This window comes from Chitinophaga sancti, assembly GCF_034087045.1.
Taxonomy (GTDB): Bacteria; Bacteroidota; Bacteroidia; order Chitinophagales; family Chitinophagaceae; genus Chitinophaga; species Chitinophaga sancti_B.
This window is the reverse complement of sequence record NZ_CP139247.1, coordinates 6968269-7429641: the sequence shown is the minus strand read 5'-3', so window position 1 is coordinate 7429641 and position 461373 is coordinate 6968269. Positions and strand designations below refer to the sequence as shown.

The window sequence follows — 461373 nt, the reverse complement described above, 5'->3', positions numbered from 1 at the left end:
GAAGCAGACTACAGAGTGGATACCACTTATACGACCCAAGATCCATCACAGTTATCGATTAGCGAAACCGTAAATAGAGGAACCGTGTGCAGGAAATCCGCTCGTACGGATCTGTAGGGGAGCGGGGAGGTAACAAACCGCTCTACCCGGAACCAGTTTGTAGAAGATTTGTCTGCCATCCAATGTTTCATTGCTGGATTAAATATGAAAATATATTGAAAGCTGGATATTATCTAATCTATCTATGTCACAGTGCATTCAGTCGATCTGATCTGTTCTGTAGTACTAATACAGCAATCCTTATTAGAGAATTTAATAATAATGTAATATCCCTATAAATTAATCCTGTATTACCCAATTTATTGCTCTAACTTTAGCAAGGTTGCATTTGGCCCCTTCTGATTTATTTTGGGTTTCTTTTCTTCCTAAGTTGCTGTTTTTTAGTAATATGTGTATTTAATTAAAATTATAATTGTGAATATTTTTGTAGGTAATATAAGTGACAGAACAACTGAAGATGAAATATGGTCTTTATTTGACCCATTTGGAGTTGTATATAGTATTAATGTGGCTTATGATAAGTACAGTGGCCGTTCTAAAGGCTTTGCATTCGTTGAAATGCCAGACGATTCCAATGCAGTACAGGCAATTAAGGAATTGAATAATTCAGTAGTTGCTGGCCAGACAATAGTAGTGTATGAGGCTCGTCCAAAACCTGAAAGACCAGAAAATGATCGTTTCTCCAGATCCGGCCCAAGACCTGGATTTAGACCCAGATACTAATAGTTGGATGTTTTAAAACGTCGATTACCTTTATCTGTTAAGAGAGCAGAAGAGCAAAGCCGCAGAATACGTTAAGTGGTTTGTGGCTTTGCTTTTAATTGTCTATGTACCCAATAGTAGCAACCCAAGCTGAACTTCCCACTTAATTTTCTAATTATTCCCTCAATAAAACCTCCAGGATGGGATATAGTAACAAGAACTGTCAGCAACTGCGTTCGGTCTATGAGGTGATGATGAAGATTTGTATCATCATGTTGGTGGTGTGAGTTCGGAAACTTTAGCCTTTACGAGTTCCTTGGTCTGTATGAATAGTGCATTGTTTAAAAAGAAGCCCTAAGCCTGATTTCGAAATAATGAGATTTACCACACACTGAACTTACTATGTAGTTCCCGTGCAGTCACTATACTTCTATAGACTTTTGCATTGTCAAATCAAGCATAAGGTGTGTGAAGAAAATAATATTGTCAATCGCAATGGGGTGAAATCGACTAACTAATCAACCTAAATAGAAAAACCCGTGACTAGCGAGGGGTCCTTCGGGATTTAGCGGGCTACTGGGTGACAACTTTCTAACCTATTTACAGAAGATTTATCTGAGATTCACAACTTTATTGGTAAAATGAAATTAAAAATCTGTTGAAAGCCAGATATAGATCAAATTTCATTTACATCTTTAGGGGTATACTTGGTTTGATATCGAAACATCAGTGTTACAAAAATCACCTTCCAAAAATATCAGCGATTGGCTACACTATATCTACATCTGATAAAATTATTATATTATTGATAATGAATTGATTAACTGCAATTCTTCTTTATTTATTACTTGTCATGTATAAAAAATTGAATTATCTTTACATGACAATTGCCTCATGTATAATTTCTATGTATGAAGCCTGATAAGCCATATAATGATCTTATTCCACTTCCTCCACGAAGAACGATGATAGAAACCCTGCCTATATTAAGGCAATTGGTTAATTCGTCAGTGGCTTTAGCGGAGTTAAAAGGATTGGCCAATATTCTACCCAATCCCAATATTTTGCTCAATGCAGTTATATTAAAAGAAGCAAGTGCCAGTTCAGAGATTGAAAATGTTATTACAACTCAGGATAAACTTTATCAGGCATTATCTGCTGATACATCCTTAGTTGATCCGGCAACGAAGGAGGTGCTTCGCTATCGGGAAGCAGTTTTATATGGATTCAATTTTATCAGGCAGAAAGGATTTTTAAACACCAACTCAATTGTCAGTATTCAACAAAAGCTGGAAGAGAATAATGCAGGTATACGTAAATTACCAGGAACAGCATTGCGTAATGGAGCTACAGGAGAAGTTATTTACACTCCCCCTGATGACTATGATACTATCCTTAAGCTGATGAAAAATCTGGAAGAATATTTAAACTATAAAGACGATCTTTCTCCCCTTATTAAACTGGCAATACAACATTATCAGTTTGAAAGTATTCATCCCTTCTATGATGGTAATGGTTGCACCGGAAGAATCATCAATGTGCTTTATTTGATCATTCATGGATTGATTGATAGTCCGATATTATATCTGAGTGATTTCATAATAAAGAATAAACCTGACTATTACAGACTGTTACAGAAAGTGCGCATAAGTGGAGAATGGGAAGAATGGATTCTTTATATCCTGAACGGAATTGAGCAAACTGCAAAGCAAACAATTAATCAGATTAAAGAGATTAATAGGTTATTTATTACCACACAGGAGAAAATAAAACTTGAGGCTGAAAAGCTATATGATAAAGAGTTGGTAGAACTATTATTTGAACAGCCTTATTGTAGAATTGAATATGTGATTGAGCGATTAGGTGTATCAAGAATTACTGCATCTAAATATCTGAAAGGATTGGAAGAAATCGGGATATTAGAATCCAGGCGTGTGTGGAAGGAAATATTGTATATCAATACAAGCTTATTTGCACTGCTAAAAAGTTAATTAACATTAACAGGGAATTGCTACATCAGAAAATTCAATTGATTTCGAACTTAAATGTAGTTGAAAACAAACAAGTTAGGGATTCATGATTATGTGTAAAAAAGCAAGACCCGCTTATAGAGCGGGTCTTGCTTTTCGCGGAGAAAGATGGATTCGACCCCCCGGACCTGTTACAGTCAAAATTATTCATGACATGACAGGCAAATTCCATTTCAAAACAAATATTTTTTCCATCTCAAAACAAAGCCCCCAGATCTTTCGACCTGAGGGCTTAAAGCTTGCGGGCTACCGGGGACGAAGTTCGATTGCGTTGTGCAAAGTCCGTGAGGCGGGAATTTATAGATGAAACGCCTCGAAATTACCCGGCAGGTGACCAATCCTGCCCGACAAGGTTTAGTCAACCACCGGAAGCGAGTCTTGCGTAGTCATTAGAGATGATGGCACGAAGCGTAGACAGTGACTGCTGAAGGTATGCTACCAGAGCCTCGAAACTGTCCACGATGTTGAAGCTTTAGCTGTTCGAAAAGCTAATGCAACATCAAACTTGCGTTATTGACGAGCAGGGGCGATTCTACCGGTGTCTGAGAACATATCAAAGGCAGACAGGGGTAATACGGGAACACAGGAGAGCCTAACGTCTCCGAACGGAAGTCGGTTTTTTTTTAAGGATTTACCGAATAAGAAATAATCCAGGCATCCAAGGTTTGTATTACCACCTTGCTATGCGCTAAGAAAAGGTAATACGAGGAGGTATCCGCATCGAGAGAGATCGAAGATAAGGAGAAGGACGAAGGCAGTCTTAGCATCCTCATAGTATACGAATAACCAGCTTATGTTTCGCGCAAAATAACTGGGGGCGGCCCACCGACTGATGTTCAAGAATAATATAAATTTAAAAAGCAAAAGACTTTGCAGTAAGACCTGACAGTCCAATGAATATAAAATTCATCTCATAGTTTGGTTCTTCTTGCTTTTTAGGTTTCAAATTGGGGCTAGACCCCGTATGGAAGATTATACTTATTTATGCTTGAAGGCAAAGCTCTTTTGCTTCTTAAAGTAAAAAGTCTATGCCAAAAAAAACATCCAAAAAAGTAGCAAATCCAGGTTTTGTACCAATGCCTGTAGTTAATCCGAATGCCGCAGGAATTGACATTGGGGATACCATCCATGCAGTGGCAGTTCCCAAAGATCGAGATCAACAGTCTGTTCGAGTCTTTGGAACGATGAGTTGTGATCTAAAGGAAATAGTTGATTGGTTGGAAAAATGTGGCATAGATACCATAGCGATGGAAAGCACAGGGGTTTACTGGAAACCTTTATTCAACTATTTGATTCTGTATGGATTTGATGTTTATTTGGTCAATGCACAGCATGTACGCAATGTCACCGGTAGAAAAACGGATCAGAGTGACGCGGAATGGCTACAACAACTGCATAGTTGCGGATTAGTAAAAAGCAGCTATTTGCCGGAAAATGAGCAGGAAACATTGCGAACATTGGTTCGTCACAGGAGAACCCTTACCGAGGAAAGTAGCCGGTTTGTATTGCGGATGCAAAAGGCACTGGAGATGATGAATATTAAATTGCATACAGTGATCAGCGATATAGTGGGTAAGTCTGGTACAGCCATCATCGAAGCTATCATTGCCGGAGAAAGAAATGCTGCGAATTTTTTGCCATTTCTTGATTATCGCATAAAAGCTAGTCATGAAGTTATAATAAAATCATTAGAAGGCAACTGGCGCGCGGAGCAGTTGTTCACATTGGAAGAGAATTATATCAGTTACAAATTCTTTCAGCAACGAATTATAGCATGCGAGAAAGCAATAGAAGCACAATTACAGAGGTATGCAGCTATACAAAATGAAGGAGAGATCCCTTTGATAGAAACAAAGAAAGAAGATATTCTGTCCAAAGCAAAAAAGAGGAGTAAAAACGCTCCTATATTTAATACCAGATCATTTTTGAAAAATATTCTTCGGGTCGATGTCCTGGCTATTTATGGAATGAGTGACATCTGTGCCTTGGAAATACTGTCAGAAACAGGAACTGACTTGAGTAAATGGAAAAGCGAAAAACATTTTGTGTCCTGGTTGAATTTATGCCCCAACACTAAAAAATCGGGCGGAAAAATAATCAGCAGTAAGTTGATGAAAAAGAAGCCTAATTCCGCCAGCCAGGCATTCCGGATGGCAGCTAACGGTGTTCAGCGAAGTGATCACTGGCTGGGAGACTATTTTAGACGGATGAAGGCGAAAGGAGGAAACAAGTATGCTATTGTAGCAACCGCCAATAAAATAGCAACTATTTACTATAAAATGGTTACAAATAAGGTAGAGTTCAATCCTTTAGATTTGCAACAATATCAGGAACAGCGGAAAAATGCCAAAATCGCTTACTTGGAAAGAAAGCTGGAATCACTAAAAAAACATGTCGCTTAGTTATATGGAAGTACTGTTAGAAAGGTGGGAAATCAGCTCTATGAAAGCCACTAGACTCGGTGGTTAATGAAAATCCTATGAAGAATAAATATTTTAACTGTCCCATGCAGATAAAATTTATGGAAGAGTATACAGGAATTCCAGCTGATGGAGAAGGTACTTTAATTGGACGGATCTGGTTTAGCAAAAAGATATGGGAGGCTTGGCACAGGTGGTATAATAAGCACTATAGAAAATGATTAGAAAGTTATCAAAAGAGCTGGTTTATAAAGAACCAGCTCTTTTGTTTGTATAATTTCATGGTTTTTTTTTAATATTTCTTAATAGGTACTTTGCAGAAATTACTAAACAATTCAAGTCAGGTAAAGACTATCATACTGATGATGTCAAGCCGAGGATTCTTATCAAACAAATTAAAGAGATAGTGGAAGGAATTGATAAATTATAGCTTTTGACAAAGCAGGACAATACAATACTGTATTGCATTTCAGTACATTTTTGGCACCTTTTTTATACTTCATTTCAATTGTCATTTATATTTATCCCCCCCCCCCCATAAATATGAAAAAATCTTGCCAAATGTAAATGGATTTGACCGGGAGCTTTCTGAACTTTGCCCAAAAATTTCTACAAGAGATAATGCCGACAATACCAACTGTATCCTGTATGACCTGTCCCCCTTCTTAACCCATAATCGTTATTACCACGGGAGACTCCGCATACCTGAATGCCTGCTTTACTGTGAAAATTGCCCGTTTGATGCCCGGGTAAGGCGTGGAAATGGAAATGCGACATTATTTTACGTTACAACTCCTTCATAAACATGGTATTAATATAGAAAACCTAAATAGAATGAAAAGAATGCTTCTTACCGGGCTACTGGCCGTGCTCTTTACCACAGAAGATGCCAGCGCTCAATTTGGTAAACTGGCAGAAAAGGCCAGCTCTGGTGCTGACAAAGCAAAAGAACTTAAGAGTAATGCAAACACAACAACTTCAACAGTAAACAAAAAAATGGGACAAGTTAACATCTACTTTTCAAAAACAAGGTTTGGTGAAGGCACCACAGGTGCCAGCTCCGATTTTACAGAAGGAGATTATATCTATGGACGGATCGTTTTCCCGAAGCCGCTCAAAGAATATGTATCTGACAATACAATCACCTTCGATGTAGCCCACAAGGAAGCCGATGACGACGATTATAACGTGAACCAGGTAAAGATCGACGTTACAAAAGCCAACCAGGAAGCCACCCAGCTCGACTTTGATGTACTGGCTGACCCAAAACAAGCCACTACTTTATACGCTGACCGTCTTCAGGCTCCGTCACTTATTGCAATGGTAATGCAACACATAGAACCAGGTGTGAAAACGGAATTCAACTGGAAAGTGGAAGGACTGGAAGGTACCTTTTACCTGACAACAAAGAACACCCACAGTTTTGCAGCATTTGTTGCGCCTATCCAGCAGAAAGCCAATTCTTTTGCCCAGAATGACGATGCAATGAAAGCTGATCTGCCGGAAGAATTTGATCAGCCCAGTCATGCTTTTGCGGACCCCCAGCTGAGTAAAGCCAACATCCTGAAATTCCTGCCTGAGAACATCGAAGTTTTAAAGTTTGTAGTTGGCCCCGGTGATGACTATAAAGTGATGAAAAATGCACTGGGAGTGATCTTATACAAACAAACTGACCGTTATATCATGGTTGCCTATAAAGATAAAAAGACAGGTAACTGTTATTATGACAACGTGATCTTCGAACGTCCTTATGAAGGCAACGGAAAGTATGGTAGCCTGAAAGTTCGCACCAACGGTGAACGTATCGATTGTAGCAAAATTAAATAATTAACTATATCCTAATAATTTAACATGAAAACAAACATTCTGGCAACATTTATTGCGACTATCTTATTAATGTCCTGCAGCAAAGATAATCAGGAAACGACCGGTAACGATCCCCAAAAAACTACAGTCTACGCACTTGCCGGTTCCGCCGATGCTTCCGGCAAATACACCTCTAAAATATGGAAAGACAATACATCTGCTTCTTACGATGCCACGCTCATGGATATTGCTGTAGATGGTAATGATGTTTATGCAGTTTCAAGTGGTTCCATCCAGGGCTCAAATCGCAATTACATCCTGCTTTGGAAGAATGGTAAAGCGGATACACTTGCAACCGCCAATAGTCAATTGCAGGCAAAAGCCATCAATGTTTCAAATAAAAATGTTTATGTCGCAGGTTACGAATATGTCGGCAAGATGGTTGCTAAAGTCTGGAAAAACGGCGTGGCAACGACCCTTAGTAGTGATGCCACTTTTGGAACTACTGTAAGCGACATGGAAGTGGTTGGTGATGACTTATATGTGATAGGAGAAGCCATGTATTCCAACAACGCATCTGTTCCTAATGTAGGTATGATTTGGAAAAATGGCCAGCCTACCAAATTAACTGATGGCAAGGCTTATATTGGTCTATCTAAAGTTTTTGTTTCTGGAACTGATGTATATGTGGGCGGGATCGAGTTCAATAGTGCACAGGTAGCCGTAGCGAAAATCTGGAAGAACGGAACCCCAACTACACTCTCTGATGGCAAATACCAGACATACGTTTACGGTCTGTTGGTAGACGGTAAAGATGTATATGCCACACTGGAAGAAAACATTGGTGCCAATAAAACAGGCAAAATATGGAAGAATGGAGTGACTACCGAATTCAAAGACGGTACCAATCCGGCAGTTCCTTTTGAAATAGCCAAAAAAGATAGTGTTATTTATATTTTGGGCCAGGTTTCCAATATTGTAAAATTATGGAAGAATAATGAAGGTACTCAGCTTACTTATGACGCCCAATATTCACAACCCGGTACACTTATTATTAAGTAAACTTGCTGCCAACTTAATTTCAGAACATTTTACGTACAGAATAATGATGTTTATGCGGTAGGCCGAAATTATGCACCTTCTACAGCAGCGATTGATAGCCAGAGTATAAAAAGGAGTCCATTTATAAATATAGAAACGGGCATTGATGGCGGAAAACATATTAATGGACGAAAAAGGCACCTGGCGGTGGATAGCCTGGGCTTACCGATAGCGATCAGTGTCAGTGCAGCAGATATTCATGACTCTGTAGGTGGATTTGACTTATTGTGGAGAATAGAAAAAAATAGTTCAAGAATGAAGCTAATTCGTACTGATATGGCCTAAGGGGGGAATTCAGTGATACTGTTGAAATTTACTATAAATGGAATATAGAAATAACCCAAAAACCGCCGACAGTAAAGGGCTTCGTCCCACAAACCTGCAGGTGGCAGGTAGAACGATCATTCGCATGGCTGAATTTTTTCAGAAGGTTAGATAAGGATCATGAAAGGCTACCTGAATCATCTGTTGCATTCAGGTAGCTTTCATTAATCTACTTCTAAAATGAGGCCGTAAGAAATTTAAACATGTTCTAAGTCAATTCTGTTTTAATGATAATCAGGTAGAATCCATTAGAATGTACTTATGGAAGAGTATAATGAAATGAATAAGGAGAGCTTGGAGCATCAAAAAATTTTAACCGCCCAATTAAAGGAAATTGATAATAGGATCGACAGCTTGGAGGAAAGCAGGTATGTATTAAAAGAAATAGGGCAGGAGACGTTTGATAAGTTTTATTCCCGGTATAGTAAGGAGCGTAATCTTATTTCCACAGAACTGGAAAAATGTACAGGAAGTATTTCGAACCCAGAAGAAGTAATCAACCAAGCCATAGCTCTTTCTTCCAATCTCGCTATGGTATGGCGTTCCAGTAACACAGGTGCAAAAGAAAAGCTGCAAACCCTCGTATTCCCCGATGGAATCATCTATGACCGCCAAAATGAGGCATTTCGAACTCCAAAAGTCAACTATATTTTCAACCGTATTGCCCAACAGGTGGGCAATACGGTTACTAACGAAAAAGGGACCGATTATCATTTCGATAATCAGTCCCTCTTAGCGGACCAGACGGGACTCGAACCCGCGACCTCCGCCGTGACAGGGCGGCATTCTAACCAACTGAACTACTGATCCTTATCCCAATTTAGTTCGAAGGAAACTGAGTCCTTCTACCCCTGTTTAACACTGTTGTGTTTCCCGTTTTGGGATTGCAAAGATAGCGACAAACCCACCAATTTTGCAAATCTTTTTTAAAAAATATTTTAGCCGTTATCTTTACACCGTACTTTAACCAATTTATAACATAAATATGCAATTCCTGGAATTCGAAAAACCTATTGCGGACTTGTATGATCAGCTGGAAAAACTGAAAGAGAATGGCGCCAAGTCTGGTGTTGACGTGACAGCTACCGTGGTGGAATATGAGTCTAAGATCGCTCATACCCGTCAGGAAATCTATGATCATCTGACCAGTTACCAAAAGGTACTGCTTAGCAGGCACCCGGATAGGCCCTATACCCTGGCGTACATTGAGAAGATGTGTACCAACTTTGTGGAGCTGCATGGCGACAGGAATGTAAAGGACGATAAGGCGATGGTAGGCGGTTTCGCCGACCTGGATGGCGAAACAGTGATGTTTATCGGTCAGCAGAAGGGGGTAAATACCAAAATGCGCCAGATCCGCAACTTCGGTATGGCTAATCCTGAAGGCTATCGCAAGGCATTGCGTCTCATGAAACTGGCAGAAAAGTTCAACAAGCCTATCGTAACGCTCATAGATACCCCGGGTGCTTACCCAGGTCTGGAAGCGGAAGAACGTGGGCAGGGTGAGGCAATTGCCCGCAATATATTTGAAATGGTGAAGCTGCGTGTACCAGTTATCTGTATCATTATCGGGGAAGGTGCTTCCGGTGGTGCCCTTGGCATCGGTATCGGAGACCGTGTGCTGATGCTTGAAAACAGCTGGTATACCGTAATTTCTCCTGAAAACTGTTCTACCATCCTCTGGCGTAGCTGGAACTTCAAGGAAAAAGCTGCCGAAGAGCTGAAACTGACCTCTGATCATATGAAGAACTTTGGTCTCGTTGATGGTGTTATCGATGAACCGCTGGGTGGCGCGCACGTAAACCCTGATGAAATGGCGGTGATCCTGAAGCAAAAGATCAAAGAAACTTTGGCGGAACTGAAGAAGCTCGACGCTGACACCAGAATCGAGCAGCGTATTGACAAGTATAGCAACATGGGCTTTTTTGACGAACGCTAAAAATAATTTGACATAAACCATTTCAAATTGTCATCTTTGCACCTCCTTTCAGGATTTTCACCTCTTGAAGGGTGATCCAGAGAGGGCAATTTGGAATTTCTTATCCGGAATTTTTACGTAATATGGAACAATTAAGAGGCACCGGCGTTGCGCTGGTTACGCCCTTTAAAAAAGACGAAAGCATCGACTGGAATGCTTTAGAGAGAGTCATCGATCATGTGATTGCCGGCGGGGTTGACTATGTAGTATCCCTGGGGACAACCGGTGAAACACCTACACTGAGCGCAGAAGAGAAGTTGGACATCATGAAGTTCACCTTTGAAAAAGTAGCGAAACGCGTACCGGTGGTGGTGGGTATTGGAGACTATAACACCCGTGATGTAGTCAAGCGTCTCGAAACCTGTCCGCTCGATGAAGCCGTTGCCATACTCAGCGTTGCTCCTTATTACAGCAAACCAAGTCAGGAAGGCATTTTCCAGCACTATAAGGCCGTAGCAGCAGCTGCGCCAAAGCCAGTCATTCTCTACAATGTACCTGGTCGTACCGGTCGTAATATGACCGCTCAGACCACCCTGCGCCTGGCACATGAGGTGGAAAACATCGTGGCTATGAAAGAAGCCAGCGGTGATATGGTACAATGCATGCAGATAATCCGTGACAAACCGAAAGATTTCATCGTGGTGAGCGGGGATGATGCCCTGGCTATGCCACAGATTGCAACCGGTATGGATGGTTTGATCTCTGTAGCAGCCAATTATTTTGCAAAAGATACCGCTGGTATGGTAAGTGCTGCCCTGCAGAACGATTTTCCTACAGCAAGAACTTTACATTATAAATTGCAGGAAGCCTTTGATCTCATGTTTGAAGAAAACAACCCTGCGGGCGTGAAAGCGTTTTTACAGGAGGGTGGTTTGATTGAAAATGTGTTCCGTTTGCCGGTAATACCTGTAAGCGACGGACTGCAGGCGAGAATTGCAGCTTTTGTGAAGAAATTCAGTTAAAAAAATAAAGAAAAAAGCTTTTGCCTCAGGCAAAAGCTTTTTTCTTTATTTCTAAATAATGTAAGTAGCCCCTTCCAGCGACAAATCAGTATTCGGAAACACTGGTTTGCATTCCTCCAGAAAAGGTATTAAATCTGTATACTTCGATGAAAAATGTCCGATAATCAATCTTTTAGCCTCTCCTTTTGCCGCTAATGTAGCAGCCTGCACACTTGTGCTGTGATATCTTTCCGCCGCTCTTTCTGCCAGATTATGTAAATAGGTCGTTTCGTGATACACGAGATCTGCCTGATGAACATATGGCAATAATTCCTCCGTATACTTTGTATCTGCACAATAAACGTACTTTTTTCCTGGGGCAGGAGGGAGGGTGACCCAGTCATTCTTCACCAGTAAGCCATCCTTTCGCTGATAATCAGCTCCTTCGGCTAACTGGGAGAAAAAGGCCGCAGGAATTTCATATGCCCTTGCCTGTTCGGGTATAATCCGCCGTTTCCGTTTTTGCATATCAAACACAAAACCATAGCAGGGAATCCGGTGCCTGGTCGCAAAATAGCTTACCTGCAGGTCCTTATCGGTTACGATAACGCCTTGATTTTCTTCTGTTAAGGGAGTAAAATTCAATTGGAACTGCAAAGTTGTAGCCGCACACTCCATCTGAAGTTTGAGGATCTGTTCCAATTCAGGAGGCCCGAATAAATAAAGTGGATCCTGGCGTCCCAGCAGACTCAGGGTATTGATGAGACCAATGAGACCAAAATAATGGTCGCCATGTAAGTGACTGATAAAGATGTACTTGAGCCGGCTACGCCGAATCTTATAGCGCGCAATCTGTACTTGTGTACCTTCGCCACAGTCTACGAGTAGCAAAATATCGTTACATGTGACTACCTGTGCCGTTGGATGCCTGTCTAACGTGGGAAGAGCCGAATTATTACCTAGTATGGTTACCGCAAACATGCCCGAAAATACGTATTTATAAAATGAAAAATTCCGGAATATGGAACCATTTTCCACATTCCGGAACTATATTCCCTTCACTGAGGTGGCACACAAAAATTATTCATCTTCCCCTAATAATTCCCTTTCCAGGTCTTCCATCATGACGAGGTCGATGGCTTCTAACATAGTAGGGGCAAGGTTTACAACATTTTCATCGGCAGCTTTAATTTGTGCTAAAAGGCCACTGTTTAGTCCGGTGATGGCGCAGGACAGACCGCTGTCATACTGCTGGTAGTAGACTGTTAAAATGGCTTTCAATCCAGCTTCCTCCACATTTGACACCAATGCCATATCCAGTATAAGATTGCGGCCTTCCAAACCTGGTAGATCTGATACTTCTTTTACAAAAGCGTCTGCCAAATTAGCATCCAGCAAACTTATTTGTGGTTGTATAACAAGAATTTTTTCTTTGGTATCAATTTTGAATTCCATTCGGTAAGATTTTGTTTTATAAGTTTAGTAAATAGTAATCGGAATCCTGCCCACTAACAGCCTTCTTCTTACTGCTCTACCCTTCTCAATGATCTTTATACTATTAAAGTGTTAGGGTAAAGGTAAATCAAAATTATTTGCTAATATTGTATAAGCAAGTCCCGGTAAGGGTTTTAATAATTTAATATTCTCACAATGGACCAGAATTTTTCACCGCAAGTAAAGGAGATCATTTCGTTTAGCAGAGAGGAAGCTCTACGCTTGGGGAATGATTTCATCGGCACAGAACACCTGCTGCTTGGCATTATCCGAGAGGGGGAAGGGACAGCTGTTAAAATTCTGCAGGCCTTGAATGTAGACCTTTATGAACTACGTAAGGAGGTTGAATTGGCCGTAAAAGACAAGACAGGAAAAAATATAGCCAATATCAATAGCCTCCCGCTTACAAGGCAGGCAGAGAAAGTAATCCGTGTTACGGTGCTCGAAGCAAAGGCACTGAAAAGTCCTACCGTAGAAACGGAACACTTAATGCTTTCTATCCTCAAGAATAAAGAAAACGTTTGTACACAAATCTTACAACAGTTTGACGTGGATTACGACACTTTTAAAAACGAGCTGGGCTTCGTAAAGTCTTCTGACCCTAAAGCAGAATTTGACGATCCAGGAGAGGAAGAATTTGAAGATGAACGCAAGAGTTTTGCCTCTAAGGCCAAACAGACAAATACGAAGTCTAAAACGCCTGTGCTGGATAATTTCGGCCGGGATATTACCAAGCTGGCCGAGAGTGGCAGCCTTGACCCAATTGTAGGTCGCGAAGCGGAAATTGAGCGTGTATCGCAGATATTATCCCGCCGTAAAAAGAATAATCCGATCCTGATCGGTGAACCGGGAGTGGGTAAAACCGCTATCGTAGAGGGCCTGGCACTGCGCATTGTGCAGCGTAAGGTGTCACGCGTTTTGTTTGACAAACGTGTTGTAAGCCTCGATCTCGCCGCACTGGTAGCCGGTACAAAATACCGTGGCCAGTTTGAGGAAAGGATGAAAGCTATCATGAATGAACTGGAAAAAAACAGAGATGTAATCCTGTTCATTGATGAAATTCACACGATCGTTGGTGCAGGTGGTGCTTCAGGTTCCCTGGATGCTTCCAATATCTTCAAACCAGCCCTGGCCCGTGGAGAACTTCAGTGCATCGGTGCATCCACCCTGGATGAGTATCGTATGTACATCGAGAAAGATGGTGCACTCGACCGTCGTTTCCAGAAAGTAATGGTAGACCCTCCAACAGTGGAGGAAACAATACAGATCCTCAACAATATCAAACCAAGATATGAAGAGTATCACAACGTAAGCTATTCTGAAGATGCAATTCAGGCGTGCGTAAAACTGAGCGATCGCTACATGACAGACCGTTTATTGCCAGACAAGGCGATCGACGTACTGGATGAAGTAGGCGCCCGTGTACACCTCAAGAACATCAATGTTCCGCAGAACATCCTGGATCTGGAAAAACAGATCGAAGATATCAAGCAGGAAAAGAATAAAGTCGTGAAGAGCCAGCGCTTCGAAGAGGCTGCAGCACTACGCGATACGGAAAAGAAACTAGGCGAGGACCTTGAGAAAGCGAAAGCCGTTTGGGAAGAAGAAGTGAAACACAAACGCTACCCAATCGATGAAGAAGCGATCGCCGAAGTGGTGAGCATGATGACAGGTATCCCTGTTAAACGTATGGTACAGGCCGAAACCGAAAAACTGCGTCGCATGGGCGAAGACCTGAAAGGTGCAGTGGTTGGTCAGGACGAAGCCATTTCCAAAGTAACAAAAGCTATTCAGCGTAACCGCGTAGGTCTGAAAGATCCAAAGAAACCAATCGGTACTTTCATCTTCCTGGGTCCTACAGGGGTAGGTAAAACTGAGCTGGCTAAGTCACTCGCACGCTATATGTTCGATTCAGAAGATTCTCTGATCCGTATAGATATGAGTGAATACATGGAGAAATTCTCTGTAAGCCGCCTGATTGGTGCGCCTCCGGGATATGTAGGTTATGAAGAAGGTGGTCAGCTGACTGAAAAAGTTCGCCGTAAACCATACTCTGTAATCCTGCTGGATGAAATCGAAAAAGCACACCCGGATATTTACAATATCCTGCTGCAGGTGCTGGACGATGGTATCCTCACCGATGGCCTTGGCCGTAAGGTAGACTTCAAGAATACATTGATCATTATGACCTCCAACATTGGGGTTCGTCAGCTGAAAGATTTCGGAGCAGGTGTAGGTTTCTCTACAAATGCGAAATCCAACAGCGAAGAAGAGAATACAAAATCAGTGATTGAAAAAGCACTGAAACGTACCTTCTCTCCTGAGTTCCTCAACCGTATTGATGATGTGATCATATTCAATTCACTGAGCAAAGAGCATATCTATACAATCATAGATATCACTATGCAGAGTGTGCTGAAACGTCTGGAAAATCTTGGCTTTAGCCTGGAACTGACGGAAGAAGCGAAAGGATTCCTTGCGGAAAAAGGCTACGACCAACAGTTCGGTGCCCGTCCGCTGCACAGGGCGATCCAGAAATACCTGGAAGATCCTTTAGCAGAAGAGATCCTGAATATGAATATTCACAACGGAGATGTATTGATTGCTGATCTGGATAAGGAAAATCAGAAACTGATCTTTACTTTAAAGAACTCAAGAAATATCAAATCTGAAAAATCAGAGGCTTAATTTTAAAGCCGTAGTTGATAGAAATGTTTTCCAATAAAGGCTCCCGGGATTATTTCCCGGGAGTTTTTTTATGAGTATATGAGTGATTTTGTACCCCTTTTGTGTGAAGAAAAAGACTAATTTTATATTTTAACATATGTTTGTGAATTGAGGAAATTAGTTTCTTTATTAGGTTTTTTGGGGATGGTGGCATGCCATCAAAAAAACCACTACCACTGCGACTGTAAATGATACAGCCCTTATTGTACCGGAGATCGGGTAGCTGTAGATACCAGTACCCGGGAGGTAAATGAAGGATCCGGTGAAGAAGAGATAGAAGATGAAGAAAGGCTCAATCAACTGAAGAATAAAACCGAAGATCCATTTTTTAGAGAGAAAGACCTTGTGGCAAAGCAGTATATCTTGGATGAAGATGAAGACCTTGCACTCAGATGGGGACTAGATACTATCAATCATATCGACTGCGCAATCTATGTGACCGGTGGCCATCTTCCGATGGAAGATTCAGTAGCCCCGCGCAATCTTGAAGAGATAGTAAAAAAGATTGGGGAAAAGCAGCTGATGTTGCTAATGGACAATAAACAGATAAATATCAGGAAAGGAATAATTGCAAAGGAGGATGTGGGACGTATGAGCCAGGCTGCTACCGGCACTTTTATTTATAACAATAAGCCGAACTTGTTGATTAAATCCTATACTTTCAGTTGGATCACTTCGGGCAATGGATACATCAGTTTACACTAGAAATTGTGAATGTTTTGCTAATCCGGAGAACCTGGAAAAAAAGGATCATCCATCCTGAAAATCCAAATAGAGGCCTTCTAAAAAAATACCCCGTTTTTTTTATGAATTATCCTGTAGTCGCATTTCTACAAAAGTTGTATGCCGAATCGGATATTGATATTATTTTCCCTTAAAATAGCATTAAAAATCGCTAAAATGAACTAAAAATCGAATGGGTATAACACGTAGGTGTTATTGTTTCCCCGCCAATAACCCCCATTTCCCCCCATTCAGGCTCTTCCATTTGCTGATTTTTGCAGGATATTTTTACATGTACATTTTTAATAATGATAATCAATTGTTTATATGATACCCATTTAAAATTAAAATGATACGTTCATGTCATTTAACTAATATTAGTAATATTAGATATTTGCGCCATAAGAATCGAAGAACCTTTCTATTCATTTCAGGTTCGTGAACATCACAACAACAGTGGACATTACATTTTGCCTCTTTTAACCGTTTTTTATTTGAAAGCCTACCATATGCCTTGCAGAGTTTCAATCTGTGCAACAGACCAGTGGTATGCCAGGTACATAATATTTAATAAAAAAGAAAACGGATAAATAAAATTTTAAAATCTATCTATCCCTATACTAATATGAAAACAGTTTTACACAACGTTTCACGCAAACTCTTATTGGCTGGTGGAATCACCCTGGCAGCTACTGCGGCAAACGCACAGATGAAAATTGGTGATAATCCTTCACAGATTACTAAGTCTGCGATCCTGGAGCTCAGCAGTACCAAACAAGGTCTGTTACTGCCAAGGCTGAGCGATTTTACTGCCATCAATACAGCGATCGGTTCTGATGCTGTTGACGGAATGATCGTATACCTGAATGGCACTGTTGCAGCTGATAACGGTGTGTATATGCGTAAAGCAGGTGCGTGGGTGAAAATCGCCAGCGCCGCTGATGCACTTGCAAACTGGGGTCTGACCGGCAACGCAGGCACTAATCCAACTACTAACTACCTCGGAACTTCCGATGCACAGCCGCTCTCTATCCGTGCAAATGCAACTGAAGCAATCAGTGTGCAGACCAACGGTAATGTACAATTGAAACAGGTTGCTGCTACTACTACAGATGCAGCACTGGATGTATTGATCATTCAGGCTGATGGTACAATCGTGAAAAAGTCTTTGCCAGCTTATGCTTTCAAAAGTCTGCTCACAAACGTTGATGCATCTGTTCTTACTTTGAACACTACCCAGGCAACCGATGGTCAGGTGACTATCAATGCGCCTATCATGGATGGTACCGCCACTAAGTCTTATGGTTTCATGACCCTGGCTGACTGGACCACCCTGAACAACCTGGCAGCTGGTAACAGCCTTACTGTAGCGAATCTGATCACTGCAGCAGCTACTACTTTTGATGCTACCAAAGGTGCCATGATCACTTATAACTCTACCAGCAAACAATACGAACTATCTCTGATCGAAGCATCTACTGATAGAAATGGTATCGTGACCACAGGCGCGCAGTCTTTTGCGGGCGCTAAAACCTTCACTGGTACTGTCACTGTAAATGGTGCAACTACCCTGAACAGCACTTTAGGTGTAACTGGTGCAACTACCCTGGGCAACACTTTGGGTGTAACCGGTGCAACTACCCTGGGCAACACACTGGATGTAACTGGTAAAGCAACGCTGAATAATGGAGTAGACGTAACCAGCGGTGACGTAGCTGTGACTTCCGGCAACTTAACATTGACTTCCGGTAACGCATCTGTAGGTGGTACTACTACATTAGGTGGTACTGTAACTATGAACACTGTTGCTGCAAACACTGAGTCCAATTCTCTGAATGTATTGGTTCAAAATGCCACTACTAAAGCCGTTGAAGCAAAATCCTTCTCCTTTGACGCTATCGCCAACGCAATCACTCTGATCAAAACCGGTGCTACTTCTACCGCTGGTAGCGATGTAGAACTGAAATCAGATGTTGCCGGTACAGACTTCAATATCGTAGCCGACGGTACTGCCAAGACAGTTACCTTCAACCTGCCAGACGCAAGCGCAGTTGATGCTAGCCATACTGCAGTTCAACGAGGTGTGGTTTCTACAGGCAGACAGTCTTTCGCTGGTAGCAAATCTTACACTGATAGCGTAGCAATCGGTCAGAATACTGTTGCTAACTCTACACTGACAGTAAATGGTTCCGTATCAATGGCGATCAAGCCTGTTACCGGTACTTACACTGTAACTGGTAGTGACAACACCATCCTGGCAGATGCTAGTGCGGGTGCTTTCACTATTACACTCCCTGCGCCTGCTACTACTATCGTAGGTCGTATCTACACTATCAAGAAGATTGGTGGTGATATCGACAAAGCAGTTACCATCATGCCAGGAGCTAACAGTATCGAAGGTGGCTCCAGCTATGTTATTTACAACGATTGGACTTTCATTACCGTACAAACTGACGGTACTGACTGGTATATCATCAAGAAATAAGGGATAAGATTTTATAACAGGAGCAGTATCTGCTGCTCCTGTTTATTCCTTTTGTGTGCCTGTATTCGTGAAACCAATTAATACCTATGATAACTTTCTCAAACCGGCTTGTGCTTTTGTGCCTGCTTATGCTATCATCAGCATATTTAGGAGCCCAGCAATTGAAGTTGGGGAAAAATCCCACTTCAATTGAGAAGTCAGCACTACTGGACCTGAATAGTGACAAACAAGGCTTATTACTCCCAAGAATTTCCGACTATACCGTCGCTCCGCTGAATACTGCTCCTGATGGTATGATTATATACTATGTTCCTGATAAATTATTATACATCCGTAAGAACGGAGTATGGAAAAAACTCGTAGACGAAACATCTGCAATTTCATCTGTAAATGGACAAACTGGTCCAGTTGTTAGCTTAACCACCGCCAATATTTCAGAATCTGTCAACCTTTATTATACTGACGCGAGAGCAAGAGCGGCGTTCAGTGCCGGCACGGGTATCAGCTTATCCGGTACAGGAGTTATCTCAGCTTTGAATACTTCTAATTTATGGAATGCGGCCCAGCTACAGGGCCGCAACATTGGCACTACAGCACCAGCCGATCAGGATGTGCTGACATGGAGTGCTGCTACCAGCACCTGGCTGCCTAAAGCAGTTGGTTCTGTTACTTCCGTTGCATTGTCATTACCTTCTTCAGTATTCACAGTTAGTGGTAGCCCTGTTACATCTACCGGTACACTGTCTGGCACATTCAATTCACAGACTGCTAACACTGTATTCGCTGCTCCAAACGGAACTGACGGTACGCCCTTTTTCCGTGCATTGGTAGCTGCAGATATTCCTTCAGGATCTGGTAATTATATTCAAAATATATCAACCGGCACACAGGCTGCCAGCTTCTCTATCAGTGGTAATGGTTTGATTGGTACTAACCTGGGAGTAGGTATCAGCACGACGCCTGCCAATACTTTGGAAGTAGGTGGTACGACCGCTGCTTCTGGTTTGTCAGGATTAAGACTGACTGGCCTGGGAGCTGCCACTTTACAAAGTTCAATGGCCAATACCCTTGCGGTGAATGCCAACGGTGATGTGGTAGTTACTCAAAATGCAGCTGCCAATAACTGGTTAATTACCGGTAACTCAAATGTAAATTCAAGTACTCATTTCCTTGGTACAACCAATGATGTGAAGATGGTGATCAAATCCAACAACACCTCTTTCCTTGAGTTTGGCCGCCGTGCTACTTTAGGATTGGTACAGAATTACCCTAGCTATACAGATAGTGATGAAAGTGTAACCTTGATGAAGTCTGCCTTGCAGTTCGATGTACCTTCCACTGTTCAGTTTTATAAACCTAAATTCTATACTACCACTGACGGCAACTTCCGCCTCAAAGGATCTGCTGCAGGTACTGATTTCTTTGAATTAGGTTCTACTGGCAGTAACAATGCCGGTGGTTTTGATTTCATCATCGGTGATGATGGGGATGAGCCTATTCTGTTCAAAAGTTACTACTATGTAGATTCATCTTATACTGAGATGATGCGCATGCAGTCAAAGAAAGTAGGTATCAACATGGCGGGGGTAACACCTGCACAAACTTTGGATGTAAGAGGAACGATGCGCCTGACTGGTAGCACCGGTACTCCTGATAATATATTAGGTCGTAACAGCACCAGCGGTGACATTGCAACATTAGGGTATGATGCAACTACACTCAGCATTGCCAGCGGATCTGTTAAAGCAAATAATACAAGTGCCGTTTGGAATGCAAATCAACTACAAAGTACAGCAGTAGCAGGTACTGCACCTACTTCCGGACAGTACCTTGTATATGATGGTACCAGTTGGACGCCTACGACAGTTTCCGGAAGTCCGGGTGGTAGCGGTACCTGGTCTACGACTGGTAACAGCGGCACTACAGCAGGGACTAACTTCATTGGTACTACTGATAGTAAAGCACTGGTGGTAAAGACGAATAGTACCGAAGTAATGCGTGTGGATGCCAGTAGCCATGTGGGGATCAAAACAACCACACCTTCCAGTACACTGCACGTGAATGGTTCCTTTGCTACAGCCGTTGCCAGTTATGATAACCCTTCTACAGCAGTTACGGTGAACCTGGATGAGACTTATTATATGGTAGCAAGGTTAAGCTCCAATTATGGGAATATAGCTTCGGTAACAGCCAACCTGCCATCAGCAGCTACCTGCCCGGGCAGAATATATGTATTTTCCAATACTGTCACCAGCTCCGGTTCCGGTAAGTTATACGTAAAACCAAGCAGCAGTGAATTTATTGGCAGTTTGGGCAATAATACAGCGATGACACTGGACGAACGTATTTCAGCCGCGATACAAAGTACAGGTTCTTATTGGGTAGTGTTGTATAAAGGTTCAAACCAAGGCTACTAACAAACAAAAGTTAATAATGAAGTTCTTATTCTCCATAATACTTTTTTGCGTTACGTTCCATCTCAGCTATGGGCAGGAGACTTACATCTCTACCGGTGCGCAGGTATGGAATTTTGGTAACGTCGGGGTATTTGGTAACATAACGAATGAGGGATCATTAGGATCGAGCCCAAATGCTAACCTTTATTTTTATGGTAAAGTATGGACGAATGGCTTTAATGCTTCTCTCAGAGACGAAAGCACCTCCGGCCTCAAAGGCACCGGAGGCTTTTTTAGTTTTGCAGGTAGTAGCGGACAGCAAACCATTTCCGGCGGATTCAATGTGGCTGCAAAGATTGGTGCGAGTTTTCCCAACGTAAATATCAATAACCCGGATGGTGTTATCTTTTATAACCTCAATGACCTGAAGATCAGAAATACCCTTAGCTTATCTAACGGGCTCATATTCCTGAACGGACAGAACCTCATGGTAGGCGATACCTCTGCAGGATCTATCATTGGTTATTCAGACCGGCGTTTTGTGGTAACAGGTACTACCTCCACCGGAGGATTCCTGTATCGTTCCAAACTAAACAGCAGTGCAGGACAGGTGGTATTTCCGATAGGTAGCTCTGCCCTCAATTATGCACCAGCAGCTGTGCAGTATGAAGGAGATGCAGAAGATTTTCATGCACGTGTATTTGACAGTGTTTATCAATATGCCAGTTCCGGAACTTCTATCTATGACACCGTTGTGTACAAAACATGGAACATAGGAGAGGAGCTGGGTGGTACCGGCAAAACAGCTGTAACCCTGCAGCATATGGATAGTAATGAGGGCGATGAATATAGTTTAAACAGGGATGAGAGTTATATCTCTTTATTCAAGGATAGTGAATGGGAACATCGTTACAGCGTGAATGACAACATGAGCACTGGTACGTTGACTTCCCAGGCCATGGCATCATCTGCCACCATGCATTCCCGCGGTTTCGGGGGCATTGGTTTGAATGCTTATTTTGCTAAAAAGACTAACTTTTCCAACAGCTATACTCCAGCTACCATTATTGACTTCAACGCTTACCGTGTAAGTATCTCATTGGTAGATCTGGTTTGGATCACCAGCAGAGAGACTAACATGAATGTGTTTGAAGTAGAGCGCAGACTGGATAACGAAGAAACCTTTACCAAGGTAGGCACCGTAGCCACGAAAGCGCCAAATGGAAACAGCACAACAAAATTGAGTTACTATTATCAGGATACGAATGCCTACGATGGATGGAGCTATTATCGCATTAAGGCAGTATCAAAAACCGGCAAGTACGTCTACTCTGATGTAAGAGAAGTCGGACCACTGGTGGCTGTAACCGTTTACCCGAACCCGAACTGGGGCGATTTCAAGATCAACGTAAGAGGTATCAAGACCACGTTGGTAATGCAATTATACGATGTATGGGGTCAGGTGATGCGTAGACAGGAGATTACAGGAGCCGGAGATGTGGAAGTACACAACTTACCAGCTGGTACTTACTTCCTCGTGATGAAACAAAAAGACACAATGAAAGAAGTGTATACCTGCAAAGTAATAGTGATTGATCATTGATAAGACAACCGAAAATGAATTGAAACTAAACAAGGACAAATAATTTCATGGCGAAGAAAGCAAGTGGGACGAATAATAAACCCTGCCTGCTTTCTTAGTCATATTTATAAGTTTTTGTTTAAATCCGGGTAATTTTTATGAAGACTAAATTCCTTGTCCGAACCGTTCAACTATTGCCAGTGTTCCTGTTTTGGTCCACATTGATGTATGCACAACAGTTAAAACTGGGGGATAATCCCAGTTCTCAGCAAAAGTCAGCGTTACTGGAACTTGAAAGTAAATCCCAGGGGTTACTACTGCCCAGGATTGCTGATACTACATCTGGTGTTATCACCACTGCTCCTGATGGTATGATCATTTACCTCACGCTCAACAATAGCCTGTGCATTCGTAGTAATGGGCACTGGCATCCATTGCTGCCTGAGGGGTATGCGATCACCAGTCTGAATGGACAGACGATTGCCGTGCAGTCACTCGCTACTACAAATACAGCCGGTACATTTGGCTTTACGTCAGTGGCAGGAGCGCATACTTTAAATATACCGGATGCGACAGCTACCAATAGTGGTTTTGTGAATACCAATGCACAGACATTGGCGGGCGCCAAGACATTTACAAATACATTGACTGCTAATCAGGATGTGTTCCTGACGGGGATCAATATAGATAATACCAAGGATAGTGTACTACTGATCGATGGAGGCAAACTGCTGAAGAAACAACTGACCGGATTACCTCCGGTAGGTACAGCGGGTGGTGACCTCACAGGTACATATCCTAATCCTGCTATTGGTGCAGGTGCTGTAACAGGTACCAAGATAGCACAGGCAGGAGCAACTACCGGTCAGGTACTGAAATGGAATGGTACCACCTGGTCACCTGCTGCTGATGATAACAGTGGTTCTATTTCCTCTATTGGTTTAGTAGTACCTTCTTTTCTGACAGTATCTCCGGCCACGTTAACTGCTAATGGAACATTTACAATTGGTACAAGCAGTCAGACTGCGAATACGGTATTTGCTGCTCCTGATGCAAGTGCAGGTACACCTACCTTCCGCTCACTGGTTCCTACTGATATGACATTGGGCACACAGCGTCTTGTAGGCCGTTATTCAAATGGTACAGGTACAGGGCAGTCTGTATCAATGGACAGAACATTGAAAATGACTACCGGTGGTTATATATACGTAGATACTACACTGGCTGTTTACAATGCGAGCAAAATCCAGAGTATAGCAGTATCCCTTGCAACACCTACTACCGGACAGGTATTAAAATATAATGGTACAAGCTGGACACCGGCTGCTGATGATAATGCGGGTCTGACTTCTGTTGGAATAACATTACCACTGTATACATTTTCGAATTCCCCGCTGACAGCGAATGGTACACTGACGGGTTCATTGAGCTCACAGACAGCAAATACATTTTTAGGTGCACCCAACGGAGCTGCAGGTACGCCCTCGTTCCGTTCCCTGGTAGCTAGTGATATTCCTTCATTACCCTTCTCTCAAATTACAGGTACAGTGCCTGTATCTCAGGGTGGTACAGGATTAACAACAGTAGGAACAGCGGGACAGGTACTGATGTCTGATGGAACAAACCTGTCATATGCAACTCCTACAATTACCCTGACAGGGGATGTGACTGGCACAGGTTCATCTGGTACGATAGCAACCACTATTGCGAACCAGTCAGTGACATATGCTAAGATCCAGAATGTCAGCGCTTCTAAATTGTTAGGTAGATATGCCACTACAGCAGGTAGTGCACAGGAAATCTCCCTAGACAATACTTTGAAATTTACAACCGGTGGTAACCTGTATGCAGATAGCGCATTATCAGTATGGAATGCCAGCAAGCTGCAAGGTGTAAGAGTCGCATTTACGGCACCGGCTACCAGTCAGGTATTAAAATATGATGGTACGAACTGGTCACCAGCTACTGATAATGGTTTGACATCAGTAGGATTGACTTTACCTTCTTTGTTTTCTGTAACGGGTTCACCGCTTACCGCAAATGGAACAATTACAGCGACGCTGGCATCTCAATCAGGGAATACAGTTTTTGCTGCGCCAAACGGGTCTGCAGGAACACCAACTTTCCGTAGTTTGGTAACAGCAGATATTCCTGCCTTACCTTTTTCACAGATTACAGGTACAGTGCCTGTATCGCAGGGTGGTACCGGGTTGACAACGGTTGGTACATCCGGACAGGTATTGACATCTAATGGTACGACGTTGTCATGGGCTACACCAAGTGCTTCTGCCTCAGGTCTTACATCTGTAGGTTTATCTATGCCTTCGATCTTCACAGTCACCAATTCACCATTAACTGCAAATGGTACGTTGACTGCTTCATTCAACACACAGACGGCGAATACTGTTTTTGCAGGTCCATCTTCAGGGGCGGCTGCTACACCTACTTTCAGGGCTTTAGGTATCAGCGATATCCAGAATGTAACAACTCAGAAATTGCTGGGTAGGTATTCAACCGGCTCCGGTGCTGCACAGGAAGTGACTTTAGATAATACCCTCAAGCTGACTACCGCAGGTACATTGTATGCTGATAGCTCTCTGGCTATATGGAATGCGAGTAAAGTACAGGGAGTCAAGGTATCAGCAGCTACCCCAACCAGCGGACAGGTATTAAAGTATAATAGTACTACTGGTATATGGGAACCTAATACAGATAATGACGGTGGTGCGACTTATGGGAAGGCGACTACCAATGATGCTTCTTACGCAACGGCTGACGGTTCTACTACTGTGATGAAGATCTGGCAAAGTGCGGTAACCGGAGCAGTGACTAACGGTCCTAAATATACCAATGCTTATGCATGGAGTGTGATGGCATTCAATGGTACAAACTATACCACACAGTTATACTTCGATAAAAATACGATGGCCATTAAAGAGTGGGGGGGTGTTACAGCTCCTCTTACTACGAATGCCGGTAACGGTTGGTACAAGGCTATCCTGACGAATGGTGATAATAAAATCGGTGTAGGTGCGATCGTGTATGGTAAACGTACCTACGATGCATCTGCAGAAGCTGCATCAGATAGTACCAGCTTTGTATGGGATGAAACAAATGACAGGTTGGGTATAGGTACTGCTTCTCCTGCTTATAACCTGGATGTGAGTGGGACAACAAGAGTAACTGGTGCAACTGCACTGAACTCTACATTGGCCGTAACAGGTAATACTACAATGAATGGAACAGTGAAAGTAGGTAGTGCAGGTACTGCATTGACGAACATCATTAAGTCTACTTTTACTATAGCTGGTAATACCAGTATTACCGGCTCTGGTTCTACTACTATAACATACACTTTATCAGGTGTAAGCAATACTTCTGCCATAACAGTCAATCCGGCCTCCGCACTGAATACCGGTGTTTCCATTGCCTATGCATATGGCACTAGTAATACAGTCAATGTGGTATTTACAAGTCCTTCTACCAAGAATCTTGGGACTACAGGTGCTAACATTACTTTTATCGTAACAGTTGTCAACTAATCATACCCGGATACATCACAAAAAAACGCTTCTGTCCCGGCAGAAGCGTTTTTTTGTTTTACCTTTACACCGTTTAATTCATACAGTTTTGAAAAAGATTATCATCACCTTAGATGGATATTCTTCCTGTGGGAAGAGTACGCTAGCCAAACAGTTAGCTGCGGAGCTGGATTATGTATACATCGACAGCGGCGCCATGTATCGTGCTATCACGTTGTATTTTATTCAGAACCGTATAGACTGGAACAACCCTGAAGAGGTAGCCCAGGCATTGAAAAACATCCAGCTGGAATTCGTCTACAACCCACTCACCGGTTTATCCGAAATGAACCTGAATGGCGAAAATGTAGAACAACTGATCCGAGAAATGCTGGTAGCTGAAAAAGTAAGTGAGGTGGCCGCCGTTGGGGCTGTCAGGGAGTTCGCCGTCGCCCAGCAACAGGAAATGGGTAAGCAGAAAGGCATTGTAATGGATGGTCGCGACATCGGTACCACTGTATTTCCCCATGCAGAACTCAAGATCTTTATGACTGCTGAAGCAGCTATCCGGGTAGAACGCCGATTTAAGGAACTCTATGCTAAAAACAAAAGCATCACCCTCCACGAAGTAAAAGAAAACCTGGAACTACGCGATTACATCGACACCAACCGCGAAATCAGCCCCCTCCGTAAAGCAGAAGATGCTATTATATTGGATAACAGCCAGTTATCGCCAAACGAGCAACTGAAGTTAGTATTACAATGGGTAGACGATGCCGTGATGGTGAAGTCCTGAGCAAAAAGCCACAAATCCTTTAATAGCAACGTTCTAAGCAAAAAATAATTGAGTACCAAGCATCCTGACAGCAGGTGATCATCCTGATACCTGCTGCCAGAGAGGCCCTCCTGCCAAATAGAATATTCTTCCTGAATTTATTTTAATATTAGAAAAACCTTTGTTAAATTTGTTTCATTCCGGTGAGTAATTCCGGTTAATCCTTCAATAGTTTTTCCACATCCTTTAGAATTTCCTGCATTTTATTGTTGTTATAATGTTGTACCCGGTCATTTAACATATGCCGTCGAACGATATTTCCATACATGGTCAAGAGAAGTCATAAGAGATCTTTTGGACGATCTTTCTATAACTATATCCAGGGACCTGTTACTATTAGCCGTATAGAACACTCAATACTATATATATTAATACCCCCGGGCATTTTTTTGGTGTACCGGTATTATTAAAAACTTAATGTGGGGCGGGCAGCATTGCCTGTCAGGTCCCATGTTTTCAGTAGGTGTATTCGGTTAATAGGAAGAAGGGGCGAATTCTTTCGCCCTTTCGCTTTTTGTTTTTAACTTGTGCCTATTACCCTGGCTGTTGCATGGCGAAACAAGTACCTTACGTTTTACTCTTTTTGTTCCTGGGGTTTAAAGTGGACATTTCATTTGCACAGGATTCTTCCTTCATTTACAGAACACTTGATTCTGCCCGGAATCTCCGAGGAGATACCACTAAGGTCAACTGGCTGTTAGATAAAGGGAAAACCTTCAGTCGTTTTTTTGACAAACGCAAAATTGAAAACCCCTTTTTCCAGGAAGCTGTTACCCTTGCTCAACACCTGAAATTTGCAAGGGCCCTGTTTAATGTTTATAATGAAATTGGTACCGCAAAAAGGAATATCTCTGAATATATCCTGGCTGCGGATTACCACGAGAAGGCTATCAAATATGCAGATGATACCAAAGACGATCATCTGCGCGCCATCGCCCGCAACAATACCGGCGTGGATTACCGGCGCATGGAAAAACCCCTGAAGGCATTTGAATATCACTTCAAGGCCCTCCAACTGGCTGAAAAAGTGAATGATGTACGCAACATTTGTGTTGCAATTAATAGTATTGGTAATATCAACCTCTCCACCGGCAAATACGAAGATGCCATCAGTCATTTTAATAAAGCCCTGGTCCTGGAAAAAGAAAACAAAAATGACCTTGGTGTCGCCATTAACCTGGGCAACCTGGGATACGCTTACCAGTACCTTGGTAAACTGGACCTCGCCATCGATTATTATAAAAAGTCGCTCGCGGTGAACATGCAACTGGACAATGCCATGGGCAAAGCCATTTGCTACAATGCCCTCGGCGACGCCTACAAGGAAAAGAAAGAATACGCCCAGGCGCTCGATGCCCTGAACAAAGCACTGGAAGTAGAAGTGGGGGTGGACGATAAAATACATATTGCTGAGAGCTACTTACATATTGGTAAGTGCTTTAGCCTAATGGGCAAACATGACGAGGCCCGCAAATACTTTCAGGAATGTATAGACCTGAGCCAGCACTGGCGCTTCAATTACATGCTGCAGGAGGCTTACAAAGCCCTGGCGGCAGACTATAAAGCCAGTGGCGATTTTCGTCGCTCTCTTGAATGCGCTGATAAATCACTGGTATACAAAGACAGTATCCTGGACGAAAAGGCAGCCCTTGAACTTGCCCAGATGCAGGCTATTTACGAAGTAGACCGCAAGGATAACCAGATCAAAATGCTGGAACATGATAAGCAACTGAATGAACTCCGTACCCGTCGCAATGTCGTGTACATGTTGTCTATCGGTGGTTTCCTGATCATGCTGGCCATTGGCGGGTTCTTTTATATCCGGCACCGTAACCTGGAAACGAAGAAACAGACCTTACAACTGGAACTCCGTTCCCTGCGTGCCCAGATGAACCCTCACTTTATCTTTAACTCACTCAGTTCCATTCACCGTTTCATCTGGAGCAATAACCAGGAGGAGGCGTCCGACTACCTGACCAAGTTCTCCCGGCTGATGCGCATGATCCTTGACAATACGCAGTATACCTTCATTTCACTCAACAAGGAACTGGAGTCCCTGCGGTTATACCTGGACCTGGAACAATTACGTTGTAATAATATCTTTGAGTACAAAATCATAGTGTCCGACGACATTAATGAAGAAGAGGTAATGATTCCTCCTATGATCATTCAGCCCTATGTCGAAAATGCGATCTGGCATGGACTGGTACATAAATCCGGGAAAGGCTTACTTGAAATAGCTGTATCCGTGAATGAACGTACCCTGACCTGCCTGGTCACTGACAATGGGATAGGCCGTAAAAAAGCAATGGAGATCAAAGAAAAGAAAGGACAGACACACCGTAGCATGGGGATGAAAGTAACAGCCGGCAGGATAGACCTGATCCGTAAAATCAATAATACCAAAGAAGCCACTGTAAGGATTACAGACCTTGCAGACCACGAAGGCAAAGCAACAGGAACAATGGTCACACTTGTGCTGCCTGTAGAATTTATATTTTAAACCCTGGATTTTTAAAGCATGAGCGAAATTAAAGCGATTATCGTAGACGATGAACAGCATTGTATAGATGCCCTGCAAACCATGCTGGCCAAAAAATGCCCGGAAGTAACAGTGCTGGGTGGTGTCAATAGCGTAAAAGCGGCGAAGGAACTGATTGACGAAGTACATCCCGATGTTGTGTTCCTGGATGTAGAGATGCCTCACCAGAATGGGTTTGAACTACTGAAACTCTTTGACAAAATCAATTTCGACATCATATTCACCACCGCTTACGAGCAGTATGCCCTGAAGGCAATCAAGTTCAATGCACTTGATTACCTGCTCAAACCATTTAGTGTGAAGGAGCTGCAGGACGCCGTTCATAAATGTATAAGCAGGAAAAGCATGCAGCAATCGGAACCCGGCAATTCTCCGCTGGATGTGTTCCTGCAGAACATGAAAACCTTGCACCAGACGCATAAAAAAATCGCTCTTCCGACTCTTAACGGATTAGTTTTTATGCCGGTACAAAACATCGTACGGTGTGAGTCCACCGGAAACTATACAAGGATCTTTTTTACAGACAAAAAGAACCTGATGGTGTCGAGACCGCTGAAAGAGTTTGAAGAATTGCTGACGGATGTAGACTTTTTCAGGGTACATAATTCTCACCTGATCAATTTGCAGCAGATGCAATCGTATATACAGGGTGAAGGTGGTTTTGCGCTGATGAGTGACGGTACACAAGTGGAAGTTTCAAGAAGGCGAAAAGCAGATTTTTTGAAAAAAGCGATGCAATTCTAAACCAGATTTAATGCGTTTTACGCCACTTACCCCGAATTGCATACCGGATAATAAATGTGATTTGTCAGCAGGGGTGGAAGAGATTACTTTTGATTCAGGTTTAAACTAATTACGATATAAAACTTTTTTTCTCTGCATTACTAGCATTGATTAGCCCCAAAGAAAAAAGACACCGTCAGGTGTCTTTTTTATTATTTGTAATTTTCAATCACCTTCTCTATTTGTTGCTCCAGTCCGTAAAACGATAATAACCTCCTTATTACTGCTTCGACCAGGGCATCGGGACAACTTGCTCCACTTGTCATCATCACTGTCACCACATCTTTCTCAGGCAAAAATACATCACTGTTTAATTCCTGCTTATGATGGAAGTCATAATGTCTGATTTTATTCCTCGAAATCATCTGATCGTCAGCAGCTATAAAGTAAGTAGGCAGTTTTTCTTCGCACAATTCTACCAGGTGAGAGGTATTTGAACTGTTATAGCCACCCACTACGATTGCCAGGTCTGCCTGTTCTTCCAGTAACCCGGTTACAGCACTCTGGTTATCGTTGGTCGCATAGCAGAGGGTATCCCTTGTATCGGCAAAGCGTTCTCCCACATTTTCAGGGGTCAGGGCGTACCTGTCCATAATCACGTTCTTAATATAATCGGCGATTCCCTGGGTTTCTGTAGCCAGCATGGTCGTTTGGTTGACCACGCCTACGCGCTGCAGGTCTTTTACCACATCAAATCCTTCGGAGTATTGTCCTTTGAATCGCTCATAGAATTCAGCAGCAGGTCGTTCGCCGGTAATGAAGGTAGCCAGTATCTGGGCTTCCTGCATATCTTTTACTACTACAGTCGGGGTATTGCTCCGGCTGTGGGAGAAGGTGGCACGGGTTTCTTCATGACCTGGTTTACCATGTACAATCACGGTATATGATTGTTGGCCAATCTGCTCGGCTTTGTTCCATACCCTTTCCACAAACGGGCAGGTGGTATTATATTGTAATGGTGCAATACCCAGGGAACTCAGTTTTGCTTCAATTTCAAGCGTCGTACCAAAGGCTGGAATGATAACAATGTCTTCGGGAGTGAGTGTTTCCCATGGCACTAGCTGACGGCCGGTGGTATCCATCATGAACTGTACGCCTTTGGCCAGCAGGTCGTTGTTAACATGTGGGTTATGGATCATTTCACTGAGCAGGAAAATCCGTTTACCTGGATTTTCTTCCACAGTTTTGAATGCTATCTCGATAGCATTTTCCACACCGTAGCAAAAGCCAAAGTGACGGGCCAGTAATATCTTTAATGGACCAAAGTCAAGAACAGTAGGCGTGAAATCTTTTTTCATGCGATCCTGTTTCTTACGGCTGTTTTTAATAGCTGTAATGAGCGGACTCCGGTAGATGATAGGTACGTTGAACGTTTTCATGTTGTCGACAAAGTTACACATTTTGATGTGGAGAGGCCAAAATGTGTTTACATGCGGGTAGTTTCCGTTTTACTCCTCGCTCATTTTATTCAGCCAGGCTTTCTCTTCAGGACTCAGGCTTTCAAGGCCCTTGTCATTGATTTTGTCAAGTAGTTGGTCGAGTCTGAGCTGTTTATTTTCCTCCGGGTAATTCTTTACTACCTTGAGTGGAGACTTCTTCGGTTTGAAAGAGCGGCGGTTGCGGCTTTGCATCGCCTCGACCCTGACCCTGCGGTTAAACAACCAGATGAGTGGCTGGCAAAGGTCGGTTCCGTTATCCAGCAGTTTAATATAAAGGAATCCAATGAGCGCACCACCCAGGTGTGCCACTATGCCGCCGGTATTACCCTGGCCTATAGCGAGAATATCCAGAACCAGTACGGCGAGTGCCAGCCATTTAAGGCGAACGGCGCCGAGGAACATGAGGCCTACCTCATAGTTGGGTATCTTGGTAGCACAGGCGATCAGTAAGGCCATGACAGAGGCAGAGGCACCCATCAGGGGATAGTCAGTCGTCTTAATAATATTAAATACCAGCAGGTAAGCAAGACCACCCATCAGGCCACCCAGCAGATAAAGTGGAAAAATCCGGTGATTGCCCAGGAAGGAGCGGAATAAGTTGCCAAAGTAATACAGGTTCAGCATGTTGAAGAATATATGAAATATTTCAACATGTGAGAACATATAGGTCACCAGGCCCCACGGTTTGGTAATAAACACAGGGAGAAAGGAGTGTAGAGATGCTTCGTCAAATATCATATTGTAGACGCCGGCTGCAGCGGGTGAAAAGTTAGCAATCAACCGGGGTATATTCAGTACAAGGAAAACAACAATGTTCCAGAAAAGTAAATGGTTAATCGTGTTTCCCTGTCTAAGCCAATATCGTATATCTGATCTGAAAGAAGTTCCGTTCATACATGAAAATTAGTACAAAATCCGCATTCGTTAGTCAACAATTTTAGCCTAAAAAATTGTGCCGGAATTAGCAGTCTGTGGGGTTATAATCGTGTACTGTCATAGTTTCCGGAGGTAGGAGTATCTCAAAATACGCTCCAGGCTGTTAAGAATTGAATTTTAACGCTTTTTTTTTGAAGATTGTAGTATCTTTGCCGTCCACTTAAACCTCGGGGTGTGGAATTCCGGGCAAAAAACTTAGGTGGAATTAAAGTTTTGGCAGAAAACAACATTCCTAACGAACAAAACGCTGAACAACAGGCTCCGGCAGCACAGGCTGTAGAAGTAACAGCGACAACAAATGCACCTGTTGTAGAAACCGCTCACGACGATTTTGACTGGAGCGTAGACAAACGTAACGTTTCTTCTTACAGTAAAGAAGAAAAAGCTAAGTACGACCAGACTTACGAAAGCACCTTCAAGGTGATCGAAGAAAATGGTCTGCTCACTGGTACCATCGTTGGTTTAACCAAGACCGATGCTGTTATCAACATTGGCTTCAAATCTGACGGTCTGATTTCCCTGAACGAATTCCGTGATATTCAGGGTTTGAAGGTAGGTGATGATGTTGAAGTATTAGTAGTAGAAAAAGAAGACCGCGATGGTAACCTGCACCTGAGCCGTAAACAAGCTCGTCAACAACGTGCATGGGAAAAGATCGTGGAAGTGTACAAAACCGGCGAAGTTGTTACTGGTACTGTTACCAGCAAGACCAAAGGCGGCTTGATCGTAGACGTTTATGGTATGGAAACGTTCCTGCCAGGTTCACAGATCGATGTGAAACCAGTTACCGATTACGACCAGTTTGTTAGCAAAACAATGGAATTCAAAGTGGTTAAGGTTAACGAAGCCATCAGAAATGCAGTTGTTTCTCACAAAGCACTTATCGAAAGCGATATCGAGCAGCAGAGAGTGGATATCATCAGCAAACTGGAGAAAGGCCAGGTCCTGGAAGGTACCATCAAAAATATCACCGATTTCGGCGCATTCATCGACCTGGGTGGTCTGGATGGTCTGCTGTACATCACCGACATCAGCTGGGGCCGTATCTCTCATCCAAGCGAAGTACTCCAGATGGATCAGAAGATCAATGTGGTTGTACTGGACTTCGACGACGAGAAAAAACGTATCAGCCTCGGTTACAAACAACTTACTCCCCATCCATGGGATACCTTACCAGCTCACATCACTGAAGGTGCGCGCGTGAAAGGTAAAGTTGTGAACATTGAAGATTACGGTGCATTCCTGGAAATTCTGCCTGGTGTAGAAGGTCTGGTACACGTATCTGAAATCTCATGGGCTTCTACTCCAATCAACGCTAAAGAATTCTTCAAATTAGGTGAAGAATACGAAGCAGTGGTAGTTACCCTGAGCAAGGATGAGCGTAAAATGTCTCTGTCTATCAAGCAACTGACTGAAGATCCTTGGGCTACTATCGAAACTAAATTCCCGCTGGACAGCCGTCACAAAGGTATTGTGAAAAACATCACTCCTTATGGCGTATTCGTTGAGCTGGAAACTGGTATCGGTGGTATGATCCACATCTCCGACCTGTCCTGGATCAAACGTTTCAACCACCCAAGTGAGTACACTAAGGTAGGTAGCGAAATCGAGGTAGTTATACTGGGTATCGATAAAGAAAACCGTAAACTGAGCCTTGGCCACAAGCAGATCGAAGAAGATCCTTGGAACACTTTCGAAACTATCTTCCCAATCGGTTCCGTACACGAAGGTACTGTAGTGAAGAAAGATGATAAAGGTGCTACCGTTCAGCTGCAATACGGCCTGGAAGCTTACGCTCCTGCCCGTCACCTGCGCACTGAAGATGAGAAACCAATCAGCGTTGAAGATGTGAAAGAATTCATGATCATTGAATTCGATCGTAGCGAAAAACGTATCCTGGTATCTCACACCAGAGTTTGGGAACAAGCTAAGAACGAAGAGAAAGAAGCTGTCGCTAAAGAGAAGAGAGCTGATGCTGACAAAACCCGTAAGGCTGTGAAAAATATCCAGAGCAAGGTAGAAAAAGCTACACTTGGTGATCTGGGTGCACTGGCTGAACTGCGTGAGAAGCTGAAGAAAGATGAAGGCGACAAGAAAGATGGTGAATAATCATTTTTTAGGTTGTTGAAATAATAGGAGGCTGTTTCGAAGGAAACAGCCTCTTTTTTTTATTTTTCACCTATGAATAAAGTTTATATCACTGCCACGGGACAATACCTTCCCAACACCCCGGTAGCCAACGATGAAATGGAATTGTACCCCGGTAGCATCAACAACACCCCATCCCGGGTGAAAGACATCTTTCTCCGCAAAAATGGAATCTATGCCGCTACTATTATGGATTGTCCGGAGAAGCTGACAGCATTAAATAATAAGCACCCTATGATACCCCTACCTATGGCCGGGGCTGCCTTCAGGTTATTGCTGCATGGGTTTTCGACAGAAGTACTGCATGCTTTATTGGTCCAGGCTAAGCTGGAACAGGCAAAAGAAAAGTAAAAACAGGAAAACCCGGTTTTGCCATCAGGGCAAACCGGGTTTTATCTTGCTTTCGCCGTCTTTATTATAACTTTCCTAAGATATCATCGTTGAAATCCTTCAGGCTGTTCAGCGTTACATCTGCCAGTGCATAACGTTTGTTATGCCTGTTATGCCCTTCAGGTACTGCTACCACCTTCATTCTGGCTGCTTTTGCCGCCGTCATACCCGTTACAGAATCTTCAAATGCAATGCAGTCCAATGCATTACTACCCAGTGCTTTGGCGCATGCCAGGTATACAGCCGGGTGCGGTTTGCCATGTGATTCAAACTCTGCAGAAGAGATCACCTGGAAACGGTGTTTAATGCCAAAATGGGTAGTAGCTGCGTCAATCAACCGTAAAGGGGAAGACGATGCCAGCCCCATCTTGAATTTCCGCTTCTCAAAAAAATCCAGGATATATTCCAGCCCTTTCATGGGCTTTCCTTTTTTAATAATCTTTTCAGTCACCGAATCAATAATCTCGTTCGTTACCTGTTCCGTCGATTTTCCCTTCCATTTAAAATAGTTATGCCAGTAATCAACCACCTCTGCCGTACGCAGCCCTGTAGTGTGGCTGGCTAATTCCATAGATAATTCCACTCCGACACTTGCAAATACCTCTCGCATTGCCAGCCCCCATAGTGGCTCTGAGTCAATCAATAACCCATCCATGTCAAATATTACCGTATCGATCATATCTTATTTTTGTCAGATTGCCGGCGCAAAGATAATACAGGGAGTGAGTTCTTTTCTAATTTCTCCGTGCAAAATACCCCCCATTATAACTTTTCATTATGACCCATAACTTTATTTTATGCAAAAATCTTTTGGTTTTCTGCTGTGAATGGATAACTTTGTTATAGTCTACTAAAGTGGTAGGAAATATAGGGTAGGGAAGCTAAATATTGCGCCAATTAAATGGAGCTCGCCTTTTTAACGCTGATCTGATAAGGAAATATTCACTTAATAATTTACCACCAAGAAAATTCATTATATGCAAGGATTTAGAACAGAACTTGAAAATCCCGTCGTAGAGAAGGATATAATAGAACTGGAGAAAAAGATCCGTCTGTTCCGCGAAGGACAGATTCCGGAAGAAAAATTCCGTAGTCTCCGACTGGCAAGGGGCATTTACGGACAACGTCAGGCTGGTGTACAGATGATTCGTATCAAATTGCCTTATGGTAAAATGACGCTGGAACAATGGAAGAGAATTTCCGATGTTTCAGACGAATATTCTACTGGTAACCTGCACCTGACTACCCGCCAGGATGTTCAGATCCACTTCGTAAGCCTTGAAAAAACCCCTGAACTGTGGGCCAAACTGGATGCTGATGATATCACCATTCGTGAAGCCTGTGGTAATACGGTAAGAAATATTACCGCTTCTGATATAGCGGGTATAGATCCTGATGAACCATTTGATGTTACGCCTTATGCTGATGCAGCTTTCCGCTACTTCCTGCGTAATCCTATCTGTCAGGATATGGGTCGTAAGATCAAAATGTCTTTTTCCAGCAGCGACAAAGACACTGCCTGGTCTTTCATGCACGATATGGGGGCAATTCCTAAAGTGCGTATTGTAGATGGAAAAGAAGTGCGTGGTTTTAAGGTGCTGGTAGGTGGTGGCCTCGGTGCGCAGCCTATCCTTGCCCATGTAGCATATGAATTTCTGGAAGCTGAAAAGCTTATACCATATATAGAAGCGGTATTGCGCGTATTTGACCGTCATGGTGAAAGAGCCAGCCGTCATAAGGCACGTATGAAGTTCCTCATTGCCAAGCTTGGTTTTGAAGAATTCACCCGCCTGGTCACAGAAGAATTTACAGCAATCAGGAACAAGGTCTATGAAGTAGATGCAGCAGCATGGCCAGAAACAGCACCGGCTCCTGCCAATGCAGTAGTGCCTGCTTACACCATCAAAGATCCTCAGAAATACGAAGCCTGGAAAGCAACCAACACCTTCGAACAGAAGCAGGCTGGTTACTATGGTGCTTACGTACGTGTACCATTGGGTAATATCAGTTCAGTGATCTCCCGCCAGCTGGTGGAAGCACTGCGCCCGGTAATAGCCAACGATGTACGTGTGACGGCAAACCAGGGTTTGCTGCTCAAATATATACTGCCTGCTCACCTGCCATATGTATTCAGTGCACTGGAAGCAGCAGGTTTTGCAGAACCAGGTTTCAACAGTATCGCCGATATCACTGCCTGCCCTGGTACTGATACCTGTAATCTGGCGATCTCCAGCAGCACCGGTATCTCTACCGCACTGGAACTGGTGATCCAGGAAGAATTTCCTGCGCTGGTATATAATAAAGATATCAAGATCAAGATTAGTGGTTGTATGAACAGCTGTGGTCAGCACGGTATTGCGAGTATTGGTTTCCATGGTAGTTCTATGAAGAACGGTGGTAAAGTACTCCCTGCCCTTCAGGTATTGCTGGGTGGTGGTATCGTAGGTAACGGCGTAGGTCGTGTGGCAGACAAGGTGATCAAGGTGCCAAGTAAGCGTGGTCCTGAAGTACTGCGTACCCTGCTCCAGAACTATGCAGAGAATGCACAGGAGAATGAAAAGTTCAATGATTATTACGATCGTCAGGGCGAACGTTACTTCTACGACTTGCTGAAACCATTGACAGACCTGGCTTCTCTGGTAGATGAAGACTTCATTGACTGGGGACAGGGCGACAAGTTCGCAACTGCTATCGGTGTAGGTGAGTGTGCGAGCGTAGTGATTGACCTGGTACAAACCCTGCTGTTCGAAGGTGAAGAGAAACTGGAATGGGGTAAAGTAGCACTGGATGCAAACCAGTATGCTGACAGCATTTACCATTCTTATTCCACTTTTGTACAGACAGCCAAAGCGCTGCTGCTGGGTGAGGGTGTGGCTTGTAACACACAGACAGGGGTGATCAACGACTTCGACAAACATTTCGTACAAACAGGCAAATGGGCGCTGGAAGGTACTTTCAATGAGCTGGTATTACAGATCAACAAGAACGAGCCATCTGAAGCATTTGCAAAAGCATATTATAAACAGGCAACTGAATTCTATCAGCAGGCACAGGCTTTAAGACAAAAAGAAGCTGTAGCTATTGCTGCTGAATAAAGGATATCGACAGGTCCCTGTGCAAAAGGGGCCTGTTGATATAACGGTTGTGCGACAACGATCACATTTTAAAATAGTACACTATGCAGCAGATTACTCCAAAATTAACCCTGGTGGGCGCGGGCCCCGGAGATCCTGAGCTGATTACTGTAAAAGGTCTGAAGGCCATACAGCAGGCAAGGGTCATCCTCTACGATGCATTGTCAAACAATGAACTGCTGGAACATGCACCCTGCAACTGCCTGAAACGTTTCGTAGGCAAGAGAGCGGGTATGCACGTGTACTCACAGGATGAGATCAATCGCATGATCGTGAAGTATGCCCTTACTTATGGCAGTGTGGTAAGACTGAAAGGTGGCGATTCATTTGTATTCGGCCGTGGACAGGAGGAATTGACTTTTGCCCGTCAGTTTAATATCGATACAGAAGTAGTACCTGGAGTGACCAGTGCCATCTCCGTACCTGGTTTCAACAGCATTCCGGTTACAGCCCGAAATGTAAGCGAAGGTTTTTGGGTAGTAGCGGGTACCACACAGGATGGTGATCTGTCACGCGACCTGGTACATGCCATTCATGCAGATACAACAGTGGTAATTCTGATGGGAATGAGTAAATTAGACGAAATATCTGCAGCCTATGTCGCTCAGGGGAAAGGAAATGTACCCGCGGCTATCATTCAGAATGGTACATTACCCTCACAGAAGATAGGGATTGGCACTGTTTCCGATCTTGCAAACATTGCTCGTCGGGAAGAGCTGAAAAACCCGGCCATCATAATAGTGGGGGAGGTAGTACGCTTCCATGAAACGTTCATAGCAGTGCAGGATAGAATAGCAGAAGAATTGAAAATAGCTGTGTAAATTTATATTAAAGCGGTTCGTATGGAAGAGAATCATTTGTTTCCCGTATTCTTCAAAGTGCATCGTCTCCAGATTTTAGTGGTAGGCGGTGGTGGTATCGGACTTGAAAAGGTAAGTGCCCTCCTGGATAATTGTCCGGAGGCAAATCTCACTGTCGTAGCCACCTGGTTTTTACCGGAGCTGGAAGCATTAGTCAGAACAGCACCCAATGTAACGCTGGTGCAAAAGGAATTTTCCTGTGGCGATATGTTTGGAAAAGACCTGGCCATAGCCGCTACTAGCGACCATGAGTTCAATTATTTTGTCTGGGAAAAGGCAAAGTGCAGCAAAATATTAATTAATGTGGCTGATACCCCGGAACTGTGTGATTTTTACCTGGGTTCAGTAGTTCGGAAAGGTAACCTCAAGATAGCCATCTCCACCAACGGCAAATCTCCCACCATTGCCAAAAGACTCAAAGAGGTATTGCAGGAAGCATTACCAGAGTCGTTGAATGAAATTTTAGATAAACTCCAGTTGATCCGTGACAGGATTAAGGGTGATTTCTCGGAAAAAGTGAAACAACTTAACCAGATAACAGATGTTTTGGTTAAAAAAGACTAATTAATATTTTTTGCATATGATCTTATTTAGGAGGGCATTTCGTCCTTTTAAATGGTATTTTTTATCTAACTAATTAGATATCAGTATACTTGTCTGTTTTCTCTATTATATTGTAAATATAAATATATGTACATTTAACACGAATAGTAGCTAAAAATTAGATAATGATTATTATTTTTATGTTAGAAATCGAAAGTGATAAGGAGATATAGTCAGTTAGATAGATGGTTTGTGAAAATGTAGTTATTTATAATGTGATCATTCCCTAAGTATGCGAATCACGTCAAAGAATAGATTTAGTAGAGTTATCATCAGGAAGGCGCCTTTTGCTAACCTGGGTACCATATTAAAGATAGACACTTCCACTTCAAGAATAGACCAGTCAAAAAATCAATCACCAACCAAAGGAACCGTATCTGTCTATGACAGGAAAATAGTAGCCGGTTCTGCGTTGTAAGATATTGCAATATGCCGAAAGGGCATGTTTGCCACCTAAAAATTAGTAGCGGTAAAAGGCGGGGGGGCTGCCGAGGCTAGGGTCAGCAAAGGTCAGCAAAGCTATTGACCTCGAAGTCCGGTATCAAGGTTTTCCCGCCTTCAGCCGCGCCAATTTTTTGAAGAGATTATTCCCGCTTCCCTGAAGTATATACCTTATCAGAGAGGCCCAAAAGGGGCCTCACTAAGGTATCAATCCGGATGTAGCTAAGAGATGTACATTTTATCAACCAAAATTTAAGATCGCCGGCCGGCATACCTGCATTTAACCATTAGACACAACACCTAAGGCCGGAACACCAACTAGTCTGTCGAAGATTCAAACATTGAAAGGAAAAAAGGAAAAACGAAGAATATCTTAGTGAAGCAAGATCCCTGTTGACTATTCTAATTGCATGCCTGAATACCAGGGAGGAGAGATGGAAAATGGAAAGGAGGTTACACAAGCATTCTTCTCTAAACCCATTTTACACTTTTGAGATGCCTTTTCCGTTTCTCTTTTTCTTCGTTTTTCCTATTTTTTTAGCCCCATTCCCCTGCTTATATTTGATCTTATGACGCAAGATCAACTGATAGACAATACCGTTGCCTATGTAAAACAGGAATTAGCCCATGCCGAAGGAGGCCATGACTGGTGGCATATTCACCGGGTTTGGCATACTGCCGGCGAAATTGCTGCCAAAGAACCTGTCAATCCATTAATCGTATCACTGGGAGCCCTGCTCCATGACATTGCCGACGCCAAGTTCCATGGCGGCGACGAGACGATCGGCCCTGCCAAAGCCCGTCAGTTCCTGGAATCTCAGGGAGTGGAGGAGGACGTGATCACACATGTGATCGCCATTGTCGAAAATATCTCTTTCAAAGGAGGGCATAATGAAGGAAAATTTACCTCGCCGGAGCTGGCAGTAGTACAGGATGCAGACAGACTGGATGCTATCGGGGCCATTGGCATCGCCCGCGCCTTTAATTATGGTGGGTTTAAAAACAGGCAGTTGTACGATCCGGCTATACCACCAGACCTGCAAATGAGCAGGGAACAGTACAAGAACAGCACTGCCCCTACTATTAATCATTTTTATGAAAAACTGCTCTTATTAAAGGATAAGATGAACACCACTACCGGAAGGGCACTGGCAGCCGAACGGCATGCCTTTATGGAGACTTTCCTCGAACAATTCTATAAAGAATGGCATTAAACGAATAACGCTTTCAGCTCTTCAGCATCCTGCGGCTTCATTTTTCCACCCAGGATCAGACGGAGCTGTCTGCGGCGCAGTGCACCCTCGTACAAGGTTTTTTCCTCTTCAGTTTCAGCAATAATAGGAGGCACCGGGCGGGGATTACCGTTTGGATCCAGGGCAACGAATGTCATAAAAGCTTCGTTGGATTTGTATCGGTACTGCTGTACAGGATCCTCGCCCCATACTTTCAGGTGCACTTCCATACTTGAGTTGAATGCACGGCTCACCTTCGCTTCGATGTGAACGGCATTGCCAAGACGGATGGGATTTTCAAATGAAATGTTGTCTACCGAGGCTGTAACAGTGGGGGCAGCGCAATGTTTCATGCTGGCAAGGGCAGCGGCGATATCCATCCAGTACATCAGGCGACCTCCCATAAGGTTGGTATATACGTTGGTATCATTGGGCAATACCAGCTCAGTCATCTGGATCAGAGATTCCTGTGCACGCTTTGGCGTTAGAGTCATGTTTGATAATTATTTCGGATCGCAAATTTACAAATAAATCAGCGGCCTGCCGCAGTGATTAAATTTATAAGCCTTTTATATGGCTTAATTGATTTATAAACATACTATTACATGTATGCACTCAGTAAAATGTGAAAATCCGTTTTGGGTGCGCATTAAATTTGTGTAACTTTGCATGACCTTCGGAAGTTACATTTACTTGACTGGTTACACCATACGTCGTCCGGCACTTCCCTTTTAGGTCAAGTATTTCTACAGAATTTTTAGATTTTATGGCAAAATATATCTTCGTTACGGGAGGTGTTACATCCTCATTGGGTAAAGGAATTATAGCAGCTTCACTTGCAAAATTATTGCAGGCACGCGGCTTTAGAGTGACTATTCAAAAGTTCGATCCATATATCAATGTGGATCCGGGAACATTAAACCCATATGAGCATGGGGAATGTTTTGTAACTGAAGATGGCGCAGAGACTGACCTGGATCTGGGACACTACGAGCGTTTTCTGAACACTCCTACATCTCAGGCCAATAATGTGACCACAGGCCGCATTTATCAAACCGTTATTAATAAAGAACGTGAAGGCGCCTACCTCGGTAAAACCGTTCAGGTAGTTCCGCACATCACCGACGAAATTAAACGTCGTATTCTCCTGCTCGGCAAAGACGGTAAATATGATATCGTGATCACCGAGTTGGGTGGTACCGTTGGCGACATCGAATCTCTTCCTTATATAGAGGCGGTTCGTCAGTTACAATGGGAACTGGACGAACAGGATTGTCTGGTGGTTCATCTGACCCTCATTCCTTACCTGCGTGCTGCTAAAGAGTTGAAAACCAAGCCAACTCAGCACTCTGTGAAGATGATGAGCGAAAATGGTGTGCATCCTGACGTGATCGTGTGCCGTACCGAAGAGCCAATGTACAACGATCTTAAAAAGAAGATCGCCCTGTTCTGTAACGTAACCGTAGACGCCGTGATCGAAGCAACCGACATGAGCACCATCTACGAAGTGCCGCTGGAAATGCTGAAGGAGAAACTGGACATCATCTGTATGAAGAAACTGGGTATTCCTATCGAGAAAGAACCAGACATGACCAAATGGCGTGGTTTCCTCGATAAACTGAAATATCCTAAATCAAAAGTAACCATCGGTTTGATTGGTAAATATGTAGAATTGCAGGATGCTTACAAATCCATCCTGGAATCCTTCATCCACGCAGGCGCGATGAACGAGTGTAAAGTAATCGTTCAAAATATTCATTCTGAATTCCTTACATCTGAAAACGTCGCTGAAAAACTGCGTAACCTCGATGGTTTGCTGGTAGCACCAGGTTTTGGCCACCGTGGTATCGAAGGTAAGATCACTGCTATTCAGTATGCCCGTGAAAACAAGCTGCCATTCTTTGGTATTTGTCTGGGTATGCAGATGAGCGTTGTGGAATTTGCCCGTAACGTAATCGGCTGGAAAGATGCACACTCTACCGAAATGAACCCTGATACTGGTCACCCGGTGATCGGTCTCATGGAAGAGCAGAAGAAAATCACAGCGAAAGGTGGTACAATGCGTCTGGGTGCTTATACCTGTGACCTGACTCCAGGTTCCAAAGCTGCCAACATCTACGACAGCATCAAAATTAGCGAGCGTCACCGCCACCGTTACGAGTTCAATGGTCAGTACCTGGGCGATTTCGAAAAAGCGGGTATGATTGCTTCCGGCCGTAATCCTGAAAGCGGACTGGTGGAAATGGTAGAATTGCCAAACCATCCGTTCTTTGTGGGCTGTCAGTTTCACCCTGAGCTGAAAAGCACAGTGGAAAGACCAGCACCACTGTTTGTTCACTTCATCGGCGCTGCCAAGCAGTATGCAGAAGATAAGACAAACAAAACAAAGTTGGCTGAAGAAGTAGCACAATAATAATATTAAGGGCAAAAGCCCACCAAAAGGACTATTTTTTAGGTCATTGCACCACAATGACCTAAAAAATAGTCCTTTTGGCATTTATACCCCCTTATTTTGCTTACCTTCGCTGCCTAAATTTTAATTGTAATTTCAATGGACAGAAATTCGGTCATTGGTTTTAGCTTACTGGGTTTGTTGCTGGTAGGGTACATCTTTTTCAATACCAGACAGCAGCATGCAGCAGAGTTAGAGAAAGCTCGTCAGGATTCTATCGCTGAAGCGAACAAACCTAAGGTAAACACAGATACCACTGCCTCCTATGCCACCAACGCAGGTGCGCCTGATTCCACCAGGCTGGCAGGCCAATACGGCGCCTTTGCTGGTGCTGCTACCGGTACTGCACAAAAAGCCGTTTTGGAAAACAAAGTGCTGAAAATCACATTCTCCAGCCAGGGTGGACAGCCTGAAACTGTAGAACTGAAAGCTTTCAAAACATTTGCAGGCACTCCTTTATTACTGGCAAACAGTTCTTTTAACCGCATCTCTATGCAGGTGCCGGCTAGTAACAATACATTATTAAATACTGCGGACCTCTTCTTCACCGGTGGCAATGTACAACAGCTGGCTGATGGTAGCCAGTCAGTGGTATACCGCCTGGCGACCAGCAATCCTGGTCAGTACCTGGAATTTGTGTATACCCTGAAGCAGGATAGTTACGCAGTTGATTTCGATATTCACGCAGTAGGTCTGGAAAGTGTGATTCCAGCTGGTCAGAAAACATTGGCCCTCCAGTGGGATAATGAAAATGACAAGCAGGAGCAGGATATGACGAACGAGCGCATGAACAACCAGGTACACTACAAAACGGCTGATGGTAAGCATGATTACTTCACCCTGCAGCGTACCGCTCATCAAGACCTGGAAAGCAAAATCCAGTGGTTGAGCGTAAAGCAACAGTTCTTCAACACGACTTTCATTGCTAAAAAAGATAAGAGCTTCGAGAATGTGGATGTAAATACCAAAGTACCTGAAAGCGGCAACATCGTAGGCCAGACTTTCGCTACTTTGCAGATCCCTTACGACAGAGCACATGACTTTAGCTTCCCGATTGAAATCTATTATGGTCCTAACCATTATAAGACCTTAAAATCTTATGATATCGGCCTGGAAAATATCATCCCATTGGGTACAGGTATCTTCGCTTTCGTAAAATATGTGAATAAGTGGGTGATTATCCCTGTGTTCAACTTCCTGAGCGGATTTATTCATAACTATGGTGTGATCATCATTCTGCTCACCCTCTTCATTCGTTTGCTGATAGCACCGTTCACTTACCAGAGCTATGTATCTTCGGCGAAGATGAAGGTACTGAAACCTGAGATCGACGAACTGCGTAAGAAGCATGGCGACGACCAGCAGGCATTCGGTATAGATCAGATGAAACTGTTCAAGAGTGCAGGTGTGAATCCTTTAGGAGGTTGTTTACCTGCAGTGATGCAGTTGCCGATCCTGGTAGCGATGTATAGCTTCTTCCCGTCTTCCATCGAGTTGAGACAGGAGAGCTTCCTGTGGGCGAAAGACTTGTCAACGTACGATTCTATACTGAATCTGCCGTTCAATATTCCGTTTTATGGTAACCATATCAGCTTGTTCACCCTGCTGATGACGGCTACGAGTTTGATGCTGGCGTTCAATAACCGTGGTATGGCTGATCAAAGCAATCCGGTGATGAAGTATATGCCTTATATCTTCCCGATCATGCTGTTGGGTATCTTTAACAAACTGGCATCCGCACTGACATTCTATTATTTCCTGTCAAACGTGATCAGTATCCTCCTGCAGTGGGTGATACAGAAGTTTATCATCAATCATGATAAGATTCACGCACAGATCCAGGAGAATAAGAAGAAGCCGGCTTCGAAGAGTAAGTGGCAGGAACGACTGGAGGATATGCAGAAGCAGCAGCAAGGCAGAAAAGGAAAATAACGAATTGATATAAAAAAAGGGCCTTCCATTTGGAAGGCCCTTTTTTTATGCTTTTTACCCATCCAGATTACATGTTTTTTTCATGTAATCTGTCCCCAGAATCAAAGAATCGATGTAATAATTTTTTAATCATCAAACCTGAACCTTATGTTTGTAAAGTGATAAATAACCCTATATGAAGCCGATACAACTGAGTGTACTATTCTTTTGTCTGTGCAGCACTGTCCGTTTGCCTGCACAGTCACTCAGACTATCCGTTTCAGGCAAAATAACCGATACCCTCAGCAACCAAAATCTGCCATTTGCCATGGTGTTATTACTCACGGATACCATCAGGCAAGCTACCCAGACTGACAAAGAGGGTAATTTCAATTTCGAAAACCTGAAACCGGGTAGCTATAGCCTCCAGGTGAAATACCTCGGCTATCGCGACAAAACGACCGGCCCGTTTCAACTGAGTACCCAATCCCTGGTGCTGCCTGCTATTGGCATGCTATCGGTCTCTTACGATCTGAATACCCACCAGGTGACGGCCCTGAAGCCACTCATTGAGCAGACAGCCGACAAAATGATCATCAATGTAGCCGAGAGCCCACTCGCTACCGGCAATACATTGGAGGAACTCCTCCGCCGATCGCCAGGTGTGAGACTGGACGATGATGGTTCCATTACCCTCAACGGAAAGAAGGTGATGGTTTACGTCAACGATCGTCCGTCTTATTTTACCGCTGCTATGCTCAAAAATCTATTGCTCTCCACTGCTTCCAACGCGGTTGACAAAATAGAACTGATCGCTAACCCTTCTGTAAAATACGATGCCGCCGCTTCGGCCATCATCAACATAAAGTTGAAAAAGTCAGGTAAATCCGGTACCAACGGTAGCCTGAGTGTAGGAGGAGGGGGAGGTCGTTACGGTCGTTACACCGCTGGTGGAGACCTGAACTACCGCAATGATAAGGTGAACATTTACGGAAACTACAATTACCAGCGAAACGAACAGTTCTACGACGTTCATACGGCCCGTATCCTGGATGCAGAATACATAGATGAGGGAAATTACGAAGTGCGCAAAAAGGACATCCATAATGTCAATGCGGGCATTAGCTATACAATCGATAAAAAGAACAATATAGGCCTGGATCTGAAGGGGAACTTCCTGGGCCGTGAAAGAGATGGCATGGACCAGACCATGTTCCGCGCCAGTCAGTCAGCCCCTTTTGATTCCCTGCTGAATATGCATACCCTCGGGCATGCCAATATCAATAACTATTCAGCCAACCTGTTTTACCAGCATAACTTTGACAGTACCGGCACCCAGCTCTCCATCAATGGTGACTATGCTTATTACGATCAGCGCTGGAATGACAATTTCAACACCGCCTACCTGGATACCGAGATGAAGGTATATCAGATGCCTTATGTGATTCGCAACAGTTCTCCCGTATCTGTGGCCATCCGTTCCGTATCGGCTGATTTTACCCGACCTACTAAAATAGGCGTCTTCGATGCCGGTTTGAAAACCGTCTTTGTAAAAACAGACAGCGACATCCGTTGGGAAGTGCTGGATAATGATACCTGGGTGAACGATGCCACCAAGACCAACCATTTCATTTACGATGAAAATGTCAATGCAGGGTACATCAATTATCATAACCAATTTAAGAAATGGGTGTTGCAGGCAGGTGTGCGGGTCGAGAACACCCATGTAAAGGGAAACAGTATTACGAATTCAAGTGTGTTCACAAAGGACTATACCGGGGTTTACCCCGGTTTTACCCTGCAATACAAAGCGTCTGCATCGCAGCGGTTTGGTCTGTCTGTAAGAAGGAGTATTGACAGGCCCCAGTATGAATATGTAAATCCGTTCCTGTTCTTCCGGAGCAAGTATTATTACTTCCAGGGCAACCCGGCCCTGAATCCACAGAATAGCACTTCTGTAGAGTTATCACATTCCTGGAAACAGCGGTTATTTACAACACTTAGCATCTCCCGTACCAACGATGTGATTGCCGGTGTGTACGAAGCGGGGCCTAACAAGGTGCTGATTACCACTTATCAAAACGTGACTCGTTTTGATAACTACAATCTGAGCGTTACATATTCGACTGCTTTGACGAAGTGGTGGAATACGATGAACTCTGTTCAGGTCTACTACATGCACTACGATTACAACGACATCACATTGCCAAAGTCAAAACCCGGAGCATATGTGATTTCAAATAATACCTTTAGTATTCCCCGTCTTTTTACGCTGGAGCTGAATGCGATTTATTCATCCAGATCTAATACGGGCCTGGGTGCGCTGACCAGTTATTTTGTGTTGAATACAGGGATACAAAGAAATGTATTGAAGAACAAAGGAACGCTCAAGCTGAGTGTGAACGATATTTTCAGGGGACAGCAATTTACATTAGCGTCGGATTACCAGCAGGTAAATATCCGCCAGCATTTTTTATTTGACTCCCGCTTTGCGATGCTGAGTTTTACATACCGGTTCGGTAATAGTAAGATAAAGCCAAGAACGGAAAGACAAACGGGTATTGAAAAAGAAAAGAAACGGATTCAATCAAATTAATGGGGGACGATCCGTTTTGAGGAGGTCGTCAATTAAGTACCGAAAAGGGTGTATCAAACTTTTGATGCACCCTTTTCATTTGGATATCTGATGGAAGTAGATTCCATTTATTCTTTTTGAGCGATTTTACTTTACCCCGTATCATATTTAGTGAAGGGGCGTTTTTAAAGTAAAATACCCGCTTACTTATTGAGTTTGATCATATCAAAGAAAGGTTGCTTGAACGTAATGCCGATTGGCAGGGCCACCGTTTGCTGATCTGGTTTGCGTAGAATGACCTGGTTGCCATCTACAGAAACGATCCTGTTCAGGGAGATGATGAAGGAGTTGTGAATCCTGGCGAACTGCCGTGGGGGCAGGGTTTGCTCCAGGTCTTTCATCTTGAGCAAGGCCAGAATCTTTTCCTTATCACAATGAAAAGCGACATAGTTTTTCAGTCCTTCTATATAATCGATATCGTTGAAATTGACTTTGATCTGTTTACCCTTATGTTCTGATTTTACAAACAGGTAGTCTACTTCGGGTTCTACCTTTTCATTGTTTTCACCTTTGCTCACATACATGGTTTGGAACATGTTCAGTGTTTTCTGCGCGGCTTTCAGAAAGCGCTGGTAGGTGATGGGTTTGAGCAGGTAGTCGACTACATCGTGTTCATAACCGTCCATGGCGTATTCGCTGTAGGCGGTAGTGAGAACGACTTTGGTCTGGTTGTTAAAGATCTTGAGCAGGTCGATACCCGAGATGCTGGGCATGTGAATATCCAGGAATACCAGGTCTACTTTTTCATTACTGATCACTTTGATTGCATCGAGGGCTTCGGTGGTACTACCTACCAGTTTCAGGAAGGGGGTACGTTGTACATAACCCGTTAGCAGGTCTATGGCGTGTTGTTCGTCGTCAATTATATAACAGTTGATCATGTAGGGTAATTTCGGTGGTAGCAATATGTAAAGACAGGCTATAAAACAGGTCCGTCTCTTTTATATCAAAGGAATATTTTTTAGGATAGGTGTTGTCCAGCTGGCGCTGCACGTATTCCATGCCGATGCCGTTGGATATTTCTTTTGGACCTATCCGTTTTTTGTTGTTGATACAGAAATAGAGGCCATTATCATCTAAAGTGAGCTTTATTTTCAGCGGGTAAGCGGCATTGTGCAGTTCACCATGTTTGAAAGCGTTTTCTACCAGTGTGATGAGTATGTGTGGTAGGATTCGTTGGCCGTGCAGGTTGTCAGGTCTGCTGTATTCAATATGGATATTGTTATTGAAACGCATGTAGTAGATGCTGATCAGGCTTTCGATGTGTTCGATTTCTTCTTCTAATGAAACCATGCCATCGGGGCCTTTTTTCTTCAGGGAAGAGCGCATGATATTGGTGAGGGCGGCGATGCCTTCGGCCACATCCGGGTGGGAGTTGGCGGTTTTATTGTAGAAATATCCAAGGGTGTTGAAGAGGAAGTGTGGATTGATCTGGGCGCGCAGGTAGGCGACTTCGAGTTCCAGTTTTTCCTGTTTGAGCTGCAGTTGTTCTCTTTCCTTACGGTTGATTTCTTCTCTTTGTAAGCTGGTTTTTCGTTCTCTTTTAATGGATAATTTGTAAAACCAGTATGCGGTAGAAAGTGCAACAGCATTAAACCAATACCAGATCGATATGTTGATCAGTATGCGCCATTCAACCTTAGGAGTTGGAAGATGAACCACAACAGGATAAATTATGTATAAAATAAAATATCTGTTAAGTATATTATAGACAAAGAAAACTGCTAACCCTACCAGCCAGAGGGCCTTTTTACCTTTTTCCAGTGTTCGAGGTAAAAGCCACTCTGCATTCACATAAAAAATGACAGATAGAAATGCAAATACTATACTGGTGATAATTATGACAGGCCACGGGTTCGGTATCTGAATAGCAGATCCACTTACCTGCACCAGTGCGTACAGTATCCAGAGCCCTACATGTGTCAGTACAGTAGATAGCTTTTGTCTGAATGAAATTTTTCTATTTTGAAGAATTGGCAATTTTAATCTCCAGGTTTTCCAGGTATTGCTGCGCATAGTTGATCCAGTTCTCATGATGAGGGATTTCAACGTCTGGCAAAATACCAATGTTATCAATAGGATGTTGTGGCAGGCTGGCTAATCTGGCAGTGGGTATCCAGAGTAAAAAACGGGAGCAGGACAAAGGTCTCGGTGCTACCAGGTTTAAGTAATCCACTACGCCAGCTGACCGCTTTCCAAACAAAGTTACTTTTTTACTTTGTTTTGCGTCCAAAATTAATAATTCTGTGGCACTGGCGCAGCCTTCATCCATCAGGAAACCTACTTTTTCAGGTTGTGCATACACCTTTGGAAAAGTGGTTGTGTCCGCCGGAGGCTGGAAATAGCCGCCCTTATGCTTTTTAAGATTTTTGACCATCCTGATAAAAGGGGGTTTTTTGTCCTCAGGAAAGAGTGAACTTTTAAGCATCTGCTCATACAAACGGATATTTTCATCTGTTGCCTTTACGACTGGTCCCTGTGTTATTATTGGATCCGTATAAAGCAGGGGGATTAGTTTTTCGAAGCAAATGTTGAATCCTCCATAATTTCCGCGTATGTCCACAATGAGGTTGGCAGTATGAGTGATTGTATGAAAATTTTTTGTTATCAGGCTGTCAATGAGCGATTTATAAGGTAATTCAAAGCTAGGTAACCTTAATATGGCATTATTACTATCAGTTTTTGAAAAATAGAAGCTATCTGCGGGGATAGATTTTTGACTGGTCTGGCCCGGGAAAGTTTTCTCCCATTTATAGCTCTTGAGATCCATAATAAAGGACTGTTCATCGACGTATGCAGTGAAGGTATCCTTCATATGATACTGGTTATACTGGGCTGCTTTCCAGTAACCAATTTTATAAGGCTGTAATTCAAATTTAACCTGTCCTGCTTTCCAGTATTTACCATCTCCCTTCAATATGACGCCCTGGTAACCACTATCCTTTTTAATAACGGCCACTTCATACATTCCACTCAGGGTCCATATTCCTTCCAGCGGGTAGTCAGGAGCGGTAGCCCATTTCTTTAGCAGAGAGTCTTTAGACAAAGGAAAGCTTTTGCTATTGGAAAATATTTCGTCGATAAGTTCCTTATTTTCTGGAATGTCTTTAAATACGAGTGCAAGATGTCTGTCTTTAAAATAGCCTGTCCAGGTTTGCAAAATAGAAAAGCAGGTAACGGAATTGGCTGTATCAGCCACGTTTCTGAGACTGTCAGTAAATAGTCTGTAAGCAGCTTCATTAGCTGAAGTGATCTTGATAGAATATCCCGGATAGTTATGCTCTACTTTAGCAACCACTTCGTTAAAGTTACTCCTGCAATTACAGGACTTGATTTGTGCGTGGGCAAGCGGAAGACAAAACAGGTTCAATAAAAGATATAGACCAAACAAGCGGATTAACGTAAGGTAATAAAACATGTATTATTTAATGGTTTATTATAGCACAGGTACAAAAATAAAAAAAAAGGCTGTCCTAAAATAACCTTCGACCAGAAGGAGTTTTAGTTCAGCCTTGAAAATTAATCAAAATCCGGAATTACAAAACCGTTTTTTTATTGTCCTCGTCCCCCCTTGTAATTACTTTGTTACTGTCAGGGGGCAGTTAACAGAAGTGGTTGTATCGATCACGGATGTAAAATGGAATTTATTTCCATTTTTTGGGTTAAAAACGTTGTTATTAAACATAGATACTGTCACCTTATTCAGGGTCAACGTCTTTTTTGGGGTGTTCTTTTGGGTCTGTTTCATATTTCACAATTATTAGGGATTACAGTGACAAAATTAGAGGGTAACTGCGCAGGGAATCTACGCAGGACGTGGATTTCAAAAGATTTTTTCTATCGCAACCGCGTATACGGAAATGGCAAAAAGGTAACCCTATAAAAACACCAAATCCGTCCTTCTAAAACCTAAATCCGTGTATCTTTTTTCCCCACCCCCCACATACTTTATAAGTTTGTTAAAAGCATTCAGGAATGGTAAAGGAACCGGTAAAAGTGGAGAGCCTCCTCGCACAGCTTCATCAGCTCATAGATCAGCACACCGTTGATAATGACACCCTGATGAGCGGAGGTAAGCTGGGCCTGATCGTGTACTATCATTCCCTATGGCAGGGGTACAGGGACAATACTTATTTAGATAAGACGTATGCGCTGCTCGACGAGGTATTGGATCATATGAATAAAGGAACCCTGGAACTGGATGGGCCTTCCCTGGCAACCGGTATCTGCGGCCTTACCAGTGTGATCAACCTCCTGTACAAAGACGGCCTTTTGAATATAGACATAGATAAGGAACTGGCCGGATATGACGACTATCTCTACCATCAGGCTTTACAACTGATCAAAGATGATAAACAGGATTATCTGCACGGTGCGTTTGGCATCATCAAGTACTTTACAGACAGGCTGCCACAGCCTAAAATAGCGATATACCTCAGGGAGATCATCCGTGTGTTGTACGATAAATGTGTAGTGACCAAACATGGCGTCTGGTTCAAGAATATCTTTTTATTTGGTACTGGACAGATCAACTTTAGCTTATCGCAGGGACAGGCAGGATTTTTCTCCGTACTTACTGCATTGCATGAAGCAGAGATAGACGCATTAAAGACTGGATACCTGCTACAGCAAGGCATCCGCTTTGTACGACACCAACTGCGCGAAGTGGACCTGATCGGACAGGACTGGTCATTCTTCCCACTCACTACCAGTGAAGCAGAAGATGAAAAAAACTATAATAACCGTCTCGGATGGTGTTATGGAGATCTGAACCAGGTATCTCTTTTTTACAAAGCATCCTTTGTATTACAAGACGAAAACCTTAAGCAGATGGCGGATCTCGTGGGCGGTAGCTCACTGATGCGCAAAACCTGCGAAGCTACCCAGGTCGATGATATTTACTTTCTGAATGGCACCGCCGGGTTAGCTCAGTATTATTATTCGTTGTACCGTTATAGTAATGAAGAAAGTTATCTTGAAGGATGGCATTACTGGATCAATGAAACAATAAAAAGATTGGAAGTAGTGCTGAACGAAGAAAGCTTCAAAGGCCGCGAAACCCTCATGCTGGAAGGCTTGACAGGCGTGGCACTGGTTCTGTTGGGGCACCTGATCAATGAAGAACTTCCATGGACTGATCTGTTGCTTTTATAATAACTAAAACTAAAATCGAATGGAGACTATTTTCGACCTCAGGTGCATGCACCTGAACACACAAACAAATAGCCGGCCTTTCATCGTTGTGAGATAATAACCCAATCACCTGCAAAAGACTTCCGGATATGATCAACAGTCTGATTCCGCAGCGCAAAAAACATCCATTTCCCCACTGTAAACAGCAGGGCAAAACGGACGATGGTCCTGCCTGTTTGCACATATTAAGTACACACTTTGGAAAGAATCTTACACATGAATATGTAAGGTCTCTGTGGGCGACTGCTGAAAGTGGCAGCCCGCTGCAGGACCTCGGCGATGCCGCCGGAAAAATTGGTTTTGGTACTTTGGGGGCAAAAGTTTCTCTGGCTGACATTCTATCACTCGACCTGTTACCCTGTATCGGGTACTGGTATCAGCGCCGTTTTATTGTCATGTATAAAATAAGGGGGGACAAAGTTTATATATCCGACCCTACGGCTGGACTGATCACATTAGACAAATTAGATTTTCTGAGAGGATGGACACAGGACGGCGAGCATGGTATTATGCTGTACCTGGATCCCTCTCCACCTGATTTTTAACCCCTATATGCTGTACATTGTACAATTGCCCCCTCCTGCGCGAGGGGGCTTTTATTAACCTCATAGTGATACATATTTAACCTTATAAATGGCACATTTGTGATATGCCCATGTAAATGTTATCACGTAGTTTTGACCTTATATTATTGGAAACAGCCCTCCGCTTGCAAAAGTAAGGGCTGTTTTTTTTTGGTCTCATCATATATCATATCCTAAATGAAGCGATTGTTATTGTTGGTGTTCAGCACCTCTTGTTTTGTGAATGCTTTTGCACAGGATTACATGCCTTCTGAAGCACGTATCCGTAGCACTGTCAACTACCTGGCATCCGATAAGTTAAAAGGCCGTGGTACCGATGAAAAAGGTGGTAGAAAGGCGGCTGCATGGGTGGAGAAACAGTTTAAAAAGTTGGGCTTGCAACCAGCAAACGGGACCAGCTATTTTCAGGATTTTACTTTTGATCGTAAAGAACATCATGATATTCCAAGCAGAAATGTGATTGGATACCTGGATAACGGAGCCCCCCGTACGATTATCATCGGCGCTCACTATGACCATATCGGTACTGCACTTTTGTTTGATGGAAAGTACCCGGAAGGACAGATCCATTATGGAGCCGATGACAATGCCTCCGGCATCGCTGGCTTACTGGAATTTATCCGGTATTTCGCGAAGAACGGACTGAAGGAACAATTCAATTTCCTGTTCATCGCTTTTGGTGGTGAAGAGATGGGATTACAAGGTTCTAAGTACTATGTAGCTCATCCGGTATTTCCACTGGAAAAAGTACATTTTATGCTGAATATGGATATGATTGGCCGTTACAATGCAGAACGCGGTTTAGGTATCGGCGGTTATGCTAGTGCGGAAGAATGGCCGGATGTATTCAAAGGTGTTGCGCAACCAGGTATTAAGTTCTTCACTGATGGGGCAGGCAAAGGGCCTTCTGATCACCATAATTTCTATATCAGTGGAGTACCTGTTATTTTCCTCCATACAGGGCCACATGACGACTACCACAAACCAACTGATACCGCAAAGAAAGTAGAGGCTAAAGAGGAGTCAGATGTGCTTAAACTGGCCATTCAGTTGATCAATAATGCCATGAAGTACAAAGAGCTGCATTACGTAGCTGACAAATAAAAACGAAGGCCAAATAATAGCAAACTCAAATAATAGCCAGCTCAAATAAAACCAAACTCAAATTAGAACAAGCTCAAATAAAACCAAACTCAAAAAAAAACGCTTTTGCCGAAAGACAAAAGCGTTTTTTTATTTAATTATTTTTCGGAAACACCGCTTTCGGCGCCGGTTGATTATTCTCTTTCTTCGGCTCTTCCTTCGGTTTCTCAGCAGGTTTCTCAGCCGGCTTCTCTCCATATTTACTCACATCAATTGCTGGTTCATCACCCCCATAATCACTTGCAGAACCATTGCCCTGATCCTGCGCTTCTGCACCCGGAGGCAAACTCTTATCCGTATTCGTATAATCCTGGCTATCTATTGACGCCGGAATCGCAAACGTCGCATTCGGATCTATCTTCAAGGTAGGATCTGCATATAATTTCTGGAAGAAATATGCCCAGATCGGTAACCCCGTATTCGCACCCTGACCATTCGCCGTGGTACTGAAATGCAGGAAGTTGTTCTCACAACCTACCCATGCACCTGCCAGCAATTGTGGTGTAAAGCCCATAAACCAACCATCAGTATTATCATTCGTAGTACCTGTCTTTCCAGCTACCTGTCCTTTTATACCATAACGGAAACGTAAACGTGCGGATGTACCTCCCGGACCAGTCACTCCTTCCATCATCTTGGTCATTACATACGACTCATTCTCACTGATCACCTCCCGTTTTACCGGTGCGGTCGTTTCCAGGATGTTCCCATTTCTATCTTCTATACGGGTAATGTAAATCGGTTTGGTGATGATACCGCGTGCCGCAAACATGGTATACGCCTGCAACATATCATACAGCGGGATCTCCGGTGTACCCAGACAAATAGAAGGATAAGGAGGAATCTTCACAGAGAACCCGATCTTTTCATTCGCAAAGTCCGCTACTGCCGCCGGGCCTAACTGCTTGATCAGGTATGCTGACACCAGGTTCAGTGACTTGGCCAGCGCACCTGCCATAGAGATCATACCACCCACACTACCTTCTGAGTTACGACTCAGGGTATAGTTATATTTAGGGAAGGTCACTGGCTCATTCGGTAATGATGTAGCCGGAGACATGCCGTTCATGATCGCATAGCAATACAGGAATGGCTTGAATGTAGAACCTACCTGGCGCTTGCTCTTTAATACGTGATCATTCTTGAAATAACGGAAATCAGGTCCGCCTACCCATGCCTTCACCTCACCACTCTCAGGGTCCATCGCCATGAAACCTGCCTGCAAAATTGCACGCATGTAGCGGATAGAATCCATTGGTGTCATTACCGTATCGATCTCATTCAGCTCAGGCTCAGTATAGCTCCTCCAGGAGAATACTTTCATTTTGGTAGGGGTATTGAATGACTTCTTAATTTCGTCTTCTGGAATTTCTGAAGCCACCATGCTCTGATAGCGGTCAGATTCTTTCATATACCGCTCCAGGAAGTTTTCATGACCTTTCCATGCAGCACCAGACTTAATATTTGCCTGTTGGGCAAATACCTTTTGCAGGTCTTTCAGGTGATGATCTACTGCTTCCTCAGCATATAACTGCATACGTGGGTTGATGGTTGTATAAATCCTCAGACCATCACGGTACAGGTTATATTCAGAACCGTCTGATTTCTTATGCTCTTTACACCATTGTTTCAGTTCATCTCTCAGTACTTCACGAAAGTAAGGAGCAAGACCTTTGTTATGGTCTATCTTATTATAGCGCAGTACGATTGGCTTGCTCTTCGCCGCCGCTTCTTCTGCACTGGAAATGAATTTATTTTTCGCCATCAGCTCAATCACCGTGTTGCGGCGATCCAGCGCTGTTTTCGGGTTTCTGCGGGGATTGTACAAATTGGTACCCTTCAGCATACCGATCAGGGTGGCAGCCTCTTCGATGGAAAGGTGACCGGCATCTTTACTAAAGAATGTGCGGGCGCCATTTTCAATGCCATATACGTTATCACCGAAAGGTACGGTGTTCAGGTACAGGGTAATGATTTCCTCTTTCGTGAAGTTTCTTTCCAGCTTTACGGCAATCAGCCATTCCTGCATTTTCTGGAAACCTCTTTCAATTATATTTTTAGAACGCTGTACACCGGAATTATCCGCCTGCAGGTTCAGCGCTAACTGCTGGGTGATCGTACTCGAACCTCTCTTTTTACCGATTGCGAGGTAAAAAGGGATGGCCATCGTACCATATGGGTCGATACCAGAGTGATCATAAAAGCGTACATCTTCGGTAGCTACCAGTGCATTGAGCACATTTTTGGAAATTTCATCATAATCAGAGCTGGACCGGTCTACCTGGTAATATTTACCAAGTATAGTACCGTCATCCCCAATTACTTCAGAGGCAAGGGCTGCCCTGGGGTTTTCCAGGGTCTCCATGGATGGCATGTTGCCGATGATACGGAAATTGATCAGCAATAAAAGCAAAATGAACACTCCCGTCAGCGATAACACAGTCAGCCACAATATTTTAACTGATTTTTTCATACAAGATTTTGAATTATAAATGCGTCAGCCCGCATTGCTCGTCTGTAATAGCAATTTACGGGCCTTTTTTGCCGGAATCAGGTGTAACAGCAAGACAAAACTATTAAAAAAAATTTTATTACCTCCCCATTAGCAAAATCGCCTTTGCCAGCGGCAAAAGCGATTTCCAGCGTCATTGAGTTTATGTCCCTTATTGTTCTATTATATAATTGTCTCCGAAGAACTTTTTATATCCATCCAGGTCTCTCCTGGTATTCATCAGGATGAAGTTGTCCCTGGAAATGATGAACATGGTGTAATCGGAAGGTCGCATCTGCGGAAGGATCTTTCCTGCCCCCAGCCTGATCTCATCAAAATAGTCCAGCGCCCTGTCTTCATTGTCGAACAGCCTGAATATCAACAATACTTCTGTTTGACTCATGACATAACTACCCACCTGGATCTTCTGGTCAGGATGATGTTCCTTGTTGTATTTGGTAAAGATTTCTACCGATTCATCCACTGCTTTCTTCGTCAGTTTATTAAATGACATCACGACAAAGTGAGGAGCGTCTGCTACCAGTTTGTAGATCACCTTCGGTTTCATGGGTGGTGGCAGTGGTGCAATTTTCAGTTTTGCATTGTCTGCCGCCAGTTTGATTGAATCTGCCGTGGCTGTTTTTAACTCAGCATTGTTCAGTTCCGGGTGAGGTCGCTGCCATGGATAGATCATGGTGATGTCTTCATCCAGCAGTGGTGCCTCCGGTTTCCTTTCTATTTCAAGCATAGAGAGGTATACAACCAGCGCAGAGCGGTTATCCAGCGCATCCAGCAGTTCTTTGGACCTCGCATAGACCTGGTCGTCATTCTGGTATTTGTTCATCACCGCTGTAAGTGGTTGTTTACCAAACTCACAGGTATCCATTTTCGCAATGATCATGGCTTCCAGCAGGTCAAATTTCGGCTGCATAAAGTTGAGCCCAAAAGTGGAATCTGCTTCCTTCTTCATCCGCAAAGCCGTTTCGTAGTTACAATCCAGGTATGCGCCATATACATGCTCGTAGGCGGAAGAGATCTCTTTTTTCTTACCGATATTCTCATCCTTCAGACCACCGAAACGGATAATGCTGGCAAACTTGGAATCTCCGTAGTTGCTCATGATCTGCTGGCGGAAGCTGTTGGCCAAAGCAGTATGGTTCAGTTTATTGTGCCAGATATACAGGGAGTAGATCACCTCCGTTTTGTTCGGGTGATGTGGATATCTGTTCAATAATGTATCGTAAGTTTCAATACCCAGGTCTAAATTATCCAGGCCGTCGCTGTATAGTTTACCCAGGTCATAGAAGGCTTCTTCTGCGATGATGTTGGATTTCAATAATTCGTCCGGTGTCAGTGGCAGGTTGGCCGCCAGGGTTTCGGCAGTGGTGCTGTCTGCTGGTATGGCTTTCTTTTTCGCCTGACCATCAGCGCCTATAGGATTGCCATTTTCATCCACTGGTTCCAGGTTTTCTTTTACGGCAACGACACCGTTCTGGCTACGACGCCAGTTATCGTTATTACCACGGTTGCCCCATTTACGCTTAAACTCCTGGAAACCTGATGCTTTGCTGGCAGTATTATAGAAGTACCAGTCACCCGCCTCTGCTTTCTGCCCGGTTTTAGTATTCATGCCATTGTTGCTGAACGGGTTGTTGGTATTGGCACTGGCCATGGCTTCGGCAAGGGCGGCAGCGGAATCAGCCCTCGCTTTCTTTGCGTTTTCTTCGGCGTCTTTACGGATTTGTACCGACAGTTTCGTTAAGAATATTTTCCGGTCACTTTCCGGCATGGCAGCAATGCGTTGTAAGCTGTCCTGCAACTGAATGGCCTCTATTCTCATCGCTACATCTGTTAATACTTTCTTACGTTTATTCACTACTGCAGAGTCCTGGAATTCCAGTGGCATCACCGAAGCGGTGCTGTCATAGAAGCTCTTGGCTGAGCGATATGTACGCTGATCATAATAGATGTCGGCAATCAGTTTGTAAGTGAGTGCCTTTTGCATGGGGTTGGGCGTCAGACTTTGAGCGCTTGCTTTCAGTGACTGACGCAGGTAACCGAGGGCTGCTTCCTTGTCGGTAGGCAGCACCAGCTGTGCCATGGTATAATAAATAGCATCGCGGAAGTTCTGGTATTTTTCTTTCTTCGCCATCTTGGCCAGGGTAGCAAGGCTTTGTTCCAGCGAACCGCCTGGCATGGTAGCTTTCAGCTTATTGATCGCAATCCTTGCCTGGAATTCCATCATCTGGTCAGGCTTGGTTTTGATCACATGGTAATACATGGCGATGGCAGAATCCGGCTTGTTGTAGTTAGTGTACAACTGACCCAGGATGTAGGCCATACGTGCTTTTTCATCCCTGTTTACCTTTTTGTGTTCTGCAATTTGCAGGGGTTCGATGGCTTCCTGGAATTTTCCCTGTTTGTACAGGCTGTATGCTTTTACTTCTGCCAGTTCACCATCCAGTCGTTTTGGGAAGTAAGGATCCTGATCGAGCACGTTGATGATAGAGCGGGCTTCGTCATAATTATTTTCTTCGATCTTGGTTTTCGCATTCCATACAAAGGCATCATTTCTGGCAAAGGTGTGCTTGAACCAGCCGATAGGAGGTTTCCGCTTTTCTCGGCTGGCGATGGAGATCTGATCTTTCTCGACAGAGCCTACGACAGATTTATATTCATTCTTCTTTTTAGGAAGGTAGTTGGTATTGATAAAGTTGAAAGTACGGTTAGCCTTATCCCATTCTCCCTGGAAGAAGTAGGCTTTACCGATCAGCAGGTAACTATCATCCATCCATTTACTACGTGGGTCATGGATCTGGATATTGATAGAAGCCTTTTCAATGACAGAGTCGAGGTCTCCTTTGCTGAGGCCCTGGTTTGCTGCACTGTAAGGGTAGAAGGGGAGTAGGTAGTTATAGTTGTCCTGGCCGGTACGGCTTACATTGTGTGTGACCAGGCGCAGTTTCTTCTTCGCATTGAAATAGTAGTTGTAACGCGAAACGGTATTTTGCACCAGTTTCCGCTTAATTGTCCATTTCTTCTTTGCCAGGTCTTCTGAGGGTGGATGCCTGTCATCTGCCTTCGGGCCTATGGGCCTTTGAATCGTTTTTGTCTGGGCCTGGGACTGGGGATTCCGGGTGGTACCGCGCGAATTCACATTAATGCTGTCCTTACGCTGGGCCTGTGCCTTTTGCACACTGGATACGCATAAGAGAAATAATACCAGGCCGGTGTATGATATATGTTTATAAAATGATCTGCAAATATTCATGGATGCCAGGGTGTATAGGCTGAACTATATATAACTAAGATGTTAGGAATTTTATTTTTAAAGATAGGATAATTATTTTTCATAAGGATTTTCACTGGAAGGCAGGATTGGTAATAGTTCGGAATACAAACGATTCCCTCCCGTCCACCACAATTACCTTTTCTCCCTGTTTTCAGGCAAATTGCATTTTTTTGCATAGTAAATAATATAAATGTTTAACTTTAGCCGGTTGATTATCAGAAATTATATCAAGTTCTATTGCGGATATGGCTAACAAGCGCGATAAAAAAGGCAGAAATGTGGGACGGGTCGGCAACAAATACCGCCTGGTGATTATGAACGACAATACCTATGAAGAGGTAACCTCTTTCAAACTCTCCCGGATGAGTGTATACGTTGCGTTAAGCACATTATTCGTATTACTGGTAACCATTACCGTAGCCACCGTTGTATTTACACCTTTACGTTACTATATTCCAGGTTATGGAGATTTGAAACAACGTCGTGAGTTTATTCGGCTCAAGATGCGCACAGACTCTCTGGAAACTGCTATCAACGCGCGTGACAAATATCTGGACGATATCAAACAGGTAATCGGTGGCGATTTTTCAACCAGCAAGCTGGACACCACCACCTTGAAAGTGCCAAAAGTAGATAACAGTACTTATTAAAGTAGAAGACTAAAAAATTAGAGCATCCTTATACGCTATGGGACACTACAACCGTTAGGAGAAAATGTGAATAACTTCTTATACGAGGTGATTTGCAGGCACTAATAATACGTAAATAAATAAAACTATCTTACAATCAGTTAAAAGCTGACAAACCTTAAATCCTATGTTTAGCAACAACAACCGCAACACAAGAAGCGAGAGCAAAACAGTAATGCCTACTTCCAATGTAAACATTATTGGTAGTGGTACTTCTATTCAGGGAGATATCGTATGCGAAGGGGACATTCGTATTGACGGCCAGGTAAACGGTCTGGTTTCTACAAAAGCTAAGATTGTCGTAGGACCAGAAGGTGAAATCACCGGTGATCTCATTTGTAACAGTGCAGACATTCTCGGAAAGGTAACAGGTATCGTCAAGGTAGAAGACCTGCTGTTCCTGAAAGGTAATGCACTGGTAAAAGGAGATTTATACACTGCCCATTTTGAAATGGAACCAACTGCTAAGTTCAATGGCCGTTGCTATATGGAGCCAGAAGACGTAGCAGCAGTAGCTAACCAGAAAGAAAAGCATGGAAAATCCGTTGTCACAGAAAAAGCTTCCGAAAAAGCTTCCGAAAAAGCCTAATCAACTCTATCGGTATGCTGGACTTGCATTTCAGATGATGGCCTCCCTTGGATTGGCCGTATTTGCCGGTTATAAACTTGACCAGCGAACGGGATGGCGTATTCCTGTTTTCATGATCATTTTTTCTTTACTGGCTTTAGCGGTAATTTTGTGGCAAATCATCAAAGATACCCGCAGGAATGACTGACAGGTTTTATTATAGGCTCATAGGCCTCTTTATCATATTGAATGGCGCGCTTATTTATTTCAATGCCCGGTTGCTGGAAAAAGGGTTACATATAAATGTAATACTCATTGGCAACCTGGCGTTAGCCGCTATTACCGGACTCTCTTACAGCATGAATCGCAAAGGCATTACATCTGCCGACAACAATGCATTCGTGCGCAGGGTGTATGCTTCTACGCTAAGCAAAATGATGCTATGCCTGGTGGGTATTACAGTTTATGTAGTATTGAACCGTGCTCATACCAGCAAAGAGACTATTTTCATACTCATGTTCCTGTATGTGGTGTATACGGTCATAGAGACCTTAAGCCTGCAACAGCTGACGAAAAGGAAAAAGTAAGCGGTCGTGAAGCACGAACATCCCCTGCAAGCATTATCGGCTTACCTGCCCGAAGGAACCTTTGAGCAGGTGCTGACTTATATCCAGGAATTTAAGGTACACCTGACTATTACCCGCGAAAGGGCCAGTATACTTGGCGACTACCGGCATCCCGATTCCCGGGGCGGGCACCGCATCAGTGTCAACGGCAACCTGAATAAATACGCATTTCTTATTACTTTATTGCATGAAATGGCACACCTCACTACCTTCAATTTGTATGGTAACCGGGTGTCTTCGCATGGAAAGGAGTGGAAACACCAGTTTTCAAATATTCTCAGGCAATTTGTGGGAAAAGGGTATCTGCCACCTGATGTGGAGGGAGCCCTGAGGCAGAGTATGCAGAATCCTGCTGCCAGCTCGTGTGCGGATGATGACTTAATGCGGGTGCTGACCAGGTATGATCGCCGGAAGGAGAATCATTACCTGGTGGAGCAGTTGCCGCTGGATCAATTGTTCAAAACAAAGGATGGAAGGATATTCCGAAAAGGTGAAAAAGTCCGAAAACGCTATCGTTGTGAAGAAGTAGCGACTAAAAGAATGTATTTGTTCAGCCCTGTTTACGAGGTGGAGATCATCGCTGCTTAGCGTACCACCATCATCCTGTTTTCATACTCTCTTTCTCTCTTTTCAATTTTCTCTTTTCTGTGTATGATGAACGCATGTTCATGTGCCTCCAGCAGATCATCGTATGGTCCGCGAGGAGAGATCAGTTTTACAAATACCGGTGCTGTTTCGATGGTAATGAACAGTAAGGTGATAAACCAGTTCGCCCACCTGACAGGGGTACTCCTTTCTGTGAGATGCCCAAGTGCATCCAGCTGAGAAGCGAGACCATCGATGTGTGTGCGGTCCAGTTGTGCGACTGTTGCTTTGAAAGTAGAATCGATACCTGCCAGTTCCCGTCTTTTGCTGGCAATGAGCGCACCGTTTTCAGCGGTGATCTTTTGCAGGGCCATGCCTGCGCTGTCAGCATCTGCTTTCTTGGCTTTGTAGATAGGGCCAAGGTTTTTAACACGTGAGCCACCGGTGCCATCTGCTTCTTCCTGGGCAATTTTTTGCAGGGTATCCCTGCGGAGAGCCTGTGTTTGAATGCCGTGTTCCAAAAGAGCGATTTCCCCATTTAGCTCAGTCATGCGTTGTTTGTAGCGGGCAAGCACATTGTCCTCCTGGGTTTTGAACACCTGTTGTTCCATGATGATGAGTTCCTGCCTGATTTCTTTGCCAAAGACCTGTAGTTCCAGCGGTTTTGAAATCACGATCGCAATTAGGATAGCCAATACAATACGAGGTAATGCCATTAAAAACTCACTGCTGAATTTATTACGCTTTTTCATACCCGATACAATGTAACGGTCTAAGTTAAAGATCATCAGGCCCCAGATCAGTCCGAACAATAAGGTAGACCAAAGCTGACCAAATACACTCCATAGTGCATAGCCTCCGGAAAAGGCCGCCAGCAAACCTGTAAAGAAAATAGTTGCCCCAATGCCTCCATATTTGTTGGTTTCCGTAGGTGCATGCCGAAGTAAAGGCACGTGTGCACCGGAACAGAACAGGAAGAAATCGCCAATGCGTTTCATTGTTTTGACTGAATTTAATAGGTAATAAAAGATGTGTACCTGCGGGTTTCAGGTAATATGAGGATGGATAATAAAGGTAGGGAATTTTGGGGAAGGTAAATTGGAAATGTGATGGGACCCTGCAAAAATGTGATCAGGTGGAGTAAGGAGTGTGGTTAGAGGGAGTGGTAGGAATGGGATTACGTAGAGTGGTAGGAATGGGATTACGTAGAGTGGTAGGAATGGGATTACGTAGAGTGGTAGGAATGGGATTACGTAGAGTGGTAGGAATAGGATTACGTAGAGTGGTAGGAATGGAATTACGTAGAGTGGTAGGCTCCCCCACGCGACCATGCTATCAAATATAAAGCTCGTCCTGAAGGGACGAGCTTTATATTTGGTATAGTGAAGAAAGCCCCAGGTTTTCACCAGGGGCTTTCTTCACTATTGCTATTTAGTCATTTTTATTAACTCACCGCCTTATTCACCAGCGCAGCTGCTTCGCTCAGCAAAATAGCAGACTGTACTGTCAAACCACTCTCTTCAATCAGTTTCTTCGCTTCTTCAGCGTTTGTACCCTGTAAACGTACAATGATAGGAACTGTGATGTTACCAATTGATTTGTATGCATCGATTACACCCTGTGCAACACGATCACAACGAACGATACCACCGAAGATATTGATCAGGATCGCTTTTACCTTTGGATCTTTCAGGATGATACGGAAACCAGCTTCTACAGTAGTTGCATTTGCAGTACCCCCTACGTCCAGGAAGTTTGCAGGCTCACCACCACTCAGCTTGATCATATCCATAGTCGCCATAGCCAGACCAGCACCATTCACCATACAACCTACGTTACCATCCAGTTTCACGAAGTTCAGGTTGTACTTACCTGCTTCTACTTCTGTAGGATCTTCTTCAGAAATATCACGGAGTGCTTCCAGGTCAGCATGACGCATCAGTGCGTTGTCATCCAGGCCTAATTTACAGTCAACTGCAATGATCTTTTCATCGCTGGTTTTGAACAGTGGGTTGATTTCCAGCATAGCTGCATCCAGACCTACATACGCATTGTACAGGTTGGTTACAAACTTCACCATATTTTTGAAAGCTTCACCGCTCAGACCGAAGTTGAAAGCGATCTTTCTTGCCTGGAAAGGCTGCAGCGTTGTGTTAGGCTCAACCAGTTCTTTAAAGATCTTTTCAGGCGTCTTGTGAGCAACCTCTTCAATGTCCATACCACCTTCAGTGGAGTACATGATCACGTTCTTACCTTTTGCACGATCCAGCAGGATAGAGAGGTATAATTCTTTAATTGGGTTAGGACCAGGATAATAAACGTCCTGTGCCACCAATACTTTATTTACCAGTTTGCCGGCCTCACCGGTCTGGATGGTTACCAGGGTGCCGCCAAGGATATTTCCGGCAATTGTTTTTACGTCTTCCGCATTTTTACCAACAGCAACACCACGCTGGTCTTTACCACGAATGGTTCCTTTACCGCGTCCACCGGCATGTATCTGTGCCTTCACCACTGCAAACTCATTACCATACTGTACCTTCAATTGTTTGTACGCTTCAGCCGCCGCTTCCGGAGTATCAACCGGAATCCCTTCCTGTACCGGAACATTGTATTTCTTCAACAGTTCTTTAGCCTGGTATTCATGTAAGTTCATCTGATAAAAATTTGCCGCTAAAATAGGGCATTATGATTTAAATATAAAACCCTAGCGTTTTGTGAATTTAAAAATAACTTTGCGCAACCCTGTCGAAAAGGTAACCATCAGCATAAAACACCGCAGTGGGCCTGACAGCCGTTTCTGACAGCCGTCAGCCGATTGAGTGCGAATCATTGGATATCATACAGTTAATTACTATGTGGCCCAGTTTCAAAATGATCGTAACCTTTTAAAAAACATGATAGGGATCAGCACCATAAAACTATAATTATTTTTAAAAAATGAGTGATCTGTTACAACAAATAGCTGCTGCTTCGGACTATATTAAGAGAATATGGTCCCTGACACCTGAAGTAGGTATTATTCTGGGAAGTGGATTGGGTAACCTGGCAGGCGAAATCTCGGAAGCCATCGAAATTCCTTACGAATCCATTCCGCATTTCCCTACCTCTACTGTCGAAGGGCATCGTGGCCGCCTGGTTTTAGGCAAAATGAATGGTCGTCCCGTGGTAGCTATGGCAGGTCGTTTTCATTATTATGAAGGTTTCTCTATGCAGCAGGTGACCTTTCCGGTACGGGTTTTCAAGGCATTGGGTGTGCATACCCTGCTGGTATCCAATGCCGCTGGTGGTATGAACCGCGCCTTCAACGTAGGTGACCTCATGATCATCCGTGATCATATCAACCTGCAACCTGAACATCCCCTGCGTGGCCCAAATATTGCTGAATTAGGTCCCCGTTTCCCCGATATGAGCGAGCCATATTCCAAAACATTGATCGCCAGGGCAAAGGAAATTGCTGCAAACAATAACATTCCTGTACACACAGGTGTATACGTAGGTGTACAAGGCCCTACCTTTGAAACCAGGGCTGAATACAAATATATGCACACCATCGGTGGCGATGCTGTAGGCATGAGCACAGTACCCGAAGTGATCGTGGCCATGCACAGTGGGATGAAGGTATTTGCTATGAGCGTGATCACTGATATAGGTATCCGCGAAGAGGAAAATGTGATCACTCACGAAGAAGTGCTGGAAGCTGCAAATGCAGCAGAACCGAAATTAACACTTATTTTCAGAGAACTGATCAGCGTGTTATAAGGTTTTACATAAATTGCACACTTTTCAGCTAGCACAAAAAGAAGCAGGAAACAAATCATAGAATGCGGTCATTAATTATTACGTTTTTATTGTTGGTCATAATGTCGCAGGTAAAGGCGCAGTCCTCCAGCCGTTTCAGTAACCTGGGCAGCGGTGGTAGTTCCTCCAAGACGACAAAGGATTCCGGCTCTACTCATCAGGTACCGGACACACTGACCATCACTTACCGGAGATTGGGAGAACCTACTGATTATAGAATAGACTCCTCGATCTCCGATTTCAATGGCCCTTTCCTCAGAGTGCCCGCGAACTACATCTACCTGGGTAACAATGGCTCTCCGGCACGCCCGGTGGCCTTCACCCCCCGTATGACGGCAGGTTTCGACGCAGGGTTTCATAGCTTTGATGCCTACGGGTTCAATCACGATAACGCCAGGATCTACTATTCGAACCGCCCATATACGGAACTGAATTATATGATTGGTAGTCAGCAGGAACAACAGCTGGGCGTACTGCATACCCAGAACCGTACTGACAAGTTCAATTTCGGATTTGAATACCAGAAGATCTATGCCCCTGGCTTCTTCCGCGCGCAGACCACGAATCATAACATTTACCGCCTGACAGGACGATACAACTCTAAGGATAAGCGGTACAATGCCACCCTCAGTTACTTCTATAACAAGTATGCGAATGGTGAAAACGGTGGTATCAGGAACGATGACGACCTGGATAATCCCCGTTACAGCCAGCGTAAAACCATCGATGTAAACCTGGGTAACGATGCCAGCACTACCAGCAGTCTTTTTAACTCCACCATCCCGGTAAAGAGTTCGGTCGACCAGGCAGGCTTCCTCTTTATGCAGTCCTACGACTGGGGAAAAGGAGATACGATCCATGTAAACGATACGACAGATGTATATAAATTCGATCCGGTATTCAGGGTGCAATACACATTCAAACTGAATACAGACCAGGTAGGGTACCTGGATCCAACACCGGATACCTTCTATTATACCACGCATTATAACTGGGCATATTCCGGCGATACCATCAAGGCACAGCACAATTTTAAAACGATCTCCAACGATATCTCGCTGGTGCAGTTCCCTATCAGGGGTAACCAGGCACACTTTATCACAGCAGGAGCGAGGATCGAAAATACCACTGGTACCTTCCTGGATGCGGACATCAAGTTTAGCAACCTGGCCCTGCACGGGGAATACCGCAATAAGACCCGGAACCAGAAATGGGACTTCCAGGCCATAGGAGAATTGTATATGGCGGGTCAGAACAGCGGGGATTATAGCGTGAGTGGTATGCTGAGCAGGTACCTGAATCCTACATTAGGAAATGTAAGAGTGGCGTTTTCGAATGTGAACCGGGAACCGTCGTATGTGTACAAGTACTTTGCAAGTAACTACGATAGCTGGTATAACAATTCGCTGGCAAAGGAGAATATATCCAAAGTACAGTTCACTGCAGACAATCAGAAGCTGAAGTACAACCTGACCGTGAATTACTACATCATAGGCAACTATACCTATATGAGTAATTACTATACAAGTGCACAGGCAGAGGCAATATTCAATATGCTGGAAATCATGTTCAGCAAAAAGTTCACCTGGAAACACTGGAACTGGTACGCTGATTTCACCTTCCAGCAGATACATGGTACGGCCCCGGTGAATATTCCGGCATTTTGGACCCGTCACCGTATTGCTTACGAAAACAGGCTGTTTAACAACCTGAACCTGATGGTAGGGGTGGAAGCGAAATACATGACATCTTACTATGCAGACGATTATTCTCCGGTAGTCGGTCAATTTGTGTATCAGACTACCCAAAAAGTTCAATATCATGCACCGGACCTGGCCGCTTTCCTGCATTTCCGTATCAAATCATTCAATGCATTTATCAGAACAGAGAACCTGAATACGTTTTTTGCAACGAATAATTTCGCCGGACCGCACTATCCTTACAATAACTTCCAATTCAGACTGGGATTACGTTGGTGGTTCGTTAACTAAAATTAGTAATAATGTAATAGGTTGATAATTAATATATTACTAAAATAAGGGCCTAAACCGTTTTAGCGTGTTTAGGCCCTTATTTTTTTGCCTGACTGTGATCATCTGGCGTAAACTTTGTTTACCTTAATAGCAAAATGAAGAGATTATGAAGGCATTTACCGTAGTTTACAATAGGAACAGATATTCCGTTCAGCCCATTAATGGTCATTCCCCGCGCTTTAAGGTGAATCTCAATGGTAGTGATGTATTTTTTGAACACGATCTCGATGGCCATGTACGTGCAGAAGCTACTAAAGTAGCCAGTATGTCTCTGTTATTAGCTATCGCCGATCAGATCGAAGAGAACCACGAAGAGAAATAGTCATTGCCACCATTAGAAGATGAATCCTGACCCTTTTTGCCCCATACCATCTCCTATGAAATAAATAGATCCTCGATTTCCGCGTTAACTTGTTATTGACTTTTTGAAAAGCAGTAATGTGGTAACCTTGTCGTTTGTACAAGGTTTATCGTTACATTATTTGCTTTCGGATCCTTGTTTGACTTGGACTAAAAATCAAACAAGGTTTTTATTTTAAAGTAATACCTTTGCAACGAAGTTCGAATTCATTTTTTGAATGCAATAAAGAAGAAAAGATGAAAGTAGTCGTGTCAATATTAAAATTCATACAGTCTTTGTTTGTGAAGAAAAACTGTTGCAAATAATTCTGCATTTTTAAAATTAACCCTGGAATATGTTAGCACTAATTTTGTAGAATAATTACGACCCCGGCAATATCTTCTATGAAAATATTTTCAAATACGTACCTTTAATTAATTGTTTCAAACGCCAATGAAGTATAAGTTTGTAAGGGACATCGTGCTATGTCTTGTAGCATCGTTTGCATTGTTCTCCTGTCATCAGAAACGGGAACTCCGGAAAAGAGAAATAGTGAGGGACGTAAAGCAACTGGGTGAAGTGATTCCGGAACAAATAGGTGAGCGACTCAGCTACACGGCTGATAACAAAGCCCTTGAGGATAAAGTACCGGTGCACAGCGTATCTGCGTTACAGTACTTTTATCAGCTCGCAGCCAACCAGGCCAAATGGTCTGTAGACGGGCAATTGCTGCCGGCTGCAGATTCCATGTTGTATTTCATTGACCACGCTGACGAAGTCGGTTTACCAGCAGGTATTTACCACCGTAGTGCACTGGATTCTGCTATGCAGCAACTCCATGCTGCCACCGGTTCCGGCAGGGATGCCGCGCTGCTTGCGGAGGTAGACGTTATGATGACCGATGCATTTATGAAAATGGCTACCCATCTCCGTTATGGTATTGCTCCCCGTGACAGCATCACGCTTCGTCCTGATTCTGTAATGACAGATACCACACTGGTTCAGCTACTCACCACCGCGTTAAAAGACAACAACATCTCCGGCACCTTTCATCAGCTGGAACCAGCTTACGAAGGTTATCATTCGTTGAAAGCCGCCTTGCTGAATTTCAAAGCAAAGTATCAGTCCTTACATTGGGATTCACTGCCTACAGCCTATGTAGATACACCTGCATTCAAACAACTGGTGTTGAACCGGTTGGTACAGACAGGACATGTGGATACTGCCAATGGACATGGTGCAGATACTGCTTTACTGAGAGAAGGTGTGAAAGCTTTCCAGCATGAGTTTAATTTATTTGAAGATGGACAGGCAGGTAAGAAAACCATCCAGGTAATGAATAAATCATTTCATGACTGGATGATACAGGCCGCTGTAAACCTGGATCGCTGGCGCAAATGGCCGGATTCATTACCGCACCGTTACATCTTTGTAAACATACCGGGTTATCATATGATGGTGTGGGATAGTGGTCAGGTGATCCTCGACTCCCGTGTGATTGTAGGTGCGCCCCGTACCCGTACACCACTCCTGAATTCAAGGTTGTCGAACTTTGTAATGTATCCTTACTGGCGTGTACCGTTCAGTATTTCTATCAAAGAAATGCTGCCTGCTATCCAGAAAGATCCGCATTACTTAGCAAAGAAAAACCTGGAAGTAATAGATAAAGATGGTAATGCCGTGAACCCGGATAGTGTACCTTGGAAAAAGTTCAGTAAAAATTATTTTCCTTATGTACTCAGGCAAATGGATGGTCTGGAAAACTCATTAGGGATTATGAAGTTTAATTTCTTCAATAAATACGCTGTATATCTGCACGATACTAACAACCGTGGTTTATTCAGAAATGCCTATCGGGCTATGAGTCATGGTTGTGTACGTATACAGCAATGGGATAGTCTGGCAATGTATTTAATTAAGGATGATAAACGTTTCAAGCGTGACAGTGTACGTGCCTGGTTAGATAAAGGGCAGAAGAAGCAGATTGATTTGTCAAAAGGCATTCCTATCTATTTACGTTACTACACAGCCGAAGGCAGGGATGGCCAGATGATGTTCTACGAAGATATCTATGGCGAAGACAAGATCATGAAAAAACTTATGGCATTATAACTGGCTTTCGCATTTCCAATCTGCCCCAGCGTTTGCTGGGGCAGATTGGCGCTCAAAAAAATGAGGCTTTTTCCGAAGGGAAAAGCCTCATTTTTTTGCCCAATTCATAGCAAACTTCCCTAAAGTAACAACGTCCTCCCAAAAGGAAGGACGTCGTCTCATATCAGTATTGCAAACGTGTGGCTAATTATTTACCGAGTTTCACCTTCAGTGCATCATCCAATGCCGTCAGGAATTCCTCAGTGTAAAGATAATGCTTTCCGTGTTCAACTTTATTACCGTGAATACAAACAGCCAAATCTTTCGTCATCTTTCCACTCTCCACAACCTCTACGCAAACCTGCTCCAGTGCATGACAGAAATCAATCAGCGCCTGATTAGAATCAAGACGACCTCTGAATTCCAGACCTCTTGTCCACGCAAAGATAGATGCAATCGGGTTAGTAGATGTTGGCTTACCAGCCTGGTGATCACGATAGTGACGGGTTACAGTACCATGTGCTGCTTCTGCTTCCATTACTTTACCATCTGGTGTAACCAGGGTAGAAGTCATCAGACCCAGTGAACCAAAACCTTGTGCAACAGTATCAGACTGTACATCACCATCATAGTTCTTACAAGCCCATACAAAGTTACCATTCCATTTCAGTGCGCTCGCCACCATGTCATCGATCAGACGGTGCTCATAAGTCAGACCGGCAGCATCGAATTTCGCTTTGAATTCTTCCTGGTAGATGTCTTCAAAGATATCTTTGAAACGACCATCATATTTCTTCAGGATAGTGTTCTTGGTACTCAGGTACAAAGGCCATTTTTTGATCAGCGCCTGGTTGAAACAAGCACGTGCAAAACCCTTGATAGATTCGTCGGTGTTGTACATAGCCAGTGCTACGCCATCGCCTTTGAAGTTGTATACTTCATGCTCGATCACTTCACCATTTTCACCTTCAAACTTGATAGTCAGTTTACCTTTACCTTTTACTACGAAGTCAGTAGCGCGGTACTGGTCACCGAAAGCGTGACGGCCTATGCAGATAGGAGCAGTCCAGTTTGGAACCAGGCGAGGTACGTTTGAAGTAACGATTGGCTCACGGAAAACTGTACCATCCAGGATGTTACGGATAGTACCGTTTGGTGACTTCCACATCTGTTTCAGATTGAACTCTTTTACACGAGCCTCGTCAGGAGTGATGGTAGCACATTTAATACCTACACCAACAGCTCTGATCGCGTTCGCGGCATCTATAGTAACCTGGTCGTTAGTAGCATCACGGTGCTCCATGCCAAGGTCGAAGTATTGGATATCAACGTCAAGATAAGGAAGTATCAGTTTGTCTTTAATAAATTTCCAGATGATCCTGGTCATCTCATCTCCGTCCAGTTCTACGACAGGATTTGCGACTTTAATTTTTTCTGCCATTTTCGGGTTTGATTTTTAATTAGTTACGAGTAATCGCGAAATATACAATAATGGGGCAAAATTTACAAGTTTTTCGGTTTTAAATCAGGGCTACTGGTTGATCTAGTCACCAAGGGCTGGTTAAAAAGCAATGCGCTTTTTAACCAGCCCCTTAAAAACTTATAAACAGACCTTTGTTACAGGTGCTTAATTACTTCATCAGCAAACTCACTGGTTTTTACCAGGGTTGCATCGTCCATCAACTTGTAGAAGTCGATCGTTACACGCTTACGTGCAATCGCTGTGCTCAGACCATGAACGATCATGTCTGCAGCCTCTGTCCAACCCATATATTCCAGCATCATTACACCACTCAGGATCACGGAGCTTGGGTTCATGGAATTGGTATTGGCAAAGCGCGGAGCAGTACCGTGTGTAGCTTCGAACACCGCATGACCTGTCAGGTAGTTGATATTCGCACCTGGTGCGATACCGATGCCACCTACAGCTGCTGCCAGGGCGTCAGAAATATAGTCACCGTTCAGGTTCAGGGTGGCTACAACTGAGTAATCCTGTGGAGCCAGCAGTATCTGCTGCAGGAAGTTGTCTGCGATCACATCCTTCACGATCAGTTTTTTAAGAGCAGTAGCTACGGCCAGTTCTTTATTTGCTTCCTCTTCACCTTTCTCTTTCTTGGTAGCTTCCCACTGTTCCCAGGTATACACCTGATCGCCGAACTCGCGCACAGCCAGTTCATAACCCCATGTTTTGAAACCACCTTCGGTGAATTTCATGATATTACCTTTGTGAACCAGTGTCAGTGAAGGCAGTTTCTTTTCCAGTGCATACTTAAGGGCTGCACGTACCAGGCGCTCAGTACCTTCTTTAGAAACTGGCTTGATACCCAGGGAAGAAGTTTCAGGGAAACGGATTTTCTTAACGCCCAGTTCTTCCTGCAGGAACCTGAGCAGTTTTTCAGCTTCCGGCGTACCATACATATATTCGATACCGGCATAGATATCTTCCGTGTTTTCCCGGAAAATGACCATGTCTACTTTCTCCGGGTGCTTAACAGGAGAAGGCACCTTGTCGAACCAACGTACAGGGCGTACGCAGGCATACAGGTCCAGTTCCTGGCGCATGGCTACGTTCAGGGAACGGATACCACCACCAACAGGTGTAGACAGCGGACCTTTGATAGAAACCAGATATTCTTTGAAGGCGTCCAGCGTTGCTTTTGGCAGCCATTCACCTGTCTGCTGGAAGGCTTTTTCTCCTGCCAGTACCTCTTTCCATTCTATCTTTCTTTTTCCACCATAGGCCTTTTCGACAGCGGCGTCAAATACACGCACGCTGGCAGCCCAGATATCCGGTCCGATACCATCACCTTCAATAAAAGGAATAATGGGATGGTTAGGTACCGATAACTGGCCATTGGTCATTGATATTTTTTCTGCCGGCATAAAACTAGTTTCTTTACGTGTTCGTAATTTTGATAAATTATTCGAGCGCAAAGGTACTAATTAATGACCGAAACGTAATGTTAAAGCAGGGATTCTTCATCGTAACCTGCCCTAACAGTTTAAAAACTATTCCTATGTACAAATTATTTTTAATTTGCTTTTTGTTACTCACCTTACAGATTAAAGCAAATTCCATGACGACTCCAAATGATACGACCGTATTTACTTACTTAGCCCTGGGCGATAGTTATACCATTGGCGAAGGAGTAGGAGAAAACGACCGTTTTCCTGTTCAGACTGTTAAAATTCTGAAAAACAGTGGGATAGAAGTAGCGGACCCAAAAATAGTGGCCAAAACCGGCTGGACCACCATCGAACTGAACGATGCCCTGAATGCAAACCCTATCAACGAAACGTATGATATCGTTACCCTCCTGATTGGGGTGAACGATCAGTATAGGGGCTTTCCGGTAGAAAGTTATAAACCCTGGTTTACTCAATTGTTGGAAAGAGCTATTGGTTATGCTGGTGGAAAAGCCAACCATGTAGTGGTGATTTCCATTCCTGACTGGGGGGTGACCCCCTATGCCGAAGGCCGTGATCGTGATGACATAGCAGGGCAGATAGATCAGTATAACGAAGCGAATAAGGCGATTGCAAAGAAGCATAAAGTGAAGTACCTGGATATTACCCCCGATACCCGCGATGTAATGCAGGACCCTAAGGGCTTAATAACCAGCGATGGGTTACATTATTCCGGGCAGGAAATGGGTATGTGGGCGGCAAAGCTGTCTATTATTTTTAAAGCCATAGTAGCACCGCCACCAGCGTATTAAATTAAGCAGGTCCCGCCGTCTTACTAAAAGAACGTCTTTAAAAATCGGCCACCTACCTGCCGTCTTACTAAAGACACCTCTTAAAAGCCGGCCGCAGGCCCACCACCCGAAAAAAAGCGCTTTCGCCGAAGGTGAAAGCGCTTTCTTTCGCTAATAATTAAAATCCAGAAATTTCACCGACCTTTTCATGCCGCTTACCGCCCTCCCCCCAATTTTAACCTAAACCCCCTTCCATAACCCACGCCTCCTTCTTAAGTTTGTATCGTTAAATGAGAACAAACAATGCGAAATAAAGACATATACGGACGAAGAAAACACGAAAAGAACGGAGCTTTCAGAGGTGTTATCATCCTACTGGTAGGTGTTTTTCTCCTATTCCATAACCTTGATCTCGATATTCCCGAATGGATTGTATCCTGGCAGATGCTGATTATAGGTATAGGTATTATGATCTGGATTAAAAGTGAGTTCAGGAACGTTGGAGGGGTGATTATGATCTTACTCGGTTGTGTTTTTATGGTAAGAGAATATTTCTACCTGCCATATGATGTAGATCGTTTCATCTGGCCAGGGTTTTTAATCATCATTGGTTTACTCTTTATCGTTTTCCGGCCCAGCTCACACAAAAAATACCTGGATGTAGAAGACGAGCCCAAAGTAGTCCCGGATCTTTACCCTGCAGATGAAGATTATATCAATGCAGAAGTAGTATTCAGTGGCGAAAACCGGCTCATCGTATCCAAGAAATTCAAAGGTGGCCGTATATCGGCAGTCTTTGGTGGTTGTGATGTCAACCTTTTACAAGCCGATTTTGATGGTACGATCGTATTGAATTGTGACTGTGTGTTTGGTGGTGTAGAACTGGTGGTGCCTGCAAACTGGGAAGTGAAGATCATGACCAGCAGTGTATTTGGTGGCGTAGAAGATAAACGCCCGATAGAACTGATCGGCGCCAACCCAAACAAGGTGCTTATCATCAAAGGTAGCTGCGTATTCGGCGGCATTGAAATTAAAAGTTATAGCTGATTTTAAATATTACAATTATGACATGGTTTGTAGCCAAGATCGTTTATCAGATCATCAGTGGTGCCGGTGCACACACACCGCAGTTCGATGAACAGCTACGTCTGATCAGTGCCGGCAGCAAACAGGAAGCCTGGAAAAGAGCTTGTGATCTGGGTAAACAGGAGCAATATTCTTTTAGAAACCAAAAACAGGAACTGGTAGAATGGCGCTTTATCAACGTACCCGAAGTGAATAGCCTGGAAACCCTGGATGATGGAATGGAACTGTACTCACGTATAGAAGAACCCGGAGACCCAAACGCTTATATCTCATGGTTGCAGGTAAGAGCAGCGCAGTTGAATGGAACAGATGTACATGCTAACTGAATGTAACATTTCACAAAAAGGATGTACCTACTAACAAACACAATAATTTGGCAAGTCAACTCATATCAGATAAATCGTTTCGCTGGTCATTCGCTGCCACGGGTTATGTATCGCTGATCGTACAGGCAGTACTGCTACAGTTCTGGTTTCATTTTCCTGATTCCATTGCCTGGGTAGATAGTGGTATCCACATTGGTTTTCTGGCGCTGGCAGCATTGACTATCAGTTACAGCCTGGCCTATTACCGGCCGCAGAAAGGAAAGACTTTTTTCGTGCTCTGTTTTTCCACTTCCCAGGCCCTGATCTGGATTTCACTGAGCACTTGGGCACTGCAATATACGTTTCAGAATAATCAGCCTTACCTGGAATGGATTCACCTGGCAATGCCGGTCAGGTTCCTCTTCGGATGGTTACTGATTACAGGCATAGCGTTCAAAAGCCTTTACTGGTATGACCTGGAAGAACAGCGGCAGGAGTTGAGCAGAAAACAGGCGACAGAAAGATTAGCCCGCGAAGCAGAATTGTACAAACTCAGACAACAGCTGCAACCGCATTTTTTATTCAACAGTCTGAACTCTATCAATGCATTGATTGCATTGCGCCCACAGCAGGCAAGAGAGATGGTACTCAAGCTCAGTGATTTTCTGAGAGGTACCTTGAAGCGTGAAGACCAGCAATGGATCCTGCTCCCCGAAGAACTGCAATACCTTCAATGGTACCTGGATATAGAAAAAGTCCGCTTTGGTCATCGTTTAACAACCGAAGTCAAAGCAGACGGAGAAGTAGAAAAGATGATGATACCACCTATGTTATTGCAACCCGTAGTAGAAAACGCCATCAAGTATGGATTGTATGATACCACAGAAGCAATCACGATCACCATACAGGCATGGTCAATAGAGGATCTGCTATACATACAGGTACAGAATCCATACGATGCAGACCTGTCACAAAAGCCGACTGGTACAGGCTTTGGATTAAACTCAATTCGTAGAAGGTTGTACCTGCTCTTTGCAAGACAGGATCTGCTGGAAACGGAAGCAAAAGACAACATTTACACAACTCTGATTAAAGTGCCACAACGCTATGATAAAAGCAGTAATAATTGATGATGAACCACTGGCCAGGGAAATCGTAAAAGAATACCTCGGAACTTTCACACAGATCCGGGTTCTGCAGGAATGCAATGATGGGTTTGAAGGATTAAAGGCGATACAGCAACACCAGCCGGATATCATTTTCCTGGATGTTCAGATGCCTAAGATCAATGGATTTGAGATGTTGGAACTGGTAGAAGAGCTGCCTGCAGTAATCTTTACGACTGCTTTTGAAGAACATGCGATCAGGGCTTTTGAAGTGAATGCAACTGATTATTTATTAAAGCCATTCTCTAAAGAACGATTTGACAAAGCATTGCAGAAATGGCTGGATAAGCGGCAGGAAATAGTACCTGTGCCATTGCAGGCAGATGCATTGCTGGAAACGGCGGCAGCGAGTCCATTGCAGAGTAACAGGGTAGTGGTGAAGATCAATGGGAAGATTAAGATAATACCCGTACAGGATATTCATTATCTCGAAGCAGCGGATGATTATGTGAAGGTAGTGACACAGGAAGGTGCGTTTTTGAAAAATAAAACAATGGCATTCTTTGAGAAGACTTTAGATATGCAGCAGTTTGCGAGGGTGCATCGTTCTTATATTCTGAATGTAAACCAGGTGACGAGGATAGAGCCATATGAAAAGGAAAATCATTTGGCGATGTTGAAGAGTGGGGCGAAGGTGCCGGTGAGTAAGACGGGGTATCCAAAACTGAAATTAGCACTGGGGTTGTAGCCAAAATAGCGGCATTAAAATCGGGTAGTATTAAAATTTGTTAGTTTTTAAATTCACCCGCATTTAAAGCCGGCCTCTATAACGGGGTTGCGAAGCAAGTCCGCCAAAAATATTAATCGGATTGCGAATTATGTATTACGATTGCCTTTTTTCATCGTAGTACGTAGTTCGCAATCCGTTTTATATTTACTGCACTACCAACACAGGTATCTTCACCTTATGTCTCACCTGGTTAGTCGTCTCACCGTAAATCCAATCCTTAATCCCTGTATGACCATGTCCACCCAACACTAAAAAATCCGCCTTTTCTGACTTCACGATCCGTACGATCTCTTCCGCTCTGTGTCTATATCCCAGGAACCCTTCCGCCTGCAGATTCTTACTCTTCAGCAACCTCACATATGTATCCATCTGCTCCTTGTCTTTCCTCGTTTCAAGATCATCCGATTCTCTTCCTAAATACTTCGCCGATGCACTCTCCACGATATGGATCAGCAGGTATCTTGTATTGTCATTACCATGTGCAATCGCATTTGCAATGATTGCCTCATCATCCTTACTAAAATCAAGTGCCAATGCAATCCTGTTATACTGAGGTATGGTAATATTCTCCAAAGACACTGCTGTAGCAGGATGTATATTCGTCGTGCTCTTTGCAGCATACTTTGTAGCCAGTGGATAAAACACAGTAATAAACAACAACACCACAAATCCAATAGCGAGTATTGAAATAAGAATATCTATCCAGATAGAACCGCCTCCTTCTATATAATGCATGGCTTCTGTAAACACCATGCGTGTATTCAGATACACCAGCACTGCCGTAATTAACCAGCTTAGTATCTTCACAGGTATGTTCACTGCAAATTTCCCCATCGTCTTTTTATCACTCACAAAATGTATCAGGGGAATCACAGCAAAACCTAACTGTAAACTCAGTAACACCTGACTGAATACTAACAGGTCTCCCACCTTATCAGCACCTGCAATTTGTATGACCAATAGTGCGGGTACAATGGCCAGCAACCTTGTCAGTAATCGTCTCAACCACGGATTGATACGTAGTTTCAGGTATCCTTCCATCACAATTTGTCCGGCTAAGGTGCCTGTCACTGTAGAACTTTGTCCTGCCGCAATCAATGCGACAGCAAACAGGATGGGTGCCCATTTATTACTTAACAATCCTTCGAGTAACTGATGTGCATCCTGTATCTCTGCCACACTGGTTTTCCCTGATTTAAAGAACACCGCAGCAGCCAGGATCAATATCGCTGCATTTACAAAGAACGCTAAGTTCAATGCAATAGCACTATCAATAAAATTCAATTTCAATGCTTGTCTGATGCCCGCCTCATCCTGCCTTATTTTCCGCGTCTGCACCAATGCAGAGTGCAGGTATAGATTATGTGGCATCACAGTGGCACCAATGATACCGATGGCAATATAGAGCGCAGTATTATCGGGAATGCGGGGTACAAAACCGGTGATCACTTCACTCATCACAGGCTTAGCCATAATCAGTTCAACCAGGAATGATATGCCTACAATGGCCACTAACATGATGATGAAAGCCTCCATTTTCCGGATACCATATTTTTGCAACACCAGTAATAGAAAGGTATCGAAAACGGTAATGCTCACACCCCATTGCAAAGGTAATCCAGTTAGTAACTGGATACCGATGGCCATCCCCAGTACTTCTGCCAGGTCAGTGGCGGCAATGGCGATTTCCGCCAGTATATACAAAACGAAATTAACACCTGGAGGATATGTTTCTCTGTTTGCCTGAGCGAGGTCACGTCCGCGAACAATGCCTAGTCTTGCGCTGAGTGATTGTAGTAGTAGTGCCATGAGGTTACTCATGAGCAGTACCCATAGCAGGGTGTACCCGTATTGGCTGCCGCCGGCGAGGTCCGTGGCCCAGTTGCCCGGGTCCATATAACCTACGCTCACGAGGTAAGCAGGTCCAAAGAAGGCAAACATTTTTTTCCAGCGGTTTGGGTGGTCTGCAGTAGTGTCTACACTTTGATGTACTTCGCCGAGGGATGTGTGCTGATGGTTCATAAAATTAGCTTAAATCTGCTTTACCATGATATTTTTCGCTACCTGTTCACTGATGGTAAAGGCAGGTTGGTTCTTTATTTTTATCTCAATAGAGTTGTCAAATTCGTATCGTTCAATGACGTCCAGTTGTGTCCCTAACCGCACGCCTTTAGTATTCAGAAATTCCAGCAGGGCGGCCGATTTATCGGATACTGCCATGACTTCGAGCCGGTTGGCTTTTGATTTATGGAGGCTGGTATGTAACCTGGGTTTACCCATTTTGCCCTGTGCATCAGGGATGGGGTCACCGTGAGGATCAATCTGCGGGTTGCCGAGGAATTCGCTGAGGCGGTTGGTGAGTTTTTCGCTGCGTACATGTTCCAGTTCTTCGGCCAGTTCGTGTACTTCTTCCCAGCTGAAACTGAGTTTTTCCACCAGGAAACATTCCCAGAGGCGGTGTCGGCGAATGATTTGCAGGGCGGCCTTTTTCCCTTCGCTGGTGAGGTTGATGCCCTGGTATTTCTCATATGCAATGAGCTTCTTTTCTTTTAGCTTCTTTGCCATGTCGGTCACCGATGCGGGTTTGGTATCCAGCTCATAGGCCAGTGCATTGGTGCTGACAGGTTCCTGTCCTTCTTCTAATTTATAGATTGATTTGATGTAGTTCTCTTCTGAGATCGACAAATTCATATTGATAAAAATAAAATTTAGGTAAATCTAAATAATTTATTGGAGAAATGCAAGTAGTTCCCTCAAACCGCCCGCTGGTACCGGATATTACATAAGGATGTCTGAAATTTACTTAAATAGTCGATAAAAAATACCAATTTTGCGCTTCACTTTTGTTCATATCAATTTTTTCTTTAACTTTTCGGCCATAATAAACAAGCAAATACGCATGAATAAGCTGTTGATAGCAGCATTAGCATTTGGACTTTTCGCCTCCTGCAAGTCGGGCGGTAAAAAATCAGGCGCTGATGCGATTACTTTTAAAGAATTCCGTCAGTCATTTGCTGACAGCAAACTGCCTTACAAGCTGACTCCGGAGCTGCTTACCAGCAATACTGGTGATTCCACTGCTATCGACACCGCCCTTATCCGCCGGTTTTTGGTCGATACGCTGGCGAAGGCTGACTTCCCAACCGGCAAGGTGAGTTATTATCCATTAGTATCCCTGACGGGCAAACAGATCAACTATCTTGTGATCAAAGCTGAGGACAAGAATACGACAGCTGCATACCTGTGTGTGTTTGATAAGAAGGACCATTACCTGAGTCGTGTGCAGGTAGCTTTGTTAAATGGAAAGAGTAATAAAAAGGAATACTTCTCTATCGATAGTAAGGAGATGGTGAAGATTACGACAGAGACAGAAGTAACGCCTGGTCATACGGGTACAATTGAAAACTTCTATTCAGTAGAAGCGAATGGCAGCACTACGCTGATCATGACTAACTCTACTGGTGAAGCGGCGCCAGGTCAGTTATTTAATCCGATTGATACGCTGCCAAAGAAGAATAAATTTAGTGGTGATTATGCTGCAGGTGAGAATAGTATAGTATCAATTCGTGATGGAAAAGATGCGAAGTCATTTTTGTTCTTTATTTCATTTGCGAAGGAGAGTGGGTGTAAAGGAGAGATATCAGGTACGGGGCATTTTGCAGGTGCGAATAAAGGAGAGTTTACGGATAGGGATACGGAATGTGGGATAGCGTTTCAGTTTTCTGCAGGCAAGCTAACGATAAAGGAGATTGGAGGTTGTGGCGCGTATAGAGGGATCAGGTGTTTGTTTGAAGGAGGGTTTACGAAAAAGAAATAGTTTTTGGAATTAAAATAGATTGGAATAATAGGGTTGGAATTTACTTCCGACCCTTTTTTTATTGTAATGGGTATCATTCCCGTTGGTGAATAACCTCTTTCATGAATGTTTTTATTGAAAATGGGTGTCATGTCTGTTGGTGAATTCTTTTTTCATGGATGTATTTATTGAAATGTTTTTTATGTCTGTTGGTGAATTCCCTTTTTCATAAATGTGTTTATTGGGATTAAATTTCAAATAGTCGTTAGTTCAAATAGTCGTTAGTGTTATATTTAATCAGGATTGTATTATCTCCAAAAACTCATCCCGCCCAATAAACCTCGCACCCAACGACGCCAAATGCTCCGTAAACACCTGGCAATCTATGATCCTCAACCCCATCCCCTTCGCCTTCTGCACAAACGTTATAAACGCCGCCTTCGACGCATTACTCACCTTCGCAAACATCGACTCCCCAAAAAAACACGCCCCCATCATCACCCCATAAAACCCACCCACCAACTCTCCATCCTGCCAGCACTCCACCGAATGCGCATACCCCATCTTATGCAATGTTACATACGCTTCCTCCACCTCCGTTGTAATCCACGTACCATCCTGCCCCTTACGCAGCGATTGTTTACACCCCGCTATCACCCCTTCAAAATCTTCATCAAAGGTGATCTCAAACACACCCTTTTTCAGCACCTGTTTCATACTGGCGCTGAGCTTTAACTCTTCAGGAAATAATACAAAACGGGGATCCGGACTCCACCATAAGATAGGTGGTTCATTATACCAGGGGAAAATCCCTTCCTGGTAAGCCAATAATAATCGTTCGGCAGATAGATCCCCTCCATAAGCAAGGAGACCGTCTTCATCTGCTAAATTAACAGGAGGGAAAATTAGCTCATCTGTGAGATAAAAGACAGGCATTATCTTTCAACAGCTTCTTCTAAAGTTGCACTGATTCCTCTATCCAACAGCGCTTCGCACATAGGACGCAGGTCGGTAAACTCACCCTGCTTCACAGCATACTTGCCATTATGATGAATGATCAGGGCACATTGCTCAGCCTGTTCCTGCGAATGGCCGCATACTTCCATCAGGGACTGAATGACCCAGTCAAATGTATTTACTTCATCGTTCCACACGATGAGGCTGTATGGAAATTGTTCATCCTCTGCTACCAACACATCTTCCCACTCTTTGGTGTGTGTGCCTGTTTGCTGACGCTGGCTCATATCCGGAAATGTATATTTGCACAAAAATACAGCTTACAATCGTGATTTTAAATTAAACTCCCACCCATTTTATCCGGGGTGACAATCTCACTGATTATCATTATTATTGTGAACATCGAAAACTGGAACTATGATAGGATTGAATGGCACTAAATTATTGATTGATATCAGTTTACCACTCAAAGATCCGGTACCGATTTTTGCCCTGGTACTGTTCATTATCCTCCTGGCGCCAATTATCCTGCGTAAGTTCAGGATCCCAAGCATCATCGGATTGATCATTGCAGGCATGCTTATTGGTGATCACGGATTTAAAATCATTGAGAAGGGAAGTATAGACCTGTTCGGCAAGGCCGGACTACTATACATTATGTTCCTCGCTGGCCTGGAACTCGATATGACGGAGTTTCGTAAAAACCAGCATAGGAGCCTTGTATTTGGGGCATTTACGTTTTTTATCCCGCTGATTTTAGGGTTTGTGGTCTGTCACTACCTGCTGCATTTCAACTTTATGGCTACACTGTTGGTTTCCAGTATGTTCTCTACACATACACTGGTAGCTTACCCGCTGGCCAGCCGGTTGGGGATTACCAGAAATGAAGCCGTGATGGTCGCGGTCGGAGGTACGATCATTACGGATACCGCCGTACTCGTGATCCTGGCCATCATTACCGGGGCTGCTGCAGGTAACCTGAATCAGCAGTTCTGGATCAGACTCAGTGTGAGCCTTACCGTATTTACGGTATTGGTGCTGTGGATCTTCCCCATGATAGGCAGGTGGTTCTTTAAGAAAATCAAAGACGACAAGACTTCCCATTTCATCTTTGTACTGGGCATGGTATTCCTGGCCGCCTTCCTGGCTGAGATGGCCGGGGTAGAGGGCATTATTGGCGCATTCCTCGCAGGACTGGCATTGAACCAGCTCATCCCGCATACTTCACCATTGATGAATAGGATTGAGTTTACCGGAAACGCATTGTTCATACCTTTTTTCCTGATCAGTGTGGGGATGTTAGTCGATCTGCGGGTATTGCTCAGGGGGCCGGAAGCTTTGCTGATTGCAGGTGTGCTCACAGTGATGGCGTTGGTGAGTAAGTACCTGGCGGCGACTTTTACACAGCTTGTATTTAATTATAGCGTACCACAGCGGAATGTGATTTTTGGTTTGAGTAGTGCACATGCTGCGGCCACGATCGCCATTATCCTCATCGGTTTCAATATGGGGATTATCAATGAAAATGTACTCAATGGTACAGTTATCCTTATTCTGATCACCTGCCTGGTGGGTAGTTTCGTGACGGAAAGTGCCGGGCGTAAACTGGCCATCATAGAATCGGATAAACAACCGGAAGCGGAAGAAGTGACAGAGCGCATGCTCATTCCTATTGCGAATCCAGAAAAGATGGAGGCCATGCTGGACTTTGCCGTGATGATCAAAGATCCCAATGCCAAGACGCCGGTATACCCACTGGCAGTGGTGCAGGACGATGAAGAGGCAAAAGCCCGTATGACCCAGACAAACAGAATGATGGAAGCTGTGATTGCACACGCTGCCGCTACTGAAAGCAAAGTACAGGTAGTGACGCGCATCGATCTGAACGTCTCTGATGGTATTGCCCGCGCCTCTAAAGAACTGGGTATTACAGATGTGATCATCGGCTGGACGGATAAAACGAGTACTACAGACAGACTCTTTGGCTCTATCTTCGGTACCACCCTGGACAATGTAATGCAGAGTGTATGGGAGAACCTGTATGTATGCGATTTTTCTTTTCCACTGAATACAACACGCCGTATCATGCTGGTATTGCCACGCAATGCCGAATTGGAAATAGGATTTGCTCATTACATGCAAAAACTGTTTTTGCTGAGTAAGCAGTTAGGTGGTAAGCTGATGGTGTATTGCGAAGGCGCCACTCAGCGGTTCCTGGAAGACCTGATCCAAAACCTGAAGCAGACGGTTGATATTGGTTTCAAACTCTGGCATGACCTGGTAGATCTGCCGGCGCTGGCGTATGATACCACGAAGAATGATCTGCTCATTATCGTTTCTGCCCGCAAAGGTACATTGTCTTACAGGCCTTCGCTGGAAGGGTTGCCCTCCCGCATCAGCAAGCATTTTACGCATAACAATGTGATCCTGATTTATCCTGAACAGACAGAAATTGAGTATATCGAAGCAGGTATTCAGCCAGAAGATCTGACGCTACGGCCTATTCAGGAACAGCTAGCCAATCTCTCGAAACTGGGTAGGTTCATGAAGAAGATTTTCAGGAAGAAGTAAGCCCTAAGGAAATGAGTTCTCCGGCAGCAAGTTCTCCGGTAGTAAATTCTCCGGCAGTTAGTTCTCCGGCAGTAATTTCTCTGGCAGCAAGTTCTCCGGCAGTAATTTCTCCGGCAGTAATTTCTCCGGTAGTAATTTCTCCGGCAGCAAGTTCTCCGGTAGTAAATTCTCCGGCAGTTAGTTCTACGGTAATTTTTTCTCAGGCCATTTTTTCTCAGGGAGTATCTTTTCAGGAAATAATTTTCCAGAAAGCAATTTCTCCGGATGCAGCAGATGTTCAGGAATCAATAGATTTTTTATCCCGTCTCTTTTCTTTTGAGGCGGGATATTTTTTTTAGCAGGAGGCAGCTCCGTTTCCTGCACGATGGGCATTTTATATGCTTCCTTTACCGCCATATTAAACGCATTTTGTCCCGGGCCGGCTTTTGCCGCGAAGGCTGCTTTTACATCTGGGTCTTTGATCATTTCTAATGCCAGTGCTGCGGCAATTTTCATTCTCAGGCGCGCTAATAATTGTTTGGAAGAAGGAGGGAGGGTGGATGGCCCTCTTTTCTTTGCCATGATGATTTGTCCGTTTCGGACATAGATGGTGATAATGTCCCCCAGGCTACCGTTGACGAGCTGAAGGAGGATGTTGTCTTTGACTATTGCCATACAATTGTTTTGGGCAATATTAGGGGATAGGTGGTGGCGGTGCGAAAAAAGTCGTTGACGAAGCGATAAAACTTTTTGGCGAAGCGATAATGAGGGGTTGAGTGAAATAAAGCCTGGGTAAAATTGGGGTAAAGCTTCAGTAATTCTTCGGCAAAGCTTCGGTAATCCTTCAGCAAACGTTCAGTAATTCTTCGGCAAAGCTTCGGTAATCCTTCAGCAAACGTTCAGTAATTCTTCGGCAAAGCTTCGGTAATTCTTCAGCAAACGTTCAGTAATTCTTCAGCAAAGCTTCGATACAACTTCGTCATCACTTCGCTATCTTAAGGTCACCAAAAGGGCATTTCATTATCCCTGGGATATTGAGGTGACCTTTTAGTGACCTATTAGTGACGAATCTATACCGAATCTATACCGAAGTTATATAAGACACTTCCTGGACATTTTAAGTAAGCTAACCCCCCCTTACCTGTTTTAAAGCCATTATTTACCCCCCGCTAGCCTAATTGTCAGCCCCACCCCCCATCTCCCTGCCACCTTGTCCCCAATTTCTTCAGGGTAAGATATTTGATGTCCTCCTGACATGGACACATATTCTCAGGTAATTATTTCTGCCGTTGAAAAAGCAAGTCCGGCGGTGGTAAAAATAGAACGCCTGGAACGCAGCCCACGCGGTGACGTTGTGGGAGGATCTGGTTCCGGGTTTATTTTCTCCTCAGATGGATACCTGTTTACGAACAGCCATGTCGTAAAAGGCGCCAACTATCTGAGGGTAATGTTGCAGGACGGGAGAACTTACCCCGCGTATCTTGCGGGGCAGGATGCAGCAACAGACTTAGCTGTATTGAAGATTGAAGCAGGGGTGATGACAACAGTGCCCTTTGGAGACGCTGATGAATTAAAGGTGGGACAACTCGCAATTGCCATCGGCAATCCTTTAGGCTTTCAGCATACGGTAACAACAGGGGTGATCAGTGCCTTAGGCCGATCATTAAGAGGTGCTGATGGAATGATGATGGATGCATTGATTCAAACAGATGCCGCCTTGAATCCTGGTAATTCAGGAGGTCCGCTGATAAATGGCGATGGGGCCGTAATTGGGGTCAATACAGCGATTATAAATGGTGCACAGGGTTTATGCTTCGCTATTAGTATAAACACGGCTAAATCGATCGCAAATCAGTTAATTCGTTTTGGAAAGGTGAAGCGTGCGTATATCGGTGTGGCTATGCAGCAGGTAGACCTGGTGCCGAGGTTGAGAGCCATTCATGAAGTAAAGAATCGGCAGGGATTGTTTGTCACACAGGTAGAGAGAAATAGTCCGGCGGCAAAAGCTGGTGTGTTGAGTGGGGATATCATTGTGGGATTTGCAGATATGATGGTGGAGACGGCGGACCAGTTTTTTAAAATGATGACGGAGGAGAAGATCGGGCAGTGGCAGTTTTTGAAAGTGATAAGAGGAAGTGAGATGAAGGAGGTGAGGGTGACACCGGTAGAAAAAGGAGATTAAACAAAAAAGCCTTAGCAATCGCTAAGGCTTTTTGTGGGAGTTGACGGATTCGAACCATCGACCCTCTGCTTGTAAGGCAGATGCTCTGAACCAGCTGAGCTAAACTCCCATTACTTAAATTACCATTAAGAAGAACGTTTCAAAAAATGTGGGAGTTGACGGATTCGAACCATCGACCCTCTGCTTGTAAGGCAGATGCTCTGAACCAGCTGAGCTAAACTCCCAATTAATGGTAATGTGAAAGAACTTTTGAAGAGGTGGGAGTTGACGGATTCGAACCATCGACCCTCTGCTTGTAAGGCAGATGCTCTGAACCAGCTGAGCTAAACTCCCTTTTTCGTTTGTTGCCCTCTCGTCTGAGAGGATTGCAAAGGTAGAAAATTGTTTTATTTCGCCAAATTTTTTTTAGAAATCTTTCGAAATTATTTTCTTATTCCTCTGAAACCCGCTCTCTATCTGAGTTTCCAGTCGATAATATTATTCGCCCATTCTTGTCTTACCGGGGTTGTTACCTTGATGTAATTGTCTGTATACCCTTCCATCATGCCTTCTTTATGGAATTTTTCAAACAACACTTTTCTTGTCTCTCCCACATACTGCTCCGCAAAGTATTGCGCCTTCTTATGACTCAGGTTACGCAGCACCTTATTCCGCTCGTTCCGCACGTGCACAGGCACTACTGGCTGGATTTCCAGCGCTGCCGTATTCGCTCTCTCCGAGTAAGTAAAAACATGTAAATAGCTCACATCCAGCGCATGTAAAAAATCATACGTTTCCTGGAAATGTGCATCCGTTTCTCCCGGAAAACCTACTATCACGTCAACCCCTATACTACAATGCGGCATAAACTGTTTGATCAGCCCTACTTTTTCTGCATACAACTCCCTGCGATAACGACGACGCATAGCCCCCAGTACCTCATTACTACCACTCTGTAAAGGAATATGGAAGTGCGGCATAAACCGCTGACTGTTCGCTACGAACTCAATGATCTCATTACTCAGGAGGTTCGGTTCGATAGATGAAATACGATAACGATCTATACCTTCTACCTTATCCAGCTCCTGTATCAGTTCATAAAATGTCTCTTCTCTTTTCTTACCACCCTGCAACCCTTTCCCGAAATCTCCCAGGTTGATCCCGGTTAGTACAATTTCGCGCACATCGCTCTCCGCAATCTGCTGCACCTGTTCCATCACGTTCGTAATTGAATCGCTACGACTCTTGCCCCTTGCCATCGGAATGGTACAGAATGAACAGGTATAATCGCAACCATCCTGCACCTTCAGGAAGGTACGGGTACGGTCGTTCATAGAATAAGATGCATGGAAAGTATTTACCTGCTCAATATCACAGCTGCATATTTTTGCACTGTCTCCCTTGGTCAGGTTCTTCAGGTGCTCCACCAGGTTGAACTTTTCAGCAGCCCCCAGTACGAGGTCTACCCCTTCGATCTCAGCAATTTCTTTTGGCTTGAGCTGTGCATAACACCCGGTGATTACCACCCTGCTTTCCGGCGCCCGGCGCTGAATACGGCGTACCAGGTAACGGCATTCCTTGTCGGCATTATCTGTCACAGAGCAGGTGTTAATCACATACACATCTGCCTGCCCTTCAAAATCTGTTTGCACAAAGCCATCCTGCTCCAGCAACCTGCTCAAGGAAGAGGTCTCGGAGAAGTTCAGCTTACAGCCGAGTGTATGGAAAGCTACTGTTTTCGCTGTTGTCATCGTTTCAATTACTTTGTCCACTAAGGGTATGAGCCGGAATGGCCTGTTACCGAACCCGCAAAGGTAATTCCTTTTTATGAGAGTTGAAAAGGGGTAATTTTTAAGGATATTTTGCTAAAAATGTATAGCTTGCCTCTCCAAGATGCAATCTTTCAGCAATCTGTGAGACACTATGAGATCAAAAGGTAAGTACATTCCAATGTTGTTGTTGGCGCTGCTACTTGTTTTAGCCTGGCAGCAGCAATGGTGGAAAGGTCCATTGCACCGCCCGCAGGTAAAGGGTAACGGCACTGTGGAGCGACCATTACCCAACCCGGTCAATGACCCATCGAATCTTGACAGGCACGCACGCCTTACCTACACCAAACACGCCCGTTGCCGCATGGATTGCAGGCAGATCACCGAAAGGGAGGTGGCGGAGATCCTGGAAACAGGGCAAATCAATACTGAAAAGTCAAATCCACGCGATTTACCTTGTCCTACCTACGCACTGGAAGGATATTCCGACGATGGTCAGCACCTTCGGATCGTATTCGCTCCCTGCAGCGGCGAAACCAAAGTAGTGACCTGTATAGACCTGGATAAAGAATGGCAATGTGATTGCCATTGATTATCATTTGGTTGTATATTTAACGGAGGCTTTCCACCAGCCTTCCGCGGGAATTATCATAAAATAAATATTCGCCATCTTTACACAATTAATGTAATTTTCAGGCTCGCATGTGACTAAAAACAGACAGGCATTTATCATGAAGCTTTTGCTAAAACCAATTCAATGGGTGTATACCATATATGCCTCCATTATGTTTATCGGTATAATGTTGCTCATTCTTCCATTTATCTTCCTTGCCAGCTTTTCAGGTAGAATCAGAGGTGGTAATATTATTTATTATTTCCTGTGGTTCTGGTCACGCACCTGGTTCCCTGCTGTAGGCATCATCGTTAAAAGAATTTATAAATACGATCGTACTGATAAAACGCCATTTATTTATGTTGTAAATCATGCCACCTACCTCGATGCCGCGCTTGCTGTAGGTGTAATGCGCCTCCCTTTCCGCCCCCTGGGCAAAATCGAAATGCAGAAAATACCACTCTTCGGTTTTATTTACAAACATGCTGTCGTACCTGTAGACCGTTCTGATGCCAAAGCCCGCTCCAGAAGCGTACGCGAACTCATTGCTACCATCAGGGAAGGAGTATCCATCCTCATCTTCCCTGAAGGTACCACCAACGATACTGATAAGCCCCTCACTACATTTCACAACGGGGCTTTCCGAATTGCGATCGAGACACAAACGCCCCTGCAACCCATATTGTACCTGGATTGTAAGGATCGTATGCCCCGTTCTAAATTACAAAGACTGAACCCTGGCCGTTGCCGCATCGTTTACCTGCCTCCTGTAAATGTAGCAGGTATGACCATGGACGATTTGCCAGCGCTGAAACAACAGGTGTTTGATATCATGGAAAAAGAATTATTAAGTTACTGATGAAATTTGCAGACGTCATACTTCCATTAGCACTGCCTAAGAACTACACTTATGCTGTGCCCGATCATATGCTGGATAGCGTAAAAGTGGGCAGCCGCATTGCTGTACAATTAGGCCGGCAAAAGAAGTATGCCGGTATTGTAAAGGCTATTCACGAACTCGCACCACCTGATTATAAAACAAAACCGCTGCTGGACGTACTGGACAAAGATCCGGTCGTGTATCCCACACAGCTTGCCTTTTGGGAATGGCTGGCGGCTTACTATATGTGTAGTGAAGGAGAAGTGCTCAATGCCGCCCTGCCTGCACACCTCAAACTTTCCAGCGAAACAGTATTGTTGTTCAACGATGACTATGGCGATGATTTCACCGCCCTGGATGATGATGAGTACATGATTGCAGAAGCACTGCACATACGCAAAGAACTCCGTATTGAAGAAGTACAGCTCATTCTCGACAAGTCAGAAGTATATTCTGTGATCAAAAAACTGATCGAAAAGAAAGTACTGCTGGTGTACGAAGAGCTGAAAGAAGTATATAAGGAGAAGAAGGAAAACTACGTACAACTCCATGCCCGCTACGAAGCAGAGGAAGAACTGTCCAACCTTTTCAATACGTTGGGCAAAGCACCTAAACAAATGGAATTGTTGCTGGCTTACCTGCACCTGGTAAAAACACAGGGGAGTGTGCTGCAAAGTGAACTGCTCAAAAAATCAGGCGCCTCCGCTGCACAACTGAAAGGCCTTGTTGATAAGGAGATTGTGTGGATTGAAAAAAGAGTGGTAGACCGCGTACCCGGTGGTGGCAAGGTAGATGTACAGATCGACTTTACGCTCAGTCCTGCCCAGGATAAGGCCCTGCAGGAAGTGAGAAACAGCTTTGAACAGAAACCGGTCACCTTATTGCATGGCGTCACTTCCAGCGGTAAGACCCAGTTGTACATCAAGTTGATTGAAGAATATATTGCCAGCGGCAACCAGGTGCTGTACCTCTTGCCGGAAATTGCATTGACTACGCAGATTGTACGCCGTTTGCAAAAACATTTTGGTAATAAGATCGGTATTTATCACTCCCGTTTTAGTAACAACGAGCGGGTAGAAATATGGCATAAGGTAAAGAGCGGTGAGCTACGCATCTTGCTGGGCGCACGTTCCAGCCTGTTGTTGCCTTTCCGCGAACTGGGATTGATCATACTTGATGAAGAACACGACCCTTCCTATAAACAACAGGATCCGGCGCCACGCTATCATGCCCGGGATGCGGCTATTTATTATGCCGGTCTCTTTAAGGCTAAAGTATTGTTAGGTTCTGCCACGCCTTCACTGGAATCTTACTTTAATGCTACGCAGGGCAAGTATGGATTAGTTGAACTGAATGAACGCTTTGGTGGATTGGAAATGCCGGAGATTGAGATTGTAGATGTGAAGAAAGTGCAGGCGGAAAAGCAGATGCAGGAAAATTTCTCACCACAACTGATACAGGCCGTTTTTGCGACCATCGCACAAGGCAAACAGGTGATCCTGTTCCAGAACAGGAGAGGGTATGCACCTTTCCTGATGTGTACCACCTGTGGCTGGATTCCGACATGTAAAAATTGTGATGTGTCGCTCACGTATCACAAACATCAGGACCTGTTACATTGTCACTATTGTGGCACCCGTTATCCTTATGTACATACCTGTGCTGCCTGTGGTAGTCAATCGCTGATACCAAAGAGTTTTGGAACGGAAAAGATAGAAACTGATTTGCAGGAATTGTTTCCGAAAGCACGCATTGCCCGTATGGATATGGATGCCGTGAGGAATAAGGATAGTCATAATAAGATGATCCAGCTGCTGGAAAACCAGGAGATTGATATTCTCGTGGGTACACAGATGGTAGTGAAGGGATTGGATTTTGATAATGTGAATCTGGTGGGGATCCTGAGTGCGGATAACTTGTTGAACTTCCCTGATTTCAGGGTGAATGAAAGGGCGTTTCAGCTCATGGAGCAGGTAAGTGGGCGTGCGGGACGAAAGCATGGAAAAGGGAAAGTGTTGATACAGGCTTACCGGACGCAGCACCCTATTTTACACTTTGTAACGGTACATGATTATAAGGCGATGTACGCATCGGAGATTGCTGAGCGGCAGAACTTTGGGTATCCGCCATTTTTCCGTTTGCTGAAGTTGACATTGAAACATAAAGACCAGAAGGTGGTGGAGCAGGCAGCGCTGGTATTGGCGAACTGGCTTAGACCACATATAGGCCCACACCTGGTTGGGCCGGCGGTACCATTGGTAGGCAGGGTAAGGAATTATTATTTGCAGGAGATGATGATCAAGTTGCCCAGGGATACTAAAATAATTGCGCAAACGAAGCAGTTGCTCAGAGAGCATTTTATAAAATTACTGGCGGAGAAACAATTCAGGAGTGTGTTTATTGTGCCTGATGTGGATTATGTATAAGCTCTTTTGAGAGATTGCCTGTTCTACCATTTCAGGAGTGTGTTATCGATTCGCCTTATAGGTTCTTTCTTTCTCTCTTTCTGCCATTTCCCTGATTTTATCTGACTCATAAATATGCGCACCATCCGGCGTATTCACCGCAGCATGAATCATTGCAAGTGCTACATTGCTGGCTTTGATAGGCCGGTACTTCTTCCATTTTCCCAAAAGGAAGAAATAAAATAACCCCGTAAGGATATACCCAAACCATTCACCTAACCTGAAATCTCTCCGAAGTCCCACTAAAATAGAAGGACGGAAAATATGATATCCGGGAAATGCCAGCGCCATCACCCCATTTTCAGTCTCCCCTTTGGTACGCAAATAAAAATTACGTGAGATGGCGGAGGCACCGATACTGGACATGAGCAGGAATTGCTTCATCCCTTGCCTGCGGGCAATGGTGGCACAACGAACCGGGATATCGTGATCTACTGCCCTGAACTTTTCCTGGCTCCCTGCCTGACGAATGGTCGTGCCGATACAACAAAAAACGACATCGCCTGTAAGTGCCTGTGCCAGCCCTTCTTCGTCGTTGAAGTCAACGATAATGGGTTCCAGGCCTGGGCGCAGTTTCAGACTGGGCGTACGCAGCAGCACTTTTACCTTGCTGAAGCGATCATCGTGCAGGAGTCTGGTGAGCAGGTGACTACCCGTCAATCCGGTACCTCCTATTACTACGGCTGTTTGAGACATGCTTTTGTTATCTTTGTCAGTAATGTGTGTTTATAAATTTACGACCATATGCTGATTTCTGAAAATGTTTTGCTCCGGCCTTATAATACGTTTGGCATAGCTGCTCAGTCCAGGTACTTTGCTGCTTTTTCTTCTGCTGATGAGTTGCGGGAGCTGTTGAGTGCTGCGCAGTTCAAAGCTTTGCCCCATATGATATTGGGAGGAGGGAGTAATGTGCTCTTTACAAAGGATTTTGATGGGGTGATATTGAAGAATGAGATGAAGGGAATTGAGGTAGTGAAGGAAGACGACCAGTATGTATATGTGAAATCAGGGGCAGGGGAGAGCTGGCATGGGTTTGTAATGGAGAATATTAAGCAGAACAGGGCGGGGTTAGAGAACCTGTCATTGATTCCTGGTAATGTAGGAGCGAGTCCGATGCAGAACATCGGGGCATATGGTGTGGAAATTAAAGATACCTTCCATTCGCTGGAAGCGTTGCATCTGGAAGAGCAGACGGTGGTGACTTTCTCTAAAGAAGAATGTGCATTTGGGTACCGTGAGAGTGTGTTTAAGCATAAGTATAAGGGGCAGTTTGCCATACTGTCTGTGACATATAGATTGAGTAAGCAGCCTCATTTTAATACCAGTTACGGGGCTATAGAGACGGAATTAAAGGAAATGGGGGTGCAGGAGCTGAGTATACAGGCGATTAGTCAGGCAGTGATAAATATCCGGTCTTCTAAATTGCCTGATCCGGCGAAGATTGGGAATGCGGGGAGTTTCTTTAAGAACCCGACCGTTTCAGGCGCAGTATACGAGCGTATTAAAGGAGCCTTTCCCAATGTGGTGGCGTACCCGGTAGATGGCGGGCAGTTTAAGCTGGCTGCCGGGTGGTTGATAGAACAGTGTGGTTGGAAGGGGTATAGAGAAGGGGATGCAGGTGTGCATGCAAAGCAGGCGCTGGTGTTGGTGAATTATGGAGGGGCGAAAGGAGGGGAGATTTATAATTTATCTCAAAAAGTGCTGGATAGTGTGGAAGAGAAGTTTGGTGTATTACTGGAAAGAGAAGTAAATATTATATAATCTGCACTAACTAATCAGCGTGGGTAGCTGCGGCCGGCGCCGCAGCTACCCACGCTGCCTTGCAAAAAATAAGGTCAGGCGAAGCCTGACCTTATTTTTTGCGCTGAATATGCGCAATGATCTTATCCGCATGATCCCTTGAATTCTCTATAAACCACACCCCGGTATCCATTCCACCACAAACGACTCCTGCTAAATACACCCCGGGCACATTCGTCTCCATTGTATCCGGATTATATTTCGGACGTTTCCATTCATCATCTGACAACTGGATCCCCGCTTTTTCCAGGAAACTAAAATTCGGCTGATACCCCGTCAACGCCAACACATAATCATTCTCAATCGTTACCATCCCCTCCGGCGTAAGAATATCAACTTCCCTTTCCCTCACAGCTTTCAGATTAGAATGATAATACACCTTGATAGACCCTTCAGCGATACGGTTCTCTATATCCGGTTTTACCCAGTATTTCACACGTTTCCCAATCTCTCCCTCCCTGATCACCATGGTTACATCCGCTCCTTTACGATACGTTTCCAGCGCAGCATCCACAGAGGAGTTATTCGCTCCTACCACTAATACTTTCTGCGTAGCATAAAAATGAGGATCCTTATAATAGTGGGATACTTTCGGCAGATCTTCGCCGGGAATATTCAGCAAATTCGGGATGTCGTAAAACCCCGTAGCGATAATGACATTATCCGCTAAATAAGTCTCCTTACTGGTTTTGATCGTATAACCGGGTGTGATACTTTCTACCTGTTCGAACAGGCGTACGTTTAGTTTATTTGACACTGCTACCCTGCGGTAATACTCCAGCGCCTCCGGGCGTATTGGCTTTGCACTGATAGACACCCAGGGAATACCTCCGATTTCCAGCTTCTCCGAAGTGGAGAAGAAAGTCATATATAGCGGGTAGTTGTAGAGCGAGTTGGTTAGGCAGCCTTTTTCCACGATGAGGTAGGTTAATCCGGCCTTTTCTGCTGAGAGTCCACAAGCCAGTCCAATAGGACCAGCACCAACAATCAGGATATCGTACTTTTCCATGATTGCAAAGGTACGAAATTAACAATGGCGGTAGGTTATTCAGACAATAGCCATTTAATTCAATAGCTACTTACAGAAAAGAAATCCCTCAGATTCAATCGCCATTTCCCTGAATTACTCCGTCAGCGATCTTTCAAATATAATCGGCATCTACGAAAATGTCCTTTTGGGTAATTTATTCATTCAATACTTAACTCCCGCCAAATAATCCAGGACCCCATACATCAACTCATTATTCTCCGGTATAAACTCTGCCAGATCCAGTATTAATGATTGCTCCTGCACATAAGGCGCCGCCACTAATTCCTCTACTCCATGCTGCAACATGCTTTCCAGGCTCTCCTGTGTCACTTCAAAATGAAACTGCAACGCTATCACCTTCTCCTTATACACAAATGCCTGATTGGGTGTCGCCGCCGAAGCTGCAAACCCACCAGCGCCTGCTGGCAAATCAAAAGTATCCCCATGCCAGTGAAACACCATTGCCTCCTGTGGCAGCACTCTGACCGGAGAAGACGGGCTGAATTGCACCGGGTACCAACCGATTTCGCGCTGTTCATTGGCATACACTTTTGCACCTAATACATGTGCAATAAGCTGTGCACCCAGGCAAATACCCAATACCGGTTTATTGTCCTGGATCGCTTGTCTGATAATAGCCTTTTCTACAGCCAGCCACGGATATTCGCTTTCATCATGAATACTCATAGGCCCTCCCATTACAATCAAAAAATCAAAATCAGTTACAGCCGGTGGGTGAGGGTGGTTGTACCAGTGTGTGTAGGTAACTTCGTGAGTATTGGAGTTAATCCAGTCAATAATACATCCCGGGCCTTCAAAAGGCACGTGCATGAAGATTTGTATATGCATAACGTTATTTTACTACGGCCATTACTACCCGATAGTATTCCAGTCCATTCAGTTTGTCAGCGCTTTTGCCAAAGGACGTATGCCTGTAGGTATCAGCATCAACGTCGTACAACAGTTCCATATTATAACCTGCAAGGAATTGTTTCATTTTGGAGGGGGCCATTCCAAAGTTCCAGAATTCCTGTTGCTGGCGTAACTCTTTGGGAGAAATCGCTGTGCCTAAGAAAGATTGGGTATGGGTAAGAACCTTTTCATCGATGTAGATGAATATGATCCTCGTGCCGCTTGTAAATTTACTGAAATATTGGAAGAGCTTATCAGCAATTGGAATTGTGAGTGAATTCGTCACACCTTCCCATATCAGTAATGTCTTGTAATGCTCTTTGAACAGGTGGTGAGGGATGGTGGTTTCCAGCTGTTGATTGCTGAAATCTACAGGGATATAGTCAATAAGTTCTTTAGGTTTGTTTTTCAGGTGTTCGAGTACCTCTCTTTTCGCTTCCTGAAGGTAGGGATGATCGATTTCGACAAACTGTACTTTGGTTTTCTGGTCTTTAGGGTTGAAATCGAGGCGGTGAATGCGGCAATCGTAGCTTGCGCCAAAGATAATGAGCTGATTGATACCGTAGTTATGGATGGTTTCGAGTACCATGACATCGATGAGCCGCGTTCGGGCCAGGCAGGAGGTGAGGGCGCCGGCGAAACGGGTATCAAGGATTTTGCTGATGGCGTAGTTGAGGCCAGGGATAGCAGAAAGGTTAGCAACCATGCGAAGGGCAGGTGGCAGAAAATATTTGGCATAAGGGTCATGGAATAGATAACGCCGTTGGCTGGGTAATCTGTTAGATGCTATGGCACGGAATAGGGCCAGGTAAGCGGCGGATCTGCTGGCAAGGACCAGTCTCATATAAATAACAATTTAGAATAATGACAATCGTGGAATACTAGTATTCGGGTCACTCAAGATCTGGTTGAAATTTTCAATTTATAAATGTAAAGAATATTTTCATTATGATATTTAATTGTGCAAAATTAAATTGGGAATGTCATGCGACCGCCCACCGCTATCATTAAAACCAATAAAAAAGGGTGACTGGATTACCAGTCACCCTTTTCGTATAACAAGCAAATACTTACATAAAATGATATCTTACAAAAGCTTCCATCGCTGCATACTTCTGCAAACCTAACTGATCATACAGATTCGCAGTGTCCGCATTACGATCTTCTGCTCTTTCCCAGAACTCACGGCTGTCAGTACCCTGGAATGGCACTACGTCCTTCTGGCTCTGGTGAATAAAGATACCCAGGCGTTTTTGTCTTACCTGGTCAGGGCTCATTGGTACAGCCATTTCGATCTCATTGATCTTCCATTCCTGCCATGCGCCTTTATACAACCATACCCAACAATCCTTCATCCACTCTTCGTGTTTCAGCTGATCCAGTGCTGCGAAGATGATTTCCAGACATACTTTGTGTGTACCATGTGGATCCGCGAGGTCACCTGCACAGTAAATCTGGTGTGGTTTAATTTTACGGATCAGCTCTTTGGTGATATCGATATCAGCCTGGCTGGCAGGTGCTTTCTCAATCAGACCTGTTTCGTAGAAAGGCAGGTTATTGTAGTGGATATTTTCTTCAGGAATACCTACGTAACGACAGGTAGCTTTTGCTTCACCACGACGGATCAGGCCTTTGATAGCACGGATTTCAGGCGTATCCTTCTGGGAAGGTTTTTTGCCACCGAGGAATGCTTTTGCATCCGCCAGTACCTGGGAGCTCTTGCTACGGTCAATGCCGAACATATCTTCAAAGCCTACTGCGAAGTCGATGTAACGCAGCACGAATTCATCGGTAACAGCGATGTTACCGGAAGTCTGGTAACCTACGTGTACATCATGACCCTGTTCGTGCAGGCGGATGAAGGTACCACCCATAGAGATGATGTCATCATCAGGGTGTGGAGAGAAGATCAGCACACGTTTTTTCAGTGGCTCGGAGCGTTCAGGGTGGCTAGGCAACTGTGCACCTGGCTTACCACCTGGCCATCCGGTGATGGTATCACGGAGACCGTTGAACTCTTCGATATTCAATTCATATGCAGAACCGTATTGTACGATCAGGTCGTTTAAGCCGTTTTCATTGTAATCCCTGTCAGTCAACATCAGGATTGGCTTGTTCAGCTTTAGGGCGAGGTTGGTTACCGCTTTGCGACGCAGTTTTGGCGTCCATTCGCAGTCACCTGTCAGCCATGGTTCTTTGTTACGGGTCAGGTCTTCTGCTGCCTGCTCATCGATTACGAATTTGCAGTCAGGGTGCTGTTGCAGCAAGGAAGCTGGCACCTGGTCAGAGCTATGACCTTCTACAGAGCGCTGAACGATTTTTGATTTATGAGAACCCCATGCCAGCAGTACTACACGTTTCGCTTTAAAAATGGTACTTAAACCCATTGTTACAGCGAGACGGGGTACCAGGCTCATATTGGAAAACTCGAATGCGTTAGCCATTCTGGTTGAGTTGTCCAGGGTTACGAGGCGGGTGTGAGAGTTGATAGCAGAACCTGGTTCATTGAACCCGATATGGCCATTCGTACCAATACCGAGAATTTGCAGGTCAATACCACCGGCAGCTTCAATTTTTGCTTCATATTGAGCTGCGAATTCTTTCACTTTTTCCTTTGGAATGGTACCATCTGGTACGTGTGTGTTTTCTGCAGGAATATCAATGTGGTTAAACAGCTGTTCCTTCATGAACCTGTTGTAGCTCTGCAGAGCATCTGGTTCAATTGGATAGTACTCATCCAGATTGAAAGTGATCACGTTTTTGAAACTCAGGCCCTCCTCTTTGTGAAGGCGGACAAGTTCAGCATAAAGATACTTTGGAGTAGAGCCGGTAGCCAGGCCTAATACTACCTTTTGGTTAGTGGCCTGTCTTGCTTTGATCAATGCTGCTATTTCCTGTGCCACTGCTTTGGAACCGTCTTTAGCGGTAGGATATATATCCACGGCTATTTGTTCGAAACTGTCAATCAGTTCAATTTCCTGATGATTTAGCGTCATGATTGTTAATTTGGATTAGATGCGGTTTAAAAACGAGACCGAAAATTAAAAAAAATCTCTTTATTCTAATAGAACTTTTGTGTTTGTTTAAGAAGAAACGACAAAAATCATAAATGTATCGGGTACGCTTGTAGCATTTGTATTGAAAAAAGTGAAAAAGGTATCAGAACGTCCATATCTGGAATATTTAAATACTTAAATAGGTAGTGTATCAGGTTCAATTTTCTTAAAAAAATCTACCGGATCTCCTGTGCAGTTGCCGTAGGCAACTGCACAGGAGATCCGGTAGGTCCTGACTAAATTCAATCTGATACCCTAGCCTTAAATATTATAGGTGGAGTTTTCATTCTTCTTAATTAATTTTAGCGTTCGTTTAAACTTAGACTACAACAAATCAGGGGAGCAGGGTGCAATGATAGAAGAGGCAACTATACAAGTGTTAGCCGGTAGGGTCGCAACAGGTAATGAAGATGCTTACCGGCAATTATTCAGGTTATTTTATAAACCGCTTAGCAAATTTGCATTTACTATTGTTAAATCAATAGAACAGGCGGAAGAAATTGCCTCAGACGTTTTTGTGAATGTCTGGAAGAATCGTGAGCGTCTGTTAGAGATTGCCAGCCTGAAAGTGTACCTCTATGTTGCTGCGAAAAACCTTTCACTGAACTACCTGAACAGGCAAAGGTTAGAACACTTTAGCCTCGATGAGCTGGAAGTGGAAATGACTGCCCAGGACAAAAGCCCGGAGCAACTGATGATTTCCGGGGAAATGGCTAAAAAGATCACCGAAGCTGTGAATAACCTGCCACCCAGGTGCAAAATCATTTTCAAACTGGTCCGGGAAGACGGATTAAAATATAAAGAAGTGGCCCGTATATTAGACATATCTGTCAATACGGTGGATGTGCAAATGGCGATTGCCAGCAAAAAAATCAGTGAATCTTTGAAATTATACCTGTCTTTCAGGTGATAACCTGGAAAATATAATTTTCTTATTATCTTATACAAAGTGTTGACAGGCAAATGTTAACGTGGATTTTCCGGCTGGTTTTAACCTTGTCAATGACCCGGATCTCACTTTTTTTTAAAAAAAGTTGCATTTCCTTTAGTGGAATCTTTCTTTTTCAGTGTCCTGTTTATTGAATGCCTTTTAAAATTTGTATGGATCAAAGTAGAATCTGGTTATTACTGGCGAGAAAAATTTCCGGGGAATCAACTCTCGATGAGTTGCGGGAACTGGAAATGTTACTGAAGGATGAACCGGCTTTAAGCTATTACGCTTCCCTGATGAAGGAGATAGAGCTGGTAACTCCTGATCCTGTTACAGATGTTGAAATGGCATTGGAAAAGCACCTGGAATTGATATGGGCTCCCCCGGTACAGGCAAAACGGTCAAAAAGGGTTCTCCTTTTCCGTAGCATGGCGGTTGCCGCCAGTGTGCTGATCGCCGGTGTTGCTATATGGGGAATCTGGTCAAACAGGGGGCAGCGTCTCTCAAAACAAGACCTGCTTGTCAGTGAAGTTTTAACCAAACACGGCTCCCGCTCAAAGGTTACCTTGCCGGACAATTCTATTGTATGGCTAAATGTAGGCAGCAAATTAAATTATGACTATGGCAAGTCTGACAGCCGCGAAGTCATATTGGAAGGAGAAGCATTTTTTGATGTACAAAAAGATGAAAAGCGGCCGTTTCTGATCCATACCCGCAAAATGGACATCACGGTTTTAGGTACTTCGTTCAACGTAAGAGCATACCGGGAGGATAAAACAGTTGAAACCTCCCTTATCCAGGGTAAAGTAGAAGTGACGATCAAAGGTGATAAACCTAAAAAGATCATACTGACGCCCAATCAGAAAATTGTGTTGCCAAACCAGGAAATCACAATAACTGCTCCGTCCAATGCACTGTCAACCGGAAAAGAGCATTATTTATTGAGTGAGGTACGTGTCAATCCACAGGACAGCCTTGTAGCTGAAACCGCATGGAAAGAGAACTATCTCATTTTTAACAATGAAAGATTTGAGGATATAGCCATAAAAATGGAACGTTGGTTCGATGTAAATATCGTATTCCAGGATTCCTCCGTAAAGAATTATAGATTTACCGGCACCTTTACTAATGAAACAGTTGAACAAACCCTTGATGCATTGGAGTTTTCATCCAGGTTCCATTACCAGATTGATAAAAAGAAGGTTATTATAAAACGATAGAATAAGGTTAATATCAACCAAATTTGCTTATAACTATTTGAACTTTAGATCATATAAAACTAATCCGCCGTATGCATTTTTAATGTAAACACATACCCGTTTCTTATTACAACATGAAATGAAAAGGGGAAATGAGATGAACATTCCCCCTTCAACCAAGATCATTACAGTTTCCGGCTGCTTCATTTGGCGATGAGGCTGGTCCTGTATTTTATTGACCTTTAACAATCTAAAAGTATGGAAAAAACCAGACTTCTGTCTTTTTTACCTAAACCGAAATCTCTTTTAAAAGTATTTTTTGTCATGAAACTGGCTTTTACAGTGATATTGCTGACCTGTATGCAGGTGTCTGCGAATGTTTTTTCGCAGCAGCGTTTCACATTAAACCTGGAGGATGTAAAACTGGCCAGGCTGCTAAAGCTGATAGAAAAAGAAAGTGATTACCGATTTGTATACAGCAATGACCTGATTGCCACTGATGAGAAAGTAACTGTCAATGTAAATGATAAACCGCTGGAAACATTGCTGGAACAGGCATTGATACATACCGGACTCACTTTTAAAGTGATGTCAGGTAAGCTGGTTGGCATTGCTCCCGGCTCGCAGATGATTACTGACGAACCGGTGAAAGGTCTTATCACAGATGCATCCGGAGCACCGTTACCAGGTGTAAGCGTACGCGTGGCTAAAACAAGCAAAGGAACTGTAACAAATGCCCGTGGTGAATTTCAGCTGGAAGCGCCTTCTACCGGTACCCTGGTAATTAGTTATGTAGGTTATATAGACCAGGAAGTACCAGTTAAGGGTCGTTCTAACCTGAGTGTAACGATGGTGGTGGATACAAAAGGTCTGAATGAAGTAGTGGTTATTGCATTTGGTACTGCGAATCGTAAATCCTTTACCGGTTCCCTGGCACAGGTAGAAGGTAAAACATTGGAAAGCAGGCCTGTAACAAATGCATTTAATGCACTTGAAGGCGCTGCACCTGGTATACAGGTAAATGCAGGTTCCGGTCAGCCCGGAGATGGTCCAAGTATCCGCATCCGTGGTATCGGTTCAATTAATGCCAGCAGCGATCCGCTGTATGTGGTAGATGGTGTACCTTACTCTGGTGATATTTCCAGCATCAATGCCAACGATATAGAAAGTATTTCTCTTCTGAAAGATGCCGCTTCTTCCGCATTATATGGTGCCCGTGCCGCAAACGGTGTCGTAATGATTACTACCAAAAAGGGTAAGCAGATTGGCAACCATATCAGTATCAGGGCTATGCAGGGTGTAACCAGCCGTGGTCTGCCTGAATACAACCGTGTAAATGCACAGGAATATTATCCGCTCATGTGGGAAGCTTATCGTAACTCACTGCTGAAAAGTAATTCACTCAGCGATGCAAATGCAATCGCTGCAGGTCAGGTATCGGGAAAAGAAGGCATTTTTGAACAGCTGGCATATAATCCATTTAATGTAGCCAATAATGAAATTGTAGGTACAGATGGAAAACTTAATTCAAATGCCAAATTGCTGTATGCAGAAGACCTGGATTGGGAAAAAGCGATTCAACGCACCGGAAGCCGTGGTGATTACAATGTTAATTTCAATGGTAACAGTGAAAAGAGCGATTACCTCATTTCCCTGGGGTATGTGAAGGAAAAAGGATTTGTTATCAAATCTGATTTCCAGCGTGTAACCGGTCGTATTAACCTGAATACACAACCGCTGAAATGGTTCAGAACAGGTATCAATGCAAACGGTAGTTTTATTACTTCCAACCAGGCAAATACAGATGGTAGTTCTTCTTACGTGAACCCATTTAACTTTACCCGTAACATGGGGCCTATTTACCCGGTTCATGCACACGATCCAGCCACAGGCGATTACCTGCTGGATGATAACGGCAACCAGATGTATGACCTGGGTAATATGACGGCATATGGTCTGAAAGCGCGTCCTGGTGGTGCAAGTCCTGGTCGTCATATCATTGCTGAAACACAATACAACGACAACTATTTTAAACGTAATAACGTTTCTGCCAGAACATTTGGCGAAGTAAGCTTTCTGCGTGATTTTAAATTCACTACGAATGTAAGCGTGGATATCACCAATACCATGTATGGTACTTATGATAACACCGTTGTGGGTGACGGTGCTCCTGCGGGAAGAGCTTCCCGTGAAACCCTGGCGAGAGTCGGTTTTACGATGAATGAACTGTTAAACTACGGACACTCATTTGGTAAACATAGGGTAGAAGCACTGGTAGGTCATGAAAATTATGACCTGACAAGAGACTTACTGTATGGTTCCCGTCAAAACATCATACTGGATGCAGGTAACTCTGAGCTCATTAACTTTACAACTACCAATAGTCTTTATTCTTACCAGATAAAATACCGTACTGAAGGTTATTTATCAAGGGTGAACTACAGTTTTGATGATAAATATTTCCTCTCCGGTTCCTTCCGTCGCGATGGTACCAGCCGTTTCTCACAGGACCTGCGCTGGGGTAACTTCTGGTCAATTGGTGGTGCATGGAGAATGGATGGTGAAAACTTTATCAAAGATATCACCTGGATTGACCTGTTGAAATTACGTGCTTCCTATGGTGTAGTTGGTAATGATGCGCTGCTGGATGGTGATGGCAATTCTATTTACTATGCATGGCAGGCATTATATGAACCATATTCCAATGCAAGTGAAGCAGGTATGCTGCAAAGCTCAATTGGCAGTACACTGCAATGGGAACAGAATAAGAGCTACGACGTGGGTGTGGACTTCGGTATCTTCAAACAACGCATTACCGGTAGTGTGGAATATTTCCATCGTCAGTCAAGCAACCTTCTGTTTAGTGTGCCGCTGCCATTGTCCAGCGGTGTGACCGAACAGTATGCGAATATTGGTACCATGTACAACCGTGGTATTGAATTGAACATTGGTGCAGATGTATTGAAAGTAAAAGATTTCAAATGGAGAGTAGATATAAACGCTACTACCTATAAGAATAAAGTGACCAAGCTGCCTAGCAGTGAGATTATCAACGGTACAAAGAAACTGACCGAAGGTCATGGTATGTATGATTACTGGCTGCGTGAATACAAAGGTGTGGACGAAGCGACGGGTTCTCCGCTGTACCGTGCCCAGGTTTTAACTGATACAACCAACACATGGGCATTAAAGTCTGGTGATACGGTTACGACGAACATCAATAATGCTAAATACCACTATGCAGGTTCTGCTATCCCTGATGTATATGGTGGTATCACTAACACTTTCACTTATAAGAATTTTGAATTATCATTCCTGTTGAGCTATCAGATAGGTGGTAAAGTATATGATGCAACCTATGCCGCACTTATGCACCAGAGTACCTATGGTACTGCATTGCACAAAGATGCACTGAAACGCTGGCAGAAAGCCGGAGATAAAACAAATGTACCAAGAATGGATGCTTCAGAAACAACCAACCTGGCTGGCAGTACCTCTGACCGCTGGCTCACGGATGCTTCTTTCCTGAATCTGAGAAGGGTATCGCTGGGGTATACATTGCCTAAGCGGGTTACTTCCAGGATGCACCTGGCTGCTGTAAATGTATTTGCAAGTGGTGAGAACCTGGCGCTATTCTCTGCCCGTAAGGGTATGAATATCACCCAGTCATTTACTGGTGTGACTTCTAATGGGTATGTGCCATCCCGCATTGTGACTTTTGGTATTAATGTTTCACTCTAAAAACAGGATTGACTAATGAAGAACTTACTATATACACTTTCTGCTGCAGCTATATTTATTTTTTCAGCGTGTAAGAAAGACTATCTGGATACAATGCCTACAGACAGTTATGCGTCTGACCAGGTATTTACAACGGTGGATAATGCGTGGAATGCCATCAATGGTATTCACCGCTCTCTCTACAAACAATATGATTCCCAGGATCAGGGCGGTCAGGGTAGTATGATGATCGTGAACGATATGCTGGGGGATGACCTGGTAATGACAGCTGCCGGAAATGGTTGGTTCAATACAACTTACAAGTGGACCATGCATCGTAATTCCTCTGCAACTTTGCTGGAATACAGTTACCTCTTTTATTATAAGATTATTTCCAATGCGAACATGATCATTAATAATATTGACGGGGCAACCGGTTCAGAAAGTGACAGGAAAAATATTAAAGGACAGGCTTACGCTTACAGGGCATGGGCCTATTTGAACCTGGTACAATACTTTGGTAAACGGTACGATGCCTCCGGTACGAATACGCAGCCAGGAGTGCCTGTGCTGACGACAAATACCACTGTGGGTCAACCAAGATCGACTGTAGAGCAGGTATATACACAAATAAACCTGGATGCTGATTCTGCCATCGCTGATCTGACAATAGCTTCTGCTCCTAATAACAAGTCGCATATCAGTCTGGCGACTGCAAAAGGTATCAAGGCCCGTATTGCACTGACTCAGCAAAACTGGGCGGTAGCTGCAAAATATGCGGCTGAAGCAAAGGCTGGGTATACACTGATGACCAATGCCAGTTATCAGACAGGTTTCAATGACTATACCAATGGAGAATGGATGTGGGGTAGCCATCAGATATCCGAACAGACCAGTTACTTTTATTCATTCTTCGCTTATATGTCCAGCAACTTCAATTCTACAAACATCCGTACTAATCCGAAAGCGATTAACAAAACACTATATAACCAGATCAGCGCAACTGATGTACGTAAAAAAATGTGGAGTGTGGATGGTACTGGTGTAACTGTGCCTTCAGGTGGTGTATTAAAAGCTTACATGAATAAGAAGTTTCTGGCAGCCAGCTCCAGCAGCAGTATCGGGGATGTACCGATTATGCGCGCGGCAGAAATGTATCTCATAGAAGCTGAAGCGGATGCAAGAATGGGACAGGATGCGGCAGCGGCAGATGTATTGTATACTTTAGCTGTGAACAGGGATCCTTCTTATGTAAAAAGTACCAAAACAGGGAATGACCTGTTGCAGGAAATTCTTGTTCAGCGCCGTATTGAGTTGTGGGGAGAAGGGTTCAGGTTCTTTGACCTGAAGCGTATGGATGCTGCATTGGATAGAACAGGTGCTAACCATAGTACTACCCTGACTAACGGGTTGATGACAATGCCGGCAGGGGATAAGCAGTGGCAGTTTTTGATTCCTCAGGATGAGTTGAATGCGAATAAAGCGATTGAACAAAATGAGTTATAAATCACTATAGCCGCCAGCAGGTAATTAAAAAAAAAGAAGGGTATCAAAAGTAATTGCTATCCGATTTTATTCGGGTACCAGATGATGAGATTTATCACTTAAGAAATTTACAAGTCCATCAATTTACTTTTGATACCCCTCTTTTTTTTATCCTGCTAATTCCAATATTTTTTTCACCTCATCCACCTGCGTCTGAGAGATGCCATATTCCGGTACTCCCGGTATACCTCCCATACTCACATTTGGATTTCTGTACACCATTCTACTCTCATTATATCCTTTAGCAGATGTATGAAACTCTGTAGCACCTGTTTCTTTCATCAGCGTAGCGATATTGTTCGCTCTCACCCCGGAACCCACCATAATAGCAATACGCCCTGCTGCTTTTTCGACCAATCTCTTCAGCAGGTCTACGCCTTCAACCGCAGTATTCCGTTGGCCGGAAGTAAGTATACGCTCACATCCTGTACTGATCACATCTTCCAGTGCCTGCAAAGGATCTTCCGTCATATCAAAGGCTCTGTGAAAAGTCACGCCCATGGGCCATGCCAGTTCTACCAGTGCTTTTGTACGGGGTACATCTACCTTGCCATCTGCTGTAAGCAAACCTATTACCACGCCATTACAACCCAGTTCTTTACAGAGCTGAATATCTTTCTGCATCGTGGCAAATTCCAGATCATCGTACAGGAAATCACCTCCACGTGGGCGTATAATAGGATACAGGTCAATATTCACCTTTTCACGTGCCAGTGCGATAGTGGCATAGCTGGGTGTAGTACCGCCTTCCAGCAGGTTATCACACAGTTCTATTCGTTTTGCCCCACCTTCCTGGGCCGCGATACAGGATGCTACAGAACCCGCACATATTTCAAGTGTAATCATGTCTTATTTATAGTAGCTTTTGCCGTCAATCAGCACGTTATTTTCTTTTTCAGAAAGTACTGCGTAGTTGAAGCCTTTCTGCAGGCAATAAGCGCCGTGTTCTCCTTTTTTGTTCACTGCGAGGAAACCTACCTGCAGGCCTTTAGACCTTTCAGGACCTTTCTTCACAATGCGCTCTACGGCTTCTTTACAAGCCTTTTCAGGTGGATAACCCTGACGCATGAGTTCTACTACCAGGTGACTACCAACAATGCGGATCACTTCTTCACCTACACCTGTAGAAGTAGCAGCGCCAATTTCATTGTCTACATACAAACCAGCACCGATGATAGGGGAGTCGCCCACACGGCCATGTAGTTTGTATGCCATACCACTGGTGGTGCATGCACCGGATAGATCGCCGTTTGCATCGATCGCCACCAACCCGATGGTATCGTGGTTATACTGGTTACCAGGCAGCATCCGAGGACTAAAGGTAGTTGGATTATTACCCTGGCCATAAGAGGAATTTTCAATGTTCATGAGGGGCTTATACTCGGATTTTTTCAGCCACTCTTTCCATGCTTTTTCAGACTCGGGCGTGAGCAGGTTTTCCTTTTTAAAACCCTGTGATAGTGCGAATTGCAGGGCACCATCACCCACCAGCATCACATGCGGTGTTTTTTCCATCACTGCACGTGCTACAGAAATAGCATGTACAATGTGCTCCAGGGAAGCTACGGAGCCACAATTGCCTTTCTCATCCATGATACAGGCATCCAGTGTTACACGGCCATCACGGTCGGGGTAACCGCTGAAACCTACGGTGTGGTTATTAGGATCAGCTTCCGGTATTTTTACACCGGCTTCCACTGCATCCAGTGCGCGACCACCTTTCTTCAAAATCTCCCATGCGGCCAGGTTAGCGGCACGGCCAAAATCCCACGTAGATAATACGATAGGCTTAGTAGTTCTGTCTTTTTTTACAAACGGCGCGGCATGTGTACTCTTTACTCCGTCTAAAGACAAAGCAGCGGCACCGAGGGCCGCTGCTTTTAAAAAATGTCTGCGATCTTGCATAATGTTTAAATTACAAGTGCTTTATGTTGGTATTAATCTTTCATCTCCCATGCCAGTGCGCTCGCACCTAATATAGCAGCATCGCTTTCTTTCAGTTCGGAGAATACCAGCTTGACCTTATTCTGGAAGATAGGCAGCAGGTTCTTTTCCATATGCTCACGAACTGGTTTCATTAACAGATCGCCGGCTTTGGTCAGACCACCGAACAATACGATGGCTTCAGGGCTGGAGAACATGACGAAGTTCGCTAATGCCTCACCCAGCACTTTACCGGTGAACTCATACACTTCCATGGCCAGGGGATCGCCCTTCATGGCAGCTTCATAAATTACTTTTGAATTTACTTCTTCTTTTTTGAATTCACGCAACAGACTTTGTGTATTCGGACGTGTTTCCAGGAATTCCAGTGCAGTATTGGTCACACCTGTAGCAGAAGCGTATGCTTCGAGTGAACCATGCGCCTTGGTTCCAGGGTGGAAACGACCACCAGGAATAACGATACAGTGACCCAGTTCGCCGGCAAAACCGTCGTGACCATAGATCAGCTGACCATTTGCCACGATACCGCTACCTACACCTGTACCCAGGGTGATGACGATAAAGTCTCTCATACTCCTGGCAGCACCGTACATGAATTCACCCAGTGCAGCTGCATTTGCGTCATTTGTTAAAACAGCAGGGACACCAAATTTAGCTTCCAGCAATTTCGATAATGGAACTACTCCCTTCCAGCGAAGGTTTGGAGCGTATTCAATATTTCCGGTATAAAAGTTTCCGTTAGGAGCTCCTACGCCAATTCCTCTGATGTTTTCCATGCCTCCAACCTGTTCGATCAGTACGGACAGGTGTCCGTGCAACTCGTCCAGGAAAGCGTCTACGTCTTCGTGTTGGTTCGTTAGCATACGACCATCACACAGAATATTACCTCTGCGATCTACTATGCCAAACTTTGTATTGGTTCCTCCAATATCAATGCCCACCGCTAATTGCTGACTCATAATCTATTCCCTGTGATTTTAAAATAGTTTTAACTCTGAATGCAAAGAATGCCAGATATGCAAAGCATATAACTGGGATAATATAAGAATAATGCGTTCCAATGTTTGGATCATCTCCAAGACCACCCTGTACAGGAGGTACGAGTGAACCACCAAGGATCATCAGGATCAGGAAAGAAGATCCCTGTGCAGTGTACTTGCCCAGACCAGCGATGGAAAGTGCGAAGATACAAGGCCACATAACGGAGCAGAATAAACCGCCGCTGATGAAACTGAAGAGAGAAACATAACCGGTAGTCATCAGCCCAATTGCATTGGCAGCGATACCGAGTATGGCGAAGATCATAAGAGTTTGTGCAGGTTTGTCCTGACCAGCAAAGAAACCTATGATCTGGATCACCAGAATGCCTGCATACGGGTACAATACGCTCACGTCTGTACCTTTTAGGTAGTTGGCGCCTAAAACGAGGCCATAAGCGAAAAATGGCACGATTACGCAGAGAATTTTGCGCATTCTTTCTGACACATTGAATACGGAGATGGCACCTGTCCAGCGACCGATCATCATACTACCCCAGAAGAGGGATACATAAGGATCGATTTCGGCAGTGGTCAGCCCGTTTTCAGTGAGGAAGCCTTTGGTTTCGAGCAGGCCACCCATATTGCTGGCGATGGTAACTTCCACGCCTACATATACGAAGATGGCGATCATGCCCAGTACCAGCTGAGGGTATTTCATAGCACCCCAGCCTTCACCACCTTTCTGTAAGGTGAGATCTGCACCTTTCTGCGAAGTGATCTTTGCATAGAAGAGGACTGCGAGAATACCCACGATACCGATCACGAAGAATGGCAGTTTATTCTCCTGGCCCAGACCCACCATGATGAGCACGAACAATGCGGTGATGGCGGCCAGTGTTTTACTTGCTTTGGGTGATTGTTCAAATGGCTCGTCCGAAGTTTCTTTTGGCATTTTAGAGAACCAGAAGATAGCTGCTGCAACGAGGAACAATACAATCAGCAGGATGTAAAGAGTGTTGATCTTACTGATGTCAGTATCAGCGCTTGCCGAACCTTTGGCAGTACCGAAAAGCAGAATACTCACGATGAGTGGACCGATGGTAGTACCAAGCGAATTGATACCACCCGCCAGGTTCAGACGGTGAGCACCTTTTGCAGGATCTCCAAGGAGGAAGGCAAAAGGGTTTGCAGCTGTTTGCTGTAAAGAGAAACCGAGGGCAACGATGAAGAATGCGCCCAGAATGAGATAAAAGGCATAGGTGGTGTTAGCCATACCGCTACCAATGTTTACTGCGGCAATGAGCGCCACAGCACCTACGACAGAAATGAGGAGGCCGTAGATGATACCTTTCTGATAACCGATCTTGTTGAGAATATCAACGCCTCTGAGTGCTGACAGGAAGTACAGCAGCAGGGAGCCGATAAAGTAAGCACCATAGAACGAGAAGTCAATCAGCTGAGATTCCAACTGATTCAAGTGGAAATGTGACTTACAGAAGGGGATGAATATGCTGTTCGAAGCAGCAACAAAACCCCAGAAAAAAAATACAAGTATCAGTACAAAGAAAGAGGGATGTGTACTTTGCTTTGTTTGTTGAACCATAAACGTGTTAACGTGTTAAATTACTGTAATCTTTGCAGCGATAAATGTATAAATTATTTTTTGACAATTCCTAAAATATTATCAAAAAAATCCCGATTTTTCTGATGCAAAAACGTTTTAGCTAATATGGTATAAAATATCTATCTAATTCATTTAATAGTTGACAAAAACCAAAGGAAGGGTTGAATTAACATACTTTTTAACCCTTTTAGCGTGGAAATTTAGCATTCATCTATTAACAATAGCCAAACTATCGTTGTTCATTATGAAATGCGGAAATTGTTAAGTATGTTCGCAAATATCAATCAAAGTGTTTAAATAATATATAAAACAGCAGTATGGGGAACTCCGCTACATCTATTAAAGAGCCTTTACCTATGCAACCACAACAGCAGGCCAATTATGGCAAAGCAATGGGCATCATCGGCACTTTATTTTTCATTTTTGGATTTGTGACCTGGTTGAACAGCGTGCTGATCCCTTTTTTGAAGCAGGCCTGTGAAATATCAGACTTCGAGGTGTTTTTCGTCACCTTTGCCTTCTACATTAGTTACCTGGTGATGGCAATTCCGTCATCTGCCATCCTGAAGAAGATCGGTTTTACAAAAGGGATGTCTCTCGGTCTGCTCATCATGGCTGTAGGTTCCATGATTTTTATTCCTGCTGCTTACGCACGTAGTTTTCCATTATTCCTGTTAGGATTATTTGCACAAGGTACTGGTCTGACGCTGCTGCAGGCGGCTTCTAACCCGTATGTAACGATCCTTGGACCTATTGAAAAAGCGGCACAGCGTATCAGTATCATGGGTATCTGTAACAAGGTAGCGGGTATGATCGGCATTTTCGTACTGGTACAGTTGTTATTCAGTGATGCGACTGAATTGTCTGCTAAGATCAACACCCTGACAGGTGCTGCAAGAGAAGCAGAGCTGCAGGCGCTGGCACAGCGTGTGGTGGTACCTTACCTGGTGATGGCGGTAGTATTGTTGGCACTTGCATTTATGGTGAGAAAGTCAGAACTGCCTGAAATCAATACGGAAGAAGAAGATACTGCTGCTGACGAAGCGGGTGTTAAGAAAGGCATTCCACCGCATTTGCTGCTTGGTGTGGTTTGTATCTTTGCTTATGTGGGTGTGGAAGTATTAGCGATCGACTCACTGGCATTGTATGGTGAGTATAGCGGTCTCGAAAAGATGGTAGCGACGAACCTGGGTATTTATAGCCTGATTGCGCTGACGGTTGGTTACCTCTCCGGTATCGTGCTGATTCCAAAAGTGATTTCCCAGAAAACGGGTCTGATCATTTGTGCATCACTGGCGCTGATCCTCTCCGTAGGTGCGCTGGCTACACATGGCTGGACTTCTATTATCTGCATCATTCTGCTTAGCTTAGCTCATGCACTTATGTGGCCTGGTATCTGGCCGCTGGCAATGAACAAAGCAGGTAAATATACCAAGATCGGTGCGGCTTTCATGGTGATGGCGATTTGTGGTGGTGCGATTCTGCCATTGATCTATGGTGCGATTGCAAAGGGTTCTGACAGGCATATTGCTTATGTGGTAATGCTGCCTTGCTATTTGTACATCCTGTATTATGGTCTGAGTGGGCATAAGGTGGGGTTGAAGAAAGCGTAAATAAGACATTTATTATCTTTTTTGTATAACTGCCTCATAATGAGGCAGTTTTTTATTTTATGGGAGAGTAGGGTATAAGGCCATTTACTTTTTCTCATAAGTACAAACCCTATTACTATTTACTATGAAACGAATTCTTTATCCTATTCTATTTTTGCTTGCCGTGGCGTGTGCCAAGGAGGGCGAAACTGCGCGTACTACGGAAACGACTGTTGTTGATACCAGTTCCAGTTATGTTTGGTTACCCACGGGTGTCTACACCTATTGGGATTATACTGCTGATACTACAACGGATTATGGACGTTTTGACTCCCTTTATTATAATTCAGACCTGCAAATTGTAAAGGTGGTTTCTAAGATTTATATATATTCCAAACCTTACACCACGGTGAATCAGTTTGTGTATAATGCAGATGGAAGCATTGATAGTATGAAGGTAACAAGCGACTATGATAATGGTTTCAGCGTAAATTACCTGTTTTTTTATGACAGCAATGGCCGGTTAGATAGTCTCGCAGGTACTTATCCTGACGGTGATTATACCCAATTGTACTGGACTTTTTATTATGATGCAAGTGGACATATTCAGCATGTGCATCATGATAATAGTTATAATGCTTATCCAGCAGATGCCTATTATCACAGAAATGCTAATGAGGAACTGGATTCTGTGGTACAGGATCTGAGTAAAGATTCAGATCCAATCGGTCATATGGTGATTCGTCCTGTCGGAGCGGCGTTGCTGGATGCTTCAGGAATTGACAAGGCTTATCTTTTTATGATGGCGTTGCAGATTAGTTATGGCAATTTTGTGAATGCTTCAGTCAATCCTTACTGGCACCAGTACATCAACCCGGATATATCATTGTTCAGAAGCGGTACGTGGGGATGGATTGGCACATATGGAACGCCTGTAGTTCCGGTGTTGGATTATAATTGTTCAGAAATATTAAATGTGGATGGTACCATTAGGTGGTTGATGGTGAGTAAGGATTATACAACCGGTACTATGTACGAGCGAAAGGATAAATTTATTTACAATAGAGTACTTAACACAAAAGCCGTCTATAATTAGACGGCTTTCTTTATATTGGGTTCTGCTAGTTTGGTCGGCGCTTATTTTTTATGCATCGGCAGATACTACAGGTGTATGGGAATGATCAATATTAAAAAAAGAAGGCCGCTCACTGAGCGGCCTTCTTTTTTTAATATTGATCATCCAGCGCAAAGATCGGTTTTCGATTAATCCATTGCCCTCTCGTGAAATCAGGTATATACTGTACACTCCCTCCTTCTGCTACCGAAGCTTCGCTCAATGGCGTTATTGCATACATCGTAGCCAGATCATACACATCCTGTGCATAAGGCGCACCTCTCTTTATACTTTCTACAAAACTATTAATCACATACCAATCCATTCCTCCATGTCCTGCACCTGCTGAACTCTTGGTATATCTCTTCCACAGCGGGTGATCATATTTCCCCATATAGCTGCCTCCATCTTCCGGCTCACCAGCTTTTTCCCACTCATCATAAGGGCTCTTGCCTTCCACATACACACTTGCTTTATCATCCATCCACAAACCATTCGTTCCCTGCACCCTGAAGTTCAAAGAATAAGGTCGTGGTGAATTCGTATCGTGCGACAACATGATCGTTTCTCCATTGCTGGTGCGGATCAAAGTTGTCACAATATCACCAAGGTTAAATTGAACCTTCGCATTCGGATGGCTCTCACTACTATTGTCAACAATATATTTATGTAAGCCACGTGACTTTGTCGCCACCGATGTGAGCGAGAGCAGACGATTTCCTCTGTTCACATTGATCATATTCGCAACCGGCCACAAACCATGCGTAGGGTAGAGGTCGCCATTACGATGTACGCTGTGATTGGTACGCCAGTGTGCTTCGGAAAGTCCTTTCTCACCAAACTCAACACCACCGCCATAAATCTGCTTCCCATCATTGAATTTTACTTTCCGCAGATCATGCTGGTAGCCTCCCTGCAGGTGAGTCAGTTCTCCAAAGAGACCTTGTCTCACCATGTTCAGCACCGCCATGATATCACGACGATAGCTTACATTTTCCATGGCGAATACAGGCACGCCTGTTTCTTCGCTCACATTTACAAGTTGCCAGCATTCACCAACATCAGTTGCGCCACACACTTCTACTGCTGGTGTTTTGCCCGCCTTCATGGCGGCTACTGCCTGTGGTGTATGCCATTCCCACGGAGTGGCGATGATTACTGCATCGATGTCATCTCTCTTCAGCAGGTTGTGAAAATCTCCAGGTCCGTTTGTGTACTCTGCTACTTTTCTTTTGCTGCCGTAGATCTTGTCAATGAGTTTTCTTGCGCCCGGAATTGCCCAGTTGGTGTCAGGATCGGCAATCGCGACTACTTCTACGTCTGTACGGTTTAAACATAACTCTAAGTGGCCTTGTCCCCTGGCACCAACGCCAATGAGGCCCATTCTGACTTTTTCTTTTTTTACGTTAGCGAATAACCTGGAAGGAGTATCCAGCAAGGTAAGGCCGACTCCGGCGGCCATGGTGTTTTTGAGAAATGTTCTCCGGTGTAAATGCTGCTTTTTCATGTTTCATTTTGGTTTTGCTCTTGCAGATAACATGATTGAATGGTGTATTGTATTGTGTAGCTGGTCGTTAAATGTAATGTAAATGAATTGCAATTGCAATTTTTTTCATTTATGGTGGAAGAGGTTATTCCTACTATTTTAACTTTGACTTCCTTTATTTTCTCTGCTGATAGCAGTAATCCTCCTCTTAATGGTATTCACTTCGGAGACCATGATATAATAGAGTTCCGTCGTATGCGTGAGCAGGTATTTAAAAAGAACCTGGCCCTGAATGCCAAAGTAACCGCTTCCAGCTCCAGAACGCAGGTAAAACCTGCCAGTCTGGTGGATGGCGATGCCGGCACTTACTGGGAAAGTACTGACTCAGCACTGACACCGGTGATCACCCTGAACTTCAAAAAAGCCGTGACTTTCAACCGTTTATTATTGCAGGATTACATTGCGCTGGGCCAGCGTGTAAAAAGTTTCAGGGTAGAAGTGCTGGATCACGGCCAATATAAAGAGATAGCGAACGAAACGACAATTGGTCATAAACGGATATTATTGTTGCCAGACACGAGGACGAAGGGACTCCGCATCACCATCACAGCAGCGAAAGCCTGTCCTGTATTGAGTGAGGTACAATTGTTCCGTGCGCCCAAAAGTTGATGTATACCTATACCTACAAACAATTAAACTTAACACAACTACGAACACAGGGAGCTCTTTTCAGGGCTCCTTTTTTATAATACATTGTATATCAGCTAAAATATAAATTGAGAAAAAATATTTTCTATAAATCTCTGTTTGGCGCGGCTTTTGTTTATCTAGCATTGGAAATTTAACAGTAAGTCCGAAAATTTTTTGGCCACATTGAATAAATAATATTATAACTTTGCGGTTGATTTATTAAAGACAGTTTTTAACAATTTAATGCTGAACTGAAGTTGGAAAACTTTGCGGCCCATAACCTTTCTCCTTTTCACCCTTCCCTAATGGGAGGTGAGTACTCCATTGGGTTCAATGTCTTTAGATACCTATCCCGACGACCTCGTATTTGATAGTGCCGCCTAGCCAGCCCGCTATCGCAACCTTAATGCCTCCTCACAAATTCATTAAGGTATTTTCCCCCACTCAAAATGGGTAGTAGATTCAATTTATTTATTGTAACGTTTTCAATTGACAAGATTGGAAAATCCGAATATTATCGTACGGGTAGCCACCGTTGACGATCAGCATTATGGTAAGACAATTACCGACGAGATGGAAGCTTCGGCCAAGGCCAGAGGGACAGGCATCGCTAAGCGTTCTCCTGAATATGTACAGCATAAAATGGAAGAAGGCAAGGCCGTGATTGCAGTCACTGACAAAGGTGAATGGGTAGGCTTTTGCTATGTAGAAGCCTGGGGCCATGAGAAGTTTGTGGCTAACTCTGGTTTGATTGTCAACCCCGCATTCCGTGGACATGGTGTGGCGAAAGCCATTAAACATAAAGTGTTCGAACTCTCCCGGGAGAAATATCCTGATGCCAAGATCTTTGGTCTGACTACAGGACTCGCTGTGATGAAAATCAATTCCGAGCTGGGCTATGAGCCCGTAACGTACTCAGAACTGACTGACGACGAAGAGTTCTGGAAAGGATGCCGGAGTTGTGTTAACTTTGACGTGCTGACCAGCAAGAACCGTAAGAACTGTTTGTGTACTGCTATGCTCTACGATCCTGTAGAGAAAGCAAAAGAAGAAGCCGCAAAGCGTGCAGCCGCAGCCGACCATTACAATGTAGTGATACAGCCACAGGTGATGGTCGCCGCAAATGGTACTATACAGCATTCACAGCGCAAGCGTAAGTTCTCTAACAACTTCAAGCTGTTCGAACGCTGGCTGCGGTATAAAAGATTCGTACTGCTCAAGAGCGGTAAAGAAAAAGAAGGAGGAAGCGGTGGCGGTGGCGCTGCTGCAGCGAGCAAGAAAAGATTCTTCCTGTTTAATTTTTTATAGATAGACAATATTATTATCAACAATCATTATCACTATAAGTAAATGAAAAAAGTAGTACTGGGATTTAGCGGAGGACTCGATACTTCCTATTGCGTTAAATATCTGACAGAAGAAAAAGGATATGAAGTGCATTCTGTAATCGTGAATACCGGTGGTTTTTCTGAAGAAGAACTGGCGGAAATTGAAAAGCGCGCTTACAATTTAGGTGTGAAGAGCCACAAGACGGTAAATGCAGTACGCTCTTATTATGATAGTGTAATCAAATACCTCATCTTCGGAAATGTACTGAAGAACAACACTTACCCACTGAGCGTAAGTGCTGAGCGTATGAGCCAGGCACTCGCTATCGGCGAATATGTGAGAGAAGTTGGTGCAGATGCTGTAGCACACGGTAGTACCGGTGCCGGTAACGACCAGGTTCGTTTTGATATGATCTTTAATATCATGATCCCAGGTGTTGAAATCATCACCCCGATCCGTGATATGAAACTGAGCCGTGAAGCAGAAATTTCTTACCTGAAAGAAAAAGGTGTGGAAATGAACTTTGAAAAGGCTGCATACTCCATCAACAAAGGGATGTGGGGTACATCCGTAGGTGGTAAAGAGACCCTGACTTCCAACGGTTTCCTGCCTGAAGAAGCATGGCCTACACAACTTACCAAAGAAGGTACTGAGCAGGTGAAACTGAAATTTGTGAAAGGTGAACTGACTGGTGTAAACGACAAGACTTTTGCTCACCCTTCCGAAGCCATCCAATACTTGCAAACCATAGCAGGCCCATTTGCCATTGGCCGCGATATACACGTAGGTGATACCATCATCGGTATCAAAGGCCGCGTAGGTTTTGAAGCTGCCGCGCCTGTTATCATTATTAAAGCACACCATGCACTGGAAAAACACGTGCTTACAAAATGGCAGCTGAGCTGGAAAGATCAACTGGCTGCATTCTATGGCAACTGGATGCATGAAGGTCAGATCATGGACCCTGTAATGCGCGACATCGAAGCGTTCTTACAGCACAGCCAGGAAAATGTAACCGGCGAAGTATTTGTAACATTACAGCCTTACCGCTTCCAGGTAACTGGTATCGAATCTGCCTACGATCTGATGAGCAGCAAATTCGGTAAATACGGTGAGATGAATAATGGCTGGAGTGGCGAAGATGTAAGAGGCTTCAGCAAGATCTTCGGTAACCAGACTATGATCTGGCATCAGGTAACTGAGAGCGCCAACGGCGGCAAATAATTAAGAATGGCAACTGAGAAAAAAATAAATGCAGGGATCGTAGGCGGCGCAGGTTATGGTGGTGGTGAAATGATCCGTCTTTTACTCAATCATCCCAACGTAAATATATCATTCGTACACAGTCGCAGTAATGCCGGCAATCCTTTGTATGCCGTGCACGCTGACCTGCTGGGCGAAACTGAGCTCACCTTTACTGGTGAACTCAGCAATGATGTGGATGTGATCTTCCTTTGCCTGGGACATGGCGAAGCAAAGAAATTTGTGGAAGACAACGACATCCCTGCACACATCAATATCATCGATCTGAGCCAGGATTTCAGACTCGGTGAAACAGCCAAAGGCCGTGAATTCGTTTATGGTCTCGTAGAGCTGAACAAAGAAAAAATTGCCAGCGCAAAGAACATCGCCAACCCGGGCTGCTTTGCCACTGCTATACAACTCGGCTTGCTGCCACTGGCAAAAGCCGGTAAACTGCAGGAAGTACATACGACCGGTATCACTGGTTCTACCGGTGCCGGACAAAGTCTGCAGGCAACTTCCCATTTTACATGGAGAGCCAACAATGTAAGCACATACAAAGTGCTGAGCCATCAGCACCTGAAGGAAATACGACGAAGCTTACAGCTGTTGCAACCTTCTTTCGGAGGTGAGATCAATTTTGTACCTGTAAGAGGTGACTTCCCAAGAGGAATCTGGATCACTTCGTACCTGAACAGCGATCTGTCAATCGAAGAAGCACAGCAGCTGTATAAGGACTATTATGCAGATGCACCGTTCACACACGTGAGTGATAAACAGATTGACCTGAAACAGGTGGTAAACACCAACAAGGTCCTGATCCAGTTAGAAAAAGTGGGCAACAAACTCGTGATCCACTCTATCGAGGACAACCTGGTGAAAGGCGCCTCCGGACAGGCCATTCAGAATATGAACATCATGTACGGACTGGATGAAACTGCAGGACTGAAGCTGAAATCAATCGTATTTTAAATCTTAAGATCCTTCTTAACAATGAATTTATTCGACGTATATCCCATCAATAATATTACTATTGAAAAAGCCTTAGGTTCCAACGTTTGGGACGATCAGGGCAACCAGTATCTTGACATGTATGGCGGTCACGCTGTGATCTCTATCGGTCATACACATCCTCATTATGTAAGGCGGCTCACCGAACAACTGAACAAAGTTGGTTTCTATTCCAATTCTGTAAAGATCCCTATTCAGCAGCAACTGGCTGAAAAACTGGGACAACTGAGCGGTAAACCTGACTACCAGCTGTTCCTCGTGAACTCTGGCGCAGAGGCAAATGAGAATGCACTGAAACTGGCTTCTTTCTACAATGGTAAAAAGAAAGTAATTGCTTTCAAAAACAGCTTCCATGGTAGAACCAGCCTGGCTGTTGCGGTGACAGACAATCCTAAGATCGTAGCGCCTGTGAACCAGACTGACAACGTAATTTTCCTGCCATGGGAAGATGAAGCAGCACTGGAAGCGGCTTTCAAAGCCAACGAAATCTCCTCTGTGATCATCGAAGGTATACAGGGTGTAGGTGGTATTAAAGTAGCCAGCACTTCTTTCCTGCAAAAGATCAGAAGTCTGTGCGATCAGTATAATGCAGTTTTCATAGCAGACAGCGTACAGTGTGGTTACGGCAGAAGCGGTAAATTCTACTCCCACGACCATGCAGGTGTGAATGCAGATATTTACACCATGGCAAAGGGAATGGGTAATGGTTTCCCAATCGGTGGTATCATCATCGCTCCTCATATCAAACCAGCTTACGGCATGCTGGGTACAACCTTTGGTGGTAATCACCTGGCTTGTGCAGCAGCACTGGCAGTACTGGAAACAATGGAGAATGAAAACCTGATTGCGAACGCAGAGAAAGTAGGTAACTACCTGATCAGCGAACTGAAGAAATTCCCACAGGTAACTGAGGTAAGGGGGAAAGGTCTCATGATCGGTATCGAACTGCCGGAGTCACTGAACCATGTGAGAAAAGAACTGTTATTTAAGCATAAGATCTTTACCGGCGAGGCGAAGCCAAATGTGATCAGGTTGCTGCCTTCACTGGCACTGACCATGGAACATGCCAACGAGTTCCTGACTGCTTTCAGCAAAGAACTGAATTAACTTTTATACTATCATCATTACAGCGCCATACAGAAAAAATGAAACAATTTATTTCAGTAGATGATGTGCCAAGTGTCCCACGGTTAGTGGATATCGCTCTGGACTACAAAAAACAGCCTTTTAAAGATAAGAAACTGGGTGAGAACAAGACCCTGGGTATGATATTCTTAAACCCAAGTCTGCGAACACGATTGAGTACGCAGGTGGCGGCAAAGAACCTGGGGATGGAAGCTGTTGTATTCAACATCGATAAGGAAGGCTGGCAACTGGAAATGAATGATGGTGCAATTATGAATGGCAGCACATCAGAGCACGTGAAAGAAGCGGCAGCAGTGATGGGGCAATATTTTGACATCATGGCGATCCGTACTTTCCCCGGTCTGAAAGACAAGGAAGCGGATTACACGGAGAAGTATATTAACCAGTTTATCAAATACGCAGGTGTACCTGTGGTGAGCCTGGAAAGTGCGACCCTGCACCCGCTGCAGAGCCTCACCGACGTTATTACCATTGCAGAACGCTGGCAGCAGCCACGTAAACCAAAGGTAGTACTGACATGGGCACCACATGTAAAAGCATTGCCACAGGCAGTACCCAATTCATTTGCACAATGGATGAATGCATGGGGTGAAGTTGATTTCGTGATCACACATCCTGAAGGGTACGAACTGGACCCAAAATTCAGTGGTAATGCGCGGATCGAATACAACCAGGATAAGGCACTGGAAGGGGCTGACTTTGTATACGTGAAGAACTGGTCATCTTACAACGACTATGGTAAGATCACCTGCACAGATCCCAGCTGGATGGTAGACAACGCGAAACTGATAGGTACGAACAATGCGAAGATCATGCACTGTCTGCCGGTAAGGCGAAATGTAGTGATTGCAGATGAGGTACTGGATGGTCCGAATTCGATCGTCATACCAGAAGCCGGCAACCGTGTATGGGCTGCGCAGGCTGTGTTAAGCGAGATTTTGAAGAATAAATAATATGAAGGCATCCCGCAAGGGATGCCTCCCAATTTTTAAGTAAAATATGATCGATCTTTTTGTCATTAAAGTCGGCGGTAACGTCATCGACAACCCTGTTTTACTGGATACTTTTTTACAAAAGTTCTCTAACATTCAGGGTAAGAAAATACTGATACACGGTGGTGGAAAGATAGCGACAAGAATAGGTGATAAACTGGGTATCGAATCAAAATATGTAGATGGCCGCCGTATTACAGACGCGGATACTATTGACGTAGTGACCATGGTATATGGTGGTTTGGTGAACAAACAACTGGTGGCAAAATTACAGGCAAACGGTTGTAACGCCATCGGCATGACAGGTGCAGACGCCAACATTATCCCTGCTGTAAAAAGACCTGTAAAAGAGATCGACTACGGATTTGTAGGAGACATTAATAACGACCAGGTACAGTCCGCACCGCTGAAAGCATTGCTGGAAGCTGACCTGACACCGGTATTCGCCTCCCTGACCCACGATGGCAAAGGGCAGATACTGAACACAAATGCAGATACCATCGCCAGTGCGCTGGCGATTGCGATGTCGAAAGTATATAACGTAAGACTGATTTACTGTTTCGAAAAGAAAGGAGTACTACACGACGCACAGGACGACAATGCAGTCATTAACCTGATCGACCGTCAAATCTATAACGAGCTACTGGCAGACGGCGTGCTGACAGACGGTATTCTTCCTAAGCTGAACAACGCATTTGCTGCGATTGAGAGTGGGGTAAATGAAGTGCTGATCGGCCATGCAGACGATGTGCTGAGCAATACCTCTGACACAGTAGCCGGCACCTTAATACGCTAACACCTATGTGGAACCAACAATTGTATGCAGACGCTGTTGAACTGTTAAAATCACTGATCGCAACACCTTCCCTGAGCAGGGAAGAGCAGGATACTGCTAAACTGATCGGCGAATTTCTGACTGCGAGAAACATTCCTTTCAACCAGCATCTGAATAACATCTGGGCGCAAAATAAATACTTCGATCCTGCCAAACCAGTGATCGTATTCAATTCCCATCACGATACTGTAAAGCCAAACCCGCAATATACACGTAATCCATTCTCGCCTGATATTGAGGATGGCAAACTGTATGGATTGGGGAGTAATGATGCAGGTGGTTGCCTGGTCAGCCTGATCGCCACCTTCCTGCATTTCTACGAAAGGCAGGATTTAAAATATAACATTATTCTCACCGCTACTGCCGAAGAAGAGATCAGTGGTCACAATGGTATCGAAAGCATTCTCGATCAGTTGCCAGCCATTGAATTTGCGATCGTTGGTGAACCTACACAAACACAACTGGCCATCGCCGAAAAAGGCCTGATGGTACTGGATTGTACAGTGTATGGGAAAGCTGGTCATGCGGCGAGAAATGAGGGCGAAAATGCCCTTTATAAGGCACTGTCAGATATTGAATGGTTCCGCACCTATCAGTATCCAAAAGTATCTGAAACACTGGGTCCTGTGAAGATGAGTGTTACCGTGATCAATACATCGAACAAAGCACACAATGTGGTGCCTGCAGATGTATCTTTTGTAGTAGATGTACGAGTAACAGAACAGTATACCCTGGAAGAAATCCTGGAGATCATCCAGGAAAATGTGAAGTGTGAAATAAAGCCGCGTTCTATCCGTATGCGTCCTTCCGGTATTCCGCTGGACCATCCGTTTGTACAGGCAGGCGTGCGGTTAGGAAAGACCTGTTATGGTTCACCTACCACTTCTGATCAGGCATTGATTCCATCTACTTCTATCAAGATGGGACCTGGCGATTCTGCCAGATCACACACCGCTGATGAGTTCATTTTTGTGGATGAAGTGAGACAGGGAATAGACAGTTATATATCATTGTTGGAAGAGATTATTAAAAACTAATTTGAAATGAAAATCTGGCAAAAAGACAAAGCAGCCCTTGCTGAAGTAGATAAATTCACGGTAGGTAAAGATCGTGAAATGGATGCTTTTCTCGCGCCTTTCGATGTGCTTGGGTCACTGGCACATACGACGATGCTACAGACGATTGGCCTGCTTACAGCAGACGAATTGGCTGTGCTGCAAAAAGAATTAAAACAGATCTACAAAGAGATACAGGAAGGCAACTTTGTACTGGAAGATGGGGTAGAAGATATTCACTCCCAGGTAGAGCTGCTGCTGACCCGCCGTTTGGGTGAGGTTGGTAAAAAGATCCATAGCGGACGATCCAGGAATGACCAGGTTTTAGTAGACCTGAAATTATTCCTGCGTTCGGAGTTGCAAGTATTAGTAAAGGAAGTTAAAGGCCTGTTCGACCTGTTGCAGCAAAAGAGTGAAGAATATAAAGATCGCCTGATGCCGGGGTATACACACCTGCAGATTGCTATGCCTTCTTCATTTGGTCTCTGGTTTGGTGCGTATGCAGAAAGCCTGGTAGATGACCTGACGATGCTGCAGGGCGCTTACAAAGTGGTGAACAAAAACCCATTGGGTTCTGCTGCGGGATATGGTTCTTCTTTCCCGCTGAACCGTACACTCACCACCCAGTTGTTAGGTTTCGACGACCTGAATTACAATGTGGTGTATGCACAGATGGGGCGTGGTAAGACGGAGAAGATCGTATCTTTTGCACTGGCAGGTATTGCGGCTTCGCTGGCTAAGATGGCGATGGATGCGACGTTGTTTATGAACCAGAATTTTGGTTTTATCTCCTTCCCTGATGAGCTGACGACTGGTAGTAGTATCATGCCGCATAAAAAGAACCCGGATGTGTGGGAACTGATCCGTTCTCATTGTAATAAATTGCAGGCGTTGCCAAATGAGATTGCGATGATGATTACCAATTTACCTCTTGGTTATCACCGTGATCTGCAGTTGCTGAAGGAGAATTTGTTTCCTGCATTTGGGGTGCTGAAAGATTGCATCCAGATGACAGGGTTGATGTTGTCTAACATTCGCATCAAGGAGAATATCCTGGATGATGCAAAGTATCAGTACCTGTTTAGTGTGGAAGTGGTAAATAAGCTGGTGCTGGAAGGTGTGCCTTTCAGAGAGGCTTACAAGCAGGTAGGGTTGGATATAGAGAAGGGGAATTTTGCACCTGAAAAAGCAGTACAACATACCCATGAGGGAAGTATTGGGAACCCGGGGACTGCGGAAATAAATAAAATGATGGAAGATGTGTTGAAAGGGTTTAACTTTGTCAAAGTAGATGCAGCGATTGCAGCATTGACTAAGTAGACTTACTAACCTATTTTATTAAAGGGAGCGGAATTATTCCGCTCCTTTTTTATCTCATAATACTTTTTATCTCTTCTACCAGTCTATCAATCTTTTTGGTATTCTGCACCTGCCGGATCATCATATTTTTTGTATTCTTCGCCCCCGGCTCATGGAATATCATATGTACCTCCGTACCGGAATAAGCGCCATTCGTGGTTTTCCTGATCATATGAAAGTTCTGGAAATATTCGAATGGCATTTTCAGATTCCCCCATCTTGCCGGACTGGTTTTTTCTATTATCCGCTGCTTCGTATCGAAGACGATCTTCATGAACAGCGCATTCAGAAATACCGCTGCAAACAGGAAAGGCCCTACCAGCATACCAATACGCAAAGCATTGCTTTTATACATACTATATGCAAACGGTGTACATTCATGAATACCCAGTGCTATACAGGCGATGAATAAGATGACCATAGCCAACCTACGTTGTTTATACGTGTAGATACCATTGCTCTCCGTAAAGTACTGGTATGCTGTAATGATTTCCTTCTGTTCAGGCAGTGGACTATTCATATCCAGGTACCGGTGGATAAGAGGAATCACTTCCTGTGTAAACGTCACACAATTCGGATGCGATTCCTTGTTATAATAAGAGGAAATCGCCACTCCTTTTCCAAACTTATCATTCCTTGGATAGATCCTGAAGTTAAAACCACCGGTGGATTGCTTCATTACATTCACACCATGCAGCTGATCGAATGATTTGGTGACTACGGGCACAACTCCCATCCAGCGCTTCGTCATTTTGAAATTGTTATTATCAAAGACAACATGGGTATACCCACTCGCAAAAAACAACACGATCATGACGAGAAAAAATGGAATTAGAATAGACATGGCTGTACCAAAACTATAAGGTTCCATTACATACACAGCAATAGTAAATCCAATAAAGAGTACGGCAAGAATAACGCTTATGACAAAGTACCATCCATACGGGTAAATCGTGATCCTGTCACTCTCGACAGTCCATCTTGTTTTGATCAGTTCTTTAATTGACATACCAGATTAACATTTAGGGCTCCCGACGAAGATATAAAAAAAATAAGGGAGTGTACCGTTATACTGGTACACTCCCTTTCATAATATGTCCTTTTTAAAATTAGAATCCGATATTGATCCCTGCAAAGAAATTCGTTCCGGCCATTGGGTAATATCCGTTGGAAGAGTATAACTGTCCGCCTTCCCTGTACATATAAGTATAACCATTAGGACTATACATAGCATTCCAGATATTATTCAGCATGAATTGTAATCCCAGTTCTTTAAAGAGCTTTTGTGGTACGATATAATTAATGCGCAGATCATTGGTATAATAGCCATCCAGGCTACGTTCTTTATCGCCAGTATTATCCAGGTACTGACGGCTTACATACTTACCTATCAGGGCTATTTCAAGGTTCTTTACTGGCTTTGCAGTCAATGTATAACCACCTACAAAGGCAGGAGAGAAGGCAATATTACTGCTGCCGGACACGAGGGTATCCTGACCACCAGTATCGTAGTTATCGATATAGCTCACAAAGTTTTTCACTTTATTCTGACTGAGTGCCGCATTCAAACCAATGCTGAAATATCTGCCCAGTCGCTGTGTACCCTGTAATTCAATACCGGTGCGGTAGCTTTTAGGAATGTTCGTGCGGGTATAAGCACCTACTTCATTCAGTTTGCCGGTTTGTACCAGTTGATTTTTGTAGTTCATGTAGTACACGTTCGCCTGCAATACCAGGTGGTGTGTACGCAGGGTGTAGCCTGCTTCTACATCACGCAGACTTTCAGCCTTTGGTGTTTGTAGTTTCGCTGCTTCAAAGTCATCGCGGTTAGGTTCTTTATTTCCAATAGCGAAGGAAGCATATACATCCTGTTGCTCATTGAGTGAATAGGTGATACCTGCTTTGGGATTGAAGAAGTTGTATTTGTTATGCTGGATGAGTGTAGGATTATCTTCAAAACCATCAATGTTATATTTCACATCGCGGTATTGCAGATCAGCAAATACACGGAGGGCTTTGGTCACTTTGTATTCACCTTTCCAGTAGATGTTTGCATCCCGCTTCATTGCATCCAGGTTATAGTATTTATAATCCTTGTCGATGGCATATTGTGCCCAGATAATTTGTCCGTTATGATTGCCTTCGTAACGGTTCCATCCACCACCTACACTCCAGCTGAATTTAGTATCCTGGTAGTTGACAGAGAAGATGCTACCATAGAAATCATTGTCCAGCCATAGCTGACGGATGAGGTCTGTGCTGGTCACTTCTGCATCATTGATAACAGGATTGGCAAGGCCATAATCACTGTATGCCTGCGCTTCTTTGTACTGCTCGTAATACCCTTTGCCTTTGGTATAGTGAGCAGCAACGGTGAAGTTCAGTTTATCGCTGAGGGCCTGATTGAGGAACAACTGGTAGTTGTCCATCTGGTAATTGTCCGTTTCGTTATTATAATAAGAGCCATCCGATTTTTGTCCGGCAGAGTTATAGGTACGGTGGGTAGCCAGGGAATCCTGTGGTACGCCGTTCCATGCCTGGTAAGTCTTTTCAGTGCCTGAAGAAATGTTGAGGCGGATGGCGGTGTTCTTAGATATATATGCGGCAGAAGTATAAAAAGCTTTGAGATTGGAGCTGGCACGGTCAATGTATCCATCGGAGGTGACTCTTGACAGGCGCGCATCTACGGTAAAGTGGCCGTTAATGAGGCCGGTACCTGCTTTGACAGTGTTCTTCCATGAATTGAAAGAGCCGAAGCTGTTGTAGATTTCGCCATAAGCTTTCTCTCTGTAATCGTTGGTGCTGATATTGAGAGAGGCGCCGAAAGCTCCGGCACCGTTGGTAGAAGTACCTACACCCCGTTGCAGCTGAATACTGCTCACGCTGGAAGCGAGGTCTGGAATATCTACAAAATAGGTGCCCTGTGATTCCGCATCATTGACAGGGATACCGTTGTTCGTAACATTGATACGGGTGATGTCCGTACCTCTTACACGCATACTGGTGTAACCAATGCCAGTACCAGCATCGGAGTTGGTCACCACACCCGGCATTTGATTGAGCAGGATGGGCAGATCCTGTCCCAGGTTTTGCTTCTTAATCTCTTCGGCAGTGATAGTAGATTGAGTAAATGGCGCATGCTGGCCTACGCGCAGGCTGGTAATTTCAACAGGTTGTACGAAGAGGCCGGTTTCTTCCATTTGCAGATCGGCATTGGTACGGGTACCGTTTGTATGCACAGAGGTAGTGAGGGGCTGAAAGCCCAGGTAAGTTGCTTTGATAGTAAAGGTGCCCTGTGAAGGGAGTAAAATGCGGTAAACCCCATTGGCATTGGAATGGGCGCCGGTATTGTCGGCAGAAATAATGCTGACGGACACGCCTTCAAGGGGGCGGCCGGTTTTTTTGTCAGTGACTATACCGGTAAGCACGGTTTGTGCATGTACCGAGACTGCGCTGAAAACCAGCCATAACAGTAAGAATTGTCTCATGGACTCAACAGTTTAAAAAGCTACGGTATGAGGGTAGCATTAAGTTTTCTGCTACGCATGTGCGTGCAGCTTGCCATATGTGGGTAAGGAAGAATTGATTCACTTACCTTTCCTAATCAGCATTACCTGATCAGGTTCAACGGGTCTGATCTCAGCCTGATAGTAAGGCACCCCGAGGTGAAGCCGGCTGGTGGTTTGAAAAAATGTACGCTGGTACATACCGGATTCCGGAACAAAGGTATAGAGAAAAATTTTTTAAATGGAAGAAAATTGTTAAATTAGAATTGCATATATATTATCCCCCCTGGAAAGTTTTCACACGTTTTATTTTTTTAATGTTAACCATCAATTTGTAATTGCATGATCAGACTTTCGGTCATTGGCCATCTGGGGCATGATGCTTTGAAAAAAGTCATCAACGGGAAATCTGTGCTGTCATTCAGTGTAGCACAAAATGAACAGTTTAAAAACTTAATGGGAGTAGTGCAGGAGCGTACTACATGGATTAATTGTTCTGTCTGGGAGCGGGATAATCTGGGTCCGTATTTAAAAAAGGGTACGCTGGTGTATGTAGAAGGCCGGCCTGTGTTCAAAGGGTATGCGGGTAAGCAGGGCGAGGTGCTGGCAGGTGTGAACATGAGAGTATCGGAGCTGGCGTTGCTGCCGGGAGCGAGGGGAGTATTGGGAACCGGAAGTGCAGGGGTAGAGGAGGAGCGAAGTGAGGATGAATTAGAAAAGGAGCATGAAGAAGAGGATGATGAAGGTGTAAGAAATGATTTGCCATTTTAATGAATTTCCTTTTTAAAAGGGATAGTTTTCGTCTATAGGTCTGTTCTTTATCCCTGGAGTGATGTCGGCAGTTCATTGATATTGTCAATTTCCTGAATCTTAAAAACTCACTTTTGCCGTTGGCAGGAGTGAGTTTTTTGGTTCATGTAAATGAAGAAAAACAAATATTCAATTATTTTTTGCTCAAAAGTACTGCCTTGAAAGCCTTGATAGTAGTATATTTTATTGTTTGAGTTTATGACCGGGATTAAATGTTAGCAGGATTTCTTTTAAAAAATATTTGGCAGGGATGAATCTTTGTCTATCTTTGCACTCTCATTGCGAGGTAGAGCAGAGGTAGCTCGTCGGGCTCATAACCCGAAGGTCAGAGGTTCGAATCCCCTCCTCGCTACAAACGAAGTCCCGGCTAGGTCGGGATTTTTTTATTTCAGGAAGTTTAGGAAAAAAATTACATGCATAAAGCAGGGTTTGTAAATATCTTCGGAAAAGCGAATGCAGGGAAAAGCACCCTCATGAACGCACTCATTGGCGAAAAGCTCGCTATTGTATCCCCGAAGGTTCAAACTACCAGACATCGCATAACTGGTATTGTGACTACTGATGAATACCAGATTGTATTCTCCGATACCCCGGGTATTATAGACCCGCGTTACCGGTTACACGAAAAGATGATGGGTGCAGTGAAGTCTGCTCTTGAAGATGCAGACGTCGCTTTGCTGATGATGGATGTGAAAGACAATGTAGCTGAAAACCTTGAACTCTTCGATTCGCTGAAACTGAAAGCAAAATGTCTGCTTGTGATCAACAAGATGGACGTGATGGAAAAGGAAAAGCTGGAAGAGATCGTAAAGCAATGTGAAGAATGGGGTAAAGCAACCGTTATCACCATCTCTGCCTTGCAGAAAAAAGGTGTGGATGCACTGCTGAAACAGATCGTCAGCATGCTACCGGAAAGTGATCCTTTCTATCCTGAAGATACATTAACAGATAAATCTACCCGCTTCTTCGTAGCTGAGATAATCAGGGAAAAGATCTTCCATCTGTATGAAGAAGAGATCCCTTATCACACAGCAGTAGTGGTGACGCAGTACCAGGAAAAAACAACACTGACGAAAATCTCTGCGGAGATTATTGTGACGAGAGATACACAGAAAGGAATTATCCTGGGCGATAAAGGAACGGGTATTCGCAGACTGGGTACCATGGCGCGTGAAGACATTGAAAAGTTCATTGGCCAGAAAGTGTTCCTTGAGTTGTTTGTGAAAGTGAGAGGTAAGTGGAGAGATAATGATCTTTATCTGAAAGAATACGGTTATTAAGTGTCTGAATAGAGACGGCTCTCTAACAGAACATATAGGTTTTAAGTTTAGTAATTTTTAAAATATTATGGCTGGATTTACAGTAGCAATTGTCGGTCGTCCTAATGTGGGTAAGTCTACCCTGTTCAACCGTTTGCTGGAACAGCGCAAAGCCATTGTGGATGACGTCTCTGGCGTAACGAGAGATAGACAGTATGGAGTGGCAGACTGGAATGGCAGGTCTTTTAATGTAATTGATACCGGTGGTTTTGTACACGGTAGTGATGATGTATTTGAACGTGAGATCCGCAAGCAGGTAGTGATTGCCATGGAAGAAGCAAACGTGCTCCTCTTCATGTGTGATGCTGCTACAGGCATTACAGATCTTGATGATAATATGGCGGAACTATTGCGCCGCTCTTCCAAACCTGTTATCCTGGTGGTGAACAAAGTAGATAACAACAATCGTATGTTGGAAGCTACTGAGTTTTACAGTCTGGGCTTCGAAAAGGTATTCTTTATGTCTTCTATGAGCGGTAGTGGTAGCGGTGAGCTACTCGATGCAGTAGTAGAACTGATGCCTGAAGAAGAGGTGAGAGATGAAGATGCAGAAGCGAAGGAAATACCAAAGATTGCCATCATCGGTCAGCCGAATGTAGGTAAGTCTTCCCTGCTGAATGCATTGATTGGTGAAGAACGTAATATCGTTTCTGATATTCCGGGTACAACCAGGGATACGATTCACACGCATTACAAAATGTTCCAGAAAGATTTTGTATTGATCGATACAGCGGGTTTACGCCGTAAGTCGAAGGTACATGAAGACCTGGAATTCTATTCAGTGATCCGTGCTATCAAAGCAATGGACGAAGCGGATGTATGTCTGTTACTGCTGGATGCGGTAAATGGTATCACTGCCCAGGATCTGAACATCTTTAGCCTGGCTGCCCGTAAGGGGAAAGCGATTGTGATCCTGGTGAATAAGTGGGATCTGATCGATGATAAAAAGACCAATACTGCCCGTGATTACGAAAAGCAGCTGAAAGAAAGACTGGCGCCATTCAACGATGTGCCTATCATCTTTACTTCAGTAGCAGAAAAGCAACGTATATTCAAAGCAATCGAAGAGGCACTGCGCGTGTACGAAAACCGTCAGCGTAAAGTACAGACTTCCAAGCTGAACGATGTGATGCTGAAGGCAATTGAGGCATTCCATCCACCGGTAGTAAGGGGTATACCTATTAAAATTAAATATGTGACCCAGTTACCTACGTATACGCCTGCATTTGCATTTTTCTGCAACCTGCCGGAAGATGTGAAACAGCCGTATCGTAACTACCTTGAAAATCAATTGCGTACGAACTTTGATTTCCAGGGGGTACCTATTAAATTGTTCTTCCGTAAGAAATAACAATCGTTTTTTTAATAAAATCAGGGTGAAAGTGTTTTATAATTAAAAATAACTATATACCTTTGCCCATCTTAAAATTATCAAAGCATGAAAAAATTATTCTTTTTAGCAGCAGCTGCTGGTATGTTCTTCGTAGCTTGTAACGGTGGTTCTACTCCTGCTACAGATTCTACTGCTACAGCTCCAGCTGTTGATTCAGTTGCTACAGCTCCAGCTGCAGATTCAGTTGCTGCTCCAGTTGCAGATTCAGTTGCTGCTCCAGCTGCTGATTCAGTTGCTAAGTAAGACTAACGTTTTACAAGAAATTTGCCTTCCTGCATGCAGGAAGGCTTTTTTTATTTAGGAAGCTCTTAAATAAAAAAAACGCTGGTGTTGTTGAGACACCAGCGTTTTTTATGATTGATCGTTTTTTCTATGATTAATCGTTTTTCTCTTTATTCAGCACTTCTATAGCTTTCTTCATCATGCCATCATTCTGATTCAGCGATTCCCAATATCCTTCATAACTCCATATCTGTCTCGCAAATATTGCTTTCAACCTGTTTTGTATTTCAACTTCATCATGCGGTTTCAATCCACTCACACCTTTTATACTCTCACGTTCTGCATAGCTCTTGAATGCACTCATAATGCTGGCCGGTACCTGGTACTGGTTCACAAACTGTGATGCATCTTTATATTGTTTGAACTCATCTTTGTGAGCAATGTAATATTGATATACAAAATTACTGAAGGCGCTACGGGAATACATACTTGAAATCACCGGTGAGAAACGGCTGGTATCAAATGGTATGAAGATATCCGGTGTAATACCACCACTGCCATATACCACTCTTCCATTCGCTGTCTTGTATTTAACGGTATCCAGTACTTTGATGCTATCCTGGTTTACAAATTCACCGTGATTGAAACGGTTCAGGATATCTTCTTCATATGCTTCGCGACCATTGGCATAGGACTTCTGGATACTTCTGCCTGAAGGGGTGTAGTAGCGTGCTACAGTAAGACGCAGTGCACCACCATTGCTCAGATCGAACTGTTCCTGCACCAGCCCTTTACCAAATGTACGACGGCCGATGATGGTACCACGATCCCAATCCTGTACAGCACCTGCCAGTATTTCGCTGGCACTTGCAGAACCTTCGTCCGTGAGGATAGCGAGCGCACCATGTTCAAACAAACCAGGTTTCTCACATTTATAATCTGTACGGGGATAGCTCTTCCCTTTTGTATAAAGGATCAGTTTATTATCATCCAGCAGTTCGTCTGCAATACGGGTAGCTGCATCGAGGTAGCCACCTGGATTCTGACGCAGGTCGATCACCAGCTTCGTCATCTTTTGCTTTTGCAGGTTGCGCAGTGCAGCCATGAATTCATCGAAAGTATTGCCACTGAACTTACTTATTTTAATATACCCGATCTCAGGAGTGGCCATATAACTGGCATCTACGCTATACAGCGGAATGATGCCCCTGGTGATCTGGATAGGACGCAGCTCATGGTTACGCATCATGGTCACCATTACTTTGGAACCTTTCGGACCCCGCAGCAACTGACGGATCTTGTCGCTGGTAATATTATTACCTGCTACCAGGCTGTCATTTACTTTGATGATCTTATCGCCGGTCTGTACACCAGCCGACTCTGAAGGACCACCTGCGATGACGGAGATAACATTTACAGTGTCTCCGGTAATGTTGAATTCCACACCGATGCCCTGGAAGTTGCCATCCAGATCTTCATTTACCTCTTCCAGACTGGAAGGGGGGATGTAGATAGAGTGGGGGTCGAGGTGAGTGAGGAGGCCTTCGATGGCTTCCTGTTGCAGATCGCCCAGTTTCAGGGTATCAACATATTTCACTTTGAGAAGGTCCATGACTTCCTGTAAAGGTCCCTTGTCTACCCGGCTAAAGAGGAGCGTTTGCGCCCCGGTGTTAGACCCCGGCATTTTATGGCCCAGATACATTCCCAATGCCAGTACTACGGCTAAAAGTAATGGTAAAAAAACATTCAATTTCCTGTTCGACATAACTTCGATATTAAGATTGCGGCAATGTCCGCTGCGCTGTGGCCATTTTTAGGTAATTTTTACAGCAGTAGTATATATAATCCTGTTTTGTTTAACTTGTGGGGCAAAAATAGTATAATAACATATAATCATCACCTAAACCTCAAACCTTAACGGGCGTGTCATGAAAATAAAGCTAATCGCAGATAGTGGGTCCACCAAGGCGGATTGGTGTTTAACAGGGGGCAATGAGACAGGACATTTTGCTACACAGGGCATCAGCCCTTATTTTTTAAGCGCCCAGCAGATCAGGGAAATCCTTGAAAGGGAGCTGTTACCACAGTTACCGGCAGATGTAGAGATTGCAGAAATTTTTTATTATGGAACCGGCTGTTTACAGCCAAAGAGTGTACAGATCGTACAAACAGCCCTTCAATCTGTATGGCCACATGCTGCTGTCGATGTAAAACATGACCTGATGGGGGCTGCAAGGGCATTGTGTGGCAGAGAACCCGGTATAGCCAGTATTTTGGGTACAGGTTCCAACTCTGGTTTTTATGATGGCACAACCATAGTGAAGAATAATCCAGGACTGGGTTATGTATTGGGTGATGAAGGCAGTGGTGCCGTACTGGGCAAAAAGTTGTTGCAGATGTACCTCTACAACTCATTTGACGAGGAACTGAAGAGTCGCTTTGACTACATGTATAATACGACGAACGATGAAATCCTGGAAAATGTATACCGTAAACCATTGCCTAATCGTTACCTGGCTGGGTTTGCGCGTTTCCTGGGAGAGAACAGAGGTCACTATATCATAGAGAACATCCTCGAGGATGGGCTAAACGAGTTTTTTTTCAATCACATCTATAAATACAGCGAGAGCTGGACACATCCGCTGCACTTCACTGGTAGCATAGCCTGGAACTTCAGGGATATTCTGCAGGAGTTGTGCGAGCTGTATGAGCTGCAGCTGGGAAGGATATTACGGAGCCCTATGGAAGGGTTGCTGGAGTATCATCAAATTTAAAATTTATCATTCGAAAATGTCTTTTCAGAGAACCACTGAACAACCTTCACACTATAGACATCTGGAGAAGATGAGTGTGCAGGAGATCCTAAGTAATATAAACCAAGAGGATAAAACTGTACCCCAGGCTGTTGAAAAAGCGCTTCCTCAGATAGAGAAACTGGTGACGGTGATTGCCGATAAGATGCTGGCTGGTGGCCGGTTATTTTATATGGGCGCCGGTACCAGCGGCAGATTAGGTATTGTAGATGCGAGTGAGTGCCCACCAACATTTGGAGTACCATTTGGGTTGGTGATCGGGTTGATTGCTGGGGGAGATGCAGCCATACGCAAGGCAGTGGAGTTTGCAGAAGATGATATACAGCAGGGATGGAAAGATCTTTCAGCACATAATATTTCCGACAAAGATGTGGTGGTAGGAATTGCAGCGAGCGGCACCACACCTTATGTAATAGGTGCATTGAATCAATGCCGGGAGGCGGGAATTGTAACAGGGAGTATTTGTTGTAATGCAGGTGCACCCTTATCTGCAGCTGCCGATTACCCGATCGAGGTGGTGGTAGGACCTGAGTTTGTGACAGGGAGTACCCGTATGAAGAGCGGAACGGCGCAGAAACTGGTGTTGAATATGATTTCGACAGCGGTGATGATACAGCTGGGACGCGTGGAAGATAATAAGATGGTAAATATGCAGCTGACGAATGATAAACTGGTGGATAGAGGGGTGAAAATGTTGATGGGACAGTTGAACCTCAGTGATTATGAGCAGGCGAAGGCATTATTGTTGAAAGCCGGAAGTGTGAAAAAAGCCATGGAGGACTACCGTTCATAATTGCAGTTTTTTTCAGAAATTTGTGAAAACAATAATTTCAGGAAAATAGCCCATGCACGAGATAGAACCATTTTACAACTGGCGACATTTATATAGTGCCGAGGAGGATGAAAGCTCTCCTTTCTATGGAAGAGAGTACAGTGAATTCACCTTTTCGAACACAGTATATAATTATTATGTTCACCCACAGTGGGATGAATTCGGTTCCAGGAACCTGTATATGAAAGTCCTATATGCTGATTATCAGTTCAATTTCGTCATAATAGAGCTGTTGGGAGAGTGGAATGACGCCATTGAAAACGATATAATGACCTTGAAAAGGGATATTATAGATGTGATGATAGCCACAGGAATCAGGAAATTTCTGTTAATTACTGAGAATGTAATGAACTTTCACTCCTCTGATGATTGTTATTATGAAGAGTGGTGGGACGATATAAAAGACGATGGTGGTTGGATAGTGGCGATGAATATGCCGGTACAGACCCGGCAGGAGTTTGAGAAAGCACACCTGGACAACTATGTACATCTGCTGGATGTTGAGAAATGGCGGCCTTATCAGCCCCAGCATATTTTTAACGAGATCGATAACCTGATGATGCGCAGGTTGGAATAGCAATCGTATCAGGGTAATTCAAAAATTCCACGTGACCTTGTGTCGGGTGAGAAAATTCTTTTCCCTACCTCATTGGATATTAGCACCAATGAGGTTTTGATCCACGCGAAATATGAGAAATATCATTTGGTTTTTATTTTTCCCGCTTTAACTTTGCGCGATATATTCGAATAATTATCATATCATCTTTTAAGGAAGCTAATTTTACTTATGAAGTGGTCACAGTTTTTTAATACCTCTATCGGTAAAAAATTATTAGTGGGTGCTACCGGCCTGTTCCTTTGTATTTTTGTTATTGTGCATCTTGTAGGTAATCTTCAGCTGCTGCTCAATGACAACGGGGAAGGCTTCAACACCTACGCGGATTTCATGGCCCACAACGAACTGATCCAGCTTGTGGCATGGGGTTTAAAAGTCGCGATTATTATCCACTTCTGGGTTGCATTACAACTTACTTTCAGTAACAGAAAAGCCCGTCCGGTTAAGTATGCAGTAAACCCAGGTAATCAGACTTCTTCCTGGTTCAGCCGTCAGATGGCGATCATGGGAAGCATTCTGCTGGTATTCCTGCTCATTCACCTGAAAGATTTCTGGTGGGCTATGCACTATGGTGATTTGCCTAAAGGAAATTTTGGAGGTAAAGAAGTAACTGACCTGTACAGCACCGTGTACACTGCGTTTACCACTCAGCTGTGGCTGGTAATCCTGTATGTAATCGGTATGGTTGGTTTGTCTTTCCACCTGATCCATGGTTTTAAGAGTGCTTTCCAGACCTTCGGTCTGAACCATGTAAAGTACAATGGCCTGATCAATTTCGTAGGTGTATGGGTATTTGGAGTACTGATTCCTATTGGTTTCGCACTTATTCCTGTGATTATCTATTTTAAACATTAAGTAAAGTAAGGAGATATGTTGAACTCAAAAATTCCTGCCGGACCATTAGAAAAAAAATGGGAAGAATATAAGGGGCATTGTAAGCTGGTAAACCCGGCTAACAAGCGCAACATGGAAGTGATCATTGTGGGTACCGGTCTTGCAGGGGCATCAGCTGCTGCATCATTGGGCGAGTTAGGATATAAAGTAAAAGCTTTCTGTTTTCAGGATAGCGCCCGCCGTGCACATAGTATTGCTGCACAGGGTGGTATCAATGCTGCAAAAAATTACCAGAACGACGGTGACTCTGTTTACCGTTTGTTTTACGATACAGTAAAAGGTGGCGACTACCGTGCCCGCGAAGCGAATGTGCATCGTCTGGCAGAAGTGAGTGGCAATATTATAGACCAGTGCGTGGCACAGGGTGTACCCTTTGCACGTGAGTATGGTGGTATGCTGAGCAACCGTTCATTCGGTGGTACTCAGGTACAGCGTACTTTCTACGCAGCAGGTCAAACCGGCCAGCAGCTGCTGTTAGGTGCTTATTCTGCACTGCAGCGCCAGGTGGCTTTGGGTAACGTAACCATGTATACCCGTCACGAAATGCTGGAGATCGTAACGATCGATGGCAAAGCACGTGGTATTATTGCACGTGATCTCGTAAGCGGTAAGCTGGAGCGTCACTTTGGTCATGCTGTATTACTGTGTACCGGTGGTTATGGCAACGTGTTCTACCTGTCTACCAACGCAATGGGTTCTAACGTAACTGCTGCATGGAAGGCCACTAAGAAAGGTGCTTACTTCGGTAACCCTTGTTACACACAGATTCACCCGACCTGTATCCCTGTTTCAGGTGATCATCAGTCCAAACTGACACTGATGTCTGAATCACTGCGTAACGATGGTCGTATCTGGGTGCCTAAAAAACAAAACGACAACCGTAAGCCAGCTGATATCCCTGAAGATGAAAGGGATTATTACCTGGAAAGAAGATATCCTGCATTTGGTAACCTGGTGCCTCGTGACGTGGCTAGCCGCGCTGCCAAAGAAAGATGTGACGCCGGTTATGGTGTAGGTAGCTCCAAACAGGCTGTATACCTCGATTACGCTTCTGCAATCGAGCGTTATGGTAAGATTGAAGCAAACAAAAGACAGATGCACGATGCATCTCCTGCGTTGATCACCAAACTGGGTAAAGAAGTCGTACAGGAGAAATATGGTAACCTGTTCGATATGTACGCAAAGATCACCGGTGAGAACCCTTACGAGGTGCCAATGCGTATCTACCCTGCTGTTCACTATACCATGGGTGGTCTGTGGGTTGACTATGAACTGATGACTTCTGTAACAGGTCTGTATGCACTGGGTGAAGCGAACTTCTCCGATCACGGTGCAAACCGCCTGGGTGCTTCTGCACTGATGCAGGGTCTGGCTGATGGTTACTTCGTAATACCTTATACACTGGGTAACTACCTGGCTGACGATATCAGAACTAAGGCGATCCCTACTACGCATCCTGCATTTGACGAAGCTGAGAAGCATGTGCAGGATACCCTCAATAAACTGATGGACATCAAGGGGACCAAATCCGTAGACTACTTCCACAAGAAACTGGGTAAGATCATGTGGGATAAATGCGGTATGGCGCGTAACGAAAAGGGGCTGACCGAAGCGATCGAAGAGATCATCGCGCTGCAGAAAGAATTCTGGAGTGACGTTCGTATCCCTGGCGAGCAAAATGAGTTCAACCCTGAGCTGGAAAAAGCTGGCCGTGTGGCTGACTTCCTGGAATTGGGTGAACTGATGTGCCGCGATGCGCTGAATCGTAGAGAATCCTGTGGTGGTCACTTCCGTGAAGAATCTCAGGAAGACGGTGGTGAAGCAAAACGTGACGACGAAAACTTCTCCTACGTTTCTGCATGGGAATACAAAGGTCCTAACCAATACGAACTCCACAAAGAGGAGCTGGTATTTGAGGTTTGTAAACCTACTCAGCGTAACTATAAATAAGGTCTTGTCTGGCTACGGCCAGATTATTTACAACAATAATAGTCCAATCAGATATGGAACATTATAACATGAATCTCACACTTAAAGTGTGGAGACAGAAAAATTCAGAGGCGAAGGGTAATTTCGAAAATTATCAGGTAAGTGAGATTTCTTCTGAAATGTCATTCCTTGAAATGTTTGATGTGCTGAATGAGCGTCTCATTAACGAAGGAAAAGATCCGGTAGCTTTCGACCACGATTGTCGTGAAGGTATCTGTGGTATGTGTTCCATGCATATCAATGGCCGTGCACATGGTCCATGGCAGGGTACTACCACATGTCAGCTGCACATGCGCGCATTCAAGGATGGTGATACCATCACTGTAGAGCCATGGAGAGCTGGTGCTTTCCCTGTAGTAAAAGATCTGACAGTACACCGTGCAGCTTTTGACCGTATCATAGAAGCGGGTGGTTTCGTGTCTGTAAATACAGGTAATGCACAGGATGCGAATAACATTCCTGTACCTAAGGATGATGCAGATGCTGCATTTGCTGCTGCTGCATGTATCGGTTGTGGTGCTTGTGTAGCTGCCTGTAAAAACTCTTCTGCTATGCTGTTCGTATCTGCAAAGGTGTCTCAGCTGGCATTACTGCCACAGGGTCAACCTGAGAAGAAGAGCCGTGTACTGAATATGCTTGCACAGATGGATAAGGAAGGTTTCGGTAGCTGTACAAATACAGGTGCATGTGAGGCTGAATGTCCAAAAGAGATCTCACTGACAAACATCGCCCGTCTGAACAGGGAGTTTATCGGTGCTGGTTTTACTTACGAAAAGTAATATTGTCGTAATTAATATCGTCGTAATTGAAATGTGAAAGGATGTACCGAAATGGTACATCCTTTTTTTGTAGCAACAACCATAACCTGCTTTCGGGGGTTGAACTTTTGCAGAAGACAAAGGTTCAACCCCCGATTTTCTTTTATTTTTTGCAGCCATAATTCGTAATTTCCTGTAGTTCCCAAAAAAATTCCGTTATGACTCATCAATCCAGAAGAACATTCTTACGCTATCTTGGTGGCACCACTGCACTCCTAAGCGTACGCCCACTTTCCTCCTTAGCCAACATCTCCCCAAACGATAAGATACGGATAGGCTGTGTCGGTATGGGGATCATGGGTTTTGCTGATGTGCGGGATTCACTTACGCTCCCCGGCATAGAGCTGGCTGGCGTGGCTGACCTCTACACCGGCCATCTTACCAAGGTAAAAGAGCTATATGGTAAAGATATCTTTACCACCCGTGATTACAGAGAACTGCTGGAAAGAAAAGACATCGATGCAATCATTGTTGCGACCCCTGACTTCTGGCATGACACTATCTCTATTGCCGCTATGGAAAAAGGCAAGGCGGTATATTGCGAAAAGCCCATGGTACAGCAGATCTCCGAAGGCCATGCCGTCATTGCCACACAGGCAAAAACAAAAGCCATCTTCCAGGTGGGTAGTCAGCGTGTAAGTAGCATAGGCCTCGCAGAAGCAAGAAACCGCTACCTGGCAGGCGATATCGGCGAACTGGTGATGGTCGAGGCACATATGGATCGTCATGATGCGCTGGGTGCCTGGCAGTATTCTATTCCACCCGATGCTTCGCCCGCTACTGTAGATTTTGATACCTGGCTGAAAGACACTGCCAGAATCCCCTTCGACCCTGTTCGCTTTTTCCGCTGGCGCAATTACAAGGCTTATGGCACAGGTATTCCCGGAGACCTGTTTGTACACCTTATTTCAGGGCTACATTTCATGACAGGGGTAGCCGGCCCTCATCGTGTGTATGCCACCGGCAACCTGAAACAATGGAATGATGGCCGCGATGTACCTGATGTAGTGATGGCCCTTTTTGATTACCCCGGTTTCCAGGTGAGCCTCAGGGTGAACTTTGCCGATGGTGGGGGAGGTGGTGAAGCCACAAAACTAATAGGCACAGAAGGGGTACTGGAACTGGGCTGGGATAGCTTTAAGATCAAAAAGCATAAACTGGCTGCTGCACCGGGTTATGGTGGCTGGGATACTTATAATACATGGCCTAAAGCCACACAGGAGGCTTATGTAAAAGAATACAATGAGAAATATACCCCTGCACAAAGACAGCAACCTGTTCAGGAAGGGGAAAGTGTTTTTAATGCACCTCCCGGTTATGATTCCCACATTGATCACCTGGCTAATTTTTATGAATCTGTTCGTACTGGCAAAAAAGTAGTAGAAGATGCTACCTTTGGATTAAGGGCTGCAGGGCCTGCGTTGCTGACAAATGAAAGCTATTTTCAGCAACGACCTATAAAGTGGGACCCCGTGAAGATGGTAGAGGTGGGTTAATTTTGTACTTTAGTAGTCTCAATTATTACCACCTATGAGGATAGCCGCTGCTTTTTACGTGATCTCAGCTATGGCCCTGTTTGCCTGTAAGGAAAAAAAGAAAGTTATGTCAGCAGAATCAACGACAACGATAGCCGCTCCGGTAGCGGAAAAGAAAGATACAGCGCTTACTATAAACGGAGATACCCGTATAGATAGCTATTACTGGATGAATGATCGTAATGATCCTAAAGTCCTCGCTTATCTGAATGCAGAGAATACTTACCTGGATACCATGATGGCTTCTGCAACACAGCTGCGTAAGAAGCTGTACGAAGAAATGCGTGGCAGGATCATGGAAACGGATGTCAGTGTACCTTACCTGAAAGAAGGGTATTATTACTACACCCGGTATGTAGAAGGGAAAGAATACCCTATCTACTGCCGTAAAAAAGGTAGCTTGGAAGCAAAGGAAGAAATCACCCTCAACGTCAATGAAATGGCAGCAGGGCATGATTACTACCAGGTAGGTGGTATGGCGGTAAGTCCTGACGGACAATGGTTAGCTTTTGGTGTAGATACGGTGAGCCGCCGTCAGTATACTATTCGTATCAAAAACCTGCAAACAGGTGAAATACTTCCTGATGCAATTCTGAATACCACCGGCGGTGCTGCATGGGCCAGCGATAACAAAACCTTTTTCTATACAGGAAAAGACCCTGTTACTTTGCGTGCAGACAGGATCGGCAGACATGTGGTAGGTACTGAAGCAGCAAAGGATAAAGAGGTGTTCCATGAGAAAGATGAGACCTTTAATACCATTGCTTACAGAAGTAAATCAGGACAGTACATCTTCATCGCAAGTGAAAGTACATTGTCTTCTGAATACAGGATACTGGATGCATCCAAACCATTGGGCGATGCGAAAGTATTCTATCCGCGTCAGCATAATCTGCTGTATGATGTAGATCACCAGGACCAGCATTTTTATATCAGAACCAACTACGAGGCGAAGAACTTCAGACTAATGGAGTGCCCGCTGGACAAAACGGGTATCAGGGATTGGAAAGAGGTGATCCCTCATCGTGCAGATGTTTTGCTGGAAGGTCAGGAGTTGTTCAAAGAGCATATGGTACTGAGTGAACGTAAAAATGGTCTCACACAATTGCGTGTGATCAATACACATACTCACCAGGAACATTACCTGCACTTTGATGAACCTGCTTATGTAGCCAGTGTGTCCATCAATCCTGAGTTTGATACAAAGACATTGCGCTATGTATATACTTCAATGACGACGCCTTCCTCCACCTATGATTATGACATGGATGCGAAGACAAATGAGCTGAAGAAAAGACAGGAAGTATTGGGTGGTTATGACCCAAAAAATTATGTAACAGAGCGTGTGTATGCAACAGCTAGAGATGGTGTGAAAGTGCCGATTTCTATCGTGTATAAAAAAGGATTTGAAAAGGATGGTAAGCGACCGCTGTTGCTGTATGGATACGGTTCTTATGGTCACAGTATAGATCCGGGTTTTAGTTCAAACAGGCTGAGTTTATTGGATAGAGGATTTGCCTATGCAATAGCGCATATTCGTGGAGGAGAAGAGATGGGCAGGCAGTGGTATGAAGATGGAAAGTTGTTTAAGAAGAAGAATACGTTCTATGACTTTATTGATTGTGCAGAATTCTTAGTGGCACAAAAGTATACGGATAGTGCGCATTTGTATGCGATGGGTGGTAGTGCTGGTGGTTTGCTGATAGGTGCTGTTGTGAACATGCGTCCTAAGTTATGGAATGGTGTGATAGCGGCGGTGCCATTTGTAGATGTGGTTACGACTATGCTGGATGAGAGTATTCCATTGACCACGGGTGAGTTTGATGAGTGGGGCAATCCGAAGAATAAAGCGTATTACGATTACATGAAGTCTTATTCTCCTTATGATAATGTAGTAGCGCAGGATTATCCAAATATGCTGGTATTGACAGGGTTGCATGATTCACAGGTGCAGTATTGGGAGCCGGCTAAGTGGGTGGCAAAACTGAGAGAGCTGAAGACAGATAAGCATTTGTTATTGTTCAAGACAGATATGGAAGCGGGGCATGGTGGTGCTTCCGGAAGGTTTAAGCCTTTGGAGGATGTGGCTTTGCAATATGCGTTCCTATTAGGTCTTGAAGGAAAATAATTGAATGGAGAAAGACCGGGAAAATTATAACTACTGCCTGTCAAACAAGAATGGTACCATGCTTTTGACAGGCAGTAGTTTTTTACATACCATGATTATTGCTGAAATAATTGCTGTAATTTCTTATCCAGTTTTGCACCCCGTAGTTCTCTTGCTACAATCACGCCTTTGTTGTTGACCAACACATTAAAAGGGATGGCATTTACCTGGTAAAAAACAGGCAATTTATTATTACTGATTACATTTACCCATGGCAGCTGCAGCTCCTTTAGCGCTTTTACCCAGGTGTTTCTGAACATATCCATGGATATAGCATAGATGTTGAATCCCTGGGGATGATAACGGGCATATGCTTCTTTTAAGAATGGAAACTCCTGTCTGCAAGGTACACACCAGCTGGCCCACAGATCTATCAGGGTGTATTTATTTTGCTTTACGGTAGTGATGATATTCCTGGATTGTTTATTCGCATCCGACAGCAGCAGTGGTGAAATACTCCGTCCAACAGCGTATTGCATGGATTTGTCGATAACAGCCTTTACATTCATTCCGCTTGCTGATCGCTGTAATGGTGTATGCAGGTTGTTAAAGAGCTTAGCCGCTGTTTCTGCATCCATCCCATTTTTTATATCCTGCGACAGCACATATAAACTGAAGAATTGCTGGTTATTATGTTGGATATAGACTTCATCTTTCCTGAAGAGGATCTCATTTAAGGAATCTATTTTACTGTTCAGGATAGCGAGTGTATCCTGTGTGGACAACCCTGGGGTTACTTTGTCTTCAAGTTCCAGGTAGTTGAATGTATATGATAAAATCTGATCCAGGAGTGGTTTGTTGTCCTGTTGATATGTGTAATATGCCTGGTTAGTGATGGAGCCGTTGACGACAGATTGACTGATGTTGGTGCTGTTAATATCGAGCGTATAGTTGCCTTTTTCCGAGAAAAAGTAAAATTCATTGTTATCTCCCATAAAGGTCAAGCTAGTGAATTCCGGTTCATCTACCTGACCATGGTACACAAAGGTGCCTTTGTCTACAGGGATTGTATCGATAACAAGGTTTCCCGGGCTGTAACGTTTAAATAGCAATGTATCCTGTTTAATTCCGCTCACCTTTCCTGAGATAGAAAATGGATGGGATGTTTGCTGTGCCTGCAATGCTGTGATGCAGGCGAGCAGGGGAAAAAACAGATAGATCGTTTTGGTCATACGATTCATTTTAGTAGCCTGTGTTTTGCATTAATGATGAATTTTTTATGTCGCTAAGGGGAATAGGAAACAGTGTATATTTCTCGTTCCATATACCAGGTTTAAAACTTCCCAGTACAGTATTGATACTATTATTCCGTTTCAGGCTGATCCATCTGTCTGCCCATTCAAAGCAGAGTTCTTTACGTCTTTCTTCAATGATAGCATCGGTAAGATCCTGCCCATTGAGAGAGGAGGGCAGGTTGTCAATGCCGGCTCTCTGACAAAGCAGGTTCGCATCGTCCAGGGCTTGTTCATTTTGTTGCAGACGTGCATAGGCTTCTGCCCTGTTGAGCAGCACTTCATCCAGTTTAAACATCACCAGATATTCTGCTGGGCCGCCATCGTCATAACCGTTATTCAGGTACTTATTGTTGACAAAAATAAGCGTGCCTGTTCCATCATCTTCCTGCTTAATAAAACGGTCCCTGCGGGCATCGTTTTCATCAAAGGCGCTATACAGACTGCCGTTACTATCATGTGTAACGCCATAGGTTGTGCCTGGGTCATTGCTTGCCTGTCCAACGGATGAAAAATTATATTGGTTCCATAACTGCATAATCGTTTCGCTACTGGATGCATTGAACATATCATTCAGTGAAGCCAGGGCATACCTGTTGTCGTTGAGGACTATGCTGGCGGCATTGATCGCTTCCTGATAATCTCCTTTTGCGAGTGCTACCCTTGCCATAAGGGCATTTACGGCGGCGCGGTTAAAATGGAAGCGTCCTGTTGTTGGGTAATCTTCAGATACCAGAGAATCTGCCAGTTTCAGGTCTGTCATACAATAAGTAAGGATGCTATCGGTGCCTGTTCTTGTATAATGACTGGTGACGGCATAATTCCCATCAGTAACGTAAGGCAATGGACCATAGAAAGCCGCGAGGTAATAATAGAAGAAAGCGCGCCATGCCAGTGCTTCTCCTTTACATTGTTTTTTATAGCTGGCAGACATTCCGGTAGAGGCATCTACACCCGCTATAATACTGTTCGCGTAATAAATATACCTGTAGAAGTTAGTCCAGTAATCGTTGGTCGGTGCGTCTATGGGACGAAGCTGATAGTTGTAAAGCACGTAACCAGCGGAACCGGAAACTGCCTGGTAGCTCAAAGGTTCCATATCATCACTGATGTAAGATAGATCCAGGTGTATACCATAAGAGAGGGTGCCGCTATTTGCAAACTCACCGTAAATTCCTGCCAGCTGTAATGCTGCCAGCGAGTCGTTTGAAAATGCTTTCTCTTCATTGAGAATATATTTGGGTGTTACCTCCAGTGCTTTGTTGCATGAGGTGATAATCCATGACACGACTAACAATGGAAGAAAAGACAAAAGAATATGATGAATGCGATTATTTTTCATAATGACTACTGGTTTAAAATGCAGACCTGATACCTAAAGTGAATGCTCTTAAATTCGGCATTTTCATACCTGTTTCCGGGTCGAAGCCGGGGTTGGATGTAAATGTCCAGAGGTTGTTCACTAATGCATAAATATTTAACCGGGTAATGTGTATTTTTTTGAACCATTTTTCGGGCAGCTGGTAGTTGGCCGAAACGCTTGATACGCGCAGGAAACTGCGAGCGTAGTAGGCCGCAAGGGAGTTGTTATAATAGTAGAAGCTACCGTCATTGTTCCCCGCTGCAGATGCTTTCGGGAATTTTTTTACATCTCCCGGTTGCTCCCATACATTGCCGTATACGATCGCAGGCTGGTTGTAGATGGAGCCGGGTTTGAATTCATAAAACTGTGAATAATCCTGGTTTTTAAAGCTTAGAAAAACGTCCAGTGTAAAGTTTTTGTAAGTAAACCTGTTATCTATTCCTCCTGTATAATGGGGTAGGGAGGACCCCAGATAGGTATAATCATAATCAGGTGAAATAACGCCATCTTTATTGACATCGTCTACAGTTACCGTCCCATCTGCAGGATTTACGACGGCATTCTTGTAACCGAGGATGGGTGAGATAGATTTATTGAGAAAAAACTGTGAACGATAAGGTGAGTTTTCAAGCCCTGGGAAAGCAACGAGTTTATTCCGTGCAAAAGATATATTGAAACTACTGGTCCAGCTAAAATTTTTCTTCTTTACTGGATCTATCTGGAAGGTCATTTCAACACCTGAATTTTCAATAAGGGCATTTAAATTGGCAGCCACATTGTCGTTGCCGACAAATGAAGGGAGTGTATATGCTACCAGTTGATTACCTGACCTATTGCGGAAGTAATCTACTGTCAGCATGATTCTATCTTTCCAGGCACCCAGCTCTAATCCTATATCAATTTTACGGGTGGTCTCCCACTGGTATTTATCATTGAAGAGATTATTAGCATGATAACCCTGAACATTTTCGTAGGGTGTTTGTGAAAGGACGTAATTGACAAAATATTGATAATCGCCAATTGCATCACTACCGGTTATACCGTAGCTGGCTCTCAGTTTTGCAAAACTGATCGCTGGTTTCATCCATTGAAAGAAATGTTCTGATGAGAAGTTCCAGGCAGCGCCGACGGAACCGAAGTTGCCATACTTTCTACCTGGTCCAAAGCGGGATGAACCATCTCTGCGCCCGGTGAGGTTCAGGACATATTTCTCGTCATAGTTATAGGAGACGCGTGTAAAACCGCTCAGGAATTTATAGGTGCCTTCTGCGTAGTAATAGTTGACTGCCTGGGCTTTTGAAAAATCGGTCAGCTCATCATCCTTTGTGAACCCGGTTGCATATTGTGACTTCGATTCGTGAAGGGTTCTCATGTAAGTTCCTCCCAGTAAAACATCCACATGGTTTTTGCCGCTGGTGAAGTTATATGTTAACTGAGGTTCAATATTGAGCGTGTAGGTTACGTTATTCCCTTTTTGTGCATTCGCCAGTGCACCGTTGCCGGGAGGTTGTGCTGCCAGTGGGTTTTTCCCAAATTCATTTAGCTGCATGTGATTATAGCCGGCAGTTATCTTAGCTTCCCAACCTTTACCAAGCAGGTAGCTGGCATTGACGCTGCTGGTGAATGACCGGGTTTGATTGTAAAAGGTACTTAGTTGAGCGGCGATGGGGTTTGCGACAGTATTAGCCAACGACCAGTTAAGGCTACCATCAGCATTGTATAGACTGAAATTGGGAGGTAATGAGATGAAGCTGGTTAGTGACATGGGAATTACATCGTTGTGGTCCGTTGAGTAGCCAAGAACCACATTGGACTGCAGTTTTCCATCTTTTGAGGTATGACTTCCGGAGAAAGAAAAATTCCCTTTGCGAAGCCCTGAACGGCTATTATAGATGGTAGATTGTGAGCCATACCCTGCAGCCAGCCGGAAACTGTTGTAGTTACCGCCAGCACTTACAGAAAACTGAACATTATGCATAAGGGCTGCTTTGTTAAAATATTCTTTTTGCCAGTCATGATTGATGGTAGAATCCCACAGTACCAGGTCGGGAGCATTTGTACTGTCTATATCCACGCCATCATTGGCAAAGCCTTGTCTGCGCATCGCCCTGTATTGTGTAATGTCAAGCATGGGTACATGTTTGGGTATTCTCTGCACGGTAGTGGAAGCATCCAGCGAAAATTGCAGACCGCTTCCGGTATTTTTTTTAGTGGTAATCAGAATGACGCCATTGGCTCCTCTTGCGCCATATATAGCAGTGGCATCTGCATCCTTTAAAACCTGTATGCTTTCGATTGAAGAGGGATCAATAGATTTAAAAGGGCTTTCACTATAGGTGGCAGTGGAAATGTTGGAAAGGGTATTGTTATTAAACGGAATGCCGTCAACAATAAATAATGGAGCAGTCACGCTGTAAGTCCCATTATTGGTAAGTCCCATCGAATTCACACCACGGATGTTGATACTGGAATAAGCACCTGCCAGCCCGCTACTGGGAGTCACTACTAATCCGGGTACCCGGCCAGCAAGTGCCTGTAGTGGGTCCATGGTAGCCGTTTTTTCAATGTCTTTTGCGGTAATTTTAACGCTGGCACCCGTATTCAGCCGTTTGTTAACTGTTTGGCCGTAAGCAAGAACGACTACTTCGTCCAGTGCATTATCGGCAGTAGACATTTTAAACTTCATTTCAGGCTGACTGATAACGGCGATCAACTGATCGTATCCCATATAGTTCAATTGTATGGAGTCACCGGCTTCCATATCAGGTATCGTAATATTCCCCTGTTTGTCAGCCATTAAAAACTTCTGCAGTCGGGGTATATAAACAAATACTTCTGGTATGGGTTGATCATCCTCGTCGGTAATAAGTGCGGAGAAGGTAAACTTTTGCCCCGGTGGAGGAGTCGTAAGTTTTATCACCACATTTTTGTCTATGATTTTGTATTGAATAGGAATAAACTTTTGACAATACTGGAGAACGCCGTACAAGGGTGTATCGTTAATATCTATGTCGAAAATTTTCTTATCCATTTCGTGTGGATCATAGACAAACGTATAACCGGTTTGCCTGGAAACCTCATTAATTACTTTAGGCAGCGTAGTCTGATGTAAATGTAGCGTCACGTTCTGTGCCTGGAGGCATGTACTGAATAGCAGGCCTGCCATGCAGGCACAGGAGAAGAATAGAAATTTCATGAAAGCTTAGATAATGGTTGGTTGATGTTATTGTGCAGGTACAACGATGGTCTGATCTTCTATATAAAAATCAATTCCGTCGTAACGAAGTAATTCACGTAACTGCGATAATCTGATGTTGCGATGTATTTGTCCACTGATGCGTTTATCAGGAATAGATCCTTCGAAACGGATATCAGCCTTGTACCAACGGGCTATTTCTTCCAGAGCATCTTTCACTGGCGTGTTATCAAAGCTGAAAAGGCCATTTTTCCATCCTACAGCCAGTGAGGTATCTGCTGGCACGGCTGTAACGCTGATACGCTGATCCTGGAATACTGTCTGTTGGCTGGGATGTACTACCAGTGCCTCCGTAGGTTTACGCGAATCGTACACCCTGATTTTGCCTTCGAGTAAGGTAGTAACGATACTATCCTCGCTATGGTAGGCATTGATATTAAAATGCGTGCCCAGTACTTCGACATTTTGATGCCCTGTTTTCACTATAAACGGATGCCTGGCATCTGTAGCAATCTCAAAATAAGCTTCTCCTGTTAACAACACCTCACGTGTTTTGCTGGTGAACTGTACAGGATAACGGAGGGAAGAAGCATTATTCAGCCACACGATTGTGCCATCTGCGAGTATGATACGGTATTTGTTACCAGCCTTTGTTTGCAGCGTATGCAAGGCCGGGGTATTGGGAGCGTAGCCTGTAGAGTTGGGAGCATAACGGAGCGTACCATCCGGCGAAGCAATAATTGAGTTATTGCCATCAGTCAGTTGGAGATGCTGGTTTTCCGAAAGCTTTACTTCCCTGCCATCAGAGAGGGTGAGGACTACATTCGCCTTACCGGGCAGCATGTCATTTGCCTGCAAGGCAATATGGGGTAGATCTGATTGCTTACGATGATAGCTGAATATGAGTACAACGAGTAATACAAGTGGCAGCCCTAATAGCATAGCCTGACGGATACGCCGGTTGCGCAAAGGTCTTTTGCGACGGGAGGTCACAGGCTCCTGCAAGGTATGCATCAATTGATTAAATAACATTTCCTTCCGGCTATCTGGCACATCGGCACCAGCATGCGGCCACCATTCATCCAGGGCAGAAAATGTTTCGCGGTTATCCCGGATATCCTGCAATAGCTGATCCCATTCTTCTTTTGACAGGTTACCGTGAATAAAGGCATCCAATAGATTTTTGGTTGATTTTTCCATTTTATCCTCATTAAAAACTAAACGGTCTACCTATAATGACGGTGAAAAGAAGGGCAGTAACTAATGGAATTTAAAAATTAATGGATTTTATGTAAAAAGATCAGGAGGGTGATAATATCCACCTGTAGTAACAGATGGTTGCGGAGGAATTTTTGTGCGTCAGTCAGGTGATTGTTAATAGTGGCTTTGGATAGGCCGGTCAGTTTACTGATTTGTTCATGGGTCATGCCGGCTTCTCTGCTCAGTAGAAATATTTTTTTGCGCTGAGGAGACAGCATGTTGATGGCATTCATTAAAGCGGTATTGAATTCACGCTGGCACAGTTGATAATCTGCCATTTCAGACTCGGTGAGTTCCTGTGAGTGTATCCAGGTTTCATCCTGTATTTCAGGTTTATTGGCTACGGAGCGTAGATAGTCGATCGCTTTATTCCGGGCTATCCTGAAGAAAAAGGCGTCGATATTCTGTACCTGGGGCAGCATGTCGCGTGCTAACCAGATTTTGGTCAATACGTCCATGGCCACTTCTTCCGCAACGGCCGGGAATTTGATAATAGGATTCAGATAACCTGTTAGTTTTGGCAAATAAGCATTAAATAGCCGCCTGAAGGCTTCTTCATTTCCCTGTGCTATCAACAATAATAAGTCTTTGTCTATTGCAGCATCCAATGGCAATTTTTTTTGCGAAACAAGAATTTTCTGAAATCTGTTTAAACCGATCTACAACCTGAAATGCCCCGATGAGGTGCGAACAGCGGGAAAAGATAATTTTGGTGTATCATTATGAGCGCTGGAAATATTACCCCGTGAACCAGCTCTTTTTTTAAGAATGACGTTGAAAAAATGTAATATAACTAATGCCATCAAAAAAAAGTTGGCCTAATTCAATTTTCGAAAAGATAGCGCCTGCATTTTATGTATATGCAGGCGCTGCTATCATCCCAGGAACTCGGTTTTTACCGTTTCCCCGAAAAAGATATTTGTCAGCTTTTCAAAGATAACCGGATCATCTGTAGTAAAGAATCTGCGGTTACCATTTTTACTTAATCTTGTCTCCATTTCAGGATGCCTTTGCAGATAATCCTTCAGGCTATGAGATACGATCTTTCCCTGAGACAATAAAGTAATACCACCTGGTAAAAACTGTCTGATCTTTTTGGTAAGGATCGGATAATGTGTGCAGGCTAATACCAGCGTATCGATATTGGGGGCACTCGTCAGGATTTCATCCAGGTATTTCTTTACAAAATAATCAGCCCCTTCACTATCAGCCTCTCCATTTTCAATCAAAGGCACCCACATCGGACAAGCCAACTGATGTACTTTCACATGTGGAAAGAACTTTTTGATCTCGATAGGATACGATTCCGAGCTCACCGTGCCTTTTGTCGCCAATATCCCTACTTCGCCAGTCTGGGTGAGTGTACCTACCATTTCGGTAGTCGGCCTGATCACCCCTAACACCCTGCGGTCCGGTGCAATGTTCGGCAGGTCTTTTTGCTGAATGGTGCGGAGTGCTTTGGCAGAGGCCGTATTACAAGCCAGCACTACCAAAGGACAGCCCATGTCAAAAAGCTGCTGTACACATTCCAGTGTGTAGGTATGAATGGTTTCAAATCCCCTGTTGCCATAGGGGGCACGGGCGTTGTCGCCCAGGTAGATATAATCGTATTGTGGCAGTGAAGCGATGATCTCTTTGAGCACCGTGAGTCCTCCATAGCCGGAGTCGAATACGCCAATTGGGCCAGTTGTCATTTCTTTATTTTTTCATCAATCCTGTACCAGTCAGATCATAGATTTCCTGAATTTCATGCAGGACTTTTTCGAAATCGATCTTCAGATCTATCAGTTCCCCGTTTTTCAGGTCATACACCCAGCCATGTACGGTAGGGAACTTATTCTGTAGGTAGGATTGCTGTACGGCGGCAGTTTTGATAACATTCACACATTGCTCCTGTACATTTAGTTCTACCAGGCGATTGTAGCGTGCATGTTCGTCTTCGATGTCGTTCAGCTCCTCTTTGTGCAGGCGGTATACGTCGCGGATATTGCGGAGCCATGGATTGAGCAGACCGAGGTCGGCAGATTGCATCGCTGCTTTTACACCTCCGCAGTTGTAGTGGCCACATACGATGATGTGTTTTACCTGCAGGTGGCGAACGGCGTAATTGATGACTGCCATTACGTTCAGGTCAACGTTATTGACCAGATTGGCTACATTTCTGTGAACGAAGACTTCACCGGCATCCAGCCCCATGATCTCATTGGTGGGGACCCGGCTATCGCTACAGCCTATGTAGAGGTAGTCTGGTTTCTGCTCGTTTGCCATTTTTTCAAAAAATTCCTTGTCGGTAGCAGTTTTAGAGGCTATCCAACGTCTGTTGTTCTCGAAGATCTCGTCGTATTTAGTCATGGCGAAAGTGAATTAAGGTGGATCAATGCAGGGGTTAAAATTAATGTATTAGCATGAGAAGAAAAATTACCCATGTAAATGGCTTTGGCTCTTGTTAAAAGTCCTTTGTTTTTGGGTGTTGACCTGCTGCAGGCTTAAATTTTGATTAATGCGATAAAATATTGAAACCGTATATTTTTTCGTAACTTTGCGCCTTAAATTTCTTTAGCCAGCATGATCAGTGTTAAAAACGTATCGCTTTCTTTTGGAAAAAGAGTGTTGTTTGATGAAGTTAACCTCAACTTTACCAAAGGCAACTGTTATGGTGTAATCGGTGCAAATGGCGCCGGTAAGTCTACTTTCCTGAAAATACTTTCAGGCGAGATCGATCCCACCAAAGGAACAGTGGAAATCACCCCTGGTGAACGCATGTCCGTACTGAAACAGAACCACTTTGAGTTTGACGAGGTGACTGTGTTGAATACCGTCTTAATGGGTAACAAGAAACTCTGGGAGATCGCTCATGAGAGAGATACGATCTATGCCAAGGAAGACTTTACCGAAGAGGATGGTATGCGTGCAGGTGAGCTGGAAGCGGAATACGGTGAAATGGGTGGTTATACTGCGGAGAGTGATGCAGGTACCCTGCTGGGCGATCTGGGTGTAAATGCAGATCTGCATGCTGTACTGATGAAGGACCTGAGTGGTAGCTTAAAAGTACGTGTACTGCTGGCACAGGCACTGTTTGGTAATCCTGACATCCTGCTGCTGGATGAGCCTACCAACCACCTTGATGTGGAAACCATCGGTTGGTTGGAGAACTTCCTGGCTGATTATGAAAACATCGTGATCGTGGTATCCCATGACCGTCACTTCCTGGATGCGGTATGTACCCACGTGGCGGACGTAGACCGCGCCAAGATTCAGATCTTCTCCGGTAACTATACCTTCTGGTACGAGTCTTCCCAGTTGATGGCCCGCCAGATTGCCGATAAGAACAAGAAAATGGAAGATAAGCGTAAAGACCTGATGGACTTCATTGCCCGATTCAGTGCGAACGCTTCCAAAAGTAAACAGGCGACCTCCCGTAAGAAAGCCCTGGAAAAACTGGTTATCGAAGACATTCAGCCTTCTAACCGTAAGTACCCGGGTATCATCTTCAAGCAACAGCGTGAGGTAGGTAACCAGATCCTGAATGTAGAGAAACTCGAAAAATCTATTGAAGGCAACAAACTGTTCGGCGATGTTACCTTTACTGTGAACAAGGGCGATAAGATCGCTTTCCTTTCCAAGGATCACGTAGCGCTGAGTACATTCTTCGAAATCATCAATGGTGAAGATAAGGCTGATGGTGGTAAATTTGAGTGGGGTACAACTGTAACCACTGCCTACCTGCCAAATGACAACGCCCAGTTCTTTACTGATAACAATATTAATCTGATGGACTGGCTGCGTCAGTTCGTGCCTCCGCATGTAACAGATGTGGATGAGCCGTTCCTGCGTGGTTTCCTGGGTAAGATGCTATTCAGTGGTGATGAGATCATGAAGAAGACCAGTGTACTGAGTGGTGGTGAAAAAGTACGTTGTATGACCAGCCGCATGATGCTGCAGGATCCAAACGTAGTCATACTGGATGAGCCTACCAACCACCTGGACCTGGAAAGTATCCAGTCATTCAACGAAAGCATGATCAACTTTAAAGGTATCGTGTTGTTTACAACCCATGACCATACGTTCATGCAGTCCGTAGCAAACCGTATCATCGAAATTACGCCGAAGGGTGTGATTGACAGGCTGATGAGCTTTGATGAATACCTGGCTGACGAAAGAGTGAAGGCGATGAGAGAAGAAATGTATGGTGGTAAAGTACAATTAGCTTAATCACAACAGATTATAAAGAGAAACGCCGGCAGAACGCCGGCGTTTTTTTATCGTATTGTCCATTCCATAATCTGGTTCAGGTCCTCAGGCAAGTACATCGGTGATCACTTTCATCTTCATCGGGTCTAAGGGCTTGGTAATGTAGGCCATTAGCTCAGGTGTGCGTTGTACTTTTTGCATATCCCGCATGTCCATAGATGAAGAGCACATGATGATGGGAATATGTTGATTGAGGGTCGGTATAATCGTTTTAAAGGCTTCAATGAAGTCCCATCCATTCATACGTTGCATGTTCATGTCCAGGATGATTAAGGAAGGCAGCATGTATTTTGGCTGGTCTTGTAACTGAGCCAGCGCATCTTCTGCGCAGAGGAAGCTGGTGATTTCCAGATTGTCGGCTTGTTGTTCCAACATCTTTTTCAGGATGAAATGAAAGATCTCATCATCGTCTACGACGTACACCTGCTTCGTGTTTTCCTGCATAATCGGTTCCTGTATTTTAACACTGTTTGTTGAACTCAATCCCAATAACATACACTATAAGATAGGAGGGGGACACATGGTGATGCAAGGTTATGCATTCCCCGGTTTTCACATGAAATTGCAACCTTTTGGGCATGGGTTTCCATCTATACCATAAAAGATTAGTGCAAAGATGGGGGAATTAATTAGAATTTTATATATGTCTTTTTCCAAATAACTAATCATTAACAAAATGATTGTTGTGTTAACTTGGAAAGGAGTGCTATCTTTTTCTTAAATAAAAAGTCCCGGCATCATAAGACACCGGGACCCATTTAATAATATATAGAAGAAAACTACTAGAACAGTCCGCCTTTCTTCAGCGTTACTTTACCCTGACCGATTTTGTAACCATCATGGTAGATTTCAACACTGTAATCACCAGGTTTGAAATCGGAGTTTTGTTTCCAGTCCATTACCACGGTCTGTTTCTGACCCAGGGTATAGGCTACAGTTTTCTTTGCAGTATACAGTTTTTCTGTACCATCGTCCAGTGTAAATCTGCCTGAGCCAAGGGCTTCAACAGCCAGTGGTGTACCATCAGGAGCGGAGATAGCAACATACAGTTCTTTGTTACCGGTTGGAGCAATTCTGTTCTCATCCAGGTCAAAGGTCACACGCATCATATCAGCGCGTTTTGCCTTGGATGTTTCTACTTCTTTACCATTCTTTTTCAGCATAATTGGCTGTAAATGAATGTTTGAAGCGTGTAATACGGAACCAAGATTTACTTTCTTGTTCAGGCTATCTTTGATAGAACCTACAGAGTCTCTTTCTTTACGTGCAGTATTACGTTCATCGGTAAGTACCAGTTTCTCACCTTCCAGTTTTTCGATCGTTTCCTGATAAGAACTGATATTTCCTTTCAGTTGTTCGATCAGACGACGAGCTTCAGCCAGCTGAGCCTGGGTAGCATTTTTGTTGGTCAAAATGCTATTGATTCTCGATTTCATGTCTGCAATTTCCTTATCTTTTGTTTTCACCAGACTATCCATACGGGTGTTCTGGGAGATCAGGTCATCGAGACGAGCGTTGGCTGCATTATATTCCTGCTGGAGTGCATCCCGTGAAGAAGAAATGGAATCAATCTGCGCAGTTTGTTGCGTTTGAATTTCGCTGGATTTATTTTTGTCATACAGCATGTAAATCCAGGTACCGGCCAGTGCTGCAATTAAAATACCATATATCAGTCCATTACGGCTTCTTGGTTTTTCAGATCCGGGAGAGCCCGAAGCAGGTTTGTTAAATGTGTTCTCAGTCATAGTCGTTATTATTTATTTAAGTTTAATTGTTATATGGTTAAAACTGATTATACAAATGTAAGCGTTAAATATACTTTAATTATAAAAATTTATAAACTGTTTTTCAACCGTGTTACCGAATATCGCATTAGATCAATTACTGCTGCTCGACATCGAGACAACACCTGCTGTTAAGGCTTTTGACTGTCTTCCGGAAAACATGCAATCGCTTTGGCTTGACAAAATCGCAAAAACTGCGCCAGATTCAGCCGGGGGGGAAGACCTATACGCTGACCGGGCGGGGATCTATGCCGAATTTGGAAAAATCGTGTGTATTTCTGTTGGATTTTTTACCGTAGAAAATGGTCGTTATCAATTACGTATCAAATCAATTTATCATGACGATGAAAAGGTTTTATTAAGTAGTTTTTTAGAATTGGTAAATAAGTTCTATATAAAAAATCCCAAATTCCAGTTTGCAGGTCACAACATCAAAGAATTTGATATTCCTTTTATTTGCAGGCGGTCTGTGATCCATCAGTTATCTTTGCCACCTGCTTTACAACTGCATAACCTCAAACCCTGGGAAGTACCTATGTTGGATACGATGCAGTTATGGCGGTTTGGCGACTTTAAAAACTATACTTCCCTGAAGTTATTAACAGCAATACTTGGTATACCGACGCCCAAAGATGATATCGATGGAAGTATGGTGGCAAAAGTATATTATGAAGAAGCCAATGGACTGGAAAGGATCGTTACCTATTGTCAGAAAGACGTGGTAGCGGTAGGTCAGCTCCTGATGCGGTTCAAGGGAGTGCCCCTGATGGAAGATGGGGATGTCGTATATATTAAATAATTTAGGGAATGGATTATCAGGATATAATAAAAGACTGGAAACAAAAGAAATTCAAGTCGTTATACTGGCTGGAAGGAGATGAAGACTTCTTTATCGATCAGGTGACCAACTATGCGGAGCATCACCTGCTGGATGAATCAGAGAAGGGATTCAACCTTACTGTTTTATATGGTAAGGAGACCTCCTGGAGTGCAGTGGTCAATGCCTGCAGACGGTACCCTATGTTTGCCGAAAGGCAGGTAGTGGTGCTGAAAGAGGCGCAGGCCATGAAGGATATCCTGAAACTGGAGGCGTATATCGATAAACCACTGGATTCCACCATTTTTGTGGTGGCACATAAACAGGGTAAGATCGATGGGCGCAGTAAGATGGCAAAACTGATAAAAGACAGAGGGGTACTACTCAGTACCAAGAAGATGTATGATAACCAGTTGCCGGGTTGGGTAGATGCATATGTGAATGGATTGGGCAGAGCCATCTCTCAGAAAGCAGGTATTCTGCTGGTAGATCATATTGGTAATGACCTGTCGCGCATGGCGAATGAGATTGAAAAACTGCTGGTGAACCTGGCGCCTGAAAAGAAGATTGATGAGAATGATATTGAGAAGTATGTAGGCATCAGTAAGGAATACAATGTATTTGAATTGCAGAATGCAATCGGCCAGAAGGATATGGGTAAGGTGATGCGTATTATCCAATACTTTGCCGCCAATCCGAAGGCAGGGCCTATACAAATGGTATTGCCGGCATTGTATAATTTCTTTAGTAAGATGAGCCAGCTCTTTGGTGTGAAAGGAGGGGAGAAGGAGATTGCAGCGGCGCTGGGCGTACATCCGTTTTTTGTAAAGGATTATATGGCGGCGGCAAGGCAATATGGGGTAGAGGGAACGGAGAAGGCGATATTGCTTTTACACCATTATAATCTAAGGAGCATCGGTATCAACGACAGTGGGGTAGAGGATGGAGAATTGATGAAAGAACTGGCGTATAAAATAATGAATTAAGCTGCATTCAGCATTAAGCCGGCCGCAGGCCAGGCCCAGAATCAAAACGCTTTTACCGAAGGTAAAAGCGTTTTGATTCTGTAATTTTTATCTTAACAATGCTTTCGCCTCGGCACTATCTTTATCCATTTGCGCTATCAGCGCTTCCACATTATCAAACTTCTGATTCGCCCTGATATAATTCACCATCTCTACCTTAATCACCTGATCATACAAATCCCCCTTAAAATCAAATATATGTGACTCCAGGCGCAAATCACTCCCATTAAAAGTTGGTCTTGTTCCAATACTCATCACCCCATTAAGAGATTGATCCTTCACATGTACCCGGATCGCATAAATGCCCTGAGCAGGTATCAGCTTCCGCTGATCTGGTAATAGGATATTCGCCGTCGGATACCCTAATTTCCTGCCCATCTTATCTCCATGCACCACCGTTCCTTCCAGAAAATACTGATAACCAAGCAATTCATTTGCCAGATGCACATTCCCTTCCTGCAAACTCTTCCTGATTTTGGTAGAACTTACTGTCAGATCATGCACAATCTGCTGCGGAATCTCAATCAAACTAAATCCATACTGGGTCTGTTCCGCTTCCAGCAATTCCAGCCCACCTTCGCGGTTATGCCCGAACCGGTGGTCGTAACCAATGATAATCGTATGTGGTTTGAATCTTTCTATCAGAAAATCCTCAAGGTAAGCCTGTGCCGAGAGCTCAGAAAACTCGCGGGTAAAAGGAACAATCACCAGGTGATCAATCCCCTGTGCCGACAGTAAAGCAATCTTTTCATCTAATGTGGTCAGGAGCCGGACAAGATTACTCCCCGGTTGCAGCACCTCCCTTGGATGAGGATCGAAGGTGACGATCACTGTCTCACCATCGCAGGCAGTGGCAGCCTGTTGTAATTGCCGGATGATGTGGCGGTGTCCGGTATGAACGCCGTCAAATGTTCCGATGGTAATAACTGCCCGCTTAAAAGCTGGCAATTGGGTAAGGTCCCTGTGTATGAGCATAATACGCCTTCGATATAAATATCTATGCAAATTACAACATTTCGATATAAATGATTGAAAGGGGGCGGTGCATTTTGATTATTCCTCCCGCCTGTTTTGATTATTCCTCCTGCTCCTGCGGCCTTTTTGAAAGTGAAGGGTTTGCGCGGGAAGGGGGAATCCGTTACTTTTGCACTTTGATTAATCACATTAAAATTAACTGGTGGATCAGAATATCTACGCCCAGCGCGGTGTTTCAGCTGGAAAAGAAGACGTGCACAATGCGATAAAGAACATTGACAAAGGCCTGTTTCCAAAAGCGTTCTGCAAAATTGTACCCGATATTCTCGGTGGACAGGCAGATTACTGCAATATCATGCATGCCGATGGTGCTGGTACCAAATCTTCTCTGGCTTATACTTACTGGAAAGAAACAGGTGACCTTTCTGTATGGAGAGGTATTGCACAGGATGCTATCATCATGAATATTGATGACCTGCTGTGCGTAGGTGCAACTGAAAATATCCTCCTGTCTTCTACCATTGGACGTAATAAAGGACTGATACCTGGTGAGGTGATTGCAGCCATTATCAATGGTACGGAAGAAATCCTGGAAGAACTGAGAGGGTATGGTATCTCCATTTTCTCTACAGGTGGTGAAACTGCGGATGTAGGAGATCTGGTACGGACCATCATCGTGGATTCTACCGTGACCTGCAGAATGAAGAGAGAAGACGTGATTTCCAATCATACCATTCAGGCGGGTGATGTGATTGTGGGATTGGCTTCTTATGGTCAGGCTTCTTACGAAACGGCTTACAATGGCGGTATGGGTAGCAATGGTCTGACTTCTGCCCGTCATGATGTATTTAATAAAACGATAGCGGAGAAATATCCGGAGAGCTATGATCCGGGCATTCCCTATGACCTGATATTCAGTGGTAAAAAAGCCCTGACAGATAAGGTAGAGGTACCGGGTTTTGGTAGTATTGATGCGGGTAAACTGGTATTGTCTCCAACCCGTACCTATGCACCGGTGATTAAGAAAGTGCTGGAAGGATATCGTGCACAGATACATGGTTTGGTACACTGTAGTGGTGGTGCGCAAACGAAAGTGTTGCACTTTGTTGACAACGTGCATGTGATGAAGGATAACCTGTTCCCGATTCCACCGTTATTTAGTCTGATACAGGAGCAATCAGGTACAGGATGGAAGGAGATGTACCAGGTGTTTAATATGGGACATAGAATGGAATTGTATGTACCTGAGGCAATAGCAGCGGATATTATTAAGATTAGTGAGGGCTTTAATATAGAAGCGAAGATAGTAGGAAGGGTAGAGGCGGCAGAGAAAAAGCAGGTGACAGTGAGGAGCGAAAAGGGTGAGTTTATTTATCACTAAAATGAAAGAGCGTTCACTAAATACAAGCGTGTTTTCTCAAGTAATATAAAAAAGGGGCTGATTGTGATCAGCCCCTTTTTTATAGAAAATTGAATATACTTTTATCTAAAACATCGGGTATACTTTCTTCTTCTTATTAGAATAGTATTCCTTCAGGCTGAATTCAATTGGAATATTACATTGCGCCGGAACACCCTTCCCATTTTTCATTGCAGGTTTCCACTTAGGCATAGACCTGACCAGCCTGATAGCCTCCATCTCCAAATGTCCACCCAACTTAGGACTTATCGTACTTACATTTTCAATTCCTCCTTCGCCATTGATCGTAAACAGAACAGTGACAGTGCCTTCTATACCAGATTCCAGTGCTTCCTGTGGGTATTGAAAGTTCTTTTTTAAGTACTTCACTAACCTATTATCGCCACCCGGAAATTCCGGAGGCACGTCTACTTTATAATAGACCGTTCCGGTCGAATCTGTGACGGGGGATTGGGCAAAGGTGTTGATAGAAATTGTGCTCAGATACAGAAATAATAGAGGTATGATGTGTCGCATAGTGGCGGCAAACTAAAGAAAATAATTATTTTTTACGCTTAGGAAGTACGAATCATATTTCCACCTCATACCTGATCGGCAAATTAAACACGACACTCACCTTCTTCCCCCCCTGTGCCCCTGCCTCCCATTTCGGCATCGCCTTCACCACCCTGATACTCTCTTCCTCCAACCCATATCCATGCTGCTTCCCCACCGTCTTTACATCATGTATCGCTCCATCCGCTCCCACTACAAACTGCACAAACACCGTTCCCTTTACACCAGCTTTCTGCGCCTCCTTAGGATAATGAATATGCTGCGACAGGTATTTCGCCAGCTCCCCCTCACCACCCTTATACACCGGTGGATGCTCCACAAAAGTAAATACCTCGTCCATGGCAGCAGGGCTGGTTACTGCCATGGTGGGTCGCTGACTACCCATAATCAGCAATAAAACAATAGCTATAGGGATAATAAAAGTCTTCTTTATAAATATGTAATTCGTCTTATCTGCAAGCAACATCGTGATCCTTCTCTTCACCGGCGATTGTCCAAACGTATTCACCCCTGGGAGGGAAGATGTCTGCAAGGCTGTTTGCAACAACAGCTTTGCATAGTCGGCCTGCATATCCGAAGCAGCTGCCTTATCTGCAATGAACTCATGCACCATCGCCAGCTCTCTCTTCATTAAATAAAAGAAAGGGTTGCACCAGCATACCGCACAAACCACCTCCATCCATAATTTATCTATGGTATGATATCCCTGTACATGCGCCAGTTCATGTCGCAATACAGGTTCCTCCAAACGATCATTCAAAAAGATCTGGTTAAAGAAAGAAAAAGGAGACTCCACAGCCGCATGCCGGATCATCCTGTACCCCGAATCCTCTTTTACTTCTCCCTGCAAAGCCAGTCGCCGTAGTTTCCGCCAGTTCAGAACTATGCGGCCCCCCAAAAAACTACCTACCAATATATATAAGGTATATAATAATGTCTCTACATTAAAAGAATCGCCTGATGTTGAAACAGGCCCCGAAGCATACGCCCTTACCTCCAGCATCTTCATCATCATACCCTGCTGTACAAAGGGAAACTGTATCAGCGGCAACACTAATGCAACCATTGGCGCCACCAGCAAAAAGATTCTATTCCATGTATGCAGGGTACTATTCTTCAATGCGATTGCATAATATCCATACAACACCCCTGAGCAGATCAATACCTTAATGATATACGGAAGCATCATTTTTTTTCAGCTTTTTTGATTTGTTCCAGCAGAGATTCTAATTCTAAGATGCTGAGATCGTTTTTTTTCACAAAAAAAGACACCATATTTTTAAAAGAACCCGCAAAGTAACCCTTCGCCATCTGCTGCAGCGTATTCTGACTATATGCTTCTTTGGTGATCAAAGGAAAATACTGATGAGACTTCCCGTACGCCTTAAAATCCACAAACCCTTTATCAATCAGGATCTTCACCAGGGTACTGATCGTATTATAATGTGGTTTGGGCTCCGGAAGGGTTTCAATAATGTCTTTTACAAAGGCAGGTCCTATCTGCCACAAGGCCTGCATAATCTGTTCTTCTGCTTTGGTCAATGTTTTTATCCCCGACATGTCGCTTAATTTATAATGTAAACTAATAAATTAGTTCTAACAATCTAGCATGGATTTAGCTATTTTTGTTATACTAAACCCATTTTCAAAAGTACATGAGCGCAGAACAACCGATTATACAGTTATCAAACGTCAATATATATCAGGGTAATTCCCTGATCTTGTCAGATGTAAATATTACGGTGAACAAGGGTGAATTTGTATACCTGATAGGAAAGACGGGAACAGGCAAGTCCAGTCTGCTGAAAACCCTGTACGGGGACCTGGCCCTGAAAGAGGGCACCGGGCAGGTAGTAGGGTTTGATCTGAAAAAGATGGACTGGAAAAAGGTACCTTACCTGCGTCGTAACCTGGGAGTGGTATTCCAGGACTTCCAGCTGCTGACGGACAGAAATGTGCATGACAACCTGAAATTTGTGCTGCGTGCCATTGGCTGGGAAGACAAAAATAAGATGGAAGAAAAGATCGACGACGTGCTGGAAAAGGTGGGCCTGACCACCAAAGGCTTCAAAATGCCCTACGAACTGAGTGGGGGCGAGCAGCAGCGTGTGGATATAGCCCGTGCTATGCTGAACTCGCCTAAGCTGATCCTGGCAGATGAGCCTACCGGCAACCTGGATCCTGAAACATCCGACGGCATTATGCAGTTATTATTCCGTATCAGCCGGGAAGAGGGGGCAGCAGTAGTGATGGCTACGCATGACTATATATTATTACAGAAATTTCCGTCAAGAGTGTTGAGAACGGAGAACGGGCGTGTGTCTGACCATGCCACCGTCAACTTTGTATAAAAGAAACAGCTTACAATCCGGGTGTAAAATTCCTAGCCGGGGGGCGACAGCCTCTACACCGGAGGGAATATTTTTACTTATGATGGTTAATTAATAATTTTATTCTACCTTTGCCCCGGAAAAATAGCGACTAATAACCTTTATCATTTTATTATTTATTACAAGATGTCTTACTTAACTGTTGAAAAGAAAGCCAATATTTTTAAAGAATTTGGTGGAAGCGAGAAAAATACAGGCTCCGTAGAAGCACAAGTTGCACTGCTGACTGAGCGTATCAACAGCATTTCCAGTCACCTGAAAGAAAACAAAAAGGACTTTTCTACACACCGCGGTTTAATGAAAATGGTTGGTCAGAGAAAGCGTTTGCTCTCTTACCTGTCTAAAACAAACCTCACAGGGTACCGCGCACTGATTGAGAAGTTAGGTCTCAGAAAATAAAACTGAAACTTTTTTATAACGCTATTCCCAACTTATAAGGTTGGGAATAGCTTTTTTTTAGGTATACCATTTTAATCTTCACTTTATTATGAATCTGACACCTAAATCAGTTAATTTCGATATAGGAGATGGCCGCATAGTCACTCTTGAGACTGGTAAGTTAGCCCGCCAGGCTGATGGTGCTGTTACGGTTCGTCTGGGAAATTGTATCCTCTTAGCTACTGTTGTAGCCAACAAAACACCCAAAGCCGGACAGTCATTCTTTCCCCTAACAGTTGATTATCAGGAAAAATTTGCTTCTGCTGGTCGTATCCCTGGTTCTTTTTTCAAGAGAGAAGGGAAATTATCCGACTACGAAGTTTTAATATCACGTTTGATCGACCGCGCACTGCGCCCTTTGTTCCCGGATAATTATTTTTGCGATGTACAGGTATTGGTTACCCTGATATCTTCTGATACTGAGGTAGTTCCTGATGCGCTGGCATGCCTGGCTGCATCTGCTGCACTCGCAGTATCTGATGTACCTGTACAGGAAATCATTTCTGAAGTAAGGGTTGCCCGTATTGAAGGGCAATTAGTTATAAATCCAAACCGTTCCCAGCTGGAAAAAGCTGACATGGACTTCATCATCGGTGCTACTGAAAAGAACATCATGATGGTGGAAGGTGAGAGCAAGGAATGTAGCGAGGAAGATATTATTAAAGCAATTGAATTCGCTCACGAAGCAATCCGTGTTCAGGTGAAAGCGCAGGAACAACTGCGTGACCTGGCTGGCATAACTGCTAAACGTGAATATACCCTTCCTTATGAAAATGAGGAACTGAAAGCGAAGATCATTGCATTTGCTAAAGACCGTATCCTGGCAGTAGCTAAGTCCGGTTCAGGCAAACATGAGCGTGGTGATGCTTTTGAGAAGATCAGTGAAGAACTGAAAGAATCTCTCGGCGAACTGTCTGATGAAGATGCAGCACTGGTAGGCAGATATTTCCATGACCTCGAAAAAGAGGTGATCCGTAACATGATCCTGGACGAAAGCGTTCGTCTCGATGGCCGTAGCCTCGATCAGGTTCGTCCGCTGAACATGGAAGTTGATATCCTGCCTTCTCCTCACGGTTCTGCCCTGTTTACACGTGGTGAAACACAGTCACTGACTACTGTTACCCTCGGTACTCCGGATGATGAGCTGCTGATCGAAAGCGCTGCTACTTCCAAGTATTCTAAATTTATCCTCCATTATAACTTCCCTCCGTTCTCTACAGGTGAAGTAAAGCCAATGCGTGGTCCTGGCCGTCGTGAAGTAGGTCATGGTAACCTGGCTATGCGTTCCCTGAAGCAGATGATGCCAGGTAGTGAGTATGCTTACACAGTACGTGTAGTATCCGATATCCTGGAATCAAACGGTTCTTCTTCAATGGCGACTGTTTGTGCTGGTTCCCTGGCGCTGATGGATGCGGGTGTACCTTTGCCTAAACACGTATCTGGTGTGGCAATGGGTCTGATCTCCCGTGCTTCTGATGGCAAATGGGCAGTATTGACAGATATCCTCGGCGATGAAGATCACCTGGGTGATATGGACTTTAAAGTAACTGGTACCCGCGATGGTATCTGTGGTATCCAGATGGACATCAAGGTAGACGGTCTGAGCATGGACGTAATGCGTAAAGCATTGGAACAGGCTCGTAAGGGTCGTCTGCACATCATCGATGCAATGTACGGTTGCCTCGAAGGTGCCCGTCCTGAACCAAAACCTCATGCTCCACGTATGGAGAAACTGATCATCGACCGCGAATTCATTGGTGCTGTAATAGGACCCGGTGGTAAGGTGATCCAGGAGATCCAGCGCGAAACCGGTACTACCATCAACATCGAAGAAGTTGGTGAAACCGGCGAAGTGAGCATCTTCTCTGCACAGAAAGAAGGTCTGGAAAAAGCACTCACATGGATCAAAGGTATCGTTGCGGTGCCAGAGATCGGTGAAGTGTATGAGTCTACTGTAAAATCAGTAATGCCTTACGGTGCATTCGTTGAATTTCTGCCTGGTAAACAAGGCTTGCTGCATATTTCTGAAGTTTCATGGAAACGTCTGGAAAATATGGAAGGCGTGCTGACCGAAGGTGAGAAAGTGAAAGTGAAACTGGTAGGTACTGATCCAAAGACCGGCAAATTCAAACTGAGCCGTCGTATCCTGATGCCAAAACCAGAAGGTTATGTAGAAAGACCTGAAGGTGACCGTCCGGAGCGTAGCGACAGAGGTGACCGTGGCGATCGTCGTGATGGCGGTGATCGTGGTGGCAGAGGTGGCGACCGTGGTGGTTTCCGCAATGATCGCGGTGGCGATCGTGGTGGTGACCGCGGAGGAAACAGAGGCGGCGGCGATCGTGGTGGTTTCCGTGGTGACCGCGATGGCGGTGATCGTGGTCAGCGTCCACAACAGGATCCTCCAATCTCTTCCCAGGCCGATGAGCCAATGGAACCAATGTTTGACGAATAGTTTAGTCTATATTTTTCAAATAAATCAACAGGTGTATCAGGAAACTGGTACACCTTTTTTTTTGCTTATCCCTCCCCATTGACCGCTCCTAACATTTATATCCCATTATCAGATATTCTATTATAATTTCATAACAGATTGAATTTATTATGAAGATTCCACAAGTATTGAGAGACGCCCGCTATTTCTTAAACGGAAACAATTTTAATGTGCTTTGCCTGTTCTTTTTTCTCCTGCCCTGGATGACACAGGCACATCCTGTACCACCAAAAAAGGAATTTTATAGTTTGCTGGTATATCATCTGAAAGATAAAGGGCAGGAGGCCAGACTGGACACCTATTGCCAACAGGCACTGATCCCATTTTTACATAAACAGGGATTTGGTAAGATCGGGGTGTTTAAGCCTGTAACAGGCGATACTACTCTTTATATACTCATACCTTCAACAAATCTGGAAAAGCTGCTGAAATGGCCTGAAAATGCCTTGAAAGATGCTGCATACCTGCAAAACGGAAAGGACTATGTAGAAACGGCCTGGGATCATCCCATTTATAGCAGAATGGAAACGATCGTGTTAGAAGCTTTCCCTGAAATGCCTCAGCTATCTGCACCTGAATTAAACGGACCTGACACCGCCAGGATCTATGAATTACGCAGTTATGAAGGGCCTACAGAGCGCTTATACCAGAACAAGGTAGAGATGTTCAATAAAGGGAACGAAGTGGGCATATTTAAGCGCTTAGGCTTTAATGCAGTGTTTTATGCCAGTGTACTGAGTGGTAGCAAAATGCCCAACCTGATGTATATGACGAGTTTTGAAAGCAGGGCGGAAAGAGAGGCACATTGGAAAGCATTTGGTGCAGATGCGGAATGGAAGAAGTTAATAGGGGATACTTACTATGCACATAATGTATCTCACCAGGATATTACTTTATGCCATGCCACCCCTTATTCAGAATACTAAAAATGGCACCCGGTAAGGCGCCATTTTATAATAAGCATGAATATTTATCAGATACGGATTAGTTAGCTTTTTGACAGCTGCTCCAGGTAGAAATTACTTTCCCTGAAGATGATCTTGCCATTCGGTAATTTATAGATCTTGTACTCTCCTCCACCAATATATTCGTAGAAAATCGAGTACTGGGGTACGCGTACTTTCGTAGCATTCTCCACTACAGCCAGACGGCCATCCACGAGCAACTGTGACATCATATCTTCGATATATGGTAACAGGATGCCTTCGCCCTGTGTCCAGAACAATGTGAATTTATCAGTATTGAAATTGTACTCAGTATGGGTGGAATCGGCCAGCCATGCCTTGGCTGCTTTGAAATGGTTTTCTACATCAAGGTTGGTCAGGTGCGCGAACTGGATGTTACGGAAACTCTTCGGATCGTAACAATTGTTGAACAGCATGGTATCCATTGTCTTAAAATAGTTCACCAGGTCCACTTTGTTGATCACAATGGTGGTGGTTTTGTTCGTATAAGTAATTGAATCCACCATGGTATCATCATGGAACAACTTCACAACGTCTTGTGCCTGGGTCATGAGGGAAAGAAAGAGAGCAGCGATAGCAAGTAAACAGGTCTTCATAGGATGCAAATTTTATATTAACTATTATGCAAATATAAAATTAACATATTATGTGTTATATAGCTGTAAACAGGGATATTTTACCATTAACATTACAATAACATGAAAATGAGGGTTTAAGGTGTTACCATCATATACTGGATTTACTGATTTTAATATATTTGCTACATGACACATACAGCTATCACCATTACCTGTACCAATGAAATAAAAGATATTCTTATAGCTGAGTTATCTGAAAAAGGGTTCGACGGGTTTGAAGAACAAGGTGCTACACTGGTAGCCTATATACCTGAAAGCAATTTTGATGAGGGAGCAGTAAAAGACCTCACGACGAAGTATGGCGTAACGTTTACTAGCGAAAGGGTAGAACAGGAAAACTGGAACGCCGTATGGGAAAGTAATTTCCAACCTGTACTGGTTGACAATTTCTGTGGCATACGGGCTTCTTTCCACGAGCCATTTGATCCTGCTCCGCTGCACGAAATCGTTATCACCCCCAAGATGTCTTTTGGCACAGGTCACCATGCGACCACGGCTTCTATGATAAAGCTGATGCATGGCATAGATTTCCTTGGCAAAAAGGTATTTGATTTTGGTACCGGTACCGGTATTCTTGCTATCCTTGCTGCCAAAATGGGCGCTGCCGTAATTGATGCGATCGACATCGATACATGGTCTGTAGAAAACACAAAAGAGAACATTGATAATAACAATGCGCTCGCAGTAAAGGTATGGCAGTCAGATACCCTGAAAAATATTAGGAATACTTATCATGTAGTGTTGGCGAACATCAATCGCAATATTTTGTTGGAATTCATGGCCGATATGCGTAGTTTACTGGAAAGGAACGGTATTTTATTGCTAAGCGGCATCCTGAAAGAGGATGAAACAGCCATTTTAGAAGCCGCCAGAAAAAATGGTTTAGTCCTGGAAACCATACTAGATAAGGATAATTGGCTGGCAATGAAATTATTAGCCAGGAAATAAGTTATATGTTATAACATGATTATATAATAAGGGCTGATAATCCAATGTTCGTGTTAATGTAAATTTTAATATTTTCTTAACTTTAACAGACTTTAACAGCGAAAAATACTATCTTAGCAAAACCTAACTTATTGTATGACAGAATTATTGTTGCTTTTTTGTGCTTATCTGATCGGGTCCATACCTACAGCAGTATGGGTGAGTAAAGGCGTATTTGGTATGGACATCCGGGAATATGGTAGCGGCAATGCCGGTGCCACAAATACCTTCCGTGTCCTGGGTCCAAAAGCCGGTTCATTTGTGATGCTCGTGGATATGGTAAAAGGAGTATTGGCAGTACGTCTGGCATTATTGGTAGGTTACTATCAGAATCCTGAGCACCTGACTCAGTTGGTCAACTTACAGATCGGCCTGGGGCTGGCAGCTGTAGTAGGACATATCTTCCCTATCTGGGCAAATTTCCGTGGGGGTAAAGGTATTGCTACCCTATTCGGATTAGTGCTGGCTATTCAGCCACTGGTAGCTATCTGCTGCGTAGCTGTATTCCTGCTGATCCTGTTCCTGACAAGATATGTATCTCTTAGCTCAATCATTGCAAGTATTGCTTTCCCGATCCTTATCCTCTTCATCTTTAATGAGCCTGAGACATTCTATCGCATATTTGCTATTGCTGTCGCACTGATGGTGGTACTCACCCATCAGAAGAACATCTTCCGCTTACTGAATGGTAACGAAAGCAAAGTGCCTTTGTTCAGGCACAGAGACAGGAAATAACCCTGTTCTTTCTGGCATATCTCTTGCACACTATCACAAATTATTATAATCTTTGATCATGATTATTACGACATTCGTAATAGTCGTGATCATATTCTGTATTTATACTGTAGCATTCGAGGGACGCCCCCTTTAAAATTCAAATTTGTATCAGATGCAAAAAAAATTCCTGTTTATTGGAGTAAGTGTAGCAATGATGATGAGCTGTGCAAAAGTGCCTATCACTGGTCGCAAGCAATTGAACCTCATTCCTGAAAGCACCATGCAGTCTATGGCGCTGACAGAGTATCAGACATTTCTGACAGAGAACAAAACTGTCTCCACTGCCGGCAACAAAGATGCTGACATGGTTAAAAGGGTAGGTGCACGTATCAGTGCCGCCGTAACCCAGTACATGACCCAGAATAACATGGGAAATGAAGTAGCGAGTTATAAATGGGAGTTCAACCTGGTGGATAATAAAGAGGTAAATGCATGGTGTATGCCAGGTGGAAAAGTAGTGGTGTATACAGGCCTGCTGCCGGTTACACAGAACGAAACTTCACTGGCCTGTGTAATGGGCCACGAAATTGCGCATGCGATTGCAAGGCATGGTAATGAGCGTATGAGTCAGCAATTGGTTTCTCAGGGTATTGAGATCGCAGGGTCTGTAGCTTTGAATAAGAATCCGCAGGTACAGAATATCTTCTTACAGTCTTTTGGTGTAGGTGGTAATTTAGGGATGCTGGCGTTTTCAAGACAGAATGAGCTGGAAGCAGATCATTTAGGGGTGATATTTATGGCGATGGCAGGGTATAATCCGCAGGAGGCGATTCCTTTCTGGCAGAGGATGGCTTCAGCCAGTGCAAGTAGTAGCAAACCAATGGAGTTGATGAGTACACACCCGAGTGATGAGCGAAGGATTGCACAGTTGCAAAGTCTGATGCCAGAGGCGATGAAGTACTACAAACCAGTTAAGTAATTAAATAAGATAAGTCCAAACGCTTTTGCCTCCGGCAAAAGCGTTTGGACTGGATCCAAAAAATGAGGCGTGCTGAAAGCATGCCTCATTTTTTGTTTTTTCAATTTCTGAGGACTACTGTAAGCAGTCCTCAGAAATTGATTTTTTATGCATTTATCTCCATCACCTTCTTATTCTTCTGCGCCTTCATCTTCTCCGGCACATGTGCCAGTATCTCCTTCTTAAACGCAGCAATCAACGCCTGTTTTACAAAGAACCTATGCGTTACCAAACTAATCTCCCTCACCGGTTCGGGCGACTTAAAAAACCTCACCATATTCATCTGCCTCGCAGACAGATCCTGCAATGACAACTCCGGCAAAATCGTATATCCTGCATTCAAATCCACCATCCGCTTCAACGTCTCCACACTACCCGTATTATATTCCAGATTCTTATATTCCCCCATCGTAAACTTATCCCTGCATATATTCAACACCTGGTTCCGCATACAATGCCCCTCATTCAATAACCACACCTCCCTCACATCTATATCTTCCGGCCGCACAATCTTCTTCTCAAACAAAGGATTCGTCTTCGCCGCATATACCACGAAAGATTCATAAAACAGCGGTTGCTCTTCCAGGTTCGGATTTTCCAGCGGCGTCGCCAGCAACCCGCAATCCAGTTGCTCCAGCTTTAACTGCTGTACGATCTGTTCTGTCGGATACTCCCAGATCTCTAATTTAACCTTTGGATATTTCTTCATGAAACCCGTGAGAATACGGGGTAGGAGGTAAGGCGCCAATGTAGGAATGATACCTACGCGCAGATTGCCCTGTACCTCTTTTTTATGCCCGGATACGATCTCTTTGATCCGGCTGTTTTCTTTCAGTATGATGCGTGATTGCTCGACTATTTCCACCCCTATTTCGGTAGGTACTACCGGTAGCTTACTCCTGTCGAATATTTTCACCCCCAACTCATCTTCCAGCTTCTGAATCTGCATACTCAACGTAGGTTGCGTAACAAAGCATTTCTCGGCGGCGACGACAAAACTGCGGTAGGTGTCCACGGCAACGATATATTCTAGTTGAACTGTAGTCATACACAAAAGTAACGTAATAAAAACTCCCCGAAAATTATTGGTAATAATTCCGGGGAGCGTGTCTGCATCATAAAATGCGGATGTTAGAATATTCTGTAACGATACTTGATCTTATCCGTATTGTTGTACAGTTCCTTGATATTGATGGAAGCCTGAATTTCTTTCACTGCTTCATCCTTCAGGTTACGGAACTCAGATTGTTTCGCATCAATAGTCGCTTTATCAGCCAGACCATTATCCTGTGCAATCTTCAGCGCATTCGCTACTTTACCATAGTATGAATCCAATAGTGTAAAGTATTCATTGTACAGGTTCTCAAAGCGTTTGGTCTGCAATACCAGGTCTTCCAGCTGGTTATTCACCTCTTTCAGATTTGGATTTTCACGCAGCAGTGCTTCGTAATCTACTTTCTTGCCTTTGGTATATTTATTCTCCAGGTCATCGAAGAACAATACTACTTTCTCTTTCTTGAAGTCAAAGAAGAAGTCGTTCAGTGTTTCACCGAGTGATTTGTTACCACGTTGTGGCAGGTTGAATTTCAGTGCACTGGCGGTGAACATGATGTGATCATACAGGTTATCGTGCAACAGGTTGAGCTGGTCTTTGTTGAAGTTCAGACCATATTCAAACTTATTGTTCGCATCGTTCAACGCGGTATAATACACTACATATTTGTTCAGTTCTTTTTCAAACTCTTTCAGTGTCTGCTGATTGATTTCCTTATTGTTGACACTCACACTGTGCAGGAAGTTCATCACAGAGTTAGCAATTGCTAAAGGAGGCGTCAATGAAGTAAAGCTCTGGAAAATAGGAGAAGCGATGATAGACTTCGTCGATTCTACGATCTTGTTACTCTTGTCATCGTTTTTGTCCTTCTTACCTTTCAGCACCACTTTCTCTACCAGTTCTACGATACGATCACTCAACGAGAAACCCAGTTCTTTACTTTCAGGGTTGTTCAGCGATGTGATGAATACATCGAGATTGTTGGTAGTGGTACGTGACTTAAGGTCAATGATTTTTTTGTTTAACAGGTAGTAGGTTTCGCTGGCGTAAACAATGTTGTTCCTGATCAGCTGGTACTTGGTAATGTTGTCAATTTCCCGGCCCTGCAGTAATCCCTGTATAGCGCTTGAATTCGATTGATCGCTTGCCTGGATCTTCTGCAATTCTTCCATTATTCTGCGAATGGTAGTGTCCTGGCTCCTAACTTGTGGCATCACCACATTTTTTAACTCAGCGTTAGGATCCGTTGGTTGTTGAGGCTTAGGTTCCTGAGCCATGGCAATTTGAGTGCCGGCAAGACAGATCAATAATAGTGTCAGATATCTCATAGAATTAAAATGCATGATATTGGCCTGATTTGATTTGCAAATTGTTCACTGTCAGGTACAATCTCCTCCTAAGGTTATAAAATCAATAACCAGCAGTTGAGACCTGTAAGTGAATTAGCATGCTATTAGTAGCATTTTGGAACTATATCAACCTAAATGTTAAGAAAATATGGTGCCAAAATACATTTTGGCACAAAGATAACAATTTATACTAAGTTGAAATTGTCAGTCTTTCAACTACTTTATTACCTTTGCGACCAAATTATCCACTTTCATGCTGAATAATAAAAAGATAGTGGTGGTATTACCTGCCTACAACGCTGCATTAACACTGGAAAAAACTTACCAGGAAATACCATTTGAAATAGTTGATGAGGTAGTACTGGTTGACGACGCCAGTAAAGATGATACCGTCGCCGTTGGAAAAAAGTTGGGTATCCAACATATCATCCGCCATGATAATAATAAAGGATATGGCGGTAACCAGAAATCCTGTTACAACAAAGCGTTGGAATTAGGCGCGGATATTGTAATCATGTTGCACCCTGATTACCAGTACACTCCCAAGCTGATTCTTGCCATGAGCTCAATCATTGCCAATGATGTTTACCCGGTAGTGCTCGGCTCGAGGATCCTTGGAAAAGGTGCCTTAAAAGGTGGAATGCCAGGTTATAAGTACTTTTTTAACCGGTTCCTGACCCTGTTTCAGAACCTGCTCATGAACGAGAAACTCAGTGAATACCACACCGGTTACCGTGCATTTTCAGCGACCGTACTCAGGGATATCAACTATATGGCAGACAATGACGATTTTATCTTTGACAATGAGATGTTGTCCCAGATCTTTATGAAAGGATACGAAATAGGGGAGGTAACCTGCCCTACCAAGTACTTTGATGAGGCGTCCAGTATCAACTTTAAAAGAAGCAGTATATACGGATTAGGGGTATTGCGCGTATCATTGCAACACCGCCTTCATAAAATAGGGCTGATCCGGGCGAAAATTTATTAATCTGATGAATGTACAGTGGCAACTTGTTAAAAAATACCTGAATTACTACTTCACAGCCGGTAACCGGCATGATGTGCACTCTCCGTTTGTGTACGCAATGATAGAAGATGTACTGAGGGATAAAAGCCAACCTGCGGATTATAAAGCAGTAGAACAACTGCGGAAAGAGCTGTTAAAGAGTAATGAAACCCTGCAGGTCACCGATCTGGGAGCAGGGTCGCTCATGAATGCCGGCAATGAGCGGGCAGTGAGAGATATTACAAAGCATGCGGCCAAGCCGCCTAAGTTCGGGCAGTTATTTTACAGACTCATTCAATATTACCAGCCAAAGTATTTACTGGAACTGGGTACTTCTATGGGTTTGTCTACTTCTTACATGGCAAAGGCAGCCGCACCGGATGCGAAAGTATATACCATAGAAGGATGTCCGAATATCGCGGCCAAGGCAGGGAAGAATTTTCAGTCACTGGGGTTACAGAATATCACCCAGCGGGTAGGAAATTTTGACCATGTACTGGCAGGTGTGCTGGATGAGTTGCCGCAGGTAGACTATGTGTTCATTGACGGGAACCATCGCTCTGTACCTACACTGGAATACTTTGAACTGTGTCTGGCCAAAGCCCATGATCGTTCCATTTTTATTTTCGATGATATTCACTGGACGGAGGACATGGAGAAAGCATGGAAAACGATCCAGGATCATCCACGGGTAACCTTTACGATCGATTTGTTCTTTATCGGTTTGGTGTTTTTCCTGCCGGATATGAAGATAAAACAACACTTTATATTGAAATATTAAGAAAAAGGGGATCAATCGATCCCCTTTTTTATTACTTTAGTTGCATAACGTTTATTCCATGATGAAAACAATTTGTACCCTGCTGCTATGCATAATAGTATCTTTCGCCAAAGCACAGACACCCGATTACAGCGCATACAGTTACGAAGAATATATTCACAATGGTGATACCCTTCGCTACCGCATGCTCACACCTTTACACTATGATATCCACAAAAAGTATCCCCTCATCGTATTCCTCCATGGATCAGGTGAACGTGGCCGTGACAATGCCGCCCAACTCACCCATGGTGGCGCATTATTTCTCAAAGACTCCATCCGTGACAAATACCCTGCCTTCGTCATCTTCCCGCAACTACCCAACGATTCTACCTGGGGACCGTTCGAACGCTCAGGTAATGGCCGTATGTTCCCCGCTGATGCACCTCCTACCGCATCAGGCAGATTAGTAGGAGAGTTGGTAGACAGTTTAAATAAATCAGGAAAGATCGATACTAAAAAAGTCTATATCGGCGGCTTATCGCTGGGAGGCATGGGTACATTCGACCTGCTGGCACGCTACCCGCAAAAGTGGGCGGCTGGTTTCCCCATCTGCGGGGCTGGTAATGTGGAAAATGCAAAGAAATTTAAAACGGTGCCTGTCTGGATATTCCATGGAGATGCAGATCCTGCCGTGCCTGTGCAAGGTTCAAGGGATTATTATGCAGCACTGAAAGGATTGAAAGCGGAGGTAAAATATTCAGAATATCCGGGTGTAGGTCACAATAGCTGGGACAATGCTTTTGCCGAACCGGATTTAATACCATGGTTATTCTCACACAAGCGTAAATAAAAAAAACGCACAAGTGTAAATAAAAAATAAACGCCCCGACTTGACCGGGGCGTTTTTCCACTCTGCACAGGATTTGAATTGTTAACTATTTCAAGGACGCAATTGCGCTTTTTGCGGCAGCAATTGTTTCGTCCAGATCTTCGATTGTCAAAGCATTACTTACGAACCAGCTTTCGAATGCGGAAGGAGGCAGGTAAATACCTTTTTCCAGCATAGCATGGAAGAAACGCTTAAATAATTCGTTGTTTGCGCCAGAGGCTGCGTCAAAATCAATAATAGGATATTCTGCGAAATGCACACTCAGCATTGAACCAATGCTATTTACCTGATGAACGATGCCAGCCGCATTTAATACTGATTGTAAACCACCTGAGAGGTATGCTGTTTTTTCTGCCAATTGCCGGTAAATGTCTGGATTGTCGTTTAACGTCTGCAACAATGTATAACCAGCTATCATGGCTATAGGATTGCCGCTCAATGTTCCAGCCTGATAGACTTTACCAGCTGGTGCTACATTTTCCATGATTTCCTTACGTCCGGCGAAAGCACCTACAGGCATTCCTGCGCCAATTATCTTGCCAAAGGTAACCAAATCTGCTTTAATATTGAACAGTTCCTGCGCACCTCCTTTGGCCAAACGGAAACCTGTCATTACCTCATCGAAAATGAGCAGGATATTGTGCTCGTTGCAGATGTAACGAAGGCCTTCCAAAAACCCTTGCTGGGGAAGGATACAGCCCATGTTGCCCGCTACAGGTTCTACGATAATTGCGGCTATCTGATCAGGATATTCCTTCACTAAATTTTCCACAGCCGGTAAATTATTGTAAGGAACGGTCAACGTATCTTCTGCAACAGTTTGCGTAACCCCAGGCACAGATTGTATACCTAAAGTAGCCACTCCACTGCCTGCATTTACCAGAAATGCATCGGCATGGCCATGGTAGTTCCCTGTGAATTTGATGAACTTATTGCGGCCTGTAAAACCTCTGGCTACACGCATGGCCGACATACAGGCTTCTGTACCTGAGTTCACCATACGTACCATTTCAATATTCGGTACCATGCGCACGATCAGCTCCGCAATCTTAGTCTCCAGTTCTGTCGGCGCACCGAAAGAAGTGGAATAGCCCGCATATTCCTGGATGGCTTTTATGACTGGTTCATACGCATGACCCAGGATCATTGGTCCCCATGAATTGATATAATCAATATAGCGGTTGCCATCTACATCGTAGAGGTAAGCTCCCTTAGCACTCTTCATAAAGATAGGCGTACCGCCTACACTTTTGAATGCGCGTACCGGAGAGTTTACACCACCGGGAATGACATTTTTAGCGTGTTCGAAAAGTTTCTTGCTTTGCTCGTACATGGTAGTAGTTAAGCTGTTTATTGTAATAATTTAGCTGCGTCTTTCGCAAAATAAGTAGCAATCAGGCTGGCTCCTGCACGCTTGATGCTGGTTAGTGTTTCCAGTATGGTCTTGTTTTCATCCAGCCATCCTTTTTGTGCAGCTGCCTTGATCATGGCGTACTCTCCACTTACATGGTAAGCACTGATCGGTACATGTACATTATCCTTCAAAATACGGATAATATCCAGGTAAGCCAATGCCGGTTTTACCATTACAATATCCGCGCCTTGTTCTATATCCTGCATTGTTTCCAGGATCGCTTCTGTGGAATTTGCATAATCCATCTGGTAAGTTTTCTTATCACCAAAGCCTGGTGCAGAATCAAGTGCATCGCGGAACGGGCCATAGAAACAGGAAGCGTATTTGGCACTATATGCCATGATACCTACCTTGGTAAAATTATTTTCTTCCAGGATGTTGCGGATAGCCAGAATACGGCCGTCCATCATATCACTTGGGGCTACAAAATCGGCACCTGCCTGCGCATGGCTAAGGCTCATACGGGTCAGTACTTCCACAGTTGCATCGTTTACGATCTGCTCATTCTCTACGATACCATCATGGCCATAGATGGAATAAGGATCCAATGCCACATCCGTCATCACTACGATACCAGGAACTGCCTCCTTGATGGCTTTGATACTACGCTGCATCAATCCATCCGGATTTACCGCTTCTGTACCTTTATTATCTTTCAGGTTATCAGGAACCATTACGAACAGCAACACACTCTTAATACCCAGGCTCCACAATTCTTTTACCTCTTCTACGATCAGATCCAGTGAATACCGGAAATAACCCGGCATGGAAATGATCTCTTCCTTCACATTTTTCCCCTCTACAATGAATAAGGGGGCAATGAAATCGCTCGGCCTTAAAATCGTTTCCGCAACCATAGCACGTATGGCGGGAGTAGCTCTCATAATTCTGTTACGGCGAATCATAATATCTCTGTTTTTGTAGTTAGCAATTTATGCCCATTCACGTGGTTGCAGGTATTCTACCATCCTGGCTTCAGCACTACCTGGTTCCGGGTGATAATCATACTCCCATCGGGCCCTGGGCGGTAAGCTCATTAAGATAGATTCAATTCTGCCATTGGTTTTGAGACCAAATAAAGTACCTCTGTCATGGATCAGGTTGAACTCTACATAACGACCTCTCCTGTATTCCTGCCAGTCTTTATTGGCAGTGGTGTAAGGTAAATCTTTTGTTTTTTCCACGATGGGCAGGTAAGCGGGAATAAAAGCTTCCCCGGTAGCTTTGGAAAAAAGATATAAGTCTTCCGCAGTTCTGCTGGCATCAGGGCGGAGGTAATCGTAGAAGATACCGCCTATGCCGCGTGTTTCATTATTGCGATGCTTGTTTACAAAGTATTCATCGCATTGTTTTTTATAGAGCGGATACAATGCTGCTCCAAAAGGATCGCAGGCATTTTTAAATGTGCGATGGAAGTGTTTGCCATCTTCTTCATCCAGGTAATAAGGCGTGAGATCCGCACCACCACCAAACCAGCTATCTTTAATGTTACCCTGTGCATCGTACAGCTCAAAGTAACGCCAGTTGGCATGTACAGTAGGTACATAAGGGTTGAGCGGATGGATCACCAGCGAGATACCACAGGCCATAAACTGACCGCCGGTTACACCAAACTGTTTCGCCATTACTTCCGGCAATTCTCCTTCTACGACCGAAGTATTTACACCACCTTTCTCAAACACATTACCATCTACGATCACGCGGGTTTTACCACCACCGCCACCGGGGCGTTCCCAGCGATCTTCGCGGAAGGTCGCTTTCCCATCAATCTTTTCCAATGCTGTACAGATATCATCCTGCAGCTGGTGTATTAAGGAAATGAATTTTTCTTTAACGCTCATTAGTACGCTTTTACAGTCTCAACAAATGCTTTTGCATGGTCTACCGGAACGTTTGGCAAAATGCCGTGTCCCAGGTTGGCAATGTGTCTGTGTCCACCAAAGCTTTTCAGCATGTTCTTCACTGCTTTTTCTATTTCCGGAATCGGTGCCAGTAATTTGGCAGGATCGAAATTACCCTGCAAAGTTACGTTCGGACCTGCAAACTGTCTTGCCAGTTCCGGTTTAATGCACCAGTCTATACCGAGACCATGGGCGCCGGTTGCAGCCATTTCTTCCAGTGCGAACCAGGCTCCTTTTGCAAAGAGAATGGTAGGACATACATCTTTCAGCGCAGCTACGATCTGGCGCATATATTGGAGAGAGAAAATTTCGAAGTCTTCAGGGCTCAGCATACCACCCCATGAATCAAAGATCTGTACGAGGTCAGCACCGGCTTTTACCTGTTCTTTCAGATAGATGATCGTGGTATCTGTGATCATTTGCAGTAGCTGATGTGCCACTGCTGGTTGCTGATAGCAGAATTGTTTTGCACCATCAAATGTTTTGGAACCACGCCCTTGTACCATATAGCAGAGCAGGGTCCATGGTGCGCCTGCAAAACCGATCAAAGGAACAGCACCATCCAGTGCCTGTTTGGTCATGCGCAGGGCATCGAATACATAACCGAGTTTATCATTTACATCGGGAACGCATATCCTTTTCATGTCTTCCACAGTTCTGATCGGATCTGGTAAAACCGGGCCGGTTTTTTCGATCAGTTGTACTTCGAGGCCCATAGCCTGTGGTACCACGAGAATGTCGGAGAAGATAATGGCAGCATCAACGCCTACCTGGTGTACAGGCATCACAGTGATTTCTGTAGCCAGTTCAGGTTTCATACAGCGTTCAAAGAAGGAATATTTTTCCCGCAGCTTGATATAATCAGGGAGATAACGGCCGGCCTGGCGCATCATCCATACTGGTGTACGTTCCGTTTTTTCTCCGCGTAAAGCTCTCAGTAAAAGGTCATTCTTTAATGCACTCATTAGTCTCAGTTATGATTTTTAAAATAAGTTATTGCAAGTTGTAGCAGGTTCTTTGCCGATGGTTTTTCTTCATTCATCACGACCACCTTACTGGTATATGCTTTCAGCGCATCGCCGGTAGTCTGTCCGATAGCGAAGCAAACCGTGTCAGGTGCCAGTTGATTATACTGAAAATAAGCTTCTACGCCACTGGGGCTGAAGAAAAGCACCCCATCAATGTGTCCCTCAATGGGAACCGGAACAGGTATCGTTTCATATACCACGACTTCCTTCAGATCGATATGATGTTGTTGAAGCAGATCCGGCAATGTATCACGACGTTTGTTGCCGCAGAAAAAAACAGCAGAATGGATATTGCGGGTGGCGATCATTTGATTGGCCAGTTCTGCAGCATGATCGGCAGTGGCAACGATCGTAGCATTTGGAAATATTCGTTGAACAGTTTCGAGTGTATTGCCTGACAGGCAACAGATCTGTGCGGGGGCAGTAACACCTTTAATACTTAACACAGCATTTGCGCTGGTAAAAACGGTGACATTGCATGATTGTATCAGCTGATTGATGGCCTCCTGAAATTCAGGAGAAATGAAAACGGGTGCTATCTCTACAAAATTATGTATGCGAAGCAGGGCACCATTTTCCTCAGCTAATTCATGAAGAATAGCCGGTAGCGTTTTTGTACTTAATATGTTGTACTTATTTGCCATTTTTTATCTGCGCTACAATTTTATCCCCACCTTGTGTGAGAATTTTTTCAGCAGCACGCTTCCCAATAACCGCGGCCTCTTCCAAAGGCGCACTATCAGCAATACTCAGCAACGTATCCCCATTCAGACTACACAGCTCACCATTGAATTCCACCACTCCATTTTTAATAGATGCATATGCACTGATCGGGGTGGTGCAACCACCCATGAGCGTACGTAAAAAGTCGCGTTCAATACGTGTGCACAATGCAGTCGACAGATCATTCAGTGCTTCCAGTGCCTGACGGCAGTAATCATCATTCTCACGGCATACAGACACTACAGCTCCCTGTGCAGGTGCCGGCAGCATCCAGTCTATCTCTACAGAAGTAGGGGGGCGTACACCAATTCTTTCCAGGCCGGCAGCAGCAAAGATGGCGCCATCCCAGTGTTCAGCAGCCAGTTTCTGCAGGCGTGTATTCACATTACCACGCAGGTTATGCAGCTGATGTTGTGGGTATTTACGCAACCATTGTGCTTTACGACGTACGCTACTGGTAGCGATATTCGCAACATATTCCGGTTGATCCAGGAAAGCGGTATCTGTTTTATATACCAGCAGGTCTTTTACAGGGCCTCTTTCAAGAACAGCGGCCTGTATAATACCTGTAGGCAGTTGAGTGGGAACGTCTTTGAGAGAATGTACGGCGATATCAATTCGTCCGTTCAGCAATGCGATATCAAGGCTTTTGGTAAATATGCCTTGTACGCCTATCTCATACAGTGGAGTGACGAGGTCTATATCGCCTTCGCTTTTTATAGGCACCAGCACAGTGGTGTATCCCTGTGCTTCCAGGAGGTCTTTAACTTTATTAGCCTGCCACAGTGCGAGCTGGCTTTCCCTTGTGCCGATCTTAATTTCTTTACTCATTATGATTAATCCTGCTTAACTCCTGCCTCAAATATATCGTTGATCATCGCGATGTACTGATCACTTTTATCTGTTTCACGGCGCACCTTTCCAGCCATCAGGTTGATCATTTTCTGGATGATACGCGACGAGACAGCTTCCATATCTTCCAGTTTATATTGTGCGCCGTTTTTTTGCTCCCGGATCTCTTTGGTATGGATTTCCTGTAGCTTATCTTTTACGGCTTTGAGTACGACTGCATGCTTACGCATTTTGTACCAGTAGAGGAACTCGTTCATATGCTCTTCTATGATAGAGAGTGCTTTTGGCACTTCCTGCTGGCGCATCTGCAATGTTTCGTCCTGTATCTTAGACAATTCATCTACGTTTACCAGGGAAATATGTGGGAGTTCACTGACTTCCGGTGCCACATTGAAAGGAATAGAGAGGTCGATAATTAGTTTAGGACCTGCACCTTCAAAGTGTTGTTTGAGGATATTGGGTTCCGGTGCATTGGAGGCTACCAGAACAATATCGGCTCTGTTCAGCTCTTCTGCCAGGTGCTCGTAGGGAGCGTGGCGTAGCCCGTGTTGTCTGGCGAATTCTTCGGCAGTAGCGAGTGTCCTGTTCACCAGTGTCACATCTGTTACCCCGAGGTAATCCATCATATTCTTAATAGTATTGCGTCCTATCTTTCCGACACCTACCAGTAAAATCTTTTTATTGAGAATGTCCGGCACCTTATATTCCAGCATACGTACAGCGGCAAAAGCGACAGATACGGTACCGGCGCTGAGGGCGGTTTCATTCTTAATCAGTTTTGATACCTGCAGTACACTATTTACAAGTCGCTCCTGGAAACCGCCAAGGCATCCGTTGGTTTTTGCAAATCTTGTAGCGTTGCGGATCTGACCGATGATTTCATAGTCACCCAGGATCTGAGAATCGAGACCGGTACCTACCTGGTACAGGTGCTTGATAGCTTCTTCGCCCGATTTAACATAGGAGAGCTGGCTGAAAAGATTGCAATCGCCATCAGTCTGACGACACACCATTTCTACCAGTTGTTGTGGATCTTCAGCAAAGCCATAGATCTCTGTTCTGTTACAAGTGGAAAGTACGAACACATCATCGAGGTACGCAGTTTTTGCCTGCTCGAGCAATTGCCCGTATTGTGCCTGATTGATTGCGAACGACCCCCTTATAGCTGCATCTGTCTTTTTATAGTTGATACCAACTATATGATAATGGGCTATATCCTTTGATTGACTACCCTGCATTGTTTATTATAAGCTTCCGGTGCAAAAATACATTCATACTATGCAACATCAGGCATCAGGCTGTCATTAGTTAGTCATTTCCACTGATGGTGATCAGGGTTAGCAGAAAAATGATTTTTATCAGTTTGCATGTTAATTCTGGTCAGATGAGCCTTAATCTGTTATTTCAACAATTGTATGACATTTTCAGGGCACCAAACCTATTACATTTGCATCAATTTTTAAAGAGTCTAATGGAAGCTAAATCTGATATAGGAATCATTCTGATGAACCTGGGTTCACCGGATTCTACCGCAGTACCTGATGTGAAGCGATATTTAAATGAATTTCTGATGGACAAAAGGGTGATCGATTACCCTTACCTGTTCCGTTTATTGCTGATCAAAGGTATCATAGTACCCCGGCGTGCGCCGAAGTCCGCTGAGGCATATCAATCCATCTGGTGGCCGGAAGGCTCTCCCCTGATCGTGTTGACAAAGCAATTGCAGAATGCTGTACGCCACGACCTGGATATGCCTGTAGAAATAGCCATGCGTTATGGTAATCCCTCTCAGGAAGCGGCATACGAAAATCTGTTAAAGCAGAATCCCAACCTGAAAGAAGTGGTATTACTGCCGCTGTACCCGCACTATGCCATGTCATCTTATGAAACGGCGGTGGAGCATGCGAAGAGTATACATAAAAAGAAGAAGTACCCGTTCAAACTCACGGTCGTACCTCCTTATTATAAAGAACCTGATTACATCCATGCACTGGCAGAGAGCATGCGTCCTTACGTAACTAAGGACTTTGATCACCTGCTGTTCAGTTATCATGGAGTACCGGAAAGGCATATACACAAAGGCGACATTACAGGCAAACATTGCCTTCAGGTAGCCGATTGTTGTCATGTAGATTCACCGGCGCATGATTATTGTTATCGTCATCAGGTACATATTACTGCAGAACTGGTAGCAGAAAAACTGAAAATTCCACGGGAGAAATGGAGTGTATCTTTCCAGTCCAGACTGGGTAGGGAAGAATGGCTCAAGCCATACACGGCTGTAAAACTGGAAGAGTTGCCAAAGCAAGGTGTAAAACGCCTGCTGGTAGCCTGTCCGGCTTTCGTATCCGATTGCCTCGAAACGCTGGAAGAAATAGCGGTGGAAGGAAAGCATTCTTTTATCAGTAGCGGTGGAGATAGTTTCACTATGATCCCCTGTTTGAATATACACCCACTATGGGTGCAGGCAATCGTGAAGTGGATGGGGGCGTTGCAAGCCAATAATTAATCATGGATACACAACAACCTGTTATCATTGTAGGCGCCGGTATAGCCGGGCTAAGCATCGCCTACGAGTTACAGAAAAAAGGAATCCCTTATCAGATACTGGAGGCAGGAGATAAGGCCGGAGGCGTGATCCGCTCTTTGCATATTGATGGCTATGAGCTGGATGCAGGACCTAATTCTATTGGTGCTACACCTGATACCTTGTCGTTTCTTGAAGAGATCGGATTGAAAGATGTAGTGATGGAAGCGACGGCTGCCAGTAAGAATCGTTTTCTTGTAAGGAACGGACAGTTACATGGTATCTCGCCCAACCCGGCTAAGATTATCAGTTCGAAATATGTAAGCGGTGGCGCCAAGTGGCGATTATTCACAGAGAGTTTCCGCAAAGCAGATAAAACGACAACCGAAGAATCGGTTACTTCTTTTGTGACCCGTCGTTTTGGTACGGAGATCATGGAGTATGTATTTGAACCGGTTTTGTCTGGTATTTATGCAGGTAATCCGGATAAATTATCGATACAGGAAGTGCTGCCCACATTGCCAAAGTGGGAAAAGACCTATGGTAGTGTGACCAAAGGAATGATGAAGAGCAAAGGTGAAATGGGGGGGCGTAAGATCATTGCTTTCAAAGGTGGTAACCAGGTATTGCCTGAGCGATTGGTATCGCTGTTACAAACAGGGGTACAATTGGGGTGCAGGGTAACCGGTATTACCAAAGGAGCTAATGATTACATTGTGCAGTATGAAGAAAATGGACAAACACAGATGCTGAATGCGGGGCAGGTGATCTTTACCACGCCATCTTATGCGACAGCGGATGCCATTGCTGGTTTGGATGCTGGTTTGTCTGCTACATTAAAAGATCTTCATTATCCACACATGGGTGTATTGCACCTTGGTTTTGGACAGGAAGCAAAGGACAAAATTCCTGAAGGCTTTGGTTTCCTGGTACCACATGCAGAGCATAAACATTTCCTGGGCGCTATTTGTAATTCAGCGGTATTCCCATCAAGGGCACCGGAAGGAAAGGTCTTATTTACAGTATTCGTAGGCGGTGCACAGCAGGAAGCTTTGTTTGAGCAGATGGGAGCAGTACAATTGCAGCAAACTGTGGTAAAAGAATTCATGGCATTGCTGGGATTGACCACGCCGCCTGAATTACAAAAATTCAGTGAGTGGCACAAAGCCATTCCGCAATTGAATGTAGGCTTTGCAGCCACCCGGCAACAAATAAAAACATTTGAACAGCAAAATCCGGGAATAATAGTAGCGGGAAATTATGTGACGGGTGTATCTATCCCCGGAATCATATCAGGGGCGAAAGCCATTGCAGAGCGGATTTAATTTTAAAAAAAACGTAATCACTTATTTCAATTTTTTAAGCCTGCTGCAGGCCATCTTTTAAAGCCGGCCGCAGGCCATCCTTTCCCGCCGTTTATTGCTGATGCCTGTGACATCAGTAATAAACGGCGATTTTTTTATAAAATGCGTTTTTGTTTATGGCAAAAAAGAACCGTACATTCAGTACATAAATTCCACTGAATGATTATAGGGGTTCTAAAAGAACAGCTACCAGAAAAAAGGGTTTCTTTAGTACCGGACATAGTAAAGCAGCTGGGAAAACAGGGCGGAACTGTTTGGGTAGAACCAGATGCGGGCGCAGCTGCTTTTTATGCCGATGATACCTATATACAGGCCGGGGCCGCTGTCAGACCCAGGCAGGAAATCCTGCAACAATCCGATCTGGTATGCAGCATACAGATTCCGGAAGATTGGCAGTTACTCCGGGCCGGCACTATCTTAGCCGGTGTTTATCAACCATTGCATCACCACGAATTAATGCAGCAATGGGCTGCGCATGCTCTCACTACTTATAGTCTTGACAACATACCCCGAACTACGCGTGCACAATCGATGGATATACTGAGCTCACAGGCGAACATTGCCGGTTACAAAGCAGTATTGATAGCAGCCGTCTCGTATGGCCGTTATTTCCCCATGTTCATGACAGCAGCAGGAACTATTGCACCTGCCAAAGTATTGATACTGGGCGCCGGCGTAGCAGGGTTACAGGCCATTGCCACTGCACGCAGACTAGGAGGGGTGGTCGAAGTATTTGATACCCGACCGGTAGTAAGAGAAGAAGTGATGAGTCTCGGCGCTAAATTCATCTCCGTAGAAGGCGCTGCCGATGCCTCGCATGCAGGTGGTTATGCAGTAGAACAATCAGCTGATTACAAACAACAACAGGAAGCCCTGATCGCCGCCAGTATTGCGAAAGCAGATATCGTGATCACTACCGCACAGATACCCGGAAAACGCGCACCGGTATTGGTATCAGAAGATATGATCAACAGTATGCGTGCCGGTAGTGTGATCGTAGACCTAGCCGCAGGTACAGGGGGAAACACCGCCCTGACCAGGGACCAGGCCACCATCCTGCACAATGGTATTACCATCATTGGTGATTCCAATCTTGCAGCCAGTATGCCTGCTGATGCCAGTAAACTGTATGCTAAGAACGTATTCAATTTCCTGCAACTACTGATCAAAGACGGTCAGTTAGTCAATAACCTACAAGACGATATCGTAAAAGGGGCCTGTATCACCCACGAAGGTGCAGTGACCAGTGAAAGACTACAGGCCGTATTAAAATAATAGCACAATGGACCTTTTTTCGTTTTTCGAACAACATATGGAGATGACCTATGTGGTGATACTCTCCGTTTTTCTGGGTATAGAAGTTATTTCCCGTGTACCGTCGGTATTACATACACCCCTGATGAGTGGTGCCAATGCCATTCATGGGGTAGTGATTATTGGTGCTATCATCGTGATGGGAGAGGCGGAGAAAGATAATTACCTCGCACTGATCTTAGGTTTTCTCGCTGTCATCTTAGGCACACTGAATGTAGTCGGTGGTTTTGTGGTGACGGACCGTATGCTGGAAATGTTCAAGTCAAAGAAAAATAAATAGTTCATGTTATCATTGATATACCTGATTGGCTCTGTTACATTTATTGTTGGCCTGAAAATGTTAAGTCATCCCGCCACTGCCCGCAAAGGCAATCTCATAGCCGCGGGAGGGATGACGATCGCGATACTGGGTACGATATTTTTATATACGCGCAATGGGGAACACCTGCATAATTTCTGGTGGATCGCAGGCGGATTATTGATAGGAGGGGTGATTGGATTGGTGTCTGCAAGGAAGGTGAAGATGACGGCTATGCCGGAGATGGTAAGTATATTCAATGGGATGGGAGGGGCGTGTGCGGCATTGATATCGATAGTAGAGTTTGAGCATGTAAATGCAGCAACAGGAAGCCTGCATTTACTTATCATTATTGCAGGATTAATAATTGGCAGCGTATCATTTGCAGGATCCGTGATTGCATGGGGAAAACTAAATGGAAAGATCAAAGACATTGCCTTCAAAGGTCAGCATATTTTCAACATATTCTTGCTTGTGGTAATTGTAGCCGTCGCTGCATTCGTAATAGGAGTGCAGCCGGTTACAATGTTGTGGTGCATGTTGGTCGTGCTACTATTATCGCTGTTATATGGAGTGTTTTTTGTGTTGCCGATAGGAGGTGCGGATATGCCTGTGGTGATTTCATTGCTGAATTCATTTACTGGTGTGGCAGCGGCATGTGGCGGGTTTTTGTATGATAATCCCGTGATGCTGACAGGTGGTATATTAGTAGGTTCTGCAGGAACGATTTTAACGATCCTGATGTGTAAAGCAATGAACCGTTCCCTGAAGAATGTATTGATCGGCAGTTTTGGTGGAAGTAATACTACTAGCAGTCATAAGGAACAAGGCGCATACAGGGAGATCAGTTTGTCAGATACCGCAGTTGTATTAGCTTATGCACATAAGGTAATGATTGTACCCGGATATGGATTGGCAGTAGCACAGGCGCAGCATGCCTGTCATGAATTAGAAGTATTGCTGGAAGGAAAAGGTGTAGAGGTAAGATATGCCATTCATCCGGTAGCAGGACGAATGCCGGGACATATGAATGTGTTGCTGGCAGAAGCAGATGTACCCTATGAAAAATTACTGGAAATGGAACAGGCAAATCCCCGGTTCAATACAACCGATGTAGTGCTGGTATTAGGTGCTAATGATGTAGTGAATCCGGCCGCCAAAAGTGATCCTGCCTCGCCAATTTACGGCATGCCGATATTAGAAGTAGAAGGTGCAAAAACAGTGATTGTCAATAAAAGAAGTATGAAGCCTGGTTATGCAGGCATAGAGAATGAATTGTTTTTCAGGCCAAAGACAGCGATGCTGTTTGGAGATGCGAAAGCTGTGATGCAGCAATTGATTGCGGAGATAGCGCAGGTGTAGATCACGGAGATAGCGTAGATGTAGATCACGGAGATAGCACAGGTGCGAAATAATTATAACTTACGGCCTGAACTATATTTAATTAGCCCTTGAAAAACACTGTCATTACTGTTGGCATTCGGTCCGTTCGCTGGGAATGCGTTCGATCCGTTTAACTATTTTAGCCGTTGATCTCTGTGATTTCAGCATCTATCCGTTCGATCCGTTTAACTATTTTAGCCATTGATCTCTGTGATTTCAGCATCTACCCGTTCGATCCGTTTAACTATTTTAGCCGTTGATCTCTGTGATTTTAGCATTTACCCGTTCGATCTGTTTAACTATTTTAGCCATTGATCTCTGTGATTTCAGCATCTACCCGTTCGATCCGTTTAACTATTTTAGCCGTTGATCTCTATGATTTCAGCATTTACCCGTTCGATCTGTTTAACTATTTTAGCCGTTGATCTCTGTGATTTCAGCATTTACCCGTTCGATCTGTTTAACTATTTTAGCCGTTGATCTCTGTGATTTCAGCATCTACCCGTTCGATCCGTTTAACTATTTTAGCCGTTGATCTCTGTAATTTTAGCATTTACCCGTTCGATCCGTTTAAATTTATCTGAGCCGATCATACCTTTATTTTCTGTATTTTGCCGCAAAAAGCGGGTTGGATCTTCCAAAAAAATTTACTGATAGTCTGATTTCGCTGCCTGAAATGGATTTGGCAGCTTTTTTGCGTGTACATGCGGCGGAAGAAAAGGTGACTTCGCTGCGTATTAATCCGAACAAGATAAAGGATAGGGACACGACAGAAAAAATACTGGGAGAATTGGCTACCAATGGGTATAGCCGGGTCCCATGGACGACTGACGGGTATTATCTGGCTGAAAGGCCGTCTTTTACATTTGATCCATATTTTCACGCAGGGGCTTACTACGTTCAGGAGGCTTCTTCCATGTTTCTGGAACAGGTATTACGGCAGGCATGTGACCTGACTGCTCCCCTCAAAGTGCTGGACCTCTGTGCTTCACCGGGTGGTAAATCTACATTGTTGCAGTCTTTGATCAGTCCGGAGAGCTTGTTGGTATCCAATGAGGTGATCAAAACCCGGGCTGCGCTGCTGGGAGACAATCTTTCCAGGTGGGGAGCTGCCAACGTGGTGGTTACAAACAATGATCCCCGTGATTTTGGTCGGTTGCCGGGTTTCTTCGATGTGATGGTGGTCGATGCGCCTTGTTCTGGTTCAGGATTGTTTCGCAGGGAACCGGAGGCGATCAATGAGTGGTCAGAAGAAAATGTGATGTTGTGTAGTCAGCGACAGCAAAGGATCCTGGCCGATGCCATGCCGGCGCTGAAAGAAGGAGGTATCCTGATCTACGCCACCTGCTCTTACAGCAGGGAAGAAGATGAGGAGATCATGGACTGGTTACAGGCTAATTTTGAGCTGGAAAATATACCGGTGCCTTTACAACCTGACTGGCACATTGTAAAAACCGCAGCAGAAGGATATCGTTTTTATCCTGATAGAGTAAAGGGAGAGGGGTTCTTTATTACCTGCTTCCGCAGAAAATCAGGAGAGGAATATAGCACTAAGAAACAGCGGAATACACTCACAGCAGTCGATAAAAAAGACAGGGATAAGGTGACCCCGTGGTTACAGGACAGTGACGGTATCTTCATGATGGCGCATCAGGGCGAGGTACTATTATTCCCTGAAATGATGCAACCAGCTGTCTCCGTATTGCAGCAGCACTTATATTTGCGAAAGGCTGGGGTCAAAGCAGGTCAGTTGGCCGCAAAGGAACTGATACCTGATCACCAGCTGTCCATGAGTCCTTTGGTGGCAGGCGATGTGCAAAAAGTAGCATTGACCCGTGAACAGGCATTGAAGTACCTGAGAAAAGAGGATCCTGCCATTGATGTAGCTATAAAAGGATGGGCATTAATGCAATATGGAGAAATGTCGCTGGGCTGGGCCAAGGTATTGCCAAACCGTATCAATAATTATTATCCTAAGGAACTCCGTATTCTGAAAGAAATTCAGGCTTGAAATCAGGTATAGGTTTCAAACCATAAAATATTTATAATTTAGTTGCCCGAAAGGTATAAACAGCGAAGTATGGTAAAATCGTTCATGACATTAGCGGTACTTGTATTATCAGTAGCAGGCGCGTATGCACAGGATATCATCCAGGTGCAGGGAACTACTCCTGACTTGTATGTATTGCACACGGTGAAAAAAGGTGAAACTTTATATAGCCTGGGCAGGACATTCAGCCTGCCTATCAAGGATATAGCGGCGGAGAATAACATTTCGGCCGATAAAGGGCTGCAGCTGGGACAGAATGTCAAGATCCCGCTGAATAGTACAAACTTCTCGCAAAAGGCGGATGCCGCAAGTGGTGGTGCGCCATTGTATCATAAAGTAGAAGCCAGCGAGACATTGTATCGCCTGAGTCTCAATCATAACAAGGTACCGCTGGATAATATCCGCCGTTGGAACAACATGTCTGGCGATGGGTTGAAGAAGGATACCTATGTGATCATTGGTTACCTGAAAGGCGGCGGTGGTGGAGCGGTTGCTCACAATCCGACACCAGCACCAGCTCCTACACCATCTCCTACACCATCTACGCCGGCGCCAACGCCTGCTCCGGTAAATAATACGCCGGCACCTACACCGACAGCTCCGGTTAGTAATAATAACCCTGCTCCGCCAGTAGAGTCTAATCCGGCACCATCTACACCAGCACCGGCTCCTGCTCCTGCAGAAACAACCAAGCCAGTGACAACCGCAGGTTCTACATTTGAATCATTGTATTTACAGCAGACGGGCAATGGTAAAAATGCTACTACAGAAAAAGGGCCTGGAGGTTGGTTCAAGAGTAATGCAGCTGCAGGTAAATATTATGCATTGCACAATACAGCGCAGCGAGGTACGATCATTAAAGTAACGAACCCGCTGAATGGAAAGTATATTTATGCGAAAGTGTTGGAGACGATTCCGCAGATCAAGCAGAATGCTGGTTTGATTATTAAATTGAGTGATTCAGCGCTGGAAGCATTGGGTACAAATGATCCGAAGTTCTACTGTGAATTGAGCTACGAGAATTAGAAACCAAGAACTAGTTACTAAGAACTAATAACTAATTCTTAGTAACTAAGAACAAAGCACAAAGAACCGCAATCTTATACCGAAAGGTGTTGCTTTTGCGACAGCAAAAGCAACACCTTTCGACTCACAAAAAAAAGCCTTCATCGAAGATGAAGGCTTTTTTTTGCCTATTAATTTGAGCATTCATTCACTTATCAATTCGCCCTAAACCCTCGTAAGAACGCCTCAATATCCATCCGCTTTTTCCCCTCCATTTGTATCTCCACCAAACTCAAATACCCATCACTCGCCGCTATTTTTAAATAGCTCTTCCCATCCGTCACAAACTCACCGGGAGCTACAGAAGGAACCGTCTTCTCCTTCGTCGCTTTAAATATCTTCACACTCTTCCCCTGCAAAGTCGCCCACGCAGTAGGATAAGGACTCAATCCCCTAACGAGATTATAAATATGATCAATTGAACCCTCCCACTTAATCTGACAATCTTCTTTAAATATCTTCGGCGCATGCTTAATATCCTCCGCCTTAATATCCGCCTGCGGCACCTCATGCACATCTCCCTTCGCAATAGCCGTCACCGTTTTCAACAACAGCTCAGCCCCTGTCGCCATCAATGCATCATGCAATTCTCCCGCTGTTTCATCCTCTCTTATCGCCACCGCCTGACTAAACATCACATCGCCCGTATCAATTTCATGCTGCAACTTAAACGTTGTCACTCCCGACTCTTTCTCCCCATTAATAATCGCCCAGTTAATCGGGGCCGCCCCTCTATAATTCGGGAGCAAAGACCCATGCACATTGATCGTCCCTAATCTCGGCATATCCCACACCACCTCCGGCAGCATCCTAAACGCTACCACCACCTGCAGGTCTGCGTTCAACCCCCTCAACTCTTCCAGAAACTCTGGATTCTTCAACTTTTCCGGCTGCATCACATGCAATCCTTTACTCACCGCATACTTCTTCACCGCACTCTCCTGCAGTTGTAACCCACGGCCCGCCGGCTTATCAGGCGCCGTAATTACACCTACCACATTAAATCCATTCTGTACCAGTATATCCAGTGACGCCACTGCAAAATCTGGTGTACCCATAAATACGATCCTAAGAGACTCACTCTGCATATAGTAAATATTTCTTCCTGATAGTTTTAAAATGACTCAAAGCCGGTTCCCAGCTCTGGCGAATAGCAGCCTCGCTCAAGCCTTGTTTGATTTGCTGCTGCAAGGTAGTATTCCCTGCTAACCTGTTGAAACTGCTGATGAAAAATTTATCCTTATTCGGGAACAACTGATAAGCCTGAATGAGCCATTTCAATTGTACCTGGTTGTTCATCTTCGCTCTACTCTCTGCCGGTGTACCCGTCAGGTTATAACCATAGCAGGTTACATCCTTCAGCGGAGGTTCTTTCGCACCTTCTGTAGAATGCGGTGTAAATGAGTACAGGTTCTTAGGAAACTCAGGACTCCCAAACACCTGGAAAGGCAGGTCCGTACCTCTGCCCAGACTCAGTGCAGTACCTTCAAAGAGGCACGTACTTGGATAGAGATAGATAGCTGCCATGTTAGGCAGGTTGGGAGAGGGTTTCACGGGCAGTTCGTAGTAGGTGTGGTGATCATACTGTTTGCAGGTGATCACAGTGAGTTTACATTGCACACCGTTCTTCAGCCATTTTTCACCATTCAGTAGTTTTGCATATTCACCCACAGTGAGGCCATGTACGATAGGGATGGGTTGCATGCCGACAAAAGAACGAAGCGCCGTATCCAGAACAGGGCCATCTACATAATGACCATTTGGATTTGGCCGGTCCAGAACAATGAGTGGTTTATTATTTTCACCAGCAGACTCCATCAGTTCCTGTAAAGAGGAGATGTATGTATAGAATCGGGTGCCTACATCCTGGATATCAAAGATGAGGATGTCTACATCTTTCAGATCATTGGCATCAGCTTTTCTATGTTTGCCATAGAGCGATACAATGGTGAGACCAGTGGCGGCATCTTTGCTGTTGCCTACTTTTTCGCCGGCGTCTGCCTTGCCTCTGAAGCCGTGTTCAGGGCTGAAGATCTTTATGATATTCACCTTTAGTTTCAACAATGAATCTACGAGGTGCGTATTGCCAATCGTGGCTGTCTGATTGACCAGGAGAGCGACTCTTTTGCCTTTGAGCAGGGGAAGATATTCCGCTGTCCGGTCTGCCCCGGTAATGACCTGTGCCTTTGCCGGCAGCAGGAAAGAGGCCGAAATAATGAAGGAGAGGAGGAATTTATACATAGGATCAAAAATAGTAAAATTTACAGGCTAAATTTCCTATAATGCAGACAGAATGCAGCTAACCTCTTGGCACTTTAATCATTTTTCTTACCTTGCAGGTAATAAAATTCCTAAACACTTAACAATTTATTTTTATGCAAGCAGTTAAAAACGGAGATACGGTGCGTGTGCATTATCATGGCCGTCTGACCAACGGAACTACATTTGATTCCTCCGAAGGCAGAGACCCGCTGGAATTTCAGGTTGGCGCCGGTATGGTTATTAAAGGCTTCGACAGTGGTGTGGTGGATATGATACCAGGAGATAAGAAAACCCTGAATATTCCCGTTGAAGAGGCTTATGGCCCTAAAAACGACGAGTTGATCATGGATTTCCCTAAGCAGAATATTCCGGAAGACCTGAATCCCCAGGTAGGTATGGAACTGCAGATGAGCAATCCACAGGGTCAGGTGTTTCCTGTAAAGGTAACTGCTATCAGCAGCGAATTTATCACTTTGGATGCGAATCATCCGCTGGCTGGTGAGCCATTGGTCTTTGATATTGAACTTGTAGAGATCGTATAATCAAGGATATAAGACAAAAGGGTGTTTGCCGGCAGGCAAACACCCTTTTTCTTTTTATGTGGTAAGCACCTTCTTTTTTACACCATTTATCGCTTAAATAATTGTTCTTCTTTGTATTTCTTTTTCATCTCTTCCATACAAGTGGCGCAAAGGCAGCCTAGATAGTGTGCTGCAATAAATAATCGTTCTTCTTCATTAAGCGTAACCTCCTGGCATTGGCAGCGAAGAATAGAGCCGACCCGGCATTCGAATGTATTGTTACAGCGTGGACAGCTGACGGTTTCATGTTCTGCCATAGCATAAAGGTACGAAAAATATAGTGATTGTCTGGAATGCTTGCAGGGAAAGCATTCCAGACAATAGCATAGCAGCATTACGGAACAGCAAAGCTGTTCCGTAATGCTGCTCAGTGAAGTAACCCGATCAGTGAAGTAGCCCGATCAATGAAGCAACCCGATCAAATCGGCTGTTTAATAGCCACCCTCATCTGCTGCGCAGCACTCACCATATTCCTCAACGCCTGTTCCGTTTCCGGCCACTTCCTTGTTTTCAATCCGCAATCCGGATTTACCCATATATTTCTTGCGGGCAGCAACTGCGCCGCTTTATCAAGCAATGCCGTCATTTCTGCTACAGTCGGTACTCTTGGGGAATGAATATCATATACACCAGGGCCAATTTCATAAGGATACCTGAATGTGGAGAATACTTCTAACAATTCCATTTGTGAACGACTTGTTTCAATCGTAATCACATCTGCATCCATCGCTGCAATACTATCAATGATATCATTGAACTCACTATAGCACATATGTGTATGGATCTGCGTCGCATCTTCCACGCCGGAAACGGCTACCCTAAAGGCTTTTACAGCCCACTCCAAATACGCTCCCCAATCTGCACGACGCAGTGGTAAGCCTTCTCTTATAGCAGGTTCATCTACCTGTATTACCCTGATACCCGCTTTTTCCAGGTCATTTACCTCATCCCTGATGGCAAGTGCAATTTGTAAAGTGGTATCTGCACGTGGCTGATCATCTCTTACAAAAGACCATTGCAATATCGTCACAGGCCCTGTCAGCATGCCTTTCATAGGCTGCCTTGTCAGCGATTGTGCATAACTGCTCCATGCTACAGTCATTGGTTCAGGACGGGATACATCACCATAAATGATAGGTGGTTTTACACATCGTGAACCATAACTTTGTACCCAACCATTCTTTGTAAAAACAAATCCTTCCAGTTGTTCACCAAAATATTCCACCATGTCATTCCGCTCAAATTCGCCATGCACCAATACATCCAATTGCAAACGTTCCTGTAACTGTACAGATTCACCAATCGCTTTACGGATGGCTATATCATAATCATCCTGTGTGATCACTCCTTTCTTTACATCAGCACGTAGCTTACGGATATCTTCTGTTTGTGGAAAGGAACCAATGGTGGTAGTAGGGAATAACGGCAATTTCAGCACTGCTTCCTGTGCCTGCTGACGAATGGCAAACTCACTTTTACGATTGGCATCGTTTGCTGTTAATGCCGCCAGACGCGCTTTTACAGCTGGTTTGTGAATGATGGTAGCCGTGGCTCTTTCCTGCATAGCAGCTTTATTGGCTGCGAGAATCGCATGTTCACCATTCCGAATTGCATTATCACTATCCAGAGTCGCATGCTCACCATTCCGAATCGCGTTATCACTATCCAGAATCGCATGCTCCCCATCCAGGATTTTTCTGATATCCACCAGCTCATACACCTTTTGCTTCGCAAACGCCATCCAGTTTTTCAACTGTGGTGTCAGCTCTTCCATATCCAGATCATACGGTGAATGCAGCAATGAACAGGAACTACCAATCATCACTCTCTCTTCACCCAATACGGCAATCGCTTTCTTAATTAATGCCAGGCTATCCTCATAATTATTCTTCCAGATATTCCTTCCATTCACCACACCCAATGACAGTTGCAGGTGTTTGGGCGCATGCGCCAAAACAACTTCTAATTGCTCCGGTGCACGCACCAGATCAATATGCAATGCATTTACCGGCAGCTTTAAAGTCAACGCAGTATTATCCTGCAGGCTACCAAAATATGTGGTCAATAACAATTTGACGGATGAAAGGACGGCTGCAATCTTACTATAAGCATATGAAAACATTGCTTGCTCCTGTGGTGTCAGATCCAGCACCAGCGTAGGTTCATCTATCTGGATCCAGGTAGCTCCTGCATTTTCCAAAGACTGTAACAGGGATATATATACAGGCAATAATTTATCCAGCAAATCTGCCACCTGCAATTTTTCATCTTTGATCTTACCCAACAATAAGAAGCTCACAGGCCCAATGAGCACTGGTTTGGTATGGATCCCCAATGCTTTGGCTTCTTCAAATTCTTCCAGGGCTTTATTATAAGTTAAAGCAAATTGCTGTGTACCATCAAACTCAGGGACGAGATAATGATAGTTCGTATCAAACCATTTCGTCATTTCCATCGCCGTCAGGTCAAACCCATTTTTCTGGTACCCACGCGCCATACCAAAATACAACTCAGGACTACTCGCTGACACCTGTGTAGCCTGCAATGCCTGAAACCTGGCAGGAATCGTATTCGTCATCAAACACATGTCCAGTACCTGGTCATAATAAGAAAAGTCATTCGAAGGGATCAGATCAATCCCGGCATCACGGAGGGTTTCCCAGTTCTGACGGCGAAGCTGTCTGGCAGTCATCTGCAATTTCTCCAAAGAGATCCTGCCTGCCCAATACGCTTCGTTTGCTTTCTTCAATTCTCTGTTGCTACCAATGCGCGGATAGCCGGGAACATTCGTTTGCATACTTACATTATTTAATAGGGTGAAAAAATATCTGCCTGCGACAAGTATCTGGCTTCATGACAGCATAGGTCATTTACAGTTGCGCGTCAGCCCGTGATTTGCACACGGTTCCATGCCGCAGCACAAATTTCTACACAAACCTATGAATAAAGGTTAAATGAACTATTTGTATTGAAATATTTGGTGTAATGTTCTTTAAAATAAAATAAAACTATGTATATGTCCTGATTTTAGTACTATTCCCAGTAACAAATAGTAAATTTTACTTTTACCAGTATTTCTTACGTTTGCACTATGTTCACTAATTACAAATACACCGTTACCGAGCGCTTCCTGCGCTATGTCCAGATAGACACACAGTCCGATCCACTGAGCAAAAGTTTTCCTTCTACAGAAAAACAAAAAGACCTTGGCCGCCTGCTCATCCAGGAACTGCACGAAATAGGCATCACCGATGCTGAGATGGATGAACATGGTTATGTATTCGCCACCATCCCTTCCAATACTACCAAAGAGGTGCCTGTGATCTGCTTCTGCTCTCACATGGACACCAGCAGTGACTGTAGTGGTACAGGTGTAAAACCCATCATACACATGCATTACGATGGCGACGACATCGAACTGCCTGAAGATAACACCATCATCAAAACCGCCCTTCACCCATACCTCGCCTCCAAAAAAGGCGATGATATCATCACCGCTGCCGGCAATACCCTGCTGGGTGCCGACGACAAAGCGGGTGTAGCCGAAATCATGGATGCCGCCCATTACCTGGTGGCGCACCCTGAAATCAAGCATGGCACCATCCGCATCCTCTTCACACCAGATGAAGAAGTAGGGCGGGGCGTAGAAAAACTGGATATGTCTAAACTCGGCGCCACCTTTGGTTACACCCTCGATGGCGGTGAACTGGGTTCCCTGGAAGATGAGAGCTTCAGTGCCGATGCAGCCAAAATCGTAATCGAAGGGGTGAGTGTACACCCGGGCACTGCAAAAGATAAATTGGTGAGCGCCATCAAGATAGCTTCGGAAATAGTAGACGCACTGCCCAAAGACAGCCTTTCTCCTGAAACCACCGAAGATCGTCAGGGGTTTATTCATCCTGTGAGAGTGAGTGGGATCGTAGAACATGCAGAAATTGATTTCATTCTTCGTGACTTCGTCACTGCCAAACTAAAAGACCATGCGGGTTTCCTGCAGCATATACTGGATGCCGTGATGGCAAAGTATCCGACTGCGAGTGCGAAACTCACCGTTACAGAGCAGTATCGCAATATGAAAGAGGTGCTGAACCTGCATCCGCAGGTCACAGAGTATGCGGAAGAAGCGATCCGCAGGGCAGGAGTGGAGCCATTGAAAATGATTATCCGTGGGGGGACAGATGGTTCCCGTCTTTCTTTTATGGGTTTGCCATGTCCTAATATCTTTACAGGTGAGATGGCGCTGCACAGTAAGTATGAATATGTGAGCATACAGGATATGCAAAAGGCGGTGCAGACGATTGTACATTTGGCGCAGGTGTGGGAGGAGAAGAGCTGAGGCAGGTGTGGGAGAATGAGGGAGGTCTCCATTCAGCTACAGGAACCTGACCACATTCGGTGCACGAAAAAGCAGCTGACCACATCTGGTGCACGAAAAAGCAGCTGATTCACATCCGGTGCACGAAAAAATACCTGATTCACATCTGGTGCACGAAAAACACCTGACCACATCTGGTGCATGAAAAAACACCTGACCACATCTGGTGCACAAAAAAGCACTTGATTCACATCTGGCATAGAAATGGCTGCAAGAGGAAGTGCATCATCCACTTATGATGCATGGGGATAATATTTTAGGGACATATACGTTAAATGTTTACATAATATTGGTATCTTTCCCTGCTTGTTGCATTTGATGTAATACTTTTGCAAGGTTAAATTTTTATTCATGCTCTTAGGATTAGTAACATTACTCCAGGATTCCTTATTATCGCCTAAGCCCGATACAGTGGCTGCCGGCGCAAGTACCGTCGCCGCTGCCGATCAGCATATCAGCTTATTAGACCTGCTGGCAAAGGGTGGTATTCTCATGATCCCTCTCGGGATCCTCTCCGTTATCGCTGTTTTCTCTTTTGTAGAAAGGTATCTCACCATCTCCAAAGCAGGCAAACTGGAAGATAACTTCATGCCGATGATCCGTGATCATATCTCCAATGGCAACATCCAGGCTGCCCGTTCTTTATCAAAGAACACCAACAGTCCTATAGCCCGTATGATCGACAAAGGCATACAGCGCATAGGTAAGCCTATTGAGAGCATCGAGAAATCAATGGAGAATGTAGGTAAACTGGAAATCTATAAAATGGAAAAGAACCTCGTGATTCTTTCCATCATCTCCGGTATCGCACCTATGTTCGGATTCCTGGGTACCATCGCCGGTATGATCCAGACCTTCTTCAATATCTCTATCACTTCCGATATCACACTGGGCACCATCGCCGGTGGTATCTATGTGAAGATGATCACTTCTGCATCTGGTCTGATTATCGGTCTGGTGGCTTATATCGGCTACAGCTTCCTGAACGCACAGATAGACAAGACTATCAATAAGATGGAAGCTGCTTCTGCTGAGTTTATCGATATTTTACAGGAGCCAACCAGATAATCAAGCTTATGAACTTACGCAACAGAAGAAATAAAAATCACGTGGAGATGCACAGCGGGGCGCTGAATGACATCTTGTTCATTCTGCTGCTCTTCTTCCTGATCGTATCCACGCTGGCCAATCCGAATGTAATCAAGCTGACTTTGCCAAAGGCAAAGAGCAATACCAAGTCTAAGCAGACTGTGGTTGTCAGCATCAACGATAAAAGAGAATTCTTCGTAGGTACCAACCAGGTAGCCTTTGGAAGTCTGAAGCAGATGCTTGCCGCATCTATTGCCCGCGATTCAAAGGAAGTAGATCCTACCATCGTGGTGAATGCAGAAAAGTCAGTTCCGGTAGAGGATGTGGTGTCTATTATGGAGATTGCGCGCGAAATAGGTGCCAAGGTTGTATTGGCGACTACAAAACCGCCTGAAACTAAATAGGGGTAACGGCTTTGGCAACTGCTACGACTGGCAATAACGGATAGGGGTAACTACTATACCAATACGAAATTCAAACGGCTCCGGACCACTTAAGTTCCGGAGCCGTTCTTTTGCCAATTGGAAGTAATAATAAAAAAGTTAGCTCGCATGCAGGTTATAGACTGCTGCTATAAAGACCCAACATTGCTACCCGGGTTTAATATCTGTAATGTTAAAATTTAGAAATCCGGAATATGATCGTTGAATAACGGGTTGGTTAAAATTTAGTAACCCGGAATTCCAGCTTTTAATAGCCTGTAAGGTTAAAGTTTCGTAGCCTTCACCATCCTATCCTTGCCATAAAGATCCTGTTTCAATACCACATCGACATACCCCTGCTCCTCCAGCAAACTCACCGTATCCTTTCCATAGGCCTCATTAATCTCAAAATACAATCCACCACCCGCAGATAACTTCTCCTGCCCTAACAGACCTATTCTGCGATAAAAACGAAGCGGGTCATTATCCGGTACAAACAGCGCAATATTTGGCTCATAACTCACCACCTGCTCCTGCATACCCGCGCTCTCATGTTCACAGATGTAAGGTGGATTACTTACAATAATATCATAAGACGGCAAAGCCGCAGTGGCATTGGCATCCAATACATCCACCAATGAAAAACTAATTGCCAGTGATAGTTTTTTCGCATTTTCCATTGCGATCTTCAATGCCCCCGAACTTATATCAATAGCGCTAACAGTAGCCAAAGGCAGATTTTTTTTAATCGCCAGCGGTATCGCTCCACTCCCTGTGCCAATATCCAATATTCCTGGTTGCGTGCCGGCCTTCCGCACATCCTCAATAATCCATTCTGCCAGTTCCTCCGTTTCCGGTCTGGGAATCAACACATCTGGTGTTACCTTCAATTCCATCCCATAAAACCAGGCCGTTCCCGTCACATATTGCACCGGTTCATTTCTCAACATGGCTTCCAGCGCAATGCGTAATTGAACTTCCTGATCCTCAGTAAGTTTTTTATCTTTATAAACGATCCTGTCCATTCTGCCAAGACCGGTAATATGCTCCATTAAAATATGAGCAATACTGGCAGCCTCCCGATCGCCATGGATGGGGGTTAGCGCGGAGATGATCTGTACAAATGCTGCCTGAATGGTCATAAGCTCTGGTATAAAAAAGGGAAATTCCCTGCGTAAACGATATTTTTGCAGGCAAAAGTAAAGATACAAACACTGACAAGGATGTTATTCCTGAAATCCAGGGTGATATTTTTTGCAGGCAAAAGTAAAGATACAAACACTGACAAGGATGTTATTCCTGAAATCCAGGGTGATATTTTTGCAGGTAAAAGTAAAGATACAAACACTGTCATGAACCGCCTTACAGATGAATTTTTCATGTCCCGTTGCATTCAGCTGGCTACCCTGGGAGCAGGGTATGTAGCCCCGAACCCTATGGTGGGAGCGGTGTTGGTGCACGAAGGCAGGATAATAGGAGAGGGATACCACAGGGTATACGGGCAGGCGCATGCCGAAGTGAATTGTGTCAATTCTGTAAAAGATGGGGACCGGCACCTGGTTCCTGCAGCCACCATGTACGTGAGCCTGGAACCCTGTGCTCACTATGGCAAAACACCTCCCTGTGCCAACCTGATCGTCTCAGAAAAGATCCGGGAAGTGGTCATTGGCTGTGTGGATACCTTCAGCGCCGTAGCCGGAAAAGGGATCAGCATCCTCCAAAATGCAGGGGTCACCGTGCGGACAGGTATCCTGGAAGCCGAATGCAGGGCACTGAACAGCCGCTTTTTTACATTTCATGAGCAACAACGCCCCTATATAATTTTAAAATGGGCCCAGTGCCAGGCAGGGTATATAGGTACTAAAGACGGACATACTGTTCGTATCTCCAATCAATACTCCGACAGACTGGTACATCGCTGGCGTAGTGAGGAGGCAGGCATCCTGGTCGGCAGCCGTACTGCCGTAATGGATAATCCCCGGCTCAATAACCGGCTGTGGACAGGCAAAGATCCTTTGCGCATTGTGATAGACCCCCACCACAGGGTACCCAAAACTCATCACCTGTACGATGGCAGTCAGGAGACCTTCTTTTTCAGAGGCGATAGTCAAAACCACCCGATACCTGAAGCTGATCAATTGTACGATGGCAGTCAGGAGACTTTCATTTTCAGAGGCGATAGTCAAAATCACCCGATACCTGAAGCTGATCAATTGTACGATGACAGTCAGGCAACCTTCTCCTTCAATGGCGGCAGCCTCACACAACTCATGCACGAACTGCACGAACGTCGTATACTCAGTGTACTGGTAGAAGGCGGCGCCGCCACGCTAAACAGCTTTATCGAAGCCGGATTGTGGGATGAAGCAAGGATAATCAGGGGATCCATCACACTGCCAGGAGGACTCCCGGCACCGCTGTTAAAGTATGCAAAGATAATTTCTGAAACCCCGCTACTGGGCGATCATATTTATATTTACCACAGGGAACAATAACATGTACAAATTCAGGGCACCTATATGCATATGGATATTCATTCTTTACTCACTGCAGGCAGTAGGCCAGGGTGATAAATGGACCGGTACCTGGCATATGGATTACACCCCCACAGGCAGCTCCAAAACCATCAGTATGGAATGGCAGATCAGCGAACCTTCCAACAAAATGCTGTATCCGGCCCTCCTCAAAATTGACTACGGCTCCTTTTCCGGTTCATACGAAGTGTTGTTATGTAAAAAGAACGACCACGAACTCGGCATTGGCAGAAATAAATACCCCCTCTCTGAAACGCCTTTTAAACTCGCCGCCTGGATGCTGTATCTCAATGGTACACTGGATTTTAAACCCAATGGCATTTCTATTGAACGTATGTGGATCAACTCTTTCGAGTTGTATATGCAGGGGTTTTATCATGACGATGAAATCTATGGCATGATGAAGGATTACCTGCGGGAACTGCTATCGAAGAAACCGATCTTATTAAAAAAGAAAGATAACATTCCCTGGAAAAGTCCGGATACCAACCGCATGATTCATCCCGAAGGTGATTCCATTTATTTCGGTGTATATGATAAAGTGACTGTCTACGATTCCATCATCCCCGTCTTTATCAGGGACGAAGATGTAGATGACAAGGATACCGTGACCTTTACACACAATGGTAAAACATTGCTGAACCAGCAGTATGTAAGTCCCGGTGGCTCCCTCTTCCAGGTAAAGCTGGATACAGGTATGAACATATTGGGATTCTTTGCAGACAATTTCGGCAGGCTCCCCCCAAACACAGGCTCCTTCAGGATCAAGACGGATAGTGTGGATGCTATTTACGATTTTCTTGATAAATCCAATTACTATTCTACCTTCCTGATAGCACAGGTATACAGGAAAACTAAACCGCAGCAACCCTTACCCACAGTAGATAACAGGTTGACGGAAAGGCGTAACAACCTGCTGGACCAGATCACGGTGAACACCGGTGATGTAGTACTGGAATTGTGGGATGATGCCGCCGAAGATGGGGACAGCATTTCCATTCGCCTGAATGACAAATTTATAGTCAGTGGATTTCCCGTATTAAAACGCAGACAAAAATTATCAGTTACACTCCAACCGGGCGAGAACCGGATGATATTACTGGCAGACAATTTGGGGAGTATTCCTCCCAATACTGCCGTGATGAAGATCACCGCAGGTAAGATCAGGAAATACGTGCGCATCAAAACGGATCTGAAGCAGAACAATTTGCTGGTGATCAATTATACCCCTTAACAACTAAGCATGGAAGTTTATTTTACTATAGAAAAATCAGCAACGGCTGAATTTAAGGACAGGGGCAGTAAGTTCCTGGCCTATGCATGGCCGGTGAAGTCGGTAGAGCAGGTGAAAGAATGCCTGCAGGAAGTGAAAAAAGAACACCCCAAAGCTACACATCATTGTTTTGCTTACAGGCTGGGTACAGATGGATTACAGTTTCGCGCCAGTGATGACGGTGAACCTTCAGGTACAGCCGGAAAGCCTATACTGGGGCAGATAGACAGCAAAGGATTGACTGATACACTGGTGGTGGTAGTCCGCTATTTTGGCGGTACATTATTAGGTGCACCGGGTCTGATCAATGCTTATAAGATGTCAGCTTCTATGGTACTGCAGGTGATTCCTGCGGTGCAGAAAAATGTAGAGGTAAAGTATCATCTCAGTTTTGACTACACTATTCTGAACGATATCATGATGGTGGTGAAACAACAGAACTGTACCGTATATGCACAGGAGTTACAGCTGTTTTGCAGTATGGATATCGGGATACCGAAAGCCGTGCAGGAGTTGGCGCTGTTGAAGCTAAAAGATATTCATGGGTTAGAAATAAAGAAGGCTTAGCGCCTTCTTTATTTATTAAAAACATACAATGATTTATAAAAGCGCTCCCGATGCCGACACGCTAAAAGCCACTGATGCCTAAGCTAATTTATTTAAAACGATCACTCACGACGAGGTCTTTACTCCCTTTCTCATATTTGTAAAATCCTTCCCCACTTTTCACCCCCAGGTAACCCGCCGTCACCATATTTACCAGCAACGGACAAGGGGCATATTTCGGATTCCCAAATCCATCCTGCAATACACGTAAAATAGAAAGACATACATCCAGTCCGATAAAATCAGCTAATTGCAATGGACCCATAGGATGTGCCATTCCCAGTTTCATCACGGTATCAATTTCTGCAACACCTGCTACTCCTTCGTATAATGAACTGATGGCTTCATTGATCATGGGCATTAAGATGCGATTGGCAATAAAACCCGGATAGTCATTGACTACACACGGTACTTTGCCTAACTGGGAAGAAAGGTCAACGATGGTGTCTGTCACACTTTTTTCTGTCGCATAGCCATTGATAATTTCCACCAGTTTCATAACCGGGACAGGGTTCATAAAGTGCATGCCGATTACCTTACCAGGGCGTTTGGTAGCAGCAGCGATCTTCGTGATGGAAATAGAAGAGGTGTTGGTAGCGAGGATGGCATTTGGTTTTGCATACTGATCCAGGTCCTGGAATATTTTCAGTTTCAGGGTAGTGTTTTCAGTGGCGGCTTCCACGATCAGATCTGCGTTTTGTACACCGGTGGCGAGGTCTGTGGTGGTGGTAATATTGCCTAAGGTACCAGACTTTATTTCATTTGTAATCGTTGCTTTTGCTACCTGTCTGTCAAGGTTTTTTTCGATGGTTTGCAAGGCGCGTTCCAGTGCCGGTGCGGATACGTCGATCAGGGTAACTGTAAAATTGTTTTGGGCGAAAACATGTGCGATGCCATTACCCATGGTGCCGGCGCCGATCACGGCAATATTTTTTGATGAAAACATGGAATTGAATTTCATCAAATTTAAGTGAATATGAAATTGAAACTTCAAATTTCAAAATTCAATTGCTTTCAACTTCGAAGGCTAATTAAAGTAACTCAAAATCGTTTTCTTCCGGCGCCGCAGGGTCCAAAACGCAAAGACAAAACCTATTCATCTATCACCGCAATCCCCAACCGTTCTCCCTTCCTTAAAATACAAAACCGGATCAACCACTTCGCGATTGATCCGGTTTTGTCAATATTTTTTAAATACTAATACCCGTATCCGTATTGTTTATTACTTCCACTCTTGAAATCTCCCCGTTTCCACGCCTGTATAAACTGTGCCCAGGCCAGTGGGTTCATAATATTCTGTGGAGGTAACTGACCTGCATAATAGAGGTTCTGCGCCTGCCTGTTAAAGTACATATTGGTTGCCTCTGCGGCATCTGGTGGTACATACCTTGAAATGGCCCTCATCTTCGCCTCTTCCGTATTTTTCCTGGCCAGTTCGTACTGGTCATCCGGCACATCCATACTTACAAACGCCTTCTCAAACTCTTCCCGCGAAGGATAAGGTTTGATGATTGTTACCGGCAGGTAAGTCGTATCATCAACCATCAGCTGCAACAGGGAATATGCATTACCTGGCAGAGTGGTAGGAATTCTAAATTCTTTTCTCTTGTAACCAATTGCAGAAAAGATAAGCGTATCACCTTTAAAAGCCACGATGGAAAACACCCCCTGCGGATTGGAGATGGTACCCCGGTTTTGTCCTTTAATGAGAATACTCACTGCAGGAACGGCTCTTAAACTATCTGCCGTCATAGTAATACCGGAAATCTGTATGATACTATCTTTGAACTGCGTTAATTGTGCTCTCAGCAGAAAAGGTAGAAACAAAAGCGAAAACAGTATGTAGGAAATCTTCTTATGCATGCCGCCTCTAAGATAAATGATTTGAATTAAACATAAGCCATAGGAATGTTTTTCCTGTACATATAGATGGATGAACGGAACCAATTGACAAAAACTATGACAGCGCTGACAAAGTAACTAGCAATTAGGTTAACTTTACAGCCTCGAATTAAAATTAACAACTATTTATGATCACTACGGAACAGATTTTAAAGGCTTTGAGCAATGTGGAAGAGCCTGATCTGGGGAAGGACCTGGTAACGCTTAACATGGTGAAAGACATTGAGATAGATGGGAATAAAGTGACGTTCACTGTTGTGCTTACTACCCCTGCCTGTCCATTGAAAGATTTGATCAGAAATGCCTGTATCAATGCTGTCCATCACCTGGTCAGCAAAGATGCTGAGGTGCATGTAAATATGACTGCCAACGTAAACTCCAACCGTAAGGATGGAAAGAGCCTGCTGCCAGGTGTGAAAAACATCATCGTGGTAGCTTCCGGCAAGGGAGGCGTAGGTAAGTCTACTGTAGCGGCCAACCTGGCTCTCGCCCTGTCTGAAGGCGGTGCCAAAGTAGGGTTGATGGATGCAGATATTTACGGACCTTCAGTACCAATTATGTTTGGGGTTCGTGGTCACCGTCCTATGATGGTGAATGTGGATGGAAAAGGCATGATCGTTCCTTTGGAGAAGCATGGTATCAAACTGATGTCCATCGGTTTACTGATCGATGAGAAACAGGCAGTAGTATGGCGTGGTCCAATGGCCAGCAGCGCCCTCAAGCAGTTCATTACCGACGTATACTGGGATGAGCTGGATTATCTGGTAATTGACATGCCTCCTGGCACTGGCGATATTCACCTGACCCTGGTACAGACTGTACCGGTTACAGGCGCAGTGATAGTAACCACTCCGCAGGATGTGGCACTGGCTGATGCGAAGAAAGGTATTGCTATGTTCAATGGTCCACAAATTAATGTACCGATCATTGGCCTGGTGGAGAACATGTCTTATTTCACACCTGCTGAGCTGCCCAATAACAAATATTACATATTTGGTAAAGATGGCGGTAAGCGGTTGGCGGAAGACCTGGAAATTCCATTCCTGGGTCAGATCCCGATCGTTCAGAGCATTCGTGAAGGTGGAGATGAAGGAGTACCGGCTATGCTGGGTGGAGAGGATGCTACCAAGCTGGCGTTTATGGGCTTTGCAAGTATGGCAGCAAGAAGCATTGCGATGAGGAATGCGAATGTAGCGCCTACGAGAATTGTAGAAGTATTTGTATAAAGAAATCATAACGGCCCGGCATTCAGGCTGGCCGCAGGTCCTGCAAAAAAAGAAGGAGTATCATTGATAAATGAAACTCCTGAGCAACGCATAAAATGGAATCTGGCTCCATCAGGTATCCGCAAAAAAAGAGGGTGTATCTAATTTTTAGATACACCCTCTTTTAATTGCGGATAACTCGCCTGATCATATTATAAAAGGCTTGCCACCTACTATTACCTCTTGTTTTTTCTCATCAAAAGTAGCCTTCATCCCAGTCCTATACGCTGCATTTGCCATAATCAGCGCAATAGAATGTGAATAAGCCGCTTCGATCGGTGCATTTCCCTGCTGTCCCTTTCTTACACTTTCCATCCAGTTACGTACGTGTGCATTCGTTAGTGGATCGCCACCCATATCAGCAGATGTAGCTACGCCACTACTGTTATTGCTCAATGTCATTTCAGGCAGCAGATTCGCATGCATTCCCATTTCCTTTGCTTCGCGTTCAGTCAAACCACCGGTTGGTGAGATCTTGTTCTTATCGATATCGATGGTACCGCCATTAGAGTAGTACATTTCCTTCACACCACCAGCAGAGTTGGAGAAGCGGGAGCTATACTGCACCTGGAAACCGGAGGTTGGATCATTGTCAGGTCCGTACTCAAAAACAGCCGTGATCGTATCTGCATTTTTACGACCATCTTTCCACATATAGATACCACCGTTTGCTACTGCGCTACGTGGGTGTTTCAGATTTGTAAACCAATGCACCGTATCGATCTGGTGAGTCATCCACTGACCAAATATACCGGAAGAATACGGCCAGAACAGGCGATATTCGAGGTATTTCCTAGGATCCCAGGTATCTTTCGGGCGGCCTGCCAGAAAGCGGGTCCAGTCAGTATCCTGTTCCCTGATTTCCTTTACTAATTCAGGGCGGCGCCAGCGACCCGGCTGGTTCACATTCCAGGTCATTTCAACCATGGTAATGGGGCCGAATTTACCTTGCTGGATAAAGTGGTTTGCAGCGTGATAACTATCCCCGCTACGACGCTGTGTACCTACCTGGAAAATTTTGCCGGAGTCTTTCACTGCTTTCAGTGCTTTGCGGGCATCGTCCATCGTTTCAGCAAATGGTTTTTCGCAGTACACATCTTTCCGCTGACCTACCGCTTCGATAGTGTGATAAGCATGCTGGAAGTCGGCCGTAGCAATGATCACCGCATCCAGATCCTTGATCTTGTACAGCTCATCATTGTTGACACATGCCTGTATATCATGACCTGCTTTTTGGGAGATAAAGGCCTGACCTTCTTCTCTGCGACGTTTCCAGATGTCAGATACGGCGATAATATCAAAATTCAGTTCCTTGTTGTTATTGAAGAAGCAGGGCAGGAGTGTCTGGCGTGCACGATCGGAAAATCCGACCAATCCTATATTTACCCTGTCATTGGCCCCCATGATGCGGGCATAACTACTGGCTGGCAAGCCCATAGCCGTAATAGAAACACCTGCACCGGCCAGCAGGGATTGTTTCAGGAATTCACGACGTGATTTCATTGGAATTTAATTTTTAATGATACAGTTCAAGGATGAGTTGATGTAAATATTTGTGTGCTGGTGCAGCTTGTACATCCATAGGATCCCAGCGGCTTTCGACGGAAATACCACCCTGGTAACGGATGTTTGCCAATGCTGCGATATAAGGTCTCACTTCATCACCGGCTACACCAGGTGCAGTCCGTTTTTCTCTCTCTGCAATGTGACAATGGACCAGGTTCTTTTTCGCTTTTTCGATGTTCACAGCAGGCTCATTTTCCTTCAGCATGTGGTAAATGTCTGCCGTAAGTTTAAAATTTGGATGGTTTACCGCGGTCACGATGGCATTCGCCTCCTCCAGCGTATTAATATAATTCGTTTCGGTACTGTTCAGGTTTTCGATGGCAATGACCACATTGTATTTAGCTGCTGTTTCGGCTATTTTCCGGCAGATGCTCACGAAGTGTGGGTTTTCCTTTTCGGGTGTCCAGCCTTCTGGCAGTTTGCGGGCATTGCCGCTACCGAGTACAATGGTAGATACTCCTGCTTTTTGGGCCCGTTGCATCACTTTATCTACATAAGTCAGGATCTTTTGTTCATCGGCTTTGGGGCCTACGATGGGTATTTCGGCAGGAATAAAGCCATTGCAGGTATTGAATTTGCAATGCATTTTTTGTTTATCTCTTAGAAATACCTGGAAGGTGTCTTCCGGGATGTCAGGAGAAAGTAGTTTGCCTACACTGCCCTCAATATAATCAAATCCGGCGGCGTGTAAAATGGAATCACTTCTATAGGTGGTGGTAACCCCTAATTTGGGCAACCGGGTTTGTGCATTCGATTGCAAACAAATGAATAAAAAAAGGCATAAGAGCCAGATAGGGGAGTTTTTCATATTTCTTCCAAAAAAACGTGGATGGAAAAGGTAGGAACATTATTTAAAAAATCAAAAATCTTCTTGATAAACGGTCGGTGGGTCTTCGGTATAGCTTCGGTGTTACTTCGATACCAAAAGGTCACTAAAAGGTCACTTCATTATCCAGGGGATATTGAGGTGACCTTTTAGTGACGAAGAAGTGACGAAGTTGTATCGAAGAAGCGTCGAACAAGCATTAAAGAAACACCGAAGCCGTATCGAAGAATTAATCCACACCCGATACCTTTTTCAAAAGGTTTTTTCCATTTTTTAAAAAATTTACCAGAACTTTAACTTCATCGATAGGGAAGTATACTGCCATGCAGTCATGATAAAATAGTATAATATTGCTCATTACGCCCGCATTGAATAAGTTTTACTTACCTTTGCGCCCCAAATAAGTATTTATATGAACAGACACGAACTGGTGAATCTGATCAAGGAGAGGCAATCTTATCTCTGTGTTGGCTTAGACACAGACATCACAAAGATTCCCCGTCACCTGCTTTCACATGCAGACCCGGTATTTGCTTTTAACAAGGCAATTATCGATGCCACTAAGGATCTTTGCGTGTCTTACAAGATCAACACAGCCTTTTACGAATGTATGGGTATCCGTGGATGGGAAACACTGCAACGCACAGTAGAGTATATCCCGACCACCCACTTTACTATCGCTGATGCTAAACGTGGAGATATAGGAAATACTTCTACACAGTATGCCAAAACATTCTTTGAAACATATAACTTTGATGCCGTAACGGTAGCCCCTTATATGGGTCGCGACAGTGTGCAGCCATTCCTCTCTTTCAATGAGAAATGGACCATTATGCTGGGCCTGACCTCCAATGAAGGCAGCAAAGATTTTCAGCTTACACAGAGTGGAGATGAGATGCTGTATGAAAAAGTGCTGAAAGCAGGAATGAGCTGGGGTACACCGGACAATATGATGTTCGTGATTGGTGCCACCCAAAGCTCACAACTGGCCTATATTCGTCAGCTGGTACCTGATCATTTCTTCCTGGTGCCGGGAGTAGGTGCACAGGGCGGAAATCTGCAGGAGATCTCAGCCGTAGCGATGAATAAGGATTGCGGATTACTGGTGAATGCCAGCCGCTCAATCATATATGCCGGAAACGGAGAAGATTTTGCACAGGATGCAAGAATAGCTGCACAAGCTTTACAACTCGAAATGGCGGAATACTTAGACGTTGCGCCAGCTACAAGATAAGCCACGCTATTATTCAATTAAAACCGATAATAAAAAACACCGCCCCCGTGCGGTGTTTTTTTATTCGCCCCTTTTCTTTAAATTGATTCCTTATCTAACCTGTTCCACATGCTGAAAGACTTGTTTCAATCCCCCGACTACTTCCGGATAGATGACCTTCTCTCCTCCGAACATATCATGGTGCGCGATGCTGTCAGGCAATGGGTAAAGAAGGACGTATCTCCCATTATAGAAGAAGCCTGTCAAACCACTACTTTTCCCGCCCAGATCATCCCGGGGCTGGGCGAACTAGGTTGTTTTGGTCCCACTATCCCAACGGAATACGGCGGCGGCGGTATGGACTACATTGCCTATGGGCTCATGATGCAGGAACTGGAAAGAGGTGACAGCGGGGTGCGGTCTACTGCCTCTGTACAAGGTTCCCTTGTTATGTTTCCCATCTTTACTTTCGGCAGTGAGGAGCAGAAGAAAAAATACCTCCCCAAACTCGCCTCTGGTGAATGGATGGGGTGTTTTGGTCTTACAGAACCAGACTTTGGCTCTAATCCTTCCGGCATGGTCACCCACTTCAAGGAAGACGGCGATCATGTGATCCTGAATGGCGCAAAAATGTGGATATCCAACGCCCCCTTTGCACAAATCGCTGTAGTATGGGCAAAAGATGAAGCAGGTATAATAAGAGGTCTCATTGTAGAAAGAGGGATGCCCGGATTCACCACCCCTGAAACCAAAGGGAAATGGAGCCTGCGGGCCAGTGCTACAGGCGAACTTGTTTTTGATAATGTCAGGGTTCCTAAAGAAAATATACTCCCATTGGCCAAAGGGCTCAAAGGCCCGTTAAGCTGCCTGTCTTCTGCCCGTTACGGTATAGCCTGGGGTGTAATCGGTGCTGCCATGGATTGCTACGACACCGCCCTGCGATATGCTAAAGAAAGGGAGCAATTCGGCCGTCCTATCGGTGGATTCCAGCTTACGCAGAAAAAGTTGGCCGAAATGATCACTGAAATCACCAAAGCCCAGCTTATGAACTGGCGCTTAGGGGTACTAAAAAATGAAGGTAAAGCCACCCCTGCTCAAATTTCTATGGCTAAGCGCAACTCCTGCGCCATCGCTACCCAGATAGCCCGCGATGCAAGGCAGATACTGGGTGGTATGGGCATTACCGGCGAGTTTCCCGTGATGCGTCACATGATGAACCTCGAAAGCGTGATCACTTACGAAGGTACCCACGAAATTCACTTACTTATTACCGGTATGGACATCACCGGATTGGATGCTTTTCATTGATATGCGGCTATTATTATTGTTATTATTACTCCCTTTGACGGCGTATTCCCAAACAGTATTGGAAGGAAAAGCACAGGGTACTTACTATGTCATTAAATACATCTCAGCAGATACGACATCACTGCAGCGGGAAATCGAGGCTATTTTCGCAGACATTGACCAATCCCTGTCTTTGTACAAACCCCATTCCCTGATCAATCAATTCAATGAAAAGGGGCATGTGCAAATGGATACCCACATGCAGGCCGTCATCAAAAAAGCACTCGTGATCAGTAAGATCACCAATGGCGCATTTGACATCACGGTTAAACCATTGGTCGATGTATGGGGATTTGGTGTCCATGCTCCGGCAGAAAGAAAAATTCCATCTCCCGATACTTTAAGAACTATCTTATCTCACGTAGGATATCAATATCTGAAAATAAAAGGTTCCGGACTTTTCCGCACCAAAGCTGGTATAACTCTCGATTGCAATGGTATTGCCCAGGGATACACTACCGATGTAATAGGCCGTTTCCTTGATAGTAAAGGCATTCAAAACTACCTGGTAGATGTAGGTGGAGAACTGTGTGCAAAAGGGAAAAACAGTCAGCAGCAATACTGGACTGTTGGTATAGAAGGTGAAAACCAGCGGGTCATTCCATTGCAAGACAGGGCAGTCACTACCAGCGGTAATTACCGTCGTTTTTTTGACTCAGGGGGTAAACGGTTTGCGCACACCATCGATCCCCGAAATGGACAAGCCATTCACAATAATATTATCAGTGTCACAGTTCTGGCAAAAGATGCTATGACGGCGGATGGTTTTGACAATGCCCTGATTTTAATGGGTGTAGAAAAAGCATTCGCTTTTATACGGCTACATCCGGAATTGCAGCTGGAAGCGGGTTTTATTTATAAAGATACGGAAGGCAATATACAGGAAAGCTTCTCTCCGGGGTTCCCTGAATAATTTAGGGCTGCTAAAAATAGCAGCCCTCTCATACTTGGTTTTTTATAGAATATGCGAAAATCCTTTTTATCTATCACCCACACATATACCAATACTATTATTACAATCGTAATAAAAATAAGTTCAATTTCGTCTGAATGGGTGATTTATCAAATAAAGAACGCTGGCAAGAATTACTCACAAAAATTAGTTAGCAGCCAAACATAATGTTACATACGGAATAATGAAATAGTACGGTTTCACTAAACCAATAAAAATCAATCACCAAGGTCCAAAAAAATTCCCAGTTTAGAAAATAATATAATGAAATAATTCCTGTCTGCTCAATTAGAATTTCTACGAAAGTTAAATTGTCTATATCCCTCTTTTTAGACTGTTTATTTCCCTCTTTTAATGGTCTACAAATGTTACAACATGAAATATGCCAAACAGACTTATCACTTTACATACAACGTATTTAAAAGCAGAATCTTATGTATGGTTAGCAAGTGGCTGTTAATGTGTTCTTAAAATTAAGTAATTGATTTTCTTATGGTTATCGTGTATCCCTATGATAGGGATTGCTAAATATTTGCGATTTTAAAGAAAAAAATTGTGAGTAGAGGAGTGAGATTAAAGATGTAGCAAAGAGGCAACAGTTTTAAATAGTATCTGTGGAATAATTACCATTTGAATAGTAAAAGCGCTGATACCGGGTAGTAAAAGCGCTTTTATTGTTAATCCAGCATTGCATCGGCGGCATCTTCCAGGAGTTTCAGATCTACCGAATCTGTTCCTGCAATACCTTCGATAGAGCCTTTGATATGTGCGGCGTTGAGTAATACCTTTTCCAGTTGTTTTTCTCTTGCTTTCCAGATCTTTTCCATGGCATCCTTTTCCTTCTGGATAGAGATTTTCATGGCCATAAATCCTTCGCGGATCGCTTTCCATTGTTCGGCAAATTCGCCACTGGTCAGGTAGCCATAGAGCATGTGTACTTTATCGCCCCTGTTTTCCTGGGTTTTGAGTGCACCGGCTACTTTGATAATACCTTCTCTGAGTACATGCGCCAGTGCCCTTACTTCGTTAAATGTGCAGATCCATACGCCTTCTTTTTCACCAAACCGTTCCATGTCTTTCGGCATGGCCTGGGTCACGAGGATGGCAATGTCTGCTCCCTGGCTGCGCATATCGGCTTTCAGCTTTTCCAGCCAGTCTCTTGCAAAGTCTTTTGTGCGTTTGCTTTCGTAAATGATCTTGCCACATTCCTGCCCGAACTGGTTTCGGATCAGTTGAATACAGTCGGCGCCTCTTACGCCTTTGCCCACTTCAGCGATTTCGTCGAAGGGGAAGGCGCCTTTCAACAGTTCTTCCAGCACCAGTTCCTGTATTTCACCTTGTAACTGTGTAGAACCCTGTTCTGCTTTACGCCGCATTTCTTCGGCCAGTTTGCGCTGGTCTTCCAGTTGTTTGGCCATTTCAGCCAGTTTTAACTGGTACTCATGGTCTTTCAGCTGGTTGCGGTCGGCTTCTTCCCTGCGGATCTTTTCAGTGAGCAGGTTACGCTCTTCCAGTAGTTTTTTCTGGATAGAGATTTCGATTTCCTGCTCCTTGGCCATCAGGTCCTGTTCCTTGCGCAGGAAGTCCAGTTCCTGGCGCCTGGCCTCCTTCAATTTTTCTTCCTGTTCTATATTGGCCTGTTGCAGGAGCTGTAACTGGTTTTCGTAAGTTTCGGATATGCTCTTACGGATATTCTCAGACAGGGTCGCCTGTAGTTTACTCTTTTCAGTTTCGAGTAACTTAGTGAGCTCCTCCTGTTGTGATTGCTTTTGTTGTTCTACCTGCTGGCGGATTTGAGCCAGTTGATTTTTTTCATTTTGTAATGCATCCACACGTTTGCGCCATTCAGTTTCCATTTTACCGCGCATCTCTTTTTCAATATCTGCTGCAAATGCATCCTCCATGACAAACTGGTGCCTGCAGTTAGGACAGGTGATTTGTGTTCCCATGACTTCGAAGTTACGATAAAAGTACATGGAGCGCTACGCACTGGATGTGCGTATTACTTTTTTTCCTGCATTTCTTTTAACATACGAAAAGCCATGAAACCTAACAGGGCGATAATACCGACGATGGCAATCCAGATCCACACCTGACTGGTAAAAAGGGTGAAGCCTTTTGCTGGTGAAGGTTTTGAATGGTTGATATATTTCATCTGCTCCCTAGGTATACTGATCAGTGGTAGCTCCCTATTCAAACTATCTGCAAAATAGGTGAGATCGTATTTGGGGGCAGTTAGATCAGCATTGCCTGTTAATATCAGATATGACTTTCCCTGTTCCAGATAAGCCGCCATGTATCGGGGTAGTTGCCAGGCATTTACATCCTCAATTTTTAAAGGAGGATTATCCTGGTTGTCAATGCGTATTTCAAGGGTATCTGTTTTGACCTCGTGCGACAATACCACTTCATTCGATTGGCCGGAAGTAAGTGTAAAAGATTCTCCATCCACCCATGCCTGCCGCTTGTATAAGGTAGGCGCTGTGATGTTGAAAGAGAGGTTGTCGATCACATACTTTTTGGGGAATGCAAGTTTGATGATAGTCGTTTTGTTTGCATGGCGGATATTTATCCCGGAAGAAGGAACCGGTAATGGGCTAGTAGACTTTTGTTCATTATAATACTGTCCTGCACCTGTAATATTCAGTGGTGCACTGCTGGAATCATTGATGAGCAGACGGATATATTTATAATCAGTGTTTGGCAGATTGATCTGAGGTTTGGTCGGATCAAAGTAAAAATCCGGAACCAGTCCATACCATTGTTCTAGATCATTGCTGCCGGTGACATTCATAGATTTTGAAACCCATGTGTTTTTGACCATGAGTGTTACATAATTGATTGGTTGGCCGGTTGCATTACTGAAAATGAAGGAAGAGGTACCATTAGTTACCTGTTTATTTTCTATGACAGCAAATGATTTGATACTGGCTATGTCGTAGTGCATGGCTTCTTTCTTCAGCAGGTAGGGTACTTCTGTTTTTTTATCCTGATAGATGCGGAAGTCTGTATAACCCGGTGCCTGGCTTCCGCTGATGAGGCCAGGTCCGAGCAGGATATTATAAAATCCATTTCGCGGCACATTGGTAATGACAGCCTGCCATGAAAACTCGTTCGCAGCTATCTCCTGTGCAGTCAGTGAAGCATTGCAAAGGAGGAATATGATCAATAAAAAATTAAGCTTTTTGTTCTTGCTTGTCATCCAGAATGATTTTTTTCAATCGTTGATACATGAAGGAAATAATCAGTAATAATACGCCCAATGATATAAATGCGGCGATCTTACCACCTTCTGAGAGGGTACTGATATCTACCAGGAATAATTTTAAAATGGTGATACCAAAGAGTGCGATCGCGATAATACGCACATTTTTGTCCGCCCATTTTAAACCAAGGAACATCAGTACAAAGGCATAGATACCCCATAAAATACTGTACCCGGTTTTCTGATTACTATGCACAATGCTGTCAATGTCAGCCCGTGGATGCATAGCGATCAGTACCACCACGTGATCCAGCAATGCACTGAGGGTATATAGTACAACCACTGTATTCAGGATCTGTAGCAGGAATACCCGGTTGTCTTTGAGCAAAGGTTTGATAAATTTCCAGACCATGAATAGCATCACTATCACTACAGGAGGAATGATGAAATACGTGCCGAAATAACTACCCGTTCCAGCGCCAGTCAGCCATGCATTCCGGAAAATCACAGCTGTATCATTATCATTCACAAACACGGCCAGTGATATCAGGGTGAATATGAGGATCAGGTACCTGAACATCGCATGTCCTTTGCTGGTAATGTACAGCAATACGGCCAGTGCAATATAGTTGACCAGATGTGCCATCATACCGGCAATAGGTGGTATGCGTAAGTGGAACTGGAAGAACACTTCCATTTGTATGGTCGCATAGATGAGCACAACGAAAGCGATGTTCAACAGCAACTGCATGTGCGGCAATGGCAGTATTGGGAAGAAGTTTTCATCTTTTTCCTTTGCCAGCAATTTCCTGTAGATAAATAATGCGGCTACAACAGCTGCATTAGTAATAAAACCCCTGTTTAGCACAGGTGTCATTAGCACCATGTGATAACCATATAGATTGAACCAGTCCATGATCAGACTACCAGCGGTGAGTACCATTACAATGAGCGATGCAATCTTCATCAGTTTGAGTGCAGAGCGCTGGTAGAGGTATAACAGCAATACACTTTCTGCTGCCCAGAACAAGGTGATGTAATGGCCTTTCAATTGAATAGGCGCAGCAAGACTCAGGAAAGAAAGTACTAATCCTATGAGGAAGTAGATCAACAGCCGGTCTGCGTATTTATTCCTATGCAATACATATGCAAAGACAAAATTGAATACAGCGATCATCGCCGTGAATAATCCCTGGAACATGCCACCGTGAATATGTGCGAGGATCACCATACCTGCGGCATAATACAGGAATGTATTACTTAGCAGCAGGATGATTTCAGGTTCCCTGAATGGTCTGTGCAAACGAATATTGTTCACCACATTCATGAGGAAAAACACGATATAGAACAAGGTTGCGAATACCAGTGCCGTGATATAAGGTACAGGTTTGGCCGGCGATTCAGTACCGATGCTATAAGAGAGCCAGGTGCCAAATAACAACACCGTTGCGATGTACGAAATGATATTGACAAGGTGCCACTTTTTAAAGTAAGCCAGCACCAGCATACCTGTATTCAGAATGAGGATATAAGTAAATAATACACCTGCATTACCATGGCCTGTACTTACGAGGAAAGGCGCGGTGAAGCCGCCTAAGATTGCTAATACGGCCAGTTCCACACGATTGTAACTGATAGATAGAAAAACAGCGAATGCGGTGATCAATATCATCATGATGAAAGCCAGCGTCTGGCTAATGAGATGATATTGCTGAAAAGCAATTGTGATAGAGAAATACAATACAGCGATCCCTCCGCCTACCAGTACAGAACTGAATGCAGCAAAGGTTTTGCGCATACGGTGTGCAATACCCAGCAGGATGCCGCCACATAGAATGCCGATGAAAGTACGGCCGGTTTCGTTGATCCAGTTTTGGTCGATCGCATATTTCAGGAAGAAACCAATACCGATCACTAACACACCAATACCAATTTTGTTAAAGAGGTTTTCACCGATAAATTTCTCCAGATCAGGGTATTTTTCCCAGAAGGTAGGAATAGGCTCCGGTGGTGTTTCCACTACGCTCATAGGTGGATATGGAATATACGTTTCTTTATGGGGAACAGGCTGCGGTTCTCTGGCATGAGGCGGTGATTCCGGTTTAGGTAGCGGCGGCGGGACCGGTTTAGGCGGCGGCTGTGTATAAACCGGTGGCGGCGTGTAGGCAGGTGATGGTGGTGTAATCTCCTTTTCTACCTGTGGCAGTGTGAGGTTGTCCAGCCTGCGATGCAGGGAACTCAGCTGATCGAGTAGGTCACTCTTCAATTTGATGATAATGATCAGGATAACAACCAGGAGTAAACAAATGATAGTTTCGAACATACAATAATAAATATGTATAGGAAATATATTGCGTTCAAATATAATCTATTCTCCTACAATTATATTGGCGTTAATTTTTTGCGTAGCTATTTGAATTCAAGAATTAAAATGATTACATTAAGAGATGCAAAAGATAATAGTTTGGAAAAACAGTACGATCAATACGACTGAATTTGTCAGTATTGAAAAGGAAGAAATGACTACCGTCAAGGGATATATCACCGGCGAGGGCTTCGGAAAGCCATGGCTGGTGAGATATACGCTCACACTCAATCCACGTTGGGAAGCACAGACAGTAATCATCGAAGTAATGTCTGAGCAGAACTATACCATTGAGTTGTATAAGAATGATTTACAACAGTGGTTGAATGAAAAAGGAGAGCACCTAAAAGCCTTTGATGGTTGTGTAGATGTAGATATCTCTTTCACGCCTTTTACCAATTCATTGCCTATCAACAGGCTGCAGCTCACGAAAGGAGAGGGGCAGAACATCAGTGTTGTATGGGTAGATATTAAAAATGGAGATGTGAAAAGGGTGAAACAGCGGTATCTGAACAAGGGGAGTAAGATTTACAAGTATGAGAATGAGCACTCCGGGTATATTTCAGAGTTGATTGTAGACGATGAGGGGTATGTAGTTGATTACCCTGGCGTATGGCAAAAGATATATTAGGATAATGCCTATGCGATGATTTAATCTGTCAAACTGAGTTTTTTACCTTCCACAACTGAAATAATTATGAAAAACTGAACCGTAAAGCTATCTTTTCACAATTAGACATATTGTGCCTACAATATGGATTGTACTAAACTGGCAGGATCATTCCCTGCCAGTTTTTTTATTTGTTGTACCTTTGCAGTATGAAAATGAATAATACGGATACTGTGCGGATGGCGGAGATCAAATTATACTTTCTTGATCCGCCATATACATTCAAGATTCATAGCTATGCGGCTCCTCAGTTGGAGGAGGTATTTACCATCCTCGGTAAGTACGGCACCTGTTCCGCAAGCATAATGGACAGTCTGCTGGTGCTGAAGACCTCCTTTGCGGAGTCGGCAGGGAATGCAGAGAAGACAAGGAGGGTAATGAAGGACATTGCCGGGGTGATGAATGGCCTTAACAGGATGAAGTAGTCACCATTTTGTGTGAATTTGAATTATACCCACCATTGATATCGAAGGGAATTCTACCTTTAGAGAGCAATTCCTATTCATGCGTTACCTCATTTTGTTGTTACCTTTTTTGCTGGGTTGTCATGATCAACCCAAATAGCATTCTCATGCTTTTTATTACTGGAAATTTGATGACCAGTCTTTCTCTGGCGTCGATACTGCACTCATCAGTCAATTACATGTAGATCATTTCTATATTCACTATTTCGATGTGGATTGGAGTGAATCGCTGGGCATGCATAGTCCCTCAAAATATAAAAATATGATCGCGAAAATGAAACCGGCTCACTGTGGTGGTGGGATGATTTTGGTCAGGGAGGGGATACTGATCATTTTTTGAATTCCACTATTTTCTCTACCTTGGCCCTTAAGGTCAAAAACCACCTTTTATGGAGCGTGTTGATATAAAACGATTGGCAGAAAAGCTCAACCTATCCACATCTACTGTTTCAAGGGCATTTAGAGGTAACAGCGATATCAATCCGGAAACTAAAGCAAGAATCTTGTCTGCAGCAAAGGAATTCAATTACCAGCCAAATCACCATGCCAGTAATCTGCGGGATAAGCGAAGTAATACCATCGCCATCATAGTACCGGAAATCGCGAATAACTTCTTCTCTCAGGCCATCCACGGTATAGAACGTGTAGCCCGTGAAAAAGATTATTACACCCTGATCTACCTCACCGACGATGATTTTGACAAAGAAGTCATGTTCATAGAGAAATTGTACAATGGTCGTGTGGATGGTATCATTATGTCAGCCTCCGGCGAAGCCAATGATCACCGGTATTTGAATAATATGGGGAATAAACGTATTCCGCTGGTCTTTTTCGATAGGGTATATGATGATGTAGACGTACCGAAAGTGACCACTGATGACTATGAAAGTGCTTTCTCCGCCACCCGTCATCTTATAGAAGCAGGTTGCCAGAAGATCGCTTTCCTAGTAATTAATAAGAGTCTGTCTATTGGTAATGTTCGTATGCAGGGTTACAGAGACGCTTTGCAGCATGCGGGCATCCCATTTCAGGAACAACTGGTGGTAGATTGTAGCAATGATTATGACAAAAACTACCAGATCCTGACCAATTTCTTACTGCACGAACGGCCTGATGGCCTCTTCACTGCCGTAGAACGTCTTGCTATTTCAAGTTATTACGTTTGCCACGACCTGGGTATCAATATTCCGAAGGATGTAAAAGTCGTGAGCTTTTCGAGTTTGGAAATTGCCTCTCTACTCAATCCGGCACTCTCCACCATTACGCAGCCAGCCTACGATTTAGGCACACATGCTGCAGAAATGCTCTTCAAAGTACTGGAAGGAACACCCCCTCAGAACAATCATATCGTATTGGGTTCCAGGCTCATTCCCCGTTACTCCTCGGCAAAAGTGTAAGCAAAGGAAAAAAAATGAAACAAAATGTTAGGAAAAACAAAAAAATGCATACTTTAGCATCATAAATCTATTTTATTCCACGCTCCGGGAACGTTCCCGGAAATGTTCAACACAGATACATTATGCTTTCAACTTAAAACTTACGGGCAAGCAACAGGGGGACTGGGACCTGCTTTGAACTTATCATTTATCCCTTCCCAATTACCACAATGAAGAATAGCACTGAATTCTAATAAGGAATTCTACAGCCATTTTCTTGTCTTTTGATTAAACGCACTGCATCTGGCAGTAGCGTAACAGCAATTCTTTGTCTTTAAAATGAAACGTTAAATGAAACGAACACACTTTACCCGGTTAGCGCTGCTGTTGTGTTTTATCCTGGTTACCTTAGGCGTATATGCCCAATCAGGAAGTATCAGCGGATCCGTTACGGACGACACGAATAGTCCGGTTCCGGGAACCATCCTTTTTATAAAAGGCACCAGCAAAAATGCAGTTGCAGATAGTGTAGGCCATTACACTATCAAAGGTATAAGTGCCGGTAGTTATGTACTGGTAGCAAGAATGGCCGGTTTCGAAGGCGTAGAAAAAGCCATCACAGTAGGCAATGACAATACGGAACTGAACATTCAACTGAAAACTGATACCAAAGGGTTAAGCGAAGTCGTAGTGATCGGTTATGGTACGCAAAAGAAAAGCGACCTCACCGGCTCTATCGCCCTCGTAACTACGAAAGATTTTAACAAAGGCCCTGCCTCTTCTCCTGAACAACTCATCACTGGTAAAGTTCCCGGTGTACTGATCACTTCCAATGGTGGTGCACCTGGTAGTGGTAGTACCATCCGCGTACGTGGTGGTGCTTCTCTGAATGCTACCAACGATCCGCTGGTTGTAATAGATGGCGTACCTGTTGAAAACGGTAATGTAAGCGGTTCTTCCAATGCACTGGCCATGGTGAACCCAAATGATATCGAATCTTTCAGCGTATTGAAAGATGCATCTGCCACCGCTATCTATGGTTCCCGCGCTTCCAATGGTGTGGTGATCATCACTACCAAGAAAGGTCGTGCCGGCGATAAACTGAAACTCGCTTTCAGTACAAACAATGCGGTGTCTAAAGTGACCAGCTATTCTCCTGTATTATCTGCTGCAGAATTTACTGATATAGTGAAAGCACATGGTAATGATACACAGATCGGCATGCTGGGTACTGATAATACCGATTGGCAAAAACAAATTTACCAGTCAGCCCTGAGCTCTGACAATAACCTGAGCATCAGCGGTTCCTGGAAAAAATTACCTTACCGCGTTTCTGTAGGTCACCTCTTCCAGGATGGTATACTTAAAACATCCAACCTGAAAAGAACTTCCGGAGCAGTCAACCTCTCTCCAAGCCTCTTCGACGATCACCTGAAAATAAACCTGAACCTGAAAGGATCTGTTGCCGATAACCGTTTTGCTGACCAGGGAGCTATCAACGCAGCAGTTGCGTTTGATCCGACCAAACCTGTTTATTCTGGTAATGACAACTTTGGTGGTTACTATGAGTGGCTGCAAAATGGTGATTTGTTTGCGCTGGCTACAAGAAACCCGCTGGGTATGCTGAAACTGAAGAATGATGCATCTACTGTGAAGAGAAGTATCGGCAACTTACAGTTCGACTACAAGTTCCATTTCCTGCCTGACCTGCATGCGAATATGAACCTGGGTTATGACTACTCTAAAGGTACCGGTAATACGAATATACCAGCTTATGCAGCATTGTCTTATTACAATGGTAGTGGCGGTTCCTATCATCATTACGAACAGGAAAAACAGGACAAACTCTTTGATTTTTACCTGAACTATAGCAAAGCATTAAAGGCGATTAAGAGCTCTGTTAATGTGACTGCCGGTTATTCCTACCAGGATTTCATCACCACCACACCAGCGTTTGCAACACTGGATGGTTCCGGAGATACTACGACTGCTGCGGGTAACTATAGTAAATCACAACATACACTTGTTTCCTTCTTTGGCCGTTTGAATTATACATTCAATGAGAAGTATATGCTGACTGCTACCCTGCGTCGTGACGGTACTTCCCGCTTCGCAAAGCATTGGGGTAACTTCCCTTCCGTAGCACTGGCATGGAGAATTAAAGACGAAGTTTTCCTGAAGAATTCTAAAGTACTCTCTGACCTGAAACTGAGACTGGGTTATGGTGTAACCGGCCAGGAAGATATCGGGCAGGATTATGCTGCTGTATCCCGCTATACCTGGGGGGATGCCGCTTCTTCCTATCAACTGGGAGATTCTTATTATCAGACGCTGCGTGCAGCAGGTTACGATCAGAACATCAAGTGGGAGCAAACTGCAACTTACAACGTTGCACTGGATTATGGTTTCCTGAATAACAGGATCAACGGTAGTGTGGATTTCTACTATAAGAAAACCAGCGATCTGCTGGCGACCGTAACAGCTCCTGCAGGTACTAACCTGACTAATACACTGTTCACAAACGTAGGTAGCCTGGAAAACAAGGGGGTGGAATTCATTGTGAATGCTACACCTATCATGACAAAAGACTTCTCCTGGAATGCAGGTTTCAACATCACCTACAATCAAAACAAGATCCTGTCTCTTTCCAAGGTGCAAAGTGATACAGCTGTAGGTTTTGCTACAGGCGGCATTTCTGGTGGTACTGGTAATACTATCCAGATCAATTCAACAGGTTATGCCATCAATTCCTTCTACGTTTACAAACAGATTTACGATAAGAATGGTAAGCCAATTGAAGGTTTGTATGAAGACAGGAATGGCGATGGTGCTATTACGGCGGCAGATAAATACCGTTACAAATCACCAAATCCAACTTTATACCTGAGCTTCAATTCAAATTTCAATTACAAAGAGTGGACCCTTGGTTTCAGTCTGCGTAGTAACATTGGTAACTATATCTACAACAACCAGGCTTCCAACTTCGGTAACTATAAGTCTTTCCAGAATGCTGCTTTCCTGGCAAATATGTCATCCAGTGTGTTGAAGACAAATTTCGCCAACCCGCAATACTGGTCTGATTACTATGTAGAAAACGGTTCATTTGTGCGTATGGATTATCTGAACCTGGCGTATGATTTTGGCCGCATCTGGCATCAGAAATTAGGTGTGCGTGTAAATGCGAACGTACAGAATGTATTCGTGATCACTAAATACAGTGGTCAGGATCCGGAAGTTTTCAGCGGTATAGATGATAAGTTCTATCCACGTCCAAGAGTATATTCCCTGGGCGTTAACCTTGATTTCTAATTAACAAACAGGAACGTTATGATCAAGCAATTCATATATAATACATTACTTGCCGGTGTGATGATATGGGGACTGGCAGCATGTACAAAAGACCTGGACCGCAATCCTATCACGGAAGAAACGACGGCCAGTGTATATACAGACTTTAGTAACTACAAAAGTATACTGGCCAAGCTGTATGCAGGTCTGGCTACTACAGGGCAAACCGGACCAACCGGTAGTGCTGATATAAGTGGTATAGACGAAGGTACATCCAACTACATCCGTGCTTACTACCAGATGCAGGAATTACCTACTGATGAAGCTGTGATGGGATGGAATGATGGTACTATTCAGAACTTCCACAAAATGAACTGGACAGCGGATGACAACTTCATCACTGCCATGTTTGCCCGTCTCTATTACCAGATTTCCCAGTGTAATGAGTTTATCCGTCAGACGTCTGATTCAAAACTGAGCAGCAATGGTATTACTGGTACGAATGCAGAAGAAGCAAAAACATTCAGGGCAGAAGCCAGGTTCCTGCGTGCACTGAGTTACTATCATGCATTGGACATGTTTGGGAATGTACCTTTCTCTACCGATACGAACGAAGTATCCTACTATTATCCTAACCAGGTTTCCCGTACAGAACTGTTCACATATATAGAGTCAGAGCTGAAAGAACTGGAAACACTGCTGGCAGATCCAGGTGCCAATGAATATGGTCGTGCAGATAAGGCCTGTGTATGGATGCTCTTATCCAGGTTATACCTGAATGCACAGGTATATACAGGTACTGATCATTACACTGATGCGATTACCTATAGTACCAAAGTGATCAACTCCGGTTATTCACTGGTGTCCAGTTATGCAAACATGTTTAAAGCAGATAACAACGCTACTTCCAAATCAGAGTTTCTGCTCACTTCCAACTTTGACGGTGCCAGAACCCAGACTTATGGAGGTACTACATACCTGGTCTGCGCGCAATTGGGGGGAACGATGACACCTTCTGACTTTGGTGTAAGCAGTGCCTGGGCTGGTTTACGTACTACCAGTGCATTTGTGAAATTATTTCCAGATGTAACAGGTGCGACTGATAGCCGGGCGATGTTTTATACCAGCGGGCAAAACCTGGAAATCACAGACCTGACCACTTTCACCGATGGTTATGCGGTAACCAAATGGAGCAATAAAACATCTGCTGGTGGTACTGGTTCCAGCACCACATTTGTAGATACTGACTTTCCGTTGTTCCGTTTACCAGAAGCTTACCTGAACTATGCAGAAGCTGTATTGAGAGGAGGTACCGGTGGTAGCACCGCCGAGGCACTGACTTATGTAAACAAAATCCGTGAAAGAGCTTATGGCGATGCGAGCGGAGATATCACCAGTGGTCAGCTCAACCTTCAATTCATTCTGGATGAAAGAGGTCGTGAATTCTACTGGGAAGGTTATCGCAGAACAGACCTGATCCGTTATGGATACTTCACGGGCAACAGTTATGTATGGCCATGGAAAGGCGGTGTAGCAGCTGGTACAGCTGTAGGAGACTTCCGCACACTGTATCCGATTCCAGCTACAGAACTGGTGGCTAATCCAAATCTCAAACAGAACAGTGGTTACTAATCAAAACATTTTCCATCATGAAGTTCCGTTTCAATTATATATACATCCTCAGCCTTAGTATGCTGATCCTGTTCTCCTGTAAAAAGGATGGCAGCTTTACCCAGGTGAAAAGCGGTACTACGCCCGTATTTACAGCGACTGATTCCGTATTTGTATTTACGGAAGCAGATGCTTCCAACGCGGCAGTAACTTATAGCTGGACTGCCTCTGAGGATTGGGGTTACAAATCCATCGTTACTTATTATCTGCAGATAGATGAGAAAGGCAATGGCTTTAAGAGTGCAACAGACGTTACTATTGGTACAGGTACGTTAACGAAAGCTTATACTGTAGCTGCCCTGAACCAGGTCATTAATAATATGGGACTGGCAGCCGGCCGTCAACATGATCTCGTGATCCGTGTGAAAGCAGCTGTAGATGCAGTAGGAGATGAGGTGTATTCAGACAGTATTTCTCTGACCGTGACACCTTACTATGTACCTAAAGTATATACATACCTGTATTTACCGGGTGCTTATGAAGGCTGGTCATTTGACAATGCAGGGCTGGATAGTGTGGCTTCTGTAAAGAACGATGGTAACTACGAAGGGTATATGTACCTCACCGGCGCTACAGAGTTCAAAGTAACGACTGCAAAGAGCTGGGATGTGAACTATGGCGATGGTGGCAGTGGATCGCTGTCATCCAGCGGTGGTAATATCGCTGTATCAGAAGGAGGTTATTATCGCCTCACAGTAGATATCAACCAACTCAAATATACAATGACGAATACCACCTGGAGCATTTATGGTAGTGCAGTTGGTAGTGTAGATGCAGCCATGACTTTTAACGCTGGCACAGGTGTATGGACGGTGACGACTACATTAAGTGCAGGTACCTTCTACTTCAGAGCCAATAGTGCAGATGCCATCACCCTGAGTGATGTGAGCAACAATGGTACACTGGCTTCAGGTACAACAGGCGCTATTACTGTAGAAGCAGCGGGTACTTATACAATCAGCATGAACTTAAGCAACCCGGGAAACTATACTTATTCTCTCACAGCTCAATAATTAGAATAATAGTATGAAACAGATTCGGTGGATCACGATGCTGCTGTTGATGGCAAGTACGTCAATGGCGCAAATTCCCAGCCTGGAGCGTATTGAACCTGCTAACTGGTGGGTACAAATGCAACAGCCCTTTTTACAACTGATCGTACATGGTAATAAGATCGCAGAAAGAGACGTCAAACTGGAATATCCCGGGGTTACACTCCTGAAGGTGAATAAAGTGGAAAACCCGAACTACCTGTTTATTGATCTCAATATTGATCCTTCAACAGCTCCGGGTACATTCCCGATCAGGTTCCTGAAGAAAGGCAGCAAAGATCTGGTGTTTAGTTACGAGCTGAAAGCCAGGAATACTGGCACGAAAGCACAAGGCCTCAATGCGGGCGATCTGATATATCTTATTATGCCGGATCGCTTCGCAAACGGGGATACTACGAACGATGTGATCAAAGGTATGCAGGAGACAACGCTGAACAGAGACTCTATGTATTACCGCCATGGCGGTGATATACAGGGTATTATTAACCATCTTGGTTACCTGCAGGAACTGGGCGCTACTTCACTGTGGATGACGCCTATGATCACCAACGATCAGCCACAGGCATCTTACCATGGGTATGCTGCTACAGAACAGTTCCGTACTGATCCCCGTTATGGTACCAATGAATTATACAAAACACTGGCAGATAGTCTGCACAAACGTGGTATGAAGTTGGTCATGGACCTCGTGCACAACCACATCGGTAGCCAGCACTGGACTATGAAAGACATGCCGATGAAGAGCTGGGTACACCAGTGGCCTGAGTTCACCCGTTCCAGTTTCAGGGCCCAGCCTGACTTTGATCCTTATGCATCCCAGTATGATAAGGATGTGATGACCAATGGCTGGTTTGATAATCATATGCCAGACCTGGATCAGTCTAATCCTTTTGTACGTAACTATTTTACGCAAAGTCATATCTGGTGGATAGAGTATGCGGGTGTGGATGCATTCCGCCTCGATACATATCCTTACAATGACGGCGAGTTTATGGCAGCATGGGGCAAAGCGATCAAGGATGCATATCCAACCTTTACCTTCTTTGGAGAAGTATGGGTGAAAGGTGTAGCAGACCAGGTATACTTTACACAGGGTAAAACTGTGAACCAGCACCTGGATACACAATTACCCGGTCTCACAGATTTCAATTCACTCTGGGCGATCACTGGCACGATGAATGATAAAGCTGCGTGGGATGATGGTGCAGTAAAACTGTATACAACCCTCGCATCAGACTATCAATACCAGGATCCGATGCGCAATGTCGTATTCCTGGATAATCATGACCTGAGCCGTTTCTATTCCGTGATCGGGGAAAACAAAGGTAAGTACAAAGCTGCGCTGGCGTGGTTGCTGACAACCCGTGGTATTCCACAGTTGTATTACGGTAGTGAAATTGGTATGAAGAACTTCAGTGCACCGGATGGATTAGTGCGTGAAGATTTTAAAGGTGGCTGGAAGAATGATAAGGTGAATAAGTTCACCGCAGCAGGTCGTAATGAAGATGAAAATGAACTGCATAATTATGTACAAAAGCTGGCTAACTACAGGAAGAACAATCCTGTGGTACAAACCGGTAAGCTGATGCAATACATTCCTCAGAATAATGTATACACCTACTTCAGGTATAATGCAGACAATACAGTGATGATCGTATTGAACCCAAACAGTGATCCTGTCACCATTGATGTGAGTCGATTCAAAGAAAGAACTACTGGATTTTCCAGCGCGCACGATATAGTAACTGATAAAACCTATAGCCTTTCAGACAGCCTGCATGTACCGGCTACTACTACACTGGTACTGGAACTGGCTCACTGAGACAGCAAATAAATGGATGATATGGACAGAATAGACGCATGTATTTTCGACCTTGATGGCGTGATAGTAGATACCGCCAAATACCATTACAAAGCCTGGAAAAGGCTGGCAAATGAGATGGGGTTCGACTTCACGGAGGAACAAAATGAATTACTCAAAGGCCTGAGTCGTACCCGCTCACTCGAGATCATACTGGAAATAGGAGGTGTGCAGCTATCCGCTGAAGAACAAGCTGCACAGGCGGCCCGCAAGAATGAATGGTATGTGGATATGATCCGTCATATGCAACCAGATGAGGTATTGCCCGGTGCAAGAGCGTTTTTGGAAAGTCTGCAAAAGGCGGGTGTAAAAACGGCTTTGGGTTCAGCGAGTAAAAATGCGGGTACTATCCTGGAAAGAGTGGGGTTGACTGCATTGTTTGATGTAGTGGTAGATGGTAACTCAGTCACAGCTTCCAAACCAGATCCTGAAGTGTTCCTGAAAGGGGCGAATAGTTTGCATGCAGATCCTGCTTACTGTGTGGTATTTGAAGATGCAGTAGCGGGTGTACAGGCAGCGAAGGCAGGTGGGATGAAAGTAGTGGGTATTGGTTCGGTAGAGGTGCTTGGTAACGCAGATATGATTGTCAGTGGTCTTGGAGACATGAGTCTTCAGCGTTTAAAAGATTTATAATTATGAAGCAGTATATAAAGGTCGATGAGTGGAATATCATCGAAGAAGGATTTATACCGGGTTACAACAAAATCTCAGAAAGTATCTTCAGTTTGGGCAATGGCCGTATGGGTCAGCGTGGCAATTTTGAAGAGACGTATTCAGGCGAAACATTACAGGGTAGCTATGTAGCAGGGATCTATTATCCTGACAAGACACGTGTGGGCTGGTGGAAAAATGGTTACCCTGAATATTTTGCCAAAGTGCTGAATGCTGCCAACTGGATCGGGTTAGAGATCAGGGTAGATGGGGTGGCGCTGGATTTACATCATGCTACTGTGATTGATTTTCGTCGTGTGCTGAATATGAAAGAAGGTTACCTGGAACGTACGTTTACAGCGACCTTATCTTCAGGTAAACAGGTAGCAGTAAAAGCGACCCGCTTTTGTAGTATTGTAGATGATGAGGCAGGTGCATTGCGTTATAGTATTACGCCATTGAATTTTGATGGGGAGATTGAGATTACCTCTTTTATAGATGGCGCTGTGAGAAACCAGGATGCGAATTATGACGAGGGATTCTGGGATTTCGTAGAAAGCAGCATACACGACAATACAGCTTATCTTACATTACGTACAAAGAAAACAGGTTTTAAAGTTTGTACGGGCATGTTATTCCATGTATATCAGCAGGGGCGCAAACTGGCGTCAGCTGTTACAGCAGTGAATAAAGATAAATTTGTAGGTGGTAAGTTGACTGTGGCTGCAACACGGAATCAGGAAACTGTGATATTTAAATATGCAGCGAACCTGACTTCAGAGAATCATGCTGCTGAACAATTGCTGGCAGCATGTAGGAAGGTAGTGGATAAAGTAGCGGCCAAAGGGTTTGCAAAATTGCAGGAAGAACAGGCCGCCGCCTGGGCCGGTAAATGGCAGGAGAGCGATATAGTGATAACAGGAGATGCTGCTGCACAGCAGGGTATCCGTTTCAATATCTTCCAGCTGAACCAGACTTATACAGGTGAAGACGCCCGTTTGAATATAGGTCCGAAAGGCTTTACGGGTGAAAAATATGGTGGATCCACTTATTGGGATACAGAAGCATATTGTATACCTTTTTACCTGGCTACAGCTGATCAGCAGGTAGCGAGAAACCTGTTAGTCTATCGCTATAACCAGTTGGATAAAGCGATAGAAAATGCGGGTAAATTAGGGTTTAACAAGGGAGCGGCATTGTACCCGATGGTGACGATGAATGGGGAGGAGTGTCATAATGAGTGGGAGATCACCTTCGAAGAGATTCATAGAAATGCGGCCATTGCATTTGCGATATTCAACTATATCCGTTATACCGGTGATGTTGCTTATTTAGCGGAGTATGGTCTGGAAGTACTGATTGGTATTTCACGTTTCTGGGCACAGAGAGTGAATTGGAGTGAGGCGCGTAAGCAGTATGTGATGCTGGGCGTAACGGGGCCGAATGAGTATGAGAATAACATCAATAATAACTGGTATACGAGTACCATGGCAACGTGGTGTTTGGAATATACGATAGAGGCACTGGCGCAGGTAACTGATGCTATTATCCAGAAAACTTCATTTGATGCTGGTACTGAAGTTGCGCAATGGCAAAATATCATAGATAATATGTACTATCCTGAAGATGCGGAGCGAGGTATTTTCCTGCAGCAGGATGGTTACCTGGATAAAGAGCAGATACTCGTAAAAGACCTGGATCCGTCTCAAAGACCATTGAACCAGAAGTGGAGTTGGGATAGAATATTGAGAAGTTGTTTTATCAAGCAGGCAGATGTATTGCAGGGATTTTATTTCCTGGAAGACAGGTTCGATATAGATACGCTGCGTAGAAACTTTGATTTCTACGAACCACGTACGGTGCATGAAAGTTCATTATCACCTTGTATCCACGCGATCCTGGCTGCGAAGCTGGGAGATGGAGAGCGGGCGTATGAGTTTTACCTGCGAACTTCCCGGTTGGACCTGGATGATTATAACAATGATACAGAAGATGGTTTGCATATCACTTCGATGGCGGGTACCTGGATGAGTGTGGTAGAAGGATTTGCAGGTATGCGTGTACGTGATGGGCAGTTACAGTTTACACCTTTTCTGCCGGATAGCTGGCAGTCATTTGCTTTCAGTATTCGTTTCAGGAGTAATATCCTGAAAGTGGAGATCAACAAAAATCGTGTTGTCCTGGAGAATAAAGAGGGTGGCGATGTAGCTGTAAAGGTATATGAAGATACATTCGTAGTAAAGGCGGGCGCTGTTGTACAATTGAACAACAGGGACCTGGTCAAATAAAACATTTATGAAAGCGGGGGATTCACTAAGTGGAATGAAATCGTTTTCAGAAAAAAAGAATTCCATGAAAGGCATGACAAAGCCACGCTTATCTGCGGCAAGGATCTGGAACATGAGCATGGGGTTTTTCGGAATACAGTTTGGTTTTGCATTACAGAATGGAAATGCATCCCGTATTCTACAGACCTATGGCGCAGAGGTAGAACATTTATCCCTTTTCTGGTTAGCCGCACCGGTGACCGGAATGATCGTACAGCCCATCATCGGGCATTATAGTGATCGTACGTGGAACAGGTTTGGGCGCCGCCGTCCTTACTTTCTTGTCGGTGCGCTGTTGACGGCATTAGCGTTGATCCTGTTACCGAATTCGTCCATGCTGGCTTACCTGTTGCCACCGATGCTGATAGGAGCAGGGATGCTCACATTGATGGATGCAAGTATCAATGTTGCCATGGAGCCTTTTCGTGCGCTTGTATCTGATAATTTGCCGGATGAGCAGCGGAGTATGGGGTTTTCAGTACAAACCTTCCTGATAGGGGCGGGGGCCGTATTGGGTTCTTCATTGCCTTATTTGCTGGCGGAATATGCGGGTGTATCGAAAGTAGCAGCACCGGGTGTGGTTCCAAACAATGTGATTTATTCTTTTTACATAGGTGCGGTGGTGTTAATAGCGACGATACTGTGGTCTGTATTTATGAGCAGGGAGTATAGTCCGGAGGAGTTTGCACAGTTTAATCCTTCTTCTGAAGGAACATCTGTATCATCCGGATTGGGAACAATCGCAAAAGACTTTGCAGCCATGCCATCGGCTATGCGGCAGTTAGGGTTGGTACAGTTTTGTTCCTGGTTTGCCTTGTTCTCCATGTGGGTGTTTACCACACCGGCTGTGGCGCAACATATCTATAAGGTAATGCCGGGTGATACCTCATCATCAAGTTATGCTGATGCGGGCAATAAAGTAGGTTTCTTGTTTAGCATTTATAGCGCGGTATCGGCGGTGTATTCACTGATCCTGCCTACAATAGCGCGTAAAACAAACAGGAGAGTTGCGCATGCCTTCTCTTTGATAGCAGGAGGGGTATCACTGATCTCCATCTTTTTTATACAATCTCCTGACTTGCTGGTACTGCCTATGATCGGTATTGGTTTTGCATGGGGAAGCATTTTATCAACGCCTTATGCTATCCTATCAGGTGTGATACCTCCGCATAAGACGGGGGTATACATGGGTATCTTTAATTTCTTTATCACATTCCCACAGATTGTGAATGGCTTGTTCGGTGGTCTCATCGTCAGGTATTGTTTTCACGATCAGCCTATATATGCGTTGGTAATGGCGGGCGTATTTATGATGATAGCTGCTGTAGCAGTGTTGAATGTGAAAGAACAGAGAGCCTGACACATATACCTAAAGTTTGACCGGGATTTGCGTGAGCAGGTCCCGGTTTTTTATTGCCTTGCAGGAAAATATATTTTAATATTTGTATAATTTATATATACATTTGTGCTACCATACCTGGCAAATTTAATTCAATTTTTAGCCTCATTCCTATAAAAAGCCATTGAGTAAACGATTTGAATAATTATCCCTATAAATTGTAAATGTACAATCAAAAGAGGAGAGAATTTTTCAGAAACGTCGCCTATATACTGCCTGCACTGGCCGTTATGCCGTCGTCTCTGTTCTCTAAAAATGTTAGTAAAGGTTTGCGCACAGGATTTATCGGAACCGGCATCTGGGGACGAGAATATCTTACAACAGCACTTCCCCAAAAAGATCTGGCAATCATTTCAATATGTGATTCGGACAATGGTTCCTTACAGGAGAGTCTTCGATTATTTAAAGGATCTGATCGTCCGGAAGTCTACACTGACTGGCAAAAGTTACTAGCCAGCGATGAGCTGGATCTGGTGATTATTGCCACCCCTGCACATACCCACTATATGATTGCCAAAGCAGCGATGCTGGCGGGTAAACATGTGGCCTGTGGTCCTGTGATGGGCGAAACGGTAGCTGAGCATCGGGATATAATAAGGACCAGTCAGCAAACAGGTCGTCATTACTTTACCCTGGATGAGCAAAGTTACCGGCATGATCTGCAGGCAATTTCCAATATCAGTTTCGGCACACTGGAAAAAATATATGCAGGTGCGCCTTATGATGCAATGCCTCCCCAGGTAGATACGTATCCGTTATATCCCGCTTTATTTTTACAAAGTTTGTTAGGAAAAGACAACAGATTCGAAACGATCGCGGCTACTACACAGCAGCGGGACTATATTGTCAATAAGGTAGATCCTAAAACGGGTCAACAATTGACTATTATTAAGAATGGAAATATTCCACTCATCTGTCTGACCACTACACAGGGACAGCGGGTGTATCTGCAAGCAGAAAAGGGATATTCAACAGGCACCCATATTCATGGTACGGAAGTATTTTGGATCGATTTTGCAAAAGCTATGCGGGTTGGTGATAATCAATGGGAAGCTGACCAACTGCACCTGCAACAACATGCCGCCTCTCCGGTTGCCATGGCATTGAATGAATTGATAAATACCTTAAAAACTCCGGGCAGTCAACTACCTGTTTATACAGCGGCAACTCATAGCCTGATTGGCTTATTGGGTCGTCAGTCTGCCATGCAGGGAGGAAAGGTATTTGCATTTCCTGATTGTAATCTTATTTAATATACACTTCAATAATTTTTTCTTGCAATGAATGAACCTTACATGGCGCTTATCGTAGCTTTTGCATTTAATTTCACCCCCTATAGCAGCTGGTTAGCTTGTAATGGAGCTTTGATTTCAATTGCCCAGAACACGGCATTATTCTCCCTTCTCGGCACCTATTATGGAGGTGATGGCATGAGTACTTTTGCTGTTCCTGATTTGCGTGGCAGAATACCTATAGGTATGGGACAGGGACAGGGACTTTCTAATTATAATATTGGACAAATGGGAGGTGTAGAATCAACTGCCCTTACCATGAATCAACTGCCTGCGCATACACATACCACCACTCATACACTCACTGCGGCACCCAAGGCAAGTACAGGTGTAGCTACTACCAATGTACCTGGTTCGACAGTGGTGCCTGCTAAATTACCAACTTTAGGTGCAGGGTTAAACACATTTAATGTGAATGGGTATACTACTGCTTCCCCTGATGCTACGCTGGTACCTGGTGATGTTTCAGGAACGATTACAGTGATGGTTACGGGAGGTAGTCAGCCTGTTTCTATTATACAGCCATACTTAGCCATTAACTATTGTATTGCAACAGCAGGAACGTACCCTTCCCGTTCATAATATGAAGCAATTGAACATTGGTTTTCTGACGCCTTATAGCGGTGTATATCCGTTTTATTCAGCACACCTGATCACAGGGTGGATGTTGGGAATGGGATTAGATCCTGCACGTCAGCGAATTTTACAGATCATGCCGGAGTTCACAAGAAGTGGTAGCCCGGCTACGACCACAGAGGCAGCTAAAAAATTATTGTTTTTTAATCAGGCCGATGTCTTGTCAGGTTTGATCAGTTATAAATCTTTGTCCTCACTCATGTCGGTAGTTGAAGCACAGCGTAAGTTGGGTTTCTTCTTTGACATGGGTGAGCTCATTCCTGATCCTGCTACCATTAATCCGGATATTTTTTATGCATCTCACCAGATATGGCAATCAGAATATGCACTGGGGCGCTGGGCACAAAAGCGTTTTGGCAATGCAGGACATCTGGTAATGCCAGTTTATGAGGCCGGGTATCATCTGGCAAATGCATTTCAACAGGGAGCATTCTATGCAGGTGCACAGGAGCTGAGGGTGACTGTATTATCCAGTAGTCCTGCAGATACCAATGCCATGGACCTCACTGTTTTTTTTGCGGAAATAGAGCGGAATCCTCCACCTTATGTGCATGCCATTTTCGGTGGAAATATGGGCACTCGTTTTCTGGCTGCATGGAAAGAAAGCCCCTTCAGTAAAACTATTCCATTGACAGTAGTGGAGACGATGGCCTATGAAGATATCCTGGATGATGTAAAGCACCTGGAACTGGAAATTTACAGTGCACTCACCTGGCTGAAAGAGGATGAACGCAAAGAAAATAAACTGTTCGTAAAGACATTTGAGCGCAAAGCACAACAGCCTGCGAATATATATGGATTGATGGGCTATGAAGCAGGGTTGGTGTGGAAAGAATTGTTGCCCTATGCACAGAAGGGCGACTGGGACAAAGTAAAAGCACAACTACGCACGAACACGATCCGTGGCCCCAGGGGAGAGAAAGGTTTCCATCCTTCTACCGGATTAGGATTGCCTGTGTCCAACATTATAAAACTGAATACCACTTCCCAAAAGATAAATAAAATTATTCTTGACCAGGGCGAGGGAATTCGTCATGACGATGCCAGCTTACAGATCATTCATCAAGAGAATATCTCTGGCTGGCAGAACCCTTTTCTCTGCATTTAACAGGTTTATATGAAGCATACATTTACACAATGTATCAGGGTATTACTCCTGATCATTGTTGCTGTAACCGTCTGGCAGTCGGGCAAGGCACAGTATATCCTTTCCACGCTGGAAACAGGCGGTTCTTACACAGCTGTTGCCAAAGATGCCAGTAATAATATTTATACCACCAGGCTGAATAGCGCTACAAATTTATATGATGTAGTAAAATTTACAAGCGGCACTGGCACTGGTACTGTTATCTATTCAGGTCTGAGTCATGGTACAGCTATCAAGGGTGATTACCCCAGCGGTATAGCTGTTAACTCCGTCGGCGATGTGTTTGTGCTTAATTCTTTAGAGACAGGCAACGGTCAGGTTATTAAACTGACCGCGGGCTCGTATACACCAACGGTGGTACAATCCGGAAGATATTTTTCTGCTATTGCAGTAGATAGATCAAACAACCTGCTGACCATAGAGTATAACAGCTCTTCGGCCAAATTTGATGTTGTGAGTTATATTGCCTTCGCAGAATCATATATTGGAACAGTGATCTACGATGGTATTGCAGTACCTTCAGCTGGTACCTCTTATCCCTGGGGTCTGACAACAGACACACAGGGAAATATTTATTTTACAGATTTCATAGAAAGTGCGGCAAATTCGGGTGGTGCTATCATGAAACTGACCTATCCTTCCTATGCTTTATCTACGAAGGCTACAGGCAGAAACTTTTCTGCGTTGGCGACAGATGCAACAAATAATTTATATACAATTGAAGCAGTGAGAACAGGCGTTGCTGCTGTAGTAAAATATAATGATGCTGCAGGAACTGTTGTTCTCCTGGATTCATCTTTGACAATATCTGCGGTTACTTATCCTATAGGACTGACTGTTAATAGTAATGGTGTGGTGTATGCAGCAGATGGTTTTACGAGTGGAAATGGGCGGTTGATCAGATTGAGTCTGCCTACAGTATTAAGTGTTGCTAAAAATGGGGCTTCACCAACTAATGCAACCACAGTTACCTATACGGTGACATTTAGCGCGGATGTATCGACACCGGGAACAAATGCTTTTACCCTGACAACTACGGCTATAACAGGGGCTGCTATAGGAGCAGTGACGAAGCTAAGCAATACAACATATCTTGTAGCTGTAAATACAGGTACCGGTGATGGTACGATCCGGTTGGATGTAAATGGTGCAGGTATTACTCCTGGTATATCGAATGTACCGTTCACCAGCGGAGATATTTATACGATCGATAGGACAGCGCCGGTTATTTCACTGGGTATTAATGGGGGTGCAGCTGTTACAAATTCTTTGAATGTAACATTGTCAGAAACAGGCACAGATGCAAATGCTGGCCTGCAAATGCGGTTCTCGGCAGATAGTAGTAATTGGAGTGCTTACGAGACATTTGCAGCGACAAAATCATATAGGCTGGCAACAGGTGATGGTAATCAGAAAGTGTACATGCAGGTGAAAGATGCTGCCGGTAATGTAAGTGGTACAAATGCTGCTATTAAACTGGATCAGACAGCACCGGTGGTTACTATTGTAACAGGGCCTCCGAACCCTACAAATAGTAATTCCGGGACATTTACATTTACAGCGGATGAAGATGTAACTGGATTTTCTGCAAGCATAGATGGAAGTCCTTTCCTGCCGGCTACCTCTCCTTATACAATAGCTGGATTGAGTGATGGGCCACATTCAGTATTTGTGAGAGCAACAGATCTGGCTGGTAATGTAGGGCGGATTACTATTTATTCATGGACGATAGACCAGACAGCACCGGGCATTCAGTCTGTACAATTCTCTGCAGATGCTACTTATCATATCGGACAGGTAATCACGCTGGCATTGAATATGAGTGAAGTGGTGAATACTGACAATGCAGGTGATGTACCTTATGTGGAACTGACCATTGGTAGTACTACAGTGAAGGCTTTTTATGCATCAGGTGCAGGAACTAACACATGGACATTTAATTATACCGTAAAGGAAGGAGATCTGGATAATGACGGAATAAAAGCGATGTCTCCGCTGCGGGTGAATGGGAATTCGCTGACTGATGCTGCGGGGAATGTATTGAATATTTCTTTTAGCAGTTCTGTAGCAGCTGGAGTAAAGGTAAATGGTATTCGTCCTACAGTGACACTGACCACTACGGCGCCTGCTTTGGTGAATGGCGCATTTACCGTGACAGCCACTTTTATTGAAGCAGTAACAGGGTTGACAGCTACTGATTTTACAGTAGTGAATGGTATAGCAAGTGCGTTGTCCACAACTGATAATATTACTTACACCTTTACGATCACCCCGTCTGCCGATGGCAATGTAACAGTTAATTTGCCAGTAGATGCAGCGGTGAATTTAGGCGGTAATGGCAATAAAGTTTCCAATTCGCTTACCTTGTTGGCTGATATTACGGCCCCTATTGTTAACAATGTCATTACGCCAGCTGATGGATATTATAAATCCGGTAGCATTTTAAACTTCACAGCGACATTTAGTGAAGTGGTGAATGTGACAGGTACGCCGCATATTGCTATTACAATGGGTAGCAGTACGGTATATGCTAATTATATTAGTGGTACAGGTACTGATGAGTTGACATTCTCTTATACAATTGTAGATGGCGATCAGGATCTGGATGGTATTGGAGTAGGTGCATTAAGTGGTGGTAGTATAAAAGATGCGGCTGGTAATGATGCGGTACTTACATTGAATACACCTTCTACTGCCGATGTACTTGTGAATACGATAGCGTCTGTTATTACGCAGGTAACTGCGCCAGCTGATGGATATTATACTACAGGTCGCTTATTGCTCTACCAGGTAAGATTTAGTGACGCTGTGAATGTAAGGGGTACTCCACATATTGCTTTTACTATCGGTAACAGTACAGTATATGCTGATTATCTTATTGGTACAGGTACTACCATATTGTCCTTCACTTATTTGGTGAAAGATGGCGATCAGGATCTGGATGGTATTGCAACAGGGGTATTAAGTGGTGGTAGTATTAAAGATGGTTTTGATAATGATGCGGTACTGACTTTCACAGCGCCTTCTACGACTGGTGTGTTAATAAATACGATCCCACCAGTTATTACACAGGTGAGTGTGCCGGCGAATGGTTATTATCATGCAGGTCAGACACTTGATTTTGCTGTTCAGTTTAACTTCGTGGTGGATGTAACAGGTACGCCGGTATTGCCGGTTACAATCGGCAGTACAACTGTAAATGCTGCTTACACTGGCGGTACAGGTACTAACACATTGTCATTCAGCTATACTGTTCAGGATGGGGAAAATGATCTGGATGGTATTTCATTATCTGCTATCACAGGCAGCATCCAGGATGTGTTTACTAACAATGCGGACCTTACGCTCTATAATGCAGGTAGTACAACAGGTATATATGTTTATACCGTGCATCCAACAGTGACATTATCTACCACTGTTACAAAAGTCAATGCGCCTTATACCGCTACCGCTACATTCAGCGAAGCGGTAACAGATCTCATAATCACTGACTTTAACGTTATAAATGGTACTGCCAGCAACCTGCAAACAAGCGATAACATCACTTATACTGTAACTATCACTCCATCTGCAGATGGTAATGTAACAGTGACCCTGCCAGCAGATGTAGCCATCAACAAAGGCTCAAATGGTAATACTGCTTCTAATACAATCTCTGTATTATCAGATATTACTGCTCCTGTCATCACCACCGGTCAGACATTCAGTATAGACGAATACAGTGCCGCAGGCTCCATCGTAGGTGCGATCAACGCTGTTGAAGCTACAGGTGTGCTGCAAAACTGGACCATAACTAATGATCTTTCCGGTGCCTTTGCCATCAATGCTGCTACCGGAGTGCTCTCTGTAAAAGATGAAGCTGCATTGAATGCCAACAACAATACAACTGTCACCCTGACCCTGGCAGTGAGTGATGGTATGAATGTGAGCAATGCTGCCACAGTAGATGTAAATGTGGTATACGTACCATTACCGCCTACAGACATCCAGCTTGATAACCAGATCATTGTTGAAAACACACCTGTGGGAACACTCGTAGGTCATCTCTCTGGTGTAACAGCGGAACCAGATCCTGTATATACTTATACCTTAGTTGCAGGCGGCGCTGACAATGCATTCTTCTCGATTTCAGGAAACCAGCTGTTGACCAACGCCATACTGGATTATGCTGTGAGGAACACTTACAATGTCAGCATACGTGCTACACTGGCAAATGGTTTATATACTGAAAGATCCTTTACCATTCAGGTAGGTCAGGTAAACCAGGCACCCACACTGGACGCTATTGCAGATCAGGAAGTATGTGATATCACGATAGCACAGGCTGTTCAGACAACCGGCGCTTCTGCTGTAGAAGACGGGCAAACGCTGAGCTACACCGTAAGCGCTGACCAACCATTCTTTACTTCTCTGGCCATAAATGCCACTGGTCTGATTACATACCACCTGCAACCAAACATCAGCGGTACAGTCAATGTAACCGTTACAGTGAAGGATAATGGTGGTACTGCCTACGGTGGTGTAGATACGCTGGTCAGCACATTTGCCATCAAGGTAAATGCATTACCAACAGTCATCATCACAGCCGATCAGGATACCGTGATCTCCAGGGGAACAGCCATGAATCTTACTGCTACTGGCGGGGTCAGTTATGAGTGGTCAAATGCCGGCGGTGTTGTAGACGGTCAGCAAACAGCAACTCTGCAAATCAAGCCTGTAGAGAACACTGTATACACAGTGACCGTAACTGATAATAATGGTTGTATCAATGAAGGAGCGGTGACGATCACAGTAGTGAATGAATTTAAAATAGATGCGATCAACCTGCTGACACCAAATGGCGATGGCAAGAATGATAAATGGATCATTAATGACCTAAGCCGTTATCCAAACAATGACCTGATTATCTATGACCGTACCGGTCGTGTTGTATATCATCAAAAGAATTACAGCAATGAGTGGGATGGTACTTACAATGGTAGTCCCCTGGCAGAAGGCACTTATTATTATATCCTGAAAGCAGACGGTTATAACACACCTGCTAAAGGCTTTATTACAATCATCAGGGACCAGCATTGATCCCATTAACAATTAGGTGATGAGCTTACAAAAGTATATATGCTTATTCTTACTTGGAGGTCTATGCATGGCCAATGAAAGTAAGGCACAATCCTTAGGGAATTCTCAATCATTGCTGGAACCCTCCGGCACACAATATTTCCAGAACCAGTACCTGGCCAACCCGGCCATGGCTGGTCTGGAACAAGGCATGCGTCTCAATGCTGCCTATCGCCGTCAGTTGGGCGGTATGCCCGGTGCCCCGGTCACAGCCTTTGCCTCCGGCGATTGGCAGGTGAATAGCAGGGTAGGGGTAGGTGCACAGGTGATGAGCGATAAAGCTGGATTGATAGATCGTACCCGTGTTGCGATGACGTATGCCTATCGTATCCCATTAGGGTTAGAGGAGCAACAGTTTCATTTTGGTTTATCTGCTGTGTGGAATGTACAACGCCTGGATGTAAAGGCAGTGAATGGGGATTCCAACGACCCTTCTATTAGTGGATTTAATCGCAGGGATAACTATTTTGAAGCGGAGTTTGGAATGGGTTATACGGATAAGCATCTCAATGTACAGGCGGCATTACCGAATGTACGTAACCTGTTTACAGGGAATAACCTGGGTGTAGACGGTGGTGGTCTTTTTTTTACGGCGGTGTCTTATAGGTTCCTGCCAGGGAGTGATGAGGTCACATCTATTGAACCCAAACTGGTGTATAGAGGTGTAAAGGGATATGATAATATCCTGGATGCGGGTTTGAATGTCAGTTTCCTGAATAATGTGGCGAATATAATGGCGATGTATCATTCATCCAAAAGTGTGACAGCGGGAATTGGTGTAAAAGCGTGGCAAATGGTGTCGGAACAGGCGATGTATACAACGCATACAGGAGGGATAAAAACGTATGTAGATGGGGCTTTTGAAATAGGCGCAACGATACAGCTATTTAAGTAATGGAGAAACCGGTCCTGAGAGGGACCGGTTTTTTTTGCTTTAATTTCTTCCTGGAAACAGCTTTCCTCATTTAGATATAACTTGTATCAACATAATATAGTAAGACCATGTTTAAAAATTAGTCGGCAGGAAATTTGAAAAAAAAACGAATCGATCAATTAGTTTGGATTTACCACAAAACAAACTATGAGACGGAAGTACACATTATTGACCGGTTCGCAATGGCAAAGTATAGATAAATTAATAACAGACAAAAGAAAGCGTAAATATTGCCTTCGAAACATATTTAATGCTATTCTATAGATTTGCAGAACGGTTTGTCAATGGCACAATCGTAACCATCATCTGGCTGAAATGAAACGCGTCAATTCTTCACTGAATTAACGCGTTTTAAATTTTAAATTTACTGTTACAAGAAAAAAATGTTTCTTAAATAAAGATTGTCGACGATGAAGCAGTGTCGTCAATTATTTAGATGCTTAAAGTGTCTTGCCTTTTTGAATGCCTACTCCGTCCTCAAGCTTTTTACTGGGTTGGCCATTGCTGCTTTAATGGATTGAAAGCTTATGGTAATTAACGTTATCGCCAACGCTCCAATTCCTGATAGCACAAAAATCTGCCAGGGAATATTTGTTCTATAGTTATAATTCTGCAGCCAGTTATGCATCAAATAATAGGCAACCGGTACAGCGATCAGTATGGCTATAATTACAAGTACTATAAATTCTTTTGACAATAACCCCCATACATTAATTACAGATGCGCCCAGCACTTTACGTATGCCTATTTCTTTTGTTCGCTGTTCGGCCATAAAAGATGCCATGCCGAATAATCCAAGTGCGCTAATTAAAACTGCCAAAGCCGAGAATAAGCCTGCCAGTTTTCCTACTCGTTCTTCATTGAAAAATTTTTGTGCAAAATCATCGCTCACAAAGCTGTATTCAAACGGCGCAGTGGTAATATATTTCTTGAAAATATCGCCTGTTTGTTCAATAGATGTATGTACACTTTTATTTGCCTTGAGTTTAATAAAAATAAAGTTGGCTTTGCCGCTTTTATCAAAAAAATAGAACGTTTGCTGCACAGGTTCATAAGCAGATTCTGTAACAATATTTTTTACAACACCTACAATTTGATAGGTAGTCTGCTTACTATCATTTCTGCTGATAAGAGCACCTACGGGATTTTTTAAACCCATGTATTTTACGGCAGATTCGTTAATAATAAGCCCGGAAGAATCAGAGGGAAATTCGGATGAAAAATCTCTTCCCTGTACAATTTGCCAGTTGATGGTTTTGCCAAAATCAGGTGATACGTAATACTTTACAAAATCCTGGTTTAAGTCAGGGCTTTTTCCCTGCCAGGTATATCCTCCCGTAGTAAACCACGAACGTGTAAGGGGGCTTGATGAAGTTGCTACACTTTCTGCAATGCCTTTACTTATCAATTCAGTTTTAATAGCATTATAGTTTTCCCCAAAATCTTCAGTGCTCATTGGGATGTTAATCAAAGCATTTCTGCTATAACCAACTGGTCTGTTTTGTGCAAATTTTATTTGCTTGTACACTACAGCAGTTCCAATGATTAGAATTAGTGAAATAGCAAACTGCATTACAATTAATGCTTTCCTTGGGATTGCTGCATTACGTGTTGCGTGAAAGTTTCCTTTCAAAATTTTTATGGGATTAAAAGACGACAGGTATAACGCAGGATAGCTGCCTGAAATAATGCCTGTAATAAAAATGAATAAAATACCTGCAAACCAAAAGTAAGCGTTTGTCCAGGGAATATTCATTTGCTTATTTGCAAGTTTGTTAAACCAGGGTAGCGCAATGACGGCAAACAATAAAGCAAATCCAAATGCAATTGTAACTACTAATATTGATTCCAGATAAAATTGCGCTATCAACATTTTTCGTGCGGAGCCAACGGCTTTACGAATGCCTACTTCCTTAGCGCGTTTTTCACTTCTTGCTGTTGCGAGGTTCATAAAGTTGATACAGGCTAACAGCAGCACAAATAAACCTATAATTCCAAACATCCATACATATACAATCTGGCCGCCTGATGCAACGCCATTTTCCCAATTGTTATGCAAATGCCAGTTACGCATAGGTGTAAGGAAGATTTTGGAATGATTTTTCTTATCCTCTTCATCAGTTTTATTGTATTTTATATTAGCGATTTTCTTATTAACGTTATTGATATTTACGTTATCCGAAAGTTGAATAAACGTTTGGAAAGAGTTATCTCCCCAGTCGTTCTGAATATTTTTCACCCATGTTTTAGCGGCATACAAATTCCATGAGGCAATAAAGTTCAATTTCATAAACTCTGTATTTGGGGGGATATCTTCAAACACACCAGCTACTTTTACATCCATTTCGTTGTCAATTTTCAACTGGCGGTTCATCGGATCTTCATTACCAAATAGCGCTTTAGCTGCTGAGGCAGAAACCAGGATGTTATTTGGCTGGATCAGACTTCCATACTTGCCATACAGCATTTTTAACGAGAGCATGTCATCAGCGCCATTGTCCATAAAAATGCCTGATTCTGTCAGGCTTTTTAAACCATAATTCAGAATATGGTTGCTCTGCCAGGAACTCATGATTACATGCTTAAAGTCGCTGCTATAATCTGTTTGCAAGGCTTTACCTAATGGGAAAGGAATAGCATCCTGAGTATATACTTTTCCTTCAAAGGTTTGGTTTTGCTTAATCCTGGCAATGCTGTTATAATTTTTGAAATAAGTATTGTACGATGTTTCGTCATATACCCAAAAAGCAATTAGCATAACAACTGTAATACCTGCTGCAAGCCCGATTATATTTATAAGTGAGTGGACTTTGTTTCTTGTAAGGCTGCGCCATGCGGTTTTGAGATAATTTTTGATCATACTTCAATCTATGTGGTGTAAATATAACCCACTAAGGGAATGCCATTAAATTTATATTTGATTGCCAAGGAGTTAAATGATATTCTGTTTTATTGGGTGTTCGATTTTGGTACAACTGTGTGCGGTTTTACTACAATAAATCAAATTGTGTATCCTGAGCCTGTTGAAAATACAGTATAGTTATCCATGATCGACGATTATAACTAAGTTGCTAAATGAAACCCAGGAATAGTCATTGTGATACTTTTGTTACAATTCTGCAATATCTGTGGGATACCTTTTCATTTGTTTTGTGGTACTAAAATGCACCGGAAATGAATTATAGACTGCTGAAGCCGTGTCCTTTATCTGATCCTGTGTTGAAGCTGGCTACCTTTCAGAAAGATGATAAACCATCGGTTAGGTCAACTTCTATTGCTATTGAAAATGTGCTGGACGGTAAACTAATGGTTGAAACCGGCTTCTTCCTGGGAAGTGGAATACTGCCGGTAATTTTACCAGGTCAATTAGCCGTGGGACAATGGTACGTGGGAAAATCAAATACCGGATTTGCCAGTGGCTCACACTGGCAGGTATTCCTTTAACTGAATCAAAGGTATTAGCTGTTGTTCCTCACCCAAATGGGAGAACGATGATGCCTGCTATCAGCAATATTATTAAAGTAACGCTTCAATAACAATTTAAATAAATCACCATGAGATCAATCCTTAAAATTTTCATTGCAACGCTTTTGATTGGACATTTTTCCCTGGCTACTATGGCTCAGGATAAAAAGCAGGATGCTCCAAAAGCTAAGACAGAGAAGAAAATGAAGATGAAAGCACATGTATGTACCCAGGCATGTCATGATAGTGGCAAGCATATTTATGCACATGGAGAAAAAGGACATGTGTGCACCAGTGCCTGTAAGAAATGAACTGAAGAAGCAAAAGGCGGAAACTATGTTTCCGCCAATTTAAGGTTAATTGAAACCGTTAGTCCCAGAATGAAGTTGATTCGTACTAATAAGTCTTATAGAGGTGAATTCAGTGATACGGTCAAAAACTACTATAATTGGAATATTGCATAGGGAAAGGAAGCTGTCAACAATACACTTTACAATGAAATGATGCCTGCCTATCCTTCGACGATATTGCGGAACTTCGGACGGGCTGTAATTTTTTCTGACAGAGAAAGTGGTATAAAACCATACCTGGATAACCCAGTATAAATACCTGTTTTTTGAAACAGGTGTTTCACCGCTATTTACAAAGGCATAGACAACGCACCTTTACAAGGTTATTAAAACAATAATATTATGCCTAACACAACAACCGCGGTTATAGCAACCGAAGTACCTACTGTTGAGATCACCTATAAGGGTGTATCTCTTATTGATCCTGTACCCCTTGTAGTACCGGATATTGTTGAAGCGGACGGAGAAGCCTCAGAATCCTATTCAATTGAGGTATCTGGTCTTGGACAATTAACAGGTCTGTCCTATACTATTCCTGCCCACACGAGTGGTTATCTCAAGGCGCAGCTGATGATCTCTGCACTAAGCAGCCAGGATGTTAAAGATCTCAATGAATTGGCAATGGGAATGCTGAATGCTTCTTACAAAGAGGAAATTAGAGAAGAGGAAAAAACATCCGTCTCTGCAGATTTGTCAATGTTCAGTTACTTTTTTGGTGGCGGGGCTTCTGCATCTTATGAGCGTACCCGGCAAACCATGAAATCAAAGGGGCTTTCAGATGCCCAGATTACGCTGCTGATGGAAGCTTTTTTAGAACGGGCGAGCAAAATGTCTACTGTATCTCTCGATTTCTACATTAACAATTCGGCAAACGATTATGCAGTGTCTGGTGATCTCTACTTATACACTTTATCAGGAACGATAAAAACAGAGAAAGGGACGCAACAATATCGGATGCTGGCAAATCAGGCTGCAGCAGGTGGACCACCACCAACTGGCGGAGGTGCACCATCTTCAGGTAACGTAATTAAATTGTAAGCTCATGGTTAATACAGAAGAATTAGAACAGTATAGAGTGATCGAAGCTGTTCAGCAGGAACTATGGCAACAGTTACATGCGCTGCCAGATGTCGTGGGCTCTGCAATTGGGCATAAGGTCATGGCTGGTAAGGATACAAAAAAGGTATGTTTGGTACTCTTTGTCTCAAAAAAGAATGATCTTTCGGCCAGTCATCCATCTATGATATTTTTGCAGAACCTTACAAACCGGGGCATTCTTACAGATGTGGTAGAGCGTCCCCATACCTCAGTGCCTCTACCTTTAATTCATACAGATGAACTGGTAAAACTTGATCAAAGCAGAACGGATAAGTTTGACCCTATGATTGGAGGAATTTCATGCGGACCAGACGTGAATATCATTAAATTCCCTTACAGTGGTACGTTAGGTATTTCCGTGTTGCGTACCGCCTCTCAGGAATTAGGCATTTTAAGCAATCATCACGTAATGTATTATGATGCGACGACAAAAAAAGTTTGCCAGCCAGCACGTACTGACAGTATTTTCAATTATACCGGCGGAGATAAGCTGGAAGCCTATATGGGAAATGTAACACTGCAGGGCATACCTACGTACGTAGATTGTGCTGTGGCAACAGTGCTGGAAGGGCGTTCGGCGACGCGGAAAACACTGTTCGGAATTAAAACCCCGGTTACAGGAATTTTAAGCCGCAATCAGGTGGCGATAGGTGACCAGGTGGTGAAGTCAGGGCTCAGTTCAGCCATTACTACAGGAACTGTAAGGTACCTTTCTGTTTCTGGTCCTGATGGTATAGAGCCGAATCAATTTGCAATAATGGGAAATGATGGAAAGGATTTTGCAAAGTCAGGAGACAGTGGTAGTGTGGTATTGAAAGGCGATAAAGTAATGGGATTGCTGTGGGGGAAAAATGAAGATGATGGTATAACCTATGCTATGGTTTCGCCCATTGAAGCAGTATTGGAAACGCTGGGAATCGAAATATAAATCAATAGAAGAAGGTGTATTATTAAATAGATGGAACTCCTGAGAATCGCATAAAATGGCATCTGGCCCCACCAGGTATCCGAATTAAAAGAGGGTGTATTTAACTTTTGAGTTTTAAGTGCACCCTCTTCCATTTTTATGTTGCTACATCGACCTGACAATGATATTTCTTCTTATTGCTTTTGAATAAGGACAGGTAACAAGAGCCGCGTCTATATCTGATAGCTTATTTTTTACTAATATCTACCTTGTAACATATTTGACGGAGGATTCGTTATATTTAATGTAACATCGCAATTAACCTATATTAAGCAATTCCATATGAAAAAGACACTGCTCTTATTATTGCTGGCTGTCATCAGTTTGTGCCCTGCCTGCAAAAAAACAAAACAGACTGATCCCTGTGAAGGTTTATCCGCTTTACCTTCGCCTACCAAGGTAGGGCTTATCTTTCTGGATAAAGCAACCGGGGAAAATATCCTCATATCAAAAAAAAAATTGATGTCACAAAGATTAACGTTACACCAAGGTCAGGACTGTCCTTTGATACAACAACCGGATCAGAGTTGTATGGTGCACTGGCATTTATTATTGACGAATCTCAAAAAGGTGCATTCAAATACATTGTCAATATTCCCGATATAGGCACTGTTACTCTCACTTATACTAGTGAAGAAAAGCAAACAGGTAATGCATGTAATCCAACCCGTATAATTGTGACTGAGCCAGTCATCGAAGAATATTCATCTACATCGGAAATAATTGGTAACAGGGTCATTATAACAATAAAAATATAAAAAAGGCGAAAAATCACTTTAACAGTAATTTTTCGCCTAATGTGCATGGGAGGAGCTCTCTATCGAACATTTGATCCCATTATTGAATTTGATAAGAATTGTAAATGGAGAAAATGAAAGCAATGTGGAGCTGAATGCAAATAATTTTTAATTTTTCAACATTTTTTAAGCAACATCCATGTAATTAAAGGCTGTGTGAAGTACAAAGATTATTTGCTCTCCCCCAAAAGATTTTTTTAATTAATAGACGATTGCCAAATGAGTTAAACCTGTTGTATTACTTTTAGACAGCGATAGTAGTTATCTGTTGAAATAAAAACAGGGTAATCTCCAGGAATGGAAGCTACCCTTTTGTATTTCCATGATGAAAAAAATAATGATTAGTTCTTTACCCTGTTTGATTCAGTATCAGCTCCTGTGCTATTATGTTTACGTTGACCCTTTACCGCCTTTCCAAAACGAAGGCTTAACGTAAGGATAGCTGCTCTTGAATCAGAAAGCGTTTTAAAGTACGCATCTGTCAGCTGAAGGTTGGTGATTGTACCTTTGTTGATATTGGTAAACAGGATATCCGACACACTGAATTTGAGCGTTGCCTTTGGCGATAATACTTTCGCTACAGCTGCATTCAATCTGCCCCTGGCTGCCAGCTCAAATTGTACGTTTGTCATTTTGGTCTGATAATAACCATCTAGCTGAATAATCCAATTCTTCTTCAATTTAAACTGTGCCATCCCCTGCGTATATAGGTAAGTACTTTTGGTATCCAGTAAGCCTGTATAGAAATTACCTTTAGAATGAAAATAGTTTAACTGTGCATTGATTTGGAAAGTAAACCAGGGGGTAGGGTCCAGACCTGCACCCAGGTCAAGTGTATAGAGTTTTGTTTTTCCAATATTTCCAGGTCTGCTATAGTAGGTATTGTCAATGATCTCAATCGTTTCAAAAACCTGGTCTTTCGTGTTTGTATAACTTGCTGTAGCAGTCAGTTTGTTTTTGAAGATATAGCCCAGTTCTACCTTTGTCGAAAGGGATGGTTGCAGATAAGGATTTCCTGTGTAGTAGGAAAACTTATCCAAAGGAGATATAAAGGGATTGAGGTCCTGGTAATAAGGCCTGTCAATCCTGCGACCAAAGTTAAATTTAAGCTGATGATCGCTTAATGAATCCAGGCTATACATCAGGAATACCGTAGGGAAGATGTTCGTATAATTACGGGCAAAGGCCGAATCAGGTTTCTCTAAATTCCCAAGCTGATGTCCTTTAGAAGAAGTTGTTTCGAGACGTAATCCCAACTGTACACTCAACCTGTTGAAATCCTTATTCAAGTTTACATAGCCTGCATTGATATTTTCCTTATAACTAAAATTGTTTGTTTTTTCATAATCCGGTGAAGTGATGCCTCCAATAGTATTGAAATAATTAGCGATGTTGGAGGTATTGGTATAGCTGCTCTTCGCACCTGCTTCAAATTTCCAGTCACCTTTGAACGTCTGGCTATAATCTACCTTTCCAGAATAAATTTTAATATCAGTTGGCAAATTACCATCCAGTTTGTCTTCCGATTTGAATACTCCTTCCGGAGAATAGCTTTTGTTAGAGAATATCTGGTCGTTGTTGATATCGTATGTCAGGTAGTCGAAATTGGCAAGAATAGATGGACCATTCTTATAGAAATCATGTTTGATATTGAAATTGACACCATGGCTTTTGAATTTACCATCTTCATTGTTGATCGAAACGACTGAAGAATCCAGTATCATTTTGCTATCATATATTTGCCCGGTGCTTGTATTGGTATTCTTTGGATAACGTATCATATTGTCAAAGGTGATGCCCAGGGTGGTGTTCTCAGAAGCATAGAAATCTGCACCAACAGTTGCCTTTACACCATATCCTTTCCTGCGGATGTAGGAGTCCTGTGTAAAGATATCTTTCAGACTGCCATCCTCATTTTTATATTTCCTGGTGATGCTGATATCGTTATAGTTATTTCGTGTACCGTATGCAAAGTTGCCAAAGAAGTTGAATTTATTGTGGCGGTAGTTAAAGTCAAGACTATTATTCACGCTGGTGTATTTTGAAAATCTTGGGCTTAAGTTAATACCCATATTAAAACCCTGGATCTTCTTTTTTACGGTTTTAATATTGATAATACCTCCATTACCTGCTGCATCATATTTGGCAGGTGGATTGGTCATGATTTCCACCTGAGCCAGTGTGGAGGAAGGAAGTGAGCGTAAATAATTCTGCAGATCAGCACCTGAAAGATAGGAGGGTTTGTCATCAATAAAAATGGTAACCCCCTGTTGTCCTTTCAGGCTGATTGTACCGTTAGGATCTACGCGCACGCCTGGTGCTTTTTCCAGTACTTCCAGCGCGGTAGTACCGGCATTGGAAATCATGGCATCCACATTTACGACGGTTCTGTCTATTTTTTGTTCAATAAAACTCTTCTTGGCTGTTACGGCTACTTCTTTCAGCTCAATATCTGCTTTACTCATTATAAAGACCGGCAATGTAGTCTGGTTGTTGGATGAGTCGATTGTAAAAGGAGCACTTTCATATTTGAGGTGTCCTACTGCCGTTGCTACTATCGTGTAGATGCCGGGCCGGATATCTTCAAATGAAAAAGATCCGTCAGTAGCAGATACCTCAAATTTGACTGGTTGTGTATTGCCTGCTACCAATAATGATATGGTGGCTGCGTTGACAGGCTGCTGGTCAGCCTGTACGATCTTTCCAATAATCTTGCTGACAGGCAGCTGGGCTTTTGTGGACAGAGAGAGGAGCATGACACTTACAGCCATGAGGGTTATCAAGGGTTTCATTTAAGAATGTTTATGGATTATGTAATGGTTATATGGGTTTAATCACACTTTTCAAGCCCATGCAGGTATTAATGAGCTTATCCAAAGCGGCCTGACTGTTTAATTTTTTATCTGCTTTTACATAAAAGTTTCCCTGGGATGCTTTGATATCAAAGCGGGTATTGTCAGCAGTTACCACTTCTTTCTTTACTTTATGAGTGGTGCCGAAAATTACAACAGGAAAAAAACAGCTATCTATGTACTTTTCTACCAACTCAGCCTGACTGGCATTGTAGGATGCGCGAAACACATAAGCAGTAGGTGTCTCAGCGTAAGAAACTGCCGTTTTATGACTGGTCGTATTATTACTAAGGAACAAACTTATTGAAATGATAACTAATACCACGCTAACCGAAAATAGAATATATGCCGTTTTCATACATGTAAGCATTAATGTGAGGAATGTGATGGTAACCAGTCATGCTTTATTTTTCAATCTTTTTCACCCAGAAGTAATAACCTAAAAAGCCCAATGCTACACATACAGCCATTATAATTACAGAGTGAATGCCGATCGGAGGGAAAAATGTGATAATTGTTAATCCTAAAGCAATGGCAGTAAGAATGGCAAACCATTTAATTGCTGCAATCTGCTCACTTTTACGTGGAAGCATATTGGCAATAACCTCTTCTGAAACTCCTTTTTGCAGCATCTTTTTCTTTAGCTGATTATTCAGCAATATTCTGAGCAATGAAAGAATAAAGGAAGATGCTATAAAAAGGACTATGGTGGCCACTGTACTCCTGAGCAGTTCAGTGGTGAGTTCGCTGTTCGCGGGAAAAAGCGGTGATTGTGCAAATACTGATACAGGTGCAACGAGCATTATAGTAGTGATGATCTTTTTCATTTTTTTCTGTTTTATTGTTTATACCGTATATGACCGGTCAAACAAATGAATGTTGCATCTTTTTCAATAAAAATTTAACAGGCGAATTTTTTCCCTGTAAGAGGTCACCATTTCCCTGCCCAGGAAGCCCGCAATAACCAGGGCTGTCACTATAATAATATATAAGGTGTACTCGGGAATGCCCTTTGCAAGATTAGAAAGGAACCTGCTCATTATAAAGATAGGAATACAAAAAACGGCCACAGCTATTCCAATGGTAGGTATGATAGACCATTGACTGTTGGAAACAGCCTTTTGCGGCTGAGGTAGTTGGGGCATTACCAATTGCTCCACGTCAAAATCGAATGTGGGGCTTTCCATTACTTTTAGTGAAGTGAATATTGCCTGGTAACTGGCTATTGCCGTCTTACATGCAGCACATTCCCGAAGGTGCTGTGCCTGCAGTGGATCAGCCTGTTGCAATTTCATAGCCAATTGCTGTACTTCATTCTCTGAAAGATGTACCTGCTTCATATTTCTTCTTTTTTATAGGTTGTCAGCAATTGTTGTTTAAGCGACTTTCTGGCCCTGAACAGATAATTTTTTACGGTACCTTCCGGGAGCGACGTGATCTCAGCGATTTCTCCGTAACTCATTTCTTCCTGGTGGTACAATGTGATCAGCGTCTGGTAAATAGGTGGTTGAAGAATTTTGATAGCTGAGCTGAGAATAGCGGTGAGATCTTTGGCCTGTAATTCCTTTTCCACCTCATTCTGCGCGATGTTACCCTGTTTATAACTGATACGGTCATGGTGATCTTCTGCATCATCCTCTTCAATGTAAGAGGGCAAATACACCAATTTCTTTTTCTCGATATAATGCAGGCAGGTGTTATATGTTATCTGCCCTATCCAGGTGGAAAGCTTGGCGTTTAAACGGAACCCGGGAAGATTGGAATAGACTTTCAGATAGACATCCTGTACTATATCCTTCCGGTCGGCAGGGGAGGGAATCATTTTAAATACTATCTGGGCTACCAGTTTTTCAGTTTGCCGGATAATCCGTGTAAATGCCTGCTGGTCGCCATTAAGCACCTGTTCGACAAGGAATTGGTCAGTAAAATTATGTTCCGCGGAATAGCTCATTGTCGAATAAGACCGGTTAACTTAGATTTTGTTGCAGTTATTTGCAAAAAAGATACAATAAAATTTTATGAATCGCATTTTATTTATTGTTTGGATTTTCTGAGAAAAAGTAATTAATTTAGTAACAGCCTATTAAGGTAGAAATACTCATGAAAGTTTTCACAAATATTAACTATTTGGAAACCTTAATTATTTTTCGGGATCATAATTTATGTATGGAAGTTTGTTTAACTTATAAGTAACCAGTTTTTTCCTATTAACCCTGCCACCGGGACGATAAATTAATTATTATACAACTATGTCTGATATTAATATTACACTATAGGTTCGTAAATATTGATTTCCGTTGATAGAACCCAGTTAAGATAAACAATATCCTTTTTTAAATATAGACCCTCCCTCCGGTTTGAAAAAAAGTAGCCTCATGCCAGTAAAAACCATTAAGGTAGCGATTGCAGATGAAAGCTTCCTTTTCGCCAAAATATTGAAGAACTATTTGATGGAGCATTCCCGTATCCAGGTAAATATCCATGCAGTTCACTTTCCACAGCTCATCAGTAAACTGGAACATTTGTCCGCAGATATCCTTCTGACGGACATCTTACATCATAAAGATGCCATAGAAAATATGAAACTACTGAAAGAGAATTACCCGGATCTGAAAATAATTATTTTATCAATGTGTAAAGATATGGAGCTGATAAACAATCTTCTGGACATTGGTATCTATGGATTCATTTCCAAAATGGATGAGCCTGAAGGCTTGATAGAAGCCATTCTGGCCGTATCAGAAGGGAAAATGCACCGCAGTGATATTTTTACAGATACACTATATTGGAATGTTAAACAAGCTTCCAATATATATCATGAAGGGCGGGAAATTATTTTAAATACACGTGAAAGAAGAATTTTACAGCTGCTTTGGGAGGAAAAGAGTAATAAGGAAATTGCAAATGAGTTCTTCCTAAGTATAAAATCTATTGAAAAGATCAGGCAGGACCTTAAAGAAAAATTAGGTGTAAAGTCCACAGTAGGCCTGTTTAAATATGCAATAGGACAAAATATTATTTCGGCTGGTTCGTATGAAACCGGTAGGCAGGAGGTGAAAGTCCGCTGGTAGTTTTTAATGAGTATTAGTAAAAACCGCAACTATATTTCGGGTTAACCCTATGTTATTGGTATCTGATTTAAGGTAATTTGATCATCTAAACATTTACTGCTAACAACATTTTGAGAGCACTATAATGACCCAAACTCACCTTATGAAGGATAAACCCATATTTAGACAGAGGAAAATAATGAAAACAGAGGAGATCGTGTGATAGTGAAAGCGTTATGGAGACTAAGTTCCTGCTGCATATATAAAATACCCTTTCTTCTATTAAATAATTTCAATGGCTAAACAAACAGATTTGTCTTCCATGCTTACCGCAGGGAAGACAGGGATCGTACTGCCAACATCCTCCGATAAACCCAGGTATGGTGAAGTGATCAGGCATTTGGCGTCATTTATCGGTCATACCCGCTTGCATAAACTGGATTACACATACGGTCATTTATATACCAAGCTGGAAAATTTAAATTTCTTTGGCAGTATTAAAGACCGGCCCGCATTCTATATTCTCCGAAAGGCGCTGGAACAAGGCATTATTGATTCACAGACCACTGTCATCGAATCTACCTCCGGCAATTTTGGTATTGCACTCGCCAGTATATGCAAGGCACTTGATATGAAATTTATTGCCGTTGTTGATCCCAATATTACCTCGGAAAAGGAACATATCATGCGTCTGAAAGGTGCTGAAATCATTAAAGTCACAGAGAAAGATAAAACCGGCGGTTACCTGTTAAACAGGATTCAATGTGTAAAGGAATATCTGGTTACGCATGCCAATGCCTACCAACCCAACCAGTATGAAAATCCGGATAATTACATGTCTTATTATTATACACTGGGAGAAGAAATCGCCAATAGCATTCCTTCCCTGGATTATGCTTTTATTAGTGTCAGTACAGGAGGTACAATTACCGGCTTGTCTAACAAACTGAAAGAGCAGTATAAAAATATAAAGATCATAGCTGTGGATATTGAAGGATCTATGGTGTTCAGCAATATTCCTGCTGCCAGAAAAATACCCGGTATAGGCGCCAGCCTGCGGACAGGCTTCTATGATCAGGCAATAATTGATGATTTCATCATCCTGTCTCAGTCGGATATCATCAAAGGATGTTATGATCTGTTGCATCATCACCATCTTTTCCTGGGCGGTTCTGCCGGTGCAGCATTTGCCGCGGCTGACCGGTTTTTGCGACAACGGGGAAAGACAGGCGTAAATGCCATTTTCATATCGCCGGATGCCGGCAATTCATACATTGATACTATCTACAACCCGGAGTGGATTTCAGCTAATGGGCTGACCTAAAATAATCCGAATAAAATAAATGATATGTTGGAAGATATCTATCCATTGAGCCCTATGCAGCAAGGCTTATATTACCATTGGTTAAATGAGCCGGAATCACACGCATATTTTTCTCAGATAGGGGTCACGATTAAAGGAACACTGAACATACAGCTGCTGGAAGATAGCTTACGACAGCTGGCAAATCGTCATGCGATTCTCCGTACATTTTTTACACATGCTGTTGGAGAAGAACCACTGCAGGTGGTGAGAACTGACCTGAGCCCTCTTTTTGACTATAAAGACCTTACCGGAAGCGAAGCCCTTCCGGTAACTTCATATATGGACGCCGACAGAAAGCAATCTTTTAATCTCCAATCTGGTTCACAGGTGAGATTGACGGTTTTAAAAACGGCACCTGATCAGTTCGGATTTATCTGGAGCCACCACCACATCCTGATGGATGGCTGGTGTATGCGGATATTGATTAAGGAGTTTTTCCAGATCTATTTCGGACTGGTGGATGGTAAACCTGCTCAGCTCAAACGGGTACTACCTTATTCTAATTACATCAAGTGGCTCAATAAGGAGGATAAATCGGCTTCTCTGACGTATTGGGAGCAGAATCTCGCCAATGTAGGTACAACAACCAGCATACCTTTAATTGATGCTGGAAATAGCCTGGAAATGCCCAGGGACAGGAAACATCAGATCGCTGTCAGTGGCGATACACGCGATGCCATCAGGGAATTGTGCGCCTCTTTGAATGTAACTGAAAATATATTTTTTCAATCACTGTGGGGATTATTATTGAGCAGATATAATAATACCAATGATGTGGTTTTTGGCGCAGTGGTATCTGGCAGACCCCCGGAGCTGGAGGGTGTGGAGGATATGATCGGGCTCTTCATCAATACAATACCTGTAAGGATACAGTTAAAGGAAGAGCAGCGCTTCAGCGAACTGCTGAAGGAAGTTCAGCTGAACTATGTTCATGGGAACAGACACCATTATGTACAGCTGGCAGATATACAGGCTATTGTAAAACCAGGTCATAAATTATTTGATCATATACTCGTTTACGAAAATTACCCTGACCAACCGGCTGATGCTGCTGCGGGTAAGGCTGGTCACTCTGCTGCTGCTACTCAATTTGCCCCTGTCTCACTTGAAGTGTATGAGCATACCAATTTTGATTTCTGGATTGCGATCGTGCCAGGCGCCAGCTTTACTATCAGAATTCATTATAATGAGCAACGCTACAACGAAAAGTATGTAAAACAAATCGGGGATCAGCTTATTTATCTCCTTGAGCGTATAGTTGCAAATCCTGATGTTGCGCTGCAGGAATTAGATGTACTGAACGAAGATGCACACCGGCAGCTCTTGTACGGATTCAATGGTCGTACAGTTACCTATTCAGATCAGAAAACGGTTATAGGACTTTTTGAGGAGCAGGTCAGCAAAACCCCCGATGCAGTAGCCGTCATTCATGGTGATATAAGCATGACCTTTGGAGAGCTGAATGCAAAAGCCAATGCCCTCGGTAATTATTTACAGAAGAATTATCATATTCATACAGGCGATCTGGTGGCCATCAAACAGGAGCGTAGCAACTGGATGATTACATCTGTGCTGGCTATCCTGAAAACGGGAGCTGCCTATCTTCCGTTGGATCCGGACTATCCTCAGAGCCGTGTGGATTATATCTTCAATGATAGCAGTTGCAAACTTGTTGTTGATAAAACTGAAATAGAAAAATTTCTATCGCAGGCAGATCAGTATGCCGTAAATAACCTGGCACCTGCCGGTAAGTCAACGGATCTGCTGTATGTTATTTATACCTCGGGCTCAACAGGATTTCCCAAAGGTTGTATGGTGGAGCAACGTGGCGTAATCAACCGGCTGGAGTGGATGTGGCATGAGTTCGGTTTTTCATCTGCTGATGTGATCCTGCAAAAAACGAATATCACCTTTGATGTATCAGTGCCTGAAATTTTTATGCCATTGTGTTTGGGAGCAAGGATGGTTTTATGTCCTGCTGAGGATGTCGCTAATCCTGAACGTCTGGCAGCATTGATTGCCAAAAATGGCGTAACACGTGTGCATTTTGTGCCATCAATGATGAATGAGTTTATCCCCTTGTTCTCCCGGGAGCCGGGTACAAAAGAGCAATTGCGGACAGTACGGACAGTAATGGCAAGTGGAGAAGCCTTATCAGCGGCCACTATGCAACGGTGGTATGAACATACCGATATACCGGTATATAATTTATATGGACCGACAGAAGCTTCGATTGAAGTAACCTGCTTCCGTACATCTCCTGCTGATCGTATTATTTCTATAGGCAGTCCTATATGGAATACCCGTATTTATATACTGGGCGCAAAAGACCGGCTTGTACCCATCGGGGTGCCGGGTGAGATTTGTATAGGTGGAGATGGGGTGGCAAGAGGATACCTTAACAATGAGGCGTTGACAAGTCAGAAATTTACGCCTGATCCATTTAAAGTAGGTGTACGCATATTCCGCACCGGAGATACTGGTCGCTGGTTGCCCGACGGCCAAATCGAATACCTGGGCCGGAAAGATGACCAGGTGAAAATCCGTGGCTTCCGCATAGAACCGGGAGAAATCAGCCATACACTTGAGCAGTATCCGGGTATCCAGGCCGCATTTGTTCATGCTCAGACCAGGGCTGGACATGAGGAGAAAGAACTGGTGGCATATGTGATCAGTGACAATGAACCCGACTATACAGCCATACGGTTTTTCCTCAAAAAATCACTGCCTGAATATATGGTACCCTCCTGGTATATCAGGTTGGATAAATTCCCGTTGACATTTAGTGGAAAGATTGACAGGGACAAACTGCTATCAACAGATAATCCAATTTCACATACGCATACAGGCTATGTAGCCCCACGCAATGCTAAAGAAGAAAAGCTTGTTGCCATCTGGCGCGCAGTCCTGGGTGATGTCAGGATTAGCGTCACAGACGATTTTTTCCTCAAAGGCGGGCATAGTATTAAAGCTATCCGCATGGTTGCACAGATTCATAAAACATTCAACGTAAAAGTCACCCTAAAAGATCTGTTTGCACATAGTGTACTGGAAGCACAGGCTGATATGCTTGGCAAAGCTGCCAGAAATAACTATGTGCCTATTGCCCCGGTTCATAGCCAGGAAGGATATGTCTTATCGTCGGCCCAGCTCAGAATATATGTACTTAGCCAGCTTGACCAGGGCAACGTAGCCTATACCATGCATGGTGATTATACTTTTGAAGATGGAGTCGATCTTCCCGAATTAATCTCCGCATTTAATGAATTGATCAGACGGCATGAGATTTTGCGTACAGTCTTTCGTACCAATCAGGTAGGCGAAGTAAGGCAATTTGTGAAAGATGCAGCTGACGCCGGATTTAAAATAACACGTTTTGATACGAACAATAATGAAGTTAGTGAAGCAGAACTTACTTCAGGCTTCCTGAGCACGCCTTTTGACCTTTCAGAAGGACCTCTGATAAAAGCCGCTGTGCTGCAAAACAGTGAAGGTAAAAGGAAGCTGATTTACAATATGCATCACATTATTGGTGATGAATGGTCGTTTGCAATCGTAATAAAGGAATTACTGGCATTTTATAATGCTGCTATTACTAAAAAAGCAGCGTCATTATCGCCCCTGAGGATCCATTTTAAAGACTATGCTGCCTGGGAGCAGGCACAACTGAATGGAGATGCAATAAATACGCATAAAGCATGGTGGTTAAAGCAGTTTGAAGGTGAACTGCCTGTGCTGGACCTTCCTGCGGACAAACCCCGGCCAGCTGAAAGGTCATACCGTGGTGGAGTATTAAGATACATTATACCTGCTGCAACAGTCGGCCACATCCGGCAACTAAACAATGAAGCCGGTACAACACTGTTTATGAGCCTGCTGGCCATGGTGAATATACTGTTGCACCGTTATTCAGGACAGGAAGATATTGTAGTTGGAACGGTTGTAACCGGCAGAGGGGATGCAGATCTTGATGACCAGATTGGCTGCTATCTGCGTACACTGCCATTGCGCAACCGGTTTAACGGTAATGACAATTATAAGACGATATTAGCCAATGTGCGGGAGGTAACGTTAGGTGCGTATGAACACCAGATTTATCCATTCGAAGCGCTAATTGAAGAATTGAAGATTCCACGCGACATCAGCAGGCATCCGCTGATTGACGTAATGCTTGTATTACGTGATGTAAATGGGAATAAACCGCTACACCGGGTACAGGAAATTTATGGTGGAGAAGAGTCAGCTGTTGCCAAGTTTGACCTGCTGTTTGAATTTACGGAAAGTAGTGGGGGATTACAGCTGGTGCTTGAGTATAATACTGATATTTATAAAAAGGCTTCTGTAGAGCGGATGATCCTCCATCTAGACCGTCTCATAGCGGCTGCAGTAGACCAACCAGAAAAGCCGGTTAACCAGTTGCCATATCTTCTTGAATCCGAAAAAGAGCTGCTACTGAATGCCTTTAACGATACTAACCGGCTTTTCCCTGCCACAAGTACCATGATTGACCTGTTCGAGCACCAGGTATTGCTGACGCCTTCCGCAGTGGCTGTGTCATGTAAGCAGCAGTCTATTTCATATTATGACCTGGATAAGCATTCTTCCAAACAGGCTGTGTGGTTACAATCACTCGGTATCAAAACTGGTTCGCTGGTACCTGTATGTATGGACCGGTCAATTGATATGATCACAGGTATATTGGGAATTTTAAAACTGGGAGCAGCTTATGTACCGATTGATCCTGCCTTCCCTAAAGACCGCATCAGCTATATTATTAATGATTGTAAAGCCGAGGTTGTTTTATGTGGTAAAGGAGAGCATAACAGGTTATTCAGTAACATGGATATCTGTGCAGTTGTAATGGAAGAAGATTGGGTACATATTGATGCATTGCCGGCCATCAAAACAGAATGTAAGGCAGCACCAGATCAACCCGCATATGTGATTTATACCTCAGGTTCTACCGGCAATCCGAAAGGTGTGATAGTAGAACATGCAGGCATGCTGAACCACCTGCTGGCAAAAGTGCATGACCTCTCAATAGATGAAAGTACTGTCATTGCCTTTACAGCCGCATTTACATTCGATATTTCTGTATGGCAGATGTTTGCTGCTTTAATAAAGGGTGGACAGATAGTCGTGTTCCCTGATGAGCTGATTTATGAACCATCTGCTCTGATACATGCTGTAAATGACTATAAAGTGACCATACTCGAACTGGTGCCTTCTTACCTGACTATTGCCCTCGATACAGATACGCATCCCTTGCTTGATAACCTGAAAACGTTGCTGGTGACAGGTGAGGCCGTGAGCCGTGGCTTGCTCAGCAAATGGTTTAACCACAAAGCATTCTCACATATACCGGTAGTAAATGCGTATGGGCCTACAGAGGCGTCTGATGACATCTGTCACTACTTTATGCAGTATACACCAGATAGTATTAATGTGCCGATAGGAAAGCCCATACAAAATACACGTATCTACATTCTGAATCCTGCACATGAGCTATGTCCCGTAGGAATAGCTGGTGAGATATGTGTAGCTGGTATTGGGGTGTCCCGTGGATATCTGAATATGCCTGCATTGACAGCCGAGCGGTTTGTTGCCGATCCATTTGGTAATGGCACCTATAAGATGTATAAGACAGGTGATATAGGGCGGTGGTTGCCGGATGGTAATATTGAATACCTGGGCCGTCGTGATGAACAGGTCAAAATACATGGTTACAGAATTGAACTGGGCGAAGTAGAACATGCCATGAAAGAGTGTGCAATAGTAAATGAAGCGGTGGCAATACCAGTAGCATCTGAAGGTGGTAGCAAGCGCCTGGTAGGATATATCGTACCAAACGGACAATTCGACAAAGATTCAATTCTCACCTTCCTGCGAAACAGGTTGCCGCATTATCTGGTACCATCAGAATTGATAGAATTGAGCACATTGCCGCTTACTACAAATGGTAAACTGGATAAAAAAGCACTGCCTGTCCCTGGTGTGTTGCCTGAAGGAAATAAAATAATTGTAGCTGCACGCACCGAAACCGAAGAACAGCTGTGCGATATATGGAAGGAAGTTTTAGGCAGGGACGAAATTGGTATCACCGAGAATTTCTTCGAAGCGGGTGGGCAAAGTCTGAAAGCTATCCAGATGATCGCCAGGATCAATACCACCTTTAATGTAAAGGTTTCTATTCAAAGCATTTTCAAAGACGGTACCATTGAGAACATTGCAGGCCAGATTGACTTCCTGCAGGAGCAGCACAACCAAAGACAAAAAAAGAAAGAACTGATTCAAATAGAAATATAATCTTGTCTATATGAAAAAACTATTGATGGATTTGAAGGAAAATAATATCCTGCTGGAAGTTGTAGACGGCGAACTGAAAGTTTTCGCAGAAACGAGTCCGGATCCATCGCTGATAGCTGAAATCAAAAAGCGTAAGGCGGAACTTTTACAGATCTTGTCAGGCAATGGTGGGTCAGCAATGAGAGATACGTCTGATTTTTTGATACCATTGGCCAGCCGCGAAACGGGTTATGTGCTTTCATCTTCGCAAAAGCGGTTATGGTTGCTGAACCAGCTGGAACCAGATAGTGCAGCCTATAACCTGAGAGGTATCCATGTTTTTGAAGGTGAAATTGACCAGGTTGCACTTGATTATGCTTTTAATAACCTGATACTCCGCCATGAGGTATTACGGACCGTGTTCCAGTCTGATGCCGCAGGAGAAGTGAAACAGTATGTGAAAGAACCTGATGCAGCAGGCATCACCCTGACCCGCATCGATTTTCGTAATAGAGATGCAGCTGCTTTAAATGAACTTATACTGAAGGAAATCAGTGCACCGTTTGATCTTTCAGCAGGACCATTAATTCGCGCCACACTTTACCAGACCGGATCGGGCAGCTGGGTATTTTGTTTTTTCATGCATCACATTATTGGTGATGCATGGTCTACCGGTGTGTTGATCCGCGAATTGTTGACCCTGTACAATGCACATCTCAACGGACAACCCAACCCGCTTAAACAGTTGCGAATCCAATACAAAGATTATGCAGTATGGCAACAGCATACACTGGTCAGTATGGAGGGGAAGCAACAACGTGCGTATTGGTTAAAGCAGTTTGAAGGTGACATCCCGGTACTAAAACTACAGACAGGTAAGGTGAGGCCTGCCAGGAAAAGTGAACAAGGTAGTGTTTGTAATTATACGATCAATTCCCGGCTTACAGAAAATATCAAAAAGCTGATTGCAAATGAGCGGGGTACCGTGTTCATGGGGATGCTTGCGCTGGTGAATACATTATTTTATAAATATACCGGGCAGGAAGATATTATAATAGGTACGTCCATCGCAAGCAGGGAGAACCTGGAGCTCGAAAACCAGATTGGTTTTTATGTCAATACCCTACCGTTGAGAACGCGTTTTGATGGAAATGATAATTTCAGTAATTTATTCAATAAAGTACGCGAAGTTACGCTTGGTGCCTATTCGCATCAGGCTTATCCATTTGATGAGCTGGTCGATGCACTCAATATAGAGCGTGATAACAGCAGGCATCCGTTGTTCGATGTGATGGTCGTGCTGCAGAATATTAATATTTCAGGCCGCGAAGAAGAGCAGAAGTTAAACGGTGTACGTGTCAGTAGTTTTGATGGGGCGTCGCATGTGGTCAATAAATTTGATCTGACATTCTTTGTCACTGATACCGGAAAAGAACTGGTACTGAGAATCGTTTATAACAAAGATATTTATGATGAGCAGCTGATCAATCGTATGGCTGTTCACCTGGAGCATCTGATCGATGCAGTGACGGGTGCCCCTGCGTTGACCTTAAAAAAACTGGATATACTGGATGAATCTGAAAGAAGCCAGTTACTGGAAGATTTTGGAGCTTCGGCTGTAACATACCCCGAAGGGAAAAATATTGCTTCTCTCTTTGATGAGCAGGTAGAGAAAACACCCGGCACAATTGCGCTGATTGCTGGTAATAACCAGCTGACTTACAAGGAACTGCATGAAAAAGCAAACCGTTTGGCAACCTACCTGACAACAGACTGCAGGATAGGCGCTAATGACCGGGTAGCCATCATGATGGAGCGGTCAGAAAAAGTGCTCATTGCTGTCATGGGGGTGTTAAAGGCGGGAGCCGCTTACATCGTAATCGAACCCGATACTCCCAAAGCAAGACAGGCTTACATCATGTCAGATGCAGAAGTAAAGGTGCTGGTTACCCAAACGGACTATGTATTTGATTTAGACTATTTTGAGGGACATATTTTCGCGCTGGATATACAGATTGATACTATTCCTTCATCTGCTCCGATAAGTCCCGTAATCAGTCCGGAACACCTCGCGTATGTGGTATATACGTCAGGGACCACAGGACAACCCAAAGGGGTGATGGTGACGCATGGCAACGTTATAGATTATTTCTATGGATTGCTGGCGGCTACGAATGTTAACGCGTGTAGTAGTTTTGGACTTGTTTCAACAATGGCGGCAGATCTGGGGAATACCGTTGTCTATGCTGCATTATTAACCGGAGGGACTTTACAGATATTTTCTGTGGAGGAAGCGATTGATGCAAAAAGGATGGCCGGGCAGCAATTGGATTGTATAAAGATTGTACCCTCCCATTGGAAGGCCCTGCAGGATGGGGAGCAGCTGTTCCTGCCTGAAAAGTGCCTGATATTCGGCGGTGAGGCCCTTACGGGGGATGTGATCGAAATCATCCGGAAGGCACCTGCTATTTGTGAAGTATATAATCACTATGGGCCATCTGAAACAACCATAGGTAAACTGTTAAACAAGGTAGACAAAATTGAAAGTAATATTCCACTGGGTAAACCATTTGGGAATACAGATATCTATATACTGAATGAAGATGGAAGTCTGCTACCACAGGGTGTAGCAGGGGAAATATACATTGGTGGCCGTGGTGTGGCTGCCGGCTATCTGAACCGTCCGGAACTGACTGCGCAAAAGTTTGTTCCGGATCCGTTTGGTAAAACAGCACGTATCTACAGGACAGGCGATAATGGCCTATGGCTTCCTGACGGCAAGGTCCTCTTCCTTGGGAGGAAAGATGATCAGGTGAAAATCCGCGGATATCGCATCGAGTTAGCCGAAATAGAGCGTACATTGCTGGCCTTCGAAGGTATTTCTGCCGCTGTTGTAACAGCCCGTACGCACCTGGGTGGAGATAAAGAACTGGTAGGCTATTGGGTAAGCATTGAAGAAATTGATGTGCCCACACTGCGTACCTACCTGACTAACAGCCTGCCTGGCTATATGGTTCCTCCATACCTGCTCAGACTGGACCAACTGCCTGTCACCGCAAATGGTAAAATTGACAGAAAGCGTTTGCCTGCTCCGGAAAGTGCCGCTAATGCGGGGTTTGTAGCACCACGCAACAACATAGAACGGCAGCTGGTGGGTTTATGGCAGGAAGTATTGAATAGAGCACAGGTGAGTGTAACGGATAATTTCTTTGATATTGGCGGACATAGTTTACGGGCTACCAGGTTAGTCAGCCTGATACATAAAACATTCCAGGTAAATATAGGTCTCCGGGATATTTTCGCAACACTTGTACTGGAAGACCAGGCAAGGCTGATTGCCAATGCCCGCCATGCGTCATGGGCGCCCATTGAACCGGCGCCGGCATCATTGTTTGGTTATCCGTTATCTTCATCTCAATACAGGCTTTGGGTATTGAGTCAATACGAAGAAGGCAATGTTGGCTATAATGTGCCTGCTGCACATGTGTTTGAAGGTAATCTGAATGCAGGTGCGCTGAATGCGGCATTAAAGGCCCTCATTGACCGTCACGAAATATTGAGGACAGTGTTCCGGGAAGACAGGCAGGGACAGGTGAAACAATTTATTTTGTCTGCCGACGAACCATTCTTTCAGCTGGTCGTGCATGACCTCAGTGATCAGGCCGGACAGGAAGAGAAGGCGCGGGAGTTGGTTGACGAAGCATTTCACTCACCATTTGATCTTGCCTGCGGCCCGCTTATCCGCACAGCTTTGATACGCCTGTCAGATGATAAATGGATCTTTACTTATGTCATGCATCACATTATCAGCGACGCGTGGTCAAAGGGCATTCTGATAAAAGAATTACTCTTCCTGTATAATGGTTACCTGAATGGCGATGTACAGGAACTGCCTAAGCTGAAAATACAATATAAAGATTTTGCCGTATGGCAACATAACCGGCTTCATGATGGTAGTCTGGACGTACATAAGGGCTACTGGTTGGAGAAATTTGAAGGAGAATTACCGGTGCTTGAAATGCCGGCAGATAAACCCCGGCCTGTAAGAAGGACCTACAATGGTGCATTTGCCAACAGGAAGATCAGTAAGCAAACCATTGACCGGGTTAAATCATTGAATAAAGGGCAGGAAAGTACCTTGTTTATTACACTGACCGCAGCGGTAAACGTTTTGTTATACCGGTATACCGGACAGGAGGATATCATCACCGGTACACTGACAGCAGGTCGTGAATATTCTGGGTTGGAAGACCAGATCGGTTTTTATATCAATACCCTTCCATTGAGGGCCAGGTTTAAGGGAACTGATAACTTTCTAGACCTGCAGCAATATATTGGACAGCTTTCCCTGGATGCATTTGAGCACCAGCAATATCCTTTTGATGAATTGATCAAAGACCTGGAAATACAGCACGACAGCAGTAGAAACCCGCTGTTCGATGTGTGTATCGTACTCCAGAATGCCAGAAATGAAAATGATGCAAAAGGCGATCTCCAGGGGCTGGCTGGCAGTAACTATCAAACAGGTAAAAAAATTTCCAGCAGATTTGACCTCATCTTTGATTTTGTTGAACATGAAGACTACGTTAGGGCTGGCCTTGTATATAATACTGATATTTATAAACACAGTACTGCTGAACGGTTGTTGCAGCACCTGGAGCAGCTGCTTGACGTGATTGTGAATGAACCAGGCAAGCCGGTTAAACAGCTGGATTACCTGAGTGATACAGAAAAACAACAATTATTATACGGATTTAATGATACCCGGTTTCCTTACCCACACGATAAAACAATTACAGCACTGTTCCGCGAACAGGCATCGTTATCACCTGCCAGCATAGCGCTTATAGCCGGTAATACCATCCTCACCTATGCAACACTGGATGAACAGTCGGATAAACTGGCGGTTTACCTGCAGGAAAAGCATGGTGTAGGGCAAGGCGATTTTGTCGGCATCCTGATGGAGCGATCAGAACAACTGGTCATTGCTATACTGGGTATAATGAAGGCTGGTGCTGCCTATGTGCCGGTAGATACTGTTTTCCCCGATGACAGGAAACTGTATTTGTTAATGGAAGCAGGTTGTAAAGTGGTGATTACCCAGTTGGATTATATATCTGGATTACATGCTTTTGAAGGAGGCCTGGTGGAAATGGAAATCGAAGCACCTGCTATAGCGGCATGCGAGCGATTCCCTTTATCTGACATAGATAGCACCGCAGTTGCATATGTCATGTATACCTCCGGGTCTACAGGTATGCCTAAAGGCGTGCTTATTCCGCATCGTGCTGTTGTGCGGTTGGTAAAGCCAGGCAATTTTGCAGCAGTAGCGTCTACAGATACGCTATTGTCTACCGGTGCCGTTGCATTTGATGCTACAACTTTTGAATACTGGAGCATGTTACTGAATGGTGGTATCCTGGTATTGTGTGACAACAATACTTTGCTGGATAGCACAAAACTATCTGCACTTATTAAGCAGCATCGGGTCACCATAATGTGGTTTACATCCGGATGGCTGAACCAGCTTGTGGATGAAGATCTCATGGTATTTGATCAGTTAAAAACAATCCTGGTAGGAGGGGACCGGTTATCTGCAACACATATTCATCTCTTACAACAGCAGTATCCTGATCTGCGTATCATCAATGGCTATGGGCCTACTGAAAATACTACCTTTTCTACCACCGCTACGCTCGCACCAGGTGTTGAACCTATAACTATAGGTCGCCCTATTGACAACAGCATTGCCTATATACTGGATGATGAAGGACAGTTATGCCCGGTTGGTGTAAATGGTGAGATACATGTGGGAGGTGGGCTGGCTACAGGCTATTTGAAAAATGAAGAACTGACAAAAGCAAAATTTATCCCGGATCCATTCAGGGAAAATGAGCGCATATATAAAACGGGGGATCTTGGTCGCTGGATGCCAGATGGCAATATCCTGTTTATTGGTAGAAAGGACGATCAGGTGAAGATCAATGGATACCGGGTAGAACCTGGTGAAATAGCGCATGTGCTCCAGACTTGTCCGGGTGTGCGGTCTTCAGTTGTAACAGTAAACGTATTGCACAATGGGGAGAAAGAACTGGTGGCCTATTATGTAGCAGATAAGCAGCTCGATGCTCCCACCGTGAAATATTTCCTTGCTGACAAGCTACCGGTATTTATGGTGCCAGCATATCTTATTCAGCTGGATGAACTGCCACTTAACCTGAATGGTAAGGTGGATAGAAAAAGATTACCGCGTCCGCAGGCATACCTGGCAGCAGATCAATCGGCCTTTGTTGCACCACGTAACAAAACCGAAGAAAAGTTACTGAGTATCTGGCAGGAGATCTTATTAAGACAGGAGATCAGTGTAAAGGACAACTTCTTTGATGTCGGTGGTCATAGCTTAAGGGCCACTCGGCTTGTAAGCCTTATCCACAAGGCATTTGAAATTAATATAGGACTGAAGGACATATTCGCCATACCTGTACTGGAAGATCAGGCAATATTCATCGAATCGGCCAGACAGGAAACCTTTGTACCTATTTTGCCTGTGGCTGTATCTTCCTCAGGATACCCGTTATCAGCTTCGCAATATCGCCTATGGATATTATGCCATTTTGAAGATGTTAACGTTGCTTACAATGTAAAAGATGTGCAGGTATTCAGGGGATCACTTAACAGTGATGCACTGGTATATGCATTTAATGAACTGATAGCCCGGCATGAGATAATGCGTACCGTATTTCGGGAAGACGAGGACGGCCATGTGAAACAATTTGTTCTGTTGCATGGGGAGTTAAATTTTAACATTGCTATGCATGACCTGCGTGAAAAGGCTGACCGGGTAGAAATGGCCAGACAATTAGTCCAGGAAGATTTTACATGCTCCTTCGACCTGTCTGCAGGACCGCTGATCAGGGCAAGCCTTATCCGTACCGCTGAAGATGAATGGATATTTACCTATATCACCCATCATATCATTAGTGATGGATGGTCCAGGAGTATCATCATGCACGAGCTGATGTCCTTCTATCATGGGTATCTCAACGCGCAGGCCCCAGCCCTCAGACCATTGCACATTCAATATAAGGATTTTTCTGTTTGGCAGCAGGAACAGCTATCAGCGGATAAACAGGAGCATCACAAAGCCTATTGGTTAGGGCAGTTTGCAGGCTCATTACCAGTGATAGACCTGCCTGCAGACAAACCCAGACCTGCGGTAAAGACATACCGTGGTGCTGCGGTAAGGACGAAGCTTAGCAAGCCGGTCAGTGATGGTATTCGCCTGCTGGCGGAGGAACATGACAGCACGCTGTTCATGGGGCTGGTGGCGGCTGTTAATGTCCTGCTTTACAGGTATACCTCCCAGGAAGATATCGTTATCGGCTCACCCATCGCTGGCAGGGAACATGCAGACCTGGAAGATCAGATAGGTTTTTATGTGAATACCCTTGCCCTACGTACGAGATTTAAGGGAGATGATACTTTTAATAAATTGCTTGAAAATGTAAGAGAGGTGGCTTTAGGAGCATATGAACACCAGATCTATCCTTTCGATAAGCTGGTGGCAGACCTGCAACTACAACGTGACAGAAGCCGTAATCCGCTGTTCGACATCCAGGTGATTGTACAGAATGCGGGACAGATCATGCAGTCGCAGTATACAAGTGATCAGGGGTTGGCCATGGAAGGTTATGGAGATGCCGTTCCTGCTACCTGTGTATTTGATATGGTATTTGACTTTAACGAAACGCCAGATGGCCTGAAACTGCGTATCGCATACAATTGTGATATATATAGCGACTGGCTGGTGTCGCAGCTGGGCAGGCATCTTGAACAATTGCTGACTGGGATCATCGAATCACCAGACAGTCCGATCAATCAGCTAGAATTCCTTGACAGCCTTGATAAGCAATTATTGCTACCGGAAGCGGCTGTCAGACCGATAGTATATCCTGACCGGACAATTACCGACCTTTTTGAAGAGCAGGTATTGCTTACACCTGATCAGACTGCGCTCGTATCAGGCGTTGCTTCATTTACCTATACATCGTTGAATGATAAGGCAAATGAACTGGCAGTTTACCTGCAACAAACATACGACCTGAAAAGTAATGAACTTGTGGGGATTGTATTGGATAGGTCAGAAAGTATCGCTATTGCCATTTTAGGCATTTTAAAGGCAGGTGGGGCTTATGTATTTATTCATCCGGAATATCCAAGGACCAGAAAAGAATACCTTATCAAAGATACAGGGATTAAATTGCTGCTCACAAAAGCAGAGAACCTGTTTGACCTGGATTTCTATGAAGGGCCTATTCATGCCGTAGATATGCCTACGAATACTGTTGGACAGCGACCACAAAAACGGTCAGGGCCTGAAGATTTGATGTATGTCATCTATACATCCGGCTCCACGGGAGCACCAAAGGGAGTAGCGATTACCCACAGAGGACTTGTCAATACAGTTCAAGCGGTTAAGCCAGTGTTGGATGTACCGGCAGGAACCAATAGTCTTCAGTTGGCCTCCTGGTCATTTGATGCATCGGTATTTGAAATGTTTTGCGCCCTTACAGGCGGCCAGGCTCTGCATATTGTAGATGAGGAAACCCGCAAAAATCCAAACCTGCTGCAGGATTATATTATAAGCAACAATATAGGTTTTGCCGTGATCACACCAGCCTACCTCAGGATGCTGGAAATAGATAAGATCCGGACGATCAAAAAACTAGTTACAGCAGGTGAAGCTGCCATTGCAGATAAAGCCCGTGAGTACCTGCAATATGGAACATATTTTAATGCATATGGTCCGACAGAAACGAGCATTTGTGTAACAGTCATGACTATACCGGCGCATGGTACTATTACGAAAGACAATGTACCCATTGGATTGCCCATTAGTAATAGTCCCGTTTATATTCTTGATAATAATCATCGCCTGGTGCCAGCCGGTGTAGCTGGTGAAATATGTGTAGGTGGCGCAGGATTGGCAAAGGAATACCTGAACAAACCTGAACAGACGGTTGAAAAATTTGTTCCAAATCCCTTTATCGCCGGTGAGCGGATGTATAAAACTGGAGATCTTGGTAGATGGCTGCCAGATGGAAATATAGAATACCTTGGTCGAAAAGACGAACAGGTAAAGATCAATGGGTACCGCATAGAGCCAGCTGAAATTGAACAAGCCCTGAAATTTTACCCTGAAGTGAAAGAAGCGGTAGTAGTAGTGCAGGAGCAGGAAGATCGCAAAGAACTGGTGGCATACGTTGTTGGCACAGCACCATTATATACAAGTGATCTCGTTGTACATCTTACCAATCATATTCCGGTTTTCATGTTGCCGGCCAGGTTTGTTCAACTGGAAGTGCTGCCAATAACCACTAATGGCAAAGTAGACAAAAAAGCACTACCATTGTTTGATGAATCTGCTACATCTATTGAGAAGAAATATATCGCACCTGCAAACGAAATAGAGACCACACTTGTATCCATCTGGGAAGAAGTATTAGGTCGTGACAGGATCAGTACCCACGATGATTACTTTGAACTGGGAGGCGATTCACTGAAGGCGATGGTCATCCTTAAGCGAATATTGGATACAACGGGTACCTCCATCACAATGAAAGTCCTGTTTGAAGAAAAAACGATAGAAGCTATCGCAAGGCATATTCCTGCAGCTGTATTGGCTGTACCATCCTATAACCAACTGGCTTATTTCTCCGACTGGCTCAGGAAGGGAGATGATCTCATCGTGGTGCCATATGAAGCAGACAATATAGACATCAGTTATCTCACTACAGCAGTGAACCAGCTTGCCGACCGACATGAGGTATTGAGAACATCCTTTGTGCTGTTTAATGGTAGTATCATGCAGCGAATATTACCGCCTGGTAGTTTGCAGATAGTGGTAGAAGAAACAATGCTTTCTGGAAAAGAAAATGATAAGGAAAGTCTGATCAAAATTGCCCATACCTGGGAACCAAACCTGTCGAAAGGGCCGCTGTTCCAGGTGAATTTATATCACTGGGAGGATAACCGGTCACTGGTATTGATCTCTATGCACCACATTATTTCCGATGGTTATTCAATAGGTGTGCTGAAAAAGGAACTGACAACGCTGTATACGGCAGCGGTGTTAAAAGGGAATGCCCCAGCCCCTTTAAAATATCAGTACCGGCATTTTTCCGCCTGGCAGCACAAATTTGTCAACAATGCTGATGGGAAAGCGAGCCAGCAATACTGGTTGGATAAGTTACAAGGAAGCTGCTTGGCGGTGAACTTCCCTGCTTACGAGAGCGACAGCGCCGGTATGAATAATCTGGCAGCCTTGCTCGAAGCTGAATTGTACGCAAAGGTAGACCGTTTTGCCAGGAAGAATGGATTGACGAAGACCAGTTTATTACTAGGTGTATTGTACCTGATGTTGCATCAGCTAACTAATCAGGAGGATATTACCGTCATGACAACTGTGTCTGGAAGGAATTCAAGATGCTACCAGGATATGGATGTATCCGGGCTAATTGGCTTCTTTGCCAACCTGGTAGCTGTTAGAAATAAACTGTCAGATCCGGGAAATATCATCAACCATCTTAAGCAGGTCCAATCTGGTTTCCTGGACGATCTGCATCATGATGCCTATCCGTTTGAAAAGCTGGTTCATGAACTCTTTGCCGACAATGCAGACAAATCACTTGCTTCAGCCGTATTCTTCAATTATCATAACTATGACTATAATAAAGAAGTAAACCATGCAAGCCGAGTAAATGATGATGTGAAAACGGGGGAAAATATGACGCATTATGCGTTGGTGGTTGTGGTGAAGGAATATAAGAACTGCCTTAAATTTAACTTCATCTTCAACGGGCATATTTTCCCATATGCGCAGCGTGTCCATATCAGAGATCTTTTTGTGAAACAATTAAATCAGGTGATCGATGCAGATTGATCCTATTACAGTTGCTATTGTCGATGAACATCTTTTGTTCCGCAGGGTGCTATGTGATTTTCTTAATAGAAGAGATAACATACAGGTGGTATTTGATGGCGCATGTCTGTCAGAACTGGATACAGTTCAGGAATCGCTGCACTTTAATGTATTAATAACAGATGTGTCTATCTACCAGAAGACTGCAAGAGAAAGGTTGCTTCGTATAAAGACGCTCTATCCTGCAGCCGGTGTTTTGTTGCTTTCCATAATGACGGATATCAATTGGATGAGCGACCTGCTGGAAATGGGTATTCAGGGTTGTATATCTAAACAGGAGGATCCGGACGAGCTGCTGAATGCTTTATCTGTTATTGCCTCAGGTAAGCTGTATAAAAATGTTTTATTTACGGAAATGCTCTATCACAACCAGCAGTATGGCAGCCGTATGACAAAAAAACCTACGTATCATTCCCTCTCAGAAAGAGAAGAAGCCTTACTGCGGCTACTATGGGAAGAAAAAAATAATATAGAGATCGCTCAGGAAATTCTCTTGAGCGTCCGCTCTGTAGAAAAACTGAAGCAGGATCTGAGAGAAAAGCTAAAGGTCAGGTCAGTAACCGGGCTGTTGCGATATGCTGTTGAAAAAGGAATATATTCCATTGATTCCCCCTTTTAGGAAAAACCGTAACGAAAATTAGTAAAACTCCTAATCATCCTTTTACCTCATAACTGTAATTTGGATGGTCAGTCATATTTGAAGTCCATAAAAACCCATTCCATAAGACAATATCCGACACGTTAATCTACCATAGTGGAAACGAGCTATGGTACCAGAATTCTTTTACCACGATTTTCTAATTATGGAAACAATAGTTGATTACTTGTTATTTTATGCAGACAAGTTTCCCCATAAGACGGTCTTTACATTTTCAGCGATTGGGTGGAGTACAGACAGGAATATTACTTATGCCGCGCTGGCAGAAGCAGTGAAGCGGCAGGGAATACAGTTGGCTGAAAAAAGACTTTCTGGTAAGAGGGCTGTACTTATATATCAGGATGTATACGATTTCATCATATCATTTCTCGGTTGTCAGTATGCAGGCGTGGTGCCTGTGCCTGTGCCCTATGTGCATGGGAAACAACAGAAAGATAGACTACACAATATTATAAATCATGTTGCTCCTGCGGCTATTTTGTGTAAAGAGACCAGTGCCCGTCATTTACAACAGATAGGCATTCCATGCATATACACAGATCAGGTGGATACCGATTTGGCCGGGCTGCAACCAGTTACACAGGAGATCGCTTTTATACAATATACGTCTGGTTCTACAGGCAAGCCCAAAGGTGTAGTGATCAGCCACAAGAACCTTTTGCATAATCAGGAATTAATCAGAGATGCATTTGGATGTGACGAAGATGCGGTTATCTTATCCTGGTTGCCATTTCACCATGATATGGGATTGATTGGGAATATCCTGCATACGATATATGCGGGTTGTACCTGTGTGCTAATGCCACCTGCTGATTTTATGCAACAGCCACATCATTGGCTGGATAGAATATCCCGTTATAAAGTGACCCATAGTGGAGGACCCAATTTTTCTTACGATCTGTGTGTGGAGAAAATACCTGCAGATAGCCTGAAGGCTTTGGATCTGTCACATTGGAAGGTAGCATATAACGGATCTGAACCAGTTAAACATGCTACTATGCTTCGTTTCGCAGATCATTTTGCAGCTGCTGGTTTTAAAAGCGCAGCATTTTATCCCTGTTATGGTCTGGCAGAAGCAACATTGCTGGTAGCTGCCACTGCCCCCCAGGAAGAAGTAAACGTAATCTTCCACCATGGTAAACAACTGGTCAGCTCAGGAAGAACATTGCCTGGTATGGATGTGAAAATTATGGGTGTAACAACAAAGCAGGTGTGTGGTGAACTGGAGGAAGGAGAAATCTGTATAGCCGGTGATAGTGTCACCAGTGGCTACTGGCAGCAGGATAATACCGACTGTTTTTATGAATCTGGCGGCCGGCAATATTTCCGTACGGGTGACCTGGGTTTTATATCCGGGCAACAATTGTACATCCATGGCCGATTGAAAGAAATGCTGATAGTAAGGGGAAAGAATATATATCCAAACGATATTGAACAAGCGATTGCTGACAACAGCAAAGATATTGCAGCAAATGGGATAGCCGTATTTTCTTTAGATAGTGACAAGGAGCAGATAGCTGTTGCAGTTGAAATAAAGCGAACTGCAATACCCCAATTAAACGTCACAGAGCGGATAAATGCTATTGAAAGGCTGATGGCCGGCCAGTTTGGTGTCACGCCTGACGACATTATTTTAACATCTCCCTTTAGCATTCCCAGAACGACTAGTGGGAAGCTCCAACGTACAGCCTGTGGTAATTGGTACAGGAACGGTGGTTTCAGAATTATTGGAACAAAAAAGCAATTGTTTGGTAAACCAGGTGCCAGGACAGTGAACCCGTCTTTTCTTCAGCTGGTCTTACTCAGGCCAGATCATGATCAACTTGTAAAATATTTATTGCACCACATAGAAGTGAAAAACGGTATGCCTGCTTTATCACCGGACCAGGCTTCACTGGCTTTAACGGATCTTGGAATAAATTCATTACAGCTGATGGAACTGATCAATACTGTTAATAAAGAGTTGAACTTAAGCATCAGTACGGCTATGGCACTGGAGAATGATTCTGTGTCAGCATTTGCTGGTTTACTGGAAAACATGCTTTGGTTAAAAAATGTACAAAATTCAGATAACGAAGTTATTATATGAATGCCCCAAAAATTATCGCAGCACTTAAAGAATATAAGGTAGTCCCCGTGGCAGATGGAGAACGTTTGAGATTAACGGGTGAAACCAATCGCTTGCCAGAAGCGTTGATGACTACTGTCAAAGAAAATAAAAGCGAACTACTTTCTTATCTGCAGTCATATGCGGATAGTATTAAATATACACCTGTGACTTCACTGCACAGGCAGGAGCATTATGAATTGTCAGCTGCTCAAAAAAGACTTTGGTTATTATCTCAACAGGAGGGTGGTAACAGTACATATAATATTGTAGTAGGATTACACCTCAAAGGGAATATAGATCCGCTGGTGATAGAACAGGGATTGAGGGAAATATTGAAAAGACATGAGAGCCTGCGCACTGTTTTTAAAGAAGTAGACCTGGTGCCCAGGCAATTTGTGTTGGATGAATTACCGTTTTCTATCAGGTATGAAGATGTATCTTCCGGTGTTGGTATAAAAGAGTTTATTTATCAGGAGTACCAGGCAATGTTTCACTCTCAGTTCGACCTGGAAAAAGGACCCTTGATTAGAGCAGATATGTACCGGATAGCTTACCGTGAATATGCCTTGTTCCTGACAGTTCATCATATTGTGAGTGATGGCTGGTCGGTAGCATTGATGTTGCGCGAGCTGATGGTTTATTATACAGCCTTTAACAGTGGTCAATTCCCGACCGACCAACCTTTGCATATCCAATACAGGGATTATGCTGCATGGCATACCAGACAGATAAATGAGCTGGCTCCCCGATATTGGGAACAGCAGTTTAAAGATTATAGTACGCAATTGGAATTACCAGCAGATTTTGCACGCCCGGTAATAAAAAGTTTTTCAGGAGCCATTAGCCGCTTTTACTGGAATAACGAAATATATGCCCATATCCGTGAATTCTGTAAGGAACATCGTACTACAGTTTTTAACTTTTTTCATGCTACACTCAGCATCCTGCTGAACAAATTTTCAGGTCAGCAGGATATCGTTATCGGAACACCTGTTTCGGGCCGTAATCATCATGAGCTGGAAGACCAGGTGGGCCTGTATGTCAATACAGTCCCTTTAAGGACGCAGGTTGATAGCGGTCATACCTTCCAGGAGCACCTGGAAGCGGTATCCAGGCAAACCAGGCAGGCCTTTGAATTTCAGGATTATCCATTGGACAAGATTATTGAGTTGGCACCTGTTATCATTGATGCTGGCCGTAATCCGCTATTTGATGTATTGATGGTGGTACAACAAAATCCACCGGTAGAGCTGGGTAAATCAGCAGGTATTGTCATGGAGGATATCTGTACCTATTTATCCGGTAGTAACAGATTTGACCTGGACAACGTGAATGCCAAGTTGGATCTTAGTTTCAACTTTGCAGCTGGTACTAACGATGATGGTTATGTTGAAATTGAGTATGCGACGCATTTGTATAAGAAGGATACCGTTGTCAGGTTCTATCAGGCCTTTTCTTATATTACATCACAGGTAATTGATAATCCGGCAGTGCTTATTAAGCAGATCAGTATTGTTACGCCCGGCGAACGGGAGCAACTTGTACATGGGTTTAATGATACGCGTCATCCCTACGTGGAAGATAAGACAGTTATAGACCTATTTAAGAAGCAGGCGTTGATCAGACCAGATCACACAGCTGTCAAATACAAAGAAACGAGTCTCAGCTATGGAGAACTGGATGCAATTACCAACCAGGTAGGTGCTTATCTGCGTGCGAAATATGGTATTGGTGCAGGCGACCTGGTAGGTGTACAACTGGAGCGTAGTGAATGGCAGCTGATCTGCCTGATCGGTGTGCTAAAGGCTGGTGGTGCTTATGTACCTATTGATCCGACTTTCCCGGAAGAGCGTCAGCAATATATTGTCTCAGACAGCGGATGTAAAGTGGTATTGGATGCAAAGCTGCTGACAGCGCTGCGTGCTGCATTAGATACTTATAGTACTGAAGGGTATGTAGCCGGTACGACCAGCAGGGATCCGATGTATGTAATTTACACGTCAGGTTCAACAGGTCGTCCGAAAGGCTGTATACTGGAGTCACGTGGCGTGATGAACCGGCTTAACTGGATGTGGAGCGAATTTAGTCTGGACAGCAATGATGTTATTCTTCAGAAAACCTCTTTCACTTTTGATGTATCTGTTTCTGAGCTATTTCTACCGTTATGTATCGGTGCTACAGAAGTGATGTGTCCAACAGAAGATGTGGCATCCCCGGAGCGTTTATTATCGCTGGTGACCATGGAGAAAATTACATGTCTGCACTTTGTGCCGTCAATGCTGAATAATTTCCTGAATAATGATATTGATATTTCCTTACTAAGTAGTGTCCGGATGGTGATGGCGAGTGGTGAGGCATTGACACCGGCAACAGTTGATCGCTGGTATGCGCAGGTAAACATACCATTATATAACTTATACGGTCCTACGGAAGCATCAATTGAAGTCAGTTATTATGCTACACATGCCGGAGATGTCATCATTCCAATCGGGCGCCCTATTTGGAATACCCAAATACATATTTTAGGCGTTGATAACGAAGTATTGCCTGTTGGTGTGAAAGGTGAAATCTGTATAGGAGGTGATGGCTTGGCGAGGGGGTATTTAAATAATGCAGCGCTGACAGAAGAGAAATTTATAGCAGATCCTTTTATAAACGGTGGCCGTCTTTACCGTACGGGAGATATTGGTTACCGTACAGCAGATGGACTGGTAGTGTATGCAGGTCGTAAAGATGACCAGGTGAAGGTGCGAGGTTATCGGATAGAGTTGGGTGAAATTTCGCATACCTTACAAAAGTATGCTGACATTCATGATGCGGTGGTGATCGCGCGGAAGGGACATGATGGTGAGCATGAATTGATCGCGTATGTAACAGGTGCGGAAAAACTTGATTTGAATAAGATCCGTGCACACCTGTCAGGTATCCTGCCGGCGTATATGATACCGGCTTACTTTATGCAGCTGGATGCCATTCCCTTAAATGCAAGTGGCAAAGCAGACCGCAAGGCATTGCCAGCTCCGGATGGTTTTTCACTGACACAGTATGTGGGCGCTCGTACAGCAACAGAATCAACCCTTGTAAATATCTGGAGTGAGATACTAGGCCTGAGCTCTGATAAAATAAGTGTCAATGATAACTTTTTTCTGCTGGGCGGCCATAGCCTGAAGGCAACCCGGCTAATCAGTCAGTTACACCGCTTATTTGAGGTGAAGATCTCGCTAAAAGAGATTTTTCATCATCCTATATTGGAAGATCTGGCAAATCTGGTAGATGCCAGCGTGAGGACAACATTTGAACAAATTCCTGTGGTTGCTGTCGGGGAAAGTTATGCTTTATCTTCAGCACAGCGCCGTTTGTGGATATTAAGTCAATTGGAGGGCGGAAACGTCGCTTATAATATACCGGCTGCTTATATATTCGAAGGTAACCTGGATGTGTCTAAACTGGAACAGTGCTTGAATGAACTGATCGCGCGTCATGAAATACTGCGTACTTTTTTCCGTGAAGATAGTCAGGGAGAGGTGCGTCAGTTTATACAACCAAGTATAGCATTTACGATTAATTATATTGATCTGCGTAGCACGCCGGCTGACTTAAATAGTTTGCTGACGCAGGATTATGTGGAAGCTTTTGATCTTTCGAATGGTTCATTACTACGTGCAACGCTGTACCAGGTGGCAGATCGTCGATGGGTACTGGGGTTTGTGATGCACCACATCATCAGCGATGGTTGGTCCATGAGTGTGCTGATCAGGGAATTACTTCACCTGTATACAGGTGGAAGCTCCTTACCCGCATTGCGTATCCAGTATAAAGATTATAGCGATTGGCAGGCCCAGCACCTGCATGAGGCTGACCGTACTTACTGGCACGAGCGCTTTTATGGAGAGATGCCGGTGCTGGAATTGCTGGGCGATAAACCGCGTCCGGCCCAGAAGACTTACCATGGAGGTAAGATCAGCCGTTTACTGAGAGATGACCTTTACCAGGGTTTAAAACAGTTATCATCACAGAATTTATTTTCGGGCCTGGTGGCACTGGTCACTGCTTTGTTATATCGTTATACGGGTCAGGAAGATATCATCATAGGCAGCCCTGTATCAGGTCGTGATCACATCGACCTGGAAGATCAGATAGGGTTTTATGTGAATATGCTGGCACTCAGGAGCCGTTTTAGTGGAGATGGAGATTTCCGTGGTTTGTTATCAGAAGTCCGTCAGCAGATTCTGGATGGTTATACACATCAGTCTTATCCCTTTGATGCTTTGGTGGATGAGCTGTATTTAGAGCGGGATGCAAGCCGCCATCCATTGTTTGATGTGGTAGTGGTATTACAGCAGGATGTGGATTATGCAGCTGTATGGAACAGCCAGTCGGTGGATGTAAAAGTGAAGGCGTATGAGGAGGATGTGTTGCTGACCAGCAAGTTTGATCTGCAGTTTACGTTTATAGAATCCGGTGGAAGATTAGGAGCAGAACTAATTTATAACAGTGATATTTACACGGCGTCCACAGGTTTACAACTGTTATCTCACCTGGAGCAATTACTGACAGCTATCCTTGCTACTCCGGCTGCAGCGATCAGCCGGCTGGATTACCTGGGTGAAATAGCGCAGGCCGGAGGTGATGAAGATTATCCCAAAGCAGCAACGCTGGTATCTCTTTTTGAACAACAGGTAGCCCGAACGCCAGATCAGCTGGCAGTAGTGAACGGAACTGACCGGCTGACCTACCATGAGGTAAATGCGCGTGCGAATCAGCTGGCGCATTACCTGCGTGGAGAGCATGGCATAGGTCGCAATGACCTGGTATCAATGGTGCTTGACCGTGGTGTAGATCAGGTGATTGGTATGCTGGGTGTGCTGAAGGCTGGAGGAGGTTATGTACCTGTTGACGTAGAATACCCTTCTGACCGGATCAATTATATTTTAACAGACAGTGGCAGCCGGTTTTTATTGGATGAAACGGCATTGGCATCAGCCTGTGACTATAGCGAAGAGAATCCTGAAAATATTAATCATCCGGATGATATTGCCTATGTGATCTACACCTCCGGTACCACAGGCAACCCGAAGGGAGTGGTAGTAGCACATTACAACGTAGTAAGATTATTGTTCACCGAACATCCACTGTATGACTTCAATAGTACTGATGTATGGACAATGTACCACTCGTATTGCTTTGATTTTTCAGTATGGGAGATGTATGGCGCATTGCTGTATGGCGGCAAACTGGTAGTAGTGCCATCCCTGGTGGCCCGTGATCCATCACAGTTTTTAATCTTATTAAGAGAAGAAGGTGTAACAGTCCTGAACCAGACACCTTCGGCCTTTTACAATCTGCAGCAGGCCGATAATGGGGAAGACTGTCACCAGTTAAGATATGTAATTTTTGGAGGAGAGGCCTTGTCACCAGGTAACCTGTTACCATGGAAACTGCGTTATCCATCCTGTCGGCTGATCAATATGTATGGCATTACAGAAACAACAGTGCATGTAACCTACAAGGAGCTGTCATTGTCTGATCTGTATGCAGGTGTAAGCAATATCGGCTGTCCGATTCCGACCCTGAGATGTTATGTACTGGATAGTTATGGTCAGCCGGTACCCAGAGGCGTAGCCGGTGAGTTGTATGTAGGAGGTGCCGGTGTAGCCAGAGGTTACCTGAACCGTGAAGAACTGACCAGTGCAAGATTTGTAAACAGGGGAGTAGAACGTTTATACCGTAGTGGTGATAAGGTGCGCTTTCTCGCTGGTGGGGAATTAGAATACCTGGGCCGATTTGATGACCAGGTGAAGATCCGGGGTTACCGAATAGAGATCGGAGAGATTACCGCGCGGCTGCAAAGCCATGAAGGGGTGAGTGCAGCAGTAGTCTTAACGGGAACAGGAGCAGATGGCAATAAAGAATTACATGCATATATAGTTGGGAGTTCGTTATCAGGCCTACGAAGTTACCTGGGAGCGCATTTGCCCTCCTACATGGTTCCACAGCGAATGATCCGTGTATCAGCGCTGCCACTGAACCATAATGGAAAGGTAGACCGTCAGCTGCTGGTGACAATGGATGGGGAAGAGATTGAAAGCGGTGAAGGCTATATGGCGCCACGTACAGCAGTCGAACAGGGACTGGTACATGTATGGAGTGAGTTGTTAGGCATAGATGCAGCCCGGATTGGTATCCATTCGAACTTTTTCGAACTGGGTGGTCATAGTCTGAAAGCAGCACGGCTGGTGAGTCAGCTGTACCAGGTTTTTGAGGTGAAGGTTGGTATCCGTGAAATCTTTACGTACCCGGAGCTTGAACAACAGGCGTTGTTACTGTCGGGTTCAACACGTACTGCCTTTGCAGGGATACCGTTAGCGCCGGTACAAAGTAGTTATGTATTATCCTCTTCCCAGCGTCGTATATGGGTATTGAGCCAGCTGGAAGGTGGAAGTGTAGCATATAATATTACAGGCGCATACGTGTTCACAGGTTCGCTGGATAAGGTCGCCCTGGAAGATGCATTCAAAACTTTAATCGCCCGTCATGAAGTCCTGCGCACCGTGTTCCGCGAAGATGAAGGAGAGGTACGCCAGTTTATCCTGCCTTCAATTGATTTTAAACTTCACTACCAGGATTACGTAGTATCAGCAAATGATGCGCTGACGGCAGACTTCAACTATGTCTTTAACCTGAGCAGTGGTCCATTGTTACGTGCCTGCCTGTATCAGTTGTCAACAGGCAAGTGGTTATTCAGTTTTGTTATACACCACATCATCAGTGATGGCTGGTCTATCGGCGTCTTTATCCGGGAGCTGTTAGCGATATACAATGGAACAGCCGCATTATCGCCATTGCGTATACAATATAAGGATTACGCCACGTGGCAGGCAACACAACTGAGTGGCGCTGCATTGGAAAATCATCGTCCTTACTGGCTGGATCAGTTTAAAGGAGAATTACCAGTATTGGATATTCCCGGCACATTCACCCGTCCTGCGATAAAAACCTATGTTGGCGCCAGAATACATAAAAAAATAGATCAAACATTATACAATGGGTTAAAAGAGTTGGCCAATGAGCAGCATGCTACGCTGTTTATGACACTGGTAGCAGCAGTAAATGTATTATTATACCGCTATACCGGCCAGGAAGATATTATAATCGGATCCCCTATTGCAGGCAGGGATCATATTGATCTCGAAGAACAGATAGGATTGTACGCAAATACATTGGCGATCCGTTCCCGTTTTAAAGGCCAGGATACATTTACCGCACTGTTGTCATATGTACGTGAGCGTACATTGGGAGCCAATGCTCACCAGTTATTACCATTTGATACACTGCTGGATGAGTTGCAGATATCGCATGATCGGAGCCGCAATGCACTTTTTGAAGTGGAAGTGATGCTGCAGAACGGAGATGCAAATGTGTTGGAACAGAACCTTCTAAACGGGTTGGAAATAAAAAGTTATGAGGGCGTAAGGAATGATACCAGCCGCTTTGACCTGGTGTTTGACTTTTTTGAAAATGTCAATGGATTGGAAGTAGAATGTGTGTATAACACTGATATCTATCCTGAAAAACTGGTCTTGCAGATACTCAGGCATCTTGAACAGCTCTGTTCAGACATCCTGCTTCATCCATCCGCCCCGATTAATGAACTGGATTACCTGCATACTGCTGAACAACAGCAGTTGCTGACTACTTTTAATAATACTGCAATTGCTTATCCTGACAACAGTAATATCGTCAGCCTTTTTGAAACACAGGCTGAAATAAGGCCGGATGCAGCAGCAGTGGTATTTGGCAAAACAGTCCTTTCCTACAGGGAGCTGGATGAGCGTGCTAATCAGCTCGCCCATTATCTGAAAGAGAATTATGCTGCGGGGGCAGATCAGCTGATAGCCATTATGCTGGATAGATCTGAAAAACTCATCGTTGCCATATTGGGTATATTAAAGAGTGGTGCTGCATATGTACCAATAGATCCGGCTTATCCGGCATCTCGCAAAAAATATATTTTAAAGGATACTCAGGCGGCCATTTTATTGACCCAGACAGATTACATATTTGATCTTGACTATTTTGAGGGTGGCATGTTTGTCATGGACCTTCAGATGGATACTATTGATACACCGGTATTCAGCCCGGCTATTGTTATCAGCAACATGGATCTTGCCTATGTGATATACACTTCTGGCTCCACCGGAAATCCCAAAGGAGTGATGATTGCCCATGAAGCGATTGTTAACACCATTTACGCCCAGAAGGATTTATTTGGGGCAGTAGCAGGAGAAAAACATTTACAGTTTGCTTCGCCTTCATTTGATGCTTCAGTATCTGAAATATTTGTTGCATTGGCCGCAGGAGCAGTATTGTGTATCATTGAAGAAGAAAAGAAAAAACAACCGGCAACGCTGGAAAAATATATTACTGATGAGCATATCGCGTTAGCAACCTTGCCACCTGCTATAGTCAAACTGCTCTCCATACCTAATATTCAATCCTTAAAACGGTTGGTGACTGCTGGAGAAGCAGCTGTCCTTGACAAGGCGGTAGCATTCTCACAAACCGGGAAATATATTAACGCTTATGGACCTACGGAATCCAGTATTTGTGCTACTACGTTTTCATTTAATGCTACAGCAGTAAGTAGCGATACAGTGCCAATAGGTAGCCCTATAGCTAATACCCGCATCTATGTTTTAGATGAAAATGCCCGCCTGTTACCTGTTGGTGTACCTGGTGAGATATACATAGCAGGCCGTGGACTAGCCAAAGGATACCTGAATAATCCGGTACTGACGGCTGAGAAGTTTTGTCCTGATCCTTTCAGGGAAGGAGAACGCATGTACCGCACAGGTGATATCGGGTATTGGTTGCCGGATGGGGTGCTCTCATTCACCGGCCGTAGAGATGAACAGGTAAAGGTCCGTGGTTACCGGATAGAGCTGGGTGAGATTGAACGGACTTTACAACAATATACAGACATAACAGCGGCAGCAGCGATTGTGCACACAGACAGGCATGGCGAAAGTATGCTGGTTGCTTATATCAGTGGTAATGAAGAGCTTTGGGCAGAAAGCATCAGGTCATGGTTGATCACCCAGTTACCGGAGTATATGATACCGAACCAGTTCATACAGCTTCCTGTCTTACCATTAAATGCCAGTGGCAAAGTAGATAAACGATCCTTGCCATTACCAGATGGTTTAAGTGCTGGAAAAGATTATGTTGCGCCGGGTAATGATATTGAGTGGGGAATAGCAGAGATATGGAGTGAAGTACTGGATGTAAGTAAAGATAAAATAAGTGTAAAGGACAACTTCTTCCTGTTGGGTGGTCACAGTTTGAAAGCAACGCGTCTTGTAGGACATTTGCATAGGCGATTTGGTGTAAAAGTAGAATTACAGGATTTATTCAGTCACCCGGTACTCGAAGAACAGGCTAAACTGATCGATATAGGTGTACCCAAAACTTTCATACAGATACCACAGGTAGGCGTGCAGGAAAGTTATGCTTTGTCTTCAGCACAGCGCCGTTTGTGGATATTAAGTCAATTGGAGGGCGGAAACGTTGCTTATAATATACCGGCTGCTTATATATTCGAAGGTAACCTGGATGTGTCTAAACTGGAACAGTGCTTGAATGAACTGATCGCGCGTCATGAAATATTGCGTACTTTTTTCCGTGAAGATAGTCAGGGAGAGGTGCGTCAGTTTATACAACCAAGTATAGCATTTACGATTAATTATATTGATCTGCGTAGCACGCCGGCTGACTTAAATAGTTTGCTGACGCAGGATTATGTGGAAGCTTTTGATCTTTCGAATGGTTCATTACTACGTGCAACGCTGTACCAGGTGGCAGATCGTCAATGGGTACTGGGGTTTGTGATGCACCACATCATCAGCGATGGTTGGTCCATGAGTGTGCTGATCAGGGAATTACTTCACCTGTATACAGGTGGAAGCTCCTTACCCGCATTGCGTATCCAGTATAAAGATTATAGCGATTGGCAGGCCCAGCACCTGCATGAGGCTGACCGTACTTACTGGCACGAGCGCTTTTATGGAGAGATGCCGGTGCTGGAATTGCTGGGCGATAAACCGCGTCCGGCCCAGAAGACTTACCATGGAGGTAAGATCAGCCATTTACTGAGAGATGACCTTTACCAGGGTTTAAAACAGTTATCATCACAGAATTTATTTTCGGGCCTGGTGGCACTGGTCACTGCTTTGTTATATCGTTATACGGGTCAGGAAGATATCATCATAGGCAGCCCTGTATCAGGTCGTGATCACATCGACCTGGAAGATCAGATAGGGTTTTATGTGAATATGCTGGCACTCAGGAGCCGTTTTAGTGGAGATGGAGATTTCCGTGGTTTGTTATCAGAAGTCCGTCAGCAGATTCTGGATGGTTATACACATCAGTCTTATCCCTTTGATGCTTTGGTGGATGAGCTGTATTTAGAGCGGGATGCAAGCCGCCATCCATTGTTTGATGTGGTAGTGGTATTACAGCAGGATGTGGATTATGCAGCTGTATGGAACAGCCAGTCGGTGGATGTAAAAGTGAAGGCGTATGAGGAGGATGTGTTGCTGACCAGCAAGTTTGATCTGCAGTTTACGTTTATAGAATCCGGTGGAAGATTAGGAGCAGAACTAATTTATAACAGTGATATTTACACGGCGTCCACAGGTTTACAACTGTTATCTCACCTGGAGCAATTACTGACAGCTATCCTTGCTACTCCGGCTGCAGCGATCAGCCGGCTGGATTACCTGGGTGAAATAGCGCAGGCCGGAGGTGATGAAGAATATCCCAAAGCAGCAACGCTGGTATCTCTTTTTGAACAACAGGTAGCCCGAACGCCAGATCAGCTGGCAGTAGTGAACGGAACTGACCGGCTGACCTACCATGAGGTAAATGCGCGTGCGAATCAGCTGGCGCATTACCTGCGTGGAGAGCATGGCATAGGTCGCAATGACCTGGTATCAATGGTGCTTGACCGTGGTGTAGATCAGGTGATTGGTATGCTGGGTGTGCTGAAGGCTGGAGGAGGTTATGTACCTGTTGACGTAGAATATCCTTCTGACCGGATCAATTATATTTTAACAGACAGTGGCAGCCGGTTTTTATTGGATGAAACAGCATTGGCAGCAGCCTGTGACTATAGCGAAGAGAATCCTGAAAATATTAATCATCCGGATGATATTGCCTATGTGATCTACACCTCCGGTACCACAGGCAACCCGAAGGGAGTGGTAGTAGCACATTACAACGTAGTAAGATTATTGTTCACCGAACATCCACTGTATGACTTCAATAGTACTGATGTATGGACAATGTACCACTCGTATTGCTTTGATTTTTCAGTATGGGAGATGTATGGCGCATTGCTGTATGGCGGCAAACTGGTAGTAGTGCCATCCCTGGTGGCCCGTGATCCATCACAGTTTTTAATCTTATTAAGAGAAGAAGGTGTAACAGTCCTGAACCAGACACCTTCGGCCTTTTACAATCTGCAGCAGGCCGATAATGGGGAAGACTGTCACCAGTTAAGATATGTAATTTTTGGAGGAGAGGCCTTGTCACCAGGTAACCTGTTACCATGGAAACTGCGTTATCCATCCTGTCGGCTGATCAATATGTATGGCATTACAGAAACAACAGTGCATGTAACCTACAAGGAGCTGTCATTGTCTGATCTGTATGCAGGTGTAAGCAATATCGGCTGTCCGATTCCGACCCTGAGATGTTATGTACTGGATAGTTATGGTCAGCCGGTACCCAGAGGCGTAGCCGGTGAGTTGTATGTAGGAGGTGCCGGTGTAGCCAGAGGTTACCTGAACCGTGAAGAACTGACCAGTGCAAGATTTGTAAACAGGGGAGTAGAACGTTTATACCGTAGTGGTGATAAGGTGCGCTTTCTCGCTGGTGGGGAATTAGAATACCTGGGCCGATTTGATGACCAGGTGAAGATCCGGGGTTACCGAATAGAGATCGGAGAGATTACCGCGCGGCTGCAAAGCCATGAAGGGGTGAGTGCAGCAGTAGTCTTAACGGGAACAGGAGCAGATGGCAATAAAGAATTACATGCATATATAGTTGGGAGTTCGTTATCAGGCCTACGAAGTTACCTGGGAGCGCATTTGCCCTCCTACATGGTTCCACAGCGAATGATCCGTGTATCAGCGCTGCCACTGAACCATAATGGAAAGGTAGACCGTCAGCTGCTGGTGACAATGGATGGGGAAGAGATTGAAAGCGGTGAAGGCTATGTGGCGCCACGTACAGCAGTCGAACAGGGACTGGTACATGTATGGAGTGAGTTGTTAGGCATAGATGCAGCCCGGATTGGTATCCATTCGAACTTTTTCGAACTGGGTGGTCATAGTCTGAAAGCAGCACGGCTGGTGAGTCAGCTGTACCAGGTTTTTGAGGTGAAGGTTGGTATCCGTGAAATCTTTACGTACCCGGAGCTTGAACAACAGGCGTTGTTACTGTCGGGTTCAACACGTACCGCCTTTGCAGGGATACCGTTAGCGCCGGTACAAAGTAGTTATGTATTATCCTCTTCCCAGCGTCGCATATGGGTATTGAGCCAGCTGGAAGGTGGAAGTGTAGCATACAATATTCCGGGCGCTTATGAATTTGAAGGACAATTGGATGCTGCATTATTAGAAGATGCATTCAAAACTTTAATCGCCCGTCATGAAGTCCTGCGCACCGTGTTCCGTGAAGATGAAGAAGGAGAGGTACGTCAGTTTATCCTGCCTTCAATTGATTTTAAACTTCATTACCAGGATCACGTTGTATCAGCAAATGATGTGTTAATAGCAGACTTCAACTATGTCTTTGACCTGAGCAGTGGTCCATTGTTACGTGCCTGCCTGTATCAGTTGTCAGCAGGCAAGTGGTTATTCAGTTTTGTTATACACCACATCATCAGTGATGGCTGGTCAATTGGCGTTTTTATACAGGAGCTATTGCATGTATATAATGGTGGGGGCACATTACCACCGTTGCGTATCCAATATAAGGATTATGCAGATTGGCAGGCGGCGCAGTTAAGCGGTGCCGCATTAGAAGCGCACCGTGCATACTGGCTGGACAAATTTAAAGGAGAATTACCTGTAATGGACCTTGTTACAGACAAGGTCCGTCCCCTAATAAAAAGCTATGCCGGTTCTAAGGTAGAAAAACAATTGTCTATTGACCTTACCCGTAAATTGAAGCAACTGGTCAATGCCACCGGGTCAACCTTGTTCATTGGTATGATGGCCGCGGTAAAGACCTTATTATACCGGTACACGGGCCAGGAAGATATCATCGTAGGAAGTGCTGTAGCTGGCCGTGAACATATCGATCTCGAAGAACAGATTGGATTTTATGTAAACACGCTGGCACTCCGCTCCAGGTTCAATGGATCAGATAACTTTGAATCATTGTTGTCAATGATCCATCAGCAGACCCTGGAAGCTTATGCACACCAGGTATATCCTTTTGATTCGCTGATCGATGAGTTGCGTTTACATCGCGACATGAGTCGTCACCCGCTGTTCGATGTATTTGTAGTTTTCCATAATGAATCAGATTATCGTTTGACAAACAACAATGGTAACCTGCGTATCACCCCATATAAAGATGATCACCATGTTACATGCAAGTTTGATCTTCAGTTTGATTTTACAGAAGACGAGGATAGCATACAGGTGAGTGTTACCTACAGCCCTGATATCTTCCAGGCTCCACGGATAGAGCGGTTAGTTGCGCATTTTGAACAATTGCTATCAACAGTGGTGGCAGCGCCGGCGACTCCATTACGCAAATTGAATTATTTGTTGCCGGGAGAGCGCGAGCAGCTGGTATATGGTTTTAACGATACTAATCATCTGTTCCCGGCAGATAAAACGATCATAGACCTTTTCCGGGAACAGGTATTGATCAGACCAGATCATCCTGCTGTAAAATACAACGATACAAGTCTGAGCTATAGTCAGCTGGATCGGATCACGAACCAGGTGGGTGCATACCTGCGTAAAGAATATGGTATAAGTGCCGGCGACCTTGTAGGTGTGCAACTGGAACGTAGCGAATGGCAGCTGATCTGTCTGATCGGTGTACTGAAGGCGGGAGGTGCTTATGTGCCTATCGATCCGGCTTTTCCGGAAGAGCGCCGGCAATATATTGTATCAGACAGTAAATGTAAAGTTGTTTTGACTGCAGCTGCACTTGCACAATTGCAGGCAGCACTGCCAGCATACAGTACGGAAGCATTTACAGCCGGCACCACCAGCCGTGATCTGATGTATGTGCTTTATACTTCAGGTTCAACCGGCCGTCCAAAAGGTTGTATGCTGGAATATCGTGGCGTAGTGAACCGTTTGAACTGGATGTGGCGTGAATATAGTTTGGGTAGCAATGATATTATTCTTCAAAAGACATCTTTCACTTTTGATGTATCAGTCTGGGAGATATTCCTGCCATTATGTGTAGGAGCAACAGAAGTGTTATGTCCTGCAGAAGATGTTGCTTCCCCCGGGCGGTTGTTATCACTGATCAGCCGGGAGGCTGTCACCTGTCTTCATTTTGTACCATCTATGCTTAACAGCTTCCTGGGCTCTGTTGTAGATGCGGCTTTATTGAAAAGTGTCCGGATGGTGATTGCCAGCGGCGAGGCACTGACACCAGCCACAGTAGAACTATGGTATGAACTGGTAAACATACCCTTACACAACCTGTATGGTCCTACGGAAGCATCTATAGATGTGAGTTATTATGCTACCCGGGCAGAAGAAGTGATCATCCCGATCGGGCGTCCGATATGGAATACACAGTTATACATTTTAGGTGCAGATAATGAAGTGTTGCCGACAAGTGTAAGAGGTGAAATCTGTATAGGGGGTGATGGACTGGCGCGTGGCTATCTGAATAATGCAGCGCTGACGGAAGAGAAATTTACAACAGATCCTTTTATTTCAGATGGTCGTCTTTACCATACAGGAGATATTGGTTACCGTACCGCAAATGGACTGATCGTATACGCAGGTCGTAAAGATGACCAGGTGAAAGTACGTGGCTACCGGATAGAACTGGGTGAGATCGTGCATGCCTTACAGCAATATGAGGATATCCATGAAGCAACGGTGATAGCCCGTAAAGGAAACGACGGTGAAAATGAGTTGATCGCATATATCACAGCAGGTGTAACGCTTGAAATGGAATCGATCCGTAGTTATCTGGCAGGTATATTACCAGCTTACATGTTGCCTTCTTACTATGTACAGCTGGATGCCATGCCATTAAATACCAGCGGAAAAACAGACCGTAAGGCATTACCCATTCCACAGGATGGTAGTATGCTGCGCACTGCTACCGCATATGTAGCACCACGTAACGCAACAGAAAGCGGCCTGGTGGAAATCTGGAGTGAAGTGCTGGGGATAAGCAAAGATAAAATAGGTGTCAGAGACAACTTTTTCGATCTGGGGGCACATAGTTTAAAAGCAGTCAAGGTCATCTCAAGAATACATACCACTTTCCTGATACGTATCAATTTGCAGAACATATTTAAGGAACCCACAATTGAGCATTTGGCCGGCCAGATAGAGTTTATCCTGAGTCAACATAAGCAGACAAAGAATACGGAAACCCTGACACAGATCGATATTTAAAAACTAACAGGTAAAGAGATCCACATGAATACCCTATTAAAGGAAATAACAGATAACAATATTCTTCTCAAGGTGGAGAAGGGAGAATTAAAAGTTTTTACCAATGGCACTGCAATAAGTGAAGATCTTGTTGCCAGAATAAGAGCACGGAAAAAGGAGCTGATTGAGTTTGTACTTAGTAATACACAGCAGGAAACAAATGAATCCTTCATTACTCATATTCCAGCTATACCGGCGCAATCCAGTTATCCATTGTCAGCTGCCCAGCGTCGTGTATGGGTACTAAGTCAGCTGGAAGAAGGGAGTATAGCCTACAATATTACAGGTGCGTATGTATTGAGTGGTTCGCTTGACAGCAATTCACTGGAAAGAGCATTTAATACTTTGATAGCACGTCATGAAATCCTGCGTACCGTATTCTGTGAAGATGAACAGGGGGAGGTACGTCAATATATTCTGCCTTCAATTGATTTTAAAGTTCACTACCAGGATCATGTGGCCGCAGCAGATACGCTGCTGGTAGCAGACTTTAACCATGCATTTGACCTGGCTAGTGGCCCGTTATTGCGGGCCCGCCTTTATCAGTTGTCAGCAGGCAAGTGGTTATTCAGTTTTGTCATACATCACATCATCAGCGATGGTTGGTCAATTGGCGTTTTTATACAGGAGCTATTGCATGTATATAATGGTGGGGGCACATTACCACCGTTGCGTATCCAATATAAGGATTATGCAGATTGGCAGGCGGCGCAGTTAAGCGGTGCAGCATTAGAAGCGCACCGTGCATACTGGCTGGACAAATTTAAAGGAGAATTACCCGTATTGGATCTTGTTACAGACAAGGTTCGTCCGCTGATAAAAAACTATTCCGGGGCTAAAGTAGAAAGACAATTATCGATTAACCTTAGCCGCCAACTGAAACAACTGGTCAATGCAGCCGGATCAACCCTGTTTATGGGTTTGTTGGCCGCGGTAAAGACCTTATTATACCGGTACACGGGCCAGGAAGATATTATTATAGGTACTGCTGTAGCTGGCCGTGAACAAATGGAGCTCGAACAGCAGATCGGGTTTTATGTAAACACGCTGGCACTCCGCTCCAGGTTCAATGGATCGGATAGCTTTGATTCATTGTTATCAATGATCCATCAGCAGACCCTGGAAGCTTATGCACACCAGGTATATCCTTTTGATTCGCTGATCGATGAGTTGCGTTTACATCGCGACATGAGTCGTCATCCGCTGTTCGATGTATTTGTAGTTTTCCATAATGAAATAGAAGAACAACATACAGGAAGCCTTAGTATTACTCCGTTTAAGGATGACATCCATATCACTTGTAAATTTGATCTTCAGTTTGATTTTACAGAAGACGAGGATAGCATACAGGTGAGTGTTACCTACAGCCCTGATATCTTCCAGGCTCCACGGATAGAGCGGTTAGTTGCGCATTTTGAACAATTGCTATCAGCAGTGGTGGCAGCGCCGGCGACTCCATTACGCAAATTGAATTATTTGTTGCCGGGAGAGCGCGAGCAGCTGGTATATGGTTTTAACGATACTAATCATCTGTTCCCGGCAGATAAAACGATCATAGACCTTTTCCGGGAACAGGTATTGATCAGACCAGATCATCCTGCTGTAAAATACAACGATACAAGTCTGAGCTATAGTCAGCTGGATGGGATCACGAACCAGGTGGGTGCATACCTGCGTAAAGAATATGGTATAAGTGCCGGCGACCTTGTAGGTGTGCAACTGGAACGTAGCGAATGGCAGCTGATCTGTCTGATCGGTGTACTGAAGGCGGGAGGTGCTTATGTGCCTATCGATCCGGCTTTTCCGGAAGAGCGCCGGCAATATATTGTATCAGACAGTAAATGTAAAGTTGTTTTGACTGCAGCTGCACTTGCACAATTGCAGGCAGCACTGCCAGCATACAGTACGGAAGCATTTACAGCCGGCACCACCAGCCGTGATCTGATGTATGTGCTTTATACTTCAGGTTCAACCGGCCGTCCAAAAGGTTGTATGCTGGAATATCGTGGCGTAGTGAACCGTTTGAACTGGATGTGGCGTGAATATAGTTTGGGTAGCAATGATATTATTCTTCAAAAGACATCTTTCACTTTTGATGTATCAGTCTGGGAGATATTCCTGCCATTATGCGTAGGAGCAACAGAAGTGTTATGTCCTGCAGAAGATGTTGCTTCCCCCGGGCGGTTGTTATCACTGATCAGCCGGGAGGCTGTCACCTGTCTTCATTTTGTACCATCTATGCTTAACAGCTTCCTGGGCTCTGTTGTAGATGCGGCTTTATTGAAAAGTGTCCGGATGGTGATTGCCAGCGGCGAGGCACTGACACCAGCCACAGTAGAACTATGGTATGAACTGGTAAACATACCCTTACACAACCTGTATGGTCCTACGGAAGCATCTATAGATGTGAGTTATTATGCTACCCGGGCAGAAGAAGTGATCATCCCGATCGGGCGTCCGATATGGAATACACAGTTATACATTTTAGGTGCAGATAATGAAGTGTTGCCGACAAGTGTAAGAGGTGAAATCTGTATAGGGGGTGATGGACTGGCGCGTGGCTATCTGAATAATGCAGCGCTGACGGAAGAGAAATTTACAACAGATCCTTTTATTTCAGATGGTCGTCTTTACCATACAGGAGATATTGGTTACCGTACCGCAAATGGACTGATCGTATACGCAGGTCGTAAAGATGACCAGGTGAAAGTACGTGGCTACCGGATAGAACTGGGTGAGATCGTGCATGCCTTACAGCAATATGAGGATATCCATGAAGCAACGGTGATAGCCCGTAAAGGAAACGACGGCGAAAATGAGTTGATCGCTTATGTAACTGGTAGGGAAGTACTGGAATGGAATAAGATCCGCACTTATCTGTCAGCCATACTGCCGGCATATATGGTACCAGCTTACTTCATGCAGCTGGATGCCATGCCATTAAATGCGAGTGGAAAAACAGATCGTAAAGCATTACCAGTTCCGGATAGTTTTTCACTGTCACAGTATATGGGTGCACGTACGGCAACAGAAGCAGCCTTGGTAGCTATCTGGAGTGATATACTGGGCATCAGCAAAGAGAAGATAAGTGTAAATGATAACTTCTTCCTTTTGGGTGGGCATAGCCTGAAGGCTACCCGGTTATTGAGCCTGTTTTACCGGACATTTGATGTAAAGTTATCCCTGAAAGATATCTTTAATCATCCTTTATTGGAAGATCAGGCAGGTTTGGTAGATACCGGTATACACACAATATTTGAACATATTCCTGCAGCTGTACCACAGGAAAGTTACACATTGTCCTCAGCACAGCGGCGTTTGTGGATACTGAGTCAACTGGAAGGTGGAAACGTAGCTTACAATGTGCCTGCTGCCTATGAGTTTAATGGGCCATTGGATGTTGCCAGATTAGAAGGAGCGTTCAATGCACTGATCGCCCGTCATGAGATTCTGCGTACTGTTTTCCCTGAAGCGGAAGAGGTGCGCCAGTTCATACTACCCGGTATTGATTTCTCCATTAAGAAGATCGATCTGCGCGGTACTACGACTGATGTGGACAGGCTGCTGAAGCACGATTTTCTGGCACCTTTTGACCTTGCCTGTGGTCCGTTATTACGCGCAACGCTGTACCAGTTGACTGATCAGCAATGGATCCTTGGATTTGTGATGCACCACATCATCAGTGATGGTGTTTCCGTGGTGATACTGGTCAATGAGCTGCTGGAACTATACAAAGGAAATAATGACCTGCCTGCACTGCGCATTCAATATAAAGACTATAGTGAATGGCAGTCGCAGCACCTGCAGGAAGCGGACCGTCTTTACTGGCATGAACAGTTATCCGGCGAACTCCCTGTGCTGGAGTTATCCGGTGCAAAGTCCCGTCCAGGTATAAAAACCTATGCAGGTGGGATCGTCAGCGGTTTTTTGGGCAGTGACCAGACCGACCAGCTCCGTCAGTTATTACACGAACAGCATGCAACCCTGTTTATGGGACTGCTGGCCTCTGTGAATGTGTTGCTATACAAATACTCCGGCCAGGAAGATATCATTATCGGCAGCCAGATCGCAGGCCGTGAACATGCAGACCTGGAAGGTCAGCTAGGTAACTATCTGAACACGTTGGCACTTCGTAGCCGATTTACAGGTAAGGATAGTTTTTTATCCTTATTGAGTAATACCCGTCAGCTGACGCTGGATGCCTATGCACACCAGTCATATCCTTTTGACGCATTGTTAGATGAACTGGTATTACAACGGGATTCAGGCCGTCATCCGCTGTTTGATGTATCTGTAGTTTTGCAGAACATGGAGTCTTTATCGCCTGTCATTGGTGAGTTGTCGATTAACAGCTATGATGCGGCTGCTGAGACAATCAGTAAATTTGACCTGGCCTTCAATTTTACAGAATCAGATGGAGGTATCCGTGCAGATCTTGTCTACAACAGTGATATTTATGATAGGCATACAGCAACGCGTTTATTACATCATTTCGAACAGTTATTGTTGTCAGTAATCGCTGCTCCTGCTACCACATTATGGCAACTCGATTACATCGGCGCAAATGAACGGGAACAACTTTTAACAACTTTCAATCATACTACTGTTCCTTATCCGCGAGACAGTTCCCTGGCAGCTGTATTTTCGGCCCAGGCCAGACAAACCCCGGACAAGGTAGCTATCATATATGGAACACAGGTTTATACCTACAAAGAGCTGGATGAACGTTCCAGCCGGTTAGGTCACTACCTGCGTGAGGAATACGGTATAGGCCGCAATGACCTGGTAGGTATTATGGCCGACCGTTCAGCCGACCTGCTGGTCGCCATCCTTGGCATCCTGAAGGCGGGAGGTGCTTACGTTCCCATCGATCCATCCTATCCCGATACCCGCAAGTCCTTCATGCTGGAAGACACGGGTGCACGTGTGCTGATCACACAGAGTGATTATCTGTTCAGCCTGGACTATTACACAGGTCACATTTTTGCCCTGGATATCCAGCTGGAAAATCTTACCACCCCGGTTACCACTCCTGCGGAAGTCAATGCCGCTACAGACCTGGCATACGTGATGTATACCTCCGGTTCCACCGGTCATCCGAAGGGCGTGCTGGTCACCCAGCGGAGTGTATTGCGGCTGGTGATCCCCTGCAACTATGTACCACTGAGTGGTGATGAAACTTTACTATGTACAGGTTCGCTCTCCTTTGATGCGACCACCTTTGAATACTGGAGTATGCTGCTGAGTGGCGGCCGGCTTGTGATGATCAGCCGTGATACGCTGCTGGATGCTTCTCTGCTGGCTGATGAAATACAGGGAAAGGGAGTAAACACCATGTGGTTCACTGCAGGGTGGCTGCATGAACTGATTGACAGCAACCTGTCTGTATTCCAGGGCTTACAGACTGTGGTAGCCGGTGGAGATAAACTTTCCGGTCCGCACATCGCACGTCTGCGTGAAGTCTATCCTGCTCTGCACATCGTCAATGGTTATGGTCCGACTGAGAATACCACTTTCTCACTGACCTATGAGATCGGCAATGCTACAGATATCATCCCAATTGGTTATCCGATCAGTAACAGCCGTGCATATATCCTGGATAATGCCGGTCAGCTATGTGGTATTGGCGTAAGAGGGGAGATCTGTGTGGGAGGAGATGGAGTGGCAATAGGTTACCTGAACCAGGCATCGCTGACAGCAGAAAAGTTTATCAGTAGTCCGTTTGTCGAAGGCGATCGTCTTTATCGTACGGGCGATACGGGTTACTGGCAGGCAGATGGCGCCATCATATTTACAGGTCGCCGGGATGACCAGGTTAAGATCCGTGGCTTCCGTGTAGAAACAGGGGAAATTGAACATGCGTTGGAAAAGCATGAAGCTATCAATGCAGCAGTTGTAACCGTATATGAACAGGAGTTAGCAGCCTATATCACATCTGACACCACGTTGAACATTCCGGCATTATCCGCGTGGCTGGGTAGCCAGTTGCCGGTCTACATGCTGCCCTCATACTATATCCAGCTGGAATCGCTGCCGCTGACAGCGAATGGCAAGGTAGACCGCAGACAGTTACCATCACCGGAAGTCGCTACAGCAACGATGTATGTGGCGCCACGCAATGAAACGGAACAGCAGCTGGCAGACATCTGGAGTGAGCTGCTTGGATTGAACCGTGAAAAGATCAGTGTAAAAGACAATTTCTTTCTGTCAGGAGGTCACAGCTTACGAGCCATCCGCCTAACGAGTCAGTTATATAAAACATTTGAAGTAAAGATCTCGTTGAAGGATATCTTTGAAAACCCTGTACTGGAAGACCAGGCATTATTATTAAGGGCTTCAGGTCAAACTTCATATGTACCGATACCATTGGCAGAACTGCAGGAAAGCTATGTTCTCTCTTCTTCACAACGGCGTTTGTGGATACTGAGTCAGCTGGAAGATGGTAATGTAGCTTACAATGTGCCTGCTGCCTATGAGTTTAATGGGCCATTGGATGTTGCCAGATTAGAAGGAGCGTTCAATGCACTGATCACCCGTCATGAGATTCTGCGTACTGTTTTCCCTGAAGCGGAAGAGGTGCGCCAGTTCATACTACCCGGTATTGATTTCTCCATTAAGAAGATCGATCTGCGCGGTACTACGACTGATGTGGACAGGCTGCTGAAGCACGATTTTCTGGCACCTTTTGACCTTGCCTGTGGTCCGTTATTACGCGCAACGCTGTACCAGTTGACTGATCAGCAATGGATCCTTGGATTTGTGATGCACCACATCATCAGTGATGGTGTTTCCGTGGTGATACTGGTCAATGAGCTGCTGGAACTATACAAAGGAAATAATGACCTGCCTGCACTGCGCATTCAATATAAAGACTATAGTGAATGGCAGTCGCAGCACCTGCAGGAAGCGGACCGTCTTTACTGGCATGAACAGTTATCCGGCGAACTCCCTGTGCTGGAGTTATCCGGTGCAAAGTCCCGTCCAGGTATAAAAACCTATGCAGGTGGGATCGTCAGCGGTTTTTTGGGCAGTGACCAGACCGACCAGCTCCGTCAGTTATTACACGAACAGCATGCAACCCTGTTCATGGGACTGCTGGCCTCTGTGAATGTGTTGCTATACAAATACTCCGGCCAGGAAGATATCATTATCGGCAGCCAGATCGCAGGCCGTGAACATGCAGACCTGGAAGGTCAGCTAGGTAACTATCTGAACACGTTGGCACTTCGTAGCCGATTTACAGGTAAGGATAGTTTTTTATCCTTATTGAGTAATACCCGTCAGCTGACGCTGGATGCCTATGCACACCAGTCATATCCTTTTGACGCATTGTTAGATGAACTGGTATTACAACGGGATTCAGGCCGTCATCCGCTGTTTGATGTATCTGTAGTTTTGCAGAACATGGAGTCTTTATCGCCTGTCATTGGTGAGTTGTCGATTAACAGCTATGATGCGGCTGCTGAGACAATCAGTAAATTTGACCTGGCCTTCAATTTTACAGAATCAGATGGAGGTATCCGTGCAGATCTTGTCTACAACAGTGATATTTATGATAGGCATACAGCAACGCGTTTATTACATCATTTCGAACAGTTATTGTTGTCAGTAATCGCTGCTCCTGCTACCACATTATGGCAACTCGATTACATCGGCGCAAATGAACGGGAACAACTTTTAACAACTTTCAATCATACTACTGTTCCTTATCCGCGAGACAGTTCCCTGGCAGCTGTATTTTCGGCCCAGGCCAGACAAACCCCGGACAAGGTAGCTATCATATATGGAACACAGGTTTATACCTACAAAGAGCTGGATGAACGTTCCAGCCGGTTAGGTCACTACCTGCGTGAGGAATACGGTATAGGCCGCAATGACCTGGTAGGTATTATGGCCGACCGTTCAGCCGACCTGCTGGTCGCCATCCTTGGCATCCTGAAGGCGGGAGGTGCTTACGTTCCCATCGATCCATCCTATCCCGATACCCGCAAGTCCTTCATGCTGGAAGACACGGGTGCACGTGTGCTGATCACACAGAGTGATTATCTGTTCAGCCTGGACTATTACACAGGTCACATTTTTGCCCTGGATATCCAGCTGGAAAATCTTACCACCCCGGTTACCACTCCTGCGGAAGTCAATGCCGCTACAGACCTGGCATACGTGATGTATACCTCCGGTTCCACCGGTCATCCGAAGGGCGTGCTGGTCACCCAGCGGAGTGTATTGCGGCTGGTGATCCCCTGCAACTATGTACCACTGAGTGGTGATGAAACTTTACTATGTACAGGTTCGCTCTCCTTTGATGCGACCACCTTTGAATACTGGAGTATGCTGCTGAGTGGCGGCCGGCTTGTGATGATCAGCCGTGATACGCTGCTGGATGCTTCTCTGCTGGCTGATGAAATACAGGGAAAGGGAGTAAACACCATGTGGTTCACTGCAGGGTGGCTGCATGAACTGATTGACAGCAACCTGTCTGTATTCCAGGGCTTACAGACTGTGGTAGCCGGTGGAGATAAACTTTCCGGTCCGCACATCGCACGTCTGCGTGAAGCCTATCCTGCTCTGCACATCGTCAATGGTTATGGTCCGACTGAGAATACCACTTTCTCACTGACCTATGAGATCGGCAATGCTACAGATATCATCCCAATTGGTTATCCGATCAGTAACAGCCGTGCATATATCCTGGATAATGCCGGTCAGCTATGTGGTATTGGCGTAAGAGGGGAGATCTGTGTGGGAGGAGATGGAGTGGCAATAGGTTACCTGAACCAGGCATCGCTGACAGCAGAAAAGTTTATCAGTAGTCCGTTTGTCGAAGGCGATCGTCTTTATCGTACGGGCGATACGGGTTACTGGCAGGCAGATGGCGCCATCATATTTACAGGTCGCCGGGATGACCAGGTTAAGATCCGTGGCTTCCGTGTAGAAACAGGGGAAATTGAACATGCGTTGGAAAAGCATGAAGCTATCAATGCAGCAGTTGTAACCGTATATGAACAGGAGTTAGCAGCCTATATCACATCTGACACCACGTTGAACATTCCGGCATTATCCGCGTGGCTGGGTAGCCAGTTGCCGGTCTACATGCTGCCCTCATACTATATCCAGCTGGAATCGCTGCCGCTGACAGCAAATGGCAAGGTAGACCGCAGACAGTTACCATCACCGGAAGTCGCTACAGCAACGATGTATGTGGCGCCACGCAATGAAACGGAACAGCAGCTGGCAGACATCTGGAGTGAGCTGCTTGGATTGAACCGTGAAAAGATCAGTGTAAAAGACAATTTCTTTCTGTCAGGAGGTCACAGCTTACGAGCCATCCGCCTAACGAGTCAGTTATATAAAACATTTGAAGTAAAGATCTCGTTGAAGGATATCTTTGAAAACCCTGTACTGGAAGACCAGGCATTATTATTAAGGGCTTCAGGTCAAACTTCATATGTACCGATACCATTGGCAGAACTGCAGGAAAGCTATGTTCTCTCTTCTTCACAACGGCGTTTATGGATACTGAGTCAGCTGGAAGATGGTAATGTAGCCTACAATGTTCCAGGCGCCTATGTCTTCGAAGGTAACGTAGACAAGGAACGTCTGGAAGAAAGTATTACCCGGTTGATTGCCCGCCATGAAATATTACGTACCATTTTCCTGGAAAGTGAAGGTGATGAAACCCGGCAATTAATATTACCTGCATACGCTTTTAACCTGTCTTATATTGACCTGCGGGATCAACCGGATAGAGTCAGTGATCTGCTGGAACAGGATAGCACGCACGTTTTTAATCTTACAAGGGGACCATTGCTGAAAGCTGGTTTATACCAGTTGTCGGACCATCAATGGATTTTCAGCTATGTGATGCATCACATTATCAGTGATGCCGTTTCAATGGAAATATTGATCACGGAGCTCCTGGAATACTATAAAGGAAATGAAACTCTTCCGGCCCTGCGTATTCAATATAAAGACTACGCTACATGGCAGTACCAGCTACTGACCAGTGAAGATCATCAGCAGGATCGGAATTATTGGCTAAATCGCTTTGCAGGTTCGCTACCCACACTTGAACTGTTATCAGACAGACCCCGCCCTTCAGTAAAAACATACAATGGCAGTGTCATCAACAAAACGCTGAATCGTTATACAAACAAAGGTTTCAGAAAACTACTCTCACAGCAGGATGCTACCTTGTTCATGGGCCTGCTGGCAACTGTGAACACGCTGCTATACAGATATTCGGGGCAGGAAGATATTATTGTTGGTTTCCCGGTTGTAGGTAGAGAGCATCCCGATCTGAATGGTCAGATAGGTTTTTATGTAAACACGCTGGCACTTCGATCACAGTTCAGTGGGGAGGATAGCTTTATTGCACTGCTGTCTGCCACCCGTCAGCTCACTTTAGATGCTTATGCACATCAGCGATATCCATTTGATCAGCTGGTAGAAGATCTTCAAATGAAACGTGATATGAGCCGCTATCCATTGTTTGATGTGGCACTTTCATTACTCAGCGAAAGCCGGCAGATGGAGAATTCCGGTATTGACCATTTAAAAATTTACCCTTACAAGAGTGATACAACTGTAACCAGCAAATTTGATCTTCAATTCACTTTCAGCGAATCTGCCGAAGATCTCCACTTAACCCTGCTGTATAATACAGATCTGTATGATGCCGGCATGGCCAATTATCTGGTGGAACACCTGGAACAATTGCTGAACGCCATCATCGCCTCACCGGAAACAGCGCTGAGTAAACTGGATTATATCAGTGCAAATGAGCGGAAAAAGTTGCTGTTCGGTTTTAATGATACCGCGGCTGTATATCCACGTGACAGTACAGTTATGCAGGTATTTGAAGAGCAGGTGTTACGCACACCATCAAAGGCTGCGGTAATATTTGAAGATACTGTCTGGACATATACTGCGCTGAATGAAATCACCAATCAGCTTGCTCACTATCTCAGGCATAGCGCGGGTATTCAACCAGGAGATTCGGTGGGACTAATCCTGGACCGGTCAGATAAGCTCATGATCGCCATTCTGGGCATATTAAAAGCTGGTGGCGCTTATGTACCTGTTACGCCTGATTACCCGTCAGAAAGAATAGATTTCATGCTGACTGACAGCCATTGCAGATTAGTCTTTGATGAGCAGGCATGGCATAACTTTTATAGTATCAGGAATGATTATAGCAGGGCAAATCCTACCCCGGTTAATACCGCGACAGACCTGGCCTATATTATGTATACCTCCGGGTCCACAGGCCAGCCTAAAGGAGTGATGATTGAGCACCGGGGTATCCTGCGGTTAATCATCCCCTGCAATTATGTTCCGCTTACCGGCAATGAAGTGTTATTGTCCACCGGTTCTATTTCCTTTGATGCCACCACATTTGAATATTGGAGCATGTTGCTGACCGGTGGTACATTGATTTTTGCTCCCAAAGAAGTATTGCTTGATGCCAGCCTGTTGGGTGCTACTATCCGTGCAAAAGGCGTAGATACTATGTGGTTTACCTGTGGATGGTTGTATGAGCTGATTGATAAAGATATTACGGTATTTGAAAACCTGAAAGCAATTATAAGTGGTGGGGACCGGGCATCTTTGGCACACCTGTATAAATTATATGATACCTATCCGGCATTGCAGATCATCCATGCATACGGGCCAACTGAAAATACAACCTTTTCACTGATGTATCCTATTTCTGGCAAACCCGATGTGTTGCCAATAGGAAAGCCATTGAACAATGATAGTGTATTCATCCTTGATAAAAACCTGCAGCAATGTGGTATAGGCGTTGCCGGCGAGATCTGCCTGAGTGGTGATGGACTCGCCAGGGGATACCTGAATCATCCGGAGCTGACGGCTGAAAAATTTGTACCCAATCCATTCCGCGATGGTGAACTAATGTACCGTAGTGGTGATATTGGCCGCTGGCTGCCCGATGGAAACATTGTATTTGTAGGCAGAAAAGATAACCAGGTAAAGATCCGTGGATTCAGAATAGAGACCGGGGAGATAGAGCATGCACTCCATAAGATCCCTGCAATCATTTCCGCAGCAGTAGCTGTCCATCCCGGAATAAACGACGAAAAAGAACTGGTAGCTTACGTGGTAAGTGACGATACTCTAAATGCTTCTTACCTCTTAACACACCTGGAGAAGATGTTGCCAGCCTATATGATGCCTGCACACTATGTGCAGCTCGCCTCCCTGCCGCTGAACGCCAATGGTAAACTGGACAGAAAGATGTTGCCGGCACCTGCAGGTATCGGATTGGAAACCGGTATCGATTATGTAGCACCCCGAAATGCTGCAGAACAATGCCTGGTGGATATCTGGCATAAAGTACTGGGCAAAGAGCGGATCAGTGTAAAAGATAATTTCTTCGAATCAGGTGGCGATAGTGTAAAAGCGACAAGAGTAGTGAGTCAGCTGTATCGCGATGCGAATATAAAAATAGGATTAAAAGAGATCTTTACACGGCCGGTGCTGGAAGACCTGGCAATTGTACTTACAACCACATCTGCTACGGCATTCACCGGAATTTCCCCTGTTCCTGTTCAACAGGGATATGCATTGTCTGCTGCCCAACGCCGCATATGGATCATGAGCCGCATTGAAGCCGCCAGTGTAGCCTATAATGTAGCAGGGGCCTATGAGTTTAAAGGAAAGCTGGATATGCAGGCATTGGAACATAGCCTGACAACCCTGGGTGAGAGACACGAAGTACTGCGTACAGTGTTTCGTGAAGTAACACCGGGAAATGTACAACAGGTCATTCTGCCACAAAGCTCAATCAGGGTAGCTTATACTGATCTGACCGGGGCGGACAGCCGGTTGCATGAACTGATACAGCAAGATTTTTTCCGGCCTTTTTCGCTGGCAGATGGTCCGCTGTTGAGAGCTGCCGTTTACAAGGTAGCTGATGATAAATGGATATTCAATTACGTGATGCACCACATCATCAGCGATGGTCGTTCTTTAAATGTACTGATCCGGGAATTGCTTCACTTATACAATGGAGGAGAGGCCCTGACACCGTTGCGTATCCAGTACAAGGATTACGCGGCATGGCAGGTGCAACAACTGACCGGCGAGCATTTGCAGGCACACCGTTCCTATTGGTTGCAGCAATTTGAAGGGGAACTGCCCATACTGGGCATCGCAGGCGATAAACCCCGTCCGGTAGTAAAAACGTATAATGGCGGTGGTGTACATAAAATATTCCATGCTGATATCGCCGGCAAACTGCTTCCATTTTTGCAGCAACACAATGCTACGCTGTATATGGGATTATTGGCAGCAGTCAACGCTTTAATATATAGGTATACCGGACAGGAAGATATTATCATTGGTAGTCCTGTCGCCGGCAGGGAGCATATAGACCTGGAATCGCAGATCGGCTTCTATGTAAATACCATTGCATTGCGATCCCGGTTCAACGGAGAGGAAAGCTATCTGTCCCTACTTGAGAAAGTTCGTCAGCAAACCATTGATGCATATTCCCACCAGGTATATCCATTTGATGAGCTGATTGAACAACTGAAGTTACAACGTGACATAAGCAGACACCCATTGTTTGACGTATCTGTAGTGCTGCAGGAGCATACAGGCGATGCACAGCAACAACAACTACAAGCACTCGAAGTCACTGAATATAGTGAAGGAAATAAGTATACCAGCAAGTATGACCTGGCATTTGATTTTATGACTACGGGTGAAACCATTCATGCAAGACTTATATATAACAGTGATATATTTTTTAGTGATACCGCTACCAGGATACTGGACCACCTGGAGCAGCTATTGCTGGCAATACTGACGGCACCGGCAACACCACTTGACAAGCTCAGTTATTTATCCGTGTCCGCGCAGGAAGAGGTGCTGCATACCTTTAATAGTTCCAGTGTCCAATATCCGGCGGACAAAACAGTCGCAGCATTATTTGCAGAACAGGCAGCACGCACACCTGATCAACCAGCACTGGTAGCTGGAGACATCAGCCTGACCTATGCTGAATTGAATTCCCAGGCTAACCAACTGGCGCATTACCTGATCAATACTTATCAGCTGCTGCCAAATGATCTGGTAGCGATCAGCTTCGAACGTGGTGAGAAAATGATCATTGCCCTGTTGGCTGTACTTAAAGCAGGTGCTGCGTACATACCAATAGATGTGGATTATCCCGCTGAGCGTATCAGTTATATGCTATCGGATAGCGGCAGTAAGGTATTAATAGATAAAACAGCACTGGAACGCTTTAGCCGCGTACAGGATGCCTGGTCTGTTGAAAACCCGGTCATATCTACTACGCCGGACGACCTCGCTTATTGTATCTATACATCAGGGTCTACTGGAAAACCTAAGGGTGTATTAATCAGTCATCATGCATTGGTGGATTATTCCTATGCCATCAGAAGCCGCACGAATATCGACAGCTGTCAAACTTTTGGATTGGTATCTACAATCGCAGCGGATCTCGGCAATACCATCATTTACACATCCCTGCTCATTGGCGGATGCCTGCATGTGTTCTCTACTGCGGATGTAATTAGTACTGAAAAGATGAGTGCCAACAGGCTCGATTGCCTTAAAATCGTACCCTCTCATTTTGCCTCATTACAACGCAAAGGAAAATTGTTTGCACCGACAAAGTGCCTGATATTCGGTGGTGAAAAACTGACAGCAGACGTGCTTGATATAATTAAAACCGGTGCTGGAAGCTGCGAGGTATATAATCATTATGGCCCATCGGAAACGACTATCGGAAAACTGGTCAATCGTATTGATCTCAGCTCTTATGATAGTATTCCATTGGGACGCCCATTTGGGAATAATTATGTATATCTGCTGGACAACCACTTGCAACCAGTACCGGTAGGTGTACCAGGAGAGATCTGTATAGGTGGTTCAGGCCTTGCAAAAGGATATCTCCATCAGCCATTATTGACAGCTGAAAAGTTTGTGGCGGATCCTTTTAAACAAGGCAGGCGGATATACAAAACCGGCGACCTCGGACGCTGGCAGCCTGACGGAAATATACTCTTCCTGGGGCGGAAAGATGAACAGATAAAAATCCGTGGATTCAGAATTGAACCTGGTGAAATAGAACAGGTAATACAGCAATATCCTGGTATTGCACAGGCATTAGTGATCCCTGACAGGAATAACCTCATTGGATATGTTGCAGGATCTGCAAATATAGATATAGCAGCGCTACGTACCTGGCTCCTGGGCAGATTGCCTGCCTACATGATTCCAACATGGTTGATGCCGCTGGAGAAATTGCCCATTACACTCAATGGAAAGATTGACAAAAAAGCCCTGCCATCACCTGATTATGATGCACAGCGTCAACGCTCCACATATGTCGGTAGTCGTAATCAGACAGAGCAGGACCTGGTAATTATCTGGGGCGACGTGCTGGGATTGGATACGGAGAAAATAGGTGTAAACGACAGCTTCTTTGAACTGGGTGGACATAGTATTGCTGCTATTAAGGTGATGTGGAAAATTCATGAACAATTCGGCATCGAGCCTGATATGACTGCCTTTTTTAATAGCCCGGATATTGCAACTGTCGCTGCCGAAATACAAAACATACTTTGGATGAAAGCATCAACAGATACACCGGCATCTAAAGTGACAACGATCATTTAAGCTGATTTGAAATCTCATTTTAAATTGTTAATAAGTATTACATGAAAGAGGTTAATGACATCATCAAAACCTTAAGAGAAGCAAATATTCGTCTGATATTAAAAAATGATGACCTCCTGGTAGACGCGTCATCAGGTGAAATAGGAGAGGAATTAATTGCTGCCATCCGCTCAAATAAGCAAAAGCTGGTTAGCTATCTCAGAAAAAACCTCTCAAATGGATCTCCGGTAACTATCAAACCTGTACCTCAGCAGACATACTACCCATTATCTTCTTCCCAACGCCGTCTCTGGATATTATACCAGATGAATCCTGAAAGTATTGAATACAATACACCCGGCGCCTATTTATTTGAGGGGGATCTGAATGCGGAAGCATTGACGCTGGCTTTCCGTTCTTTGATAGTACGTCACGAAATACTGCGTACAGTATTTAAAGAGAATGAGGAAAAGAAAGTAATGCAGTATGTGTATGATGTAACGGACAACCATATTGCCAAACTGGAATATAATGACCTGCGTGAAAAAGATTTAAATGAGAAGGAAACAGAACATTTAATCATACAATTTCTGAATGCACCGTTTGACCTGGTGAGGGGACCACTGATCAGAGCCGCGTTGTATCAGGTCAGTGAGCAGAAATATATTTTTGCCTATTCGTTACATCACATTATTAGTGATAACTGGTCAATGAGTATTCTGATAAAGGAGTTGCTGATGCTGTACAATGCGCATGTAAACGGAACAGCATCCCCTTTACCACCTTTGGCTATACAATATAAAGACTATGCCACATGGTACAGTGAGCAATTGAACAATAATAATATCCTGCAGCACAAGGATTATTGGTTACAACAGTTTGAAGGAGAACTGCCTGTGTTGGACCTGCCGGCTGATAAGGAACGTCCATCTGTAAGAAGCAACCGGGGAGCATCGCTGACCGGGAATATTGACAAGACCCTGGCAGATGGAATAAAACAGCTGGCACAGGAGCAGGGGGGCACCTTGTTCATGGGATTGCTGGCAGCACTCAATACTTTGCTATACCGCTATACAAATCAGCATGATATTATTGTTGGTATGCCGGTTGCCGGAAGATCCCATGCGGAACTGGAAGGTCAGATAGGTTGCTACATAAATACACTCGCTCTGAGAAACCGTTTCAGTGGAGACGATGACTTCAAATCATTATTGCAGATCGTCAGAAATACGACCTTAGAGGCCTATTCGCATCAGATATTCCCATTTGATGAACTGATCGATGCCCTGCCATTGAAAAGAGATATGAGCAGGACCGCATTGTTTGATGTATTGGTTGATTTCCATGATCATTCATTGGCCAAAGGATCCACCCAGCCAGATGGTCTGCATGTAACCCTGTATGAACCTGGTGAACATACCGTCAGCAAATTTGATCTCACGTTTGGTTTCATGGCATACAATGATGAGCTGAAACTGAGCATTGAATATAACACAGACCTTTATCATCGTGAAACGATCGAAACACTGTCCGGGCATTTTAATCGCCTGCTGCAGGCGATCGTGGAAAATCCGCACTTACCGGTCAGCCAGCTGGAATATATACCTGCTACAGAAAAAGACTTTTTATTAACCGGTGGTCCCGAAAGCCCTGCCTATAGATCGGTGTTATCACTTTTCAATGAGCGGGTAGCCACTTCACCGGAAAATATAGCGCTGATTTATGGCGAAAACAAGCTGACCTATCAGGAACTGGATAGCCAGTCTACAGCACTTGCCGGCTACCTGGCAGACGTATGTGAGGTGAGGAAAAATGACCTTGTAGGTATTTTACTTGACAGGTCCCCACATATGATCGTAGCCATGCTGGGCATATTGAAAGCTGGAGCTGCATATGTACCCGTTGATACAGCATACCCCGCCCTCCGGCAGGAGCAGATTATCAGTGAGACAGGCATGAAAGTGCTGCTTACGCAAACAGCCTATGCATTTGAGTTGTCTTATTTTGAAGGCCAGATCTTTGCGATGGATGTACAGCTGGATACGCTTCCGGCAATACCATCACAGCCTGCCGATGAACCAGCTGCAACAGATTATGCATATGTGATCTTTACCTCCGGCTCAACAGGTAAACCAAAGGGATGTACCATTACACATGGTAACCTCGCCAATTATATCCAGTGGGCAGCTGGTCATTACTTTGATACAGCTCAACAGGGTAACTTCGGGTTGTTTACCTCATTATCCTTTGACCTTACGGTCACCAGTATATTTTGCCCACTTGTGCGCGGCACATCACTATATATTTATCCACAGGAAGCCGGGCTGGCAGACATTCTTACACATGCTTTCAGTAACAGTAGCGGAATTGACAGTATAAAACTGACACCATCCCACATTAATTTCCTGCAGGGCCTGCATATTCAGACATCCGATATAGCCTGTGCTATTGTAGGTGGTGAAGAGGTATTGCTCAGGCATGTGGAAATATTGAAGAATATCAACCCCGCCATTAAGATTTATAACGAATATGGCCCTACGGAAGCAACTGTTGGTTGTATGGTGGAATTGCTGGAACAGCACCAGCCTGTTACTATTGGGAAACCTATCAATGGAACAGGTATATATATACTCGATACGAACCTTTCCCTTTGTGGCATTGGCGTATCGGGAGAGATCTGTATAGGTGGGGTTGGTGTGAGTGTTGGATATCTTCACCTGCCGGAACTGACTGCAGAAAAATTTATTGCAGATCCTTTCCATGCCGGAGAACGCCTGTATAAAACAGGCGATATTGGACGGGTGTTGCCTGATGGCAGAATCGCATATCAAGGCAGGAGGGATGAACAGGTGAAAGTCCGTGGGTTCAGGATTGAGCCGGGAGAAGTGGAAGCCTCAATATGCTCCTTTACAGGTATCACTGCTGCAGCCGTAACGACTATCGTTGCCGCTGATGGTAACAGGGAGCTGGTGGCTTATATGACCGGGAGTGAATCACAGGGGGTACAGGCTATCCGTAGTCACATTGAGGGAATATTGCCTTTTTATATGGTGCCCTCTCATTACGTCATCCTCGATAAGATACCTTTAACCGTACATGGCAAGATCGATTGGAAAGCCCTGCCTGATCCTTTACGGCAGGATCTGAATGCAGTTACACAATATGTTGTACCTGCCACCAGGACGGAAGAAGTGCTGCAGAAAATATGGAGCGAAGTACTTTCATTGAGACCAGACCAGATCAGTATAAAAGATAATTTTTTCAACCTGGGAGGACACAGCTTGAAAGCAACGCGTCTCGCCTCTCTGATCTATAAGGAATTTGAAGTAAAAATTGAACTACGTGTTTTATTCAATACCACTATTCTGGAAGAGCAGGCTAAATTAATAGATGAGTCCGGGAAATTGAGGTTTGCAGAGATACCGGTAGCTCAGAAGGCTGAAAGCTATGAACTCTCTTCTTCTCAACGCAGGCTGTGGATCCTCAGCCGTTTCAGGGACAGTAACACTGCCTACAACATTCCTGGGGCGTATGCATTTAAAGGTGTGCTTGACAGGAATGCATTTGCTGCGGCGTTTTGCGGGTTGTTGCAACGGCATGAAATCCTGCGTACCATTTTCAGGGAAGATCAATCTGATAAACCAAGACAGTTTATATTAACACCGGAAGAGTTGGCCTTCCAGGTAGGGTATACGGATCTTAGAAATGAGCAGGACCAGGAGCAGCAAATGAAAGCCGGCGTGCAGGAGATCTTTACGACTCCTTTTGACCTCAGTACAGGACCGCTGTTGCGTGCCTCCCTTTTCCATCTGTCAGATGACAATTGGGTATTTGCATATGCATTACACCATATCATCAGTGATGACGGGTCATCTGGCATCATGATACAGGAATTGCTGGCTTTATATAATGCCCACTTACAAGGAGTGACAGATCCATTGCCGCCTTTGAGAATTCAATATAAAGATTATGCGGAATGGCAACAGGTGCAGCTTAAAGAAGCATTCTCAAATGTGAAAAGGAACTACTGGAAACTTTGCTTTGAGGGTGAATTGCCCATCCTTGCATTGCCAGGCGATTACCCAAGACCAGCTATAAAGGCATATACCGGTGGTATTGCCAAAAAATGGTTGTCACCTGAATTAAGTCAGCAGATCCAGGAAGTATTAAAACAACAGGATGTTACCTTATATATGGGATTGGTTGCAGTAGTGAATGTTTTGCTGTATAGGTTTACCGGACAGGAAGATATTATTGTCGGTAGTTCAGTTAACAGCAGACAGCATGCTGATCTTGAAAATCAGATCGGGTTTTATGTCAATACCCTGGCACTCCGCGTCCAGTTCAGCGGACAGGATAGCTATCAATCCCTGCTGGAAAAAGTAAAACAGGTCACTATTGGCGCATATGAACACCAGGACTATCCATTTGATGAGATCATAGAGCAACTGAATCTGCAAAGGGATATGAGCCGTCATCCACTATTTGAAGTAATGGTGGTGTTGCAACGCCATAGGGATAGTGGCCCGGCTGTATCTGAAGGTATGAACGGCCTGCAGGTAAATACGTATGATGGTAACAGCTATATCCCAAGTAAATTTGATCTGACATTCTTCTTTACAGAATCAGCTACCGGTGATCTGCACCTGAGTATTATATATAACAACACGATATATAAAGAGCATACAGCATTACGCATGCTGGACAATTTTGAAGTGCTGGCAGCAGCTATCGCCAATGATACTTCCGACCCTATTTACCAATTGCCCGTGTTGACCGGTCAGGAAGAGCAACAGCTGCTTAATGACTTCAATACATCGGCAATAGCATTTCCGCAGGACAAAACAATTGTTGACCTATTCCGGGAACAGGCTGCCAGCAAACCGGATGCGCCGGCACTGGTGTTTGAGTCAAAAGCATTGAGCTATGCGGAGCTGGATAGGCAATCCGATGAAATAGCTGCTTACCTGCAAAGCAATTATGGCATTACAGCTGGTGACAGGGTAGGTCTGTTAATAGACCGCTCAGATAGGATGATTGTGGGCATACTTGGCGCTATGAAGGCGGGAGCAGCTTACGTGCCTATAGAGCCCGATTTTCCCAAAGGCCGTAAAGCATTCCTGCTGAAAGACAGTGAGGTAAAAGTACTGTTGACAGAGTCTCATCACTTTTTCGATATTGACTATTATGATGGAAATGTCTATGCTATCGATATACAAATCAGCAATGAAGAAACCATCAGCGTAGGTGCAGGGCCGGCTCCGGCTGATCCGGCTTATGTGATCTATACATCCGGCTCCACAGGGCAACCCAAAGGTGTAATGATCAGCCATCGCTCCCTGGTAGATTATGTATACGGTCTCAAAGCAAGGACCAATATACAGGATTGCCGCACATTCGGACTGATGTCCACACCAGCTGCCGATCTGGGTCATACGGTGATATACAGTTCACTCATGCTGGGTGCCTGCCTCCATATATTCCCGGCAGCCAGCGTGATGGATCCTGAAAAACTGGCCGCTGTCCAACTGGATTGTATCAAGATTGTTCCTTCTCACTGGAAGGCATTGCAGGATGGAGAAAAGCCCTTTATACCGTCCACCACGCTGATATTTGGTGGCGAGCAACTCACTAAGGATGTTATAGCATTGCTGGTGGAAAAAGGCGCGGCATGCCAGGTTTACAACCACTACGGGCCCACAGAAACGACTGTAGGTAAACTGATCAATCACATTTCATTAAAGGATTTTGCCAGCAAAATATCACTCGGTTCGCCATTTGGTAATACCAGGATTTATATCGTGGACAAGTACGGACAGCTTTGTCCTACCGGCGTAGTAGGAGAAATCTGTATTGCAGGAGAAGGGCTGGCCATTTCTTACCTGAACCAACCGGAACTGACAAAGGAGAAATTTACGGAAGCTGCTTTCAAAAAAGGAGAGCGCATATACAGGACTGGTGATCTGGGTAGATGGCTGCCAGATGGTACCGTTGAGTTCATGGGCAGGAAAGATGTGCAGCTAAAGATCCGTGGTTATCGCATTGAGCCGGGAGAAATAGAAAATGCGTTATTAGCTTTTCAAGGTGTGACAAATGCAGTCGTCATAGCAAGAGAAGGAGTATTGCTGGCATACCTGACCGCCCATGACGCCCTTGCCACAGATAAACTATTGTCGTACCTGAGTAATTTACTGCCTTCCTACATGATCCCTGCTTCATTTATCCAGGTACCACAGATACCTCTGACAGCAAATGGTAAAATAGATAAAGCAGCCCTGCCTGATCCTGTTGGCGCCAGAAAGAATGACGTACAATGTTATATGGCACCACGGAGTGAAAAGGAAAAAGCACTGGTCACTGTTTTTGAAGACGTATTAAAGAAAAGCCCGGTAGGGGTTACAGATAATTTCTTTGTCCTGGGTGGGGATTCTATTAAATCCATCCAGATCATATCACGACTGAAGAGGTTAGGCTTCACACTGGCAATCCAGGATATTCTTTTAAACCCTGTGCTGGAAGAATTGGCTGTTTTTGTAACAGCAGATACAAATGAAATATCACAGGACGTGGTGACCGGCCAGGTGCAGTTAAGTCCCATTCAGCGATACTTCCTGGAACAGGACAATGGGCAGAAACAGCACTTCAACCAGGCAGTCCTGCTGTATAGTCGGCAACCACTGGATGAAAAAGCTATTGCCGCTATTTTTGAAAAGATCCTGCAGCACCATGATGCGCTACGCATGGTCTTTACAGAAATTGCAGGAGGATGGACACAGGAATGTAAAGATGAAGGAGCAGGATTTTCTTTGGAAGTTGTGAACGAAACCGATCCTGCAGCATATGCAGCACATTATGACCGGATTCATACTTCCTTCAATCTGTCTGCCGGTCCATTGTTTAAAGTGGCCCTGTTCCATGGAACAGACGGTGACCGCCTGCTGATGGTCGCACACCATCTCATTATTGACGGCGTATCCTGGCGCATCATTTTTGAAGACCTGTCAGCCCTTTATCAGCAATACAGTACCGGGCAGCCGTTATCAATGCCGGCAAAAACCCATTCCTTCAAATACTGGATGGATAAACAGACGGCATATGCATGGAGTGATAAGCTCAGGGAAGAAGCATCCTATTGGTCTGCTGTAGACAGTGCACCATTGGTACATCTCCAGCCAGATCATCCTGCAGGTAGTTATACAAAGAAGGATAGTGCGGTAAGCTCTGTATTGCTCGGTAAAGAACAGACGAATCTATTGCTGACCCAATGTTATAAAGCCTATAAAACGGATATCAATGATATTCTGTTGGCAGCGTTGAGTCTGGCTTTCTACAGGCAATTTAATATGGACAGCGTGGTGATCCGGCTGGAAGGTCACGGTAGGGAAGCTATTGCAGAGAATATTGATATCAGCAGAACCATTGGCTGGTTTACTACACACTATCCGGTTGTACTGACTATAAAAGATGGAGAGAATAACCTCCGTCAACTGCTGGAAGTAAAGGAATATCTCCACCGTATACCCAATAAAGGAATAGGATACGGAATACTGAGGTATATCACCGGAAAGGATTATACTATTTCGCCCGAAATTTCCTTTAATTATCTGGGAGACTTCGGCTCCGGTGTAAGTGCCGGAAATGACATACCGTTGTTTGAGTTCTCAGGTGATTACAAGGGTAGGGAAGTTCCAGATGATCGTGTCAGAGATATCCTTCTTAATGTCAATTGTATGGTGGCTGAGGGGCAGCTAAGGATTTCCATTGAATACAGTGCTGAACAGTATGAGCGCAGTACAATTGATCGCCTGCTGGAGTTATTCCGCATGCAGCTGGAAGGACTGATTAAAAAACTCAGCACAGAAGACAAAGTACATTTTACACCAGTTGACTTCACCTATAAGGGACTTAACCTGGAGCAGCTGGAGGAATTAGACAAGTTGTAGCATTTACATATTTTTTTTAAAACTAAACATTAGCAGTCATGAAAAGCACTATTTGGTACACTAAACCAAACTTAGTAATTGAACCTTTGTTTGACAGATGGTATGCCTGGTCACATCTCGTTTCACCCGCTACAGCCGCTATGAATGTAGTTGGCAGACATCTGAAGATCATGAATTCCTACATTCAGTCGCCACAGATCCACGCAGCTGCAGTGCAGAATCCTAAAATGCTGGGTGGCCCGTTCATGGATTATAAACGCCCACGTGTAGAAGACATCAAGAAGCTAAAGGTGGCTACAACAGAGAAACAGGCTAACCTGATTCAATTCGCAGAAGCCATTAAGGAACTGGATGAAATGCTGAAAAAGCATGCAAAGGGCTACGCCCTCGAAACCCTTTATGAGAAAGTGCCTGATATTCTTAAGGGCTATGTGGAACTGATCTATGACCTGAATAATAACCCTTCTTTCAGGTTTTTTGAATCTCTGCTGTACAACAGTGAGTTTTATAACAAAAATTCTCAGAGTATCGCATTATGGATCACAGATAACGACGAACGTCCATTCTGTCTGAGTACTGCCCGTCTTGATGAACCAAATGTACTCCACCTGGATGTACCATTTGATCATCCTGGTATTGATGCGTTGAGCAGAATGAAGCGCGAAGGTGGCTCAATTGACGATATCGCTGCATTGCTGGGCGTAAAAGAAGAAGATAGAGCCCTCTTTGATACTTTCTTTACACAGGAGTCACAACCCACTTACAAGAAATATAACGGACCCAATGCAAGAATGCGTTATTTTGGTCATGCATGTATCCTGGTGGAAACAAGGGATATCAGTATTCTGGTAGATCCGCTGATCAGTTATTATGGTTACCAGTCCAGCGTAAACCACTTCTCTGATATAGATCTGCCGGACGAGATTGACTATGTGCTGATCACACACAATCACCAGGATCATATTTTGTTTGAGACCTTGCTTCCATTAAGACATAAAGTGAAAAACATCATTGTGCCAAGAACAACCACTGGTGCCCTGCAGGATCCAAACCTCAGAATGGTATTTAACCATGCCGGGTTTAAGAATGTAAAGGAAATAGATGAAATGGAAGAGATCAGTTTTGAAAACTGCGTGATTAAAGGTATTCCTTTCACAGGGGAACACAGTGACCTGAACATTCAAACCAAAACCTGTTTCCATGTGTCTGTAGGTGACTTTACCTTCTTGTTTGCAGCTGATTCCAGAATCGTGGAAGGTAAACTGTATGAGCACGTACACCGTGTGATCGGGGATGTGGATGTCATCTTCCTGGGAATGGAATGTGATGGTGCACCACTGACATGGTTATATGGACCATTGTTGACGGAAGACCTGGCAAGGGATAAGGATCAGTCAAGAAGACTGTCAGGATCTAACTTTGAAAAGGGTATGCACCTGATCAATGTATTCAATCCGAAAGAAGCGTATGTATATGCAATGGGTCAGGAACCATGGCTGGAATTTATCAGCACAGTGAGATATACAGAAGAATCCAATCCAATTATACAATCCAACTTACTGGTAGAAGAGTGTCATAAACGTGGCATTATCGCAGAGCGCCTGTATGGTGAAAAGGAGATCCTGTATAACTTCGAAGAGCGCAGTGAGGCGAAGGAAGCGGCATTGGCAGATAGTAACCAGTAAGCCTGATTTAAAAAACTAACAAAATAAATGTGAAGCAATTACTGAAATTGATATTGCCGGTAACAGGCAGGAAAGGCGTCCTGAAGTATATGCTGTTAGGCGTCGTGACAGGGTTATGCGGGTTCACTTTTATTAATAGCGTAACCAGGATAATAGGCATTATGATCGCTGATAACTTCGCTGTTATCAAAATAGAATACGTGATCATATTCATGGCTGTTATCCTGGTATATGTCTGGTCCAGGAGGGCGTTGGCACTGACGAGTATGAGTCTGTCCCTGCGCATCACCTGGACCCTGCGAAAGCAGATATTGTCCCTGGTATTAAGGGCACACTACTGGCAGGTGGTAGGAAGGATACCCCGCATACAAACAGCTATTATGAATGATGTGGGGGCATTGACAAATGCCTCCTTAAATGCTATTGACTTTTGTATTTCCATCATTGTCGCTTTGTCTTGCTTTGTTTACCTGGCTACCATTTCCATTGTGCTCTTTGCTATTACAGCGGTTGTGGCTATGATTGGTGTAACGGTGTATTATATTTCATCGCGGAGAAATATTGCCAACCTGCAGCGCTCACGCCGGCTGGAAAATGAATTTCAGGCAAACTTCAATAGTATCCTGAACGGCTTCAAAGAAATTTACATAGAGCCGGCTAAAGGGAATTATATCTACGAGGAAAAGATATGCACCAATGCCAATGAATCTTACAAGCACAGCGTCTGGGCATCTGCAGGCTTCATCAATAACCAGATGATAGGACAGGTGCTCTTCTACCTGCTGGTAACTGCGGTATTGCTTGTATTCAGTGTGTTGCTGAAAATCAAACCGGCTGAAGTAGTCAGTTTTATATTCACACTGCTTTATCTGCAGGGTTCCATTGAAGCCATCATGGTGCAGCTGCCGGTACTTGCAAGGGCAAGAGTGGCAGCAGAACAGCTGTTGGGCCTCCGGGCAGAACTGGAAGAAGTAGGTACACGCGATTCGTTGCAATACACCCATCGTTTTAATGAACCTTTTGAAAAGCTGACCGTCAGTAAACTCACTTTTGGATATAATACGGTATCATCAGGTTTTCATGTAGGACCTGTAACCTTTGAGGCCAGAAAGGGGGAGACGATTTTCATTTATGGCAGTAATGGTAGTGGTAAGACCACCTTCATCTACGCCCTGCTCAGTCTGTATATGCCCGACAATGGAACTATTGCCTTCAATGATACGTTGATAGATGAAACTAATTACGAGGAATATAAACGATTGTTTGCCGTTATTTTTAGTAACTTTTATCTGTTTAATGAAATCCTCACTATTGAATCGCCAGACCGGGAAAAATGGGATAATTATCTCCACCTCTTTGAGCTGGAAGGAAAGGTAAAACTGGAGGGCAATAGTTTTTCCACAGTTGACCTGTCTACAGGACAAAGAAAACGGCTGGCACTGATTGTTGCACTGCTTGAAAGGAAGCCATTGCTGATCCTGGATGAGTGGGCAGCTGATCAGGATCCTTATTTCAGAAAGAAATTCTATACAGTCATTTTACCACTGCTGAATCAGGAAGGATTTACTATTATTGCTATTACGCATGATGACAAGTATTACCCATTAGCCCACAAACTTTACAGCATGCATGATGGTAAACTGACACAGATAGACCTTGAAGCCTACCGCCGTGCCGAACAGCATGATGAGAAAAGTATGTTAGCAAATTAATGTTTATGAAAAAAACTCAATTGTTCCTGCTCCATTTCGCCGGAGGAAATTGTTATTCCTTTGATTTTTTAAAACCGCTGTTGAAAAACTTTGAAATAGTAGCATTAGAACTGCCTGGCAGGGGGAAACGGTTATCTGAATCGCTGCTTATCGAATTTGATGATGCCGCAAATGATATATACAACCAGGTATTGCAGCAGCTCAACAGCCCGGCATTCATGATTTATGGCCATAGTATGGGCGCCTACCTGGCACTGAAAGTAGGGCATATGCTGGAGCATAAGGGTTGTAAACCCGCCAGCCTCATTGTAAGTGGCAATATCGGCCCACATGCCGGTAGTGAAAAGAAGAAGAGGTATCTGATGGATCGTGCAAACTTCCTGAAGGAGCTGGAACTACTTGGTGGTGTACCACCGGATATCCTCGAAAATGAAGAATATTTCGAGTACTTCGAACCTATCTTAAGAGCAGATTTCCAGGTAGCGGAAGAACATGGTTTAGATGAACGCTATATCGTGAGTGCACCCATTTATGCCATCATGGGTACGGAAGAAGAGAAAGTAGAACAGATTGCAAACTGGGGCCATTATACAAAATCCTGGTTCCAGAGTGAAGTCCTGGCAGGCGGGCATTTTTTTATCCACGAACATGCTGAAAGATTAGCTGGCATCATTAATTATTGTCATAAGAAAATTGCGCGGCTTCAGCATTTTTAAATTAATATCCTTATGAAAAACACCCAGCATACCTTGCAGATTATTTCAGGGCGGACTTTCAATAATGAAATAAAACCTGAAAAAGTACTCGTGTTATATGAAGAGGAATTGCTTTTTATGGGGGACTGCTGCACCCGGTTTGATAAATTCCGGTACTTTAAAACTATTCTGGATGGTGCGTCTGTCAATATTAACTTCACAGCAAAAAAGAACAGCATATTTCACCAGGCATTGCTACACAATAATCCTCATATTGATAGCGTAACTACACTCGCTTGGGAAGAAATTGACTTTTATGCATTTGATACCATTTTCTGTATCATGTATGATGAACCCCGGTTCCTGGAGTTCCTGCATACAAAATATGAGACATCGATCCAATGGAAAGTGTATTCTATTTCAGACCTGCTGCTGAAAAGGGAAGACAGGTCCCGCTATATCTTCCCGGGTAGCGATCAGCTTTTAGCAGGTATTGATATGGACCAGCCGGGTGAATTGTACATTACGGATGCAGAACGGGCCATGGCAGATAGCTGGTTGCGTGATAAGGGATTCCGGGAAGGGGAAGAACTCTATATCGTCATCGATGCCTCCTCTACGAGGGAGAAGCTAATCAACATATTTGTCTATTTTGATGTGCTGAAATACCTGTTGCAGCGGCCAGGATCCCGCCTGCTGGCATTTGACGAAAAGAACCTGGGTAAGGAACAGCTATATCGCGAGTGGTTAGGAGATGAAGCGATGTGCAGGGTGATCTTTTCAAAAGATGATGGCCTTCGTCATCATTTATGCCTGATAGGCAGCTCCTATACCAAAATGGTATTCGGCCCCTGTACGGGCTTATTACATTGTGCCTCTGGTATTTTTAACCATTATGTGAATACCGGTATGACGGATGTACCGGTATTGATCACTTACACAGGTCAGTATACTGCTGAAAACAGGAATGCGGATTTCTGGTGGGGGAAGTGCCCACTGATCAATTGTCTGATGTTAAAAGAACAACATGGTAGAAAGACATTGCTGCAATTGAGTGACCTTACGCCACAGGAACGGGAATTGAATGATACCCTGGCTAGTAGCGCATACACCGCACCAATATTAATTGATTACATACAGGAAAAACTAGATCTGCCTGTAAAGACAGATATCAACGATATAAAAAATATACTGTTGCTTTATGATGAAGAATTACAGTTACTGGGAGAAAGTTGCATCGTACTCGATAAGCTGCGTTATATAAAAACATATTTCAACCAGGCATCCCTGGCAGTGAATTTCTGCACGATGAAGCATCGCAGGTACTTTGAAGCATTATTGAAGAATAACCCCTATGTCGAACGTGTCTCAGCAGATGACTGGCTCAATATCAATTTTCAGGCTTACGACATGATCATTTGTGTGGCCAGTGAAGAAGGTAAGCTACAGCAATTTCTTGAACAGCAATATGGGCAACTGGTTTCGGCAGGCGGTCGTCATATACCGGTTTATTCAATGTCAGCTTTCCTGCTGAATGCTGATATACCCCGTCAGGCTGCATTTCCGGTACTGAGTGAGCTCAGGCAATACTTCAAAAACCCGTTACCGGCCGAGTTGTATATTTCAAAGGAGGAACAGGAATGGGCAGATCATTGGCTGGAGTCAAAAGGATTGCAGAAAAATGAAGAACTATATATAGTTGTGGATGCATCGCCTGTGCGAAGTAAACTGTTAAATTTCCAGGTGTATTTTGATATGTTGAAAGGATTGCTGGCCAGGAAAGATGCAAAGGTGCTGGTATTTGATGAGCGTAAACAAGGTAAACGGAACCTCTATAAAGGGTGGTTGGGTGACACTGCGATGAGCCGCATGATCTTTTCCGAAGGGCAAAGTCTCCGTGAAGATCTTTGTTTAATAGGGTCCAGCTATACAAATCTGGTGGTAGGACCCTGTACGGGACTAATGCACTGTGCATCTGGTATTTTTAATCATTATATGCATGCAGACCCAGGTATGCAACCACCCCGGATCGTGGTGTATACCGGCAAATCTGGCGACAATACCAACAGTTTACAATCCTGGTGGGGCAACGCTCCGCTGGTAAACTGCCTCCTGTTGAAACAGCGGGAGTACGGAACAGAACTAATTACACTGGCCGAAACGGAAAAAAATGAAGTGGATAATCTGCCATGTAGCAGTTACACCGCAGAGATGCTGCTGGGTTTTATCAGCAATGAATTGCCAGGTAAAGAACAGGAAACCTTTATAAAGATACAGCAGGTGACAGCTGATTCGGATATTACCAGCTTGCCCAAAGTGATTATCCTTTACGAAGAAAAGAATACAGTATTAGGAGATGCCTGTATCAAATCTGACAAGTTCAGATATCTGCGGTCATTTTTGCATGCTGATCATTTACATCTCAACCTCACAAACAAGCAGAATCAGAAATTTTATGAAGGATTATTGAAGAATAATCCATATATCGACAAACTAACGGATCTGCAATGGGAAGAGATCCGCTTTGAGGAATTTGATGCTGTCATTTGCATTACGCATCATGAAGACAGGTTCCTGAAATTTCTGCATAATAAATACGGACAGTTAATAGCAGATGGCACCCTTCAGTTACCCATATATTCTATGTCAAAGCATATCCTGCAACAGGAGAAAACAGGTGCCTACATTTTCCCTGAAAGCAGGGAGTTGTTTAGCTACATGCAGGAACCAAGGTTGGGAGAACTTTACATCAGCAGGGAAGAAAGAGAATGGGCTAACAACTGGCTTGCATCAAAAGGAATGAAAAAACATGAACAGTTATTTATCATCCTGGATTCTTCAGCTGTGCGTAGTAAACTGCTTAACATCGATGTGTATTTCAGTTTCGTCAGGCATGCCTTACAGCTGAAGGATACAAAGGTGCTGATATTTGATGAAAAGAATGCGGGTAAGGATGTTTTTTACCGGGAATGGCTGGGTGATGCTGCTATGGACAACATTATTTTCTCCTCTGGCCTTAGTCTGCGCCAGGATCTTTGTCTTATCGGCTCAGATCACACCCGGATCATGTTCGGTCCTTGTACGGGATTGATGCACTGTGCATCCAGTATTTTCAATAATTATGTCAGCCAGGGAATGGACCGGGCAGATGTGCCATTGCTGGTTGTTTATACCGGATGGTACGGAAGTGAGCGGTATGATGTAAAAGGTTGGTGGGAAAACTCACCACTTGTCAACTGTTTGTTCCTGAAAGAAAAGCACAACGGGAAAGCGATAGTAGCGCTTGCTGATATGACGGCTGAAGAGCGGCAGGTACAGGACTCACTCCCCTGTTCGGCGTACACGGCCGACATACTGTGGGGCTTTATGGATATCAGGATCTATGCGGGGAAGTCCCAGCTTACAATTTAAATACCACATTCATGAAGAGATTCAATGTTGAGTCTATATTTCCTTTGATCGCCCTGATCATTCTTACTTATGCACTTGCAATGTCGTTTTTCGGAATGCCGCCATTGGGAAAGTTCCTGGATCCATTCATAGGCGTCGTACAGAATGAGGCAGCAGATAGCAGCTTAAAGGGTATCAGCAAATATAGTGTTACTGCGCCTGTCAACGTATTTTATGACAACAGGGGAGTACCGCACATATTCGCAGAGAATACGGAGGACCTGTATTTCGCACAGGGATATGTAACTGCCAGCCTGCGGTTATGGCAGATGGATTTTATCAGTTATGCGGCAGCAGGAAGGCTTTCTGAAATAGTCAATGAAGGGTTGCTGGACTATGACCGTACACAACGCCGTATAGGTATGCTGGAGTCTGCAAAGTCAGCCCTGGCGCTGATGCAGCAGGATACAACGACCATCAATGCAATACGCGCTTATACAAAAGGAGTAAATGCCTACATCAGTCAACTTGGTTACAGGCAGTGGCCACTGGAGTATAAAGTGCTCAATTACCCTCCCGAACCCTGGACAGAACTGAAAACAGTACTGGTCATGAAAAACATGGGTAACATGTTATCCGGTTATGAGGAAGATTTTAATATGACCAACCTGATGCTGTCGATGGGGGAGCAGCAATTCAATAAATATTTTCCTGGTATTGTGCCGGATATCAGCCCGATCGTGAAAGAAAAGGGTGGTCGTCCTAATCCGGCACTGGCTTTTGAAAAAAAACCAACGTACCTGAATAGTGCATTTGTATCATCAGGCACATTATTGAACGCAAATACATGGAATCCTCAATTAGGTAGTAACAGCTGGGTACTCTCAGGCAAAAAAACGAAAACAGGATATCCCATCTTATGCAATGATCCGCATCTGAATTTCAGCATGCCGGCTATCTGGCTGGAAATGCAGCTATCTGCTCCCGGAATGAATGTATATGGCGTTTGTGTACCGGGATCACCGGCAGTGATCATCGGCTTCAATGAGCATATCGCGTGGGGTATTACCAATGGTTGTGATGATGTAAAGGACTGGTACAAGCTGAAGATCACAAACGACTACCGGAAGTATGAAATGGATGGACAATGGATCAACCTGCCTTACCGCATTGAAGTAATCAAAAGACGTAACCGGGCGCCGTTTTATGATACTGTATACCAGACTATCCAGGGACCGGTAGTATATTCCGGCTCATTTACCGGTTCAAATGGAACACAGGCGAACCATGCCTTGAGATGGAGCCTGCATATACCATCCAATGAAGTGCTCACATATATTAAGCTGAACCGCGCGCAGAATTACCAGGATTACAGGGACGCAATAAAAAATTACAGTTGCCCGGTATTAAACTTCTCTTATGCTGATAAGGCAGGCAATATTGCGGTGAACCATCAGGGAGCCATCGCCGTCAAATGGCCAGGACAGGGTAGATTTGTACTGGATGGTACTACCCGTGAACATCTGTATACAGCCAATATTCCCTCCGACAGTCTGCCACAGGAACATAATCCTGCAGATGGTATCTTGTTTTCTGCCAATCAGCATCCTACAGACAATAACTACCCTTATTACTACAATGGATATTATGCAGAGAACAGGGCTAACCGCATCAGGCAATTGCTGGAACATACCGATAGTGCGAATGTGCAAAGTATGATGAAGATGCAGCTGGACAATGTTAGCTATTTTTCGGCGGAGACACTCCCTGTTTTGTTGCAATATATGCAGGGGCGGCAGCTTTCTGTACAGGGCCAGCGTGCACTTGACAGTATGCAGCACTGGAAGGCGACGTACACGCTCAATGATAATATGGCTTTATTGTATAATCTCTGGTGGAAAAGGATCAAAGATTATACATGGGACGAATTCCATAGCTTCTCTTTCCAGTCCCGCGTACCGGATGACCACATCTTGCTGGCGATGCTCCGGCATGAACCAGACAACGATTATTTCGATCAGCAGTTAAGTAATGTGCATGAGGACGCAGGAGATGTAGTGTATGCCGCTTTTAAAGATGCCATTGAGCTACGTGACAGCATTGCTGCTAAAAGAGGAGGCCCGCAATGGGGCAACTACAACCAGGTATCGATGGGCCATATGTTAAACATATCAAAGTTAGGAGTAAGAAAACAGCCCTCAGCTGGTGCTCCGGATGCTATTGACGCTGTTTCTGCTACCTGGGGGCCTTCATGGAGAATGATTGTCCAACTGGGAGAGCGGCCACAGGCATGGGGCATTTACCCGGGAGGAGAATCGGGAAATCCGGGAAGCAGGTATTACGACAACTTTGTCACTGACTGGAATAAAGGCTCCTATTATCCGCTGCAATTCTTCATATCGGCGACAGAAGCCGGGAAAAACACAACACGGAAATGGATACTAAAGTAAAATATATCAATCTTAAAACTGGCATTGTATTACTTGCCATACTTCTGCTCACAAGACTTGCAGATCAGTTGCCATGGTGGATATTTATAGTTCCTGTGCTGATAACCGGCATCGTGATAACGTGGCGGAAATGGCCGGTAAATTGCTTCTGGGTGGGATTTTTAAGTGGATTTATTGCATGGACAAGTGCCAGTATTTATTTCCATCTGCGATCGGACGGACGGTTGCTGGATAGGTTTGGTATACTGGCAGGTATGATCATCGTAGCAGGCAGTGGATTGGTAGGAGGACTGATGACAGGGCTGGCTTTATATACGGGAAAGAGTATCACTACCAATAGGGAAGCACATCTTACGCTGTAACAGACTACTCAATTCAAAAAAATATTAACCGCCTTATTATGAATGTATTCACTGAAAACCTTGTCAGACAAAACAGTTACCGGTCTGATGAACATACCATTGCGTTACTGAGGAAAGGTTGGCAGGAGCATATAGAAACAATTCCTCCGTACCCTGGCCACTTTGAAGGGAAAGGTATTGTGATATGTGCGGGTGGGATTACCTACATGACCTGTGCATGGGTAAATGTCAGTATGCTGAGAATGACCGGGTGTACGTTGCCGGTGGAAATCTGGTATACAGGCGCAGAATTAAATCCTGAAACGATTTCCGCTTTTTCACAATTAGGGGTGGAATGTAAAAATTCTCTGGATTATATCAGTTCAGATATAAAGGGCTTGTCATTAAAACCCTTTGCCATTATGCATAGCAGCTTTAAAGAAGTGCTGTTTCTGGATGCAGATAACAATTGTGTAAAAGACCCGGCTTATTTGTTTCATGATATTTTGTATCAGGCGTATGGAACTATTTTCTGGCCTGACTTCTGGATCACTGAACAGATCAATCCGATATGGCAGATAATCGGCTCAACCGATTATCAGTCAACAGAGATGGAGAGTGGACAAATATTAATCAATAAAGAAAAATGCTGGAGAGAGTTGAATCTCTGTATGTATTTTAATCAAAAGCGGGAACATTATTATGAATTCCTGCTGGGAGATAAAGATACATTCAAGTTTGCATGGATAGCGCTTGGAACACCTTATAATATGATATCCAGGTGTGTAGGTACACTGGGATTTGAAGGTAGCAGGAAGGGGTTGGTATACGGACTTACCATGGTACAGCATGATACTGCAGAAGATATACTATTCCTGCATCGCAACTGGTTGAAGTGGGATATCACCAAAGAAGACGAGCCGGTTTGGGGAAAGATAAAGCGCTATACACCGGATGCGATGGACAGACGCTGTATGATGAATGTGCTCACCATTGGAGGGGAAAAGAAGGCATTCTGGGATCTTATTGGTGATGTAGAGATCCTGGATTTCAAAGAGCAATTTGGCGACTACGAATTAAGATGTCTCGACATACTCCGTACACTCAGGAATTATAAATTTTACAGCCGTTATTTAATACATCATCATTTTCTGCTTTGCAGACCGGGTTATTCGCTCGGCATGAATGATAAAATCAATTTTGAAACATCTTTATTAGTCAACTACTGAATTATGCTATATTTAAATGAAGCCGATATCAGAACTGTGGGTATAGATTGGGCTGCAATCGCAACGGTGATCAGGAAAACCTGTTACGCAATGGCGCAGGAAGATTTTGCCCAGCCCATTAAACCTTACCTGCGGTATCGCAACAAACGGAACCGGATTATTGCTATGCCCGGATTTGTCGGCGGTGATACAGAACTGGCAGGTATTAAATGGATAGCCAGCTTCCCTGAAAATGTTGATAAGGGCATCAAACGTGCCCATTCAGTCACCATATTGAATGATGCGGATACTGGTCAGCCAGTAAGTATTATCAATACACCTCTATTGAGTGGTATCAGAACAGCTGGCGTATCAGGGTTGGTATTGCAACTGTGGTTGGAGAAAAATCTGCGGCCTGGACTGAAGGTGGGTATGACTGGCCTGGGGCCTATTGGGCAGTTACATGCAGATATGATATTCAGTATGCTGAAAGAAAATATCGAAGCATTGTATGTATATGATATAAGACCATTTGACAAGGAAGTAATTGCGCCGGCATACACAGATAAGATTACAGTCTGCAATTCATGGCAGGAAGCATTTGATGATGCCGATATCTTTATAACCTGCACTGTGTCAGACAAGCCGTATATCAATCACATACCTAAAAAAGGTTCCCTGCACCTGAATGTTTCCCTGAGGGATTATGAGGCTTCGTGGAAACAATATGCTGATATGATTATTGTTGATGATTGGGAAGAGGTTTGTCGTGAAAATACGGATATTGAAATGATGCATCTGCATTACGGATTGCAAAAAGAAGAAGCTTATAATATAGTAGGACTGCTATCTGCAGATGGTGCCCAAAGACTGGCAGAATCAGCTACCGTCATGTTTAACCCGATGGGAATGGCTGTGTTTGATATTGCGGTGGCAGGCCATTTTCTTGCAAAAGCAAAGGAAGGAGGCATCGGTACCAGGTTGAATTAGTAAACCTGAAAAATAGCATGTAAAAATTTTCTACGACAGGCAATGGAGAACACTTTATTCCATTGCCTGCTTCGTTTAGAAAAAATAACAAGGGAATTTTCTTATTTTAAAATTGCTATTAATATTAATAAACCCGGTTGCAATTGACAGTGGTACAGGAGTGAAAAAATGACTTCTGTCGTGAAGAAGAATGAAAGGACAACGCTCAGAATCAATAACAGTACAATCAATTTCGTCTTATACCTTAAATTTTCCTGCAATCACACTGCGAAATTCTCTTGATTTCATGATTCGGGCAACTATTTGCCGTGATAAATGTGTGCCACCTGATCTAAGTAATTTAGTCACTTTGGGGCTTCTATAACGCTCTTTATCAGAATCATATATGGCTTCAGTTTTTGGGCAAAGTGCCTGATTATTGATCCAAAGATTTGATGGCTTTATTTCGATTCAGGCATAATAGCCATATTCACCTTCTAACAATCACATTCATTTACTCATTTCCGTTATCGAATACTTATTAAAAAATCACCCCTTTATAACTACCTAAACGCCAATAATTTCCCCAATAAAAAAAGGCGAAAAATCACTGTTAAAGTAATTTTTCGCCTTTTGTGCGGAAGAGGAGATTCGAACTCCCAAGCCCTTTCAGGCACTACCACCTCAAAGTAGCGCGTCTACCAATTTCGCCACCTCCGCAGCTTTGAAGGAGTGCAAATTTAAATTCTTTTTTAAAACCAACAAATTTAATTGGAACTTTTTCTGCAGACCCCGCCATTTTTTATTTCCTCAACCATATCCTGAATGTCGTTCCCTTCCCAATTTCCGACCATTTCACGGTCAACCTCCCCTTATGATACTCATCTATTATCCGCTTAGCCAATGACAACCCTAAACCCCAGCCACGCTTCTTTGTACTAAATCCCGGCTTAAACACCTTTTCAAAATTAGCCTTTGGAATCCCCTTCCCGGTATCCGTAATATCAATAATAATATGCGCCGGGTGACTCTCAATAAATATATCAATACTTCCTTTACCCTCCATCGCATCCAGCGCATTCTTCAACAAATTCTCTATCACCCAGTCAAACAACGACGGAGAAATCATCGCCGGCATCTCATTTTCCTGTGTATGCATGTTAAACACCACCTTTTGCGGCGCCCTCTTTTTAATGTACTGCATCATATTACTCACCTGGTGAATCACATCCCGCTCTTCCAGCTGTGGCACACTACCGATCTTGGAAAATCGCTCCGTGATCAGTTTCAGGCGGTTCACATCTTTCGTCAGTTCTGTCGCCATCAGTTCATTCCCCTCCGTTTCCTTGAGCAATTCTATCCATGCTTCTATAGAAGAGAGGGGAGTACCCAGCTGGTGTGCCGTCTCTTTAGCCATCCCTACCCATACAAGGTTCTGAACGGCGCGGTTAGAAGAGGAGAGGGCGATCAGCATGATACTCACAAAGAGCGCCACCACCATCAGTTGTATATATGGATAGTAGCGAACCTGTTTGAGAATCAGGGAATCACCATAATAAATGTAGTTATAGAGATTGTTCCGGGTATCGATCTCCATAATAAATGGACGGTGTTGCTTCCTGAAGGTAGTCAGTTCATCTTCAATATATTGGGGATCATGCGCAATACGAACCGTGTCCAGATTACGGGAATCAATGATATGACCTTCCCGGTCAGTAATGATTACAGGAATAGTCGTATTGTTGGTAATGATTTCGGCAGCCAGGTTGAGGTTCGCCTCATCAGGAGCCTGTAATAACTCCCTGTTAGCCGCCACCCATGTAGCCACCTTACGGGTTTCTTCATCTTCGATCTTGCGTGCCAGGCTGCTTACATACCAGATCGTACCCACGATGATGAGTACGGCTGCGGTAACCAGCAGGAATTTCCAGCCTATGAACTGTTTGAACATATGAGGATCGAATTTAAGGAATACCCCTTATACACTAACGTATTTTTCGCATATTTGCAACGCCAAATATATTACTCACGTATAATACAGTATCTTTTGTCTGGAATACCATCGGTAGCAGTTGTCATCCTGAATTGGAACGGACGTAAGTTTCTGGAAAATTTTCTGCCTTCCGTATGCAGGTCAACTTATGAGAACTTGCAGTTATACGTAGCAGACAATGCTTCCACGGATGATAGCGTGAAATTTGTACGCGAGCATTTCCCGGAAGTAAAAATTATTCAGAATAGTACTAATAATGGATTTGCCGGGGGATATAACGAAGCCCTGCAACATGTGCATGCTGATATTTATGTATTGCTGAACCAGGATGTGGAAGTGGAGCCGGGTTGGATCGAACCTGTGGTCGCATTAATGAGAAGGGACCATCATATTGCGGCATGTCAGCCGAAGCTGAGGGCTTATTATAATAAGCCGGAGTTTGAGTATGCAGGTGCTGCGGGCGGATGGATGGACATTTTGGGATATACTTTTTGCCGTGGACGTATCCTGTATACGACCGAAACGGACGAAGGGCAGTACGACGACGAACAGGATATTTTCTGGGCTACGGGTGCTGCATTGTTTATCCGGTCTTCCTGTTATCATGAGGTTGGAGGGTTTGATGCGGACTTCTTTGCACATATGGAAGAGGTAGATTTATGCTGGAGACTGAAACGGGCCGGGTACCGGATCTGTTATTGTCCTGGATCTATTGTATATCACGTAGGTGGAGGCAGCCTGCCACAGGGAAATCCCAGGAAGGTGTACCTGAATTTCAGGAATAACCTGATGATGTTGTGGAAGAACCTGCATCCCCATGATAGATGGATCGTGCTCTTCCAGCGGTTTTTCCTGGATGTGCTGGCAGCGGTGAAGAGCCTGGTAGCAGGAAAGCCCAAAGATATGACGGCCATTTACAGCGCTTATGTGGATTATCTCCGCTGGCGAAGGAAGTATACAGGTGAGAAGCATCCCCTGCCACAGCGGAAGCTGCTGGGTATGACAGGGGTGTTTCATGGGATCATGATCTGGAGGTATTATTTCCTGAACAGAAAGACTTTCAGAACTTTGGAAAAAGAGTAAAGGAATTGTAAAAAATTACTTTGATTTTCATTTGACATGATGTAAGTTTGCAATGCGAAATAATTAGATATGGAAAATAATACTGTTGAAAACAAGAATGACTTTACCAATAACTGGGTGTCGTCTTCCAGATTTTTATTTTATGTAAGCATTTTCTGCTTGTTGTCTTTTGTTCTGGGAGGTTGCTACCAACTGTACAAACACCGTTATCCTGGTAAGCCTGAGGTAAATGTTCCAGAAAACACGCTTTATAATCCTAAGTACAAATAAGGATTCTATCATATTAAGAGAGCCTTTCGGTCACCTACCGGAAGGCTCTTTTTATTTAAAGAAAAACCGCATTCGCCTACGGCAAATGCGGTTTTTTTATGAGCAGCCTGCCCTGCGCCCGGTTAATAGCTTAGAATGCATTAAAAACAAAAAAGCCTGATAAGATATCTTATCAGGCTTTTAATCTCTGAGCGGAAGACCGGGCTCGAACCGGCCACCCCGACCTTGGCAAGGTCGTGCTCTACCAAATGAGCTACTTCCGCTTGTATTTTTAAGAGCTTTTTTCCGTTTTCGCAGCAATGTGGCTGCGATTGGGATTGCAAATGTACGAATTGTTTTTAATCCTCCAAATATTTTTAAAAATTATTTCTTTAACTCACTCGGCGCCACCCCAAACTTCTTCCTGAATGCAGCGCTGAAATGCTGTGGTGACGAGTATCCCAGCTCATATGCAATATCTCCCACTGCCTTATTTCCTGCCTCTAAAAAACTCCTGGCCATGCCTAAACGATAATCGGCCAAATACCCAAATACCGTCGTATTAAATTCCTCCTTAAACTTCTTCTTCAACTTAAACTCATTGATCCCCACTATCCTCGACAACTCCGACAAACTCGGCGGCGTTTCCATATTATTAATCAGGTACTCCCGCGCATAATGTATCCGCTCCACATCATCCCTCTTATACTGCTGCCGCTCCCGAAACTGAAAAGCCTGGTGCCATGCATCCGCCTGCAAAACCAGCAACTCAATACTTTTAGATAACAAAAACAACTTCTTCAGATGCCCCGTGTAACTACATTGTATAATATCCTGTATGACCCGCTGTATCGCCGCATTTGTAGGCAATGACTGTACACCCATCACCACCGGTCCTCCGGCCAGTAATCGGTCTGCAAATCGCTTCATCGTATCATTACTCCCTTCCGTCAATTGCAAAAATGCCTCCCTGCTAAATTCAATACTCAGATTCTCCGCATCCAGCGATTTATTTTCAAACGTATTCATGTACCCATTCGCATAAATGATATTATGCTGCTGGTCCTGCACATCATAACAAGTCCCTTCCTGCCTGATCAGCGTATGTCCCTTCATGTTAAATGATAGACTGATTGTATCCGTTTCATTTTTTTTAGAAAATGACAGGTAATCGGAAAACTGATGAATACTATGCCGCACATAAATACCGTCAAACAACCACTGCGTAATCGTTGAATTGACTGCCGCTGATGGAAGAATAATGGTATCCTCTTTTAGCGCTGCTGCCTGCAATACATTCGCAGGACGATCTGGTAAATGAAAAGGAATATCACCCTTCATGACGGAACTTTTCATGAAAGTAAGATATTCCTCAAAATTGAGCCTTACACCAGCTCCCTGATTTTTTCTAATATACTGCTCCATCCCCCCGCTTTAGCAGAATCCTCATATCTCTTTTCACCATCCTGTACCTTTGTATAATCTCCCTGTGTAATGGTCAGCTGGGTTTGATTTCCCACCGGCTCCAGTTTGTATGTCACCGTCAGGTAATTCCAGGGCTCATCCGTATAATTAGCATTGGGGTCGAATACAGTATAGGACAAAAGAGAATACGGTTTGTTCTCCACCGCAACCCCTTTTACAAATACCTGGTTATCACCTTTAAATATCACAGGCTGACCCACCTGCCAGTTAGTCACCAGATCACTATTGTACATGTATTGTTTTACATAACCGGGTTCCGTGAGAAGGGACCATACCTTTTCGGGGGTAGCGTCCAATGTAAGTGTGTTTGAAATGATCTTTTCCATACCTGCAAATGTAACGCAAGCCCAAACCGGACATTTATATTAAACGGAATATTAATACTTATATATAAAGGTGAAAAATTGTTGTACAATTGACATTTAATTTTTCTATCTTAGCCATCGTTCCACGTCTTCGCAATTACGCTAATGAAAATTGTATATGAAAAAGAATCTCACTTTCCTGTTGCTTTTGGTGATCATGCAGGTTACAAAGGCACAAACCACAGCAAGTCTCACGGTATCTGGTAAATCCGATCACCAGATCAGCCGTCACATCTATGGTCACTTTTCTGAGCACCTCGGCCATTGTATTTATGATGGTTTCTGGGTTGACTCTTCACTGAACGTACCTAAAAAAGACCGCATCCGCCTCGATGTCGTTGATGCACTCAAAAAGATCCACATTCCGAACCTTCGCTGGCCCGGTGGCTGCTTTGCGGATGAATACCACTGGCGTGACGGTATCGGTAAAAGATCCGATCGTCCTAAAATGGTAAATACCAACTGGGGCGGTGTCACTGAAGACAACTCCTTCGGTACCCACGAATTCATGGACCTCTGCGAACTGCTGCACACGGAGCCTTACATCTCTGCGAATGTAGGTAGCGGTACTGTTGAAGAAATGTCTAAATGGGTAGAGTACTTCAACTTCGACGGTGTAAGCCCAATGAGCAAGCTCCGTGCTGAAAACGGTCATCCTGGCCCCTGGAAAGTCGGTTTCTGGGGTGTAGGTAACGAAAGCTGGGGTTGCGGTGGTAACATGACCCCCGAATTCTATGCAGGCCAGTTCCGTCGTTATGCTACCTATGCCCGCGACTATCCGGGTGCAAAACTGAAAAGAATGGCCAGCGGCGCCAGCGACTTTGACTACCACTGGACGGAGGTTTGTATGAGAGATATTCCGCTGCACATGATGTGGGGTCTGTCCTTACACTATTACACCCTGCCAGGCGACTGGGGCCACAAAGGTTCTGCTACCAACTTCGACGAAAAAGAGTACTTTACCACAATGCGGAAATGCCTGCTCATGGACACACTCGTGACCAAACATTCCGCTGTCATGGATAAATATGATCCTAAAAAGAAAGTAGCACTGGCTGTTGACGAATGGGGTATCTGGACAGATGTGGAACCAGGCACAAACCCCGGTTTCCTCTATCAGCAAAATAGTCTCAGAGACGCCCTGATCGCTGCCTCTACGCTCAATATCTTCAACAACCATAGCGACCGTGTAAGATTAGCCAACCTGGCGCAGACTGTAAACGTATTACAGGCCCTGATCCTGACCGACAAGGAAAAAATGCTGCTGACGCCTACTTACTATGTATTTGACCTGTTCCAGGTACACATGGATGCCGCTTACCTGCCTATTCAGCTGAATAGCCCATTATATACAAATGGTAACGAAAGCATCCCTGCGGTAAATGCCTCAGCATCCAAAGATTCTACCGGGGCAGTGCATATCTCTTTCGTGAACCTGGATCCATCCAAAAAGATCACTGTAAAAGCAAATCTGCAGGATGTACAGTGGAAGACCGCAACTGGTCAAGTATTGACCTCTGGTAAATATACCGACATCAATACCTTCGAAAAGCCAGACAAGGTGAAGATTGCAACTTTCAATGGTGCGAAGAAACAAGGGAATGACCTTGTCGTAGAACTGCCTGCTACGTCTGTCGTAGTTGTCACCTTAAAATAGGGAAACCTTAAAAATAAGCAGCCTTGTAGTAAGTAATCTTAAAACAAGTCGTCTTAAAAATAAGCCGCCTTATAAAAAGCTACCTAAAACAAGGCAACTTCATAATATGTAATCTTAAACTAAGCAACCTTAAATAAGTAGCTTTAAAATAATTGCAGTTCTTTAACAATCCAATGCCCCGGAGTATCCCTCCGGGGCATTATTATTGCAGCAGTATTTGCTTCAAAAACAAATGCTTATGAAGATATTGTTAGTAACCACAACCCACCATCAGCCAGGTAACACAGGTCTATGGCTTGATACGCTGGCAGCCCCTTACTATGCATTTATCGAAGCTGGCGCAGAAGTTCAGGTCGCTTCACCCAAAGGCGGCAGGGTTACCTTAGATCCAACTGCAGAGCAACACCAACAGTTATTGGCTGATCAGGATGTCGTCTATTGGCTGGCAAACTCGCTCAGGTTGTCTGAAGCCAGTGCCGAGGATTTTGATTCCATCTTTATTGCAGGTGGGAGAGGAGCGATGTGGGACCTGGTAGATAATAAGGAACTGAATGCTTTATTGCAGGATTTCAACAAGGCGCATAAGCCTATTGCGGCTGTAGCACATGGAGTGGCAGGGTTGTGTTGTTCAAAAGATAAGAGTGGAATGAGTTTACTCGCAGGGAAGAATATTACGGCAATTTCAAATGATGAAGAAAAAGGAGAAGTACCTTTCCCTTTGGAAACAAGATTGAAGGAAATAGGCGCCGTATTTTATAAAGGAGAAAAGGTCGTGACGGATGAAAATATTATTACAGGCCGGAATGCAGCCGCGGCTGTAGAAACGGCGGAAGCAGTGATTGAGCAATTAGAAAGTAATTACTACGTACATTTCAAAATATAGCCAATCAGAATTACAAAGGGTCGGTGCACTGCACCGACCCTTTGTAATATGTAGAATACATAAACTTCTCTTTTTAGAATACATAAACTTCATCACAACATAACGAAGCCTTCTTCGTAGCCGGCGCTCCCCGCCACCCCGGCACCCCAGCCTGGCACTGCCCCGTCACTCTCACATACTTCGCATGCACTGCGGCTAATCCAAACTTAAACGTATTAATACTGGTTGTATAATCCTCTTCTGCAGGAAAAGCACTCTTCTGCGTACCCGCGGGTGTAAAATGCACACCATCCACAGATGTCTCCACCGTAATTGTAGCAGGATTAAATATATAATGTCTTGGATCATTCAGGAAATTCATCTGCACTGTATTCACCGTCTTCTCACCCCCTAAATCTATCGTCGCCACCAGGTCTTTTCCATAAATGAACAACCAGTTAATACTAAAATCTTTCGTCCCCAATAACCCATCCGTCAGCGTCCTTTCTCTCTTTGCCGGATATTCATCCGATGGCGGATTCACCAATGTCACTTTCCCACCAAACGCCAGACTATTTACCCACTTCTTCGAAAAAATTGTATCCCATTCCTGTTGATAGGCATCCGGCGAAGCACCTCCCTCTGATAGCTCTTTTACACCTGCCACCTTACACTGCGCCACAAATTTCTTCACCCGCTCAGGCCAGCGTGGATTCACCACATACCCATTTCCGGAAGCCTGTAAATACCCATATTTATCCGTTCCAAAGAAACGTGACTGCTGCAGCACACAATATTCCAGCCCTAATCTTGCATTATATACTCTCTTCAAATATGGATCTTCTACCGCTGCCTCTGCTTTATCCAAAATGATAGAATATTTATCAATAGCCTCCGGCGATAAATAGTTCCTTGCACTCGCCACAGGATTACCATAAATATCCAACTGCGCCTTCGTCTCACTTAACGCATGCACATATTCCAGCATAGCCGCACCCGCTTTACCATAATATCCATTAAAAAAATCTTTCGTAACCGCCGCTGCATCCACCGAAGGATCCCACAGTAATTGCGCCTGCAAATAAGCATTATAAGCCCCCATATCCCCATACGTATCCCCACTTCCCTGTGAGAACACCCCACGCACCTTATGCGCAGTCATGTATTGTAAATTCGGTTGTAAGTTATTGTAATCAGGAAATGGCGCCAGGTAATTCGTAAACTGCGTTGTATAATCCCACACAAAAAGATTATCTGTCAATGCCCCCCAGTTTTCCAGGTTCTTCCTGAAATCCGCTGCCGAAGGAATCGTGCTCAATGGCTCCTGCCTGTAAGCATCAATGCTACTTAGCATAATATACACATTAGCAGCGGGCTTCGTCTTTATGGGTGCCTTTGCGGTATAGGTATACGCCAGTGTTGTAAAATGTTGATCCGGAAATTGAGCAGCTACGCTGTTAATAAACCGGATCAATGAACCAGCCGTACTCCCTTCTTCCTTATTCACCTGACTACACTGATTGCAGGTACAAAATCCCCCTCCATCTTCTGCCGCAATCGACCAATACAAAGCATCCGGGTTATCAGCAATCGCATGCCGTAAATAATCCACCGTTACCTTAAACACCCCCTCATTACTCAAACACAACTGTGTAGCCTGTCTCTTCCCATCTACCAATGCATAATATTCCGGATGTGCAGAAAAATAAGTCTTTGGTGGCACAATCTTAAAGAATGAATGCCCCCATACCCCCCATAGATCCTCAAATCTATGTAGCTTATGCCATTCCAGGTATTCATTGTCAAATGCAGCAGGATAATACGTCTCCCTATACACCAGCGTAGGTTCCTCCTTATCCATCAACTGCTGTGGCACGCTAACTTCTTTTGATGCCGGCATATCAGCCGGCCCCTCCGCATATTTCCGTGCGCCAAAGTATTTCTCTATCAATGTATACACCCCATACACCACACCTTTTCCTGTACCACCTTTGATATATACATCCTTCGCATCAGACGCAATGATAAAACCTTCTCCTTTTAATTTACCAAAAGAAAGCCCATGCTCCGTGTTCCCCACAAAGATTGCCGCCTGATTCTTCTGGTAACTATTCTCTTTTATAATAGCTAATGTCACCCCCGATATCCGCTTCACATAATCCTGCAATACGGACCCTGCATGCGTTTCATTCTTCGTCGCTTCTACTGGTAACACTATCACATGCTTCTTCAGATCTATCCGGGAAACCGTAGACTGACATGAAAAAAGGGTCAGTACTAATAACAATGAGTGCATCATTCTGAACATGAAAATTTAAAATTAGACTGAAAAAAACTCCCTCCATATCAGGGAGGGAGTCAGAATATTTAAAACTTACGCTGTAAAGTTATATAAAGATCATATTGGTTCTGGAAGTCTGTATCAGTAATCTTCTGATTGATCCAGGTGGCATTCACCCCAACTGTAGTCCGGTATTTGAATGTCTTCATATAACCGGCGCCTACACTCCGGGTCAATAACCCGGCCAGTTTAGGGAACTGCACTAACCGGCTCTTATCATCCGGCGATGTACCCAACCCTGCCACAAACATGAGATAATCCTGGTTGCGGTTCATATAATACCTGCTCGTTAGGTTAAAGGATGTATAGAAGTCAGGCGAATCACTAATAAAGTACGCCCTGAAGTTTACCCAGAAATCCTTCCATGTTTTAGCCACAGAAGCGACACCTGATATACTGTTAATACTATCTCCCTTTAAATAGCGCAGACCTAATTCCCCTTCTATATTATGCCTGAAGGTTTTGAACAGGGAGTACCCCAGTCTGAGCTGTGGAAACACAATCCCATTGGAGTAGTTCACCAGGCCATAAGAATACATTTTAGGCGTATGGTTATAATAGATCTCTGCTTCACCCATCAGCCCCGTACCCTGTGTACGACCTGCATAGTTCAACCTGGCTGCCCAGGAGCCGCGTGGTATATAGTGACGGTATTCCAGTGTTGCAATGTTGTATTTCGTATCAGAATAATCATAATTGGTATGCAGGTAATACATGCCAAACTGGTTCTTCAGTGTCTTACTCTTCAGGTAGTCTGCATAGTCCACATTCACAGGATTATTCTTCAACAATACCACAGAATCCGCAGCTGCGGCTGCCGCCACCCATTCCTTTTTATTCTCCAGGGTCACAGCACGCTTTTGTACAAAAGCATCATTATTAGGATAGTACCTGATTCCCTCATTAGCATATACCAGTGCACTATCATATTGTTGTTTACCATTCAGCAGGTTAATACTATACAATAAACCCAATGAATCACGTCTGTTCACCGCCAGTACCTGTTTGAATACTGCCAGTGCGCTATCGGGCTGACTGTTCCGCTGGTAGGATGTACCGAGTGCCAGTAAACCTTCCGTATAGGCATTCCGGTATTTCACGGTAAATGGATAACGCTGCATCAGCCGATAGGCGATGTCATTCGATTCATTATACCTGTGTAAACTGGTCAATACACCTGCTTTCTTCAGTAAAAGATCATTATTATCAGGATAATATTTCAATCCCTGATCAGCATACAGCAATGCGCTGTCCGGTTGTCCTACCGCAGTTTCCATATTGATGAGGTAGTTGATTGCATCCAGGTTGTTCGGCTGTTCTGCCAGTACTACCCTGAATTGTCCTGCTGCCATTTCATATTCTTCTGATTGCATCAGGATACGACCAGCTGTAAGTCGTAAATCTACGAGGTTCGCCTGATAGCGTTCTTCTCCCGGATTGCGTTCCAGCAGTTGGGATGCAATTGCTGCTGCTTCATCATATTGTCCCATATCCGCCAGTACACTGCTTTTTTTTATCAGGAAACGGGTATTATCCGGATATGTTTCCAGTGCTTTATCTAATACCTGCAACGCACGTACGTTATCCTTCTGAATGATGTATGTATTTGCAGTCATGTCCAGTGCAGCGGTATCTTTAGGATCTACCTGCAACGCTTTGGTGAATTCAGACAATGCCAGGTCGTATTGCTGCTGTGCCAGATAATCCCGGCCACTGGCTATTTTCAGGGCCGTATACCTGCTTTTCAGATCCGCATTCCCCGGGTTGCTCTGACGCAGTTTTTCTGCCAGTGCAGCGGCTTCAGTGAATTTCCGGTCGCTTTCCAGTACATCCATTTTCAGTGCCAGCAGGCGCTGATCATTCGGGCTATTTTTCAACCCACGGTTTATCCATGCCAGCGCCTCGCGATATGCACCACGAGATATGCTTAACCCAATTACTTTATCCAGTGCTTCACGGTTGCCGGGATTTTTTTCCAACACACCTTCATACAATAAGTAAGGATCTGTATTGGCATACCACGCAGCAGCTTCCATACGTAATGGTGCATCTATACTACGTGCTTTACCATCGTTCGGGAATCTTTTCAGTATGATCTGTAAGTATGCCAGTGCCCCGGCATAGTCATGTGTATCCTGCAACAACCCCAGTTTACGCATCATCAGGTCATAAGAACCCGGATTCGTTGCCAGTTCTGCATTGATTCGTTCCATGGCGCTGGTATAGCTGCCACTACGGATATACATACTGGTGATTGCCTCTTTTGCTTCCCTGTTATTCGGATCTACCAGCAGTGCTCTTTCATAATTCTGCTGTGCCAGTGGCTGGTTACCTCTTACCTGGTAAAAGTGGCCTGCCTGCATATAGTGGCCGGTATAAGCACGGGTCACTACAGTATCGGAAGAATATTTTTCTAATAATGACGTCGCATAGATGCCGCCCTGGAAGAAGTTTTCACCGGCATCCAGTATACCCAGCTTTTTCAGCATCAGGTCTCTGTCTGCAGGAAAGTGGTACAATCCTTCATCTACATAGCACTCTGCTTCATCATATTTCTTTGCGCCTAACTCAATATTGATCGCATACAGGTAGGCATCTCTGTACAACGGATCTTTGGTCAGTACTGCTTTTACATGCTTACGTGCTTGTTCTGTCTGACCAGTGAGCATATACAACCTGCCCAGCAGCAATTCCTGATCAGTGAACTCAGGTCTTTTGGCCAGCGCGGCTTTAGACAGTTCTATCGCTTTTGCATAATGTTGCGCTTTTGTTTCTTTCACCGCCTCATTATAGAGGTCGTCCGCATCCGGACCTTTCTTAAATAACTGCGCTTCTGCCTGTAAGGACAGGCATATCAGGGTACCTGATAATATATGTTTAAAAAGAGACATCATCTTACGTGTTTGCAGGTTTTTTCTTACCAAATCCCTGACGCTGCATATTTCCCCATGTGTGTTTCTTACCTGTAAGGAAGTTGAAATAACCTCGCAGGGCAAAGAATACGATGAGCGGATGGTATACAAAAGGTTCTATAAAAGCCATGAGTGCCAGCCCCAATACCTCTCTCCAGGTACGGTAGTATTGATAGGTCTTATGGTCCCATAATATAGCCAGTGTCGTGATCATCACAGAGTAGAAGTACACGAACGCCAGTAGTATCAATGCATATTGCCAGTTGATCTGGTTGGTAATAATGAGGTAGATGTAATAAATGATCCCTGTAAATTCGATGATGGGAGCAAGGAATTCGAAGAACAGGTTGTAAGGCAATACGACCATCCCCAGCTGTTTGTAACGGGGATTGAAGATGACCTTTCTGTGTATCGTGATGATCTCTGCCAGACCGCGACCCCAGCGGGTACGCTGACGGCTGAATACTTTCATATTTGGAGGACCCTCTGTCCAGCACTGTGTTGTTGGAATGTAACGGATGGCATACTTCAGCTTATTGTCCATCATGTACGTACACATACGTGTAACGATATCCATATCTTCCGCAAATGATTTACTGTCGTAACCACCGGCTTTGATCGCGATTTCCTTGTCGAACAAACCCAGACCACCAGATACGTTCGGCACACAGTTGATCACACTCCATCCCATTTTACCAAGTACATAAGCACGCAGGTACTCCATTTCCTGGAAACGTGGCAGCCACTTTTCCGGCGGACGTACACGGGTGATCACCCCTTCGTCAATTTCACAGCTATTGGCAATACGGAGGGTGGCGCCTGTTGCAATTACACGGATACTGTCTTCTTTCACATGTACAAAACCACACTCGGGACAAGGCTCACCAATTTCTTTGATCTTATGGAGCTCTTCATCCATGAAAGGCTTGATCATGCGCATCAGGGTATCCTTTTCAATGATACAGTCCACGTCCGTACAGAGGAAGTAGTTGTAAGCAGCGGCATTGATACCCGCATTGGACGCATCTGCTTTACTCTTACCATTTATCTTGTCGATGACTACAAGCTTGTCATAAGCAGTGTTGGTCGATTTAAAAAGGCGTTTTACCGGTTTACAGTTGATGCGCGCATTGTAAGCAAAATCTATTTTTACCAGTTCAAACTCATCGATCAGTTTCTGAAGCGTATCATCCGTACTGCCATCGTTCACGATGATCACCTCAAAGGTGGGATAGTTCAATGTAAGCAGCGAGCGTACGTTCTGAATAATAGTCACTGCCTCATTGAAGGCCGGGGCTATAATCGAAATACCAGGTGCCAGCGGAGACTGCAGCATCTTGGTGTAATCTACATAGCTATTCTTACGCTGGAATTTCCGTATGCCTCTCAGGGAAAGGAATGCCAGCAACGCATACATGAACAGCATTGTACAACCATAAATGAACACAAAGCCTTCGTAAAAATTTCTTATCAGTTCCACAGGCGTATTTATTTAGCTGTAGCTGCTGTAGCAGCTGGTTTAGGTGTTTGCTGAAATCCGCGTCGCTGCATGTTGCCCCAGGTACTTTTCTTCCCTGTCAGGAAATACCAATATCCACGCAGGGCAAAAATCACGATCAGCGGATGATAAAGGAAGAATTCCATAAATGGTGTGGTACACAGAAAAGCCACTTCCTTCCACGTCCGGTAATATTTAAACGATAGCTGATCCCAGAGGATAGCGATGGTTGTGATCATTACCGAATATGTATATACAAATATTAGTAGTATCAGTGCCGTAGGCCAGTTGATGAGGCCGAAGATGGTCATTACAATATAGTAGATGATACCTGTGAACTCAATGATCGGCGCCAGCAGCTCAAAGAAGAAGTTGTACGGGAAAATGATCATCCCCATTCTGCCATACTTTGGATTAAAGAACATTCCAAAGTGGGCATACATCAGCTGTGCAAGACCTCTGGCCCAGCGGGTACGCTGGCGGTTAAAGATCTTGACGGTCACAGGAGCTTCTGTCCAGCAGAGGGTCTTTGGTATATAGCGGATAGCGTAGTCAATCTTATTATCATGTGCATAGCGGCACATACGTGTCATCAGCTCCATGTCTTCCCCGAAGGAACTATGGTCATAGCCACCGCTGCGTATCGCGATTTCCTTATCAAAAAGGCCGAGACCACCTGATACATTCGGAACGCAGTTGAGCAGGGTCCAACCCATTTTACCCAACACGAATGCACGAATATATTCCACTTCCTGGAAGCGGGGGAGGATCTGTCGTGGAGGCCGCATACGGGTCATTACACCCTGATCGAACTCACATGAGTTCGCAATACGGAGGGTAGCACCTGTTGCGATTACACGTTTTTTCTCTTCCTGCATCACCGGTTTGATCAGTTCCAGCAGGGTATTTTTATCCAGAATACAATCCACGTCTGTACATACAAAGTGAGCATAAGAAGCAGCATTGATACCTGCATTTACAGCATCGGCCTTACTTTTACCATTCACTTTGTCTATCACCATCAGTTTGGCATAGGCAGGGTTCGACGATTTAAAGATCTTTCGTACCGGCCTGGTCTGGATCTTTGCATTGTAGGCGAAGTCAACTTCCACCAGCTCAAACTCATTGATCATTTGTTGCAGACTGTCATCCGTACTACCATCATTGACAATAATAATCTCATATCGAGGATATTCCAGGGTGAGCAGTGAGCGTACATTAAATATAATTGTAAGACCTTCATTGAAGGCAGGCGCCAGCACGGTAATGCCGGGGGCTAATGGAGAGCTGAGCAATGTATTCAGCTGATCCGCATTGTCCCTCTTGGCATATGCACGTACGGATATCATAGAGAAGATTGCCAGCAAGGCGTATGTTACCAGCAGTATTGAACCATAAATGAAAACACTATTCTCATATATTCGCCCGAGAGTTTCCCATATATTATCCATTCACAACTAGAATTTTATTAACGGGTTCATGCTATGTTTCAGGATCAGCTTGTTTTCTGATGTAGCAGTATCAATCAGTTCCTGTATCAGTCCTTTGGCGGCCCATTTATTATTAATGAGGGATTTGGCAGCATGTTTACGAACTTCGAAATCGGTGGAGTGCAGGAATTCCTGACGCAGAAAATCTACATACTTTCCACTACTGATCCTACCTAACGCCTTCAGGATTTCCAGCCGGCAATTGAGGGGTTGGCTGTTATACATATGTACCAGTTTCTCTTCCACATCTTCTATCTTCATCTTACCCAGGCAATTAATAGCATCAGCGCGTAAATAGTGATCTTTGGTATCCAGCAGTTTGATTACAGCAGGCACGGCACTTAACTGATTATAGTGCACCACTAGCTTGAGACAGAAAGATACAATCGATTTATTGGAAGAATAAGTGATCCATTGTGCAAAATTGGGGATAGCGATGTGCTCAGTTGTAGAGATGATCTTAAAGAGCTCTACCTGGTCCCAGAGCAGCAGTGGCTCTGTTACCACATCAAAGAACTTGAACGGTTCGTTTTTACTCAGCTTGATATACGCATGACGTGCAGCGGCGCGAAGCTCACGGTTATTACTGTTCGTAAGCGGAAGGATACTTACGTCAGCAATAGACATGTTCATGTTGCTCAGCTCTGCCAGGGCCTGCACCTTTCTTTCCCATTTAGGAGATTTCATTTTCTTCAGGGAATCCTTGTCCAGGTCCAGCTGGATGTATAGGTTACGCAATTGTTCCCCCATCGCCCCTCTTACATTATTTCGATAATGTATGAGACGGTCAATGAGCGCCTGACGGGCCCATTTCTTTTCAAATATGGGATGTTGAAAGCTTTCAAGAGGAAGTTGTACATGGTCGGCAGGCACGTCGCTGGCCAGCTCTTCATTCAGGAGGATGTGCTCCATGAGCTGGTCATCGATGATCGGGTGCAGATGTTTCAACCTTTCTGACTGGCGGTAGGCTTTGTACCTGCCGATCAGTATAGAGAGGTATGCGAATAACGTACATACGATGGCAACAACAATAAAAGTGGATGCAATCTGTATACTCAGGGGAGCATATCTGAAGTCGTAAAAGCTAAATTCCATAAGGATTGGTCAATTGGTCATCGGTCACATAGAATATCCACCGGTAATTACCGGCTGTATTGCATCAGAAGCCTTTTTACCCTGATCAATAACTCTCCGGGTATCACCGGCTTTTTCAGAAAATCGTCAGCTCCGAGTTTGAAGCCTTCGAGGATAATATCTTCGTTCCCTGCATTAGAAACAATAATCACGGGAATTGGTTTACCCTCTTTGCGGTTTTTTACTTTACTGAGTATTTCGAAACCATTGGCATATGGCATCATAATATCGGTAATAATAAGATCAAATGCGTAGTTAGTATCTTCCAGTCTCTGGAAGGCTTCCTTGCCATTGGTCACATGTTCAATCTTGTATTCTTCTTTGTGAAGAATCCTTTCTACAATCTTCGGCATCACTTCATCATCTTCAATAAGCAGAATTTTACTACTCATATATTGGCTTTTATTTTTGAAGAATGGCGGTACGGGATGTACAACCCTATGTTTTTAGTGTATGAAAAAAAATTGTTCACAATTTTGTTGAAGGGTAGGCGATTTTGCATGGTCTACTAATGGCTTACCCATATATACTCGAAATCACCCCTAAAGGTTTTCACCTTTTTGCAAACGATTCGTTAATTTTTTTACATTATAAATAATTGCAAATTATTCGGGGCGGTAAATGTTTTGTTTACGATTTTATGCACTCGAATATGGCTGCAAATTACTACCAACGAAGGAATTATAGCCATATTAATGAGATTTATATACGTAAGCCGTATCACAAACTCATCATTATAAGGTCTCCAATAGGGCATCTCATTATCCAAAGGATATTGAAGTGACCTTTTGATGCCCTTATAGTGCCCTTACTATATCGAATCTGTATTATATTTGTTGACTATGAAGAACTCCTTAAGAACACGTCTGTATCTAGGCTTCTCTATAGCCATATTATTGGTAATAGTAGGTGGTGTCTTTACCTACATTACTTTCAAGAAACAACGCTCACAGGCGGAATGGGTCGAACAATCCTATGAAGTCATTACGACTGCACAACGTATCAACAAATATATTTACGAAATCGAATCTGCTGGAACCGCCTACAGGAGTACTCATGAAGTCAAATACCTTGATCCTTACTTCGATATACATCCAAAAATATTGCCAGCCTTTTACGACCTCCGTAAAATGGTGATGGACAATGCCAGCCAGCTCAAAAGAACGATTGCCATAGAAAAAGAATTGATAGGAATCCTAAATTATTGGGAAGGGCTGGGAGTGAGGCACGATACCAGTTTTGTGTTTTCCCATGCCATGGAAATCACAAAAGAAGAGCGGACTATGCTGGAGAAAATTCATAATGATATCCAGGATATGATTGTCGAAGAGCGACTGCTGCTTGCCAACAGAAACGGGGCAAATATGGAAAAGGTTGAGGTTGCCTTAACAGCCCTCATTCTTAATACAGCCTTTATCCTGCTTGTAGCTATCATACTCATGACCATCTCCTTCCGGGAATTTAACATCCGCCTCAAAGCCCAAAAAGAATTGCAGGTAAAATTAGCCGAAACTGAAACACTCAATCAAAATGCAAATGCCAACAACTGGCTGCTCACCGGTATGAGCCTGATCAATGAAAGTTTGCAGGGGGATGCCGTTATTGACACCCTCGCCGACAAAAATCTACAGGCCCTGGTCAATTACCTTGACCTTCCCGGTGGCGCTTTTTATTGTTATGAGGTGGATAATAAACTGCTGAAACTTTGTGCAGGCAAAGGACTGCCTGCCACTGTTAAAAAATCCTTTGCATTGAATGAAGGCATCATCGGCGAAGCTGCAACCCACAAAGAACTGACAGTTATCAAAGATATTCCGGCCAGCTATTGGCGACTTGAATCGGCCACAGGCAATAATACCCCTGGTATTGTTGTATGCGTGCCCCTGTGGCATGATAATGACCTGGTAGGGTTGATAGAACTCGTTTCATTTACCCCGCTTTCTGAAAGGGTCATGGAACTGTTACGCAATACCGCTCACGCCACAGCCGTAGCAGTCAACGCGGCTACCTCCCGCAAGAAAGTACTGGAACTACTCACCAGGGTACAGGACCAGAAGGAAATACTCGAATCCCAGCAGGAAGAATTACGTCAATCCAACGAAGAACTGACCCGCCAGTCTGAAATCCTGCAGGCTTCCGAAGAAGAACTAAGAGTTCAGGAAGAAGAACTGCGCCAGGTAAACGATGAAATAAGCGTGCAGAACAAAGCCCTTGAAATGGCAAGACAGGAACTGTCTAAAAAAGCAGAAGAACTGGAGCAAAGCAGTACCTATAAATCGGAATTCCTGGCAAATATGTCGCACGAACTGCGTACGCCTTTGAATAGTGTGCTGATCCTGGCCCGCCTGCTGGAAGAAAATAAGGAACAGAACCTGAGTCCGAAGCAGATGGAATACGCCGGTATCATTCATAAATCCGGCTCTGACCTGCTCAAACTCATTAATGATATCCTGGATCTCTCCAAAATTGAAGCAGGAAAGGTAGAGATGAACATCGAACCCGTAGCTGTCAGGAGTATTACCAGTGACCTGGAACAACTCTTCCATGTCGTAGCCGATGAAAAGCATATCAACTTCATCACCAATATAGATCCTGATGTACCAGCCATGATACAGACGGATGGCCAGCGCCTGGAACAGGTGATAAAAAACCTGCTTTCCAATGCCTTTAAATTTACGCCGAAAGACGGCACAATTGAACTGGCCTGGACCATGCATTCCGATGGCCTGCACATCGCGGTGTCTGATACCGGAACAGGTATTCCGGCTGATAAACAACAATTGATATTCGAAGCCTTCCGTCAGGCCGATGGCTCTACCAGCCGTAAATATGGTGGTACCGGCCTGGGATTGAGCATAAGCAAAGAACTGATGAAACGCCTGGGTGGAGAGATCCGGTTATTCAGCACTGAAGGCCATGGCAGCACCTTTACGATTGTGATGCAGACCGGCACCAATGCGGTTCCGAAAGTATCACCTGCACCTGTTATTGTAAAGGAAGCACCTGTAGTGGTGAAAGAAGTAGCCCCAGCTGAAGAACAATTGGTAGATGACGATCGTAATATATTGGGCAAACAGGATAAACTCATTCTCATCGTAGAAGACGATGCCAACTTTGCCTCCATCCTCCGTGACTTCGCGCGGCAGAAAGGGTTCAAAACCATTGTGGCCCTGAATGGCAATGATGGCCTGTTCTTCGCCCGCAAGTTCCTGCCAGCGGCTATTATATTAGATATGAACCTGCCATTGATAGATGGCAACAGCATCCTCAAGATCCTGAAGAACAATGAAGAGCTGAAACATATACTCGTGCACGTAGTATCGGCAGGAGAGATCTCCCTGCAGGTACGTGATAAAGTAGAGGGATATACGCAGAAGCCACTGCAGGTGACCGACCTGGAGAGTGTATTCAATGGTATCAGCTCCCAGCTGGAAGCCAGACTGAAAAAGGTTCTAGTCATCTCAGACGGGGTATTACTCCATTACCCTTTCCTGCAATCACTGAGTGACGAAAGGCAGTTACAAACGCAGTACAACCTGGTGAAAACACTGGGTGAAGCTGCCCTGGAACTACAATCCCATCAATACGACGGGATTGTACTCGATGCCGGTACAGATATTTCAGAAAGCATAGCAAGACTGAACCAACTTAAGCAGATCAGTGCTGCCAGAGACCTGCCGGTGATCGTCTATCTTGATCACGACATTTCGGAAGGCGATGAGCTGGCGCTGAAGAAGAATGCTGCTGCAATCGTTCGCAACTCCACCTTCTCCGGAGACCGGTTGATGGATGAACTTGAACTCTTCCTGTACAAACTGACTGAGTCTGATTCTCAAACGCTTTCAGACAGAGCACCTAAAACAGAAAGGAACCTGGATGGACAGAAAGTGCTACTGGCTGATGATGATATGCGAAACGTATTTTCCCTGAGTGCATTGTTGTCAGGACATGGTATGGATGTGGTGACAGCTGCCGATGGAAAAGAAGCACTTGAAAGATTGGAAGAAAATCCAGATATTCGGTTAGTACTAATGGATATCATGATGCCGGAAATGGATGGCTACGAAGCCATGCGCCACATCAGAGCGAATCCCCGTTATCAAAATCTGCCGGTAATTGCACTAACTGCAAAAGCTATGGCGGGGGACAGAGAAAAATGTATTGCCGCGGGGGCATCAGATTATATAGCAAAGCCCATCGACAGCAGTAAACTTTTATCATTAATGCATGTTTGGATGGTATAACCTTGTAACATTTTTATGAAGGAAGACATATCTAATGCAGATTTCGTCGATATTGTTAATATAATAAAGCTGCAATACGGATATGATTTCACCGGTTATGCGCAGGCATCCCTCAAGCGCCGTATTGTTCGTTTTATGAGCCATACGGGGATGGCTACCGTATTTGAGCTGAAGTATCAGCTGGTCAATGATGCACAATTTTTTAACCGGCTGGTACAGTTTATCACTGTAAATGTGACGGAAATGTTCCGTGATCCCCTGTTTTACCAAACATTGCGGACACAGGTACTTCCAAAGCTGGCGGCGTATCCTAATATTAAAATATGGCATGCCGGTTGTTCTACCGGAGAGGAGGTGTTTTCCATGGCAATCCTGCTACATGAGGCCGGGCTCCTTGGCAGAACTAAAATATATGCAACTGACCTCAACCCGATGAACCTCGAAAAGGCAAACATGGGCATCCTGCCACTGGATAATATGAAAGACTATGTGTATAATTACATTCAGTCAGGAGGGTTAGGCGATTTTTCCAATTACTATACAGCCAGGTATGACAATGTCCTGATCAAAAAGGAACTTCGTAAACACATTACCTTTTTTCAGCACAACCTGGTCACAGATACCGTATTTAATGAGTTCCAGCTCATTTGTTGCCGGAACGTATTTATATATTTCAACAGGGAATTGCAGAACCACGTATTGCAACTATTCTATGACAGCCTCTCACCACGCGGCTACCTGGCCATGGGGATCAAAGAAACGATGCGGTTTGCCAGCATCCATGAAAAATTTGAAACAATACATGGGGCTCATAAAATATGCCGTAGAAAAGGATAAGCCGGATGTTGTAAATTTATGAAGAACAAAAAGTACGATATTATCACAATCGGAGGGTCAGCCGGTAGCATCGCTGTATTAACCAGCATACTCAATGCATTGCCCGATTATGTGCAGACGCCTGTCGTAATCGTACTGCACCGGCTCCGCAATGTGCAGAGTGAAATGGGCCGGTTACTTTCCAACAAAAGAAGAATTATTGAACCAGAAGATAAGGAAGCTGTAAAACCCCGCAACATTTATCTGGCACCACAAAATTATCACCTGATGCTGGAATCCGATAAGACCTTTATGCTGGATTATTCAGAACTGGTCAACTATAGCCGGCCTTCAATTGACATGACATTTAGCTGTGTGGCAGAAGTATATGGTAGCAGCGCACTGGCCATATTACTGAGTGGAGCCAACAAAGACGGCGCCGCAGGTATGTACGATATTATCGCTGCAGGCGGTACCGGTATTGTACAGGATCCGGCTACTGCCGCGTTCGAGGCGATGCCACTGGCCGCTATAGAAATGTGCAAAGGGATTCAAGTACTGTCAGTTGAAGATATAATAAAATTTATAATTAATGAACCGTGAGTAATGTTTTCTTCGTATATATAAATAAGACTAGCCGTTAAAAGAGAGCCCATGAGTATTATGACTAAAAAATTTACCATCCTGCTTGTAGACGATAGATTGGAGAATTTATTATCGCTGGAACAGATGCTGCTGGCGGATAACAGGACTTTTATACAGGCTTCATCGGGCAATGAAGCATTGAAGTTGGTATTAAAGCATGACGATATTGGGTTGATTATGCTGGATGTGCAGATGCCGGATATGGATGGTTTTGAAGTAGCCCGGTTACTAAAAGCCAACCCTAAAACACGGAACATCTCCATCATTTTTGTGACAGCCATCAATAAAGACGAATACTATGTGCTGGAAGGATTTAAAATAGGAGCGGTAGACTATCTGTCAAAGCCCTTGGACATCAATGTGACCAGAGCCAAGGTAAATGTATTCGAACAATTATATTTCTATCAGGATGAACTGAAGCAGACACTGAAAGAGAAAGAGCAGATCAATGGACAGCTGGAGCGCTTTATGCATGTGGTAGCACATGATCTGAAAACACCGCTTTCCGGTATTACCGGTTTGCTGATGCTGATGCAGGAGGAAGATGGGATCAAGGTATCCCCTATGCTGACGGAGTATATGGATATGTCTGTGAATGCCGCTACCCAGATGGCAGATATGATCACAGCCATTCTAGACTACAGCAAGGAACACCAGTTCTCCAACAAGACAGAAGATGTGGATGTAAACGAGTTGTTGCAGCAGTTGATCAAACTGTTGTTCCCCCCGGCACATGTACACATTCAGGTGGGAACGAACCTGCCTGTATTACATACCAGCAGACAAAAACTGCAACAGGTATTCCAGAACTTACTGAGTAATGCGATTAAATATAATGATAAAGCTTTAGCAGAGATCAGTGTGGGGGGTACACCGGATGGTGAGTTTTATAATTTTTATGTGAAGGACAATGGTCCTGGCATAGAGGATAAGGACAATGAAAGAATCTTTAGGTTGTTTGAAAAGGTAGACAAAGATGATGACAAAGGCACAGGGATAGGATTAAATATCCTCAAATTACTGGTGGAAACACAGGGAGGCAAGGTGTGGGTGGAATCCCGTTTAGGCGAGGGTAGCTGTTTCTACTTCCAGTGGCGGAGATAAACTGTCATGTATATGAGAACCTATGGCCAACGGGCAGGTGTATACCTGCTCATGCTGGTGATTGCCCAGCTTCCAACAATGGCGCAAAAGAAAGCCGCCACTAATCTGAACATTGTATTTATTGGTAACAGCATTACGCATGGAGCCACGCTAAAGGAACCTGACAAGGAGGCACCGCCGGTACGAACGGTGGAGTGGCTACAAACACAGGAAGGAGTGGGGAAGGTGAATTTTTCCAACCAGGGCGTAAGCGGTTACACCACGGTAGATTTTCTGCCAGCTACCGGCAAAGCATTTAAAAAAGTAGAAGCTGCGGCTGAAGCTTTTAAGGCAGATAAAGATGCATTGTTAGTATTTTCTATTGATCTGGGCACCAATGATAGTGCCGTAGAAGGGCCCAACGGAGCTCCGGTGTCTCCCGAAAACTATAAAAAGAACTTACAGGCGATTATAGACCAGTTGCTGACGGATTTTCCCGACAGCAGGGTGGTCATTCATTTGCCTATCTGGTATAGCCCGAATACTTACAATGGCGCTATCTATTTGCAGCGTGGTCTGGACCGTTTGCAAACCTATTTCCCGGAGGTGGGCAACCTGGTGAAGGAGTATGGAAGAACCAAGCCTGGTCAGGTGATTGTGGGTGATAAGCAAGGATTTGGGTACTTTAAGCAACATGCGGCAACAGAATTGCAGGCAGAAGAAGGTTGGCAGGGCGTATTTTATCTGCATCCCAACAAGGTAGGGGCAGAGAGCCTCGGAAAACTGTGGGGTAAAGGGATTATTAAGTTATTAAAATAGCAGATCTGCGGGGTTTTGCCATGCAAAACCCCGCTCTTAATACAGAGTTAAAGCCCTACCATTATGGAATACCCACGATTTTTATTAGATTAGCATTGTTATTGATCCTTTGAATGGAAAAATGTGTATACCAATGATTTACGTGAACGATACCGGCTCGTCGACCGGCTTACCAAAAGAAAACGAAATTTTGCACACGGGTTCGGGTGGAGCATTTGAAGAAGCAGAACGTCCGCTGGACGAATCAGAAAGAGAAATGAGCGATGAGCAACTGGATGAACGTCTTGAGAATACCCCTGAAAAGAGCAGATCTAAACGACCTTCCTACTAAAGATACGGACAAAAAAAAACCGGCACTAAAGGACTAAAGTACCGGTATTTCATTTTGCATTGTTCGTAAACGAAGGTTATAGCCCCTTTTTCAAGGCACTATGTAAATATGTTTGATTACGCGAAGGTAATTTGGAAAGCATTGTGCATTGTTGTAGTCTGGTGTCTTTCGTTTTGCATATAAAGTGGCGACATGTATAATAATTAGATTGGAACAATAAGAACCCAACGTATCCTGTAGGTTATTAGCCCCCAGATCTTTATGTTTCGCATGACACGGTATGCACTCACTTTATACTATTCTGCCTGCCTGGCTATCGTAACCGTTTACTTCATAAAAGCGGGGCAAAACTACTAAACACATTGCTGTTTTTAGAAAATAAACTTCGAACACGGCTGTTAATGATTTGTAAAAATTACAGGGAATAGTCTTAATTATAACGTTCTACAGATATAAGTGCTTGTCTGATAATTCTTTCGGCAAGGCTGCTGATTTCAAAGAAAAATGCAGAAATTTTTTGGCACTGAGTATATGTACGTTAAAAATCCCCGAATGGTTTTACTTATTCACTATTTCCATTCCTGATTTCCTGGGGAGAACAGGCATAATGTTTCCTAAACTCCCGGTTGAAACTGGATACATTACTATACCCGACTTCCACCGCAATATCGGAAATTTTACTATCCGATTGTTGTAAAAGCTGAAAAGCCTTTTGCATTCTTTGCTCCAATAACCAGTTTATCAGGGAAAGCTGCTTATATTTTTTGAAATCCTGTTTGAGCTTTGACTCACTGATGTAGTGAGAATGAGCTAGTTGTGAAATACTGACCGGCTTATTCAGGTTAAGTAGCAGGTATTCGCTAATGCTGGCAATTACTTTTTCGTGATGATTGTTAGACATGGAATTTGTGTTCAATGGTTCAGGGCTAGCCCTAATTTAAGTAAAATTTTTCCAGATAGGAGGCCAAAACTTTATATTTATAAAAAATGCATATCTTGTCCCCTCGTGATCATTATAGAAGATCCTATGCCAAACCATAGACGTGATTTCCTGAAAAATATAGCCGGAACGGTAGTTGCCTTTACTATCATTCCCCGGCATGTGTTGGGCCGTGGCTACCTTGCCCCCAGCGACCAGCTGACCAAAGGTGTGATCGGTATGGGTGTCGCCGGCCATCAGCATATAGACTACGCCGGTACACGCCTCACCGCTATTTGTGATGTAGATAAAAGTAAACTCCTCACAGACAAAAAAGTCAAAACCTTCGACGACTACCGTCATCTTCTTTTACAAAAGGATGTCGACATCGTTCATATTGCCACGCCACCACACTGGCATGGCCTCATTGCCATGGAAGCTGCCGCCGCAGGGAAAGACATCTGGTGCGAAACCCCGATGACCCATTCCATTGCCGAAGGAAAGCAGGTGGTCAATGCCGTGCAAACCTATGGCCGCATCTTCCGGCTCAATATGAACCACCGCATAGATGGTAACTTTTACGGGACTAATATTCCTGTCAGAAAATTGAAGAAGCTGACCTTCAGCGGTCTACTGGGTTGGCCACTCACCATCACCCTGGCACCACAGACGGGTTTTACCTGGCCTGCTGCGTATACCGGTTTAACCAACCTGCCGGTTCAACCTGTGCCAGCAACCCTGAACTATGATCGCTGGCTGGGACCTGCACCTTATAAACCCTACAATATCAACCGGATACAGAACTTTCGTGGATATTGGGATTATGGAGCAGGCGTGCTGGGTGAAACAGGCCAACATTACCTCGATCCTGTGCAATACCTGTTGGATAAAGATGAAACCAGTCCGATTGAGGTAGAGGTGGAAACACCTTTACAACACCCGGATGCCGTAGGTACGTGGCAGAAGATCACCTTTACCTACCAGGACCGGTGCAAGATCATCCTGGATCCGGAAGGCCGGGAGGCAAACGCCTCCTTCATTTCCGGGCCAAATGGTAAACTGTATGCTGATTTCAGATCAGATATCCCTGACCTGGAAAAACGCCTGGCAAACTTTCCTGAACCACCACTGGCTATCACTGATTTTGTGAAAGCGGTAAAAGAAAGACAAACCTTTGTGACAAACGAAGAAAACGGACATCGTTCCTGTACACTTGTCAATATGGGAAAGATCGCCCTTCAGCTGGGCCGCTCTCTCCAATATGATCCTGAGAAACAAACTTTCCTGTTCGATGAAGGTGCAAACAGGTTGCTGAACCAGCCCCTGCGCACCACCTGGAAATAACCATGTACCATGAGGTGTTCGAATCTGATTATATTATTTATTTTCTTCCCTATACTACATGCAGCAGGGCAAGGGAAGCCATCTCCCTATGCTACCCGGATCAATGCGATCCTGCAGGAAATGCCATCACCTAACGACAGTCTGAAAACCATCTCCATGAAACAGCTGGAAAAGTTGGGAGAAGAGGGGTTGACTACACTCGCGATGATGTCGCAGACCGGGAATATAAGAGTGCAATATGCCCTCACAGCGTATACAAGGTATATCACTGCCGCCCTGCAGGATTCTGCCCGTAAAACGGCTGTAAAAGCCTGGTGCAGGGCATTGAAATGGGTGCCGTCAATCCCCGCCAAAAATTTTCTGATCAGCCAGTTACAGCTATGTGGCAATGACGTAGCCGCTGCTACAATTGCCCCTTACCTGGTGCAGGAGCCACTGTGCGATGCAGCCACAAGGGCCCTGATACAAATCGGTGGGCCGGTGGCGAAACCAACTTTGGTATATGCCTTATCAAAAGCAAAAGGCAATTGCAGAATAGCGCTGATCAATGCCATCGGAGAACTCCGTTACCTAAGCGGCCTCGATGCGGTGACAGCATTGGCAAATACCAAAGACCTGCGTCAACGCAGGGCTGCATTGATGGCGATTGCCAATATGGGCAATGAAAGCAGTGATTCATTGTTACGTGCCGCAGCGGCAACAGCAGGATATGTATACGATAGCACGAATGCAACGGCAGCGTATATACTATTTGCACAGCGCATGGCCGAAAACTGGCCACAGGAACCTGCAAGAAAAATTGCTGCCCGCCTGCTGAAAGAATGTAAATCACATGCACAGTTGCCTGCCAGAATTGCTGCACTGCAAATAATGGTGACCGTGCGGTTCAATGATGCCAACATGGTATTAGGCGATGCTGCTGCAGATCCTGATCCCGCTTTCAGATCAGCAGCATTGAAGATGGCGGAAAAGAACCTGAATACTTCCAATACCAATTACTGGATAGACAGGGTAGTAAGAGAAAAAGGTGAAGTAAAAGCAGGCATGTTGTTATTGCTGGGCGAGAGCCGTCAGCGTGCTGCCACAAGAGTGATACAGGCAGCACTGAACGATAGTAATATGGTCGTAAAAACGGCAGCTATCAAAGCAGCAGGCATGTTAGGCAATACCACTATGATTGCTGCGCTGGTGTATGAAATGAATCGTGTGGACAGTAGTACGATTTTTTTAATCAGGGATGTTTTGCTCACAATGCGGAGTAATATGGTCGCTTCTACGGCAGGCATTTCACTGCAAAATAAACCACCACTCATGCAGATTGCACTTCTGCAGGTACTGGCAGAACGTAAGGCTGAAGAGATGAAAGCCAGGGTAGTAGCGATGACGCAGAGTGCAAACCCGGCTGTAAAAGAGCAGGCAGAAAAAACATTGAAAGCAATAGAAGGGAGTTAATTCTACAAATATGGCATCGTATTTGAAGATTAGGACATATGTTCCTTATTCTGTAATTAATCAATACATGCTTATTTATGAAAACTAAATTATTGCTTGCTGTACTGGTATTAGGCCTGGGGTCCCTTGTATCAGGCTGTAAAAAAGAGTACATCACACAGGAGATTCCCAACATTACAATTCAGACATCGGTTGCCTCCACTGCCTGGCAATATGACCAGACTACAAAAACTTACTATGTACAGATTAATATGCCTGAAATTAATGAAAGTACAAACCAGACTGATGGCGTATTAGCATATATTTCCGGTGATGGTACTACCTGGGAAGCTTTACCGGATGTATACAACGGTTCCAGCATTGTATACACCTACAAACCAGGCGTACTCTATCTTGAAATTCAGGGAGCTACCGGTGCAACAGTAGATCCTCCTGGCGACCTTTATCTTAAAATAGTATTAGTCGCTTCACAAGCAGAATAATCAACGCATTTTAAAAGCTCCTTTAACCAAAGGGGCTTTTTTATTTCCCCCTTTCTAATACGTAATTCTCCTTTTGTAATTCATATTTGACCGAACTAATCAGCATCATTTTGATTTTGGAATTCCAACGTATATTTTTGTCAGAACAGTGAACAGGCAATATTGCCTTCTAAACTTTCATGCATAACTATGGTCCGGAAACTACTGAATGTGACAGGTCTCTTACTGGCACCCTTTTTACAATTGATGGCGCAAAGCCAATATGAACTTAATAGTGGCTGGGAATGTGCAAATGTATCCGACGTCACTGTAAAGGGCGAAGCACTGTCAACACCTGCCTATGGGCTCAAAGGCTGGTTACCAGCTACTGTGCCGGGTACCGTTTTAACGACGTTACTGAACAACAAACTTGTTCCAGATCCATTCTATGGAATGAATAATGAACGTATACCTGATATCTATACCACAGGGCGCGATCATTATACTTACTGGTTCGTAAAAGACTTCTCAGAAGCGACTCCTGCTGCTGACGGTCAGGTTTGGCTGCACTTCAGGGGCGTAAACGACGGTTGCGATATCTACCTGAATGGTCATCGCCTGAACGCGACTACCCACTACGGTACTTACATCCGTCATTCTTACAACATTACTTCCTTCCTCGCAAAGGATGGCAAAAACCGCCTGGCGGTGATCGTACATCCTCCTGTCAACGTAGGTAATCCTAATGGTGGCCAGGGGGGCGATGGTACAATTGCCAAAAACGTAGGCCCTCAGTACACTGCAGGTTGGGACTGGATTCAGCCCATGCGCGACCGTAATACCGGTATATGGGACAAGGTGACCATCGAAAAAACAGGTGCTGTGAACATCAGCAACCCACACGTGGTAACCAATGTACCAGGTCCAAGATGGCCGGAAGGCAAGCAGGCCCCTGCTACAATCAAGGTAAGCGCAGAACTGGATAACGCTACTGCAAAAACCATTGCAGGTACCCTGCGTTATACCATAGGTGGTGTAACCGTGAGCAGCAAAGTAACGCTGGCACCAAAAGCACATACCGAAGTACAATTGCCTGACCTGGAACTGAAAGATCCTAAACTCTGGTGGCCTGCCGGTTATGGTCCGCAGAACCTGTACAAGAGCAAAGTAGAGTTTGTAGAAAATGCCAAAGTAGACGATACTGAAGAAATCACTGTTGGTGTACGCGAAATCCGTACTTTCTGGAATGCACACACCAGAAGCCGTGAGCTCTCTGTAAATGGTCAGAATATCTTCATCAAGGGTGGTAACTGGATCACTTCCGATGCGATGTTCCGCTTCACCAACGAGCGTTACGATGCAGAAGTTCGTTTCCACCGCGACATGAACCTGAACCTGATCCGTATATGGGGCGGTAGTCTCACCGAAAGACCTGAGTTCTTCCAGGCTTGTGATAAATACGGTATGCTGGTATTCCAGGACTTCTGGATGAGCGGCGACTGTAACGGTCGTTGGGTAGACCCAATGAAGAAAGAAGACCAGTGGACCCGCAGACAATATCCTGATGATCACCGCCTGTGGATCAACTCCGCTGCGGACCAGGTAAAACTGCTGCGTAACCACGCTTCTCTGGCATTCTGGTGTGGTGGTAATGAAATTACTCCTCCTACAGATATCTTCGATGTACTGGCAGACAGCATTATGCCTAAACTGGATGGTACACGTTACTTCTTCCATTACTCCAACACCGATAGTATGTCTTATAATATGCTCGGTGGCAATGGCGACGGCCCTTACAACTGGCAGCCGCTGAATGTATTCTGGAATGAAAGAACCTGGCCGTTCAACTCCGAAGTAGGCTCTGTTGGCGTAGGCGACCTGGAATCACTGGAACGCTTTATACCAAAAGAAAACCTGGTAGGTCCTGAAAATAAACCTGGTGGTGTTGATTCTGTATGGGATTATCACAAATACATTCCTTACTTCAATTCACTGGATGTATATGGTAAACCCAAAGATATCAGAGACTGGACGAACAAGGCACAGCTGGTAAACTATGATCAGTACCGTGGCCTGATGGAAGGTTTCAGTTCTCATATGTGGGATTGGTACACAGGTGTGATCATCTGGAAAACACAGAACCCATGGACTGCATTACGTGGACAGCACTACGATTACTACCTGGATCCAAACGCCTGTCTGTATGGTAACAGAACCGGTGCTACACCTGTACATGGTATGATCAATCCAACCGATGGAACTGTATTCATTGTAAACAATACTTTCAGTTACTATCACGACATCATGCTGCAATTGAAAGCATATGACATGAAAGGTCATGATACCCTGATCACACAGGTGTTCACTGAAATAGGTCCATCCACGGTACAGAAGATCATGAACGTCAAAGCTTTCCTGGATAAGCTGGGAGAGAAAGAAGGTGTGTTCCTGGCAGTACGCCTCATTAAAGCTGATAAAACTGTGATGGATGATAACCTGTATTGGTTCCCTGATGCAAAAGGCAACTACTCCGGTTTACAGAACATGCAGGCTGCTAAGCCACAGATCACAGCAACTAAATCCGGCAATGATATCCAGGTGAAGATCAGCAATCCTAAAGGTGGTCCGCTGGCATTCTTTAACAGGGTATCATTGGTAGATGCACAGACAAAGAAGAGAATTCTGCCTGTGTTCTACAATGATAACTATGTATCAGTAGTACCTGGAGAAGAGAAAGTAGTGATTATCAGTGGTGATGCAATTGGTAAAAGCGGCAAAGCGCAGGTAACTGTGAGCGGCTGGAACCTGGCAGAACAAATCATTGAAATTAAATAACTAATAAGCCGGCCGCAGGCCAGCGTCAAAAAAAATCGCTTTTACCGTCAGGTAAAAGCGATTTTTTTTGAAAATTATCCACACAAGTCATTTTAAAACCCCCATTATCACCTAAGCCCAATTCTCCCGGAAAACAGCCATTTTTCATCTAAAACGTTAAATTCTCTATTAAATTTTGACTTTTTTAAAAAAAATTACATATATAATATATACCCCCCAACCCCTTGATTCTGATATAATTTTAATCTTTTTAACACGCCTAAACCCGTATCCGTTCATATATTATTAATATTAAAAAATACTAATAACTAAAGTATTTACTATATTTATTTCCGATTTACATCCTTTTATCCAATATGATGCCAAAGCAACGAGGGTTGTTCTTGCCGGAAGAGCTATGTGCGGTAGTAAAAATGGAACATTTTGTATGACGCTGGAGCTATTGGTTACATATTAACGGCAGTAAAGCATATAATATTATTTCGTATTGATGAATATTTGGCAATGCAGTATAAATCTATATTTATCGTATTAATCTTAGGATGGATCAGCGCGCTAACAGGATGTTCCAAAGGCGGAGCCGCCTGCGATACAGGCCTTAAGCCCAAAATCAAAAGCAATGGTCCCATTGGTAACAATGAAACGCTCACTCTCTCCAGTACTGGTGTAAGTGCCGTTCAATCCTATGTCTGGTCCGGACCAAATGGGTACGCATCTACAGATGCGGCACCTAAGATCTCTGCTCCTACCAGAGGAAAATATGTGTATTCAGTAACTGTAACTACCACAGGTGGCTGTACTTACACCGGCAATTCTGATACTATTGTTGTCACTGGCCCTACAAATGCCTGTGGTCTGGATAGTAACCAGGCTACCCTGCAAGGTGTGGTTGACCTCTCCTTCAATAAGGTAGTAGGTACTACTGGTACCAGTGATTACGTAGTTACTGCTACGAACGGTAATGCCACTATTACAGTAGAATTTCCGAGCAATCAGCCTCCTGCCGAAGGTATCTATTCTATCCAGAAATCCAGTTCTGCTCTGCCATCAGGCTATTGCAGACTGACGGCCAAGGCGATCACTACCGCTCCATGGACCACAGATACATCATCAGGATCTGTTTATGTATCTATTGATAATAACGTAACCACTATCAGCTTTTGCAGTGTGATATTCAATTCCACTGAATACAGCGGCGATGTAAAAGGTGGTGCACGCATTATCTGGCAGCCTTAATCGCTGTCTGTTCAAAGCTTGTCATAATCGAATCTATAGCGAGAAAGTTCCGGGCATAGTCTCCAGCACGACTGGTGATGTGTCCGGAATCTTCGTTTATAGCCTTAAGCAATCCTTCATACAGCGCCTGTTGATTTTCTGCCTGCACCACTATACCCATTTCATGGGTCCTTACCAGCTCGTAAAGACTGGTCCCTTCATTGGCCGTGATCAATGCTAATCCTTCTACTGCCAGTATCGTAGTGAGCTTACTTGGCATCACCAGGTCGGCGGCATTGGCTTTTTGTATTACCAGGTGAATGTCTGCCATGTTCAGGAACCGGTTGAAGTGCGAAGAAGGCTGGGTAGGGTAGAAGATCACATTGTGCAGCGACATGGCCTGCGCCTTGTTTTCCAAAGTTGTTTTATAGGGGCCTGCCCCGCAGATCAGGAACTTGAGCCGGGCATCTGTCTGCATAGCGCCTGCTACTTCCAGGATGGATTCCAGTCCTTGCTTCTCTCCAATGGCACCTGAATATAATATCACTTTATCGTATGCATTGAAGCCAAAATCTGCTTTGAGATCAGCTCTCCCTGTGATGGGAAAGAAATGACTGACGGCTACCCAATTGGGAAAAAAGAAGATGTCCCTGCCTGATTTGGCCGCAATCTTTCGCATCATACCCTCCGAAATACTGCTTACCAGGTCTGCCCTGCGGAGGATAAAACGCTCCATGCGGAACAAGGTATTGATCAACCATCGGGCACGGATCATCTGTAGGTCACGGGCAGCTTCTATCTGCATGTCCTGTATGTGATAGAGCAGCCGCGCCCCCCTGATCCACTTGTACAACAGGCCAAGAAAGCCTAAATGGAACGGGGGAACGACCACTATGACCACATCGAATTTCGTGGTAAACAACAATGTGAATAACCGGAAGAACGCAGCGATAAAAAAGGTCGCATCCATCAATATGCGTTTCAAACCTGAAGGTGCTGCCGGTATATACTGCGGGCACCGATAAACGGTGAGTGTACCGTGTACTTCTTTTTTATACCAGCGTCCCTGTTGCTCATAAGGAGGCTGGATCTTCCAGTGTGGGTAATAAGGATAGGTAGTAATGACAGTACAATCGTAACCTTTATCTGCCAGCCATTGCATCATTTCCCCATTGTATTTTCCAATTCCCGTTGGCTCAGGACTATAGTTGCCTGTAATCAGTAATAATCGTTCAGACATATTCTTAATAAGCGTTCTTATCCCCTTTTATCATGTTCACCATTGTCTGGAATATGATCTGGCAATCCAGCCAGAAGCTGTAATTTTCAATATACCAGATGTCGTAGTCTACTCTTTTCTGCATCATACCTGACTGGCTCGTTTCACCTCTGCAACCATTTACCTGTGCCCATCCTGTGATGCCCGGTTTTACCATCTGCCTGCGCATATAGTGTTGCACCGTTTCCCTTGATTCTATATGAAGTGGGGTAGCATGTGGCCGGGGACCTACAAATGACATGTTACCTAGCAGCACATTGAAAAACTGTGGCAATTCATCAAGATTGGTTTTACGAAGGAACCTGCCTATTGAAGTAACACGGCTGTCATTGCGGGTTGCCTGCAGGAACCTGCCGTTCGCATCTACTTCACTGGTCTGCACGATCATGGAACGGAACTTATAGCAGGTGATCTTTTTATTTTTCAAACCCCACCTTTCCTGTTTGAAAAATACCGGACCTTTTGAAGTCAGTTTGATGAGCGCGGCAATCAGCAGAAATAGCCAGCTGAAAGCAGTAAAAAGAACGAGTGTGAATGCGATATCAAACACCCGCTTAATTCTTTGTAATGCCGGATCATCCAGTGGACAGGAACGGATGTTTACCAGTGGAAAAGATCCCAGTAGGTTCATACTCATCGTAGGTGAGCAATACTGGTGTACATTGGGAATGATCTTCACATTCTTTGCGGCGCGTTCACTGGCTACAATAATGCTTTCTGTCTGATCCCTGGCATGTTCCGGCAGGGCTACGATTACATCGTCTATTTCATTTGCTTCCAGTATATTGGTCAGTTCAGAGAGGTTACCCAGGTATTGACCATGTAACTGTGTTTGCGCCTGGTCACCTACAAAACCGATACAGTTATAACCGAAATGACCATTATTGGTAATAGTGTGATAAAAGTCGATACCTGTTTCGCCAGTGCCTACGATCAGCACATTCTTTTTTCTATGCCGCTGATTGCGGAGTTTCAGCAAGGTTTTCTTCACCGCATATCTTGTGAACAATACACCCGCAAATACATATGTGGAATACAATAGTGTAAAGGTGCGCGGATAGCTATAGTTTTTGAAGAGATAAAAAAACAGGAAGGTAAGTACGCATGATTGTAACAATACATTTTTCAATACAGCCACAAATTCAAATGAAAACGAATTAACCTGATCATATTCATCATACAATCGGAGTGAGGCGCCGAGTGCAATCCATGTGCTGATACTGATACTAAGCAGTATCCAATCAAGGTGGGTAAATATCATCACCCCTTTGGTACTGATATAGTATCTGGTAAGCACAAATGCCGCTCCCAGTATGGTAAAGTCAATAAATTGCCGTAAATATTGTATAGCATAATTGCGATTCTTCATAGTGACAAGATTACAGTAGGCATCGGTTGCCGTATATCAATTTCTTATTGGCGTTACTGTTAGTTTTTAACTCTGTCAGGTTTGGGTAGGCTATGAAGATCGGAGTTGGGATTTGGGGGGCCTGGCTTTATTATTACAAAGCTGCTACGCTTTTTGTTCTTACTCCGTTAAATAGATGATCAGCTCAGGCTGCTGTTTTTCGTTTATACAACAAGTCCATTTGTAAAATCTGTAAAGCATCCGTCTGGCAAAAACCAACAGGAGCGATGAATTCAAATCCCAGCTCTTTTACATAATTATGCATCTCATCAAAGAGGGGTTCTCCTTCATACATAGGAACGAACGATGTTTCGAACAGGAGATAATCTATTTTGTCCAGGCTTGCAGCAGCCCCTTTCAATACTTCTTTTTCAAATCCCTGTACATCCAGTTTCAGGAGCACCGGTGCTTCAAAAGGAATGTTTCTAAACAGGTCGTCTATCCTTCTTACAGGTACTTTGATCTGGTGTTCCGAAGCGGTCTGTGGGAAAAACTGTTGCTGTATACTGGATACATGCAGTGCAGAGCTGGCATGTGAATAATCGTTCTGAAAGAACTCCAGGAAGCCGTTGGTACTACCCAGTGCAAAGTTGTACGTACTGATACCTTTCGCTTTACTGATGTTTTGCTGCAATGTGTGAAATACATGCGGCACCGGCTCGAAAGAGTGAATACCGGCACGTGGATAAAAGTAACGTGCAGAAAGCGCAAACTGTCCCTGATTAGCACCTACATCGATGATTGTTTTTATTTCCGGAATATAGTGTTTACAGTTATGCAAAATCGTGGTGGAGGCAATGGATCCTCCTTTTTTCCACAAAGCACTGAGACCTCTTCCTGATTGTAAAAAAACTTTGGCCGCGTCGGCAATTTTGAAAATGAAATTCATAGTGAAAATTTAGTGTTCCAGCAATGTTTGTAAAAACCGATTGTTTCCTGAATGCTTTTGTCCCATGTAAAGAATTGCGATCGGGTATACCCTGCCTGAATAATTGTATCCCTGAAATGTCGATCTTCGAGCAATTGAATTTTTTCCGCAAATGCAGCAGGGGAGGGATTCTTCACCAGCAGTCCTGCGGTACCTGTCACTTCCGGTATGGAAGTGGTGTAGGTAGCAACTACCGGGCAACCTGCCTTCATGGCTTCTCCGGGTGGAAATCCAAAGCCTTCGTAGGAGGAAGGATACAAGAGGCACCAGGCATAATTGTATAGGATATTCAGCGTGGAGGAACTCACATCCCGGAGTATATGATACCTGCCTGGAATGGCCTGTTCCAGTACCTCCCTGTCTTTGGGATGCCAGGGTTCACCACCTGCTATCACCAGCTGGTATTGGGCTGGTAATAACTGCAATGTTGCTACTGCCTGATCGAAGTTTTTGTAGTGGCCGCGCACGCCGATGTACAGTATATAAGGTGACGGGGGCAATGCGAAGTCAGGCTGCTGCTGTTTGTTCAGGGGATAAAAAAAATCAGCAATACCATGATGAATAACCCTGACTTTTTCAGGATCCGTTTTGGGATAGAAATACAATAGCTCTTTCCGGGTACTTTCTGAGATACAGATAATACCGTCTGCATGGCGTATGCCATAAGCCTTTTGCCGGATGTTGGCCAGCCCGCGGGGGAATCGGGTAGCCATCCTTCGCTCATGGGCAAAGTCATGTAACGTGAGAATGTTGACTATATCTTTTTGAGGTGATACACGTAAGTAACCGCCATGAAATACTGCACTGGAAGGCAGTGTGTACCGCAATGGCAGGTAGCGCAGATACTTTGAAGGTATCCGGCTTTCACGGATACAGGGATAAGGGCTGTAGTCAAGCTGCTGCTCAAAGAGATTTTCAGAATGCGGATCTGCATTCAGAAAGTTCAGTGACAGATCTGTATTGCAGAGCCCTTTCAACAGCTCATACCAATACATGGACACACCGCCCGCCCTTTGAATCGTAAACACAATATTGTCTAAATATATCTGCATCACATGGTCGTTTTACTAGTATCTCCATCATCGTAAGCGCATAACATTGCTACTATTATCAGGAACAGATCTATCTGACTAAAAAAGAAACATACCCATACAAAGACGAAATACCCTTTTTGAAAAGCCCCCAACTGTGGCCGTGTTATAGTAAGCACTGCGAAAAAGCAGATGAGGGAAAGGAAACCAAACTCTGCCAATATGTAGAACCAACGCATATTCAGGTTATGCCCGCCAATACCGTTCAACCTGTTTTCATAATTCATTTGCCCAAAGAAGTATTGTGCAGGAATAAACGTACTATTCCCCGCACCATAGCCGGACAGCAGCAGGTAAGGTTCATCTTTGAAAAAGTCTACCACCGGCAGCTCCATATCCCTTTGTAATGGCATCCCCATTACCACATTGTCTTTCTGCCAGATCTCATTATCATACCTGTATACAGAGCGCTTGAACACTAACTGGTAAAAGGTATTTGTCTGGTTTTTGGCGTACAGCTTAATAAAATATTTACTGGATGCTGCGATTCCCAGGAATAGACCGATAATAATGCTCATGGATAAGAGTATACGTAACCTGGCAGATGAAATCCTGGCGAGAAAAATACAGCAGATACCTGCCGAAAGCAGGTTGATCCAGAAGGTTTGAGATACTGTGAGCACACCCATGATCAATGAGATTGTAGCCCACTTGTATTCCCTGTCATTTATAAACAAGGGAATGGTGAGTGATAGAAATGCACTGAACACTTTGGGCTCTGCAAATAATGCCTGTATGCGCAGGCTGAAAAAGGACGTGGATTGCTCCAGCAGGTAACGGTGTTGTAACCCGATGATCTCACCCAGTGTTTCACTTTCGAATATAAATTGTGACACGATCTGCAGAATGGCAATTACAAAAGAAAATTTTGCAATCTTTTTCATCGTGACAGTATACAGCTCAAAAGACAACTGTTTCCTTTCCTGTACAATCTTAGCCCCCAGCGCAAAGAGCGGTAGAAACGACTTGATGTAAAAATAAATGGGTCTGAAGTAGAAAGCCGATTTCTTACCAGGCGGATAATAGAATGGATCTTTATACACCTGCACAAGAACAAAAATAGCCAGGCTTGACAATGCCGGTAGTACCAGTAATAATAAGTATTCCCGTCTGATGAGTGTCTGCCCTGTAAAAAGCCTGTGTGCCTGCTCTACCATGAAGACTGCACTGATAAAGAAAGTCGCAGTAAAAGTAGGACCTATTATCAGCATCGTATAAGCTTCAGTGGCAAAGGCAAATAGAGCAGTTTCCATCGCAGTGATCCTCCTGCTGTAGTGCAGGTATAACAATATACTGGCGATGACAAGGGGCATAGCTTCCTTGAACATCTCCACGAATGGATTACTGCTGATGAGGGCGTTATAAATACTATCCATATTTACGAAATGCGCTTATACAGGTTATGGAGGAATGGTGTGCCCCTTACAATCTTCTTTGCTATATAAGACAGGTAAGGAGGATTGAACAGGCTCGCTACAGAATAATTATCAGCCGCATTGTCAATGCTTATCTCTTTTGGATGAACGATATTGCTGATACTGCCATATGCCATTTTTTGAACCATGCAGGCGTGGCGCGGGTATGTGTTGCTTCCTTTCCATACCCGATGTTTTTAATCAGGTTGGTATTAGGAATGATGGCATATCCGTGATTGAACCACACACTCATAAACCATTGAATATCCCAGGTATCGATTCTATTGCTATAGATGTTGTCAATATCTGTGAGGAACTGGCGGTTCATACCTTTCCTGGAAACATCCTTATACCGCTGGAGGGTAAAGTCATAATATTTCCATGCCCTGCGCCAGGTAGCCCATCCCCAGATGTGTGCGAATCGTGAAAAGTAATAAGATGCATCACCTCTTTGCTGTCCCATCTGGTAATTGCTGCCAGCGATATGCATCACATGGTTATCATGTCTGTATCGCTCCAGCAGGGTGGTACAGAAGCTGAAAAAGGTGGGATCTGGTATGCAGTCATCTTCCAGGATAATTCCTTCTTCTACCTGTTCAAAGAACCACCCGATGGCGCTGCTCACTGCTTTGCCACACCCCAGGTTTTCATCTCTGAACAAGGTTTTTACTTCACATGGCCAGTCCACCGCATTCATCACTTCATTCCGGGTAGTTGCACACAGGGAGGCTTCGCCTGGTTTACCAGGACGGGGACCGTCTGCTGCGATAAACAACCGGGAAGGTTGTTGGGCTTTGATTTGTTCAAATACCCGCATGGTCTGAAAGCGACGGTTGAATATCAGTAATAGCACAGGTGTTTCGAGCTTCATCATTTAATAGCTTCAAGTGATACTGCATTTTCAAATCTTGTTCTTTCTTCTACCAGCTTAAACATTGGATCCGGACAATCATTGAATGCACATTGCCGGACGGTACTAAAACCTGCTTCCCGCAAGATGTTGGACAGGGAGAGATGATCCCACATGTATAGATGATCGCTGTTGCCCAGCGTACTTGTCAGCAGACTTTTGAATCCCCTTTGCCGTTGCTTTTTGCCCAGCATCGTTTTTTCGAGGAACTTGGTATTTGCATTGATATCGTGGTTGGCGAGGTCTTCTACATATTCCCTGGCAGCCGATTCAAGGTCAGGTAATACGCAGCGGAAATAGCCGCCTGGTTTCAGAATGCAATAGGTATTACGCACAGCCAGCAGACAATCATCATAAGAAAGATGCTCCAGTACATGAGAACAGTATACACCATCGCAGGAATTTTCACTGATACCAGGCAATGATTTCAGAATATCTCCTTGGTGTACATCTTTTGGGAAAGTAACATGCAGCCTGCTTTTCAGCAATTTGCCAAGGATAGGTAACTGCTGGATACGGAGTGTTGGACTTGCATCAAAATTGGTCCATCCATCAGGCGCTGAATAGGGACCACATCCATACTGTACATATAACTTATTCATATACGCTAAAGGCTTTTGATATTCCTGAAAATGTAGGTATAATAGGTTTTGGCAAAGATGTCGTAACCCGCTGCCTGCATGAATTTGCCCAGCTCTGTATTATACATGTCTCCCAGCAGGAAGGGATTGCCTTCTACAAGGATGAATGCAGGTCGATACTTTTTCCAGTTGTTTGAGCGCAGCACATCCATATCCAATCCTTCTGCATCAATAGTAAGGAAGTCGATCGCAGTACCGGCAGGAAGATATTTATCCAGAATGTCACCCAGTGGCCAGGTTTCAATCTGTTTTTTCCCAATCACTTTGTATTTAGGGTCCTGTGTGTATTCTTCCACCTTTTCAGGCGAAAAGGTATTCAGCGCAGGGTCATTAAAGATGTGGTAGGTCAGGTGCTGCCTGGTGGAGGATACGCCCATTTCCAGGTTGGTATCCAGTGGACGGTATCTGTCAAACATCTCTTTGGAGCCGGGGTTTGGATCGATGTTGATGCCTTTCCAGCGTTTTTTATAGAATATATAAGTGTTGGATACACGAAAAGGATGGTGTGCACCTACATCTACATAGGTACCATTTTGCTTGTTGTCAAAAATTCTTTTCAAAATCAGGTCTTCCCCCTCCGAACTGTATGCCGGAGCCAGGTACCTGATATGAGGTGCTAGCTTTGATCCCAACCGGGCAATTAATTTTTTAACTTGACTCATTTACTTAACGACTTTTGACGTAATACAGATATTAAGTTTTCAATAGAACTCTTCAACGCCAGATGCAACTGCCAAATATCTGCAAGCGCCTTTCCTGGGTGTAGCATTTTTATAATGAACATTTTTGCCTGCCCGGTTTTGTCAACGATGATCAGGCAGGTAGCGACGGTTGTATAAGAAATAACGGTAGCAATAGCTGCGGCTATACCTCCCAGTGTAGGAATCAGCAACAGGTTGATCAGCAGGTTCGCTGCAATACCTGCAATAGTTGCATACAGGTTAGCTTTATAGTTACCTTCCACTATCTGGTATTGCATAATGGCAACGGATATAAATACGGGTATATTCGCCCATATATGTATGGAAAGGATCACACCTGCAAGTGGATACTGGTTGCCATATAAGATGCCTGTGAGCCAGCTGGAAGCAACTGCCATAATAATAGCGATCACAGTACTGCCCCACATAGAAAGCCGGATCCATTTTTCCACATTTTCTAAATACCTGCCGTGATTGGTTTGCCTTTTCAGTATCAGGTTGGGTAAAATAGCAACGGCTATCACCGTCGGTATCGCATACCACAATTCAGATATACGGGCAGCTGCTGCATACTCTCCCAATTGTTGCGGGGTAGTCAGTATATCCAGCATGAGCTGATCGCTTTTCATGTACAACAGTACAAGTACACCGGTGAACAGAAGGGACCAGCTTTGTGAAATCAGGTAGCGGGCTTCCTGCATACGTACTTTAAACAGTGAGGTAATGCCTTCATGCCAGATGTAATAACCAAATATGAGCAGGTAGGTAATCACCAGTTCAACAAGAGACACCCACAGGATAATCCTAAAGGAAAGATTCATCCTGATACACATTATCTTGATCAGGCAGAATAAAACAAATATGGTCACCTTCGGTATAATAACCCGTTGAACCTGGTTTTGTGCCTGGTAGAAGTAGTCAAATACATCGAATGATTGCAGCAGGATATTAAAAGCAGTAATGGTGGTACACCAGATGTACAAAGGATTGTTCTGCCTGGTGAACCAGGGGATCATAATACAAATTGTGCAGGATAGAATGCCCGCTACAATTCGCATACACAGCGCTGTAGATACAATCTCATCCCTGCGTTCAGGTGCAGATACCAGTTCTTTCACTACGATTTTGTCCAGACCCAACACGGCCATAGCACCTACAATCGCAGTAAGCGCTATAGAATAGTTCCAGATGCCAAATTTCTCAGGGCCGATATGACGTGCAATCATCGCCATGGTAAATAAACCAAGCAACAGCCGCGCCAGTTTGTCAATCAGCAGCCAACCACTATTTTGAAGGATCTTATGCAAGACGATGTTTTAGTTTTTTGAAAAATGAAAACCATCTTTTTACTTTCAGATTTTCCTGTGAATATGAATAGTGATCGTAATAATAGTTTGGATAGAAGCTATCCTGTTCAATACCGTTGAAGATGATACCCGTCTTGCGGAAATGGCCTTCCCTGATATTTTCTGCTACTGCTTTTAGTTTTGATTTTAAGGTGAAATTGTAACGTACTACAAAGAGGGTGGCGTCTATATAGGGTGCCAGACTCTTTGCATCAGAAACAATACCGATTGGTGCCGTATCAATGATGATGTAATCATAGCGTTCTTTCAGTGTAGTCAGTAGCGTACGCATCCTGTTTCCTTCTATCAGTTCCGCGGGATTGGGAGGAATAGGTCCGGATGAAATCAGGTGCAGGTCGGTACCTGGCACCTTGCGTATAATTTCGTCGATCGATTTATTCTCTACGATATAATTAGTGATGCCTGTAAAATTGTCCATGCCCAGGAACTTGGAGAGCTTTGGTTTACGCAGGTCAAGTTCCAGCAGTATTACTTTCTTTTTATTTACTGTGAGGGAGTTGCCCAGGTGCGCACTTAAGAAAGTTTTACCCTCACCGGAAATGCTGGAAGTAACCAGGATAGTAGTACTATCAGTATGTTCGTTCAACAGGTAACGAAGATTGGTACGTAAGTTGAAGATTTGTTCCAGTAGTACGGACCTGTTTTGAAGGGAAAAGTTTTTGGCTGTTTCTTCTTCATCCTGGTATATTTCTGCCATAAGCGGGAGTTCAAATAATTGTTCGATCTCAGTTTTGCTAAGGATCCTATTGTTAAGGAAATATTTCAGGTAAATGTAAAGGGTACCCAATGCCAGACCAGCAGCAAGAAATCCTACAAAGGCCATCGTTTTCCTGGGTGATTCCGGTTTTTCAGGAACGAACGCAGGAGCAATAACCTTGTTGTCGGTCACATTACTTGCATAGGAAACCGATGCTTCTTCTTTCTTTTTCAACAGGTAGAGGTAGAGGTTTTCCTTTACGCCCTGTTGTCTTTTGATATTGATATATTCTCTTTCGTAAGCCGGAATGTTGGCGATTTTAGCCTGGATCTGGTTGACCTTCTGCTGCATCTGGTTTTGTGCTACACCGGCGTTGCGCCTGTAACCGGAGATGTAATTTTTAATCGTATTACGTGCATCTTCTATTTGGCCATCCAGGTTTTGTACGATCATACTGCTGGGCTGCAGGGAGAGCGATAGTTTGTTTTTTTCTTTCAGCAGCTCTTCATACCTGTTGATCATGGCCGTCAGGGTCTGATCCACGGTGCCCAGCATTGGTGCGAAAGGATAACTATTACCCGGTGCATTCAGGTACTCGTCTACCTGGTCGAATACGGAGAGCTGCATATTTGCATCATTCAGTTTGATATCCGCATCCTTTACCTGTTCCAGTGCCAGTTTGGAAGTGCCTTCAATATCGGTAATACCCCGCTGCACCTTGAATCGTTCCTCCTGTTTTTCCAGGTAGCCCAACTCATCGCGCAGGGAGTCAATACGTACAGAGAGGAAGTTGATCGTTTTCAGGGCTACCCTGTTCTTATCATCCAGCGTATAATCGTTGTAGGTATCCAGCAGTGCATTGATAAAGTGAGCAGCACGTGCAGCGACGGCATCCTCATAAGTCACCAATATTACAGTCGCGTCTTTATTCACCAGCGCTGTGCCGATATCGTCCAACTTTTCATAGGCCAGTTCTGCAATAGAATCCACCCGGATGCGGTAGTCATTTATGCCGGGAACCCCTGTTGTGGGGGTGCTGTAAGTAATGCTAAACTGATCATGCCCAACGGTAAAAGGTACGCCTGATTGCACAGTGAAATCTTTCGTCAGGTCATCACCGTAATTAGCTTTTACTTTCAGACCGTTTATTTCCGGGGTGATATCAAAAACATAATTGCCGATATTGGCAGTATCACTAAGAACCCGGATACTGAACGGTGAGTTGTCATAAAGTTCTTCATTACGGACTGCTGCCTTCCGATAGTAACGAATGTTAAAGTGATTGTCCCTGATTACCTTGGCAATTAATATCGGCGACTTGATCACTTCCATTTCATTCTCAATATTTTTTCCGCTATTGAATAGGGAGAGCGACTTGAGCATATCCATTTCTTCGCCACCCCCTTTCTTTTCATCTTTCAGATACAACTTAGCGCTGGACATATACCTTGGTTTGGCATATTTCAGGTAAATGAATGCTCCCAAAACAGAGAGCAGGATGAGGATGAGATAAAGTGGCCAGTGGAATGCCAGTTTCTTCAACAGGTCATTCAGATCAATAACTGCAGCCCGATTATTTGTTTCGCTTTTTTGGTTCATAACTTGAGGAATCATTTAACTGTAACGATAATAAGTGTTGTGATGAGGGACAATGCGCTTATCATAGTCGGAATCAGCGTAACGAATTTTGAACTATTGAACACTTTGTTCTTGCCTGGTCTTATATAAACCACATCATTATTATTCAGGTAATAGTATGGTGATGAAAGCACTTTGCTGTCAGTCAGGTTGAGGGACACGTACTTTTTTACACCATCTACTTCCCTGATCACAGTAACATTATCATGCAGGGCGGTTACATTCATATCGCCGGCCATGCTGAGTGCATCCAGTATGGACACCCGTTCAGCGCCTATCTTGAACGAGCCTGGGCGTGCAACATCACCTAACACAGATATTTTGAAATTGGTAATACGGGTAGAAACAAAGGCATTACGGATACTTTTGTCCAGTTCTGTAGTAATGACAGTGTTGATTTCAGCCGTTGTTTTATCCTTTACATAGACCCTGCCTGCCATCGGGAGATTGATGTAGCCGTCACTATCTACGATATATCCGGGATCAATACCATTGGCAGTAGTGGAAACAGCGGATACAGCAGCAGGATTCAGAATCTGGGAAATGTCTTTATCAATGGTCGTAACAGTAATTTGCAGTACATCCCCCGGCTGAACTTTAAGTGGCTGTAAGGAATGCCCGTTTTCCTCACCCATTTGTTGCTGGATGTCGTTTAAATAGGTAATTTTTTTGGTTTCAATACAGCTCGCCATTAAAAACAAACTGCTAATTAACAGTAAATGGATTGTGGATTTCATGTGTTATTTAATTATAAATCGTGTGTATTTGATGGTTGAATAGATTATGCTTCCGGAATGATAGCAGCAGGCACAGCGCTCGTCCTTTTTTTAATCAATTTCTGTCGTAAAGTCTGTTGTACAGGGAGCTCGAAATAGTGGTGGCCCAAAATACTTAGTGTGATCAGAACTACATAGAATAATAGTAAGGTGAGGGGAGACTGGAATACTGTTTTTGGTAAACCCAGCGCATTGACCAGTACGGCGGCAGCAACCATGAGCGGAAAGTGAATCAGGTACAGGCAATAGCTGGAATTTCCGAGTAGTTGTGTCCACCTGGCCCTGATACCGCTTTTGATCGTCTCTGCCATGGCTAATACCAGTACGGTAACAGGAGAAACGATCGTCCTGAAAAATGTATTAGTCGCCAGGTAAAAGATCTTTTCATTTTTTTCATTCGTCCAGGCTGGCAGTAATTTGTGAGTAACAGAGAAGAACAGGCGATGAGTAAACGAAAAATAATATTCGGCCAGGATATACATCCATAACAACACAGCAGCAATGGCAATATTGCGGGTCAGTGTCCCGAAATCTTTTTTAGTACACAACCAGGAATAAATATGATACACGAGTGCCCCCAGGAAGAAAGAATAGATACCCTGACCAATCATTGGGTAAATAGCCTGGACAATAGCACCAGCAACGACCAATAAGATCAATAATCCTTTTCTGTTATGTTGTTTACGCCATGCAATGAGGAAGAACAACAGGTAGAGCAACAACTCTACGGATACAGACCATGATGGCCCGTTAAATCCATTGAGCGCCGGTGTTTTCTCAAAGCCCCAGCTGTGGATTACGAACAGGTTAAGCAGAAAATGCCAGTAGTCATTATTTTGTATAATAAAGGTATGCCCTGACTGTTTCACCATCAGCATTTGCAAGGGGATAATGGCCAGTAGCGTAAGAACATGCACTGGATATAGGCGTGTGAACCTGTAGGTAATGAAATAGTTAAAACTGGTAGCCCCCTTTGCGATCTTATCTGCATAGAACCAGAAAAATATAAAACCTGATAGCAGGAAAAAGAGGTCTACTGCATAAAATGCATGATGATAAAAGATGGAGAATACGGAATAAAGTGGTAATTGGAAATCTTCAAGGGGAGCTGTCTGAACAGTATAGTCCTTATAAAAGAAGAATTGCCAATGGCATAATACGACAATGAGTGCCGCAAATCCCCTGATTGCATCCAGACTAAAAAAGTATAATGATGAGGGCTTATTCGAGGTCATGGAATGGTGATAATATAAAACAATAAAAAACCTTAATGACCTTTTGGTCATTAGTTAGAGTGGAGTTATTTCCAGTTTTTTATTGATTATAGCATTCTCAGACGAGAGCAAGTTAAATCAAAAATATCATTTGCACAAAATTGAAAAAATCCCCAGCGTAGTGACCTGAGCAGTGGATGTTCGCTATAATATGCTATAGTAATGATTTTCCAGTATATGACTGTTAGGGAAATGGGGCAAGTGCAATACTAAATACGATAGTTATACACGTTATAAATTATTAAAAAATGAACAATATTTGTATTATTTATGTATTTATGGGAGAAAAAATCCTAGCTGTAGCCTCGAAAAAAAAATTGACCCGTAATAGATGAAAAGCATTAAAAAGTTATTTAATGTTATGCACCATTATTTGTATAACATCAGGAAGTCCCAACAAACCGATATTCTGTTATTAGGAGCATTGTTAGCAAGACAAAATAAAACATTGCCAATTTTGGACAACCTGGCAGATGCTGAATTCAAAGTGTTTAGTCAGGCTGGAGACGATGGGATAATACAATATCTGATTCATAAAGTTCAAATTCCTCAGAAAATATTTATCGAGTTTGGAGTTGAAAATTATGTAGAATCGAACACCCGATTTTTATTAAGACATGATAACTGGTCCGGCCTGGTCATAGATGGATCGCGGAAGGCAATTGACTATATTATGTCCGATGACATTTATTATCAGCATGACCTGCAGGCATTGGAGGCTTTTATTACCAGGGACAATATTAATGATCTCATCACTTCCAGGGGAATCAATGGAGAGATTGGATTGCTGAGTATAGATATAGATGGTAATGATTATTGGGTTTGGAAAGCGATTGAAGTGGTACAACCTGTGATTGTTGTAGCAGAGTATAATAGTGTATTTGGGAAGCACCGTCCGGTGACCGTACCTTACAAGCCTGATTTTGTACGATCCGTTGAACATTATAGCTACCTATATTTTGGCGCTTCGTTAAAAGCATTATATATGCTGGCAGAAGAGAAAGGATATAGCCTGGTGGGATGTAATGCCATTGGCAACAACGCTTATTTTGTAAGAAACGACCGGCTGGGTGAGTTGAAAGCACTAAGTGTAGAAGAGGGTTATGTGGAATCTCAATTCAGGGAAAGCAGGAATAAGCAGGGCCAGCTGAATTATTTAAGAGGTACACAGCGATACGAATGTATAAAAGGAATGCCTGTGGTCAATGTGGAGACGGGAGAAACAGAATTACTTTGATTAAAATGAATGTAAAATAAAACCTCAATGAGTCCTGTAGCAACAATATTTAAAGATCTGTATGTTTTTGTATTTGCACGAAAAGCATTGTATCGTTTCAATTTGCTGATGTTTAAGTTAAGTATGCGGGGGATTGGAATCATGAATCATGAGAATGATCGTGTAAGTGGTGAAGAGGCCTTTGTGAAATACATGAAGAAGTACCATTATTTTGATAAAGGAGCTATACTCGATATAGGGGCGAATGTGGGGCATTACTCTGTCATGTTGCGCCGGCAAAATGTAAGGTTGCCAATTTATGCATTTGAACCACATCCAAAGGCTTTCAATAAATTGCAGGATGCAGCGGCCACACATCATTTTATACCTGTAAAGCGTGGTGCGGGAGACCAGGTGTCACAAGCCGTTATCTACGATTACGCTGGCAATGGTGGTTCTGAACATGCCAGTATGTACAAGGAGGTGATCACTGGTTTCAGAGACCGTGAGGCAGAAGAATTACTGATTGATATTACCACCATTGATGAATTTGTAGCAGAGAATAATATCAGCGAAGTAGCGTTATTAAAGATAGATACAGAGGGGCATGAGCTGAATGTACTGAGGGGTGCCATGCATACAATACAAGGAAGAAAGGTAAAAGTGATTCAGATTGAGTTCAACGAAATGAATGTTATATCCCGCACTTTCTTTAAAGACTTTATTGACCTGCTGCCTGATTATTCATTTTATCGCCTGCTGCCTGATGGTTTGATGCCATTGGGAAATTATAATGTAGCAGCATTTGAAATATTTGCATTTCAGAATATTGTAGCTATACTAAAGTAATGGGAAGAGCACAGGTGTCATCGCCTGTGCTCTTTTTTATTTTTATTTACGCGCTTCAAGTGCAACAGCGTTTTTAAACCGTCCTTCACTTTCCACAAGTTTAAACATCTCATCTTCACTATCATTAAATGTGGCAGGACGTACATAACTGAAGCCTGCCCTGTACAGTTCATTGGATAACGATAATGTATCCCACATAAACAGATGGTCGCTGTTGCCATATGTATTTTGCAACAATCCTTTAATACCTCTGCGACGATGTGTTTTTCCTAACCGTGTTTTTTGCAGGAATTTAGCGTTGGCCTCCTGATCATGATTAGTAAGGTCTTCCACATATTCACGCGCTGCTTTTTCCAGGTCGGGTACTACACAGCGGAAGATACCGCCGGGTTTCAGTATCCGGTAGGTGTTGCGCACAGCAATGAGGAAATCTTCGTACGTAAGGTGTTCCAATACGTGGGAGCAATATGCACCATCAGCAGAATTGTCGGCGATGCCTGGTAAACCTTTGATAATGTCACCTTGTAGCACATTGTCAGGGAAAGCAATATGCATGCGTTGTTTAAGCAAATTACCAATAAGAGGTAGTTGCTGCAGACGGAGCGTGGGGGAGGCATCAAAGTTCTTCCAGCCCTGGGGGGATGACAAGCCACAGCCATACTGTACATAAAGATTACTCATAGTCGATGGGTTTAAATGAGGTACATGGAGGTAGTGGGAAAACAGGAAAAGTGGTGCTGATTGTCCTGGCTAATGTGTCTTGTGTCATAAAAAGGTTATAAGCAATATAAGAAAAATAATTGATTATGAGATAGAGAACTTTATACTCACCTTTCAAAATATTATATATAATAAATAAAATTATTTATTACCTTTGGTAAAATTAATTCTGTCTGCGCAGAAAAACTGCGCACTGGTGGTGACATATTTGTATCGTTAGATATTTGGTCCTGGTCAATTGTAACTTACTTCTAATCTGATAACAGTTACAAAATTCCGGACCTTTCTTTTTAATACAATCAGCATGGAACAGTTAAAAGCATTGTTGAAAGTTGCCTTACGCCAACAGGCCCTATACATACCCAAATTAGAACGCCCTTTTACACATCAACCAGTAGATGAAGAAGGCATCTCCTTTGTCGCAGAATTAGTCAGCCTGGGATACCAGGTATCAGAAGAACTTTTGTATGCTATCAGATCAATGAACGTTGATGACCGGGAACTGGCACTGGACAATATCAGTGAAGCAAAAGGATTGGAGAAAGGATGGACACCGCTCATAAGAAGCTGGCATACACCTGTCAATGTAAGCCAGGAAGATTACATTATGACTCTCTTTGCCAATTACTTTAAAAACGGCAATGAAGTAACATTACCATGTGGTCATTATATACCAGAAGGTACGTTCCCCTTGGAGAGGTATAATGGTTGCCCTTACTGTACAAAAACTTTTGAGTTTGAAAAACTCACTTTAAATAATCAGGCAAGCAAAAGAACCATCTTACAGTGCTGGACACTGGAGGATGTGATGAAATATTATAACAACCTGCTGTTATCCCGAACACCGCTGGATGCTACACAGGCAGACAGTCTGAAGACATTGATGTCGCTCTTTCCGTTACCTGATATCAAACCTGCTATGAAGGAAACTTTGATGCTGGTGATAGACATCCTCGTGGAACGAAACGATTCTGAAAAAGTACAGCAGTTCTTTACATCTCCGAACGATGTACTACGTTACCTATGGTATAAGCATACCGGCTTTACGCAGCTCATCGTACCAAAGACGATCATTCAACGCCATGGTAAAAATCATGAGCATTTAAGACATGGAGCGTCTACAGCAGCAATAGCACGTATCTTTACGAAGGCGAGCCTGGAATTGCGTTACGATCGCAAAACAGGACGCATGGTGGCCGATTGGCTCAATACCATGACGCAACCTGTAGAAAAAATTTGCGAAGACATGCATCCAAAAAGGGGGATGTGGATCAGGTTTATCAGGGCCCTGCGTTTATCTGAATTCAGCAGACGAACAGGCTTTGAAAAACTACGCGAACTGCTGGATGTATTTTACAATGAAAGATATGAAGTGTATAATGGTCAGGTACAACATTTCCGACTGAAGAAAGATGTGACGGTAACCCTGCAATTATTACAGCAAAGGCCAGGTCTATTCGCCCGTTCTTTGTTTGCAAATATGCTGTGGTTCGGTCATGAAGTAGTATTGGAAGCATTTGCGGAGGTGATCGGTAAGGTCCCTGCAAGACTGGTGTTTACACTGAATATGTATGCAGAAGATTATTTCGCTAAGAATAATTACCGCACAGTAAAACCACTAGGTGGTGTTGCGAAAATGATTGTACCCAATAAGTTGTTGCAGTTATTCAGCAATGAAGAACTGGCACAAATGAAGGAAGGTGTACAGGAGCTGACATTGAAACTGATGAAAGGTCGTTTTGCAGAAGTAGCGAATAGTAATAAGACCATTTTCATCGATCCGCTGTTATTCAAAATGCCTTTATCTATAGGGGACCGCAGCGATTCCATACAGGATCTGCCAGTAGCTCTTCAGGGTACACGTTTTCCGGTAGATGGAGATACCGTACGCCTGTTTATGCAATGGGGGACAGGATTACCTGCACAGCACCTGGACATGGACCTGAGCTGTATGATCACTTACGATGCAGTAGTAGATCATTGTAGTTTCAGCAATATGTATCCAATCGGGTGTAAACATAGTGGGGATATAATAAGTATACCAGACCAGGTTGGTACTGCAGAGTACATCGACATTGACCTGCAAGCACTGACAAATGCGGGTGCCCGGTATGTGACCTTTGTATGTAATGCTTACAGCAATGGAAGTATGTCTCCTAACATGGTTATAGGCTGGATGGATTCAGCGAATGAAATGAGTATCACCGATGCGGGTGTTGCCTACGATCCCTCCTGTGTGCAACATCAGGTACGGATTGGGAAAGGCCTGGCAAAAGGGTTGGTATTCGGTGTGCTGGAACTCGCTACCCGCGAAATCATCTGGCTGGAAATGCCGTTCCAGGGGCAGGTAGTGGGACAAATGAATTTTAATATGGTGCAGACACTGCTACGTAAACTGGAAAGCAAACTAAGTGTAGGGAATATGCTTCGTATGAAAGCAGAAGTACAGCAACTACAGGAAGTAGCGCACCCATCGATGGCTGATGAGGCCTATACTACTGTATGGGCGAAAGATGCAGCCGCAGTTACACAGTTGTTCATCGACTAATCAATAAAAGAAAAGAAAAAAGGGCAGCGGTAGTGGCTGCCCTTTCCTTTTTTTAACTATCATGGTACTATTTCATACCGTCTGATTTGGCTTTTTTCATTTTATCTTTCATCATTACTTTACCGTTCATATCTATCATCTCCCCGTCTTTCAGCATCCACGTTTTGCCATCCTTATTTTTAACAGTACCGTCTGCCATTACCATTGTACCATCAGTCATGGTCATGGTCTGTGTCATTTCAGACTTCTGACCATCTTTCATTACCCACACTTTGCCTCCTTTCATGGCTACACAGTCTTTCATCTTGTGCATACCATTATGGTGATGCATAGCAGTATCCGTCATGGGAGTTTGTGCAAACGTGGCACTGGCTGTCATTAACAGCATAGAGGCGGACAAAATAAGTAGTTTTTTCATTGTTAATTTTTTTTGAGATTACAGGTTTGAAACCACAGCTGTCTCAGCTGTATATATATAAAGGTTTTCTATAAGGATATATAACATGTATGGTGCCAGAATGTTTTTTTCAACTACGCACTAACCTTGCGCACATGGGTTTGAATATTTGTATCATCAATTCAATTATACTAAATTGATCAAAGTATGAACAAGATTAATGGAGCTGATCTAATTGCAGCAGGTTTTAAACAAGGTAAAATAGTAGGTGAAGCGCTGGCTGTGATCGAAGCGCATTTAAGCGATATGGACCATGCAAGCCTTATTGCATTGATGAGTAACCTGCGATCAGCACCAGAAATGTACCTGGACCATCCGGTGTTGGAAGACCTGGCGACTAAAATGATTGAAGAAGCCTCTGCCCCTGTGGATACCACTATACCCCTGAATGATAAAGCTGCTGATTATAAGATCTATGGTGAAGCTGCCATCGATCCGGGTGCCATTAAACAAATGGATTTCGCTATGCGGCTGCCGGTAACAGTAGGTGGTGCGTTGATGCCCGATGCACATCAGGGTTATGGTCTGCCAATCGGCGGTGTATTAGCTGCCAAAGGCGCTGTGATCCCTTATGGTGTAGGCGTGGATATTGGATGTAGAATGGCACTGTCCATCTATGATATTCCGGATACAGCCTTGGATGAAAAGAAGTTGAAAAAGATCCTGCTGGATGAAACAAGATTTGGTGCAGGACATGGTTTTCACGGTAAATATCGTGCAGAACACGCCGTACTGGATAACGATGCATTTAATATGACACCTTTTGTAAAACAACTAAAAGATAAAGCCTGGTCCCAACTGGGTACATCAGGTGGCGGTAACCACTTCGTGGAATTTGGTGTGATTGAATTTGCGCAGAGAGACGAAGCGTTGAATATAAATGCAGGTAAATACCTGGCGCTGTTATCACACTCCGGTTCCCGTGGTTTTGGTGCGACAGTTGCCGGTTATTATACCAGACTGGCCAAGGACCTGTGTAAACTGCCAAAAGAAGCAGCTAACCTGGCATGGTTGGATATGAATACGGCAGAAGGTCAGGAATACTGGATGGCGATGAACCTGGCTGGTGATTATGCGGCAGCATGTCACGAGGTGATACACCGTAAAGTTGCAGCCCTGGTAGGTGGCCAGTTGCTGGCAACTGTGGAGAACCACCATAACTTTGCATGGAAGGAGCAATTGAATGGTGAAGAAGTGATCGTGCATAGAAAGGGTGCAACGCCGGCAGGTAAAGGTGTGATGGGTATCATACCGGGTTCTATGGCTGCGCCTGGATTCCTGGTACGAGGTAAGGGAGAAGAAGCGGCGATTAACTCAGCGTCCCACGGTGCGGGTAGACAATTAAGCCGTACAAGAGCGGAAAAAGAGATTTCGAAAGTAGATATGACAGCGGTACTGGCAGCTAATAATGTGACATTGATCGGTGCAGGTCTGGACGAAGCGCCAATGGCGTATAAGGATATCCATACAGTGATGGCGGCACAGGAAGCGTTGGTAGATGTGGTGGCAATGTTCTCGCCTCGGATTGTGAGAATGGCGGATGATGGAAGTAAAGAAGACTAAATAAAAAGGGCTTGCCTTTCAGAGGCAGGCCCTTTTTATTTCTTAACTATTGAAATTATTATAATCTCTCACCAATGAATCGTAATCGCTATCCAGTGATTCCAGGTCATAACTCTCAATGTGACCTTTTTCACCAGCATCACGCATACGTTTTCTGGCATTCAGCAGCAGTTTATGGAAATCATCGTAGAAAGTATTGAAGCTATGATCTTCGTTTGCTTTCTTCGCATTGTCGATATTGATCTGTGCATGTTCAGCCTGTGCTTTTTCCAGTGAATCATACCGGGCTTTGGCTTTCGCTTCGATACCAGCATATTTTTCTTCACTACCCAGCAGGTCGATGAAAGAACGGATATTTGCCATATCCTTTTTCATCGCTATGATGTAGTCTTTCAACGGACTATCCTTTAGAATAATTTGTTCGCTTGCGTCAGCTACTACTTCAACTTTCTTTACAATAGCGTTTTTCAGACTATGTAATTGAGCGATCTGGCCACGAAGTGTATCGATAATAGCGTATCCTTTCGCACCTTTATCGTCTTTATAATCTTCAGCAGTGATGTACTCGTGCATACGGTTGTTTGTCGCCTGCATAGTGGCAAAAAGCCCCTGGTACTTCGTAATGCTGTCTTTGAAGAACTTTTTGTCGGGAGAACTGAGCTCCTTTACAGGTTCGTCGATTTTTACTTTCTGATTGAATTGCTGGAAATCCGGTGCAGAGAATGGCTTGTTGATCGTGATGAAACGATAGTGGTCATTAGGATGCTTGAGAGCTTCTTCCAGTTTGGTAGTATTGTTTACAACATCTTCCAGGTAGCTGTTATGTTTGTTCGACATATCAACGATCAGGTTCGTGTATTCAATAATATGGCTGGCTGATTCAGCAGCGTTTTCGCTGTATTCGGAAGCGCCGGGTTTCTTGCCGCTGGTATTATTACAGGATGTGCTACTAACGAACATAGCAATGACAAGGGATGAACAGATAAATGTTCTCATGTAAGGGTATTTTTGGTTAAACAAATTCAATAAAGTACTGGTAGTTAATGTGTTATATTGTCCTCTTTCACAAACAGTGGGGCAAATATATATAATATTTCATTATCAGAAGGGCTTGCCTTCTTTTACAAATTCCCGTTTGATGCCGTCCAGTACATCATTGACATAAATTTCCAGTTCTTCCTTATCATCTGTATGTTTCTCAATTGCCTTCAGACAGGCATAGTGCACTACATTCAGAATGCTACCTCCTGCAAGTTCATATCGTTTAACCATATCAGGAATATCCCCGCCTATAAATGTAGATTTAGATGGAAAAGTTCTTCGCCATATCAAGGCCCGCTCATTGGCATCGGGGAAAGTGAATTTTAAGATCGCATTGAAACGACGTATAAATGCATCGTCTATATTATTCTTCATATTGGTAGCGAGAATGATCAGTCCATTGTAGTCTTCAATACGCTGTAATAAATAAGACACTTCCTGGTTGGCGTATTTGTCATGCGCATCCCGCACATTGGTGCGTTTTCCAAAGAGTGCATCTGCTTCATCGAAGAATAAAATCCATCCTTTGTCTTCAGCACGGCTAAATAATAATTCTAAATTCTTTTCTGTTTCACCGATGTATTTAGACACAATCATAGAGAGGTCTATTTTATACACGTCCTTGCCGGTATACTTTCCTAACAATCCTGCTGTAAATGTTTTTCCTGTACCCGGTGGTCCATAGAAGAGTGCTCTGTATCCTTTGCGCAGGCGTTTTTCCATATCCCATCTGCTCATCAGCTTCGCATTGAGATTGACCCAGCTCATAAGTTCATCAATCTGTGATTTCAGGTCATTACTGATGACCAGGTCATCCCATGTTAATTCGGTTGTTACTGGTTTGGCCGGAAAGCTACTACTGAAATGGGGGGGGACTGGTTTGCCATGAGTAAAGATGTTGATATGATCCTGTGATAACAGCAATCGCCCGCTCATCGTTGGTTCACCCCCCGGCATCTCTTCCAGCCAGAGTACTTTTGAACGGCTGAAGAAATGATCTGGCCAGAAGATCTGTTGTATTTCCATTCTTGCACTCCAATCATTGCCACCTAGTAAGAACAATGCTGTTTCACCTGTGGGAAGAAAGCCCCTGCTTTGTTTACTACGGGTACCGCCTATTTGAGGAAAGTCGCCTTTGCCCGGAAGATATTTCTGTATTTCAGTATCGAAGTAGTCGGGTTGTAAATGGGGGATGAGGGCCATGAAGAGTAATAACTGTTCGTAGGTAGTTAATGAATGTGCTTTGATAAATTGGAGGAATGGATCCTCCTGATCCATATCGATTGGAACGTTAATGATCAGATCAGCTTCAGGCGTTTGCATGCGATGACTGATTAATCCTGACAAAACTTTGGCGTACGCCTGTAATACCTGCATGTTTTTTATTGTAAAATGTTATTCAGATTCTTCACAGGGACAACGTTGAATATCTTTGTCCTGTTTCATCCGGCCTTCGTTGGTAGCCGGCTCCTGTTTATCTTCGGGCGTGGCGAGTCGTTGAATGGCGTTGTCCGCTACAGCATCTGCTTCTTTTTCATGTTTATCATCCGGTTCATTGACTTTAAAAAAAGAGGGGTCCTGCTTTTTTTGAAAGAAGCCGGATTGTGTAGCCTGTTCCTGTGGGCGAAGGCGAATTGAACGGGGCATATGGAGTCATTTATAATTTACTAAGTAGTTCCGTTGCCAGTCTGTCGTAATCTTTTGCACCATTGGCCAGTGGGTCATAACTGAAGATATCTTTGCCTGCTTCCTGTGCTTTGGCCAGTTGCATATTAGTACGAATCACTGTGCCAAATACTTTACCATCATATTTTTCAGTCAGTTCCTGTCTGACTTGTTGGTTCATTGTTTTCCGCTCGTCAAATCTGGTGAGGACCATGCCCAATAGATTAAGTTTGGGGTTCAGCTTTTTTCTGATCGTCTGAAAGTGCTGCATAAAACTATATACCCCTTTCAACGGCAGAAACTCTGCCGGCAGTGGAATGAGCACATAGTCACTACAAGCCAGCGCATTCACAGTGAGCATTCCTACAGCATGAGGACAATCAATGAGAATAAAATCGTAATCAGCAGCCACGGGTTGTAAGAGCCAGCCAAGTACCTGTTCTCTGCCATATACACTCACCAGTTCCAGTTCTGCACCTGCCAGTTCAATAGACGATGGAACAATGTCCAGTCCTTCTTTGAAGTTGATAATCGCATCCCTGATCTGGCTACCTTCTCCTGTCATTTCCCGCTTCAATTCAGTATACAGGTTTTGCGCCGGCTCCGGCGGCACACCCAGTGATTGAGAGAGGTTGGCTTGTGGATCGGCATCTACCAACAGCACTTTTTTACCGGCTTTTGCCAGTGCGGCACCAAGATTAATGGAGGTAGTGGTCTTACCCGCACCTCCCTTTTGGATGGCTATGGAAATGATAGGCATTAGTTGAGCTTTTCATTGTTGACAATGCGCTGAATGGTGTCAGTAAGTGTCGTGCCATTAAACACTACATAATTGTATGCATTCGGCTCATAACCGGCATCTTCTTCCCTGATGAAAAATACTGCCTGTTCCTTTCCCGGGCGCAGGTCAAAACAATAAATAGTACCCCCACCATCCCCACCAAAAACAAGAGATTGCGGAATGAATTTATACAGATCTTTCTCTCTGAATAATGCCAGCACTTCGGATACGGAATAGATGATGAAAGGCGTCTTCTTACCACGCAGACTACTGCCATTGGATTGTAACAACAGTTTTTTATAGTCTTCCGGGATACTCCCGAAAGCAGCTTCCAGCGATTGTATGTCCTGCTCCGTAGCCGGGTTTTGTTTATCCCAGTCGGGACCAATAATTGTACTCATAAGATCTTTTTTTATGGGGTCCATGTGCCAAAGATAGCAGTCAGCTGATCGTTGGTTAAAGTTGTTCTGAGTGTATTGTAGATCCTTCCAAAGTAGGCATCCACTTCTGCCAGGTAAGGCCCCTGCACGCTGGCAGGTACGCCTATTGCATTCATATCACTTACCAGGAAGGCTCTTTCTTCTGCAAAGGTGCGGGTAGCGACCGTTGCTCTTCTGGCACCCTGCAGGTCATTGATCAATCCATGTGGGGTACCACGGGCGCCGTCGGCGAAGTTACGTGTTCTCAGTAACAAAGCCGGAGCGTCATCCCTGCCATAGACCCCCATACCTGCAAAGCGTTCCCTTGCCCAGGCATCTTGTATACCGTGATGTGATTGGAAGAAGTTGCTCGTACCCCTGTTGTCAGTCAGGAACCCGTGGGTATTGAATTCAAATTCACGGATCACAACGCCATCAGCCCGGGTATATTCCCACAATCCGCCAACACCCCTGCGCAACGTTACACCTGCCCTGGCCTGTATCGCTGAAATGAGGCGGTTGTCCATGAATTGCTGCAGCTCTGTTCCATTGGTGACACCATTGAGTGCGTCGATGGCGTTGGCAAGATCTGTCTGATTGTCTCTGAACATATGCAGGTATTCCCTGAGTGCACGGTCATCAGAAGACAGGTTGAGCCTGGTGATGAGGTTATGTACCTTGGTCAGATTCTGTGGAGAAATATTGACAGGTATACAAGGGGAATTACAATAGGTAAGTGCACGACGTACATCAGGGTCCATGTTGTGCCACATCCTGCGGAGGTCAGGATCGGCATCGAGCATGGCACGGGTTTCAGGACTCAGGCTCTGTTCCCATGCCAGTGCTTCCGGATTCGGAACATCAGGAGTAACAGGTCTGTTGGGTTCATCGACTGGTTGCCCTGTTCTTACTTCAGTTTCAGTCGCATTGGCGGCAGTTCTGGTAGTATTGGCTTCTGTTTCTGCTTCTAGTATCTGCGCTTCGGCAGCCTGGCGGTTGGTATCGGCTGTGGCAATCGCATCATCAGTGGCGTTTTCAATACCTCCCAGGCGTGTTTCCTGTGCATCAGTGGCACCTCGCCATATCTCACGACGCCTACGCCAGAACTCCCTTTCTGCGGCGAGTCTTTCTCTGGCCAGTTCAGTACCTGCAGCACGTAAGTTGGTAAAGAAGTTTTCATCAGCTATTGCGAGTCGGATAAAGCCTATCGTGGTTCGGACTGCCGAAATGATTTCATCAATATTACGGATAGTACTCACGATCCTGGCTGCACCGCTGGCAAGGCTGGGGGGCAATTGTCGCATGCTGCGCAGTAAACGGATAGGTACCTCGCCCACTTTTGTGAGAAACTCACCGAATGTGCTGATGGTCTTGATGGTTTCGATGGCTTCAAGCGCCGCTTTGACGGCACCATAGCCAGCAACAATGAGTAAGACTATGTTTACCACAAAGTTAGTCACCTTTCTCACCCAGAAGATCGCGAGCTGACATTCTTCAAATGGACCTTCGATAAGAGAGGCTTCCAGTTTGGTTTCTTCCCACATCCTGGAAATCATTTCACCGGGCGCATTAAATGCCTGACCGATAGAAGCGACGAAGTCGTGTACCTTATCAGCAGATTCCCTGCATATAGCCCCGCCGCTGGCTTTAAAAAGTAACCAGCCGCAGAAGTGTACAATACCTGCCGCGAGGTCAACTATGCCACTTACAATGCTTGCAATGGCATCAAAAATACCGGCGATGACACCAGCTACTCCACAAACTACATATTCTACAAAACCAATCAGGTAATCACCTACATCAGTGATAAAATCCCATGCCTGCCGGAGGAAGTTTCTTTCAATACTATACACAGGCAGTTCGGGGAGTAATTCACTGCGTAAGGTGTTGTAATCTCCCTGCTGCATATCGTCCATGAGAGAGAAGGCGGCGGTTTCATTCCATTCGGCTTGTGTGAGTTCCCCAAGTTTGGCATATACTGCCACTCGTGCCATGTGATTGGGCAACCGGCGGAAGTTGAGTAAAATAGAGTGGCTGTCTGCCATGCTGGTCCAGCCTGAAATAAGGTTTTTAATCTTATAGGCATACCAGTGAGTGGCGTATTCCAGGGCTTTTACACTGCCACTCCCAAAGAAGGCGAGCGACAGGTAGTGCGCATCCAGATCCTGCAAATCCCCAAAGAGGAAGACTGCCATATCATCAGGCAGGGAATTCCCCTGTGTCTCCATCTCTGAGAGAATGTTGTCCATCGTACCACCGGTAGGCCCCGTAAGCAGTTCCCTGATCTCTTTGCTGTCGTCGTCAGAGGTGTAGCCATTCAGACGATTCAACACCTCTTTTGCAATGAGTTCAGTGATCTGGGTAGATTGTACCTGTATGAAGATGCGGAGCAATGCTTTCCAGTCAGAAGTAACACAATCAGAACTGAGCCAGTCATACACATATAGTACATTTTCTTCTGCCTTCGCAGCTACGGCGTTCAGTATAGCATCTACATCATTCGCACCCAGTCCCTGGAATTTGGATAAGATAATGGCGCTGTCATTGCTGGAAGTCCAGCCATCCAGTGCATCGTATACATCATTGGCGTGAGAAGTTTGTTCTTCTGCGGTGAGCAGGTTGATCGCTTTCCCAGCAGCGCCTTGTTGAATGGTATGTGTCAGCTCATGTGCCAGCAGGTGCTGACCGCTGCTATGAGCCGTGTTATACTTGCCACTGTTGAAGTAAATGTGATTGCCATGGGTAAAGGCCTGTGCATGCAGGTCTTTGTTCATCTGTACAGCGCTGCTATCCGTATGAATTCGGATACCACTGAAATCTGCGCCCATAGCACTACCCATACTTTGTTGTATGTGTGAAGGAAGCGGGCTACCACTGCCTTTGCTTCCGGCAAGTGTAGATTCTACGGAAGGCGGTGCTGCTGATGGCCCACCTTTCTTTTGCAGCATCTTTTCTTTTTGTTCACAGGCGGCACATTTCCTTTGCAGGTGTTCAGGGCTGTTGCTTTCGAAGATGGGCTTGCGCTGGATCTTTACGGGAGCAATGGAGCGCTGAATGGTAGGAGTTGCCATACGCTGAATGACCTGGGAGGCGACACTATCAGCTTCTTTTTCGTATATGTCATCGGGCTGGCCGACGGTGAGTTTGGTTTGAACCGCACTGCTCGTGCTGGTCGCAAAGGCTGTAAAAAAGCCGGAATAGTTAGAGAGTGGTTTGGCATTTTCTTTCACTTCACTGAAAAGGCCGCTGTTACCATCGATGCTGTAAACGGTGTCGCCTTCCACTTTTACCACTATGCAGTGGTGCTGGTAGGGTTGGTCGATGTAACCGATATCACCTGGTTGAGGAACAGTGGTTTGGGTAAGGGTATGGAAGGCAGACACACCTTTACCCATTTGCCAGTCACCTATGTTTTTGCCTGCTTTTTTATGTGCCCAAACAGCGAAGATGCCACACCAGGAGGGAAGCTGACCGCCGATGTTTTCGATGGTGGTGTCATCCCATACCCCGGGGGCGGCGAGGTGAAAGATTTCTAAAAGGTATTGGGCACCCACTCTTTTGCCACTGCCATCGTTGTTTTTGGCCTGGATTTTATCCAGCATAGTTCTGGCCGCGGTGATGATAGATTCACGGCTGCCATCAGGTTTTACATCATTCAGGAGCTGGATGTTTGTAGCAGGTTGGCGGTATACTACTTCCCCTTCTTCACATTCCCGGCAACTGCGTTGTATATCATTGGGCGCTTCGGTTTCAAAGATGGGTTTCTTTTGAACTTCTTCCTTTGATTCCGGGTCTTCCTCCTCTTCTTCCGATTCTTTTACCGGTTCTGTAGGCGCGGCAGGTGGTGGAGGTGGTTCTGGAGCAGGATCTGGTTTTTGTTCTTCTGTTTTAGTATGAATTTCTTCCTCCTGTTCGTCGCATGCACACCTTTGAATCTCTTCCTCCTGCTCATCACAGGCACATCTTTGCACATCAGCAAAAAAATCAGACCCCGAAAAAAAATCCTCCCCGCCCTCTTTTCCAAAAAAGGGGGTATTTGTTTTCGCGGGAGTCGCGACAGATGTTGGGGTAGCTTTTTCCATTATTTAATTTCCTTTGGCGGCGCCAGGAATATATCATGCAGCACACTTGCCAATGATTCCAGTTCTGCCTTCCTTGTTTTGTTGCCTTTGCTGGTGGCATTACCATAGGTTTCAATCAATATCATATTCATCGCCGGTCGGGTAGGAGTGGCATGCGAGCCCCAGTTGCCAAAGGTGACACCCTCAGTAGATCGCTTGGCTGTCTTGTTGGGGTAACGTACATGTTGATCCTTTTTACCCAGTTTATTGGCGGGTACTCTAACCTTCAGATCATCGGCTTTTTTTGCCATCTCAAGTGCCAGTGCTTCATCAGCTGCTTCATTGCCTGGTCTTGGATCGGTGGTGATACTTGGACCACCCAGTTCATTCATGGTTGATTCGTCAAAATTGCTATGACCATGTACACTGGCCAGGCGCTCAGGTTTGAAACGATCTACCAGGTCCATTAATACGAGGTTGTTATCTTCAATACATCTTTTCCCGGTACTGTCTACCGTACAGTTTTTATCTCCATTAAATTCGGCATTGCTACCCACTTTTGGGAATTGCCTGTTAGGGTCAACCGCGCCTTTCACCGGTGTTTCTCTGCTGCCAATAGCTACATTGTCAGGGAAGAGACTGGGTACAATGATCACAGAATAATATGGCATTTGTGCCATAGGCCCCCGCATGATTTCCAGCAGATGATTTACTACTTCCACTCCACCGCGTTCACTTCCATGTACACCACCAATGATCATTGCACGACGATCGCTGGTACCGGGAAAGTAGTAAGCTTTGATCTTGCCTTCCTTGCCCATGCTGGCTTCAATATTACCTGGTTCTGATCCCCAGTTGTTTTCCCTTGATCGTTTATTACGTTCCACCAATAGCTCGTGTGGCCATAATGGCTCCGGGCCATATTGCATGATGGTTGTAGCTAACCACCAGTCGTCGCTGATAATGGGGAAGATGCTGCCGATGTATTGATCCAGGTCCGGGTCTTTACAGGGGCATTTTGTTCTGAGTATGTTGAAGATGTTTCCTTTATTGCCATCGAATCCCCAGCTGTTTTTGACGCTTTCACTAAGCGGACTGCGTTGAATAGTGGGCGTGAAGAAACTGCTTTCAGATTGTGATCCGAAAAAAGGTGTTTCCTCTGTGACAGGGGAAGGTTTCTTACATTGGTTATATTTTTTCATCGCCATTCAACTCTTAAAATATTTTTCATCCATGGCAGCCGGATATGACTGATACTCCATGGCAAGTAATCTAAAAGTATATCGAGGGGTTGTTGTTCAACCTGTATATAGGTTTGTTCATTGAGGGTAAAGATCTTTCCGTTGCGTTGCAGAAAGCTACCTCTCAATGCATCGACAGATGTATTTTGTAGTTTTTCCCAGTGTTCGATCACCACTTCCAGCAGGTTGTCTGCTTCTTCACATTCTTCGGGTGTCAATACAATTTCCTGTGCAAGGTTTTTACCTAATGGCCATGCGCAGAGTAACTTGGGCACTACTAAGGCATGTTCAGGGGTTTCGGTTTCACCTGTAGCGAGGTAATGCAGCAGGTACAATGCCTTTTCGTGTGCCGTGATATCTGCAAAGGCGTTATTTTTTAACAGGCCTAGTTTTTTGAAGAAGGTGGAAAGGAAGGGATTGAGCAGGACAAGTCCGGCATTGATGAGGAAGATGCCATCGGATGGGATGGTGTCATCTTCATGTTCAATACTGATTGCGTTATTTTGTGAATTGGGGGCAATAGGAGGAAGTACATTTGAAACGGTCATTTCCTTTAATAGGGGAAAGCATACCGGTAGTACGTTTATTACCACTTCACTTAATTCCGCTATAGATATTTTCATTGCAATTTCCTCCTGCTGTATGTAAGCCGCTGCTACCTGAGATGTGGAGAGGTTTTTTCCATGGATTCCTGCAGCCATCTTAAAGATCAGTTTCCAGAGCTGATGCCTCATAACAACAGGAATGGAATAAGATGATGATGGGCGGAAACCGGACGGATCTTCACTTTTTGAAAAAGCTTTGAGCGTAGCCAGTTCATGAAATACGGTTAGTATATTCGACTGACTGGTGGCAGTCAATATTTCCAATAATTGAATCAGAAAAGGAGCTGGGTGATCAGTGATCACTCTCTGTAATACGACAGGATCATGCAATAACAGTTCTCTGAGTAACGTGACCATGTGGAAGTCAGTAGCAAATGCTTCGAGTACATGATTGTACCAAACGGAGTCTGCCTTTAATGTATTCCATGGGAGGTACCCTTTTTGCATGTAAAATAGCCACTGCCGCGCGACAGACAGGCGGATGGTATTGCCTGCCTTTGCTGAAATACGCAATGCGGTGGGAATGTGCTTTCGCAGTTGTTCCAGCAGGAGTGCATAGATTATTTCTTCGCTTTTACCTGCCCTCATGTCTTTGATACGTAGAATGCCCAGGTCAATGGTAACACTATCCAGTTGTATTACTTCGCCTTCTACACAAAGTTCATTGCATGCTTTTTCTAACAGCGGCACCAGATGATGATGGTAATACCTGCTCATTTCGTGCTGCCATTCGAAAGCAGGTGCTGACTTTGGAAATTTCAAAGCCAGCATCTGCCTGCGGATCATATGGGGTTGTTCCGCTGCCATGTATTATTTAAAGAGATTTTCAATCTGGATCATGTCTAATGAAGGTTCGTATTTTTTCACTGTAGCAGCATTCCATTCTCTATAGATGTCTGCCAGCGGCATTTTGGTTTTGATCTGGTTTAAGATAGGTTTGGCAGCAATGAGGTCATTGATGTCTTTGCCACCGAAAGTGTATTTGTCCAGGTAGTTACCGGTGAGTAAGCTGAGGAGAGAAGTGGCCTGTTTTTTATTCAGGATCTTCTTTTTGCCACTCGGCCAGTCGGCTATAATTTTGTCAACTACTTGCTGGTATTGTGTTAAAGAGGGATCAGCTGCTTCGGAGAAGGTGGTGATCATGCCAGCGAGTTGTTTGTCTTTAATGTCGGCAGCCAGTTCTTTGATGGCTTTTTTGCGGGCATTGAGACGGCCATTGACAATTCTGGCTTTATTGCTTGCGTCAATGTTGGCAAGTGGGGGAGTCTGACCAACAGATTTCGGCTCAGCAACAGCTACTGGTTTTGTGACTGCCTTGGCCGAAGTTGTAACTGCACTTACCACCTTAGCCTTGCTCCCTACCGTAGCCGCCGTACTCTCCACTGCAACCTTATCCTCCGCTGTCACTTTTATCACTGGCCCCTGCTCCTCACAAGAGGTCTTCCAATCAAACAAATCATTCACCTGCTCCTGGAAATCCTGTGTCTCCACATCCCTCGTCAACACCTGTAAGAATCCATCAAAATCAAACGGCCCATTACACACCGTCTCCTTCGCCATCCACCTGATCCATTGCTTATAATAACTTTCAAACTGGCAGAATTCTTTCGGCATCAACCAGATAATGCGTAGCAATACATGCGCTGGCGCTTCCCTTTGCAACATATTTTCAATCACCTGCCTGTTACCATCCTTTTTTAACCTCTCCGGCCATGCAGGTAATACAACAGTAGCAATAAACGAATAAGGATCATACCCTGCTACTAAACCAGGAAAATCACACTGACCGAACAGCTCTGCCTGATGTGGTAACAAATAATACCCGCAATTATTTTCACAATGAGGTCGAAGCAGAATATGTTCTACTACATGTAGCCCCTCTCTATTGATCAATTTCTGCGCTCTCTTCACCGCCTCGCAAGCCATCTCAGAAGTGGTATACAATTGCGGATTCCAGGCAAGCATTTCACCCGCCGCAGGCAAACCGGCCATTTGCTGATTAGGTTGTCCATCTGCCCCAACCAGACTAACAACCTGCTGATTAGGTTGCCCATCCGGAGTACTACATCCACAATTATATCCCGGTGCATAGAACGTTACTCCATATGGCCCGCAACTACAATCAAAACTACCACGATAGTTTTCATAATCACCCAGCATCGCCAGTATGTTCAATAACTTTTGTACCGCATCCCTGTAAGTAGCAAAACCATTATTGATCAGCCATCGATCACATACCCCACTGCTTAGCGAATAAGCGGTATTGTTATTATCCTGTAAGAAGGGAATATTGATATAGTATTGTTTATCCTCACCCAACCTGATCAGGCTATTATAATACTGGAATACCGCCAGCAATTGCTGCTTCCAGGTATCAAATGGAATGGGATTGACAGCCGCATAAGCCGTCACCAATCGTTGCTGATTCCCATTGGTGAGGTAATAGTCATTCTGTTTTGTACTGGCTATAATATTGTTTTCATTCCGCAAGGCATCAATCACATCCACCCAATTACAGGTACGCCCCTGTAGCACTGTGGCAAATGGCACACCGTTATTATCTTTCAGAATACTGTTGCCATTCTCGTCGCTGGTAACAAAAGGCTTCTTTGCGGCCAGTGTTTTATATTGATTATATAACGCAATCTTAGCCGCATCTCTTTTGGCAACATCATCATATTCACAAGGGTGTATAATCAGTTGGTCCGCACTCCCCATAAAGAAGCTGTATGCACATGAATGACTATACCGCTGAAATTTGCCTGTATTAATAAACAATTGCACCCCTTTTTCTCCCCACGCATCATCAGGTGTAAGGAACCGGGTATTACTTTCAGCCAGCACCTCTCTCAGGTAAGTACGGGTTACCCCATTACAATCACAGGTGTTGGTATAGTTGCCTGCATACTGCAAGAGAATAAGGAAAAACCTAAATCCCTGCATCGCAGCCGCCGGATCACTATAATACTCCACACTCTGCCATTCGCCCAATGAAAAATAATACACTGCCTCATCCGGTTCTGTAAAACAACATTGAGATTTTATATCAGCACATGGATTGGGTTCGCAAGGGCTAAAGCGGCGATAGAACTCATCACAATCCGCTCTTTTGAATAATTGTTTAATAGGGTAGGTGCTCGCTAACTTCGCCGCTGCTTCTGCATCCATCACAGGCGTAGCAACAATACGACCTTGTAAAACCTGCAAATAATCAGTCTTAAATGCCTGCAAAGCCTCCTCCTGGGTACTGTAACCAGTCAAACTCCTGTATAATATTACCTCTTTGTCAGGCGCATTGCGATTAACGGACTTTATCTGGTAATAGTATAATTTCCCATCCTGAACCACGATATCTCCACCAAGGTATATTTCCAGATAATCCGGAGTCGCCTGTTTACGTGCATCAATAATTCCATTATACACCGCTACAGGATGATCCTTATCCACCAGTCTGTACACATATTGCCCACACTGACTGATTTCATCTACCTGCACATACTCATCATAGGCTTTCGTATCAGTAGCACTCCGTAAACCGTCAATATGCTTACGGATATTCAACAATGAATTAATACTACTATCGGCCCGCACCTCACCTGATACCTCAGCCGGCGTATCACCCGCCATCTCAGTTGGTACATCACTTCGCACCTCTGCTGACCCAGCCGTTTCTGCTCTCACGGCTGCTGACCGATCAGCGGTCTCACCTGCACGCACGTCAGTCACTAATCTACTACTGATCTTATTTGCTTTTAAATTGCCCCCATTGAACTTATATTGAGGCAACGCTGCTGTAAACGTCCTCGCAGCCTCCAGCGCCGCTGGCTGTGTATCATACGCCTGCTCACTAACAAAAGTATATTTCTGAGAAGGCAGATATCCAATAGTATAATTAAACTTCCAGGTATCAGGTGCCTGATTGATGCTCATATCATACCTGAATTCATTCACAATCCTGCAGATCTTATCCTGCAAAGCCTGAGCTGTTGCTGCCGAATTTGTCTCCATCGCACATACTGCCATGGGAGTTTCACCATCTTTTACTGACAACAGGTACTTATCTCCATCCGTCTCCTTCGCAATAGAATAATTCGCTGTATCCAGCATCAGCACGAGTAACTTAAACGCATGCACAGTTACCTGCTCTTTATTGTCAAACTCTGCAAGGGGAGTGAATTTGAAACGGTTCCCTTTCTTCTCCACCAATGCATAAGACATCTTATCCGGCTTATCTATGATATCATTATCTCCAATCTTGAAAGCCTCTGTATCAATAAAAGTTGTCGCCTGCTTTTCATCAAATGCCAATATACCGATTGGCAAAGATGCGGCTTCTGTATCCTCCCAAACCGTGTTATCATTGATTTTGCTGATTGCCTGTACTGCTACCGTATGTGCCTGTTCTTCTTCCGGCGAAGGGGCAATAAACATCCGCACCTTATTCCCGGCACTGTCTTTTAATACAGCATTGTAACGGTATGTGTAGATATACACATCATCAGGAGCGATGTCTGTAGTATATAATCGCTGTAATCCATTAATAACTGTATCCGCTGTTTCTGCCGAAGGCTGCTTCACAGAGAAAATCGCGTTGTTCGCCCTGATCACATAAGCCTGTTCATGGGCCAGGTATTCAGTAGAATAGTTTTGCTGGTCTCCCAGCTGTGTCAACAAGGATTTTGCAGCTTCCTGCGCTTCTGCCCTGGTGTCGTATTTCAGTGTGCTACGGAAATAATCATTTTCACCAACAGGCAATGTGAACAGGTATTGTTCTGCATACTGCACCACCTCAAAGTTACACAGCGTATGGTGGGTATGATCAGTTATACCCGCTAATGCAAGAAAGCGTTTTTCAAAACCAGAAATATCTTTTACCTGGCTGTAATCATAACCAGTACCTCTGTTAGCACTGAGTTCGCTATAATTACCTAAGAAGTTTTCCTTCACCTGAACCTGGTCCTGCCCATAAGATAAAATAGCATAATCCGTAAACTGCTCGGCAAACCTTGACAACAAATGATCCAGGAAACCCTGTCTCCGTGCTGCATATTGATTCTCATCCTCAGCTATCTGTTGCAGATACGCTGAATAATTACTCAGGTTAAAACTGATTTCAAATGAATACCGGGTATTTGCTGCATATAGAAATGCATTGTAGTTACTATCAAAGGTACCCATATACAGCAATGCTGTTGCTGCATTATTAGCAGATGTAGCATCCGGATAATAACGCTTACTGATCAATACAAAATCAGTTGCAGTACTGGTGATGTAGTAAAAGCAACAACCATCTTTTTGTGTAATGACCTGAATAGTGGCATTATTATTCCGCAAATCATCTTCCAGTTGTGCAATCGCAATCGCATTGTCAGCCGTTGTTTCAAAAGTAGCCGGTGTTAGCTGACCAATATCAATCGTCTGTAAATCGGCCGTATCTATAACTGATTTGTCAATGGGATAACACAAAGTATCGCCTGTATTTCCCAATGACCCATCACTAAATCTTTGTAATTTATCCAGATCTGGCACACTATCCAGCCCATTGATAAAATAGGTATGCTGCTCTCCCGGAGCAGACATAGAAAACAGGGTACGTATATGCTGCAGCTGGGTCAGGTAGTTTGCCAGCAACTGATCAAAGAATAACAGGTACCCCTTTAACTGCAAAGCCTGCGCCTTACGCATGGCCGGTGCACTTGCTGAAAGTCCGCCTTTGGCAATACCATACACCCGTGGAAAATCATTTTGAATTGAATAATAATCCGCCAGATCTTTTCTATATACCCCTGTAGGAATCGCTGCATCCAATTGCTCTTCCTGATAGGTGATCTTACCCGTATACCTGAAATTCACCAACAACAGATCATTGTACTTCGAAAAATCAAATGCTACAGGTATTCCATTTCTTGTAAACCTGAATGCACAACAAGCCGGATTTAACAAGGGTATATGGTTCTCAGGAAGGGATATCTTCCAGCGTTCATCCGCATCACGATCACAGAATTTTATTCTCAGGGATTGTAATCTGCTGATGCCAGTTGTAGACAACAACACATTGTATACATCTGAAGTATGGATCTCTTTCCTTAAAATAATTTGTTCAAACTCCGTTGTATCCACAAAGCCATGACTACTGGTCACATTATAAGGTCTGCCTGCAAAAGCCTCATCCATAGAAACACCTTTGTCCAGCAACTGGGGCAATGTATAAAACTGCGGCGCAGGAGAGAAGAAATTGTGTAACCGTTGCATCAGGTCCAGGTACGTCTTTTCAGGATCAGCACCATTACCCAGTTCTATATCCGCCGTCACACCCAGTGGCTGACGGCATAAAATATAGATCTTCAGGAAGTCCTCACAGAAGTTACGATGTGCCAGCAGACTCTTTCTTACCTCTGCAAGCACGTTGGCTTCCACTGCGTTCTCTTCCAGTTCTATATATACATTGTAAAGCCCATTCAGCGACACCCTTGCATTGCGTTCATCATTATAATAACCGCAAAACTGCTGTACATTAAAATCATCGACCACTTCCAGCCACGCATTTCTTACACCATCAATATCTACCAACATCTTCCTGTAATCCAGTATAGTCAAAGGATTACAACCTAATATCTGCGCAGGGGTAAAGAAGTTACTATCCGTAGCACCACTGCCGGGCGCCGGTGTAAACAGATCTACCGCTGGCAGATTGGTACGATAACCCAAATCCAGCAATGCATAGCAAAGTGTTTCCAGTATAGTAATACCTGGATCATGTACGTTATGATCCGTCCATATCTTACCTGATAATTGTGCGAGGTAACCGATTCCTTCCGATCTCAACCTTGTAAAATCCAGGTAGTCCGGGAAACCGGCATTTTGCTTACTGATGACTGTCGTATCGTTTAAAACATCTGCCATGGAGACTTACTTATTTGGGGGTTACGGAATCTTCACAATATTGCATAACAGGCGTAGGCTGATTACCGCATGTAAATTCGCGGTCCCAGTTTTCATCTTCATCATCCGGAATATTTACTTCCACATCGCCGGCTATGAGAATACTACGTGGGGTAATGGGGCACACATTCGTCACATCAGTACCATTGGGATCCCCTGCATGCCATAGCCGCAGGTCCTTTACATAATCAACATAATCTCTTGTTTCGAGGAAATAGACAATATCTGATCGATATATACACTGCCCAAAGCTGAGTTTATCATACACACCTACTGCCCATGGTGCCAGGAATTCCCGCAGGTCGGCAGCCAGTTTATCTTTATAATAACCTTTGTCCTTTCCGGGATAGAGCTTCACCTGTATACAGGCATTCACCTTTTCATACCTTGGATTCATCACCTTTAGCTTTACAAAAGGAGAGGACACTTTTTGCAAACTTTCCTGTATTTTCTCCAACAGGCTCAATGGTGCTTTGGGTTCAAAAGCCTGCGATGCCTTCAACTTGTTCAGGTCAGGAATTACAGCTACCAGTACATGACCCGGTGCCATCGGGAAGTCGTTGGTGAATGCAGCAGCATCCAGTGCATGACTATGATTGATACATTTTACTTTAAATACCTGTGGAAAAGCATCGAGTACAATCCGCTCATAGTCGAACTTCTGAATGGCTCTTCCTTTGTGACGCAGCAACTCGCTCACTCTTACATAATACTGACCCTGTTCTTCCGGTACACTGCCACCAAAGGAAGGATAAGGCTGGGAAATCTTTTTCACCTTCGCATCTGCCTCTTTCAGTTTGGAGATCTGGCTGCCATCCAGTGGTGTGGCCAGTCGCATTTTATCATTGGCGGCATCGTTTGTAAACGTTACCCTCACCGCCTGTGTGTGGATGCCAATCGTCTCTGCCACTGACCTGCTGTTAAATGGAATAGCCGCTTTGATCCAGTGCAGTCCTTTTGGTAAAATGGTGTTTTCGTTCGTAATATTAGCCGGCAGAGAGAACTGGATGATGCCGGATGTGGTCAGTCCGTCAGTTGCATCATCCAGCACTTCAAATCCTGTACGCAAAGGCTTCCACTGGTTGTTGTCCAGGTAGTACCATTGCACGGTCTGCCGTTCGGCTTCAGAATCGGCGGTAGCTTCTGCCAGCTGGAACAATACACTCAGGTTATTGCCCGGCTGGAGCTCTTTCAGACCGATGAATAAATTTCCTTCATCAGTGAATAACGGGAACAGTGTAGGACTGGATGTGTTACTCACTGGCTGATACGTGCCTGTATATGGATGCAGGTGTATCAGGTCAATATCTTTGATTGTCGCAGTAGCGGTATAATCCAGCGAGATCCCTTTGATCTGTGGCGTATACGGCTCATTAGGGATCACTACCCGAATGTTCTGCAGCTTTACGATCTTATCATAGGTAGGTTTTAAGATCTGATCTTCTTCATAGTCGATCATGCGTTTTAGATTGTATCCATCCCACAGCGGTGCATTGTCAGGTACGCCATTCGGATACAAAGGGAAAGCAGCAGGTGGAAAAGGCAGCTTCCCCGCAGGAGGCGGATCACCTAATACCAGTTTATATTCCCCATCAGAGAAATCGATAGGTGTATTGGGTGTATCCGGATATTTCGTCCACAGTTTATCGATCAGCTGATCTGCCCTGTTACGAATGTTTGTTGTTAGCTCATAAGAGTGCTTTACAGCGTCAAATACTTCATCAAAGGTCAATACCTGTGCGGTAGAGGTCCCACTTGGCGAAATGCCATCATAAACAGGGCCTACATATATTTCAGGGTATTTACCCAGTGCCAGCATCTGCCTGGTTAATACATAAGAATACCGGGAATGCTGGAAATCCAGGTTCTTGGCAGAAGCCAATGTCAGGCGTAGAAATCCATCCTGTGCCGCATTGGTATAAACTGCATCTGTATAACTGAGGCCATCATCCCTTTTATAGGCATTGACACCTGTAAAGTTGCTCCTCTTGAAATTGAAGAAGTACAAAGGTCCATCATTGCCACAGAATTTATCACCCGGAGTGTCGCTGGTAAATAGTTTTTTGGAAGCATTATACGCCCTCCAACTACCATGATCCAAAAAATCCGCAGCGAAGAGAAAATTATCTTCATTAAAATCTGCTGTGTTGATAATGGGCGTGGTAGTCAAATCTTCATACCCATGATAATAGGTTTCCAGACTAGCCGGTTTATCTTTCCAGTTCAGCCTTAAGTTAATAGCTGTCCAGTTTTTATTAAAGATCTCTTTGGAACTCAGAATAAAATGCGAACCCAACCGTGGTCTGGAACTGAATGGATAGATAATTCCATTGATGTCCATCGGACTATCGTCATTCTGCACAATGAAATTCTTCAACCCACATACGGTCACATCAATATTGTTATCCTTTAAAATAACATGCTTGAAGAAATAATACAGCGATACCTCTACATCATCCGTTGTGGGCGGCACCGACAAGCAGCAATTATTTTCAGACTGCTTCTTCCCTGGCAGCCGCATGGCGATCAGGTCATTCAGCAACACCTTTACTACGGGTTGTGTGGTGTTAAAGTCTTCTTTTAACTTGTCCTTGTCGTAAAAGGCAATAGCAGGACTGTCAGGTTGTAGCGTAGCATTGATGGTAATAGAAAACAGATCCCCATTCAATGCCGGATCGAGTGTAATGCTCAGATCATCTGCATCCAGCCATTTGTCTTTTCCACTGAAAGATACATTTAGTGCCTTCTGTGGCGGGAAAATATCTTTCAATGTATCACCGGTATTCAGACTATCAAATTCTGCCTTGGTGATCAGTGCATCGTAGTTGTATTTCAGCTGCGGGTTATAACACAGCGTTTGGGTAGGTTTTTCCAGCAGGAATGTAAATAGGCTGGCTTCCAGTGCGGAGCTGATACCCCGTTTTACCGCCTGCCCGATAAGAGGCTTGCTGATATAATAGTAAGTCTGTTGAATCAACCCTGCTACAGTGCTGTATAGATCTGTAACATCGGTTAAAGAACACGCTAATTTAATTGTAATCGTACGTTTTCCCTCATTCAGCAGCAACACAGGAGAAGCTAATATAAACCCTAACCTTGCATGTGGATAGGGGTAAGTAAATTTCTGCTCAGGGTCAATGTATTTACTAAAATGACTGCCCATGGTAGGCCAGCTATCAGGTATCCCCTTCGATACGCCATCAGCAAACAGTGCATTCGGCGCCATATATACGCCATTGCTTACAAAGAGGGTACGTACATCTGCGACCTGTGCTTTATTAGCCACCAGCTCATTGTCCAGCGAAAATAATACCTCAGCTTTGTTATTGTCTTTCCCATCTTTTACCAGCAATCCGGCTTGCAACCTGTATTGCTCCAGCTGTTGCTGAATATCTACTAGTATATGCACCTGGTCAGGCTGTGCAGGTCGTGGTTTTAGTTGTAATACCTGTTGATAAAAGAAGTCAAGGTGTTTCTTCGCGAAACTATTCAAATCATCCTGCAAGTAGTGGAACAATTTCAGAAATGCAAACAACAAACCCAGGTGTGGGGTGTGCTGCTGTTGCGACGTTGCTTTTAATGGCAATAAGCTATTCTCAATATCAGCCGCTGCCGCTGTGCTGATACTATCTATTACCTGTTCACAGCTATTGAATACATTCACCACAGCAGCAGCAATATCAGTGATACTGGTCAATGATGATACAGCATACAGATCATCTATTTCCAGATCCCAATAGTCATTTTCATAGTAAGGACGAAAATCAATTCTTTTAATGGCAAACAGGGAAGCCGCCGCATTATCCAGGGCAATAAATTCTACAAGGCTATTGTGCAGTTTATCTTTGATCACATGTAACAATAGTGGCTCCAATGTCAATCCGGTATCTTTTACCTGCTGGTACCAGGCATCTACACGACTGATGGTATAGTACCACGTGTATTGCAGGAGTAATTGTAGTCCTCTGGCAGAGGGTTTCTTACCAAAGAGATAATAATACCCATCCAGTTTTTCTTTCTTTCCAGGAAGGTTGTATTTATTGATCGCACTCAGCGTAAAGGGCGTACTATTTCTGAAAAACGCCTGCCAGTCGCCGGCATTGATCAGTACATCGCCCTGGGCATCGTAATAGTTTACGTGCCTGGACAACTGTACGAAATAATCCAGCAGATCGGACAACTGCCTGCCATCAATCTGTGTAGTGCTGGACAATAGATCGTCTAGTACACGTTGACGCTGGCTGGTGCCGGGATCATGTTGAAATGGATGTAGCAGATTAGTGCATTCCATAGTTATTGATTCTTTATACTGGCTTTAATGCCTCGTTCTTGTAGTAATCGTACACATAGTTGAAACGGGAGTTTGTTTCAGGTACGGTGTATTCAATTGAAATGGTGAACCGGCCTTCTATCAGGTCAAAAGAGCTGTCTGCCGTTACAGCAATCTTGTCAGCAATGATGCGGGGTTCATATAGCAGGATAGCTGTCTGCACCCTGTCTTTGATATAACCGATCATTGAGCTGCTCAGTGGTTCAAACAAATAGTCGTTGAGGTTACAGCCATACCTTGGTTGCATCACTCTTTCTCCCAGGCTGGTACTCAGCAGGATGTTGAGGCTTTCGTGAATATCCTCATAGTCGCTTACCAGCTCCACCGCACCTGTTTGCTGGTTAAAGGTGGGAGGGAAGGACCATCCACGGCCAAGAAATGAGTTTACTATTGTGCTCATGTTGTCTTTTTTTAATTATCCTCCTATCATCACAGTTGGAAAACCTGCTACGATCACGCCGCCATGGGCTGTATTATCACCCATGCGAGCCGCAGGTCGTCCTCCTATAAGCACGGTGGCAGAGCCTTTCACAATGGTATCAGGCGGCCCGGTACATACCAGGATATCGCCTACTACCGCAGCTGGCATGCCACCAATCATTACAGTGGGTACACCCGGCCCTGTTACGGGACCACCTACATGTGGCACCGGGCCCGGGTTTACCAGTGGGCAGGTGTGCATATCCGAAATTCTTGCTGCTGGCGGCATATCAGTTTATTTTAACTAATGATCCTGTTATTTCAGTAATACCACTGGATGAAAGCTTGGTGCTTGCACCACCGGAAATCTGTGCATCTGCACTGGCCTGCATAGAAAGCGAAGCGGCTTTAATACTTAAAGATGCAGCTGCTTCCAGACTCAGGTTTCCACCTGCTTTTAGCTTGATGTCCATCGGACTTTCCATGCTTACGCCCTGGGAGTCCATGGTCACCTTGTTGCTGTTCTGATCTGTAATGGTAATTTGCTGGCCAGCTTCATCCAGTACAATCTTATTGCCGGCTGGCGTATCGATGCTAATGGTTTTGGTATCATCGTTAAATGAGATGTGCATTTTACTGCGGGTAGTAAATCCTTTTTCATTATTTGCATCCTGTGCTTTGATAGGTGCGGGCTTGGCACTGCTATGCAACATGCCTAATACTACGGCATCGCGCGGATCATCGTTGATAAACCCTACAATCACCTCATCACCAATCTCCGGCCGGAAGAATGCGCCTCTGTCTTTGCCGGCATCCAGGCTCGCTACCCGTGTCCAGATACCCTGTGCATCATTGTCTATCATGGGTATGCGTACCAGGATCCGATCCTGTCCGTCAGGATCATTTTCCAGTTGCACCACTACGCCGATCTGTAAGCCACTGATGCCACCTGCCAGTCCTGCGGCAGGTGCATCGTTCATATCGTTGTGTACAAAAGCATATGGGGTAGGATCGAGGCCAAACTGAATATGTGTATCCCACATACCTTTGCCCAGTTCCTGTCTGACTGCTGTTACAAACGCATTGCCTTTGAACCGGTTGCCTACGCCATCCAGTTTCACCATATCACCGGGTTTGATGGTAGAAAAACCACTGAAACGTGCCCTGCCCCTGATCTTACTCATACGGCTTTTCAGCATAGTGCCATTCACCCAATCCTGTAATTCCTGTTCCAGGCGGTGACCACTGTGATGAAGCTCAAAAGGCAATTGTTTCATAGCAGCAGAAAGATCCTGTCCGCTCAGGTTACCATGTTCGGAAAAGGAAACACTGTCTGTATCTGCCTGAAATACCTGCTGGTTGCTGTAATCCCATGAGCGGGCAGCTACGTTTTTCCATTGTCTGCGGGCATCGATGTCAGCCTCAAATTCCAGTACAGATGAGCCATAGCTTACCTGTAATACAGGAGCTGCACTGGTATCCGGTTTTTTAATAGTCACCTTTCCATCGTCTACATTCACCAGCATGCTATTGGCCTCTGCGCGCAGCAACATAAAATCCCAGTCACTCAGGTGATGCTGCACCAGTTCTTTATGTGTAAGGGTCGTAGCCTGTGTATCACTGCTAAGCCCATATTTGCTAATGAGGTCGTCATATACCTCACTGTCCTTTACCTGTTCAAAGTAGCGGCTATGCCTGCCCAGTGTCATGCGCATGGCATCGTCCCTGCATTCAATATGTAGTTCCCCATTGCCATTCTCTTTGATCTTGATGGCATGACGGGTAATGATGCCTTTGAATACCTGTTGATTGTCGCCATCTCTTCCTATCCGGATTACCATACTTTTACCTGGTACAAACAGGTCTTCATCACTAATGGCAAATGTTTTATCGGCAGCTTCCCCATCGCGCAGAATAATACGCGCCATGGGAATGCGGTTAATTTCTTTGGTAACAGTAATGGAAAGGATCTGGTAGTCCGGTGATACTGCTGTACCATCCACGAGTAGCGTATAGGTAGCTACATCATGCTGTGAGTCGTTTGGTATCAGTATTTCTTCCATTACTTTTCAGTTTGGTCAAAGGGTGGGAAATAAAGTTCGGAACCTGCTTTGACGCTACGGATGGTGCTCAGGCCATTTACCTTCGCCACCTGCATCACATAGGCGGGATCGTTATAAATAGTATTGGTCAGGTTGTCCAGCCTGTCTCCCTGTACTACCTTTCTATAGTGGGTCAGGTCAGGGGAGCTTTGCCTGTCCTGTGCCAGTCGTTCCTGTCTGGCTACATAGTTCAGGAAGGTGGCATTCAGCTTTACACGCAGTGGATTACCTTCTGGTGTAAAGAGGGTATGATTGATATCAAGATTGGAGAGTACGCAGCGAAATTTAATCTCCGATCCCCAGATGATGAGCAGGAAACGTGGGCGGTGAATATTGCCGTCCATGTTATACACGCATTTCAGAAATGACTGTAGCTGGTCGTGTACAGGCACTGTCTTCAGTGCATCGAGGTAACCTTCCATGGTGCCGGTACCATCAAGGATAAATTCAAGCCGCAACTCTTCAGGTGCAGTCGATTTGAATCGTACATCCGTACCACTGTTGCCATGCCCTCTTCTTTCATCCAGGTCAACCTTGTAGTTTTTGGTGAACGACTCCGGGTTTACAGGCACGGTAAATACCGTTTCTGCACCCGTAAAGTCACGGTTGGGGAAGGAGTGTATCTTCAGCTTTACCAGGTGATTATTATCGCTCATTTCTATCTTTTATAGCATCCATGATCTTGTCCAGGGTATCCTTTATCATTTCTTCGCCTGGTGATACGCTGTTGTTATCACCGCTGCCTGACTTGCCGGCACTGCCGCTGCCGGCATTTGCATCATCGGTCACGGTGGCTTTGATCACCAGCTCTCTGATCTCTATAGGCATGTTATTCGAAGATTAATCTGTTATAATTGAGTTCCAGTGTTTCGATCAGTACCTCTCCCCGTTCAGCATTCAGCTCACCTATCTTCCAGCTGCGTGGCCATACATTGCTGAGTTTCCAGAGCATGAGTGTTTCATGGTCTTCATTCAGCAGTGATACCTGTAGCAGTTGAATGGGTTTCACCTGCTCATGATCAAAGGCGTCTTTCAGCCATTGGGTCAGCATCGCGCTTTGCGAGGGAGATAACAGCCCCCTCTTCAATACGAGGGGGCCGTACTTTCTTCTCACCGGAATCACGTGCTCAAAGCGGTTTTCGCCGCCTTCCTTTATCGTCTCCGTATCCAGCGTGGCATCTAGTCCGCTTACTGACTGAAAGCGCACATCAATGTTCTCCTTGTCGGTTACGAACTCCACCCTGAAGTGGAAGTTCACGGCCTGATAAAAGGAATTTGCTACATTTTCTGCCATGATTAGTTGTTAGCTTCCATGATTTCAAGTCCTTCATGTACCAGTTCCATTGTCTCGATGGCCACTTCATTGGCATCGGCTTTCAGGTCGGTAGACTGCACTTTGGACGGCCATGCGTTGAGCAGTTTCCAGGTGATGATGGCTTCATGGTTTTCGTTCAGCAGTTTGATGGTAACCGTTCTACGGTATTTGGAGCCTGTTTTGTTACCTTCCTGGAAGTAATAGGTCTTGGACCATTCATTATAGAAGTCAAAGTCCCCTTCAAAGGTGCCGCGCTTCAGCGTTATATTGCTGAACTTACGCAAGCCTGCCTGTTTAGACTTATTGTATTTCTTGCTGTTACCTTCGCGGTATTCTATCACTTCGGTTTCGAAATCAAGACCGCTTACTTCGGTAAATCCCATCCTGAAATCTGTACCCCATTCTACCTGGAAATGGAATTTAGGAATTGGGTAATCGCCTTTAGCTGCCATATGCATTTATATTTTTGAGCGTGATAAAATTTGATTAATTACACCTTGATTTTGGATCTACTACTGCAATTGCGTTGGTGAGACTACTCTTGCAGGCGTCTAGTGCTTCCTTGTCTTTATTGGCTTCTTTCAGCTTTTTAGACAGGGCCAGCAGCGATTGATCATCTTTGTCAAAAAGGGCTTTTACAGTCGTACGGTAACTATCCGCACAGATGGGGAAGGAGAGGATGGGAGTCAGTTCGCAGGTATCGTTGCCATTGTCAGTACCACAATCGTCGTCGGATGAAGGACCGGTGTTCTTCTTCACGAGTGCAGTGGCCGATGCTGCAGGGCTTGTACCGTCGCCAGGACAACCGCTGGCACAACCCAATACATTGTACCAGGTAGTGATGATGGTTTTAAGACCATAGTAGTTCTTACCGTCATGCTGTGTTTTGAATGGTTGGTAATTACCATCGCATGGTTTGAAATCGCAGGTGCAGTCTTTACTTGTTATTGCATCGATGATCAGGTTTGCGAGTCTTACGGCTTCGATGGCCTGTGCAATCAGGGCGTCGCGTGTAGCGATAATGGCATTCAGTTTGGTGCCATAGTCATCGAGTGCTTTCAGGATGCCTTTACCTTTTTCAAGGGCCGGATCGTCATTCTTCTGGATGCAGATCTGCAGGTCATCGTATCTTTTTTTTATATAATCTACCTGGCTGTAGAAATCCCTGACCATACAGAATAGGGTTTCAATCGCCTTGCAGGCTTTGCTGGCATTGTACCAGATCTTATCTGCCTGGGTAGCAATTATTTCCAGCTGGTGGCAGATGTTGCGTGCCAGGGTTTCAGCTTTATCCAGTTCATCGAGCCATACTTTATAGCGGCTGCGTCTGTCTGAAATAAAGGCGATCTTATTCTGGAGCTGTGTAGTCTTTTCAGTAACGGAAGCAGAGCGCTGCGTTACGTCTTTCAGCTGATCCTGCCAGGTGTCGTAGCAACAGTCAGTACAACCACCATCGCTGGTGGTGTTGGTGTTGCAGCAATCGGCGATCTTAGCGTCCCAGCCAGCTGCCAATGCGTCGTAATTATAGGTAGTAGACATTTGCGGGGTTTTAGAATTTAACAATTAGCTTCTTCTTCCTGGGTGACAGGTTTACAGCAGAAGGCATCTTTTACTTCATCACAGATGTTGCAGATGGCATCACTGCATCCTTTCAGACGGGGTGAATAGTTGCTTTCGCCTACCTGTACGCAATCGCATGGAGGGCAGCACAGATGTCTTGCTGCATCGTAATAGCCTTCCAGAATACTGCGCTGATAATGGCGATCGGTTATAGCCCTGGTCACTTCCTGTACCTGTTTTACTACATCATCCTGTAGTTTGTCCAGGTCTGTCTTGCGTGTTTTCATCACGCCACTGATGTGTGCTTCAAAAAGTTTAGACTGATCGGACAACGTTTTTTCCAGTGGCTCCAATGTTTCGAGATTAGAGAAGAGCTGGATACCTGCTACATCAGCGGCACTCTGGAAGATGGTATCAATGTCTGATGCCAGTGCTTTGGGCATATTCACCAGATCATTCAGAATCTCTTCTGATTGGGCGCAGGCAGCGATCACCTGTTTGCCACCTTCGCCACAGTTGCAGTTCTCACGGCTCTTTCCGGTAAGTGCTTTGTACTGGGAGCAGTTGCAGCTGTCATTGATAGCGCTGTCCAGCTTACCGGCAGCATCTTTCAGGTCAGCGAATTTTGTTTTTACTTCTTTTGCTTTTTTCGCAATGTCTTTCAGGGCGGCACCCAAAGCGCTATTCCACTTTTTGTAGGTGTCCATGTTAGACTTCAGTGATTCGTTGGTAATGAGCAGCTCAGTGGCGGTGGTCATTTCCAGGTTGCGATAGCGGCGGTAGTTGTCTTCTGTTTTTACAAAGAGACATTTCTTTTCATTCAGCAGCTCGCTGACGCCGTCATATTTTTTCTCCGCCTTACCCAGCGACGCAGCAGTATCATAGAGATTGCTGCATACAATACTTCTTTGGGTATTGATGCTCTTTTGGGTGGCGTTATCCTTGTCCTTACATTTATCTGTATTGGTGGATTGTTGTTTTTGCGGTATGTCCATAACAAATCGTTTGAAAGATTAAATTTTATGCTTCCGTCAGCATTTTATGCATGAACCGGAGTATGATAAACTCGGCAGGTCTTACTACCGCCAATCCAATTTCCACGATCATACGCCCTTCCCATATGTCTTGTTCAGTCATGGTTTCACCAAGACCAATCCTTACATAAAACGCTTCGCGGGTGGTAGTGCCCATCAGTGCGCCGGCCTTCCATTGCTGAGTGAGGTAGTTCTCGATCATAGATCGTACCCTGATCCAGGTGTTACGGTCATTGGGCTCGAATACGAATTGCTGAGCGGCATTTTTGGTCGATTCCTCTACCATGTTGAAGAACCTGCGTACAGGAATGTAGCGCCATTCGTTGTCATTACCTGCCAGTGTACGTGCACCCCAGATGATGGCTGGGCCCCTTCCCGGAAATGAACGGATTACATTGATAGACTTACCGGCGGTAGTGTCTACATTCAGGTTTTCCTGATCTTCCTGCGTAATGAGCATTTCAGGAGCAACTGCGTATTCGATATTTACATTGGCAGGTGCTTTCCACACACCACGGTTGTTATCGACAGTCGCATATACCCCTACTACTGCAGACGAAGCAGGCAGCAGCATCTGGATATCATTGATAGCGCCCCGGGCCATGTTGTAGTAAGCGTTGTTATTTGATTTGAGTTCAGTGAGGGTAGCACCGATATCGCCTGCACCATTGCTGATGATCTTTACATCTCCTTCGTTATAAGTGAAATCTGTTCTTGTATAAATACGGGGGAAATAAACAGCAGCATACTTCAGATCATCTGTCGTGCCAGAGAGCGTATTGCGCAGGAAATCCACATCCAGTCGCCAGTTGCCGGCATTTGCAGGATCAGGAAACACATCCAGTACCGTAAAGCGATCTTTCAGTTTTACACACTGTGCAATAGCAAGGGCATACAGTGCGTAGTAGTTACCTGCACTGGCCATGTTGATCGCATCCGGGAAAAGTAAGAGGGTTACTTCATCTATCTTTTCTACTTCAGCAAGGCCGACCTGCAGGTCGGCATCGAGGATCACATCTCCATCGGAATAACCGCCTACCGAAGTGACATAGCATGGTCCGCCACCATTGATAAAGAACATTTGCAGGGAATAATACATCAGGTATTTGGAGCGGAGTTCTGCATTGATGGCCCCCTGAATATCTACTTTACCCTGTGTGGTATCGACGGTGATTTCAATACCTGCATCGGGTTTGGCACCGCCGAAATACAATTCGTATTCCAGCATGGATTCAATGCGCCAGGGTTTATTTGTGAGGTCGCCGGCCACTTTCCACTGGGCCTTTTCCGTATAGCCGATAAAGGCAGGAATAGCTGTTTCTACGGAAGCGATGGAAGGGGGCAATTTGGGAATCTCTTCTATGTAGACGCCCGGGGTTTTATATTCTGCCATATGTTCTTGTTTATAAAATTTTAAAGATTGAAGGTTTAAGGTGCTACCGGAAAGAGTTTTGAAGTGGGTAGCATAATTTCTGTGAATAGCTGTTTATTTTCACTACGAATCATGCCATAGTCTTCCGGGTTTGGCAGGAAGAAAAATGAATTGTCCGGTTTCTGAAAATAAGTGGAATGATAAGTGGAATTCCTGGGGCTTTTGCTAATGAGTGATCCGTTCTGGTAATTCAATAATTCATCGGGGTAATTGGTCTGATCAAATGGTAATCTGTTTGCATGCACATAGCGCCAGTAGGTCAACCTGCTCGGAATCCTCAGCTCGAACACGGGTGGGTCGTTAATATTGCCCACCGGTGGTTTGCGGGTAATGAGGTAACCCTGATCATCCAGCAGATTGAACGCCGCATTCGTAACACGTGGTTTGAATTGCAGGGTAGCCCAGCCGTTTGTATCGGAAAAGATCACAGCATGTTGCCAGGCATAGCTATTGTCACCTGCTACTTCAAGTGAATATTTAATATAGTTAACTAAGGAAAGATTGCTGTAGTTGAGTGCTACTTTTTGTAAGCCACCCGCATTTTGAGCGACAAATGTATTCACCACATTACCTCCGCTATCTTTAAGTGTGAAGGTGGCCTGTGTCACATTTGCACCAGCAGGGAAAGTAAAATTAAATCTCAGTGGCAGCAAACAACGATCACCCTCATTCACGTAGTCATTGCCATGCAATGGCAACCACTTGTCTGCATTATTATCAATATAATATGCCTTAACGCTGTTGGGGGCGATCGTCGCGAGTTCTCCCTGTTCATATGCATACCCTGCAGTAAAGTCTGCAATGCGGCTGTTAAGCGCAGGGAAATTAAGCGCACTGAGCACACTATCATTACTAAAGTAATAGGTGGCTGGCACAGGATTAACAATACGTGAATTGGTAATGGTATGAAAGACGGGATTTTTCACCCGGAGGAGTATCGTAACCGTCAAATCTGCAGGCAGCGGTATTTTGGGGGTATATACCCGCGTGCCGTCCGGCAGGAAAGAGGCGGTGACTTCAATGCCAACTTTACAACCTGAGTAAGAGGGGAGCAGGCGCAGATGATGATCTCTGAACAACTGATTCAGTGCGGAAGGCACCTCAAAGCTGATATCGTTATTGACAGCCGGAGCATCTTTATCCAGCCTGTCACTAAGGAATAACAGGCGGTCTGCCTGGTTGTCCAGATCAAATATAGAATCACCTTTTGGATTGGTGAGATAGAATTCATGCAGCACCTTTACCTCAAACAATATTTTATATATAGTTTGCATGGTTAGATCACCTGTTTATGGGGGCGTTATTATTTTCTATTTCTTCAATGAGTGGTACTTCTCGCAGTCGGTTGTTCGACGTGAGTGCAATAAGACGGAGTTTATACATAACAAATGGCATTTGTCTGCCACCCAGAGATCCCCACAAATGGTTGATCTGTTCGAAGGTAAGGGTATAAAGCTCCAGGGTAAACTTCATATCCAGTACATCTTCGCCGGGTGGCAAACTGCCGGTATCGGAAGCATAATGAAAAGAACTTTTCCCCTGTACAAACTGAATCACGTAGCTCAATCGCTTCAACGCATCTACGTACTTGCTGCCACCGTAGTTACATACAAACAGTACATACAGGTTAAGGAACACCGGAGGATTCTGGTATACAGCGCTGCTGCTGCCTTTCTTCAGGGGTGTATTATTCTTTAGTGTACTTTCCTCCTCAAGATTGACAAGGGTAAGTACGATGTTGTCCGGTAGTTGTGTACCGGAGGCTGTTTCAAAAAGACCGATGTTGTCAATAACAACAGTCGCTGCAGCATCAGTAATGCTCAGATAAGATTCCAGCTCTTCTTTCAACAACAAAAGTGCACGATCAATCATTGCTAATTGATTAAATTAACGACATGGAATAACCAGACACTATATCATGCAGGATGATATGCGTAAAGTACAGTAAAGTATTAGATGCGTGATTCCCTTTATGGTAGGGAATTCTCTGTTCACAGACGCGCTACAGTTCGATGAAAAATCAGTGATGATTCATTACTGAATAGTTGTGTTTTGGGGTAAATAAATTAGTTGAAAATTACCAGGTTCTTCCAAAAAATGAATGTTGTGATCCATTTACCTTTTAGGTTTGTCAATATGCTATCTATCGCTTTTGGGGTAAAAAGGTAAATGATGTCGTGAAATTAAAACTAAATCTTGAAATTCAAACAAATCCTTTGCTTTAATTTTTTTCCATGTTCGATTAGTTAACATGCAAGTTACATCCATACTATGAATATAGAGCCAGTATTTCTCCGGAACTTCATGCGTAGAAATACGGTAAATTAAACTTTATACCTACAAAAAATGCCATTTTACCTCATTCCTCATTTGGGATGCTGTAAAATTGCCAAATTGCATAGTATCTATAACTGCTTTCCGGGGGGAAGATATTTACCGGGAGGGATAAATTAAAAAGTATCAGCATTCATGGCCGGGAACCGCAAGTACATATGGTACCACATATTTGGGAGTATGGCATTTTTGTTCGTACCCCTGTTACTTTCTCCCAGGCCGCCTGAGGAAACGCAATACATTTCCCGTCCTGATATCAGGGACCTGATCGGTAATGCACTCATGCTGCTTGTATTTTATCTCAATTATTACTGGCTGATCCCCGTCATATATTTTAAGCGGAGGTATGCATTATATTTGACGGGGATTGTGCTGGCATTCATTATGATTGGTGTACTGCCTTCCCTGCTTACGGGGCATATTCCCTGGCAGCCTTCGCCTGTACCACCGATGCGAATGCCGGATGCGAATGGGATGGGACCTATGTCGAACGGAAGAAGTTTTCCTGTGCAGATCAGTCATCATATATTCCTCTTCGCCATCGTCATACTTACATCAGTCTTACTGCGTATCAGACACCGCTGGTTTCTGGTAGAGACAGCCCGGTACAATGATGAGCTGATGCATTTGAAAGGACAGATCAGCCCGCACTTTTTATTCAATACCCTGAATAGTATTTATTCCCTGGTATTGAGCAAGGACGATGCCGCACCGGATGCAATTATAGAGTTATCAGAACTGATGCGCTATGTGCTCAGAGATGCCAATCAACACAAGGTACCACTGGAACGGGAGATCAAGTACATTACCAGTTATATCTCACTACAACAGGCCAGACTGGGAAATACAGCACCCATTCATAGCCAGGTACAGGTAGGTACAAATGACTTGCAGATAGCACCGCTGATCCTGATTTCCTTCATAGAAAATGCATTTAAGCATGGTGTAAATCCGGATGCACCATCAGATATAAATATCATTATTCAGTTAACAGCACAACAACTGGTCCTTCATGTGACCAATAGAAAAGTGAGCAAAAGACAGGTAGACGGGGAGGGGATAGGTATGGAGAACACCATCAAAAGGTTACAATTACTATACCCCTCCCGGCATCAGTTAAATATAACAGAGAATGAAGACGAATTTTCTGTACAACTTTCAATGGACCTGGCATGATGAAAGCAATAGCGATAGACGATGAACCACCTGCATTACAGGTTATTGAAACATATTGTAATAAAATAGATATTATAAGCCTGGAACAAGTATTTACCAGTACGGCAGCAGCATTAAAATATCTGGAAGAGCACGTGATAGACGTATTGTTCATTGATATCCGAATGCCAAACGTATCAGGAATGGACTTTTATAAATCATTACCCCGCAAAATGGTAGTTGTGTTTACGACTGCTTACAGCGAATATGCGATCGAAGGATTCAATGCCAGGGCAGCCGATTTTCTCTTAAAACCATTTCAGTATGACCGTTTTCTGCAGGCCGTAGACAAGGCAGCCATGCAGGTAGCTATTTTGCAGCAAACAGGGATACTTTAGTTTTTTTTATGGAAAGTAACTTAACGAAGGAACTATTTTTCCTTCTGCCGGTTGTAGCCATCGCTGTGTCGATGGTGTTATTTAGAAAAAGAAAGAAAGGGGGGCCTTTTATAGTTTCGGTACCTCAGGTGCCCACACCTAAAGTGATACAAAAGAGTATAGTCTCGACAGGGATCATACTGGAATATAAGCATCACTGCCGTGTGGCGCCTGCACCGGAACAGTCTCCGGCCGGCCCACACTTTAAGGTAGATGAGATGTATAAGCATGACATTGAACAATGGGAATCTCACTTTATCAGGATACCCTTCAGTAAGAACTAATAATTTTATACAACTCCCCTGAAATTCTATACCTGTTCCTGATTTATCTTTATCAGGTGAGGAATCTATTATCTATACTTTTACTGTCGCTGTGTTGTACAGCAGCCTTTGCACAGCGAACTGTGCGATATGACCTGTATATTGCCCATGGTCACATGCACAATGAAATGACCATTAATGGTGGAAGTCCCGGTCCTGTATTGGAATTTACAGAAGGTGATACCGCCCTTATCTACGTACACAACCAGATGGGAATGGAAACATCTGTACACTGGCATGGTATTCTTTTGCCCAATAGGTACGATGGTGTATCCTATCTCACCACGGCGCCTATCAAAGCCGGAGAAACACATGAATATAAATTTCCTATTATTCAAAATGGTACTTACTGGTATCATTCACATACCATGCTCCAGGAGCAGAGTGGACTGTATGGCGCAATTGTGATTCATAAAAAGAATGAGCAGCCACAGAAAGAATATACCATGCTGCTGAGTGATTATACCCGCATGAATCCACATACGGTAGACAGATATTTGCATAATGCGTCTGACTGGTTCTCTGTAAAAAAGAATAGTGTGCAGAGTTATGGAGAGGCGATCAAAGCCGGTAAATTCGGTACCAAAGTAACGAATGAATGGAAACGCATGCTGGCGATGGATGTGAGCGATGTATATTATAATCATTTCATGACAAATGGAAAGATGACAGATACATTGCTACAATACAAAGGAGGAGATAAAGTGAAATTGCGTGTGGTGAATGGGAGTTCTTCTACTTATTTCTGGCTCACTTATTCAGGCGGAAAGATTACCGTAGTAGCAAATGATGGAAAGGATGTAGAACCTGTAGAAGTAGATCGCTTAATTGTAGGTGTAGCAGAAACATATGATGTGGTAGTAACGATTCCTGATGATATGCAGTATGAATTTCTCGCAACTTCTGAAGATAGAACGAACAGTACTTCTGTGCTGTTAGGAAGTGGCATGGCCATGCCCGCAGAGCGCTTGCCACGATTAAGATATTTTGAAGGAATGAAGATGATGAATGGCATGATGAAGATGAATGGAGATATGGATGATATGGGGATGAATATGTCATCACAGCAGATGGATATGAATACAGTGATGTATCCTGAACTGGATCGAAAAAAGAAACCTGCCGGCAACATGGACCACATGCATTCGGATATGAATATGCATATGGACATGAATAAGAGCGGCATGGGCAGTATGAGCAATAGCGATGATCTGGTCACCCTCAATTACAGCATGCTTCGTGCTACCGAAAAAACAACCCTGCCCGCAGGTCCCACAAAAGAACTCCATTTCGACCTTACCGGCAACATGAACCGCTACGTATGGACAATCAATAACAAAACCGTTTCCGAATCAGATAAGATCCTCATTAAAAAAGGAGAAAACGTTCGCATCATTTTATACAACAATACCATGATGCGCCATCCCATGCACCTACACGGTCACTTCTTCCGTGTACTGAATGGTCAGGGCGATTACTCGCCCCTAAAGCACACCCTTGATATTATGCCAATGGAAAGAGATACCATCGAATTTGCCGCCACAGAAAGCGGTGACTGGTTCTTCCATTGCCACATCTTATACCACATGATGAGCGGCATGGGCCGTGTATTCAGTTACGAAAATTCACCTGCCAATCCTGAACTCCCAAATCCTGAAAAGGCATACCGGAAAATAAAAGCTGATGACAGGCAAATTCATACGATGGCAGAAGTTGGGTTAGAAAGCAATGGCAGCGATGGTACCATACAATTTGCCAATACCCGTTACCGTTTACAAACTGAATGGAGAGTCGGCCTCAATGCAGAAAACGGCTATGAAACAGAAAGCCATTTTGGCCGCTACCTCGGCCGCATGCAATGGCTATTCCCCTATATCGGCTGGGATTTCCGCTACCGCCGTGAAAAGCAACCAGAAAAAAACTTATTCGGCCAGACCAATACCCGCAATAAACGCGGTGTACTGCATGCAGGTTTTGAATATACGCTACCCATGCTGATTACCGCGGATGCCTCCATCGATACCGATGGCAAACTCAGACTGCAACTAAGCCGTGAAGATATTCCCATTACCAGACGCCTTCGATTCCAGTTCATGGCAAATACTGATCGTGAATACATGGCCGGCTTCCGGTATATCTGGACAAATTACTTGTCTTTATCTACTCACTACGACAGTGACATGGGTTTTGGTGCAGGTGTCACGCTCAGATATTAACTAATACTAAGCAAATATTAACCTTATTGGTCATTGTGATCTGCTACAATAATCTGCTGGAGATGCCTGCTATTACAGGCATCTCCAGCCCCCTCAAATAAAAGCATCGGCCGAAGGCAGACTTTTTTTTTGCCCCAATAAATGATAAAAACTGTCTTTTTTACAATTATTAATTCCTATATTGCTTTCCTCACACCACGTAAGGAAAATCATTATCATGAAAAAAGATCTGCTGCTTTTATTCTCAGCACTAACCATCGGCTTCACCGCCGCTGCGCAGTCACCACTACGCAGACACATCAATTTCGATTCAAACTGGAAATTCGCCCTCGGCCACGCCGGCAACGCAGAAAGAGATTTCAACTATGGCCTTGAAACCTCCTTCTCAAAATCGGGTTCCGCATACAACACCTGCATCGAACCAAAATTCAACGACAACACCTGGCAAGACATCCAACTCCCACATGACTGGGCTGTCACCCTGCCATTCCAATATTCAAAAAAAGGTGACCTCGAAGGCAAAGGCTACAAACCTGTAGGTGGCGGTTTCCCCGAAAACAGCATCGGCTGGTACCGCAAAACCTTCAACATAGCCCGCGCCGACTCCGGCAACCGCTTCGTCATCCAACTCGACGGCGTATACCGCGACAGCAAAGTATGGGTAAACGGCTACTACCTCGGCGGTAACTTCAGCGGCTACACAGGCGCCTCCTACGACATCACCGACGTATTACAATTCGACAAACCCAACGTCCTCGTAGTTCGCGCCGACGCCACTCAAAATGAAGGCTGGTTCTACGAAGGCGCTGGCATCTACCGCCACGTATGGCTCAATGTCACCAACAACCTGCACATCGCTACTGACGGTGGCGTGTTTGTTCACTCCACACAGAAAGGAAACGATGCCATTGTTACCATCGAAACAACTGTAAAGAATGAAAATATTACCCCTGCCAATGCCACTGTATACACTGTGATCACCAACAGGGAAGGCAAGACACTGGCACAAAGTAAACCACGACCACTGTCCCTGGCCATCAATGAAAGCAAAAAGCTTTCGCAGGCTTTAACCATCACCCAACCACAACTTTGGTCACTGGAAAACCCCTATCTCTACCGTGCCGTGGCTATCGTACAATCAAATGGTAAAACCATCGATAGTATGAAGGTGCGTTTTGGTGTTCGCACCATTGTAATGGACAAGGATAAAGGCTTCTTCCTCAATGGTAAAAACATCAAAGTACAGGGTGTATGCTGTCATCAGGACCATGCGGGCGTAGGCGCCGCCTTACCCGACTACCTGCAATACTATAGAATTGGATTGCTGAAAGAAATGGGTACCAACGCCTATCGTACCAGCCACAATCCGCCTACACCTGAGTTACTGGATGCCTGCGATAGCCTTGGTATGATTGTAATGGATGAAACCAGATTACTTAACAGTGGTCCTGAATACGAAGGGCAATTACGTAAACTGATCCTGAGAGACAGGAACCATCCAAGCATCTTCATCTGGTCTATTGGTAACGAAGAATTCCAAACCCAATATACCGACATCGGCAAGCGCATTGCCCAGCACAACCTGTTCGTACAGCAGGAGCTGGATCCTTCCCGCACCAGTACTTATGCTGCAAACATGCCGAACGTATTTCATGGTGTGAACGAAGTAATTCCCGTGCGCGGTTTCAACTATAACCTTGGCGGTATAGATGGCTATCACAAAGATCATCCTGAACAACCGGTAATAGGCACAGAAGTAGCCAGCACTGTCACCACCCGTGGCATCTACATAAAAGATACCGTAAATGGCTATGTACCTGACTATGACAGCACCTACCCATCATGGGCCTCTACTGCGGAGATCTGGTGGAAACTGGCCACCGCACGCCCCTGGTTTATGGGTGGTTTTGCATGGACAGGCTTCGACTATCGTGGTGAACCTACGCCTTACAGCTGGCCAAATATCAACTCTCACTTTGGTATCATGGACATGTGCGGCTTCCCTAAAAATGTATATTACTATTACCAGGCATGGTGGACGGACAAAGATGTGCTGAATATTGCCCCACACTGGAACTGGCAAGGAAAAGAAGGACAGCCCGTACTGGTATGGATCAATACCAATGCAGAAAATGTAGAACTCTTCCTAAATGGCAAAAGCCTTGGGAAAAAAGATATGCCGGTCAATGGACACCTCCGCTGGAGCGTGAACTATGAACCCGGTACCCTCGAAGCGGTAGCTTATAAGAAAGGTAAAAAAATCACCAGCAAGGTAGAAACCACCGGTACTCCTAAACGGATTGTATTAACCCCCTCAAAGACAACTTTGCAGGCTGATGGAGAAGACGCTGTCGTAGTCAATGTGAGTGCAGTGGATGATAAGGGCAGAACAGTGCCCGTAGCCGGCGATATGATCCACTTCTCACTGGATGGCCAGGCAGACATCATCGGTGTCGGCAATGGTGATCCCAGCAGCCATGAACCTGATAAATGTGTACAAGGTGCATGGCAACGCAGCCTCTTCAACGGGCATGCCCAGTTGATCATCAAAGCAGGAAACAAACCCGGAGCAGTGGTACTAAAAGCTACAGGAAATGGATTGGAGGCAGCTACCGTTACATTTTAATCTATAATTTTTTTAAACCCTCAAAAATGAAAAGAAACCCTCGTTTGCTAGTAGCAATCAGCCTTGTTATGCTCCTAATAGCTGCCTGTAAAAAAACAGAAGACCTGCCCGATATCAAATCTGATAACGTTGCCAGTACCAGTAGCGAAGCTGCTGTCACTGGCAACGTGACTTATACGCTGGTCACATCCAGTAATCCTACGTCTACAGAGCAGGCGGCGTACACTCTCATCACTGCTGCTATGGATAGCGCCGTATGGTATATGAATCATTATACCACCTACACCAAAGCGATTACTGTGACCTATGTGCCTTCTGTATCCACTGCCGATGGCAATATTAATGGAAGTATCCGTTTTGGCTCCAACACGTATTATATGAACCTGGCTACTGCGCTGCACGAAATAGCACATACAGTAGGCGTAGGCACTACGAGTGTATGGTGGAATACCCTGATCGTAAGTGGAACCTATACAGGTACCTATGCCACGCAGACACTGCGTACACTCACTGGTAATTCAACAGCAGTATTGTATGGAGATAGTCAGCACTTCTGGCCATATGGACTCAATTACCCAACAGAAGTGACTTCTGTGTATGATTACATTTATCATTGCCAGATATTGGAAGCAATGCAGCTGGATGGTTTGTAAATAAAACATTCATGAAAGAGAGAATTCTCCAACGGGGAATGAAAACCATTTTCAGAAAAAAAAAAGCCATGACGCAGAGGCGAAACGGCTATTACTTAAACCTACAACTGTTAAAACTGCAATTTTCATTGCGATGCAAAGGTAGAAGGTAATGGCTCATTGAATGAAACCAATAAATCGGAATACAAGACCAATTTTTCCTGCCTCGCCGGCGACAGGGAAAATTGGTCTTTTTTTGTGCTTTTTTGGAATTGATGCGAAGCGTCAGACGTTCTACTTTTGTATGGAATTAATGACAAATCGCGCAAGTTTATGAATCAAAAGAAATGGATCATTGACCCTGATCACTCAGGTGTTCAGTTTAAGATCAAACACCTTGTCATCTCGAATGTAACCGGTGCCTTCAATAACTTCAATGGTGGTGCAACCTTCTCCGATCCGCACCAGATCGATAATGCAGCAGTTCATTTCTCACTGGATGTACACAGTATAGATACCAATCAGGAACAAAGAGATACCCACTTAAAGTCCGTCGATTTCTTCGATGCGGCACACTTTCCACAAATAACATTTCAATCCGCTTACTTCAGAAAACTGAAGGGTGATAGATACAGCCTGGCAGGTACACTGACCATGAAAGGCGTGAGTCGTCCCATAGAACTGGAAGCAGAGTATGGTGGTGAAGCTGTAGATGGTTATGGCAGAAAGAAAATAGGTTTTGAAGTGAAGGGAAACATCAGCAGATGGGAATTCGGATTGACATATAATGCTGTGCTGGAAGCTGGTGGATTGCTGTTGGGCGAGGATGTACAGCTGGAAGCGAATATACAGCTGTTACAGGAATGATGCATTATAGATGCAAGATGAAAAAAAAGATTAATTGCATCCAGATAATGATTGTTTAATTCAGGCTCAATTATCTCACATTACAATACGAATTTAAGATTGATACAATAAATATTAGACAAGATTAAAACGAAAGACGATGAAAAAGAGAGTAATGAAAGGACTTGTTACATTAGGTTTATTTTTAGCAGTAACAGTAGGCGCAAAGGCACAGAGCAAGGATGATAAGGTTACAACAGACAGACCCGCATTTCTATTAAGCGTAGGCCCCGAGGCTGGTATTCCATTAGGTAATCTCAAAGATCATTACAACTGGACCCTGGGTGGTTCTGTACAGGCAGATTATGCATTGGTAAAACGTACATTGTACATTAACCTGAACGCAGGTTACACCAATATATTTGCCGACAATACACCAGGCCTGGATGATCTGCAGTTAATTCCGGTAAAAGTAGGTTTGAAGTATTATCCGTTCAGCAATAACAATGTATACGTACAGGGTCAGGCGGGCGTAAGCTTTATTACCAATGGCACCGGTGTGTACAACGATAAGTCAGCAGCTTTCGTATACACACCGCAGATAGGTTACCTGATTCCACTGGGCAAAGGCAATTACCTGGATGCTGCCGTGAAATTTGATGGCAACTCTAAATTTGTCGATGGTGGAACATCCAATAATGTAATAGGTGTCAGAGTAGCATACGCATTTAAACTTTAGTTTGTATAGGGGTTTATGGTTAAGTGAAAATAGTCGTTCGCCAGCATGTCGGACGACTATTTCGTTTTATGGCGTAGCTACTTTTTTGTAAGCAGAAGGATTCTCATCCGCAAACTTCTTAAAGAATCTGCTGAAGTGAGAACTGGTATCAAAATTCAATTGGTCCGACACCTCTTTAACACTGAGAGAAGAAGTTGTAAGCAATAACCGCGCTTCTAAAAATACTCTCGCATGAATAATATGCAACGCATTTTTCCCCGTTTCCTGTTTCACTACCTCACTCAAATGCTTGGCTGATACATGCAGCAGGTCGGCAAATTCCTGCACCGTTCTCTTCGTGAGAAAGTGTTCTTCCACGAGATCCCTGAAGTTCATGAAAAGCGTATATTGCCTGGTCAGCTGGTAGTGCGTGCGGCTGTCTGTACATTTCTCAAAAGTCCTGTTCACCTCATAGAGTAATTCCACCAGTTGTAACCGGATCATCTGAAGAAAGAAAGGATTTTCTTCTTTATACTCCAGGTCTATTTTCTCATAGAGTGATTTGATCTTTTGGAAATTGTGGTCAGAAAGACTGTAGATAGGAGGGCACTCTGGGTGCAGGTCCATTAAAGGGTCGAGTACGCTTTGCTTGATAAAGATATCGGAAATAAATTCTTTTTTAAACATGACCATGTAGAGCAACAGGTCCTCAGATGCATTTTCGAAAGAATTAATAAAGCGTGGCGAGACAATATGCAAAGACTGCGGTGTCACCTGGAAGGTGAAAGGCCCGACCGTCTTTGTGCAGGTGCCCCTGATGCAAAGAATCAGGGCGTAATGGTCTGTTTTAATGGGGGCTCCGTTTTTAACACTGCCTTCGTTGCTCAGTATAGCGAAGTTGTCGGGGTGCAGGAGCTCATCATATTTATCCATTCCAAAACTTTGCGCGACCTTTTTGTCCAGTGACAGGTAATATTTTATGGTGGATGGTATGTCCAGTATTGGCGTCTGCGTGTTCATAATTAAGGCAGTAAAATTACGGGAATTCTTTTAAAGCTTACCGTAGGTTATTTCTCCCCATCCTCCTAATCCCATAAACTCAAACGCTTTTGCCGAAGGCAAAAGCGTTTGAGTACTATAGCAGAGTTCGACTATTGTGAAAGTTTCTCCTTCAATAAAACCAGTCTGTCATAAAAACCTTCAAAAACTGGTACACCCTGTCGCTGCTTCATAATCTGCAGATGACTATGTACAAAAGCCTTTACATCGGTTATTGTAGTACTATGGAATAATTCTATAGAATCGGGTAAGGACGCTGTTTTAAAGAACTCTTCCAGCTCCTGGATCTCTTTGTCGGCATATTTCATGGCGCAAAGATGGCGATTTTATTTTTTTTCCTCCGCCGAAAACCGGAAAGTAGTCCAGGTCACATCTTCCTGCACCTCCTGTGCACCCCCACGGCCACCACCCATTCCGCCACGCATGCCCCCCATACCCATACCTACACCCATACCGCTGCCCATGCCGCCCATACCTATACCTCCGCCAAATGACACCCTGGGAGAAACGCCACCACCGCCACGACGTTGACCCTGTCCTTCACCCGGACCACCCCGCTTACCAGGCAGCTGGTTTACCATAACTCCCACACTAAAGCTCTTTCTGAGGGCTTTTTCTGACAATCCATTGGCGAGCACCCTGTTCAATGGAATCGCTGCCTCATATACCAGGCCACTATCAGCCATGGGATTTAATCCAATCTTAATCCCTGTCATCTTATCCGTCAGGTTATGCTGCCCGTTTTCCATGTTCAGAAAGCCATCTGTATTGTAAACAGTTGGGACTTTTATGCCATCCATGTTCCTTTCCGGGTATACCAGGGCCATTTTTTTCTTCTGTTTGCCCTTTGGATCAAAATAAAGGCTCATACCCGCCTTCATGATCCGGTGTTTCATTTCGGGGTCTGAAGTCATGACACATATATAAATATTCCGGGAATCATTGGTAATACTATAAGACAGTGTATATTGGCTGTTAGCATAGCGTAATGGCATTGTCCACTCGGAGGCATTACCATCTGGTTCAATAGGGCTGGATTGAAAACGCTCCTGTGGAGCTATATTTCTGTTACAACTAGTGCCCATTGCCAGCCAAAGGGTGCAGTAGCTGATAGCATGTGATAGTTTCATATTAGGTTAGAACTGAATTTCGTCTCTCAGGTTTAATAGCCCTGAATATTACATAAGTACTTGATAATTATAAGATAAAAAATATTTCTGTTCACAGGCAACCTTTAGATAACAGGTTCCGTATTATAATGGTATAGATTAAATACAGACGGCTTATCATTTGGAACAAATTAAGACCATAATAGAAGGGTGTATGCATGCACAGCCCAGGTGCCAGCGGCTGCTGTACGAACGGTATTATGCATATGCCCTGAAAATTGTGTTCAGGTATATATACAGGTATGAGAAAGCGACCGAGGTGGTGAATGACGGATTTGTAAAACTATTCAACCGGTTTGACAGGTTTACCTATGAAGAAGGAGAAGATCTGGAAAGAATGCTCCTGGGGTGGATGCGCAAGATCATGGTAAACACGGCCATCGATGAACTGCGAAGGAAAAATATGATCCCTGAAATAGGGGGTATCCCTGACTATGTATGGGACACACCCGATATGGGGCAATCCGCAGAACAAAAGTTGTATTACAAAGAACTGATCGTCCTGATCAAAGAACTACCTCCTTCCTATCAGGTTGTATTCAACATGTATGTAATAGATGGGTTTTCCCATCAGGAAATTGCAGACAAGCTGAATATCAGCTTAGGTACTTCAAAATCAAATCTGTCAAAAGCAAGAGAACATTTAAGAAAGAAATTAAATAACGGCATACGGGAATTTGATATATGCAGCTTTTAGATGACGATATGGATGAATTATTCCGCAATGCGGCATCGCAGTATCCCTTAAAAACGGATGGTGCGGACTGGGATGCACTCAGTAGCCGCCTGCAGTCTGCACAGCCTCAACCGGCTGCAGTGGAAGGCATGTGGGGTAATAAGTGGGTATGGCTGGGTATAAGCATACTATTGACCGTACTTTTTTTTATATCCTACGCGCCACCGCTGGAAACAGGTAGGCTGCCGCGTACCGGAACAGGAATAGCAACGACGACGACACCAGCAATAACAACTAATACAACTAATTCTTTAGTAACAACAACAGCACCAGCTATAACAACAAATACTACCAATACTACCAATACAATAACAAATACAACAACACCGATAAAATCATCGACACCTACTACTATTTCCAATTCTACTTTTGGTTCGTCTACTCCCGGGCTATCCATTAATAGATTTAATTCTGAAAAAACAACAAAGACAAACAATAAGCATATATCTACCTCCGTTATTGGTGTTGTAACAAATAATACACAGGAACAAGACGTCAATAAATCAGTTCCAGGTACCTCCATTTTCGCTGATGAGCCTACAACGCTACCTATGCAAAATGTGCGGGAAAAATTACCAGTGGACAGTAACACAACAACGCCAACGAGCACCACACCAGTAAAGGATATTCCGCTGCCAACAGCAGCCGAACCAGTTGTAAATAAAACAGTAGAACCAGTAATAAAGGAAACTGCATTAGAGCCGGTAAAGAAAACGCCAGAAGAACCAGTAGTAAAGAAAAAGCAGTCCCCTGCCAAAGTGCAGACAGGCCTCTATTTCGGTCTTATTGCCAGTCCTGACATCAGCACCGTAAAAATGCAACACGTGGACAAAGTAGGCTACGGCGCCGGTATCATAGTCGGTTACCGCATCTCCCGCAGCTTTGCTGTGGAAACAGGCCTCCTCTATGATCACAAAAACTACTACTCTGAAGGAAGCTACTTCAGCAAGGAAAAAATTCCTTACATCCAAAACTGGAAGATCATTAACGTAGACGGCTATTGCAATATGTACGAGATACCAGTGAATGTGCGCTACTTTATTAAAAATGGTCAAAATACAAGCTGGTACGCCAACGCAGGTGTATCATCTTACCTGATGAAGAAAGAAGACTATGCTTATAAATACATGACCACCTCCGGAGACCTGAAGAACGGCTCCTGGGCTTATAAAAATGCAACTCAAAACTGGTTTTCTATAATAAACGTGGGAGTAGGATTGGAGCACAACCTCGGCACAATAGGTAAGCTCCGTGTAGAACCATATTTGAAAATACCTGCCAAAGGACTCGGTATCGGAGACCTGCCCATTACCAGTATGGGTATCAATATTGGCATCACGAAATCTATCCGTTAATCGTGTAGGCTTCCAACATTAAAATCCAAATTGTATGACGCGAAAAAAGACAATCCTTTTCGCAGCGGTATTCCTATGCCTTGTGGCAGGAGGAACAGGCTACTACTTGTACAACAAACCAAGAACCACCGCTGCCGAAGCGCACACAGATGATAGTGTGACTGCCAGAGAACTGTATGGCACTTATGCTAAAGATGAAAAGACTGCTGGTAAACTGTACGAGAACAAAGTTTTGGAAGTTACAGGCATCGTCATGAATGTAGAACAAAACGGTAAGGACGTTTCCGTACTACTCTCTGCTGGCGAGACTGATCCCGGTGGGGTTAACTGCAGCCTTGCAGGCAATTCAGATCAACTACCTAAAAACGGTGAAACCATCCGCGTTAAAGGCAAGTGCACAGGCTTTTTGATGGACGTAAGCCTGGTAGACGCGACCATTCTCTCAACTAAATAAAATTATAAATTATGAAGCGTGTATTCTTTTTTCTGTCAGCAATCGCAATCGTATACTGTCTGACCATGGTAACATCCTGCTCGAAAGACAATGAAAAGGATCTGACCAACACAGGCACCGATACTACCGGAACCGGTGGTGGCACTACCTGCGATACCGTAAACATGAAATATGCTGCTAATGTACAGCCTATTATTTCGGCTAATTGTTATAGCTGTCATGGTAATGGTAGCGCCAGCGGCGGTATCTCTCTCGACACTTACGCAAAAGTATTAACACAGGTAAACAACGGTAACCTGATTGGTACCATCACTCACGCGAGCGGATATCCTGCCATGCCACAGGGTGGTAGCAAACTCTCTGATTGCAATATCAACATTATTAAAGACTGGATCGCCCGCGGCGCTCAAAATAATTAAAACTGGAACATATGAAACTAATGTATGTAATGGCGCTGGCTAGTTTGTTATACCTGCCTGCCAAAGCGCAGACATTCATGACGCGCAATGGAAAGGTGAACTTCTATTCCAAAACACCGCTGGAAGATATCAAAGCGGAAAACAGGCAAGTTGTGGCAGCCATCGATCTGGGGAAAAAGACCGTAGCCCTGACCCTGTTGCAAAAGAACTTCCTGTTTGAAAAGCAACTGATGCAGGACCATTACAACGAGAACTATGTAGAAAGTGACAAGTTCCCCAAAGCGCAGTTCACAGGCACAATCACCGGCTATGTAGGCACCACACCCGGTACTTATAAAGTACAGATCAGTGGTAACCTCACCCTGCATGGTGTAACCAAACCGGTGAGTGCACCTGCGGAATTTGAAGTGGCCGATGGCAAAGTAACAGGTAAAGCTGACTTCAAGGTAAAACCTTCTGATTTCGATATTAAAATTCCTTCGCTGGTAAAAGATAAAATTGCTTCAGAAATCTCAGTTCAGGTAGTTGCTGCCTGCACTGCGTTATCAAAATAATGGATATGCAAAGAAAAATCATTCAAACCGTATTTTTATTACTCTTATGCGGCCGTATGATGGCGCAGGACAGCAGTCTGATGAAAATGATGGACGATGCCGTAGCTGAATCACAAAAAGGGCAGGTGGTAACCGGTACCTTTAAGGCTACACAGATTGTAAACCTGCCTACTGTAGAGTCGCCAGGAAAGAAAAGCCTGCAATTTATGATCATGCACCGTTTCGGTAAACTGAACGGTGGTGCTTATGAGCTCTTCGGCCTGGATAATGCCTCTATTCGTTTTGCATTGGATTACGGTATCACCGACCGCTTCTCTGTTGGGTTGGGCCGTAGCTCTGTTGACAAAACTTTCGATGGTTCCCTGAAATATAAGCTCCTGCAGCAAAAAGAAACAGGTATGCCCATCTCAGTAAGCCTGTATGGTCTGATCACAAACTATACACAACGGTATACAGACAAGCCTTACCTCGATGCAGGCTATCGCACAGCCTATACAACACAGGTGATCATTGCTAAAAAGTTTTCATCTGCATTCTCATTTGAAGTCGTGCCATCCTGGATTCACTATAACCTAACGCCAACGCCGGAAGATAAGAACGATCTCTTCGCGGTTTCTGCAGGTGGCCGGTTGAAATTTACGAAGCGGATGAGCGTAAACGCAGAGTACAACTACCTGCTGCGTAACCAGGTAGTTAGTACGAAAGTATATGATGCTATATCCGGTGGTATTGATATCGAAACAGGAGGTCACGTATTCCAGCTGGTATTTACCAATGCCGCCGGCATGGTAGGTCCTTATTATCTGGCTAAAACAGATGGTAGCTGGGGTAAAGGAGATATCTATTTTGGATTCAATATCACGAGAAATTTCAATTTCAAAAAGTAAGCTACGCAACTATTTCTGATTAAACTCCCCGCAGGGGCTTCCCAAATTTTATTTAAGCCTCCTGCAGGGACTTCCCAAATTTTATGGTTGCCGGCCTGGCCGGCAACCATAAAATTTACAATATTTACCTACAAAATTTCCGGTTTGGTCGTTATTTCCCTCCACTAATGTAAGATAGCTATTATTTTTCCGGCCTTATGACCAATGCCGATAGCCTACCTTACCGCCTTTGGAAGCCGGTGGACAACACTCCACTGGTAATTTTTCGCATCCTCCTTGGATTCCTCCTGTTCTTTCAATCTATTAACGATATTTTCTCGGATAGGGTACGCACCTTGTTCATTGAGCCTGCCTTCACCTTCCCTTTTATGGGATTTGAATGGTTACGGCCACTGCCCGGGAATGGTATGTATTTCTATTTTCTGTTGATGGGCCTTTTGGCCATCATGATCATGCTGGGAGCTTTTTACCGGGTTGCAATGATCGGCTATACACTACTTTGGACCGCCACTTACCTCATGCAAAAATGTGGCTATAATAACCACTATTACCTGATCATACTCATTTGTGCATTCATGTGCGTGATGCCTGCGCACCGTCGCCTCTCTGTTGATGTGTGGCGTCGTCCCTGCATCAAATCCAGCTATTGCCCACAATGGTGTAGCTGGCTCTTCATCGCACAGTTTGGCATCGTGTATACGTATGCCGCTATTGCAAAACTATACCCTGACTGGTTATCAGGTCGCTACCTGGAAAGTACGCTGACCAGCAACCGGATCAGGTATTTACTTTGCTTCGTAGGAATAATATTCGATTTCCTCATCACTCCCCTGATGTTATTCCGTCGTACCCGCACCTGGGGAATGGCAGCGGCATGCATTTTCCACCTTACAAATGCAGTTGTTTTCACTATTGGTATCTTCCCATTCCTGGCCCTGTCTGCCATGTTGTTCTTTTATCCGCCAAATGTGATCAGGCAATTGTTAAGGTGGCCTGCATTAAAGCCCAAAGCCAATAATGCCTCAATAACCATATGGAAAAAACTGGCTGTATATGCCATGGGCATTTACCTTCTCATACAGGTATTACTTCCCATACGTTATCTCTTGTTTGGTACACAACCTTACTGGTCAGAAGAAGGGTTCCGCATGAGCTGGAGAATGATGTCACGTAATAAAAGTGGATGGGTGTATTTCAAGGTAGTAAACAATGACACTCATAAATCATGGATAGACGAGCCGGAAACAAGACTCAATTATGCAAGTCTGAACAGTCTGCCAGGCTTCCCTGATATAATCTGGCAGTATGCACAGCATATCAAAAAAATCTATGAAAAAGAGGGCATTCATAACCTCTCTATATATGCAGTCAGTTCAGTGAGTCTGAATGGCCGGCACCCACAACCATTGATAGATCCGAAAACGGACCTGGCCAATACGCCCTGGGAGCCGTACCGCCATGCAAACTGGATTGTACCGCTGGAACACGAGTAACTTAGCCCTCGTCTATTCATCCTGGATTATCCAGCTGGAATACGAGTAACTACCCCCCCTCATCTATTCATCCTGGATTATCCAGCTGGAACACGGGTAACTTACCCCCTCGTCCACACAGTCGTTCTTCCAAACATGGAAATGCCGATATACCCTCTTATTTCGAGTTTCTCTCCTTTGAATTTCATCGTACAACTATAAGTCTTCCCACTCTTGGGATCATAAATTTTTCCGCCTGTCCATTCCCCATCATCATACTTGAAGTTGGTCAAAAGAACAAGCCCTAATAATTGCCGGCTCTTTAATTTAGCATCCGGATTCTTGGTATCCGTCCTGTCTTTCCGGGGTGTCTTCCCATCCGCTTCCATGAGGTCACGCCCCCATACCAGCTTCCCGAAATATTGATTCCCGGTTTTATAAATCTCTATACGCCCGTCTTTTTCTTCATTCAGCCAGTTACCGAGTATTTTGTCTTGTGCCAGCAATACCTGCGTGGAAAATAATAAGGTAATTAATAAAAATGCGATCCTTTTCATGTGAATACTTTTTAATAAGCGCCAGTCAAAATGCGCAGATCGGATAAGGCAATCCTGTAATTGAGCTTAGCACTCAGCAGGTCTGCCTGCGCTTTGGCCAGCGTTGATTTTGTGGTCAACAGATCAGCTTCAATATTCAGGCCAGCATCTTTTTTGTCCTGTTGTATTTTTAGCTCATCCTGCCGGAAATTTACAGCTTTTTGTGCTACGGCGATCAGGGCAATTGCCTGATTTATACGCCTTTTAGCTTTCGCAATATCATGGTTCACAATTTCCTGTGTATTTGCTACGTTTTCGGCAGACTGTTGCAGCTGGAAATTGCGCTGATGCAATACCTGTTTGTTGGAAAAGATATCCTGGATATTCCATTTAAAAGATGCACCTATAAAAGGATTGCTGTTGGGATAAAGCACATTCCCTGTCTGGTATGTATATCCTGCCATCAACCCAAAATCAGGCAGGTAGCTACGTTGCGCTGCTTTGATCGCCTGTTCGGTTTTAACCCGGGTCAAATTCGCCAGTCGTATATCCACATTGTTATCACCTGAAATACTATCGCTGATGGGTTGTGGATTGTAATCCACCTCTGCCAGTACCACACTGTCCGCAGTGATACCTGTCAGCTGTTGCAGATCGGCCATGTAATCGTCTGCCTGTATCTGTAACTTCAGCAGGTTTTGTTCCTCATCTGCTACATTTGCCTGCAGGCCAGCTTTGCTGGCGTCTACGGTTTTCCCTGCCAGCAATGCGCTCTCTACATCAAACTGCTTCATCTGTGCTAATTGCAGATTAGCATTGGCAGTAATCTGTTGTTGCTGATTAATCAATAAGCCATAGTAAAGTTTTTCTACCGCCTGCCTTATTTGCAAAGAAGCCTTTCTGCTTTCCTGTTCTGCAATCAACACATCGGTTTTACTCACTTCCATCCCTGCTTTGATCTTACCCAGCTGGGTAATGGGCTGGTATACGGTCACACCTGCATTGAAGTTATTGTGTTTACCCAGTTCAAAAGAAGCATCTTCATTGGGCAGATTAATATTGGTCCCCCCAAGTGGAAGAGAACCAAAATACCCGGCAGGAATATTCAATGCACCCAGGTTCTGGTTATATTGATACGCAGAGCTGACAGTGACAGCAGGATATAGCCTGATGGCATCCTCATGCAGTTTCGCTGTTTTCTCAGATTGTTGTAGTTTCCTGATGTGCAGTGCCCTGTTATGTTGCAATGCGAGATCAATGGCCTGCTGCAAATCGAGTGGCATCGGTTGTTGCGCATGCAGCAACGGTGCCGTGAGCAGGAATATAATGAGTGTGAGAAGGCATCTACTTTTCATCGGAAGTCGGTTTGATCCATACGATATATAAAACGGGTACGGTGAGCAGGGCAACGATCATAGACCATACCACTCCTACGGCAATCACACTGGCCAGCGGACTCCACATAGGTGAGCCGGAGATGATCATAGGCAATACCCCGATTGCCGCTGCCATCGCAGTGAGGAAGATAGGCCGCAGCCTGCGCTTACCTGATTCAATCGCTGCTGTACGTATGTCCATGCCATGCTTCAGCAGTTCGTTGGTATGATCTACGAGGATGATGGCATTTCGCACTACAATACCTGACAAACTTATTAAGCCTACAAAAGCCGTAAACCCGAAATTGTTATGCGTCATGTACAACCCTGCCATGGCACCGAATAAACTGAGCGGAATGGTGAGCATGATGATAGTGGCTTCTTTCAGGTTGCGGAACTGGAAGAGCAGTATGAAGAAGATGGCTACAAGACTGATCGCGAGTACAACCATCATCTGACTGAATGTCTCTTTCTTATTCGCATCTTCACCACCATATACAATCTGGTAACCCGGTGGCAGCGTGAGTTTGCTGATAGCCGGCTGAATCGCTTTCAGCAGGTCGGCAGGCAATACATTGTCTGCCGTTTCACTCAGCACGGTCAATGTTCTTACACCATTACGGTGCATGATCTTACCCGTCTGCCATTCAGGAATAAGGGAAGCTATCTGACGCAGGGGCACACTGGCACCTGTAACCGGAGATTCCAGGTACATGTTTTCCAGGTCACTAAAGCTGCGACGGCTTTTTTCATCCAGCCTCAATACAATGTCAATCGGGTTGTTGCCCTCATACATTGTAGATACAGGGTAACCACTAAAACCTGTATAAACCGATTGAGCTATGCTGGCTGTCGCAAAGCCAAGCCTGTTAGCTTCATCTTTCAGCTGAATGCCTACGCCATAATAGTCTTCCCTAAAATCACTTCTTACGAGATAACTACCTTTGGTGTTCTGAACGATTTTCTGTACTTCTTCACCAATCTGTTTCAGTCTGCTGATGTCATCTCCTATAATACGCACTTCAACCGGAGACTTGAGCACAGAGCCCTGTTGCATCAGTTTTACCTGTGGCAAACCTTCCGGTACAGCAGCAGCTACCTTTTGCTCCAGCTCCATAGAGAGAGCATTGGTAGTTGCTTCTGTAGTTGTGTTAATTAAAATCTGTCCGTAGTTACTCACAGGTACTTCCGGTGAATAGTTGTAGTAGAAACGCGGTGCACTCGTGCCAGAAAACGTAGCATATGATGTAACACGGGGATCGTTTTTGATCAATGCAGTGAGCCTGTGTATCGCATCATCCGTCTTTTCCAGTCTGGTACCTGTTGGCATCCACAGCTCTACTACAAACTGGTTCCTTTCTGCGGCAGGAAAGAACTTCTGTCTGATCCCTTTTGTATACAATAAACCAGCCAATGGAATCGTCAATACACTACCAATGATCACCGTCTTCGGATGCACTACGCACCAGTCCAATGCACTGTTATATGCATACTGCATTCGGTCAAGTAAAGACTTTCTCTTCTTCGTCTTCTCCGGACTATGTAATCCTTTTTTGATGAAAGTAAAGCACAACAACGGTGTCAGCACCATTGCCACGATAAAGGAAGATCCCAATGCCACGGCCACTGTAATTGGTAACGCTACAATGAATTCACCTACCGCTCCTGTGATCAGTACCATTGGCATAAAGGAAGCGATGATCGTTACCGTTGCTGCCAATACAGGTACTACCAGGTCTGTTGCACTTTTCCACGCCGCCGTCCATCTGTCTTTCCCTTCATCCAGCAGCTCTACATAGTTATCTGCAATTACAATCGCATCATCCACCACCATTCCCAATACTACGATCAATGCTGCCAGTGATACCTGGTGCAATTCTATACCCAGGAGGTGCATAATGGCAAATGTTACCGCAATGGTCATCGGAATGGCCATAGCAGCTACTGCCGCAATACGTAATGGTAGCAGTAAGATCACGACGATCACTACAGAAATGATCGCAAGGAAGAACTCCCTGATAAAGTGAGAAACGTTTTCATCTACCAACCCCGGCTGATTCACAATAGTGGTGATATGTACATTGGATGGTAAGAGTTTAGATACCTCATCCAGTTTCTGCTGCACCGCTTCACCAAATTTTACAATGTTGTTGCCTTCCAGCATCTGCACGGTCAGCATCATAGCCTTGTGTCCATTTACCGTGATCAGTGAAGAAGGATCTGCATAAGTACGATTGATACTGGCCACATCTCCCAAACGCACAGTTGCACCTGTTCTCGTCGTACCCACAATCTGGTTGGCTATCTGGTTCTCTGTATTATAGTAACCAGTCGTATACAGAGGTGCCTTGGTCACATCTGTTTTTACCTCACCTGTCGCCATAATGGTATTCTGTGATTGCAACACACGTGTTACCTGTGTTACATTGATACCATATTGCGCCAGCTTTTCAGAATTAGAAGTAACGGTGATCTGTTCTTTCTGTTCACCAATGCGTTTGATTTTGGACGATGCTTTGATGGTTCGGATGGCATCTTCCATCTTCTGTGCATATTCTTTTAGCTGGGTATAAGTCGCGGCATCACTTTCAATACCAATCACGAGTGCTTCCGTATCCCCAAAGTCAGAGTTTACAATGGGTCCGCGTACACCTTGCGGAAAGTCGATAGACTTACCCACCAATAACTGGTGCCGCAGTTTGCTCCAAAATACATCCGGGTTCTTTACTTTTTCTCCCAGTTCTACATTCACGATGACCATGCCATCCTGTGAGGTGGAGTAGGTCTTATCTTTTCTTACTTCTTCAAACTGAAAAAGATATTGTTCCAGTTTTTTCGTCACCTGGTCTTCTACCTGTGCCGAATTGGCGCCGGGGAAGTAAGCAATCACCAGCCCCTGCCTGATCGTGATTTTCGGATCTTCCCTTCTGGGCATGGTGAGCAGGGAGTTCACGCCTACTGCAAATACGAGCAGTAGTACGGACAACGTCACCTGTTTATATTTTAAAGCAGATTGTACAAGATTCATGATGAAGATCATTTAGAAAGAGAAACAACAGCACCGTCATTGAGTTTTTGCTGACCGCCGGTCACTATCTGTTCGCCGGCATTCAGGCCAGAGGTGATCTCCATCAGGTTGCCACTAAGTTGGCCGATGCTTACTTTTCTTTTGAAAGCCTGGTGGCGCTGAGAATCTACTGCGTACACGTAGGTTTGTCCGTCGATGTCGTGCATCACTGCTTCCACCGGAATTGCGAGGATATTGCTCACATTGCCGCTGGCCAGTTTGATTTCAGCGATCATTCCCGGTCTGATCAGGAGTTGAGGATTGTCCAGGGAGATCTTTACCGTAAAGGCCCGGGCAGCAGCATCTGCGGCAGCTCCCACTTCGGTGACCTTACCATGGAAGGTTTCATTCACGGCGCCTACCAGTACAGCAGCTTCCTGTCCCAGTTTCACATTATTCAGTTCACTCTCCGGGATGTAGGCATTTACCTTCACAGTACGAATATCTGACACGGTGAAGAGTGGCATCCCTGCACTGGTGATCTCACCTGCTTCAGCGCTCTTCTTTAGTAAAACCCCGCTAATAGGGCTAAAGAGTTTTGTATCGGAAAGATTCTTGGCTTGTAGTTTTTGCTGTGCACGTGCCTGTGCAAGGGTATTGGTGATCTTGTTAAAGTCGCTCTCACTGATGCTCTTGCGGTCATACATAATTTTCAGCCGATTGAATTCATCCTGTGCCTGGTTGGTACTGGCATCCGCCATTTCCTTGGCAATGGCATAGTTCTGCGGGTCGAGACTGGCGAGTAGTTGCCCGCTGGCAATGGTCTGTCCTTCGTTGGCAGCGATATAATTGATCTTCCCGGCTACCATAAAGCCAAGATGTACGGTCTTACTACCTTCTATATTGCCGCTGATGTTGATGGCATGGCTGGCAGTGGTGGTCTGAACGGTCTGGGTAATCACGGGAATGGCAGCATCCTGGGAAGAGGATGGTTTGCCTCCTGTATGACAACTGCTGGTGAAGAGGACGATGGCAGCGAGCCAGCAGGTACATTTCTGTAACATAAGCACTACATTAATTATATGGCAAAATTTCAATAAGATTCCGGAGTAATTTTTAATCTATATTAAAAAACATGCCGATACAGGATATTGTTGTACTTATTTCTGACTCCTGATCACACTCAGTCTTTGCTGGGTGATGCCGATGTAAGATGCGATATGACCTAATGGGGCTCTCAATAGTATGTCAGGGTGCTTTTCCAGTATGGTTTTATACCTTTCCTGGGCCGACTGAAACTGGGTCATATACAACCTTTCTGACAATTTTTTCATGACGTCAATCAGGAGTATCCGCATCAGTTTTTCCAGTTGGTTATATTTGTTGATGTATATTTCCAGGTCATTGAAGTAAATCCAGCGGAGGGTTGAGGGTTCCAACAATTCAAGGCCGATGGGGGAGGGAGTGTTATAAAAGACGCTCTCAATTGAAAGACTAAACGAATTTTCAGAAAAGAAGAAATGGGTGATGTCTTTGTCGTCTTTTGTGTAATAAGACCGTAGCAATCCAGACTCAATAAAGTATACTTTTTTCGACAAAGAATCCGGTAGCAGGAGTTTATGGTGTTTGGGCAGGGTCTCGCAGGTAAAAGCCAGTTCCAGTTCTGAGCAGATGTTGGCAGGCAGATCGAATTCCTGACGCAGAAAACCTAATAAATCCATGATGCAATTTACCAAAAATTTTGCTTGTAAATTTTTCGTTGTTGACTATGTCTCAATAAATTAATATTATTATTTAATCATATTGTATAATTGTATCAAATAATATATCTTTGTTTTGAGAACTGTGTATTTAGAAAGGGGGAGCTATCCCTTCATCCCGCTTATTCACCATATAGTTATGCCTCGACCTGCCTGGAGTACATTATGGTCACTTATATTCTTACTTTTCGTGCAAGCAGCATACCCACAGCAAGGTTACATCTACTTACACGTTAACAGCCAGGATGATACCATATCGCCCGATTTCCAATTCTCACTGAATGGAAGCACGGGCTTTATTCTCAATGACATTCCTTCTACATTGAATCCCATCAGCGACATTGGCGCAGGTGAGCGGGGAGAGCTATGGGCCAGTCTCCAATCCAGCTATACCATTTATCGTCGTCCTTCAGGTAGTAGTCAGTGGAGCAGTACGAGTTACCAGGCAGTGGCCATCGATGGCGCCGGCGCCGGTCAGTTTGTAAGTGTGGATGCTACCGGTACGGCTTACTTCTTCGACGGTACTACCCTCAATACAATTTATCGCCCATCTTTTCATGCAGGTACTGTCGCTGTAGATATTGCCTATGGCGGTGGCCGTATCGCCATTACCAGGGGAGATGGCAGTATCCTGACGAATACCAGTACTGTTGCACCCTATGCCGATAGCTGGGCGCAATTATTGGGTATCAGCGCCGCCGCTACCCGTTTGGATATTCAGCCTTATAACGGCACCGTTGTCTATGTGGGGAACGGGGTATATACTATTCCTTTTACCGGCGGTACGCCTACGAATATAAGTACCACAGCATACACCGATATCGCCATTGATGGCCAAAGTTACATCTATGCGAATGGCGCTTATTACAATGGCACCACCTGGAGCACAGATGCCACCGCAAAATCAGATCTGGCAAAAACGACCGCCTATGATGGCGCTGTTTGGAGCAGTAACAATACCACCATCTATAGCCGTACCACTACCAGCTGGCTGGATGGTGAAAGGATACGTACTACTCAGAAAGATAATAGTGTGATCATACCAGTTACTGCGGGCACCTATAACCTGACTGCCACAGGTGTTTGTGGCTGGAAGCTAATCAGCTATTCCATTTATGATCCAGATGGTTCCACAGCCACCGTAAATGCTATTTCTGTAGCTGCCGGCGAAATCGTACACATCGTAGCCAATGAAGATAAAGTAGCGACTACTGCTATTACAATCACCGGAGACAGTACATTGTGTGCAAATAACCGGATCTCTCTGAACGTATCGGTAGCTGGTGGTAAATGGAGCAGCAATAATACGCCCGTTGCTGTTATAGATGGCAACGGCACCGTAAATGGGGTATCAGGAGGTATCGCCACGATTAAATATGAGGTCGTGACAAGTGGTTGTATTGACTCTGCGACAAAGAAAGTCTATGTATCCTCAGCCCCTACCTTCACGCTCACATCTGCAAATGTGACCTGCAACGGGTTGAAAGATGGTATTATCAGGGTAGTTACTTCCAGTACAGGTAATCAATATGCTATTAATGGTGGTGCATGGCAGACAGACTCTGTATTCAAAGGATTAGCTCCCGGCACATATAGTATTGCTGTAACCGGTGCCAATAGTTGTGTATCCGATTCACAAACTGCCATCATCACTGAACCGGATGTAATCGGTATTACAGTATCACAAATATCAGTTGGCTGCCCCGGCGATGCCACGGGTAGCCTGACTGCCGTTGCGACTGGTGGGGTGGGGCCATATACGCTGCAATGGAGTACAGGAGCGACTACCAGCACCATTGGCAGATTGCCCGAAGGTACTTACAGCATCACTGTAAAAGATGCGAATACCTGCTCGGCCGCTATCAGGGTGAAGCTGGTATCTGTGATCTCGCTGTTTATTATCAACACACCTGTAAAACAGGTAGGTGGGCAGATAGTCATCACCGGCACCACACTCCCCAATGCATCTATCATCGTGAGCTTTCCTGATGGAACCAGTACAAGTACACATGCAGATGCATACGGTAAGTACAGTACGATTTCTGCCAACGCACAACCCAATGGCAGTGTATATGTTACTGTCACCGACGCCAGTACAAAAGCCACCTGTACCCGTTACGTAGCTTTCACCGAAGCACCCAATGCGGATGTAAGTATTGTGAAGACACTGGAAACAGTCGGCACCATCGGTATCGGAGATGAAATTTCTTTCCTGCTCACAGTGTATAACAAAGGACTGGACAATGCCACATCCCTGATCATCACAGATGATTTTCCATACAACCTGTCTTCCGCCACAGCGCTCACACCTTCTACAGGTTATGCCACCTACAATGCGGCCGTGAATGAAGTAGTCTGGAACATTGATACACTGAAGGTGTTGAAATCAGCTACCTTATCATTCAAGGCCCGTGTTACAGCAGCGGGTGTATTGCAGAATACGGCCATTGTTTCTGCCAACGAAACGGATCCTGACAATTCAAATAATTCAAGTACAGTGGCCACACCTGCCATCAGTGCAACCTTTTTTATACCCAATGTGATAACTCCCAATGGGGATGGAAAGAACGACCAGTTCGTGATCAAAGGACTGGACCTCTATCCCGGATCGCAATTGGAGATCTTTAATCGCTGGGGCAACCAGGTGTATCGGAGTGATAATTACAATAACAATTGGAAAGGAGAGGGGTTGAGTGCAGGCATTTATTACTATGTGCTCAGGATTAATATGGCTGGTGGGCCACAGCTATACAAGGGATATATAGAACTGATTACCAGATAGGAGAATGAAACAAAGGAGTATCACCATATTGGTTTTCTTCCTGTTCTTCCTGCGCGCGCACGCGCAGCAGGAGGTGCAGTTCAGTCAGTACGTTTTTAACGGACTGAGTGTAAATCCTGCTTATGCAGGATACAAGGAAGAACTATACCTGCACAGTAGCTACAGGCAGCAGTGGGCGGGGTTTCCGGGGGCACCGGTCACTGGTACGATCTCGGCGGATGGTTTGACGGATTACTCGGATGGAAGAGTAGGATGGGGAGTATTAACGGCTTTTGAAAAATTGGGTCCGCAATCTTCCACAGCACTGTTTGTGAACTATTCGTACCGTATGCCGATGGATTGGGAAAGTGAAAAAACGCTGGCAGTTGGTTTGGGTGTCGGTGTCACGAATTACAGTGTTGATGGCAGCAATCGTAAATATGTAGATGCAGATGATCCTGACGTAATATTAGGCCGCCAATCTACATTGGTACCCGATGCGCGGGTCGGGCTTTATTATAACTCTGCTACTTCATTTGTAGGTGTGTCTGTATTGAATTTATTTTCTGCCTATACCAGCGGCAAGATCTTTTTAGGAAATGGATTGTTGTATTCCACCTTGCGCAAATCCAGGCACCTGTATCTCTCCGCAGGTACCATATTTTCATTAAACCAGGAAGTGCAGTTAAAACCTTCCATCATGGTAAAAGGCGACTTTAAAGGACCTGTAAATGTCGATGTGAATGTCTTCGTTTTATTGCAGGAGACTTTGTGGTTGGGAGCCTCTTACCGTACAGGGTTCAATTACCCCGGAAATACGAATTTACAGCCCAATTTAGATCCTAATAATGCCTTTAGCCTGATGATGGAGGTATATGCAAATGACAACTTCAGAATCGGGTATTCTTACGATTTTTCCACCAGTGGAATTTCACGATATCAACGGGGTTCACATGAGCTCTCTTTAGGCATTACCATCCCCAGTAGCGCCAGCATGAATAAGGTACAATGTCCTCGTCATTTTTAATGTACAACTGATTGTATTTCAACTCTTAATTAACCCGGAGAATATGTGGATAACTTTATCCACATACCTCTCACTACGCAGAAAGTATAGTAAGTGACCTGCTAACTTTGATACTGAAGAACAAAATAACCATTTACCGGCATCCATGCAGCACGGCGGTTAATCAATCACAAACAAAGAAATTAAACGTATGCGAGGACAAAATACCCTTTTCAATCATTTCATAGAAAATCCTGTCTCCAAAACAGTGCGTAAAGGCCGCTCCGCTGATATGATCGCCCTGAGAGACGAATGCCTGCTGCACCGGTATTATTATTACATCAAATTGCAGCATAAACGGTATGATGCTGCTGTACAGGAGTTATCCAAAGAGTTCTATATCAAGAACAGTAATATTATTTACCGGATGCAATGTAACAGTGACAGACTGGAAACCATTATGAAAAAAGAACAACCCGACCTCAAGCAACTACGGCTGCTCTATCCATGGTTGACGTGGTAATGTCAACGATTGTTAACCCTGAAAAAAAAGCCTGTATCTTAATTGATACAGGCTTTTTTCATTCGGATACTTAATGGAGCAGTTTTTTGTTTATGGGATTCTCAGAGGTTTTATTATAACCTCTTTTTCATTCGTGAGAAATGATATTGTTTCTCACACTCAAAGTACATTAATTGCCAATTGAGGTTTTGAACCTGGAACCGTACTCACAGGCAAGTACTCCTCAAAATCCAGGCTATACGTCAGTACCCTTGCCCTGAATGCATCAGATCTTACCTCCGTATTTACTTTAATTCTACTCAGCGGGTTGATGCCATTACTACTCCATCCCTGCAATGCTTCGTGCAATTTTCTTTCTACTTCATAATACCCCATCACGGTCGTCGTGTCTATAAAAGTAACCCCATCAGCAGCGAGTACATAATATACTAACCTCAATTGGAGCTCACCATTTGCCCGTTGTCCCTGGTTGAGTATTTCTGTAAAAGTGACATTGTTGAAGTCAATAAATAAACATGGCCATATAGCAGGTACATTGCTATAAATCTCTGTTTGCCCCATCTCGGGTAAAATACCTTGTATCTCTGGAACTGTTGTGGCGATGTGGGTTTGCAGAGATGTAAAAAGTTGTGCGAATAAACTGTTCATTTCTTTTTTATATTTTTTTAAGAGTTAACAACACTGTAAATATCGATCTAATCTGCATCTTAAAAATTCATCGCATCAATGATTATACAGACACTGAAATCTAAATGCACAATAAAAGAATAAGCATTATTTCGCGATTTTTTCACCGTACGAAAAAGCTGTTCCTTTGTATTGTTATCGCTTGCAACACACACGAAAAAGCATCGATCCTTTTAAAACCTAAATTGTTAACCCTCAGATGTTACTATTAAATGAAGTCATTGATGTTAGCCCCGGAAATGCTCTCTACCAGCGGCTTGGAGACCAGGCCTTCTCTGTAATCGTTCTCATCGGCATTGCATGGGTATTGTGGAAACGCCAGATCAAACTGGAAGATCGTCTCACGCAATATCTCAACGATGACCGTGACAAAATGCAGGGAGTGATAGAAAATAATACAAAGGTCATGGAGCGCCTGGAAAGCGTACTGGAGAGACGTTAGTATTGTCCCCCTATTTTAAAAACAAAAGCGCCCTCTGTCAAGAGGGGGCTTTCTAAACAAGTACACCAATTAAATAATATAGACCTATGGCATTCTGTAAAAAAACAGGAACAAAGATTAAACACGCATTACAACAATTCGACGCTTTTATTGCAGCACATGCTGAAGAAGCGCTGCGAGTTACCAGGGTTATTAAAACTGCCCTGGAAAGCCCTGTGGTGGATCTCCTGGAAGCTATTATCCCCGGTGATGCAGATACAATTCTAAAAAACAAAGTACTGGCAGCACTCGAAACAGGTATCGATACCCTTAGCATTCTCGTAACCTGTAAAGAGGAAACATCACTGGAAGGCAAAATAGCTTGTTTTGTCCGCGCATTATCAACAGTATCTCCCGATCTGCAGGATGCTGTGTTGCAAAAATTGCAGAGCATCATTTTGCGTGAGCTGGATGGCAATACAAAGAAGCAGAATATTTATGATCTGTTTAGCCAGGCGAGTTACAGTAATAGTAAGTAATATTTTTTCACAATTTAAATGGACCTAAAAAAGTAAAAAATGGGATTACCAAAAGTAGCAATTACATTAGGCAGCGGCAATCTTGGCAGAACCGTTGTGACTGATGATGGGGTTGCAGGTTTAATTCTGACGGGTGTAGAAAACGGATTGATTTCGTTGAATCAACCCAAGGTGATCTACAGCCTGAGCGATGCCGAAAACCTGGGTATCAAAGACACCAATTTAAACTTTGATGCATACGCCCGCATCAAGGAATTTTATGACCTGGCTGGTGAAGGTGCAGCGTTGTACATCATGCTTGTTGGCGACGGTGTAAACCAGGCAACGATCGTAGATCCAACCAATGCTGAAGGAGCTGTGAAGCTGCTGAATGCTGCACTGGGACGTATCAGACTGCTGGGTGTATGTTTCACTCCTACCGACCTTTACCCGTCCCTCATGAAAGATGGATTAGATGCAGGTACGATTGATGCGGTGCCCAAAGCACAACAGCTTGCAGACACTTATGCTGCACAATTCAAGCCTGTACGCATCTTACTGGAAGGTGTCAATGCAGACATCGAACATCCAGAGACACTGAAAAATCTGCGTACTTTCTCTGATAACCGTGTCGGTATCGTTATAGGTAGTGCACGTACTAATGGGGCTTCTGTGGGCCTTGTACTGGGTCGTGCCGCAGCTGTGCCGGTACAACGTAACCTGGGTCGTGTCAAGGATGGTGCATTACCAATTACAGGCGCTTATATCGCTGGTAAAAAGATTGAAGACATCACTGGCGTTGATGCCTTGCACGACAAAGGGTACATCTTTTTCCGCACATTCGTAGGCCGATCCGGTTATTACATCAACGACGATCCAATGTGTGCCCCGACTACCGATGATTACAGTCAGCTAGCACTGGGTCGTGTTATAGACAAAGCCATCTCCCTGTGCTACCAGACCTATGTAGAGGAACTGAACGATGAAGTTGCTATCGATGCCGATGGTAAACTCAGCGTACCTGTTATCAAGTACCTGCAAAGCAGGATCGAAACTGCTGTCAACAACAGTATGGCCGGCGAGATCAGCTCCTTCAGCGCTTACGTTGATGCAAACCAGAACGTACTCAGCACTGGTAAAATCACCGTGAAAGCAGCCATCGTACCCGTAGGTTATACCAAAACCATCGAAGTATTACTGGGCTTTTCTAACCCCGCACTGAACCAGTAACAACTGTTAACCCCAACATTTAAAAGACAACGACATGATTTTTGACACCAAAGAAGTGACCTGGGCAAACATGAAAGTAGTATTGCTCGGTAAAGAACTGACCGGTATCCGGGGCATTAAATACAAATTATCCCAGGAAAAAGAACACCTGCATGGTGCCGGCGATGAACCTATCGGCATCCAGCGTGGTAAACGTATCTATGAAGGTGAAATCAAACTGCTGAAATTTGAATACGACATTCTCGCCGATGCTGTAAAGAATGCAGGCGGCAGAGACATCCTAGACCTCAGCGCCGAGATCGTAGTTACTTATGTAAAAGACGTTACTTCCACCCCCCGCACTGATATCATTCAGGGTTTCCAGTTCAAAGAATTTGAAAAAGGCTGGGAACAGGGCGCCAAATTCATGGAGCTCACACTACCTATCATCTTCATGGGCCTGAAACAAAACGCTTAATTTTTTTAAACTCACCACAATTATTTAAACCTATATCATGACAGTAGAAAATTCGCTTGCCGTTAGCCAGGAGCACATCGATGCATGGAAGAAAAAATACAAAGATGTATTCAAACTCACAGCTGCCGACGGTAAAGTAGGCTATTGCAGAAAACCCAACAGGGATGAAGTCAGCTATGCCATGACATTGATCTCCGGCGATCCGCTGGCGTACCACGAAACTATTCTCAAAGCTACCTGGCTGGGTGGTGATGAAGAAATCGTAGAAGATAAATCTTATCTCTACGGTCTGGGTGGGCAGCTGGATAAACTGCTGGAAGCGAAAAAAGTAGAAGTGGAAAAGCTCTAAGCGAGGCGTCCGGCGATTTTGATAGCAACCCTTTCGGTTATATTCAAACGCTGTTCGAATATTATCTGCCCCAGGTTGACACCTCGCAATTATCCGACGCCCAATGGGCAGAGAAATTTGCACAACTGCATGATATCCGGCAACGGGAATTGAAAGGATTGTCGTTGCTGTCACGATAGCATGGTGTAAAATAATAAACAATGGCAGACCTGACTACTATTACAACCGATACCTACAAAGACTTACTGAAAGCAGCAGATGCTGCTTTCGGTAAGATCGGTAACTGGATGAAGAATACGATCAATGACAACAATATATTCATAGCATCCAACAAAAAGCTTGGCGCATCATTAGGTGATATTGAAGACAGGTTTAAGCGGATCGAAGACCTGAAAAAGAAAACAACAAGTCCTGTCACCATCGCCCGGCTTGACAAAATAAAACTCAAGTGGGAAGAAGATAAAAAGGATATACAGGATCGAAGCGACTTTCTCAATAAAAAAGGATGGAAAGATAACATCACAAAGAAAGCGGATGCTGGTCTTGACAAAATGATCAAAGCCTCGCCAGACCTGCTCGAAATGGGCATGGCAGCGGAAAAGGCACAACTCGGTTTTCAACGGCTCACAGGTTCCTCCACCGCCGCCGCCAACATCCTGAAAGATATCCACCAGATGGCGGCCACCTCTTTCTTCGACAATGACAAGCTACAGGAAAATGCAAAGACCCTGCTTGAAAGTGGTGTCGCTGCCGAAAAGCTCATGCCTACCATGAATATGCTGGGTGATGTAAGCGGTAGTAACCAGACAAAAATGGACTCCCTTACCCAAGCCTTTGGGGATATGCAACAGCTAGGTCATCTGACCGAAGGTTCCCTGAAAGCCATGAACGAAGCAGGTTTCAAACCACTTGAGCTGATGGCCGCAAACGGTAGCCAATCCATTGAAGAACTAAAGGCATCCATGGCAGCAGGTGGAGTCTCTACAGAAAGCGTTGTAGCCGCTTTACAGGCCGCTACGTCCAAAGGTGGAGAGTTCTTCGGCGTGATGAAAGAACAGGGCGAAACTGCTACCGGGAAATGGCATTACCTGCAGGAGAAAATGAGCGAAGCTGGAGGTACGATCGGCAATGCCCTCATGCCTACCGTCAGCAACTTTATTGACAACACATTGATACCGCTTGTAGGCTGGTTAAGTGCCGCAGCCGGATGGATCGCTGAGAACTCAGACCTGGTAGGCTTTCTTACCACTGTAGTCGCTGGCGTGGTTCTCGGCTACAAAGCATGGACACTCGCTGCTGAATTATTAGGACCTGCCATGATGGCCAGTGGGATAGGAACAATCTTCGTGGCTGTCGGTGCATTGATCGGTATCATCATCTATGCATGGAATACTTTCGGCTGGTTCAGAGGTGGTATCATGGCTGCATGGGAAGTGCTCAAAACCTTTGGTCAGTTTATATGGGACTATACTATTGAACCAATCAAAGATCTGCTCTCCGGTTTGTGGGGCTTAGCAAAAACAGTGTGGTATGTTTTCTCTGGTGACTGGGACAAGGCCATGGAATCAGGCCAGCAGGCGATAGATGGGCTGACCTTCTCAGGTACCGCAGCTGCGATGAAAAAAGATGTCAATGACATCATGGGTTTAGGCGATAAGGTCGCCGATACTTTCAATGCTGAGGTCAATAAGAAAAAGGATCAGACAAATGCAGGCCCCGGCAATGGTAGCTCCGGCAGCTGGCAGGGAAATTTCGGAGGCGGATCAGCCAGTGGTGCTGGTGCATCCTACTTCTCGTTACCCCCCCTTCCTCCCGGCAAACGAATCGACAACGCCCCCGTTGTTTCATTTGAACCTGATGCCACCCGCAAAAAGATGTCAATGGACAATACCAAAGACACGGTGTCTGGCATCACCACCGGCGGCGCACGTACTGTAAACATCACCCTGCAAAAGCTCTTCGAGACCATCAACATTACCACCAACACTGTGGGCGAAGGCATTACCAACATGGAGCAACAGGTGACAGATGCACTGCTTAATGTTTTAAAACAAGCTTAATTATGGCACTAAATATCGATATCAGCAGCACCTTCACCAGCACCTTTGGCTATACCCCCGAAACCCTTAATGTGCTCACACAGCCTGATACGAACAAACGGGGCACCAGTTACTTTGGCAAAGAAACCTGGAACAAAGCCTATTTCATGGCGGTAAAGATCGGGCCACTTGAACTGTATAATCCCGTTATCAGTATCAGCAATCAAAAGACAATTGTACAAACAGCACTGGTAAACCGGTCCGGTACGGTGAAGGAAATGATCAGCAAAGAGGATTATAAAATAAACATCAAAGGCATTATTCTACGCGATGACAATACCTTCCCAGACGGGGAGATCAGTGACCTGATGGACCTGTATAACAGGAATGAAGCACTGTCCATCGAATGTGCCCTGACCTCGCTCATCTTTGGCGAAGGTGAAAAAGTAGTGATCACCGATCTTTCTTTTCCTCCATCACCAGGTACAAAAAATATACAAGCTTATGAAATGAACCTCATCAGCGACTTGAAATTCATCTTAAACAAAGCATAGATGTTTATTCTGAAATGTGAAATCAAGATCGGCAGCTATACCTTCTATTCCGTGAAGGAAGTCAAAGTAAAACGCAGCCTGCATTCCTACGTTGATACTGCCACTATTACCATCCCTGCTTCTGCTGTGTTGCGATATACCGGTAAGCTGCCAACAAAGTCCGTCGTTAATTCGGCAGACCAGTTTGCAGAAGGCGACAAGGTAGAGATCTGGCTGGGTTATGACGATGCCAATAAACTGGAATTTGAAGGATTCGTAAAGAGGATCAATGCCGCCACTCCCTGTGTGATAGAGTGCGAAGGCTATAGCTGGCAGTTGCAACAGAAAGGCGTACTGGATAGTAATAAAAATATCGCGCTGAAAAAGCTGCTCACCAGGATCACCAGCGGTACCGACATCGTTCTGAGTACCGAAATACCGGAGCTCAACCTGAACCAGGCTTACTTTTCCGGGATGACAGGTACCGATATTCTCGACTGGTTAAAAAAGAACCTATACCTGAATGTGTATTTCGAAGGCAAACTATTATATGCCGGGTTTGATTTTATCAAAACACCAAAAACAGGTAAATATGTCCGTGGCCGCAAAGCCGGCGATGCGCTCACATATGAAGTGATGAATGATATTGCAGACTACCAGATCGGTTATACCGTGATCAAAGATGATGAACTCAAATTCAGAAAGGCCAGTGATGCACATGTATTGGTAAAAGCTATCTACATGGATAAGAAGAATAAACCTATTACCGCTGAAGCCGGAGATAAGAACGGAGCAGAAACTACCATTCACGTCTCTCATTTCGAAGATCAGGATGCACTGAAAAAAGCAGCGGAGAATAAGTTGAGAACCCTGAAGTATGATGGCTATGAAGGTAAGCTGGTGGCTTTTCTGCAACCCTATACTTTTCCCGGTTGTAAAGCTGCGATATCAGATACAAAGTTCCCCGCCCGTAATGGCACCTACCGCATCGAAAGTACAGAAGTCACTTTCGGTCCGTCGGGTGGACGGCGGCTGGCAGAAATAGGTCTTAAAATGTAAACCACATGACGAAGAAACAACGTGAACTGATAGATGCCCTGAAGAAGTTGTCGCATACCGATGCCATTATCATCCCCGCAATCGTAAAAGATGTAGATGAAGAAGAAGGCACCATCGTCGTCACCACTGCTACGGGGCTGGAAATAGCCGATGTAAGACTACGGTCTGTAATAGGCGATAATGACGGCGTACTGGTATTTCCAAAGGCAGGTAGCAGCGTACTCATGGCAAGGATACAGCAGAGTAACAACTTCGTGGTCATCAGCGTGGAAAAGGTGGAGAAGATCCAGTATTTCGTGGAAGATAAATTCTTTGAGATGGATAAGGATGGGCTGCAGGTAAGTGCCGGTGATGAAAGTCTGAAGAAATGCCTCGACGATCTGCTCGATGAAATTGTAACGATCTATGCGCCGATGAATAAATCTGCTTTCATGGATATAAAACAACGATTGGCAACCCTTTTAAAATAAACCTATGTCACTTAATAAAGGTACGCTGAAAGCAGCGATCAAAAGCGCTTTTAAAAATATGAAAGATACAGATGGCGATGAGGAACAAACCCTGGATATTTTATCAGGCAAACTGGCAGAAGCGATAGATACCTATATCAAAACGGCCCAGATCACTTATGTTCCGCCCGGCTTGACCGATTCAGTAAATGGACCTGTTGCCGGCGTATTTAATGGATTTTTATCATGAAAGATATTCTATACAACACCGAACTTGACCTCGACATCCGCAACGGTGATTTCGTTACCGGTTTCAGCGATCTGCAACACCAGGAGATGCTGCTCATGAATAACCGGGCCAACTTCAAGGAATCGCCCGATACCGGTATAGATGCATTCGGTTTCCTGCAGGACAATGATTACCATTCCCTGCTCGCCGAAATCCGCAACCAGTTCATCGCCGATGGTATGACGGTTAATAAGATCACCCTTTCTGACTCCGGTCAGTTAAACATCGATGCTACCTATGAAGACAGTTAATGTAAAACCCCATCAATGCCTGCTGGATATTTCCATGCAGGAAAAAGGAAGCATTGCGGCCCTCTTTGACTTCGCTATTGCAAATGCCCGCAGCATCACAGATGACTACCTAGCCGGTGAAACCCTGTTCATTCCTGATACGGACATCATCGATACCCGGATTTGGCAGGAGTTGCAGGACGAAGCCATCGTGCCTTCCAATGGTTACACCACCGAAGATGCTGCCATCGTAATGGGTGGTATTGGTTACATGGGTATTCAGCTGAACTTCCGCATCAGTTAAAAAATTAAAACAATTATGGCAAGAACAATCACCGAAATACAGGATGATATCATCAGCCGTATCACAGGTACAACAGAGCTTTCTGTACTTAACAGTACCAGCAAGGTAGCCGTATGGCGGCTATGGACCTACATTGTAGCCGTGAGCATCTGGGCGCTTGAAAATCTTTTTGATCTGCACAAGTCAGAAGTAACGACACTGATCAATGAGAAAGCGCCTCACAGTCTACGCTGGTATGCGAACAAGGCAAGAGACTTTCAGTATGGATCTGAGCTGGCATACGAAGCTGATTACTACGATAACTCCGCCCTCACAGACGACCAGGTAGCCGAACAAAAGATCATCGCATTCAGTGCGGTGACAGAGCAATCCAAAGGTCTGCGCCTGAAGGTCGCACGCATCGTAGATGGAGACCTGAACGCCATCACCGCACAACAGCTGGAATCATTCGAGACCTATATGAATAAGATCAAGGATGCAGGTGTGACGCCACTCGTCGTGGAAAGTCTGCCGCCAGACAGCCTGAAGCTGGACCTGGTGATATATTATAACCCACTGGTATTGGGTAGTGACGGTTCCCGCCTGGATGGAACGAATGCTGATCCTGTGGGAAAAGGTATCAAGGATTACCTGCTGAATTTACCATTCAATGGTACGCTGGTATTAGCTTATCTCGTAGATGCATTGCAACAGGTAGATGGTGTGGTGATCCCGCATATCGTACAGGCAGAAACGAAATATGGCACATTGCCCTATTCTGCTGTAGATGTAAAATACAGTCCTGATGCCGGTTATCTGCGTATCGTAGATGAAGATGGGCTGACAATCAGGTACGAACCTCAAAGCACGATCAGATGAGAACCATTTTCGATATTGATTACCAGAAGCTGATCAGGCTACTGATGCCGCCACGACTTAGAAAGGTCATACACATTTCGTGGTTACAGGCGATTACTTACCCGGTCAATTTACTGTATCAGCAGTTCCGGCGCAATCGCGATGCGAACCTGTACAGACTAAGCATCACACCACAGGTAGTGTACCTTGAGAAATTGCTCAATGATCGCTATGACCTTGTCAATAGGGGCATCCGTATTGTGGATGCGGTGAGTAACGAAGTCACACTGATCTACCAGGAAGAAGAATCCAAACCAAAGTTCCTGTATACCGAAGCTGAATCACAACCTATCTATCTCTTTACTGAATCGGAGATCGGCAATGAACCTGTAGATTTTTATATACTGGTACCCTCAGGAGTCAGCTACAATGCAGATGAAATGTACGCGCTGATTGATACCTATAAGCTGGCTGGGATAGCTAGAAAAATTCAAAATGTATGAACAAAATAGCACAATTAACAAACCTGGGTGGTTTCCCCATGACCCAGTATACGCTTGACTTTATGCAGTCATCCTACCACGATGCGCTGGCTGGGTTATCTAAGATGATCGGTAATGCAGTGATCGTATCAGGGATGGAAGAAGTGGGCAATAATGTAGCAGATGGATGGATCAGTTATAACGGGGAATTATTGCCATTTGTCGGAGGGCCGAAGCAGGCCACATGGATTGTGGAAGAGTTGCCCGAAAGCAGGCTCTTTGCAGACCAGATCACACGCAATGTATACTTCACAAGAAGAGCGCGATTTGCGGCTGGTGGTATAGCCTATGGTAACCTGCAGCGGATAGAAACATTGCTGAGCCTGCGTAATACGGTGGCCAATATACAGGCTTCATTTACACAACAGTTGAATGGTCTGTTTAAGAAAGGAGATGTGTTGGAAGTGGATTGTGATGCCCAGTACATTGCAGGCAATTTTACCAGCACTGGTTTAGGTATCAATGAAAGAGACGGCTGGGCCATCTGTAATGGTAATAATGGTACGAGAAACAGGATGGGTAGATTCCCTGTGGGTTATGATGCCAGCAGAGCAGATTACAACCAACCCGGTAAAACCGGCGGTCTTGAATCCGTAACACTGATAGAATCGCAGATGCCGAAGCACAAACACAATTTTGGAGTCACCGGTCAGCAAACTTCTATCCCGAGTCCAAAGATATATGGTATCACAGATGGTTATGCACCACTGGCTGGCACTTATGATCCGGGAATGTCTACCACAGGTGGAGACCAGCCACATGAAAATCGACCTCCATTCATTGTTACCCTATTCATCCAGAAAATAAAATAACATGCCAATACGCGAACGTAATAAACTAAAGGGATGGGTGCAGACTGGCGCCTATCCCACACAGGATCAGTTATGGGACTGGCTGGACAGCTTTCTGCATAAATCGGAAGATACTATCGGCGTCGATAATATCGAGGGATTACGCATCCTGCTGGACAACAAAGCAGACTTTGAAGCCTTCAATACACTCTACCTGCAGTTCCAGGAAGTGGCCGGTTCCATGAAAAAAATATGGAGAACAGATGTAACCATCTCCCTTTCTGACGACTACCTGAATACTGAGTACCCTTCAGCGACCAAAGGTACACAGGTAATATGCCCTTCCATTTCGCAGGGCGGCGAAGTGTATGAGAAGTATGACGATACGACCAATGCATGGTTCCGGTTGTATATGATCAGACCTTCTCTGACTGGCAGCCCTGGCTTAATGGCGGGAATAGAAGTAGATAACTATGTATAAATTTAAAAATTGGTAAATGAATATAGAGCTAACAAAAGTGAAGTGGTCGGATGGTAAGGCGCCAGGTTCCCCGCAAACAATGAGCCTGAGCTTTCGTAAGCAGGATGCTCCGGATGTAGCAGATAGCTATACACTGGTTACCGACAGCCTGTTTGTACTCACGAATGGTACAATAGTGAATCCTCCGCTCATCAAAGGGCTGGAAAATGAAACGCCTTATGTATTCCGGCTTGCGAATAGTGATGTAGCTGGAGGAAGTCTGGATGTAATGTATACTACACCGAATGAACTGGTATATGATGCACTCAGCGGACAATATGCACCTAATGCAAGGATAGATTGTGTGAAAGAAGATGGTAACTTTCTAACCGGCATGATCCCTTCCGGTGGCAAGGTGTTTTACACACTGGAAAATGATTTCAAAGACTATTTTGGTAACTATGGGAATGTCCAGTTGCCCGAGAACCCTGTACTGAAAAGAATATCCGGGTATACTGGCGTGCATCTTGACTCACAGACAAGCAAAATTACATTGAATGATATCTCCATGTTAGATATTTTAGGTAGCGATGGAAAGAGCGGGTATGGTCTGGGTATCTACTTTTATGTCAGCAGTGCAGACCTGGCTGCAACTGGTTCATGGCCGCTCATGACCTGCCTGGACAATAATGGAAATGGCATTTGGGTATATGTAAATAATGTAAGCAGGAGGATCATCTGGCAGCAGAAAAATGTAGGTGAAAGCGAAAGTATCTCCTCTTCTACTCACATCATTCCTGACAGCTGGAACAGCCTTTTGATAGGAAGAAGTGCTGGCAACGTACTCGCAAATCAGCTTAACTTCATGTACCTGAATGGTGCGTCTGTAGGTACCGGTAATATCACTGAAAATTCAACCCCTACTACGATCAGCTCTACTACGAAACTGACTATAGGCGCCAGTACCTGGGGAACGGGAAATATTGGCAAAGGAACTTTCAGGAATATATTTGTTGACTCAGGTTTATCCCAGTTTGGTGACAGTTCCGGCTTCTCCGTTCTGGCTCCGCCTGTAGGTTATTTACAGGATCCCTATAATACGGGTAATTTAATCACTATCCCTCACGAGAACATGATTGAAGTTACCAGCACCAGTGTCAGTTTTACACTGCCACAGAACCTGGCAAATGGTAGTTATGATTTCTATGTAAAGTATAACAATAACACCAGTACAACTACCCCTGTTCGCATTTACGTGAACGACATCTCAAAGCAAACCAGTGCATATGATTTCAACTTTGCACTCGCTGATGACAATGGTTATACCATCGATATGTTCCAGGTCAATCACTATGCCTTGTCGAAAAACCCCGATGGCGGTGCAGATGGTGGCGTCGTTCCCAAAAACATCTACTTCAAAGAGGGTCTGCTCGTACTCGAAGCACATGGCGACTGGTATGACGGCCTCTTACATGGCGTAGATACCGATGGCGCTGTCAAAAAACATACAGAATCAGGCGACCCGTTAGTAGGAGAGTACTGGAACACCCGTGTAGGGGCAGCTGTCACTACCCAGAGATACTGTGGATACGGCCGCTATATAGTAGAAGCAAAACTACCCAAACAATTTGGCGTATCTCCGTTCTTCCGCCTATACCATCATGCAAGCGCTAAATTCCAGGACCCGTTTTACGACCAATGCATTGCCAGCGGTCTGCATCAGCAGGGTAATTACTTCGAGGGTGACGGCTACTTTGTAAAAGTGAAGAACGAGTGGTCTCTTGAACTACCTTCCAACAATGCAGTCTGGTCCTTTTACACAGTTAACGCCATGCTGACGGCCAGTTATATCACTCCCTATGCAGGTATGAAGGTGATCGTACAATACGATACCGATGAAAACAATGGTACTTACCAGCTAAACACACCTGCCGCTCCAAACCAGCTTTCCAGCTGGACAAAGTTCAGCGATGAAATGCAATTTTTAAAACAACCCCGAAGGGATCAGTTGAAAATAACAAATGCACGAGGTGAACTGGGTGAAGGTGTCGGTTTTACACAGACAACGGATAACCAGCAGGAGGAGTTCCTTGAAATGCGCGCTTCAGCAGGAAAAGATATCTGGGACGATGCATTCCATGAATTTAGAATTGACTGGTATGCGAACAGGGTGGAATACTACATCGATGGTGTGCTGATTCAGAACAATCCTTTCTATGTACCTGACATTGCAGGCCGTTTTTCATTTGGTTTGTCCTTCCCTTCCAAACCTTCCAGCCTCAGTCCATGGTTACCTGATCCGGAACAACTCTCCGCAGGTGTAGCTGCATGGCATCACCAGGCTATGACGGTGAGAAGAGTGGCGTTCACGCCATTTACTGATGCTGTGGCGGGTGGTACGAACCGTTTATTAGGAGAAAGTGCCCCTTACTCTGGGTTGTATAAATTTCCTTTCTTATATAGTTAATGAAGTAAAACAAGGCTGCTGTCCGGTCAGCAGCCTTGTTTATATTTAGTTTTTAACGATCTTTTTATTGATCATCTTTCCATTATGCACCAGCTTTAATAAATAAATGCCTGCCGGAACACCCTCACTATTAAAGGTCCGTGTATATTGTCCCGTACTCAGCATCTCATTGGCCAATACCCGTACCGGATGTCCATCTATTGCATATACGATCAATGAAGTATGCCCTGCATCCTGCAATGTGAATTGAATGGTCATACGCTGAGAAAATGGATTTGGATAAACATTGACAACAGATAACTTTTCAGTAGCAGTTTTTAAAAGTGAAACATCTTCTGTGTTTAAAAGTGAAACTTTTCCTGTTGCTGCTTTTTTAACCGGCGAAGTATTAATTACCAGCTGTGTCACACTACTACCACCTTTCTTAATCTGCACTTCCGTAATGCTATTCCATGCATTCACACTATTCCCATGCCCAACGATCCTCACATACTTCGCACTTACAGGTGTAATAGGAAAGCTCTCCAATGCAGTTGAAGTACCACTACTTTTTAAACCAGTCGCAGCATTCGTCCATGTACTCCCATCCGTACTTGTCCGGATATCAAAAGTAGCCACTCTCGTATTCCCCTGGTAAAATGCAATATCCACACCTGTCACCGTCGTTGTCGCATCCAGACAAAACTGCAGGTACTGCCCGTCGCCGGATGAAGACCATCTCGTATCTAAACTACCATCCAGTACATTCGCCGCTACATTGCCATCATCCCCACTGGCACTCACCGGTACACAGGTACTCGCAGTCGCCTCTGGCTTCCACCAGTTACCGGAAATAAACAATTGACATAGCAAGTTATAAGAATCACTATAATACCCGGATTTCTTAGTAGTCAGAAAAGTCCAGCCACTATTCAAAAATGACTGATTACTGCTGTTTACCACAGACGCCGCTACAAAGGGCGCTACAAATACGGCCTCAGGATCAGAACCGGTTGTGGTACCATTCAATTTATACCCATCTTTGATACTGGAAGGGTTGCCTCCACTTTTAGTAATAATCCATGACGCCATTTTATTCGCCAGTGTATACGCACTGGAAGAACCATACAATGCATAATCCATCACTACCCGCAATGGCACACGGCAGGCATTGTAATTATACTCGTTTGTTTGCGGTCCTTCATCAATATAATTCTGTGGCGCTGGCTCAGGTGGATTCTTTACCACAAAGTCAGAGATCAGTCCTGTATTAGGCGAATAGGTGGCCGTAAATGAATTGTACACACTATACAGGTTATTGATCAGTGTCAGCCACGTAGCGTCTCCTGTTTCCTGGTAGAATGCACGTAAGTGACTCAACATCCAGTCAGACGGTCTGGTATTGAGTGCACTCTTACTATCCCAGTCACCCAGGTTCAAACGATTGTTACTGGTCACATTGGCTACTTTTAGCCCGTTAGTGATCATTTTCTTTGCCTCATTGAGATAATTGATAGTTCCATTGGAACCCCACTGATAATGGGCTAAAATCAATGAATACGCAATATCCACATCTCCATCTGTAGCAGAGTCAAAATGCCCCTGCGCACCGGTGGCATCCGCCACTACCCAACCCATGAGATTCGTATTGATGGAGCTGTGGAATGCTCTCGCCGTCTTAAACAACCCATCATAGATAGTTTTTGCATTTGGGTCATAACCCGCCATCAGCACGGTAATTACCATGCCATAACCCTGCCCCTCAGAAGAACCCAAAGGGGTATAACCCTCTGCATCTCCGCTGATTTCTCCCTTGATATAATAACCACCGGAGAGGGTAGATAACGTTTTTACATACTTTGATTTCCAGTAATCATAATAACTGGCAACACTGGTATTCATAGAAGCCTGTGTTACATTACTGGGTTTGATACAATTGGCATAAGTGACTGCCTGTGGAAAAGGTTTGTTTTGCGCTTGTACAGAACTATTGACAATACAGCATACGCTGATCGCCAATATAGCAGATCGTAGGATCATGTGGTTAATTTTA

Annotated in this window: 333 protein-coding genes, 7 tRNA genes, 1 pseudogene and 1 riboswitch (1 of these 342 only partly in view); of the genes and pseudogenes, 202 read left to right on the top strand and 139 right to left on the bottom strand. The window is 44.3% G+C overall.

Annotated elements, in window-relative coordinates; genetic code table 11:
- The 7 genes from SIO70_RS33575 to SIO70_RS33570 form a co-directional block, all read left to right on the top strand.
- Window positions 1-73, top strand: partial view of a group II intron maturase-specific domain-containing protein gene (locus tag SIO70_RS33575; RefSeq protein ID WP_414017884.1) — the 3' end only. Its footprint begins 290 nt before the window's first position; the window shows 73 of its 363 coding nt (coding positions 291-363); the start codon falls outside the window, past its left edge; the stop codon is at window positions 71-73.
- 401 nt (window positions 74-474) lie between these two features.
- The gene (locus SIO70_RS29680; RefSeq protein ID WP_320577015.1) at window positions 475-783 is read left to right on the top strand and encodes an RNA-binding protein; all 309 of its coding nucleotides are present in this window, start codon (window positions 475-477) and stop codon (window positions 781-783) included.
- Window positions 784-1673: 890 nt separating this feature from the next.
- Window positions 1674-2753 carry a Fic family protein gene (locus SIO70_RS29675; RefSeq protein ID WP_320577014.1) on the top strand — a complete coding sequence of 360 codons (1080 nt, stop codon included), beginning with the start codon at window positions 1674-1676 and terminating at the stop codon, window positions 2751-2753.
- Between the two features lie 1067 nt (window positions 2754-3820).
- Window positions 3821-5194: an IS110 family transposase gene (locus tag SIO70_RS29670; protein WP_320577013.1), complete on the top strand. Its 1374-nt coding sequence runs from the start codon at window positions 3821-3823 to the stop codon at window positions 5192-5194.
- Window positions 5195-6046: 852 nt separating this feature from the next.
- Window positions 6047-7039 (top strand): hypothetical protein, encoded by a 993-nt coding sequence (locus SIO70_RS29665; protein ID WP_320577011.1) that lies wholly within the window; start codon window positions 6047-6049, stop codon window positions 7037-7039.
- A gap of 24 nt (window positions 7040-7063) precedes the next feature.
- Complete coding sequence (locus SIO70_RS29660) at window positions 7064-8080, top strand: hypothetical protein (protein ID WP_320577009.1); 1017 nt, start codon at window positions 7064-7066, stop codon at window positions 8078-8080.
- A gap of 90 nt (window positions 8081-8170) precedes the next feature.
- A complete protein-coding gene (locus tag SIO70_RS33570) occupies window positions 8171-8404 on the top strand; it encodes a transposase (protein ID WP_414017945.1) in 234 nt (77 codons plus the stop codon).
- Window positions 8405-9179: 775 nt separating this feature from the next.
- Here the strand turns inward: SIO70_RS33570 and SIO70_RS29655 are convergent.
- Window positions 9180-9253: transfer RNA gene (locus SIO70_RS29655), tRNA-Asp, on the bottom strand.
- Window positions 9254-9428: 175 nt separating this feature from the next.
- Between SIO70_RS29655 and SIO70_RS29650 the strand changes: the two genes are divergently transcribed.
- Both SIO70_RS29650 and dapA read left to right on the top strand, forming a co-directional pair.
- The gene (locus tag SIO70_RS29650; RefSeq protein WP_320577008.1) at window positions 9429-10382 is read left to right on the top strand and encodes an acetyl-CoA carboxylase carboxyltransferase subunit alpha; all 954 of its coding nucleotides are present in this window, start codon (window positions 9429-9431) and stop codon (window positions 10380-10382) included.
- Between the two features lie 122 nt (window positions 10383-10504).
- Window positions 10505-11383: a 4-hydroxy-tetrahydrodipicolinate synthase gene (gene dapA, locus SIO70_RS29645; protein WP_320577006.1), complete on the top strand. Its 879-nt coding sequence runs from the start codon at window positions 10505-10507 to the stop codon at window positions 11381-11383.
- 51 nt (window positions 11384-11434) lie between these two features.
- Here dapA and SIO70_RS29640 read toward each other — a convergent pair whose 3' ends face one another.
- Window positions 11435-12343 carry a ribonuclease Z gene (locus SIO70_RS29640; protein WP_320577005.1) on the bottom strand — a complete coding sequence of 303 codons (909 nt, stop codon included), beginning with the start codon at window positions 12341-12343 and terminating at the stop codon, window positions 11435-11437.
- 99 nt (window positions 12344-12442) lie between these two features.
- Window positions 12443-12817, bottom strand: coding sequence for an STAS domain-containing protein (locus tag SIO70_RS29635; RefSeq protein ID WP_320577003.1), 375 nt, complete (start codon window positions 12815-12817; stop codon window positions 12443-12445).
- Between the two features lie 195 nt (window positions 12818-13012).
- On the opposite strand from SIO70_RS29635, the gene SIO70_RS29630 reads away from it, so the two are divergent.
- The 9 genes from SIO70_RS29630 (at window position 13013) to SIO70_RS29590 (ending at window position 30411) form a co-directional block, all read left to right on the top strand.
- Entirely contained in the window at window positions 13013-15544 is a 2532-nt protein-coding gene (locus SIO70_RS29630; protein ID WP_320577002.1) for an ATP-dependent Clp protease ATP-binding subunit, read from the top strand.
- A gap of 402 nt (window positions 15545-15946) precedes the next feature.
- The gene (locus tag SIO70_RS29625) at window positions 15947-16288 is read left to right on the top strand and encodes a hypothetical protein (RefSeq protein ID WP_320577000.1); all 342 of its coding nucleotides are present in this window, start codon (window positions 15947-15949) and stop codon (window positions 16286-16288) included.
- 643 nt (window positions 16289-16931) lie between these two features.
- The gene (locus SIO70_RS29620) at window positions 16932-18791 is read left to right on the top strand and encodes a hypothetical protein (RefSeq protein ID WP_320576999.1); all 1860 of its coding nucleotides are present in this window, start codon (window positions 16932-16934) and stop codon (window positions 18789-18791) included.
- Window positions 18792-18919: 128 nt separating this feature from the next.
- Window positions 18920-21208, top strand: coding sequence for a hypothetical protein (locus SIO70_RS29615; protein WP_320576997.1), 2289 nt, complete (start codon window positions 18920-18922; stop codon window positions 21206-21208).
- 16 nt (window positions 21209-21224) lie between these two features.
- Window positions 21225-22790: a T9SS type A sorting domain-containing protein gene (locus SIO70_RS29610; protein ID WP_320576996.1), complete on the top strand. Its 1566-nt coding sequence runs from the start codon at window positions 21225-21227 to the stop codon at window positions 22788-22790.
- A 137-nt stretch (window positions 22791-22927) separates the two neighbouring features.
- Window positions 22928-26311 carry a hypothetical protein gene (locus SIO70_RS29605; protein ID WP_320576994.1) on the top strand — a complete coding sequence of 1128 codons (3384 nt, stop codon included), beginning with the start codon at window positions 22928-22930 and terminating at the stop codon, window positions 26309-26311.
- 88 nt (window positions 26312-26399) lie between these two features.
- Entirely contained in the window at window positions 26400-27086 is a 687-nt protein-coding gene (cmk, locus tag SIO70_RS29600) for a (d)CMP kinase (RefSeq protein WP_320576992.1), read from the top strand.
- Window positions 27087-27675: 589 nt separating this feature from the next.
- Entirely contained in the window at window positions 27676-29628 is a 1953-nt protein-coding gene (locus tag SIO70_RS29595; RefSeq protein ID WP_320576991.1) for a tetratricopeptide repeat protein, read from the top strand.
- 18 nt (window positions 29629-29646) lie between these two features.
- Window positions 29647-30411 carry a LytTR family DNA-binding domain-containing protein gene (locus SIO70_RS29590; RefSeq protein WP_320576990.1) on the top strand — a complete coding sequence of 255 codons (765 nt, stop codon included), beginning with the start codon at window positions 29647-29649 and terminating at the stop codon, window positions 30409-30411.
- Window positions 30412-30602: 191 nt separating this feature from the next.
- Here the strand turns inward: SIO70_RS29590 and SIO70_RS29585 are convergent, their stop codons facing one another.
- Together SIO70_RS29585 and SIO70_RS29580 are read right to left on the bottom strand one after the other, a co-directional pair.
- Entirely contained in the window at window positions 30603-31829 is a 1227-nt protein-coding gene (locus tag SIO70_RS29585) for a 4-hydroxy-3-methylbut-2-enyl diphosphate reductase (RefSeq protein WP_320576988.1), read from the bottom strand.
- A gap of 69 nt (window positions 31830-31898) precedes the next feature.
- A complete protein-coding gene (locus SIO70_RS29580) occupies window positions 31899-32783 on the bottom strand; it encodes a rhomboid family intramembrane serine protease (protein WP_320576986.1) in 885 nt (294 codons plus the stop codon).
- A 216-nt stretch (window positions 32784-32999) separates the two neighbouring features.
- Between SIO70_RS29580 and rpsA the strand changes: the two genes are divergently transcribed.
- Together rpsA and SIO70_RS29570 are read left to right on the top strand one after the other, a co-directional pair.
- Entirely contained in the window at window positions 33000-34934 is a 1935-nt protein-coding gene (rpsA, locus tag SIO70_RS29575) for a 30S ribosomal protein S1 (protein ID WP_320576984.1), read from the top strand.
- Window positions 34935-35006: 72 nt separating this feature from the next.
- Window positions 35007-35324 (top strand): DUF6999 family protein, encoded by a 318-nt coding sequence (locus tag SIO70_RS29570; RefSeq protein WP_320576983.1) that lies wholly within the window; start codon window positions 35007-35009, stop codon window positions 35322-35324.
- A gap of 64 nt (window positions 35325-35388) precedes the next feature.
- Here SIO70_RS29570 and hxpB read toward each other — a convergent pair whose 3' ends face one another.
- Entirely contained in the window at window positions 35389-36042 is a 654-nt protein-coding gene (gene hxpB, locus SIO70_RS29565) for a hexitol phosphatase HxpB (protein ID WP_320576982.1), read from the bottom strand.
- A gap of 298 nt (window positions 36043-36340) precedes the next feature.
- Here hxpB and SIO70_RS29560 point away from each other — a divergent pair, with 298 nt between their 5' ends.
- The 5 genes from SIO70_RS29560 (at window position 36341) to SIO70_RS29540 (ending at window position 41615) form a co-directional block, all read left to right on the top strand.
- The gene (locus SIO70_RS29560) at window positions 36341-38458 is read left to right on the top strand and encodes a nitrite reductase (protein ID WP_320576981.1); all 2118 of its coding nucleotides are present in this window, start codon (window positions 36341-36343) and stop codon (window positions 38456-38458) included.
- A gap of 83 nt (window positions 38459-38541) precedes the next feature.
- Window positions 38542-39318, top strand: coding sequence for a uroporphyrinogen-III C-methyltransferase (gene cobA, locus SIO70_RS29555; RefSeq protein WP_320576980.1), 777 nt, complete (start codon window positions 38542-38544; stop codon window positions 39316-39318).
- Between the two features lie 21 nt (window positions 39319-39339).
- Entirely contained in the window at window positions 39340-39921 is a 582-nt protein-coding gene (locus tag SIO70_RS29550; protein WP_320576979.1) for a bifunctional precorrin-2 dehydrogenase/sirohydrochlorin ferrochelatase, read from the top strand.
- A gap of 271 nt (window positions 39922-40192) precedes the next feature.
- Entirely contained in the window at window positions 40193-40378 is a 186-nt protein-coding gene (locus tag SIO70_RS29545) for a hypothetical protein (protein WP_320576978.1), read from the top strand.
- A gap of 592 nt (window positions 40379-40970) precedes the next feature.
- The gene (locus tag SIO70_RS29540; protein WP_320576977.1) at window positions 40971-41615 is read left to right on the top strand and encodes an HD domain-containing protein; all 645 of its coding nucleotides are present in this window, start codon (window positions 40971-40973) and stop codon (window positions 41613-41615) included.
- Here SIO70_RS29540 and SIO70_RS29535 read toward each other — a convergent pair.
- The gene (locus SIO70_RS29535; RefSeq protein WP_083729774.1) at window positions 41612-42127 is read right to left on the bottom strand and encodes an acyl-CoA thioesterase; all 516 of its coding nucleotides are present in this window, start codon (window positions 42125-42127) and stop codon (window positions 41612-41614) included. The genes SIO70_RS29540 and SIO70_RS29535 overlap by 4 nt on opposite strands.
- Before the next feature lie 272 nt (window positions 42128-42399).
- Here SIO70_RS29535 and SIO70_RS29530 point away from each other — a divergent pair, with 272 nt between their 5' ends.
- The 3 genes from SIO70_RS29530 to SIO70_RS29520 all read left to right on the top strand — a co-directional run bounded on the left by SIO70_RS29530 (window position 42400) and on the right by SIO70_RS29520 (window position 48592).
- Window positions 42400-44046: a CTP synthase gene (locus SIO70_RS29530; RefSeq protein WP_320576975.1), complete on the top strand. Its 1647-nt coding sequence runs from the start codon at window positions 42400-42402 to the stop codon at window positions 44044-44046.
- Between the two features lie 138 nt (window positions 44047-44184).
- On the top strand, window positions 44185-46017 hold the full coding sequence (yidC, locus tag SIO70_RS29525; protein ID WP_320576974.1) for a membrane protein insertase YidC: 1833 nt from the start codon (window positions 44185-44187) through the stop codon (window positions 46015-46017).
- 175 nt (window positions 46018-46192) lie between these two features.
- On the top strand, window positions 46193-48592 hold the full coding sequence (locus SIO70_RS29520; protein WP_320576973.1) for an outer membrane beta-barrel protein: 2400 nt from the start codon (window positions 46193-46195) through the stop codon (window positions 48590-48592).
- Between the two features lie 182 nt (window positions 48593-48774).
- Here SIO70_RS29520 and SIO70_RS29515 read toward each other — a convergent pair whose 3' ends face one another.
- From SIO70_RS29515 to SIO70_RS29500, 4 genes are all read right to left on the bottom strand, one after another.
- A complete protein-coding gene (locus SIO70_RS29515) occupies window positions 48775-49512 on the bottom strand; it encodes a LytTR family DNA-binding domain-containing protein (RefSeq protein WP_320576972.1) in 738 nt (245 codons plus the stop codon).
- Entirely contained in the window at window positions 49490-50665 is a 1176-nt protein-coding gene (locus SIO70_RS29510; protein WP_320576971.1) for a sensor histidine kinase, read from the bottom strand. Before SIO70_RS29510 ends, SIO70_RS29515 begins: the two co-directional genes overlap by 23 nt.
- Window positions 50592-51929: a S41 family peptidase gene (locus tag SIO70_RS29505; protein WP_320576970.1), complete on the bottom strand. Its 1338-nt coding sequence runs from the start codon at window positions 51927-51929 to the stop codon at window positions 50592-50594. Before SIO70_RS29505 ends, SIO70_RS29510 begins: the two co-directional genes overlap by 74 nt.
- Before the next feature lie 279 nt (window positions 51930-52208).
- Window positions 52209-52379: a hypothetical protein gene (locus SIO70_RS29500; protein ID WP_320576969.1), complete on the bottom strand. Its 171-nt coding sequence runs from the start codon at window positions 52377-52379 to the stop codon at window positions 52209-52211.
- A gap of 227 nt (window positions 52380-52606) precedes the next feature.
- On the opposite strand from SIO70_RS29500, the gene SIO70_RS29495 reads away from it, so the two are divergent.
- The 3 genes from SIO70_RS29495 (at window position 52607) to SIO70_RS29485 (ending at window position 55512) form a co-directional block, all read left to right on the top strand.
- Window positions 52607-53785, top strand: coding sequence for a lanthionine synthetase LanC family protein (locus SIO70_RS29495; RefSeq protein WP_320576968.1), 1179 nt, complete (start codon window positions 52607-52609; stop codon window positions 53783-53785).
- Window positions 53786-53913: 128 nt separating this feature from the next.
- The gene (locus SIO70_RS29490) at window positions 53914-54369 is read left to right on the top strand and encodes a cysteine peptidase family C39 domain-containing protein (RefSeq protein WP_320576966.1); all 456 of its coding nucleotides are present in this window, start codon (window positions 53914-53916) and stop codon (window positions 54367-54369) included.
- A 216-nt stretch (window positions 54370-54585) separates the two neighbouring features.
- Window positions 54586-55512 (top strand): M20/M25/M40 family metallo-hydrolase, encoded by a 927-nt coding sequence (locus tag SIO70_RS29485; protein ID WP_320576965.1) that lies wholly within the window; start codon window positions 54586-54588, stop codon window positions 55510-55512.
- Window positions 55513-55645: 133 nt separating this feature from the next.
- Here SIO70_RS29485 and SIO70_RS29480 read toward each other — a convergent pair whose 3' ends face one another.
- The gene (locus tag SIO70_RS29480; RefSeq protein ID WP_320576963.1) at window positions 55646-58024 is read right to left on the bottom strand and encodes a transglycosylase domain-containing protein; all 2379 of its coding nucleotides are present in this window, start codon (window positions 58022-58024) and stop codon (window positions 55646-55648) included.
- A 190-nt stretch (window positions 58025-58214) separates the two neighbouring features.
- Window positions 58215-61313 (bottom strand): tetratricopeptide repeat protein, encoded by a 3099-nt coding sequence (locus SIO70_RS29475; RefSeq protein WP_320576961.1) that lies wholly within the window; start codon window positions 61311-61313, stop codon window positions 58215-58217.
- A gap of 266 nt (window positions 61314-61579) precedes the next feature.
- Between SIO70_RS29475 and SIO70_RS29470 the strand changes: the two genes are divergently transcribed.
- The 5 genes from SIO70_RS29470 to SIO70_RS29455 all read left to right on the top strand — a co-directional run bounded on the left by SIO70_RS29470 (window position 61580) and on the right by SIO70_RS29455 (window position 63805).
- Window positions 61580-61984, top strand: a complete 405-nt coding sequence (locus SIO70_RS29470) for a hypothetical protein (RefSeq protein WP_320576959.1) — start codon at window positions 61580-61582, stop codon at window positions 61982-61984.
- A 166-nt stretch (window positions 61985-62150) separates the two neighbouring features.
- Complete coding sequence (locus tag SIO70_RS29465; RefSeq protein ID WP_320576957.1) at window positions 62151-62612, top strand: polymer-forming cytoskeletal protein; 462 nt, start codon at window positions 62151-62153, stop codon at window positions 62610-62612.
- Entirely contained in the window at window positions 62557-62799 is a 243-nt protein-coding gene (locus SIO70_RS33565) for an AtpZ/AtpI family protein (protein WP_083721579.1), read from the top strand. The genes SIO70_RS29465 and SIO70_RS33565 overlap by 56 nt, the downstream gene beginning before the upstream one ends.
- Window positions 62792-63178 (top strand): hypothetical protein, encoded by a 387-nt coding sequence (locus tag SIO70_RS29460; protein WP_320576955.1) that lies wholly within the window; start codon window positions 62792-62794, stop codon window positions 63176-63178. Before SIO70_RS33565 ends, SIO70_RS29460 begins: the two co-directional genes overlap by 8 nt.
- A gap of 6 nt (window positions 63179-63184) precedes the next feature.
- Window positions 63185-63805 (top strand): SprT-like domain-containing protein, encoded by a 621-nt coding sequence (locus tag SIO70_RS29455; RefSeq protein ID WP_320576953.1) that lies wholly within the window; start codon window positions 63185-63187, stop codon window positions 63803-63805.
- Here the strand turns inward: SIO70_RS29455 and SIO70_RS29450 are convergent.
- Both SIO70_RS29450 and sucC read right to left on the bottom strand, forming a co-directional pair.
- The gene (locus SIO70_RS29450; RefSeq protein ID WP_320576951.1) at window positions 63802-64800 is read right to left on the bottom strand and encodes a DUF4407 domain-containing protein; all 999 of its coding nucleotides are present in this window, start codon (window positions 64798-64800) and stop codon (window positions 63802-63804) included. The genes SIO70_RS29455 and SIO70_RS29450 overlap by 4 nt on opposite strands.
- A 446-nt stretch (window positions 64801-65246) precedes the next feature.
- Window positions 65247-66458 carry an ADP-forming succinate--CoA ligase subunit beta gene (gene sucC, locus SIO70_RS29445; protein ID WP_083721575.1) on the bottom strand — a complete coding sequence of 404 codons (1212 nt, stop codon included), beginning with the start codon at window positions 66456-66458 and terminating at the stop codon, window positions 65247-65249.
- A gap of 284 nt (window positions 66459-66742) precedes the next feature.
- On the opposite strand from sucC, the gene SIO70_RS29440 reads away from it, so the two are divergent.
- From SIO70_RS29440 to SIO70_RS29425, 4 genes are all read left to right on the top strand, one after another.
- A complete protein-coding gene (locus tag SIO70_RS29440) occupies window positions 66743-67564 on the top strand; it encodes a purine-nucleoside phosphorylase (protein WP_320576948.1) in 822 nt (273 codons plus the stop codon).
- Window positions 67565-67626: 62 nt separating this feature from the next.
- A complete protein-coding gene (locus tag SIO70_RS29435) occupies window positions 67627-69594 on the top strand; it encodes a putative porin (RefSeq protein WP_320576946.1) in 1968 nt (655 codons plus the stop codon).
- Window positions 69595-69742: 148 nt separating this feature from the next.
- Window positions 69743-69958 (top strand): hypothetical protein, encoded by a 216-nt coding sequence (locus tag SIO70_RS29430; protein WP_116856079.1) that lies wholly within the window; start codon window positions 69743-69745, stop codon window positions 69956-69958.
- A 471-nt stretch (window positions 69959-70429) separates the two neighbouring features.
- Window positions 70430-72088 carry a L,D-transpeptidase family protein gene (locus tag SIO70_RS29425; RefSeq protein WP_320576942.1) on the top strand — a complete coding sequence of 553 codons (1659 nt, stop codon included), beginning with the start codon at window positions 70430-70432 and terminating at the stop codon, window positions 72086-72088.
- Window positions 72089-72275: 187 nt separating this feature from the next.
- Here SIO70_RS29425 and SIO70_RS29420 read toward each other — a convergent pair whose 3' ends face one another.
- Both SIO70_RS29420 and icd read right to left on the bottom strand, forming a co-directional pair.
- Complete coding sequence (locus SIO70_RS29420) at window positions 72276-73508, bottom strand: NADP-dependent isocitrate dehydrogenase (RefSeq protein ID WP_320576940.1); 1233 nt, start codon at window positions 73506-73508, stop codon at window positions 72276-72278.
- A gap of 176 nt (window positions 73509-73684) precedes the next feature.
- On the bottom strand, window positions 73685-74950 hold the full coding sequence (gene icd / locus SIO70_RS29415) for an NADP-dependent isocitrate dehydrogenase (protein ID WP_320576938.1): 1266 nt from the start codon (window positions 74948-74950) through the stop codon (window positions 73685-73687).
- A gap of 134 nt (window positions 74951-75084) precedes the next feature.
- Between icd and SIO70_RS29410 the strand changes: the two genes are divergently transcribed.
- The 5 genes from SIO70_RS29410 to SIO70_RS29390 all read left to right on the top strand — a co-directional run bounded on the left by SIO70_RS29410 (window position 75085) and on the right by SIO70_RS29390 (window position 79010).
- The gene (locus SIO70_RS29410; protein WP_320576937.1) at window positions 75085-75786 is read left to right on the top strand and encodes an SGNH/GDSL hydrolase family protein; all 702 of its coding nucleotides are present in this window, start codon (window positions 75085-75087) and stop codon (window positions 75784-75786) included.
- Window positions 75787-76068: 282 nt separating this feature from the next.
- Window positions 76069-76812 (top strand): LiaF transmembrane domain-containing protein, encoded by a 744-nt coding sequence (locus SIO70_RS29405; RefSeq protein WP_320576935.1) that lies wholly within the window; start codon window positions 76069-76071, stop codon window positions 76810-76812.
- 17 nt (window positions 76813-76829) lie between these two features.
- Entirely contained in the window at window positions 76830-77177 is a 348-nt protein-coding gene (locus SIO70_RS29400) for a DUF4288 domain-containing protein (RefSeq protein ID WP_320576933.1), read from the top strand.
- Window positions 77178-77224: 47 nt separating this feature from the next.
- Entirely contained in the window at window positions 77225-78286 is a 1062-nt protein-coding gene (locus SIO70_RS29395) for a sensor histidine kinase (protein ID WP_320576931.1), read from the top strand.
- On the top strand, window positions 78264-79010 hold the full coding sequence (locus SIO70_RS29390) for a LytR/AlgR family response regulator transcription factor (RefSeq protein ID WP_320576930.1): 747 nt from the start codon (window positions 78264-78266) through the stop codon (window positions 79008-79010). Before SIO70_RS29395 ends, SIO70_RS29390 begins: the two co-directional genes overlap by 23 nt.
- 186 nt (window positions 79011-79196) lie before the next feature.
- Here SIO70_RS29390 and SIO70_RS29385 read toward each other — a convergent pair whose 3' ends face one another.
- Together SIO70_RS29385 and SIO70_RS29380 are read right to left on the bottom strand one after the other, a co-directional pair.
- Window positions 79197-81074: an Nramp family divalent metal transporter gene (locus SIO70_RS29385; RefSeq protein ID WP_320576928.1), complete on the bottom strand. Its 1878-nt coding sequence runs from the start codon at window positions 81072-81074 to the stop codon at window positions 79197-79199.
- A 9-nt stretch (window positions 81075-81083) separates the two neighbouring features.
- Complete coding sequence (locus SIO70_RS29380) at window positions 81084-81743, bottom strand: metal-dependent transcriptional regulator (protein WP_320576927.1); 660 nt, start codon at window positions 81741-81743, stop codon at window positions 81084-81086.
- Between the two features lie 208 nt (window positions 81744-81951).
- On the opposite strand from SIO70_RS29380, the gene SIO70_RS29375 reads away from it, so the two are divergent.
- A complete protein-coding gene (locus tag SIO70_RS29375) occupies window positions 81952-82869 on the top strand; it encodes a hypothetical protein (RefSeq protein ID WP_320576925.1) in 918 nt (305 codons plus the stop codon).
- Window positions 82870-83145: 276 nt separating this feature from the next.
- Here SIO70_RS29375 and aat read toward each other — a convergent pair whose 3' ends face one another.
- Together aat and SIO70_RS29365 are read right to left on the bottom strand one after the other, a co-directional pair.
- Entirely contained in the window at window positions 83146-83784 is a 639-nt protein-coding gene (aat, locus tag SIO70_RS29370; protein ID WP_320576924.1) for a leucyl/phenylalanyl-tRNA--protein transferase, read from the bottom strand.
- Entirely contained in the window at window positions 83784-84092 is a 309-nt protein-coding gene (locus tag SIO70_RS29365; RefSeq protein WP_083721561.1) for an ATP-dependent Clp protease adaptor ClpS, read from the bottom strand. The genes aat and SIO70_RS29365 overlap by 1 nt, the downstream gene beginning before the upstream one ends.
- Before the next feature lie 130 nt (window positions 84093-84222).
- On the opposite strand from SIO70_RS29365, the gene SIO70_RS29360 reads away from it, so the two are divergent.
- Entirely contained in the window at window positions 84223-86376 is a 2154-nt protein-coding gene (locus SIO70_RS29360) for a cation:proton antiporter (RefSeq protein ID WP_320576920.1), read from the top strand.
- Between the two features lie 115 nt (window positions 86377-86491).
- A pseudogene (locus tag SIO70_RS33560) lies at window positions 86492-86557 on the top strand (pentapeptide repeat-containing protein); the annotation flags it as partial.
- Window positions 86558-86559: 2 nt separating this feature from the next.
- Here the strand turns inward: SIO70_RS33560 and SIO70_RS29355 are convergent.
- Window positions 86560-87030, bottom strand: coding sequence for a hypothetical protein (locus SIO70_RS29355; protein ID WP_320576918.1), 471 nt, complete (start codon window positions 87028-87030; stop codon window positions 86560-86562).
- Window positions 87031-87610: 580 nt separating this feature from the next.
- On the opposite strand from SIO70_RS29355, the gene SIO70_RS29350 reads away from it, so the two are divergent.
- Window positions 87611-88537 (top strand): S1C family serine protease, encoded by a 927-nt coding sequence (locus SIO70_RS29350; protein WP_320576917.1) that lies wholly within the window; start codon window positions 87611-87613, stop codon window positions 88535-88537.
- A 34-nt stretch (window positions 88538-88571) separates the two neighbouring features.
- Here the strand turns inward: SIO70_RS29350 and SIO70_RS29345 are convergent.
- The 4 genes from SIO70_RS29345 to mtaB all read right to left on the bottom strand — a co-directional run bounded on the left by SIO70_RS29345 (window position 88572) and on the right by mtaB (window position 90267).
- Window positions 88572-88646 (bottom strand) — tRNA-Val (locus SIO70_RS29345).
- A gap of 40 nt (window positions 88647-88686) precedes the next feature.
- Window positions 88687-88761: transfer RNA gene (locus SIO70_RS29340), tRNA-Val, on the bottom strand.
- A 34-nt stretch (window positions 88762-88795) separates the two neighbouring features.
- Window positions 88796-88870, bottom strand: a tRNA-Val gene (locus SIO70_RS29335).
- Window positions 88871-88989: 119 nt separating this feature from the next.
- On the bottom strand, window positions 88990-90267 hold the full coding sequence (mtaB, locus tag SIO70_RS29330) for a tRNA (N(6)-L-threonylcarbamoyladenosine(37)-C(2))-methylthiotransferase MtaB (protein ID WP_320576915.1): 1278 nt from the start codon (window positions 90265-90267) through the stop codon (window positions 88990-88992).
- A 172-nt stretch (window positions 90268-90439) separates the two neighbouring features.
- Between mtaB and SIO70_RS29325 the strand changes: the two genes are divergently transcribed.
- The 3 genes from SIO70_RS29325 (at window position 90440) to priA (ending at window position 94204) form a co-directional block, all read left to right on the top strand.
- Entirely contained in the window at window positions 90440-90877 is a 438-nt protein-coding gene (locus tag SIO70_RS29325; RefSeq protein ID WP_320576913.1) for a DUF4258 domain-containing protein, read from the top strand.
- Between the two features lie 139 nt (window positions 90878-91016).
- Window positions 91017-91757 (top strand): lysophospholipid acyltransferase family protein, encoded by a 741-nt coding sequence (locus tag SIO70_RS29320; protein ID WP_320576912.1) that lies wholly within the window; start codon window positions 91017-91019, stop codon window positions 91755-91757.
- Entirely contained in the window at window positions 91757-94204 is a 2448-nt protein-coding gene (gene priA / locus SIO70_RS29315; RefSeq protein WP_320576910.1) for a primosomal protein N', read from the top strand. The genes SIO70_RS29320 and priA overlap by 1 nt, the downstream gene beginning before the upstream one ends.
- Window positions 94205-94246: 42 nt before the next feature.
- Here priA and SIO70_RS29310 read toward each other — a convergent pair whose 3' ends face one another.
- The gene (locus SIO70_RS29310) at window positions 94247-94939 is read right to left on the bottom strand and encodes an NAD(P)H-binding protein (protein ID WP_320576908.1); all 693 of its coding nucleotides are present in this window, start codon (window positions 94937-94939) and stop codon (window positions 94247-94249) included.
- A gap of 48 nt (window positions 94940-94987) precedes the next feature.
- On the opposite strand from SIO70_RS29310, the gene murB reads away from it, so the two are divergent.
- Window positions 94988-96004, top strand: a complete 1017-nt coding sequence (gene murB / locus SIO70_RS29305) for a UDP-N-acetylmuramate dehydrogenase (RefSeq protein ID WP_320576906.1) — start codon at window positions 94988-94990, stop codon at window positions 96002-96004.
- Window positions 96005-96095: 91 nt separating this feature from the next.
- Here the strand turns inward: murB and SIO70_RS29300 are convergent, their stop codons facing one another.
- The 4 genes from SIO70_RS29300 to nagB all read right to left on the bottom strand — a co-directional run bounded on the left by SIO70_RS29300 (window position 96096) and on the right by nagB (window position 100981).
- Window positions 96096-97052, bottom strand: coding sequence for a YpdA family putative bacillithiol disulfide reductase (locus tag SIO70_RS29300; protein WP_320576904.1), 957 nt, complete (start codon window positions 97050-97052; stop codon window positions 96096-96098).
- A 183-nt stretch (window positions 97053-97235) separates the two neighbouring features.
- Window positions 97236-97922, bottom strand: a complete 687-nt coding sequence (locus SIO70_RS29295) for a type 1 glutamine amidotransferase (RefSeq protein ID WP_320576903.1) — start codon at window positions 97920-97922, stop codon at window positions 97236-97238.
- A 4-nt stretch (window positions 97923-97926) separates the two neighbouring features.
- Window positions 97927-98829: an SAM-dependent methyltransferase gene (locus SIO70_RS29290; protein WP_320576902.1), complete on the bottom strand. Its 903-nt coding sequence runs from the start codon at window positions 98827-98829 to the stop codon at window positions 97927-97929.
- 226 nt (window positions 98830-99055) lie between these two features.
- Window positions 99056-100981: a glucosamine-6-phosphate deaminase gene (nagB, locus tag SIO70_RS29285; RefSeq protein WP_320576901.1), complete on the bottom strand. Its 1926-nt coding sequence runs from the start codon at window positions 100979-100981 to the stop codon at window positions 99056-99058.
- A 334-nt stretch (window positions 100982-101315) separates the two neighbouring features.
- Here nagB and SIO70_RS29280 point away from each other — a divergent pair, with 334 nt between their 5' ends.
- From SIO70_RS29280 to SIO70_RS29265, 4 genes are all read left to right on the top strand, one after another.
- A complete protein-coding gene (locus tag SIO70_RS29280) occupies window positions 101316-101951 on the top strand; it encodes an RNA polymerase sigma-70 factor (protein WP_320576900.1) in 636 nt (211 codons plus the stop codon).
- A gap of 191 nt (window positions 101952-102142) precedes the next feature.
- Window positions 102143-103192, top strand: a complete 1050-nt coding sequence (locus SIO70_RS29275; protein ID WP_320576899.1) for a FecR family protein — start codon at window positions 102143-102145, stop codon at window positions 103190-103192.
- 303 nt (window positions 103193-103495) lie between these two features.
- Complete coding sequence (locus tag SIO70_RS29270; protein ID WP_320576897.1) at window positions 103496-106912, top strand: TonB-dependent receptor; 3417 nt, start codon at window positions 103496-103498, stop codon at window positions 106910-106912.
- Between the two features lie 15 nt (window positions 106913-106927).
- Window positions 106928-108397, top strand: coding sequence for a RagB/SusD family nutrient uptake outer membrane protein (locus tag SIO70_RS29265; protein ID WP_320576894.1), 1470 nt, complete (start codon window positions 106928-106930; stop codon window positions 108395-108397).
- A gap of 147 nt (window positions 108398-108544) precedes the next feature.
- On the opposite strand, the gene SIO70_RS29260 is transcribed toward SIO70_RS29265, so the two are convergent.
- The 4 genes from SIO70_RS29260 to SIO70_RS29245 are packed head-to-tail and all read right to left on the bottom strand — an operon-like array spanning window position 108545 to window position 112837.
- On the bottom strand, window positions 108545-109282 hold the full coding sequence (locus SIO70_RS29260) for a copper homeostasis protein CutC (RefSeq protein WP_320576893.1): 738 nt from the start codon (window positions 109280-109282) through the stop codon (window positions 108545-108547).
- Between the two features lie 3 nt (window positions 109283-109285).
- Window positions 109286-110341, bottom strand: coding sequence for a N(4)-(beta-N-acetylglucosaminyl)-L-asparaginase (locus SIO70_RS29255; RefSeq protein WP_320576891.1), 1056 nt, complete (start codon window positions 110339-110341; stop codon window positions 109286-109288).
- A 32-nt stretch (window positions 110342-110373) separates the two neighbouring features.
- Entirely contained in the window at window positions 110374-111339 is a 966-nt protein-coding gene (locus SIO70_RS29250) for an ROK family protein (RefSeq protein ID WP_320576889.1), read from the bottom strand.
- Window positions 111311-112837 carry an MFS transporter gene (locus SIO70_RS29245; protein WP_320576887.1) on the bottom strand — a complete coding sequence of 509 codons (1527 nt, stop codon included), beginning with the start codon at window positions 112835-112837 and terminating at the stop codon, window positions 111311-111313. Before SIO70_RS29245 ends, SIO70_RS29250 begins: the two co-directional genes overlap by 29 nt.
- Window positions 112838-113301: 464 nt before the next feature.
- Here SIO70_RS29245 and SIO70_RS29240 point away from each other — a divergent pair, with 464 nt between their 5' ends.
- Together SIO70_RS29240 and SIO70_RS29235 are read left to right on the top strand one after the other, a co-directional pair.
- Complete coding sequence (locus tag SIO70_RS29240) at window positions 113302-114597, top strand: sugar MFS transporter (RefSeq protein WP_320576886.1); 1296 nt, start codon at window positions 113302-113304, stop codon at window positions 114595-114597.
- 124 nt (window positions 114598-114721) lie between these two features.
- The gene (locus tag SIO70_RS29235; RefSeq protein ID WP_320576884.1) at window positions 114722-115672 is read left to right on the top strand and encodes a hypothetical protein; all 951 of its coding nucleotides are present in this window, start codon (window positions 114722-114724) and stop codon (window positions 115670-115672) included.
- Between the two features lie 130 nt (window positions 115673-115802).
- Here the strand turns inward: SIO70_RS29235 and SIO70_RS29230 are convergent, their stop codons facing one another.
- Window positions 115803-117197, bottom strand: a complete 1395-nt coding sequence (locus SIO70_RS29230; RefSeq protein WP_320576883.1) for a Gfo/Idh/MocA family protein — start codon at window positions 117195-117197, stop codon at window positions 115803-115805.
- A 111-nt stretch (window positions 117198-117308) separates the two neighbouring features.
- On the opposite strand from SIO70_RS29230, the gene SIO70_RS29225 reads away from it, so the two are divergent.
- The 9 genes from SIO70_RS29225 to argH all read left to right on the top strand — a co-directional run bounded on the left by SIO70_RS29225 (window position 117309) and on the right by argH (window position 126796).
- Window positions 117309-117845 carry a discoidin domain-containing protein gene (locus SIO70_RS29225; protein WP_320576882.1) on the top strand — a complete coding sequence of 179 codons (537 nt, stop codon included), beginning with the start codon at window positions 117309-117311 and terminating at the stop codon, window positions 117843-117845.
- 510 nt (window positions 117846-118355) lie between these two features.
- Window positions 118356-119174 (top strand): GNAT family N-acetyltransferase, encoded by an 819-nt coding sequence (locus SIO70_RS29220; protein ID WP_320576880.1) that lies wholly within the window; start codon window positions 118356-118358, stop codon window positions 119172-119174.
- Window positions 119175-119216: 42 nt separating this feature from the next.
- Complete coding sequence (locus SIO70_RS29215; RefSeq protein ID WP_320576877.1) at window positions 119217-120419, top strand: argininosuccinate synthase; 1203 nt, start codon at window positions 119217-119219, stop codon at window positions 120417-120419.
- Between the two features lie 6 nt (window positions 120420-120425).
- The gene (gene argC, locus SIO70_RS29210) at window positions 120426-121409 is read left to right on the top strand and encodes an N-acetyl-gamma-glutamyl-phosphate reductase (protein ID WP_320576876.1); all 984 of its coding nucleotides are present in this window, start codon (window positions 120426-120428) and stop codon (window positions 121407-121409) included.
- A gap of 21 nt (window positions 121410-121430) precedes the next feature.
- The gene (locus SIO70_RS29205) at window positions 121431-122555 is read left to right on the top strand and encodes an aspartate aminotransferase family protein (RefSeq protein ID WP_320576874.1); all 1125 of its coding nucleotides are present in this window, start codon (window positions 121431-121433) and stop codon (window positions 122553-122555) included.
- 38 nt (window positions 122556-122593) lie between these two features.
- The gene (locus SIO70_RS29200; RefSeq protein WP_320576873.1) at window positions 122594-123547 is read left to right on the top strand and encodes an N-acetylornithine carbamoyltransferase; all 954 of its coding nucleotides are present in this window, start codon (window positions 122594-122596) and stop codon (window positions 123545-123547) included.
- Window positions 123548-123593: 46 nt separating this feature from the next.
- Window positions 123594-124382: an acetylglutamate kinase gene (argB, locus tag SIO70_RS29195; RefSeq protein ID WP_320576871.1), complete on the top strand. Its 789-nt coding sequence runs from the start codon at window positions 123594-123596 to the stop codon at window positions 124380-124382.
- 5 nt (window positions 124383-124387) lie between these two features.
- Entirely contained in the window at window positions 124388-125458 is a 1071-nt protein-coding gene (locus SIO70_RS29190; protein WP_320576869.1) for a M20 family metallo-hydrolase, read from the top strand.
- A gap of 6 nt (window positions 125459-125464) precedes the next feature.
- Complete coding sequence (gene argH / locus SIO70_RS29185) at window positions 125465-126796, top strand: argininosuccinate lyase (RefSeq protein WP_320576867.1); 1332 nt, start codon at window positions 125465-125467, stop codon at window positions 126794-126796.
- 49 nt (window positions 126797-126845) lie between these two features.
- Here the strand turns inward: argH and SIO70_RS29180 are convergent, their stop codons facing one another.
- Together SIO70_RS29180 and SIO70_RS29175 are read right to left on the bottom strand one after the other, a co-directional pair.
- A complete protein-coding gene (locus tag SIO70_RS29180) occupies window positions 126846-127844 on the bottom strand; it encodes a hypothetical protein (RefSeq protein ID WP_320576866.1) in 999 nt (332 codons plus the stop codon).
- Window positions 127845-127944: 100 nt separating this feature from the next.
- Complete coding sequence (locus SIO70_RS29175; RefSeq protein ID WP_320576864.1) at window positions 127945-130323, bottom strand: TonB-dependent receptor; 2379 nt, start codon at window positions 130321-130323, stop codon at window positions 127945-127947.
- Window positions 130324-130415: 92 nt separating this feature from the next.
- Window positions 130416-130508: riboswitch (TPP riboswitch) on the bottom strand.
- 175 nt (window positions 130509-130683) lie between these two features.
- Here SIO70_RS29175 and SIO70_RS29170 point away from each other — a divergent pair.
- From SIO70_RS29170 to SIO70_RS29150, 5 genes are all read left to right on the top strand, one after another.
- Window positions 130684-131112 (top strand): single-stranded DNA-binding protein, encoded by a 429-nt coding sequence (locus SIO70_RS29170; RefSeq protein WP_320576862.1) that lies wholly within the window; start codon window positions 130684-130686, stop codon window positions 131110-131112.
- 319 nt (window positions 131113-131431) lie between these two features.
- Window positions 131432-131503, top strand: a tRNA-Met gene (locus SIO70_RS29165).
- A 61-nt stretch (window positions 131504-131564) separates the two neighbouring features.
- Window positions 131565-132431: a GTPase Era gene (gene era, locus SIO70_RS29160; protein ID WP_320576860.1), complete on the top strand. Its 867-nt coding sequence runs from the start codon at window positions 131565-131567 to the stop codon at window positions 132429-132431.
- Between the two features lie 67 nt (window positions 132432-132498).
- Window positions 132499-133821 (top strand): ribosome biogenesis GTPase Der, encoded by a 1323-nt coding sequence (gene der, locus SIO70_RS29155; protein ID WP_320576857.1) that lies wholly within the window; start codon window positions 132499-132501, stop codon window positions 133819-133821.
- Window positions 133822-133908: 87 nt separating this feature from the next.
- Window positions 133909-134106 carry a hypothetical protein gene (locus tag SIO70_RS29150; RefSeq protein WP_320576855.1) on the top strand — a complete coding sequence of 66 codons (198 nt, stop codon included), beginning with the start codon at window positions 133909-133911 and terminating at the stop codon, window positions 134104-134106.
- 133 nt (window positions 134107-134239) lie between these two features.
- Here SIO70_RS29150 and SIO70_RS29145 read toward each other — a convergent pair whose 3' ends face one another.
- Window positions 134240-135850, bottom strand: coding sequence for a S41 family peptidase (locus SIO70_RS29145; protein WP_320576854.1), 1611 nt, complete (start codon window positions 135848-135850; stop codon window positions 134240-134242).
- Between the two features lie 163 nt (window positions 135851-136013).
- On the opposite strand from SIO70_RS29145, the gene SIO70_RS29140 reads away from it, so the two are divergent.
- The 8 genes from SIO70_RS29140 (at window position 136014) to SIO70_RS29105 (ending at window position 145710) form a co-directional block, all read left to right on the top strand.
- Window positions 136014-136859 carry an N-acetylglucosamine kinase gene (locus SIO70_RS29140; RefSeq protein ID WP_320576852.1) on the top strand — a complete coding sequence of 282 codons (846 nt, stop codon included), beginning with the start codon at window positions 136014-136016 and terminating at the stop codon, window positions 136857-136859.
- A 16-nt stretch (window positions 136860-136875) separates the two neighbouring features.
- A complete protein-coding gene (murQ, locus tag SIO70_RS29135; protein WP_320576851.1) occupies window positions 136876-137691 on the top strand; it encodes an N-acetylmuramic acid 6-phosphate etherase in 816 nt (271 codons plus the stop codon).
- A gap of 52 nt (window positions 137692-137743) precedes the next feature.
- Window positions 137744-138307: a hypothetical protein gene (locus SIO70_RS29130; protein ID WP_320576849.1), complete on the top strand. Its 564-nt coding sequence runs from the start codon at window positions 137744-137746 to the stop codon at window positions 138305-138307.
- 210 nt (window positions 138308-138517) lie between these two features.
- The gene (locus tag SIO70_RS29125) at window positions 138518-139201 is read left to right on the top strand and encodes a succinate dehydrogenase cytochrome b subunit (protein ID WP_320576847.1); all 684 of its coding nucleotides are present in this window, start codon (window positions 138518-138520) and stop codon (window positions 139199-139201) included.
- A gap of 15 nt (window positions 139202-139216) precedes the next feature.
- Window positions 139217-141190, top strand: a complete 1974-nt coding sequence (locus SIO70_RS29120) for a fumarate reductase/succinate dehydrogenase flavoprotein subunit (RefSeq protein WP_320576845.1) — start codon at window positions 139217-139219, stop codon at window positions 141188-141190.
- 53 nt (window positions 141191-141243) lie between these two features.
- Complete coding sequence (locus SIO70_RS29115; RefSeq protein ID WP_083721519.1) at window positions 141244-142008, top strand: succinate dehydrogenase/fumarate reductase iron-sulfur subunit; 765 nt, start codon at window positions 141244-141246, stop codon at window positions 142006-142008.
- 197 nt (window positions 142009-142205) lie between these two features.
- Window positions 142206-143543, top strand: a complete 1338-nt coding sequence (locus SIO70_RS29110; protein WP_320576842.1) for a Gfo/Idh/MocA family oxidoreductase — start codon at window positions 142206-142208, stop codon at window positions 143541-143543.
- Window positions 143544-143649: 106 nt separating this feature from the next.
- Complete coding sequence (locus SIO70_RS29105; RefSeq protein ID WP_320576840.1) at window positions 143650-145710, top strand: S9 family peptidase; 2061 nt, start codon at window positions 143650-143652, stop codon at window positions 145708-145710.
- Window positions 145711-145805: 95 nt separating this feature from the next.
- On the opposite strand, the gene SIO70_RS29100 is transcribed toward SIO70_RS29105, so the two are convergent.
- The 7 genes from SIO70_RS29100 to SIO70_RS29070 all read right to left on the bottom strand — a co-directional run bounded on the left by SIO70_RS29100 (window position 145806) and on the right by SIO70_RS29070 (window position 155152).
- Complete coding sequence (locus tag SIO70_RS29100; RefSeq protein ID WP_320576838.1) at window positions 145806-146921, bottom strand: TlpA disulfide reductase family protein; 1116 nt, start codon at window positions 146919-146921, stop codon at window positions 145806-145808.
- Window positions 146922-146931: 10 nt separating this feature from the next.
- Entirely contained in the window at window positions 146932-148323 is a 1392-nt protein-coding gene (locus SIO70_RS29095) for a RagB/SusD family nutrient uptake outer membrane protein (protein WP_320576836.1), read from the bottom strand.
- Window positions 148324-148336: 13 nt separating this feature from the next.
- Window positions 148337-151540, bottom strand: coding sequence for a SusC/RagA family TonB-linked outer membrane protein (locus SIO70_RS29090; protein WP_320576834.1), 3204 nt, complete (start codon window positions 151538-151540; stop codon window positions 148337-148339).
- A gap of 27 nt (window positions 151541-151567) precedes the next feature.
- Complete coding sequence (locus tag SIO70_RS29085; RefSeq protein WP_320576833.1) at window positions 151568-152740, bottom strand: FecR family protein; 1173 nt, start codon at window positions 152738-152740, stop codon at window positions 151568-151570.
- Window positions 152741-152817: 77 nt separating this feature from the next.
- The gene (locus SIO70_RS29080) at window positions 152818-153408 is read right to left on the bottom strand and encodes an RNA polymerase sigma-70 factor (RefSeq protein WP_183288464.1); all 591 of its coding nucleotides are present in this window, start codon (window positions 153406-153408) and stop codon (window positions 152818-152820) included.
- A gap of 267 nt (window positions 153409-153675) precedes the next feature.
- Window positions 153676-154494 carry a glutamate racemase gene (gene murI / locus SIO70_RS29075; RefSeq protein ID WP_320576829.1) on the bottom strand — a complete coding sequence of 273 codons (819 nt, stop codon included), beginning with the start codon at window positions 154492-154494 and terminating at the stop codon, window positions 153676-153678.
- Between the two features lie 4 nt (window positions 154495-154498).
- Window positions 154499-155152: a carbonic anhydrase gene (locus tag SIO70_RS29070; protein WP_320576827.1), complete on the bottom strand. Its 654-nt coding sequence runs from the start codon at window positions 155150-155152 to the stop codon at window positions 154499-154501.
- Between the two features lie 213 nt (window positions 155153-155365).
- Here SIO70_RS29070 and SIO70_RS29065 point away from each other — a divergent pair, with 213 nt between their 5' ends.
- Window positions 155366-157012 (top strand): ABC-F family ATP-binding cassette domain-containing protein, encoded by a 1647-nt coding sequence (locus SIO70_RS29065; RefSeq protein ID WP_320576825.1) that lies wholly within the window; start codon window positions 155366-155368, stop codon window positions 157010-157012.
- 84 nt (window positions 157013-157096) lie between these two features.
- Here the strand turns inward: SIO70_RS29065 and SIO70_RS29060 are convergent, their stop codons facing one another.
- A complete protein-coding gene (locus SIO70_RS29060) occupies window positions 157097-157495 on the bottom strand; it encodes a response regulator (protein ID WP_320576823.1) in 399 nt (132 codons plus the stop codon).
- A gap of 338 nt (window positions 157496-157833) precedes the next feature.
- A complete protein-coding gene (locus SIO70_RS29055; RefSeq protein WP_320576821.1) occupies window positions 157834-158796 on the bottom strand; it encodes a hypothetical protein in 963 nt (320 codons plus the stop codon).
- Between the two features lie 109 nt (window positions 158797-158905).
- On the opposite strand from SIO70_RS29055, the gene SIO70_RS29050 reads away from it, so the two are divergent.
- On the top strand, window positions 158906-159634 hold the full coding sequence (locus SIO70_RS29050) for a ribonuclease H-like domain-containing protein (protein ID WP_320576819.1): 729 nt from the start codon (window positions 158906-158908) through the stop codon (window positions 159632-159634).
- An 8-nt stretch (window positions 159635-159642) separates the two neighbouring features.
- Window positions 159643-160638, top strand: a complete 996-nt coding sequence (gene holA, locus SIO70_RS29045; protein ID WP_320576817.1) for a DNA polymerase III subunit delta — start codon at window positions 159643-159645, stop codon at window positions 160636-160638.
- Window positions 160639-160725: 87 nt separating this feature from the next.
- On the opposite strand, the gene SIO70_RS29040 is transcribed toward holA, so the two are convergent.
- Window positions 160726-161652, bottom strand: coding sequence for a bifunctional riboflavin kinase/FAD synthetase (locus SIO70_RS29040; protein WP_320576815.1), 927 nt, complete (start codon window positions 161650-161652; stop codon window positions 160726-160728).
- 202 nt (window positions 161653-161854) lie between these two features.
- On the opposite strand from SIO70_RS29040, the gene SIO70_RS29035 reads away from it, so the two are divergent.
- On the top strand, window positions 161855-163033 hold the full coding sequence (locus SIO70_RS29035; protein ID WP_320576814.1) for an AIR synthase related protein: 1179 nt from the start codon (window positions 161855-161857) through the stop codon (window positions 163031-163033).
- A 105-nt stretch (window positions 163034-163138) separates the two neighbouring features.
- Here the strand turns inward: SIO70_RS29035 and SIO70_RS29030 are convergent, their stop codons facing one another.
- Genes SIO70_RS29030 through SIO70_RS29020 form a run of 3 tightly spaced genes read right to left on the bottom strand, consistent with a single transcriptional unit; the run spans window position 163139 to window position 165187 of the window.
- Window positions 163139-163588, bottom strand: a complete 450-nt coding sequence (locus SIO70_RS29030) for an energy transducer TonB (protein ID WP_320576812.1) — start codon at window positions 163586-163588, stop codon at window positions 163139-163141.
- Window positions 163589-163640: 52 nt separating this feature from the next.
- A complete protein-coding gene (locus tag SIO70_RS29025; protein WP_320576810.1) occupies window positions 163641-164816 on the bottom strand; it encodes a M56 family metallopeptidase in 1176 nt (391 codons plus the stop codon).
- Window positions 164813-165187 (bottom strand): BlaI/MecI/CopY family transcriptional regulator, encoded by a 375-nt coding sequence (locus SIO70_RS29020; protein WP_083721504.1) that lies wholly within the window; start codon window positions 165185-165187, stop codon window positions 164813-164815. Before SIO70_RS29020 ends, SIO70_RS29025 begins: the two co-directional genes overlap by 4 nt.
- A 95-nt stretch (window positions 165188-165282) precedes the next feature.
- Between SIO70_RS29020 and SIO70_RS29015 the strand changes: the two genes are divergently transcribed.
- The 4 genes from SIO70_RS29015 to SIO70_RS29000 all read left to right on the top strand — a co-directional run bounded on the left by SIO70_RS29015 (window position 165283) and on the right by SIO70_RS29000 (window position 169872).
- The gene (locus SIO70_RS29015; RefSeq protein ID WP_320576807.1) at window positions 165283-165978 is read left to right on the top strand and encodes a cell division ATP-binding protein FtsE; all 696 of its coding nucleotides are present in this window, start codon (window positions 165283-165285) and stop codon (window positions 165976-165978) included.
- A gap of 165 nt (window positions 165979-166143) precedes the next feature.
- Window positions 166144-166416 carry a 30S ribosomal protein S15 gene (rpsO, locus tag SIO70_RS29010; protein WP_072361215.1) on the top strand — a complete coding sequence of 91 codons (273 nt, stop codon included), beginning with the start codon at window positions 166144-166146 and terminating at the stop codon, window positions 166414-166416.
- Between the two features lie 88 nt (window positions 166417-166504).
- Window positions 166505-168907: a polyribonucleotide nucleotidyltransferase gene (locus SIO70_RS29005; RefSeq protein WP_320576800.1), complete on the top strand. Its 2403-nt coding sequence runs from the start codon at window positions 166505-166507 to the stop codon at window positions 168905-168907.
- 149 nt (window positions 168908-169056) lie between these two features.
- Window positions 169057-169872 (top strand): NIPSNAP family protein, encoded by an 816-nt coding sequence (locus SIO70_RS29000; RefSeq protein ID WP_320576798.1) that lies wholly within the window; start codon window positions 169057-169059, stop codon window positions 169870-169872.
- Between the two features lie 62 nt (window positions 169873-169934).
- On the opposite strand, the gene SIO70_RS28995 is transcribed toward SIO70_RS29000, so the two are convergent.
- Window positions 169935-170507, bottom strand: a complete 573-nt coding sequence (locus tag SIO70_RS28995; RefSeq protein WP_320576796.1) for a hypothetical protein — start codon at window positions 170505-170507, stop codon at window positions 169935-169937.
- A gap of 168 nt (window positions 170508-170675) precedes the next feature.
- On the opposite strand from SIO70_RS28995, the gene prmA reads away from it, so the two are divergent.
- The 3 genes from prmA to SIO70_RS28980 all read left to right on the top strand — a co-directional run bounded on the left by prmA (window position 170676) and on the right by SIO70_RS28980 (window position 173232).
- Entirely contained in the window at window positions 170676-171497 is an 822-nt protein-coding gene (gene prmA, locus SIO70_RS28990) for a 50S ribosomal protein L11 methyltransferase (protein WP_320576794.1), read from the top strand.
- Window positions 171498-171632: 135 nt separating this feature from the next.
- A complete protein-coding gene (gene plsY, locus SIO70_RS28985) occupies window positions 171633-172271 on the top strand; it encodes a glycerol-3-phosphate 1-O-acyltransferase PlsY (RefSeq protein WP_320576792.1) in 639 nt (212 codons plus the stop codon).
- Between the two features lie 154 nt (window positions 172272-172425).
- Window positions 172426-173232 carry a M48 family metallopeptidase gene (locus SIO70_RS28980; protein ID WP_320576791.1) on the top strand — a complete coding sequence of 269 codons (807 nt, stop codon included), beginning with the start codon at window positions 172426-172428 and terminating at the stop codon, window positions 173230-173232.
- A 145-nt stretch (window positions 173233-173377) separates the two neighbouring features.
- On the opposite strand, the gene SIO70_RS28975 is transcribed toward SIO70_RS28980, so the two are convergent.
- Both SIO70_RS28975 and SIO70_RS28970 read right to left on the bottom strand, forming a co-directional pair.
- Window positions 173378-174319: a hydrogen peroxide-inducible genes activator gene (locus SIO70_RS28975; RefSeq protein ID WP_320576790.1), complete on the bottom strand. Its 942-nt coding sequence runs from the start codon at window positions 174317-174319 to the stop codon at window positions 173378-173380.
- An 83-nt stretch (window positions 174320-174402) separates the two neighbouring features.
- Entirely contained in the window at window positions 174403-175653 is a 1251-nt protein-coding gene (locus SIO70_RS28970; protein WP_143708725.1) for a hypothetical protein, read from the bottom strand.
- A 274-nt stretch (window positions 175654-175927) separates the two neighbouring features.
- Here SIO70_RS28970 and SIO70_RS28965 point away from each other — a divergent pair, with 274 nt between their 5' ends.
- The 3 genes from SIO70_RS28965 to SIO70_RS28955 are packed head-to-tail and all read left to right on the top strand — an operon-like array spanning window position 175928 to window position 178296.
- Window positions 175928-176665, top strand: coding sequence for a glycosyltransferase family 2 protein (locus SIO70_RS28965; protein WP_320576786.1), 738 nt, complete (start codon window positions 175928-175930; stop codon window positions 176663-176665).
- Between the two features lie 4 nt (window positions 176666-176669).
- Window positions 176670-177464 (top strand): O-methyltransferase, encoded by a 795-nt coding sequence (locus SIO70_RS28960; RefSeq protein WP_320576784.1) that lies wholly within the window; start codon window positions 176670-176672, stop codon window positions 177462-177464.
- Window positions 177465-177522: 58 nt separating this feature from the next.
- The gene (locus SIO70_RS28955; RefSeq protein ID WP_320576782.1) at window positions 177523-178296 is read left to right on the top strand and encodes a dienelactone hydrolase family protein; all 774 of its coding nucleotides are present in this window, start codon (window positions 177523-177525) and stop codon (window positions 178294-178296) included.
- An 85-nt stretch (window positions 178297-178381) separates the two neighbouring features.
- On the opposite strand, the gene hemL is transcribed toward SIO70_RS28955, so the two are convergent.
- Genes hemL through hemA form a run of 7 tightly spaced genes read right to left on the bottom strand, consistent with a single transcriptional unit; the run spans window position 178382 to window position 185491 of the window.
- Window positions 178382-179668: a glutamate-1-semialdehyde 2,1-aminomutase gene (hemL, locus tag SIO70_RS28950; protein ID WP_320576780.1), complete on the bottom strand. Its 1287-nt coding sequence runs from the start codon at window positions 179666-179668 to the stop codon at window positions 178382-178384.
- A gap of 17 nt (window positions 179669-179685) precedes the next feature.
- Window positions 179686-180654, bottom strand: a complete 969-nt coding sequence (hemB, locus tag SIO70_RS28945; protein ID WP_320576777.1) for a porphobilinogen synthase — start codon at window positions 180652-180654, stop codon at window positions 179686-179688.
- 27 nt (window positions 180655-180681) lie between these two features.
- Window positions 180682-181590: an oxygen-dependent coproporphyrinogen oxidase gene (hemF, locus tag SIO70_RS28940; protein ID WP_320576775.1), complete on the bottom strand. Its 909-nt coding sequence runs from the start codon at window positions 181588-181590 to the stop codon at window positions 180682-180684.
- A complete protein-coding gene (gene hemE / locus SIO70_RS28935; RefSeq protein WP_083721488.1) occupies window positions 181590-182615 on the bottom strand; it encodes a uroporphyrinogen decarboxylase in 1026 nt (341 codons plus the stop codon). The genes hemF and hemE overlap by 1 nt, the downstream gene beginning before the upstream one ends.
- A 5-nt stretch (window positions 182616-182620) precedes the next feature.
- On the bottom strand, window positions 182621-183322 hold the full coding sequence (locus tag SIO70_RS28930) for a uroporphyrinogen-III synthase (RefSeq protein ID WP_320576773.1): 702 nt from the start codon (window positions 183320-183322) through the stop codon (window positions 182621-182623).
- On the bottom strand, window positions 183312-184232 hold the full coding sequence (gene hemC / locus SIO70_RS28925; RefSeq protein ID WP_320576771.1) for a hydroxymethylbilane synthase: 921 nt from the start codon (window positions 184230-184232) through the stop codon (window positions 183312-183314). The genes SIO70_RS28930 and hemC overlap by 11 nt, the downstream gene beginning before the upstream one ends.
- A 5-nt stretch (window positions 184233-184237) precedes the next feature.
- A complete protein-coding gene (gene hemA / locus SIO70_RS28920) occupies window positions 184238-185491 on the bottom strand; it encodes a glutamyl-tRNA reductase (RefSeq protein WP_320576769.1) in 1254 nt (417 codons plus the stop codon).
- A gap of 233 nt (window positions 185492-185724) precedes the next feature.
- Between hemA and hemH the strand changes: the two genes are divergently transcribed.
- The 7 genes from hemH (at window position 185725) to SIO70_RS28885 (ending at window position 194215) form a co-directional block, all read left to right on the top strand.
- Window positions 185725-186762, top strand: a complete 1038-nt coding sequence (gene hemH / locus SIO70_RS28915) for a ferrochelatase (protein ID WP_320576768.1) — start codon at window positions 185725-185727, stop codon at window positions 186760-186762.
- Window positions 186763-186764: 2 nt separating this feature from the next.
- Entirely contained in the window at window positions 186765-188105 is a 1341-nt protein-coding gene (gene hemG / locus SIO70_RS28910) for a protoporphyrinogen oxidase (protein WP_320576766.1), read from the top strand.
- A 198-nt stretch (window positions 188106-188303) separates the two neighbouring features.
- Entirely contained in the window at window positions 188304-189419 is a 1116-nt protein-coding gene (locus tag SIO70_RS28905; protein WP_320576764.1) for a Re/Si-specific NAD(P)(+) transhydrogenase subunit alpha, read from the top strand.
- A 7-nt stretch (window positions 189420-189426) separates the two neighbouring features.
- Window positions 189427-189738, top strand: coding sequence for an NAD(P) transhydrogenase subunit alpha (locus SIO70_RS28900; protein ID WP_083721481.1), 312 nt, complete (start codon window positions 189427-189429; stop codon window positions 189736-189738).
- Window positions 189739-189741: 3 nt separating this feature from the next.
- The gene (locus SIO70_RS28895) at window positions 189742-191118 is read left to right on the top strand and encodes an NAD(P)(+) transhydrogenase (Re/Si-specific) subunit beta (RefSeq protein ID WP_320576761.1); all 1377 of its coding nucleotides are present in this window, start codon (window positions 189742-189744) and stop codon (window positions 191116-191118) included.
- 697 nt (window positions 191119-191815) lie between these two features.
- Entirely contained in the window at window positions 191816-193150 is a 1335-nt protein-coding gene (locus SIO70_RS28890) for a methyltransferase RsmF C-terminal domain-like protein (RefSeq protein WP_320576759.1), read from the top strand.
- A gap of 69 nt (window positions 193151-193219) precedes the next feature.
- Window positions 193220-194215 (top strand): LysM peptidoglycan-binding domain-containing protein, encoded by a 996-nt coding sequence (locus SIO70_RS28885; RefSeq protein ID WP_320576757.1) that lies wholly within the window; start codon window positions 193220-193222, stop codon window positions 194213-194215.
- 194 nt (window positions 194216-194409) lie between these two features.
- Here the strand turns inward: SIO70_RS28885 and fmt are convergent, their stop codons facing one another.
- Both fmt and SIO70_RS28875 read right to left on the bottom strand, forming a co-directional pair.
- Complete coding sequence (fmt, locus tag SIO70_RS28880) at window positions 194410-195342, bottom strand: methionyl-tRNA formyltransferase (RefSeq protein ID WP_320576754.1); 933 nt, start codon at window positions 195340-195342, stop codon at window positions 194410-194412.
- The gene (locus tag SIO70_RS28875; RefSeq protein WP_320576752.1) at window positions 195332-196495 is read right to left on the bottom strand and encodes a DUF1343 domain-containing protein; all 1164 of its coding nucleotides are present in this window, start codon (window positions 196493-196495) and stop codon (window positions 195332-195334) included. Before SIO70_RS28875 ends, fmt begins: the two co-directional genes overlap by 11 nt.
- A gap of 134 nt (window positions 196496-196629) precedes the next feature.
- On the opposite strand from SIO70_RS28875, the gene SIO70_RS28870 reads away from it, so the two are divergent.
- Window positions 196630-197058, top strand: a complete 429-nt coding sequence (locus tag SIO70_RS28870) for a peptidylprolyl isomerase (protein WP_320576751.1) — start codon at window positions 196630-196632, stop codon at window positions 197056-197058.
- A gap of 86 nt (window positions 197059-197144) precedes the next feature.
- Here the strand turns inward: SIO70_RS28870 and SIO70_RS28865 are convergent, their stop codons facing one another.
- Together SIO70_RS28865 and metE are read right to left on the bottom strand one after the other, a co-directional pair.
- The gene (locus SIO70_RS28865) at window positions 197145-197354 is read right to left on the bottom strand and encodes a cysteine-rich CWC family protein (RefSeq protein WP_320576749.1); all 210 of its coding nucleotides are present in this window, start codon (window positions 197352-197354) and stop codon (window positions 197145-197147) included.
- A gap of 161 nt (window positions 197355-197515) precedes the next feature.
- The gene (gene metE, locus SIO70_RS28860) at window positions 197516-199894 is read right to left on the bottom strand and encodes a 5-methyltetrahydropteroyltriglutamate--homocysteine S-methyltransferase (RefSeq protein ID WP_320576748.1); all 2379 of its coding nucleotides are present in this window, start codon (window positions 199892-199894) and stop codon (window positions 197516-197518) included.
- A gap of 294 nt (window positions 199895-200188) precedes the next feature.
- Here metE and pepT point away from each other — a divergent pair, with 294 nt between their 5' ends.
- The 3 genes from pepT (at window position 200189) to SIO70_RS28845 (ending at window position 202965) form a co-directional block, all read left to right on the top strand.
- Window positions 200189-201433 carry a peptidase T gene (gene pepT / locus SIO70_RS28855; RefSeq protein ID WP_320576746.1) on the top strand — a complete coding sequence of 415 codons (1245 nt, stop codon included), beginning with the start codon at window positions 200189-200191 and terminating at the stop codon, window positions 201431-201433.
- Between the two features lie 390 nt (window positions 201434-201823).
- On the top strand, window positions 201824-202540 hold the full coding sequence (locus tag SIO70_RS28850; RefSeq protein ID WP_083721471.1) for a MotA/TolQ/ExbB proton channel family protein: 717 nt from the start codon (window positions 201824-201826) through the stop codon (window positions 202538-202540).
- 8 nt (window positions 202541-202548) lie between these two features.
- Entirely contained in the window at window positions 202549-202965 is a 417-nt protein-coding gene (locus SIO70_RS28845) for a biopolymer transporter ExbD (RefSeq protein ID WP_320576741.1), read from the top strand.
- A gap of 302 nt (window positions 202966-203267) precedes the next feature.
- On the opposite strand, the gene prmC is transcribed toward SIO70_RS28845, so the two are convergent.
- On the bottom strand, window positions 203268-204125 hold the full coding sequence (gene prmC / locus SIO70_RS28840) for a peptide chain release factor N(5)-glutamine methyltransferase (RefSeq protein ID WP_320576739.1): 858 nt from the start codon (window positions 204123-204125) through the stop codon (window positions 203268-203270).
- Between the two features lie 81 nt (window positions 204126-204206).
- Here prmC and ribD point away from each other — a divergent pair, with 81 nt between their 5' ends.
- From ribD to SIO70_RS28825, 3 genes are read left to right on the top strand one after another with little or no spacing between them, the layout of a single operon-like run.
- A complete protein-coding gene (gene ribD / locus SIO70_RS28835; protein WP_320576737.1) occupies window positions 204207-205478 on the top strand; it encodes a bifunctional diaminohydroxyphosphoribosylaminopyrimidine deaminase/5-amino-6-(5-phosphoribosylamino)uracil reductase RibD in 1272 nt (423 codons plus the stop codon).
- A gap of 1 nt (window position 205479) precedes the next feature.
- Window positions 205480-206751 (top strand): hypothetical protein, encoded by a 1272-nt coding sequence (locus SIO70_RS28830; RefSeq protein ID WP_320576736.1) that lies wholly within the window; start codon window positions 205480-205482, stop codon window positions 206749-206751.
- A 9-nt stretch (window positions 206752-206760) separates the two neighbouring features.
- Window positions 206761-207357, top strand: coding sequence for a YigZ family protein (locus tag SIO70_RS28825; protein WP_320576735.1), 597 nt, complete (start codon window positions 206761-206763; stop codon window positions 207355-207357).
- An 88-nt stretch (window positions 207358-207445) separates the two neighbouring features.
- On the opposite strand, the gene SIO70_RS28820 is transcribed toward SIO70_RS28825, so the two are convergent.
- Both SIO70_RS28820 and SIO70_RS28815 read right to left on the bottom strand, forming a co-directional pair.
- Window positions 207446-208342: a 3-hydroxybutyryl-CoA dehydrogenase gene (locus SIO70_RS28820; RefSeq protein WP_320576733.1), complete on the bottom strand. Its 897-nt coding sequence runs from the start codon at window positions 208340-208342 to the stop codon at window positions 207446-207448.
- 251 nt (window positions 208343-208593) lie between these two features.
- Window positions 208594-209259: a carboxypeptidase-like regulatory domain-containing protein gene (locus tag SIO70_RS28815; RefSeq protein WP_320576731.1), complete on the bottom strand. Its 666-nt coding sequence runs from the start codon at window positions 209257-209259 to the stop codon at window positions 208594-208596.
- A 167-nt stretch (window positions 209260-209426) separates the two neighbouring features.
- Here SIO70_RS28815 and SIO70_RS28810 point away from each other — a divergent pair, with 167 nt between their 5' ends.
- Window positions 209427-210524, top strand: coding sequence for an Mrp/NBP35 family ATP-binding protein (locus tag SIO70_RS28810; protein WP_320576729.1), 1098 nt, complete (start codon window positions 209427-209429; stop codon window positions 210522-210524).
- Window positions 210525-210710: 186 nt separating this feature from the next.
- Here SIO70_RS28810 and SIO70_RS28805 read toward each other — a convergent pair whose 3' ends face one another.
- Together SIO70_RS28805 and SIO70_RS28800 are read right to left on the bottom strand one after the other, a co-directional pair.
- On the bottom strand, window positions 210711-212066 hold the full coding sequence (locus SIO70_RS28805; protein WP_320576727.1) for a Gfo/Idh/MocA family oxidoreductase: 1356 nt from the start codon (window positions 212064-212066) through the stop codon (window positions 210711-210713).
- 13 nt (window positions 212067-212079) lie between these two features.
- On the bottom strand, window positions 212080-212889 hold the full coding sequence (locus tag SIO70_RS28800) for a sugar phosphate isomerase/epimerase family protein (protein ID WP_320576726.1): 810 nt from the start codon (window positions 212887-212889) through the stop codon (window positions 212080-212082).
- A gap of 478 nt (window positions 212890-213367) precedes the next feature.
- On the opposite strand from SIO70_RS28800, the gene pyrF reads away from it, so the two are divergent.
- The 3 genes from pyrF (at window position 213368) to SIO70_RS28785 (ending at window position 216428) form a co-directional block, all read left to right on the top strand.
- On the top strand, window positions 213368-214189 hold the full coding sequence (pyrF, locus tag SIO70_RS28795) for an orotidine-5'-phosphate decarboxylase (RefSeq protein WP_320576724.1): 822 nt from the start codon (window positions 213368-213370) through the stop codon (window positions 214187-214189).
- 108 nt (window positions 214190-214297) lie between these two features.
- Window positions 214298-215476 carry an acyl-CoA dehydrogenase family protein gene (locus SIO70_RS28790; RefSeq protein WP_320576722.1) on the top strand — a complete coding sequence of 393 codons (1179 nt, stop codon included), beginning with the start codon at window positions 214298-214300 and terminating at the stop codon, window positions 215474-215476.
- Complete coding sequence (locus tag SIO70_RS28785; RefSeq protein WP_320576719.1) at window positions 215463-216428, top strand: FAD:protein FMN transferase; 966 nt, start codon at window positions 215463-215465, stop codon at window positions 216426-216428. The genes SIO70_RS28790 and SIO70_RS28785 overlap by 14 nt, the downstream gene beginning before the upstream one ends.
- A 716-nt stretch (window positions 216429-217144) precedes the next feature.
- On the opposite strand, the gene SIO70_RS28780 is transcribed toward SIO70_RS28785, so the two are convergent.
- The 3 genes from SIO70_RS28780 to SIO70_RS28770 are packed head-to-tail and all read right to left on the bottom strand — an operon-like array spanning window position 217145 to window position 221995.
- On the bottom strand, window positions 217145-218416 hold the full coding sequence (locus SIO70_RS28780; protein WP_320576718.1) for a DUF2130 domain-containing protein: 1272 nt from the start codon (window positions 218414-218416) through the stop codon (window positions 217145-217147).
- 53 nt (window positions 218417-218469) lie between these two features.
- The gene (locus SIO70_RS28775) at window positions 218470-219669 is read right to left on the bottom strand and encodes a hypothetical protein (RefSeq protein WP_320576717.1); all 1200 of its coding nucleotides are present in this window, start codon (window positions 219667-219669) and stop codon (window positions 218470-218472) included.
- Window positions 219644-221995: a DUF2339 domain-containing protein gene (locus tag SIO70_RS28770; protein WP_320576716.1), complete on the bottom strand. Its 2352-nt coding sequence runs from the start codon at window positions 221993-221995 to the stop codon at window positions 219644-219646. Before SIO70_RS28770 ends, SIO70_RS28775 begins: the two co-directional genes overlap by 26 nt.
- A gap of 124 nt (window positions 221996-222119) precedes the next feature.
- Between SIO70_RS28770 and SIO70_RS28765 the strand changes: the two genes are divergently transcribed.
- The 15 genes from SIO70_RS28765 (at window position 222120) to SIO70_RS28695 (ending at window position 245884) form a co-directional block, all read left to right on the top strand.
- Window positions 222120-222668 (top strand): putative glycolipid-binding domain-containing protein, encoded by a 549-nt coding sequence (locus SIO70_RS28765; RefSeq protein ID WP_320576715.1) that lies wholly within the window; start codon window positions 222120-222122, stop codon window positions 222666-222668.
- 188 nt (window positions 222669-222856) lie between these two features.
- On the top strand, window positions 222857-223132 hold the full coding sequence (locus SIO70_RS28760; protein WP_320576714.1) for a hypothetical protein: 276 nt from the start codon (window positions 222857-222859) through the stop codon (window positions 223130-223132).
- A gap of 428 nt (window positions 223133-223560) precedes the next feature.
- A complete protein-coding gene (locus SIO70_RS28755) occupies window positions 223561-224568 on the top strand; it encodes a LacI family DNA-binding transcriptional regulator (RefSeq protein ID WP_320576712.1) in 1008 nt (335 codons plus the stop codon).
- A gap of 330 nt (window positions 224569-224898) precedes the next feature.
- Complete coding sequence (locus SIO70_RS28750; RefSeq protein ID WP_320576710.1) at window positions 224899-227856, top strand: SusC/RagA family TonB-linked outer membrane protein; 2958 nt, start codon at window positions 224899-224901, stop codon at window positions 227854-227856.
- 18 nt (window positions 227857-227874) lie between these two features.
- Window positions 227875-229467, top strand: coding sequence for a RagB/SusD family nutrient uptake outer membrane protein (locus SIO70_RS28745; RefSeq protein ID WP_320576708.1), 1593 nt, complete (start codon window positions 227875-227877; stop codon window positions 229465-229467).
- Window positions 229468-229484: 17 nt separating this feature from the next.
- Complete coding sequence (locus SIO70_RS28740) at window positions 229485-230519, top strand: SusE domain-containing protein (protein ID WP_320576706.1); 1035 nt, start codon at window positions 229485-229487, stop codon at window positions 230517-230519.
- Between the two features lie 13 nt (window positions 230520-230532).
- On the top strand, window positions 230533-232380 hold the full coding sequence (locus tag SIO70_RS28735) for a glycoside hydrolase family 13 protein (RefSeq protein WP_320576705.1): 1848 nt from the start codon (window positions 230533-230535) through the stop codon (window positions 232378-232380).
- Between the two features lie 21 nt (window positions 232381-232401).
- Window positions 232402-233052 (top strand): beta-phosphoglucomutase, encoded by a 651-nt coding sequence (pgmB, locus tag SIO70_RS28730; RefSeq protein WP_320576703.1) that lies wholly within the window; start codon window positions 232402-232404, stop codon window positions 233050-233052.
- 2 nt (window positions 233053-233054) lie between these two features.
- Window positions 233055-235358: a glycoside hydrolase family 65 protein gene (locus SIO70_RS28725; RefSeq protein ID WP_320576701.1), complete on the top strand. Its 2304-nt coding sequence runs from the start codon at window positions 233055-233057 to the stop codon at window positions 235356-235358.
- 64 nt (window positions 235359-235422) lie between these two features.
- A complete protein-coding gene (locus tag SIO70_RS28720; protein WP_320576699.1) occupies window positions 235423-236757 on the top strand; it encodes an MFS transporter in 1335 nt (444 codons plus the stop codon).
- 203 nt (window positions 236758-236960) lie between these two features.
- Complete coding sequence (locus SIO70_RS28715) at window positions 236961-238049, top strand: Gfo/Idh/MocA family protein (protein WP_320576697.1); 1089 nt, start codon at window positions 236961-236963, stop codon at window positions 238047-238049.
- 27 nt (window positions 238050-238076) lie between these two features.
- A complete protein-coding gene (locus SIO70_RS28710) occupies window positions 238077-238670 on the top strand; it encodes a phage tail protein (RefSeq protein WP_320576695.1) in 594 nt (197 codons plus the stop codon).
- Window position 238671: 1 nt separating this feature from the next.
- Window positions 238672-239832, top strand: coding sequence for an ABC transporter substrate-binding protein (locus SIO70_RS28705; protein ID WP_320576693.1), 1161 nt, complete (start codon window positions 238672-238674; stop codon window positions 239830-239832).
- Window positions 239833-239841: 9 nt separating this feature from the next.
- The gene (locus SIO70_RS28700) at window positions 239842-244950 is read left to right on the top strand and encodes a gliding motility-associated C-terminal domain-containing protein (protein WP_320576691.1); all 5109 of its coding nucleotides are present in this window, start codon (window positions 239842-239844) and stop codon (window positions 244948-244950) included.
- A gap of 67 nt (window positions 244951-245017) precedes the next feature.
- A complete protein-coding gene (locus SIO70_RS28695; RefSeq protein ID WP_320576689.1) occupies window positions 245018-245884 on the top strand; it encodes a PorP/SprF family type IX secretion system membrane protein in 867 nt (288 codons plus the stop codon).
- A gap of 505 nt (window positions 245885-246389) precedes the next feature.
- Here the strand turns inward: SIO70_RS28695 and SIO70_RS28690 are convergent.
- Window positions 246390-248783, bottom strand: coding sequence for an FtsX-like permease family protein (locus SIO70_RS28690; protein ID WP_320576687.1), 2394 nt, complete (start codon window positions 248781-248783; stop codon window positions 246390-246392).
- 314 nt (window positions 248784-249097) lie between these two features.
- Between SIO70_RS28690 and SIO70_RS28685 the strand changes: the two genes are divergently transcribed.
- From SIO70_RS28685 to SIO70_RS28670, 4 genes are all read left to right on the top strand, one after another.
- Window positions 249098-249367 (top strand): hypothetical protein, encoded by a 270-nt coding sequence (locus SIO70_RS28685; RefSeq protein WP_320576685.1) that lies wholly within the window; start codon window positions 249098-249100, stop codon window positions 249365-249367.
- A gap of 110 nt (window positions 249368-249477) precedes the next feature.
- Window positions 249478-249699, top strand: coding sequence for a hypothetical protein (locus SIO70_RS28680; protein WP_320576684.1), 222 nt, complete (start codon window positions 249478-249480; stop codon window positions 249697-249699).
- A 381-nt stretch (window positions 249700-250080) separates the two neighbouring features.
- Entirely contained in the window at window positions 250081-250776 is a 696-nt protein-coding gene (locus tag SIO70_RS28675; RefSeq protein WP_320576683.1) for a hypothetical protein, read from the top strand.
- Between the two features lie 4 nt (window positions 250777-250780).
- The gene (locus SIO70_RS28670; protein WP_320576681.1) at window positions 250781-251764 is read left to right on the top strand and encodes a hypothetical protein; all 984 of its coding nucleotides are present in this window, start codon (window positions 250781-250783) and stop codon (window positions 251762-251764) included.
- A 1177-nt stretch (window positions 251765-252941) separates the two neighbouring features.
- On the opposite strand, the gene SIO70_RS28665 is transcribed toward SIO70_RS28670, so the two are convergent.
- The 5 genes from SIO70_RS28665 to SIO70_RS28645 all read right to left on the bottom strand — a co-directional run bounded on the left by SIO70_RS28665 (window position 252942) and on the right by SIO70_RS28645 (window position 257403).
- The gene (locus tag SIO70_RS28665) at window positions 252942-255392 is read right to left on the bottom strand and encodes a TonB-dependent receptor (protein WP_320576679.1); all 2451 of its coding nucleotides are present in this window, start codon (window positions 255390-255392) and stop codon (window positions 252942-252944) included.
- Window positions 255393-255420: 28 nt separating this feature from the next.
- The gene (locus tag SIO70_RS28660) at window positions 255421-255810 is read right to left on the bottom strand and encodes a hypothetical protein (RefSeq protein ID WP_320576677.1); all 390 of its coding nucleotides are present in this window, start codon (window positions 255808-255810) and stop codon (window positions 255421-255423) included.
- Window positions 255811-255856: 46 nt separating this feature from the next.
- A complete protein-coding gene (locus tag SIO70_RS28655) occupies window positions 255857-256279 on the bottom strand; it encodes a hypothetical protein (RefSeq protein ID WP_320576674.1) in 423 nt (140 codons plus the stop codon).
- Window positions 256280-256342: 63 nt separating this feature from the next.
- Window positions 256343-256792, bottom strand: coding sequence for a hypothetical protein (locus tag SIO70_RS28650; protein ID WP_320576672.1), 450 nt, complete (start codon window positions 256790-256792; stop codon window positions 256343-256345).
- Entirely contained in the window at window positions 256789-257403 is a 615-nt protein-coding gene (locus SIO70_RS28645) for an RNA polymerase sigma factor (protein ID WP_320576671.1), read from the bottom strand. The genes SIO70_RS28650 and SIO70_RS28645 overlap by 4 nt, the downstream gene beginning before the upstream one ends.
- Before the next feature lie 424 nt (window positions 257404-257827).
- Here SIO70_RS28645 and SIO70_RS28640 point away from each other — a divergent pair, with 424 nt between their 5' ends.
- The 17 genes from SIO70_RS28640 (at window position 257828) to SIO70_RS28560 (ending at window position 331680) form a co-directional block, all read left to right on the top strand.
- Window positions 257828-258523, top strand: coding sequence for a response regulator transcription factor (locus tag SIO70_RS28640; protein ID WP_320576668.1), 696 nt, complete (start codon window positions 257828-257830; stop codon window positions 258521-258523).
- Between the two features lie 274 nt (window positions 258524-258797).
- Window positions 258798-259826, top strand: a complete 1029-nt coding sequence (locus tag SIO70_RS28635) for a pyridoxal-phosphate dependent enzyme (RefSeq protein WP_320576665.1) — start codon at window positions 258798-258800, stop codon at window positions 259824-259826.
- Window positions 259827-259850: 24 nt separating this feature from the next.
- A complete protein-coding gene (locus SIO70_RS28630; RefSeq protein WP_320576663.1) occupies window positions 259851-266174 on the top strand; it encodes a non-ribosomal peptide synthetase in 6324 nt (2107 codons plus the stop codon).
- A 10-nt stretch (window positions 266175-266184) separates the two neighbouring features.
- Window positions 266185-277095 (top strand): non-ribosomal peptide synthetase, encoded by a 10911-nt coding sequence (locus SIO70_RS28625; RefSeq protein ID WP_320576661.1) that lies wholly within the window; start codon window positions 266185-266187, stop codon window positions 277093-277095.
- Window positions 277085-277753: a response regulator transcription factor gene (locus tag SIO70_RS28620; RefSeq protein ID WP_320576659.1), complete on the top strand. Its 669-nt coding sequence runs from the start codon at window positions 277085-277087 to the stop codon at window positions 277751-277753. The genes SIO70_RS28625 and SIO70_RS28620 overlap by 11 nt, the downstream gene beginning before the upstream one ends.
- Before the next feature lie 184 nt (window positions 277754-277937).
- Window positions 277938-279881: an AMP-binding protein gene (locus SIO70_RS28615; protein WP_320576656.1), complete on the top strand. Its 1944-nt coding sequence runs from the start codon at window positions 277938-277940 to the stop codon at window positions 279879-279881.
- The gene (locus SIO70_RS28610; protein WP_320576654.1) at window positions 279878-295576 is read left to right on the top strand and encodes a non-ribosomal peptide synthetase; all 15699 of its coding nucleotides are present in this window, start codon (window positions 279878-279880) and stop codon (window positions 295574-295576) included. The genes SIO70_RS28615 and SIO70_RS28610 overlap by 4 nt, the downstream gene beginning before the upstream one ends.
- 24 nt (window positions 295577-295600) lie before the next feature.
- The gene (locus SIO70_RS28605; protein ID WP_320576652.1) at window positions 295601-311287 is read left to right on the top strand and encodes a non-ribosomal peptide synthase/polyketide synthase; all 15687 of its coding nucleotides are present in this window, start codon (window positions 295601-295603) and stop codon (window positions 311285-311287) included.
- Window positions 311288-311328: 41 nt separating this feature from the next.
- Entirely contained in the window at window positions 311329-319209 is a 7881-nt protein-coding gene (locus SIO70_RS28600; protein ID WP_320576650.1) for a non-ribosomal peptide synthetase, read from the top strand.
- Window positions 319210-319247: 38 nt separating this feature from the next.
- A complete protein-coding gene (locus SIO70_RS28595) occupies window positions 319248-320894 on the top strand; it encodes an MBL fold metallo-hydrolase (RefSeq protein WP_320576649.1) in 1647 nt (548 codons plus the stop codon).
- Window positions 320895-320923: 29 nt separating this feature from the next.
- Window positions 320924-322606: a cyclic peptide export ABC transporter gene (locus SIO70_RS28590; RefSeq protein WP_320576646.1), complete on the top strand. Its 1683-nt coding sequence runs from the start codon at window positions 320924-320926 to the stop codon at window positions 322604-322606.
- Between the two features lie 5 nt (window positions 322607-322611).
- Complete coding sequence (locus SIO70_RS28585; protein ID WP_320576644.1) at window positions 322612-323322, top strand: thioesterase II family protein; 711 nt, start codon at window positions 322612-322614, stop codon at window positions 323320-323322.
- A 12-nt stretch (window positions 323323-323334) separates the two neighbouring features.
- Window positions 323335-326712 (top strand): hypothetical protein, encoded by a 3378-nt coding sequence (locus SIO70_RS28580; RefSeq protein ID WP_320576642.1) that lies wholly within the window; start codon window positions 323335-323337, stop codon window positions 326710-326712.
- Window positions 326713-326723: 11 nt separating this feature from the next.
- Window positions 326724-329141, top strand: a complete 2418-nt coding sequence (locus tag SIO70_RS28575) for a penicillin acylase family protein (protein ID WP_320576640.1) — start codon at window positions 326724-326726, stop codon at window positions 329139-329141.
- On the top strand, window positions 329126-329503 hold the full coding sequence (locus SIO70_RS28570) for a hypothetical protein (RefSeq protein ID WP_320576638.1): 378 nt from the start codon (window positions 329126-329128) through the stop codon (window positions 329501-329503). Before SIO70_RS28575 ends, SIO70_RS28570 begins: the two co-directional genes overlap by 16 nt.
- A 38-nt stretch (window positions 329504-329541) precedes the next feature.
- The gene (locus SIO70_RS28565; RefSeq protein ID WP_320576636.1) at window positions 329542-330711 is read left to right on the top strand and encodes a hypothetical protein; all 1170 of its coding nucleotides are present in this window, start codon (window positions 329542-329544) and stop codon (window positions 330709-330711) included.
- A 3-nt stretch (window positions 330712-330714) separates the two neighbouring features.
- A complete protein-coding gene (locus SIO70_RS28560; RefSeq protein ID WP_320576635.1) occupies window positions 330715-331680 on the top strand; it encodes a 2,3-diaminopropionate biosynthesis protein SbnB in 966 nt (321 codons plus the stop codon).
- A 615-nt stretch (window positions 331681-332295) separates the two neighbouring features.
- Here SIO70_RS28560 and SIO70_RS28555 read toward each other — a convergent pair.
- A tRNA-Leu gene (locus tag SIO70_RS28555) sits at window positions 332296-332379 on the bottom strand.
- 82 nt (window positions 332380-332461) lie between these two features.
- Window positions 332462-333610, bottom strand: a complete 1149-nt coding sequence (locus SIO70_RS28550; protein WP_320576633.1) for a sensor histidine kinase — start codon at window positions 333608-333610, stop codon at window positions 332462-332464.
- A 96-nt stretch (window positions 333611-333706) separates the two neighbouring features.
- Here SIO70_RS28550 and SIO70_RS28545 point away from each other — a divergent pair, with 96 nt between their 5' ends.
- Complete coding sequence (locus tag SIO70_RS28545; protein WP_320576631.1) at window positions 333707-334735, top strand: glycosyltransferase family 2 protein; 1029 nt, start codon at window positions 333707-333709, stop codon at window positions 334733-334735.
- A 460-nt stretch (window positions 334736-335195) separates the two neighbouring features.
- Here SIO70_RS28545 and SIO70_RS28540 read toward each other — a convergent pair.
- From SIO70_RS28540 to SIO70_RS28530, 3 genes are all read right to left on the bottom strand, one after another.
- Window positions 335196-335268: transfer RNA gene (locus SIO70_RS28540), tRNA-Gly, on the bottom strand.
- Window positions 335269-335368: 100 nt separating this feature from the next.
- Window positions 335369-336340, bottom strand: coding sequence for an AraC family transcriptional regulator (locus SIO70_RS28535; RefSeq protein ID WP_320576628.1), 972 nt, complete (start codon window positions 336338-336340; stop codon window positions 335369-335371).
- A 29-nt stretch (window positions 336341-336369) separates the two neighbouring features.
- Complete coding sequence (locus tag SIO70_RS28530) at window positions 336370-336795, bottom strand: SRPBCC domain-containing protein (protein WP_320576627.1); 426 nt, start codon at window positions 336793-336795, stop codon at window positions 336370-336372.
- A gap of 157 nt (window positions 336796-336952) precedes the next feature.
- Here SIO70_RS28530 and SIO70_RS28525 point away from each other — a divergent pair, with 157 nt between their 5' ends.
- Window positions 336953-338491 carry an alpha-N-arabinofuranosidase gene (locus SIO70_RS28525; RefSeq protein ID WP_320576625.1) on the top strand — a complete coding sequence of 513 codons (1539 nt, stop codon included), beginning with the start codon at window positions 336953-336955 and terminating at the stop codon, window positions 338489-338491.
- Between the two features lie 238 nt (window positions 338492-338729).
- Window positions 338730-339374 (top strand): type 1 glutamine amidotransferase domain-containing protein, encoded by a 645-nt coding sequence (locus SIO70_RS28520; protein WP_320576623.1) that lies wholly within the window; start codon window positions 338730-338732, stop codon window positions 339372-339374.
- Window positions 339375-339447: 73 nt separating this feature from the next.
- Here SIO70_RS28520 and SIO70_RS28515 read toward each other — a convergent pair whose 3' ends face one another.
- Genes SIO70_RS28515 through SIO70_RS28490 form a run of 6 tightly spaced genes read right to left on the bottom strand, consistent with a single transcriptional unit; the run spans window position 339448 to window position 349120 of the window.
- Window positions 339448-341661, bottom strand: a complete 2214-nt coding sequence (locus SIO70_RS28515) for a DUF4838 domain-containing protein (protein ID WP_320576621.1) — start codon at window positions 341659-341661, stop codon at window positions 339448-339450.
- Between the two features lie 59 nt (window positions 341662-341720).
- Window positions 341721-344588 (bottom strand): tetratricopeptide repeat protein, encoded by a 2868-nt coding sequence (locus SIO70_RS28510; protein WP_320576619.1) that lies wholly within the window; start codon window positions 344586-344588, stop codon window positions 341721-341723.
- Window position 344589: 1 nt separating this feature from the next.
- Entirely contained in the window at window positions 344590-346086 is a 1497-nt protein-coding gene (locus tag SIO70_RS28505; RefSeq protein WP_320576617.1) for a glycosyltransferase, read from the bottom strand.
- 8 nt (window positions 346087-346094) lie between these two features.
- Entirely contained in the window at window positions 346095-347555 is a 1461-nt protein-coding gene (locus SIO70_RS28500; RefSeq protein ID WP_320576615.1) for a glycosyltransferase, read from the bottom strand.
- Window positions 347556-347561: 6 nt separating this feature from the next.
- Complete coding sequence (locus tag SIO70_RS28495) at window positions 347562-348689, bottom strand: HEAT repeat domain-containing protein (RefSeq protein WP_320576613.1); 1128 nt, start codon at window positions 348687-348689, stop codon at window positions 347562-347564.
- A gap of 47 nt (window positions 348690-348736) precedes the next feature.
- Window positions 348737-349120, bottom strand: a complete 384-nt coding sequence (locus tag SIO70_RS28490; protein ID WP_320576611.1) for a response regulator transcription factor — start codon at window positions 349118-349120, stop codon at window positions 348737-348739.
- 450 nt (window positions 349121-349570) lie between these two features.
- Here SIO70_RS28490 and SIO70_RS28485 point away from each other — a divergent pair, with 450 nt between their 5' ends.
- The 6 genes from SIO70_RS28485 (at window position 349571) to SIO70_RS28460 (ending at window position 356666) form a co-directional block, all read left to right on the top strand.
- Window positions 349571-352972, top strand: a complete 3402-nt coding sequence (locus SIO70_RS28485) for a response regulator (RefSeq protein WP_320576609.1) — start codon at window positions 349571-349573, stop codon at window positions 352970-352972.
- Window positions 352973-352987: 15 nt separating this feature from the next.
- Window positions 352988-353809, top strand: coding sequence for a protein-glutamate O-methyltransferase CheR (locus SIO70_RS28480; RefSeq protein ID WP_320576607.1), 822 nt, complete (start codon window positions 352988-352990; stop codon window positions 353807-353809).
- 18 nt (window positions 353810-353827) lie between these two features.
- Window positions 353828-354391, top strand: a complete 564-nt coding sequence (locus tag SIO70_RS28475) for a chemotaxis protein CheB (protein WP_320576605.1) — start codon at window positions 353828-353830, stop codon at window positions 354389-354391.
- Between the two features lie 51 nt (window positions 354392-354442).
- Complete coding sequence (locus SIO70_RS28470) at window positions 354443-355537, top strand: sensor histidine kinase (RefSeq protein ID WP_320576604.1); 1095 nt, start codon at window positions 354443-354445, stop codon at window positions 355535-355537.
- A 12-nt stretch (window positions 355538-355549) separates the two neighbouring features.
- Complete coding sequence (locus SIO70_RS28465) at window positions 355550-356335, top strand: GDSL-type esterase/lipase family protein (RefSeq protein ID WP_320576602.1); 786 nt, start codon at window positions 355550-355552, stop codon at window positions 356333-356335.
- A 133-nt stretch (window positions 356336-356468) separates the two neighbouring features.
- Window positions 356469-356666: a hypothetical protein gene (locus SIO70_RS28460; RefSeq protein WP_320576600.1), complete on the top strand. Its 198-nt coding sequence runs from the start codon at window positions 356469-356471 to the stop codon at window positions 356664-356666.
- Window positions 356667-357228: 562 nt separating this feature from the next.
- On the opposite strand, the gene SIO70_RS28455 is transcribed toward SIO70_RS28460, so the two are convergent.
- On the bottom strand, window positions 357229-357567 hold the full coding sequence (locus SIO70_RS28455; protein ID WP_320576598.1) for an AraC family transcriptional regulator: 339 nt from the start codon (window positions 357565-357567) through the stop codon (window positions 357229-357231).
- 126 nt (window positions 357568-357693) lie between these two features.
- Between SIO70_RS28455 and SIO70_RS28450 the strand changes: the two genes are divergently transcribed.
- The 5 genes from SIO70_RS28450 to SIO70_RS28430 all read left to right on the top strand — a co-directional run bounded on the left by SIO70_RS28450 (window position 357694) and on the right by SIO70_RS28430 (window position 364913).
- The gene (locus SIO70_RS28450) at window positions 357694-358929 is read left to right on the top strand and encodes a Gfo/Idh/MocA family oxidoreductase (RefSeq protein WP_320576596.1); all 1236 of its coding nucleotides are present in this window, start codon (window positions 357694-357696) and stop codon (window positions 358927-358929) included.
- A gap of 9 nt (window positions 358930-358938) precedes the next feature.
- Window positions 358939-360381: a HEAT repeat domain-containing protein gene (locus tag SIO70_RS28445; protein ID WP_320576594.1), complete on the top strand. Its 1443-nt coding sequence runs from the start codon at window positions 358939-358941 to the stop codon at window positions 360379-360381.
- 77 nt (window positions 360382-360458) lie between these two features.
- Entirely contained in the window at window positions 360459-360863 is a 405-nt protein-coding gene (locus SIO70_RS28440) for a hypothetical protein (RefSeq protein WP_320576592.1), read from the top strand.
- Window positions 360864-361052: 189 nt separating this feature from the next.
- Window positions 361053-363677, top strand: a complete 2625-nt coding sequence (locus SIO70_RS28435; RefSeq protein WP_320576590.1) for a glycoside hydrolase family 2 protein — start codon at window positions 361053-361055, stop codon at window positions 363675-363677.
- Between the two features lie 504 nt (window positions 363678-364181).
- Complete coding sequence (locus SIO70_RS28430) at window positions 364182-364913, top strand: hypothetical protein (RefSeq protein ID WP_320576589.1); 732 nt, start codon at window positions 364182-364184, stop codon at window positions 364911-364913.
- On the opposite strand, the gene SIO70_RS28425 is transcribed toward SIO70_RS28430, so the two are convergent.
- The 13 genes from SIO70_RS28425 to SIO70_RS28365 all read right to left on the bottom strand — a co-directional run bounded on the left by SIO70_RS28425 (window position 364897) and on the right by SIO70_RS28365 (window position 378978).
- A complete protein-coding gene (locus SIO70_RS28425) occupies window positions 364897-366132 on the bottom strand; it encodes a WcaI family glycosyltransferase (RefSeq protein ID WP_320576587.1) in 1236 nt (411 codons plus the stop codon). The genes SIO70_RS28430 and SIO70_RS28425 overlap by 17 nt on opposite strands.
- A gap of 4 nt (window positions 366133-366136) precedes the next feature.
- Window positions 366137-367540: an undecaprenyl-phosphate glucose phosphotransferase gene (locus SIO70_RS28420; RefSeq protein WP_320576585.1), complete on the bottom strand. Its 1404-nt coding sequence runs from the start codon at window positions 367538-367540 to the stop codon at window positions 366137-366139.
- A gap of 184 nt (window positions 367541-367724) precedes the next feature.
- Window positions 367725-368468: an FkbM family methyltransferase gene (locus tag SIO70_RS28415; protein WP_320576583.1), complete on the bottom strand. Its 744-nt coding sequence runs from the start codon at window positions 368466-368468 to the stop codon at window positions 367725-367727.
- Complete coding sequence (locus SIO70_RS28410) at window positions 368465-369559, bottom strand: glycosyltransferase family 1 protein (RefSeq protein WP_320576581.1); 1095 nt, start codon at window positions 369557-369559, stop codon at window positions 368465-368467. Before SIO70_RS28410 ends, SIO70_RS28415 begins: the two co-directional genes overlap by 4 nt.
- Window positions 369559-370974: a hypothetical protein gene (locus SIO70_RS28405; RefSeq protein ID WP_320576579.1), complete on the bottom strand. Its 1416-nt coding sequence runs from the start codon at window positions 370972-370974 to the stop codon at window positions 369559-369561. The genes SIO70_RS28410 and SIO70_RS28405 overlap by 1 nt, the downstream gene beginning before the upstream one ends.
- A 2-nt stretch (window positions 370975-370976) precedes the next feature.
- Window positions 370977-371150, bottom strand: a complete 174-nt coding sequence (locus SIO70_RS28400; RefSeq protein WP_320576577.1) for a hypothetical protein — start codon at window positions 371148-371150, stop codon at window positions 370977-370979.
- Window positions 371105-371887 carry a hypothetical protein gene (locus tag SIO70_RS28395; protein ID WP_320576575.1) on the bottom strand — a complete coding sequence of 261 codons (783 nt, stop codon included), beginning with the start codon at window positions 371885-371887 and terminating at the stop codon, window positions 371105-371107. Before SIO70_RS28395 ends, SIO70_RS28400 begins: the two co-directional genes overlap by 46 nt.
- Complete coding sequence (locus SIO70_RS28390) at window positions 371884-372525, bottom strand: class I SAM-dependent methyltransferase (protein WP_320576573.1); 642 nt, start codon at window positions 372523-372525, stop codon at window positions 371884-371886. Before SIO70_RS28390 ends, SIO70_RS28395 begins: the two co-directional genes overlap by 4 nt.
- A gap of 5 nt (window positions 372526-372530) precedes the next feature.
- Window positions 372531-373226 carry an FkbM family methyltransferase gene (locus tag SIO70_RS28385; protein WP_320576571.1) on the bottom strand — a complete coding sequence of 232 codons (696 nt, stop codon included), beginning with the start codon at window positions 373224-373226 and terminating at the stop codon, window positions 372531-372533.
- The gene (locus SIO70_RS28380; RefSeq protein ID WP_320576569.1) at window positions 373223-374572 is read right to left on the bottom strand and encodes a flippase; all 1350 of its coding nucleotides are present in this window, start codon (window positions 374570-374572) and stop codon (window positions 373223-373225) included. The genes SIO70_RS28385 and SIO70_RS28380 overlap by 4 nt, the downstream gene beginning before the upstream one ends.
- A complete protein-coding gene (locus tag SIO70_RS28375; protein WP_320576568.1) occupies window positions 374565-376928 on the bottom strand; it encodes a polysaccharide biosynthesis tyrosine autokinase in 2364 nt (787 codons plus the stop codon). The genes SIO70_RS28380 and SIO70_RS28375 overlap by 8 nt, the downstream gene beginning before the upstream one ends.
- A gap of 11 nt (window positions 376929-376939) precedes the next feature.
- Window positions 376940-377704, bottom strand: coding sequence for a polysaccharide biosynthesis/export family protein (locus tag SIO70_RS28370; protein WP_320576565.1), 765 nt, complete (start codon window positions 377702-377704; stop codon window positions 376940-376942).
- Window positions 377705-377748: 44 nt separating this feature from the next.
- Window positions 377749-378978 (bottom strand): acyltransferase, encoded by a 1230-nt coding sequence (locus SIO70_RS28365; protein WP_320576563.1) that lies wholly within the window; start codon window positions 378976-378978, stop codon window positions 377749-377751.
- A 400-nt stretch (window positions 378979-379378) separates the two neighbouring features.
- Here SIO70_RS28365 and SIO70_RS28360 point away from each other — a divergent pair, with 400 nt between their 5' ends.
- Window positions 379379-380254: a hypothetical protein gene (locus SIO70_RS28360; RefSeq protein ID WP_320576561.1), complete on the top strand. Its 876-nt coding sequence runs from the start codon at window positions 379379-379381 to the stop codon at window positions 380252-380254.
- Window positions 380255-380281: 27 nt separating this feature from the next.
- A complete protein-coding gene (locus SIO70_RS28355; RefSeq protein ID WP_320576559.1) occupies window positions 380282-381082 on the top strand; it encodes an FkbM family methyltransferase in 801 nt (266 codons plus the stop codon).
- Window positions 381083-381124: 42 nt separating this feature from the next.
- Here SIO70_RS28355 and SIO70_RS28350 read toward each other — a convergent pair whose 3' ends face one another.
- Window positions 381125-381763 (bottom strand): class I SAM-dependent methyltransferase, encoded by a 639-nt coding sequence (locus SIO70_RS28350; protein ID WP_320576557.1) that lies wholly within the window; start codon window positions 381761-381763, stop codon window positions 381125-381127.
- Between the two features lie 343 nt (window positions 381764-382106).
- Between SIO70_RS28350 and SIO70_RS28345 the strand changes: the two genes are divergently transcribed.
- On the top strand, window positions 382107-384350 hold the full coding sequence (locus SIO70_RS28345) for a hypothetical protein (RefSeq protein ID WP_320576555.1): 2244 nt from the start codon (window positions 382107-382109) through the stop codon (window positions 384348-384350).
- Window positions 384351-384417: 67 nt separating this feature from the next.
- On the opposite strand, the gene SIO70_RS28340 is transcribed toward SIO70_RS28345, so the two are convergent.
- Window positions 384418-384768, bottom strand: a complete 351-nt coding sequence (locus tag SIO70_RS28340) for a DUF6799 domain-containing protein (protein ID WP_320576553.1) — start codon at window positions 384766-384768, stop codon at window positions 384418-384420.
- 186 nt (window positions 384769-384954) lie between these two features.
- Between SIO70_RS28340 and SIO70_RS28335 the strand changes: the two genes are divergently transcribed.
- Window positions 384955-386370 (top strand): RtcB family protein, encoded by a 1416-nt coding sequence (locus SIO70_RS28335; protein ID WP_320576551.1) that lies wholly within the window; start codon window positions 384955-384957, stop codon window positions 386368-386370.
- 42 nt (window positions 386371-386412) lie between these two features.
- Here SIO70_RS28335 and SIO70_RS28330 read toward each other — a convergent pair whose 3' ends face one another.
- The 22 genes from SIO70_RS28330 to SIO70_RS28225 form a co-directional block, all read right to left on the bottom strand.
- Complete coding sequence (locus SIO70_RS28330; protein ID WP_320576550.1) at window positions 386413-387366, bottom strand: DUF3829 domain-containing protein; 954 nt, start codon at window positions 387364-387366, stop codon at window positions 386413-386415.
- 105 nt (window positions 387367-387471) lie between these two features.
- Window positions 387472-388788 (bottom strand): ATP-binding protein, encoded by a 1317-nt coding sequence (locus SIO70_RS28325; RefSeq protein ID WP_320576548.1) that lies wholly within the window; start codon window positions 388786-388788, stop codon window positions 387472-387474.
- Between the two features lie 18 nt (window positions 388789-388806).
- On the bottom strand, window positions 388807-389058 hold the full coding sequence (locus SIO70_RS28320) for a hypothetical protein (protein ID WP_320576546.1): 252 nt from the start codon (window positions 389056-389058) through the stop codon (window positions 388807-388809).
- A 10-nt stretch (window positions 389059-389068) separates the two neighbouring features.
- Window positions 389069-389836, bottom strand: coding sequence for a ParA family protein (locus SIO70_RS28315; protein WP_320576544.1), 768 nt, complete (start codon window positions 389834-389836; stop codon window positions 389069-389071).
- Window positions 389836-390258 carry an SMI1/KNR4 family protein gene (locus SIO70_RS28310; protein ID WP_320576542.1) on the bottom strand — a complete coding sequence of 141 codons (423 nt, stop codon included), beginning with the start codon at window positions 390256-390258 and terminating at the stop codon, window positions 389836-389838. The genes SIO70_RS28315 and SIO70_RS28310 overlap by 1 nt, the downstream gene beginning before the upstream one ends.
- 11 nt (window positions 390259-390269) lie before the next feature.
- Window positions 390270-394358 (bottom strand): DUF4157 domain-containing protein, encoded by a 4089-nt coding sequence (locus SIO70_RS28305; protein WP_320576541.1) that lies wholly within the window; start codon window positions 394356-394358, stop codon window positions 390270-390272.
- On the bottom strand, window positions 394358-395545 hold the full coding sequence (locus SIO70_RS28300; protein ID WP_320576539.1) for a hypothetical protein: 1188 nt from the start codon (window positions 395543-395545) through the stop codon (window positions 394358-394360). Before SIO70_RS28300 ends, SIO70_RS28305 begins: the two co-directional genes overlap by 1 nt.
- Window positions 395536-396990 (bottom strand): contractile injection system tape measure protein, encoded by a 1455-nt coding sequence (locus SIO70_RS28295; RefSeq protein WP_320576537.1) that lies wholly within the window; start codon window positions 396988-396990, stop codon window positions 395536-395538. The genes SIO70_RS28300 and SIO70_RS28295 overlap by 10 nt, the downstream gene beginning before the upstream one ends.
- 3 nt (window positions 396991-396993) lie before the next feature.
- Window positions 396994-403086: a hypothetical protein gene (locus SIO70_RS28290; protein WP_320576536.1), complete on the bottom strand. Its 6093-nt coding sequence runs from the start codon at window positions 403084-403086 to the stop codon at window positions 396994-396996.
- 10 nt (window positions 403087-403096) lie between these two features.
- The gene (locus SIO70_RS28285; RefSeq protein WP_320576534.1) at window positions 403097-407416 is read right to left on the bottom strand and encodes a hypothetical protein; all 4320 of its coding nucleotides are present in this window, start codon (window positions 407414-407416) and stop codon (window positions 403097-403099) included.
- A 13-nt stretch (window positions 407417-407429) separates the two neighbouring features.
- Window positions 407430-407855, bottom strand: coding sequence for a GPW/gp25 family protein (locus SIO70_RS28280; protein ID WP_320576533.1), 426 nt, complete (start codon window positions 407853-407855; stop codon window positions 407430-407432).
- A gap of 15 nt (window positions 407856-407870) precedes the next feature.
- Window positions 407871-408164 (bottom strand): PAAR domain-containing protein, encoded by a 294-nt coding sequence (locus SIO70_RS28275; protein ID WP_320576532.1) that lies wholly within the window; start codon window positions 408162-408164, stop codon window positions 407871-407873.
- Window position 408165: 1 nt separating this feature from the next.
- Window positions 408166-409938, bottom strand: a complete 1773-nt coding sequence (gene vgrG, locus SIO70_RS28270) for a type VI secretion system tip protein VgrG (RefSeq protein WP_320576530.1) — start codon at window positions 409936-409938, stop codon at window positions 408166-408168.
- Window positions 409938-410633, bottom strand: a complete 696-nt coding sequence (locus tag SIO70_RS28265; protein WP_083722089.1) for a hypothetical protein — start codon at window positions 410631-410633, stop codon at window positions 409938-409940. Before SIO70_RS28265 ends, vgrG begins: the two co-directional genes overlap by 1 nt.
- Window positions 410623-410805, bottom strand: coding sequence for a DUF5908 family protein (locus SIO70_RS28260; protein ID WP_083722088.1), 183 nt, complete (start codon window positions 410803-410805; stop codon window positions 410623-410625). The genes SIO70_RS28265 and SIO70_RS28260 overlap by 11 nt, the downstream gene beginning before the upstream one ends.
- Before the next feature lies 1 nt (window position 410806).
- Complete coding sequence (locus SIO70_RS28255; protein WP_083722087.1) at window positions 410807-411271, bottom strand: phage tail protein; 465 nt, start codon at window positions 411269-411271, stop codon at window positions 410807-410809.
- A gap of 2 nt (window positions 411272-411273) precedes the next feature.
- On the bottom strand, window positions 411274-411744 hold the full coding sequence (locus SIO70_RS28250) for a phage tail protein (protein WP_083722095.1): 471 nt from the start codon (window positions 411742-411744) through the stop codon (window positions 411274-411276).
- Window positions 411745-411778: 34 nt separating this feature from the next.
- Complete coding sequence (locus SIO70_RS28245) at window positions 411779-412831, bottom strand: hypothetical protein (RefSeq protein ID WP_320576524.1); 1053 nt, start codon at window positions 412829-412831, stop codon at window positions 411779-411781.
- A 17-nt stretch (window positions 412832-412848) separates the two neighbouring features.
- Window positions 412849-413847 (bottom strand): hypothetical protein, encoded by a 999-nt coding sequence (locus SIO70_RS28240; RefSeq protein WP_320576523.1) that lies wholly within the window; start codon window positions 413845-413847, stop codon window positions 412849-412851.
- A gap of 25 nt (window positions 413848-413872) precedes the next feature.
- The gene (locus SIO70_RS28235; protein ID WP_320576521.1) at window positions 413873-415279 is read right to left on the bottom strand and encodes a phage tail sheath family protein; all 1407 of its coding nucleotides are present in this window, start codon (window positions 415277-415279) and stop codon (window positions 413873-413875) included.
- A gap of 35 nt (window positions 415280-415314) precedes the next feature.
- On the bottom strand, window positions 415315-416592 hold the full coding sequence (locus SIO70_RS28230) for a hypothetical protein (protein ID WP_320576519.1): 1278 nt from the start codon (window positions 416590-416592) through the stop codon (window positions 415315-415317).
- A 7-nt stretch (window positions 416593-416599) separates the two neighbouring features.
- Window positions 416600-417190: a DUF4255 domain-containing protein gene (locus tag SIO70_RS28225; RefSeq protein ID WP_320576517.1), complete on the bottom strand. Its 591-nt coding sequence runs from the start codon at window positions 417188-417190 to the stop codon at window positions 416600-416602.
- A 642-nt stretch (window positions 417191-417832) separates the two neighbouring features.
- On the opposite strand from SIO70_RS28225, the gene SIO70_RS28220 reads away from it, so the two are divergent.
- The 8 genes from SIO70_RS28220 to SIO70_RS28185 all read left to right on the top strand — a co-directional run bounded on the left by SIO70_RS28220 (window position 417833) and on the right by SIO70_RS28185 (window position 426626).
- Window positions 417833-418828: a sensor histidine kinase gene (locus SIO70_RS28220; protein ID WP_320576515.1), complete on the top strand. Its 996-nt coding sequence runs from the start codon at window positions 417833-417835 to the stop codon at window positions 418826-418828.
- Complete coding sequence (locus SIO70_RS28215) at window positions 418825-419205, top strand: LytR/AlgR family response regulator transcription factor (protein WP_320576513.1); 381 nt, start codon at window positions 418825-418827, stop codon at window positions 419203-419205. The genes SIO70_RS28220 and SIO70_RS28215 overlap by 4 nt, the downstream gene beginning before the upstream one ends.
- An 8-nt stretch (window positions 419206-419213) precedes the next feature.
- Window positions 419214-419528: a hypothetical protein gene (locus SIO70_RS28210; RefSeq protein WP_320576511.1), complete on the top strand. Its 315-nt coding sequence runs from the start codon at window positions 419214-419216 to the stop codon at window positions 419526-419528.
- 56 nt (window positions 419529-419584) lie between these two features.
- Window positions 419585-421783: a multicopper oxidase domain-containing protein gene (locus tag SIO70_RS28205; RefSeq protein ID WP_320576509.1), complete on the top strand. Its 2199-nt coding sequence runs from the start codon at window positions 419585-419587 to the stop codon at window positions 421781-421783.
- Window positions 421784-422000: 217 nt separating this feature from the next.
- Window positions 422001-424409, top strand: a complete 2409-nt coding sequence (gene galA, locus SIO70_RS28200; protein ID WP_320576507.1) for a beta-galactosidase GalA — start codon at window positions 422001-422003, stop codon at window positions 424407-424409.
- A 26-nt stretch (window positions 424410-424435) separates the two neighbouring features.
- Entirely contained in the window at window positions 424436-425062 is a 627-nt protein-coding gene (locus SIO70_RS28195; RefSeq protein ID WP_320576505.1) for a hypothetical protein, read from the top strand.
- Between the two features lie 312 nt (window positions 425063-425374).
- Window positions 425375-425908 (top strand): YceI family protein, encoded by a 534-nt coding sequence (locus tag SIO70_RS28190; protein ID WP_320576503.1) that lies wholly within the window; start codon window positions 425375-425377, stop codon window positions 425906-425908.
- 139 nt (window positions 425909-426047) lie between these two features.
- The gene (locus SIO70_RS28185; RefSeq protein WP_320576502.1) at window positions 426048-426626 is read left to right on the top strand and encodes a hypothetical protein; all 579 of its coding nucleotides are present in this window, start codon (window positions 426048-426050) and stop codon (window positions 426624-426626) included.
- Between the two features lie 66 nt (window positions 426627-426692).
- Here the strand turns inward: SIO70_RS28185 and SIO70_RS28180 are convergent, their stop codons facing one another.
- From SIO70_RS28180 to SIO70_RS28170, 3 genes are all read right to left on the bottom strand, one after another.
- Complete coding sequence (locus SIO70_RS28180; protein ID WP_320576500.1) at window positions 426693-427625, bottom strand: helix-turn-helix domain-containing protein; 933 nt, start codon at window positions 427623-427625, stop codon at window positions 426693-426695.
- 131 nt (window positions 427626-427756) lie between these two features.
- Window positions 427757-427972 (bottom strand): DUF6965 family protein, encoded by a 216-nt coding sequence (locus SIO70_RS28175; RefSeq protein WP_320576498.1) that lies wholly within the window; start codon window positions 427970-427972, stop codon window positions 427757-427759.
- Window positions 427973-427990: 18 nt separating this feature from the next.
- Window positions 427991-428794 (bottom strand): hypothetical protein, encoded by an 804-nt coding sequence (locus tag SIO70_RS28170; protein ID WP_320576496.1) that lies wholly within the window; start codon window positions 428792-428794, stop codon window positions 427991-427993.
- A 193-nt stretch (window positions 428795-428987) separates the two neighbouring features.
- On the opposite strand from SIO70_RS28170, the gene SIO70_RS28165 reads away from it, so the two are divergent.
- From SIO70_RS28165 to SIO70_RS28135, 7 genes are all read left to right on the top strand, one after another.
- Window positions 428988-429530, top strand: a complete 543-nt coding sequence (locus SIO70_RS28165) for a sigma-70 family RNA polymerase sigma factor (protein WP_320576495.1) — start codon at window positions 428988-428990, stop codon at window positions 429528-429530.
- The gene (locus tag SIO70_RS28160) at window positions 429518-430924 is read left to right on the top strand and encodes a hypothetical protein (RefSeq protein WP_320576494.1); all 1407 of its coding nucleotides are present in this window, start codon (window positions 429518-429520) and stop codon (window positions 430922-430924) included. Before SIO70_RS28165 ends, SIO70_RS28160 begins: the two co-directional genes overlap by 13 nt.
- A gap of 34 nt (window positions 430925-430958) precedes the next feature.
- Window positions 430959-431378: an OB-fold protein gene (locus SIO70_RS28155; protein WP_320576493.1), complete on the top strand. Its 420-nt coding sequence runs from the start codon at window positions 430959-430961 to the stop codon at window positions 431376-431378.
- An 11-nt stretch (window positions 431379-431389) separates the two neighbouring features.
- A complete protein-coding gene (locus SIO70_RS28150; RefSeq protein WP_320576492.1) occupies window positions 431390-431797 on the top strand; it encodes a cytochrome c in 408 nt (135 codons plus the stop codon).
- Between the two features lie 11 nt (window positions 431798-431808).
- On the top strand, window positions 431809-432351 hold the full coding sequence (locus SIO70_RS28145; protein WP_320576490.1) for a YceI family protein: 543 nt from the start codon (window positions 431809-431811) through the stop codon (window positions 432349-432351).
- Window positions 432352-432356: 5 nt separating this feature from the next.
- Window positions 432357-433238 (top strand): DUF5777 family beta-barrel protein, encoded by an 882-nt coding sequence (locus SIO70_RS28140; protein WP_320576488.1) that lies wholly within the window; start codon window positions 432357-432359, stop codon window positions 433236-433238.
- 197 nt (window positions 433239-433435) lie between these two features.
- Entirely contained in the window at window positions 433436-434731 is a 1296-nt protein-coding gene (locus tag SIO70_RS28135) for an HTTM domain-containing protein (RefSeq protein WP_320576486.1), read from the top strand.
- Between the two features lie 101 nt (window positions 434732-434832).
- On the opposite strand, the gene SIO70_RS28130 is transcribed toward SIO70_RS28135, so the two are convergent.
- From SIO70_RS28130 to SIO70_RS28110, 5 genes are all read right to left on the bottom strand, one after another.
- Window positions 434833-435267, bottom strand: a complete 435-nt coding sequence (locus SIO70_RS28130; protein WP_083722063.1) for a DUF2147 domain-containing protein — start codon at window positions 435265-435267, stop codon at window positions 434833-434835.
- Between the two features lie 11 nt (window positions 435268-435278).
- A complete protein-coding gene (locus SIO70_RS28125; RefSeq protein ID WP_320576484.1) occupies window positions 435279-436601 on the bottom strand; it encodes a TolC family protein in 1323 nt (440 codons plus the stop codon).
- The gene (locus tag SIO70_RS28120; protein WP_320576481.1) at window positions 436591-439650 is read right to left on the bottom strand and encodes an efflux RND transporter permease subunit; all 3060 of its coding nucleotides are present in this window, start codon (window positions 439648-439650) and stop codon (window positions 436591-436593) included. Before SIO70_RS28120 ends, SIO70_RS28125 begins: the two co-directional genes overlap by 11 nt.
- An 8-nt stretch (window positions 439651-439658) precedes the next feature.
- Entirely contained in the window at window positions 439659-440693 is a 1035-nt protein-coding gene (locus SIO70_RS28115) for an efflux RND transporter periplasmic adaptor subunit (RefSeq protein ID WP_320576479.1), read from the bottom strand.
- A gap of 96 nt (window positions 440694-440789) precedes the next feature.
- Window positions 440790-441350 carry a Crp/Fnr family transcriptional regulator gene (locus tag SIO70_RS28110; protein WP_083722060.1) on the bottom strand — a complete coding sequence of 187 codons (561 nt, stop codon included), beginning with the start codon at window positions 441348-441350 and terminating at the stop codon, window positions 440790-440792.
- 229 nt (window positions 441351-441579) lie between these two features.
- On the opposite strand from SIO70_RS28110, the gene SIO70_RS28105 reads away from it, so the two are divergent.
- The 3 genes from SIO70_RS28105 to SIO70_RS28095 all read left to right on the top strand — a co-directional run bounded on the left by SIO70_RS28105 (window position 441580) and on the right by SIO70_RS28095 (window position 445679).
- Window positions 441580-444171, top strand: a complete 2592-nt coding sequence (locus SIO70_RS28105; protein WP_320576475.1) for a gliding motility-associated C-terminal domain-containing protein — start codon at window positions 441580-441582, stop codon at window positions 444169-444171.
- 4 nt (window positions 444172-444175) lie between these two features.
- Window positions 444176-445177 (top strand): type IX secretion system membrane protein PorP/SprF, encoded by a 1002-nt coding sequence (locus SIO70_RS28100; protein WP_320576473.1) that lies wholly within the window; start codon window positions 444176-444178, stop codon window positions 445175-445177.
- A gap of 190 nt (window positions 445178-445367) precedes the next feature.
- Window positions 445368-445679 carry a hypothetical protein gene (locus tag SIO70_RS28095; protein ID WP_320576471.1) on the top strand — a complete coding sequence of 104 codons (312 nt, stop codon included), beginning with the start codon at window positions 445368-445370 and terminating at the stop codon, window positions 445677-445679.
- A gap of 159 nt (window positions 445680-445838) precedes the next feature.
- Here SIO70_RS28095 and SIO70_RS28090 read toward each other — a convergent pair whose 3' ends face one another.
- Window positions 445839-446327, bottom strand: a complete 489-nt coding sequence (locus SIO70_RS28090) for a hypothetical protein (RefSeq protein ID WP_320576469.1) — start codon at window positions 446325-446327, stop codon at window positions 445839-445841.
- 238 nt (window positions 446328-446565) lie between these two features.
- Here SIO70_RS28090 and SIO70_RS28085 point away from each other — a divergent pair, with 238 nt between their 5' ends.
- From SIO70_RS28085 to SIO70_RS28005, 17 genes are all read left to right on the top strand, one after another.
- A complete protein-coding gene (locus SIO70_RS28085) occupies window positions 446566-446808 on the top strand; it encodes a hypothetical protein (RefSeq protein ID WP_320576467.1) in 243 nt (80 codons plus the stop codon).
- Between the two features lie 86 nt (window positions 446809-446894).
- On the top strand, window positions 446895-447326 hold the full coding sequence (locus SIO70_RS28080; RefSeq protein ID WP_320576465.1) for a hypothetical protein: 432 nt from the start codon (window positions 446895-446897) through the stop codon (window positions 447324-447326).
- Window positions 447327-447365: 39 nt separating this feature from the next.
- On the top strand, window positions 447366-448535 hold the full coding sequence (locus SIO70_RS28075; protein ID WP_320576463.1) for a DUF2586 family protein: 1170 nt from the start codon (window positions 447366-447368) through the stop codon (window positions 448533-448535).
- Between the two features lie 34 nt (window positions 448536-448569).
- Complete coding sequence (locus SIO70_RS28070; RefSeq protein ID WP_320576462.1) at window positions 448570-448992, top strand: hypothetical protein; 423 nt, start codon at window positions 448570-448572, stop codon at window positions 448990-448992.
- 37 nt (window positions 448993-449029) lie between these two features.
- Entirely contained in the window at window positions 449030-449341 is a 312-nt protein-coding gene (locus SIO70_RS28065; protein WP_320576461.1) for a hypothetical protein, read from the top strand.
- Window positions 449342-449541: 200 nt separating this feature from the next.
- Entirely contained in the window at window positions 449542-451401 is a 1860-nt protein-coding gene (locus SIO70_RS28060; RefSeq protein WP_320576459.1) for a tape measure protein, read from the top strand.
- 2 nt (window positions 451402-451403) lie between these two features.
- Window positions 451404-451934 carry a DUF6046 domain-containing protein gene (locus SIO70_RS28055; protein ID WP_320576458.1) on the top strand — a complete coding sequence of 177 codons (531 nt, stop codon included), beginning with the start codon at window positions 451404-451406 and terminating at the stop codon, window positions 451932-451934.
- Entirely contained in the window at window positions 451935-452972 is a 1038-nt protein-coding gene (locus SIO70_RS28050; protein ID WP_320576457.1) for a hypothetical protein, read from the top strand.
- Between the two features lie 5 nt (window positions 452973-452977).
- A complete protein-coding gene (locus SIO70_RS28045; RefSeq protein ID WP_320576456.1) occupies window positions 452978-453442 on the top strand; it encodes a hypothetical protein in 465 nt (154 codons plus the stop codon).
- Window positions 453443-453446: 4 nt separating this feature from the next.
- Window positions 453447-453671, top strand: coding sequence for a hypothetical protein (locus SIO70_RS28040; RefSeq protein WP_320576453.1), 225 nt, complete (start codon window positions 453447-453449; stop codon window positions 453669-453671).
- A complete protein-coding gene (locus SIO70_RS28035) occupies window positions 453668-453961 on the top strand; it encodes a hypothetical protein (RefSeq protein ID WP_320576451.1) in 294 nt (97 codons plus the stop codon). The genes SIO70_RS28040 and SIO70_RS28035 overlap by 4 nt, the downstream gene beginning before the upstream one ends.
- On the top strand, window positions 453948-454244 hold the full coding sequence (locus tag SIO70_RS28030) for a hypothetical protein (RefSeq protein WP_320576449.1): 297 nt from the start codon (window positions 453948-453950) through the stop codon (window positions 454242-454244). The genes SIO70_RS28035 and SIO70_RS28030 overlap by 14 nt, the downstream gene beginning before the upstream one ends.
- Before the next feature lie 15 nt (window positions 454245-454259).
- Window positions 454260-455102: a hypothetical protein gene (locus SIO70_RS28025; RefSeq protein ID WP_320576448.1), complete on the top strand. Its 843-nt coding sequence runs from the start codon at window positions 454260-454262 to the stop codon at window positions 455100-455102.
- On the top strand, window positions 455099-455584 hold the full coding sequence (locus SIO70_RS28020) for a hypothetical protein (RefSeq protein WP_320576446.1): 486 nt from the start codon (window positions 455099-455101) through the stop codon (window positions 455582-455584). The genes SIO70_RS28025 and SIO70_RS28020 overlap by 4 nt, the downstream gene beginning before the upstream one ends.
- Window positions 455581-456435 (top strand): hypothetical protein, encoded by an 855-nt coding sequence (locus SIO70_RS28015; protein ID WP_320576444.1) that lies wholly within the window; start codon window positions 455581-455583, stop codon window positions 456433-456435. The genes SIO70_RS28020 and SIO70_RS28015 overlap by 4 nt, the downstream gene beginning before the upstream one ends.
- A 1-nt stretch (window position 456436) precedes the next feature.
- Window positions 456437-456895 carry a hypothetical protein gene (locus SIO70_RS28010; protein WP_320576442.1) on the top strand — a complete coding sequence of 153 codons (459 nt, stop codon included), beginning with the start codon at window positions 456437-456439 and terminating at the stop codon, window positions 456893-456895.
- A 16-nt stretch (window positions 456896-456911) separates the two neighbouring features.
- The gene (locus tag SIO70_RS28005; RefSeq protein ID WP_320576440.1) at window positions 456912-459341 is read left to right on the top strand and encodes a family 16 glycosylhydrolase; all 2430 of its coding nucleotides are present in this window, start codon (window positions 456912-456914) and stop codon (window positions 459339-459341) included.
- A 45-nt stretch (window positions 459342-459386) separates the two neighbouring features.
- Here SIO70_RS28005 and SIO70_RS28000 read toward each other — a convergent pair whose 3' ends face one another.
- Window positions 459387-461360 (bottom strand): glycosyl hydrolase family 8, encoded by a 1974-nt coding sequence (locus tag SIO70_RS28000; protein WP_320576437.1) that lies wholly within the window; start codon window positions 461358-461360, stop codon window positions 459387-459389.
- Window positions 461361-461373 lie beyond the last annotated feature (13 nt).

What these genes read in the sequence shown, in the direction of transcription:
- SIO70_RS29675 (WP_320577014.1), top strand. Translation starts at nt 1,674, where the DNA reads ATGAAGCCTGATAAGCCATATAATGATCTTATTCCACTTCCTCCACGA.
- SIO70_RS29670 (WP_320577013.1), top strand. Translation starts at nt 3,821, where the DNA reads ATGCCAAAAAAAACATCCAAAAAAGTAGCAAATCCAGGTTTTGTACCA.
- SIO70_RS29665 (WP_320577011.1), top strand. Translation starts at nt 6,047, where the DNA reads ATGAAAAGAATGCTTCTTACCGGGCTACTGGCCGTGCTCTTTACCACA.
- SIO70_RS29660 (WP_320577009.1), top strand. Translation starts at nt 7,064, where the DNA reads ATGAAAACAAACATTCTGGCAACATTTATTGCGACTATCTTATTAATG.
- SIO70_RS29650 (WP_320577008.1), top strand. Translation starts at nt 9,429, where the DNA reads ATGCAATTCCTGGAATTCGAAAAACCTATTGCGGACTTGTATGATCAG.
- dapA (WP_320577006.1), top strand. Translation starts at nt 10,505, where the DNA reads ATGGAACAATTAAGAGGCACCGGCGTTGCGCTGGTTACGCCCTTTAAA.
- SIO70_RS29640 (WP_320577005.1), bottom strand. Translation starts at nt 12,343, where the DNA reads ATGTTTGCGGTAACCATACTAGGTAATAATTCGGCTCTTCCCACGTTA.
- SIO70_RS29635 (WP_320577003.1), bottom strand. Translation starts at nt 12,817, where the DNA reads ATGGAATTCAAAATTGATACCAAAGAAAAAATTCTTGTTATACAACCA.
- SIO70_RS29630 (WP_320577002.1), top strand. Translation starts at nt 13,013, where the DNA reads ATGGACCAGAATTTTTCACCGCAAGTAAAGGAGATCATTTCGTTTAGC.
- SIO70_RS29620 (WP_320576999.1), top strand. Translation starts at nt 16,932, where the DNA reads ATGAAAACAGTTTTACACAACGTTTCACGCAAACTCTTATTGGCTGGT.
- SIO70_RS29615 (WP_320576997.1), top strand. Translation starts at nt 18,920, where the DNA reads ATGCTATCATCAGCATATTTAGGAGCCCAGCAATTGAAGTTGGGGAAA.
- SIO70_RS29610 (WP_320576996.1), top strand. Translation starts at nt 21,225, where the DNA reads ATGAAGTTCTTATTCTCCATAATACTTTTTTGCGTTACGTTCCATCTC.
- SIO70_RS29605 (WP_320576994.1), top strand. Translation starts at nt 22,928, where the DNA reads ATGAAGACTAAATTCCTTGTCCGAACCGTTCAACTATTGCCAGTGTTC.
- SIO70_RS29595 (WP_320576991.1), top strand. Translation starts at nt 27,676, where the DNA reads ATGGCGAAACAAGTACCTTACGTTTTACTCTTTTTGTTCCTGGGGTTT.
- SIO70_RS29590 (WP_320576990.1), top strand. Translation starts at nt 29,647, where the DNA reads ATGAGCGAAATTAAAGCGATTATCGTAGACGATGAACAGCATTGTATA.
- SIO70_RS29585 (WP_320576988.1), bottom strand. Translation starts at nt 31,829, where the DNA reads ATGAAAACGTTCAACGTACCTATCATCTACCGGAGTCCGCTCATTACA.
- SIO70_RS29580 (WP_320576986.1), bottom strand. Translation starts at nt 32,783, where the DNA reads ATGAACGGAACTTCTTTCAGATCAGATATACGATATTGGCTTAGACAG.
- SIO70_RS29570 (WP_320576983.1), top strand. Translation starts at nt 35,007, where the DNA reads ATGAATAAAGTTTATATCACTGCCACGGGACAATACCTTCCCAACACC.
- hxpB (WP_320576982.1), bottom strand. Translation starts at nt 36,042, where the DNA reads ATGATCGATACGGTAATATTTGACATGGATGGGTTATTGATTGACTCA.
- SIO70_RS29560 (WP_320576981.1), top strand. Translation starts at nt 36,341, where the DNA reads ATGCAAGGATTTAGAACAGAACTTGAAAATCCCGTCGTAGAGAAGGAT.
- cobA (WP_320576980.1), top strand. Translation starts at nt 38,542, where the DNA reads ATGCAGCAGATTACTCCAAAATTAACCCTGGTGGGCGCGGGCCCCGGA.
- SIO70_RS29550 (WP_320576979.1), top strand. Translation starts at nt 39,340, where the DNA reads ATGGAAGAGAATCATTTGTTTCCCGTATTCTTCAAAGTGCATCGTCTC.
- SIO70_RS29545 (WP_320576978.1), top strand. Translation starts at nt 40,193, where the DNA reads ATGCGAATCACGTCAAAGAATAGATTTAGTAGAGTTATCATCAGGAAG.
- SIO70_RS29540 (WP_320576977.1), top strand. Translation starts at nt 40,971, where the DNA reads ATGACGCAAGATCAACTGATAGACAATACCGTTGCCTATGTAAAACAG.
- SIO70_RS29535 (WP_083729774.1), bottom strand. Translation starts at nt 42,127, where the DNA reads ATGACTCTAACGCCAAAGCGTGCACAGGAATCTCTGATCCAGATGACT.
- SIO70_RS29530 (WP_320576975.1), top strand. Translation starts at nt 42,400, where the DNA reads ATGGCAAAATATATCTTCGTTACGGGAGGTGTTACATCCTCATTGGGT.
- yidC (WP_320576974.1), top strand. Translation starts at nt 44,185, where the DNA reads ATGGACAGAAATTCGGTCATTGGTTTTAGCTTACTGGGTTTGTTGCTG.
- SIO70_RS29520 (WP_320576973.1), top strand. Translation starts at nt 46,193, where the DNA reads ATGAAGCCGATACAACTGAGTGTACTATTCTTTTGTCTGTGCAGCACT.
- SIO70_RS29515 (WP_320576972.1), bottom strand. Translation starts at nt 49,512, where the DNA reads ATGATCAACTGTTATATAATTGACGACGAACAACACGCCATAGACCTG.
- SIO70_RS29510 (WP_320576971.1), bottom strand. Translation starts at nt 50,665, where the DNA reads ATGAGAACTGGATCAACTATGCGCAGCAATACCTGGAAAACCTGGAGA.
- SIO70_RS29500 (WP_320576969.1), bottom strand. Translation starts at nt 52,379, where the DNA reads ATGAAACAGACCCAAAAGAACACCCCAAAAAAGACGTTGACCCTGAAT.
- SIO70_RS29495 (WP_320576968.1), top strand. Translation starts at nt 52,607, where the DNA reads ATGGTAAAGGAACCGGTAAAAGTGGAGAGCCTCCTCGCACAGCTTCAT.
- SIO70_RS29490 (WP_320576966.1), top strand. Translation starts at nt 53,914, where the DNA reads ATGATCAACAGTCTGATTCCGCAGCGCAAAAAACATCCATTTCCCCAC.
- SIO70_RS29485 (WP_320576965.1), top strand. Translation starts at nt 54,586, where the DNA reads ATGAAGCGATTGTTATTGTTGGTGTTCAGCACCTCTTGTTTTGTGAAT.
- SIO70_RS29480 (WP_320576963.1), bottom strand. Translation starts at nt 58,024, where the DNA reads ATGAAAAAATCAGTTAAAATATTGTGGCTGACTGTGTTATCGCTGACG.
- SIO70_RS29475 (WP_320576961.1), bottom strand. Translation starts at nt 61,313, where the DNA reads ATGAATATTTGCAGATCATTTTATAAACATATATCATACACCGGCCTG.
- SIO70_RS29470 (WP_320576959.1), top strand. Translation starts at nt 61,580, where the DNA reads ATGGCTAACAAGCGCGATAAAAAAGGCAGAAATGTGGGACGGGTCGGC.
- SIO70_RS29465 (WP_320576957.1), top strand. Translation starts at nt 62,151, where the DNA reads ATGTTTAGCAACAACAACCGCAACACAAGAAGCGAGAGCAAAACAGTA.
- SIO70_RS33565 (WP_083721579.1), top strand. Translation starts at nt 62,557, where the DNA reads ATGGAAAATCCGTTGTCACAGAAAAAGCTTCCGAAAAAGCTTCCGAAA.
- SIO70_RS29460 (WP_320576955.1), top strand. Translation starts at nt 62,792, where the DNA reads ATGACTGACAGGTTTTATTATAGGCTCATAGGCCTCTTTATCATATTG.
- SIO70_RS29450 (WP_320576951.1), bottom strand. Translation starts at nt 64,800, where the DNA reads ATGAAACGCATTGGCGATTTCTTCCTGTTCTGTTCCGGTGCACACGTG.
- sucC (WP_083721575.1), bottom strand. Translation starts at nt 66,458, where the DNA reads ATGAACTTACATGAATACCAGGCTAAAGAACTGTTGAAGAAATACAAT.
- SIO70_RS29440 (WP_320576948.1), top strand. Translation starts at nt 66,743, where the DNA reads ATGAGTGATCTGTTACAACAAATAGCTGCTGCTTCGGACTATATTAAG.
- SIO70_RS29435 (WP_320576946.1), top strand. Translation starts at nt 67,627, where the DNA reads ATGCGGTCATTAATTATTACGTTTTTATTGTTGGTCATAATGTCGCAG.
- SIO70_RS29430 (WP_116856079.1), top strand. Translation starts at nt 69,743, where the DNA reads ATGAAGGCATTTACCGTAGTTTACAATAGGAACAGATATTCCGTTCAG.
- SIO70_RS29425 (WP_320576942.1), top strand. Translation starts at nt 70,430, where the DNA reads ATGAAGTATAAGTTTGTAAGGGACATCGTGCTATGTCTTGTAGCATCG.
- SIO70_RS29420 (WP_320576940.1), bottom strand. Translation starts at nt 73,508, where the DNA reads ATGGCAGAAAAAATTAAAGTCGCAAATCCTGTCGTAGAACTGGACGGA.
- icd (WP_320576938.1), bottom strand. Translation starts at nt 74,950, where the DNA reads ATGCCGGCAGAAAAAATATCAATGACCAATGGCCAGTTATCGGTACCT.
- SIO70_RS29410 (WP_320576937.1), top strand. Translation starts at nt 75,085, where the DNA reads ATGTACAAATTATTTTTAATTTGCTTTTTGTTACTCACCTTACAGATT.
- SIO70_RS29405 (WP_320576935.1), top strand. Translation starts at nt 76,069, where the DNA reads ATGCGAAATAAAGACATATACGGACGAAGAAAACACGAAAAGAACGGA.
- SIO70_RS29400 (WP_320576933.1), top strand. Translation starts at nt 76,830, where the DNA reads ATGACATGGTTTGTAGCCAAGATCGTTTATCAGATCATCAGTGGTGCC.
- SIO70_RS29390 (WP_320576930.1), top strand. Translation starts at nt 78,264, where the DNA reads ATGATAAAAGCAGTAATAATTGATGATGAACCACTGGCCAGGGAAATC.
- SIO70_RS29385 (WP_320576928.1), bottom strand. Translation starts at nt 81,074, where the DNA reads ATGAACCATCAGCACACATCCCTCGGCGAAGTACATCAAAGTGTAGAC.
- SIO70_RS29380 (WP_320576927.1), bottom strand. Translation starts at nt 81,743, where the DNA reads ATGAATTTGTCGATCTCAGAAGAGAACTACATCAAATCAATCTATAAA.
- SIO70_RS29375 (WP_320576925.1), top strand. Translation starts at nt 81,952, where the DNA reads ATGAATAAGCTGTTGATAGCAGCATTAGCATTTGGACTTTTCGCCTCC.
- aat (WP_320576924.1), bottom strand. Translation starts at nt 83,784, where the DNA reads ATGCCTGTCTTTTATCTCACAGATGAGCTAATTTTCCCTCCTGTTAAT.
- SIO70_RS29365 (WP_083721561.1), bottom strand. Translation starts at nt 84,092, where the DNA reads ATGAGCCAGCGTCAGCAAACAGGCACACACACCAAAGAGTGGGAAGAT.
- SIO70_RS29360 (WP_320576920.1), top strand. Translation starts at nt 84,223, where the DNA reads ATGATAGGATTGAATGGCACTAAATTATTGATTGATATCAGTTTACCA.
- SIO70_RS29355 (WP_320576918.1), bottom strand. Translation starts at nt 87,030, where the DNA reads ATGGCAATAGTCAAAGACAACATCCTCCTTCAGCTCGTCAACGGTAGC.
- SIO70_RS29350 (WP_320576917.1), top strand. Translation starts at nt 87,611, where the DNA reads ATGGACACATATTCTCAGGTAATTATTTCTGCCGTTGAAAAAGCAAGT.
- mtaB (WP_320576915.1), bottom strand. Translation starts at nt 90,267, where the DNA reads ATGACAACAGCGAAAACAGTAGCTTTCCATACACTCGGCTGTAAGCTG.
- SIO70_RS29325 (WP_320576913.1), top strand. Translation starts at nt 90,440, where the DNA reads ATGAGATCAAAAGGTAAGTACATTCCAATGTTGTTGTTGGCGCTGCTA.
- SIO70_RS29320 (WP_320576912.1), top strand. Translation starts at nt 91,017, where the DNA reads ATGAAGCTTTTGCTAAAACCAATTCAATGGGTGTATACCATATATGCC.
- priA (WP_320576910.1), top strand. Translation starts at nt 91,757, where the DNA reads ATGAAATTTGCAGACGTCATACTTCCATTAGCACTGCCTAAGAACTAC.
- SIO70_RS29310 (WP_320576908.1), bottom strand. Translation starts at nt 94,939, where the DNA reads ATGTCTCAAACAGCCGTAGTAATAGGAGGTACCGGATTGACGGGTAGT.
- murB (WP_320576906.1), top strand. Translation starts at nt 94,988, where the DNA reads ATGCTGATTTCTGAAAATGTTTTGCTCCGGCCTTATAATACGTTTGGC.
- SIO70_RS29300 (WP_320576904.1), bottom strand. Translation starts at nt 97,052, where the DNA reads ATGGAAAAGTACGATATCCTGATTGTTGGTGCTGGTCCTATTGGACTG.
- SIO70_RS29295 (WP_320576903.1), bottom strand. Translation starts at nt 97,922, where the DNA reads ATGCATATACAAATCTTCATGCACGTGCCTTTTGAAGGCCCGGGATGT.
- SIO70_RS29290 (WP_320576902.1), bottom strand. Translation starts at nt 98,829, where the DNA reads ATGAGACTGGTCCTTGCCAGCAGATCCGCCGCTTACCTGGCCCTATTC.
- nagB (WP_320576901.1), bottom strand. Translation starts at nt 100,981, where the DNA reads ATGACGCTAAATCATCAGGAAATTGAACTGATTGACAGTTTCGAACAA.
- SIO70_RS29275 (WP_320576899.1), top strand. Translation starts at nt 102,143, where the DNA reads ATGGATCAAAGTAGAATCTGGTTATTACTGGCGAGAAAAATTTCCGGG.
- SIO70_RS29270 (WP_320576897.1), top strand. Translation starts at nt 103,496, where the DNA reads ATGAAACTGGCTTTTACAGTGATATTGCTGACCTGTATGCAGGTGTCT.
- SIO70_RS29265 (WP_320576894.1), top strand. Translation starts at nt 106,928, where the DNA reads ATGAAGAACTTACTATATACACTTTCTGCTGCAGCTATATTTATTTTT.
- SIO70_RS29260 (WP_320576893.1), bottom strand. Translation starts at nt 109,282, where the DNA reads ATGATTACACTTGAAATATGTGCGGGTTCTGTAGCATCCTGTATCGCG.
- SIO70_RS29255 (WP_320576891.1), bottom strand. Translation starts at nt 110,341, where the DNA reads ATGCAAGATCGCAGACATTTTTTAAAAGCAGCGGCCCTCGGTGCCGCT.
- SIO70_RS29250 (WP_320576889.1), bottom strand. Translation starts at nt 111,339, where the DNA reads ATGAGTCAGCAATTAGCGGTGGGCATTGATATTGGAGGAACCAATACA.
- SIO70_RS29240 (WP_320576886.1), top strand. Translation starts at nt 113,302, where the DNA reads ATGGGGAACTCCGCTACATCTATTAAAGAGCCTTTACCTATGCAACCA.
- SIO70_RS29235 (WP_320576884.1), top strand. Translation starts at nt 114,722, where the DNA reads ATGAAACGAATTCTTTATCCTATTCTATTTTTGCTTGCCGTGGCGTGT.
- SIO70_RS29230 (WP_320576883.1), bottom strand. Translation starts at nt 117,197, where the DNA reads ATGAAAAAGCAGCATTTACACCGGAGAACATTTCTCAAAAACACCATG.
- SIO70_RS29225 (WP_320576882.1), top strand. Translation starts at nt 117,309, where the DNA reads ATGGTGGAAGAGGTTATTCCTACTATTTTAACTTTGACTTCCTTTATT.
- SIO70_RS29215 (WP_320576877.1), top strand. Translation starts at nt 119,217, where the DNA reads ATGAAAAAAGTAGTACTGGGATTTAGCGGAGGACTCGATACTTCCTAT.
- argC (WP_320576876.1), top strand. Translation starts at nt 120,426, where the DNA reads ATGGCAACTGAGAAAAAAATAAATGCAGGGATCGTAGGCGGCGCAGGT.
- SIO70_RS29205 (WP_320576874.1), top strand. Translation starts at nt 121,431, where the DNA reads ATGAATTTATTCGACGTATATCCCATCAATAATATTACTATTGAAAAA.
- SIO70_RS29200 (WP_320576873.1), top strand. Translation starts at nt 122,594, where the DNA reads ATGAAACAATTTATTTCAGTAGATGATGTGCCAAGTGTCCCACGGTTA.
- argB (WP_320576871.1), top strand. Translation starts at nt 123,594, where the DNA reads ATGATCGATCTTTTTGTCATTAAAGTCGGCGGTAACGTCATCGACAAC.
- SIO70_RS29190 (WP_320576869.1), top strand. Translation starts at nt 124,388, where the DNA reads ATGTGGAACCAACAATTGTATGCAGACGCTGTTGAACTGTTAAAATCA.
- argH (WP_320576867.1), top strand. Translation starts at nt 125,465, where the DNA reads ATGAAAATCTGGCAAAAAGACAAAGCAGCCCTTGCTGAAGTAGATAAA.
- SIO70_RS29180 (WP_320576866.1), bottom strand. Translation starts at nt 127,844, where the DNA reads ATGTCAATTAAAGAACTGATCAAAACAAGATGGACTGTCGAGAGTGAC.
- SIO70_RS29175 (WP_320576864.1), bottom strand. Translation starts at nt 130,323, where the DNA reads ATGAGACAATTCTTACTGTTATGGCTGGTTTTCAGCGCAGTCTCGGTA.
- SIO70_RS29170 (WP_320576862.1), top strand. Translation starts at nt 130,684, where the DNA reads ATGATCAGACTTTCGGTCATTGGCCATCTGGGGCATGATGCTTTGAAA.
- era (WP_320576860.1), top strand. Translation starts at nt 131,565, where the DNA reads ATGCATAAAGCAGGGTTTGTAAATATCTTCGGAAAAGCGAATGCAGGG.
- der (WP_320576857.1), top strand. Translation starts at nt 132,499, where the DNA reads ATGGCTGGATTTACAGTAGCAATTGTCGGTCGTCCTAATGTGGGTAAG.
- SIO70_RS29150 (WP_320576855.1), top strand. Translation starts at nt 133,909, where the DNA reads ATGAAAAAATTATTCTTTTTAGCAGCAGCTGCTGGTATGTTCTTCGTA.
- SIO70_RS29145 (WP_320576854.1), bottom strand. Translation starts at nt 135,850, where the DNA reads ATGTCGAACAGGAAATTGAATGTTTTTTTACCATTACTTTTAGCCGTA.
- SIO70_RS29140 (WP_320576852.1), top strand. Translation starts at nt 136,014, where the DNA reads ATGAAAATAAAGCTAATCGCAGATAGTGGGTCCACCAAGGCGGATTGG.
- murQ (WP_320576851.1), top strand. Translation starts at nt 136,876, where the DNA reads ATGTCTTTTCAGAGAACCACTGAACAACCTTCACACTATAGACATCTG.
- SIO70_RS29130 (WP_320576849.1), top strand. Translation starts at nt 137,744, where the DNA reads ATGCACGAGATAGAACCATTTTACAACTGGCGACATTTATATAGTGCC.
- SIO70_RS29125 (WP_320576847.1), top strand. Translation starts at nt 138,518, where the DNA reads ATGAAGTGGTCACAGTTTTTTAATACCTCTATCGGTAAAAAATTATTA.
- SIO70_RS29120 (WP_320576845.1), top strand. Translation starts at nt 139,217, where the DNA reads ATGTTGAACTCAAAAATTCCTGCCGGACCATTAGAAAAAAAATGGGAA.
- SIO70_RS29115 (WP_083721519.1), top strand. Translation starts at nt 141,244, where the DNA reads ATGGAACATTATAACATGAATCTCACACTTAAAGTGTGGAGACAGAAA.
- SIO70_RS29110 (WP_320576842.1), top strand. Translation starts at nt 142,206, where the DNA reads ATGACTCATCAATCCAGAAGAACATTCTTACGCTATCTTGGTGGCACC.
- SIO70_RS29105 (WP_320576840.1), top strand. Translation starts at nt 143,650, where the DNA reads ATGTCAGCAGAATCAACGACAACGATAGCCGCTCCGGTAGCGGAAAAG.
- SIO70_RS29100 (WP_320576838.1), bottom strand. Translation starts at nt 146,921, where the DNA reads ATGACCAAAACGATCTATCTGTTTTTTCCCCTGCTCGCCTGCATCACA.
- SIO70_RS29095 (WP_320576836.1), bottom strand. Translation starts at nt 148,323, where the DNA reads ATGAAAAATAATCGCATTCATCATATTCTTTTGTCTTTTCTTCCATTG.
- SIO70_RS29090 (WP_320576834.1), bottom strand. Translation starts at nt 151,540, where the DNA reads ATGAAATTTCTATTCTTCTCCTGTGCCTGCATGGCAGGCCTGCTATTC.
- SIO70_RS29085 (WP_320576833.1), bottom strand. Translation starts at nt 152,740, where the DNA reads ATGGAAAAATCAACCAAAAATCTATTGGATGCCTTTATTCACGGTAAC.
- murI (WP_320576829.1), bottom strand. Translation starts at nt 154,494, where the DNA reads ATGACAACTGGCCCAATTGGCGTATTCGACTCCGGCTATGGAGGACTC.
- SIO70_RS29070 (WP_320576827.1), bottom strand. Translation starts at nt 155,152, where the DNA reads ATGACTAAATACGACGAGATCTTCGAGAACAACAGACGTTGGATAGCC.
- SIO70_RS29065 (WP_320576825.1), top strand. Translation starts at nt 155,366, where the DNA reads ATGATCAGTGTTAAAAACGTATCGCTTTCTTTTGGAAAAAGAGTGTTG.
- SIO70_RS29060 (WP_320576823.1), bottom strand. Translation starts at nt 157,495, where the DNA reads ATGCAGGAAAACACGAAGCAGGTGTACGTCGTAGACGATGATGAGATC.
- SIO70_RS29055 (WP_320576821.1), bottom strand. Translation starts at nt 158,796, where the DNA reads ATGACTGAGAACACATTTAACAAACCTGCTTCGGGCTCTCCCGGATCT.
- holA (WP_320576817.1), top strand. Translation starts at nt 159,643, where the DNA reads ATGGATTATCAGGATATAATAAAAGACTGGAAACAAAAGAAATTCAAG.
- SIO70_RS29040 (WP_320576815.1), bottom strand. Translation starts at nt 161,652, where the DNA reads ATGCTCATACACAGGGACCTTACCCAATTGCCAGCTTTTAAGCGGGCA.
- SIO70_RS29030 (WP_320576812.1), bottom strand. Translation starts at nt 163,588, where the DNA reads ATGCGACACATCATACCTCTATTATTTCTGTATCTGAGCACAATTTCT.
- SIO70_RS29025 (WP_320576810.1), bottom strand. Translation starts at nt 164,816, where the DNA reads ATGATGCTTCCGTATATCATTAAGGTATTGATCTGCTCAGGGGTGTTG.
- SIO70_RS29020 (WP_083721504.1), bottom strand. Translation starts at nt 165,187, where the DNA reads ATGTCGGGGATAAAAACATTGACCAAAGCAGAAGAACAGATTATGCAG.
- SIO70_RS29015 (WP_320576807.1), top strand. Translation starts at nt 165,283, where the DNA reads ATGAGCGCAGAACAACCGATTATACAGTTATCAAACGTCAATATATAT.
- rpsO (WP_072361215.1), top strand. Translation starts at nt 166,144, where the DNA reads ATGTCTTACTTAACTGTTGAAAAGAAAGCCAATATTTTTAAAGAATTT.
- SIO70_RS29005 (WP_320576800.1), top strand. Translation starts at nt 166,505, where the DNA reads ATGAATCTGACACCTAAATCAGTTAATTTCGATATAGGAGATGGCCGC.
- SIO70_RS29000 (WP_320576798.1), top strand. Translation starts at nt 169,057, where the DNA reads ATGAAGATTCCACAAGTATTGAGAGACGCCCGCTATTTCTTAAACGGA.
- SIO70_RS28995 (WP_320576796.1), bottom strand. Translation starts at nt 170,507, where the DNA reads ATGAAGACCTGTTTACTTGCTATCGCTGCTCTCTTTCTTTCCCTCATG.
- prmA (WP_320576794.1), top strand. Translation starts at nt 170,676, where the DNA reads ATGACACATACAGCTATCACCATTACCTGTACCAATGAAATAAAAGAT.
- plsY (WP_320576792.1), top strand. Translation starts at nt 171,633, where the DNA reads ATGACAGAATTATTGTTGCTTTTTTGTGCTTATCTGATCGGGTCCATA.
- SIO70_RS28980 (WP_320576791.1), top strand. Translation starts at nt 172,426, where the DNA reads ATGCAAAAAAAATTCCTGTTTATTGGAGTAAGTGTAGCAATGATGATG.
- SIO70_RS28975 (WP_320576790.1), bottom strand. Translation starts at nt 174,319, where the DNA reads ATGACTACAGTTCAACTAGAATATATCGTTGCCGTGGACACCTACCGC.
- SIO70_RS28970 (WP_143708725.1), bottom strand. Translation starts at nt 175,653, where the DNA reads ATGAGATATCTGACACTATTATTGATCTGTCTTGCCGGCACTCAAATT.
- SIO70_RS28965 (WP_320576786.1), top strand. Translation starts at nt 175,928, where the DNA reads ATGCTGAATAATAAAAAGATAGTGGTGGTATTACCTGCCTACAACGCT.
- SIO70_RS28960 (WP_320576784.1), top strand. Translation starts at nt 176,670, where the DNA reads ATGAATGTACAGTGGCAACTTGTTAAAAAATACCTGAATTACTACTTC.
- SIO70_RS28955 (WP_320576782.1), top strand. Translation starts at nt 177,523, where the DNA reads ATGATGAAAACAATTTGTACCCTGCTGCTATGCATAATAGTATCTTTC.
- hemL (WP_320576780.1), bottom strand. Translation starts at nt 179,668, where the DNA reads ATGTACGAGCAAAGCAAGAAACTTTTCGAACACGCTAAAAATGTCATT.
- hemB (WP_320576777.1), bottom strand. Translation starts at nt 180,654, where the DNA reads ATGATTCGCCGTAACAGAATTATGAGAGCTACTCCCGCCATACGTGCT.
- hemF (WP_320576775.1), bottom strand. Translation starts at nt 181,590, where the DNA reads ATGAGCGTTAAAGAAAAATTCATTTCCTTAATACACCAGCTGCAGGAT.
- hemE (WP_083721488.1), bottom strand. Translation starts at nt 182,615, where the DNA reads ATGAGTGCATTAAAGAATGACCTTTTACTGAGAGCTTTACGCGGAGAA.
- SIO70_RS28930 (WP_320576773.1), bottom strand. Translation starts at nt 183,322, where the DNA reads ATGGCAAATAAGTACAACATATTAAGTACAAAAACGCTACCGGCTATT.
- hemC (WP_320576771.1), bottom strand. Translation starts at nt 184,232, where the DNA reads ATGAGTAAAGAAATTAAGATCGGCACAAGGGAAAGCCAGCTCGCACTG.
- hemA (WP_320576769.1), bottom strand. Translation starts at nt 185,491, where the DNA reads ATGCAGGGTAGTCAATCAAAGGATATAGCCCATTATCATATAGTTGGT.
- hemH (WP_320576768.1), top strand. Translation starts at nt 185,725, where the DNA reads ATGGAAGCTAAATCTGATATAGGAATCATTCTGATGAACCTGGGTTCA.
- hemG (WP_320576766.1), top strand. Translation starts at nt 186,765, where the DNA reads ATGGATACACAACAACCTGTTATCATTGTAGGCGCCGGTATAGCCGGG.
- SIO70_RS28905 (WP_320576764.1), top strand. Translation starts at nt 188,304, where the DNA reads ATGATTATAGGGGTTCTAAAAGAACAGCTACCAGAAAAAAGGGTTTCT.
- SIO70_RS28900 (WP_083721481.1), top strand. Translation starts at nt 189,427, where the DNA reads ATGGACCTTTTTTCGTTTTTCGAACAACATATGGAGATGACCTATGTG.
- SIO70_RS28895 (WP_320576761.1), top strand. Translation starts at nt 189,742, where the DNA reads ATGTTATCATTGATATACCTGATTGGCTCTGTTACATTTATTGTTGGC.
- SIO70_RS28890 (WP_320576759.1), top strand. Translation starts at nt 191,816, where the DNA reads ATGGATTTGGCAGCTTTTTTGCGTGTACATGCGGCGGAAGAAAAGGTG.
- SIO70_RS28885 (WP_320576757.1), top strand. Translation starts at nt 193,220, where the DNA reads ATGGTAAAATCGTTCATGACATTAGCGGTACTTGTATTATCAGTAGCA.
- fmt (WP_320576754.1), bottom strand. Translation starts at nt 195,342, where the DNA reads ATGCAGAGTGAGTCTCTTAGGATCGTATTTATGGGTACACCAGATTTT.
- SIO70_RS28875 (WP_320576752.1), bottom strand. Translation starts at nt 196,495, where the DNA reads ATGTATAAATTCCTCCTCTCCTTCATTATTTCGGCCTCTTTCCTGCTG.
- SIO70_RS28870 (WP_320576751.1), top strand. Translation starts at nt 196,630, where the DNA reads ATGCAAGCAGTTAAAAACGGAGATACGGTGCGTGTGCATTATCATGGC.
- SIO70_RS28865 (WP_320576749.1), bottom strand. Translation starts at nt 197,354, where the DNA reads ATGGCAGAACATGAAACCGTCAGCTGTCCACGCTGTAACAATACATTC.
- metE (WP_320576748.1), bottom strand. Translation starts at nt 199,894, where the DNA reads ATGCAAACGAATGTTCCCGGCTATCCGCGCATTGGTAGCAACAGAGAA.
- pepT (WP_320576746.1), top strand. Translation starts at nt 200,189, where the DNA reads ATGTTCACTAATTACAAATACACCGTTACCGAGCGCTTCCTGCGCTAT.
- SIO70_RS28850 (WP_083721471.1), top strand. Translation starts at nt 201,824, where the DNA reads ATGCTCTTAGGATTAGTAACATTACTCCAGGATTCCTTATTATCGCCT.
- SIO70_RS28845 (WP_320576741.1), top strand. Translation starts at nt 202,549, where the DNA reads ATGAACTTACGCAACAGAAGAAATAAAAATCACGTGGAGATGCACAGC.
- prmC (WP_320576739.1), bottom strand. Translation starts at nt 204,125, where the DNA reads ATGACCATTCAGGCAGCATTTGTACAGATCATCTCCGCGCTAACCCCC.
- ribD (WP_320576737.1), top strand. Translation starts at nt 204,207, where the DNA reads ATGTTATTCCTGAAATCCAGGGTGATATTTTTTGCAGGCAAAAGTAAA.
- SIO70_RS28830 (WP_320576736.1), top strand. Translation starts at nt 205,480, where the DNA reads ATGTACAAATTCAGGGCACCTATATGCATATGGATATTCATTCTTTAC.
- SIO70_RS28825 (WP_320576735.1), top strand. Translation starts at nt 206,761, where the DNA reads ATGGAAGTTTATTTTACTATAGAAAAATCAGCAACGGCTGAATTTAAG.
- SIO70_RS28820 (WP_320576733.1), bottom strand. Translation starts at nt 208,342, where the DNA reads ATGTTTTCATCAAAAAATATTGCCGTGATCGGCGCCGGCACCATGGGT.
- SIO70_RS28815 (WP_320576731.1), bottom strand. Translation starts at nt 209,259, where the DNA reads ATGCATAAGAAGATTTCCTACATACTGTTTTCGCTTTTGTTTCTACCT.
- SIO70_RS28810 (WP_320576729.1), top strand. Translation starts at nt 209,427, where the DNA reads ATGATCACTACGGAACAGATTTTAAAGGCTTTGAGCAATGTGGAAGAG.
- SIO70_RS28805 (WP_320576727.1), bottom strand. Translation starts at nt 212,066, where the DNA reads ATGAAATCACGTCGTGAATTCCTGAAACAATCCCTGCTGGCCGGTGCA.
- pyrF (WP_320576724.1), top strand. Translation starts at nt 213,368, where the DNA reads ATGAACAGACACGAACTGGTGAATCTGATCAAGGAGAGGCAATCTTAT.
- SIO70_RS28790 (WP_320576722.1), top strand. Translation starts at nt 214,298, where the DNA reads ATGCTGAAAGACTTGTTTCAATCCCCCGACTACTTCCGGATAGATGAC.
- SIO70_RS28785 (WP_320576719.1), top strand. Translation starts at nt 215,463, where the DNA reads ATGCTTTTCATTGATATGCGGCTATTATTATTGTTATTATTACTCCCT.
- SIO70_RS28780 (WP_320576718.1), bottom strand. Translation starts at nt 218,416, where the DNA reads ATGGGAACACAAATCACCTGTCCTAACTGCAGGCACCAGTTTGTCATG.
- SIO70_RS28775 (WP_320576717.1), bottom strand. Translation starts at nt 219,669, where the DNA reads ATGACAAGCAAGAACAAAAAGCTTAATTTTTTATTGATCATATTCCTC.
- SIO70_RS28770 (WP_320576716.1), bottom strand. Translation starts at nt 221,995, where the DNA reads ATGTTCGAAACTATCATTTGTTTACTCCTGGTTGTTATCCTGATCATT.
- SIO70_RS28765 (WP_320576715.1), top strand. Translation starts at nt 222,120, where the DNA reads ATGCAAAAGATAATAGTTTGGAAAAACAGTACGATCAATACGACTGAA.
- SIO70_RS28760 (WP_320576714.1), top strand. Translation starts at nt 222,857, where the DNA reads ATGAAAATGAATAATACGGATACTGTGCGGATGGCGGAGATCAAATTA.
- SIO70_RS28755 (WP_320576712.1), top strand. Translation starts at nt 223,561, where the DNA reads ATGGAGCGTGTTGATATAAAACGATTGGCAGAAAAGCTCAACCTATCC.
- SIO70_RS28750 (WP_320576710.1), top strand. Translation starts at nt 224,899, where the DNA reads ATGAAACGAACACACTTTACCCGGTTAGCGCTGCTGTTGTGTTTTATC.
- SIO70_RS28745 (WP_320576708.1), top strand. Translation starts at nt 227,875, where the DNA reads ATGATCAAGCAATTCATATATAATACATTACTTGCCGGTGTGATGATA.
- SIO70_RS28740 (WP_320576706.1), top strand. Translation starts at nt 229,485, where the DNA reads ATGAAGTTCCGTTTCAATTATATATACATCCTCAGCCTTAGTATGCTG.
- SIO70_RS28735 (WP_320576705.1), top strand. Translation starts at nt 230,533, where the DNA reads ATGAAACAGATTCGGTGGATCACGATGCTGCTGTTGATGGCAAGTACG.
- pgmB (WP_320576703.1), top strand. Translation starts at nt 232,402, where the DNA reads ATGGACAGAATAGACGCATGTATTTTCGACCTTGATGGCGTGATAGTA.
- SIO70_RS28725 (WP_320576701.1), top strand. Translation starts at nt 233,055, where the DNA reads ATGAAGCAGTATATAAAGGTCGATGAGTGGAATATCATCGAAGAAGGA.
- SIO70_RS28720 (WP_320576699.1), top strand. Translation starts at nt 235,423, where the DNA reads ATGAAAGGCATGACAAAGCCACGCTTATCTGCGGCAAGGATCTGGAAC.
- SIO70_RS28715 (WP_320576697.1), top strand. Translation starts at nt 236,961, where the DNA reads ATGTACAATCAAAAGAGGAGAGAATTTTTCAGAAACGTCGCCTATATA.
- SIO70_RS28710 (WP_320576695.1), top strand. Translation starts at nt 238,077, where the DNA reads ATGAATGAACCTTACATGGCGCTTATCGTAGCTTTTGCATTTAATTTC.
- SIO70_RS28705 (WP_320576693.1), top strand. Translation starts at nt 238,672, where the DNA reads ATGAAGCAATTGAACATTGGTTTTCTGACGCCTTATAGCGGTGTATAT.
- SIO70_RS28700 (WP_320576691.1), top strand. Translation starts at nt 239,842, where the DNA reads ATGAAGCATACATTTACACAATGTATCAGGGTATTACTCCTGATCATT.
- SIO70_RS28695 (WP_320576689.1), top strand. Translation starts at nt 245,018, where the DNA reads ATGGCCAATGAAAGTAAGGCACAATCCTTAGGGAATTCTCAATCATTG.
- SIO70_RS28690 (WP_320576687.1), bottom strand. Translation starts at nt 248,783, where the DNA reads ATGATCAAAAATTATCTCAAAACCGCATGGCGCAGCCTTACAAGAAAC.
- SIO70_RS28685 (WP_320576685.1), top strand. Translation starts at nt 249,098, where the DNA reads ATGAATTATAGACTGCTGAAGCCGTGTCCTTTATCTGATCCTGTGTTG.
- SIO70_RS28680 (WP_320576684.1), top strand. Translation starts at nt 249,478, where the DNA reads ATGAGATCAATCCTTAAAATTTTCATTGCAACGCTTTTGATTGGACAT.
- SIO70_RS28675 (WP_320576683.1), top strand. Translation starts at nt 250,081, where the DNA reads ATGCCTAACACAACAACCGCGGTTATAGCAACCGAAGTACCTACTGTT.
- SIO70_RS28670 (WP_320576681.1), top strand. Translation starts at nt 250,781, where the DNA reads ATGGTTAATACAGAAGAATTAGAACAGTATAGAGTGATCGAAGCTGTT.
- SIO70_RS28665 (WP_320576679.1), bottom strand. Translation starts at nt 255,392, where the DNA reads ATGAAACCCTTGATAACCCTCATGGCTGTAAGTGTCATGCTCCTCTCT.
- SIO70_RS28660 (WP_320576677.1), bottom strand. Translation starts at nt 255,810, where the DNA reads ATGAAAACGGCATATATTCTATTTTCGGTTAGCGTGGTATTAGTTATC.
- SIO70_RS28655 (WP_320576674.1), bottom strand. Translation starts at nt 256,279, where the DNA reads ATGAAAAAGATCATCACTACTATAATGCTCGTTGCACCTGTATCAGTA.
- SIO70_RS28650 (WP_320576672.1), bottom strand. Translation starts at nt 256,792, where the DNA reads ATGAAGCAGGTACATCTTTCAGAGAATGAAGTACAGCAATTGGCTATG.
- SIO70_RS28645 (WP_320576671.1), bottom strand. Translation starts at nt 257,403, where the DNA reads ATGAGCTATTCCGCGGAACATAATTTTACTGACCAATTCCTTGTCGAA.
- SIO70_RS28640 (WP_320576668.1), top strand. Translation starts at nt 257,828, where the DNA reads ATGCCAGTAAAAACCATTAAGGTAGCGATTGCAGATGAAAGCTTCCTT.
- SIO70_RS28635 (WP_320576665.1), top strand. Translation starts at nt 258,798, where the DNA reads ATGGCTAAACAAACAGATTTGTCTTCCATGCTTACCGCAGGGAAGACA.
- SIO70_RS28630 (WP_320576663.1), top strand. Translation starts at nt 259,851, where the DNA reads ATGTTGGAAGATATCTATCCATTGAGCCCTATGCAGCAAGGCTTATAT.
- SIO70_RS28625 (WP_320576661.1), top strand. Translation starts at nt 266,185, where the DNA reads ATGAAAAAACTATTGATGGATTTGAAGGAAAATAATATCCTGCTGGAA.
- SIO70_RS28620 (WP_320576659.1), top strand. Translation starts at nt 277,085, where the DNA reads ATGCAGATTGATCCTATTACAGTTGCTATTGTCGATGAACATCTTTTG.
- SIO70_RS28615 (WP_320576656.1), top strand. Translation starts at nt 277,938, where the DNA reads ATGGAAACAATAGTTGATTACTTGTTATTTTATGCAGACAAGTTTCCC.
- SIO70_RS28610 (WP_320576654.1), top strand. Translation starts at nt 279,878, where the DNA reads ATGAATGCCCCAAAAATTATCGCAGCACTTAAAGAATATAAGGTAGTC.
- SIO70_RS28605 (WP_320576652.1), top strand. Translation starts at nt 295,601, where the DNA reads ATGAATACCCTATTAAAGGAAATAACAGATAACAATATTCTTCTCAAG.
- SIO70_RS28600 (WP_320576650.1), top strand. Translation starts at nt 311,329, where the DNA reads ATGAAAGAGGTTAATGACATCATCAAAACCTTAAGAGAAGCAAATATT.
- SIO70_RS28595 (WP_320576649.1), top strand. Translation starts at nt 319,248, where the DNA reads ATGAAAAGCACTATTTGGTACACTAAACCAAACTTAGTAATTGAACCT.
- SIO70_RS28585 (WP_320576644.1), top strand. Translation starts at nt 322,612, where the DNA reads ATGAAAAAAACTCAATTGTTCCTGCTCCATTTCGCCGGAGGAAATTGT.
- SIO70_RS28580 (WP_320576642.1), top strand. Translation starts at nt 323,335, where the DNA reads ATGAAAAACACCCAGCATACCTTGCAGATTATTTCAGGGCGGACTTTC.
- SIO70_RS28575 (WP_320576640.1), top strand. Translation starts at nt 326,724, where the DNA reads ATGAAGAGATTCAATGTTGAGTCTATATTTCCTTTGATCGCCCTGATC.
- SIO70_RS28570 (WP_320576638.1), top strand. Translation starts at nt 329,126, where the DNA reads ATGGATACTAAAGTAAAATATATCAATCTTAAAACTGGCATTGTATTA.
- SIO70_RS28565 (WP_320576636.1), top strand. Translation starts at nt 329,542, where the DNA reads ATGAATGTATTCACTGAAAACCTTGTCAGACAAAACAGTTACCGGTCT.
- SIO70_RS28560 (WP_320576635.1), top strand. Translation starts at nt 330,715, where the DNA reads ATGCTATATTTAAATGAAGCCGATATCAGAACTGTGGGTATAGATTGG.
- SIO70_RS28550 (WP_320576633.1), bottom strand. Translation starts at nt 333,610, where the DNA reads ATGTTCAAACAGTTCATAGGCTGGAAATTCCTGCTGGTTACCGCAGCC.
- SIO70_RS28535 (WP_320576628.1), bottom strand. Translation starts at nt 336,340, where the DNA reads ATGAAAAGTTCCGTCATGAAGGGTGATATTCCTTTTCATTTACCAGAT.
- SIO70_RS28530 (WP_320576627.1), bottom strand. Translation starts at nt 336,795, where the DNA reads ATGGAAAAGATCATTTCAAACACACTTACATTGGACGCTACCCCCGAA.
- SIO70_RS28525 (WP_320576625.1), top strand. Translation starts at nt 336,953, where the DNA reads ATGAAAAAGAATCTCACTTTCCTGTTGCTTTTGGTGATCATGCAGGTT.
- SIO70_RS28520 (WP_320576623.1), top strand. Translation starts at nt 338,730, where the DNA reads ATGAAGATATTGTTAGTAACCACAACCCACCATCAGCCAGGTAACACA.
- SIO70_RS28515 (WP_320576621.1), bottom strand. Translation starts at nt 341,661, where the DNA reads ATGTTCAGAATGATGCACTCATTGTTATTAGTACTGACCCTTTTTTCA.
- SIO70_RS28510 (WP_320576619.1), bottom strand. Translation starts at nt 344,588, where the DNA reads ATGATGTCTCTTTTTAAACATATATTATCAGGTACCCTGATATGCCTG.
- SIO70_RS28500 (WP_320576615.1), bottom strand. Translation starts at nt 347,555, where the DNA reads ATGGATAATATATGGGAAACTCTCGGGCGAATATATGAGAATAGTGTT.
- SIO70_RS28495 (WP_320576613.1), bottom strand. Translation starts at nt 348,689, where the DNA reads ATGGAATTTAGCTTTTACGACTTCAGATATGCTCCCCTGAGTATACAG.
- SIO70_RS28490 (WP_320576611.1), bottom strand. Translation starts at nt 349,120, where the DNA reads ATGAGTAGTAAAATTCTGCTTATTGAAGATGATGAAGTGATGCCGAAG.
- SIO70_RS28485 (WP_320576609.1), top strand. Translation starts at nt 349,571, where the DNA reads ATGAAGAACTCCTTAAGAACACGTCTGTATCTAGGCTTCTCTATAGCC.
- SIO70_RS28480 (WP_320576607.1), top strand. Translation starts at nt 352,988, where the DNA reads ATGAAGGAAGACATATCTAATGCAGATTTCGTCGATATTGTTAATATA.
- SIO70_RS28475 (WP_320576605.1), top strand. Translation starts at nt 353,828, where the DNA reads ATGAAGAACAAAAAGTACGATATTATCACAATCGGAGGGTCAGCCGGT.
- SIO70_RS28470 (WP_320576604.1), top strand. Translation starts at nt 354,443, where the DNA reads ATGAGTATTATGACTAAAAAATTTACCATCCTGCTTGTAGACGATAGA.
- SIO70_RS28465 (WP_320576602.1), top strand. Translation starts at nt 355,550, where the DNA reads ATGAGAACCTATGGCCAACGGGCAGGTGTATACCTGCTCATGCTGGTG.
- SIO70_RS28460 (WP_320576600.1), top strand. Translation starts at nt 356,469, where the DNA reads ATGATTTACGTGAACGATACCGGCTCGTCGACCGGCTTACCAAAAGAA.
- SIO70_RS28455 (WP_320576598.1), bottom strand. Translation starts at nt 357,567, where the DNA reads ATGTCTAACAATCATCACGAAAAAGTAATTGCCAGCATTAGCGAATAC.
- SIO70_RS28450 (WP_320576596.1), top strand. Translation starts at nt 357,694, where the DNA reads ATGCCAAACCATAGACGTGATTTCCTGAAAAATATAGCCGGAACGGTA.
- SIO70_RS28445 (WP_320576594.1), top strand. Translation starts at nt 358,939, where the DNA reads ATGAGGTGTTCGAATCTGATTATATTATTTATTTTCTTCCCTATACTA.
- SIO70_RS28440 (WP_320576592.1), top strand. Translation starts at nt 360,459, where the DNA reads ATGAAAACTAAATTATTGCTTGCTGTACTGGTATTAGGCCTGGGGTCC.
- SIO70_RS28435 (WP_320576590.1), top strand. Translation starts at nt 361,053, where the DNA reads ATGGTCCGGAAACTACTGAATGTGACAGGTCTCTTACTGGCACCCTTT.
- SIO70_RS28430 (WP_320576589.1), top strand. Translation starts at nt 364,182, where the DNA reads ATGCAGTATAAATCTATATTTATCGTATTAATCTTAGGATGGATCAGC.
- SIO70_RS28425 (WP_320576587.1), bottom strand. Translation starts at nt 366,132, where the DNA reads ATGTCTGAACGATTATTACTGATTACAGGCAACTATAGTCCTGAGCCA.
- SIO70_RS28420 (WP_320576585.1), bottom strand. Translation starts at nt 367,540, where the DNA reads ATGAAGAATCGCAATTATGCTATACAATATTTACGGCAATTTATTGAC.
- SIO70_RS28415 (WP_320576583.1), bottom strand. Translation starts at nt 368,468, where the DNA reads ATGAATTTCATTTTCAAAATTGCCGACGCGGCCAAAGTTTTTTTACAA.
- SIO70_RS28410 (WP_320576581.1), bottom strand. Translation starts at nt 369,559, where the DNA reads ATGCAGATATATTTAGACAATATTGTGTTTACGATTCAAAGGGCGGGC.
- SIO70_RS28405 (WP_320576579.1), bottom strand. Translation starts at nt 370,974, where the DNA reads ATGGATAGTATTTATAACGCCCTCATCAGCAGTAATCCATTCGTGGAG.
- SIO70_RS28400 (WP_320576577.1), bottom strand. Translation starts at nt 371,150, where the DNA reads ATGGCATATGGCAGTATCAGCAATATCGTTCATCCAAAAGAGATAAGC.
- SIO70_RS28395 (WP_320576575.1), bottom strand. Translation starts at nt 371,887, where the DNA reads ATGATGAAGCTCGAAACACCTGTGCTATTACTGATATTCAACCGTCGC.
- SIO70_RS28390 (WP_320576573.1), bottom strand. Translation starts at nt 372,525, where the DNA reads ATGAATAAGTTATATGTACAGTATGGATGTGGTCCCTATTCAGCGCCT.
- SIO70_RS28385 (WP_320576571.1), bottom strand. Translation starts at nt 373,226, where the DNA reads ATGAGTCAAGTTAAAAAATTAATTGCCCGGTTGGGATCAAAGCTAGCA.
- SIO70_RS28375 (WP_320576568.1), bottom strand. Translation starts at nt 376,928, where the DNA reads ATGAACCAAAAAAGCGAAACAAATAATCGGGCTGCAGTTATTGATCTG.
- SIO70_RS28370 (WP_320576565.1), bottom strand. Translation starts at nt 377,704, where the DNA reads ATGAAATCCACAATCCATTTACTGTTAATTAGCAGTTTGTTTTTAATG.
- SIO70_RS28365 (WP_320576563.1), bottom strand. Translation starts at nt 378,978, where the DNA reads ATGACCTCGAATAAGCCCTCATCATTATACTTTTTTAGTCTGGATGCA.
- SIO70_RS28360 (WP_320576561.1), top strand. Translation starts at nt 379,379, where the DNA reads ATGCACCATTATTTGTATAACATCAGGAAGTCCCAACAAACCGATATT.
- SIO70_RS28355 (WP_320576559.1), top strand. Translation starts at nt 380,282, where the DNA reads ATGAGTCCTGTAGCAACAATATTTAAAGATCTGTATGTTTTTGTATTT.
- SIO70_RS28350 (WP_320576557.1), bottom strand. Translation starts at nt 381,763, where the DNA reads ATGAGTAATCTTTATGTACAGTATGGCTGTGGCTTGTCATCCCCCCAG.
- SIO70_RS28345 (WP_320576555.1), top strand. Translation starts at nt 382,107, where the DNA reads ATGGAACAGTTAAAAGCATTGTTGAAAGTTGCCTTACGCCAACAGGCC.
- SIO70_RS28340 (WP_320576553.1), bottom strand. Translation starts at nt 384,768, where the DNA reads ATGAAAAAACTACTTATTTTGTCCGCCTCTATGCTGTTAATGACAGCC.
- SIO70_RS28335 (WP_320576551.1), top strand. Translation starts at nt 384,955, where the DNA reads ATGAACAAGATTAATGGAGCTGATCTAATTGCAGCAGGTTTTAAACAA.
- SIO70_RS28330 (WP_320576550.1), bottom strand. Translation starts at nt 387,366, where the DNA reads ATGAGAACATTTATCTGTTCATCCCTTGTCATTGCTATGTTCGTTAGT.
- SIO70_RS28325 (WP_320576548.1), bottom strand. Translation starts at nt 388,788, where the DNA reads ATGCAGGTATTACAGGCGTACGCCAAAGTTTTGTCAGGATTAATCAGT.
- SIO70_RS28320 (WP_320576546.1), bottom strand. Translation starts at nt 389,058, where the DNA reads ATGCCCCGTTCAATTCGCCTTCGCCCACAGGAACAGGCTACACAATCC.
- SIO70_RS28315 (WP_320576544.1), bottom strand. Translation starts at nt 389,836, where the DNA reads ATGCCTATCATTTCCATAGCCATCCAAAAGGGAGGTGCGGGTAAGACC.
- SIO70_RS28310 (WP_320576542.1), bottom strand. Translation starts at nt 390,258, where the DNA reads ATGAGTACAATTATTGGTCCCGACTGGGATAAACAAAACCCGGCTACG.
- SIO70_RS28305 (WP_320576541.1), bottom strand. Translation starts at nt 394,358, where the DNA reads ATGGAAAAAGCTACCCCAACATCTGTCGCGACTCCCGCGAAAACAAAT.
- SIO70_RS28300 (WP_320576539.1), bottom strand. Translation starts at nt 395,545, where the DNA reads ATGGCGATGAAAAAATATAACCAATGTAAGAAACCTTCCCCTGTCACA.
- SIO70_RS28295 (WP_320576537.1), bottom strand. Translation starts at nt 396,990, where the DNA reads ATGGCAGCGGAACAACCCCATATGATCCGCAGGCAGATGCTGGCTTTG.
- SIO70_RS28290 (WP_320576536.1), bottom strand. Translation starts at nt 403,086, where the DNA reads ATGGCAGATGTTTTAAACGATACGACAGTCATCAGTAAGCAAAATGCC.
- SIO70_RS28285 (WP_320576534.1), bottom strand. Translation starts at nt 407,416, where the DNA reads ATGGAATGCACTAATCTGCTACATCCATTTCAACATGATCCCGGCACC.
- SIO70_RS28280 (WP_320576533.1), bottom strand. Translation starts at nt 407,855, where the DNA reads ATGAGCACAATAGTAAACTCATTTCTTGGCCGTGGATGGTCCTTCCCT.
- SIO70_RS28275 (WP_320576532.1), bottom strand. Translation starts at nt 408,164, where the DNA reads ATGCCGCCAGCAGCAAGAATTTCGGATATGCACACCTGCCCACTGGTA.
- vgrG (WP_320576530.1), bottom strand. Translation starts at nt 409,938, where the DNA reads ATGGAAGAAATACTGATACCAAACGACTCACAGCATGATGTAGCTACC.
- SIO70_RS28265 (WP_083722089.1), bottom strand. Translation starts at nt 410,633, where the DNA reads ATGAGCGATAATAATCACCTGGTAAAGCTGAAGATACACTCCTTCCCC.
- SIO70_RS28260 (WP_083722088.1), bottom strand. Translation starts at nt 410,805, where the DNA reads ATGCCTATAGAGATCAGAGAGCTGGTGATCAAAGCCACCGTGACCGAT.
- SIO70_RS28255 (WP_083722087.1), bottom strand. Translation starts at nt 411,271, where the DNA reads ATGGCAGAAAATGTAGCAAATTCCTTTTATCAGGCCGTGAACTTCCAC.
- SIO70_RS28250 (WP_083722095.1), bottom strand. Translation starts at nt 411,744, where the DNA reads ATGGCAGCTAAAGGCGATTACCCAATTCCTAAATTCCATTTCCAGGTA.
- SIO70_RS28245 (WP_320576524.1), bottom strand. Translation starts at nt 412,831, where the DNA reads ATGTCTACTACCTATAATTACGACGCATTGGCAGCTGGCTGGGACGCT.
- SIO70_RS28240 (WP_320576523.1), bottom strand. Translation starts at nt 413,847, where the DNA reads ATGGACATACCGCAAAAACAACAATCCACCAATACAGATAAATGTAAG.
- SIO70_RS28235 (WP_320576521.1), bottom strand. Translation starts at nt 415,279, where the DNA reads ATGGCAGAATATAAAACCCCGGGCGTCTACATAGAAGAGATTCCCAAA.
- SIO70_RS28230 (WP_320576519.1), bottom strand. Translation starts at nt 416,592, where the DNA reads ATGCAAACTATATATAAAATATTGTTTGAGGTAAAGGTGCTGCATGAA.
- SIO70_RS28225 (WP_320576517.1), bottom strand. Translation starts at nt 417,190, where the DNA reads ATGATTGATCGTGCACTTTTGTTGTTGAAAGAAGAGCTGGAATCTTAT.
- SIO70_RS28220 (WP_320576515.1), top strand. Translation starts at nt 417,833, where the DNA reads ATGGCATTTTTGTTCGTACCCCTGTTACTTTCTCCCAGGCCGCCTGAG.
- SIO70_RS28215 (WP_320576513.1), top strand. Translation starts at nt 418,825, where the DNA reads ATGATGAAAGCAATAGCGATAGACGATGAACCACCTGCATTACAGGTT.
- SIO70_RS28210 (WP_320576511.1), top strand. Translation starts at nt 419,214, where the DNA reads ATGGAAAGTAACTTAACGAAGGAACTATTTTTCCTTCTGCCGGTTGTA.
- galA (WP_320576507.1), top strand. Translation starts at nt 422,001, where the DNA reads ATGAAAAAAGATCTGCTGCTTTTATTCTCAGCACTAACCATCGGCTTC.
- SIO70_RS28195 (WP_320576505.1), top strand. Translation starts at nt 424,436, where the DNA reads ATGAAAAGAAACCCTCGTTTGCTAGTAGCAATCAGCCTTGTTATGCTC.
- SIO70_RS28190 (WP_320576503.1), top strand. Translation starts at nt 425,375, where the DNA reads ATGAATCAAAAGAAATGGATCATTGACCCTGATCACTCAGGTGTTCAG.
- SIO70_RS28185 (WP_320576502.1), top strand. Translation starts at nt 426,048, where the DNA reads ATGAAAAAGAGAGTAATGAAAGGACTTGTTACATTAGGTTTATTTTTA.
- SIO70_RS28180 (WP_320576500.1), bottom strand. Translation starts at nt 427,625, where the DNA reads ATGAACACGCAGACGCCAATACTGGACATACCATCCACCATAAAATAT.
- SIO70_RS28175 (WP_320576498.1), bottom strand. Translation starts at nt 427,972, where the DNA reads ATGAAATATGCCGACAAAGAGATCCAGGAGCTGGAAGAGTTCTTTAAA.
- SIO70_RS28170 (WP_320576496.1), bottom strand. Translation starts at nt 428,794, where the DNA reads ATGAAACTATCACATGCTATCAGCTACTGCACCCTTTGGCTGGCAATG.
- SIO70_RS28165 (WP_320576495.1), top strand. Translation starts at nt 428,988, where the DNA reads ATGCATGCACAGCCCAGGTGCCAGCGGCTGCTGTACGAACGGTATTAT.
- SIO70_RS28160 (WP_320576494.1), top strand. Translation starts at nt 429,518, where the DNA reads ATGCAGCTTTTAGATGACGATATGGATGAATTATTCCGCAATGCGGCA.
- SIO70_RS28155 (WP_320576493.1), top strand. Translation starts at nt 430,959, where the DNA reads ATGACGCGAAAAAAGACAATCCTTTTCGCAGCGGTATTCCTATGCCTT.
- SIO70_RS28150 (WP_320576492.1), top strand. Translation starts at nt 431,390, where the DNA reads ATGAAGCGTGTATTCTTTTTTCTGTCAGCAATCGCAATCGTATACTGT.
- SIO70_RS28145 (WP_320576490.1), top strand. Translation starts at nt 431,809, where the DNA reads ATGAAACTAATGTATGTAATGGCGCTGGCTAGTTTGTTATACCTGCCT.
- SIO70_RS28140 (WP_320576488.1), top strand. Translation starts at nt 432,357, where the DNA reads ATGCAAAGAAAAATCATTCAAACCGTATTTTTATTACTCTTATGCGGC.
- SIO70_RS28135 (WP_320576486.1), top strand. Translation starts at nt 433,436, where the DNA reads ATGACCAATGCCGATAGCCTACCTTACCGCCTTTGGAAGCCGGTGGAC.
- SIO70_RS28130 (WP_083722063.1), bottom strand. Translation starts at nt 435,267, where the DNA reads ATGAAAAGGATCGCATTTTTATTAATTACCTTATTATTTTCCACGCAG.
- SIO70_RS28125 (WP_320576484.1), bottom strand. Translation starts at nt 436,601, where the DNA reads ATGAAAAGTAGATGCCTTCTCACACTCATTATATTCCTGCTCACGGCA.
- SIO70_RS28120 (WP_320576481.1), bottom strand. Translation starts at nt 439,650, where the DNA reads ATGAATCTTGTACAATCTGCTTTAAAATATAAACAGGTGACGTTGTCC.
- SIO70_RS28115 (WP_320576479.1), bottom strand. Translation starts at nt 440,693, where the DNA reads ATGTTACAGAAATGTACCTGCTGGCTCGCTGCCATCGTCCTCTTCACC.
- SIO70_RS28110 (WP_083722060.1), bottom strand. Translation starts at nt 441,350, where the DNA reads ATGGATTTATTAGGTTTTCTGCGTCAGGAATTCGATCTGCCTGCCAAC.
- SIO70_RS28100 (WP_320576473.1), top strand. Translation starts at nt 444,176, where the DNA reads ATGAAACAAAGGAGTATCACCATATTGGTTTTCTTCCTGTTCTTCCTG.
- SIO70_RS28095 (WP_320576471.1), top strand. Translation starts at nt 445,368, where the DNA reads ATGCGAGGACAAAATACCCTTTTCAATCATTTCATAGAAAATCCTGTC.
- SIO70_RS28090 (WP_320576469.1), bottom strand. Translation starts at nt 446,327, where the DNA reads ATGAACAGTTTATTCGCACAACTTTTTACATCTCTGCAAACCCACATC.
- SIO70_RS28085 (WP_320576467.1), top strand. Translation starts at nt 446,566, where the DNA reads ATGTTACTATTAAATGAAGTCATTGATGTTAGCCCCGGAAATGCTCTC.
- SIO70_RS28080 (WP_320576465.1), top strand. Translation starts at nt 446,895, where the DNA reads ATGGCATTCTGTAAAAAAACAGGAACAAAGATTAAACACGCATTACAA.
- SIO70_RS28075 (WP_320576463.1), top strand. Translation starts at nt 447,366, where the DNA reads ATGGGATTACCAAAAGTAGCAATTACATTAGGCAGCGGCAATCTTGGC.
- SIO70_RS28070 (WP_320576462.1), top strand. Translation starts at nt 448,570, where the DNA reads ATGATTTTTGACACCAAAGAAGTGACCTGGGCAAACATGAAAGTAGTA.
- SIO70_RS28065 (WP_320576461.1), top strand. Translation starts at nt 449,030, where the DNA reads ATGACAGTAGAAAATTCGCTTGCCGTTAGCCAGGAGCACATCGATGCA.
- SIO70_RS28060 (WP_320576459.1), top strand. Translation starts at nt 449,542, where the DNA reads ATGGCAGACCTGACTACTATTACAACCGATACCTACAAAGACTTACTG.
- SIO70_RS28055 (WP_320576458.1), top strand. Translation starts at nt 451,404, where the DNA reads ATGGCACTAAATATCGATATCAGCAGCACCTTCACCAGCACCTTTGGC.
- SIO70_RS28050 (WP_320576457.1), top strand. Translation starts at nt 451,935, where the DNA reads ATGTTTATTCTGAAATGTGAAATCAAGATCGGCAGCTATACCTTCTAT.
- SIO70_RS28045 (WP_320576456.1), top strand. Translation starts at nt 452,978, where the DNA reads ATGACGAAGAAACAACGTGAACTGATAGATGCCCTGAAGAAGTTGTCG.
- SIO70_RS28040 (WP_320576453.1), top strand. Translation starts at nt 453,447, where the DNA reads ATGTCACTTAATAAAGGTACGCTGAAAGCAGCGATCAAAAGCGCTTTT.
- SIO70_RS28035 (WP_320576451.1), top strand. Translation starts at nt 453,668, where the DNA reads ATGAAAGATATTCTATACAACACCGAACTTGACCTCGACATCCGCAAC.
- SIO70_RS28030 (WP_320576449.1), top strand. Translation starts at nt 453,948, where the DNA reads ATGAAGACAGTTAATGTAAAACCCCATCAATGCCTGCTGGATATTTCC.
- SIO70_RS28025 (WP_320576448.1), top strand. Translation starts at nt 454,260, where the DNA reads ATGGCAAGAACAATCACCGAAATACAGGATGATATCATCAGCCGTATC.
- SIO70_RS28020 (WP_320576446.1), top strand. Translation starts at nt 455,099, where the DNA reads ATGAGAACCATTTTCGATATTGATTACCAGAAGCTGATCAGGCTACTG.
- SIO70_RS28015 (WP_320576444.1), top strand. Translation starts at nt 455,581, where the DNA reads ATGAACAAAATAGCACAATTAACAAACCTGGGTGGTTTCCCCATGACC.
- SIO70_RS28010 (WP_320576442.1), top strand. Translation starts at nt 456,437, where the DNA reads ATGCCAATACGCGAACGTAATAAACTAAAGGGATGGGTGCAGACTGGC.
- SIO70_RS28005 (WP_320576440.1), top strand. Translation starts at nt 456,912, where the DNA reads ATGAATATAGAGCTAACAAAAGTGAAGTGGTCGGATGGTAAGGCGCCA.
- SIO70_RS28000 (WP_320576437.1), bottom strand. Translation starts at nt 461,360, where the DNA reads ATGATCCTACGATCTGCTATATTGGCGATCAGCGTATGCTGTATTGTC.